347 protein-coding genes, 1 tRNA gene, 1 pseudogene and 1 riboswitch (1 of these 350 cut by a window edge) are annotated in these 372,834 nt (G+C 44.7%); of the genes and pseudogenes, 80 read left to right on the top strand and 269 right to left on the bottom strand.

What is annotated here, in order from left to right; genetic code table 11:
• A protein-coding gene (locus JOJ89_RS19355) for a glycosyltransferase family 4 protein (protein ID WP_203289063.1) crosses the window boundary here: on the top strand, positions 1-831 show its 3' portion. Its footprint begins 363 nt before the window's first position; only the last 831 of its 1,194 coding nucleotides appear in the window; the start codon falls outside the window, past its left edge; it ends in the stop codon at positions 829-831.
• 180 nt (positions 832-1,011) lie between these two features.
• Here JOJ89_RS19355 and wecB read toward each other — a convergent pair whose 3' ends face one another.
• The 19 genes from wecB to JOJ89_RS19450 all read right to left on the bottom strand — a co-directional run bounded on the left by wecB (position 1,012) and on the right by JOJ89_RS19450 (position 36,509).
• Complete coding sequence (gene wecB / locus JOJ89_RS19360; RefSeq protein WP_203289064.1) at positions 1,012-2,157, bottom strand: non-hydrolyzing UDP-N-acetylglucosamine 2-epimerase; 1,146 nt, start codon at positions 2,155-2,157, stop codon at positions 1,012-1,014.
• Positions 2,158-2,293: 136 nt separating this feature from the next.
• On the bottom strand, positions 2,294-3,508 hold the full coding sequence (locus tag JOJ89_RS19365) for a glycosyltransferase (protein ID WP_203289065.1): 1,215 nt from the start codon (positions 3,506-3,508) through the stop codon (positions 2,294-2,296).
• The gene (locus JOJ89_RS19370) at positions 3,508-4,239 is read right to left on the bottom strand and encodes an ABC transporter ATP-binding protein (protein WP_203289066.1); all 732 of its coding nucleotides are present in this window, start codon (positions 4,237-4,239) and stop codon (positions 3,508-3,510) included. Before JOJ89_RS19370 ends, JOJ89_RS19365 begins: the two co-directional genes overlap by 1 nt.
• The gene (locus tag JOJ89_RS19375; RefSeq protein WP_203289067.1) at positions 4,240-5,019 is read right to left on the bottom strand and encodes an ABC transporter permease; all 780 of its coding nucleotides are present in this window, start codon (positions 5,017-5,019) and stop codon (positions 4,240-4,242) included. It lies immediately after the preceding gene.
• A gap of 690 nt (positions 5,020-5,709) precedes the next feature.
• Positions 5,710-6,969: a nucleotide sugar dehydrogenase gene (locus tag JOJ89_RS19380; RefSeq protein WP_203289068.1), complete on the bottom strand. Its 1,260-nt coding sequence runs from the start codon at positions 6,967-6,969 to the stop codon at positions 5,710-5,712.
• A gap of 78 nt (positions 6,970-7,047) precedes the next feature.
• A complete protein-coding gene (locus JOJ89_RS19385; protein ID WP_203289069.1) occupies positions 7,048-8,688 on the bottom strand; it encodes a glycosyltransferase family 4 protein in 1,641 nt (546 codons plus the stop codon).
• Positions 8,689-8,728: 40 nt separating this feature from the next.
• Complete coding sequence (locus JOJ89_RS19390; RefSeq protein ID WP_203289070.1) at positions 8,729-11,419, bottom strand: glycosyltransferase; 2,691 nt, start codon at positions 11,417-11,419, stop codon at positions 8,729-8,731.
• Entirely contained in the window at positions 11,419-12,417 is a 999-nt protein-coding gene (locus tag JOJ89_RS19395; protein ID WP_203289071.1) for a class I SAM-dependent methyltransferase, read from the bottom strand. The genes JOJ89_RS19390 and JOJ89_RS19395 overlap by 1 nt, the downstream gene beginning before the upstream one ends.
• 177 nt (positions 12,418-12,594) lie before the next feature.
• Positions 12,595-14,343, bottom strand: a complete 1,749-nt coding sequence (locus JOJ89_RS19400; RefSeq protein WP_203289072.1) for an N-acetylmuramoyl-L-alanine amidase — start codon at positions 14,341-14,343, stop codon at positions 12,595-12,597.
• A gap of 130 nt (positions 14,344-14,473) precedes the next feature.
• Positions 14,474-15,781, bottom strand: coding sequence for a UDP-glucose dehydrogenase family protein (locus JOJ89_RS19405; RefSeq protein ID WP_203289073.1), 1,308 nt, complete (start codon positions 15,779-15,781; stop codon positions 14,474-14,476).
• Between the two features lie 15 nt (positions 15,782-15,796).
• Positions 15,797-16,672, bottom strand: coding sequence for a UTP--glucose-1-phosphate uridylyltransferase GalU (gene galU, locus JOJ89_RS19410; RefSeq protein WP_203289074.1), 876 nt, complete (start codon positions 16,670-16,672; stop codon positions 15,797-15,799).
• Positions 16,673-17,518: 846 nt separating this feature from the next.
• Positions 17,519-19,753 (bottom strand): SpoIID/LytB domain-containing protein, encoded by a 2,235-nt coding sequence (locus tag JOJ89_RS19415; RefSeq protein WP_203289075.1) that lies wholly within the window; start codon positions 19,751-19,753, stop codon positions 17,519-17,521.
• 48 nt (positions 19,754-19,801) lie between these two features.
• A complete protein-coding gene (locus JOJ89_RS19420; protein WP_203289076.1) occupies positions 19,802-20,563 on the bottom strand; it encodes a hypothetical protein in 762 nt (253 codons plus the stop codon).
• A 61-nt stretch (positions 20,564-20,624) separates the two neighbouring features.
• Positions 20,625-22,733, bottom strand: a complete 2,109-nt coding sequence (locus JOJ89_RS19425) for a cell wall-binding repeat-containing protein (RefSeq protein WP_203289077.1) — start codon at positions 22,731-22,733, stop codon at positions 20,625-20,627.
• 363 nt (positions 22,734-23,096) lie between these two features.
• Positions 23,097-27,731, bottom strand: a complete 4,635-nt coding sequence (locus JOJ89_RS19430; RefSeq protein WP_242524637.1) for a cell wall-binding repeat-containing protein — start codon at positions 27,729-27,731, stop codon at positions 23,097-23,099.
• Between the two features lie 405 nt (positions 27,732-28,136).
• The gene (locus JOJ89_RS19435; protein WP_203289078.1) at positions 28,137-30,005 is read right to left on the bottom strand and encodes a cell wall-binding repeat-containing protein; all 1,869 of its coding nucleotides are present in this window, start codon (positions 30,003-30,005) and stop codon (positions 28,137-28,139) included.
• Positions 30,006-30,113: 108 nt separating this feature from the next.
• Positions 30,114-30,893, bottom strand: a complete 780-nt coding sequence (locus JOJ89_RS19440) for an SGNH/GDSL hydrolase family protein (RefSeq protein ID WP_203289079.1) — start codon at positions 30,891-30,893, stop codon at positions 30,114-30,116.
• A 148-nt stretch (positions 30,894-31,041) separates the two neighbouring features.
• Positions 31,042-32,367, bottom strand: a complete 1,326-nt coding sequence (locus tag JOJ89_RS19445) for a cell wall-binding repeat-containing protein (RefSeq protein ID WP_203289080.1) — start codon at positions 32,365-32,367, stop codon at positions 31,042-31,044.
• Positions 32,368-32,510: 143 nt separating this feature from the next.
• The gene (locus tag JOJ89_RS19450) at positions 32,511-36,509 is read right to left on the bottom strand and encodes a leucine-rich repeat domain-containing protein (protein WP_203289081.1); all 3,999 of its coding nucleotides are present in this window, start codon (positions 36,507-36,509) and stop codon (positions 32,511-32,513) included.
• A 233-nt stretch (positions 36,510-36,742) separates the two neighbouring features.
• Between JOJ89_RS19450 and tagU the strand changes: the two genes are divergently transcribed.
• Positions 36,743-37,687: a polyisoprenyl-teichoic acid--peptidoglycan teichoic acid transferase TagU gene (gene tagU / locus JOJ89_RS19455; protein ID WP_203289082.1), complete on the top strand. Its 945-nt coding sequence runs from the start codon at positions 36,743-36,745 to the stop codon at positions 37,685-37,687.
• Between the two features lie 262 nt (positions 37,688-37,949).
• Here tagU and JOJ89_RS19460 read toward each other — a convergent pair whose 3' ends face one another.
• The 5 genes from JOJ89_RS19460 to JOJ89_RS19480 all read right to left on the bottom strand — a co-directional run bounded on the left by JOJ89_RS19460 (position 37,950) and on the right by JOJ89_RS19480 (position 42,271).
• Entirely contained in the window at positions 37,950-39,746 is a 1,797-nt protein-coding gene (locus JOJ89_RS19460; protein ID WP_203289083.1) for an SEC-C metal-binding domain-containing protein, read from the bottom strand.
• A 190-nt stretch (positions 39,747-39,936) separates the two neighbouring features.
• Positions 39,937-40,200, bottom strand: a complete 264-nt coding sequence (locus JOJ89_RS19465; protein ID WP_029567011.1) for a hypothetical protein — start codon at positions 40,198-40,200, stop codon at positions 39,937-39,939.
• 52 nt (positions 40,201-40,252) lie between these two features.
• Complete coding sequence (locus JOJ89_RS19470; protein ID WP_203289084.1) at positions 40,253-41,044, bottom strand: metallophosphoesterase; 792 nt, start codon at positions 41,042-41,044, stop codon at positions 40,253-40,255.
• 100 nt (positions 41,045-41,144) lie between these two features.
• A complete protein-coding gene (locus JOJ89_RS19475; protein WP_203289085.1) occupies positions 41,145-41,705 on the bottom strand; it encodes a competence protein ComK in 561 nt (186 codons plus the stop codon).
• Between the two features lie 113 nt (positions 41,706-41,818).
• Positions 41,819-42,271, bottom strand: coding sequence for a hypothetical protein (locus JOJ89_RS19480; RefSeq protein ID WP_203289086.1), 453 nt, complete (start codon positions 42,269-42,271; stop codon positions 41,819-41,821).
• Positions 42,272-42,471: 200 nt separating this feature from the next.
• On the opposite strand from JOJ89_RS19480, the gene JOJ89_RS19485 reads away from it, so the two are divergent.
• A complete protein-coding gene (locus JOJ89_RS19485; protein ID WP_203289087.1) occupies positions 42,472-46,530 on the top strand; it encodes an Ig-like domain-containing protein in 4,059 nt (1,352 codons plus the stop codon).
• Between the two features lie 223 nt (positions 46,531-46,753).
• Here JOJ89_RS19485 and JOJ89_RS19490 read toward each other — a convergent pair whose 3' ends face one another.
• The 9 genes from JOJ89_RS19490 to JOJ89_RS19530 form a co-directional block, all read right to left on the bottom strand.
• Positions 46,754-47,020: an excalibur calcium-binding domain-containing protein gene (locus JOJ89_RS19490; RefSeq protein WP_203289088.1), complete on the bottom strand. Its 267-nt coding sequence runs from the start codon at positions 47,018-47,020 to the stop codon at positions 46,754-46,756.
• A gap of 136 nt (positions 47,021-47,156) precedes the next feature.
• A complete protein-coding gene (locus tag JOJ89_RS19495) occupies positions 47,157-48,071 on the bottom strand; it encodes an ROK family protein (RefSeq protein ID WP_203289089.1) in 915 nt (304 codons plus the stop codon).
• A 17-nt stretch (positions 48,072-48,088) separates the two neighbouring features.
• A complete protein-coding gene (locus JOJ89_RS19500; protein WP_203289090.1) occupies positions 48,089-48,781 on the bottom strand; it encodes an N-acetylmannosamine-6-phosphate 2-epimerase in 693 nt (230 codons plus the stop codon).
• Between the two features lie 128 nt (positions 48,782-48,909).
• The gene (locus tag JOJ89_RS19505) at positions 48,910-50,445 is read right to left on the bottom strand and encodes a DUF4127 family protein (RefSeq protein WP_203289091.1); all 1,536 of its coding nucleotides are present in this window, start codon (positions 50,443-50,445) and stop codon (positions 48,910-48,912) included.
• Positions 50,446-50,449: 4 nt separating this feature from the next.
• Positions 50,450-52,120, bottom strand: coding sequence for a protein O-GlcNAcase (locus JOJ89_RS19510; RefSeq protein WP_203289092.1), 1,671 nt, complete (start codon positions 52,118-52,120; stop codon positions 50,450-50,452).
• On the bottom strand, positions 52,117-53,289 hold the full coding sequence (gene nagA / locus JOJ89_RS19515) for an N-acetylglucosamine-6-phosphate deacetylase (RefSeq protein ID WP_203289093.1): 1,173 nt from the start codon (positions 53,287-53,289) through the stop codon (positions 52,117-52,119). The genes JOJ89_RS19510 and nagA overlap by 4 nt, the downstream gene beginning before the upstream one ends.
• Positions 53,282-54,202: an ROK family protein gene (locus JOJ89_RS19520; RefSeq protein ID WP_203289094.1), complete on the bottom strand. Its 921-nt coding sequence runs from the start codon at positions 54,200-54,202 to the stop codon at positions 53,282-53,284. Before JOJ89_RS19520 ends, nagA begins: the two co-directional genes overlap by 8 nt.
• A 91-nt stretch (positions 54,203-54,293) precedes the next feature.
• A complete protein-coding gene (locus JOJ89_RS19525) occupies positions 54,294-55,148 on the bottom strand; it encodes a MurR/RpiR family transcriptional regulator (protein WP_242524638.1) in 855 nt (284 codons plus the stop codon).
• 22 nt (positions 55,149-55,170) lie between these two features.
• The gene (locus JOJ89_RS19530; protein WP_203289095.1) at positions 55,171-56,742 is read right to left on the bottom strand and encodes an FAD-dependent oxidoreductase; all 1,572 of its coding nucleotides are present in this window, start codon (positions 56,740-56,742) and stop codon (positions 55,171-55,173) included.
• Between the two features lie 307 nt (positions 56,743-57,049).
• Here JOJ89_RS19530 and JOJ89_RS19535 point away from each other — a divergent pair, with 307 nt between their 5' ends.
• From JOJ89_RS19535 to JOJ89_RS19545, 3 genes are all read left to right on the top strand, one after another.
• Positions 57,050-58,702, top strand: a complete 1,653-nt coding sequence (locus JOJ89_RS19535; RefSeq protein WP_203289096.1) for an extracellular solute-binding protein — start codon at positions 57,050-57,052, stop codon at positions 58,700-58,702.
• Positions 58,703-58,874: 172 nt separating this feature from the next.
• Positions 58,875-59,732 carry an ABC transporter permease gene (locus JOJ89_RS19540; protein ID WP_203290393.1) on the top strand — a complete coding sequence of 286 codons (858 nt, stop codon included), beginning with the start codon at positions 58,875-58,877 and terminating at the stop codon, positions 59,730-59,732.
• Positions 59,733-59,750: 18 nt separating this feature from the next.
• A complete protein-coding gene (locus tag JOJ89_RS19545) occupies positions 59,751-60,635 on the top strand; it encodes a carbohydrate ABC transporter permease (protein WP_203289097.1) in 885 nt (294 codons plus the stop codon).
• A 213-nt stretch (positions 60,636-60,848) separates the two neighbouring features.
• Here JOJ89_RS19545 and JOJ89_RS19550 read toward each other — a convergent pair whose 3' ends face one another.
• The 4 genes from JOJ89_RS19550 to JOJ89_RS19565 all read right to left on the bottom strand — a co-directional run bounded on the left by JOJ89_RS19550 (position 60,849) and on the right by JOJ89_RS19565 (position 63,677).
• Positions 60,849-61,169 (bottom strand): hypothetical protein, encoded by a 321-nt coding sequence (locus JOJ89_RS19550; RefSeq protein WP_203289098.1) that lies wholly within the window; start codon positions 61,167-61,169, stop codon positions 60,849-60,851.
• A 172-nt stretch (positions 61,170-61,341) separates the two neighbouring features.
• Positions 61,342-61,506, bottom strand: a complete 165-nt coding sequence (locus tag JOJ89_RS19555) for a hypothetical protein (protein ID WP_203289099.1) — start codon at positions 61,504-61,506, stop codon at positions 61,342-61,344.
• A gap of 24 nt (positions 61,507-61,530) precedes the next feature.
• Positions 61,531-62,040 (bottom strand): DUF6933 domain-containing protein, encoded by a 510-nt coding sequence (locus JOJ89_RS19560; protein ID WP_203289100.1) that lies wholly within the window; start codon positions 62,038-62,040, stop codon positions 61,531-61,533.
• Positions 62,041-62,159: 119 nt separating this feature from the next.
• Positions 62,160-63,677: a bifunctional metallophosphatase/5'-nucleotidase gene (locus tag JOJ89_RS19565; protein ID WP_203289101.1), complete on the bottom strand. Its 1,518-nt coding sequence runs from the start codon at positions 63,675-63,677 to the stop codon at positions 62,160-62,162.
• A gap of 251 nt (positions 63,678-63,928) precedes the next feature.
• On the opposite strand from JOJ89_RS19565, the gene JOJ89_RS19570 reads away from it, so the two are divergent.
• The 7 genes from JOJ89_RS19570 to JOJ89_RS19600 all read left to right on the top strand — a co-directional run bounded on the left by JOJ89_RS19570 (position 63,929) and on the right by JOJ89_RS19600 (position 72,758).
• The gene (locus tag JOJ89_RS19570; protein WP_203289102.1) at positions 63,929-64,723 is read left to right on the top strand and encodes an SDR family oxidoreductase; all 795 of its coding nucleotides are present in this window, start codon (positions 63,929-63,931) and stop codon (positions 64,721-64,723) included.
• A gap of 45 nt (positions 64,724-64,768) precedes the next feature.
• Positions 64,769-66,259, top strand: coding sequence for an FAD-binding oxidoreductase (locus JOJ89_RS19575; protein WP_203289103.1), 1,491 nt, complete (start codon positions 64,769-64,771; stop codon positions 66,257-66,259).
• A gap of 13 nt (positions 66,260-66,272) precedes the next feature.
• The gene (locus tag JOJ89_RS19580; protein WP_203289104.1) at positions 66,273-67,706 is read left to right on the top strand and encodes an FGGY-family carbohydrate kinase; all 1,434 of its coding nucleotides are present in this window, start codon (positions 66,273-66,275) and stop codon (positions 67,704-67,706) included.
• Between the two features lie 16 nt (positions 67,707-67,722).
• Entirely contained in the window at positions 67,723-69,012 is a 1,290-nt protein-coding gene (locus tag JOJ89_RS19585; protein WP_203289105.1) for an MFS transporter, read from the top strand.
• A gap of 241 nt (positions 69,013-69,253) precedes the next feature.
• On the top strand, positions 69,254-69,973 hold the full coding sequence (locus tag JOJ89_RS19590) for a MurR/RpiR family transcriptional regulator (RefSeq protein ID WP_203289106.1): 720 nt from the start codon (positions 69,254-69,256) through the stop codon (positions 69,971-69,973).
• Positions 69,974-70,073: 100 nt separating this feature from the next.
• Complete coding sequence (locus JOJ89_RS19595; RefSeq protein ID WP_203289107.1) at positions 70,074-71,627, top strand: BCCT family transporter; 1,554 nt, start codon at positions 70,074-70,076, stop codon at positions 71,625-71,627.
• A gap of 867 nt (positions 71,628-72,494) precedes the next feature.
• Positions 72,495-72,758, top strand: a complete 264-nt coding sequence (locus tag JOJ89_RS19600; protein WP_203289108.1) for a hypothetical protein — start codon at positions 72,495-72,497, stop codon at positions 72,756-72,758.
• Between the two features lie 626 nt (positions 72,759-73,384).
• On the opposite strand, the gene galE is transcribed toward JOJ89_RS19600, so the two are convergent.
• The 16 genes from galE to JOJ89_RS19675 form a co-directional block, all read right to left on the bottom strand.
• Positions 73,385-74,356, bottom strand: a complete 972-nt coding sequence (galE, locus tag JOJ89_RS19605) for a UDP-glucose 4-epimerase GalE (RefSeq protein WP_203289109.1) — start codon at positions 74,354-74,356, stop codon at positions 73,385-73,387.
• 23 nt (positions 74,357-74,379) lie between these two features.
• A complete protein-coding gene (locus JOJ89_RS19610) occupies positions 74,380-74,844 on the bottom strand; it encodes a serine O-acetyltransferase (protein WP_242524639.1) in 465 nt (154 codons plus the stop codon).
• The gene (locus JOJ89_RS19615) at positions 74,820-75,989 is read right to left on the bottom strand and encodes an O-antigen ligase family protein (RefSeq protein WP_203289110.1); all 1,170 of its coding nucleotides are present in this window, start codon (positions 75,987-75,989) and stop codon (positions 74,820-74,822) included. Before JOJ89_RS19615 ends, JOJ89_RS19610 begins: the two co-directional genes overlap by 25 nt.
• Positions 75,990-76,094: 105 nt before the next feature.
• A complete protein-coding gene (locus tag JOJ89_RS19620; RefSeq protein WP_203289111.1) occupies positions 76,095-77,627 on the bottom strand; it encodes an oligosaccharide flippase family protein in 1,533 nt (510 codons plus the stop codon).
• A 182-nt stretch (positions 77,628-77,809) separates the two neighbouring features.
• A complete protein-coding gene (locus JOJ89_RS19625; RefSeq protein WP_203289112.1) occupies positions 77,810-78,901 on the bottom strand; it encodes a glycosyltransferase family 4 protein in 1,092 nt (363 codons plus the stop codon).
• A 193-nt stretch (positions 78,902-79,094) separates the two neighbouring features.
• Positions 79,095-80,141 (bottom strand): glycosyltransferase, encoded by a 1,047-nt coding sequence (locus JOJ89_RS19630; RefSeq protein ID WP_203289113.1) that lies wholly within the window; start codon positions 80,139-80,141, stop codon positions 79,095-79,097.
• Positions 80,142-80,244: 103 nt separating this feature from the next.
• Positions 80,245-81,048 carry a DUF4422 domain-containing protein gene (locus tag JOJ89_RS19635; protein WP_203289114.1) on the bottom strand — a complete coding sequence of 268 codons (804 nt, stop codon included), beginning with the start codon at positions 81,046-81,048 and terminating at the stop codon, positions 80,245-80,247.
• Complete coding sequence (gene glf, locus JOJ89_RS19640) at positions 81,045-82,160, bottom strand: UDP-galactopyranose mutase (RefSeq protein ID WP_203289115.1); 1,116 nt, start codon at positions 82,158-82,160, stop codon at positions 81,045-81,047. The genes JOJ89_RS19635 and glf overlap by 4 nt, the downstream gene beginning before the upstream one ends.
• A gap of 336 nt (positions 82,161-82,496) precedes the next feature.
• Positions 82,497-83,201: a sugar transferase gene (locus JOJ89_RS19645; protein WP_203289116.1), complete on the bottom strand. Its 705-nt coding sequence runs from the start codon at positions 83,199-83,201 to the stop codon at positions 82,497-82,499.
• Positions 83,202-83,331: 130 nt separating this feature from the next.
• Positions 83,332-84,231, bottom strand: a complete 900-nt coding sequence (gene galU / locus JOJ89_RS19650; RefSeq protein ID WP_203289117.1) for a UTP--glucose-1-phosphate uridylyltransferase GalU — start codon at positions 84,229-84,231, stop codon at positions 83,332-83,334.
• Positions 84,232-84,243: 12 nt separating this feature from the next.
• A complete protein-coding gene (locus JOJ89_RS19655; protein WP_203289118.1) occupies positions 84,244-85,572 on the bottom strand; it encodes a UDP-glucose dehydrogenase family protein in 1,329 nt (442 codons plus the stop codon).
• A 145-nt stretch (positions 85,573-85,717) separates the two neighbouring features.
• On the bottom strand, positions 85,718-86,482 hold the full coding sequence (locus tag JOJ89_RS19660; RefSeq protein WP_203289119.1) for a tyrosine-protein phosphatase: 765 nt from the start codon (positions 86,480-86,482) through the stop codon (positions 85,718-85,720).
• A gap of 121 nt (positions 86,483-86,603) precedes the next feature.
• Positions 86,604-87,302: a CpsD/CapB family tyrosine-protein kinase gene (locus JOJ89_RS19665; RefSeq protein ID WP_277987841.1), complete on the bottom strand. Its 699-nt coding sequence runs from the start codon at positions 87,300-87,302 to the stop codon at positions 86,604-86,606.
• On the bottom strand, positions 87,292-88,041 hold the full coding sequence (locus JOJ89_RS19670) for a YveK family protein (protein ID WP_203289121.1): 750 nt from the start codon (positions 88,039-88,041) through the stop codon (positions 87,292-87,294). The genes JOJ89_RS19665 and JOJ89_RS19670 overlap by 11 nt, the downstream gene beginning before the upstream one ends.
• A gap of 231 nt (positions 88,042-88,272) precedes the next feature.
• Positions 88,273-88,404 carry a hypothetical protein gene (locus JOJ89_RS21325; protein WP_267881656.1) on the bottom strand — a complete coding sequence of 44 codons (132 nt, stop codon included), beginning with the start codon at positions 88,402-88,404 and terminating at the stop codon, positions 88,273-88,275.
• Positions 88,405-88,560: 156 nt separating this feature from the next.
• Positions 88,561-88,704 (bottom strand): YwzD family small protein, encoded by a 144-nt coding sequence (locus tag JOJ89_RS19675; protein WP_203289122.1) that lies wholly within the window; start codon positions 88,702-88,704, stop codon positions 88,561-88,563.
• Between the two features lie 260 nt (positions 88,705-88,964).
• Here JOJ89_RS19675 and JOJ89_RS19680 point away from each other — a divergent pair, with 260 nt between their 5' ends.
• From JOJ89_RS19680 to JOJ89_RS19695, 4 genes are all read left to right on the top strand, one after another.
• Positions 88,965-90,575, top strand: a complete 1,611-nt coding sequence (locus JOJ89_RS19680; RefSeq protein WP_203289123.1) for an SWIM zinc finger family protein — start codon at positions 88,965-88,967, stop codon at positions 90,573-90,575.
• Positions 90,565-93,321: a DEAD/DEAH box helicase gene (locus JOJ89_RS19685; RefSeq protein WP_203289124.1), complete on the top strand. Its 2,757-nt coding sequence runs from the start codon at positions 90,565-90,567 to the stop codon at positions 93,319-93,321. The genes JOJ89_RS19680 and JOJ89_RS19685 overlap by 11 nt, the downstream gene beginning before the upstream one ends.
• A gap of 293 nt (positions 93,322-93,614) precedes the next feature.
• Positions 93,615-94,556 (top strand): hypothetical protein, encoded by a 942-nt coding sequence (locus tag JOJ89_RS19690; RefSeq protein ID WP_203289125.1) that lies wholly within the window; start codon positions 93,615-93,617, stop codon positions 94,554-94,556.
• A 33-nt stretch (positions 94,557-94,589) separates the two neighbouring features.
• A complete protein-coding gene (locus JOJ89_RS19695; RefSeq protein ID WP_203289126.1) occupies positions 94,590-95,042 on the top strand; it encodes a DUF2613 domain-containing protein in 453 nt (150 codons plus the stop codon).
• 171 nt (positions 95,043-95,213) lie between these two features.
• On the opposite strand, the gene ssb (JOJ89_RS19700) is transcribed toward JOJ89_RS19695, so the two are convergent.
• Complete coding sequence (ssb, locus tag JOJ89_RS19700; protein ID WP_203289127.1) at positions 95,214-95,591, bottom strand: single-stranded DNA-binding protein; 378 nt, start codon at positions 95,589-95,591, stop codon at positions 95,214-95,216.
• 157 nt (positions 95,592-95,748) lie between these two features.
• On the bottom strand, positions 95,749-96,147 hold the full coding sequence (locus JOJ89_RS19705; protein WP_203289128.1) for a hypothetical protein: 399 nt from the start codon (positions 96,145-96,147) through the stop codon (positions 95,749-95,751).
• A gap of 293 nt (positions 96,148-96,440) precedes the next feature.
• Here JOJ89_RS19705 and JOJ89_RS19710 point away from each other — a divergent pair, with 293 nt between their 5' ends.
• Together JOJ89_RS19710 and JOJ89_RS19715 are read left to right on the top strand one after the other, a co-directional pair.
• The gene (locus JOJ89_RS19710; RefSeq protein WP_203289129.1) at positions 96,441-96,851 is read left to right on the top strand and encodes a helix-turn-helix domain-containing protein; all 411 of its coding nucleotides are present in this window, start codon (positions 96,441-96,443) and stop codon (positions 96,849-96,851) included.
• A gap of 97 nt (positions 96,852-96,948) precedes the next feature.
• Positions 96,949-97,404, top strand: a complete 456-nt coding sequence (locus tag JOJ89_RS19715) for a YwpF family protein (protein WP_203289130.1) — start codon at positions 96,949-96,951, stop codon at positions 97,402-97,404.
• Positions 97,405-97,422: 18 nt separating this feature from the next.
• Here JOJ89_RS19715 and JOJ89_RS19720 read toward each other — a convergent pair whose 3' ends face one another.
• From JOJ89_RS19720 to JOJ89_RS19740, 5 genes are all read right to left on the bottom strand, one after another.
• Positions 97,423-97,698: a hypothetical protein gene (locus tag JOJ89_RS19720; RefSeq protein ID WP_029284941.1), complete on the bottom strand. Its 276-nt coding sequence runs from the start codon at positions 97,696-97,698 to the stop codon at positions 97,423-97,425.
• A 407-nt stretch (positions 97,699-98,105) separates the two neighbouring features.
• Positions 98,106-98,540, bottom strand: a complete 435-nt coding sequence (gene fabZ / locus JOJ89_RS19725; RefSeq protein ID WP_203289131.1) for a 3-hydroxyacyl-ACP dehydratase FabZ — start codon at positions 98,538-98,540, stop codon at positions 98,106-98,108.
• Positions 98,541-98,607: 67 nt separating this feature from the next.
• Positions 98,608-98,871, bottom strand: a complete 264-nt coding sequence (locus tag JOJ89_RS19730) for a DNA-directed RNA polymerase subunit beta (RefSeq protein ID WP_203289132.1) — start codon at positions 98,869-98,871, stop codon at positions 98,608-98,610.
• Between the two features lie 13 nt (positions 98,872-98,884).
• Complete coding sequence (locus JOJ89_RS19735; protein ID WP_203289133.1) at positions 98,885-99,676, bottom strand: flagellar hook-basal body protein; 792 nt, start codon at positions 99,674-99,676, stop codon at positions 98,885-98,887.
• Between the two features lie 10 nt (positions 99,677-99,686).
• Positions 99,687-100,475, bottom strand: coding sequence for a flagellar hook-basal body protein (locus tag JOJ89_RS19740; protein WP_203289134.1), 789 nt, complete (start codon positions 100,473-100,475; stop codon positions 99,687-99,689).
• A gap of 217 nt (positions 100,476-100,692) precedes the next feature.
• Between JOJ89_RS19740 and JOJ89_RS19745 the strand changes: the two genes are divergently transcribed.
• On the top strand, positions 100,693-100,851 hold the full coding sequence (locus JOJ89_RS19745) for a hypothetical protein (RefSeq protein ID WP_203289135.1): 159 nt from the start codon (positions 100,693-100,695) through the stop codon (positions 100,849-100,851).
• A gap of 13 nt (positions 100,852-100,864) precedes the next feature.
• Here the strand turns inward: JOJ89_RS19745 and mreB are convergent, their stop codons facing one another.
• Both mreB and spoIIID read right to left on the bottom strand, forming a co-directional pair.
• Positions 100,865-101,866 (bottom strand): rod shape-determining protein, encoded by a 1,002-nt coding sequence (gene mreB, locus JOJ89_RS19750; protein WP_029284955.1) that lies wholly within the window; start codon positions 101,864-101,866, stop codon positions 100,865-100,867.
• A 149-nt stretch (positions 101,867-102,015) separates the two neighbouring features.
• On the bottom strand, positions 102,016-102,291 hold the full coding sequence (gene spoIIID / locus JOJ89_RS19755) for a sporulation transcriptional regulator SpoIIID (protein WP_029284957.1): 276 nt from the start codon (positions 102,289-102,291) through the stop codon (positions 102,016-102,018).
• A gap of 150 nt (positions 102,292-102,441) precedes the next feature.
• Here spoIIID and JOJ89_RS19760 point away from each other — a divergent pair, with 150 nt between their 5' ends.
• Positions 102,442-102,930, top strand: coding sequence for a hypothetical protein (locus tag JOJ89_RS19760; RefSeq protein WP_203289136.1), 489 nt, complete (start codon positions 102,442-102,444; stop codon positions 102,928-102,930).
• 474 nt (positions 102,931-103,404) lie between these two features.
• Here JOJ89_RS19760 and spoIIQ read toward each other — a convergent pair whose 3' ends face one another.
• On the bottom strand, positions 103,405-104,343 hold the full coding sequence (spoIIQ, locus tag JOJ89_RS19765; protein ID WP_203289137.1) for a stage II sporulation protein SpoIIQ: 939 nt from the start codon (positions 104,341-104,343) through the stop codon (positions 103,405-103,407).
• A 175-nt stretch (positions 104,344-104,518) separates the two neighbouring features.
• Here spoIIQ and JOJ89_RS19770 point away from each other — a divergent pair, with 175 nt between their 5' ends.
• Both JOJ89_RS19770 and JOJ89_RS19775 read left to right on the top strand, forming a co-directional pair.
• A complete protein-coding gene (locus JOJ89_RS19770; protein ID WP_203289138.1) occupies positions 104,519-104,947 on the top strand; it encodes a VanZ family protein in 429 nt (142 codons plus the stop codon).
• Between the two features lie 6 nt (positions 104,948-104,953).
• The gene (locus JOJ89_RS19775) at positions 104,954-105,451 is read left to right on the top strand and encodes a GNAT family N-acetyltransferase (protein ID WP_203289139.1); all 498 of its coding nucleotides are present in this window, start codon (positions 104,954-104,956) and stop codon (positions 105,449-105,451) included.
• A 652-nt stretch (positions 105,452-106,103) separates the two neighbouring features.
• Here the strand turns inward: JOJ89_RS19775 and spoIID are convergent.
• The 16 genes from spoIID to JOJ89_RS19855 all read right to left on the bottom strand — a co-directional run bounded on the left by spoIID (position 106,104) and on the right by JOJ89_RS19855 (position 121,388).
• The gene (gene spoIID, locus JOJ89_RS19780; protein ID WP_203289140.1) at positions 106,104-107,129 is read right to left on the bottom strand and encodes a stage II sporulation protein D; all 1,026 of its coding nucleotides are present in this window, start codon (positions 107,127-107,129) and stop codon (positions 106,104-106,106) included.
• A 106-nt stretch (positions 107,130-107,235) separates the two neighbouring features.
• The gene (locus JOJ89_RS19785) at positions 107,236-107,670 is read right to left on the bottom strand and encodes a VanZ family protein (protein ID WP_203289141.1); all 435 of its coding nucleotides are present in this window, start codon (positions 107,668-107,670) and stop codon (positions 107,236-107,238) included.
• A 167-nt stretch (positions 107,671-107,837) separates the two neighbouring features.
• Positions 107,838-109,142 (bottom strand): UDP-N-acetylglucosamine 1-carboxyvinyltransferase, encoded by a 1,305-nt coding sequence (murA, locus tag JOJ89_RS19790; RefSeq protein ID WP_029567056.1) that lies wholly within the window; start codon positions 109,140-109,142, stop codon positions 107,838-107,840.
• Between the two features lie 32 nt (positions 109,143-109,174).
• Positions 109,175-109,915, bottom strand: a complete 741-nt coding sequence (locus tag JOJ89_RS19795; protein ID WP_051865694.1) for a YwmB family TATA-box binding protein — start codon at positions 109,913-109,915, stop codon at positions 109,175-109,177.
• A 242-nt stretch (positions 109,916-110,157) separates the two neighbouring features.
• On the bottom strand, positions 110,158-110,388 hold the full coding sequence (locus JOJ89_RS19800; RefSeq protein ID WP_029284972.1) for a DUF1146 family protein: 231 nt from the start codon (positions 110,386-110,388) through the stop codon (positions 110,158-110,160).
• A gap of 485 nt (positions 110,389-110,873) precedes the next feature.
• Positions 110,874-112,364: an NADH-quinone oxidoreductase subunit NuoN gene (gene nuoN / locus JOJ89_RS19805; protein WP_203289142.1), complete on the bottom strand. Its 1,491-nt coding sequence runs from the start codon at positions 112,362-112,364 to the stop codon at positions 110,874-110,876.
• A 6-nt stretch (positions 112,365-112,370) separates the two neighbouring features.
• Complete coding sequence (locus JOJ89_RS19810) at positions 112,371-113,882, bottom strand: NADH-quinone oxidoreductase subunit M (RefSeq protein WP_203289143.1); 1,512 nt, start codon at positions 113,880-113,882, stop codon at positions 112,371-112,373.
• Positions 113,882-115,747, bottom strand: a complete 1,866-nt coding sequence (nuoL, locus tag JOJ89_RS19815) for an NADH-quinone oxidoreductase subunit L (protein WP_203289144.1) — start codon at positions 115,745-115,747, stop codon at positions 113,882-113,884. The genes JOJ89_RS19810 and nuoL overlap by 1 nt, the downstream gene beginning before the upstream one ends.
• Positions 115,748-115,776: 29 nt before the next feature.
• Positions 115,777-116,091, bottom strand: a complete 315-nt coding sequence (gene nuoK, locus JOJ89_RS19820) for an NADH-quinone oxidoreductase subunit NuoK (RefSeq protein ID WP_029283405.1) — start codon at positions 116,089-116,091, stop codon at positions 115,777-115,779.
• Positions 116,088-116,600 carry an NADH-quinone oxidoreductase subunit J gene (locus tag JOJ89_RS19825; RefSeq protein WP_203290395.1) on the bottom strand — a complete coding sequence of 171 codons (513 nt, stop codon included), beginning with the start codon at positions 116,598-116,600 and terminating at the stop codon, positions 116,088-116,090. The genes nuoK and JOJ89_RS19825 overlap by 4 nt, the downstream gene beginning before the upstream one ends.
• Before the next feature lie 2 nt (positions 116,601-116,602).
• Positions 116,603-117,022 carry an NADH-quinone oxidoreductase subunit NuoI gene (gene nuoI / locus JOJ89_RS19830; protein ID WP_029283402.1) on the bottom strand — a complete coding sequence of 140 codons (420 nt, stop codon included), beginning with the start codon at positions 117,020-117,022 and terminating at the stop codon, positions 116,603-116,605.
• Between the two features lie 38 nt (positions 117,023-117,060).
• Positions 117,061-118,065, bottom strand: a complete 1,005-nt coding sequence (gene nuoH, locus JOJ89_RS19835; RefSeq protein ID WP_029566620.1) for an NADH-quinone oxidoreductase subunit NuoH — start codon at positions 118,063-118,065, stop codon at positions 117,061-117,063.
• A complete protein-coding gene (locus JOJ89_RS19840; protein WP_029283398.1) occupies positions 118,065-119,165 on the bottom strand; it encodes an NADH-quinone oxidoreductase subunit D in 1,101 nt (366 codons plus the stop codon). Before JOJ89_RS19840 ends, nuoH begins: the two co-directional genes overlap by 1 nt.
• 3 nt (positions 119,166-119,168) lie before the next feature.
• Entirely contained in the window at positions 119,169-120,512 is a 1,344-nt protein-coding gene (locus JOJ89_RS19845; RefSeq protein ID WP_203289145.1) for an NADH-quinone oxidoreductase subunit C, read from the bottom strand.
• A complete protein-coding gene (locus JOJ89_RS19850; RefSeq protein ID WP_029566618.1) occupies positions 120,502-121,023 on the bottom strand; it encodes a NuoB/complex I 20 kDa subunit family protein in 522 nt (173 codons plus the stop codon). The genes JOJ89_RS19845 and JOJ89_RS19850 overlap by 11 nt, the downstream gene beginning before the upstream one ends.
• Positions 121,014-121,388, bottom strand: coding sequence for an NADH-quinone oxidoreductase subunit A (locus JOJ89_RS19855; protein ID WP_029283392.1), 375 nt, complete (start codon positions 121,386-121,388; stop codon positions 121,014-121,016). Before JOJ89_RS19855 ends, JOJ89_RS19850 begins: the two co-directional genes overlap by 10 nt.
• 216 nt (positions 121,389-121,604) lie before the next feature.
• On the opposite strand from JOJ89_RS19855, the gene JOJ89_RS19860 reads away from it, so the two are divergent.
• Complete coding sequence (locus JOJ89_RS19860) at positions 121,605-122,108, top strand: hypothetical protein (RefSeq protein ID WP_203289146.1); 504 nt, start codon at positions 121,605-121,607, stop codon at positions 122,106-122,108.
• Positions 122,109-122,280: 172 nt separating this feature from the next.
• On the opposite strand, the gene JOJ89_RS19865 is transcribed toward JOJ89_RS19860, so the two are convergent.
• On the bottom strand, positions 122,281-123,267 hold the full coding sequence (locus JOJ89_RS19865) for a Gfo/Idh/MocA family protein (protein WP_203289147.1): 987 nt from the start codon (positions 123,265-123,267) through the stop codon (positions 122,281-122,283).
• Between the two features lie 158 nt (positions 123,268-123,425).
• Between JOJ89_RS19865 and JOJ89_RS19870 the strand changes: the two genes are divergently transcribed.
• On the top strand, positions 123,426-124,625 hold the full coding sequence (locus tag JOJ89_RS19870; protein WP_203289148.1) for an NAD(P)/FAD-dependent oxidoreductase: 1,200 nt from the start codon (positions 123,426-123,428) through the stop codon (positions 124,623-124,625).
• A 67-nt stretch (positions 124,626-124,692) separates the two neighbouring features.
• Here JOJ89_RS19870 and JOJ89_RS19875 read toward each other — a convergent pair whose 3' ends face one another.
• The 21 genes from JOJ89_RS19875 to upp all read right to left on the bottom strand — a co-directional run bounded on the left by JOJ89_RS19875 (position 124,693) and on the right by upp (position 146,330).
• Positions 124,693-124,965: a hypothetical protein gene (locus JOJ89_RS19875; protein WP_029566613.1), complete on the bottom strand. Its 273-nt coding sequence runs from the start codon at positions 124,963-124,965 to the stop codon at positions 124,693-124,695.
• Between the two features lie 90 nt (positions 124,966-125,055).
• The gene (locus tag JOJ89_RS19880; protein ID WP_203289149.1) at positions 125,056-126,525 is read right to left on the bottom strand and encodes a methyl-accepting chemotaxis protein; all 1,470 of its coding nucleotides are present in this window, start codon (positions 126,523-126,525) and stop codon (positions 125,056-125,058) included.
• Positions 126,526-126,615: 90 nt separating this feature from the next.
• On the bottom strand, positions 126,616-127,794 hold the full coding sequence (locus JOJ89_RS19885) for a sugar ABC transporter permease (RefSeq protein WP_203289150.1): 1,179 nt from the start codon (positions 127,792-127,794) through the stop codon (positions 126,616-126,618).
• Complete coding sequence (locus JOJ89_RS19890) at positions 127,791-129,335, bottom strand: xylose ABC transporter ATP-binding protein (protein ID WP_203289151.1); 1,545 nt, start codon at positions 129,333-129,335, stop codon at positions 127,791-127,793. Before JOJ89_RS19890 ends, JOJ89_RS19885 begins: the two co-directional genes overlap by 4 nt.
• Positions 129,336-129,734: 399 nt before the next feature.
• A complete protein-coding gene (gene xylF, locus JOJ89_RS19895; protein WP_203289152.1) occupies positions 129,735-130,778 on the bottom strand; it encodes a D-xylose ABC transporter substrate-binding protein in 1,044 nt (347 codons plus the stop codon).
• A 190-nt stretch (positions 130,779-130,968) separates the two neighbouring features.
• The gene (locus JOJ89_RS19900) at positions 130,969-131,634 is read right to left on the bottom strand and encodes a TIGR03943 family putative permease subunit (protein ID WP_203289153.1); all 666 of its coding nucleotides are present in this window, start codon (positions 131,632-131,634) and stop codon (positions 130,969-130,971) included.
• 85 nt (positions 131,635-131,719) lie between these two features.
• Positions 131,720-133,285, bottom strand: coding sequence for a response regulator (locus JOJ89_RS19905; protein ID WP_203289154.1), 1,566 nt, complete (start codon positions 133,283-133,285; stop codon positions 131,720-131,722).
• 5 nt (positions 133,286-133,290) lie between these two features.
• Complete coding sequence (locus JOJ89_RS19910) at positions 133,291-134,721, bottom strand: sensor histidine kinase (protein ID WP_203289155.1); 1,431 nt, start codon at positions 134,719-134,721, stop codon at positions 133,291-133,293.
• Complete coding sequence (locus tag JOJ89_RS19915) at positions 134,718-135,665, bottom strand: substrate-binding domain-containing protein (RefSeq protein WP_203289156.1); 948 nt, start codon at positions 135,663-135,665, stop codon at positions 134,718-134,720. Before JOJ89_RS19915 ends, JOJ89_RS19910 begins: the two co-directional genes overlap by 4 nt.
• A 316-nt stretch (positions 135,666-135,981) precedes the next feature.
• Positions 135,982-136,386 (bottom strand): F0F1 ATP synthase subunit epsilon, encoded by a 405-nt coding sequence (locus JOJ89_RS19920; RefSeq protein ID WP_029283365.1) that lies wholly within the window; start codon positions 136,384-136,386, stop codon positions 135,982-135,984.
• A 26-nt stretch (positions 136,387-136,412) separates the two neighbouring features.
• On the bottom strand, positions 136,413-137,834 hold the full coding sequence (gene atpD / locus JOJ89_RS19925) for a F0F1 ATP synthase subunit beta (RefSeq protein ID WP_029283363.1): 1,422 nt from the start codon (positions 137,832-137,834) through the stop codon (positions 136,413-136,415).
• Positions 137,835-137,883: 49 nt separating this feature from the next.
• Positions 137,884-138,744, bottom strand: a complete 861-nt coding sequence (locus tag JOJ89_RS19930) for a F0F1 ATP synthase subunit gamma (protein WP_203289157.1) — start codon at positions 138,742-138,744, stop codon at positions 137,884-137,886.
• 87 nt (positions 138,745-138,831) lie between these two features.
• On the bottom strand, positions 138,832-140,340 hold the full coding sequence (gene atpA / locus JOJ89_RS19935; RefSeq protein ID WP_203289158.1) for a F0F1 ATP synthase subunit alpha: 1,509 nt from the start codon (positions 140,338-140,340) through the stop codon (positions 138,832-138,834).
• A 15-nt stretch (positions 140,341-140,355) separates the two neighbouring features.
• Positions 140,356-140,901 carry a F0F1 ATP synthase subunit delta gene (locus JOJ89_RS19940; protein WP_203289159.1) on the bottom strand — a complete coding sequence of 182 codons (546 nt, stop codon included), beginning with the start codon at positions 140,899-140,901 and terminating at the stop codon, positions 140,356-140,358.
• Complete coding sequence (atpF, locus tag JOJ89_RS19945; protein ID WP_203289160.1) at positions 140,898-141,422, bottom strand: F0F1 ATP synthase subunit B; 525 nt, start codon at positions 141,420-141,422, stop codon at positions 140,898-140,900. The genes JOJ89_RS19940 and atpF overlap by 4 nt, the downstream gene beginning before the upstream one ends.
• A gap of 176 nt (positions 141,423-141,598) precedes the next feature.
• Entirely contained in the window at positions 141,599-141,811 is a 213-nt protein-coding gene (atpE, locus tag JOJ89_RS19950; RefSeq protein WP_029283354.1) for a F0F1 ATP synthase subunit C, read from the bottom strand.
• 57 nt (positions 141,812-141,868) lie between these two features.
• The gene (atpB, locus tag JOJ89_RS19955) at positions 141,869-142,579 is read right to left on the bottom strand and encodes a F0F1 ATP synthase subunit A (RefSeq protein WP_029566599.1); all 711 of its coding nucleotides are present in this window, start codon (positions 142,577-142,579) and stop codon (positions 141,869-141,871) included.
• 20 nt (positions 142,580-142,599) lie between these two features.
• Positions 142,600-142,968 carry an ATP synthase subunit I gene (locus JOJ89_RS19960; RefSeq protein WP_029283350.1) on the bottom strand — a complete coding sequence of 123 codons (369 nt, stop codon included), beginning with the start codon at positions 142,966-142,968 and terminating at the stop codon, positions 142,600-142,602.
• 7 nt (positions 142,969-142,975) lie between these two features.
• Complete coding sequence (locus JOJ89_RS19965) at positions 142,976-143,197, bottom strand: AtpZ/AtpI family protein (RefSeq protein ID WP_029566597.1); 222 nt, start codon at positions 143,195-143,197, stop codon at positions 142,976-142,978.
• A 184-nt stretch (positions 143,198-143,381) separates the two neighbouring features.
• Positions 143,382-145,628, bottom strand: coding sequence for a S8 family serine peptidase (locus tag JOJ89_RS21330; RefSeq protein ID WP_277987842.1), 2,247 nt, complete (start codon positions 145,626-145,628; stop codon positions 143,382-143,384).
• A gap of 72 nt (positions 145,629-145,700) precedes the next feature.
• Positions 145,701-146,330: a uracil phosphoribosyltransferase gene (upp, locus tag JOJ89_RS19975; RefSeq protein WP_029283345.1), complete on the bottom strand. Its 630-nt coding sequence runs from the start codon at positions 146,328-146,330 to the stop codon at positions 145,701-145,703.
• Positions 146,331-146,526: 196 nt separating this feature from the next.
• Here upp and JOJ89_RS19980 point away from each other — a divergent pair, with 196 nt between their 5' ends.
• The gene (locus JOJ89_RS19980) at positions 146,527-146,931 is read left to right on the top strand and encodes a YfmQ family protein (protein ID WP_203289161.1); all 405 of its coding nucleotides are present in this window, start codon (positions 146,527-146,529) and stop codon (positions 146,929-146,931) included.
• 335 nt (positions 146,932-147,266) lie between these two features.
• Positions 147,267-148,088, top strand: coding sequence for an undecaprenyl-diphosphate phosphatase (locus tag JOJ89_RS19985; RefSeq protein WP_203290397.1), 822 nt, complete (start codon positions 147,267-147,269; stop codon positions 148,086-148,088).
• 48 nt (positions 148,089-148,136) lie between these two features.
• On the opposite strand, the gene JOJ89_RS19990 is transcribed toward JOJ89_RS19985, so the two are convergent.
• From JOJ89_RS19990 to spoIIR, 8 genes are all read right to left on the bottom strand, one after another.
• Positions 148,137-149,372: a serine hydroxymethyltransferase gene (locus tag JOJ89_RS19990; protein WP_203289162.1), complete on the bottom strand. Its 1,236-nt coding sequence runs from the start codon at positions 149,370-149,372 to the stop codon at positions 148,137-148,139.
• Between the two features lie 190 nt (positions 149,373-149,562).
• On the bottom strand, positions 149,563-150,141 hold the full coding sequence (locus tag JOJ89_RS19995) for a TIGR01440 family protein (RefSeq protein ID WP_203289163.1): 579 nt from the start codon (positions 150,139-150,141) through the stop codon (positions 149,563-149,565).
• A 13-nt stretch (positions 150,142-150,154) separates the two neighbouring features.
• On the bottom strand, positions 150,155-150,598 hold the full coding sequence (gene rpiB / locus JOJ89_RS20000; protein ID WP_203289164.1) for a ribose 5-phosphate isomerase B: 444 nt from the start codon (positions 150,596-150,598) through the stop codon (positions 150,155-150,157).
• Between the two features lie 20 nt (positions 150,599-150,618).
• On the bottom strand, positions 150,619-151,068 hold the full coding sequence (locus JOJ89_RS20005; RefSeq protein WP_203289165.1) for a low molecular weight protein arginine phosphatase: 450 nt from the start codon (positions 151,066-151,068) through the stop codon (positions 150,619-150,621).
• 259 nt (positions 151,069-151,327) lie between these two features.
• The gene (locus tag JOJ89_RS20010) at positions 151,328-151,888 is read right to left on the bottom strand and encodes a manganese efflux pump MntP (protein ID WP_029283332.1); all 561 of its coding nucleotides are present in this window, start codon (positions 151,886-151,888) and stop codon (positions 151,328-151,330) included.
• A gap of 90 nt (positions 151,889-151,978) precedes the next feature.
• Positions 151,979-153,019: an L-threonylcarbamoyladenylate synthase gene (locus JOJ89_RS20015; RefSeq protein WP_203289166.1), complete on the bottom strand. Its 1,041-nt coding sequence runs from the start codon at positions 153,017-153,019 to the stop codon at positions 151,979-151,981.
• A gap of 163 nt (positions 153,020-153,182) precedes the next feature.
• Positions 153,183-153,623 carry a GNAT family N-acetyltransferase gene (locus JOJ89_RS20020; RefSeq protein WP_203289167.1) on the bottom strand — a complete coding sequence of 147 codons (441 nt, stop codon included), beginning with the start codon at positions 153,621-153,623 and terminating at the stop codon, positions 153,183-153,185.
• A 117-nt stretch (positions 153,624-153,740) separates the two neighbouring features.
• Positions 153,741-154,466 carry a stage II sporulation protein R gene (gene spoIIR / locus JOJ89_RS20025; protein ID WP_203290398.1) on the bottom strand — a complete coding sequence of 242 codons (726 nt, stop codon included), beginning with the start codon at positions 154,464-154,466 and terminating at the stop codon, positions 153,741-153,743.
• A gap of 1,426 nt (positions 154,467-155,892) precedes the next feature.
• On the opposite strand from spoIIR, the gene JOJ89_RS20030 reads away from it, so the two are divergent.
• Complete coding sequence (locus JOJ89_RS20030) at positions 155,893-156,873, top strand: nuclease-related domain-containing protein (RefSeq protein ID WP_203289168.1); 981 nt, start codon at positions 155,893-155,895, stop codon at positions 156,871-156,873.
• On the opposite strand, the gene prmC is transcribed toward JOJ89_RS20030, so the two are convergent.
• Entirely contained in the window at positions 156,864-157,733 is an 870-nt protein-coding gene (gene prmC / locus JOJ89_RS20035; RefSeq protein ID WP_203290399.1) for a peptide chain release factor N(5)-glutamine methyltransferase, read from the bottom strand. The two genes, JOJ89_RS20030 and prmC, sit on opposite strands and share 10 nt — an antisense overlap.
• A 5-nt stretch (positions 157,734-157,738) precedes the next feature.
• Positions 157,739-158,809, bottom strand: coding sequence for a peptide chain release factor 1 (prfA, locus tag JOJ89_RS20040; protein WP_029283322.1), 1,071 nt, complete (start codon positions 158,807-158,809; stop codon positions 157,739-157,741).
• A 218-nt stretch (positions 158,810-159,027) separates the two neighbouring features.
• Here prfA and gloA2 point away from each other — a divergent pair, with 218 nt between their 5' ends.
• Both gloA2 and JOJ89_RS20050 read left to right on the top strand, forming a co-directional pair.
• Complete coding sequence (gene gloA2 / locus JOJ89_RS20045; RefSeq protein ID WP_203289169.1) at positions 159,028-159,414, top strand: SMU1112c/YaeR family gloxylase I-like metalloprotein; 387 nt, start codon at positions 159,028-159,030, stop codon at positions 159,412-159,414.
• A 154-nt stretch (positions 159,415-159,568) separates the two neighbouring features.
• Positions 159,569-160,090, top strand: a complete 522-nt coding sequence (locus tag JOJ89_RS20050) for a MerR family transcriptional regulator (protein WP_203289170.1) — start codon at positions 159,569-159,571, stop codon at positions 160,088-160,090.
• Between the two features lie 36 nt (positions 160,091-160,126).
• On the opposite strand, the gene JOJ89_RS20055 is transcribed toward JOJ89_RS20050, so the two are convergent.
• From JOJ89_RS20055 to JOJ89_RS20095, 9 genes are all read right to left on the bottom strand, one after another.
• On the bottom strand, positions 160,127-160,537 hold the full coding sequence (locus tag JOJ89_RS20055; protein WP_203289171.1) for a hypothetical protein: 411 nt from the start codon (positions 160,535-160,537) through the stop codon (positions 160,127-160,129).
• 79 nt (positions 160,538-160,616) lie between these two features.
• Positions 160,617-161,240: a thymidine kinase gene (locus tag JOJ89_RS20060; protein ID WP_029283314.1), complete on the bottom strand. Its 624-nt coding sequence runs from the start codon at positions 161,238-161,240 to the stop codon at positions 160,617-160,619.
• A 212-nt stretch (positions 161,241-161,452) separates the two neighbouring features.
• Entirely contained in the window at positions 161,453-161,653 is a 201-nt protein-coding gene (gene rpmE / locus JOJ89_RS20065; RefSeq protein WP_029283312.1) for a 50S ribosomal protein L31, read from the bottom strand.
• Between the two features lie 123 nt (positions 161,654-161,776).
• On the bottom strand, positions 161,777-163,060 hold the full coding sequence (rho, locus tag JOJ89_RS20070; RefSeq protein WP_029283310.1) for a transcription termination factor Rho: 1,284 nt from the start codon (positions 163,058-163,060) through the stop codon (positions 161,777-161,779).
• Between the two features lie 566 nt (positions 163,061-163,626).
• On the bottom strand, positions 163,627-164,589 hold the full coding sequence (gene glpX / locus JOJ89_RS20075) for a class II fructose-bisphosphatase (RefSeq protein ID WP_029283308.1): 963 nt from the start codon (positions 164,587-164,589) through the stop codon (positions 163,627-163,629).
• Between the two features lie 48 nt (positions 164,590-164,637).
• Positions 164,638-165,927 (bottom strand): UDP-N-acetylglucosamine 1-carboxyvinyltransferase, encoded by a 1,290-nt coding sequence (locus JOJ89_RS20080; protein ID WP_029283306.1) that lies wholly within the window; start codon positions 165,925-165,927, stop codon positions 164,638-164,640.
• Between the two features lie 451 nt (positions 165,928-166,378).
• Entirely contained in the window at positions 166,379-167,023 is a 645-nt protein-coding gene (gene fsa, locus JOJ89_RS20085) for a fructose-6-phosphate aldolase (protein ID WP_029283304.1), read from the bottom strand.
• A 114-nt stretch (positions 167,024-167,137) separates the two neighbouring features.
• Positions 167,138-167,995 (bottom strand): class II fructose-bisphosphate aldolase, encoded by an 858-nt coding sequence (locus JOJ89_RS20090; protein ID WP_203289172.1) that lies wholly within the window; start codon positions 167,993-167,995, stop codon positions 167,138-167,140.
• 189 nt (positions 167,996-168,184) lie between these two features.
• On the bottom strand, positions 168,185-168,556 hold the full coding sequence (locus JOJ89_RS20095) for a response regulator (RefSeq protein ID WP_029283300.1): 372 nt from the start codon (positions 168,554-168,556) through the stop codon (positions 168,185-168,187).
• Between the two features lie 292 nt (positions 168,557-168,848).
• On the opposite strand from JOJ89_RS20095, the gene JOJ89_RS20100 reads away from it, so the two are divergent.
• Positions 168,849-169,382, top strand: a complete 534-nt coding sequence (locus JOJ89_RS20100) for a DUF2529 domain-containing protein (protein ID WP_203289173.1) — start codon at positions 168,849-168,851, stop codon at positions 169,380-169,382.
• Positions 169,383-169,444: 62 nt separating this feature from the next.
• Here the strand turns inward: JOJ89_RS20100 and JOJ89_RS20105 are convergent, their stop codons facing one another.
• From JOJ89_RS20105 to JOJ89_RS20145, 9 genes are all read right to left on the bottom strand, one after another.
• Entirely contained in the window at positions 169,445-171,052 is a 1,608-nt protein-coding gene (locus JOJ89_RS20105) for a CTP synthase (RefSeq protein WP_203289174.1), read from the bottom strand.
• A gap of 282 nt (positions 171,053-171,334) precedes the next feature.
• Positions 171,335-171,883: a DNA-directed RNA polymerase subunit delta gene (rpoE, locus tag JOJ89_RS20110; RefSeq protein WP_029283294.1), complete on the bottom strand. Its 549-nt coding sequence runs from the start codon at positions 171,881-171,883 to the stop codon at positions 171,335-171,337.
• A gap of 688 nt (positions 171,884-172,571) precedes the next feature.
• The gene (locus tag JOJ89_RS20115) at positions 172,572-173,657 is read right to left on the bottom strand and encodes a toxic anion resistance protein (protein WP_029283292.1); all 1,086 of its coding nucleotides are present in this window, start codon (positions 173,655-173,657) and stop codon (positions 172,572-172,574) included.
• 73 nt (positions 173,658-173,730) lie between these two features.
• Positions 173,731-175,332 (bottom strand): YceG family protein, encoded by a 1,602-nt coding sequence (locus JOJ89_RS20120; protein ID WP_203289175.1) that lies wholly within the window; start codon positions 175,330-175,332, stop codon positions 173,731-173,733.
• Between the two features lie 33 nt (positions 175,333-175,365).
• Complete coding sequence (locus tag JOJ89_RS20125) at positions 175,366-175,581, bottom strand: helix-turn-helix domain-containing protein (RefSeq protein WP_051827358.1); 216 nt, start codon at positions 175,579-175,581, stop codon at positions 175,366-175,368.
• A 90-nt stretch (positions 175,582-175,671) separates the two neighbouring features.
• Positions 175,672-176,484, bottom strand: coding sequence for an HAD family hydrolase (locus tag JOJ89_RS20130; protein ID WP_203289176.1), 813 nt, complete (start codon positions 176,482-176,484; stop codon positions 175,672-175,674).
• An 11-nt stretch (positions 176,485-176,495) separates the two neighbouring features.
• Positions 176,496-177,614 (bottom strand): cysteine protease StiP family protein, encoded by a 1,119-nt coding sequence (locus tag JOJ89_RS20135; protein WP_029566582.1) that lies wholly within the window; start codon positions 177,612-177,614, stop codon positions 176,496-176,498.
• Positions 177,607-178,980 (bottom strand): phosphoribosyltransferase family protein, encoded by a 1,374-nt coding sequence (locus JOJ89_RS20140; protein ID WP_203289177.1) that lies wholly within the window; start codon positions 178,978-178,980, stop codon positions 177,607-177,609. Before JOJ89_RS20140 ends, JOJ89_RS20135 begins: the two co-directional genes overlap by 8 nt.
• A complete protein-coding gene (locus JOJ89_RS20145) occupies positions 178,919-180,136 on the bottom strand; it encodes an HpcH/HpaI aldolase/citrate lyase family protein (RefSeq protein ID WP_203289178.1) in 1,218 nt (405 codons plus the stop codon). Before JOJ89_RS20145 ends, JOJ89_RS20140 begins: the two co-directional genes overlap by 62 nt.
• Before the next feature lie 161 nt (positions 180,137-180,297).
• Between JOJ89_RS20145 and JOJ89_RS20150 the strand changes: the two genes are divergently transcribed.
• Complete coding sequence (locus tag JOJ89_RS20150; RefSeq protein WP_161781215.1) at positions 180,298-180,441, top strand: hypothetical protein; 144 nt, start codon at positions 180,298-180,300, stop codon at positions 180,439-180,441.
• Here the strand turns inward: JOJ89_RS20150 and JOJ89_RS20155 are convergent.
• The 10 genes from JOJ89_RS20155 to JOJ89_RS20200 form a co-directional block, all read right to left on the bottom strand.
• Positions 180,438-181,016, bottom strand: coding sequence for a TerD family protein (locus tag JOJ89_RS20155; protein ID WP_029283278.1), 579 nt, complete (start codon positions 181,014-181,016; stop codon positions 180,438-180,440). The two genes, JOJ89_RS20150 and JOJ89_RS20155, sit on opposite strands and share 4 nt — an antisense overlap.
• Positions 181,017-181,089: 73 nt before the next feature.
• On the bottom strand, positions 181,090-181,695 hold the full coding sequence (locus JOJ89_RS20160) for a TerD family protein (RefSeq protein ID WP_029283276.1): 606 nt from the start codon (positions 181,693-181,695) through the stop codon (positions 181,090-181,092).
• Between the two features lie 205 nt (positions 181,696-181,900).
• Entirely contained in the window at positions 181,901-182,914 is a 1,014-nt protein-coding gene (locus JOJ89_RS20165; RefSeq protein ID WP_203289179.1) for an ATP-grasp domain-containing protein, read from the bottom strand.
• 1,044 nt (positions 182,915-183,958) lie between these two features.
• On the bottom strand, positions 183,959-187,222 hold the full coding sequence (gene icmF / locus JOJ89_RS20170) for a fused isobutyryl-CoA mutase/GTPase IcmF (RefSeq protein ID WP_203289180.1): 3,264 nt from the start codon (positions 187,220-187,222) through the stop codon (positions 183,959-183,961).
• A 25-nt stretch (positions 187,223-187,247) separates the two neighbouring features.
• Complete coding sequence (locus JOJ89_RS20175; RefSeq protein ID WP_029283270.1) at positions 187,248-187,886, bottom strand: TetR/AcrR family transcriptional regulator; 639 nt, start codon at positions 187,884-187,886, stop codon at positions 187,248-187,250.
• Positions 187,887-187,914: 28 nt separating this feature from the next.
• Positions 187,915-189,054: an acyl-CoA dehydrogenase gene (locus JOJ89_RS20180; RefSeq protein ID WP_203289181.1), complete on the bottom strand. Its 1,140-nt coding sequence runs from the start codon at positions 189,052-189,054 to the stop codon at positions 187,915-187,917.
• A gap of 364 nt (positions 189,055-189,418) precedes the next feature.
• Positions 189,419-190,558 (bottom strand): acyl-CoA dehydrogenase, encoded by a 1,140-nt coding sequence (locus JOJ89_RS20185; RefSeq protein ID WP_203289182.1) that lies wholly within the window; start codon positions 190,556-190,558, stop codon positions 189,419-189,421.
• 24 nt (positions 190,559-190,582) lie between these two features.
• Complete coding sequence (locus tag JOJ89_RS20190) at positions 190,583-191,437, bottom strand: 3-hydroxybutyryl-CoA dehydrogenase (protein ID WP_029283264.1); 855 nt, start codon at positions 191,435-191,437, stop codon at positions 190,583-190,585.
• A gap of 17 nt (positions 191,438-191,454) precedes the next feature.
• Positions 191,455-192,633, bottom strand: a complete 1,179-nt coding sequence (locus JOJ89_RS20195; protein WP_029566578.1) for an acetyl-CoA C-acetyltransferase — start codon at positions 192,631-192,633, stop codon at positions 191,455-191,457.
• A gap of 148 nt (positions 192,634-192,781) precedes the next feature.
• Entirely contained in the window at positions 192,782-194,893 is a 2,112-nt protein-coding gene (locus JOJ89_RS20200) for a (Fe-S)-binding protein (RefSeq protein ID WP_029566577.1), read from the bottom strand.
• A 206-nt stretch (positions 194,894-195,099) separates the two neighbouring features.
• Here JOJ89_RS20200 and cls point away from each other — a divergent pair, with 206 nt between their 5' ends.
• Both cls and uvsE read left to right on the top strand, forming a co-directional pair.
• Positions 195,100-196,302: a cardiolipin synthase gene (gene cls / locus JOJ89_RS20205; protein WP_203289183.1), complete on the top strand. Its 1,203-nt coding sequence runs from the start codon at positions 195,100-195,102 to the stop codon at positions 196,300-196,302.
• 21 nt (positions 196,303-196,323) lie between these two features.
• On the top strand, positions 196,324-197,280 hold the full coding sequence (gene uvsE / locus JOJ89_RS20210) for a UV DNA damage repair endonuclease UvsE (RefSeq protein ID WP_203289184.1): 957 nt from the start codon (positions 196,324-196,326) through the stop codon (positions 197,278-197,280).
• An 11-nt stretch (positions 197,281-197,291) separates the two neighbouring features.
• On the opposite strand, the gene JOJ89_RS20215 is transcribed toward uvsE, so the two are convergent.
• The 5 genes from JOJ89_RS20215 to speE form a co-directional block, all read right to left on the bottom strand.
• The gene (locus JOJ89_RS20215) at positions 197,292-197,723 is read right to left on the bottom strand and encodes a hypothetical protein (protein ID WP_203289185.1); all 432 of its coding nucleotides are present in this window, start codon (positions 197,721-197,723) and stop codon (positions 197,292-197,294) included.
• A gap of 146 nt (positions 197,724-197,869) precedes the next feature.
• Positions 197,870-199,540 (bottom strand): arginine--tRNA ligase, encoded by a 1,671-nt coding sequence (gene argS, locus JOJ89_RS20220; RefSeq protein WP_203289186.1) that lies wholly within the window; start codon positions 199,538-199,540, stop codon positions 197,870-197,872.
• Positions 199,537-199,968 (bottom strand): YwiB family protein, encoded by a 432-nt coding sequence (locus JOJ89_RS20225; RefSeq protein ID WP_029566572.1) that lies wholly within the window; start codon positions 199,966-199,968, stop codon positions 199,537-199,539. Before JOJ89_RS20225 ends, argS begins: the two co-directional genes overlap by 4 nt.
• Before the next feature lie 171 nt (positions 199,969-200,139).
• Entirely contained in the window at positions 200,140-201,021 is an 882-nt protein-coding gene (speB, locus tag JOJ89_RS20230) for an agmatinase (RefSeq protein WP_203289187.1), read from the bottom strand.
• A gap of 16 nt (positions 201,022-201,037) precedes the next feature.
• Positions 201,038-201,868 carry a spermidine synthase gene (gene speE, locus JOJ89_RS20235; protein ID WP_029283247.1) on the bottom strand — a complete coding sequence of 277 codons (831 nt, stop codon included), beginning with the start codon at positions 201,866-201,868 and terminating at the stop codon, positions 201,038-201,040.
• A gap of 247 nt (positions 201,869-202,115) precedes the next feature.
• Here speE and JOJ89_RS20240 point away from each other — a divergent pair, with 247 nt between their 5' ends.
• Positions 202,116-204,182, top strand: coding sequence for a transglycosylase domain-containing protein (locus tag JOJ89_RS20240; protein ID WP_029283245.1), 2,067 nt, complete (start codon positions 202,116-202,118; stop codon positions 204,180-204,182).
• Between the two features lie 140 nt (positions 204,183-204,322).
• Here JOJ89_RS20240 and JOJ89_RS20245 read toward each other — a convergent pair whose 3' ends face one another.
• The gene (locus JOJ89_RS20245; protein WP_029283243.1) at positions 204,323-204,838 is read right to left on the bottom strand and encodes a YwhD family protein; all 516 of its coding nucleotides are present in this window, start codon (positions 204,836-204,838) and stop codon (positions 204,323-204,325) included.
• A 12-nt stretch (positions 204,839-204,850) separates the two neighbouring features.
• Positions 204,851-205,516: a site-2 protease family protein gene (locus JOJ89_RS20250; protein WP_029566569.1), complete on the bottom strand. Its 666-nt coding sequence runs from the start codon at positions 205,514-205,516 to the stop codon at positions 204,851-204,853.
• 83 nt (positions 205,517-205,599) lie between these two features.
• Between JOJ89_RS20250 and JOJ89_RS20255 the strand changes: the two genes are divergently transcribed.
• Positions 205,600-205,785 (top strand): 2-hydroxymuconate tautomerase, encoded by a 186-nt coding sequence (locus JOJ89_RS20255; RefSeq protein WP_029283238.1) that lies wholly within the window; start codon positions 205,600-205,602, stop codon positions 205,783-205,785.
• 33 nt (positions 205,786-205,818) lie between these two features.
• On the opposite strand, the gene JOJ89_RS20260 is transcribed toward JOJ89_RS20255, so the two are convergent.
• The 3 genes from JOJ89_RS20260 to JOJ89_RS20270 all read right to left on the bottom strand — a co-directional run bounded on the left by JOJ89_RS20260 (position 205,819) and on the right by JOJ89_RS20270 (position 208,053).
• Positions 205,819-206,325: a YwgA family protein gene (locus tag JOJ89_RS20260; protein WP_029566568.1), complete on the bottom strand. Its 507-nt coding sequence runs from the start codon at positions 206,323-206,325 to the stop codon at positions 205,819-205,821.
• A gap of 76 nt (positions 206,326-206,401) precedes the next feature.
• Positions 206,402-207,703, bottom strand: a complete 1,302-nt coding sequence (locus tag JOJ89_RS20265; protein ID WP_203289188.1) for an HD domain-containing protein — start codon at positions 207,701-207,703, stop codon at positions 206,402-206,404.
• A 125-nt stretch (positions 207,704-207,828) separates the two neighbouring features.
• Positions 207,829-208,053: a YuzB family protein gene (locus JOJ89_RS20270; RefSeq protein ID WP_029283232.1), complete on the bottom strand. Its 225-nt coding sequence runs from the start codon at positions 208,051-208,053 to the stop codon at positions 207,829-207,831.
• A 285-nt stretch (positions 208,054-208,338) separates the two neighbouring features.
• Here JOJ89_RS20270 and JOJ89_RS20275 point away from each other — a divergent pair, with 285 nt between their 5' ends.
• Positions 208,339-209,091, top strand: a complete 753-nt coding sequence (locus JOJ89_RS20275; protein WP_203289189.1) for an RsfA family transcriptional regulator — start codon at positions 208,339-208,341, stop codon at positions 209,089-209,091.
• Positions 209,092-209,629: 538 nt separating this feature from the next.
• On the opposite strand, the gene lipL is transcribed toward JOJ89_RS20275, so the two are convergent.
• Together lipL and pta are read right to left on the bottom strand one after the other, a co-directional pair.
• Positions 209,630-210,472: an octanoyl-[GcvH]:protein N-octanoyltransferase gene (gene lipL, locus JOJ89_RS20280; protein WP_203289190.1), complete on the bottom strand. Its 843-nt coding sequence runs from the start codon at positions 210,470-210,472 to the stop codon at positions 209,630-209,632.
• Positions 210,473-210,561: 89 nt separating this feature from the next.
• Positions 210,562-211,533: a phosphate acetyltransferase gene (gene pta / locus JOJ89_RS20285; protein ID WP_029283225.1), complete on the bottom strand. Its 972-nt coding sequence runs from the start codon at positions 211,531-211,533 to the stop codon at positions 210,562-210,564.
• A 251-nt stretch (positions 211,534-211,784) separates the two neighbouring features.
• On the opposite strand from pta, the gene hemQ reads away from it, so the two are divergent.
• A complete protein-coding gene (hemQ, locus tag JOJ89_RS20290; RefSeq protein ID WP_029283224.1) occupies positions 211,785-212,528 on the top strand; it encodes a hydrogen peroxide-dependent heme synthase in 744 nt (247 codons plus the stop codon).
• A 179-nt stretch (positions 212,529-212,707) separates the two neighbouring features.
• Positions 212,708-213,154 (top strand): spore coat protein GerQ, encoded by a 447-nt coding sequence (gene gerQ / locus JOJ89_RS20295; RefSeq protein ID WP_029283222.1) that lies wholly within the window; start codon positions 212,708-212,710, stop codon positions 213,152-213,154.
• Positions 213,155-213,192: 38 nt separating this feature from the next.
• Here gerQ and JOJ89_RS20300 read toward each other — a convergent pair whose 3' ends face one another.
• The 3 genes from JOJ89_RS20300 to JOJ89_RS20310 form a co-directional block, all read right to left on the bottom strand.
• On the bottom strand, positions 213,193-213,603 hold the full coding sequence (locus JOJ89_RS20300) for a hypothetical protein (RefSeq protein ID WP_203289191.1): 411 nt from the start codon (positions 213,601-213,603) through the stop codon (positions 213,193-213,195).
• A gap of 140 nt (positions 213,604-213,743) precedes the next feature.
• Positions 213,744-214,115, bottom strand: a complete 372-nt coding sequence (locus tag JOJ89_RS20305) for a DUF423 domain-containing protein (RefSeq protein ID WP_029283218.1) — start codon at positions 214,113-214,115, stop codon at positions 213,744-213,746.
• 98 nt (positions 214,116-214,213) lie between these two features.
• Positions 214,214-214,504 (bottom strand): YwdI family protein, encoded by a 291-nt coding sequence (locus JOJ89_RS20310; RefSeq protein WP_029566560.1) that lies wholly within the window; start codon positions 214,502-214,504, stop codon positions 214,214-214,216.
• A gap of 323 nt (positions 214,505-214,827) precedes the next feature.
• On the opposite strand from JOJ89_RS20310, the gene JOJ89_RS20315 reads away from it, so the two are divergent.
• Positions 214,828-215,175, top strand: a complete 348-nt coding sequence (locus tag JOJ89_RS20315) for a YflT domain-containing protein (protein WP_029566559.1) — start codon at positions 214,828-214,830, stop codon at positions 215,173-215,175.
• 81 nt (positions 215,176-215,256) lie between these two features.
• On the opposite strand, the gene JOJ89_RS20320 is transcribed toward JOJ89_RS20315, so the two are convergent.
• The 4 genes from JOJ89_RS20320 to JOJ89_RS20335 form a co-directional block, all read right to left on the bottom strand.
• A complete protein-coding gene (locus tag JOJ89_RS20320) occupies positions 215,257-215,928 on the bottom strand; it encodes a uracil-DNA glycosylase (RefSeq protein WP_203289192.1) in 672 nt (223 codons plus the stop codon).
• A gap of 15 nt (positions 215,929-215,943) precedes the next feature.
• The gene (locus JOJ89_RS20325) at positions 215,944-216,246 is read right to left on the bottom strand and encodes an ArsR/SmtB family transcription factor (RefSeq protein ID WP_029283208.1); all 303 of its coding nucleotides are present in this window, start codon (positions 216,244-216,246) and stop codon (positions 215,944-215,946) included.
• Between the two features lie 16 nt (positions 216,247-216,262).
• Positions 216,263-217,027 (bottom strand): SDR family NAD(P)-dependent oxidoreductase, encoded by a 765-nt coding sequence (locus JOJ89_RS20330; RefSeq protein ID WP_203289193.1) that lies wholly within the window; start codon positions 217,025-217,027, stop codon positions 216,263-216,265.
• Between the two features lie 103 nt (positions 217,028-217,130).
• On the bottom strand, positions 217,131-217,934 hold the full coding sequence (locus tag JOJ89_RS20335) for a glycosyltransferase family 2 protein (RefSeq protein ID WP_203289194.1): 804 nt from the start codon (positions 217,932-217,934) through the stop codon (positions 217,131-217,133).
• 358 nt (positions 217,935-218,292) lie between these two features.
• Between JOJ89_RS20335 and JOJ89_RS20340 the strand changes: the two genes are divergently transcribed.
• The 3 genes from JOJ89_RS20340 (at position 218,293) to JOJ89_RS20350 (ending at position 220,535) form a co-directional block, all read left to right on the top strand.
• Positions 218,293-218,610 (top strand): YflT domain-containing protein, encoded by a 318-nt coding sequence (locus JOJ89_RS20340; protein ID WP_035207519.1) that lies wholly within the window; start codon positions 218,293-218,295, stop codon positions 218,608-218,610.
• 237 nt (positions 218,611-218,847) lie between these two features.
• The gene (locus tag JOJ89_RS20345; RefSeq protein ID WP_203289195.1) at positions 218,848-219,588 is read left to right on the top strand and encodes a L,D-transpeptidase; all 741 of its coding nucleotides are present in this window, start codon (positions 218,848-218,850) and stop codon (positions 219,586-219,588) included.
• 131 nt (positions 219,589-219,719) lie between these two features.
• Complete coding sequence (locus JOJ89_RS20350; RefSeq protein ID WP_029283198.1) at positions 219,720-220,535, top strand: bifunctional hydroxymethylpyrimidine kinase/phosphomethylpyrimidine kinase; 816 nt, start codon at positions 219,720-219,722, stop codon at positions 220,533-220,535.
• 63 nt (positions 220,536-220,598) lie between these two features.
• Here the strand turns inward: JOJ89_RS20350 and JOJ89_RS20355 are convergent, their stop codons facing one another.
• From JOJ89_RS20355 to nfsA, 9 genes are all read right to left on the bottom strand, one after another.
• On the bottom strand, positions 220,599-222,032 hold the full coding sequence (locus tag JOJ89_RS20355; RefSeq protein ID WP_242524640.1) for a sucrose-6-phosphate hydrolase: 1,434 nt from the start codon (positions 222,030-222,032) through the stop codon (positions 220,599-220,601).
• Between the two features lie 14 nt (positions 222,033-222,046).
• Positions 222,047-222,997, bottom strand: a complete 951-nt coding sequence (locus JOJ89_RS20360) for an aminoimidazole riboside kinase (RefSeq protein ID WP_029566555.1) — start codon at positions 222,995-222,997, stop codon at positions 222,047-222,049.
• 99 nt (positions 222,998-223,096) lie between these two features.
• A complete protein-coding gene (locus JOJ89_RS20365; RefSeq protein ID WP_029566554.1) occupies positions 223,097-224,476 on the bottom strand; it encodes a sucrose-specific PTS transporter subunit IIBC in 1,380 nt (459 codons plus the stop codon).
• A 185-nt stretch (positions 224,477-224,661) separates the two neighbouring features.
• Positions 224,662-225,483: a PRD domain-containing protein gene (locus JOJ89_RS20370; protein WP_029566553.1), complete on the bottom strand. Its 822-nt coding sequence runs from the start codon at positions 225,481-225,483 to the stop codon at positions 224,662-224,664.
• 365 nt (positions 225,484-225,848) lie between these two features.
• Positions 225,849-226,379, bottom strand: a complete 531-nt coding sequence (locus JOJ89_RS20375; RefSeq protein WP_203289196.1) for a chromate transporter — start codon at positions 226,377-226,379, stop codon at positions 225,849-225,851.
• Positions 226,376-226,939 carry a chromate transporter gene (locus tag JOJ89_RS20380; RefSeq protein WP_203290401.1) on the bottom strand — a complete coding sequence of 188 codons (564 nt, stop codon included), beginning with the start codon at positions 226,937-226,939 and terminating at the stop codon, positions 226,376-226,378. The genes JOJ89_RS20375 and JOJ89_RS20380 overlap by 4 nt, the downstream gene beginning before the upstream one ends.
• 14 nt (positions 226,940-226,953) lie before the next feature.
• Positions 226,954-228,564, bottom strand: coding sequence for a gamma-glutamyltransferase family protein (locus tag JOJ89_RS20385; RefSeq protein WP_203289197.1), 1,611 nt, complete (start codon positions 228,562-228,564; stop codon positions 226,954-226,956).
• Between the two features lie 207 nt (positions 228,565-228,771).
• A complete protein-coding gene (locus tag JOJ89_RS20390) occupies positions 228,772-229,434 on the bottom strand; it encodes a type 1 glutamine amidotransferase domain-containing protein (RefSeq protein WP_203289198.1) in 663 nt (220 codons plus the stop codon).
• A gap of 47 nt (positions 229,435-229,481) precedes the next feature.
• A complete protein-coding gene (gene nfsA / locus JOJ89_RS20395; protein WP_203289199.1) occupies positions 229,482-230,231 on the bottom strand; it encodes an oxygen-insensitive NADPH nitroreductase in 750 nt (249 codons plus the stop codon).
• A 271-nt stretch (positions 230,232-230,502) separates the two neighbouring features.
• On the opposite strand from nfsA, the gene JOJ89_RS20400 reads away from it, so the two are divergent.
• Positions 230,503-231,777, top strand: coding sequence for a YjiH family protein (locus JOJ89_RS20400; RefSeq protein WP_203290402.1), 1,275 nt, complete (start codon positions 230,503-230,505; stop codon positions 231,775-231,777).
• A gap of 57 nt (positions 231,778-231,834) precedes the next feature.
• Here the strand turns inward: JOJ89_RS20400 and JOJ89_RS20405 are convergent, their stop codons facing one another.
• On the bottom strand, positions 231,835-232,782 hold the full coding sequence (locus JOJ89_RS20405; RefSeq protein WP_203289200.1) for an ATP-grasp domain-containing protein: 948 nt from the start codon (positions 232,780-232,782) through the stop codon (positions 231,835-231,837).
• A gap of 316 nt (positions 232,783-233,098) precedes the next feature.
• Between JOJ89_RS20405 and JOJ89_RS20410 the strand changes: the two genes are divergently transcribed.
• Positions 233,099-233,383 (top strand): spore morphogenesis/germination protein YwcE, encoded by a 285-nt coding sequence (locus JOJ89_RS20410; protein WP_029283175.1) that lies wholly within the window; start codon positions 233,099-233,101, stop codon positions 233,381-233,383.
• Positions 233,384-233,423: 40 nt separating this feature from the next.
• Here JOJ89_RS20410 and qoxD read toward each other — a convergent pair whose 3' ends face one another.
• From qoxD to JOJ89_RS20440, 6 genes are all read right to left on the bottom strand, one after another.
• On the bottom strand, positions 233,424-233,735 hold the full coding sequence (qoxD, locus tag JOJ89_RS20415; protein WP_029283173.1) for a cytochrome aa3 quinol oxidase subunit IV: 312 nt from the start codon (positions 233,733-233,735) through the stop codon (positions 233,424-233,426).
• Entirely contained in the window at positions 233,725-234,366 is a 642-nt protein-coding gene (gene qoxC, locus JOJ89_RS20420) for a cytochrome aa3 quinol oxidase subunit III (RefSeq protein ID WP_203290403.1), read from the bottom strand. The genes qoxD and qoxC overlap by 11 nt, the downstream gene beginning before the upstream one ends.
• 14 nt (positions 234,367-234,380) lie before the next feature.
• Positions 234,381-236,327, bottom strand: a complete 1,947-nt coding sequence (gene qoxB, locus JOJ89_RS20425) for a cytochrome aa3 quinol oxidase subunit I (RefSeq protein ID WP_029283169.1) — start codon at positions 236,325-236,327, stop codon at positions 234,381-234,383.
• A gap of 20 nt (positions 236,328-236,347) precedes the next feature.
• On the bottom strand, positions 236,348-237,400 hold the full coding sequence (qoxA, locus tag JOJ89_RS20430; protein ID WP_081414221.1) for a cytochrome aa3 quinol oxidase subunit II: 1,053 nt from the start codon (positions 237,398-237,400) through the stop codon (positions 236,348-236,350).
• A gap of 937 nt (positions 237,401-238,337) precedes the next feature.
• The gene (locus JOJ89_RS20435; protein ID WP_203289201.1) at positions 238,338-240,515 is read right to left on the bottom strand and encodes a DNA topoisomerase III; all 2,178 of its coding nucleotides are present in this window, start codon (positions 240,513-240,515) and stop codon (positions 238,338-238,340) included.
• A gap of 37 nt (positions 240,516-240,552) precedes the next feature.
• Complete coding sequence (locus JOJ89_RS20440) at positions 240,553-241,467, bottom strand: aminoglycoside phosphotransferase family protein (RefSeq protein WP_242524641.1); 915 nt, start codon at positions 241,465-241,467, stop codon at positions 240,553-240,555.
• A 102-nt stretch (positions 241,468-241,569) separates the two neighbouring features.
• On the opposite strand from JOJ89_RS20440, the gene JOJ89_RS20445 reads away from it, so the two are divergent.
• Together JOJ89_RS20445 and JOJ89_RS20450 are read left to right on the top strand one after the other, a co-directional pair.
• Positions 241,570-241,929: a DUF1801 domain-containing protein gene (locus JOJ89_RS20445; RefSeq protein WP_203289203.1), complete on the top strand. Its 360-nt coding sequence runs from the start codon at positions 241,570-241,572 to the stop codon at positions 241,927-241,929.
• Between the two features lie 140 nt (positions 241,930-242,069).
• Positions 242,070-243,620, top strand: coding sequence for an ABC-F family ATP-binding cassette domain-containing protein (locus tag JOJ89_RS20450; protein ID WP_203289204.1), 1,551 nt, complete (start codon positions 242,070-242,072; stop codon positions 243,618-243,620).
• A 59-nt stretch (positions 243,621-243,679) separates the two neighbouring features.
• On the opposite strand, the gene JOJ89_RS20455 is transcribed toward JOJ89_RS20450, so the two are convergent.
• From JOJ89_RS20455 to JOJ89_RS20475, 5 genes are all read right to left on the bottom strand, one after another.
• A complete protein-coding gene (locus tag JOJ89_RS20455; RefSeq protein WP_029283156.1) occupies positions 243,680-244,462 on the bottom strand; it encodes a polymer-forming cytoskeletal protein in 783 nt (260 codons plus the stop codon).
• A gap of 19 nt (positions 244,463-244,481) precedes the next feature.
• Entirely contained in the window at positions 244,482-245,090 is a 609-nt protein-coding gene (locus JOJ89_RS20460) for a DUF4004 family protein (RefSeq protein WP_203289205.1), read from the bottom strand.
• Between the two features lie 180 nt (positions 245,091-245,270).
• On the bottom strand, positions 245,271-246,176 hold the full coding sequence (locus JOJ89_RS20465; RefSeq protein ID WP_203289206.1) for a phosphotransferase: 906 nt from the start codon (positions 246,174-246,176) through the stop codon (positions 245,271-245,273).
• 2 nt (positions 246,177-246,178) lie between these two features.
• Complete coding sequence (locus tag JOJ89_RS20470) at positions 246,179-247,390, bottom strand: DEAD/DEAH box helicase (RefSeq protein WP_203289207.1); 1,212 nt, start codon at positions 247,388-247,390, stop codon at positions 246,179-246,181.
• A 97-nt stretch (positions 247,391-247,487) separates the two neighbouring features.
• Entirely contained in the window at positions 247,488-248,798 is a 1,311-nt protein-coding gene (locus JOJ89_RS20475) for a cytochrome P450 (protein ID WP_203289208.1), read from the bottom strand.
• Positions 248,799-248,949: 151 nt separating this feature from the next.
• Here JOJ89_RS20475 and JOJ89_RS20480 point away from each other — a divergent pair, with 151 nt between their 5' ends.
• Both JOJ89_RS20480 and JOJ89_RS20485 read left to right on the top strand, forming a co-directional pair.
• Positions 248,950-249,120 carry a hypothetical protein gene (locus JOJ89_RS20480; RefSeq protein WP_168713773.1) on the top strand — a complete coding sequence of 57 codons (171 nt, stop codon included), beginning with the start codon at positions 248,950-248,952 and terminating at the stop codon, positions 249,118-249,120.
• The gene (locus tag JOJ89_RS20485) at positions 249,120-249,317 is read left to right on the top strand and encodes a YwbE family protein (protein WP_029283146.1); all 198 of its coding nucleotides are present in this window, start codon (positions 249,120-249,122) and stop codon (positions 249,315-249,317) included. The genes JOJ89_RS20480 and JOJ89_RS20485 overlap by 1 nt, the downstream gene beginning before the upstream one ends.
• Positions 249,318-249,442: 125 nt before the next feature.
• On the opposite strand, the gene JOJ89_RS20490 is transcribed toward JOJ89_RS20485, so the two are convergent.
• Together JOJ89_RS20490 and JOJ89_RS20495 are read right to left on the bottom strand one after the other, a co-directional pair.
• Entirely contained in the window at positions 249,443-250,003 is a 561-nt protein-coding gene (locus tag JOJ89_RS20490; RefSeq protein WP_203289209.1) for a hypothetical protein, read from the bottom strand.
• Between the two features lie 13 nt (positions 250,004-250,016).
• Positions 250,017-251,198 carry a ParM/StbA family protein gene (locus JOJ89_RS20495; protein ID WP_029283142.1) on the bottom strand — a complete coding sequence of 394 codons (1,182 nt, stop codon included), beginning with the start codon at positions 251,196-251,198 and terminating at the stop codon, positions 250,017-250,019.
• A gap of 422 nt (positions 251,199-251,620) precedes the next feature.
• Here JOJ89_RS20495 and JOJ89_RS20500 point away from each other — a divergent pair, with 422 nt between their 5' ends.
• Complete coding sequence (locus tag JOJ89_RS20500) at positions 251,621-252,181, top strand: GNAT family N-acetyltransferase (protein WP_203289210.1); 561 nt, start codon at positions 251,621-251,623, stop codon at positions 252,179-252,181.
• 13 nt (positions 252,182-252,194) lie between these two features.
• Here the strand turns inward: JOJ89_RS20500 and JOJ89_RS20505 are convergent, their stop codons facing one another.
• Together JOJ89_RS20505 and JOJ89_RS20510 are read right to left on the bottom strand one after the other, a co-directional pair.
• Entirely contained in the window at positions 252,195-253,184 is a 990-nt protein-coding gene (locus tag JOJ89_RS20505; RefSeq protein WP_203289211.1) for a DUF3231 family protein, read from the bottom strand.
• A 91-nt stretch (positions 253,185-253,275) separates the two neighbouring features.
• Entirely contained in the window at positions 253,276-254,463 is a 1,188-nt protein-coding gene (locus tag JOJ89_RS20510) for a class I SAM-dependent rRNA methyltransferase (protein WP_203289212.1), read from the bottom strand.
• A gap of 189 nt (positions 254,464-254,652) precedes the next feature.
• On the opposite strand from JOJ89_RS20510, the gene JOJ89_RS20515 reads away from it, so the two are divergent.
• The gene (locus JOJ89_RS20515; RefSeq protein WP_029283135.1) at positions 254,653-254,907 is read left to right on the top strand and encodes a GlsB/YeaQ/YmgE family stress response membrane protein; all 255 of its coding nucleotides are present in this window, start codon (positions 254,653-254,655) and stop codon (positions 254,905-254,907) included.
• Positions 254,908-255,153: 246 nt separating this feature from the next.
• Here the strand turns inward: JOJ89_RS20515 and JOJ89_RS20520 are convergent, their stop codons facing one another.
• From JOJ89_RS20520 to JOJ89_RS20635, 24 genes are all read right to left on the bottom strand, one after another.
• On the bottom strand, positions 255,154-255,468 hold the full coding sequence (locus JOJ89_RS20520) for a CHY zinc finger protein (RefSeq protein WP_203289213.1): 315 nt from the start codon (positions 255,466-255,468) through the stop codon (positions 255,154-255,156).
• A gap of 105 nt (positions 255,469-255,573) precedes the next feature.
• A complete protein-coding gene (locus JOJ89_RS20525) occupies positions 255,574-256,539 on the bottom strand; it encodes a quinone oxidoreductase family protein (protein ID WP_203289214.1) in 966 nt (321 codons plus the stop codon).
• Positions 256,540-256,624: 85 nt separating this feature from the next.
• Positions 256,625-257,116 (bottom strand): type VII secretion protein EssA, encoded by a 492-nt coding sequence (gene essA / locus JOJ89_RS20530; RefSeq protein ID WP_029566539.1) that lies wholly within the window; start codon positions 257,114-257,116, stop codon positions 256,625-256,627.
• The gene (gene esaA / locus JOJ89_RS20535; RefSeq protein ID WP_203289215.1) at positions 257,106-260,000 is read right to left on the bottom strand and encodes a type VII secretion protein EsaA; all 2,895 of its coding nucleotides are present in this window, start codon (positions 259,998-260,000) and stop codon (positions 257,106-257,108) included. Before esaA ends, essA begins: the two co-directional genes overlap by 11 nt.
• The gene (essC, locus tag JOJ89_RS20540) at positions 259,997-264,478 is read right to left on the bottom strand and encodes a type VII secretion protein EssC (protein WP_203289216.1); all 4,482 of its coding nucleotides are present in this window, start codon (positions 264,476-264,478) and stop codon (positions 259,997-259,999) included. The genes esaA and essC overlap by 4 nt, the downstream gene beginning before the upstream one ends.
• Before the next feature lie 24 nt (positions 264,479-264,502).
• Positions 264,503-265,828: a type VII secretion protein EssB gene (gene essB, locus JOJ89_RS20545; RefSeq protein ID WP_203289217.1), complete on the bottom strand. Its 1,326-nt coding sequence runs from the start codon at positions 265,826-265,828 to the stop codon at positions 264,503-264,505.
• 14 nt (positions 265,829-265,842) lie between these two features.
• Positions 265,843-266,082, bottom strand: a complete 240-nt coding sequence (yukD, locus tag JOJ89_RS20550; RefSeq protein WP_029283122.1) for an ESX secretion system protein YukD — start codon at positions 266,080-266,082, stop codon at positions 265,843-265,845.
• 92 nt (positions 266,083-266,174) lie between these two features.
• Complete coding sequence (locus JOJ89_RS20555) at positions 266,175-266,468, bottom strand: WXG100 family type VII secretion target (protein WP_029283120.1); 294 nt, start codon at positions 266,466-266,468, stop codon at positions 266,175-266,177.
• 284 nt (positions 266,469-266,752) lie between these two features.
• The gene (locus tag JOJ89_RS20560) at positions 266,753-267,079 is read right to left on the bottom strand and encodes a primosomal replication protein PriC (RefSeq protein ID WP_203289218.1); all 327 of its coding nucleotides are present in this window, start codon (positions 267,077-267,079) and stop codon (positions 266,753-266,755) included.
• Between the two features lie 15 nt (positions 267,080-267,094).
• On the bottom strand, positions 267,095-269,053 hold the full coding sequence (locus JOJ89_RS20565) for a DUF6792 domain-containing protein (protein ID WP_203289219.1): 1,959 nt from the start codon (positions 269,051-269,053) through the stop codon (positions 267,095-267,097).
• 14 nt (positions 269,054-269,067) lie between these two features.
• On the bottom strand, positions 269,068-269,712 hold the full coding sequence (locus JOJ89_RS20570; RefSeq protein ID WP_203289220.1) for a hypothetical protein: 645 nt from the start codon (positions 269,710-269,712) through the stop codon (positions 269,068-269,070).
• 113 nt (positions 269,713-269,825) lie between these two features.
• Positions 269,826-270,476 carry a hypothetical protein gene (locus JOJ89_RS20575; protein ID WP_203289221.1) on the bottom strand — a complete coding sequence of 217 codons (651 nt, stop codon included), beginning with the start codon at positions 270,474-270,476 and terminating at the stop codon, positions 269,826-269,828.
• A 68-nt stretch (positions 270,477-270,544) separates the two neighbouring features.
• Positions 270,545-271,186: a hypothetical protein gene (locus JOJ89_RS20580; protein WP_203289222.1), complete on the bottom strand. Its 642-nt coding sequence runs from the start codon at positions 271,184-271,186 to the stop codon at positions 270,545-270,547.
• 42 nt (positions 271,187-271,228) lie between these two features.
• Entirely contained in the window at positions 271,229-271,852 is a 624-nt protein-coding gene (locus tag JOJ89_RS20585) for a hypothetical protein (RefSeq protein ID WP_203289223.1), read from the bottom strand.
• A gap of 77 nt (positions 271,853-271,929) precedes the next feature.
• Positions 271,930-272,577 carry a hypothetical protein gene (locus tag JOJ89_RS20590; RefSeq protein ID WP_203289224.1) on the bottom strand — a complete coding sequence of 216 codons (648 nt, stop codon included), beginning with the start codon at positions 272,575-272,577 and terminating at the stop codon, positions 271,930-271,932.
• Positions 272,578-272,617: 40 nt separating this feature from the next.
• Positions 272,618-273,238 carry a hypothetical protein gene (locus JOJ89_RS20595; RefSeq protein WP_203289225.1) on the bottom strand — a complete coding sequence of 207 codons (621 nt, stop codon included), beginning with the start codon at positions 273,236-273,238 and terminating at the stop codon, positions 272,618-272,620.
• A 68-nt stretch (positions 273,239-273,306) separates the two neighbouring features.
• On the bottom strand, positions 273,307-273,951 hold the full coding sequence (locus JOJ89_RS20600; protein WP_203289226.1) for a hypothetical protein: 645 nt from the start codon (positions 273,949-273,951) through the stop codon (positions 273,307-273,309).
• Positions 273,952-273,992: 41 nt separating this feature from the next.
• On the bottom strand, positions 273,993-274,580 hold the full coding sequence (locus JOJ89_RS20605) for a hypothetical protein (RefSeq protein WP_203289227.1): 588 nt from the start codon (positions 274,578-274,580) through the stop codon (positions 273,993-273,995).
• 85 nt (positions 274,581-274,665) lie between these two features.
• Positions 274,666-275,328 carry a hypothetical protein gene (locus JOJ89_RS20610; protein WP_203289228.1) on the bottom strand — a complete coding sequence of 221 codons (663 nt, stop codon included), beginning with the start codon at positions 275,326-275,328 and terminating at the stop codon, positions 274,666-274,668.
• Positions 275,329-275,364: 36 nt separating this feature from the next.
• On the bottom strand, positions 275,365-275,991 hold the full coding sequence (locus JOJ89_RS20615) for a hypothetical protein (RefSeq protein WP_203289229.1): 627 nt from the start codon (positions 275,989-275,991) through the stop codon (positions 275,365-275,367).
• Between the two features lie 25 nt (positions 275,992-276,016).
• The gene (locus tag JOJ89_RS20620; RefSeq protein WP_203289230.1) at positions 276,017-276,619 is read right to left on the bottom strand and encodes a hypothetical protein; all 603 of its coding nucleotides are present in this window, start codon (positions 276,617-276,619) and stop codon (positions 276,017-276,019) included.
• Between the two features lie 151 nt (positions 276,620-276,770).
• Positions 276,771-277,931, bottom strand: coding sequence for a TerD family protein (locus JOJ89_RS20625; RefSeq protein WP_203289231.1), 1,161 nt, complete (start codon positions 277,929-277,931; stop codon positions 276,771-276,773).
• A gap of 11 nt (positions 277,932-277,942) precedes the next feature.
• Positions 277,943-279,226, bottom strand: a complete 1,284-nt coding sequence (locus JOJ89_RS20630; protein ID WP_203289232.1) for a Zn-dependent hydrolase — start codon at positions 279,224-279,226, stop codon at positions 277,943-277,945.
• 14 nt (positions 279,227-279,240) lie between these two features.
• Positions 279,241-280,779, bottom strand: a complete 1,539-nt coding sequence (locus tag JOJ89_RS20635) for an AbgT family transporter (protein ID WP_203289233.1) — start codon at positions 280,777-280,779, stop codon at positions 279,241-279,243.
• A 206-nt stretch (positions 280,780-280,985) separates the two neighbouring features.
• Here JOJ89_RS20635 and JOJ89_RS20640 point away from each other — a divergent pair, with 206 nt between their 5' ends.
• Entirely contained in the window at positions 280,986-282,452 is a 1,467-nt protein-coding gene (locus JOJ89_RS20640; RefSeq protein ID WP_203289234.1) for an alpha-amylase, read from the top strand.
• A 200-nt stretch (positions 282,453-282,652) separates the two neighbouring features.
• Here JOJ89_RS20640 and JOJ89_RS20645 read toward each other — a convergent pair whose 3' ends face one another.
• The 5 genes from JOJ89_RS20645 to JOJ89_RS20665 all read right to left on the bottom strand — a co-directional run bounded on the left by JOJ89_RS20645 (position 282,653) and on the right by JOJ89_RS20665 (position 287,894).
• On the bottom strand, positions 282,653-284,869 hold the full coding sequence (locus tag JOJ89_RS20645; RefSeq protein ID WP_203289235.1) for a sensor histidine kinase: 2,217 nt from the start codon (positions 284,867-284,869) through the stop codon (positions 282,653-282,655).
• The gene (locus tag JOJ89_RS20650) at positions 284,847-285,539 is read right to left on the bottom strand and encodes a response regulator transcription factor (protein ID WP_203289236.1); all 693 of its coding nucleotides are present in this window, start codon (positions 285,537-285,539) and stop codon (positions 284,847-284,849) included. The genes JOJ89_RS20645 and JOJ89_RS20650 overlap by 23 nt, the downstream gene beginning before the upstream one ends.
• 328 nt (positions 285,540-285,867) lie before the next feature.
• Complete coding sequence (locus tag JOJ89_RS20655) at positions 285,868-286,476, bottom strand: DNA-3-methyladenine glycosylase (RefSeq protein WP_481825263.1); 609 nt, start codon at positions 286,474-286,476, stop codon at positions 285,868-285,870.
• 74 nt (positions 286,477-286,550) lie between these two features.
• Positions 286,551-286,937: a DUF1761 domain-containing protein gene (locus JOJ89_RS20660; RefSeq protein ID WP_203289238.1), complete on the bottom strand. Its 387-nt coding sequence runs from the start codon at positions 286,935-286,937 to the stop codon at positions 286,551-286,553.
• Between the two features lie 18 nt (positions 286,938-286,955).
• Positions 286,956-287,894 carry an AraC family transcriptional regulator gene (locus tag JOJ89_RS20665; RefSeq protein ID WP_203289239.1) on the bottom strand — a complete coding sequence of 313 codons (939 nt, stop codon included), beginning with the start codon at positions 287,892-287,894 and terminating at the stop codon, positions 286,956-286,958.
• A gap of 141 nt (positions 287,895-288,035) precedes the next feature.
• Between JOJ89_RS20665 and JOJ89_RS20670 the strand changes: the two genes are divergently transcribed.
• The gene (locus JOJ89_RS20670; RefSeq protein WP_203289240.1) at positions 288,036-288,980 is read left to right on the top strand and encodes a Gfo/Idh/MocA family protein; all 945 of its coding nucleotides are present in this window, start codon (positions 288,036-288,038) and stop codon (positions 288,978-288,980) included.
• A 5-nt stretch (positions 288,981-288,985) separates the two neighbouring features.
• Positions 288,986-290,215, top strand: a complete 1,230-nt coding sequence (gene pepT, locus JOJ89_RS20675; protein ID WP_203289241.1) for a peptidase T — start codon at positions 288,986-288,988, stop codon at positions 290,213-290,215.
• Positions 290,216-290,256: 41 nt separating this feature from the next.
• Here pepT and JOJ89_RS20680 read toward each other — a convergent pair whose 3' ends face one another.
• On the bottom strand, positions 290,257-291,198 hold the full coding sequence (locus JOJ89_RS20680; protein ID WP_203289242.1) for a peptidoglycan-binding domain-containing protein: 942 nt from the start codon (positions 291,196-291,198) through the stop codon (positions 290,257-290,259).
• 285 nt (positions 291,199-291,483) lie between these two features.
• On the opposite strand from JOJ89_RS20680, the gene JOJ89_RS20685 reads away from it, so the two are divergent.
• Genes JOJ89_RS20685 through JOJ89_RS20700 form a run of 4 tightly spaced genes read left to right on the top strand, consistent with a single transcriptional unit; the run spans position 291,484 to position 295,264 of the window.
• Complete coding sequence (locus JOJ89_RS20685) at positions 291,484-292,596, top strand: ABC transporter ATP-binding protein (RefSeq protein ID WP_203289243.1); 1,113 nt, start codon at positions 291,484-291,486, stop codon at positions 292,594-292,596.
• Positions 292,586-293,389: an ABC transporter permease gene (locus JOJ89_RS20690; protein ID WP_029283071.1), complete on the top strand. Its 804-nt coding sequence runs from the start codon at positions 292,586-292,588 to the stop codon at positions 293,387-293,389. Before JOJ89_RS20685 ends, JOJ89_RS20690 begins: the two co-directional genes overlap by 11 nt.
• 1 nt (position 293,390) lies before the next feature.
• On the top strand, positions 293,391-294,194 hold the full coding sequence (locus JOJ89_RS20695) for an ABC transporter permease (RefSeq protein WP_029283069.1): 804 nt from the start codon (positions 293,391-293,393) through the stop codon (positions 294,192-294,194).
• Complete coding sequence (locus JOJ89_RS20700) at positions 294,191-295,264, top strand: ABC transporter substrate-binding protein (RefSeq protein WP_203289244.1); 1,074 nt, start codon at positions 294,191-294,193, stop codon at positions 295,262-295,264. The genes JOJ89_RS20695 and JOJ89_RS20700 overlap by 4 nt, the downstream gene beginning before the upstream one ends.
• 442 nt (positions 295,265-295,706) lie before the next feature.
• Here the strand turns inward: JOJ89_RS20700 and htpG are convergent, their stop codons facing one another.
• Positions 295,707-297,587 (bottom strand): molecular chaperone HtpG, encoded by a 1,881-nt coding sequence (htpG, locus tag JOJ89_RS20705; protein ID WP_203289245.1) that lies wholly within the window; start codon positions 297,585-297,587, stop codon positions 295,707-295,709.
• A gap of 185 nt (positions 297,588-297,772) precedes the next feature.
• On the opposite strand from htpG, the gene JOJ89_RS20710 reads away from it, so the two are divergent.
• The 6 genes from JOJ89_RS20710 (at position 297,773) to JOJ89_RS20735 (ending at position 303,997) form a co-directional block, all read left to right on the top strand.
• Positions 297,773-298,201, top strand: a complete 429-nt coding sequence (locus JOJ89_RS20710; RefSeq protein WP_081414217.1) for a MarR family winged helix-turn-helix transcriptional regulator — start codon at positions 297,773-297,775, stop codon at positions 298,199-298,201.
• 11 nt (positions 298,202-298,212) lie between these two features.
• Positions 298,213-299,409, top strand: coding sequence for an MFS transporter (locus JOJ89_RS20715; protein ID WP_203289246.1), 1,197 nt, complete (start codon positions 298,213-298,215; stop codon positions 299,407-299,409).
• A gap of 101 nt (positions 299,410-299,510) precedes the next feature.
• Positions 299,511-300,200, top strand: coding sequence for a response regulator transcription factor (locus JOJ89_RS20720; protein WP_203289247.1), 690 nt, complete (start codon positions 299,511-299,513; stop codon positions 300,198-300,200).
• Positions 300,197-301,201 carry a sensor histidine kinase gene (locus tag JOJ89_RS20725; RefSeq protein ID WP_203289248.1) on the top strand — a complete coding sequence of 335 codons (1,005 nt, stop codon included), beginning with the start codon at positions 300,197-300,199 and terminating at the stop codon, positions 301,199-301,201. The genes JOJ89_RS20720 and JOJ89_RS20725 overlap by 4 nt, the downstream gene beginning before the upstream one ends.
• Before the next feature lie 101 nt (positions 301,202-301,302).
• Positions 301,303-302,064, top strand: a complete 762-nt coding sequence (locus tag JOJ89_RS20730) for an ABC transporter ATP-binding protein (protein ID WP_029283050.1) — start codon at positions 301,303-301,305, stop codon at positions 302,062-302,064.
• On the top strand, positions 302,054-303,997 hold the full coding sequence (locus JOJ89_RS20735) for an ABC transporter permease (RefSeq protein WP_203289249.1): 1,944 nt from the start codon (positions 302,054-302,056) through the stop codon (positions 303,995-303,997). Before JOJ89_RS20730 ends, JOJ89_RS20735 begins: the two co-directional genes overlap by 11 nt.
• Positions 303,998-304,027: 30 nt before the next feature.
• On the opposite strand, the gene JOJ89_RS20740 is transcribed toward JOJ89_RS20735, so the two are convergent.
• The 6 genes from JOJ89_RS20740 to JOJ89_RS20765 all read right to left on the bottom strand — a co-directional run bounded on the left by JOJ89_RS20740 (position 304,028) and on the right by JOJ89_RS20765 (position 309,989).
• Complete coding sequence (locus JOJ89_RS20740) at positions 304,028-304,960, bottom strand: hypothetical protein (RefSeq protein WP_203289250.1); 933 nt, start codon at positions 304,958-304,960, stop codon at positions 304,028-304,030.
• Between the two features lie 64 nt (positions 304,961-305,024).
• Complete coding sequence (locus JOJ89_RS20745; protein ID WP_203289251.1) at positions 305,025-305,903, bottom strand: AraC family transcriptional regulator; 879 nt, start codon at positions 305,901-305,903, stop codon at positions 305,025-305,027.
• Positions 305,904-306,034: 131 nt separating this feature from the next.
• A complete protein-coding gene (locus JOJ89_RS20750) occupies positions 306,035-306,931 on the bottom strand; it encodes a macrolide 2'-phosphotransferase (protein ID WP_203289252.1) in 897 nt (298 codons plus the stop codon).
• 329 nt (positions 306,932-307,260) lie between these two features.
• Positions 307,261-308,241, bottom strand: a complete 981-nt coding sequence (locus JOJ89_RS20755) for an NAD(P)/FAD-dependent oxidoreductase (protein ID WP_203289253.1) — start codon at positions 308,239-308,241, stop codon at positions 307,261-307,263.
• Between the two features lie 59 nt (positions 308,242-308,300).
• The gene (locus JOJ89_RS20760; RefSeq protein ID WP_203289254.1) at positions 308,301-309,212 is read right to left on the bottom strand and encodes an EamA family transporter; all 912 of its coding nucleotides are present in this window, start codon (positions 309,210-309,212) and stop codon (positions 308,301-308,303) included.
• An 81-nt stretch (positions 309,213-309,293) separates the two neighbouring features.
• Complete coding sequence (locus JOJ89_RS20765) at positions 309,294-309,989, bottom strand: helix-turn-helix transcriptional regulator (RefSeq protein WP_242524722.1); 696 nt, start codon at positions 309,987-309,989, stop codon at positions 309,294-309,296.
• Between the two features lie 99 nt (positions 309,990-310,088).
• Between JOJ89_RS20765 and JOJ89_RS20770 the strand changes: the two genes are divergently transcribed.
• Positions 310,089-311,510, top strand: a complete 1,422-nt coding sequence (locus JOJ89_RS20770; RefSeq protein WP_203289255.1) for an RQC-minor-2 family DNA-binding protein — start codon at positions 310,089-310,091, stop codon at positions 311,508-311,510.
• 137 nt (positions 311,511-311,647) lie between these two features.
• Here the strand turns inward: JOJ89_RS20770 and JOJ89_RS20775 are convergent, their stop codons facing one another.
• Together JOJ89_RS20775 and JOJ89_RS20780 are read right to left on the bottom strand one after the other, a co-directional pair.
• Positions 311,648-312,163: a CBO0543 family protein gene (locus tag JOJ89_RS20775; protein ID WP_203289256.1), complete on the bottom strand. Its 516-nt coding sequence runs from the start codon at positions 312,161-312,163 to the stop codon at positions 311,648-311,650.
• Between the two features lie 144 nt (positions 312,164-312,307).
• Positions 312,308-313,807: a malate:quinone oxidoreductase gene (locus JOJ89_RS20780; RefSeq protein WP_029283031.1), complete on the bottom strand. Its 1,500-nt coding sequence runs from the start codon at positions 313,805-313,807 to the stop codon at positions 312,308-312,310.
• A gap of 383 nt (positions 313,808-314,190) precedes the next feature.
• Here JOJ89_RS20780 and JOJ89_RS20785 point away from each other — a divergent pair, with 383 nt between their 5' ends.
• Entirely contained in the window at positions 314,191-314,745 is a 555-nt protein-coding gene (locus JOJ89_RS20785; RefSeq protein ID WP_203289257.1) for a PadR family transcriptional regulator, read from the top strand.
• Between the two features lie 2 nt (positions 314,746-314,747).
• A complete protein-coding gene (locus tag JOJ89_RS20790; protein ID WP_203289258.1) occupies positions 314,748-315,245 on the top strand; it encodes a DUF4188 domain-containing protein in 498 nt (165 codons plus the stop codon).
• 34 nt (positions 315,246-315,279) lie between these two features.
• Here the strand turns inward: JOJ89_RS20790 and JOJ89_RS20795 are convergent, their stop codons facing one another.
• A complete protein-coding gene (locus JOJ89_RS20795) occupies positions 315,280-316,626 on the bottom strand; it encodes an amino acid permease (RefSeq protein WP_203289259.1) in 1,347 nt (448 codons plus the stop codon).
• Between the two features lie 126 nt (positions 316,627-316,752).
• Positions 316,753-316,828, bottom strand: a riboswitch (glycine riboswitch).
• Positions 316,829-317,065: 237 nt separating this feature from the next.
• Here JOJ89_RS20795 and JOJ89_RS20800 point away from each other — a divergent pair.
• The 4 genes from JOJ89_RS20800 to JOJ89_RS20815 are packed head-to-tail and all read left to right on the top strand — an operon-like array spanning position 317,066 to position 321,003.
• Positions 317,066-318,121, top strand: coding sequence for an iron-siderophore ABC transporter substrate-binding protein (locus tag JOJ89_RS20800; protein WP_203289260.1), 1,056 nt, complete (start codon positions 317,066-317,068; stop codon positions 318,119-318,121).
• A gap of 1 nt (position 318,122) precedes the next feature.
• The gene (locus JOJ89_RS20805; protein WP_203289261.1) at positions 318,123-319,157 is read left to right on the top strand and encodes a FecCD family ABC transporter permease; all 1,035 of its coding nucleotides are present in this window, start codon (positions 318,123-318,125) and stop codon (positions 319,155-319,157) included.
• Positions 319,154-320,185 carry a FecCD family ABC transporter permease gene (locus JOJ89_RS20810; RefSeq protein WP_203289262.1) on the top strand — a complete coding sequence of 344 codons (1,032 nt, stop codon included), beginning with the start codon at positions 319,154-319,156 and terminating at the stop codon, positions 320,183-320,185. The genes JOJ89_RS20805 and JOJ89_RS20810 overlap by 4 nt, the downstream gene beginning before the upstream one ends.
• Positions 320,185-321,003, top strand: coding sequence for an ABC transporter ATP-binding protein (locus JOJ89_RS20815; RefSeq protein ID WP_203289263.1), 819 nt, complete (start codon positions 320,185-320,187; stop codon positions 321,001-321,003). The genes JOJ89_RS20810 and JOJ89_RS20815 overlap by 1 nt, the downstream gene beginning before the upstream one ends.
• 100 nt (positions 321,004-321,103) lie before the next feature.
• Here the strand turns inward: JOJ89_RS20815 and JOJ89_RS20820 are convergent, their stop codons facing one another.
• The gene (locus JOJ89_RS20820; RefSeq protein ID WP_242524642.1) at positions 321,104-321,487 is read right to left on the bottom strand and encodes a hypothetical protein; all 384 of its coding nucleotides are present in this window, start codon (positions 321,485-321,487) and stop codon (positions 321,104-321,106) included.
• Positions 321,488-321,523: 36 nt separating this feature from the next.
• Entirely contained in the window at positions 321,524-321,703 is a 180-nt protein-coding gene (locus JOJ89_RS20825) for a hypothetical protein (protein ID WP_029566498.1), read from the bottom strand.
• A 240-nt stretch (positions 321,704-321,943) separates the two neighbouring features.
• Between JOJ89_RS20825 and JOJ89_RS20830 the strand changes: the two genes are divergently transcribed.
• Positions 321,944-322,447 (top strand): hypothetical protein, encoded by a 504-nt coding sequence (locus tag JOJ89_RS20830; protein WP_203289264.1) that lies wholly within the window; start codon positions 321,944-321,946, stop codon positions 322,445-322,447.
• Positions 322,448-322,517: 70 nt separating this feature from the next.
• On the opposite strand, the gene JOJ89_RS20835 is transcribed toward JOJ89_RS20830, so the two are convergent.
• Complete coding sequence (locus tag JOJ89_RS20835; protein ID WP_203289265.1) at positions 322,518-323,735, bottom strand: helix-turn-helix domain-containing protein; 1,218 nt, start codon at positions 323,733-323,735, stop codon at positions 322,518-322,520.
• A 121-nt stretch (positions 323,736-323,856) separates the two neighbouring features.
• Here JOJ89_RS20835 and JOJ89_RS20840 point away from each other — a divergent pair, with 121 nt between their 5' ends.
• A complete protein-coding gene (locus JOJ89_RS20840; RefSeq protein WP_203289266.1) occupies positions 323,857-325,152 on the top strand; it encodes an MFS transporter in 1,296 nt (431 codons plus the stop codon).
• Between the two features lie 60 nt (positions 325,153-325,212).
• Here JOJ89_RS20840 and JOJ89_RS20845 read toward each other — a convergent pair whose 3' ends face one another.
• Positions 325,213-326,430, bottom strand: coding sequence for a TerD family protein (locus JOJ89_RS20845; protein WP_203289267.1), 1,218 nt, complete (start codon positions 326,428-326,430; stop codon positions 325,213-325,215).
• A gap of 312 nt (positions 326,431-326,742) precedes the next feature.
• On the opposite strand from JOJ89_RS20845, the gene JOJ89_RS20850 reads away from it, so the two are divergent.
• Complete coding sequence (locus JOJ89_RS20850; protein ID WP_203289268.1) at positions 326,743-327,954, top strand: MFS transporter; 1,212 nt, start codon at positions 326,743-326,745, stop codon at positions 327,952-327,954.
• Positions 327,955-328,195: 241 nt separating this feature from the next.
• On the opposite strand, the gene JOJ89_RS20855 is transcribed toward JOJ89_RS20850, so the two are convergent.
• The 5 genes from JOJ89_RS20855 to JOJ89_RS20875 form a co-directional block, all read right to left on the bottom strand.
• Positions 328,196-328,852: a hypothetical protein gene (locus JOJ89_RS20855; RefSeq protein ID WP_203289269.1), complete on the bottom strand. Its 657-nt coding sequence runs from the start codon at positions 328,850-328,852 to the stop codon at positions 328,196-328,198.
• 114 nt (positions 328,853-328,966) lie between these two features.
• A complete protein-coding gene (locus tag JOJ89_RS20860) occupies positions 328,967-329,563 on the bottom strand; it encodes a TetR/AcrR family transcriptional regulator (protein WP_203289270.1) in 597 nt (198 codons plus the stop codon).
• Between the two features lie 261 nt (positions 329,564-329,824).
• Positions 329,825-330,526, bottom strand: a complete 702-nt coding sequence (locus JOJ89_RS20865) for a hypothetical protein (RefSeq protein ID WP_203289271.1) — start codon at positions 330,524-330,526, stop codon at positions 329,825-329,827.
• 232 nt (positions 330,527-330,758) lie between these two features.
• On the bottom strand, positions 330,759-331,067 hold the full coding sequence (locus JOJ89_RS20870) for an HNH endonuclease (protein ID WP_203289272.1): 309 nt from the start codon (positions 331,065-331,067) through the stop codon (positions 330,759-330,761).
• 157 nt (positions 331,068-331,224) lie between these two features.
• Positions 331,225-331,593, bottom strand: coding sequence for a winged helix-turn-helix transcriptional regulator (locus tag JOJ89_RS20875; protein ID WP_203289273.1), 369 nt, complete (start codon positions 331,591-331,593; stop codon positions 331,225-331,227).
• A 214-nt stretch (positions 331,594-331,807) separates the two neighbouring features.
• Here JOJ89_RS20875 and hxlA point away from each other — a divergent pair, with 214 nt between their 5' ends.
• The 3 genes from hxlA to JOJ89_RS20890 all read left to right on the top strand — a co-directional run bounded on the left by hxlA (position 331,808) and on the right by JOJ89_RS20890 (position 333,814).
• Positions 331,808-332,446 carry a 3-hexulose-6-phosphate synthase gene (gene hxlA, locus JOJ89_RS20880; RefSeq protein WP_203289274.1) on the top strand — a complete coding sequence of 213 codons (639 nt, stop codon included), beginning with the start codon at positions 331,808-331,810 and terminating at the stop codon, positions 332,444-332,446.
• The gene (gene hxlB, locus JOJ89_RS20885) at positions 332,446-333,003 is read left to right on the top strand and encodes a 6-phospho-3-hexuloisomerase (RefSeq protein ID WP_203289275.1); all 558 of its coding nucleotides are present in this window, start codon (positions 332,446-332,448) and stop codon (positions 333,001-333,003) included. Before hxlA ends, hxlB begins: the two co-directional genes overlap by 1 nt.
• A gap of 94 nt (positions 333,004-333,097) precedes the next feature.
• On the top strand, positions 333,098-333,814 hold the full coding sequence (locus tag JOJ89_RS20890; RefSeq protein ID WP_203289276.1) for a 3-ketoacyl-ACP reductase: 717 nt from the start codon (positions 333,098-333,100) through the stop codon (positions 333,812-333,814).
• 152 nt (positions 333,815-333,966) lie between these two features.
• Here JOJ89_RS20890 and JOJ89_RS20895 read toward each other — a convergent pair whose 3' ends face one another.
• The 3 genes from JOJ89_RS20895 to JOJ89_RS20905 are packed head-to-tail and all read right to left on the bottom strand — an operon-like array spanning position 333,967 to position 337,677.
• Entirely contained in the window at positions 333,967-335,127 is a 1,161-nt protein-coding gene (locus tag JOJ89_RS20895) for a Ger(x)C family spore germination protein (protein ID WP_203289277.1), read from the bottom strand.
• A complete protein-coding gene (locus JOJ89_RS20900; protein WP_242524643.1) occupies positions 335,127-336,584 on the bottom strand; it encodes a spore germination protein in 1,458 nt (485 codons plus the stop codon). Before JOJ89_RS20900 ends, JOJ89_RS20895 begins: the two co-directional genes overlap by 1 nt.
• Positions 336,550-337,677: a GerAB/ArcD/ProY family transporter gene (locus JOJ89_RS20905; RefSeq protein WP_203289278.1), complete on the bottom strand. Its 1,128-nt coding sequence runs from the start codon at positions 337,675-337,677 to the stop codon at positions 336,550-336,552. Before JOJ89_RS20905 ends, JOJ89_RS20900 begins: the two co-directional genes overlap by 35 nt.
• Before the next feature lie 324 nt (positions 337,678-338,001).
• Between JOJ89_RS20905 and JOJ89_RS20910 the strand changes: the two are divergent.
• A pseudogene (locus JOJ89_RS20910) lies at positions 338,002-338,439 on the top strand (ferritin-like domain-containing protein); the annotation flags it as partial.
• A gap of 184 nt (positions 338,440-338,623) precedes the next feature.
• On the opposite strand, the gene JOJ89_RS20915 reads toward JOJ89_RS20910, so the two are convergent.
• The 13 genes from JOJ89_RS20915 to JOJ89_RS20975 form a co-directional block, all read right to left on the bottom strand.
• Entirely contained in the window at positions 338,624-339,277 is a 654-nt protein-coding gene (locus tag JOJ89_RS20915) for a GIY-YIG nuclease family protein (protein WP_203289279.1), read from the bottom strand.
• 71 nt (positions 339,278-339,348) lie between these two features.
• Positions 339,349-339,813, bottom strand: a complete 465-nt coding sequence (locus JOJ89_RS20920) for a hypothetical protein (RefSeq protein WP_203289280.1) — start codon at positions 339,811-339,813, stop codon at positions 339,349-339,351.
• 660 nt (positions 339,814-340,473) lie between these two features.
• Complete coding sequence (gene rlmH, locus JOJ89_RS20925) at positions 340,474-340,953, bottom strand: 23S rRNA (pseudouridine(1915)-N(3))-methyltransferase RlmH (protein ID WP_203289281.1); 480 nt, start codon at positions 340,951-340,953, stop codon at positions 340,474-340,476.
• An 82-nt stretch (positions 340,954-341,035) separates the two neighbouring features.
• Positions 341,036-341,191 (bottom strand): CxxH/CxxC protein, encoded by a 156-nt coding sequence (locus JOJ89_RS20930; protein ID WP_070878890.1) that lies wholly within the window; start codon positions 341,189-341,191, stop codon positions 341,036-341,038.
• Positions 341,192-341,243: 52 nt separating this feature from the next.
• Positions 341,244-342,461 (bottom strand): S1C family serine protease, encoded by a 1,218-nt coding sequence (locus JOJ89_RS20935; RefSeq protein ID WP_203289282.1) that lies wholly within the window; start codon positions 342,459-342,461, stop codon positions 341,244-341,246.
• Positions 342,462-342,578: 117 nt separating this feature from the next.
• Positions 342,579-343,373, bottom strand: coding sequence for an MBL fold metallo-hydrolase (locus JOJ89_RS20940; RefSeq protein ID WP_203289283.1), 795 nt, complete (start codon positions 343,371-343,373; stop codon positions 342,579-342,581).
• 5 nt (positions 343,374-343,378) lie between these two features.
• A complete protein-coding gene (locus tag JOJ89_RS20945; protein WP_203289284.1) occupies positions 343,379-344,185 on the bottom strand; it encodes a two-component system regulatory protein YycI in 807 nt (268 codons plus the stop codon).
• A complete protein-coding gene (locus tag JOJ89_RS20950) occupies positions 344,172-345,512 on the bottom strand; it encodes a YycH family regulatory protein (RefSeq protein ID WP_203289285.1) in 1,341 nt (446 codons plus the stop codon). Before JOJ89_RS20950 ends, JOJ89_RS20945 begins: the two co-directional genes overlap by 14 nt.
• Positions 345,502-347,346, bottom strand: a complete 1,845-nt coding sequence (gene walK, locus JOJ89_RS20955; RefSeq protein WP_203289286.1) for a cell wall metabolism sensor histidine kinase WalK — start codon at positions 347,344-347,346, stop codon at positions 345,502-345,504. Before walK ends, JOJ89_RS20950 begins: the two co-directional genes overlap by 11 nt.
• A gap of 5 nt (positions 347,347-347,351) precedes the next feature.
• Positions 347,352-348,056 carry a response regulator YycF gene (gene yycF, locus JOJ89_RS20960; protein ID WP_029282964.1) on the bottom strand — a complete coding sequence of 235 codons (705 nt, stop codon included), beginning with the start codon at positions 348,054-348,056 and terminating at the stop codon, positions 347,352-347,354.
• A 221-nt stretch (positions 348,057-348,277) separates the two neighbouring features.
• Positions 348,278-349,726: a peptidoglycan DD-metalloendopeptidase family protein gene (locus tag JOJ89_RS20965; protein WP_242524644.1), complete on the bottom strand. Its 1,449-nt coding sequence runs from the start codon at positions 349,724-349,726 to the stop codon at positions 348,278-348,280.
• 412 nt (positions 349,727-350,138) lie between these two features.
• A tRNA-Phe gene (locus JOJ89_RS20970) sits at positions 350,139-350,211 on the bottom strand.
• A 127-nt stretch (positions 350,212-350,338) separates the two neighbouring features.
• Positions 350,339-351,625 carry an adenylosuccinate synthase gene (locus JOJ89_RS20975; RefSeq protein ID WP_029282960.1) on the bottom strand — a complete coding sequence of 429 codons (1,287 nt, stop codon included), beginning with the start codon at positions 351,623-351,625 and terminating at the stop codon, positions 350,339-350,341.
• Between the two features lie 215 nt (positions 351,626-351,840).
• Between JOJ89_RS20975 and JOJ89_RS20980 the strand changes: the two genes are divergently transcribed.
• On the top strand, positions 351,841-352,002 hold the full coding sequence (locus tag JOJ89_RS20980) for a hypothetical protein (protein WP_203289288.1): 162 nt from the start codon (positions 351,841-351,843) through the stop codon (positions 352,000-352,002).
• Positions 352,003-352,285: 283 nt separating this feature from the next.
• Here JOJ89_RS20980 and dnaB read toward each other — a convergent pair whose 3' ends face one another.
• The 10 genes from dnaB to JOJ89_RS21030 form a co-directional block, all read right to left on the bottom strand.
• Positions 352,286-353,650 (bottom strand): replicative DNA helicase, encoded by a 1,365-nt coding sequence (dnaB, locus tag JOJ89_RS20985; RefSeq protein WP_029282958.1) that lies wholly within the window; start codon positions 353,648-353,650, stop codon positions 352,286-352,288.
• A gap of 103 nt (positions 353,651-353,753) precedes the next feature.
• Complete coding sequence (rplI, locus tag JOJ89_RS20990; protein WP_203289289.1) at positions 353,754-354,200, bottom strand: 50S ribosomal protein L9; 447 nt, start codon at positions 354,198-354,200, stop codon at positions 353,754-353,756.
• Positions 354,197-356,176, bottom strand: coding sequence for a DHH family phosphoesterase (locus JOJ89_RS20995; RefSeq protein WP_029282954.1), 1,980 nt, complete (start codon positions 356,174-356,176; stop codon positions 354,197-354,199). The genes rplI and JOJ89_RS20995 overlap by 4 nt, the downstream gene beginning before the upstream one ends.
• Positions 356,177-356,260: 84 nt before the next feature.
• On the bottom strand, positions 356,261-357,190 hold the full coding sequence (locus JOJ89_RS21000; RefSeq protein WP_029282952.1) for a YybS family protein: 930 nt from the start codon (positions 357,188-357,190) through the stop codon (positions 356,261-356,263).
• A 270-nt stretch (positions 357,191-357,460) separates the two neighbouring features.
• Positions 357,461-357,700 (bottom strand): 30S ribosomal protein S18, encoded by a 240-nt coding sequence (rpsR, locus tag JOJ89_RS21005; protein WP_029282950.1) that lies wholly within the window; start codon positions 357,698-357,700, stop codon positions 357,461-357,463.
• Between the two features lie 46 nt (positions 357,701-357,746).
• A complete protein-coding gene (gene ssb / locus JOJ89_RS21010; RefSeq protein WP_203289290.1) occupies positions 357,747-358,274 on the bottom strand; it encodes a single-stranded DNA-binding protein in 528 nt (175 codons plus the stop codon).
• A gap of 39 nt (positions 358,275-358,313) precedes the next feature.
• Positions 358,314-358,601, bottom strand: coding sequence for a 30S ribosomal protein S6 (gene rpsF, locus JOJ89_RS21015; RefSeq protein WP_029282946.1), 288 nt, complete (start codon positions 358,599-358,601; stop codon positions 358,314-358,316).
• Positions 358,602-358,714: 113 nt separating this feature from the next.
• Positions 358,715-359,815, bottom strand: coding sequence for a redox-regulated ATPase YchF (gene ychF, locus JOJ89_RS21020; RefSeq protein ID WP_203289291.1), 1,101 nt, complete (start codon positions 359,813-359,815; stop codon positions 358,715-358,717).
• Positions 359,816-360,051: 236 nt separating this feature from the next.
• Complete coding sequence (locus tag JOJ89_RS21025; protein ID WP_203290408.1) at positions 360,052-360,249, bottom strand: DUF951 domain-containing protein; 198 nt, start codon at positions 360,247-360,249, stop codon at positions 360,052-360,054.
• Entirely contained in the window at positions 360,246-361,115 is an 870-nt protein-coding gene (locus JOJ89_RS21030; RefSeq protein WP_203290409.1) for a mechanosensitive ion channel family protein, read from the bottom strand. The genes JOJ89_RS21025 and JOJ89_RS21030 overlap by 4 nt, the downstream gene beginning before the upstream one ends.
• Before the next feature lie 198 nt (positions 361,116-361,313).
• Here JOJ89_RS21030 and yyaC point away from each other — a divergent pair, with 198 nt between their 5' ends.
• Positions 361,314-361,937: a spore protease YyaC gene (gene yyaC, locus JOJ89_RS21035; RefSeq protein ID WP_029282937.1), complete on the top strand. Its 624-nt coding sequence runs from the start codon at positions 361,314-361,316 to the stop codon at positions 361,935-361,937.
• Positions 361,938-361,939: 2 nt separating this feature from the next.
• Here yyaC and JOJ89_RS21040 read toward each other — a convergent pair whose 3' ends face one another.
• From JOJ89_RS21040 to rpmH, 11 genes are all read right to left on the bottom strand, one after another.
• A complete protein-coding gene (locus JOJ89_RS21040) occupies positions 361,940-362,641 on the bottom strand; it encodes a DUF554 domain-containing protein (protein ID WP_029282935.1) in 702 nt (233 codons plus the stop codon).
• Between the two features lie 72 nt (positions 362,642-362,713).
• Positions 362,714-363,568, bottom strand: a complete 855-nt coding sequence (locus tag JOJ89_RS21045) for a ParB/RepB/Spo0J family partition protein (RefSeq protein WP_203289292.1) — start codon at positions 363,566-363,568, stop codon at positions 362,714-362,716.
• Positions 363,561-364,322, bottom strand: coding sequence for a ParA family protein (locus JOJ89_RS21050; RefSeq protein WP_029282932.1), 762 nt, complete (start codon positions 364,320-364,322; stop codon positions 363,561-363,563). Before JOJ89_RS21050 ends, JOJ89_RS21045 begins: the two co-directional genes overlap by 8 nt.
• A 175-nt stretch (positions 364,323-364,497) precedes the next feature.
• Entirely contained in the window at positions 364,498-365,364 is an 867-nt protein-coding gene (gene noc, locus JOJ89_RS21055) for a nucleoid occlusion protein (protein WP_203289293.1), read from the bottom strand.
• Between the two features lie 129 nt (positions 365,365-365,493).
• The gene (rsmG, locus tag JOJ89_RS21060) at positions 365,494-366,210 is read right to left on the bottom strand and encodes a 16S rRNA (guanine(527)-N(7))-methyltransferase RsmG (RefSeq protein WP_029282927.1); all 717 of its coding nucleotides are present in this window, start codon (positions 366,208-366,210) and stop codon (positions 365,494-365,496) included.
• A gap of 33 nt (positions 366,211-366,243) precedes the next feature.
• Positions 366,244-368,133: a tRNA uridine-5-carboxymethylaminomethyl(34) synthesis enzyme MnmG gene (gene mnmG, locus JOJ89_RS21065; protein WP_029282925.1), complete on the bottom strand. Its 1,890-nt coding sequence runs from the start codon at positions 368,131-368,133 to the stop codon at positions 366,244-366,246.
• 59 nt (positions 368,134-368,192) lie between these two features.
• Complete coding sequence (gene mnmE / locus JOJ89_RS21070) at positions 368,193-369,578, bottom strand: tRNA uridine-5-carboxymethylaminomethyl(34) synthesis GTPase MnmE (RefSeq protein WP_029282923.1); 1,386 nt, start codon at positions 369,576-369,578, stop codon at positions 368,193-368,195.
• Between the two features lie 259 nt (positions 369,579-369,837).
• Positions 369,838-370,458, bottom strand: coding sequence for an RNA-binding cell elongation regulator Jag/EloR (gene jag, locus JOJ89_RS21075; RefSeq protein WP_029282921.1), 621 nt, complete (start codon positions 370,456-370,458; stop codon positions 369,838-369,840).
• Complete coding sequence (spoIIIJ, locus tag JOJ89_RS21080) at positions 370,455-371,231, bottom strand: YidC family membrane integrase SpoIIIJ (RefSeq protein ID WP_029282919.1); 777 nt, start codon at positions 371,229-371,231, stop codon at positions 370,455-370,457. Before spoIIIJ ends, jag begins: the two co-directional genes overlap by 4 nt.
• 107 nt (positions 371,232-371,338) lie before the next feature.
• On the bottom strand, positions 371,339-371,713 hold the full coding sequence (gene rnpA, locus JOJ89_RS21085; protein ID WP_029282918.1) for a ribonuclease P protein component: 375 nt from the start codon (positions 371,711-371,713) through the stop codon (positions 371,339-371,341).
• A 166-nt stretch (positions 371,714-371,879) separates the two neighbouring features.
• Positions 371,880-372,014 carry a 50S ribosomal protein L34 gene (gene rpmH / locus JOJ89_RS21090; RefSeq protein ID WP_029282916.1) on the bottom strand — a complete coding sequence of 45 codons (135 nt, stop codon included), beginning with the start codon at positions 372,012-372,014 and terminating at the stop codon, positions 371,880-371,882.
• Between the last annotated feature and the right edge of the window lie 820 nt (positions 372,015-372,834).

Raw genomic sequence — 372,834 nt, forward strand, 5'->3', positions numbered from 1 at the left:
AAGTTCGTCTTTGAAGTCCGCGATTTATGGGTCGACTTCGCTGAGATTCTCGGCCAGTTCAAAAATAAGCGCCTGCTGGACCTTGCAAGAAAGCTTGAAAGGTTCATTTACAACAGGGCCGATTTGATTGTCGTCGTGACGCACGGCTACAAAGACCGTCTGATTGGCATGGGTATTTCAGCTGACAAAATCATCGTGATTCCAAACGGCGTCAATCCGCCGTCACTTGAAGTTCCGGCACATGCACGCAATGTGAAAAAAGAACTTGGCATCGAAAATCAGTTCCTTGTCCTCTACACCGGAAATATCGGCGCTGCCCAGGGTCTTCAAACGGTCATTGATGCAGCAGACAAGCTTAAACATGACCCAAGCATCTGCTTCCTTTTCATCGGGGAAGGCGTTGAAAAAGAACCCTTAATGGAAAAAGCAGCTTCCATGGGACTGACAAATGTACGTTTTCTTGAAGGCAAACGAAAAGAAGACCTTGCTTCCTACTATGAAAGTGCGGACCTTGGCATCGTCAGTCTGAAAAAACATCCCCTGTTTGAAATTACGATTCCATCAAAAGTATTTGATTATATGGCCGTATCGCTGCCTGTCCTGATTGGCGTTGAAGGCGAGGCGAAGGAGATTGTTGAAGCAAATGAAGCCGGCTTCCCATTTGAGCCTGAAAACGCAGATGATTTCATCCGCGCCTTAAAGCTTGCTCAAAGCCAGCCTGAGCGACTTCAAATGATGAAAAAAGGACTGCGCGGCCACCTGCTTCAGTCATTCAACCGGGAAACGCAGGCAAAGGAACTGTCTGATGCTCTTCAAAAGCTGCAGAAATGACCTTTACTTGCCGAAATGGACGTTTTACTTACCGAATCAACGCTTTAGTTGCCGGCTTGACCATTTTTCTTGCAGCTTTTCAAAGAATATTTGCCAAATTTTCTTCCTTACTTGAATATTTACATCCGCTTCCAAAAAGCAGAAAAAGACCTGATGCCGCAGCATCAGGTCTTTTGATTTTTACACTTCAAATGGAACAGGCTTATCGCTGCGCTTCTCGAAATGATGCAGAATCGCTTCCACAATTCGTCTTGAAGCTTCACCGTCGCCATATGGGTTGGATGCCTTAGACATCGCCTCATAGCGCTCTTTATCGTTCAGCAGCTCATAGGCAAGCTGATAAATGGTTTCTTCCTCTGTACCTGCAAGCTTCAGAGTGCCTGCTTCAATTCCTTCAGGGCGCTCAGTTGTGTCACGCAGGACAAGGACAGGGACTCCAAGTGAAGGAGCTTCCTCCTGCACACCGCCTGAATCTGTCAAAATGATGTGTGCTTTAGCTGCGAAGTTATGGAAATCGTAGACGCCAAGCGGTTCAATCAGGTGAATGCGAGGGTCATTTCCAAGCACCTCATCCGCCACTTCACGCACGGCAGGATTTAAGTGAACAGGGTATACAACCTGAACATCTTCATGCTCCGTAATCAGGCGTTTAATCGCACGGAACATATTTCTCATCGGCTGACCGAGATTTTCCCGTCTGTGTGCCGTTAAAAGAATCATGCGGTCAGAACCCACTTTTTCAAGGACCTCATGCGTGTAATCTTCTTTTACCGTTGTTTTCAGTGCATCAATCGCTGTGTTTCCAGTTATGTAAATCGTTTCGCCATTCTTATTTTCCTGAAGCAGGTTGTGCTCTGCTTTGTTTGTCGGCGCGAAATGAAGATCAGCAATAACGCCTGTGATCTGGCGGTTTACTTCTTCAGGGAACGGAGAATACTTATTCCACGTTCTGAGGCCGGCTTCAACGTGTCCTACCGCAATCTGGTTGTAGAACGCCGCTAAGCTTGCGACAAACGTAGTAGTTGTGTCGCCGTGCACAAGAACAAGGTCAGGCTTCACTTCTTTCATGACTTCATCAAGACCTTCAAGTGCCTTTGTCGTAACGCCGGTCAGAGTCTGGCGGTCTTTCATAATGTTCAGGTCGTGATCCGGTTTGACTTCAAACAATTCCAGAACCTGATCAAGCATTTGACGGTGCTGGGCAGTTACAGTTACGATCGAATCGATTTCATCCGGATATTTTTCAAGCTCCAGTACAAGCGGGGCCATTTTAATCGCTTCCGGTCTTGTCCCGAAGATTGTCATGACTTTTAATTTGCGGTCCATATAGTCTAAACTCCTTTTTCAATCAATTAGGATGATTATATCATTAACCAGTAATAGAGTTGTTTTCTATAGTATTAAGATTTGCCTTCAATAATATTTCAGGTCTTTCAAAAAAGATGCGGTTTTTAAAACCGCATCACAGATTCTTATACATTTCAACAAGCTTTTTGCTTTCTGCTTCCCAGTTTAAAACTCTTCTTGCCTGCAGGCAGTTTTGCCGGTAGTACGTGTAGTTATTCTTCACTTCCATGATCCCAGTCTTGATGCCCTCTGTTGTTTCTTCAGCAAGCACGCCCGTTTTGTACTCATCGATTACGACCGATTTGCCGGGATGGTTGGAGGAAACAGCAGGAACGCCGGCCTGCAGATACTCAAACATTTTGTTCGGTGTGGAGTAATAGTTGTTTTTTGAAACCTTCTCATACATCACAAGGCCAATGTCCGCCTTCTGAGTGTAATAGAAGAGATCCTCCGACGGCACCTGATCATGAAAAAACACACGGTCAGATAAGCCGAGAGATGCAGCGAGATTCTTAAGCTCCTCTTTCAGTATGCCGGAGCCGATCATCACAAGCTTAAAGCTCTCAGGCAGCTCAGCCATTGTCTTTACAATCAGATCAAGGCCGCGGTATGGAGAAAAACCGCCCTGATAGAGCAGTACTATATCATCTTCCCCAAAGGTATAATTCCAGTCAATCGCCTTATTGCCGGCAAGCATGTCTTCAGAAAAAAGCGGAATGTTTTGAATGAGCACGCAAGGCTTTTCCCCGTTGCGTTCAAACAAATAATCTCTCAAGTACGGATTTACCGTCACAAGCCTGTCTATTTTTTGAAAAAGATGCTTTTCCATCTTATAGCCGGTGAAGCGGTCGAGACCGTTTCTCCCAGCCATTTCATTGAAAATTTCATGGGCATCATAAATCAGCTTGGCTGAGAAATCCTTAGCAAGCATGCTGCCCTGCCAGAGCGTATTCAGGTCATGGCAGTGAACAGCATCTATTTTAAGGTCTCCCACTTTGCTTTTTACTTTTTTATAAAACTCATAATACGCCATGTAATCTTTAAGTATTTTGACTAAAGGCAGTCTGGCAGCACGTACAACTGCACGTTTCAGACCGGACCGTTTCGGCGTCTGTCCAGAATTTGCTCCCGACATAGCAGCCTTCATGCTTTTAACAGAAATACTGAGACGCATTAAATGAATATTTTTATGTAGAAAAGGGTCTGGCTCCTGGAACTCGCGGACGCAGGCAAGATAAACGCTGTGTCCTGCTTCCGCAAGCGCAAGTGCCTCCCTCTTCACTCTGGCATCATAAGGAATATCCTTATACAGCAGCATGAGGATGTTCATTATTTTGCCTGTTTCATGAACTCATCGTATTCTTTGACGATCGGCCCTGTTTCGCCGACTGCTTTCTGCTCGCCGAGGTGAATCCAGACGACGCGGTCGCAGATGGCTCTTACAAGGTTTGATGAGTGTGTGACTAAGATAACGGTTCTGTCCTGCTTGATTTTCTCCATGATGGCATTTCGGCACTTTTGCTGGAAAGCTGTGTCTCCAACTCCAAGTACTTCGTCGATCAGAAGAATTTCAGGATCAAGCGAAATCGCCGTAGCAAAAGCAAGTCTCGATTTCATCCCCGCCGAATAGGTGCGGACAGGCTTGTAAATAAAATCGCCAAGCTCGGAAAACTCAATAATGTCATCGATCTTTTCATCAATCTGCTTCTTTTTATGGCCAAGAAGCAGTCCATTTAAATAGATATTCTCGATTCCAGGAAGCTCAGGCTGGAAGCCCGCTCCGAGAGAAAGAAGAACCGGATGCTCGTCATCCTTGATGTTAAATGTGCCTTTGTCAGGCGAAATCAATCCGCTGAGCAGCTTCAACAGCGTACTCTTACCCGAACCGTTTCGTCCGATGACACCTAAAACCTCGCCTTTTTTCACTTCGAAATTAAGGCCCTTCAGAGCCCAGAAACGATCATCTTGCTTATGCATATTCAATAATTTCTTTAACGGCTTCTCCGTAAATTCCGGATAAGAAACCCAAAGATCTTCAACTTCGATTATAGTATCAGTCAATTAAATCACCTTAGCATATTCTTTTTCATTTTTGTTCAGCAAACGAATTCCGAAATACAGGATTACAAGAGAAACAACCGTTAATATAAGGAGCGGAATCCACTCAGGCGCTCTGCCGTAAATCAGCACGTCTCTATAGGATTCCAATATCGTTGTAAAAGGATTCAGATAGAGCAGCGGAACAAGCTTGTCCGGCACTGTGCTCATTTCAAATAAAACGGGTGATAAATAAAGTAAAACACGGGAAATATACTGCATCATATTTTTAACATCCCGAATAAAAACACCTAAGTGTGCAAGGAAAATCATAACGCCAAGCAGGCAGAATGCATTAATAATAAAAATCAGCGGAAATAAGAGAACATACCATGAAAACTCTGTTCCAAAAATAACCAAAAACAAGATAAGCACGACGGCACTGATTAAAAACTTAATGCAGTTTACAAGCAGCCGCACAACAACGAAAATAATTTTGGGCACATACACCTGCTGCAGAATATTCCCTTTGGATGAAATCGAGTTCGTTCCATCAACAAGTGCAGCTGTAACGAATTTTAAAGGAATAAGCCCTGTGAAGATAATGATCGGGTAGTTTGGCGTACCACGGTCAAGAATAACCACGACCAGTAAATAAAAGATTGCCATATAAAAAATTGGATCAAGGATCCACCATAAAAAACCGAAATACGTTCTTGAATTGTTCGCTTTAAAGTCAGAAGCAGTCAAGTGATAGATCAGGTCTTTGTTGGATTTAATGGCCTTAAATGTATCAAGTAGCATAAGATGTTCTCCTAACTCACAAAATGTTGCACCTTCCTAATAATATACCTAGTCCAAAGACCTTTCAAGTTTTAGAGGGATTTGTAAAGGTTTTGACACACCGAAAAGCGGAAGCGCTCGTTTAGCTCCAACAGACAGATAAGAACTGACCCGAAAAGTCCGGTTTTGACTTTTTGGGGCAGTTTGTTCTGGCCGAGGAGTTGAGCGCTGGAGCTAGACAATACCGAAAAGCGGAGGCGACTGGTCCATACTTGTACCCGTTCCATTCCGCTCCAGTCACTTGCTTTCCGCGGGGAGGTCGGGAGCCTCCTCGGCCAGCCTGCGGGGTCTCCCGTTCCCTCTTCATCCCTTAGAAAAGCGGAAGCGCCCGTTTTGCTCCGGCAGTCAGATAAGAAATCACCCGAAAAGTCCGGGTTTGACTTTTTGGGGGATTTTGTTCTGACAGAGGAGTTGGGCGCTGCAGCTGGACAAGAGTCAAGTGCCTTCCGCTCCAATTCACTGGAGTGTTATTTCTTTATAAATAAATGGTGAGTGAACTTAAAACATCCAGTACCTCTTCTTACCACCAGTATCCCCGCTTTCCCTCTATTCAGCCCCTTTGAAGGGTTTACCCGAAAAGCGCTGCCGGTACTCAGCCTCCGGAATAAAAAAAGACCATAAACTAATATGGTCCCCATTTCGTCTTTTTTCTTACTTAACGAATTTGTAAAGGTTGCCGAAGTTGATGTATGTGATCTCTTCAGGGCAGTTCTTTACGATGTTTTTCGTGTCAAAGATGCGTTTTGTATTCATGCTTGCGAAGTCAGAAGCATCAAGTGCTTTGAATTCGTTATGGTCTGTCAGAACAAGGACAAGGTCTGATTGCTCTGTTGCTTTTTTGATGTCTTTTTCTACCCAGTCTTTTTGAACATGCGGGTCGTATGCGATGACTTCGTTTGCACCGGCAATTTTAAGCTGCTGGTAGATGTCCATTGCAGGACTTTCACGGATGTCATCGACGTTGCCTTTGTATGTTAATCCGAAGACTGTAATTTTCTTGTCGTCAAGGCCGCCAAGCATTTTAGATACGTTTTCTACAACAAAGGAAGGCATAGAAACGTTGATGTCGCGCGCCTGATAGATCAATTTAGCCTGCTCTGGAGCTTCCGCCACGATGAAGTACGGGTCAACGGCAAGACAGTGTCCGCCAACGCCCGGTCCAGGGTGGTGAAGGTTTACACGCGGATGCTTGTTGGCCATTTCAATAACGTCAAGAGCATTGATGTCAAGCTCCGTACAAATTTTCACAAGCTCATTTGCAAGTGAAATGTTGACGTCGCGGAATGTGTTTTCCATAAGCTTGGACATTTCAGCTGTTTTAGCATCCGTCAGGATCAGTTCGCCTTCAACAAATGTGCTGTACACTTTTGCTCCGGCTTCTTTACATGCTTCTGTCACACCGCCGATGATGCGGTTGTTGTGAATAAGTTCATGCATAATTTGTCCAGGAAGTACTCGCTCTGGGCAATGCACAAGGAAAATGTCTTCGCCGATTGTAAAGCCATGCTTCTCAAGCAAAGGTTTTACATGGTCGTCTGTTGTACGGGGCGCGATTGTTGATTCTACGATGACTGTATTGCCCTTTTCAAGGTAAGGAATCATCATTTCAGTAGCGCTTAATACGTATTTTAAATCTACAGATTTATATTGATCGTCTTTATTTGGAGTTGGAACGGCAATAATGAATACGTCTGCTTTTTCAGGCTGTGTTGATGCTTTGAATTTGCCGGAAGCCATAACTTCTTCAAGCGCTTCCTGAAGTCCAGGCTCTTCGATGTGAATTTTGCCTTGGTTTAATGAATCAACAACATGCTGCTGGACATCTACGCCTAGCACGTCAACGCCATGCTTTGCAAACATAATAGAAGTCGGCAGTCCGATATAACCAAGACCTAGTGTTGCGATCTTCATGTGAATTCTCCTCCAGTTGGTTGTTCAAAAATTTCCCTCATACCACATTACAGCTTAGAAAACATGGTGTCAATGATTTCAGCTGCCCTGCTCCAAGAGAACTTTTTCTTCCTTTTTTTCTTTAATTTCGTTCAGTTCCGCCTGAATCATTTTATGCTTGCCGCACTGGAACCTGACGATATGCGCAGCTTCCTCTGATTTTTGCAGGAATGCTTTTGGATTGTAGTAAAGATATTCAATAGCTTCTGCAAGACCCATGTAATCTTCCCCTTTTGAAAGGAAGCCGCACGAATCATCAATAAATTCAGGGATGGCATAAACGGCTGATGTTACCGGCACAAGTCCGCTTGACATTGCTTCGCCAAGTGAAACCCCTTGGGAATCCATACGGGATGGACTCAAAAAGACGCCGTGGGATTTATGCTGCTCGGCAATTTCTTTCTGGGACAAGAAGTAATTATGCAGATGAACGTTCGGAATCCCTTTAAGCGGCTCGACGGTTTCATTCCATAAAGGACCCTGGCCGAAAATATCAAAGGTCAGATCATCAAAGAATGGCTTGTCCTTCAGGGCAAGAATTGCTTTGACGGTCAGGTCGTTTGCATACGTTCTTGAAGCAAACGGGCGAATCGTTAAAATGCGTTTCCGCTGCTCTTCTGTTTTTTCTACATAATCAAACAGCTCGTCATCAATGGAGTTATGAATGATGCTGTAATTTTTGATGATGGTGTTTGTATCTTTTTCAGCAACGTTCTCTTTGTACCATTTCGAAACGAAGATGAATTTTATGTCGTCATCTTCCGTGGTGTAAAGATCTGCCATGAAATCAAGCTGCGCCTGATTGCGCTTCGCATACTCAAGGCTATTGCGGATTTCTTTCGTGCTCTGGTAAAAGTTGAACCAGCGGCGGTACCATTTTGTTGTCTCGAAACCGTGCACCCATACAAGCTTTGGCGTGTATCTCGCATTTGACTTGCGGACAGCACGGTACATTCTTTCATTGATAAAGTGAAACATCACTTTCTTATATGGCTTTGCATTTAAAAGGTTTGTCAGCGCATCCTCTCCGCCAATATAGACGGGCACACCTTCATAAACGTAGTGAGCGATGCTTGCCGGAGATGTGTTTAAACGGTAGATGGCACAATTGATGCCATTTTCCCTGTACCCGAGCACGCGTTTATGAACAAACATGTTCTGGTAATACGTGTTTTTCTCAGGGTAAACATTCGTAACAATCAGGTAATCCGTTTCAGGATGTCTTAGAAACAGCTCTTTCTGACTTTCTGAAGTCGGTACGTTGTACGCTGAAACAGAAAAATCTGTTATAGCTGCTTCTCCTGATCCTGAAAGTCTGATCCCGATGGAATAGCTCGCCACATTCGCAGGGAAGCTTAAATTCATTTCACTTCCAAGAGGATTGTACTGAACATATACCTTGTTGTCATTTCTGTCATACCCGACAATGACCTGCTGCACCTGAACTCCGCTGTTTACTGTACCGTCAATTCTTGCGATATACGTATAGCCTGGGTTCAGACTGCGGTCAACTCTATTGCCTTTATTATAATAAAGAATGATCGGACCTGCGTCTTTTATCAGCTGGGCAATCTTGATGTCCAGCTGTGCGCCTCCGTCAATCTGAACATCAAAGCTTTTCTTTGTATCTTTCGGCCATTTATCAAAAAAAGTGATTTTTTTAACCGGCTCTTTCAGCATGATGTCCCCTCCCGTCAATTGAAAAATATGAGACATACCTTTATTTTCTGCGTTTTAGTCCCCAATATTTCAACTGTAATTTTCCAAGTTTGGAATTTTGCAGTTTTGTCAATTTTGTCTGCAGCTCGCTGATGGTACGCTCTTTTTCCTCAAGAAGCTTTTTCTGCTGTTCCTGGCCTGCTGAAATCATTTCAGGAGAGATGCCGGATGTTTTCAGTCCTGCAGCTTCCTGTTTGCTGATCAGCTCGCCAAGGTTCTCTCTTGACTCCACATCATCTGCAATAGCTGTCAGGATGGTCTTAAATTCCTGCTCCATTTCTTTCTTATCCTGAATCAGGCGGTCGGCAAGACGGCTTAGTCTCTCAAGCTCTTCTTGATCTGTGCCTGCTGTATGCTGAAGTTCGGTTTCCTGCTTTTTGACCCAGCTCTTTTCAAATACTGTGTCAGGAGCAGCGGTTTTGGCAAGACCAGCTGAACGTTCTGCCGGTTTAGCCGGAGTGATTAGTGCTTTTTCCACTTTTCGTGCTTTCTTTCCGGAAAATTTCTTCGCAACCATCTTGTCAAAAACAGTTCCTGCAGCTCTTGCATCATTTAGCGGAGACAAATAAGTAATGCCTTCACTTTGACCGAGAATACTGCCTTCTTCGTAAACGCCCCAAATGTCCGTGCCGCTTCCTTTGTAGTCGCTAAGTTTAGACGGCAAGTAAGGATTAATCGGCTTGTTGTCTTTCGTTGTTGAGTCATTGACAACCAGGCAGTCGAACTTTGTACAAAGGTTCAGGAACGTGTAGAAATCGACAAACCCGTTGACAATAATGGAGTCCTCAAGCGGATCGTTTTTAAGCTGATCTTCAAGCTCTGTCGGTTTAGCCGTAAAAACATGGATCAGGACTTTGCGCTGAGTATCCTCGTGCGCTTCTTTTAAACCTGAGAACAAGTCGTTCAGGTTCCGCTTGCTGTAGAAGTTTCCAAAATAAGCAACGTTCACATGGTCTTCCGATAGTAGCGGATAATCGAATTCCTCCATATGGTAATAACTTTCCGGCAATGTCGGATGCGGCTCGATGACAACTTTCTGCTTAATGATCGGCTTGATTTCCTCAATCGGGAACATATCCATCATGTACTGATACTGATTTTTGTTTGTGAAAATCAGTTCATCTGCAAAAATATACGGAAGGTATTCACACCATACGAAAAGACTTGCATCGTTTGGAGACGGAAACCCTGCTTTTTTCACATCGGCTTCAAGCTGCTTTAAATACCCCTGATCGGTAATATCAACCAGACGCTTTTTTGCCTCGATGTCATAGATCAATGGATCGGAAAATTCAGCGATCCATTTTGTCTGAGGGTATTTCTTTTTGTACTCATACGCAAGGAAATGGGAGGCTGCCCACATCGCACGGCTGAATACCTGCTTATGAACGCCGTTTTTCTCGACCAATTCATTGGCACCCTTCATTCCCATGTCAACAAACGTTTTGATATGTGCCCAATGCGAGAAGCTTGAAGGCGAATTGATCGGAAGTCTTGTATGAATTAAATCATCCACCATTTGGTTCAGGGATGCATTTTTTGTCCGGACTTTGTCCATCGTATTGTAGATGACATCTGAGACCTTGCCTGCCTGTCTCATACGCTTCGCCATCACGTTACCGGCTGTGTCGTTATAAGGAGGGAAGCAGTATGAAACAACCAGCTGCTCAACGCGGTCCTTGTTCAGCAGATGGTACGGGAAGTAAGTCGGTCTTCTTGATGAGATCTCCTTCATAATGCGGTCATACTCATCTTTATGCTCTTCATAGTATTTCACAATGAACGAGACCTGTGCATTGATCTTTCTTTCGATAAAGTCGCGCTTTTCAAAAGGCAGATCGGGAACGAGCAGCTCATTCATTTTCTCGATGCAGTCTGCACGCTGTTCAACATTAAAATTAAACGTCATTGCCTGGCGGGAAATAGAGTTCTCCCTGAGCGTCCGGTAGTAAACCGCTTTTTTAGTTAATGAAGCAACCGCGAAATTAAGGTCATTTTTAACGAAAAGCTCTGTGAAAAAGACGACGTCTTCCCCGCTTTTCAGGCTTTCATCAAATTTATACTTTTGAACATATAAAGTCGGGATCAGCTTGCACGCATTAATGGTCAGAACTGTGTGAAGCTTCATATACGGACTTTGTTTGCTGATGACGGACTTTAAAATCTGGCGGTTGATTGGATTGGAAGATTGAATACTTCCGTCCGGCTCAACGTTGTAAATTTGAGAAATGACAGCTGTATCAGGCTTTGCCTGCTTGTACATTTCCTCAAGGAAGTTGGCAGAAAAATAATCGTCATCGTCAAGGAACGTGACATATTCGCGTGATGCAAGCGAAATCCCCTTATTGCGGGCAATTGATGCTCCTGCCTCGTCCATAGTCACAACACGGATATTGGACATGTTTCTTTCAAGAGCAATCTGTCCAATCATCTCTTCTGTATTGTCTTTTTCGCCGTTAATGACAATGATCACTTCAAACAGGGAATGATCAATTGTCTGATCAGCCAATGAAGTCAGGCATTTCTTTATGACTTTTTCACCTTTATAGGTTGGGATAATAACGCTGATGCCTTTATCGTAGAGGGGCTTTTCATTTTTCCGTACATGCTCCTCTTCGATGTCATACCCCATTTTCTTTGCTCTAGTTAGTCGGACTTTCTCTAAACGTTTGAGTATTTCCACTTTAAGCATTATTTCTTACCTCTTCCGGCTAGTTTTTTCTTCAATGCCCAGTACTTCAGCTGAACTCTGCCAAATCGGGATTTTTTAAGGACATTATAGCGGTGCTCGATGTAGGATGTTTTTCGGTTCGCATCTTCTATTTTATTAACAGCTGCAAGAGCTGCTTTCAGTGCATCTTCTTCTCGGTTCAAAAGCTCCACCGTTTCAATCTGCAGCTGGCGGATATATTCCTCCTGCTTAGCAATCTGTGCTTTAAGCTCTTCATACAGCATGTCGCCAGATTCTTTTGGCTGCCGAAGTTCTTTAAGTTCTTTTTCCTGCTTTGCAGTCTGACCTGCAAGCGTTCCGATGCGCTGCATATAATCCCTTTCCAGGGCGTAAAAGCCCTGTTCAAGCTTCTGCAGATTCTCTTTTGTATAAAAAGGCAGATTTTCTTCAGGAGAGGCTGTGCAGACAACGCCTGACCATCTTCCTAAATAATCGAAGGACTCAATTTTAAAATGAGTGCCGATTTGTTCTGCCAATAATGAGTAATAGTACGTACGTTTATGGTCGATAAAATCATTTATGCCAAACGGAACGGTCACAATCAGTCTGCCGCCCGGCTTAAGATGAGCCAGTGTTTTCTTAAGGAAGGCCTCAGGATCGCTGATATGCTCAAGCACCTCTGTCAGAAGGATCGTATCATAATCCTTTTCAATTTCGACATCTGTCATAAAATTCGACACTTTGAATGTGACAGAAGCTTGAACAGACGGATGCTCCTTGCCAAGCTCTTTAATGGCGTAATCGATTGATTCCCGGGAGATATCGATTCCATCTACTTTTTTGCCTTCCCGTCCGAGGAGGATGGCATTAATACCTTGTGAACAGCCGATATCGAGGACCTTGTTTCCACTAACACGTGTCACAATCCAGTTGATGCGTTCTCTCGTTTTTTTGCTGAAATCCGTTCCTAAAGCTCCATAATAAGCTTCATTGACGCGATCTATGATATTTTTACTCAAAAAAACTCCTCCAATTAGCTAATGGCTTAACGTAATTTGTATAAGTTCTATATGTAGTTTTTGCATAATTTTTCGACGTATTCTGCAAGGACCTACTTATTATATCGAATATAGTCTTTCGTTAACAACCATAAAAAAACCTGAAACCGCGGATCACGTGTTTCAGGTCTTTTTGTTTCACTTGCCGTTCTTCCACAGGTAGAAATCGTTTACGCCCTGTGTGATGGCTTCTGCAGCTTTGTTTTTGCCGTCGTATGTTTTGAAAATGGCCGCATCACCGGAGTGAGAAATAAAGCCCATTTCCACGAGGACGGATCTTGTGTAGTTTTTGTCAATCACGTAAAACTCTGCTTTTTTTGTGCTTCTGTCTCTTGTGCCGAGTGCCTTGATTAATCTTGCCTGAATAAATTCCGCAAGCTTTGCGCTGTCATCCTTCTCACCTTGTGTAAGAGAAGAAGTCGTGAAGGTATTACTTGCTTTAGAACTGTTTGCTGATACAGCTGCACTTGCATTCGAACCGTTTGTAGCATAGGTTTCTGTACCATTTGCAGACGAAGCTGTGCTTGCATTCATGTGAAGACTTACAAAAACACCTGCATTCTTTGTATAAGTAAAGTCTGTCCGTTCATTAAGAGAGAGGAACGTATCATCCGCTCTTGTCATGTAAACATTATAGCCAAGCTTTTTCAGCTTTTCAGAAGCAATCTTTCCGACATCAAGCACAACCTCTTTTTCCTGGAGGCCATTGCCGATGGCACCAGGGTCTTTTCCCCCATGACCAGGATCCAGGACGATTGTTTTTGAAAGAGCTGTTTCTTTAGGTTGTGGTTCAAGAGTCAGGTAGCTCGTCTTCACAAACCCTGTTTTCCCGCTGTATCTGACAGAAATCCATTCTTCCTTCAGTTCTTCAGGATCCAGGATTTCCACTTGATTTCCTTGAGGAATCGTCAGGATAATTCTTGAAACAGTTGTTTTTTGAGAGCGAAGATTTAATTCCTCCCTCACATAATAAGTAAGGTCTTTCACTTCAACAGGTACAGGCTTGTTCACAATATCAGCCGATGGCACATAGGCATCTTTTCCATTAAAAGACGTCACAGCCCATCCGTTTGAAATGCTGCCTTTTTTAATTTTCATCTGATCATTTAGAACCAGGGAGGCAAGCTTGCCTGAAGATGTGTTGTGTGAATTGTAAATACCTGTATTTTTATTGGCATAATACGTAAAATAAACAGCCGCAGCAGGCTTGCTTGCAATGCTGCTGTATGGGGCATATCCTTTTACGCCATTGTACTCAATTCGGCTCCACCCGTTTTGCACGCTGCCTTTTTTCACTTTTACTGCAGAGTCTAATGATATCGTTCTTTTCGGTGTGACCGTATTTCTTTCATTATATAGAGTGAAATCTTTCACCGCATAATAGGTAAAGTAGACTGGAGCCTTGGATGTCAGCTTGGAATAGTCCGCATAATAGGTTTTTCCGTTGTGCAGAATTTCCACCCAGCCATTTAATACCGTTCCTTTTCCGACTTTGATGATCGCATCTTCCGCAATCGAGCCGTAGCGTTTCGTATGAGTCCCTCTTCCTGCGTAAAAACTCACCGGTTCTTTTGTATAGTAGCTGAAATAGATTTTTGCCGGCTTTTTGTTTGTAATAAAAGATGATTTAGCATAAAGCGTTTTGCCGTTCAGCTGAATTTTTGCCCAGCCGTTCTTGATGGCGCCGGGTTTTACAGCAAAGGCAGTCTGAAATGGAACATGTAACGCTTTGGCATAATGATCGCCAGGACCCGTCCGTGTTTGAAAGTCATTTTTCGCATAATACGTAAAGGCGGCAGCTGCTTCTGTCTGTTGAACCGGCATCGCCTGAAAGACTCCAGCAGTCAGCAGTAAAACGGCCAGCATGCTGGCTAAAAGCTTTTTCATTCTATTTTTTCCTCCCGGTTGTTTGATGCTGGGACTTTTTTCCGTACAGTCCACTCCTTTTATATATCGCATCCAACTGGGAAAACTTTAGAAAAATTCCCAAAAAAATAGCCCTCAAATTTGAGGGCAGTCATGCACGCACTATTTCTTTTCTTCCTACTGATATATAAGTCATCCAGTCCGGAATATCTCGGAGACTGTAAATGTTTCTGCCGTCAAAGAGCAGCGGCCGCTTCATTTTTTCACGGTAAAGATCCATCGGATAAGAAGTGATGGAGTCCCACTCTGTCACAATAAATGCTGCGTCAGCCCCTTCAATCGCTTCTGAGACGGAGTCACAGTAAGTGATGGAATCTCCGAGGACTTTACGGGCCTCTTCTGCTGCAATTGGATCATAGCCTGAAACATCCGCCCCCTGTTTAACAAGCTCTTTGGCAAGTACCAGAGATGCCGCTTCCCGCACATCATCTGTATTCGGCTTAAAAGCAAGACCAAGAAGGGCCACTTTTTTACCAGAGAGACTGCCCAAATGCTTTTTGGCAGATTCAATCAGCTTCAGCGGCTGGCGGTTGTTGACGGAAATAACCGAATCTAGCAGATCAAACTGGTGCTGCACATTTCCCGCAAGCTGAACAAGGGCTTTCGTATCCTTCGGAAAACAGGAGCCGCCGTACCCAATGCCTGCCTTTAAAAACTGCGGCCCGATACGCGCATCTTTTCCAATGCCTTCAGCCACATCCTCAATATCCGCCCCAAGCTTCTCGCAGATGTTCGCAATTTCGTTGATAAAGCTGATTTTCGTGGCCAGAAACGCATTGGCAGCATACTTAATCATCTCTGCACTCCGGATATCAGTCCGGACGACAGGAATGCCAAGAGGCTTGTAAAGTTCTTCTAGCAGGTCACCGGCGGGTACCGTTTCTGAACCGACGACAATGCGGTCTCCATGAAATGTATCATGAATGGCTGACCCTTCCCTTAAAAATTCAGGGTTGGAAACAATCTCGACTCCAACGGCGAGAGGCTTATGCTTATTGATCACTTTCAGCACGTGTTCATTTGTCCCGACCGGAACGGTGCTTTTCACTGCGACCACGACATCCTTTTTCAGCTGTTTCGCGATTTGCTCCGCTGCGGCGTTTACATATGTAAGATTGGCTGAGCCATCTTCATTCTCTGGTGTTCCAACAGCGATGAAAATCACGTCGCTCTCGCCGTAAGCCTGTGCTGAATCAGTTGAAAAATCAAGGCGGCCAGCCTCATGATTTTTCTTCATCAGCTCTTCTAAACCAGGTTCATAGATAGGTGAAATCCCCTGAGTCAGCTTGGCAATTTTCTGTTCGTCAATGTCAACACACGTTACGCGGTGCCCGATTTCTGCAAGGCACACCCCTGTAACCAGTCCTACATATCCTGTTCCGGCTACTGATACTCTCAAAAGAATCCTACCTTTCTAGTTTGAAACTTTGCTTTTGATATATTTTATAATATCATCTCTGAGCTCTTCGTTATCCATCGCAAAATCAATCGTAGCCTGGATAAAACCAAGCTTATCTCCCACATCATAGCGCTTGCCGACAAAATGATACGCCGTTACCTCTTCTTTTTGGGATAGCTCTTTCAGCGCATCTGTCAGCTGAATTTCTCCTCCTGAACCCGGCTTTAAATTGCCGAGTATCTCGAAAATCTCGGGACGAAGGATATACCTTCCGAGAATCGCTGTATTCGAAGGAGCTTCTTCACGCTTTGGCTTTTCAACCAAGTCCCGTACTTTGTACACGTTATCGGCTTTCTTTTCGTTTTGATTATAACTGACGATTCCGTATTTAGACACGTCTTCAGGCTTGACCTTTTGTACGCCGATGACAGTGCTCTGGAACTGATCGTACACGTCAATCAGCTGCTTCAGGCAAGGCACATCAGACTGGACAATGTCATCCCCGAGCATAACAGCAAACGGCTCATTGCCGATAAAACGTCTAGCACAATAAATAGCATGCCCAAGACCAAGCGGCTCTTTCTGGCGGATATAATGAATGTTCGCAAGCTCAGAAATACCCTGAACCTTGCTGAGCAAATCCCATTTCTCTTTCTTCACAAGCGTCTCTTCAAGTTCATACGATTTATCAAAATGATCCTCAATGGCACGCTTCCCGCGGCCCGAAACAATCAGAATATCTTCAATCCCGGACGCAACCGCCTCTTCAATAATGTACTGAATCGTCGGCTTATCCACAATCGGCAGCATCTCTTTCGGCTGTGCCTTCGTAGCCGGCAAAAACCTCGTACCAAGCCCAGCCGCCGGAATAATCGCTTTCCTCACTCGCATGTCAAAATCCCCCCGGTAATGTCGTATAGAGTCTCTCCTATAATAGTACAACACCGGGAGGATTGATTCCTTTAATGTTTTATGAAAGTTTGAAACAGAAAAGCGGAATCAGCCGTTTAGCTCCGATAGGCAGATAAGAAATCACCCGAAAAGTCCGGGTTTGACTTTTTGGGGGATTTTGTTCTGACAGAGGAGTTGGCTGATGGAGCTGGACAATTCGAAATGCGGAATCACCCGGTTAGCTCCGAAGGACAGAAAAGGATCCGACGGAAAAAGCCGGTTTTGCTTTTTGCGGCGGAGCCGTTCTGGCCGAGGAGTTGGGCGATGGAGCTGGACAACGCGAAAAGCGGAGCCGACCGTTTAGCCCTGACAGTCAGAAAAGAAATCACCCTAAAAGTCCGGTTTTGACTTTTGGGGGGATTTTGTTCTGACGGAAGGGCTGGGAGGCGGAGCTGGACAATGCCGAAATGCGGAATCGGCCAGTCCTGCTAAAATGTTTACAACACTTCTCAACCTCTCTCTCAACTACAAAGTGTTACTAAAGCCCGTTTACAACACCTTCAACCCGCTCTCTCAACCACAAAGTGTTGCTAAAACCCGCCTACTACACTTTTCAACCACTCGCTCAACCACAAAGTGCTACTAAAACCTCTTTACAACACTTTCCACTCGCTCCCTCACCGGCAAAGTGTCATAAAAAAATCAAGCCGCCGTCCCCACTCTTTCTCTAAACGCAGTTGGGCATTTTGCTTTTAGCAGCGCAGCAAGGACTAAAGGAACCTGCCTCACACACCATCCCGCAAACATAAAAAAACCGGCCCTCCTATAGAGAGCCAGCTGAATAACCTACTGCAAAAACCAGTTTTGCAGGCTGATTCGGTTTTGGGCAGTGATTGCACCTTTTCCGCCCAGGTAGTGAATGTGCGGAATAAATGTCATGTTATCGTAAATATAGCTTGATACTGGCGTCGGAACAGAATCCTGGTCAACAAGGATGATCGGCGATCTTGTGTTGGCTGCAAGCACTGAGCCCGGAAGAGCATCAATGAATTCAGTTCCCTGTGCAAAGAAGATTTTACGGGTATCAAGGTTATATTTCTTCACGATATTGATGCTCGTTTCGTATCGGTCTTTGCCGTCCACACGATCGACATTTCCATTACCGACAAGTCTCTCAAGGTCAGCAAACACTTTGGCAGACACAGCGACATCTCCGCCAATAACAGTCACTTTGCGCACTCCGCTGTCTTTTATATAATCAGAGACAGCCTTTGGCACGGCATCTTTTTTGGCAAAAAGAATTGGAATCTGCTCGGCTGCCGCATAAGAGGCAATGGACAATGCATCAGGTGAATCGCTGCTGTCGGATGTGATGAAAATTTCACCTGAGTGTCCGACCTGCCTTGCGACCATGGCTGCCGTTTCATAGCGTTCAGAACCGCTGATGCGTTCAACCGCCGGTGCGATGTTCCTTAATTCTGATTCAACTGCTGCGGATACAGCATTTGTACCGCCAAGAATGATAATGGCAGTCGGATCAAACGTATTCAATGTCTGTCTGACTGAATCTGGTAGTTGATTCGGGTTTGTCAAAAGCAGCGGAGCATTGAATTTTTTTGCAAGCACACTCCCAGTCAAAGCATCAACAGGATTGTCTCCTCTGCCAATGAAGACTGTTTTTGCAGTGGACCAGCCAAATTTGGCGATTTCCGAACTTGTTTCATATCGGGTTGCGCCTTCTATTTCTTCTATAACATTATGAATGTAGTTATCATAATTCGTTCCCGGATAATAGAAATCCGTGATCTCCATGTAATTCTTGCTTTGATCCGCCATGGCTTTGGCTCCATACTGGCTCATGCCGACGCCATGTCCATATCCGCGTCCGCTGAACGTATAGATGCCTTTTTCAAATGTAAGCGAGTCAATGAGATGGCTTTTGAAATTCGTTGTTCCAAACATTGAACGGAGGATAGAAATATTGACGTTAATGCCTTCTTTAACGACCGTCGCAATTTTTCCATCTTTCATCTGATAGGTGCCATTTGCATTTTTCACATAGAATTCAAGACGGTAGCTGCCCGTTTTTCTCCGGTCGCCGCTTGTCTTTTCACTTGATACTGCAAGGTTTTTCACATTTACAATCTTAAGGTCTTTGCCTGTATAATTTTTATCTGTCTTCAGCCAGGTTTTTATGGCTGCTGCGTATTTTTCATCTTTTTCTTTTACAGTTGTCCACCATGATCCCGGATTTGCAAGGTTCAGTGATGCAGGGTTGATCTGGACTTCGTTTACAGCGACTGTCCAGCTGTTCACCGGATCAAAAGGATCTTTTTTTGCAGGAAGATAGGATAAAGGCGTTCCCGACGTCCATACATTGGCATTGTTTTCCGTCCGGCCACCGTTGCTTGAGCTGTAAGTAGCGTCAATAAGCTTGCCGTCCGCTTCTAGAACCTGGCCTTTCGTACGGTTTACAGCTGTATTCGTGTTGCCATAAGCTGAAGCTGACCAGATATAGCCCTCGTATTTTTGAAAGCTGACGGTATCGTCTATTGTCTGATTGATTCTTTTCAGGGCAAACGTTCTGGCTGCTATACTCTGCGCCTTCAGGGATTCAACAGGCCAGCTTGGAAACATTTCTCCCGGCACGACGCCTTTCAGGTAATCCTCAAGCGGAAGCTGATTCACAGGGCGCACATAGACGCTGTTTTCAACGCTAAACTTCATCGTGCCCAAATATGGACGGCCGTTAATACTGATCACATTGTCCGTTCCATACTTCACCGGATGAAAGGCGCCTGAGCTGCCGAGAGTTTTCGCTTTAGCGCTTCCGTTGTAAAGCACCAGCACTCCGTTTTCATTTTTCACTTTATACGTACTGCCTTTTTTCAAAAGAATGCCGGATTCCCCTGACAGCATATATTCACCGTCAACTGTGACCGTAACTTCCTTTGCTTTTCCGACATAGTTTTTCAGGCTGACAGAGACTTCTGAAGGATTACCAGAAGCAGCGAACGCATTTTCTTCTGAAAACAAAAAGAAGAGTGTTAACGCAACAATTGACATAAAAACCTTATTCAACAGTAATTCCTCCGCAATAATAGATTGAGAGCTTATAGAATTACTAGTTTATTCAACAGAGGACAGACTTGACTCACCCTTATACCCATTTTCGCCTGTAAGTTCAAAATCTTCTTTTACAAGTCCAAGGCCGGGCGCATAATACCTGGTGAAAATCGTTTCTTCTCCCACTACCTCATTTGATGTTTTCTGAATGACAACCGCGTTTTCGATTTTTCCGTATGGTGTTTCAACCGCTGCAGAAGAATCAAGCAGCTTCCAGTCAGCACCTTCACCGAGCAGCTTTTCATTCATATTCGGTTCAAATGTATCAAGCAGGTCCGCCGTGTGATCCTGAAGCTCTCTGTCCTCATAGACGAGAGTCATTTCAGAGCCTGTCCACTTATAGATCTGGGTAGTTGTTGAATCTCCTAATCTCAGAGCAATCTGAACATAGTCATCGTTTGCTGCGGTGATTGTCTCCGTCAGCAAAACGGTCCCCTGTTCCTCAAATTGCTTGGTTGCTCCGGTCTTAGGACGGTAGGCCTTGTAAGGACCGTCCGAACTATTCTTGCTCTCTTTCTGTTTATCGGAATTTCCTGGCATTTCTTTAGAACTTTCATTGGTTTCTTCTTTCTCTTTTTCTTCCTTTTCCTGATCTGTTGGCTCAGTGTCTTCAGATGGCTTGCTCTCTTTTTCTGGTTCTGCCGCAGGTTTTTCGTCCTGAACCGGAGCTTCTGATTCCTGCTCTTGTACAGCTTCTTCCGGCTCTTCGGAACAGCCGGCTGCAACTATAAGAGTCAAACCTAAAATAAACATCCATTTTTTCATATTTATCATTCCTTATCTAAAAAAGATCCGGGCATATGACTTCAAGCCCGAATCTTTTCTATTATCTGATTCTGTTGAAGATCTCACTGGTCATTTCAGCAGGGACTGCCCCGCCTACCAGCGTCATTTCCTTCATGTGGTGCTTGCCGCCGTATTCCATAATATAGGTTTCAAGCGGACGGTTGATCGTCGGGCCTGTCAAAATCAGCGGTGCTTTCGTCACGATGGAAAGCGGTGCTGCTGCCAGCGCATCCGGGAAGTTCGCTCCTGTTGATACCATGATAGAATCCGAGTTTAAACTGGAATCGAATTTCCATAATACTTTAGCGAGCGTTTCATACCGGTTTTTCCCGGCTAATCGCGTGTAGCTTGACGGTCCTGCGTTTTTCACCTGCGTATCAACCGCAGATGTCAGCACGCTCGTTCCGCCGACAATAAGTGCCTGTTTACCTTTCAGCTTTGCACTTGATGCACTTGGAAGTGACTTTGTATCTGAGAGCATGATGGCCCAATTCTTCTGGGCTGCAATAGGTGCTGCTCCTAATGCATCAGGATAGTTTCTGCCTGAAGCAATGAAGTATCCGTCAACATTTCCGACTTCCGTTAAAATTTTCTGGTTCGTTTCAAAGCGGTTTGTTCCGCTGATTCGCTGTGTCGAAAGTTTCATCGATTGCAGCTGTGTTTCAATGCCTTTTGAAACCGCGACTTCTCCTCCGAGAATAATCGCTTTTTTCGCTTTAAGGCGGCTGATTTCATTTACGGTGTCCGTCCCAAGCGAGGTTCCCTTAACTAAAAGAATCGGTGCTGCGCCGTGTTTGCGTGAGAGCGGTCCGGCAGAAAGAGCGTCCGCATACTCTGTGCCTGTTGCAATAAGAATCGTTTTGTCAGGCTTGCTGTCTGCAAAACCTGCAGGGTACATTTTACGTGACACGCTGATGGCTGTCTTGTAGCGGTCATCCCCGACAAGCTTTGTGACAGGAAGCTTTCTTGTCACTTTGTCGTTTGCGATATTTGTAAAGACGATTTCACCCGAAACTTTATTAATGACTCTTGCATTCGGAGCATTCTTCTCTGCAATATAGCGCGCATGTTCAAAGTCTACGTAGCTTCCTTTCTTCGTGCCGCTTACGTATAGTTCGTATTTAGCAGGAAGGAAATTAGACCATAGTGTAAATCCTGTACTTTTATAGACCAGTCTTGTATTGCGGTAGCTCTGTGCATACTCCATGGCATCCGGTGAGGTATAGAAATCTCCCAGTTTGCCTACGGTACGGTGATGCACTTCATAGAGAGCCGTTGTTTTATAGATATCTTTTTGAGCATTTTTGTCAAAAACTCTGACCGGTTTTGATTGTTTTTTCGCGTATGTAAGGGCCTGATCTTTTGATTTTGATGTGTAAAGCTTTTTATTGCTGCTGATGTCATAGACTTCAAAGACTTTGAAGTAATTGACGACGGACGAAGCAAGCGCCTGTGCAGCTTTATTCTGGAAATCAGCTGTTTTGATGCGCGCTTCTTCTTCACGATTTGTCATGAAGCCCATTTCTACAAGGACTGCAGGCATCTGTGCATTCCGGATCACGTAAAAGCTCTGATCATCCGCAATGCCTCTGTCGATGGATCCAAGCTTCGCAAGCACTGTCGGATGAATTTCATTCGCCAGTCTGCGGTTGTCTGCCAAGTACTTGATCTGCATCGGATCGTGAGGATACTCTTCCTTTGCATGATCAACACCATTGTAGAAATAGGTTTCATAGCCTTTTACATATGGATTGCTTGGATGTGCATTATGATGGAGAGAGATAAAGACACTGTTATCGTTGTTTCCGCTTGCAAATGAATTGGCGGTTCTCATTCGGATGTCAAAATCCCCGCCGTCAGTGCTTCCGTCCGCTTTTTTCAGGTATGGAGCAAATTCCATATCCTTGTCTCGCGTGAGGTAGACTTTAATGCCGCTTGTCTTAAGCAAATCTCTTACTTTTTGAGAGACAATCAGATTGGCGTTTTTTTCACAAAAGCCGGTCGTATTCCCGGTCAGGCCACATGTGCCGCTGAATTTGCCTCCATGTCCCGGATCAATCACCAGCACTTTTTCTGCAAAACCGGTGTTCGGGGCCAAAAATAGCATGACAAATAGAAGGATGCCAAGCACCCATGACTTGCTGTTCATCGTTCACTCTCCTTTAATTCTGCAATTTTCGCTACTACTCTCCTATTATAACACCCGCTTTCTGACATTTTTATCATTTTTGGAGATTGAAAGAGAAATAGGGAAATCTGCTAATTGGATCCTGTTACTTTTGTCATAAGATCAAAAGCGCAAGCGGCTTGGTTAGATCCGATTGGCAGATAAGAATCCGATGGAAAAGTCTGGTTCCCGCCTTTTTCGTCGGATTTGTTCTGACTGAGGATTTAGGCGCTGGAGCTGGACGCAGTTAATTTTGTCATGTTTTCCCCACCCTTGTATTTCACCAAGAAAAACAAGCAAAAAAAAGCTGCCGGATTCTTAAATCCGGCAGCTCTTTCTTATTTCTTAGCGTACAAGCTTGTTAATTTCAGCAAGCACGTCATTTGAAACGGCAGTTTCACCGCCGAATACTTTAACTTGGCCGATTTCATTTTCTCCAAAGAATTTACGTACATCTGAAGACAATGATTTGCCGACTAAGATTACTCCGCTTTCATGCTTAGCTGCAAGGGCTCCGCCTGCTAATGCATCAGCGAAGTTAAGACCTGTAGCTGCATAAACAACGTCTAATTCCGGCTCGAAGAATTCAGCAAGCTTCACGCTTGTTGCATAACGGTCTTTGCCGTAGATTCTCTCAGCACCAGGAAGGTTTTTCACTACACTGTCAGCAAGGGCAACTGGTCCGCCGACTGCCAATGTGTTTTTAACACCAAGCTCTTTAAGAACTTTGCTTGATGCACCAGGAAGCTTATCTTTTTGTGACAGAACAACCGGCATGCCGTATTGTCCTGCATAAGAAGCTACTGCAAGAGCATCTGCAAAGCTTGTGCCATTGACTACGACTGCATCTTCAGATCCATCTGGAGCTACTTCTTCTGCAATAGCAGCTGCCGTTGTCCAGCGGTCTTTACCTGCAATACGGTCAACATCATAGCCAAGCTTCTTAAGCTGATCTTCTACAGCCTGTGATACAGCGCCTGTTCCTCCAAGGATGACAACAGTTTCTGCACCAAGTCTGTCAAGTTCTGCTTTTGTAGCACCTGACAAACCTTTTGAATCTGTCAGTAAAATTGGAGCGTCATATTGAGCTGCAAGAGGAACACCTGCTAGAGCATCTGCAAAGTCCTGTCCTTTTGCAAGGAAGACCAGCTCAGAGCTTTCCCAGCCCTCGCCACTGATGGCTGCAGCTGTCTCATAGCGGTTCTTTCCGCTGATGCGGCTGACTTTGTCATCTCCGCGGTATACTTTTACTTCTTTTACTGTTTTGTGTCCTGCAAGGTCAGTTGCTTCAACCATGAATGTGTTTTCTCCAGGCTGAAGGGCAACATCCGTGCTTAGCGTTTTCGTGATTTTGTTCATTCCGTATGGCTCTTTCAGCAAGTTAACGAAAACTTCATCTCCGTCAACTGCTACACGAAGCTCTTCGAAATTATCTGATACTGTTGATTTAAGCGTTACTTTTTCAGTTGCTGCACTTACAGAAGATGGTGCTTCAACTGTTACGGTTGGAGCTGTTGTATCAACGAAGAAGCGTTTGATGAAGGAAATTTTGTTTCCTGCTTCGTCTTCTCCGGCAATAGTCACGCTGTGGTAGCCGTCTTCAAGAGTAAGCGTTGTAGCAAACTCATAGCGTTTTAATTCAGCATTCCAAGTTAATTCAACCGGTTTGCCTGCAACTGTAAAGTTCGTCACTTTTGACTCATCTGTGATATAGCCCTTTACAGGCACTTCGCTCGTTGCATACGTTCCAAGTGCTTCAGGAAGCTCAGCAATGATTGAAGGAATGGTTCCGTCATTCACGCCTTTGAATTCTTTAGCAGATGTGTTTCCTGCATTGTCTGCTGCAAGAACCGTTACAGTTGAACCGGCTTTAAGATCTGCAATCTTGAATTCTTTTGTTGTTGGCGCAAGAGTCAGCGGGTTGCCGTCTTTATCTTTGCCGACAACAGACTCGCCGTTAACAAGGACATCAAAGTATGCAAGACCTGAACGGTCATCTGATCCTTCAAATGTGACTGTATCTTCGCTGAATTCAGCTTTCAATTCCGGCTGAACCGTGTCTACGATAACAGGCACGTGTACTTTTTGAGGAGCTTTACCTGGGAAATCCACTGTTGCAGCGATTTCATAGTAATACTGTCCGTCTTTGACAAGAGCATTTTTCACTTTTCCATCCCACTGTGCAGCAGGATTTAATGAGTACGTTGCACCTGAGCCGCCGTCATAATAATGCTTGCGGACTTCAAGCTCTGTGCGGATTGCACGCAGCTGATTTTTGTTCTCGTCAAGAACGTTGAATTTCACTTCTTTCGCATTTCTCAGGAAGGACAGAACAGGAATGATCTCATCCTGGCTTCCATCACCATTAGGTGAAATAGCGATTTTACGTGCATCAAACGGCATTTCGCTGTTGAATGCGTCATACCCTAGGTAGTTGAAGCTCTGGCCTGCACGTGCTACAACACCTGCAGCTCCATAGAACGTTTCGTTCTCTGTGTCAAAATTCATTGCATCAAGGATTGGCGCTTTGCCCCAGTCGCCATTAAAGCCGACATAAGGAACAGTAAGCTGTGACAGACCTTCAGCCGAGAATGTGACAAATCCTTCTACAAAATATCCGTTTTTAAAGACATCTTTTACAGATACCGGTGTTTCGAAGTCATCGCCTAAAACTTTAGCGTTTGAAGTATCAAGAGTAACTTTTACAGTTTTCGTTTCACCGGCAGCAAGATCAACTTTTGCTGTTTCTTCGCCGTTTACTTTGATTACCGCGTCAATCAGTTCCTGAGCTTCAAGTTCGTCGTAATTGTATCCAAGAGATCCGCCGTTTGCGAAATCTGTTTGAACATTAGCTTTCACATCATAAGAAACGGCCTGCTCACTGAAGTTTTTAATATCAAGAGTAAATTCCACTTGATCGCCAACTTCTTTAAGAGCTACTTTGCCTTCGCCTGTTTTTGATTCCGTTACTACAGCAGGAGTGTTAAGCGCTGAGTAAAGTTTCATTAATCCTGCACCCTGACGGCGAGGAGAATACGGAACTTCCCATCCGAATGCATCATTCACAAGTCCCTTATCCATTACTGGCTGAGACGTATTCATAAGAATATTCTTCGCCATTTGTACGCGATCTGCGCCATCAAGATCAAACAGCTCGTCCACTTTCTCAAGGACAATTGCAGATCCGCCGGCAACGTGAGGAGCAGCCATGGATGTTCCGCTCATGATACCGTACTGGTTGTCCTGGAACGTAGAAAGAATTTTACCGCCCGGTGCCGTAATTTCAGGTTTGAAATCAAGGTTAGGCGTTACACCCCATGAAGTGAAGGCTGACATTTTTCCGGCTTCCGCATTTGGAGCCGCTACTTTGTCATCACCGAATGTCACTTCAAGCTTTTTGCCTGCTTTCGCCTGCTCTTCAAGAGCGTTTCCATCAGCAACACTTAGTGACACAAGCGGAATAACCGGCTTATCGAGAGCCATATTCACGTAATCGCCGTGTGCAGGCAATCCGCGGATGATGACACCTGCAGCACCCTGTGCTTCAGCTGTTTTCTGGATATTTGTATAGAAATAGCTTCCAGTCCGAACAACAAATACAACTTTCCCTTTAACATCTTTTCCTTCATAGCCTGCAGGCTGACCATCGCCTACATAAACAATTTCAAGCTTTTGTCCTTTAAATTTATCAAGGAATTTAGGTCCGTCCTGCTTTTGGTATCCGATCGAGCCAAATGCAGCACCATCAACATCAACTTTCATTGCATCAAGTTCAATTGTTGAGTTTTCAAGTGAAGCGACCTGGAGAGAATCGTAAGACAGACCAGGAGCTCCTACTACTCCAACGTCAGGATTACTTGCATACGGATTTGCCCAGCCATTTCCTAAATGAGCAGAGTTACCGGCTGAAACAGCCATAACGACGCCATTTTCAACAGCTCTTGCAATGGCCATCTGCTCAGGATCTTCAGGAAGTACAAACGATGCTGTTGAGCCTAAGCTCATGTTCAGTACATCTGCACCAAGACCAATCGCATCATCAATTGCTTTAATATAAATATCGCCCCATGTAGAAGGCATTTCTGGATCATTTCCGAAAACTTTAAGAGCTAACAGCTGCGCTTCAGGAGCCACGCCTTTTAAGCCGCCGTTATCTTCATCACCATTTGCCCCTACTGTTCCGCCAACATGCATGCCATGCATGGAAGCCCCAGGTCCAAGGTCAAGGATCTCTTCGTTTTCATCCATATAGTTGTAGCCATATGGCACTTTTGCTGTATAGAACTTGCCCGGAAGGCCAAGCTCTGATTTAGCGTCATTAACAGCACCTTCAGAAAGTGCAGGAACTGTATCTTCGCTTAAAATCATGTCTTTATGACTTGGATCAAGACCTGTGTCGATGATTCCGACGATCATGCCTTCTCCGTCATAGCCAAGGTCCCATGACTCGCGTGCTTCAACCAGTTCTTTACTGTACTTCATATCAGGCTTTGCTTTTGGACGCTCGTATTCATGAGCAATCGTTACATTATTTACACCAGTCAGCTTCTCAATGAGAGCAATCTTGCCGTATTCAACTTCTCCGGAGAAACCGTTGACGACTGTTGTAAATTCCTGTTCGAATTTCATTCCAAGATTTTTGGAAGCAATTTGATTTTTGACAGCTTTTTGCTCTTTAAGAGCATTAGCTTTCAGCTCATCTTGTTTAGCCTTAGGCAGAGCATCAAATTTCTTCCCTTGTTTTGTTGCATATGTAATTGCAGGTTCGCCTTCTACTTCGACAATTACACGTACTTTATCTGAACTCTTATACTGTTTTCCTGTGTCAGGATTTTTAAGTGTCTGCTTGCCGAAATTTTTCTGTACTTCGGTATTGGCGTTCCCTTTTTGAACCGTCGGACCAGCTGCCATAACAGCATTTGAGAAAACCAGCAAGAAAGCGAACATTAAAAATAACGATCTTTTCAGCTTAACTTTCAACTACTTGACCCCCCTAGTAAATTAGCCTCGCAATTCTCAAAAACTTCTAATTTATCCCTCCTTTTACATAGATAGAATATATTTACTCTCTTATTCTATTTGTAAAATATTGAATAGTCAAACATTTATAAAAACTTTTATTCATTAATAAAAGAAAGACAAATTACGACATATACAAAACCGCTTCAAACCCTGTTATCCTTTGATGCATCAATGTTTAAAAGCAAATAAGACAAAGATGCTTGCGGAAACAGGGATGACAGACTCCGAGTTTTTATGCACCTTCCATTTATATTTTGGTATAGGATTCCAGTGAGGCATTGGTCCCGGCATGTTTTGTCATAAGGCGACATGTTTCCCGGGGAATATTGAAAAAGACTGCCGGAGTGTCCGGCAGTCTGGTGTTTATTTTAGGAGGTTGATCATGTTCGATTCCATTGCAGGTGTAATCAGAGTTGATCCTCCGAGGATCGTGACTGATTGGTAGTTATCAATGACGTCTAAACCTGGTTTAATCTGTTTTACCAGAAGGATAGATGAATTGTTTTTGGCTGCAAGAACAGCACCTGAAAGAGCATCAGGAAAGTTCTCCCCGGTCGCAGCAAAAATTTCATTGTTTCCAAGAGGCAATTCCTGCGCAATGACTTTGCTTGTTGCATACCGGTCCTTGCCGCTCAATCTGACAGGGTTTTTGCCTGCAAGAGAATTAAATACTTCTTTTGAAATGACACTTTCCCCGCCAATCACGTACGCTTTATTTGCTGCTGCCAGTGCTGGTTTGACGGCTGCCGGAATACTCGTCTTTCTTGTAAGCAGAATTGGATGGCCATTTTTGGCTGCAAATGGTGCAATGGAAACGGCATCTGCAAAGTTGTCGCCAATTGCAAGAACAGCAGTAGCCGATGATAACTGTTCGGCAATCTTAGCAGATGTCACATAGCGGTCTGAACCGGCAATCCTTGAAACATTCAAACCTAATTCTTTTAAGGTGTTTTCAGTAGTAGAGCTTACAACGTTACTTCCGCCAAGAAGAATGGCTTTAGTTGCTTTAAGTCTCTTAATTTCGTTAAAGACCGCAGTGTTTGCAGCATTCGGATTGCTGTTGACTAAAAGAAGAGGAGCGTTGAATTTAGCTGCCAGGGGTGTTCCTGAAAGAGCATCGGCGAAGTTTTGGCCAGTTGCGATGACAACCGTCCCTGACTGCTTCCATCCTTCTTTTGATATTTCAATTGCTGTATTGTACCTGTTGTCTCCCGCAAGTCTTGTTGTGACACGTTTCAGGTAGCTTGAGGCAATATATCCTTTTGTCTGAGAATCTTTGAGCTGAACCGGATACCAGACAAACTGATTAGTAGAACCGGAAGCTGTGTCATAAACAAATGCGCCCGCTGTCTTTACCGCAATCCCCTTTCCGGCTTTTACAAGAGGCGCAGATCCAGTAGCTCCAGACCGGATTTTCGGATCGGCTGCATCATCGTTATATGTAATGAGCGTATCGTTTTTGTTAAATAAATGCTTTGTCTCTGTCATCGGTCCATTCAGTGTAAAACTTGTTTTATTAAATAAAATATTGTCTGCTGATCCGCACGTATAGGAGAAATCTGAAGGCGCCATATCGATATGCGATATGCGGGTTGTTATATCCTGTATGCCTTTTCCGCTATCTGACTGCAGCAAGGAGTAAAGTTCTTCCTGATAAGCTCCTGCATTTCTGCTGCCATCTCCTCCGCAAATCAATAGAGGGCTGTTTTTAGGTTTGATGCCATTATAGCGCAGTGCTGAAAAATACCATCTTTCAAGATAGGCAGCCGGATCATCTGCTTGAACAACTGGAGCTGGCTTGCCAGTTCCTATTGGAACGTTCATATAATCTTTCAATCTCTTAACACCTGTGTAAATATTAAAAACTGCATTCCTCTCAAGCATTTCTTTGTCACCTGCAGGATAGACCGTTATTTGCATGATGCCAATACCGCCGTCCCCTGAAACAATCGGGTCTCCTTTTGTGTCGAACTGCTGCCAGTCCACACTTTCTTTTGTAGCGACCGCTTTTACTATTTCTGCAGGAACTTCAAGTTCCAATGCAACATTGGTCAATAAGCAATTTCCCGTTTGATAAGGAATGAATTTTCCCTCTTGTGTCATTGGATTATAGTTACACTTTTCACTAACCTTTGCCTCCACAGAACCAAAATCAGATGCAGCCTGCGATAAGGCGGGCGACATCAGAAAAAAAACAGCCGTCATAAACGTCAAAACCAGCATCTTTTTCATTACACGCACGTTCCTCCAAATAATAGTTTCTAGTAAAATACTAACATAAAAATCCATCAAGTATTGTATAAGTTTCCAATAAAAAGAAAAATAGACCCTTCTCAGGATCTATTTCTCGTTTTTGATAAAGTAGGACGCGAGATACTCTGCCCAGACTTTATTGCCCTCAACATTCGGGGTCTGCTGATCTTCTGTCAGCATTGTTTTGATTTTTTCATCTTTGCTGTCTGGCCAGTTTGTCCAGTGATCGAGATATGTAAGGTCTTTTTCTTCTGCAAACTCTTTTAAAGCACCCACTTCTTTAGGGTAGAAGGTTGCATTGAAAATGGGGTGTGACGGCTGAAGGTAAATGACTGCCTCCGGGCTTGTCTGCTTAATGTCTGAGAGAATCTCTTCAAGGTTCAGCAGCGTATTCTCAAGGCCGACATTTCCGTTGTCATTTAATGAAAAAGGCTCCAAAAGCAGGATATCCGGCTTTTGCTTGCTGATATCTTCCATATGATTTTCATTAAGAAAAGTTCTAGTAGTGCCTTCCGGATATGATAATACTTCGATGGCGAAAATATTTTTTCCGTAAGCTGCATCAAGCTTTGACTGAAGCAGAGCCGGCCAGCCTGTGCTTTGGATCGACGTGCTCTCAGAACCGGCCGCAACCAGTTTAAGAGGCGCGCCTCCTTCTTGAGCTTCCTTTATTTTTTCTTTAAGAGGTGCGGAAAGGTTAGCCGCATACTTTTGCCATTTTGGCTGTTCTTCCTGCTTCATCTCTTCGGACTTAGCCGGATCTTCCTGCGCTTTTACGGAACTGATTTTTTGGTTCCAGTGATGATTTCCGAGTATAAGCGCACACAAGGTCAGGATGACGACACATGCTGTAACGATTTTATTCATTTCCGTATTCCTCCAAAATATGAAAAGTACTACATTCTATCATAGTTATGCATCGGCATACCTGCAAGACTATTAAGGAAATTCATGAAAATTTTACGTAATTTTGGGGATTAATCTCAATCAAAAAAGCAGTGAGTTGCCTCACCGCTTAATTAATGACCTTTTTTGTGCCCAAATATCTTGGTTTAAAGTAGACATTTTCCATCGTTGTGATGGATACGCCTTTTGATGAGCTCGCATGGATAAATTCATTGTTTCCAATGAAGATTCCGACGTGAGAAGGGCCTGCTGAAACAGTTTCAAAAAAGACGAGATCTCCTTTTTGAGGTACAGCCACAACTGTGCCTGTATTCCATTGATCCTTTGTGGTTCTTGGCAGGTCAATGCCGTGCTTATTGAATACATATTCTGTGTAGCCGCTGCAGTCAAAGCCCGAGGTTGTCGTGCCGCCGTATTTATAAGGCACACCCTGCAGGGATTTGGCTGTTTCAATCAGCTTGTCCACTGGAAAATAAATCGAGGCTAAAACGCTGTTTGAAACAGCAGCTGTACCGCCGATAACGGTGACAGTTCCGATATTTTTAGTGTCGATTAAGTTTCCAATAGCGGTCGGAAGAGCCGAAGATTTTGTTAAGAGCATCGGAATGTTCTTTTGGGCTGCATAGACAGAACCTGTAAGGGCGTCTGCATAATTTTGCCCTGAGACTACTAAGGTGTGCGACGCGGAAAAGCTCGCAAACTTAGAGGCTACTTTAGCTGATGTACCATAGCGGTCTGCCCCTGCAATGCGTTCTGCATATGGAAGCTTAGAAAAAGCAGATCCATCAATGACGCCGGTTCCGCCGATTACGTATGATTTTGAATATCCTTTTAGAAAAGTTTGAACAGATGACGGCACGCTGCTTTTTTGAACGAGCAGAATCGGTGAGCCCTGCCTCGCTGCGATGGCAGATGCTGAAAGGCTGTCAGGATAGTTCGAGCCATTGGCTATGAATGCTTTTTTCGTTGCTGTGCCAACATGCTTGGCAATAGCAACCGATGTTTCGTAGCGGTCTGAGCCTGAAATTCGCTGAACCGTTAAACCCATTGATGTCAGCTTGCTTGCTACGGCTTTAGTGACGGCATTTTCACCGCCAAGTATGTATACGTTTTTGGCTCCCCGCTGTTTCAGCCTGACAATTTCATTGCTTACAGCTGTGGGGATAGAGTCTTTCTTTGTAAGAAGGATTGGCGCTTTCAATTTATATGCAAGCGGTCCTCCTGCCAGTGCATCCGGAAAATTGGTGCCGACGGCAATCACAATATTCGCCGTGCCATTTGGAAAGGCTTTCTTTGAAACTTCCACAGACGTCTTATACCGGTCTTCACCGGATATTCTTGTTGTCGTCCCTGCCTGAGCATGCTCCGGCTGAGAAATAAGAAAAAGCAGCACTAGACTTAGACAGCTCAACAATGTAAGTGTTATTTTCTTCATACCATTCTCCTATGATGTTTTTACCCTTCTCATTATAGCACCGGAGTAATAGTCTGATAGTTTACAAGTACATTACAAATAATGGGGAAAAACGACTATAGACAGCAAAAAAACAGCATTTCTGCTGCTTTTCGACTATCTTTTCATCCTCTTTTTCGACGGGCTGCGAGGAAAGCTGCACCTGCCATCATAAGAATTGTTCCGAAGAAAACATATTGGTACATCAAAGATGCCGTTTTTGGAAGCTCGTTCTCAGCTGCGATTTCACCCGGTCTATTCGGACGATTGCTGACCGGTTCTCCTTTTTCCTGATGGGGTTTCCCTGCTCCAGGAGCAGAGATTTCTTCTTCCACTTCAGACAAAGTTGTGATTTCTTTCCAGGCTGAATTAACAAATGCTCCGCTTTCACCAAAGACCTCTATAAAATACACCGTATCAGGTTCCAGTCCGGTTAAATGGTAGGAAGTCTTCTCAGCAGGAAAAGGCTCGTCTCCCTGCATTTCGCCGTTAACGTAAACCGTGTACGTTCCGTCTCCTTCCAGCATGTTATCCCATGAGAAGGAAATGGTCGTCTGCGTGACGTCGCTGATGTGTATTTCAGGGTAAAAAGATGCTTCCGCCCAAACTTTCACACCTCGTGCTCTGAGCTCTTCCACAACGCCTGTAGCCCGTGAGCCCGGCGACAAATCAAGCGTGCTGATTCCAAATAGCGAAACCATCTGCAGGTTTTCAAGGAGCAGCAGCTGGTCAATGTTTGTCAGTTTCGTCCTTTCAAAAATCACAGTTGAAAGAGATTCGAATGCTTCTATTCCAGACAGATCTTCAAGAGGATTTGCGGCAAGTTCAAAGTGCTGAAGATTCTCGAGTTTCAACGTATTGCTGATGCTCTTAATCTGATTGTGATTAAGCTGAAGCATTTCCAATTCGCTGAGACCGGATAGAGCCGACAGGTCCGTGATGTTATTTTGCGATAAATCTAGATAAGCGAGCTGACCAAGACCGCTTATAAATGACAGGTCCTGAAGCTGATTGTTTTTTATGGCCAGAAAAGACAGATCTGAAAGTGACTGAATCACTTTGTCATTCTTGATCTCTGTGTTTTCGATGGATAAATCCACAAGCTTGAGTGCGTTTAGCGGCTGAAGGTCAAGCTTCGTCTCATTGTTATGGATGAAGAGAGACTGCAGATTTTCCGCAGATTCCAGTCCTTTCAAACTTGTAATATCCAAATCTAATAAAAACAATTCGGTTAGCTGCGCCATATCACTTTGACGGATGTCGCGGACAAGTCCAAGCTGCTCTTTGATCAAATCACCAAGCTTCTTGTCTTTGAAATGGACAGCAGGACCTTGAGGAGCTGCCTCTGTTGTCTCTTCCATTGATTCACTGAAAAGAAGCTCTCCTTCTTCGTCATACGCCTTAACTTCAATGTCATAGACCGTCTCAGGTTTCAGTCCTCTGATCCAGTAGCTGTATTCATAGCCTTCCACGCGTTTTGAAGCTGTTTCTCCGTTCACTAAAACCTTGAAGAAATCGATATCCTTTTCCCCGAAATAGTCCCAGCTTACTTCTATTGAATCCTCCGTCTTTCTGCTTGTATAGATGGAAAACAAGGTTCCGGAGTCATCGTATTCAACATAGACGCCTTTATCAATCAGCTGCCCGATGACCTCCCAGGCGTCCGATCCTTCTGAAAGATCGAGCGTTTTCATGCTGAAAAGAAGAACCGTCACCAGTGAGTCCATGGACAGCAATGGTTCAATCTTTTTCACAGAAGTCATCGACAGATCTGCAAGTTGAAGATGTCTTAAGGCAGTGAGCGGCTCAATGTCTGTGATTGGATTGTCCTCAAGACTGAGCTCAGTGAGGTTTTGAACTTTTTCAATCCCTTTGAGCGAAGACAGCTTATTTCCGTTTAAATAGAGAGCTGACAGTTTCTCGCTTGCAGGTATGGCTGAAAAATCAGTAACCCCGTTGTATGCAAGGCTTAGCACCGTTAAGTCTTTCAACCCCGCAAGTGCTGAAAAGTTCTTGATGCCCGTGTTGGACAAATTGAGAATCTGCAGACTTTTCATTTTGATGATGGAAGACAGATCTTCCAGACGGTTGTCATCAAGGTGCAGCGATGTGAGGCTCATAGACTCAATCGGTTTAACCGTTTTTATAGAATTGCCGGATAAAACAAGGATCTTAAGGTTCTTTGCACTCTCCAGCCCAGTCAGGTCACTGATTCCCTCCCCCGTCAGATCAAGTTCTGTCAGAGTTTCCAGATCACTTTCATAAATGTCGCGCTTTAAACCGAAATGGTTTTTCACTGCGGTTCTCAAGTTCGAATCCGGAAAAACGGCTTTTTCTCCGGAAGGCGTTTTTAGAGTTGTGAAAAAACCGCTGTTAAACCCGCTCATGTCGCCATTTTTTCCAAAAGCCTTAATGGAGTAGGAGTACACAGTTTCAGGCTTCAGACCCGACGTCTCATAGTTGATGACCCGTCCTTCTGTTTCGGTTTTTTGAGTGATTCCGTCAACCGTAATTTCGTAATAAGCAGGAATGTCATCTCCCTCGTATTCCCACTGGAATGCAGCACTCCTATCCCCCGGCTTTACATGGACGAGATGGATGTTCAGACTGTCGTCATAAATGATCTCAAGATTGTCGCCAAACTGATGGAGCTCATCTTTCACCTTTAAGTAAACCTCTCCGTACAAGATGATTTTTTTAAGAGATGTCAGCGTCTGCAGCGGCTGAATCGTTTCAACTGGTATATAGGAAAGGTTTATTTCTTCCAATCGAGATAGCGAACTGAGGGAAGATACATTTTTCACATTTGTGAAACTAAGATCCAGCACTTTAAGTTTCGTCAGCTTCCCAATATTTTTTGTATCCTTAAACGAAGAGTCTGCAAGCACAAGACTCTTCAGATTCACCAGGTCATTAAGAGGAGAATAATCGACTGACCCCGTCATTGAAAGATCCAAATACTCAAGATTTGTCAGCAGCCTCAATGGTTCAATGCTTCTCAGGCTATTGCCTGCAAGCTCCAGATGCTGAAGATTCACTGCATGATGGAGTCCTGTCAGATCTTTGATCTCATAAGCTGATGCATTCAAATACGTCAGCTTCTCGAGATCGCTTTCCGTCACATCGCGCTGAATCCGCAGCTGGTCCTTCACCGCACGTTTGAGTGCACTGTCTTTAAATTGGACTGTTTTGCCGTTTGCAGCTTCCTTTGTTTTTCCTTTTACAAAAGATTCATTCAGCTTCTTGCCCCTTCTGTCAAACGCAGTGACTTTCACTTCGTATTCTGTCGCTGGCTTTAAGTCAGTAAATTGGTACTCTGTTTCTTTCGTTTTTTCAAGCTTCAGCTTGCCGTTAAGATACACATCAAAGAAGGCCGCACCATCTAGAAACCAGCTCGTTTCAAAAGCGGTGTCATTGACGGGATAAAAGAAAACCGTGTAGGCAGGCTTTTTTTCTGCCTCTGTTCTCACACGCACTTCCCTGCTGTCAATTAGCTTCTCGTCCGCAATAATTTTAAGTGTAAATGAATAGTCCGTATCAGGCTCCAAGTCTTTAAAGATGTGTTCGCCGGCATCCGGATAGCTTCCAATGAAAGTTCCGGATTGGTAAAGCTGATAGACTGCTTTACTGCTGCTCTTATAAGCAGGCCAGGAAACGGCAATACTTGTCCCCTCTGCACGGGCATTCAGCAGAAATCCCTCATCTGCCGGATCTGCAGGATCAACAGGAGTAATCGGTCCGCTGTTTTCTTTTTGATGGACGATGGTAATGGGTTCTGTTTGAAGCATTGCATCATTTTCAAGCTTAATAGAATACGTATAGACCTCTTTATCTGCAGTATTTGTGTCCAAGTATTCATACGTTCGTGCAGATGAACCGTCTCTGTTTATCAGTTCATCTGCAAGTGAAGCCTCAATCTTTTGTTCTGCGCCGTTTTTCACAAGAAGAAAAGACTGCGGATCATTTGAAGACGAGGTCACTGTCCACACCAGCCTTATTCCATTTTCTGTGTTTGTATAAGAATGAAAGGCGATTTGTGTTCCCGTTTCAGCTGCCGCCGCGTAAGGCAAGACCATGGTTATAAGCAAAATTAGAGTCATGAGGACCGACAGCATTTTTTTCATCGTAAAATTTTTTCCCCCTGGTTTTTACTAGCATATTAAATCCATTATAGATATGGCCGATAATAAAGTATATTTGATTCACAAGACAAAAATCTACAAATTTATGAAACTTACCGCTTATACAATACGTCAAATTGGTGGAACCTCTATTTTTTTACAAAAAAAGTATTGTTTCCATGATACGGCAAAAATATAATGTGTATAGGCAATTACTTCTATTAAAGGATGAGACGATGAGAGAACAAAAACACAAAAAGCGCAAATGGCTCTGGATTACCCTAAGCATCATTGGTCTGCTCGTACTGGGTACCGGTGGCTACGCCTTCTATTTGTATAAAACAGCAACCGATACGGTGGCAAAAATTCAGGAAAACATCGGCAGGGAGAAATCCGAAAAACGCCCTCAGGCAGTTGCATTTAAAGAAAAAGACCCAATCTCCATCCTGCTTATGGGCGTGGATGAGCGAAAAGGAGACCGCGGACGCTCGGATTCTCTTATTCTCTTAACCGTAAACCCGAACAAAAAATCGATGAACATGGTCAGCATTCCGCGTGACACACGCACTGAGATTATCGGAAAAGGCAAAGAAGACAAAATCAACCATGCCTACGCCTTCGGCGGCACGGAAATGGCCATCAATACGGTCGAGCATTTCCTGGACGTTCCTGTTGACTACTTCGTAAAAGTGAACATGGAGAGCTTTAAGGATATCGTTGATGCAGTAGGCGGAGTGGAAGTAAACAACGATTTGTACTTTGAATATGAAGGCAAGACCTTTAATGAAGGCCTCATTCAATTAGACGGTGCAGATGCACTAAGCTACTCAAGAATGCGCTATGGGGATGATCGGGGTGACTTCGGCCGCCAGCTGCGCCAGCGCCAGGTCATTGAAGCCGTTATCGCAAAAGGAGCAAATATCTCCTCCATCTCCAAATTCGGCGAGATGTTTAAAATTGTTGAAAACAACGTCAAAACGAACCTCGGAATGGACGAAATGTGGAGCATTCAGGAGAACTACAAAGATGCACGCAATTCCATGGAACAGCACCAGATCAAAGGCACCAGCGACAGAATCGGCGGGATCTACTATTACATCGTTCCTGAAGAAGAGCGCACAGCTTTATCAAATCAGCTGAAAGAGCATTTGGAGCTGTCTGGGAAAACGGCTTCAAACTAATAAGAGAACAAACCCCAATTTATACTGGGGTTTGTTTTTTTTGCAGTTTGGGAGGGCGGCCTCAAAAGTCGTTAGGCCGCGGGTTGGTGATTAATTAGAACAGCTCTTGCCTGGGCAACCGCAAAACAGATTTGGATTGTTAGACCCCGGATTTGGATTGTTAGGGGCTGGCGCCAGCCCTTTTTGCAGTGTTTTAACAATAAAACTCTATGTAAGCACTAAAAAACCGGCTTCCCTAAGGAAAACCGGCTTCAGCCAAGCATTATTCAGACATCCACTCAACCAATTCCGGATGATTGGACCAGACAAATCCATATTCCATGAAGTACTCAACCGCTTCATACTCTTGACCGAATTCCTCCGGCTCCTTCGGCAGCTTTCGTTTGCCGGCCAGAACATCGTAGATGACAGGATTCACGTTTTTCGCCTTTTGAGCAAGTCTTTCAACCGCAGGAGTCATTCCTTTTAACGCGAATTCCACAAGCAGCATGTTGTAGGCGCCTGCTGCAAAGTCGGTCTCTTCGAATTTCTCGAGGAGCGCTTTGGCTTTTTTGTGCTCGCCTGCATCCATGTACATGACAAACAGCGTATAGCGCACGCCCTGACTGTCCATTTCGTTCAGCTCGAGCAGTTCCTCGCACTGTTTAATTGCTTCCGTCAGGTTGCCCATTGCCGCTTCAAGGATGGCATAGTTGAACTTGGAGCGCATGTAAGGGCGCGTTTCAACCATTCCCCAGAACATGCCTTTATCTTCCTTGAAGATCTCCTTGCCGAGGTCTGCCTCACCGGCTTCCATTCCCCGTTTATATAGCTCAAGCTGCTTGGCAGGATCGCTCTCTGCCTCTCCCAGCATATTGTAGGCATCCGGGTGGTACGGATAGATCTCCATCGCCTGTGTGGCAAGCTTTAATCTCTGCTGCGGAGAACTCTCCATTGCTTCGAATATAAGTTCCTGCGCACGCGCGCGGTCTGCATCGCTATACTTCTTCGCATCACCTATTTCAGACACAGTGATGCTGTCCTCTGTGAGATCCGCCTCAAGCTCAGCTTTCATCTCTTTGTATACCTTTGAAAGAGAGCTTGTGCTGACTTCGTAAAGCTCCGCGATTTTTTTCTGGGTCATTCCCTGCTTGTACATATGTTTTTCAACGAAATAATGCATGCCGGCCGAGTAAATGACCTCTTTTTTGATTGTTGGCTTTACACTATGAAGATATTTATGCATCAAAGCAAATGCTTTTTCGGCAGTTTCTACTGGAACATGGGCTTGCAGAAGATTTCTTTGCATCTTCAATGCAGCATTTTCGTACAACGGTTCATCCCAAGCCAGCTCTTCTTCAACGAGAGGTTTTTCTTCCACCTGAGGCTCTTCCTCTACAGGTTCCGTCAGCATGGAAATCAGCATTTCCGGGAACTGATCCGCCATAAACGCGCCGATATCATCGAACGTGCTCTCTTCGAAAAGCTTGAGCGTCAGTTTTTTGTTAAACTCCGTCTGCGCTTCTTCAAATTCAAGCTGCATCATGAAATACGTATAGTAGTCTCCGAATGGCAGCAGGTACCCGAGAAGCATCGCGCCGGATTTAAAGGAATGGGTTCCCTCGTCCACGCGCACATCTTTTACTTCTTCTGTAAACAGATCTTTCACAGTGTAGCTTTCATCATCAGTTACATGTTCTATTACAGAGAAAGTCGGAACGGCGCCAGCCCATTTCTCCAGCTGGGCCATCGTTACCGGTCTCACATTTTCGTGACGTTTTTTCTCAATAAAGGCTTCTAAGATAGTCCCGTTTCCAACATTTACTGAGAAAACAGCCCAGACAAGGAGTGAACCGTAAATCTGCTGATCCTCGCCTATGTTGAATTTGCGCATCTTCTCTCTGACAGCCTTATCCATTTCTCTTGAATAAACAGAGGAGGCGAACTGCATCAGCTCTCCCTGCATCTTTTCAAGATCAGCATGACGAATCGCTTCAATCGATGTCACTTTATTCATACAGCATTTCTTATATTTTTTTCCGCTGCCGCAATGGCACGCGTCATTTCTTCCAATATCCATTTGTAGACTCCTTTAAATCCTTATTCCCTCATCTATTGTGCCAGTTATCGGGGAATAATTCAACGCGCAGAACAAAAGTGGAAGCGCCAAGGGTCCGCTCCGACAGGCAGATAAGAAGATGATATTCTTTATTATGTTATAAATAATGAAAAACCGCAGATTGAAGTCTGCGGTTTTTTACATCAAGCTCTTAACCCACTTGATCTGATTTTTTATAAATATACATGCTTTGATCTTCACCGTATGCAAAATGAATGTCATGTCCGACGCGGTTCAGTGTCGGGATGAGCGTATTGTGATACTCTTCCTCTTTAATATCATTAAAATAAAGCCTGAGCGCTTCTGCACATTCGGAGTCTGTCAGAGATAAATCCTCAAAGCAGGCGCGGAGAAAGTTTTTGTTCAGGATGAAATATTCATGTACATCATAAAGAATATGGTCCAGATTAGACAAAGGATTCACTCCCTAAAAAGAATTACTCTAATTATGGACAACTTTTTGAAGTTTATACATGCTTCCCTGTTTTCCTTAAATGAACAAGCGTAAGTTCACTCCGCACCCCGAACCGCAGATTCCAGTGCGCCTGGCCGATTCCCTTTGAAATGTACAAATAGCGCCCCTCCACTTCATGAAATCCTTTATAGATCCCGCGCTTTGCAAGCTCTCCTTTCGAGATGAACTTGAAAAACAGCGGAATGTTAAATTGCTTTCCATGAAGGTGCCCGGACAGCATCAAATCAAATGGTTTATCAACTTCTGAAAGGTCGTTTGGGTCGTGGCACAAAACTATGCTCGGTTTCTTTGACGATACATGTGAAAAAGCTTTTTCCACCCCATACTCGTCTTCCCTGTAAAAATCGAGGCCTATTAATGAAAAGTCATCCAGCTCAACGGACTCATTAATCAGCACATGCACACCTTTTTCCTCAAGCCACTCGCGCAGAAGAAGACTCAAATGAAATGTCCGGTAGTCATGGTTGCCAAAAACCGCATAAACAGGAATACCATGCTCTTTAATGGCTGTGAGGTAGGCCTCGAGGTGCGGTATGTATCTTTCCCGAGCCGTAAAATCACCGGTGATAAAAACATAATCTGGTTTTTCACGCTTTAAAACGTCCCTGATTTTACTAGAAGGAATCCGGTTTCTTTCAATATGAATGTCCGACAAATGAAGAATTTTTTTATCAATCCCAAGGGGCACGTCTACTCTTTCAATCTTCAGCCATTTTGTCGGCACAATGAACAATAAGAAAAACACCCCTGTACATCCAGCAAGGAACCAAATGAATTCCGCCATACGATCCCCCATTTTTTCTATTTCCTACAGTTTACTAAAGGTTACCGGGAATTAGTATTAAAAAACAGCCAAGTTCCATCAGGAACCCGGCTGCGGCTTGTTAATATACGTCGTATCCTTCATAAGATTCTGCCACATACACAGGCAGCTCCCACATTTCCTCCTGTCTGTCGAGATAATTCAGGACAAGCTGCTGGGCATGTCCTGATTTCAGCTGAAAGCTTTCCACACTGCCATGAATTTCGATTTGCTCTCTGTTTTGAAATTCAACCATTGTTTTGCTGCCTTTCAGAAACGGCTTTTTTGCATACCGGTAGGAAATCCACATGCAGTCCTCATGGTCTGGCGACAGCGTCGGCAGCATGCAGATCCTGTAGCCCGGCGACAGGCAGATCGGCAGCATTTTCTTCCCCGGCAGTATCAATTTTGCGGCATCCACCATTCCCTGATAAGACGCACCTGCATGAACACAGCTGCGCTCCATAATCGCTCTTGGAGACAATTTGATCATTCTTTTTTTGTACAGCTCATGAACAATCGTCCAGCGTTCTCCTCTCTCAGAATAAATCGGCTTTAATACCATCGTTTCTCTCCAAACTGTATAGCTTTCTTCAGCAAGCACTCTCTCCACCTCTTTTTTGTTTTTATGAAATTTTTCCACCCTCCTGTTCATCATACAAAATTACGCATAAATAGGTAATATTTACTATTAAAAATTTACTATAATGGAACAATTCTTTACAATTGAAAACAAAAAGACCTCAATTAGAGGCCTCATTCAAATTCCCACACAATCTTCCAATCTCCTTTTTCCTTCACCGCATACACATTCTGCCTGACATCAAACGTGCCAAACTTGCTTTTAAACGTCTGCCTGACCTGGACAAGGCGCGCCTCATTAAATACCGGGGCTCCCTTCGCCATTCTCCATCTCCTGACTTTCTTCTGCTTCTCAATCTCAAACGTAAACGTCGACACTCCGTAATGGCTCATATAAATATGAGAACGCTCCGTTACATAAGCATTTTTCGTGAACCGGTCCTTCATCAGAGGATGAAACAGCTCCCAGGAATCTCCGAAGTTGCCGCTCTGTTCCATCATGTAAAACTTCTGCACAGCCTCCTTCGGTGATGAAGGAGAAAACAAATGAAACACACCGTAGATCAACAACACTGCCGCACATACAAGCAGCAGGGGAATGACCGGCCATTGCCTTCGTCTTCGCATTGGGGACTTACCTCCTGTGGATGCTAAGACAAGTTTATGAAGGAATGCGATCAAAAAGAACGTTTCCCCATTTTTCGACAATTGTCGAAAACTTTTGTCCTATAACTTCGGCCATCCAGAGGAAATATATAGTAAACTACTGAAGTCGAACTAGTATTTTATAACTATATCAAAACACCTATTATCGAGGAGAAGAAACCATGAGAAAAATCATATTATTGTTAATGATTACTTGCCTTATTTCCGGTTCTCTGACCGGCTTTGCCGAAGAAACGAAAACCGGCAAAGAGGTAACATCGAACTTAACGGCTGATCAAAAGCCAAAACAGGAGATTTCTGCTGAAAAAGATGCCTTTTACCAGCCTGATGATTACCCCCTTGTTGGAGAAAATCAATACATCGGCACCCTGATTGACAGCTTAAATGCCTATCATTATCTTACATTCGGTTCTCTGACGGACTATTCAGATGAGATGATGAAGCTGTCTCTTACATATCTAGCCGGATCATCTACTAAAGAGGGCTTGCTTACACTTGAGTTTTTCAGGGACGATAACGGAACGTTAACCTACTTGACTCAAACAACCTATTCAACCTCGTGGTACAACAATGCCACCTTAAGCCTTGAGCTGCCAAAATACCTTTATGAAGGCGAGCCTTATATTTATGTGCGGGCAGGAACATCCGCCTCACAATCTGATACATACTACTCAGATACATTGAAATTTAAAGCTGTAAATCCTGATTTTACCGAGGAGCCTCAGTCTGGCCAATATGCCATCATAAGCAATGAATCTTACAATGCCGAAGATACACAGCCTTCAGGAACCTTTCAGGTAAACAATGAAAACTATACGTTCGACAAAAAGCTGAAGCCTGAAGTGTATCAAATGGATGCAGATCTTCCGTTTAACCCTGAGGCGCATAAAAACAAGCTCTTTTCAAAAAAACAGGCCGAGCAATTGCCTGACTATCAGACAGGAGCCCAGAAAAATTTCTGGGTATCAGATTTCAGAACGAACGGAACTTATCAGCTCAATGCAACCCTTATGCACAGCGGTTCAAAAACAAACATCTGGGTAAATGATCATCAAATTACCGCCGAAGATGCAGAAAAGCTTTCTAAAGAGTTCGACAGCAGCATCCATCCAACTGTAGTGAATCATTTTGCCGAGGAATCGGATGTTGACAATGATGGAAAAATTAATATTCTAGTTTTTGATATTCAAGACGGATTCTCCGGAAGCGGAGGCTATATTGCCGGGTACTTCTATGCAAGAGATCTTTATAACATGTCAGGGTCTAACCAGTCTGAAATCTTTTATATTGATTCGTACCCTCTAATGGGATCAGGATCAGAAAAATTGGTTGAAGCATCCTATTCAACGCTTGCACATGAATTTCAGCACATGGTCAACTTCAATCAAAATGTATTTATTGAAGGAAACTATTCCAATATGGATACATGGCTGAACGAGGCGTTATCAATGGCAGCCGAACAGATCTATACAGGCGAAGCACTAACCAGCCGAATCAATTACTACAATGCTTCAAATTCCATTAAAAATGGACATTCCCTTCTATATTGGGATTATTCCGGAGATACTCTCTCAAACTATTCGCTTTCCTACTTGTTCGGTCAATACCTCAGAGTCCAGGCAAATCAGGGGAATGAAATTTTTAAAGAAGTATTAAAAAATCCAAACAATGACTATCTTGCGGTTGAACAAACTATTCAAAAATATATGGATCCGAGCCTGAGTTTCGGAACATTTATGACAAATTTCCGTGCTGCCCTTCTTTTAAAAAGCAAAACAGGACCATACGGCTTTAAAGGAGAGTCTGCTTTTAACGCTCTTTCTGAACGTTTATACACAGGCTCCTACACATATTTAAGAGGCGGCGGAGCTGTTGTAAAAAAATCAGATTCAACTGCTGTTCCTGCAGATAAAGGAGCCGATGTCACTTATACATTCGTCGGTCCGGCGGATACTGCCGCTCCATCTGCACCTGCAGTCAACCTTGTATCAGATCACGACAATGCCGTGACAGGATCGACTGAACCAAATGCCATGGTATATGTTAAAAAAGGATCCGAAACGCTGGGATCCAGCCCGGCAGACACTAACGGAGACTTTACTGTCGGCATTCAGGTACAGAAAGCCGGTACAGAACTGAAAGTCTATGCAGAGGACAATGCCGGAAACAAAAGTGCCGAGACCTCTGTAACCGTTCAGGACTGGACTGCGCCTGCCAAGCCTGACGTGCAGCCAGTCGCTGACAATCAAACAGCTGTTACCGGAAAAGCGGAAGCAGGCTCCAAGGTTTATATAAGAAAAGGTGAAACAGTGATTGGCAATGCTTCAGCTTCAGGCTCAGGCACATTCAGCGTGACAATTGCCAAACAGTCTGCCGGCACAATGCTCGCCATCTATGCAGAAGATGCTGCAGGAAACCGCAGTGAAGAAGCATCCATTAAAGTACTGGATAAAACCGCTCCACAAACGCCATCTGTTCAGCCAGTCGGCGATCACCAAACAGCCGTTACTGGTAAAACAGAAGGCGGTGCAACGGTTACAGTCAAAAAAGGGACAGCTGTGCTTGGCGAAAACAAAGCAGCAGCCAATGGGGACTTCAGCGTCAATATTCAAAACAAACAGACTGCAGGCACAGTTCTTTCTGTCTATGTAAAAGATGCTGCAGGCAACCAAAGCCCTGCCGCTTCAGTAACGGTCGCAGACAAAACAGCTCCTGCTAAGCCAACTGTCAACCCGGTTGGAGACAATCAGACGGTTGTTACCGGGAAAACAGAGGCCGGGGCCACAATCACTGTAAAAAATGGAGCAGCGGCACTTGGAGATGGAAAAGCGGCAGCTAACGGCAATTTCTCCGTGACCATCCAGACAAAGCAGGCTGCAGGCACAACCCTTTCTGTTTATGCGAAAGATGCAGCAGGGAATCAAAGTTCTGCAAGCACGATAACCGTTTCAGATAAAACAGCACCAGCTAAGCCATCTGTTAACCCGGTTGGAGACAATCAGACGGCCGTTACAGGAAAAGCAGAAGCAGGTTCCACTGTCACAGTCAAAAAAGATACTGTTGCTCTAGGGGAAGGGAAAGCGGCAGCTAACGGAGATTATTCCGTCGCTATTCAAGCCAAGCAGCCTGCAGGAACCATTCTCACAGTCTCTGCCAAAGATGCTGCAGGGAATCAAAGCGCCACAAGTACAGTAACGGTCACAGATAAGACAGCACCTGCAAAACCAGCCGTTAACCCGGTTGGAGACAATCAGACTATTGTGACTGGAAAAACAGAAGCAGGATCATCCGTTCTCATCAAAAAAGGAACCTCAGCACTCGCAGAAGGAAAAGCGGCAGCTAACGGAGATTTCACACTTGATCTTAAATCTCTGCAAACTGCGGGAACCCTCCTTACTGTTTTCGCAAAAGATGCATCAGGCAATCAAAGTGAACCTTTAACTATAACAGTTCTGGACAAAACAGCTCCAGCCAGACCTGCTGTAGATCCAGTTGAAGAAAATCAAACAACGGTCACCGGAAAAGCAGAAGCAAACACCGTCATCACTGTGACAAAGAACGACATTCTGCTCGGTGAAGCTAAAACAGATGCCACAGGAACCTTCAAAGTGGACATCAAATCCGGACAGACATCCGGCACGACGTTATCCATCTCAGCTAAAGACGCAGCAGGCAACCAAAGTGCTTCGACCTTAATCCAGGTCATTAAAAACACAGTGCCTGCCAAACCAGTTCTCGAGCCAGTATCAGACAACAGTACAATCATTAAAGGAAAAACAAGCCCGAATGCCACTGTTTTCATCCAGACCATCCGTGCTTCGGTCATTGGAAAATCAAAAGCCGACAGCACTGGTCAATTTACTGTCACTCTCTCAGCAAAACCAGAAGCAGGAAAACCTCTGTTCATTTATTCTGTAAGTGAACAAGGCAAAAGAAGCCCGCTCACGAAAATAAAAGTAGTCGACAAAACCGCGCCATCAGCGCCAACTGTCAAAAAACTATCAAGCAGATCCAAATTTGTTTCAGGCAAGTCAGAGCAGGGTGCAACAGTCTATGTCTACAAAGATCAAACACTGCTCGGAAAACAAAAAGTTACCCACCGAACAGGAGTATACAGAGTGAAGATCAGCATCCAGAAAAAAGGCACTGTTCTAAGCGTTCATGCCATTGATGCTGCAGGCAATAAAGGCAGCAAGAAAGAAGTAACGGTATTGCGATAAGAGTACGAAAAGGGTGTCCCGGGGAGTTGCTTCTGGGACACCCTTTTTGGTTGGAATAGGAGCAGCTGGATTTTTGAATGACGGTTGCGTGTACATAAAGGCTTTAGTGCCATCAACTGCTTTTCCTCAGCGCTTGATGGTTCTTTTCTTTCCAACTCACAACCCCATCTATTCCCACCAAAAAAAAGATGCACCATCCCCGGCGCATCTTTTCTTCACTCTATTATTTTTCACAAGCAATCAAATCTTTATCGCGGTCACTCTTTTTGTTGGCTTCATATAAATCTTTTGAAACATGCGGCTTATACTTTGTCTTGCCGCCTTTATTTTTTACGCTTGCAGATTGGGCTACTCCGCCTTTGTAGTCTTTGTTAAGCTCTGTGCAATTTTTGTATGTTTTTGCTTTTGTTTTTGCTTCTGCTGAATCCGGTGCAGCGGAAACGCCTAATGCCAGACCCATAGATAGAGTTACAGCTAAAAATCGCTTCATATGTAGTTATTTCCTCTCATGTCTTTTTGCTTATATTAAGGGATACATTGTATTTATACAATACAAAATTTAATTTTAGAGGAAAATAGGTTTCGAAGTAAAAATCTGAGTGCACCCTGTAAATAACTATAACGAATTAAAGCATCTTACTCACAGCCTGTCCCCTCAATATATCCAGCATCATTTTACCTGCCCCCACACACCCTGCATTGTTTCCAAGTTCCGCTGATTTAATGTTTAGGCGGAACGGTAAAGCTGCAAGCTTTGATTCGAGAAGGGGCCACCACATTTTTTTGGAGTCAATTACCCCTCCGCCGATTAAGATGACTTCAGGATCCATTCCATTGCGAAGTGTGGTGAGTAAAGTGACCAGATCATCCAAATATCCCCCCACTACCTTTATAATTTCTGGATTTCCCTTCTCAAATTCTTCAAATACTTCTGAGCCATTACGGAAGATTGCTATTGATTCTGTATTTGCTCTGTTGAGCAGTGCTCTTCCAGAAAGATATTGTTCAATACACCCTCTAAGACCGCAATTACAGGGCTTTCCACCAGGATACAAAATGGAATGTCCCCATTCTCCTCCACTCCATCCGGTCCCATGATGAATCCTCCCGCATACAGCCTGAGCTCCGCCAACACCAGTGCCAAGTGTCAGCATGACAGTATCCTGGAAATTTTGTGCTGCTCCTGTCCACATCTCTCCAATAAGGGCTGCATTAGCATCATTTTCAATTGCAGCTGGAAGGCCAAACTTGCCCTCCACTAACTCTTTAAGCTTGGTTCCTTCCCAGCCTGGTAAATTGTCAGTTGCATAAACGATTTCACCGGTTCTGACATTGACTCTTCCTGCAGTACCTATGCCAATCCCCTGGATAGAATACTTTTTTAAACAGGTTTCAATACAGAGAAAGAGGTTCTTTAAGATGGCATTCTTTCCATCCTGTGCTGCTGTAGGCAAGCTGAAGGAGAAGTGCTCGTTTTTTTGCTCATCTACGATCATTGCTTTTATTGATGTACCACCTATGTCAATCCCAGCTATGAACAAATTGACTCCCTCTTTCTTTATTTAATGATCGTCGTTTCTTTTAGTTTGTCTGCAAATTGCCGAGTAATTAATTGAGGTCTTGTGATGGCCGAGCCTACTACTACAGCAAATGAACGCATGGATAAGGCTTCTTTTGCCTGATCAGGAGTTCCTATCCTTCCCTCTGCAATTACAGGTATCGTGACTTTTTCTAATAGGTTTTTGAGAAGTTCAAAATCGGGTGAATCTGATTGGGGAGAGTAAGAGGTATAGCCTGAAAGCGTAGTGGATATACAATCAAACCCTAGTTCTTCTGCATAAACTCCTTCTTCAAGTGTCGAGACATCCGCCATCATTTTTTGTCCTTTGGCTTTTATATATTTGACAAGCTCTTCTAATGTTTCCCCTTTGGGACGCAGTCTGTTTGTTGCATCAAGGGCAATAATGTCCGCATCAGCAGAGATTAGTTCATCGATTTCAGCCTTTGTCGGGGTAATGTATACCTCGCTATCCAGATAATTGCGTTTAATTAAACCGATTACGGGCAAAGAGGTCAGGGCTTTTATCGCCCTTATGTCTTCTGCTCCGTTTGCTCTTATCCCGGAAGCTCCGCCTTGCTCTGCTGCGGCAGCCATTTTTGCCATTACATCTGATCCGTAAAGCGGCTCGTCCTCAAGTGCCTGACATGAAACAATCAAACCGCCTTTGACTTTGTCAAAGAAATCTCCCATCGCTTATCCCCGCTTTCTTAACATTCTAATGGTGTTCTTTAATGGTTCAGGGATCAGTTGAATGTCCTGGTGATTTAAAGCCTTCTCCCGCGTCATTTTCATTCCATTTTTTACAGACATAAAAAGGTTTACTTGCTAACTGCCACCGATTTTGAATAAGACACACTCAAACCGACTTCAAACATCCGGCTCCAAGGCATATAACAGAAATCAATTAAGACTCTGTGATTGTCATATTCAAGTTCCTTTTGAATAAATGCTTCGAGTTCCCGCTTTACAAGAACAGCCACCTCTCCGGTTTGCCCATCTACCTTCATATAAGTGTGACCCATTTCAGGAAGGTGCTGGTCGCATACTTTTCTCCGAATCTGGCCGCAATAGCCTGCATCTTCCACAAATCGTAATGATAAAAAATCCAGATGAGTTTCATTTCTCCCGTAGAATGAAGTAAGCATAGAATGAGGGATGACCGTACCCAACGTATTTGAACTCGTATTCCATCCTGCATACCCGGAGAGTTCGAACAAGATTTCTTTTTGCTTCAACAACTTGATGAACTGCAGATCTCCTCCATTAGCGAATGCAACATCTGCAACAGCACAATGTTTCTTTAGAGATTTGGTAACATATTCCCCATACTCTGCAAGTTCTGTAATGTTCCTAAACACTTCATATCCGCGTATTTGGTCATTTTGCTGAGACGCTTCCATCATATCTTCACCAGGACTGTTTATTAAAAGAACGATGTTTGCTTCCGGTTCTGAATCAACAAGTATGCCTCCTGCGGCCATAATTTGATATTTCAGCGTTTCTCCAAATGGCCGGTCTTCATATCTCGGAATGACATTGGGGCCATGAACACTTGAATATCTCGGATAGACCTTTGGGACATATTCATTTTCTTTGTTAATAAAGCGGGTGATTAAGACATTGCCCACTTCGTCCGCTCCAGGATACATATAGACCTTGAGCATAACCTCTTTTTCTTGTACATAAGATCGCACAAGCTGCTGATCCTGCGCGGTTAAACCGTATGGTGCGGCATCATCCTGAGGGATTATATGAAAATCAATAGCTCCCTGCGCGACCAATTCAACAGCAGCTTGATTCACTTGTGTGTTCTTTTTTCTTCTGTCTAAATAGTCATTCAAGTATTCCTTTGGCAGCCTTTGCTTAATCTCAGTCAGTTCTTTCAACTCTGAATCGTCAGCAAGATTAAGAGTTTGCTTATGTTTAATAAATCCATATCGAAAAATATCTCTTCCCCAATCTTCATAATAATCCGGCTCCTCATCACTGCTGGAATAGCTCGGGCATCTCATAATTAAATGAAACGTGTAAACAGTCAGGGATGGATTTAACTCTTTTAATTTGGAAATCTTATTCAAAATATTTCTGCATTCAGTTTCATTCATAGTGTGAAGTCTGGAAGGAACGATCCCTCCATACAGCAGCATATCAATGGAAAGAACAACACAATCAGCATCCTGAATCTCCTGATACAGCCATTCCCACAGTTCTTCAACTTTTGCTGGCACTTTCTTATTTCCAAGCAAATGGATAGGGGCTTTCACCAGGGTAAAATCGGAAATGGCAGCAAGCTGTTCAGGAAACACGTGATTGCACGGCCTTTCATCAAGCGGGACTAATACAATTTTTTTCATTTTTTCATCCTCCTCTTTGTGCGTATGCTCTCTCTGCTTTCTTATAGCCCCAGGCTTCTGCTGTTTTTACAGCCGTACTTTCACCTAATTGAGCCGCCGCATGATGGTCGCAAGCTGCCAGTTGAATAGAAATACGCTGGTTATTACTTTCTAGCTTAGATTTCTCGCCTTCCAGAATAAGTTCCCATAAAATAACGTCCTGCTGTGCCCTTAGGAGCCATGGTCTAATTTCTGCTGCTAGCTTTGTATCTCTTTTCAGCAGATCTAAAGCCATTTCCCTGATTTTTGAAAAATAACAATTTAAATAGTCTATATCTTTATTAGTAATAGCTTCTGTAAGTTCATTATTTTGAAACTCATAAAATCGTAAAGATTTGTTCAATTTATAGAATGTTTTTAACGATTCATCATTTCCACAATACCTTTCAAGCGCAAATTCCCATGAAAGTTCCGGCTGATAACGCTGCGGATTCCACATATAATCTGAAAAAGTCATGAGCGGTACCTTTGAAGCTTCCATTTGATTCATTGGATTTGCTGCCACGCCTATGTGGCGGTGTTGGGGAAGTAAACTCGACCTGTTGACGTTCGGCCCCAAAAACAGCCGATTCAGGTTTACGTCATTGCATGGGTAGTTATCCCACAGGATAAGGTCATGGCCCAAATACTCAGCATTTCTTTTGGCATGCTGAGCTGGAATGCTTTCAGCAATGGTATTGTATCCCGTCCAGAACAGAGCTATGTTTTCATGAACGGTCTGTTTCAAGTCTTTTTTATATGCCGTATCCCAATAGGACCAGTATTCTGTAGGACACGCTGTTAAGAAGTAATGGTGAAGTTTTTTGCGCAGATAGTCGTCGATGCGATTCAGAAGATGAGCGTGGGCTAAACCCGTGCGCCTGAATTTAGCTTCATGGTCAGACGCTAATGTATAATCAATATCGTCCAGGAGAATGCCAAAGTGAGAGATTCCTATCTCTATCATTGCATCCAATTTAGAAAAGAGCATGTCATAGTCTTCTTCACTTAAGTAATCAAAGTCTTTTCCGGGACTAATACAGTAATAAAAATCAATTAAATTCTTGTCGCACACTGTCTTTAAGCTGAGAATGTTTTGAAAGATGTCATCAGGATACGGAATTCTCCAGTTTTCTCTATGATACAAATCGTCCTTCGGGGCATAAAAATAAGTGTTCATCCTGCACGTAGAAAGAAAGGAAATCATATCTTTCCTCTCCTCAAAACTCCAAGGTTCTCCGTAAAATCCTTCAATAATCCCCCTAATAGAAAAACCTGGATAATCCTCAATTGACAAGTGGGGAAGCACAATGCCGTTTCTACAGGGTTTAGTTAAGTTCCCTATCTCCCTTAAAGCAAAGGTAAAACCTCGTTTGCTGCTGGATGCTATTTGAATTTCCTGGTCGGATATAGTTACTCTGTAGCCGTCCTCAGGAATATCATCATCAAAGTTCCATTTCAACAGGATGCTGCCTTCACTTCGGCTAAGATCAAACCACTCCAGTGCAAATTCAGGAAATTGTTGCTCAAGACTAAACCGGGAAATAAATTGCACAGGTATTTTCTCTCCCCCAAAAAAGGTTTCTTTTCCGCTTAGAAATATGTCCCTGTGCCTGTAAAAAACTTTCTCGAGATTCATATTCGTCTCTTCCTTCAAAGACTAACCCCTCCCGCTAGTACTGTTGCTGAATTCTTTCGGTCTATTGGTACTTCACGTCCATACAAATATGTCTTAATAAGCCTGCTATCGGCAGAAAGGCAATTGAAATTTGCAGGGTATCCTCTTTCTATTTTTCCCGCCTTAACCGCCATATGGTCTGCGCAGTTTGCAGATGTTAGTCTAATCGCATCTTCCACTGTTAAACTCAGCACGTTTACAGCGTACTCAAAGTGATTTGCCAAGTCGCGAATGCTTCCTGAAAGTGTCCCTTCTTCATCAACAACGGCTCCGTTTTCTACGAAATATCCATTTGATAAAGGTCCATTATCTATTTGAAGTCCGCAAGTTGAACCCCCATCAGAGATGGCAATAACCCGTTTACTTCCTTTAGACCTTATTAAAAGTTCCATCGCCTCTCTCGAAACATGTGCCCCATCCATAATCAACTCGCAATAGACGTCATCATTTATCATTACTTCGCCAAGGATGCCAGGTTCCCGGTGATTAAAAGCTCTCATGGCATTGAAGCAATGAGTAACCTGCGAAGCGCCATATTCAATCCCGAGTGCCGCTTCAGCCTGAGTTGCATTCGTGTGGCCCATTGAGACTCTGATACCCTTTTGTACAAGATAATTGATTGCCGGAAGAGCATTAGGAATCTCCGGAGCAACGGTCATGATTTTAATGAGATCCTTTCCCTCTTCTACCAATTCTTTCAGGGAGTCCATTTCTACTCCCCGAATATCAGCCTCATTCATTGCCCCTTTTTTAGCAGGATTCAAAAAAGGACCCTCAAGATGCAGTCCGAGAAACTCAGCTCCTCCGCAATCTGAAGAAAAGGCATCTCTATACTTTTTGAACTGTGCAATGTACTCTTCGTTAGTTCTCGGACCTATAGTGGCATAAAAGCCAGTTGTTCCCCGCTCTGCATATTTCAGTGCCATCTCCCTAAGCTCTTCAGATGTTCCTTCTGAGTGATATCCCAGAAAACCATGGGTATGGCAATCCAAGAACCCTGGTACCGCAAGCATGTTTTTCAGATCTATTACTTCATCACACTCAATATGAGATTCCCCTATATGTTCAAAAAAACCATCTCTCACGAAAATATCCGTTGAAAATACTTTGCCGTCTTTTACGAGCCGTGCATTTGTAAATTTAATCATGCTCTGCCCTCCTGCTTGAATATGTATTTAAAACAGCTGCGCCATATAATCCAGCAGCATTTCCAAGGCTCGCCGGCTGCACATTGCAGGATGGGTGAAAAGATTGAACCTTGCTCCGGACAAAATCGATTATTCCAGTTCTTGAAATCCCTCCGCCTACAGCAACCGTTTCAACGTCCAAAATGTCCAGTAAATCGACAATCCCATCAGCAAGATAGGTTGTAAACTGTTCCAGTATAATAATTGCTTCCCTGTCACCTGACGATACTGCCTTAAAAAACATTTTTCCGTTCAAAGACTCTATGGCCCCATCCGTAAATTCTGCCAGCATCCCATCTTTTGAAGCAGATTCAATCGCCATCTGAATTAGCGCTTTTGAGGACGCATACATCTCCCAGCACCCTTTTTTCCCGCAGCTGCACTGGATGCCATTTCTCATATAGGTGTAATGACCAAATTCCCCGGCTTTATTGGCAGCGCCTCTATAGACTTTCCCGTCTATAACAAGGCCCCCTCCTATACCTGTTCCTATGGTTAAAAAAATGGCATTGGAAGAACCTTTGAGACTTCCAAACACAAGCTCTCCAAGCAGGGCAGCGGTCGCATCATTTTCGGTGTATACCGGAAGCTGTACCGCTTCTTCAAGCTTTTGTTGAATGGGCAGCAAGTCATATCCAAGATTGACTGCAGAATAGATTGTTCCATCATCGATTCTTCCTGGTGAACCTATACCAATCTCAGTTATCCCATAGCTTCTCCATTTTTGAACCTGCGTTTCAATTGCTGTCAGCAATCCTTTTTCATCACCAAAAAAACGAAAGGGCTGCTCAGACTTTTCTATAAAATTGCCGTTTACGAAAAGGCCATACGCAATCTTTGAACCACCCAAATCAATTGCCAGTGTTGCTGTCAAAATCCGCCCTCCTTCAGGCCAGCATCTAAGTCTAAGGGTTACATCTTCAGCAGCAGCTTTTCTGAGTCGCTGACCAAAAACTCAATCTGTTCTACAAAATTTTATTAATAACAGCTTTTGCCGTTTTTTCCTTCATTCTTTTCGTATTTTCTTCGTCTTGAATCCCAAGACCGATACAGATCAGGTCAATGATAAAAAGCTGTGACATCTTCGCGAATATCGAACCGCCTTCTAAGGGGAGCTCTTTTCCTGATGTAAGAAGAACTAGATCAGCTATTTTTGTAATTGGTGATTTGGCATAATTCGTTATAGCTATAATTTTCGCACCATTATTTTTGGCATACGTGAGCGAGTCAATAATATCTTTTGTACTTCCAGACACACTCAGCCCTATTACTACATCCTTTTCAGTAAGTGTTGCAGCAAGCATTGACTGGAAATGCGGATCTGAAATCGCATCTGCCCGCTTTCCAATGCGCATGAGCCTGCTTTTCGCATCGAGCGCTGTTATACCTGAAGTTCCGACACCGAAGAAATACAAGGACTTCGCTTGAGAAATAATTGAAATAGCTTCATCGAGTACTTCCTTAGTAATCAGATTTTTACACTCTTCAATGGTGTAGTGGATATTTTGAAAAAAATGGCTGATATAGTCATCCGGCCCAGCTTCTTCTGCGCTAAACTGCTTCTGCGCGGAAAGATCCTGGGCAAGCGCAAGCTTAAAATCCTGATAGCCTTTAAATCTTATTTTCCGGCAAAACCTCAAGACAGTGGCATCTGCTACAGAGGCAGCCTCCGCAAGTTCTGTTACAGAAAAATAAAGAATCTCCTCCGTTCGTTCATTAACCACATTCGCTACCTTCAATTCTGCTTTAGTGAAAGAGTCAGAGTAGCTGTTAATCATCGTCTTAATTTTCAAATGGTTGGACAGAACCGATTGAGTCATTTACATCCCTTCTCTCTTTAGATCAAATACTTGTGATATGCGGCCAATGAATTTCAATTCCCTGCTGGATAAGATGGTTCTGAAACGTTTGAAGAAGCTCGGGCTCATTGCGGATTTCTGCTGGACGTTTTCCAGTATCAAGTGACATAGCGGCAAGATAGCCGGCTACTTCTCCAATATTCCATTCCACAGGATGAAGTCGGAAACACCCATTTGTTAAGTGAGTCGTGCCGATGTTTTTACATGCAGGTATCAAATTTTTCATTCTTACAGGAATAAAGGCTCCCAATGGGATTTCAAACGGATAACTATTGTCATAATAGAACGTGTTCGTCACAGTGGTAATATGAAGGTCAATATGATAGCAGCCTACTCCAACGGTATCAAAGAATTTCGGTGCCCCGTCCCGGCAGTTTGCGCTAATATGTGTTTCATCCACTCTGAATTGAGACTTTATTCTCCGTGATTCCCGAATATATGGAGCTTTTGCAAGGCCATCCTCTGTCCCAGTGACGTCTGGTCTCAGACGTATTCCGGGGTATCCCTCCCCCCCGTCCGGACGCGGTGCTTCTGTCTGAAGCCAGTACAGGAATGATAAGGTCAGCTCCTTTGCACCTTTTTTATGTCTTTCAGCTTCCTCATCCGTCACCTCATATATCGGCCCTAAAAAATAATCATTTTGCGGCCAGTTAAGTAACGTCAGGTCTCCTTTAAAAAAACCTTTTTCAAAGTTAGAAGGATCAATAATCCTTCTGTAAGACCAAAGAGCAAAGAGCCCGTCATCATCTTTATCAAACATGCCGAATTTCTTTTCTTTACCTGTAGATGAATCCGGTCCGTACCAGCTCAAAATGCTGTGAGGCGAATATGACGGGATAAATCCCTTCCAAAACTCGTAAGATGCGGGCTTTTCAATCGTATGATCTTCACCTTCTATGTAATCTATTGCTGCTACATGTGTAACAGGCTGCATATCCAGTGGTTCCGTTCTATCAAGTGCACTTGGTTCTCCTGTTTCTTCTTTTGCTTCCGCACCTGTCACATATTCCGTACCTGTCAAAGGAAGCAATTCCCCTACATCTGTGCCGTCTAAGAAGTATTCAGCTTTAATCTTTACCTGTTGCTTTGTTCCTGTATGCTGAAGTTCAACAGATTGAATTTCGTCTTCTGATACTTCAGCCCTAACTGCTTTAAAACAAGTCATAACAGTCAGCGATCCATTACTTACATAAGGAGCGAGAAGAGTTGTAAGAAGCTGCAGAGAGACTTTCGGTTCATGAGCGATTCTGCTGACCGACGAGTTGCCTATATCAAGTCTGTCATTTTTCATGGCATCACTGGTAAGCGGATAATTGGAACGATAATAACCGCGTACATCATTGCGGAATTTCCGGTACGTTTTGGTGCAGCCGAATTGTTCAATCCATCTATGTTCATCCGGGGGAACAGCCTGGCTTGTCAGCTGTCCCCCAATCCAATCTGATTCCTCCGTCAGCACGACTTTCTTTCCGGATTTCGCTGCCGAATAAGCAGCTAAACATCCGCCCAGACTTCCCCCTATGACAGCTATTTCAAAGGATAGATCCCTTATCATCCCATGCATTCTCCTCTCGGCACATTATGAAAGCGCTTATTTTAAAACGATTATAACAGAGTATTTTGAATTTTGTAGATTTTTTTCAAAATAAATTTTATTTCTGAAAAAATAATCTTTTTTTTCAGAAAACAATGTGCTATAGTCAATTCTAACAACACGGCTATGTAAACAGGGGTGCTTATTTATATGTACTTTAATGACAACAGGAAAAATGTAAGCGGTTAAAAGGAGGGGGGAGAACTCGAACTAGTTTCTTAGTTGATAGAGAGCGAATTCCGTTTTAAAAACAAGGGGGATGTTTTTAATGAAAAGTAAGTGGAAAAAATACGCTTTACCATTTGTTGTTTCTAGCTCGCTTTTGCTGACTGCCTGCAACTCCGCATCATCTACTGATGCAAAACCTGATTTATCCAAGATTGATACAGATCCTCTGGGAAAATATGAAACTCCTATAACATTAACCACTGCAAGATCCACAAACAGCAGCTTCAAGTTTGTTGAAGGTGATGACCACAAAAACAACATGTGGACCCGCTATATAGAAGAGAAGCTAGGTATTAAAACAGACTATAAATGGATTGTTGATGACTCACAGTATCAGGAAAAGCTAAGCGTAACCATTGCTTCAGGCGAAATTCCCGACCTTCTTTACGTCGATCAGAGTCAGCTTTCAAGGCTTGTTAAGTCAAAAATGACTGCAGATATGACGGAAATCTTTGATAAGGTGGCTTCTGATCAACTGAAAGAGATTTACAATCAAGATGGCGGGAAAGCTCTTGATTCAGCTAAATTTGACGGAAAACTGTTAGCTATCCCAAGAGTAAGTGCCGCTTTAACAGATCAAGGCTATATCGTATGGATCCGTGAAGACTGGCTGAAGAAATTAAATCTTGAAGGCCCTAAAACGATGGATGACCTCATGAAAATCTCAAAAGCTTTTACCGAAAACGATCCTGATGGCGACGGAAAAGATGATACATACGGCCTTGCCATCAGCAAAGATTTATGGGATGGGTATGGAGGAGCGACCGGCTTCTTTAACGGATATCATGCCTATCCAAATATCTGGACTAAGAATGATAAAGGAAAACTTGAGTATGGCTCTGTTCAGCCAGAAATCAAAGACGCTCTTTCTGCTTTAAATAAAATGTATAAAGAAGGTCAAATCGATCCTGAATTTGGGGTGAAAGACGGATCAAAAGTTTCTGAAGACCTAGCAGCAGGAAAGATCGGCATTCAGTACGGGAAAACCTGGAACCCTGCATTCCCGCTTAATACAAGTCACGAAGCTGATGGCGCGATGTGGAAACCGTATCCAATCGTATCAGCCGATAGTGAACCGGCCAGACCGCAGCAATCCAATGTTGCTTTCGGCTATTATGCTGTAAGCAAAGATGCAAAAAATCCAGAAGCCCTTATCAAGCTGCTGAACCTCTATGCTGAAACAGTTTGGGGACCAAACAGCGAGAAAACAAAAGACTTCAGATATGATAAGAAAAACCAGATTTCTACGTTTGACTACGGTCCGGTGACAGTTGAACCGCCGCTTTGGACAATTGAAAATCATCTCGACCTCAAAGATGCCATCGTTCAGAAAGATCCATCAAATCTAAAGTGGATCTCTAAAGACTCTTACGAAGCGCAAATGAAATACTTGGAAGGCGATGATTCACAATGGGCAGAGTATATGATCAACAGCCCAGAGGGTGCATACAGTGTCATCAATAAATATATTGAAGAAGACCTGTATTTGGTCAATGAATTCACTGGGGCACCTACTAAAACAATGGGCAAGAAGCTTACAACTCTTGAAAATATGTGGAAAGAAATGGCCCTTAACGTCATAATGGGCAAACAATCTCCTGAAGACTTTGATAAATTCGTGAAAGACTGGGAGAAACTTGGCGGATCTGACATGACAAAAGAAGTAAACGAATGGAAAGATCAGCAAAAATAAGAGAATTTAAGAAGAAAAGGGAAGTTTACTGCTTTCTTTTTCTTCTCATTTTTTTGCATAAGGAGGTTGTCCTGTGAAAACGAATCATGCTCTGTCATCAACCGTACCAGCAACTGCTGCTCAAAAAAAAGTCAAAAAGAAAAGAAATTATTCGACTCTTCCCCTTCATTTGATGATTCTGCCCGGCTTAATCCTGGTTTCCATTTACAGCTACGGACCGATGATCGGTCTTGTAATGGCTTTTCAGGACTACGATCCTGTACTAGGTTTCTTCGCTTCCGATTGGGTGGGACTTGAGAATTTCCAATTTGTCTTTAGTCTTCCTAACTTCTCTGACGTGTTCTGGAATACCGTAAGCATTGCTGTCCTGAAAATAATTGCAGGTTTAGTCGTTCCGATCACCATAGCGATTCTTTTAAATGAAATCGGAAAATCCATGATCAAGCGATCGGTGCAAACTCTTATTTACTTGCCTCATTTCCTGTCCTGGGTAATCCTTGGCGGTATTTTAATAGACATTCTTTCCCCTTCAACCGGAATTGTAAGCAAAATGCTGACAGCTCTCGGAATCAATCCGCCGTTTTTCCTCGGTGATAACAATTGGTTTCCTTCCGTATTGGTTGCCTCTAATACTTGGAAAGAATTCGGTTTCAGCACCATCGTTTATTTGGCAGCTATCTCAGGCATCAACCAATCCCTTTATGAGGCAGCAGCCGTTGATGGAGCCAAAAAATGGCGTCAGATCTGGCACATCACACTTCCTGGCATGAGGCCAATCATTATCCTTATGGCTACATTAAGTCTTGGATCTGTACTTAATGCCGGATTTGATCAGGTATTTAACCTGTACAGCCCTATCGTCTATGAGAGCGGCGACATCATTGATACATTCGTCTATCGTCTAGGTTTACTCGAAGCACAATATGGCGTTGCAACAGCTATAGGATTATTCCAATCTATCATCTCATTTGGATTAATCTCGCTTTCCTACTTCCTTGCCTATAGATGGGCGAACTACAGAATCTTCTAAAGAAAGGGTGACTTTGGCTTGGTAGAGGGCAATTCGTTTGGCTTAAAAATTTTCAAACTCGCTAACTATGTCTTTTTAATATCGTTATCACTTCTATGCATTCTGCCTTTAATAAATATCTTAGCTATTTCGTTCAGCTCAAACACCGCAGTAGCTTCTGGAGAAGTAACTTTTTGGCCCGTCGGATGGACAACCGCTTCCTATCAGCTGATCTTGGACAACCCACAGTTTCTAAATGCAATTGGAGTGACCATTCAAAGGGTTGTACTTGGCGTAAGTATCAATTTGCTGCTCACAATCCTGATTGCCTATCCTCTCTCTAAAGAGGTCAATGTTTTCAGGATGCGCACTTTTTATGCATGGTTCTTTGTGTTTACTATGCTGTTTGGCGGAGGCCTTATCCCGTGGTATATGGTCGTTAAAAATACTGGACTGCTTGACACAATCTGGGCTTTGGTCCTGCCTGGAGCCGTACCTGTATTTAACGTCGTGCTTCTGCTGAACTTCTTTCGCGGCATTCCCAAAGAACTTGAAGAAGCTGCTTTTATGGATGGAGCAGGTCATTGGACAATACTATGGAGAATCTATGTACCTCTTGCCCTGCCAGCGCTGGCGACCATTTTCCTCTTCTCGATCGTCGGTCATTGGAATTCCTGGTTTGACGGCATCATCTTTATGAATTCGCCTGAAAACTACCCACTTCAAAGTTACCTGCAGACCATCATCATCCAGAGAGATCTTAGCCAGATCACATCCGATGAAATTGATGCCCTGCTGAACGTATCAGACCGAACCTCCAAGGCCGCCCAGATTTTCGTTGGCGCTCTTCCCATCCTGCTTGTCTATCCTTTCCTTCAGAAGTATTTTATGAAGGGAATTGTTATGGGAAGCGTGAAGGAGTAGGCTAGACGTAATCAATAAAAAATAATAAAAGCCGGAGACATTTTACTCGTTGTAAAATGTCTCCGGCTTTTTCATATCAGAGGTTTGCAATGCCCTAGCCTCTTAATTCCATCGGACAACCATTTGAGTTTACTATTTCGTAAGAGATGTTTGGTTTTTGCGGAGTATTTATTCATCAGAGGTACATTAAAAGGGATTTATAGAGTGTGAGATTCATTTCGCCAATTTCTTCATCACAGCAATGTCTCTTCCGTTAATCACTGTTTTTTCCCAAGTATGCTCCTGATTGGCTTCTAGGATTTCGAATCTGGCAATGATTTCTGAGTGTCGTTCGTTGTTTTCCTGGCGCATTTGTCGAAGAGCTTCTTTCATTAGGTTCTGTATCTCTGAGCTCCTATCGTTATTCAAAGCATCTTCCCTAAGTACACTTTTTAATTCTGAAAACTCTCTTATTAATTCAATTTTGAAGTCCTCTATCTCATTTGTAAGTTTCATTAGCAGCCCTTCAATTCGATCTGCTTGTTCTTGATTCATTTTTTGAGCTCCTTTCCGTATTTGGCATTCAATATTAATCATTAGAAGTTAATTAAAAAACATTAAGTGTAAGTCTCTTCTAATTCTTCTAAAGATGGAATTACTCGTCTTTTAGAGTAATTTAAGCAATTTCCAACTACTTTATCTTCTATAGGACATTCAATCTTTTTATTCACCTATTTTTCTTAACTAGCTCTAAAACACGTTTCTTAAATTCAGCATCAGCAATTTCTTTCCTGATAACTTTCTCAACCAATTCTTTTTGTTCGGCAGTAACGTAGTTTCCTTCGAGCTCAATGCTCACTTTTGCCTGTTCCAATGCCTTTTTTATTAACACTGCCTACCACACATCCTTTAGATATCAAATGCCTTTCAACTCCAACAAATCCCTATACATAGCCTCATTCGGATGAAAATAACCACCCTTTCCGTCTCCAGCCAGCAGCGAACTGATCCACTTGCTCATCGCTACTTGAACAATCGAATCTATATCCAGGTAGTCTTCTCCGAAAAGGACATTTTCACATTGTTTATTTAACCTAGCTACTAGAGTCCGATTTTTCGTTTTAGCAAACGTCAGATGTGATAGTAAGCTCAGATATTCGGTAATGACTTCTTCATCAATGGCTTCAGATCGGAAAACCTCGTGAATTGCTTTTCTGAGCAATTGAACTAGATTCTTTTTATCCTTGGCTTTTAATCCATAAAGGACAATGCCATATCGGTTTTTGTCGTTAACCAGGACCAGAAATTTATGCCTGTCGATTTTCATTGCATTGGCATGCCATGATAATAAAGGGTCTGTTTCTTCAGCCTCAACAGGGGTAACTTTCAGTTCGTCGAGTAGTTTTTTTGTACATTGGATTAGCATGGGACTCTCCTTTATGTATAGAAGCTATAAATAACATATCACTCTTTACTCAAAAATAAAAAGCGGGCAGCCATTTAATCAAAAAGCTTCCCGCTTATTACTTTATTCACAGTTCCCTCCTATTGCAATACACTAATTCTCCCCTCTGTCACCACATCAATAACCCCTAAATCCTTAGCATAATCAATCAAAACTTCCGCATCTGTCCGTGCACTCTGCTCATCTACAAGCAATTCACTATCTTTAAACATCGTATAGCCGTCTCCGCCGTTAAATACATAATTCAGCATGGCGACTTTGTACGTTTTTTGCATGTCAATCGGTTCATTGTTGACTGAGATCATTTCTACTCTTGATCCCGCTGGTTTAGCAGGATTATAGGAATAGGTCATGCCTGATACCTGCATAAATCCGCCGCCAAGGTTTTCGACTCTTGAGACTCCGTTCTCGAGAGCAGCTTTGATGGTTTCTCCTTTTACGTCTGCCAGAATCACTTTGTTTTGAAAAGGAAGAATGGAGTAGGCATCACGCAACGTAAATTCCCCTGCAGGAATACTGGTCCGGATGCCGCCTCCGTTCATCATGCCGATATCCGCATTGTAAAAAGAACGGTAGCTATCCGCTACAAAGTTGCCGATATTCGTTTCCTGATATCGCGTTTCATGGTTATCTCCATAAACCAGAGGAGTCTCTAATCTTGCTATTGGTTTGCCAAGCTCTTCTTCCAGCTTATTTTGATAATAGTCTGCGAGCTTTTTCAATTCCGGATCTTCCGGCACCGTATGATCGACCTCTATTACTGACGGTTTAAGTTCAACGCCTTTTCCGCCTTTGGTGATATCCAAGCGAATCATGGAGCCGAGGTTTCCTTCTGGAGCAAGGATGTATCGATTATTTTCATATTCATGGATAAAAGATTGATCCTCAGCTTGTTCTTCCGTAAACACGGCATTAATTTCAGGGACTGCTGCCAGTAGTTGTTCATCCTTCTTTAATGATTCTTGTGTTAACGCAATGACAACATCTACTTTTTTTGTCTCTTTCATTTTTTTAACTGCTTGTTTAGCAGATTGAATAAGGTCCTGCTGAACCACTTTCCCGTCTGAGGATGTCGTGTTCATATCATCCGTCAGGCTAATAACGCCAATTTTAATCCCCTGTTTATTCATAATTTTGTAGGTCGGAACATCAGCAAATGGCTTTCCTTCTGTATCTGTAAGATTAGAAGACATCCATTCAAAGTCAGATTGCTCAACCAGTTTTTTTGTCACATCAGATCCAAAATCAAAATCATGCTGACCGAAGTTTGCGAGATCAATGCCAATTTCGTTAAAGGCTTCAACCATTGGAAACCCCTGGTACACAGCGCCAAATAACGTGCCGCCACCTAAGTCTCCACCAAATGCTACTGCTGTATGTTTATTCTCGCTTCTTACACGGTCAATGGCTGTTTTAAGCCTTGCGACGCCGCCCCTGTCTCCCAATTTGTTAACGACCGGACTAATTTCATGAGCATCGTTGAAATACAGGACTGTTGCCTTTCGAGGCTGATCTTTAGCTTCTGCACTTACGTTGCTAATTAATAAAGAGCTGATAACCATAACGAAACTTAATAAGACAAGAAATAAGCGATTCATAATCATTCTCCTTTTTATGTAGTAAATTCCATTCCTTTTAAGTGTACAAGAAAGGTGTGAAGCGGATGTTACAGGTTTGTTAAAATGTCGATTTTCGTGGCTACACCACTCAACACTACAAAGGAAAATTTTCCTCGCAAACGCTTAAATTAAATAAAAAACAAGAAATTTTCAATAAAATGATTGATTTTTCGTGTTTTTGGATTTAGACTGAGTTTAGTTAAATTATCTGAAAGGTGGAAAGATTACGCATGATCACCGAAAAAACAAACATGACTGATTTTAATATGAATTTTTTTAGTCTTAAAGGAAAGACAGCCATCATCACTGGAGGAAATTCAGGGCTGGGGCAGGGATTTGCGCTTGCACTTGCGAAAGCCGGTGCTGATATTTTTGCCGTCAGCATGGCAGAGGACGATAATCAGACGAAAGAACTAATTGAAGCTGAGGGCGTCAAGTTTCACTTGATGATTGCTGATATTACAAAAGATGGTGTATGTAAGCAGATCGTCGAAGAATGTTTACAGACATATGGAAAAATCGATATTTTGATGAATAACGCCGGAATCGGCATTAATGTAAAAGATGTTACGCAGTTTACTAGACTTCAATGGGACAAGATGGTTTCAGTCAATCTGACGGCAGCGTTTGAGCTTGCGCATGAAGCGGCTAAGCATATGATTGAGCAAAAAAGCGGAAAAATCATCAATACATGCTCCTTGTTTTCATACCTCGGAGGTCAATGGTCGCCGGCGTATGCAGCTACAAAACACGGTTTAGCTGGTTTTACGAAAGCCTATTGTGATGAATTGGCACAATTTAATATACAAGTAAACGGCATTGCGCCTGGATATTTTGCGACAGATGTTACGAAGGACACGAGAGCGAACCCAGAAAGCAATCAGAGAGTTCTGGATCATATCCCTGCAAACAGATGGGGCAATATCGTTGATTTAATGGGAACAGTTGTCTTTTTAGCAAGTGACGCGTCCAATTATGTAAACGGTTCCTTGGTAAATGTAGACGGCGGTTACCTAGTCCGATAGATTCGTATCCAGCCAACTAAAATAAGCACTAAAGGAGAATGAATAATGCAAACACAAACTAACCACAAACAAATGATTGAAGAGTTAAAAGCACTGCTGTCAGCGGAACAGGTCGTAACGAATGAAGAGGCTTTATACGATGCTTCTGCAGACCGTTATAAAAAATATGCAAAAACAAAAAAAGCACTTAACGTTCCAACTCCGATTGCGATCGTCTATCCGCTTGCTACTGAAGATGTGAAATCGATTCTTATGTCCTGTAATGAAAACGACATTAACGTGATTCCAAGAAGCGGAAAAACAGGCACAGAGGGCGGATTGGAAAACTGGAAAGAAACATCAATTGTAGTTGACGGATCAAAAATGAACGAGATCATCAACATCGATACATACAACATGCAGGCTACTGTTCAAACAGGCGTGAAGCTGCAAAAACTTGAAGATGAGCTTCGCAAACTGGGATACACGACAGGTCATTCACCTCAATCTAAGCCAGTTGCTCAGCTTGGCGGATTGGTTGCGACAAGAAGTATTGGTCAGTTCTCTACTTTATACGGCGCAATTGAAGATATGGTTGTCGGATTGGAATGCGTATTCCCAGAAGGCCAAGTGTCTAAAATTAAAAACGTGCCAAGACGTTCAGGCGGACCTGACATCAGACATATCGCCATTGGTAATGAAGGTGCCCTTTGCTATATCACGGAAGTGACAGTCAAAATCTTTAAATACATGCCTGAAAACAACGAGTTCCACGGCTACCTCATTAAAGATGTAGAAACTGGAATCAAGATCCTGAGAGAAGTCATGGTAAACGGCTTCAGACCGTCCGTTGCCCGTGTTTACTCGGAAGAAGATGCTAGACAGCATTTCGAACACTTCTATAAGGACAAATGCGTCTTAATTTTCACAACTGAAGGTCCTGCTGGGATCGTTAAAGCGACAAACGAAGGAATCTTAGAAGCTGTTGAAAAGTTCAAAGACGGTGTTATTGAAAAAGTAGATTCTTCTCTAATCGAAACATGGTTCAATCACTTGAACTGGGATGAAAGCAGAATCCAAAAAGAGATTCAGGACATGATTGATCATAATTCACATGATGGATTTACGACAGAAGTGTCTGCTGACTGGGATAGCATCGTGAAAATCTACAATAACGTCATTGCTAGAATTAAAAATGAGTTTGACAGAGTCGAAGATTTAACAATGCTTGGCGGTCACTCATCACACAGCTACCTTAACGGAACAAACATGTACTTCGTCTACAATTACACGATCAACTGTGCACCGGAAGACGAGCTGCGAGTTTATCACCACCCGATTCACGAGATCATTATTGAAGAAACGCTGAAGCTTGGCGGATCTATGTGTCATCACCATGGCATCGGAAAATATCGTTCAGAGTGGACGAAAGACGAGCACGGTTCAGCTTACTACATGCTAGAAAAGCTAAAAGAAGCGTTTGATCCGAAGGGCATCATGAACCACGGCACGATTTTCCCGCAGCCAAATGAAGTGAAGAAATATATTAGAAGCTGATAGGAGCCCAATTATGAGCAAAAGATATATCATGGGGATTGATAACGGGTCACAAAGCACGAAAGTAGCAATTTTTGATTTAGAAGGCAATGAAGCTGCTTTTGGCTCATGCTCGTTACAAGAGACTTTAACCCCTGAACCAGGTATTGTTATACATCCAGATGAAGACTTGTGGGACAGTGTTTATCGTGGAGTGAAAAATTGTTTAGAGAACTTTAAAGGTGACAGGACAGCGATTGAAGGAATCGGATTGTGCACGATTCGCTGCTGCCGAGTACTGCTGAAGGAAAATGGTGATTTAGCCCATCCAGCGATAAGCTGGATGGATGCTAGATTATCAGAACCATATAAACATGAAGATGATCAGGTGAAATTCGTAACGACCACTTCCGGCTACTTAGGGCTGAGATTAACCGGAGAATACAACGATACAGCAGGCAATTGTGAAGTGCACTGGCCGCTCGACCGTGAAACATTAGACTGGTCGAAAGACGACGAAGATATAAAAGCTATGGGCCTGACAAGAGACATGCTGTTTAACCTAGTAAAACCAGGAGAAAAATTAGGATCTCTCCGTAAAGAACTGGCAATGGACTTCGGTTTAAAAGAAGGAATACCAGTCGTTGCGACATCAAATGATAAAGCCGTTGAAATGCTGGGCTCAGGCATTAACAAAAAGAACTCCATCATGATTTCGCTTGGAACATTTATTTCAGCTATGGTTCTAAGAGATGAGTATTATGAAAACGCTAACAACTTCTTCCCCACTCTTGCATCCGTCCCGTTTAAATACGTATATGAATCGACTGGAATCAGACGCGGATTATGGACTGTCAGCTGGTTTAAGAAATTAATCGGCGAAGAACTGGTGACGGAAGCAGCTAAGCTTGAGATCTCAGAAGAGGAATTCCTGAACCGCAAAGCTAAAGACGTGCCTGTAGGCAGTGATGGCCTGATCACCATCTTAGACTGGCTGGCTTCTCCCGCTGCACCTTACCGAAAAGGGATCATGATCGGGTTTGATCAAAGACACACAAGATATCACATGTACCGCTCCATACTAGAAGCGATTGCCTTCAATATTAAAAACAACATCGATGAAATGGCAGAAGAAATAAACCTTGAAATCGATGAAGTAGTCGTCAACGGCGGCGGTTCAAAAAGTGACGTCATGATGCAGATTATCTCTGATCTATTCGGGCTGCCGGCACACCGGCGAACAGGAAGCAGCTGTGCGTGCCTAGGCGCCGCTATCTCTGTAGCAGCTCATCTATCAATCTATGATGATTTTTCGGAAGCCATTGAAAAGATGGTTAAAACTGAAACGACATTCTACCCAGATTCAAACAGCCATGCTTTTTACAACGAATTGAACAACACAGTTGTTAAAAACGTCAGACAACACACGGATAACATACTGAAATTATCGTATCCGATATTTAAATAAGAAGTGGATGGTGCCCATGAAATCAGCTAATGTCAAAAGATATTTTCAGTTTTTACTTATCGTTTTAGCAGCAGGTGCTATTTTTCCTTTAATCTACCTTCGAACCAATTACCAAGAAACGATCTTAGAAGTTTATGGAATGACCCTGCCGCAGTTAAATACCATTTTCTCTGCATTGGGCATCGCCTTTATTGTCGGATATTTTCCGAGCGGATGGATCTCGGATAAATTTTCTGCCAAGAAACTGATTTCAATCTCCTTGTTATTCGTAGGACTAGCCGGAATCTGGTTTGCCCAAGTACCGAGCTATCCGGTTGTCATTTTCATTTTCATCATCTGGGGGATCTTCTCCGTTTTAACGTTTTGGTCTGCCCATCTTAAAATCGTTAAACTTATTTCGAAAAAAGAAGAAGAAGGCCGTTTTTTTGGAGTGCTGGACGGGGGCAGAGGAGTAGTTGAAGCCGTTTTAGCCAGTATTGCCGTCTTCCTTTTCTCAAGAGTTTTGGGAGCAAGTACAGCTGTCGCAGATAAAAAAGACGCACTAGTAAACGTCATCTATATGTATTCCGGAGTACTCATTGTTGTATCGATATTAATTATGATCTTCGTAAATGTTGACGGAAACAGTGAAAAAACTGAAGCAGTGAGCGAGAAAAACGAACCGAAAGCAAAAGGTTCTTTCAAAGATGTATTCTCCAACAGATTTGTATGGCTTCTTGGTGGCATCATATTCATGAGCTATATTGTCACATGGACGATTTACTACTTTGGCGGATTCCTGCAAACGAATATTGGAATCAATGCTTCCATCGTAGGTACGGTCACGGTCATCATGCTATGGATGAGGCCGGTCGGCGGAATTGCGGGCGGATTCTTAGGGGATAAGTTTGGGAAGAGCAACATCCTCATCATCGCATTAGGATTGGCAGCAGCACTCTTGATTATGATCTCTGTCCTGCCTGCTTCACTGCCTCCTTACCTCTTTTACGCATTGGTTATATTGAGCGGCTTATCCGTTTATACAATCCGGGGCCTTTACTGGTCACTTCTAGGTGATTGTAATATCGCCGATGAAAAACTGGGCCTTTCCATCGGATTGATTTCCTTTATCGGATACTTGCCTGATATCCTATTGCCTTTAGTCATGAGTATGATGATTTCATCGTTCGGTGATGCGGGCGGATACAATGCCTACTTCATATTCAGTGCAGTAGCCGGTGCATTAGGTATCCTGATTACAGTGATCTTTAAAATGGGAGTCGCTAAACGAGCTACCATTACTGTGAAAGATGACATTTCAGTATAAGGCGTCTATCATCCAGGTTGTTATACTACCAAATTTTTGGTGTATAACAGCCTCATTTTTCGTTACTCCCCCTGTTAAGCAAATACACATATTCCTGTATAATGAAGGTAACAGATTGGCCGTTTCCTCGTTTACGAACCGATGATTTCTAAGATCTTTTGAAATCGTTCAAATACATCCCATGCTCCTGAGAAAATGATGGACGACCCGCCATTTTCTAAATGAAAGCGAGTGATATTCTATGATAAAAGTCGTGACAGACAAGTTAACTAAACTTGAAGAAGAACTGCATGAGAAGCTGTCAAAAGCCGTCTCTGAAGACAATAAAATAAAAATAATCGAAGCCGCTGAAATTGGCGAGGTCTCCCCTTCCAAAGTGTCCAAATTGGTACGCAAGCTAGGCTTTGATAATTTCAAACAATACAAGCTCTACTTCAGCGGTCAGGAAATGAATTTAGAGAAGCACAAGAAATCAAACGAAGTTGAACGGTTAATGCGCTTTTTGGAGAACTTTGAATCTGAAGTCATAGATGATTTTGTTTCCATTTTTCAAAAGTACGATAAAATCATTCTATTCGGCCTTGGGCCCTCTTTTATCGCTGCAGAATACTTCGCCTACAAACTTGCGACGGTATCGGATAAAAATGTGACGGTCACACAGAGCGAAGATTTCGCGGAACGACTGGCAGATGAAAAGACGCTGCTCATCGTCCTTTCCGTGACCGGAAAATTTTCTTCCTTTCATCCTTTATTTCAGAATGTGAAGAAAAATGGCTCAAGTATTATGCTGATCCTTGAAGAGTATGTGAATACGAAGGAATTTCTTGCGGACTATATTTTTCATTTATCTAAGTTCAGTCAGGGCGAGGCGTTACTCCCATTCGAAAAAACTAGAACAGTGTTTTTCATTGTGATTGAAGAGATCATTGCGAAGCTGTCTGCTTTGAATCCTTCAAATTAATTTTCAGGCTGACCCTCTCACTATTAATGAGAATTCAGCCTCTATTAGAGACAAATAAAAAGTAAGCGTTTTCTTACAGGCAACTTGGAGGAGGAGCAAAATGAAGTCATTGAAGCATTGGGTGTTTTGGCCGCCCTTTCTATTTGTATTAGCAGCAAGTGTCTTAAGCTTCACGAACAAAGAGGCATTTATAAAAATCACGACTGGTGCGAATGACTGGGTCATTGCAAACGTCGGCTGGGTTTTTAGTTTAGCCGGCCTGTTTATGGTCGTTGTATGTGTCGGTGTCTACTTCTCTAAATTAGGAAAGATGAGAATTGGAGGGGAAAACGCAAAACCTCTTCTATCCTTCCGCAATTGGTTCGCGATCACGTTAACCACAACCATTGCAGCAGGCATTACCTTCTGGGGAATTGCAGAACCTATTTATCATCTTGTTGAGCCTCCAAAAAGCATGAATCTGGAACCTAACAGCGCAGGGGCAGCCATCTTCTCGATGTCCACCATGTACCTTCACTGGACAATAACTCCCTATGCCATTTACTGCATTCCCGCTTTAATGTTTGCGTTTGCCTATTACAACATGAAACAGCCTTTCAGCATAGGCTCAACGCTTGCACCGCTCCTCGGAAATAAGATACACGGCAAATGGGGAAAAGCACTTGATGCCGTATGTCTGTACACATTAGCTTTAGGGATGGCAGCAGCAATGGGGACAAGCATTCTCAATTTAGCAGGCGGTGTCAATTATTTATCCGGCCTCAAAAGTGCCCCGCTGTTATGGGCTGTCATTGCAGCAGTGGTGATGACAACATTCATCATCTCAGCTTCAACAGGACTCATGAAAGGGATCCGCATCCTTTCAGACATCAACTTTAAATTATTCCTGTTCATCATCATCTTTATCTTTTTAGTCGGACCTACTTCCTATATCCTGAACTTAGGAACCGAGTCTTTCGGCTATTATTTAACACATTTCTTTGAGAAAAGCTTATTTACCGGCGCTGCAGCAAACGACCAATGGCCGCAATGGTGGACCACCTTTTACTGGGCAAACTGGTTTTCATGGGCCGCTCTTACAGCCTTATTCCTAGGAAGAATTGCATACGGCCACACCGTCAGAGCCTTTATCATCGTGAACTTTGCCTTGCCTGCCGCTTTCGGCGGAATCTGGATGACCATCTTCGGCGGAACCTCCATCTACCTGCAGATGAACGACGGGAAATTTGGCGAAATCTTAACCACCAGCGGACCGGAAGCACTGGTCTATGCGGCACTGGAAACTCTGCCATTATCAGAATTTATCATCCCGATTTACCTGTTTATAGTCTTCATATCCTTCGTGACCTCAGCCGATTCTACCCTCGCAGCAATGGGAGGCATCAGTTCCAAAGGCATTACAGCTGAAAGTCCAGAACCAGGCATCTTCATTAAAGTCGTATGGGGTATCACCATTAGTGCGGTCGCTTGGGTGATGATCAGTTTTGCTAAGATTGATGGAATTAAAATGCTTTCTAATTTAGGCGGAGTGCCTGCTGTTTTATTGCTTATTGGGATTGTATTTGCTCTAATTAAAGTGGCTAAAGAGCCTAGGAGGTATGATCGGACGGTGGGGGAAACTATTGAGGAGAAGAAAAAGAATAAAGCAGGGTGAAAAATCATTTTAAAAAACGCATCTGTTTTTTTGGCAGGTGCGTTTTTTATATTCCTTGTATCAAGGACGTTTAACGTTCTTCTTAAATATTGTCGAATTATTTAGGTGTTGCAATCTACATCATTTGTTCTATATTAAGAGCCTGGATCGGGAGAAAATATCCCAATAACTAGAAATAACTAGCATTTTTTTCGTTATTTACATACGATTCAAATTCTATTGGAGTATTTTTTCTCAAGTTTTTCTTCTCATCTTAGTTCTAGCATAGATAAAGTCCGCTACTATTGGTCTTTCTTAAGAATTTTATCCGGAGGTGATTGTTCAATTCGTTTCATGGAGTTTCAGCTTGTAGCTTAATCCTTAAAAAATATATTAAAAAACAAACTGGAGGAATTAAAATGGGTATTATCAGCGGCAAAGTAGCAGCTTTAGCATTAACAGGATCACTAACAGTAGGCGCTTTTGGATTTGCATTTACAGGCGACGAAACGGTATATCAAGTATAAGCACAGTTTGAAGGTTTGAAAAATATGGTGACAGCATATGAATTTTCAAAGAACGCTCTATTTGAAAAAATCGGTCTTGTAAAAGCTGATGCAACGGAAAAATCGTATAAGCTAAGAACCAAATCAACGACCTTGAAGCCGAAAAATCTTTACTGACAATAACAAATGCAAAATTGACTGCTGAAAGAGACCAGCTACTTGCTGAAAGAGACCAGCTACTTGCTGATAAAGCACAGCTTGAAGAGTTTCTTGCTTCTGCTAACGCTAATAAAGCACGTTTGAATTAAAAATTAGATGCTGCTAACGCTGAAATTGAAGAGCTTAAGAGAGAAGTTTCTGACCAGAGTGACAACTAGCTGATTTGCAAGCAGATTATGATGCACTATTCACTGAAAATGCAGCAAACAAATCAGAAGTTGAACGCGCGAATACCGAGGTAAAGAAAGCTAACGATAAGGTTGCAGAATTAGGAGAAGTATCTTCTAACGTTCAGGATCAAACTGAGAACCTTCAGCCGATGACTCAAGAAGAGTTAAATGCAATCAGCACTGAGAATCAGCCGGATGTATTTGATGCTGAGATAGTTGTTCAGAACTTACAACTAACTTATATTCAAGATGGCTAATCAGACGCATTCAAAGCTGCTCACCCTGACCTAAACACTCAAGAGGGGGATAGAGTTTGGAGAATTACAAACAATAACAAATTTAAGGTATATGTAGAGTACGTTAAGGGTGGAGAGAGTGGCGAATTAGTGGCAAACCAGTCAGACTTTCTACATGACTGAATCAGGCGGTACAATGATTATAATATGGCAGGATGAAAATAGGGTTTGGAAACAATCTACTAAGGCTGGCGCTTAACAATTCTTACTATTTAAAATACACGGCTGCAGATTTGAGCAGCTGTGTATTTTTTTTATTGCTTTTATTATCTACAAACTTCTCAATCAGTGCCTATTCCATCAAAAGTTTCATCACAGAAGTCTACTTGAGTATTTAGAAAAAACTCAAGTATAGAGGCTTGGACATCCACTCTGTGGTGAAGAATAAACAAATTCCTAAAACTCCCGTTCATAATGGAGAATAAATCCGTCAACTGCGTCCTGATCTTCTCCTCTTCGACGGCTAGAAATGGTTCGACACCTCACAAACGGATTTAAGGTAAAATTAAACAATAGCGCTCAGTTTTTGAAACAATGCTTTACATGGCCTCCTCATAACCAATCAAGCAAGGAAGTAGACTCAAAGATTAAAACTTTTCATCTTCATGCCATTTCCACGCGCTTTTAATTATATCTTCTAATTGATATTTTGCCTTCCAGCCAAGTTGGTTAAACACTTTTTCTGAAGAAGCAACTAATCTAGCTGGGTCACCGTCCCGACGATCACTCAAGGCAATATTTGCTTTAATACCTGTAACCTTTTCACATGTTTCAATTACTTCTTTGACCGAGAAGCCGAGCCCATTGCCAAGATTATAAGTTTCAGTAGAAACTTTATTATCTAAAAGTGCTTCAAGGCCTAATATATGTGCTCGAGCCAGATCAGTAACGTGAATGTAATCACGTATGCAAGTACCATCAGGAGTATCATAATCTGAGCCAAAAATAGCAATTTGTTCTCTCTTTCCTAGTAAGTGCTGTAATACTAAAGGTATTAAGTGTGTTTCCGGGTAATGTTTTTCTCCAATTTCTGCTGATTCAAATGCACCAGCAGCGTTAAAATAACGGAAAATCACATATTCAAGGTTATATGCTTTTGAAAAATCAGCTAAGATTTTCTCAATCATTAGCTTCGATTGTCCATATGGATTAATAGGATTAGTTATTGTATCTTCGTTTATAATATGTACATTTGGAATACCATAAGTTGCAGCAGTTGAAGAAAAAATAAACTTTTTCACATTATGTTTAAGCATAACTTCTAATAATGTTAGGGTCGATGCAACGTTGTTTTGATAATACTTGCAGGGATCTATAACAGATTCCCCTACTAAACTGTTTGCTGCAAAATGCATGACGGCATCGATAGGATACTGCGTAAATATCTCATCTAAAAATTTTCGATCTCCTAAATCACCTTCAACAAAGACAGCTCGATTATCAATCGCTGAAAGATGGCCAGTTGAAAGGTTATCTAATACAATGACCTTTTTCGATACCACTAACTCTTTTACAAGATGGCTACCAATGTAGCCCGCACCACCTATTACTAAAATCATGTCTAGACCTCCGTTATTGTAGACTAATTTTTAAATTCCCCTATCAATTTATGGTCTATCTCTTTTTTTATTTCTCCTGGTATTCCAACAACAACCACATTATCTGGAATATCTTTTAATATAACAGAGTTAGCGCCAATCATTACATTATTTCCTATTTTAATATCTCCTAAAATACATGCTCCTGCACCAATAAAACAATAATCTCCTATTTTAGGTGCTCCTCTACCGTTTCTTCCACCAATGGTTACATTTTGCATTATTTTATTATATTTGCCTATTTGAGCTTCCTCATGAATAACAACCCCTAATCCATTGTGGACGAATTCAGTACCTATACCAATATTAGCTTGATAAGGTATTTCGCAAGCAAAAAAGACCCTCATTGACTTCTTAATAATTTTAGGTACTAAAGGTATTCTTCTACTATATGAATTTTGCATTAATCTAAAGCATTGCGTGGCTAAACTCGATGTCCTTTTTTCCAATTTAAATCACTCCGATAAAGTATTTTTTTATCTACACTATATTTTTCATTCTCTTTAGTTCTTGTATCATTTATAATGCATCCTAAATACATAAAGAAAAGCAAATGAACGCCAATTAATCTCGAATTAAGAAAGAATAAATTTTCAGTTTGACTCAATAAAAAGAATCCCACAAAAAAACTAATATACTCTAAATTTTTTAATCGAATTGATTTAACAAAAATATATATATATAAAATAATAAACAAAAAAGTACTAATTAATCCATAATCACCCAGTATTTGAATAAAGGCGTTGTGCGCATCTCTAACATTATAAATTAAGAAATAATTTTCACCATTCCCAAACATGGTCAAGCCATTATTAATAGTGGTTATCCAAAAATCACCTCGTCCTGAAGTTATATCTGCCCCTGTACTACTCCACTTACTAAAAAACAGGTTATAGATGTAATCAAAAGAGAAATATATCACAATTAAGGTAACAAAAATCGTTATTAACTTTCGTATAACTGCTAGATAGGAGTTATTATCACTTTTGAAAATAATCAAATAATGTAAAATAGCGATAATTAAGAATGCTAACAGCGATGTTCTGGATCTAGTAAAATAAATTAATGTAGTAAACAATATTATTGAAAAATAGACAAATTTATTATCTACATTTTTTATATTTAATAAGACTAATAAAACAATGCCACCTATACTAAACAAAATTCCTAAGTTATTATTCCCCATACCAATACTTTCAGGTTTTAGTAAATAAATAAAAGGAATTATAGAAATTACAAAAGAAAATAAGAAAAGATTTTTATATAATTTAATACTATTTGAAAAAAATACTATAGGTAAAACCAAACTATAAAGAACAAATTCAAATATTTGAAAATTTTCATGAAGGAGTTTTGAAAAAAATAAAGAAATGATTAGTAATTCCCACAACATTAGAATCAATATCTTTTCTCTATTTAATCTAACTTTATTACTTAAAACAAAATAAAAGAAAACAATACTAAAGCCAAATGTAAATATCCATTTATTTTCTATATCATTTGGGTTGATTGTATAATTTGTCATAAGATTCCCAATAAACATGAAAGTAGTAATTATCAAAAACAAAATATTTTTTTTTATGTTAACTTTCATTTTTTACTCCCTTATATAAATTATTCAGGAATAACCTGAAGAATTCCGCCCAACAAAAAGCTTAAACTTGTTACAAATATTCATTAAAATGATAAGAACGTAATCCTAAATTCCTTTCCTTACTAATTTTCTTATTATCTTATTTAATGGGGTTAAGATTAAATCTTTCTCATATTTATTCATCCCTAACTTCCACATTAATAATATGTAAATCATTAAAAACAATACTAATTTAATTAACAAAGAAAGTACTTGTGAATTTAAGTTAATATATGATATTAGGACTCCAGGACCAATCATTATTAGTAATAAAATACTTATCTTTCCTATTTCTGACCAAAATTTAATAATATTTATCCTTATTTTCTTATGATAGTAAATATTCATAATTATTCCGTTTCCCACTATATAAGCTGCACTTGTTGCTATTGCTGGTCCTAGTCCTCCATATTGTATGGCGAGCGGAATGGAAATAACTACTTTTAATAGTGCCATGCCCAAAAAAACAATTGTTCTAAATCCATACATATTTTTAGCTTGAAGAATTGTTAAACCTATATTTTGGATTAGATCAATAGTGAATGGAATCATTATTACCAAAGTAATATAGTAGGCCTCTACGAAATCTTCCCCTACCCACATAATAATGAATTCTTTTCCAAATAATATAAACCCCGTCACTATTGATCCTAAAATTAAATATTGCAACCGGCCAACTTTAATAAATATACTAGAAAGTTCCTCAATAGGTGCATTTGAAACTACTTTTTTTGTAATACTGGGAAGAAAAACACCTGAAGTTGCTGTTGATAAGGTCATATAATACATTATTATTTGTGCTGCTATTGAGTATATTGCAACAGAAGCCGTACCATCTATTATTCCTAAAATTACCTGATCTGATCTCCAAAAGATTTGATCCATCACTATACCAATAAATATATAGAACGAGTACCCAAACATTTCTTTTAAGAGGGTTTTATCCCAAGAGTGAAAGCGAATTTTGACTTTTAATTTTTTAAAAGTATATAATATTTTAAAAACTACACCTAGAATGCTTATACCTGCTTGAATTACTATTAAAATTAATGCATTTGCCTCAATGGTAAACACAGCAAAAACAATAACTGGACGAATTATAGTTTGTATTATAGCTAGACTTTTCAAAAAAACAAACTTTTCATGAGCAGTAATGATTGAGTTGAAAACAGCTGTAGATATTGTAATTACAACGGTTATTAAAATTACAACATACATTTTATGGGCTGTTTCTAATTCTGCACTTGTCAACGAATTAATGAATACTTCATCTAAATAAAAATAGAAAATTATTCCTACTAATATTAAAACCAGTGTAAAAATAAAATAGATAATAGTAGATAAAAAGAGGATATTTTCTTTACCTTTCTCATCTTTTAAAGCAATACATCTCGAATAATATCGTGTTACAGTATTAGATAACCCTCCGTCAAACAAACCTAAATAAATTAAAATCGAACCCATTAATTGAAATAAGCCGTACTCACCTTGTCCTAATGAATAAATTAAAAAAGGTATATATATAAAACCAACTAGAGCATTGGTAATCGTTAGAATATACGAAAGCAATACTCCTGCTTTTTTTTGGTTAACTTTCAAAGCAATTACCTCAGTTTCGAATAGATTATATTAGTTAAAAATACGACAAGGAAAGGAGGAATTAATTGAATATGTTATACATAATATAAAAATAAAAAACTTTTAATAATTATATTTTCTCGCTCAGAAATAGATGAGTTTGTACTAATAGTATAATTTGAGTATTAACAATTTGTTATATATCATTTTAATAAATTATATATATTGCTCTCCCAAATTGTCTTACTAAAATATTCAGTGTATAACTTACTTGAGCTTTCGCCCATCGTTTGGCGCAATTTATCATTTTTTAACAATTCGAGTACTTTCTCCTCAATATCAGATGTATTCTCAAGATCGACTACATAACCAGAATAATTATCTTTTACACTTTCCGGTAAACCACCTTTATTAGATACAATACAAGGGATACTGTTCTTCATCGCATCTAATACTGAAATTCCTTGTGTTTCTTCAAGACTTAATTGCAAATAAATATCTGCATGTTTATATAATTCTTCAACATTTTTAACAAATCCTATAAACTCAATATTACTATTATTTTTTGTTATAGCCCTACACTCATTAAATAGTTCTCCTTCTCCGGCCCAAATAAACTTTACATTCTTTTTTTTACTAGTGACTCTTTTCGCAACTTCTATCCATTGCATCGGATTTTTATATTCTCTTAAATGACCTAAAGTTAAAACAATTTTTGTTTCATCTTTTTGATGACTTACTGTTGTAATACTCGAATAATTATATAGCACATTTACATTCTTATTTTTGACAGACCAATTTTTTATGATTTCTTCTTTATTAAAATTAGATACAGTTATAAGCTTATTATCCCCAACTAGTTTTGAGAATAAATACTTGATTATTTTAAATAGACCCTTAAATTTCTTAGGTTCTTTTGCTGTGGAGTGAACAAAAAATAATAATTCTTTTTTTAAGCCTGCTAAAAAGATTGTTGAAAAATCTGACATTATACCCCATTGAGTAAAAATAATTTTACTGATTTCATATTTCTTACAATAACTCAATATCAAAAAAAGGATGTGGAAATTCTGTATAAGTTTTCTAAATATTCCTGGGTATGGGGGATCATTTAGGATTTTATAATGTATGTTATGTTCCTTTAAAATATTGACTTGAGTACTGTCCAAAGTGTTACTCAAAAAAATAATATATATTCTATGATTGTTTTTTATACAAAAACTAATTAAATTATTGTGAAAAGTTCGAACTCCTCCCATTTTTCCAAATCTACTAACAATGAGTATTTTATGCAAAAAATTCACCCTCCCTCTAAACCTTCTGATATATACAAATATTTACATTGTCCCTTTCGAATGGTACTAATTTTCTAGTATTACAGCCAATAGAAAATAATAGCATTTCACTATTATTATCTATTGGCTTAATAAATTTTATTCTTATTTAAGATTAATTTCCTTTTAACCTATTAACATTCTCAATATTTTTTTATATTTTAGATTTATTTTTTATTATATTCTTAACTTTATTTTTTAAATTTGGAGATAAAATTTTGCTCCCTTTTAGAATACTCGCTAAAATATACTTATTTTTGAATAATAGTACAAGAATAAGTTTTGTATATAGATTTGAATCAATGTAATACCTGTTATTTCTAATATCTGGGATATTTATTAATATTTTACCTTTTATTTCATCTATTTTTTTATATTGTGGTTTTGAAAAATTCAATACACATCTTGAGACAGATACTATACAAACATGCCAGAAGTATATGTAATCTATTTCTTGTTTATATTCATCATAAAGTTTCCTCTCTTTAAAATGATTAATTCTTTTATCACTGACTACTAATAAATCATATATCTTCCTATCATTAACTTTAAAGGTAGTAGTTGCACTATCATGCTTCACATAAAAATATAGAGCTTCTTTAACTTTAGTAATTCTATTGGCATACATTACAATTAGAGCGCCAATTTCTAAATCAGTAACATATAAATTTTCTGAAAACTGGATTGAATTAACTGTAAATAATTCTTTTTTATAAATCTGTTGCCATAATTCCCAACCATATTTCCTTTGTAAAGCTATTCTCTTATTTTCTTTATCGAGTATTCCCTCAGGTAAATCATTACTTTTGTATATCTTAGTCTCTCCAATTATTTCGTAATAATCACAGGTAACAATTTCAGCATTATTTTCAATAGCAGAATGATACATTTTTTCAAACATATCAAGTGTTACATAATCATCAGGATCAACAAAACCAACATACTCTCCTCTAGCAGCTTTGATTCCTAGATTTCTTGCTCCACCTTGTTTGACATTGTCTTTTGAATTAATAATTTGAAATTTATCCCCATACTGACTTTGGTATTCATGTAATATCTTTAAACTGTTATCTGTTGAACAATCGTTTACAGCAATAATTTCAATATCTTTTAAAGTTTGATTTACCAATGTTTCTAGACATTTTTTTAGAAACTTTTCAACATTATAGATTGGTAAAATTATAGATACTTTATAACCCATTACATCAATTCCTATACTTTTGATTTTACTTAATGCTACCGAATGTTCTAAAGGTTATCGTTTCTTTGTCTCTATCTTTACTTCTATTTAATCAACACGGAAACTAATTATAAATAGGATCATTCCCTTTTATTTTGCGGTTAAGAAATTTATAGTATTTCGCTAATTTATTTTCTTTTTCTAAAGTTACTATTTCTAATTCTTTAACCTTCAATGATTGGTATTCTAACCAAACATTAAATAATCTTTCTGAAATAAACCCATATACTCTTGCTTGATATGGATTGTAATTTTCAATATTAATTTCGCTTTCTAGTTTTTGTAAGATATCAAACAACCATTCAGAGTATTCATTAAAAAGCTGTTTCTTCATTAGGAACATATTAAACAGATGTAATTTTTTTCCGAACATAATTTTATTAAACGAATCCAAATACTCAGGGTAATATTCCTTAAAAATAATCTTTGTTTTTTCTAAATCGGTAATATTATGCGCGTGATCATAATGCGACCAAATTGATTCAATGAAATAATTCCTTTTCTTAGGTAAAATTACATCATAGTTATTCATTAACTCATCAATATTTTCTTTGCTAAGAATTTGAGAAAAAGCACTATCGTTATTTTGTTTATTAGACGCAGCTAATCCTTTATTCGAGAAATATCTACGATAATGGCATAGTCCAACATATTCACAATCAAGGTTCTTCCATGCCCAATATAACGCTGTCAACTCACAATAGTTTTTATTTTTTTGAGAAATATTTTCACCAGTATTATCTCCAATAAAGCCAATTTCTTTTTTACCTTCTTTACCAACATGAATTGGCAAATAAATTTTTTCATTAGGCATTATATATTCTTTATGAGTAGCAACTAATATTTGTAATCTTTCTGTTTTATTCATAGTTTAAATTCCTTTTCAATTGATATTAAAGCAGAACCTATAACCTGATGCATATCATAATATTTATATGTTGCTAATCTACCGCCAAAGATAACATTTTGTTCTTGATTAGCTAATTCTTTATATTTTTTATATAATAGATTATTTTTATCATTATTTACTGGATAATAAGGTTCATCGCCCTTTTTCCATTCTTTTGGATACTCTTTAGTGATAATTGTATTTTCCTGTGTGCCGAATTCAAAATGTTTATGTTCAATTATTCTTGTGTATTGAGTTTCTCTATCTGTATAATTAACAACTGCATTACCTTGATAATTATCTGTATCAAGTTTTTGATTTTCAAATGTTAAACTTCTATACTCTAATACACCGAATTTGTAGTTATAAAATTCATCAATCATTCCAGTAAATACTACTTTATTTGCTAATTTCATTAGCTCTTCTCTATCAGCAAAAAAGTCAACATTTAATTGAACATCAACATTTTCTAACATTTTTTCAATAATTAACGTATACCCACCTGTAGGTATACCTTGATATTTATCATTAAAATAATTGTTATCGTAGGTAAACCTTACAGGCAGTCTTTTTATAATAAAACTAGGTAATTCAGTAGCTGCACGTCCCCACTGTTTTTCTGTATATCCTTTTATTAACTTTTCATAGATATCTGTTCCTATTAGGGATATCGCTTGTTCTTCTAAATTAGTCGGTTCACTTATACCGGCATGTTTTTTCTGTTCTTCTATTTTTTGTTTTGCCTCTTGTGGAGTAATTACCCCCCACAACTTATTAAATGTATTCATATTGAAAGGGAGGTTGTATAGCTCACCTTTATAATTTGCTATAGGTGAATTTGTATACCTGTTAAATTCCACAAATTGATTAACATAATCCCATATTTCCTTACTATTGGTATGAAAAATATGAGCGCCATACTTATGGACATTAATATCCTCGACTTTTTCAGTATATACATTCCCACCAATATGGTCTCTTTTATCAATTACTAAGCATTTTTTTCCTTTTTTTGTAGCTTCATAAGCAAAAACTGAACCAAATAAGCCAGCACCAACTATTAAATAATCATATTTTTTATGTTGTTCCATTTAATAATTTCTCCTTATTCTTTTATATCTGATATTCTAATAATCCTAATAATCTTATATGTAAATGATTCTCTTATTTAAATAATTTAAGATAATAAATTTGATTGAATAGAAGAAGTAAAATGAAGTGTAGAAAATTTCAGATTTCACGTCACTAACGGGGGATGTTTGACCTTTATTTAGCATTGATAGCTTAAGCCACCAATGCTAAATAAAGGAATTTCTTTTATAGAAAATGGGTGTTCCATTCTAGCAATTTATGAACATTTATTTCCTCTATAAACTACTCTAAGTATTTTTTAAAAATGCTCTGTTAAGCACTAAGTTTACAAGGATTTAGTAGGCACCCTTTCTTAGAAAAACAACGATGATTGTCTGAATTAATATTCTAGTATCTAATTTTAAAGATTGATTATTTACGTAATATAACTCTAGATCAACTCTCTCCGGATATCCAACATCACTTCTACCACTAACCTGCCAGTAACCTGTTATGCCAGGTTTAACTGAAAGAAAATCATTTCTTTTTTGTTTGTACTCTCTTAATTCCTCTTCTACAATTGGGCGAGGTCCTACTAAACTCATATCACCTTTTAAAACATTAATTAATTGCGGTAACTCATCTAAGCTAGTTTTCCTCAAAAACTTTCCTAACTTTGTAATCCTTGGATCCTCATCATGTTCAAGCTTATAATTATTCTCAATATAACTTTGGTATAATTCCTTATTTTGTTTTAATCTTTCATCTGCGTTAACAATCATAGATCTAAATTTATATATATAAAATAATTCTCCATTCTTCCCAAATCTCTGCTGTTTGAAAAATAGCGGACCTTTAGAGTCTCCAAATAAGTACATCATACTAATGAAGAGAAATACAGGTGCAGTAATTAATAATCCTATAGCAGCACCTAATAAATCAATTGACCTTTTTATAAATAAATAAGCTGATGAAACATCTTTTTGTCCCTCTATAACTGCTTGTTTTTTTCTTTTAATAAAGGGTCCAGTAGTGTTAATTTCAGAGCTTTCCTTGCTCATATCATGTTTCCTCCACTTGAAAAAAAATTATATTTAATTCCTTTACTTGTTCCAATTCATAGAAATCAAGTCAAAATGAATTGATGAAATATCTTCGCACTAAGAAAATTTAAACTATCTTTGGATTTAATTAACCTCTTTTTAAGACTGCCTCATCTTTTTGAGATTTCCTTACTATCTCTTCCATCAAGTAAAGCAATTGATCTCTTAATTCATCGTTTTGTAACGCCTTTTCAATTGTAGTCTGAATAAATCCAAACTTCTCACCTACATCATAACGAGTACCATCAAAATCATATGCATATACATTCTGCTCATCATTAAGCTTTTGAATCGCATCCGTCAACTGAATCTCACCACCAGCTCCGGTTTCTTGATTTTCTAATAGATCAAAAATCTCTGGAGTTAATAGGTATCTACCCATGATTGCTAGATTTGATGGAGCAGTTCCTTTCTCTGGTTTTTCAACAAAACACTTTACTTTGTGAAGCTTTCCTTTTTTTTCAAGAGGATCAATAATTCCATAACGATGTGTTTGATCATCTGCAACTGTTTGAACTCCAATCACAGAAGAACCTGTTTTTTCATATTCATTAATTAGCTGTTTCACACATGGTGTATCGGCTTCCACGATATCATCACCAAGTAATACCGCAAACGGCTCATCTCCAATAAACTTTCGCGCACACCAAACCGCATGCCCTAGACCCTTTGGTTCTTTCTGTCTAATATAATGAAGATTAATTTCAGAGGAATGCTGAACCTTTTCTAATAAATCAAATTTACCTTTGTTCATCAAGTTTTGTTCAAGTTCAAAGTTATGATCGAAATGATCTTCAATTGCACGTTTTCCCTTACCTGTTACAATAATAATATCTTCAATTCCAGACTCAATTGCCTCTTCAATTATGTATTGAATAGTAGGCTTGTCCAAAATAGGTAACATTTCTTTAGGCATTGCTTTTGTTGCTGGTAAAAATCTAGTTCCTAATCCCGCAGCCGGAATAATTGCTTTTCTAACTTTTTTCATTATTTATCCCCCTTATCTTGCAATAACTGTTTCTATGTTCTTTACTAAAGGTCTTCCCATTGAATGATATTCAAAATGGTAATTTCCCACCAATTTAAGGTCAAAACAATTACGACCATCAAATATAATAGGTTGATTCATAGTTTCTTCAAACGTACCAATATCTAAATCTTTAAATTCATCCCATTCCGTCAATATTAATGCAACATCTGCGCCATTTAACGCTTCTCTTGTACTCATTGCATAATGAACCTTAGAATCTAAAATAGTTTTTGCTTTCTCCATTGCAACAGGATCATAGGCAACAACAATTGCCCCTTTGTTTATTAAATGTTTTGTAATAACAATTGATGCAGCATCTCTCATGTCATCTGTATTTGGTTTAAACGCTAATCCTAATACGGCAACTTTCTTTCCTTCTAAACTATCAAACCGTTTTTCTAATTTATTTAGTAAGATTTCCTGTTGTTTTTGATTTACTTTAATAACGCCTTTTAACAATTCGAAATCATATTCAGCGTTGCCTGCAATTTTAACAAGTGCCTTTGTATCTTTTGGGAAACAAGAACCACCATAACCAATTCCAGCATTTAAGAACTGGGAACCAATTCGATTGTCTCGTCCCATTCCATTTGCAACATCTTCAATATTCGCTCCGACTTTTTCGCAAATATTTGAAATTTCATTAATAAAACTAATTTTAGTAGCTAAAAACGCATTTGCTGCATATTTAATCATCTCAGCACTTCGAACATCCGTTTTGAATACTGGAATACCAAATGGTTTATTAATATTTTCAATAACAAGGGCTGCATCTTCATTATCGGCTCCAACTACAATTCTATCTCCATTAAAAGAGTCAAAGATGGCAGTACCTTCACGTAAAAATTCAGGATTCGATACAACATCAACTTTTATTCTTTGAACGAGATTGCTTTGAATTACTTTTTTTATCCAGTCATTTGTTCCTACAGGAACAGTGCTTTTTGTAACCACTATCACATCTCTTTTTACATAAGCCGCAATATCTTTTGCTACCAGCTCTACATATGAAAGATTAGCTGAGCCATCTTCTCTTTCAGGAGTTCCAACAGCAATATAGATTACATCCGCCCCATCAAATCCTTCTGTATGACTTGTTGTAAAGGATAATCGGTTTTCTTGTATATTCTTTTTCATTAATTCATTTAACCCTGGTTCATAGATTGGAGATATACCTTGTCGCATATACTCAACTTTCTTTTGATCTATATCTATGCAAGTTACTGTATGTCCAATTTCAGACAAGCAAGTACCTGTCACCAATCCAACATACCCAGTTCCTACTACTGTAATTTTCATCTCTTTTCACCTTTTCTTTTTCAATTACTATTTTTTACAGAAAACTGCTCTCACACCACTTTTAGACCTCTAAGGTCTCACCCCACAATGCAATGCAGCCGAGTCCCTCCTTTGAAAATGGTGATAGAAGCATCCCAGTACCTACTTAAAAGATTCCTAAAAACTTCTTTTTCTTTATTTTTGATGGGTCCATTCTGTAAACTGTTAAGTTTTGTACAAGGAGTTCAGTATTTTCTTTAAACAAGTACTCACCCTGCGTCCCGAATTCCTTATTAAGAACATTGTATCCATCAGCTAATCTGAACGGACGATTTTTCAAACTGTGTACATCCGATGCCAGAAAATGAGTTAATTGTGCCTCTATCAACTGAAGGGTGAATTTTTTAATGTTTTTTCCAAAATGCCCCGTCAGGCTTGATGATGTAATTTGAGTGAGTGCTCCTTTGCTAACAATCTTGTAAAGGAGATCAGGGTTTTCTATGAATTCTGCGTTCCGTTCTGGATGAACGATAATGGGTGTCAACCCTTTTAACTGTATGTCAAACAGCATTTGTTCTGTGTATCTAGGTACGTGACCGGACGGAAGCTCGATAAAAACATAGCTGGTGTGGTTTAGCGGCAGAATGACGTCGTTTTCTAATTCATTCATCAAGTCTCCATGAATTCGTGTTTCCTGCCCAGGTAATATGGTTAGAGGAATGGTTTCATTTCGAAGTAGTGTATTTAATGTTTCAACGTTTTCTAGAATGCTTTGCTTGCCGTTTATGTACTTGCCGTTTTGGTGATGGGGTGTGGCAATAATAGTGGTGATGCCTTCTTCTACTGCTGCTTTAGCAATTTGAATGGCTTCTTCAGGAGTTCCTGCCCCGTCATCTACCCCAGGTAAAATGTGTGAGTGAATATCAATCATAAGAACCACCGCCCAAAAAGATAAAAATAGGCATTATGATAGATAATGCCTATTAAATTTATAAATCTTCGAGTGATAAACTCGAACTAGTTCAAAAGATGTGTATTTCGTCGAAAGACCGTTATTTTGTTGCGTAATAGTAATACTGACTATCCTGTTGCTTTTTGTTATTTAAAACTGTACCTAAGATCTTAGCTTGTGATTGTACCAAAGCATCTTTCGCTTTTTTCGCTCCCTCAAGGTCTGTTTTGCCACTGCTGACTACAAGAAGGGCTCCGTCGACTAAGTTTGATAGAATCTGTGCATCTGTTACAACTAGCACTGGTGGAGTATCAAAGATGATTAGGTCAAAGTCTCTTTTTGCATCTTCAAGCAGCTGTTTCATCCCTTTTGACGCCAATAGTTCAGATGGGTTAGGAGGAATTGGTCCGCTTGTTAATAGATATAGATTCTCTTGATCCGTGTATTTCGCAGCCTGAGTTACACTTGTTTGTTTCGTGAGGACGTTTGTTAAACCAGAGTGATTGTCTACTTTAAAGGTGTAGTGCGCTGTAGGCTTTCTTAAATCAGCATCTACAAGTAAAACTTTCTTCCCTTGTTGAGCAAACACAACAGCAACGTTCGCTGCGGTTGTTGATTTTCCATCGCCTGGTCCTGCTGATGTAACAATCATGGATGTAATCTCTTCATCAACCGTTGAAAATTGAATGTTTGTACGGATCGTTCTGTATTGCTCGGCAATTGGTGATTTTGGAGCTGTCATTGAAATTAAACTTCTGCTTTGCGTTTGAAACAACTGCTTACGGTCCTTACGAGCCAAAGCTCTCACCTCTCGTTCTTGCAACATTCGTTTGCACGTTCTTCTGGTTTCTAATTTCTTGTTCCATATCTATGCGTGTAATTGCACCTAATACAGGAAGACCTAAGTGTTTTTCAATGTCATCTTCAGTTTTAATTGTGTTATCAAGGAATTCTAGGAGGAAGGCTAGACCTACACCTGTCATAAGACCTATTACCATAGCTATTGCAATATTCATCAATGGTTTTGGCTGAATTGGAGAAGGATCTGTTCCAAGTTCTGCTTTAGATAGAATGCTTACATTGTTAACACTCATAATTTTTGCGATATCACTTTGAAAAACAGTAGCGATTGTATTAGCAATTTCAGCTGCCTGTTTAGGATTTTCATCCTGAACAGAAATGTTTACAACTTGGGAGTCCTGCTCACTTCCAACAGTTACGTTTTCATTTAATTCACTGCTAGTCATTTTCAAATCCAACTGCTGAATGACTTTTTCTAAGATAGCAGGGCTTTTAATAATAACGTTATACGTATTAATTAGTTGCAGATTCGTTTGTACTTCATTATATTGAAACGCCTGCTGATCACTTTTCGCCTGATTCACGAGAATTTGAGTAGAAGATTGGTAGATAGGAGTAAGAACAAAAAAGCTGATAAGTCCACTTGTGGCTGCGGCAATGGCCGTGATGATAATGATGAGTGAAAGACGTTTCTTCAAAGTTTGAAACAGCTCTTTCAAGCTGATGGTTTCTTCCATGTTGACCTCCATTTTTGGTATGTATTAGAAAAACGCACAAGAAACATTATAATAAAAGACCTACATATACGCTACAAATTTTTACATTGCATGTGATTAATTTCTTATATTTTGTAAAAACTTGTAGTTTGTTGAACAATAATGACAATTATAACAAGGATTTGTAAATTGTGTATTAATTTTTTTCCAATGCAAAAAGGAGACCCGCATAAACGCGAATCTCCTGAAGAATTATAGACCATTTATTAAAACGGTTACAAGCGCTGTGATGGCAATCGTTAAAACTGGAATGGTTACTGTCACGACGCGCTTTTTCAGCTCTCTCTTCCGTTCCATTTCTTCTGGTGTAATCCATTGACTCATTGTTAATAATCCCCCTCGAATCTTGTCGACAAATGTCTAAATGTTTATGTCTTAATTATCGGTGAGGTTTAGTAATAGTTTAATAGACCTTTGGTAGGATGTAGACGAAAAAAGTCCGCACACTTTTCGTTGCGGACTCTTTTCGGTGTTCATTTATTAGGAGGCATATACTCTTCTGAATTGTAGGATCAGCTCATCGAGCAGTTCTTTGGTGGTAATTTCATTTGAATGCTCGCCTTTTTGGTAGGCGCTCATTAAAATTTGCAGAAGTTCTTCTTGCTTTAAATTGTTTTCTTTCATTCTACAAATTTCCTTTCTTATATTTTACAAAAATATACAACAAGCAGATTATACTGCTTTTTGTGTCGGCTGGCAACTATAAATACCATTCGTGTCGAACTATTGTTTATGTCCCCGAATTTTCTTGCCGCTAAACCTAAAATTGAAATGTTGTGGAACGTTTTCTCCTTTTGGCAATTTCAGTTATAATAAAGAGATGTACTTATAGTGAAGATCACAACAATTTTTATTTTACATAAAACAAAAAGGAGCGGTACGCCATGCTTCAGCACGAACTGGATAAAGAACTGATTCTGCAGGCAGGTGAACAGCTGCAGGATATGCTGTCGCCGAATTCGGAGGATGACCGGCAGCTGATGAAAAAGGGTTTGATGCTGTACCGGCAGGGCAGTGTTTATAATGTGAAGATTGACGGGCACACGGTGAAGGCGAATGTGCAGGATGTGACGCCTGTGCGGGTGGTGCTTGAGCTCGATTTTTTCACGATGAGCTCGTGCACGTGCCCAGCGGCTTTTCCATGCCGTCATGCTGCGGCTGCCTTTCTTTATTTATATGCAAGTACGGAAGCAGTCGGAACGTATATGGACGCCTGGAATGCCAAGGCCCAGAGGGCAATTCTGGCCCAGTTGAAGCCTGCGAGCAAGCTTATTCCTTCTGTGAGCTGGAAGGAGGATTCTCTTGAGAGCTGGATAGCCTATTTTGAGTTTGAATATGAACGCTGGGCGGAGAACCGCCCGCGCACCGTGCAGCAGCTCCAGAGTCTGTACAATCATTACTATCCCGCACTTAAGAAGAAGGTTCCGAAAGATGCGGATCTCAGGCGTTTTTATTTGATTCACGCGAATCTTGCCGTTCTGTTCCAAATGCTTCGTCTGCTTAATGAGACGAAGCCCGGGGAGCATTTGTTACATAATGTGTATCATTCTTATCTGGAAGAGTGCATCGATACGATTGCGTATGAACTTCGTGAGATGCGGAAGTTTGCGCTGCCGTTTTCGATTGACGGTCTGCTGAAGGACAGTATAGAAGTTTTCCGGAGGCTGCTAGATGTGAGCGACTATATGCAGTATGAACGACTGAGTGTGTATCGCTCGCTTTGGACGGCTCTTTTGAATCAGAAGAAGTGGGTAGCCGAAGAAGCGGAGTGGCTGCAAGAGAAGCAAAGTGGGGAGATGAAACCTGAATACGGGCTTGCCCTTCTGCATATGGAGTATTTGCTTGGAAATGACGACGTCCTGTTTGAGAAGATGGAGATGTTTTCGGATGCGGGCTTTGTCGTTTTGTATGATTGGGTAGAGGACATTATTTCCCGGAAAAACTGGAAACGTGCCGGCAAGTGGTTTTCTCATATGCATGGAAAGATCGATGCGTATATCAACAGCGAGATTCCATATGAAGAAAAGCGCAGAGCGATCCGGTATTATCTTGATCTGCTCGGGGACTATTCGATGCAGTCAAAGGATGAGCGTCTGTATGAAAATGCGTGCCGCGCATCCCTGCCTTTCAGTTACGCGGAGTATCATCATTTCCTGGTTAACCGGAAGCAGTTTAAGACATGGGCAGAGCTGCAGCTGCTGCTTGGGTTTGAGCTGTATGAGATTGACCGCGATTTACTGAAGGTTGTGGAAAAGGAGAGTCCGGAGTCTCTGCTAACTGTGTATCACCATGCGATACGCCATGAGATCGGCCAGAAAACGCGGAGCAATTATAAATTTGCCGTGCGGTATTTGAAAAAAGCGCGCACCCTATATAAGAAGCTGAAGAAGGAAAGTCAATTTGAGATCTATCTTGGGAAGCTTGCGCATGAGCACCGGCGCCTGCGGGCTTTTCAGGAGGAGCTGAAGAGAGGAAAGTTGATTCATGCTGAATGATTTGAAGATCTCCGTTCATACCGAACAAATCGAGAATTTTCACTTTTACATCTGGTGCACGACGAAGGATGAAAAAGTGCTCGGCACCAATCATATGAGGCGCTATCTTTTCGCCTGGCATGAATCGTCTTTCTACGGATCAATGCTTGAGGACGTGAGCTATATCGGGGTCCCTTCTGTTCTCCTGTCGCCCTGGATGATGGTCGAGCTGATTGGAAAAGACACGACGAACTCGCTTGCGGATGTTGAATACAGCGGAGATGCCGTATCGCTGATCGATGCGGCGGAAGCGATATACGACTGTATCGTATCGGGCGATTTCATGCCGGATTATGAGCGCTGGAAGAGCGGTTCATTCGGATGGCGCGATACGGCCAGGGAGCTTGAAGGGTTTACGGCTGACTGGCTGTCGGCTGCTGTGAATGATTTGATTGAGCAGAACCCAGACCTCGGCGTAGCGTGGGGCGATATAGTGAATGCATACGGAGCTGCCGAGACGTTTGAAGGTCATTTTCTGGATGAACGCGACTGGCTTGAGAAAATCGGCTACCTTGTTGATGATGCCCCGTTTACGATTGGCCTGCGCTTGAATGAGCCCGATTATGACGGAGATGACTGGAAGCTTGAGCTGTTCCTGCGTGACCGGAAAAACCCGGATTCGTTTCATCTTTTCCAGGGGCTGAAGGATCTTCCCGCTCCGTGGCGCAGTTATATGGACCGGATTGAACGGGAGCAGCAACGCTTTGAGGAGATTGTGCCGTGGCTATCGTTTAAGAATGGAAACACCCATATATCAGAGGATGAGGCGTGGCTCTTCCTTACGAGTGCGAGTGAAACGTTTGTGAATACTGGTGTGGAAATTCTTCTACCATCATGGTGGCAGGTTGTCCGCGATTCTAAGGTGATGCTGAAGGCCAAGATGTCTTCCTCCCCTCGTGGTCAGTCCTTTGTGGGCATGAGCTCGCTGATCGACTTTAACTGGAGGTTTTCGACCAACGGTGTTGAGCTGAGCGAGGATGAGTTCATGCAGATGGTGAACGCGAACCGCCGTCTTGTGAATTTTAAAGGACAGTGGATCAAGCTTGACCCTGCTTTTATCAAGCATGTGCAGTCGATTTTGAAAAAGGCGGAAAAAGAAGGTCTGCACTTTTCCGATATTCTGCAGCAGGAGCTTGCGGATACGCGCGATGATGAGGACGAGGTTATGGATGCGCGCGCGTTTGCGAATATTCACATTGAGCTGAACAAGCAGATGAAGTCGATGCTGCGCCAGCTGACGCAGACAACGGATATTCCGAAGCACGATGTGCCTGCTTCCTTTATCGGTGAGTTGCGTCCATATCAGCAGCAGGGCGTTGACTGGCTGCTATTTCTGAGGAAGTTCAAGTTTGGCGGATGTCTGGCGGATGACATGGGTCTTGGGAAGACGATTCAGATGATCGCATACTTTTCCTATGTACTTGAGCATGAGAACATGAAGGCGCCGTTTTTGATCATTGCTCCTACCTCTGTTCTCGGCAACTGGCAGAAGGAAATTGAGAAGTTTGGGCCGGATATGAAGGTTCATCTCCACTACGGTCCGAACCGGGCTAAGGGTGAAAATTTTGCCGCGTCGATTGCCGGTGCCGATATTGTGCTGACGTCGTACGGCCTGTCTCACGCGGATCATGAGGAAATTGCAACTGTTCCATGGAGCACGATTTGCCTAGATGAGGCGCAGAACATTAAAAATGCCCATACGAAGCAGGCGAGGGCGATCCGCAAGCTGAAGGGCCATCACCATATTGCCCTGACCGGGACGCCGATGGAAAACCGCCTGACGGAACTGTGGTCGATTTTTGATTTTATCAATACTGGGTTCCTGGGCAGTCTTCACAGTTTTCATAAAAAGTTTGTGCTGCCGATTGAGAAGGACCGCGATCCGAAGATCATTGGCAACCTGCAGCAGCTGATCAAGCCGTTCCTGCTCCGCCGCACGAAGCGCGATGAGCAGGTGGCGCTGAATCTGCCTGAAAAGCAGGAGCAAAAAGAATACATCCCGCTTACCGTTGAGCAGGCTTCTCTTTATGAGCAGCTTGTGAAGGACACTTTCGCTCAAGTCTCCCAGCTTGCAGGCATGCAGCGGAAGGCGCTGATCCTGAAGATGCTAGGAAAGCTGAAGCAGATCTGCAACCATCCGGCGCTTTATTTGAAGGAAGAGCGCGCTGCGTCAGTGACAACGCGTTCCCATAAAATCGAGAAGCTGCTGGAGCTTGTCGGCGCGATACGCGAGCAGGATGAGAGTCTGCTGATTTTCACCCAGTATATCGGGATGGGCGAAATGATTCAGTCCCTGCTTGAACGCGAATTTGGCGAAAAAGTGCTGTTCTTGAACGGCAGTGTGCCAAAGGCTGCGCGCGATAAGATGGTCGAGCAGTTCCAGAACCGGGAGTATACGATTCTGATACTGTCCCTGAAGGCCGGCGGAACCGGGTTGAATCTGACAGCCGCCAATCACGTCGTCCACTACGACCGCTGGTGGAATCCCGCTGTCGAGAACCAGGCAACCGACCGCGCGTACCGGATCGGCCAGAGCCGCTTCGTGCACGTGCACAAGCTGATTACTACCGGAACGATCGAGGAGAAAATCGACGTCATGCTGGACAAAAAACAGTCCCTGAATGATGAAATTATCCAGAGCGAAAGCTGGATCACCGAGCTCTCAACCGACGAACTCGAAGAGCTCTTCACCCTATCCATGAGCTAGGAGGCGCGCGACATGGCCAAGAAGAAAGAACAGGAAAAACCGAAAGAAAAAGACACCATGAGTCCCGAATGGCGAAAGCTGTATGAGCTGATTGGGAAGAAGGTTGGGAAATAGATTTGTGTGTGAACCAGTTCCTTTTGGGGGCTGGTTTTTTGTTGAAAATTGAATGTTCATTAATATTTTTAAGACTTCTTCTAAAATGCTAAAAAAACGCATGGTTAATAACATGTAAAATAAAGGGAATATATTATCAGTGTCGAATTTTAGACTAGTGAAGTTAGGAGGAGCGTTCAATGTCCAATAAAATTAGAAGAAAAATTCATTTTTTTCATTTTGAATTTTTAGAGAGTAATCCTGGTTCCAATGCATTTATTCAACACTCTAAACCGATGGACACTATTAAAGAAATATCCCAGTTTCAATTTTTAGGAGAAAGAGCAGATTCAAGATTTAAATATCATTCGAATGGCGATGTAACTTTTTTAATAGATGCACATATAGACAGTGAAGTAATTAAAGGTAAATTCGCTATTTCAAGAAGAAGTGCTCTTCCAGAATTAGAAACCGGGGGACAATTGAAACCCTTAGATATTCCGATTAATAGTGGTTTAGCTGAAATTACTCATTTTATTTACTTTCCTAAACAAAAAGTAATTGGTGTAGAATTTAACTTTTATGGTCCTAGGGCTAGCAGCTTAAAGAATTATCTTTTAGAAAAAAGTAACTTATGTAGCATGCCTTTTGAATACATAGAATTAAATCCAATTCTTAATCAAGATCTTGATGTGACCTTACAAGATGTAGGGGAAGTAAATTTATTTACAATGGAAATATCCAGAAATGAGTTAGGGGTAGTAAATGAATTAAATCAAGATTTGCATAGTGCTTTTGAAGCTGCAGCAAAAGTGTCTGAAGATGCTGAATCAGTAGAAGTAATTTTACGTAAGAAAAAGTACTCTAGAGGTGGATTTAGGTTTCCGCTTTCCAAGAATAAACTTAAAGAATTCCTCTCAATAGGCGACAACAGACAAGCAATAAACAGACTTAAAATTAATGCCGAATCTCGATCGGAAGAAAATAATAAAACCTTTGATTTGTTGGAGGATAAGATGATTACTTCCAAAAAAGTCACTTCCATAGGGGGAAGAAGTAGGTCGGTAGATTCAAATAGTATGTTCGATAAAATTGAAGAGGCGTTTACTGAACTATCCCCAAATTTCAATTCGGAAAGCTGAGAAAGTATGTTTAAAATTTATAGAAGACACTTTTTGAAGATAGAACTTAGTTTATCAATTATATTGATACTAATAACAATTTTAATCGTTGGGAAATCGATAGGTTTTGATCATTTTACCGAGATGTTAGTAAGCATAAGAGCCACTTTGTATGGAACAATTGCAGCTGTAGCAGGTGCATTACTAGGGTTCGTTATCACAGGATTATCAGTTTTACTAACAGCTAATTCTACACCTCAATTGGATATGTTGCGAAAGAGCAAGCACTATAAAACAATCTTTAAAGTATTTTTTAGTACAAGTAGATTTCTAGGATTATTGCTTCTGTTTGCATTAGTTGGTTTAATTTTTGATAAAGATACGCATCCAATCTTAGTTTTGACTTACCTAACTTGCTGGGGGGTTATTATTGTTACCTTTAGAATTCTACGTTGCTTATGGGTATTAGAAAAAATTGTTGATTTATATATTCATAAAGAATTCTAGAATGAATTCGGCTTAGCGAGTTCAATTTTTATCAAGCAAAACAACAATGACGCTTAATAAAAGCGTCTATTTTTAATAAATGACCAGCCAGATCAATCCGGCCGGCCAAAGTGTGTGGGTAAACGGGGCATTCCTTGATTCTCTGTCTGTGAGGGAGGTGCAGCCTGTTCTTTACTGCGGCTGGGTTTGCTGCAGCTGCTGCGGTTTTTCGGTAACGGCCAGTTCGCGGGTTTGTCCGCCCATGAAGCGGACGGAATCGGCTACGACTTCGGTGACGTAGACGCGCTTGCCTTCTGAGTTTTCGTAGTTGCGGGTTTGAATGCGGCCGGAGACGCCGACGATGGAGCCTTTACGGCAGTAGTTTGCCGTGTTTTCTGCGGTTTTTCTCCAGAGGGTGCAGTTGACGAAGTCTGCTTCCATGACACCTGATGCGTTCTTAAAGGTGCGGTTGACTGCAAGTGTGATGTTGGCGACGGGGGCACCGTCTGCTGTGTAGCGCATTTCCGGATCTTTCGTTAAGCGTCCGACGAGCACAACTGAATTGATCACGTGATTCCTCCTTTCCTTAGCTTGCATGACCATTGTAACGGGTTTTTGAGCCAAGGAAAAATCGTGAAAATCAGATTTTGCCGGGAGATAATGAAGTTTTTACTTTAGGAAAATATCGTTTTGAATTGGATTAAAGCGTCATTCATTTCGCATATAGCTATTTTTTATGAAGCTGAAAAAGATAGGATTGCTGATCACTGCCTGAAAATGTGATGCTTTGGAGAATGGTTTGAAAGGCCTTTGATGTCATGAGCTGTTCTTCGACAGGTTCCTGTTCATAGCGGTTTGTTTCATTCGTCCACATGTATGAGTGGATGGATAGGTGATTTTTAAATAAGTCCAATAGAATTCGGACCATTTGCTGCTTGTTTTGTGCTTCATAGAGAATTTCTACTGCGGATTCCCTGTTGACCTGAAAATGGTGGTGCTTTACTTTTCCGCAGGTGATTTCCCCTACTCTAAGTGTCATCGGCATGTCAGCCGGTCCCTCCCGCACAAATCCTCCTGATGCCTGAAGGTCTTTCACTGAAATGGTTTTAAGTTTGAAGGTTTCCACTGATCATCCTCTTTTCTTAAATGTTTACTATTCCAAAATAGCAAATGATAAAGAGTTTGAAAAACTCACATAATGGGTATATTTACTTATTTATTGTCAAAAAGTGTCATACATCTCTTTCATACTCGGTTATCCTCCTCTAGAAATGGTTTTCCTCCCTTTTTCTGTATATTCGGGCTTGTGTTCAGTTTTCGCACATTCATTCTTTTGCCCGTAAACTGAACAGTGGCGCCGGACCAGCTACTTTACGATATGAGTAAAGTGCTTGAAACACGGAAATGAAGGTGCTCCTGATGAAAGAACTGGAAACACTGAAGAAGAACATGAAATTCTACAGGCAGGAATACGGCTGGTCGCAGGAGGATCTGGCTGCGCGGATGAACGTGTCCCGCTCGGTTGTGTCGCGCCTTGAGACAGGGGAACAGGCACCAGAGCTCAATTATCTGATTTCACTTAGCAACGCGTTTGAAGTCAGCATCGATCAGCTGCTTGGCCGTGAAGATATTGAAAATACGATCCTGCATGAGGTTTATGAGCGGTATGAAACGAAGCACCAGCTATCTGAGATTGTAGAATATTTAGTAAAAACGCCTCAGATGCTTGAACAGCTCGAACGCCTGATGCTGATGAAATCCAAGAACCGGAAGCATGCGGAGAACGTCATTGTGCATGCGATTCAGGAGATACAGAAGATAATTGAATAATTCGGCTCATCCCTTCCTTTGGTGTCCCGCTCCCCTCGTATGGTATAATGTAACAATAACCATATGAGAACGATAAACTGGACCAAGGAGGGTGTTTATGAAAACGTTTAGACTTGTGGGACTGACAATTGAACTTGAGGGAGAAAACGGTGTAAGCTTTGACGAGATTTCCCTATCGGACGGACTGATTATCAACAAAGAAGACGGCGAAAATCATTGGATGATCGAAGCGCTGCTTCCGAAAGATCAGAATGAATACTTTGAATTGCTGTCAAAGCAGCAGGATGAACTCCGCCTCTATGTCACCATATCCAAAAAAACGAACAAGCCCGCGGAAATTATGGCAAACATCAAATCCATTATGGTCCTTGAAGAGCATATATCTGTTTTATTTGAAGGCCGCATGCTCGCCCGAAAATCAAAAAGCGAGCCGGAAAAAGTCCTTGGCGACCTGCTCACCAAAGGCATCCAGGGCGACGAACTCCTCCACGCCTTCAGACAAAAACTCAACGAACAGCGAGAAATCAACACCAAAAAGTCCCCTCAGCCGTGAAGGGACTTTTTGTTTTGCCTATTTCATGTCGTTCTTCATATCTTCTTCCATGTGCTTCTCATCTTTTTGCATCTCATCTTCCATCTTGCCTTCATCTTCCTGCATATCCTCTTCCATATCCTGCTCCATGTCGTCTTCCGTCTCTTCCTCAGCCGGAGGCGTCTCGTCGTTCGGCACTTCCTCCTCCATATTGTTATCCTCCGGAGGCGCCGGATCCTGATCATCCTGACATCCCGCTGCAAGCATCATTGCGAGCAGAGATCCTGCTGCTAGCAGGTACCATTTCTTTTTCATGTTGGGTTGCTCCTTTCGTGGTGGTTTGTTCGGGGTTAGGGTGTGTTATTGTGGAGGATTTTATGTGAGTGCGGGCAGAAGATAGGCTCTGTTTCGGTAGGTGCCTGTGTGAGGGAGATTGAGGGAAGCTTGAAGGCTGATAGACGCCTCCTAAATCCCATTGTTATAACTGCGTTTACGCTCACTGCTCGAAGACGCTTTTGGGCATTCTAATCTTTTAAATCAGTCCGTTGCCAACACTTCGTCGTTTACTTGCCACTCAGTACGGAATACTTGCTAAATTGCATCTTTTCTTGAAAAACCAAACCTTTACTTACCCCAATCAGCTGTCTACTTGAAACTACCCAAATGCCGCCTAAATTCAACGAACAAAAAAACGACCCCACCCAGGATCGTCCTTCAAACCACTATTCTTTTTTCTCACCCAATGCAAACATGAGCTCAGTTTCACATACTACTTCACCGTTCACGGTTGCGACGCCTTTTCCTTTGCCGAGGGAGCCGCGGAGGCGGATGATTTCGACTTCTAGGCGGAGCTGGTCGCCTGGAGTGACTTGCTTTTTGAAGCGGCAGTTGTCGATGCCTGCGAAGAATGCGAGGCGGCCGCGGTTTTCTTCTTTAATGAGCATGGCGACGGCGCCTACCTGGGCCAGTGCCTCTACGATCAGGACGCCCGGCATGACAGGGTATTCCGGGAAGTGTCCGTTGAAGAATTCTTCGTTTGCTGTTACGTTTTTGATTCCGATGGCGCGCTTGCCTTCATCGACTTCGAGGACTTTGTCCACAAGCAGGAACGGGTAGCGGTGCGGAATGATTTCTTTGATTTGATTGATGTCGAGCATTTTTAGGACCTCCTCCTAGTACAACCTAATAGTTCTATTATACACAAAAAGGAGGGGTTCGCCCTCCTTATTTTTCGGATTCTTTTTCGACCAGGTCGATGACGTGCTGCCACGTCTGTTTGTTGAAGACATCTGATGGTTTTCCGTCGCCGAGTACACCGTATCCAATCATCGCGCCGCTGGTGACAGCAATGGCCATGAAAAGAAGCAAAAGAATGATGCGCAGCCAGATCGGAATCAGCCTGATTCTGATTTTCGGACTTTTTTCGCTCTTTTCTTCGCTATTCTTGTTCTGTTTCACATGTTCACGAGACTGTTCGTTTGCACTCACTGTAAAAAACCCCTTATCTGACGCTATTGATTAACCCGAGCATTTGATCGCCCATGGTGATTGATTTTGAGTTGAGCTGATAAGACCGCTGTGCAATCATGAGGTCGGTCATTTCTTTTGATAGATCGACGTTGGACATTTCAAGCGCACCCTGTTTGATGCCGACTTGTTCCGGCTCCAAAAAGGCAACCGTTCCATTTGGAGCGATCTCTTTTAAAGCGTACCGATTTCCGCCCTGTTTTTCAAGCATTGTTTGCTGGGTAATTCCTACAATTCCAAGCTGAACCGTTTCACCGGATGGATTTGCCGTCAATCTTCCGCCAGCTGATACGGTACTGTTTTTAAAAGAAGCATCCAGAAAAATCGGATTCTGATTCTCATCTAAAACAGCGTGCCCCTCAGACGTGACAAGCTGAAGACGTCCGTCCTGAGCCGGATTCAGATATAGAGCGCCATCCCGTGTATACTGAATTTCCCCGCCTGCTTCCACCTGCAGGAACTGTCCAGGCTTTGTCAGTGCAAAATCAAGCTCGCGGTCCGTTGTCTTAATGCCTCCTTGTGAAAAGGCAGTCTGAGCCGTCAGCACCGCACCCGATCCTGATCGTACGCCAAGAGGAGTCGATCTGCCATCAAGGCTGTCATGCGGATCACCGTTGTTCATTTGCTGATGAAGAAGGTCAGAAAAGCCTGTCTGGGTCCGTTTATAGCCCTGAGTGTCGATGTTGGCCATATTGTTTCCTATCAGGTCAAGCTGCTGCTGCAGCTGACCGAGCGTGTTCGATGCGGTAATCATAGATCGCAGCATACTTCTCCTCCTATCTGACTCTGCCAATCTCGTTGACGGCTTTGTCCATGCTTCTGTCGTAAGCCTGAAGCACCTTCTGGTTCGCTTCAAAGGCGCGGTAGGCGGTCATCATTTCTGTATAAGATCTTGATACATCCACATTGGATCCTTCAAGGAAGCCCTGCTTAAGCTGATAGGCAACGTCCGGGTTGCCGGCAGCCGCATCAAGCTCCGTGCCATCCTCTGTCCGGTACAGACCGTTGCCTTCTTTCACCAGGTTCGCCATATTGTTTGAAAAATAGATTCCGATCTGCGCGCCTGCCGCACCATTTACTCTGACCGTGCCGTCCGGCAATATCTCAAACTCGTCAGATGCGAGGGCAATCGGCTGTCCGTCCGTTCCAAGAACCGGATTGCCTGCAAGGGAAAGCTGTCCGTTCTCGTTTCTCGTAAACTGTCCGTTACGCGTGTAGCGGACCTCGCCGTCCGGAAGCTGCACGCCGAACATCAGCGTGCCTTTTTCGGGCACAGCCGTTTCAAGCAAAGCTATATCTGTATTTAACCCAGTTTCGCGAAGGTCTCCCTGAGCGAACTGGGGAATCATTTCCTGAAGATAGAGACCTGTGTTGATCGATCCGACTTCCTGAGGCAGCTGGTTGTCCTGCACTCTTTTCAGAAGCATTTCAGGGAATGCTTTGAGCGCAGCCTGATCTGTTTTATATCCAGGGGTATTGGCGTTTGCAATATTATTGGAGAGCATTTCCGTTCTCCGCTGCTGGGCGAGCATTCCCGCCGATGCAGTATAAAAGCCTCTTAGCATCGTTCCACCTCTTAAGAGTATTTAGGCAATTTTCTCTATTTTTTATTATAGCGGAGTTCACGGCTCCGCACAGTATAAATTTGTAAATCACATAAAGTTAAGCTGCTACACTCTTAAAATCGGCTGGGAGGGCGAAAGGTTTAGGGGAATAGGTGAAAATGTTCTGTCTCCATAGTGATATAATCTGTTTATCTTATACATTGGGAGGACTGAAAAAATGAAGGATTCAGGAACCATTTTATCTGAAGTGAAATCTGATCCATCGCTTGAAAAAATGATACAAGATAGCAAAGAAGATTATACAAAAGGAAATACTTCTACAACAGCAGAACTGATCGACTTTCTAAGAAACAAAAAACACCAGTCAAAAGACTGATGTTTCTCACATATTATACAATTTTGCGTCTAGTCAGACGGTCGACGTTATCAAGCATGATGCCTGTGCCGATTGCTACACAGTCCATTGGGTTTTCTGCTATTAAGACAGGAACCTTTAATTCTTCTGCCATTAACTGATCAAGGCCGTTCAGGAGGGCTCCGCCGCCTGTTAAGATAATGCCCCGGTCAATGATGTCCGCAGAAAGTTCAGGCGGAGTGCGCTCAAGGACGCTTTTTGCCGTTTGAACGATGAGGGCTACTGATTCGCGCAGTGCGCCTTCAACCTCTTCAGAGTTGACTGTAATGGTTCTAGGCAGACCTGACACCATGTCACGTCCGCGAATAGCGATTTCTTCGTTGCGTGCGCCTGGGAATACTGTCGCGACTTGCGTTTTGATATCCTCAGCCGTACGTTCACCAATCAAGAGCTTGTACTCTTTTTTGATGTAGTTCAAAATTTCCATGTCGAACTTGTCCCCAGCCATCTTAATAGAAGAGGCGGTGACAATATCGCCCATTGAAAGAACTGCGACATCCGTCGTTCCACCGCCAATATCTACAACCATATTTCCGCTAGGCTGAAAAATATCCATGCCGGCGCCGATAGCGGCAACCTTTGGCTCTTCTTCAAGAAATACGTCTTTTCCGCCGCTTTTTTCAGCAGCTTCCTTGATGGCTTTCTGTTCAACAGAGGTAATGTTCGTCGGACAGCAAATAAGCATCCGGGGTTTCGTAAATAAACCCTTTACATTTAATTTGTTGATGAAATGCTTGAGCATCGCTTCTGTTACTTCAAAATCCGCGATGACTCCGTCTTTCAGTGGACGGATCGCAACAATATTCCCAGGAGTACGTCCAACCATTCTTCTGGCTTCCTCACCTACAGCAAGAACCTTGCCAGTATTCTTATCCAGTGCAACTACAGACGGCTCGTTAAGAACGATGCCTTTTCCTTTTACATGAATTAGTACATTTGCAGTACCAAGGTCAATTCCAATATCCCTTGCAAACATTCTTTCCATATCCTCCTTGCAATCTGATCCCAGCATTTCCTACTTTGTGCCCTAATTTCATATTGTATCACAATTTACTAAAAAAAGGTTGAAATTGTAAAAGGTTTTGTAGGGATTTGTCGAAATTGCAAGAAAGACAGGCAGAATTCTTATTTCACAGGCTCTTCTTGTAAAATATCCTCTTTCCGGTACTTCAGCTTCGTCGCTTCCCCGCCCCTCAAATGACGGATGGATTTATGATAATCAAGAATTTCTTTTACTTCATTCGCAAGCTCTGGATTGATTTCAGGCAGCCTTTCGGTTAAATCCTTATGGACAGTACTTTTAGAAACGCCAAATTCCTTCGCAATCACGCGAACAGTTTTCTTCGTCTCCACGATATACTTTCCAATCTTGATAGTACGTTCTTTGATGTAATCGTGCACACCACTCGACCTCCCTAAAATGGATGTGAGAAGTGTGAAATGAGACTCGCACCAAGACGCAGCTGCGCCTATGTATAAAACTTACGATCCCTCACCTCAGACACTCTCTTTGTTAGGTTTGTAACATTTTATTAGCTTGGTTGAAGATATATGCTAAAAAGTCAAGAGGGACAAGGGATTTGTGCGAATTTTTTTATAATTTGTGTTTTGAGGCACTTCAAAAGTGTATTTTTGTGCTTTGGCGGAGTGGGTATTTCCTTAGAAATTTGTCGAGGTTTTGAAAAGGGCACATTTATGAAGGATGCGCGTTGTTGTTTAGGAGGCAGCTGGAAGTTTTCAAGTAAACTCCTGTTTCCGTCAAGTAACGGATCTGCTTTTTCAAGTAAAAGAGGTATTCTGGCAAGTATTCTGCACAATGTGGCAAGTAAACGACCTGGGGTGCCCTCAAAACTCGATTCAGAGCGTTTGAATGCACAAACCCTCTTCGAGCAGGACACATGTTTAAAGGGTGCACAACGCCATTTAGGAGGCGAATGGAAATTTTCTAGTAAACTGCTGTTTCCGGCAAGTAACGGATCTGCTTTTTCAAGTAAAAGATGTATTCCGGCAAGTATTCTGCACAATGTGGCAAGTAAATGACTTGGAGTGCCCTCAAAACTCAATACAGAGTGCTTGAATACACAAAACCCTTTCGAGCAGGACACATGTTTATAGGGTGCACACCGCCATTTAGGAGGAGAATGGAAATTTTCTAGTAAACTGCTGTTTCCGGCAAGTAACAGATTTGCTTTTTCAAGTAAAAGAGGTATTCTGGCAAGTATTCTGCACAATGTGGCAAGTAAACGACCTATAATGTCCTCAAAACTCGATTCAGAGCTTTTGAATGCACAAACCCTCTTCGAGCAGGACACATGTATGAAGGATGTATCTTGCCAATTAGGAGGCGTTTTGAAATTTTCTAGTAAACTGCTGTTTGCGGCAAGTAACAGATCTGCTTTTTCAAGTAAAAGAGGCATTCATACAAGTAAATGACCCGGTACACTTTCCAACCCAAAAACAAACAAAAAAATAGTCTATCCCTAAGCGGATAGACAATCTATAGAGTGATGCGTATTATGCGTTTTTAGTGCTGATTGAAGCTTCGGACTGCTCGTCAGAGTTGCCTTTTTCTTTGCCCTCTTTACCAGCGTCTTCTTTTTCTTTGTCTTCTTCAGAACCTTTTTCATCTTCGGTTCCTTTTTCAGCATCTTCAGTGCCTTTTTCTTCTTCAGCACCTTTTTCTTCTTCAGCGCCCTTTTCTTCCTCAGCGCCTTTTTCTGCGTCTTCAGTACCTTCTTCTTCTTTAGCAGGTGCTTCTTTTTCAGCGTTGATTTCATTCAGCGCTGAAACTGGCTTATCCATGTAGTCAACTGGATTTACTGCTGTACCGTCTTTGCGGATTTCAAAGTGAACGTGTACGCCATCTTCTTCGTGGATCAGGCTTTTTCCAGCTTGTCCGAGGATTTCGTTTTGCTCGACTTCGTCACCGGCTGCGACAGTCATGCTTGATAATGATTGGTAAACTGTAGTTACGCCGTCTTTGTGCTCGATTTCAATGACATTTCCGAGTAATGGATCTTTTTCAGCTTTAGTAACTGTACCGCTTAGAGCAGCTGCGACATCGAATTCCTTGCCGTCTTCTCTTGCCAGGTCAATTCCTTTGCTAGGCTCGTACGTATTATTATAGGAAACGAGTGCTGCTTCTTGCTCTTCTGCTGTTGCATCTGCTTCATAGAAGCTGCGGATGACAGATACTGAATCTGCATCGGCTACCGGCATTGCGAAGTTTTCTACTGCTGAGTTTACTTCACGTGTCGGCTCATCCTGATACGATGTTCCATAATCACTTGGATCATTTGCTGAGTTACCATTGCCGATTGACTGGTACCATAACACGGCTGTCAAAATCAATGCTGCACTGACTAAGTAGATTGCTGGGAATACCCAACGCTTTCTGAAAATTTGTTGCATTTTTGAGTTTTGAGAAGTACGTTTAGTTTCTTCCTCTCTCATTTTATCATCACCTCAGCAATCATTCTGAACAGAATTCTGAAAATATATACATCCGCAGCTAAAAATTTCAAACAGTTATTTTTTGCTGTAGGTTATAAAATTATGTATGGATTCTAAAATTTTTTCTGCACACGTGGTATACTATTTTTCATCAGCACGCTAAAGGAGCACGTTAATGAAGAAGCCGATTTTAAAATGGGCGCTCACGATTGCCCCCATTCTCTATATGATCCTCATTTGGATACTCTCAAGCCTGCCTGCGGATGCCATCATTAAAACGCCGTTTTCGTTTGACCGCTTAATGAAGGAATCGCTTCATTTGATTGAATTCGGGATTCTCTACTGGCTCATCGCGCTGGCGTTTGCCGCAAACGGACGATGGACTGCAAAGGCAAGTATCCTTGCAGCCGTAATATCCATTCTGTACGGGGCTACAGATGAAATTCACCAGTACTTTGTTCCGTACCGGTCCGCCACCGTGATTGATCTGGTGAAGGATGCCATCGGTGTACTTGTGTCTTTCTACATAATGAAGGTGACGTATTTTGCAGAGCGCCCTTCGTTTATCACCTCTCTATTTAAAAAGTTAAATGATTCGGAGTGATCATCTATGAGTTTTCCTATTCGAAAAGCTGTCCGCAGCGACTTGCCTGCCATCGTTGAGATTTACAACTCGACAATTGAAAGCAGAGCGGTGACAGCAGACCTGACTCCGGTTACCGTTGCCGACCGTGAAGCCTGGTTCAACAACCATACAGATATGCGCCCGATATGGGTGATGACGGATGAAGACAAAGTGGTGGCATGGCTCAGCTTTGAATCCTTCCACGGACGGGCCGCCTACCAATATACCGCTGAAGTCAGCATCTATATTGATCAAAACGTGCGCGGAAAAGGCATTGGCACAACGTTTTTGCAGGCTGCACTAGATGCATGCCCTGAGCTCGGCATCAAAACCCTGCTAGGACTTGTATTCGGGCACAACGAAGCGAGCCTGCGCCTGTTCAAGCGATTCGGCTTTGAACAGTGGGCGAACATGCCGCGTGTTGCGGAACTCGATGGAGTGGAGCGCGATTTAGTGATAGTAGGAAAACGAGTGGTTCAATAGGAAAACGCGCCTGTGGAGGGCGCGTTTTTTTGTTGAAATTGAATACTGCTATTTAGGATTCAGCTGGACATTTTCAAGTAAACACCTCTTCCCGGCAAGTAACGGATCTGCTTTTTCAAGTAAAAAAGGCATTTCGACAAGTATTCCGCATTTTGTGGCAAGTAATGACTTGGTGATGCCCAAGATCCTCGTTTAAGAGCATTGAATGCTCAAAACCTTCTTCGAGCAGAACACTTATATGAAGCATGCGCACCGCTATTTAGGATCCAGCTGGAAATTTTCAAGTAAACACCTCTTGCCGGCAAGTAATGGATCTGCTTTTTCTAGAAAAAGAGGCACTTTGGCAAGTATTCCGCATTTTGTGGCAAGTAGTGACCTGATGATCCCCACGATCCTCGTTTAAGAGCATTGAATACTCAAAACCTTCTTCGAGCAGAACACTTATATGAAGCATGCGCACCGCTATTTAGGATCCAGCTGGAAATTTTCAAGTAAACGCCTCTTCCCGGCAAGTAACTGGTCTGCATTTTCAAGTAAAAGAAGCATTCCGGCAAGTATTCCGGTCCATCTGGCAAGTACCGCTTCCGGTACTGCTCGCTATCCACTAAATGCAGACAAAAAAACCCGCAGGACCCCTCCTGCGGGAAATCAATCAGTTTCTGGCTGTGTACTGGGCAATAAACGGTTCGGCGCTGCCGACTTTGGCGCCCTGGTAATAGTAGCTGACGATGTCTTTGTATTTTTTGCCGTCCTGGGCCATGAAGTTGGCGCCGTACTGGCTCATTCCGACGCCGTGGCCGAAGCCTTTGGTGGTGATGACAACCTGGTCGCCCTTGAGCTGCCAGGCGAAGTCGCTTGATCTGAGGCCGAGTTTTTCGCGGATTTCGCGGCCGCTGAGCTTTTTGCCGTTGAAGTCGACTTGTGCGACTCGTTTGCCGGACGTGCGCTCAATCACTTTGCCGACTTCTCCTCCCGAACCGAGCTTCACGCCGAGCTTATTCTCGAAGTCACGTACGCTGATGACCGTTTGATCATGATATTTAGGGGATTTTTCATCCCACGGACTTTCTACACTTTTTAAATAAGGCAGGGATGCTGTCCAGTATTCATCCGAGTTTTCGGTGTAGCCGTTGCTTGTGGAGAAAAAGGAAGCGTCGATCGGTTTGTTCTCATAGGTCAGAACCTGGCCCTGAGTGGATGCTACCGCATTGTAGATCTTTGTCATTTTCCAGTTATAATCCTTGCCCCACTGCTTTTTCAGCTGGTCGTTGGTTTTATATACCTGATGATCCGTCGTATCACTCACAACCGCACCAACAGGAAGTTTCGGCAACTGCTTATCAAACATCATCTGCTTCACCACATACGTCCTCGCTGCGAGCGCCTGCGCCTTCAGCGCTTCTTCTTCAAAATCAGCCGGCATTTCTGAGGCGACTACGCCAATGACATATTCTTCGAGCGGGATGTTTTCGATTTTCTCCGAGCTGCTTCGGTACACTGGTACATCGATCATGGATTTTCCAAGCATAAGCTGTTCACCCTTTTTGGTTTGAAGGTCTTCTGATAGTTCTCCGCTTGATGGATCGTTCATAAAGGGGGCTACGAGGAGTGTTGGGATCATTAATATGATGAGAAATAATCCGGCGAGTACTAAAACGATTGGTTTCAAAGATTTCATCTGGGCCTCCATATCCGATATGTCGTTTACCGTCTCTGTTCAATTCTATGGAGGTGGACAACCGTTTATGACTCCAAACATTGGAAAGTTCACGCACTTCTCTTATTCATTTCGGCATGCCGCGGCGATTTCCTTCGACAATATCAGCGCTCTTTTTCATGATGAAAAGAACGAGTATAGCGACAGCAGCTCCGGTGAGATCATAGAGCATATCGACGATTCTTCCGCTGCGGTTTGTGTACAGCTGAAGAAATTCTGATGAAACCGCAAGAAAGAGAGCCCAAAGAAGAGCCGTGCGCATACGATACAGAAACGTCATGATCAATGTGAAAAAGAAGAAGTACAGCGCGTGTCCCGTCTTGGAAAATACATAAAATGTGCTTTGCCAATCGATATCCGCGGTCATCAGCAAATCTGAGAAATCAGGATCGCTCCTGAAGATAAATCCGATATAGTCCCCAGTCAGCAGCGACTGCAGATCGCTCGTAAATGAAAACAATGAAAATGCGGTGATCAGGCAGCATACAATGAAAAATTTCATTTCTTTCCCTCCTCCGCATTCATCGTGGTCATTAACGGTATTTTTTATAAGCATCTATGTATAAATCATAAGGAAAACACCCAAACTAATAAAGTCTTTCTTTTTAAGAAAAACAAAAAGAAACCGGAGTAGATCTACCCCGGCTTCCTGAAAAAACACGTATAAATTTATGCGTTCATGTCACTGACAGCTTTTTCTGATTTCACAGTGCTTTCTTCTGTGATGCGTTCAATGTCCGCACCGATGGAAGCAAGTTTTCCGTGGAAGTCTACATAGCCGCGGTCAACGTGCTTAAGCTCCGTTACACGCGTGTAGCCTTCAGATACTAAGCCGGCAAGAACAAGTGCTGCACCAGCGCGCAGGTCTGTTGCTGCAACTTCAGCGCCTTGCATGTTGGCTGGACCATTGATGATGACAGAACGGCCCTCAATTTTAATTTCTCCATTCATGCGTCGGAATTCTTCCACGTGCATGAAGCGGTTTTCAAAAACCGTCTCCGTGATCATAGAAGTGCCTTCAGCTCTCAGCAGCAATGCCATCATTTGTGATTGCATGTCTGTCGGGAAGCCTGGATGCGGCATAGTCTTGATGTCAATGGCTTTTAGTTTTTCAGGGCCAATGACACGAAGTCCGTCTTCCTCTTCAGTGATTTGGATACCCATTTCTTCCATTTTCGCAATTAAAGATGCTAAATGTTCTGGCACAGCGCCGCGAACAAGCACATTTCCGCCTGTGATTGCTGCTGCTACCATGAATGTACCAGCTTCAATGCGGTCAGGAATGATGTGATGCTTAACGCCTGTCAGTTTTTCCACACCTTCAATGCGGATTGTTCCAGTTCCGGCTCCGCGCACTTTGCCGCCCATCGCGTTGATGTAGTTGGCAAGGTCAACGATTTCCGGTTCTTTTGCTACGTTCTCAAGGATGGTTGTTCCTTCAGCTAGAGCCGCAGCCATGATGATGTTTTCAGTTGCTCCAACACTTGGGAAATCAAGGTAGATTTTGGCGCCGCGAAGTCTTCCTTTGACTTCAGCGTCGATGAATCCGTTACCTACTTTAATTGTTGCTCCCATTGCTTCAAAGCCTTTTAAATGCTGGTCAATTGGACGTGATCCGATCGCACATCCGCCTGGCAGAGCCACGCGTGCACGGCCGTTTCTTGCTAGTAATGGCCCCATGACCAATACAGAAGCGCGCATTTTGCGCACATATTCAAAAGGAGCTTCCATATTTAGCTCGTTTGATGCATCTACAAACACTTGGTTATTTTCAAAGTGAACTTCTGCACCAAGATGGCGCAGCACTTCATTGATTGTATACACATCGGAGAGCGTAGGCACATCACAGATTATGCTTTTTTGTTCACTGGCTAATAAAGATGCAGCGATTACTGGTAAAACGGCATTTTTAGCACCTTCTACTTTTACAGTACCGTTTAACTTACGACCGCCGCGGACGATGATTTTTTCCAAGGTCTTCCCCTCCGCGTCCCAATTTCTATATATTAATATTCAGACGTTATGATTGGGGTTCCTACTGTAACGCTAGTATTACCGCCCAATCCTGCGCTTCTGAGCGCAATTTGAATGTTCATGCTGCCTGAGTCTGCCGGAATCACATGATTCCAATCCGTCGTGAGTGCGGATACTGATATGAACGACTTCTCTTTAAGCTGTTCCACCGGCACCGCGTTAAATTGTTTAAGCAAAGCTTCCACTTTAGGTTGCAAAACACTACTCATCTTATCATCAAGCTGTCCATTGACACAAGTGAAAATTGTAGGATTTTCATGGAAAATGTCGAAGCTTCTGGCCTGCGCATGCCCATAGATCTCCGCCCATTTTTTTCCGGAACCCTCTCCGCTCAGCTCATACAAGATATACGATTGCTGAAATCCATTTGTGTCGGTAGTTTGAATCTGGAGCTTTTCGGTAAATCCCGAATCCTTGTCGAAAAAGGTCCCTGTCATCTTATGTAGTTTGCCGTCCGCACGGTCCTCGGACCACTTAAACTGACGAAATTGATTTTGGAAAAGTTTCACTGTATCTTCGAAAGAAAGAGTCTCGTCTGAAACCATCTTCTTAGAATACATTGACCATTTTTTTACATCAATTCCCTGTGCTTCCATGCCCTCTACAATGGTTTCAAGCTCCGTTTCCTTCTTTGCTCCGAATGTCTGGTGTGCAGCAAATGCACCTGTAAAAAAAATAAGAAACATCATAATTGCAAGACTGACTTTTTTCATTTTATCCCCACGTCCTCTCCCTAGTAACAGTGTTACCGTTTGAGACCGCGGCATACGTGGAAAAAGTCGTCATGGTTAGACAAGCTCGTGCTGTTCACTTCCTAATCTGTAGGACATATTCCCCTGTTGTCATAGATATAAACGTAAGATCTCAGGAAAAAGATGTATTCAGCAAGCTTGCCTGATCTATTGGCGAAGTGAATTGGCTGTGTGAGTGTTGCAAGAAACCGGTAAAAAAGGCCCTAAAATAAAAAAGGGAGCTGGCGGGACCATATTAAATAATCAAGAAAAAAATTGCTGACAGCACCTGAGATGGCGATCGTGAGCAGGATCAGCAGCGCACGCGCTTGCATGACCTTCCCTTTTTTCATGGCTTTTTCGATATGAAGCGCCTGCAGCGCCCACCAGGTAACCGGAATGAACACGAGGTGAGACATAAGGCCAAGCAATGCCTGCTGATTAAAATCAAGCATAGGTTAAACAACTCCTATATGTAGCTATTTTTCGAAAAGAAGGCTTTTGCTTATCTTCTTTTTTAAGCAAAAAAAAGAAGAGGCTTTTACACCTCCTCTATTATATAAAATTCTGCGCGTGCGTTGATGTTTTTTTTGTGAAGATTCGTGGCAAATTTATGAAATGTTTTCGTTTAGTTGGTTCGAACTGTGTCCGTTCCATTTCGCTGCAGTCACTTGCTTTCCGCGGGGAGTGCCTGGAGCCTCCTCGCTGCGCTTGCGGGGTCTCCAGTGCCCTCTTCATCCCTTAGAAGAGCGGAAGCGCCCGTTTTGCTCCGGCAGTCAGATAAGAAATCACCCGAAAAGTCCGGGTTTGACTTTTTGGGGGATTTTGTTCTGACAGAGGAGTTGGGCGCTGCAGCTGGACAAGGAGTCAAGTGCCTTCCGCTGCATTCCACTATCTGCTTATAATTTCTCCGCACGTTAAAAACATTTCTAAATGTCCTTTATGAAATATTAGCATTCAGAAAATCAAAGGCCGCACCCGGGAAGATTCCGAGCAGGATGGTTGCAGCGACGCAGACGGCGGTGACGATGATGAGCGGCGCGCTCCATGTGAACGGCTCGTCGGTTTCTTTTTTCCGGAAGAAGACCTGTGTCAGGATTCCGAAGTAGTAGAAGTACGAGATGACGGTTGCGGCGATCATGATGCTTGCAAGGACGATTTGCGGCGTGCTGTTTGTGAATGCGTTCATGAAGATGGTGACTTTACCGATAAAGCCGGCTGTTCCGGGCAGTCCTGCGAGAGAGAGCAGGAAAATGGCGACAGCGATGCCTGCTGCCGGAGATCTGCGGTAAAGACCGGCAAAGGCCGAGATGTCTTCAGATCCCGTTTTGCGGGAGACAGCACCAACAATGGCGAAGATTCCGACGTTCATGATGACGTACGCGAGCAGGTAGAACCAGATGGCATCAAAGTAGAAGTAGCCTCCAAACGCGACGAAGCCGACAAGGACGTACCCCGCGTGGGCAATCGATGAGTAGGCGAGCATGCGCTTGATGTTTTTCTGCCTGAGGGCGACGGTGTTGCCGACAATCATGGTCACAGCGGCCAGGATGGCGATAAAACCCTGCAGCGACTGGAGAATCGACTGCATGCCGCCTTCGTCTGGAATGTTCCCGAAGACGGAAAGGCAGATTCTTAAAATGATGACGAAGCCTGCTGTTTTTGAGACGACGCTCAGGAATGCCGTAACGGGTGTCGGTGCGCCTTCATAAACGTCAGGTGCCCACATATGGAAAGGCACGGTTGCAATTTTGAAGGATAAGCCGACAAAGACGAGCAGAAATGAGATGGACGCTATGTAAACGTAGCCCGATTCCGTCAACCCGTTCAGCTGGGGAATCATTTCAGACAGGCTTGTCGTTCCTGTCAGTCCGTAGATATAGCTCATCCCAAACAGCGTAATCGCCGTTGAAATGCCGCCGTTAATGACGTATTTCATGGCCGATTCATTTGATTTTAAATCCCGCTTTCTGAGTCCGGTCAGTATATAGGAAGAAATAGACAAGAGTTCAAGTCCGGTGAACAGGGTGATTAAGTCTCTGCTTGAGGCCATCATCATCGCGCCGAGAAGAGCGGCAAGCAGCAGGTAATAAAATTCTCCCCGCTCTTTCATGCCCTCGCGCGGCTCATAGTCGATGGCGAGCAGAAAAATCAGCGCCCCGCCAAGGAGCAGGATAAATTTGAATGCCTTTGCGAAAGAGTCGAGGACAAAAGTGTCATAAAGAATGACGGCATCCTCTGCCCCGATCATGAGCGCCAGGCTGACAATCGCGCCGACAATTCCGGCAAGTCCAAGCCATCCGAGCCACCTGCGGCTGCTTCCCTCTTTCATGAAAAGGTCGGTAAGCGACAGGATGAGGGCAGTCCCGAGAATGATGAACTCCGGCATCATCGCGCCCCAGTTATAGCTGAGCAAAGTTTCCATATCCATGATTCATCACCCTCCTATCCCTTTCATGATTGTTTCAATCGTCAGCTGCAGCGGGACGGAAAGTCCATTTGGAAACACGCCAATCAGCACAATCAGCAGCAGCAGGATGGAAACCGGAACAACTTCATGCCATTTCAGGTCATACAGTTTCTCATTCTTCTCCGCTCCAAACGTGATGGAAAGCACCGCTCTCAGCAAATAGGCAGCTGTAAGGATAATCCCAATCGCTCCGATGGCACCAAGCTCCGGATGCTGATCAAAGACACCCATGAACGCGGTCAGCTCGCTGATGAAGCCTGACATCCCCGGCAGTCCGAGTGACGCCATGGCTCCTGCGAGCAGAAAGCCCGCTGCAAGCGGCATCGATTTTGCAAGGCCTGAGAGCTTGCCGAGCTCTGTTGTCCCGGTTCGTTCCAATAGAACACCAACGAGGAAAAACAGCAGCGCTGAAATCAGTCCGTGCGAGACGACCTGAAAAATCGCCCCTTGAATCCCCGCTTCATTTAATGCGCCAAGACCAATGAGCACAATGCCCATATGCGAAATACTTGAGTAAGCAAGGACCATTCTGAGTTCGTTTTGAATCAGCGCAAGGAATGCGCCGTAAAGCAGGTTCACAAGTCCGAGCACAATGACGATCGTGCCAAGCTTTGAAAACTCGGCAGGGAACAGCCCAAGTCCGAACTTGATCAAACCGTAAGCCCCAATTTTCAAAAGAATGCCTGAATGCAGCATGACAATCGGCGGCGGCGCCTGAACGTGCACCCTTAGCATCCAAGTGTGCAGCGGGAAAATCGGCAGCTTTACGCCAAATGCAATAAGCAAGGCAATCAGGAGACCGAGCTTGAAATCCTCCGACATCGCCCCGATCAGCTGAACATCCGGCGTCGTCATGAGCTGTGTGAGCAGCGCAAGATTTGTTGTCCCTGTTTTTGAAAAAAGAAGGATAATCACGATCAACAGGATGGCAGACCCAAACCCGTTATATAGAAGAAACTGATAGGCTGCCTTTTCCCGTGCAGCAAATCCCCACTTGCCGACGAGGAAGAACATCGGGATCAGCGTGATTTCGAAAAAGATGAAAAAAAGTACGAGATTCTGTGCCAGGAAAACGCCGAGCATTCCTGTTTCAAGAAGCAGAAGCAGCATGAAGTAGCCTTTCCAGTCTTTTTTTATCGAAACCGATGCGGCAGCAGCCAAAGCGGCAAGAATGGATGTTAAAAGCACCATGACAAGCGAGAATCCGTCCAGCGCAAGCTCGTAGTCGACCGTGAACACGCCGGGCTGCATCTCATGGTACTGGCCAAACGTGATCCAGCGGACCTTTTCAGAAAACCGCTCAAGCTCTTCCCCTGCAAGATACTGGGCAAACACAATGCCTGACAGCAGGACGGCTGGAAGAGTCGCGAGGAATCCAACCAGCTTCAGGGAGGATTCCTGATCGCGTTTCATAAATGAGAGTACGAGAATGCCGAGGACAGGCGAGAAAACAAGGGCTGTCAGCAAGATTGAAGTCATTATAAGTTCCCCCCTGTTACAGCATACAGCACAAGCAGCAGGGCAAGCCCGACAAACGCAACCGTTCCGTACATTTGCACCTGACCATTCTGCATTTTTGAACCGAGTGCCCCTGTAGAGCGGACGATCCCGGCCACTCCTTTTACAGCACCTTCTACAAGGAATTTCTCCAGGTACTTGCAGAGCATGCTGACCGTGTTCGTCAGCCAGACCACAGTGATACTGTAAAGCTCATCGATAAAGTATTTGTTTTTCAGAACCGAATGGATCATCGGCACGCGGGCTCTTGTTTTTTCCGGCGAAATGGAACCCTTATTGTACATGAGATAAGCAAGCAGAATGCCGAGCAGTGATACGGCAGTTGCAACAATCATGATCCATGCCGGACCTTCGATATGTCCGTGGCCGAGCTGAGGCGCGCCTTCTGTCAGCCAGTCTCCGAGGAACGTTCCGAACCAAGGCGTATTGACGTAACCTGAAAAAACGGCAAGTACAGCAAGCACACTCATCGGAATCAGCATGGAAGACGGTGATTCATGAACAGCAGCAAGCTCGGTTTTCGGACGTCCGGTAAAGACGAGGAAGAAGAGCCTGAACATGTAAAAGGCAGTAAAGAAAGCAGCGATGACCGCAAGCCAGAACAGCGCAGGATTTCCGTGCTCCCAGGCGGCAATGAGAATTTCATCTTTACTGAAGAAGCCTGAAAAGAGCGGAACACCGCTGATGGCTAGGGTACCAATCAAGAACAGCGGGCCGGTAAATTTGAGTTTTTTCCAAAGACCGCCCATCTCGTCAATGTTCTGAGTGTGGACTGCGTGGATGACGCTTCCGGCAGCAAGGAACAGCAGCGCTTTGAAAAAGGCGTGCGTCATCAGGTGAAAGACGCCGGCGACATAGCCTGCAGAACCGAGGGAAAGCATCATGTAGCCGAGCTGGCTTACAGTCGAATAGGCAAGCACCCGTTTGATGTCTTTTTGAACAAGCCCGATGCTTGCGGCAAAGATGGCGGTGAATGCACCAATCGTTGCGACAACGAGCAGCGCCGTTTCACTTGCGGCAAACAGCGGATACATGAGGGCGACAAGATATACCCCCGCTGCAACCATCGTCGCGGCGTGGATGAGCGCGGAAACCGGCGTCGGTCCCTCCATCGCATCAGGCAGCCACGAATGGAGCGGGAACTGGCCGGATTTCCCGATGGCCCCGATGAAAATCAGGATGCCGGTCAGGGTGATCATATCGAGTGAAAGCATACCATCTGCGACACTTGCAAAAATGCGGTCATATTCAAAGCTTCCAACCTGCCAGAACAGGAGGAGCATCCCGACAAACAGGCCAACATCGCCGATCCTTGTCATTATGAACGCTTTTTTTGCGGCGGCCTTCGCTTCTTCTTTGTAAAAGTAGAATCCAATTAAAAGGAAGGATCCGACGCCGACAAGCTCCCAGAAAATATAGAGCTGCAGCAGATTGGTTGTCATGACGAGCCCGAGCATGCTGAAGGTGAATAGGCCGAGATAGGCATAAAACACATGCAAGCGGGGATCTCCGTGCATGTATCCTTTTGAATAAATATGTACTGCTAAGCTGACAAGCGTGACAATGACAAGCATCAGCGCATTGAGCGGTGTAATCTCAAAGCCTGCTGTAAGCTCCATGCTTCCGATAGTGAGCCACACAGCTTCTGCTTTATAGGTACTTTGTGCAAACCGGTCTGCGAGCACTGCAAGAGCACCGGCGAATGAGAGCGTCATCAGGATGCCTCCCACATAGACGCTTCCTTCTTTCAGCCGTTTCCCGAACAGGAGCAGCACGAGAAAGGAGACAAGCGGAAACAGCGGGATGATCCAGGCGTATGGCATCATTGTATTCAATCCCCTTCTTGTTAGAGGTGTTAATGCTTCATAGATTCATAGTCATCAATATTGACAGATCTCCGGTTGCGGTAAAGGGCAAACAAGATGGCAAGTCCAACGGCTGCCTCCGCTGCAGCAATCGTGATCGTAAAAAGCGAGAACACCTGGCCGGTAATGGACGGAATCACTCCGTACTTGCTGAAGGCAACCAGATTGATATTGGCCGCATTCAGCATCAGCTCAATCGAGATCAAAACGATCACCGTGTTCCGCTTCGTCAGGGCCCCGTACAGTCCGATGCAAAAGAGAATCAGAGCGAGCACAAGAAAGGCCGATAAAGGAATCGAGCTCATTTTTCGTCCTCCTCTTTTTCATCTTTTCTCGCTAGGATAATGGCCCCGATTAACGCCACAAGCAGGAGAACAGACGTCAGTTCAAACGGAATGACAAAGTGGGAATAAAGCGAGATTCCAATTTGCTCCGTATTTTTCACATGCAAATCTGCCTGCTCTTCCCCGAGCTGCAAATCATAGATTCCGAGATACATCACGAGGGCAAACGCCGCAATCCCAAGAAACACGATGAGCTTTTTGCCTATGCCGGCAGACGGCTCATCCTCATCCTGGTGGCGCGTGAGCATGATCCCAAACAGCATGATGATCGTAATCGCACCCGAGTAAATCAGAATCTGGACCGCAGCCACAAACTCCGCCGAAAGGAGAACGTACAGACCGGCGATACTCACAAATGTGAACACAAGGGATACAACCATATGAACCACTTTCGTCACATTCAGCATGAGAATGCCGCCGCCGATGGCCACCATGGCGAGTGCGACAAAGGCAACAAACTCTCCGGTTATACTCACACCTTATTCTCCTCCCTGATGTTTTCATCATTTTCATCGAGCCACTCCAGATTCTTAAACAGCTGATCGCGGCTGTACTCGGCAAGTTCAAAATTGTTCGTCATCACAATCGCTTCTGTCGGACATACCTCCGTGCAAAGATCGCAGAGGATGCAAATTTCAAAATTGATATCGTACGTGTCGATGATCTTCCCTTTTTTCGCCGGATCCGGATGCTTCTTGCCAGTTAGCTCAATGCAGTCAGTAGGGCAAATAGCCGCACACTGATTGCACACAATGCACTTTTCCGGATAAAACTTCTGAATGCCCCGGAACCGGTCAGGCAGCGCCAGCGCTTCATTGGGGTAATCGTACGTCACTTTCTTCTTCGTCAGGCTGTTCAGGGTATACGTCAAACCTTTTGCTAAACCTCGCATGTTATCACCCCTTGTTTGTGTTTTGCGTTATTCATCTGCTACTTAAAGAAAATCTCCTTAACAATCGCTGTGATAAAGATGTTTGCGAGTGCGACCGGCAGGAGCACTTTCCAGCCGAATTCCATGAGCTGGTCGGCGCGGATCCTCGGGAAGGTGACGCGGAACCAGATGAGGATGAAAATCACGACGCTGAATTTCAGTCCGAACCAGATGGCGCCCGGGATGAAGTCAAGGAAGGCAACAGGCTGCCAGCCGCCGAGGAAGAGCACGGTCGTCAGCGATGCCATGGCGAAAAAGTATACGTATTCCGATAGCATGAAGAACGCCCAGCGGAAGCCGGAATATTCGACATGGTAGCCGGCGACAAGTTCTGATTCCGCTTCAGGCAAGTCAAACGGCGTCCGGTTCAGCTCTGCGACAGATGCGATCAAAAAAATCAAAAAGCCAATCGGCTGCAGGAAAATAAACCAGACATTTTCCTGTGCATCGACGATTGTGTTCAAGTTCAGACTTCCGGATAAAAGCACGACCCCGATGACTGACATAACAAGCGGGATTTCGTAGGAAATCATCTGGGCAGCAGCCCGCATGCCTCCGAGCAGCGAGTATTTGTTGTTCGATGCCCAGCCGCCGGTGACAATGCCGATTGTCGTCAGTCCGGAAATGGCGATGTAAAATAGCAGACCCACTCCAAGATCCGCAAATTGAAAGGAATCTGTAAAGGGAATCGTTGACAGCACAATAAAGGCAGGGGCAAAGGCAATGACAGGTGCGAGAATAAACAGCGGTTTATCCGCAAGCTTCGGAATCGTGTCCTCTTTTATCAAAAGCTTCAGAACATCAGCCACTGTCTGCAGGAGGCCCCACCTGCCGCCTACCTGATTCGGCCCGATCCTGCCCTGCATGAAGCCCATGACTTTTCGTTCAGCAAGGATGCCGTAGGTGACAAATCCAAGGACGACAAACAGGAAGGCTGTTGCGAGTCCGAAAAAAATGGCGAAATTGCCGAGGCCGGGGGACGATTGCAGCAGATCCTGCACCATCAGCCGTCCACCTCCCCGAGAACAATGTCAATGGCGCCGAGAATGGTAATGAGGTTCGCCATGTTTTCTCCCTGTAGCAGCTTTGGCAGGATTTGCAGATTGTAAAAAGACGGCCGTCTGAATTTCAGGCGGTACGGCTCTTTTTTCCCATCACTGGCAATGTAGCAGCCAATCTCGCCGCGCGGGGATTCAATCCGTACATACGCCTCTCCCTTTGGAGCCTTAATGATTTTCGGCACCTTAGCCATGATCGGCCCGTCACCAGGAAACTGTTCAACCGCCTGCTCCAGTATTTTCAGAGACTCCTCGATTTCAGCCATACGGCATTCATAGCGGGCAAAAGCGTCGCCTTTTGTCCGGACCGGAACGTCAAAATCAAAACGGTCGTAGATGGAATACGGCTCATCTTTTCGAAGGTCCCATTTCACACCGGTGCAGCGGAGGTTAGCGCCGCTCAGGGAATACTCAAGAGCTTCTTCTTTTGTATAAATGCCGACCCCTTTTACACGGTTTAGGAAAATTTCGTTCCCTGACACGAGATCGTGATAACCTTTCAGCTGCTCTCTCATGTAAGGGATGAACTCGGCGACTTTCTCGATCCAGCCCTCCGGTGCATCCCACTTCACTCCGCCTACACGCATGTAGTTGAACGTCAGTCTCGCGCCCGACAGTTCTGTCAGCAGATTAATGATCATTTCCCGCTCGCGGAAAGCATATAAAAACGGGCTTACCGCCCCAATATCAAGCAAATACGTTCCCCACCAGACAAGGTGGCTCGCGACCCGGCCAAGCTCCATCGCAATGACGCGCAAATAATCCGCGCGTTCCGGAACTTGAATGCCAGCCATCGTCTCCACTGCATGGCAGATCACATAGTTGTTGGTCATCGCGGACAGGTAATCCATGCGGTCTGTATAGGGAATGATCTGCGTGTACTGCAGATTCTCCGCGAGTTTTTCCGTGCCTCTATGTAAATAGCCGATCACCGGTGTAGCCTCTTTAATGATTTCTCCGTCAATTTTTATGACCAGCCTGAATACGCCGTGCGTACTCGGATGCTGCGGGCCGACATTCAGGAGCATTTCTTCTGTCCGGATCAAAAGCTACACCTCCACATCATAAGGTTCATAATCTTTTCTGAGCGGATGCCCGACCCAGTCATCCGGCATCATGATTCTCGTTAAATTCGGATGGTCAGTGAAGCGGATGCCGAGCAAGTCGTAGGCCTCGCGCTCAGGCCAGTCCGCGCCTTTCCAAAGAGGCACAAGCGACTGGATTTCAGGCTGGTCCCGGTCAAGCTTCACTTTCAGCACAACGGTGTGCCTGTGTATATAGGAAAAGAGGTACGCGTAGATTTCCATATGGGTCTGAAAGTCGGTGCCATGCAGTTCGGACACATAATCAAACTGTAAGTCTTCCTGTTCTTTCAGCAGTTTTGCTATCGTAAAATAGGATTCTTTCTTTGCAGTAAGGGTAGGAACATCTTTCGACAGCCTATTGATTCCTGACTCTTCCAGAACATCCCGGCCGAGATGCGTTTCAATGATGCTGATGTATTTCTGCAGGATCGGTTCATTCGGTGAGGGTTCTTCTTGCTGCGGTTCTTCTTCCTGGACAGAAAGCTTCTTTGCTTTAGCAGCAGCGGCAGCCTTTGCCTTGGCAGCTGCAATCGCTTTTGCCTTTTCTTTCGCCAGGTCGTCTTCTGACATATTTTCACGGGATGCCTTTGCTTTGGCGGCGGCAGCGGCTTTCGCTTTGGCGGCTGCGACTGCTTTTTGCTTTGCTAATGCGAGGTCATCTCCTGTGGATTCGCTTTCTCCAGCTTCCTTGGCTTTCTGCTTGGCAAGTGCAGCGGCTTTTGCTTTGGCTGCTGCGACTGCCTTTTGCTTTGCTAATGCAAGGTCATCTCCTGATGATTCGCTTTCCCCAGCTTCTTTCGCTTTCTGCTTGGCGAGTGCGGCGGCTTTCGCCTTTGCTGCGGCAACAGCTTTTTGCTTTGCTAATGCGAGGTCGTCTCCTGATGATTCGCTTTCCCCCGCTTCTTTCGCTTTCTGCTTGGCAAGTGCAGCGGCTTTTGCTTTGGCGGCTGCGACAGCCTTTTGCTTTGCTAATGCAAGGTCATCTCCTGATGATTCGCTTTCTCCCGCTTCTTTCGCTTTTTGCTTCGCGATGGCTTCGGCTTTTGCTTTGGCGGCTGCAACAGCTTTTTGCTTCGCTAATGCGAGGTCGTCTCCTGATAATTCGCTTCCTCCGGATTCTTTCGCTTTCTGCTTAGCCAGTGCGGCTGCTTTTGCTTTGGCGGCTGCGGCGGCCTTTTGTTTGGCTAGAGAGTCTTCGCTTGCGGGTGCGTTTCCGGCCTGCTTTTCAGCAAGCTTTTTCAGGGCATCCTCCTTTGCCTTTTGAGCGGCTTCTCTCTTTAGCTGCTGGAGGTCCTTTTCATCGCTCATGGATTATCTCACTCCCTGTTTTTGCCTCATAACGGATCTTTTCTTTCAGCTTGTTGATTCCGTAGATGAGGGCGGCAGGATTAGGCGGACAGCCCGGGATATAGACGTCAACCGGCACAATCTGGTCGACTCCTTTTACGACGGCGTAGGATTTGATGTACGGTCCGCCTGCCGTTGCACATGAACCCATGGCAATGACCCATTTCGGTTCAGGCATTTGGTCGTACAAACGCTTTAAGACCGGGGCCATTTTTTTCGTAACGGTCCCTGACACGATCATGACATCCGATTGCCGGGGCGACGTTCTGAAAAACGAGCCAAAACGGTCAAGGTCATAGTGTGATGAGCCGACACCCATCATTTCGATGGCACAGCATGCAAGGCCGAATGTCAGCGGCCAGAGTGAATTGCTTCTCGCCCAGCCCTTTAAATCCTCAAGTGTAGTCAAAAAGACGCTGCGCTTGAGTTCTTCCAATTCATCCTGAGGGATATTCGTTAGCTTTAAGTCCATTTCAGCACCTTCTTCTTCCATGCGTAGACTAGCCCGATCACGAGCATGATGACAAAAATAAGCATTTCAATCAGAGCAAAAACACCAAGCTTCTCATACGCGACAGCCCACGGATATAAAAACACCGTTTCTACGTCAAAAATGACAAACATCAAACCAAACATATAGTACCGGACATTAAATTGAACGCGTGAATCGTGAAATGGATCAATCCCGCTCTCGTAAGTCGTGGCTTTCGCCTCACTCGGCTTGTGCGGCCTCAAGATCCGGCCGATTCCAAGCGCCACGACCGGCAGCAAGATACCAAGCAGCAGGAAAACAACAACAATTAAGTAGTTATTCAAATAGACGTTGAGTGATTCCATCCCTTTCCCCCGTTATGTGAAAGTTGGTAAAACTTTTATAATATTCAAAATGTAACCGCTAACATTATAACACTGATGCCCAAAAAGTGTCGATAAGGGATATTTTCACAAGAACATATCCAGATTCATCCTCTTTTGTAGCATTTCTGTAAGCAGCTCATTTATGGCCTTCAGGATGTTATACTAGCTCATGAATAAAAAACGCGAGGTGACAGAATGCCAGAATCATATCAGCATGACTTTGAAACGGATTACGGCAAGAATCTGCCTGTGTTTGAATCAGAAGAAGCGGCTAAAATCTATTTTTATGAACAGCGGAAAGAGAACTTGTCTCTTTTAGAAGATATATATGCAGAACTTGGCTTACCATTAACCTTTTCTCCAAAAAGTTTGATTGAACTTGAAGAAGTGTACTTTGATTTTTTCAAAGAAAATAAATTCCGTGATTTTCAACTAACGGTTGCCGATCTTGAGGAATGCATGAGCATTTACTTTGGTGAGGTGGCAGTGATACATCTTGATCATGCTGCATGGGCTGTGAAAGAATACTCGTTCACAGAGAATGCGTATGTGTCAGGAATCCAGTGCGGTCGCACAGTCACGTACTTTTCAAATCTGTTTGAGAATCATTTTTTGTCTGCAAAAGATGCGTCTGAGCAGAAAATTTATGAGATGTATCAAAAATATGAGCAAAAAAGCAAAAAGCTGGGACCAAACTGAGTGTTTGGTTCTTTTTTTGTGCTTCGGATTGTAAGAGGCGGCTTTTGGATCGTTGGAATGCTAATTTGGATTGTTAGAGCAAGAGTTTGGATTGTTAGAATGCCGATTTGGATTGGTAGAGCACCAATCAGGAACAAATCCGGCCGGAATAACGATTTCCGGCCGGATTCTTTTAAAATTCGACGGCCACTCTGCGCTTTTCTGCATTAGATTTGATCGCCGCTTCATTGACTGCGGTCAGGAACAGGGCATCCTCGTTCGTAATGAATGGCGCAGCTTCAGACAGAATCGCATCAGCCCATTGCTCCATCGGAATCGGCAATTCTTCAGGCAGATTTTCCACAATGCGGACACCTTCTGCATTCCGAAGCTCGATTTTCCCGTCCTGAATCAGGAGACATCCTTCTGTTCCGTACAGTTCCAGGGAAAACGGACTGCCGAATGAAACAAATGATGTTTCAAGGACGGCTGTGGCACCGTTCTCATACGTGACAAGCACCGAGGCCTGATCCTCCACATCTTTGCCGTATACATAATCAAAATGCGAGGAAACTTCTTTCGGTTTTCCTGCAAGACGGTTCATTAAATAAATCGGATGGGCACCAAGGTCGATCAGCGCACCGCCGCCGCATTGCTCGGCGTTGTAAAAATGTGCAGGCAGCCAGCCCTGCGGATTTTCTGCTGTTGGAACCGATCCGTTATGCGCTACACGGCATCTCGCGTTTTTCACTTCTCCGAGCAGGCCTTCTTTTACAGCTTTTTCTGCATAAAGGTAATAGTCCGTGCTCAGTCTTGGCATGGAGACAACCAGAGAAACTCCCGCTTTCTCGACCGCCTTAAAGATCTCATTGCAGTCTGCAGCTGTTAAAGCCAGCACTTTTTCCGTGAAAATGTGCTTACCGTGTTCTGCTGCCTTCACAATGACTTCCTTGTGCATATTTGTCGGAGTGTCCACCACGACTCCCTTAATTTCCGGGTTCCCGAGCACTGCCTCGAGGCTCGCCTCAAACGGCACTCCAAGCTCATTTGCCCACTTCTCTCCGCGCTCTTTGTCTTCATCCCAGACCATCGCAATTTCCACTTTCGAACTGTTATGTATATCCCGTGCATAATCAACGGCATGCACGTGCCACTTGCTCAGCATCGCTGCTTTTATCATATCTGTCCCCTCCTTGACGTTGTCCCTATACTATTTCCGTTTCGCACCGCTGATTTCCTTTTCTTCTTTTGGATAAAATGAAAAGAAAAGCGCACAAAAAGGTTTCCCGTCTGGATATAAGAGGGAATATCCCTGTATGACTTCTAGGAGGAAAATGAATGAAACTGCATAATGGTTCACTTTATTGGCCAAAAACAATCAGCAGCACACAAAAATATCCCGAACTCCGCGAATCCATTACATGCGATGTTCTCATTGTCGGCGGGGGGATGTCCGGCGCCTTGTGCGCCCACACTCTTTCAGCCTATAATCTGAAAACCGTGCTCGTTGAAAAAAGAATTGTCGGAAGCGGAAGTTCGTCTGCCAACACCGGCCTGCTTCAATTTTCAAATGACAAAATGCTGCATGAATTTATAAAGGAAATCGGCAAGGATCAGGCCGTGCGTTTTTATAAGATGTGCTTAAAAGCGGTGGACGAGCTTGAAAAAACGGCTAAGAGCCTGTCTAAACCGGTCGAATTTAACAGACGTAAAAGTCTGTATTATGCGAGCGACTCCGGAGATGTGTCCAAGCTGAAAAAAGAGTTCAAGGCGCTTTCCAAGCATGGTTTTCCAGTCTCTTTTTTAGAAGAAGATGAAATTGAAGAACGATTTGGTTTTAAAAAGCCTGCGGCGCTTCTGACTGACGGGGATGCAGAGGTAAATCCATACAAATTTGCTCAGACACTGCTCGAAGATGCCCATAACCGCGGCATGCAAATTTATGAGAACACGGCTGTTGAAGAGGGTGACCGCGAGGAAGAGTATGTCATAATGCACACGCCGCACGGAACCATCCGGGCAAAGAATGTCATTTACTCCACCGGATATGAAACCATACCATTCGCCAAAAAGCTGGGTGCGGATGTAAACAGAACATATGCGATTGCCACCACTCCTGTTGCATCGTTAGAAAAGTGGGAGGATAAAAGCTTAATCTGGGAGACGAAACGGCCCTACTTTTATATGAGGACAACGGTCGACGGAAGAATCGTTGCCGGCGGACTTGATGAAGATAAAATGGAAGCCCCGAGCAATGAAGACATTATCCGCGAGCGCGGCCAGCGTCTGCTGGATAAAATCAAAGAGCATTATCCTTCTTATGACATGGAGGTCGACTCCGCCTGGGGAGCAAGCTTCGGCGAATCAGACGATGGACTTCCCTTCATCGGACAGCATCCGAAAAAAGACAATATCTACTATTGTCTTGGGTTTGGAGGCAACGGCACCGTCTATTCGATGCTTGGAGCAGAAATCATAAAAGATCTGATTCTATATCAATCCCATCCGGATGCTGACATTGTCCGGCTGGACAGATAGGGAAAGCTGCGGCTTTTCCTTTTTTGTTTTTCTGCAGCAAAAAACCGGCACAAGGCCGGCTTTTCCATCATTTTTGCTTTTCATCATAATATTGAACGGGATACATGGAGCCTTCTGAGACCATTGTGTTGTCATCGATGTCTTCCGGATCCGGATGTCCCGCTTTTTCAACAGGGAATGAATCTGTGTTTTTGCGCGAGAAATAAGGAATTTTGTTTTTCGTGCTTTGTACAAATTCCGTTACCTTTTCACGGTTCGCTTTGTCCTTTAATAGGTAGGATGTGACGCCTACTCCGACTGTCGAGATGGCAATGCCTGAAATTAACGCTTTTTGTCTCATGCTTGATGCTCCTTCCGTTTTGCATTTTTTTAAGTGTTTTTTAAGTGTTTCTTACTTTTACCCGCTTATCAAAATGCAAAACATGGGCGCTTACGTTTTCAGGATTGATTCCGCGCTTAAAGCCGTTTCGTTCATGAGGTCTGCGATTTTTTTATTATCATCACTGAGGGTTTCAATCGTCGCACTCATCTCCTGCATGCTGGCGGAGGCCTGCTCAATGATCGCCGCAAGTTCATTGGTTGAACGCTCGACATTTGCCGTGTTTGTCTCTACGTCGCCCGAAATGGCTTCAAAGCCTGTGAAGCTTTCTGTCATATTGGCCAATTTCTCTTTCAGCTGCTGGAAATTCTCGTGGACTTCCCGGGTTGCGTCGACGCTTGTCAGCAGGTTGGCACTGCTTGCCGCCATTTTTTCTTCTGCTTCCCCGCTCGTTTGATTGACCTGTTTCAAATTTTCCGTGATTTTTTTATTGGCATCATTCGTTAGTTCGGCAAGCTTGCGGATTTCCTGGGCAACGACCGAAAATCCTTTGCCTGCCTCTCCCGCTCTTGCTGCTTCGATCGATGCATTTAATGCCAGAAGGTTTGTCTGTTCGGTTATCTGACGGATTGTGTTGGTGAACTGATTGGTTTCTTCAATCTTCAGGTTCAGGTTTTTAAATGTCGTATTCAAAGCCGTCACGATTTGATTCAGTTCATTCATTTCTGTCATCAGTCTGCTCACTTTTTCACCGCTTTTGTCCGCAATGCGGCTGGCTTGTCTTGAGTCTTCATTCAACAGAGAGGAAATCTCGTTCAGCTCGTTCATGGAAAGCATGTTGTAATGGGCACTCTCCGCAATTTCGCTGATCTGCTCGCTTTGGATCTGGCTCCCGGCAGAAACTTCATTAATGGCAATCGTCATTTCTGCCTGGGCGCGTGTATTCATCTGCACTCTCTCGTTTGCTTTTGACACACTGTCAGCTATCCGGGAAGCGGCCTGTTCAAGCTTGTGTCTCTGTTCTTCTTTTCGGCCTGCTTCCGCTTCGGCATCCGCTATGAACTGCTGCAGGACCTTGAATTGTTTTTTATTCAGATGGATGAGCACGCCAAGCAGGACCCCTGTTAAAAGATAGGCCAGAATAATAGCGCCCATGCTGCCTGCAATGATTTCCTGTTCTGCAGAGGGCACCGATGCATTGACAAAAAGGGTCACTAGGCCAAGGCTAAATCCAGTGGCGAAAACCGTCGAGTAAAGCGGTACCGCTGAAAAGACGGCCTGAAAAAAGAGGACCGCAATGAGCGCAAGATTGGCGCCGGTTATGAAGACTGAGGCGCATGCAAGAATATAAATCATCACAACCGTGAAATACGGAAACAGCCTGTCCCTTTTCAAATAACGGAACAAAACATAAAAACCGATCAGCAGCACACAGTCAGCTGAATAGATCGGTACCTGCTCCATCTGCCCAGTGACCAGGACGTAAATCAGTGCAAATAAAGATGACGCTCCAAACGTAAACAGCATCAGCTTGTTTTTGCTCAACAAATCATCGTGTTTTACCTTTTCAATCGCTGTCATACATGTTCTCCCCTGTGTTCAAGTTGGTTTACTTACTATATCGACAGCGCTTACAGATTTTTTATATGACGAAAAAAAGAAACGCTGACTTCAGCGCTTCTTTTTATTCCGGCTGTAAATATCAAACCAAACGGCGAGAACGAGAATACTTCCTTTTACAATCAGCTGCCAGTAGGCATCAATGTTCATGATGCTCATGCCGTTATCCAGGCTCGCCATAACAAGAGCTCCAATGATTGCTCCCGGGATGGTACCGATTCCGCCCATCAAACTTGTGCCCCCGATCACGCAGGCTGCGATTGCATCAAGCTCATACATGTTACCTGCTCCAACGGTTGCCGCGTTTACACGGGCAGTCAGGACAAGACCCGCGATGGCTGCAAGTGTGTTCCCGAGAACAAAAACGAGGAGAATTCTTCGCTTCATGTTAATGCCTGAGAGAACAGCGGCCTCGGGATTTCCCCCAATGGCATACACCTGTCTGCCGAATACCGTCTTTTTGGCGATAAAGTGAAAAAGAACAGCGAGTATGATGACCGTGATAAATGGCACCGGAATTCCCTGGTACTGATTCATCAAGTAAATGAACGTAAAAATCAGAAGTCCGAGGCCCACTGAAGCAATCAGCGTCCAGTTCATGGAAAGAACATCAAATCCATACTTGATGCGCGCGTTTCTTTGTCTGATCAAAAAGTACACGGCAAGGATAAACGCAATCGCTCCCATGATAAGGCCTGCAGCAGGCGTCACATATCCCTGTCCGATGATTTTGAGGCTGGGTGAAAGCGGAGCTACCGTCATGCTACCGGTTATACCGGTCAGTATTCCCCGGAAAATAAGCATCCCTCCGAGTGTGACAATAAAGGCAGGCACCGCCCTGTAGGCAATCCACCAGCCCTGCCACAGACCAATCAGCGCACCCAATACAACTGTTGCAATAATAACGGGTATCGTATCCCAGCCAAGCCAGACGTTAAGGATCGCTGCTACGCCTCCCGTTAAGCCGACAAGCGAGCCGACTGAGAGGTCAATCTGTCCGGACACGATGATCAGGACCATTCCTATTGCAAGGATCGACGTTACGGACATCTGCAAAAAGAGATTGGATAAGTTCCGCGGGGTAAGAAAGGTATCATTTAAGACGGAAAATAAAATCCAGATGATGAGAAGGGCGCCAATCATGGAGTAAGCGCGGATATCGATTGTAAACAAATTGATTTTCTTTTCTTTTACTGCCGGCTGTTTCACGGTTTCGGGATTTGTGCTCATCCTGCAAGTCCTCCTGTCGCTGCTCTCATAATGTTTTCCTGGGTGGCATTTTCTGCATGGAATTCACCTGTGAATTTCCCTTCTGACATCACCAGAATTCTGTTGCTCATGCCAAGTACTTCAGGCAGTTCAGACGAAATCATGATGATGGCCACTCCCTCTTTTACAAGCTCGTTCATAATGTGATAGATTTCAAGCTTCGCTCCAACATCGATTCCCCGTGTCGGTTCATCGAGTATCAGAATTTTAGGTTTTGTCATCAGCCATTTTCCGATGACAACCTTCTGCTGATTTCCCCCGCTCAGAGTGCCGGTGACCGTTTCAACAGATGGCGCTTTTATTCTCAGCTGTTTTAAATACTGATTCCCGCTGCGGATTTCTTCATTCTGGTTGATGACGCCGAAGGATGAGACGCGCCTCAGGCTCGGAAGTGTCACGTTGTTCTGGATGTCCATGTTCAGGACAAGTCCGAATTTTTTCCGGTCCTCCGATACGAGCGCCAGTCCGTTTTCGATTGCCTGCTTGACGGATTTGTTTTTCGCATTCTTCCCGTCGATCTCCACACTGCCTTCTGAATAGCCCGCGTAAGCGCCGAACAAGCTCATCACAAGCTCCGTTCTTCCTGAACCCATCAGCCCTGCAATCCCAAGGATTTCTCCTTTTTTCACTTGGAATGAGACGGAATCAATGACTTTTTTCCCTGGCATATCAGGATGATAAACCGTGTAGTCCTCAACCTTCAGAATGGTCTCTTTCGGGTTTGCGGCCATACGGGGATAGCGGTCTTTGATTTCGCGCCCCACCATGTATGCGATGACTTTGTCTTCCGTGAGATCGGCCGTTTTTTGGGAAGTGACCGTTTTTCCATCGCGGAGAACCGTGATCGTATCGGCAATATCAAACACTTCTCCGAGCTTGTGGGAGATGTAGATGCAGGTGACGCCCCGCTCCCTGAATTCTTTTAGGATCGCAAGCAGAATTTTGACTTCCTGTTCAGTCAGTGCAGCAGTCGGTTCATCTAAAATCAGGATCTTGGCCTTTTTTGAAAGAGCCTTTGCAATTTCGACAAGCTGCTGCTGGCCGATGCCGAGTGTTCCGGTAATTGTATCGGGGCTTACGCCTTTCAGACCGACCTCAGCAAGCCATTTCTCGCACATCTGAATCATCTTATTTTGATCGATAATGCCGAAGGTAGCGGGCTCATTGCCGAGAATGAGATTTTCTGCCACCGTCATTTGCCGGACAAGAGCGAGCTCCTGATAAATGATGGAGATGCCCGCTTTTTCGGCATCTTTAATCGTTTTAAAAGACTGCACTTCCCCGTCCACCGTTATCTCGCCTGAATAAGAACCTGAAGGATACAGCCCGCTCAGCACTTTCATAAGTGTGGATTTCCCGGCACCGTTCTCTCCGCAGAGTGCATGGATTTCGCCTTTTTCCACTTGAAACGTGACGTCATCAAGAGCCTTCACGCCTGGAAATTCTTTCGTAATACTCGTCATTTCAAGAACAGATGACACACTCTTCCCCCTCCAATTCATTAAAATGTCTAGAAAAAAATGCGGAATTATCGAGAATTCCGCATTTTTCAATGTATGGTACAGCTTTAAAGGTTTCACGCTTGCGTTGGGTATGCAGAGGATCGGCACTCGCCTGAGTGTTACCACTTTTGCTTACCCAACGACTGGATTTGTGGCGGCACTTGCCTGAGTGGTGCCACTTTTGCATACCCCCAGACACGATTTGTGGCGGCACTTGCCTGAGTGATGCCACTTTTGCATACCGACAGACACAATTTGTGGCGGCACTCGCCTGAGTGGTGCCACTTTCACATACCACCAGACGCGATTTGTGGCGGCACTCGCCTGAGTGATGTCACTTTTGCTTACCCACCGATTGGATTTGTGGCTGCGCCCTGGTCTTTCTTGTGCCCCAGCCTTTTACTTGTACACATCCTCTTTCTTATGGAACCCGTCTTTAATGATGGTGTCATCGATGTTGTCTTTGTTTACCGCTACCGGATCAAGCAGAAGCGATGGGACATCGATTTTTCCGTTGTTCACTTTACCGTTTGTTTCAACCTCTTCGCCATTGGCCATTTTCACGGCAAGGTCAGCAACGGTTTCTGCAATCAGGTTGATTGGCTTGTAAACTGTCATCGTCTGTGTGCCTTCTACGATCCGCTGTGCAGCCGCAAGCTCTGCATCCTGTCCTGAAACTGGAATCTTTCCTGCAAGGCCCTGTGCAGCAAGAGCCTGAATCACGCCGCCTGCCGTACCGTCATTTGCTGCTACAACAGCATCGACTTTGTTGTTGTTCGCTGTAAGAGCATTTTCCATATTGGCAAGGGCATTTGCCGGATCCCACTCTTCTGTCCACTGGTCGTAGACAACTTTAATGTCTCCGCTATCAATTAGGGGCTGAAGCACGTTCATTTGTCCCTTTTTGAAAAGATGGGCATTGTTGTCTGTATCCGCGCCTTCAATCAGTACATAGTTCCCTTTAGGTACTAGCTCAGTGATGGCCGTTGCCTGCATTTCTCCTACACGCTCATTGTCAAAGGATACATATAGATCAACATCCGAATTTTTAATCAGACGGTCGTATGAGATGACTTTCACATCTTCCTGGTGAGCCATTTCTACGATGGACGCGGCAACCTCCGCGTTATGAGGCACGACTACCAGAATGTCTACACCCTGGCTGATCAGGTTTTCAGCCTGTGCAATTTGCTTCGCATCGTCGCCGTTTGCTGACTGAACATTTACTTTTGCGCCAAGCTCCTCAGCTTTTGCCACAAATAGATCACGGTCGCGCTGCCAGCGTTCTTCTTCAAGCGTGTCCATTGAGAATCCGATGACTAGCTCATCGTCCTTCCCGGCCTTTTCGCCGTCCCCTTTTGTCGGCTCTGAGCCCGAGCTGACACAGGCAGTAAGACCAAATAAAAACGTCATCATCATCAAAAGCAGTAACCCCTTCTTCATTTCCCCATTCCCCCTTGGAATATCAATCTTACAAGACTAACTTTATCATCTTTGTAAGCGGTTTATTTAATGTGATTTCTGTACTTTTTTAAGATATATAGCATTATTTTCAGAATAATAGAAACCGCTTTCTTTTCTCCTAAAAAAGACTGTACCTCCAATTGTTCATTAGCGGTACAGTCTTTGCCGGTCAATGAGAATGAGCCTCTTCTTTTTCCTCATAAACATATGGCTGTGAAGGAGGATCTATTTTTGAGATTTCTTTAATTTGCAGATAGGGAATCTCAGTGGATGAATACACAGTAGTCTGCAGCTCCCCCGTGACATTGACCCACTGACGGTCGTTAAAATCCGCTGCATTTTCTGCCGCGGAAAAAAGACCGTATAACCCGTCATGTTCATCCTTGCAGCACGGATCACCGCTTCTTGCAACGACAAACTGTGTCTGTTTAAAATCCTTTTCCCGGTGTACAAATCCAGTCAGTTCAATCTGTTTCCCCTCAAATTCTTTCGGAAAACGGTCAAGAACATCCAGGACGGAGGTGTAATTTTCATTTGTAAGAATGATTGTATCCATCTTCAGTAGTTCATTTTTTTGATTCTGGTAATAATCATCCGGCTTCTCTTCTGCATGATGATCATCTTCAAGCTCAGGCTTATACTTTTCATCCAGCTCTTCCATATAGCTGTCCGGGTCTTCTAAATACTCTTTCGCATTTGCGTATGGTTCTTCTGTTTTCTGTGCAGCTTCTTGCTTTTCCGGCTCTGCTTTTTCCGGCTGCATGCTCATTCCAAAAATAAAAACAATACTTCCTATTATGACAAGGCCGATAGCGGCCATTAAGAAATTTTTCACTTGATTAACTCCCACTCCATTTATAAGAATTGCTCTTTTCAGTGTAACAAAAAAGAAGGGAGTTTCGTTAAGAAGAAACTCCCAATCACTTATCTTTTTGTCCAATGGAGACCAGCGAATCCTTATACTGACTGGGAGACTTTTTGCATACTTTTTTAAAGACACGGCTGAAGTAGTTCGGATCGTTATAACCGACCTCAAAAGCAATTTCCTTTAAGCTGCGGGAGCCTTTTTCCATCAGCTTTTTTGCTTTTTCAATCCGGCATTTTGTCAAATAATCGATATAGCTGATGCCGAGCTCTTCTTTGAAAATTTTGCTCACATACTGCGGAGAAAGGCTGAATTCCTTTGCCATTGCCTCAAGCGACAAATCGGTGTGGCAGTTTTTCCTGATATGTTGCTTCATGCGGTTCGGAATATCCTCCTGAAGATTTTCAGTCACCCGCTTGTATTGTCTCATGACATCTTCTAGAATAAAATTCACTTCTGTTTTCATTTGCAAATAGGATGCTGCGCTGAATGAAAAAACTGGTTTTCTAATCACAAAACCCATTTCATCCAAGTAGCGGATCATTAATGTCATAGTGTCATAGACTTTTTGCTCCGCTTCAGCAAGCGGATGCTGAAATTTTTCAAAATAAGCGGTCATTGCCTGAAAATGACTGCGCACTCCTTCCCACTCACCGATCCGCAATTCCTCAAGAATCAGCTCTTCAATGTGGTGCATATCTCTGTCTTTGATTTTTTCATTGGAAATGATATCGCTGTAAAAGCTGTATCTTGCTTTAGAACCTGCTGATATAGAGGCACGCAGCGCTTCGTAGTACGACTGTCTGATTTGCTCGAGCGCCGGGTATGCCTTGCCGATTCCAATTGCCGCAGATGCAGAAAATACACCGCTTAGGTTATGCAGGATTTTTTGCACAAGTGATACCGCGTTTCTGCGGTACTGGTGAATCTCTCCTTCTGCAAACACAATAATCGGCACCTGCAGGCCCGACATCGGGCCTACCCAGCCTTTTGTGTGCAGCTGGATGGTCCGTTTCAGCTCTCCGTACATTTGCTCAAGGCGTCCGGTAAGCGTATCCTGTGAAAAGTGGATCAGGACCACATAGGAAGGCTGCTTCTGATCAACATTCAATAGGCCCATGCATTCATGGAGATGAACGTCGTGAACATGGTCAAATAAGAGCTGTGTGACGAGGTCGGCCTCTACGATCGGGATCATTTTCTGCATGCGTTCTTCTGTTTGCTGCTTTCGTTCCGATTCGAGCCTGTCTTTTTTAATATCATCGATGACCTTCTGAATGGTAGAAAGAATGACCTCCCGCTTGCTTGGCTTCAGCAGATAATCCTTTACCCCGAGCCGCAGCGCCTGCTGGGCATAGTCAAACGTATCGTAGGACGATACAATCAGGATTTTAGCGTCCGGCACGATTTTCTGGATTTCCTTGATCGCTTCAAGACCATTGATGCCGGGCATTTTTATATCCATCAGCAGAATGTCGGGCTTATGGTCTGCCGCTAGTTCAATCGCTCTTCTCCCGTTTTCCGCCAGTCCGACAATTTGAATGTCCCTGAATTCTGTTTCAATGATTTTCTTTAACGCGATTCTTTCAATCTCTTCATCTTCTGTGATTAAGAGCTTCATCTCTTTCACCCCTCTGAAGGAAATTTGACGGCGATGACTGTGCCCCCTGCTGATGACTGAATGTCCATCACATCCCGTTTGTTTGTAAAAAGACGCAGTCTCTGAACAACGTTTCTCAGGCCGATACCGGTTGATTTGCTTTGAATGAACCCTGTCTGCTGCTCTGACAGAACCTGCTCCTTCACGGAATCCGTCATCCCAAGACCATGGTCCTCAACGGAAACAACAACCTCTCCGTTCTCTCTAAACACCTTTATTCCGATGTATCCGCCTTCCTCAAACGGCTCCACACCGTATTTGAACGCATTCTCAACAATCGGCTGCAGAAAAAACGGCGGAACTTCATAGTCCAGGCACGCTTCTTCAATTGTAAAATCATAGGAAATCCTGGATGAGAACCGCGCTTTTAAAATCGTCAAGTATTCCTTCACAAGCTCTAGCTCATCCCTGAGCGACACATTTTCATCCACACTTCGGAGGTTATACCTCAGAAGGTTTGCGACTGTCGAAATTAAATCGCTGGTCTCAAGGGCATCCTCCAAATAGGCTTTTTTCGACAGGGTATTCAGCGTATTGAACAGAAAATGCGGATTGATCTGATTGTGCAGCCTCTTTAACTCACTTTCTTTTAAAAGCAGCTGATACTCTTTGATTTCTTTTTCAAGCTTCGCTTTCTCCTGAATTTCGGCAACCAGCTCTTTGATGTTTTCACGCATTCTGTCAAACGTCTTGGCCAAAAACGATATTTCATCGTTGCTTTTAACCCTGATCGGATGATCAAAGTTCCCCGCCGCCACCTCTTTTGCCCCTTGAGTTAAAAGATAGATCGAGCGGGTGATGCCTTTTGAGAACCAGTACGAAAATCCAATCGAAATGATCAGAACGATCCCGAGAATCCAGAGGCCGAGAGACCGGAGCCTGCTTGTGACTTCAATCATCGATTCATAAAATTGCTTCTGATTCGTCAGTTCTTTTTTAAACAGCAGCAGCGTCGTTTCATCGATGAATTTGGAAATCTGCAGCGCTTCATCGTAGGCAGCCTGCGAGTTCTGGCGCTTATCGAGCTTATGCATCATCATCGTTAAATCCATTGCTTCAATCTGGCTGTCGAGCATGAAAATATAATCTGTTAAAGCAATCGCATTCGCCTGATTTTTAAGCTGATCCAGCTTTTTTTTGGAGTCGTTCAGTCTTTTGCGGTGCATTTCATAGCTTGCCTGATTGGCAGGAGAAGGTGTGCTGACATACTGGCTGAGCTTTGCAAGCGCGGTCTGGCTCGTTGTTGAAACAGAATTCAGCAGCAGATACCGTTCAAGAATATTGTTGTACTCATAAATGGATTTCTGATTAATATAGCTGATGGCTGTCCAGAAGGCGCCCATGATCATGATAATGATGAGCGACATCGTGAGGATTTTTCTCTGGATTCTCGTCACGGCCTGCTTCCCTCCGTCATCACGCCTGTTTTGGTGTAAGTCGTGACGGGCAGAGGCAGGTCCTTCTTTTCAAGCCATTTCACGATGGTTTCGACGCCTTTTTCACCCATTAAGGCATGACTGTGGCTGATTGTGCCTTCAATCTTTCCGCTCCGCAAAAGATTCATCGTTTCCTGGGTATTATCAAATGTATAGACCTTAAACCCTGAGAGGGCCGACCTCGCTTCAATTGTCCGGACGATGATGTCCCCGTCATCCACTCCCGTCCCTATCAGCACCTTCATGGACGGATACTGATTGAGGAGCTCATTGGTCTGGTCCTCAGGATGCTGCTTATCTGTTTCAGCCAGTTTAATAGAAGAGGCCTTAAGGCTGTCCATCAGCCCTTTCATTCTTTCGTTTTCAATAGATGTCACCATGTTGCCTTTGATTATGCCGATGGTTTCATTGACTGAAAGTGTCTTTTTCAAGTAGTTTCCAAGCTCGAGGCCGGTCTCATAGTGGTTGGACCCGATGTAGGATTTCCGGAGACTGTCAGGCAGGTCAGCCATGATTGTCACGACCGGAATTCCCTGTACCGTGGCCTTTTGAATCGTCTCTTTAAAAGAAGCATCGTCAATGCCGAGCAGCAAGATGCCGTCAACCTTGGAGGAGATGGCCATATTCATCGCTTTTTGAAGCTCTTCGTTATCAGGCAGATTGGTCCCTTTAATGTCGAGGCTGACCTTAGCCTGAACGGCTGCCGATTCTACCCCTGTGATCACCTGATTCCAGTAGGCATCGCCAAGATAGGGTGAGATCAGCACCAGCCGGTACCGGTACTCCTCCGCTTCCGCCTGCGCAGAAAACGATTGACTCGATTGATAGATTTGAAATAGCTGATAAATTGGAAAAAGAGAAAGAAGAATAAAAGCAATTAGAACCAGTTTTATACGAAGTGTCATGAAATCACCATATTTATAGGACTTTTCATTCATTATAAGGGATTGGCCGGTATTGTAAACGCTTTTATTTTAGCGTCGCGATCAAATATGGGGCTTCTGCTTTGGGAAACAGTCCAATTTTGAACGGGTACGGTCCAAAACAGGCTGCTAACAATCCAAACCAGTTGTTTAACAAGCCAAACTTAGGCCCTAACAAGCCAAAACTGCCATCTAACAAGCCAAACTTAGGCCCTAACAAGCCAGCGGGGAAACTGGCGAAGCATCCCCTCAAATTCAGCCCAAAATAAAAACCCCCGGGAATCCCGGGGGTTATATGTCAAATCTTATTCTGTGATACGTTAATACGATTCATTGCCCGGCGCAGTGCAAGCTCGGCGCGCTTGAAATCGATGTCGTCTTTGTTTGTGTTCAGACGTTCTTCAGCGCGGTCCTTTGCTGCTTGTGCACGAGTTAGATCAATATCTTCTACAGTCTCGGCAGCCTGTGCCAAGATTGTGACTTTGTCAGGCCGTACTTCTAAAAAGCCGCCGCTAACAGCCACGAGTTCCGTGGATTTTCCTGTTTTCAACCGGACTGCTCCGATTTGAAGAGGAGCTACCAGCGGAATATGACCTGGCAAGATTCCAAGCTCACCGCTTTGAGCTTTTACACTTACCATTTCGACGTCTGCATCGTAAACTGGGCCATCGGGAGTAACGACATTGACTTGTACTGTCTTCATACTCTATACCCTCCTGCGTCCCAAAATTAGACTTCTACACCCATGCTCTTCGCACTTTCGATTACATCTTCAATGCGTCCTACGAGACGGAATGCATCTTCAGGAAGATGGTCGTATTTGCCTTCAAGGATTTCCTTGAAGCCTTTAACTGTTTCTTTAACAGGAACGTAAGAACCTGCTTGACCAGTAAACTGCTCAGCAACGTGGAAGTTTTGGGATAAGAAGAATTGAACTCGGCGTGCACGGTGCACGACTAATTTATCTTCATCAGAAAGCTCATCCATACCAAGGATGGCAATGATATCCTGAAGTTCTTTGTAACGCTGCAGTGTTTGCTGTACTTGACGTGCAACCGCGTAGTGCTCTTCTCCAACGATTTCAGGAGACAATGCGCGTGATGTCGAAGCAAGCGGATCCACCGCCGGGTAGATACCCATTTCAGATAGTTTACGCTCAAGGTTCGTTGTTGCATCCAAGTGAGCGAATGTTGTTGCAGGAGCCGGATCCGTATAGTCATCGGCAGGTACATAAATCGCCTGGATCGATGTAACAGAACCAACGTTAGTAGACGTGATACGCTCCTGAAGCTGACCCATTTCAGTTGCAAGTGTCGGCTGGTAACCTACCGCAGATGGCATACGGCCAAGAAGGGCTGATACCTCTGAACCTGCTTGCGTGAAACGGAAGATGTTATCCATGAAGAAAAGAACGTCCTGTCCTTGGTCATCACGGAAGAATTCAGCCATTGTAAGACCTGTCAGTGCAACACGCATACGTGCGCCAGGCGGCTCATTCATCTGTCCGAATACCATGGCAGTCTTCTTGATAACACCAGAGTCTGTCATTTCATGGTAAAGGTCGTTTCCTTCACGAGTACGCTCACCTACGCCGGCGAATACAGAGATACCGCCATGCTCCTGAGCGATGTTGTTGATAAGCTCCTGGATAAGTACTGTTTTACCTACACCCGCACCACCGAAAAGACCGATTTTTCCGCCTTTGATGTATGGAGCAAGAAGGTCAACTACTTTAATTCCAGTTTCAAGAATTTCTACCTCAGTAGAAAGCTGATCGAATTTTGGTGCCTGTCTGTGGATTGGATCACGACGAGATTCAGCAGGAATTGCTGCATCCAAATCGATATTGTCTCCAAGTACGTTGAATACACGTCCAAGTGTAACGTCTCCAACCGGTACAGAGATTGCAGCACCTGTATCCAGTACTTCACTTCCGCGAACAAGGCCGTCTGTTGATGCCATCGCAACGGTACGAACTGTGTCGTCACCTAGGTGAAGGGCAACTTCCAATGTTAATTCTGACGCAGCTTCGCCTTCAGTGCGTCCTTGGAAAGTAACTTTAAGGGCGTTATAGATTTCAGGAAGCTGACCGCTTTGGAACTTTACGTCAACAACCGGACCCATAACTTGAGTAACGCGTCCTTTATTCATCGTTTTCCCTCCTAACTTGCTGTCTGAAAGCCCTTAATGGGCATAATTTCTATTCGAGTGCCGCAGCTCCGCCGACGATCTCCGTAATTTCCTGAGTGATCGCAGCCTGACGTGCACGGTTGTATGAAAGAGTAAGACTGTTGATAAGTTCTTTTGCATTGTCCGTCGCATTTTTCATTGCCGTCATACGGGCAGCATGCTCCGAAGCTTTGCTGTCCAAAAGTGCTCCGTAGATGAGACTTTCAGCATATTGTGGTAATAACACTTCTAAAATCTCTTCCTCAGAAGGTTCGAATTCATAAGATGTTTTCTTTGCTGATGTCACATCAAGATCAGAAAGAGGAAGAAGCTTTTTCTCTGTTACGTCCTGCTGGATGACACTAACGAAATGGTTGTAGTACACATAGATTTCGTCGAATGTTCCATCATTGAACATATTTACAGTATTTGCTGCAAGATCTTTAATCTCGGCAAACGACGTATCGTCTGCAATGCCTGTTACTTCAAGAGCGATTTGCACGCCGCGTTTCTTGAAGAATTCGCGTCCGATCTTACCGATAGCGATAACAGCATACTCATCTTTCGACGCATGGCGCTTTTGGATTGCCTGGTGCACAGTACGAAGAACGTTACTGTTGAGAGCACCTGCAAGTCCGCGGTCAGACGTAATGACGAGGTAAGCCGTTTTCTTCACCGGACGGCTGACAAGCATTGGATGGGATACACCCGTGCTGCCAAGAGCGATGTTTGCAACCACCTCTTGAATCTTATCCATATAAGGCGTAAATGACTTCGCATTGTTTTCGGCACGGTTCAGCTTCGCTGCTGAAACCATCTCCATCGCCTTTGTAATCTGGCTCGTCTTCTTTGTTGAGGTGATTCTTGATTTAATGTCGCGTAATGATGCCAAAGGTTCTCACCACCTTTTTATAAAAATCAACCTGATTCATTTACGTGAAGATAAAGTATGAAGGCAAACCTTCATACTTTACCAAGTTTATTCAGAAATCGCGAATGTCTTTTTGAATGCCGTGATCGCAGCCTGGAAGTCGCTGTCTTCAGGAAGATTTCCAGTTGTGCGGATATGATCAAGCATTGCTTTATTGTTTTGCTCGAGGAATGAGAAGTACTCTTCTTCAAAGCGTTTGATATCTTCGACTGGAACGTCATCCAGGAATCCTTTAGTCAATGCATAAAGAATCGCAACCTGCTTCTCAACTGCAAGCGGTTTGTTCAAGCCCTGCTTTAGAACTTCAACTGTACGCGCACCGCGGTTAAGTTTAGCCTGAGTCGCTTTATCAAGGTCAGAACCGAATTGAGCGAATGCTTCAAGCTCACGGTATGAAGCAAGATCAAGACGCAGTGTACCTGATACTTTTTTCATGGCTTTGATCTGAGCAGATCCTCCAACACGTGATACGGAAAGACCGGCGTTAACCGCTGGACGCACACCTGAGAAGAATAGATCAGACTGAAGGAAAATCTGTCCATCAGTGATCGAGATAACGTTTGTCGGGATGTATGCTGATACATCGCCCGCCTGCGTTTCAATGAATGGAAGAGCAGTCAGTGAACCTGCGCCTTTTGCATCACTGAGTTTTGCAGCACGCTCAAGAAGGCGTGAATGCAAGTAGAATACGTCACCAGGATATGCTTCACGGCCTGGAGGACGGCGAAGGAGCAAGGAAAGTTCACGGTATGCAGATGCCTGTTTTGTTAAGTCATCATACACAACAAGAACGTGCTTGCCGTTGTACATGAAATGCTCACCCATAGTTACACCTGCATAAGGAGCTAAGAATAATAGCGGTGCAGGCTGTGAAGCAGATGCAGTAACAACGATTGTGTAATCTAATGCGCCATTTTTACGCAGTGTTTCAACTACGCCGCGGACAGTCGATTCTTTTTGTCCGATGGCAACATAGATACAGATCATGTTTTCGTCTTTTTGGTTAAGGATTGTATCGATGGCTACAGATGTTTTACCAGTCTGACGGTCACCGATGATCAGCTCACGCTGTCCGCGGCCGATTGGAATAAGAGCGTCAATCGCTTTAATTCCTGTTTGAAGCGGTTCATGAACAGATTTACGATCCATAACGCCTGGAGCAGGGCTCTCAATTGGGCGTGTATGTTTTGTTTCAATTGGACCAAGGCCGTCAACAGGCTGTCCCAGAGAGTTTACAACGCGTCCGATCAGTTCCTCACCTACAGGAACCTCCATGATGCGTCCAGTGCGGCGCACTTCGTCGCCTTCACGGATGTCTGCGTATGGTCCGAGGATGATGATACCCACGTTGTTTGACTCAAGGTTTTGAGCCATACCCATTACGCCGTTTGAAAATTCAACAAGCTCTCCAGCCATGACATTGTCGAGGCCATGAGCACGGGCGATACCGTCACCAATCTGGATAACTGTACCTACATCACTAACTTTGATATCAGACTGATAGCTTTCGATTTGCTTTTTAATCAGTGCACTAATTTCTTCTGCTTTGATGCTCATGAGTTTCACCCCTATCTACGATCTTTTTGCAACTAATTGTCGCTCTATACGTTCAAGCTTACCGCTTATACTTCCATCATAAATGCGATTGCCGATACGAAGCTTAACTCCGCCGATCAGATTCTGATCAATGACGTTTCTTAAACGAAGTGAAGTTTTGCCGATTTTTTTGGCAAAAGTATCAGACAGCGCTGTTAATTCATCCTGATCAAGCAGTCTTACAGAGTAGACAATCGCATCTTCTGTGCCGCGCTCGTCATTTGCAAGTTTCACAAAATGCTCTGCAAGCTCAGGAATCACATTGATCCGCTGACGCTCAATCAATAGAAGAACCGTACTTAAAACAGGTTGAGATAAAGAAGCAAACGCTTCACTCATCATGGATTTTTTCTTTTCTAGCAGCACTTTGGGATGTGTAAGCACGTTCAATAAATCAGGATTCTCCGCTGTTACCTTCTGGATGACAAGCAGTTCCTCTTCAATCTGGTCAATCGTGCGGTTTTCCTTAGCGATTTGAAAAAGAGCCAATGCATAGCGAGCTGCAACTATTTCTTTACTCATCGACCTTCGCCTACCTCTTTGATATAATCGTGGATAAGCTTTTCTTGTTCTTTCTCATTCAATTCTTTTTCAATTACTTTCGTCGCAATTAAAATAGAAAGTGATGCAACTTGCTCACGGAGAGCTGTAATGGCCTGCTCTTTTTCCGTCGCAATTTCTTTAAGCGCAGATTGTTTGATGCGTTCTGCCTCTGAACGAGCTACCAGAATAATTTCTTCCTTTTGCTTTTCACCAAGCTTCTTCGCACTTTCCACTAAACTTTGCGCTTCTGTTCTTGCCTGTTTTAAAAGTTCACGCTGTTCTTCAGCAAGCTTCTTTGCTTCTGCATGCTTTGCTTCAGACGCATTAATTTCGCTTGAGATGTGCTCTTCACGCTGTTTCATGATGCCCATGACTGGTCCAAGAGCATATTTTCTCAGCAATGCGAGTAAGATTAAGAAGATAACCAGCTGGAATAAAATATCTCCAGTGTTTAATGTTAAACCTGCACCTGCTCCAACAACTAAGTTTGACGTTACCATTGCCCGGTTTCACTCCCTTCAAGTGTTCCATGATGGGTTACTATGAAAAAAAGCTCGAGATTGTACGTTTTGATTCTCGGCTGAATCTTTGCTGCATGAATATAAAAACATAAAGCAATGGCGAAGAAGGGTTCTGCACGATCTTCGCCATTTATGTAGAGACGAATGTCTCCTTATTAACTTCCAAGTACGATAAACGCGATAACTACTCCGATGATCGGAAGTGCCTCAACTAGTGCGATACCGATGAACATGATTGTTTGAAGCTTACCTTGAAGTTCAGGCTGACGAGCAACACCTTCTACTGTACGTGAAACGATAAGACCATTACCAATACCAGCACCAAGTGCCGCTAAGCCGATTGCAATTGCAGCTGCGATTAAATTCATTATTTAAATCCCCTCTCAAAATAGTAAAAGTTTTTTTAAACAGTTGTTACCTATTAATTAGTGGTCGCTGCTCACTTTGTGAGACATATAAACCATAGTTAACATGACAAAGATGAATGCTTGGATCGAACCTACAAAAATACTGAACGCCTGCCATACCATCATTGGAAGTGCGGCTGATACAGCGCCGAGCACGCCTGTTGTAGCAAGGCCAGCCAGAAGACCCAGAAGGATTTCACCAGCATAGATGTTACCGTAAAGACGAAGACCAAGCGTTAATGTGTTGGCAAACTCTTCAATGATCTTAATCGGGAAAAGAAACGCCATCGGACGGAAGAAATCCTTCCCATACTCAGAAGTTCCTTTCATTTTCACACCGTAGTAGTGTGTAAGAGCCACGATCATGACTGCAAGAGTAAGTGTAATCGTCGGATCTGCTGTCGGTGATTTCCACCATAGCTCGTGGTTAACTGCAATTGAGAACGGCAGTCCCAGCATATTTGAGACAAATATGTACATTAACAGGGTAACGCCGAGCGTGAGAAATCGTCCGCCGGTATGCCAGTCCATTGAACTGTTGATGATTCCTTTGACGAAATCGACCACCCATTCAAAGAAGTTCTGCATGCCTGTCGGCTTCATCGCCATTCTGCGTGTTGACATTACCGCAATCAGAAATACGATAACACTGGCAACAGTGATCATTAAAACATTGGATAAGTTAAAAGTAAGACCTAAAAACTCAACTATAGGAGCTCCGTGATGCAATAGATTCACCTCTCTTCCGGCTAAGCGCGTGAGTGTTGGAAAACATAATCTATCATAATGACGATATAAACTGTCATTAATCCAATAATGACACTAACCATATTCAGGTATTCCGGATACTTCATTGCAAGGAGTGCAGCGAGTCCCGCTGACGCAAGCCTTGTTGCCGTACCAAGTGACCTGACCTTCTTATTCTGCTGAACAGCCTCACCAAATTGCAGTTGTTTGCGGACCATTGACCATAAGTTAAACAAACTGAGTGATGTTCCGAGCGCAAGCCCCAAAAAGACAGACTGATGCCCTGTGAATCCCCAGCCCAAGGCATAAAGAGACAGCAGGAGGAACATATATTTCCGGTATCTTCGGTACATCTGGTGCAAATCAAACATGAATGATTCAGTCTCCTGAAAAAAAGTGGTGGACAAGCTTGATCATGGCAGTAATTCCTGCTGCCAGGCCTATGAAAAGGCCAATGATCATAAAAAGCGGTTCAGTATGGAAATATCGGTCGAGCCATCTTCCTGAAAAGATGCCAATTAGTGTTGAACCGACTAGCTGAGACAGAATGCCTGTCATAAGGGCCATTGCCTGCATGGGATGACGCTCTTTTTTGCGCATTCGACCGCCTCGCTAATAGATTAATAAAGGGTTTATCTGGGGATAGAAACGGGTAATTGAAAGCGTTATGAAAACCTTATCATTTACCCTCGTCTAGCATACAATAGGCTCTATTTAATGTCAATTGCTTTAAAACCAAAAACTTGACAATCAAAAAAGCCTATCACAAAAAGTTCACAATTACTCAGTTTCCCAGATTTCTCTTGGGATTTTCTAAGATAAGGTCTGTTTCAAACGTGTCTTCCCTGTCCCCTTTTCTTGCAAAAACGACTGCTTTGTAAAGCCCGTCTTCAAGACCCAGATCCTTTTGTCTGAACGTCTTTTTAACGGCCCCCTTCTGAAGATCCCTGCCCCAGTCCAGAAACCCCACAAACCTAAGTGTGTCCGGATCATAGAGTGCGATGCCCATTTCATCCGCGCCTCCCGGCAAGTACAGTTCATACTGATAGACTCCTGCCGAATCTCCGAATCCGAACTCAAAACCCATCACCCGCGGGTAATCCGGTTCATCCACTACAAACAAGTACGGAAGCTCCCTGACCGTTTCGTCCGCTTCTGCTTTAATCCATCCCTGATGCAGGCCTTTTTCCAGCTTGTTTGCATAGATATTCACTTTTACGTATACATCCTTTTTCCCGCCTGGTTCCACTGCCGTTTTCTCGGGCATGTCCCACTGCAGACCATTCTTATAGAAAGGATAGGAAAACGAATAGACGACTTCTTTGTCTGATTGATTATCAAGTGTCAGCTTTACCTTTTTCTGAGTGCTTCCCCCGCCTTTTGTAATAACCTGGCCAAACGACAGCGCACCCGGATACATCAGGGCTTCTGTTTCAAGTGCCCTCATAACGTCTATTCGTCCGGCACCTTGTTCGATCGGCTGATAATAGTCCGCCTTTTTCCCGCTCAGAGGCCTGGAGGAATTCATGAGGGCAGCCTTGATCTGCTCCGGTTTCCATTCCGGATGGGCCTGCTTGATCAGTGCGGCCGCCCCTGCCACATGAGGTGCTGACATACTTGTACCCTGGAGGCTTAAATACCCTTCAGGGACCGTGCTGTCAATCGCTACTCCGGGAGCTACAACATCAGGCTTGATCTCCCATGTCCGGGTAACGGGGCCCCTTGAACTGAAATCAGCCATCTGATCTGATTCGTTCCGGTAAACCGTTCGGATCACCGGTTTTTCGTTCAGCTGTTTTTTCAGCCACAAGCCGTCCTCTTTTGAAATGGAGACAACCGGAATGTTTGCCGGAAGTTCAAGATTGCCCGCAAAGCTTCCTTTCATATTGTTATAGATAACAACCGCTTTCGCGCCGATCTTTTCAGCAAAAAGAGCTTTTTCGGTAAAAGTGATTTTCCCGCGTTCAACAAGCACTACCTTCCCTTTCATGTCTGGAGAATACTGATGTTCCTCGCCAATTCCGGCAAATACCATCTCTTCTCCCTGGTGCAGCGTCCACTCTTTTGCACCAGCCATCTGAGTGACCGGTATTTCTCTCCTTGAGCCGCTTGCTGTGAGGTAGGGAATCCGCTGCGGAGGAGTTGAGGCGCCAACAGAAATAGCCTTGCTGGACGTCCCCGGTGAACCGACTGTCCAGACACCGGGACCGGAATTACCGGTGGATACAACCGCTGTGATGCCGTGCTCTACCGCGCGGTCAAGCGCAAGACTGGTTGGCCAGTCCGGTCCATTGACCATATTTCCTAGCGACAAATTCAGCACATCCACTTTGTCTTCAATCGCTTTTTCAATCGCTGCAATGACCTGTTCGCTTGTCCCGAATCCTCCAGGGCCAAGTGCGCGGTATGCGATGATTTCCGCTTCAGGCGCTACTCCTTTCAGCCTGCCGTTTGCCGCAATAATCCCTGCCACATGTGTGCCATGGAGAGTTTCCGTGCCGTCAGTCGCTTTTGTCTCCATTGGATCATCATCACCGTCAATGATGTCTGTCCCGCCGGCATAGCTGCGGTATAAATCCGGGTGGGTATAATCAATGCCCGTATCAATGATGCCTACTTTTACTCCCTCTCCTGTCAGGCGGTGCTGCTTTGAATCAAAGAGCCCCCTCACATCGTCACCGCCTATGAACGGTACACTTTCTTCAAGATCTACCTGATAAGACGCGACCGGACTGGCATGGATAATATGTGGCTCCTTTTGGAGAGCCATTAAATCGTTATGGCTGCCTTCAAGCGAATAGCCGCTGAACACTTTTTCGAACGTCTGGCGGATTTTCACTCGGGGATAGTTTACTTTGATTATTTCAGAAAAGTCCTGCGCATGAGCTTTCTCTACAATGATCATTACTGTTTCTGTGCGGCTGGGAGATACGTCCGGAATGGCAGGCACTTCCGGATAGGTTACTGCACTTGTATGTATTGGAAAAATGGATGCCATGAGAAAAATAGAGAGAATGAATTTGCTTGTCATCACCGTCACCTCTCTTTTATCCTTCTCAAATGGGTATAAAAAAATCCCCCTTGTAAAAGGAGGATTTTCCGCTTATTTCGTTCCAAACATACGGTCTCCGGCATCACCGAGGCCAGGGACGATATATCCGTGATCATTTAATTTTTCATCAAGTGCCGCAATGTAGATGTCGACATCAGGATGAGCTTCTTTCACAATTTCAACGCCTTCAGGAGCTGCAATCAAGCACATGAACTTGATGTTTTTAGCGCCGCGCTTTTTCACGCTGTTAATCGCCTCTACCGCTGAGCCGCCTGTAGCAAGCATTGGGTCGACAACGATGAACTCGCGCTCTTCTACGTCTGATGGAAGCTTCACGTAATATTCAACCGGTTTTAGCGTCTCGGGATCACGGTAAAGCCCTACATGTCCAACTTTTGCAGCCGGAATCAATTTAAGGATTCCGTCAACCATTCCAAGACCGGCACGCAGAATTGGAACAATCGCAAGCTTTTTGCCTGCAAGTACCATGGATTTTGCTACTTGTACAGGTGTTTCAACCTCTACTTCTTCAAGAGGCATGTCTCTTGTGATTTCAAACATCATCAGGCTCGCCACTTCATCAACCAGCTCGCGAAACTCTTTCGTGCCTGTTTTGACGTCGCGGATATATGTCAGTTTATGCTGTATAAGTGGATGATCAAACACGTAAACTTTGCCCATCAGCTCATCTCCTTTTCTAATGCACTTCAATAGATTTTACAGAAAAAGAAGAGCCGTTTCAAGGAGGATGGGAGATTTATTTTATGGGTTTATATGGATTGGCAACTTTCATAGAACATACACAATTCAAAAAACCATCTATGTTAACATAAAGCTATACTGGCTATACATTCACTTTTTTGGAGATGAACGATAGATGACAACCGGTTTCATCATTCTGACAATTGCAATTAGTTTGCTTAAAGTAATTATTGCAAGTCCGCCAACCTTCGTTGTTGAATGGCTGCTCGGCAAATTCGCCCTTCATTCTAAGCTCAGTGAAGAGAGTGCCACTGTAACCCTCAGCGGAAAACGTTTGGAAGGCGAAGAAAAAACTCAATTTATCCGCATGTTTAATGAAGCAACATTTTTTGATAAATACAATGAATACAATCTGCCTGCAAGCAAAACGGTCACTCCTTTTATTATTGATGTAAATACGGGAAAAAGGGGTGTAACGCTGTCTGTGTATATTTACAGCGGCCATGCAGATGTATTCAAGCACGGGAAAAAGAAAACAGTGGCCTATAGCCTGCGGTCTGAGAGCCTGCAAGAATGTTGAAAGCAGCAGCTGGAAATGGCCATACTTATAACTAATAAAAGCTGCCGGCATCGTGTCCGGCAGCTTTTTTTGCTTTGCAGCATTTAATTTTGAAAGCTTGAAACGGATGTTCCCGGTCCGCTTTCCCACACAACGTTTCCTACTATATAAAATGGCCTGGCCAAGATTCACTTAAACGCCGTTTTACGATATGCGAAGTTGTGTCATTTAGACCAGTCCCTCTTTACATCAATTTACAATTTCATGAAATTCATAGACTTCTACCTGCTTAACGTTTAAAATCATCAAAGAGTGTTTTTTAATTAGACAGACATGAGGTGAATGGAATTTTGAATTTGTGGGAGATTTTTGTTGCAGTTGTGCTTGGCATTGTGGAAGGATTAACAGAGTTTGCACCGGTATCTTCTACTGGACATATGATTATATTTGATGATCTGCTGTTTCAGTCCAAAGAACTGTATGGCCAGCAAGTTGCCAATACATTTAAAATTGTGATTCAGCTCGGATCCATTCTTGCGGTTGTCATCATTTTCAGAGAACGATTCATCAGCCTGCTCGGGCTTAAAAAAGAAACAGCAAAAGAAAAGCAGACAAAATTAAAGCTGTCGCAGGTGTTTGTAGGCTTGCTTCCTGCAGGAATTTTTGGTCTTTTGTTTGAAGACTATATTGATGAACATCTATTTTCCATTAACACGGTTTTAATCGGACTTGTAGTCGGTGCTTTCCTGATGATTGCGGCCGATTTTGTACAGAAAAAACGAACGGTTACGACGGAAACGGTAGACAAAATCACTTACAAACAGGCCCTTTTGGTCGGCCTGATTCAGTGTTTATCGCTGTGGCCCGGTTTTTCCCGTTCAGGCTCAACGATTTCCGGGGGCGTCATGCTCGGAATGAACCACAGAACAGCATCAGATTTCACGTTTATTATGGCCGTGCCGATCATGGCCGGAGCAAGCGGGCTTTCCCTTTTGAAAAACTGGGAGTACTTCACCCTTGATGCCCTGCCGTTTTTCATTGCCGGGTTCATCAGTGCATTTGTTGTTGCCCTGATTTCGATTAAATTCTTCCTGGCCCTTATCAACAAAGTTAAGCTCGTGCCGTTTGCGATTTACCGCATCGTGCTTGCAGCCGTTATTTATTTCGTATTCTTGTAAGAGAAAAAGAGCAAATCCGCGGGGATTTGCTCTTTTTGTATGGGTAAATTACAAGTATAAATCGAATTTAGCCGTAAGTGTTTCAACACGGTTTTTCGCTTCTTCTAGTTTCGCCTCGTCTTCATGGTTGCTGAGAGCAAGAACCATAATAGAAGCAATCTCGTCCATGTCCTCAAGACCGAAGCCTCTGCTTGTTACTGCAGCCGTTCCGATGCGCACGCCGCTTGTTACAAACGGGCTTTCAGGATCAAATGGAATCGTGTTTTTGTTGACTGTAATGCCGACATCATCAAGTACTTTCTCAGCCACTTTTCCAGTCAGGCCAAGTGAGCGGACATCGATCAAAATGAGGTGGTTGTCCGTTCCGTCAGATACGAGATTCAGACCCTGGCTTTTCAGGCCTTCTGCCAGACGGTTTGCATTCGCAATAATGTTTGATGCATACGTTTTGAACTCATCCTGCAGGACTTCTCCAAACGAAACAGCTTTTGCAGCGATCACATGCATAAGCGGACCGCCCTGAATGCCAGGGAAGATGGATTTGTCGATTTTTTTAGCATATTCTTCTTTGCAGAGAATCATGCCGCCGCGCGGACCGCGAAGCGTTTTATGCGTTGTTGTTGTCACAAAATCAGCGTAAGGAACAGGGTTTTCATGAAGGCCTGCAGCCACGAGGCCTGCAATGTGGGCCATATCGACCATAAAATAAGCGCCGACTTCATCTGCAATTTCACGGAACTTCTTGAAGTCAATTGCACGCGGATAAGCACTCGCACCTGCTACAATCAGCTTAGGCTTGTGAAGGCGTGCTTTTTCAAGGACGTCCTCGTAATTGATGCGGTGTGTTTCTTTATCAACGCCGTACTCAACGAAATTATACTGAACTCCGCTGAAGTTAACCGGGCTGCCGTGAGTTAAATGGCCGCCGTGTGAAAGGTTCATACCGAGAACAGTATCTCCGTGCTCAAGAATCGTGAAGTAAACAGCCATATTCGCCTGTGCGCCTGAATGAGGCTGCACGTTGACATGCTCAGCACCAAAGATTTCTTTCGCGCGGTCTCTTGCAATGTTTTCCACAACATCTACGTGCTCACAGCCGCCATAATAGCGGCGTCCCGGATAGCCTTCTGCATATTTGTTCGTTAATACAGAGCCCTGGGCTTCCATGACTGCTTCTGTTACGAAGTTTTCAGACGCGATCAGCTCAATTTTCGTGCGCTGGCGCTGCAGTTCATCCTGGATTGCTTCAAATACACTAGTATCCTGCTTGCTTAAATGTTTCATGCTAAGAATCCCCCTATCCAATTCAAACGATTTTGCTGACAGTTTCACATTTTCATTCATCTACATTGTACACGTTCAGAAAGAAGAATGTAATAGATTTATGCGTGATTTTCGTTCTATTGCGTTATTTTTGATAAAAAAGCACTAAAATAACGAATAAAACACATCTATATAATTTTATTGTTCGTATTTATGACGTGCATTGTTTATTCTCTTTTTTTGAAGAAGAATAGACCGCTCTCTCTCCGCCAATCAGCTTGGGACGGGTTTTGGCCATCGTCACATGGGCATGTCCGACTTGATTTAAAGAGCTTCTCACCGGAACCGCCACATGCTTGAGGTGCATACCGATAAAGGTATCGCCTATGTCTATTCCGCCGTCTGCCTTAATAAACTCGACAACGGCAGGATTTTTAAAGACTGAATAGGCGTAAGTGGCCATTGCCCCTCCCGCTGAGCGGACAGGTGTCACCGTTACTTCATCAAGCCCGTGTTTTTCAGCCGTTTCCTGCTCCACCACAAGAGCCCGGTTTAAATGTTCACAGCACTGAAAAGCGAGATGCACGCCAGTCCGCACTTTAAAAGCCTCAAGCTCTGAAAAGATCATCTCTGCCACTTGTTCAGTCCCTGCTGTACCAATCTTTTCGCCGATCACTTCGCTCGTGCTGCATCCGACCGCAAACACCATGCCGGGTCTGAAAGAGGACTGCTCCTCCAAGTCGGCAAGCATGGTTCCAAGCTGAACCTTCCACTCCTGAATGTCAGTCATTTTCTCTTCACCCTCAGAGCTTATTTTCAAACTCAGTGATTTTATTCACGCGGTTTTCATGCCGGCCGCCTTCAAACTCTGTTGTCAGCCAGATTTTCGCTATTTCGCGTGCAAGTCCGGGTCCGATTACGCGCTCTCCCATTGCAAGCATGTTGCTGTTATTGTGCTCGCGCGTTGCTTTCGCACTGAACGTATCATGCACAAGCGCACAGCGGATGCCCTTCACTTTGTTGGCAGAAATACTCATGCCGATTCCTGTTCCGCAAATCAGAATTCCGCGGTCAAATTCCCCGTTTGCCACTTTTTCAGCAACAGGAAGTGCATAGTCCGGATAATCAACAGACGTTTCGCACTCACAGCCGAAATCTTCATATGAAATATTCATCTCATCCATCAAGCTTTTTATTTCCTCGCGCAGTCTAAGACCGCCGTGATCAGATGCAATTGCAATTTTCATGAAAATACCCTCCACTTTGATTAGTCTTTGAGCTTATCCATTAATCGTCCAATCATCTTCTCCAGTTCTTCGCGTGTCATTCTGTACACATCAAGCGACCCGCCGAAAGGATCCATGACATCCCGGCGCGAAAGCTCATCTTGAGCCGTAAATTCTGAAAGCGTAAACGTTTTTTCAATTGCCTGCGGATACCTTTCAAAAATCAACTCTTTATGGCTTTCTGTCATCGTCAGAATGTAGGTTGCCCACTTAATATGCTCCCCGTTCAGCAGAGACGACTGATGACTGCAGGCAATGCCCTTTTCATCGAGCGCCTGTTTGGCAAAATGCGAGGCATCGCTGCCGTCGCTTGCAAATACACCGGCAGACTTAACGGACAGCTGCCTGTCTTCTTTCATATGATTCAACAATGCTTCAGCCATCGGGCTTCTGCATGTATTTCCCGTACAAACAAAAAGGATATTCGTCATTCGTGTTCCCCCTTTTCTGTTATTATAACCTGAAAAACGCCGAGAATATAGTGACCCGGCTTCTTACAAAAGCGGAAGCGCCTTGGTCAGATCCGATAGGCAGATAAGAATCCGACGGAAAAGTCCGGTTTTGACTTTTCTGGCGGATTTGTTCTGACAGAGGATCTAGGCGCTGGAGCTGGACGATGATACCTTTGTCATGTTATGCACTAATAATTTCCTGGTAAACAACAAAAAAAGCCCGTTTCCGGACCCTTTTCTACATTGGAAAAATAAGCTTCAGCCCAAAGCCGAGCAGAATACTTCCGCCAAGCGCTTCACCGTATGTACCAAGCCAGGTTTGAACGCGTCTGCCAATCAGCAGGCCGGTCCACGTGAGAAGCATACTCACAACACCAAACATCAAAATGGTCAATAGCGTTCTTGCCCCGTAAATCCCAAGCGTCAGGCCAACTGAAAAACTGTCTAAGCTGACACTCAGCGCGAAAAAAAGCAAGCCGAATCCAACTGGAGTGATCATTGATTCCTGGTCCTTTTTAAACGAGGCAAGAATCATCTGGACACCAAGAATGATAAGCAGCGCCCCACCTGCAAGCGAAGCAATATGGCCGAATGTTCCTGAAAGCACTTTGCCGATCCACATGCCGGCGAGCGGCATCCATATATGAAACAGGCCGATTGTCAGGCCAATATAAAAAATCTGCCGAAGCCTGAGTTTGATCATCCCCATGCCAAGTCCGACCGAAAATGCATCCATTCCAAGCGCAAATGCCATCATAAATAACGTAATCAGTTCGCCAATCAATGCTTCGAGATTCATATACAAGCCTCCCCGGACACGCCTCAATCAAACTTATGCATGTCCGGGAAGGCTTAGAACATTTCAATTTTCCGGTTTGGATCATTCGTCCTATTCTTTTATTAAACGGTGGCCAGCCGCCTTCATGAGCCTGTTCATTACTGCCTGGCCCACACCGGCTGACGAAAAACTTTCGCTGAAAATACAATCTACATCCGTTTCATTAAATGCTCTTAGAACGTCATAAAGCTCTGAAGCGACTGTGTGCATATCTGCTCTGCTTCCGCAGGAAAAGACCACATCTGCCTCATAGTTTCCTGCCGTCTCTTTTGCAGAGAGAACGCCGACTTTTTTCCCTTCGCTTTTTGCCTCGCTGATTAATCCTTGAAGGAAAGAAGGCGTGCCGTCAACAATCGTCATCGGTGCAGCGGGGGCATAGTGTGTATATTTCATTCCCGGTGATTTCGGCGCCTGTGTCTCGTCGGTCAGCGCCTGGTCAACGGTCACTTCTCCAATCAGTGCTTGGAGCTGTTCCTTTGTAACGCCGCCCGGTCTCAGGATGACAGGGATTTGCTGTGTACAGTCCAAAACGGTGGATTCCACGCCTACGCCTGTTGAACCGCCGTCTACGATTCCGGCAATTCTTCCATTTAAATCATCAAAAACGTGTGACGCGCGCGTCGGGCTTGGTTTTCCCGAGAGATTCGCACTCGGTGCTGCTACCGGAAGATCCGCTTCCTTTATAAGAGCAAGCGCAAGCGGATGATCCGGCATTCTCACTGCGACTGTATCAAGTCCGGCTGTTACACGGTCTGACAAACCGGCTTTTTTAGGCAATACAAATGTAATTGGCCCCGGCCAAAGAGCGTGAATCAGTTTATCCACATAAACAGGTACATTGTGCGCAATCTCATGCAGCTGCTTAATAGAAGCAATGTGGACAATCAGGGGATTATCACTGGGTCTGCCTTTAGCCTCATAGATTTTACCCACAGCTTCGTCCGATTTTGCGTTGGCACCAAGGCCGTAAACGGTCTCCGTAGGAAAAGCAACAACCTCATTTTCCCTTAATTGTGCTGCTGCCTGTGCAATTTGTGGATAACTTGAAGATAAATCCTCCAAATTATCCACAATCCAAACATTTGTCTTCATTTTCCTTACTCTCCTGTCTAACATGTGAATAACTTAGTATTTCCCGCACTTTTCATTCATTCCTCATGAAAGTATAAAAGAACCCCTAAAAGAATACAAGCCTTATCCACAAAATGTGGATAAGGCGAGTGAATTAGTGGATAACTATGTGGATATATCCACATCAGGATGTTTTTGCCATCACTTCTGCATGTTCCTTGCTGAAAGACTCCTTAAAATGCGTTGACTGCAGCAAATGCTGCGGAATCTTCTCTTTTTCCACAGCCTGAAAGCCAATGATGCTTAGAAAATCAACTGCACTTCTGCTGTTTGCCACAAGATAACAGCTCCCCATACCCTTCTCTTTCGCGAGTGCATAAACACTTTCAAAAAGAGAAAGCAGGTGGGCCTGGTTCATAGACTCCGAAACCGCAAGCGAGCGCAGCAGGCCGTCTCCTCCGACCGGTTCAACACCAAGCGTAGCCGTGATCTGGCCATCACTCTCAAGCAGGGCAAAATACTCCACAAACTCTTCTATTCCGTCCGATCTCAAGCCAGCTTTCTCAATAAACGCTTTTATAGCCTGTACATCCTTTTTTTCAGCAATTCTTAACTGGTAGTACATCCAATCCCCCCGTTTTTCGTTTCTACTTCAACTCTATGACGAAAAATGATGGGATATGACCTGAGATATATTCCAGTATTGAAAAAAAGAGAGACGCACGGTCAAACCGTACGCCTTTTAGGAAAATACTCCTTCAAACCACTCTACTAAAAAGAATTTCACTTCTACTTCTTCTTTTTCCTCTTCTTCATCCACAATCAGGGAAGTCATCTCTTCGGATGCTTTTTCAACTGTCTCTTCTTCATCTGCAAGCAATGAAGCAAGCTCCTCAGATGCATCTGCCTCCTCAGCAGCAGGCGGCGCCTCTTCCTCAAGTTCAGCTGCCTGAACAGCCTGCCCGTTTGAAAAATCAAGGAAACATAGAGGCGGGAACAGTACACACCACCAGTTAGCGCCTTTTCCTTCGCCGAGCGTAATCAAAATCGCTTCATAATCACCGGCAGGGTAAATGTAGCTGCCGTACATCTTCGTCGGAAAGCTTACATTATTGAAATCAACCGTAAACTCCTGAACCATGTTCTCTCTCACAAGTGTCGCCTGGACAATCTTCTCAATCTCAGGAAGCCTTGACTTGATCAGCTCTCTTGCCTCTTCAACCGATGTCAGCTTCTCTACCCAAACAGTGATTTCCTTGTTTACCTCATCGCGGATCTTGCGCTTCAGCACCTGATCCTCTTCAGAATCACTATTAGCAAGAATCCGCAGGCGAATTGCCTCTTCCGGAATCACAACCGCCTCATTCACCTGCTGCGCACCAGCTGCAAGCGGCTCCTTATAAACGTTCATAACTGCCCCGATCATTAATAATGAAATATATATAAATGCCATATAATGTTTCTTCATTTTCATCACCATCCCCTTCTAGCAACCAGTATGGACAGGGAGGCAGAATCTTAAACTAGCTTTTTGAAAACTAGTAATCTATTTTTTGGGAGTGTTGTTTCGTGGATATGGGAGATTGAGCTGTCCTATGCAGTCCAGTAAGGTAAATCAACTGATAAATGCCTAAGATCTTGCTAGAAAAGGAGGTAGTTTGGGGTTGGGATGGGGGTTGGGTGTAAATGGAGAAAAGTTGGTTGTTACGCGTTCATTGTTGGTTGTAAAACGAATGAAGTTGGGTGTTTTGTACGTGTTGTTGGTAGTGACACAAGTATTTTCTCCAACGGGACAGGTGCTGCACACTGATTTAGCTGTCCGACGCAGTCCAAGACTGCAAATCAACTGATAAATGCCCAAGATCTTGCTAGAAAAGGAGGTAGTTTGCGGTTGGGTTGGGAGTTGGGTGTAAATGGAGCAAAGTTGGTTGTTACGCGTTCATTGTTGGTTGTAAAACGAATGAAGTTGGGTGTTTTGTACGTGTTGTTGGTAGTGACACAAGTATTTTCTCCAACGGGACAGGTGCTGCACACTGATTTAGCTGTCCGACGCAGTCCAAGACTGCAAATCAACTGATAAATGCCCAAGATCTTGCTAGAAAAAGAGGTAGTTTGCGGTTGGGTTGGGAGTTGGGTGTAAATGGAGCAAAGTTGGGTGTTACGCGTTCATTGTTGGTTGTAAAACGAATGAAGTTGGGTGTTTTGTACGTTTTGTTGGTAGTAACACAAGTATTTTCCCCAACGGGACAGGTGCTGCACACTGATTTAGCTGTCCGACACAGTCCAGGACTGCAAATCAACTGATAAATGCCCAAGATCTTGCTAGAAAAAGAGGTAGTTTGGGGTTGGGTTGGGAGTTGGGTGTAAATGGAGCAAAGTTGGTTGTTACGCGTTCATTGTTGGTTGTAAAACGAATGAAGTTGGGTGTTTTGTACGTTTTGTTGGTAGTAACACAAGTATTTTCCCCAACGGGACAGGTGCTGCACCCTAATTTAGCTATCCGACGCAGTCCAAGACTGCAAATCAACTGATATATGCCCAAGATCTTGCTAGAAAAAGAGGTAGTTTGCGGTTGGATTAGGGGATGGTTGTAAATGAGCCGAAGTTGGTTGATACGTAATCATTGTTGGTTATAAAACAAATGCAGTTGGGTGTTTTGTTCGCATTGTTGGTAGTTACATAAATAAATTGCTCAGCGGGACAATATTTTCCCGCCGGTACGTTGCTAAAATTAACATTCACGTGAAAAAATCATTTCATTTACTGCTCAAAACACTCTTTTTTCTACTCAAAATGCAAATTGTACGTGCTTAAAATTCGGTTTCCCGCATAGAAAGGTTTTTCCAAATAACCATTGAATACAAATAGAGGACAAAAAACAAAAGGAGAGTAGTATGATCAAAAAGGAAAGAGAAATTCCCATCAAGTTAGTGAAACTTGAAGCGCTGATCAGGCGCTTGCCTATGAATCATCCTAAACGTGGAAAAATGGAAGAGGAAACAGCAAAATTGCGAGCTGGATACAGAGGTGAGCAATCCATTGACTATTACCTTAAAGATGAGAAAAACCACTTCATTTTCCACAGTCTGAGACTGCAGCACAAGTCCACTGATTTTTTCCAAATGGATACTTTGCTTTTACATGAAAGCCATGTCATCATCCTTGAAATAAAGAATGCGAGCGGCACCCTGTGTTTTGACCGGACATTTCACCAGCTGATCCGGACTCAGAACGGGAAAGAGGATGCTTTTTCTGATCCAATTGAACAGGTCCATCGTCACCAAAAATTGCTGAGACATTGGCTTGCCCAACACCAGTTTCCGGATCTCCCCATTTATACACTGGTTGTCATCAGTCATCCCTCCACCATCATCAAGTCCATTCCGCCTTATTCAGAAACTGTAGCAAAAACGGTTCTTCACTCTTCACAGTTAGTCAGCAGATTGGAACTTTTAAGCAAGCGTCCGCACAATCTTTCCTTATCCACAAGAGAAAAGAATAAACTCTCAAAGCAATTAATCAAAAGTCATGTTCCTGCAAACCCGGATGTATTGGCTCAATATAAACTAACAGCAGATGATTTAATATCGGGGGTGCAATGTCCGTGCTGCAAACAGTTTCCGATGAAAAGGATATACGGACTTTGGTTATGCAGCCTTTGCCGGACCACCAGCAAAGACGCACACATTCCTGCATTAAATGATTATCATCTCCTGGTATCAGAGACGATATCAAATCGCGAGCTTCGCCGTTTTTTAAAAATAAACTCCTCTCAGTATGCTACACGAATTCTAATCTCCCTCAACCTTCAATCTACGGGCACTTACCGCAACCGCCGCTATCTCCTTAAACAGAAAAAAACGCCTCAATCATGAGGCGTTTCTTCTACAACAGCAAAAACCATTCTGTCCTTGCCGTTGATGTCGTATCTGACTTCAGCCTGTGCCTTGGGTAGCTGTTCAAGCAGCAGGGCTTTAACGTCTTCGCCCTGTCCGGCTCCGACTTCGAATGCAATTAAGGCACGCGTGCTGATGACGCGCGGGATGTCAGCTGCCAGTCTGCGGTAAAAGTCCAGGCCGTCTGCTCCGCCTGCAAGGGCTCGGTGAGGCTCGTGGTCTCTTACGACCGGCGAAAGCTCCAGCACTTCTGCATCGGGGATATATGGAGGGTTTGAGACAACCACATCCATTTTCGTTCCGCTTTCCATTACCGGGGAAAGCAAGTCTCCATGCATGAATTCCACTTCAGCCCCAAGGCTTTCTGCGTTCATCCTTGCGACTTCAAGGGATTCCGGTGCAATATCGACCGCCCTTACTTTAAAAGCAGGATTTTCAAGGGCAAGGGATATGGCAATGGCTCCGCTGCCTGTCCCAATGTCCGCTGCAGCAATCGTTTCATAGCCTTTAAACAGGCTTTTCGCTTTAAGCAAAATCCCTTCAACCAGTTCCTCTGTTTCAGGGCGGGGAATTAACACTTCTTTGTTGACCGTAAACGATCGGCCGTAAAATTCTTCTGATCCGATCATGTGCTGTACAGGAACTCCGTCTGCATGACGGTGAACGTCTGCTTTGAATGGTTCCCAGACTCCGTCTGGCAGGTCCATCCTTAAGGAAGCAAGCATTTCCGAACGGCTCATGTTCAGATGGTGGCGAAGCAGGAGCTCTCCCGCATTATGATCACGCTCTGCTTCTGCCAAAAAAGAAGAAGCCCACTTCAGGGCTTCGTACACCTTTATCATGCTTAACGGTCTGCCTGGTCGAGTCTGCTTGACTGATCCTCTACAATTAGAGCATCGACAAACTCATCCAGTTTCCCCTGCAGGATTTGATCAAGCTTTTGGATCGTCAGGCCAATGCGGTGGTCTGTTACACGGTTTTGCGGGAAATTGTACGTGCGGATCCGTTCTGAACGGTCACCTGTTCCAACAGCAAGCTTCCGGTTTTGATCGTATTCAGCCTGTGCCTCGCGCTGGAATTTGTCATAAACGCGCGCGCGAAGTACTTTCATGGCTTTTTCTTTGTTTTTAATCTGTGATTTTTCATCCTGGCAGGAAACCACTGTTCCTGTCGGCAAATGCGTCAGGCGTACGGCTGACATTGTCGTGTTGACACTCTGTCCGCCCGGTCCGCTTGAAGTAAATGTATCGACGCGGATGTCTTTATCATGAATCTCCACTTCCACTTCCTCCGCTTCCGGAAGGCAGACAACCGTCGCTGTGGACGTGTGAATTCTTCCGCCGGATTCTGTTTCAGGGACACGCTGCACACGGTGTGCACCGTTTTCGTATTTAAGCTTTGAGAATGCGCCGTTTCCGTTGATCATAAAGATGATCTCTTTATAGCCGCCGACACCGGTAGTGTTGGCTTCCATAACTTCTGTCTTCCACCCTTGAGCTTCGGCAAAACGGCTGTACATGCGGTAAAGGTCTCCTGCAAACAGAGCTGCCTCATCTCCGCCTGCAGCGCCGCGGATCTCCATGATAACGTTTTTGTCATCGTTCGGGTCCTTTGGAATCAGAAGAATCTTCAGGCGTGCAGCCAGGTCTTTCTCCTGTGACTGCAGCTCAGAAAGCTCTTCCTTCACCATGTCGCGCATATCAGCGTCCAGCTTGTCATCAAGCATGGCTTTGGCGTCGTCAATCTGTTCTTTTACTGATTTATATTCACGGTATACGTCAACTGTTTCCTGCAAATCGGATTGTTCTTTTGAATATTCGCGGAGCTTCTTTGAATCGTTGATAATATCAGGATCCATAAGTAGTCCGTTTAGCTTTTCGTAGCGGTCTTCTACGGATTGTAAGCGGTCCAGCACGTAATTCACCTCTATTTTCGTCCATAACGTTATAATTATAGTATAGGTTATTGAAAGCGTCAAAAGCAAATTGAAGGAAAAGCGGAATCGCTCGTTTAGCTCCGGGAGTCAGATAAGGAAGCGGCGGAAAAGGCGCTTTTTGCCTTTACCGACGATTCCGTTCTGACAGAGGAGTTGAGCGATGAAGCTGGACACGTAAAAAAGAAAGGACCAATTCCATGAACATCAAAAAAGTGCACCACATCGCCATTATTTGTACAGATTATGAGGTTTCAAAGGATTTTTATGTGAACAAGCTTGGTTTTGGTATTCTAAACGAGGCTTACAGGGCAGAAAGAGATTCATACAAGCTTGATCTGGCTGTCTGTGATCACACTCAAATTGAACTGTTTTCTTTTCCTTCCCCGCCGGAGCGCCCTTCGCGTCCTGAGGCGGCAGGTCTTAGACACCTTGCTTTCTCTGTTAAAAATATAGATGACGCAGTCGCAGAGCTGAATGCGCTTGGCATTGAGACAGAACCGATCCGGGTGGATGAGTTTACAGACAGGAAGTTTACGTTTTTCCAGGATCCGGACGGGCTGCCGCTTGAGCTTTATGAGGATTAAGTCGAAAGAGCTGGCGGAATTCGTAAAATCAGCACTTTCTTTGGCGAATTGATTCTTCTTTTGTCTGGCCGGAAGGGATCGGACTTTCTCTTATCGAACATGTTGATCATCGTGTTTTGTATGTTTCGGGAAAACTGGACAAGGGGGAATGGAGATGAATACAAGCCAGGTTGCCAAACTGCTGGGTGTTTCGCCGAAAACCGTTCAGCGCTGGGTGAAGCAGCTGAATCTTCAAATGGAGCGGAATGAGCTTGGTCATTACTTTTTTACAGAAGAGGATATTGGCACACTTCGTGATATTAAGGATCAGCTTAATCAGGGGATTCTTTTTCAGGAAGTAAAAGTAACGGAGAAAAAACCGCCTAGAAAAGCGGTCGTAAAAACAGCGGAAGCGCCCCCCGCTGATCTTAATTATGAAGAGATCATGCAAAAACTGAAAGCACTGGACCAAAAAATCAGCAGCAAGGCAGACAGCGTCGTCTCCTATCAGCTGCTGCAGCACCGGAGAGAAATTGAAGAACTGAACAGCCGCATTGAAGAGCTTGAAGTTAAGGTACAGACACTTGAAAAGCAGAAAGAAAAGCATCCGATGGAGCATGCTCTCGTCTTTGACCATGTAAAACCGCCTAAAAAACAGAAAAGAAGAAGTCTGATCAGTTCTCTTTTCAGCTTCTGAACAAAACAAAAACTCGTTTAAACAGAAACGAGTTTTTTATTTTGCCTCCAAGTCGACATGAACGTCATATCTCGGGATGATGTTCTGCATTTTCCTCTGCAGTTCTTCCTGTTTGTTCGCCATTTCCTGATCAGTCATTTCTTTTGAGGACACAACATCCACGCTGATTTTCCCGCCGTTCATCGTGATGTTCTCAATTTTCAGTGACGGGTCATTGCGGATGACCTCATGAAGCTTATCCATTTCATCCTCATTCTGCTCCCTGTTTTTGGACAGATTCAGAAAGTTCGGGTTCTGCTCGGTTGTTCCCCTGTTGTTTGAAACACCCTCCCCTGTCCTCTTCAGTTCGCTTCCTTTGTCTGATTCAGGCTGTATTTCTGATTGATTTGATGGATTGCCGCATGCCCCGAGAACCAGGATTAAAAAAAGGATCCATAACATTTTCATAAAAACACCTCCATTTGTAAGGTGCCCAAAAGGGTATGAAAAAAAGCTGCCCTTTGAAAAATTGGGGCAGCTTTCATCTTTATGACAAATTTTGAGTTTCCGGCTCTGATTGTTTTGACTGAGCCGGCTTTTCCGGCACCTCGTGATGGTGGCGGCATCTTGGTTCGTACGATTCAGAAGCACCGACCAGAATGATCGGATCATGGTAGGATGCAGGCTTTCCGTTGATCAGCCTCTGCGTTCTGCTCGCGGGTGAACCGCACACTGAACAGACGGCCTGAAGCTTTGTGACAAGCTCCGCAACGGCCATTAACGCAGGAACGGTGCCAAACGGCTCTCCTCTGAAATCCTGGTCAAGCCCTGCAGCGATGACGCGGTAGCCCTGGTTGGCAAGTGATGTGATGACCTGGACAATTTCGTCGTCAAAAAATTGCACTTCATCAACCGCAATCACGTCTGTTTCTGGTGTAATGTATTTAAAAAGGTCGCTTGAAGAAGCAACGGCATGACTGATGACGGCCGTGCCATTATGCGAAACAACCTCATCTTCACTGTAGCGATTGTCGATGGCAGGCTTGAATACTTTCACTTCCTGCTTGGCAAACTGCGCACGGCGGACTCTTCTGATCAGTTCTTCAGATTTACCTGAGAACATGCTTCCGCAGATGACCTCAAGCCACCCGCTTTGTTTCATAACATACATGAAAACGGCCTCCCCCTTCATTTCTTAAACGTTGTTCTATGGCCCCGAGCCTTTTGCTGCTTTCTATCTTTAAATGAACGGAATGCCGTTCATTGTAAGGTTCCATATGTACATGGATACTGCTTATTATGGCTGTTTTTCCCAAAAATAGCGGGAAACGGCGTAAAAAAACAGGCAAGACAGAAATCTCGCCTGTTTCCTTCAATCTATAATTATTTAAGACCGTATTTTTTGTTGAAGCGATCAACACGACCGTCAGCAGAAGCGAACTTTTGACGTCCTGTGTAGAATGGATGGCACTCAGAGCAAACCTCGATGCGCACCTCGTCTTTTACAGAACCAGTTTCAAATTCATTTCCGCAAGCACATTTAACCATAACTTTTTTGTAGTTAGGATGGATAGCTGCTTTCATTCCGTTTCATCTCCTTCCGCCCTGATTCGTTTACCGAAACAGAGTTATCATTTCCAGAAGAGGTTCTTCCGGAAAAGCACATAAAAAAAGTATAACAAGCTTCCAGTTAATTTGCAACTAATTTTACAATCGTTTTCCGGAAACGCCTGCTGCCTTCCATTCCGCATCAAGAATGCTGAAGAATTCTTCGTTGGATTTGGAGTTGCGCAGTTTTTTCAGGAACTTTTCTGCAAAATCAGGCGAATCTGACATCGATTTGCGGATGGCCCACAGCTTCTCAAGGTGATCTTTCGGAATAAGAAGTTCTTCTTTTCGTGTACCTGAGCGGCGAATATCGATTGCCGGGAAGATGCGTTTTTCTGCAAGGGAACGGTCAAGATGAAGCTCCATATTGCCTGTTCCTTTAAACTCTTCATAGATTACATCATCCATACGGGATCCTGTATCAACAAGAGCAGTCGCAAGAATGGTCAGGCTTCCGCCCTCTTCAATGTTCCGGGCAGCACCGAAGAAGCGCTTTGGACGATGGAACGCAGCCGGATCAATACCGCCTGAGAGTGTACGTCCGCTTGGCGGAATCACAAGGTTGTACGCACGCGCAAGACGTGTAATGCTGTCCATAAGGATAATAACGTCCTTCTTATGCTCGACAAGGCGCATTGCTCGCTCAAGAACAAGCTCAGCCACCTTGATGTGGTTTTCAGGAACCTCATCAAACGTTGAGCTGACAACGTCCCCTGCTACAGAACGCTCAATGTCCGTTACTTCCTCAGGACGTTCGTCAATGAGGAGAACAATCAGTTCAGCTTCCGGATGATTTGTTGTCACGCTGTTGGCAATTTCTTTCAGAAGCATCGTTTTACCTGCTTTTGGAGGCGCAACGATCAGTCCGCGCTGTCCGAATCCCACAGGAGCAATCACGTCCATGATGCGTGTTGAAAGGTCGCTTGGTTTTGTTTCAAGGATGATTTGGCGGTTCGGATAAAGCGGCGTCAAAGCCGGGAAATGAACACGCTCTTTCGCAGACTCAGGGTCATCTCCGTTAACGGCTTCCACATGAAGCAGGCCGTAGTAGCGCTCGTTTTCCTTTGGCGGACGGACTTTTCCGGACACCTTGTCCCCATTTCGCAAATCAAAACGGCGGATCTGTGAAGCCGAAATATAAATATCCTCAGAGCTTGGAGAATAGTTGATAGGTCTTAAGAACCCAAATCCTTCAGACTGAATGATTTCAAGAACGCCTTCCATGAACAATAAGTCCTCTTGCTCAGCGTTCGCTTTTAAAATGGCAAAAATCAATTCTTTTTTCGTCAGCTTGCTGTAATACGACACTTTGTAATGACGTGCAAGCTCATATAATTCTTTTAATTTCAGATGTTCGAGATTGGAAATAGAAACCTCGCTCATAACAGCACCACACTTTATAAATTATAAATACAGTTGTTCTTCCATCTATATGCGAGAAAAAAACTAGTAAATGGATCAGATATAGAGAAGAAAGAGAAGATAGGCTAGAAGTAGGAAAAGCAGTGTGAAAGGCAGCCCTTTCAATTTACGCAGCACTCTTTAGTTTTACCTTATTTGACTGATTTAATCAATAAGTTTTGAGTTTTGAAATGAGATTGAAACATTGAAATGCGGAATCGCCTTGGTCAGCTCCGAAGGGCAGAAAAGGGTCCGGCAGAAAAAGCCGGGTTTGCTTTTTTTGACGGAGCCGTTCTGGCCGAGGAGTTAGGCGATGCAGCTGGACACCACGAAAAGCGGAATCAGCCGGTTAGCTCCGATAGGCAGATAAGAAATCGAACGGAAAGGCCGGGTTTGCCTTTTCGGGCGATTTTGTTCTGACAGAGGAGTTGGCTGATGCAGCTGGACACCGCAAAATGCGGAACCGCCTTGATCTCTTCCACAATAAAAAACAGCCGGAAATAGAACAAACCATTTCTATACCCGGCTGTCTGCAGCGTGGCTGCGTTTTACTTTATGACAAGGTTCGGTTTTTTGCTTAAGCTGTGGGTTCCGTCGATGAAGCGGACGGTTCCTGATTTGGCACGCATGACGAGGGATTGAGTCGTTCCCGCGGTGCCTGTAAACTGAACGCCTTTCAGCAGCTCGCCGTCGGTAACGCCGGTTGCTGCGAAGATGGCATCATCGCCTTTTACAAGGTCCTCCATGCGGAGAACTTTGCTTGTGTCGATGCCCATTTTCTCGCATCGTGCGATTTCTTCGTCATTTTGCGGTAGAAGCTTGCCCTGGATTTCTCCGCCGAGGCATTTAAGGGCAACTGCCGCAAGAACTCCCTCAGGTGCGCCGCCTGAACCAAACAGGATGTCGACGCCTGTGTGGTCAAACGCTGTATTGATGGCGCCTGCGACATCACCGTCATTAATGAGCTTGATGCGTGCGCCTGCATCGCGAAGCTCTTTAATGATATGCTCGTGTCTTTCGCGGTTTAAGATTGTGGCAACGACATCTTCCACATTTTTGTTTTTAGCTTTTGCAACCGCCTTAAGGTTGTCAATGATTGGAGCGTTAATATCAATGCAGCCTACTGCTTCAGGGCCGACTGCAATTTTGTCCATGTACATATCCGGTGCATTCAAAAGGTTGCCATGGTCTGCGATTGCGATAACAGCAAGGGCATTCCAGCCGCCGGAGGCAACGATATTCGTTCCTTCAAGCGGATCAACAGCCACGTCAACGCGCGGGCCATAGCCTGTCCCAAGCTTTTCACCGATATAAAGCATCGGTGCTTCATCCATTTCGCCTTCCCCGATGACAACCGTTCCTTTCATCGGAATGGTGTCAAACACATCTCTCATGGCTGATGTTGCAGCATCATCTGCTTCGTCTTTTTTCCCGCGTCCCATCCAGCGTGCAGATGCAAGTGCCGCTGCTTCTGTTACACGGACTAGCTCCATTGATAAACTTCTCTCCATTGTTTCTTCCTCCCCATGTATCCCCAGTTGTTATAGGTATCTATTTACTTAAGAACTTTGAAGCTGTTCAATTTCCTGTTCTGTCAGCTTTTCGCGCCAGATTGTCGCGCCAAGGCTTGTCAGTTTTTCTTCAAGCTGGCTGTATCCGCGGTCGATATGCTCAAGTCCTGTTACCTCGGTTACACCTTCTGCCATCAGGCCTGCGGCGACTAAAGCAGCTCCTGCGCGAAGATCACTCGCTTTCACTTTCGCACCCTGAAGCTTTGTCGGGCCTGTAACAATAGCAGATCTGCCTTCCACTTTAATTTTGGCTCCCATTCTTCTGAGCTCATCAATATGCTTAAAGCGCGCAGAATAGATTGTATCCGTCACGACACTTGTTCCGGTTGACTTTGTAAGGAGTGACGTAAACGGCTGCTGCAGATCGGTAGGAAAACCAGGATAGACGAGTGTTTTAATATCGACAGCTTTCAGTTCCTTCTGTCCGCCGACAATCCAGATTTGTTCGTTGTTTGTTTCAACATGGATCCCCATCTCTCTGAATTTTGCAATGAGAGATTCAAGGTGAAGCGGAATAACGTTGTCGATCAGCACTTCCTGCGCCATGGCAGCTCCAATAATCATGTACGTGCCGGCTTCGATCCGGTCAGGGATAATAGAGTGTCTGCAGCCGTGAAGGCTTTCAACGCCGTCGATACGGATTACATCCGTTCCGGCTCCCTTAATTCTTGCACCCATGCTTGATAAAAGAGTGGCGACATCGATGATCTCAGGTTCCTTTGCTGCATTCTCAATGATGGTCTGTCCTTTAGCAAGCACAGCTGCAAGCATGATGTTGATGGTTGCACCAACACTGACGACATCAAGATAAATGCGGGCTCCTTTAAGCTCCTCGGCACGCAGATAGATTGCGCCCTGTTCATTTGTGACCTGTGCTCCGAGAGCTTCAAAGCCTTTGATATGCTGATCAATCGGACGCGGACCAAGATGGCATCCTCCAGGAAGGCCGATAACCGCCTTTTTGAATCGTCCGAGCATCGCTCCCATCAAGTAGTAGGAAGCACGGAGCTTTTTCACTTTTCCGCTTGGCAGAGGCATTGAAATCATTTCCGCAGGATTCACATACATCTCGTTATTCTTAAATTCTGCGGTTCCCCCGATTTCCTCAAGCAAGTCCTTTAAAATATGTACATCTGAAATATCGGGCAAACCTTCAATGGTGACGGGTGACTGGGCCAGTATTGTCGCCGGAATTAGGGCAACCGCACTGTTTTTGGCGCCGCTGATGCTTACCGTCCCTTTTAAAGGGTAACCGCCTGCTATTTTTAATTTTTCCATGATAGTCTCCTTTCTCAAAGAAGTTGGCTTTTCGATGTCTTGTCAGGTTTCGCCCTCTCAGTTTCATTCAGAACTGAAAAGCCGGCTCCTTTTTGAAAAGCCATCATGTTATGAGAATAAAATGGTGGTACTGTGACCAAAATCAAGCTGACGTTTCGGGTTGAGACGAAAGAGCAACAAAAAATGCCTCTTTTCAACAAATATTTTCCATTAATCCGACAAAGAATACAAGTTCAAGTTTTTTTTCTTTAACCTATTATGACATATGAAATTATTTTAGTGCACGATATGGTTCCTGTGGAGGCATGTAAATGAGGGTCATTGCCTGAATGGATGGAAGAATCGCATTGTTTTATCTAGTGCGGCGCTTTTCATATTGTCCAGCTCCGCTTTTCTAGCAGTGAATGGCAAGCCTAGGCTTGCCATTCCTGTTATCTATTTATCTTGCAATCTATTGCTGTCTGCTGTTCCAGTCTGCCAGAAACTTTTCGATGCCCTGATCTGTCAGGGGATGTTTGCAGAGCTGTTTGATGACACTGAATGGAATGGTCGCAATATGGGCGCCGTGCAGCGCTGCTTCTGTCACGTGCATTGGATGTCTGATTGATGCCGCGATAATCTTTGATTCAATACCGTGTAAATCAAAGATCTGTGCGATCGTAGAAATCAGCTCCATGCCATTTTGGCCGATATCATCAAGACGTCCGACAAACGGCGATACATATGTCGCTCCTGCTCTTGCAGCAAGAAGCGCCTGGTTCGCGTTGAAAATCAGGGTCACGTTCGTTTTGATGCCAAGGTCCGTTAAGGCTTTTACTGCTTTTAAGCCGTCCGGCGTCATTGGCACTTTCACTGTGATATTAGGGGCAATTTCAGCAAGCTCTTTGCCTTCTTCAATCATTTCCTCTGCCTTTAAGGAAATGACTTCAGCACTGACAGACCCCGATACGATTCCGGTGATCTCTCTAAGGCGGTCATGGAAGGATACATTCTCTTTAGCTACTAAGCTCGGATTTGTGGTTACTCCGGACAGGACACCGAGAGCCTGTGCTTCTTTAATTTCTTCGACATTTGCTGTATCAATGAAAAATAACATTCTGCCATCCTCCTAAGATATCAGAAAAATAGAACTTGTTTACGCTTACTTTCAATCAGAAAGGAAACCGCCTTTTCGTTTCCTGTGTATCAGAGGCGGTTTTCTTTTTTAAAATTAAGCTCTGTTTGAAGAACCGAATTCTTTCATCTTGCCTGCAACTGTTGCTTTGATTGCATCGCGAGCAGGTCCAAGATATTTGCGCGGGTCATATTCGTTCGGCTTAGCTGCAAGTGTTTCGCGGACAGCTTTAGCAGAAGCGATTTGGTTTTCAGTGTTAACGTTGATTTTAGCTGTACCGAAAGAGATAGCTTTTTGGATATCGTGAGTCGGGATACCCGTTCCGCCGTGAAGAACTAGAGGCATGCCAGTAGCTTTGCCGATTTCTTCCATCTCTTTGAAGCCAAGGTTAGGCTCGCCTTTGTAAGGGCCGTGTACAGATCCAAGTGCAGGTGCAAGGCAGTCGATGCCAGTGCGGTTAACAAGCTCTTCACACTCTTTAGGGTCAGCGTAGATAACGCCTTCTGCAATAATGTCGTCCTCTTGTCCGCCTACTGTTCCAAGCTCAGCTTCAACAGAAACGCCTTTTGAATGCGCATATTCAACAACTTTAGCTGTTGTTTCAATGTTCTCTTCAAATGGGTGGTGAGAAGCGTCGATCATTACAGATGTGAAACCTGCATCGATTGCTTCTTTACATTTGTCAAAACTTGAACCGTGGTCAAGGTGAATCGCAACAGGAACTGTTACGTTCAGGTCTTCCATAAGACCTTCAACCATTTTTACAACTGTTTTGAAGCCGCTCATGTAACGTGCAGCGCCCTCGGATACACCAAGGATAACCGGTGATTTTTCTTCTTCAGCAGCTTGAAGAATCGCTTGAGTGAACTCAAGGTTGTTCAGGTTAAACTGACCTACAGCGTAACCTTCTTCTTTTGCTTTATTCAACATTTCTGTCATTGATACTAAAGGCATGTCGAAATATCCTCCCTATGCAGCTAATTTGCTAAACCCGAAAAGCTTACGTAACATCTAGCATGACCAGAACGATTGCAATGTATGTAATCTGATTAAAATGTACACGGGCTTTTCTCATTCACTAGCATACCAACTTCTGAGAAAAACGGCAACTTTTCGACATAAGTTTGCCGATTTAGGGAGGCGTCAGTTCGAGCGGATCGGAAGGTACTTGCGGACAGCGTCGCGAATCTCGTCAATATCAAACGGTTTTGCGAAATGCGTTAGAGCCCCAAGGTCTTTCGCCTCCTGAATCATGTCCAGTTCACCGTATGCAGTCATGATAATGACGCGGATATCCGGCTCGACCACTCTCATTCTTTTCAGGATTTCTATTCCATCCATACCAGGAATTTTCATATCAAGAAGCACTAGATCCGGCTTATGCTTGTCTACAATTTCCAGAGCCTGAAAACCGTTTGCTGCCTGGAAGGTCTGATATCCCGCTTTTTGAAACACTTCGTTTAATAAAATACGGATTCCATATTGATCGTCTACAATTAAGATTTTTTCATTCATCTTCCTGCACCTCTTCATATTTGGATTATCCAGCTATTCTGCCGGTCAGCATGTATTGCAAGGAACCAAAACGTCCGGAAAACTGCTTACATCATAAAAGCAAATAAGGCACGAAACGCATGCCGGATTTACCTTTCTTTAGTATAAAACAGTCCGGTGAAACATACGATAGTTATTCGGTTGTGTGTATTCTTATTCCTGCTTAAACTTATCGACAAATTTCTGAACCTGTCCGGTTAGGTATTGGCTCTCTCATTCGTTATAATGGAGTCGTAAAGGAGTGTTCAGACAGATGATGAAGATATTTATGACCCAGTTAACCGGCCATTTCAGCCGCATTCATGAGCAGGAAGAAGAAGCCATTGAAGACGGCGCAAGACTGCTCGCACAGGCTGCAGTCGGAAGCGGCACGATTTATGTGCACGGCTTTGGAGAGCTTGAAGGGATTACGCTCGAGGCAACAGCAGGTTCAAACCCCCTTCCAAGTGCAAAACCGCTTTTCCTTGAGGACGGCACGATGAATGCACTGACAGACGCTGACCGCGTGCTTCTTTTCTCGCACCGTTCAAATGACAAAGAAGCGGTGGAGCTTGCGAAAAAACTCCGCGAAGATATGATTGGGACCACGGCAGTCTCCTGCTATATGAAAGAAGAACCTGGCGGCTTGGAAGAGCTTGCAGATGTCCATATTGATTCAAAGCTGAAAAAAGCGCTGATTCCGGATGAAGACGGCAGCCGCTACGGCTACCCCTCTCTGATGACATCCCTATTTGCCTATTATGCCCTGAGTTTTACGATGAAAGAGATGGTAAGTGAGTACGAGTAAAAAAACAAAGCATCCATGTAAAAAACCCCTGACAGTCTGAACTGTCAGGGGTTTTGCTTTTATTATTTCTTTTCAGATGCTGTAAGCGATGCATTGATAAACTCGCGGAACAGCGGCTGCGGTCTTGTCGGTCTTGATGTGAATTCCGGATGGAACTGGGAAGCCACGAACCAAGGGTGATCTTTAAGCTCAATGATTTCAACAAGTCTGCCGTCAGGGCTTGTACCAGAGAAGATGAAGCCTGCATCTTCCATAGCCTGGCGGTATTCGTTGTTGAACTCATAACGGTGGCGGTGACGCTCATAAATCACTTCGTCCTGGTAAGCTTCAAATGCACGTGAAGTCGTGTCAAGCTTAGCCGGGTAAAGTCCAAGGCGCAGTGTGCCCCCAAGGTCTTCGATGTCTTTCTGCTCAGGAAGCAGGTCAATGACAGGATACGGCGTAGCAACGTCAAGCTCAGAAGAATGTGCTCCTTCAAGGCCAAGAACGTTGCGTGCATATTCAATAGAAGCAACCTGCATGCCGAGGCAGATTCCAAAGAACGGCACTTTGTTTTCGCGCGCATATTGAGTTGCAAGGATTTTACCTTCCACGCCGCGGTCTCCGAATCCGCCAGGGACAAGGATTCCGTCTACATCAGAAAGAAGCTCCTGTGCATTAAGAGCATTTACTTCTTCTGCATTGATCCATTTGATGCTGATATCTGCATCAAATGCATAGCCTGCATGACGAAGAGCTTCAACAACAGAAATGTAGGCATCCTGAAGTTCAACGTATTTTCCGACGATGGCAATACGCACGTTCTTCGAAAGGTTGGTTACTTTTTGAACGAGTTCAATCCACTCTGACATTTCAGGCTCGCGTGAATCAAGTTTTAAGTGATCGCAAGTGATTTGATCAAGATGCTGTTCCTGAAGCGCCAACGGAATAGAGTAAAGCGTATCTGCATCACGGCACTCGATAACTGCGTTTGTATCAATGTCGCAGAACAGTGCAATTTTGTCCTTCATATCCTGTGAAATCGGCATTTCTGTACGCAGAACAATCACGTTTGGCTGGATGCCGAGGCTTCTTAATTCTTTTACGCTGTGCTGTGTCGGCTTTGTTTTCATCTCGCCTGCTGCCTTGATGTAAGGAACAAGTGTACAGTGAATGTACATCACGTTGTCGCGGCCGATATCGCTCTTCATCTGGCGGATTGCTTCAAGGAATGGAAGGGATTCGATGTCCCCTACTGTTCCGCCGATTTCTGTAATGACAACGTCTGCGTTTGTTTCTTTTCCTGCACGGAAGACGCGGTCTTTGATTTCATTTGTAATATGCGGGATAACCTGTACTGTTCCGCCAAGATAGTCGCCGCGGCGCTCTTTTTTAAGGACAGAAGAGTAAATTTTACCAGTCGTGACGTTGCTGTATTTATTTAAATTAATATCGATGAAACGCTCATAGTGACCAAGGTCAAGGTCTGTTTCTGCTCCGTCGTCTGTTACGAAAACCTCACCGTGCTGATACGGACTCATTGTTCCCGGATCCACGTTGATGTACGGGTCAAACTTCTGGATTGTCACCTTTAATCCTCTGTTTTTAAGCAAGCGTCCAAGAGAAGCTGCTGTAATCCCTTTACCAAGTGAGGATACAACGCCTCCTGTAACAAAAATATATTTTGTCATGTGTTCTTCTTCTCCCTTCAAAAGATGTATAAGATTAATGTGCACAAAAGAAAACATTCCCAATCGAATGGGAACGATTTATCTTTTATAAGTGTTGTCAGGGGGTCTTTCATGCCTGAAAAAAGGAAAAGCGCCTATGTCAGCCTGAAGGCTTAACTGCGCTAAAAAAAGAAAGCTCCCTTGCGCGTTGCGAAAGGGAGCATGGTATATATAAACCATTGGTATAGCTTTTAAAGAGCCCAAATAAGATTCTACCTAGTTGGCCCACTAAAGTCAAGACGATTATTTATCTTCTTCTTCGTCTTCTTCAAGATCCTCATCAAGGTCTTCGTCAAGCTCTTCCTCGTCAAGATCGAAATCTTCGTCTTCAATGACTTCGTCGATTTCTTCTGCATCATCTTCGAGATCATCGTCTTCTAGATCGTCGTCCGTATCATCTTCATACTCTTCGATGTCATCGTATTCAAGTTCTTCTTCATCCACTTCATCGAAGTCTTCAAGCTCAAGCTCATCAACCACTTTTTTCGCTTTTTTCTTCTTAGGTTTTGCAACAGGCACAACCTCTTCTTCGATTTGCTCATACGGGTACCAGCTGCGCAGGCCCCAAGTGTTTTCTCCAACACAAATATAACGGCCGTCGATGTTAAGATCTGTGTAGAATTGTGAAATTTTATCTTCTACCTGGCTTTTCGTAAGACCGATAATCTGGCTGATTTCTTTTACCAGGTCCAAGAAAACGTACGGCTGTTTCTTTTCAGTCATCAGGTCGTAGGCTACTTCAACCATTGACAATTCTTTAAGCTGGTCCTTAGAATATTGTGAAATACTCAAAGTGAGGCACTCCCTTTCTAGTCGTTCATCTATTTGTAGATAAGAGCAGGTTCTATTCTCATCTATTAAGAAATCCGGAAGTGAGATTGCTAGTACTGTCCGAATCCTATGTATTCAAGTCATACCATTCATTATAAACAAATTCTAACACTTTATGCTACCTTAATCTTCTTCCTTCTAATAAAATGGAATAATTTTTGTCAAAACTGCGCAGACTCATGTTTTTTTAAATGTCTTATCCCATAGATAGTTGTACTATGCTACCAGTTGTACCCGTTCCCTTTCGCTCCAGTCACTTGCTTTCCGCGGGGAGGGCCGGGAGCCTCCTCAGCTTCGCTTGCGGGGTCTCCCTTGCCCTCTTCATCCCGCAGGAGTCAAGTGCCTTCCGCTGCAGGTCACTGGAGTTTTTATGCTTGCTTCAATAATCCTTGTGGTGAAAAATCCTGCTCATATGATTAGAGGTAAGAACAGGAAGATGAGAAACACCTTAAATAAAAGTGATTACTCGGGGGAGTGACGCCACTTTTGAGGTTCACCCACCGATAAACTGGCAGCAATACTTCCAGCATTTAAATCTCTCTCCCTCTTGAACGTTCTATTAGATATACAAAGAGTACACTGGTCAATATAAACGGAAAAAATCCGGACTATTTAAACCTCAGTCCGGATTAGTATTTGCTGTTACCTATCAGCGGCCATTATTCAGCTGCTTAAAGTTGTTCTGCAGTTCTTCAAGGCGCACTCTTCCTTGTTCGCGAAGCTGTTTGTTTTCGTCTTCGATGGCTTTTGTTTCGTGCATGCCTTTTAGGATGATGCTCCATGTTTCTTCAATTGTTTCCATTTTAATGCCGGGGCTTCCTGCAAGTCTTGCAATATCCACACTCTGTTTTGAAATATTCTGTGCGTTTCGGAGAAGCATTTCATTTGTGCGCTTTTCAAGCTCGTTCATTGAATCTGCGACGAGTTTCTGTCTTTTGGCTGCTATGGCGTTGATCAGGCCGGTTTTAAAAATAGGAATCGTAGTGACAAACGCAGAATTGATTTTTCCGATCAGCTTTGTGTTCCCTCTTTGCAGGAGGCGGATTTGCGGTGCGGACTGATAGGCTACCTGTTTGGCAAGTTCGAGATCATAGACCCGCTGTTCAAGCACCTCAATTGAGTTCCGCATCGTATCAAGCTCCATTTGGGCGAGCTGGTTGCCCTCCGCTGCTTTTGCTTCTAATGCCGGAAGCTGCTGCTTTAGTTCAGCTGCTTTCATATCTCCGGCGACAATGTATTTTTCAAGCTCCATGTAGTAGTTGAAATTTTGTTCATAAAGCTGCTCAAGCGTATTTGTTGAACGCTTCATCTCATCCTCGTATTTCACAATTTCAAGGTAGACTTTATCAATTTCGCCGCCCATTGTCTGATACTTTGACATGATTTTCTCTACCAGCTTCTGTCCGCGGCTGAAGAATTTTTTTATGCCCTTTTGCTCGGCAAAGTCTTTCGGATCAAAGCGGTCCATGATTCTCCCGAGGTGTTTCAGGAGGGCGCTTGATTCTTCCATGCTGCTCGACTTCATGGTGTTCAGGATTTTTCCTGAAAAAGCTGAAATTTCATCAGCAGGTGCTTTTCCGTATTCAAGGATTGCCACCTGATTCTTGTGGTCAATGCTCTCTGCAAGCTTTTGAACCTCAGGCTCTTTTTGAAGCTGAAGCTTCATATTGTTCGGTCCTTGTTCGAGAACCTCTTCCATCTGATCTGTTTTGCTGAGTCCAGGTACTTGAGACATACGCGAAATCCTCCTTTAATATGGTTTGGATGCCTGTTCACACAGGTATTTCTGCTCGCATAAATAATGCGGCTTAAAAGATTTTCCGGATGAATTTCTTGAATTTCGACGGCTCCTGATAGACTTCATTAAAGCTCATTTCCTCCAGCCAGTGGCTGTCGTAATGCTTTTCATCGACAAAATTTTCAATGTCGTTGTGGCCGGGAGGATTGCAGATCACGATATCCAGTCCGAATTCATTCATCAGCAGAAGCATCGCAGCGTCTGAGCGCGTCATGTAGCCGTTGTTTTCATTATTATAAAGAATGAGCCGGGGCACATGCTGGGAGTAATCGAAATTCTGCATCAGTTTTATCAGGCTTTCCGGAATATTCATCGCCTGATTGAACAGGTAAAGCTGCAGGTCATATGGACTTTCCTGTTCCAGCCTTTTAAGCTTTGGATCAGCACAATACCTTGAAATCGCATCAGCCAGCCCCTTTTGAAGGCCTGTCGGAAGGTTTGAATACTTCCACCAGTGGCTTCCCATCATTTTATCAGCCTGCAGCACCTGATTTTCGTTCAGGGCGTTCTGGTAATGAAAATGGGGATTGCCTTTCGCTTCCCAAGTAAACGGGAAGTACTTGACGACAGCCGCATGTTCATAGTCAGCGAGGTCCTGAATTTTGCCCCAGTATGAGCGTCTGTTTTTTGTCACCCCGAAGATTTTTGAGAAAATAGCGGGTATATGAACCATGTTGTCCCGGACTTCAAAGTCTGGACGCAGGAATGCTCTTTCCTTTATAAGAATAAAAAGTTCATCATACGTTGTTTTCAGCGTCCGTGCATTTGGGGAATAATTTCTGAATTGCCATGGCTTATAAAGCATGGATTCGTCTGAATGAAGAACCTGGTCAATTTGTTTTGAAGCTTTGTATGCCACAGTTGATGTGCGCTCCGGCCTCACCTTTGGAAACGCTGTCAGTTCGTGAGTCCCCGGAAAACGGACGATTTTGCTGACCGCTTCTTCCGGATCTTCCTCCTTCAGGATATCTGTCCCCTCCGGATGGGCAATGATGACATCGCATCCGAACCGGATCAGGAAATGAAGGAAGAACTGTTCGCTTTTCGTTGCATTTCCGTACCAGAAAAACGCAGGCTGCCGGACGCAGGCTGTTTTTTGCAGCTCAGGATGCAGGTGGTTCCAGGTCCATTTAATCAAATCAACAATGATGCGCCGGAAATCAGCGCTGTCATTCGCTTTATCAGGAAAGAAACGCGAAAGCATGTGAATGACACAAGTCCGCAGGTGGCGGTTTAACTCCGGATCGGAGAGAACCGGAAGAAGGCGGTCTCTGTCCATAAAAGCAACAAACCGGTTCACGGAGAGCTTTTCGTTTTTATGCAGAAGCAGCAGGTTCTGTATCGCCTGAAATTTTTCCTGCGGGATGTTTTTATCCAGAGATTCACTTAGAAAATGCACACCGAGTTCTTCGTGATGAACAAGGTCAAAAAGCATTTGATAGTATTCGTCATCTGTTAATGGTGTTCCAAGCAGCCTGACGGCAACTTGCGGAATTTTCACTTCAGAGGGAGTGTTCACATAATCCGGACGCTCAGGCAGCGGCATAAAAAGAAGAGTCTGCCAGTCTGTGTCCAGATGTTCTGCAGGCGCAGGCTTATATGTTCTTATCATCTCTCTTCCCTCCTCTGAAAATATATCTCCACGTTACTTTCCGTTTCGTCTTTTTTCGCCAAAGACTCGGCACATTCCTTCACTCGTAACCACCCATGTTTTTCCGAACTTCCGGATGGTGCCCGGCGGAAACTGATTGACCCTTTTTCTGAGGGCAGAATCATCGATTCCCCATTCCTTGCAGGCCTGAGCGGAACTCATTATATTTTCATCCAATAGATTGGTCTTCGTTTTTTCTGCTGTTACCAAGACGTTCACTCCAATAAGAACTGAAGAAAATCAGCCGTGAAGCCATAGGCACCCTGCTTCTATTGTACCACTTTATACAGGTAAATATTTCTATTTACTGTGGACAGGGTTGATTTTCGCCAGGACATTTTCCAGAATTTCCTCTGAAGCGAAGATTCCATTTTTCGACGTTCTCTGAATGGCCCCTGACAGTCTTGCGCCTGACTCGCCAAGTTCGCCGTGCAGGGGTGAAAAGGCAAGATCGGCTTCTTCAAGCATGCAAAGGTCAAGCAGGGAGTCGCCGGCTGTCATCACGGTTTTTGCACCGGCAGCTTCTTTCACATAGGCAACTGCATCCCATTTATTGATCGGTTTCGGCACAAAATACAGCTTTCTTCCCTGTAGTGAATGCTTCCATCCGTTACGGTCCGCCCAGAGAATAAACTCCTGAAGGCGTGCCTCAGGTATATTTTCGCGTTCAATAATGTTGTATAAAAAGAGATTCTCGGCATTTTTCTGTTTCAGCACCCAGTCATCTGAAGCTATCTCCTGAAATTTAAGGGAAACATCCTCCAAACTTGTGCACTCATCTTTCATGCGTGCTTCAAGATGCTGTTTCCACTCTTCGTCAAGCTTCCCCTCTTTGAAAACATGTCCGCCGTTGCTCGTTACAGCGTAGCGCGGAAGGATTTCCTGCTGAAAGATGGAGATCCGCCCGTATTGGGACGGGGTTCTGGTTGTTACAGGAACAAACGTCATCTGTCCGGCTATTTCCTTCAGCATGGAAATCGCTTTTTTCGTCATGAACGAAATTTCCTGGCCGTCGAGAGTTTCAATCAATTGAATATCCTCTTCGCCAACCGGCTCACGGAACGATCTTCTCGAATAAATGAGCGTCTGATCCAGATCACTTGCAAAAATCACAGCAGTACCTCCTAGTTTAAGGGCTTAATAATCCCGCAGCATGAGTAAGACATATTCTTATATTCAATGACAGGGACGTTCCGTTCTTTTGCCAGCAGGAAGATATGCTCGAGGTCTTTGTTGCCTAAATCCTTCACAAGGATTTTCCATGGCACTCTTCTGAGCAGTACACGCGTCGTCTCTCCCACTCCCGGCTTCACATGGTGGATGTTTTCAATGCCAAACTCGTCCTGAATTTGCTTAATATCCTGAATCCCTTTCCATGTCGGCGTCCGGTCCTCTTTATCAAGCATCGAAACCTGCTTTGAAATCTCCTCTTTCACATTAGGAAACTCGGAGACTACTACGTCAATAAAATGATTGGATACGTCTTCCGGCAGCAGTTCCTCGTAATACTTTGCACCATGGAAATCATCCGGACCGATGAAGTTATCATTCAGGACCGTTCTGCTGACCAGGCCTGATACAGTTGAGTTCAGGCAGGCGCTTGGAATCAGGAAATCCTCTCTTGTCCCGTAAATGTCCGTGCAATAACCGGGATCTGCAAGTACTGCAAGCGAGTCGTCAATGGCAAGGCCGTGTTTGCTGTTGAATTCCTCCATCGCTTCTCTAAGCTCTCTTGTAATGGCTCCTTTTCCTGTCCAGCCATCCACAAACTGCACGCTTTCATCCGGGTGGTTCCGGGCGATATAATTCATGGCGTTGGCATCAATGCCGCGTCCTCTTACGATGGAAACACTGTAATGAGGGACATCGATCTGATGCACCTCCTGCAAGTACCGCTTCATCAGAATTCCTACCGGAGTGCCTGCACGTGCAAGCGAAACGAGCACGATGCTCTTGCCCTTCATTTTTAAAATCTGCTCTGACACCGTTCCGACAGCAGCTGCAAGCTTTTGTTTATACATGTCCAATGAATGATGAAAAAGCTGCAAATATTCATCGGTCGGCTTGTATTCAATTGGAAGCATCTCAGAATAATGTGTTCCGCTCTGAACAGCCTGTTCCCGTTCGAGTGTCGATTTTTCAAGACTAATTTGACTCAAGTCCTTCAGCAGGAAAACAACGTCCTTTTCTGAATAACTTCCCATTGCTGCCGGCTTCGGCAATTGCTGCTCCACCTTACTCATCAGATGCACTTCCTTTTTGGTTTGTACTGAAATAAACAAAATGAATGACCGGAATAACAGATTTCAGCTGATCAAGCATCGGCTGCAATCTCTCTTCAGGAACAGAACGTTCGAAGAAGACAAAAACTTCATCATACTGGCCCTCTGTGACATTGTAGAAAAAGTTCGCTGTTTCCCCGTCTTCAGGATTTGAAAACGGGAACGCGCTTTTCACGGCATAATCTTCCCTGCTCACAGGGTGAATCGGGCTTCTTGTCGTAGACTGATAGAAGATGCCGTCCCCCATGTAAGAGGCTGTTTTCATCGGAATGTACATAAACTCCCCTGTACCGAGACAAAGGGTTCTTTTTCCTTTTCTGGCGTCTCTCAGCCTCGCTGCCGCCTTCAGGCAATAAATATCTGCCTCCAATTGCTCTGCATCCGTCAGACCGAACCTTCCCGTATGCGTCACATAGGGTGAAGACAGCTGCTCGGACGCACATGATGTAAGGTCGCCTTCTTCCGGAGAAATGACGATCTGCGTCACTTCTGCATCACGTGAAGACAGAGATTCGCTTCGGGATTTGCTTTCTGCAACCGGATCCCCGTTTGCTGTAATCAGTCCCGTTACAAGAGAAACCTCATGAATGGTAATGCCAAGCCGCTTCTCTGTATCTCTGAATCTCTTCTGATCTTCCTCTGAACGCCAGTCGAGGATGGATACGACCGTATATTCGCCACGCGGGAATTTTTCCTGAATCGATTCAATGATATTCAGCGCCGTTTTCCCCGTTGTGACTTCATCATCAACAAGAACGATCGGCCTCGTGTTATCAAAAAGCTTTTCATCTACATAGCACCGGTGTGAAGTGGCGTGAGAATGCTCCTCTTCAAAGTTAATAATAGATTCCAATCCAGACACCTGTTCTCTTGTCGTATGGAAAAAAGCCGCATTTTTGAAGTTCTCAAACACCGCATGGCCAAGAGCTGTCGCTGTTTCGGCAAACCCGATAAATAAAGCCGGTTCAGCTAATGAATGACGGTATTCGCTTTTCTTTACCTGTCCGCCCATCAAACCTGCAAGAATCTGATCCCGCTCCGGGTGCGATTGTGCCTCAACGACTTCCATGTATCTGGCTGCAAGCGCCTGACCAGTAAGAAGAGCAAGCGAAGGATCAACGGGAATATGCTTGCCGAGAACGGTGCTGACAAACAGGAAAGAGCGCTTTTTGTTAATGCGCGCTGCCATCTGAAAGAGCCTGTCCAGCGGAAGAAGATAAGGATTTCCGGTCAATTCGATGTCTACTGAAAGCTGACCCAGAAGGTCAAATGTATAGCTGTTCGTTTGCGGTTTCGCTGATAAGGTCGATAAATGATTGCTGCTCATGGAACACCCCGTATAGTTTAGATTTCAAGATGATTTTCCGCGCCCAATTGTAATGGGGTTTAATTTCGTTCATTTTGTTTGAAAATTCGCTTCGGATCACACCGTTGTAAGACTGCGCCTGATCGAGGATGGAGGATGCGTCCAAATATTCCTCTCTTGTGACCGCGTTCAGCGCATTGACGATTTTAATATGAAGCGGATGTATGATTGTTTTTCCTACAAGCCCGTTCGTATTATCCAGAACGATTTCATGAATAAGTCCGTCGTCATAACGGTCGATGAGATTCGCTCTGAATTCAAGTCCTTCATGGCCATATGCCTGCTGGAAAGGGGTTTGTCTGATCTGCGGCTTCAAAATCCGCTGTCCGCCCCCAAAATACTCCCATACCGGACCAGAGATAACGTACTCTTTTTCACAGCGGCCGAAAACATTGATAATGTCTGTAATGCAGTCCCTGATCACTGAAATATCGTAGATGGTCGTATCCCTGCTTCGCCTGATTCCAAACAGACCGGACAAGTCTGTGCCTCCAAGCCTTACATTCAGCACATACTCATAAAAATCATCAAGAATCGCTTTAATGCCAAGCAGTTCGTTCATCCGTGTTTCTTTATAAATAATTTCTTTTGTTTCAAGAATCGGCATTCCGTAAAGTGTCACAGAAGAATCGGATGCGATTTCCTGCAGCGCCGTGTAATACCCTCTTCCGTTTTCAGATGTGAATTTCGGAAAAACAAATCCGCTGATCAGCTGAATGTGATGCTTTAGCTTCTGAGACACCCGCTTCATTTGTTCCCGGCTTCTAATTCTGATAAAAATAAGCGGAAGATTTCTCTGATCAAACTGCCCTTTCAGCACACTGTCTGAAATGGTCCCGATTTGGCTGACGGTATTTGCTTCTGCTGTCTCAACTTCTGTATCACCGATGGAATCTTCCAGACAAATGACCATCGATGTCAGTCCTTCGTGCTTTCCATTAAGAAATTTACCAGATAGTACATCTCCTGCAATGGCTGTCCGGCTGCCGGGCATATAAAGAGTAGCGCCCAGAGCATAGGCAAGCATTTCCCGTTCGGTCTCCTTAGAAAAGTGAATCGGCTCATATAAAAAAATCTCGCTGCGTTTTTCCTTGCTTAAATACTGAAAATGTTTCAAGATTGTTCCTCCATTCAGGGACCGTGCGTGATGTACTAAGTGGTAAATGCCTTATTAAAAGCGGAACCTTCCGTTTAGCTCCGACAGACAGAAAAGAAATCACCCGAAAAGTCCGCTTTTAGACTTTTTGGGGGATTTTGTTCTGGCGGAGGAGCTGGAAGGTGGAGCTGGACACTATTAAAAGCGGAATCGCCCGGATGGCCGGGCGATTCGCCGCCTTGCTGTTCTTTCAAAGCTTTGAAAAAGGCGCGTTGTTTTATAAAAACAACGCACCCCTTCATGTTTATTTACACTTCTGCAATTAAACGTCCAAGCCGTAGTCTTTTACAAGTGAACCAAGACCGCCCTGGTAGCCGCTTCCGATTGCATTGAATTTCCACTCTGCGCCGTGACGGTAAAGTTCGCCTACAACGACTGCAGTCTCAATAGAGAAGTCTTCTCCCAAGTCATAGCGGATAAGCTCTGAGTTGCTGTCTTCGTTCAGGATGCGCACGTAAGCATTGGAAACTTGTCCAAAGTTCTGGCTGCGTGCTTCTGCATCATGAATTGTGATTGTGAACGCAATTTTGCTGATAGAAGCAGGAACTTGTGAAAGGTTAACTTTGATGACTTCATCGTCACCAGAGCCTTCGCCCGTACGGTTGTCGCCAGTATGCTCAACTGATCCGTTTCCGCCAACAAGGTTGTTGTAGAAAATGAAGTCTGCTTCGCTTGCTGCTTTGCCGTTTTCATCCAATAAGAAAACAGATGTGTCAAGGTCAAAGTCATTTCCGCCGTCGTACTTGTTAGTATCCCAGCCAAGACCGACCAATACTTTTGTTAAACCAGGGTTTGTTTTTGTTAAATCGATTTTCTGACCTTTAGATAAGCTGATTGCCATTTTGAATTCGACTCCTTTTATCCTGTTATTTTTTATGTCTTTCAGAATCCCGTGTCAGGATTCCGGAAAGAAATTATGCGTGACGGTTTGCAATTTCTGTAATAGAAGCGTCTTTTGTTCCAGAACCGACTGCTGCGAATTTCCACTCGCCGCCATGACGGTAGATTTCTCCCGGGATAAGGGATGTCATATCTGAGTAATTGTCGCTTAAGTTATAGTGTACAAGCTCTGTGCGGCTTGCAGAATCCACTACACGGATAAAGGCATTTTGAATCATGCCGAAATGCTGTTTTCTTTGGACAGCCTGATAGATGTTTACAACAAACACAAGTTTGTGAACATTTGCAGGAACCTTGCTCAGATCGATCAGCACTTGCTCATCGTCTCCATCGCCGTCTCCTGTCAGGTTGTCTCCGGTATGTTTAACTGAACCGCATTTGCTTGTCAGGTTGCCAAAATAAATGACGCTCTTTTTATCAAGCAGACGGTCGTTTTCATCAAGCATCAATACTGAAGCATCGCAGTCAACGTTGCTTCCTCCGCCTCCGAAGAGTCCGCCAAAAAGCCCGCCGCTTTTTTGCTGGACAGGATCCCATCCTAATCCGACCATGATATTTTTAAGACCGGCATTTCCTTTTGTCAGATCGATTTTCTGACCCTTTTGCAGTGTAATTGCCATTTCTTCACTCTCCCTTTCTGGGTAATGGGGAAACTTGCAAACAGAGACCTGAGCCATACTTCTTTATGTATTATTCGGTCTATTGTCACGATAACGTGACCACAAGTCTTATACTACCAATATCTGAGCAAATTTCAACTAAAAACCTTTTCATCTCCCGCACTATTTCATACGTTTTAAAAGAGGAAAAGTTTCATAGAAGCTACTATAAAATAATTTCCTTTTCCAGGAAGGTTGCTTTAATATCAAGCTTTGTCTCCTGCTTTTCTACTTTTTCGCCGAGCAGCAGTTTTACAGCCAGATACGGGAAATTCACTCCGGAGAGGCAGCTGAAATACAGGCCGCCCGACATCCGCGGATTAATTTCAAGCAGCTTCGGAAGCCCCTGATTATATTTGACCTGGATATTAAAAATGTAGTCCAGCTTAAATTCCTCAGTGAAAGCCTCTGCAAGCTCGATTAATTCTTTGTTGTTTTCAAGAATCCGGATTCTTCCCCCGCCTTTCCTGCGCGGCACCGCTGCGATGAGTTCGCCGTTAAAAGCCAGGCAGTCAATGCTGTATTCTTCTCCTTCGAGAAACTCCATGACCATAAGCTCCGGGAACTCTCCGGCTGCCTTCAGACCGTCATAAACTCTCTGAAACGGAATTCGGTAGCTCGGCGCCATCACTTCTTTAAGGGGATCAACATTGTCATCAATGATTCTGAACCCGTATCCTCCCTCTCCGACCACAGGCTTATAGCAGACGCCAAGTCCTTCGTTCTTCAATTTTTTATATGTATCCTTGAATTCTTCAGGTGTTTTTGCTGTATAAAAGGAAGGGATATCAAACAAGCCCTTTTCTCTGCAAATCTCGTAAAAATCATCTTTATTGTCTATCGCCTCAAGCAGTTCGGCGTCTCTATTAACTAATACCTTTACACCGAGCTCTTCAAACTTGTCCAGCGCTTTTGCAATCGGCAGCATTTTATATCTTGGAACGAACAGCTGAATGCCATGTTTCCTGCAGAAATCCAGGCAGTACTGAACGTACTCCCCGTCTGTATCAAATTTGGGCTCAACCTCTGAATAATCGCAGTTTGCAAGCATGACATGGTCAGCATCCGGGTGTGTGCCGTACACTTCAAACTTAATCCCGTCTTCATTATTCCGGATCATGTCAATGTAATGATAGGCAACCGAAAACCAGCGGTTGAACCAGATTTTATATGTACTCATTTTTCAGAAAAACCCCTCTCTTCGGAACAGTCCGAAGTTTTCTATTTCTTTCATTTTACATAAAACGGGAAGATAAGTCATTGGGAAAAAATATCTTTGAGATTAGTTGTATTAACCTGAGGATTTTTACTTTTGGTGACATTGTTCTTCCTGCTTTGTGACCCTCGCGGCTTGGAACACTTCACGAAGGGCACAATCCTTCCTACTTTGTGACCTTCGCACCTCGGAACACTTCATGAGGGGTACAATCCTTCCTGTTTTGTGACCCTCACGCCTCGGAACACTTCACGAGGGGCACAATCATTTCTGTTTTGTGACCTTCGCACCTCGAACACTTCACAAAGGGCACAATCCTTCCTGTTTTGTGACTTTCACGCCTTGAAACACTTTATGAAGGGCACAATCCTTCCTGCTTTGTGACTTTCACACCTCGGAACACTACATGAAGGGCACAATCCTTCTTTGATAAGTGCCATCAAACAAAACATTCTTCCTTTTGAAGGTTCTCTTCTTCGAGATAAGTGCCATCAAACAGAACATTCTTCCTTTTGATGGTTCTTTTCTTCGACATAAGTGCCATCAAACAGAACATTTTTCCTTTTGATGGCTATGTTCCTCGACATAAGTGCCATCAAACAAAACATTCTCCCTTTTGATGGTTCTGTTCTTCGAGATAAGTACCATCAAACAGAACATTCTTCCTTTTGATGGTTCTTTTCTTCGACATAAGTGCCATCAAACAAAACATTCTTCCTTTTGAAGGTTCTCTTCTTCGAGATAAGTGCCCTCAAACAGAACATTCTCCCTTTTGATGGTTCTGTTCTTCGAAATAAGTACCATCAAACAGAACATTCTCCCTTTTGATGATTCTATTCTCCCCGATAAGTGCCATCAACCAATACATTCTTCCTTTTGATGGTACCGTTCTCCAGGATAAATGCCATCAACCCAAGAATTTCTCTTCTTGATGGCACCATTCTCCAAAATCAGTAATCTCCTATCACAAAAAAGAAGCTCCCCTCTAAACCGGGGAGCTCCCTTTTCTTACATATTTCTGCGGTACTGTCCGCCTACTTCATATAATGCCTGCGTGATCTGGCCGAGACTTGCATAGTTGACGGTCTCCATCAGTTCAGCAAAGATGTTCTGGTTGTGGATGGCAGCCTGCTTCAGTCTTTCGATGGCTGCATCAGCTTGAGCGGCATTGCGTTCCTGGAATGCTTTCAAGTTTTGAATCTGTGTTTCTTTTTCTTCTTTAGAGGCACGGGCTACTTCCATGTTGTCCACGGATTCTTCAGATGGCTTGTTCGGATTGATATACGTGTTGACGCCGATGATCGGGAGTTCCCCTGAATGCTTCTGCATTTCATAGTACATGGATTCATCCTGGATCTTTCCGCGCTGGTACTGGGTTTCCATTGCTCCAAGCACTCCGCCGCGCTCGTTGATGCTGTCGAATTCTTTAAGGACAGCTTCTTCTACTAGGTCTGTCAGTTCTTCAATGATGAAGGAGCCCTGCAGCGGATTTTCGTTTTTGGCGAGTCCGTGCTCTTTTGTGATGATGAGCTGAATGGCCATGGCTCTGCGGACCGATTCTTCTGTCGGTGTCGTGATAGCTTCATCGTACGCATTTGTGTGCAGCGAGTTGCAGTTATCCTGAAGCGCCATTAGAGCCTGCAGCGTTGTGCGGATATCGTTAAAGTCGATTTCCTGGGCGTGCAGGGAACGTCCGGATGTCTGAACGTGGTATTTCAGCTTCTGGCTCCGTTCGTTTGCCCCGTATTTTTCTCTCATAACGGTTGACCAGATGCGGCGTGCCACACGTCCGATGACGGTATATTCCGGATCAAGGCCGTTGCTGAAAAAGAATGAGAGGTTCGGCGCAAAGTCATCGATTTTCATGCCTCTGCTTAAATAGTATTCGACATACGTAAACCCGTTTGCGAGTGTAAATGCAAGCTGTGAAATCGGGTTAGCTCCCGCTTCTGCAATATGATACCCGGAAATGGAGACAGAGTAATAGTTTCTCACTTTTTCATTGATAAAGTACTCCTGGATATCCCCCATCATTTTCAGGGCGAATTCTGTTGAGAAGATGCAGGTATTCTGTCCCTGGTCTTCTTTCAGAATATCCGCCTGAACCGTTCCGCGGACGGTTTGAAGCGTTCTTTCCTTCACCTGCACCATCTCTTCTGCTGTCAGCTCGCGTCCAAGCTCTGTCTGCTGCTTTTCGGCCTGCTGGGCAATGGCCGTGTTCATGAACATGGCAAGGATGATGGGTGCAGGTCCATTGATTGTCATTGATACAGATGTGGCCGGTGCGCACAAATCAAAGCCTGCATACAGCTTTTTCATGTCATCAAGCGTACAGATGCTGACTCCGCTCTCGCCGATTTTCCCGTAGATGTCAGGACGGTATGCAGGGTCTTCTCCGTAAAGCGTAACAGAGTCGAACGCAGTACTCAGGCGTTTTGCCGGGTCATCCTTTGAAAGGTAATGAAAACGGCGGTTCGTCCGTTCCGGCGTTCCTTCTCCGGCAAACTGCCGCTTCGGATCTTCTTCCGCCCGCTTGAACGGGAAAACGCCGGCTGTATACGGGAATGCTCCCGGTACGTTTTCTTTGTAGACCCACTTTAGAATTTCCCCGTAGTCTTTGTATTTTGGAAGCGAGACTTTCGGGATGGCGAGTCCTGACAGGGAAACCGTCTTTAATGATGTCACAATTTCTCTGTCGCGGATTTTTGTCACAAACTGATCCGCTTCATATTTCTCCCTGAGCTCTCCCCAGCCCTCAAGGATCCGTCTTGATTCCGGAGAAAGTTCCTCTTCCGTTTTCTTTTTAATCGCTTCAAGTGAGTCAATCACCTCAGGTGCCCCGTTCTGCTCTTTGACGCTCTCAATGGCGCCCTGAAGCTGGAACAGTCTTCTGGCAGTATCAGCCTGATATTCGGCACTTTTGTGGTAATTCCGGACAGATTCACTGATTTCTCTTAAATAGTAGCGGCGGTCTGTCGGAATGATGACATTCTGTTTTTCAACATCTTTGACAATAGGCAGACTTGAAGACCAGTTTTTATTTTTCTTTTTGTTGATAAGGTCAAGCAGGGCTACAAACAGGGTGTTTGTGCCGGGATCGTTGAACTGGCTTGCAATCGTTCCGTAAACCGGAAGATCCTCAGCCGGACTTTCAAACAGCATATGGCTGCGCTGGTACTGCTTTTGCACCTGGCGTTTTGCATCCTGTGATCCTTTACGTTCAAATTTATTGATGACGATCAAGTCCGCGTAGTCAATCATGTCGATTTTTTCAAGCTGGGAAGGCGCACCGAACTCGCTTGTCATGACATACATGGACATGTCGCAAATCTCAGTGATGGCAGCATCCCCCTGCCCGATTCCGCTCGTTTCTACAATAATCAAATCATAGCCGGCTGCTTTCACAACGGCGATGGCATCATGGATGGCAAGCGACAGCTCGGATCTTGACTGTCTCGTCGCAAGACTTCTCATATACACGCGCGGTGAGAAAATCGCATTCATCCTGATTCTGTCACCAAGAAGAGCTCCGCCTGTTTTCTGTTTTGTCGGGTCAATGGATATGACGGCAATCTTAATCTCAGGCACTTCATTTAAAAAACGTCTGATTAATTCATCAGTCAGTGAACTTTTTCCTGCTCCGCCGGTACCGGTAATCCCAAGGACAGGTGCATCAGATGAAAGCTGCTTGACCTCTGAAATGACTTTTTCTGCTGCCGCTGCCGCTTCCTGCCTGCTGCCGATTTGCGATTCAGCAACCGTGATCAGTTTTGCGATTGCTCCGGCATCCCCTGTCTTAAGCTTCTCCATCTCATCCTCAAGCTTTGCGGCTGTCTGGAAATCGCATTCTTTCATCATGAGTTCAATCATGCCCTGCAGACCGAGCTCTCTCCCGTCCTCAGGAGAAAAAATGCGGGCAATCCCGTATTCATGCAGCTCCTTGATTTCACGCGGAAGGATGACCCCGCCTCCTCCGCCATAAAGCCTGATATGTGAAGCGCCTCTTTCTTTTAAAAGATCATACATATATTTGAAAAACTCCACGTGCCCGCCCTGATAAGAAGAAATGGCGATTCCCTGCGCGTCTTCCTGGATCGCTGCATTGACGATCTCTTCAACCGAACGGTTATGGCCGAGGTGAATGACTTCTGCGCCGCTCGCCTGGAGAATTCTCCTCATAATGTTGATCGATGCATCGTGTCCGTCAAACAAACTGGATGCCGTTACAAAACGAACGGCATGTTTCGGTTTATAGGTTTCCTTTGTATGCATGCTGGCCGCATCCCCTTTATTGTCGTTATTCCGGCTGATTTCCGCTTTTTTGTATCCCCCGCAGAATCAGCTTGGTCTGAACTTCAATGTATTCCTCAAGCGTATAGTTCCTCTGAAGGGCCCATCTTCTGAAGCCCCACATCTGTCCCTGAACGAAGATGTTGTGGGCAAGCAGCTGTCTTTCCGTTGCTGTAAGCGAGATTTCCCCTTTATCCGCACAGCCTGCTATCACCTTTTCAAACATCCCGACCATTTCAATTTCTTTTTGAAGCACATAAGGAAGCGCGTCACGGGACAGTGACTTCGCTTCCTGGTACATGACGAGAACCTCATCCTGCATCTCATCCACCACTCTGAAGTAGTTTGCGATGGCAAGCTTGAGACTCTCAATTGTTCCAAGCTTCATATCGATGTTTTTCTCCAGCCGGTCGCGCACCTGATCATAGATCGTATCGCAGACCAGGTAGAGGACGTCTTCCTTCTGCCTGATATATTCGTAGAGCGTGCCGATGCTGAAGCCTGCCGCTTTGGCAATTTCCCTTGTGGTTGTGCGGTGGAATCCCTTTTGTTTAAAAAGATGAACCGCCCCTTTAATCATCTGGTCACGCCGCTTTTCCACAAGCCTCTCATCTTTGACAGAGGCATGCACTTCCCGTTTAGACATGTTTCCACCGCCTCCCTGTTTTGGGCCTTTATTTTGTCAGCATGCGCGAAATGACAAGTCTCTGAATCTCCTGAGTGCCTTCATAGATCTGGGTAATCTTCGCATCTCTCATGTAGCGTTCAACCGGATAATCCTTCGTATAGCCGTAGCCGCCGAATACCTGAACCGCTTCTGTCGTGACTTTCATAGCCGTATCTCCGGCAAACAGTTTGGACATGGCTGATTCTTTTCCGTACGGAAGGCCCTCAGACTCAAGCCATGCAGCCTGATAGGTTAATAGACGTGATGCTTCAATTGTTGTCGCCATATCAGCAAGTTTAAAGCCGATTCCCTGCTGCTGCGCAATCGGCTTGCCGAACTGCTGGCGCTCTTTTGCATAGGCAACAGATGCATCAAGGGCTCCCTGTGCGATTCCGACAGCCTGGGCAGCGATGCCGTTTCGGCCGCCGTCAAGAGTCATCATGGCAATTTTAAAGCCTTCGCCCTCTTGACCGAGAAGGTTTTCTTTTGGAACGATGCAGTCTTCAAACATGATTTCGGTTGTAGGCGATGAGCGGATGCCGAGCTTGCTTTCTTTTTTGCCGACGGAGAAGCCTTTAAAGTCCTTCTCGACGATGAATGCGCTCGTTCCTTTATGCTTGCTTGAAGGATCTGTGACGGCAAAAACAACATACGTATCGGCTATGCCGCCGTTTGTGATGAAAATTTTCGATCCGTTAAGCACATAATGATCGCCGTTCAGTTTGGCAGTCGTTCTCATGCCGCCGGCGTCTGATCCGGAACCCGGCTCTGTCAGTCCGTAAGCACCGATTTTCTCTCCCTGTGCCATTGGTTTTAAGTATTTTTGTTTTTGCTCTTCTGTACCGAATTTGTAAACCGGCCAGCCTGCAAGCGATGTGTGGGCAGAAAGTGTTACTCCGACGGAAGCGCACACTCTTGAAAGTTCTTCTACGGCTATGACGTATGCGAGGTAGTCGCTGCCGATGCCGCCGTACTCTTCCGGCCATGGAATGCCTGTCAGGCCAAGCTCAGCCATTTTGTCGAACAGCTCACGGTCGAAGCGCTCTTCTTCGTCGCGTTCTGCAGCAGTGGGTTCAACTTCATTTTTAGCGAAATCTCTTACCATTTTGCGGATCATTTCATGTTCATCTGACAGTTTGAAAAACATTGCGTTCATCTCCCGTGTTCTTTTTATTGGTTGTTAATTCAGCATTGTTAATTTTGTGTTCTGGAACCGTTCCTTTCCGCTCCAGGAACTTGCTTTCCGCGGGGAGGGATGGGAGCCTCCTCGGCCAGCCTGCGGGGTCTCCCATTCCCTCTTCATCCCTTAGAAAAGCGGAAGCGCCCGTTTTGCTCCGGCAGTCAGATAAGAAATCACCCGAAAAGTCCGGGTTTGACTTTTTGGGGGATTTTGTTCTGACAGAGGAGTTGGGCGCTGCAGCTGGACAAGGAGTCAAGTTCCTTCCGCTGCAATCCACTATTGTGCAAGTGCAAACAGAAAGCGACCACCTTTACGAAAATATCCTTCTGCTTTACCCCTTAGTTAAATGCTTGCTGATGACGATTCTTTGAATCTCGCTTGTGCCTTCGTAGATTTCGCAGACTTTGGCATCGCGGAAGTAGCGTTCGACGGGGTAGTCTTTTGTGTAGCCGTAGCCGCCGAAGACCTGGATGGCTTCTGTTGCTGTTTCCATGGCTGTTTTGGATGCGAACAGCTTTGCCATGGATGCTTCTTTGCCGCACGGCATGCCGTTTTCTCTCATGAATGCCGCTCTGTAGGTGAGCAGTTCTGATGCCTCGACGGCTGTCGCCATGTCGGCAAGCTTGAAGCCGATTCCCTGCTGGGATGAGATCGGCCTTCCAAACTGGACGCGCTCTTTTGCGTATTCAACCGATTTTTCAAGGGCGGCCTGGGCAATTCCGAGCGACTGGGCAGCAATTCCGATGCGCCCGACGTCAAGGTTGGCCATCGCAATTTTGAAGCCTTCGCCTTCTTCGCCGAGCAGATTTTCAGCAGGCACTTCAGCATCTTCAAACGAAAGCTGAACCGTTCTTGAACCGTACAGACCCATTTTATGTTCGTCTTTTCCGATGACAAGGCCTTTTGTGTTTTTCTCGACGATAAAAGCAGAAATCCCTTTTAGGCCCGCCTCAGCGTTCGTAGAAGCGAAAACAATGTACGTATCTGCTTCCCCGCCGTTTGTAATAAACACTTTTGAGCCGTTCAGAATGTAGGTGCCGTCTTTTTTGACTGCTTTTGTTTTGAGGCTGCCTGCATCAGATCCTGATCCCGGTTCAGTCAGGCAGAATGCGCCGAGGTACTCGCCGCTTGCAAGCTTTGGAATGTACTTGTTTTTCTGCTCTTCCGTTCCGAAATAGAGGATCGGATTTGTTCCAACCGATGTATGGACGCTCAGGATGACCCCGACTGTCGCACTGACCTTTGAAAGTTCATGAATGGCAATAATGTAGGATGTAAAGTCCATTCCGGCTCCGCCGTACTGTTCCGGCACAGGGATACCCATCAGGCCGAGAGATCCCATTTTCCGGAGAATGTCCCGGGGGAATTCTCCCTTTTCCATCCTTTCGACAAACGGTTCGATTTCAGCCTGGGCAAAATCCCTGACCATTTTCCTCATCATTTCCTGTTCTTCCGTGAAGCGAATATTCATATCCCGTCCCCCTGTGATGTCCGTCTACCCTTCGTATGAATAGAATCCTCTGCCTGTTTTGCGTCCGAGCCAGCCAGCTTTCACATATTTTCTGAGAAGCGGACATGGGCGGTATTTGTCGTCGCCGAAGCCTTCATGCAGCGTTTCCATAATGTAGAGGCATGTATCAAGACCGATAAAGTCAGCAAGCGTCAGCGGCCCCATCGGATGGTTCATGCCAAGCTTCATCACTTCATCAATCGCTTCTTTCTCTGCCACCCCTTCATAAAGCGTATAGATCGCTTCATTGATCATCGGCATCAGAATGCGGTTTGAAACAAATCCGGGAAAATCATTGACCTCAACCGGGATTTTATTCAGCGTTTTCGTCATATCTTCTATCGACTGATACACTTCATCTGCTGTTGCAAGGCCCCGGATAATTTCAACAAGCTTCATGACAGGAACAGGATTCATAAAGTGCATGCCGATGACTTTTTCCGGACGGTTTGTTGCTGCCGCAATTTCCGTGATCGGCAGGGAAGATGTGTTTGTTGCGAGAATCGTCGTTTCCGGCGTGATTTTATCAAGCTTTGCGAATATGTCTGTTTTGATTGCCATGTTCTCAACAGCTGCTTCAATGACAAGGTCCGTCCCGGCTGCATCCTGCAAATCTGCTGACGGCTTAAGCCTGCTTAAGATTTCCTGTTTTTGATCTGCTGTTAGCTTCTGCTTATCTACTTGCCGCTGAAGGTTTTTTTCAATAGAGGCGAGTCCTTTTAAAACAAATTCCTCTTTCAGGTCGTTGACTAAAACGTTATATCCTGCCATTGCGCAAACCTGCGCGATGCCTGACCCCATCTGTCCTGCCCCGATTACCATTACGTTTTGAATACTCATCGATATCCCTCCTGCTTTTAAACTTCCACCATAATTGCGTCGCCCTGGCCTCCGCCGCTGCAGATGGCCGCAATGCCGATGCCGCCGCCGCGACGTTTCAGCTCGTGAATCAATGTGATGATAATCCGCGCTCCGCTTGCCCCGATCGGGTGTCCAAGTGCCACAGCTCCGCCGTTTACGTTCACTTTTTCAGGGTCAAGACCGGCAAGTTGATTGCTTGCAAGAGCAACCGCCGAGAACGCCTCGTTTATTTCAAATAAATCGATTTCTTCAAGCTTTCTGCCCGTTTTCTTTAAAAGCTCAAGAATGACAAGGCCCGGCGTCTTTGGAAAATCCTTCGCTTCAAGTGCAATCGCCGTGTGGCCAAGGATTGCTGCCAGCGGCTGCTTTCCTTCTTTTTGAGCCCGTTCCTCGCTCATGAGAACAAGAGCGCCTGCCCCGTCATTCACTCCAGGGGCGTTGCCCGCTGTAATCGTCCCTGCCTGATTAAAAACGGGAGACAGCTTTGAAAGCCTTTCGATTGAAGTATCTTTTCTTGGTGCTTCGTCGTGCTGAACGATGACAGGATCTCCTTTTCTCTGCGGTACAGGGACAGGAACAATTTCTTCGCCCAGTTTTCCTGACTCAATGGCTGCGGTGGACCGCTCATGGCTTCTGAGCGCCCATGCATCCTGTGCTTCTCTTGAAATTTCAAGCTCTGATGCCGTTTCATTTCCGTAGGTTCCCATATGCACACCTGTAAATGTGCACGTCAGTCCGTCATGCACCATCATGTCCTGAACCTTTGCATCTCCCATGCGAAGTCCCCATCTTGCTTTTGGCATCATGTACGGCGCATTGCTCATCGACTCCATCCCGCCTGCAACAATGACTTCTTCGTCGCCTGCACGGATAATCTGGTCGGCGAGCGTCACGCTTCGAAGGCCGGAAGCACAGACTTTATTGATTGTTTCGGTTTTCACTTCCCACGGCATGCCTGCGTGTCTTGCTGCCTGGCGGGAAGGAATCTGCCCCTGTCCGCCCTGAAGAACAGAACCCATGATGACTTCATCTACTTCCTCTGCTTTTACGCCAGCGCGCTCTAACGCTTCTTTAATGGCGATGCCGCCAAGCTGCGATGCTGTCAGCGTGCTCAGCCCTCCGCCAAATTTCCCAAAAGGTGTGCGCACTCCGCTTACAATAACTGTCCTGTTCATCGTTCATCATCCCTCCGTATTTTTATAAAAGATTTGTAGAAAGCGGTTACAAAATTGCCGATTGAACGCTCGCTCAGTATGGGTCCAGCCAATAAGGTGAAACGAAATCCGTCTCACCTTCCTATTTGGACTATTGGCTGTTCACACTTTAAGCGGCACTTTCTTTTCCTTCTCCAATCACTGCTTTTTCAAGCAGCTCTGCCACATCATACGTGCTGACTGTCTCTTCAACTTCTTTTGCTTTCGTTCCGTCACTGAGCATGGTCAGGCAGTAAGGACATCCGGAACTGATGACAGTCGGATTCACTTCAAGCGCCTGGTTCGTTCTCGCCACGTTAACACGCGAACCGGCATCCTCTTCCATCCACATCAAACCTCCGCCGGCTCCGCAGCACATGCCTGTTTCCCGGTTCCGGTTCATCTCAACAAGCTTTACGCCCGGAATGGCTTTTAATATTTCGCGAGGCGGCTCATACACTTCGTTATAGCGGCCAAGGTAGCAGGAATCGTGGAACGTGATCGTTTCCTTCACTTCATGCTTTGGAACAAGCTTTCCTTCCTTCACTAATGATGCAAGCAGCTCTGTATGATGGTATACCTCTGCTTCAAGCCCAAAGTCAGGATATTCATTTTTGAAAATGTTATAAGCATGCGGATCAATTGTGACAATCTTTTTGATCTCATTTTTCTGGAATTCATCAATGTTTTTCGTCGCAAGCTCCTGGAACAAAAATTCGTTTCCAAGACGGCGCGGCGTGTCTCCAGAGTTCTTTTCCTTGTTTCCAAGAATAGCAAACTTCACTCCCGCTTCGTTCAGAAGCTTTGCAAATGAAAGGGCGATTTTCTGGCTTCGGTTGTCATAAGATCCCATAGATCCGACCCAGAACAGGTATTCAAACTCTTCGCCTGCCTTGTTCATTTCTTTCACCGTCGGAACATGAACATCTTCGCGTGCCTCGCGCCAGTCTTCACGCTCTTTGCGGTTAAGGCCCCACGGATTTCCCTGGCGCTCAATGTTCGTCATGGCGCGCTGGGCATCTGCGTCCATTTTTCCTTCAGTAAGAACAAGATAACGGCGCATATCAATAATTTTATCAACGTGCTCATTCATTACCGGACACTGATCCTCACAGTTGCGGCACGTTGTACATGCCCAGATTTCCTCTTCTGTGATGATTTCCCCGATCAGGCTCGGATTATAGGCAAGCGATGCTGCAGCTTCCTGTGAACCCTGTCCCTGGGCCATCGCAGCAAGCTGGTTTCCCTTCGTATCTGCAAATGCATAGGCAGGAACCCATGGTGACATTGATGTGACGGCAGCGCCTTTTTCCGTTAAATGGTCGCGAAGCCTTAAGATCAGGTCCATCGGCGACAGCATTTTGCCTGTTCCTGTTGCAGGACACATATTCGTACAGCGCCCGCACTCTACGCAGGCATATAAGTCAATCAGCTGCGTCTGTTTGAAATCTTCAATTTTACCGACCCCGAAAGTCTCCTGAGTCTCATCTTCAAAATCAATTTTCTCAAGCTTTCCAGGATTCGAAAGACGTCCGAAATAGACGTTGGCCGGTCCTGCAAGCAAATGTGCGTGTTTTGACTGCGGTACATAGACAAGGAATGTTAAAAGGATCAATAAATGAACCCACCATGAAATGTAAAAGATGACGGCAGCTCCCGTTTCACCGACAAAGCTAAGCAGATATGCAAAGCTTGATGCGATCGGTTCTGTCCATGTCAGCTCATGATTGTGCCAGATGAGGTTCATTCCGTTTCCAAGAAGAACAGAAAGCATCAGCCCGCCGATGAAAATCAGGACAAGACCCGCTTTGAAGTTCTTTTTAAGACGGACGAGCCTTTCTATGTATCTGCGGTGAAAAGCCCATACAACCGCAACAAGAATCATCAGCGTGACGATTTCCTGGAAGAATGTAAATCCTGGATACAGCGGCCCAAGCGGCAGATGCGCATCCGGAATTAACCCTTTAATAATAAAATCAAGCGCCCCAAACTGGACAAGGATAAATCCGTAGAAGAACATGACGTGCATGATTCCGCTCTTTTTATCCTTTAATAGCTTTTTCTGGCCGAAAACATTCACCATAATGTTTTTCAGCCGCTCATTTAATCGCTGATCAAACTCCTGTTTTCGTCCGAGCTTGATATAAGCCATGCGTGAACGGATCAGGTATACAAACAAACTGACTCCGTAAGCGGTTACAAGTATGAATGCCAAAAAGTTGACCCATAGCAGTGCGTCCACTGTCTCTCCCCCGTTTCTGTGATGAAATTTCCCGTTTCCCCATGATTTCAAATACTTTAAATCCATTTAATTTTCAGAATTTAACCTATACTTACATGATAATAATGAATGAGCATTCAGTCAATGATTTTCACTCAATCTTCCCCTGATAATTTTTCATCCCGACGTAAAAGATAAAAGATAGATGAATTCATGGAGGGTTTGGAATGAACGGCATTCTTTTTTTCACAGCGGTTATGATTATTCTTGCTGTTTTTCTCTCTATGGACTTTTATTTTGGGCGAATGCAGCACGTAAAGACGGCTGCCGCAACTGTCTTTCCTCCGAGAAAAAGTGATTTGGAGCTGTTCACTGTCGGCCAGCACTTTTATGAACGGCTGTTTGAGGATATTGAAAATAGCACCCATTCGGTTCATGTGTTATTTTATATTATAAAAAATGACCCTGACAGCGAGTCCTTTCTTTCCCTCCTGCAGAAAAAAGCGGAGCAGGGAATCAGCGTGCGGCTGCTTGCTGACTATGTCGGCAGCCATCACCTTGAAGAAAAGAAAATTCAGCAGCTGAAAGAAAGCGGCATTTCCTTTGCTTTTGCCCATAAACCGAAATGGCCCTTCTTTTTTTACAGCTCACAGACAAGAAATCACAGAAAAATTACTGTCATTGACGGCAGGACGGGCTACACCGGAGGCTTTAATATCGGGAAAGAGTATCTTGGCAAAGACCCGAAGTTCGGCTTTTGGAGAGATTATCATCTGCGGGTTACGGGGGAAGGCGTACAGGATTTGCAGCGGCAGTTTCTGACCGACTGGAACGCTGCGTCTGATGAGCAGCCTGAAGAGGATAATGGGCTTTTTCCTTCTCTTGCACAAGGCCGGTTTGAGCACAGGTTTCTTACGACTCCGGGCATGGAACTTGAGAAGAATTTTCTCGCATTTGTTAAAGAAGCAAAAAAAGAGCTTCTGATTTGTTCCCCTTATTTCATTCCCGGAAAGAAACTGATGAAAGAGCTTTTGAACGCAAGGAACCGCGGAGTTTCAGTCAAGATTATGGTGCCGATGAAGGCTGATCATCCGTTTGTGAAAGAAGCGTCTTTCCCTTATTTCGGTCCTCTTTTGAAGGCCGGCTGTGACATTTATCAATATTATTATGGTTTTTATCATGCGAAAGTCATTGTCGTTGATGACGGCTTCTGTGACATCGGGACAGCAAACTTTGATAAGCGGAGCCTTTTTTTAAATGACGAATTCAACTGCCTTGTTTATGACAGTTCCTTTGTTAAGGAGGTCAAGCTTACTGTGGTGGAGGATATGAAGAGGTCTGCGAAATTAACCCTCGACCATTATAACAGCAGATCTGTCCGGCAAAGGGTGATGGAGAAAACCGCTTCCTTCGTATCTTATTTCTTATAAAACCGGCGAAAGGAGAATATCATGGAAATCCGGTTCGGCTATGTATCAAATGCTCTTAACTTGTGGGACTGCTCCCCTGCAAAAACGATGACTTTTGCCCGCTATTCTAAGCTTGACCGCGAAGAGGCCGATCAGGCGCTTCATACTGTTGCAGAGCAGAACCTCCAGCATACGCTGCGCATTCTGCATTATAGCGTCGCCCATGAGATTCCGCTCTACCGTTTCTCATCTTCCCTTATTCCACTTGCTACCCACCCAGAAGTAAAGTGGGATTTCTTGACGCCGTTTGGCGGTCTTTTGCAGGAGATCGGCAGTTTGGTGAGAAAGAACAGTCTCCGGGTCAGCTTTCATCCTAATCAGTTCACCCTGTTTACGAGCGACAAGCCGCATATTACAGAAAATGCCGTAGCTGATATGCAGTATCACTATGATCTCCTGAAGGGGATGGGTCTTGAGGATGAGGGGTTTATCAACATTCATGTCGGCGGCGCGTACGGGAACAAAGAAACGGCGACAGAACGCTTTTACCGCAATATAAAGAAGCTTCCGGCTGAAATTAAAGCACGGATGACCCTTGAAAATGATGATAAAACATATACAACATCCGAAACACTGGCAATCTGCGAGAAGGAAAACATCCCGCTCATGTTCGATTATCATCACTACATTGCCAATAAAACCGATGAGGACGATCTTGAGGAGCTGCTGATCCGGTTTGCGCGAACGTGGGACGGCACCGGGAAAAAACCGAAGATCCATATATCCTCCCCAAAATCAGAGAAGGAGCTCAGAGCCCATGCCGATTATGTGGACCCTGATTTCATCATGCCTCTTTTGAAAAAGCTTAAAGAAATGGATTTGGACAGTGATTTTATGATTGAAGCCAAACAGAAGGACCGTGCCGTTTTGAGGCTTGTAGAAGAGATTTCCGCCATCCGGGGTGTAAAGCGGATGAGCGGAGGATCAGTTGTGTGGTAGGATCAGTCGGCTTAAGCTCCCTGATCCTCTGTTTCTTTGTCAAACAATGTTATAAAGGCGGCCCAGGACATGAAGGCGGCAACAAGACAAAACAGGGCCGCAGCGCATGCAATAAGATATTCTCCTTCCTTGAATCCGGCATATGTTGCATAGCCTGTCATAACAGCAAATAGAGGCGTGAAAATCAGCATCGCATAGTCTCCCACTTTCGATCTAACTTTATGGCGCTCCTTCCCCCACATCATGTATAAAATACCTGCAAGTACTACAAGAAAAACCACGCATGCCGCCGCGTAACCCACAGCTCCCGCTGATACATTTTTTATCAGCCCGTCCGCTGTCATCCATCCAAGAAACAGGATTAATATTGTACCCGGAATTTTCATCATGGAAGAAAGACATCCCATCTTCATGACCTCCTTTATGTATTCTGTTGATTTCATACCTCACCCTCATACAGTTTAAAACCTTTTTCAGGAAATTTAACGGGTGGATGGTACTGTATTTCATCATAGTTCACCGAAATACTGCTCCAAGAACGCTCAATTGGCAAAATAAAAAAGAACGGCCATCAGCCGTTCTTTCTTCCTTACATTTTTTCAGGAGCAGATACTCCAATTAGAGTAAGCGAGTTTTTCAATGTGATTTGTGTTGCTTTCATTAACGCGAGACGCGCTTTGCTCTTCGCTTCGTTTTCAGGGTCAAGCACTTTTTCTGCGTTGTAGAAGCTGTGAAGCGCAGATGACAGATCATAAATGTAGTTTGTGATTCTGTGCGGGATACGCTTTGCAGCTGCTTCTGTTACTGCCTGCGGGAATTCGCCGAGTTTTTTCAGCAGCTCTACTTCTTTTTCAGATGTTATATCGTTAAAGTTCTGAACATCTTCGTATGAAAGTCCCTGCTCTGCCCCCTGGCGCAGCATGCTTTCGATGCGGGCATGTGCATATTGGGCATAGAATACCGGGTTTTCGTTCGACTGTGATGCTGCAAGGTCCATATCAAAGTCCATGTGTGTATCAGCGCTTCTCATCGCGAAGAAGTAGCGTACAGCATCAAGTCCTACTTCTTCCATCAGATCGCGCATCGTCACAGCTTTGCCTGTCCGTTTGCTCATTTTCATCTTTTCGCCGTTTTTGTATAAGTGAACGAGCTGGATGATTTCAACTTCCAGTGTGTCTTTTTCGTATCCAAGCGCTTCGATTGCCGCTTTCATGCGCGGAATGTAGCCGTGATGGTCAGCGCCCCAGATGTTGATCAGCTTTGTAAATCCGCGGTCAAGCTTATCTTTGTGATAAGCGATATCCGGCGTTAAATACGTGTAGGAGCCGTCATTTTTAATAAGCACGCGGTCTTTATCATCGCCGTATGCCGTTGAACGGAACCAAGTCGCTCCCTCTTCCTCGAAAATATGTCCTTTTTCGCGGAGAACAGCAAGAGCAGCATCAATTTTCCCGTTTTGGTAAAGAGATGTTTCCGAATACCAGACGTCAAACGGCACGCGGAATGCATCCAGATCCTTCTTCAGTTTATCCATCTCGAATTTCAGGCCGTACTCACGGAAAAACGCAAGACGCTCTTCTTTGCTTTCTGACACGAACCGGTCACCGAATTCGTCGGCAAGCTTTTTGCCGATATCAATGATGTCCTTGCCGTGATAGCCGTCTTCAGGCATCGCTGCGTCCTGTCCAAGAGCCTGCAGATAGCGCGCTTCAACTGACAGAGCGAGGTTGTTGATCTGGTTGCCTGCATCGTTAATGTAATACTCGCGTGAAACATCATAGCCGGCTTTATCAAGAATGTTGCACAGGGAATCTCCGACCGCTGCACCGCGCGCGTGGCCCAAGTGAAGCGTTCCTGTCGGGTTGGCTGATACAAACTCAACCTGAAGCTTTTCGTTGTTGCCGATGTTCACTTCGCCGTAGGCCTCTCCTGCTTCTAAAATAGACGGGATGAGATCCGTAAGGTACGAATTATTCATGTAAAAATTGATGAAACCTGGTCCGGCAATTTCAATTTTTTCGATTGATGCCTTTCCTTTATCAAAAGACGCTACAATGCTTTCTGCAATCGCACGAGGTGCTTTTTTTGCAACACGCGCAAGCTGCATCGCCATGTTTGTTGAATAGTCGCCATGCGCTTTTTCTTTCGGAAGCTCTAAAATCACATCTGGAATCTGGCTTTCTTCTGCAAGTCCAGCCTTAAGTACTGATGCTTTAATTTCGTCTTTTAACCGTTCTTTAACCTGCTCAACGATGTTCATCCTTTTTCCTCCCTAAACATGATCGTTAACATATGTGAATGCGAATCTTCTTCGCCGATTTGAAGTTCATATTGAACACGGATGATGCCGCCTGCGTTCCCGTCAGTCATCCTGACAGAAATGGCTTTTGTCCTCGTTTCAAGCCTGAGTTCCCCGAACTGCGTCCTGTAGTTTGTCATGGTGTCCACATCTTTTACAAAGCGCTGTTTCATGGAGACTGCCCCGGACCTCATAATAAACACTTCATCATCCCTGAATTTGACGACTGTTTTTACTTTTCCGTACTCGTGTTCCTCGTGATAGCTTAAATAGGAGGCGTTATTTTTTACATAGTGCTCGCCGGAAGTAAAAAGCTCCAGGTTTTCTGTGTCCCCGCCCTGATTGATCTCCGTTTTTACGATCACTTGAACTGGTTTGCTTGCCGTCATTGTCACACATCCTTATAAAAGTATCCGCTATTAACTTATCCAGTATAAAGATTTCGGGCAGAAAATTCAATAGAAGGCAAGTAGTTATCATCGTTGACGTTCTAAGGCCTTTTATACCCCAAAATTAGCTGAATATGAAAAAGCTCCAGTTCAAAGCTGGAGCTTTTCTCATTACGGGCGCTTTTGCACCCAGCCTAAAATCATTTCACGAATCAGTTTGCTTGCTGTATTGGCCGTCTGTTCAGAGTTGTCATAGATAGGCGCGACTTCTACGAGGTCTGCACCGACAACATGAATATCAGAGCCTGCAATCGCATGAATGGAAGCAAGCAGTTCTTTTGATGTAATGCCGCCTGCATCAACAGTTCCCGTTCCAGGTGCGTGTGCAGGGTCCAAAACATCGATGTCGATTGTGACATAAACCGGACGTCCGGCAAGAGTCGGAAGGATTTCCTTCAGCGGCTCAAGCACTTCGAATTTCGAGATGTGCATGCCGTTTTCCTTTGCCCACTTAAATTCTTCCCTCATGCCTGAACGGATGCCGAAAGAATACACATTCGACGGTCCAATCAGATTGGCCGCTTTGCGGATCGGCGTTGAGTGGGAAAGAGGCTCCCCTTCGTACTCTTCGCGAAGATCCGTATGGGCATCCATATGGATAATCGCAAGATCCGGATATTTTTTGTACATCGCTTTGATGACCGGCCATGAAACGAGATGCTCTCCGCCCATTCCAAGCGGGAACTTATCCTCTGCCAGTACTTTATCAATAAAATCTTCGATGATATCAAGGCTGCGCTGCGCGTTGCCGAACGGAAGCGGAATGTCCCCTGCATCAAAGTATTTTACTTCTTCAAGCTCGCGGTCTAAATACGCGCTGTATTCTTCAAGACCGATTGACACTTCGCGGATGCGCGCTGGGCCGAATCTTGAACCGGGACGGTAGCTTACTGTCCAGTCCATCGGCATGCCGTAGAGGACGGCTTCGCTGTCTTCGAATGTCGGGTGGCTTTTAATAAAAACGTTGCCTGAATAGGCTTCATCAAATCGCATTTGTGTTTCCTCCTGATTATTTGATTAGATCTGCTACAAATTTCGGCAGGACAAACGCTGCTTTATGAAGCTCTTTTGTGTAATACTTCGTTTCGATCTCATGGAAGCGGTCTTCGCTCACTTCAAGCGGATCATATTTTTTCGATCCAAGTGTGAACGTCCAAAGTCCGCTTGGGTATGTGGGGATGTTTGCTGTGTAAAGACGCGTAATCGGGAAGATTTCTCTTACATCGCGCTGCACGTTGCGGATCAGGTCAGGCGTGAACCAAGGGTTGTCTGACTGTGCAACAAAGATGCCGTCTTCTTTAAGGGCTTTTGAAATTCCAGCATAGAAGCCTTTAGAGAAAAGGTTCACAGCAGGTCCTACAGGCTCCGTAGAATCAACCATGATGACATCGTATTCGTTATTGCTCTCTGCAATATGCATGAATCCGTCGCCGACTTTTACCTCTACGCGCTCATTTTCAAGCTCTCCGGCAATTTCAGGCAGGTACTTTTTAGAGTACTCGATTACTTTTCCGTCAATATCAACAAGCGTCGCTTTTTTCACGCCTGGGTGCTTCATAATTTCACGGATTACCCCGCCGTCTCCTCCGCCTACAACAAGAACGTTTTCAGGATTCGGGTGTGTAAATAGAGGTACGTGAGCAACCATTTCATGATAGACGAATTCATCTACCTGTGAAGTCATGACCATGCCGTCCAAAAGAAGCATGTTGCCCCACTCTTCTGTTTCGACCATGTCAAGCTTCTGGAATTCTGTCTGCTCTGTATGTAAAGTGCGGTTAATTTTAATCGTAATGCCGAAGTTTTCGGTTTGTTTTTCTGTAAACCAATGTCCTCCCATATTAAAACTTCCTTTCTATATATAGTTTCTTTTAAAGCTACAGTAACGATTATTCCCTAATCGGTCATTCTGATTCGCCAAATTTCGAGTTCAAAACCTCACGGAAAAGTATAGATGAATCTAGCAAAATTGCAAGAAGAATTTTAATAGAAAAGGTTTAAAAAGACTGAGATTTTCTCATACTGATTATCAGGAAATGTTGCGGATTTCACGTATTCCGAAAAGATGCAGAAATGAGGTGGGGAACATGGAGGTTATGACGCCGCGGAGAATGCGCATAACTATCAAAGCAGTACGAGCTGCTTTTTTCATCAGTCTTATTGCCATTTTTACAGGGTCAGTCTTGCTCGGCACCGTCATGCTTACGGCAAAATGGCAGGGTGCTCCTTCCCTGGCCGTTCAGCAGTCTTCCATTATGTATGCAGGTGACGGGTCTGAGATTGCAAGAACCCATCACGGCGGCAAACGGTACTGGGTGAATCTCGAAGAAATGTCCCCTTCCCTGCTGGCAGCGACAGTGGCTGTCGAGGACAGGCACTTTTACAGTCATCACGGGTTTGACTATAAACGGATCGCCGGTGCTGCGCTTGCAGATTTAAAAGCAATGGCAAAGGTTCAGGGAGCGAGCACGATTACCCAGCAGTACGCACGTAACCTTTATCTTGGACACGATAAAACATGGAAGCGAAAACTGTCTGAAGCTTTTTACACTATACGCCTTGAGCTGAATTACAGCAAAGAAGAGATTCTGGAAGGCTATTTAAATACGATTTACTACGGCCACGGGGCATACGGGGCTGAAGCTGCCGCCAGGTATTATTTTGACAAAACGGCCGCAGAATTATCCCTCGCTGAAGCAGCAATGCTTGCAGGAATCCCTAAAGCGCCAGGCTCTTATTCTCCTTTTGACAATCAGGAGCGGGCGAAAAGCAGGCAGGAACTGATCTTGAAAACGATGGTGAACCAAGAGCTTATCACACAGGCAGAAGCAGATAAAGCCTATAATGAACCTTTAAAATACAGAGCAATTGAAGCTGTTAAAGCACCCGAAGCAGCACCGTATTTCCAGGATGCTGTTATGAAGGAGCTGTCTGAAAAGCTCAACCTTGACAGAGTCACAATTGAAACGCGGGGTTTGCGGATTTTTACGACCCTTGATCTTGAGATGCAAAAAATCGCAGAGCAGAAGATGGCAGACATCATTGATGAGGATTCAGCCATTCAGGCGGGATTTATGGCCATGGACCCGAAAACGGGGCAGGTAAAGGCGCTGATCGGCGGCAGAGACTACGCAGCAAGCCCCTTCAACAGGGCTACACAGGCTAAGAGACAGCCCGGTTCGACAATGAAGCCGTTTCTCTATTATGCCGCAGTGAACAAAGGGTTCACCCCTTCTACCCTGCTGAAAAGCGAGCCGTATACGTTCAAATTTGAGGACGGTAAATCGGTTTACAAGCCAAGCAACTATAACGGCTATTATGCAGACGGCGACATCACCCTTGCACAGGCCATTGCGCTTTCAGACAACATCTATGCTGTGAAAACACACCTTTTCCTTGGCATGAATGAGCTGATTGACTCGTCCAAAGCACTGGGCATTACAAGCAGGCTGCAGAAGGTGCCGTCACTTGCTTTAGGCACGTCTCCCGTAAAGCTTTCCGAAATGGTCGGCGGATACGGGATGCTTGCAAACGGCGGCAAGCAAATCGAGCCTTCCTTCATCAAAAGAGTGGAAGATGCAGAAGGAAACGTCATTTATCAGAAGGAAAAAACGGGTGAACAAGTACTGAACGCAGAAGCAGCCTTTGTCACATCCCATTTGATGACCGGAATGTTTGATGAGCAGCTGAATGATTATACATCCGTTACCGGCCACGCAATCATCCCGAAACTTTCGCGGGAATATGCAGGAAAATCCGGTACAACTAAGACTGACAGCTGGATGATCGGCTATGCCCCGCAGCTTGTTGCTGGTGTCTGGACAGGCTATGACAAAGACCAGACGATCGATGCAGTAGCAGAACGCAGCTATGCCAAGGACATTTGGGCAGGGTTTATGGAAGAAGCGCTGAAGGATGAGTCAGTGAAGGCTTTCTCTCCTCCTAAAGGCGTCATTGGCGTCTACATCAATCCGAAGACCGGCAAGCTCGCATCAGACAACTGTCCGGCTAAGAGGTTCGCTTATTTCGTAAAAGGCACAGAGCCGACGGAGTATTGCACAGATCACTTAGAAGACGGGAACAGCACTCCTCAAAAAGGGGAAGAAAAGCAGGAAGAAACGTGGTACAAAAAAGTATGGAAATGGTGGGACTAGGCATCAGCCGCCCCTACTAGATGAAAAACCCCGGACCGCCCATGGTCCGGGGTTTTTCGTGTCCTAGCTTTATAAGCTATCTTCAGTTTACTAAAATCGAAAGAATTTGACAATTTGTTCACAGGAACGTCACAGGATTGTCACGATTCCCCAAGCCCTGTTTTCAGCTCCGCACCGGAGTTGTTCCACATATCTGCATTGTGGTTCTTCAAAAAGTTCATCAGCACTCCTTTAGAAGGGACATCCATGTGATCAACCATAATATGGCGCTTAAGCGATTTATCCATCTTGTTTACGTGTTCAGGGAGCGACTTATAGCCTCTTCTGATTTCACGGTCGACCGTCATTTCACAAGCCGTTACGCCAGCGTAGTACGGCCCTTCTGCTTTGCGGTCAATGGTCACCCATACGAGCCAGAACGGCTTCCCGTTCGGCACATCCTCCTTGTTCGGAAGAAACTTAATACCCTTTTCAACCGTGCTTCTCGCATGCATCGCACCGATGTCGACAAAAGCTTCCCCCTCATTTACATCTATAAACACAGGAGAAATATTCTCAAGGCTCAGTGCACCGACCCCATAGCCGCCGTGGCCGTCAGTCGGATCGTTTTTGATGATATTGAACGCAACCTTTTTCTTTTTCTTATCTTGCTCCATTTAGATAACCTCCTAGAAAAACGGGGTGAGTATTGTTTGAAAAACCGTCAGCACAGCATCCGTTCCATATGAAAACGCCGGCTGAATCGTGTATTCGTCAAGCGGTGTCAGAACTAAAATCAAAAAAACAACAATCCCGTAGTTTTCAAACTGCGTCATTTTCGCCCGGATGCGCGAAGGCGCCAGATCTTCAATGATCCGGTATCCGTCAAGCGGCGGAAACGGAAACAGGTTGAAAATGAACAGGGTAATATTTAATCCCACAAGGATGTTAAAAAACTGCTCCAGACTTTCTGCCATACCTGATGACAAACCGGTCAAAACCCCTGTACTCAAAAGTATATACCATAACGCCAGGCCAATAAAAGCGACGAGCAAATTGCTGAGGGGCCCGGCAGCCGATACGAGAATTCCGGCAAGCCGCGGCTTTTTAAAATAAAACCGGTTGACCGGAACCGGCCTCGCCCACCCGAAGCCCGCAATAAATATCAAAATCGTCCCGAACGGATCAAGATGCTTCAGCGGCGACAGTGTCAGCCTTCCCTGATTCTTTGCAGTAGGATCTCCAAATTTAAAGGCTACATACGCATGGGCAAACTCATGCACCGAAAACGCAATGGCAAGCACAATCACAACGTACGGAATGAGCTCTAAATCAAACGCCAAAAATTCCACCAATCATTCTCCTCGCTAAACATTCTATTCTCCTTCAAGTATACTATAGAAGAATCCACCTAGAATACAAAAAGGAGAGTGTGACAATGCCATACGTAACTGTAAAAATGCTTGAAGGCCGCACAGAAGACCAGAAAAAAGCACTAGTTGAAAAAGTAACTGCAGCTGTATCCGAAACAACAGGCGCTCCTGCGGAGAAAATCGCTGTATTTATTGAAGAAATGAGCAAAAATCATTATGGAGTTGGCGGAAAACGCCTCAGCGATCAGTAAGCAAAAATCCCCCGGCAGAGCCCGGGGGATTTTCTATTGAAAAGCCTTCGTACGAATCGCCTCTATGTACTCATACGCCTGGCCGATTTCTTCTTCTGTATATTTCTGCTTGCTCTTAAGCGTAAAGACCTTTTCTTTCACTTCCTCTTTTTCAAGGGAATCAAAGTACAGAACGGTCGAGACAAGCTCGAGGAATCTGGCAGACTGGCCGTTTAAATCCTGCATGCATTCCTGCATCGGCGGCATGTCCGGCTCATAATTGGCAAGAAACTCTTCGCCCGACTCTGTCAGGGAATAGCGGTACTGAAAATATCCGCCTTTTTTCTCGTGCATTTCATTCAGAAACCCGAGATTGCAGAGCTCTTCAATCCTTAGCGTCAGTTCCTCTGAATATGGTCCGTAAAAGTGAAAATCATATTTTTCATAAAAAGGAAGATTGATCTTTTTGGCTATGTAGATCATCTTCTGCAGCTTTTTCCGTCCGGTAATCTCACCCGAAGAAGAAAAGACCTTCATCAGCTTTGCGTGTTCATTCAGCAAACCCCAACACTCCTAACCTTGTATTTTCACAGTATCTCTCTCTTTTTATTGTGTACTGAAGCGGCCCGCTCCCGGCCTAAACATTCAGCAATTCCATAATCCGTTTCTTCGCTGTTCGTTTTGATGACATATCCTTTATGAGATCTAATGGAAAATACAGCTTGTGGTCGGTTCTGCGCTTTCCTGATATCGCATCTACAATCTCCGACTGGCGGGAAAGCTCCCGCAAATCTCCGTTTGGCAGCTGCAGATGAATCGGAAGACGCTCCTCTTCCTCTCCCGGACGGTAAAAATCGTAAGGAAGATCAGACGATGAATCCACTACAAGATAATAGTCAGGGTCGATGCCTGCTTTTTTAAACAAAGCTGTAAGCTCCATCAGCTTCTTCATTTCCACTGTTGCAGCAGGATTAAACTCCGCATATTGAAACAGGTTCCTGTTCATGAACCTTCTGCAAAGGTCGCTCAGAATCGGATCCGCTTCCTCCTGCCACTGCTGGAAATAATACATCACAACGGACTCATCAAGCTTCAGATAATCCTCCGTGGTGACTTCCTCTTCAAAAATAGAATAAAAGTGGACCGGGTCCTGCCTGAATGTGTAGTAGTTTTTATGAAGATCCTTCGCACGGTGCAGTATTTTTGTCAGGATAACCTCTGCACTTCGTGTCACAGGATGAAAATAAACCTGCCAGTACATTTGATATCGGCTCATAATGTAATCTTCTACAGCATGCATCCCGCTTTGCTTGATGACCACCTGATCTTCGCGCGGCCTCATGACCCTGAGTATCCGCTCCATATCAAAATGTCCGTAGCTGACTCCTGTAAAATAAGCATCCCGCTGCAGGTAATCCATCCGGTCGGCGTCAATCTGGCTCGAAATAAGGCTGACGACCTGCTTATTCTCATACGTTTTGCCGATCACTTCGGCCACCTTTTTCGGGAAATCGTCACCCATCTGGCGCAGGACGGCATTCACTTCCGTATCACCCGTCAGAATCTCCCGTGTAAATTGTTCGTGATCCATGTGAAACACTTTTTCAAATGAATGCGAAAACGGACCGTGCCCCAAATCGTGCAGAAGGGCTGCGCAAAGCGAAAGAAGCCTGTCGTCATCATTCCACTCAGGACGTCCTTTAAAGACGTCATCTACGATTCTCCGCACAATTTCATAGACTCCTAAAGAATGATTAAACCGGCTGTGTTCTGCTCCGTGGAAGACAAGGTAGGTCGTTCCGAGCTGTCTGATCCTGCGGAGCCTTTGAAACTCTTTCGTTCCAATCAGATCCCAAATCAGCTTGTCCCTTACATGGATATATCTGTGTACCGGATCTTTAAACACTTTTTCCTCAGAAAGCTTTCCGCTAATGGCCACTTAAAGTTCCCTCTTCCATCTTGACTTGTATCCATTATATCGATTTGGAAATGATGGCTTCAACCATTATTTTCAAAATGAATCCGATAAAAAAATCACCACTGCAGGATGTGCCAATGGTGATATTATTTCTTCAATTTTGTTTCAATTTTAACGATCAGCTCGTCCTCATTCGGAGCTGATAGCGGACGGTTATTAACAAACGCAAACGATTTTTTTCTGCCTGGACCGCAGTATGACTGGCACCCGATGTCAATTTTCGCATCAGGATCCACTTTTTTCAGGCGCGGCAGCAACGTCTTCATGTTGGTTGCCTGGCAATCGTCGCATATTCTGAATTCATTTGCCACTGTCTTACAACCCTTTCCTTCTGTGAATCACGTTCAAACACTATTTGGTATTTTACAGCTATTTGAACGCCAATGCAAGCCGGGGGAAATAACTTCTAGAAAGAATCCCTTTTCGGAAAATCTACTATCCTTGTAAAGTTTTTGTATAAAACCCGCCCAATCTGGCCAGAATGGTAACAAGAAAATACACAACTATTTATCTAATGAAAAGCGGATGCACATTTTATCTGCTTCGCATCTTAAGAAATTATTCTATCTACACTTTTATTAAGGGAGTTGGAACACATGAAACAGCGACAAGACGCCTGGTCAGAAGAAGATGATCTGTTATTGGCTGAAACTGTCCTCCGCCACGTCCGCGAAGGAAGCACACAGCTGAATGCCTTTGAAGAAGTAGGAGACAAGCTTAACCGCACGTCGGCCGCCTGCGGATTCCGCTGGAACGCCGTTGTCCGCCATAACTATGAAAAAGCGCTTCAGCTTGCCAAAAAACAGCGCAAGCAAAAAATGCGCGCAGCAGGAAAAGGACAGCCCGCCAAAAAGCAGCTGCTCTACTCTCCGCTTGAAACTGAGAATGTACCTGTATCTGAAGAAATTCATCCGGCTGTCTATGAACAAGAAGAACTGCCTGCTGTGACACACCCTGCCTACCAGGAAGATGTGCACATGGAAGAAACCTATGAGATTCCATTTACAGCCCGCAGACCTTCGCTGCCTTCAGCACCAGCCGAACTGACCATGAACCAGGTCATTTCATTTCTAGAATCATATTCTCAGTCAAACGAGCACGTAAATGCACTGAAACTTGAGAATGAGAGATTAAAGCGCGAAAACTACGAGCTTTCCATGCGGAACCAGGACCTTGCTGTAAAAGTATCACAGCTCGAGCAGGATACCGTCATGGTGCAGGAAGATTACGAAACCCTCATGAAAATCATGAACCGTGCAAGAAAGCTTGTCTTATTTGAAGAAGAAGAGCGTCCGGCCACAAAGTTCAAAATGGACCGGAACGGCAATTTGGAGAAGCTGGCGGAGTGATGCAAAAGATGTCCTGATGGGGCATCTTTTTTTAGTTGAAGACACATCGAGGAGAGATTATTGAAAGGCTGAATGCTCTTGTTTCAGAAAAGAGGTTTGGAGCACTTACGGCGGATTGTGATGGGGCGTTTGTGCTCTTAAACCGTGTTAGTCGCACAAACTCTTAGCTGGGTAGACGCGTTTGTGCTCTTAAATCTTGTTAGCAACACAAACTCTTAGCTGGGTAGACACGTTTGTGCTCTTAAACCTGGTTAGCAGCACAAACTCTTAGCTGGGTAGATAAGTTAGTGCTCTTAAACCTGGTTAGCAGCACAAACTCTTAGCTGGGTAGACACGTTTGTGCTCTTAAACCTGGTTAGCAGCACAAACTCTTAGCTGGGCAGACGCGTTTGTGCTCTTAAACCTTGTTTGCTGCACAAACTCTTAGCTGGGTAGACACCCTAGTGCTCTTAAACAAGGTTTACCGCACAAACTTTGCACAATGAAGACACCCACAAAAAAACAGGAAGGAAACCCCTCCTGCCTGCTTTTTTGCCCTCTATTGAACGGTCCCAAATACCTTCTCATTTCTGTCATACATCCGAAGCAGGTTTTTTTCAAACAGCACCTGCTCATCAACAGAAAGGGATGCTGAGTAGATTCTGCCGCTCAGTTCCTTCAGTGTCTTCAGAAAAGAAAGCATCAGCGACTGCACCGTGATGCCGTCCTGAAGCAGCTCGCTTAATGAAGCCATTGTTTCCGGAACAATTTCGGGATACGCAAATTTTGTCTGCTCTCCTTTTTTGGCAAGTTCATAAAACCTGCGGATGAGCTCAGCACGCTCTGAACCGCTTCCATCTGCACACAGATAGATCTGAACGGCAATTCCTCCGCGCAGTCTGCGCTGCGAGATCCCTGCGAACTTTTTCCCGTCAATGCTGAGGTCATAGCTGCCTGGGCAGTACGAGCCGGTTATCTCGCGGGCTTCAATCTCCGCATTGTAGGGCTTCAGCATCCGTTTGATCAGATCCCACATCGTGTCATAGCCGCGGTTTATATCAATTCCTTTATCTGTTTCAGGAAAAATAAGCGAAATGTTGAGGACACCCTCATCAAGTACAACAGCGAGACCGCCGGAGTTCCGGACGATGACCCTGTAGCCCTGCTCCTTCAGAAAAGCTATGCCATCCTGCAAATAAGGAAGCTTTGTGTCCTGAATGCCGAGTACAACCGTTTTGTGGTGCACCCATGTTCTCGCCGTTGCAGGCGATGTGCCGTTTCCGACAGCAGCGCACAAGGTGTCATCCATGGCAAAGGACTGCCTCGCATCAAAATGCGGCCCGAGACTGGACTGGTCGACAATTTTCCATTCATCCTGTTTCAGCAATGTTTCAAAAGACATCTTCGTAGACTCCTTAGCGTTTATAAACATGTTCATTATAGCATGTGATCAGAAAAAAGAGACAGCGGCCGCTGTCTCTTTCCGTACGATTAGATTGCCTGTCCGGCAGTAATCAATGCAAGTTTGTATACATCTTCTGCGTTGCATCCGCGTGACAAGTCGTTAACCGGTGCATTCAGTCCCTGCAGGATTGGGCCTACTGCTTCAAAGTTGCCCAGGCGCTGAGCGATTTTGTAGCCGATGTTGCCTGCTTCAAGGCTTGGGAAAACAAATACGTTAGCGTCGCCTTTAAGAACGGAGTCCGGAGCTTTAGAAGCTGCCACGGAAGGTACGAACGCAGCGTCAAATTGGAATTCGCCGTCAAGCACAAGCGTCGGGTCCATTTCTTTTGCAATTTTCACAGCTTCTGCTACACGCTCTGTTTCAGGTGATTTAGCTGAGCCTTTTGTTGAAAAGCTGAGCATCGCCACTCTTGGCTCAATGTTGAACATGTCTGCTGTTTTCGCGCTTTCGATGGCGATTTCAGCAAGGTCCTGGCTGTCTGGGGCAATGTTGATTGCGCAGTCTGCAAAGACATATTTTTCATCGCCGCGCACCATGATGAACACGCCTGATGTTTTTTTGATGCCTTCTTTTGTTTTAATGATTTGAAGAGCCGGGCGAACAGTATCTGCTGTAGAATGCGCCGCGCCGCTTACAAGTCCGTGTGCTTGCCCTGTGTAAACAAGCATTGTGCCGAAGTAGTTTTCATCCAATAGAATCTTTTGAGCCTGTTCTTCTGTCGCTTTTCCTTTGCGGCGCTCTACAAAAGATGCCACAAGCTCATTCATGCCTTCAAATGTCTGAGGATCATAGATCTCAACACCTTCAAGTGTAAGATTCAGTTCATTCGCTTTTGCTGTGATCTCATCTTTGCTTCCGACAAGAATCGGCACGAGAATGCCTTCTCCGGCAAGACGGTTTGCAGCTGTAAGAATACGCTCATCCGTTCCTTCAGGGAAAACAAGTTTCAGCTCTTTTCCTGATACTTTCTCTTTTAAAAGACTAAATAAATCAGACATTCCAAAACCTCCTAATTTGTTAAAAACAAACACTCTACAGACAAGGATACTCCACTTTCAGGCAAATTCAAACAAGCCGGGACCAATGCAGCGCTTACACGACAAATTCTTTATTTTCTAAATAGACAAACATTTTTACCTTTAAACATCCTTATTTAATATGTGCAGCAGAGTCTGATTTCATTATTCCATGGACAAACTGTGGTATAGTAAATAGCGTAAATAAGTATGATGAAACGGAGTGAACGTACATGAGTGAAGCTGCACAAACACTTGACGGCTGGTATTGCCTGCACGATTTCCGCGCAATGAACTGGGCGCTCTGGAAAACGGCAAGCAGCGATGAACGCCAGTCAGCCATTTATGAGTTTCAGGGTTTGCTTGAAAAATGGGGACTTGCAGATGAGCAGAAGCAGGGAAGTCAGGCGCTGTACTCAATCGTCGGACAAAAAGCCGACTTTATGCTGATGATTTTGCGCCCTACGATGGAAGAACTGAATGTCATTGAAACAGAGTTTAATAAATCAAAGCTTGCTGATTACACTCTCCCGACCTTCTCTTACGTATCAGTTGTGGAGCTGAGCAACTACCTGCCTGCAGGAGAAGATCCGTATCAGAATCCGCAGGTTCTTGCCCGTCTGTATCCTTCCCTTCCTGAAGCGAAGCACGTCTGCTTCTACCCGATGGATAAACGCCGAAACGGCGAAGACAACTGGTATATGCTTCCGATGGAAGAACGCAAAAGCCTGATGCGCAGCCACGGTATGATTGGCCGTCAGTATGCCGGCAAAGTGAAGCAGATCATTACAGGATCTGTCGGATTTGATGATTTTGAATGGGGTGTTACGCTCTTTTCAGATGATGTGCTTCAATTCAAAAAGCTTGTATATGAGATGAGATTCGATGAAGTGAGCGCGCGCTACGGCGAGTTTGGCACATTCTTTGTCGGAAATATTCTTCCTGAAGATAAATTGTACAGCTATTTCCATATTTAACGTTCACAAGCTCTTGCCGGATCAGGCAGGGGCTTTTTTTGTGTCATAACGCTTATTTTCCGTTCATACCTATAAATGAGTGAGATTGATCTTTCATCCAGTCACACTGCTTCTTTGCGCCATCGCGGGGCAAATGATTCTGGTGTTTATTCAATTCTTACTGATTAAGGAGGGTTATTATGAATTCAGGTTTCAATCAGTTTGGAGCAGGCTTTAATCCTTATGGATATGATTACCGTCAGCAGCAGCCGCAGTTCGGGCAGCAGCAGCAATTTGGACAGCAGCAGGGCGGCGGACAGCAAGGTATGCAGGGCGGGCAGCAGCAGACTCCGACTCAGGCACAGGGCGGGATGCTGCCGCTTGAAGAATCATATGTCGAAAACATTCTGAGGCTTAACCGCGGAAAAGTTGCGACGATCTACATGACATTTGAAAACAGCAAAGAGTGGAACTCAAAAATCTTTAAAGGCGTGATTGAAGCGGCCGGCCGCGATCATATCATTCTGAGTGATCCGAAAACGTCTAAAAGGTACCTGCTTTTGACCATCTACCTTGATTACATTACGTTTGATGAGGAGATCGCCTATTATTATCCATACGATATGACGTCATATTCGCCTAGATAAGGTCAGATCTTTAGAGCATATACCGTGTATGCTCTTTTTTAGCCTTTCCAGTAATAGCGGTCGTCTTCGCCTGTATCGTCAGGCGATACGTCCTTTTGCTTCTCCTGTTTAAAAAGCGCAATGGTTTCCTGTTCTGCCTGTGAAACCGTACTCTGCACTGGTTTGGGCTCTTCTTTCACAAGTGTGTGAACATAGCTCTCCATAATGCTCGTCCTGTCCTCATATCGCTTTAAAAAAGCTGATACGGCGAGCAGAAGGCTTCCGCCGATCATCAGGTATACAAAGATAGACAGGCCGGGAAGCATCTGAATATAAAAAAGTCCGTACGGCTCGTAATACTGCTGATTCTCTTCTGACACCATTTTATAGATGGTTGATATGGAGCTTAACCCTCCGGCAAGCCCTCCAATGATCATGATACTCCCAATAATCGTCAGTATTTTCTTCACTCTTCTCCCGCCTTCCTTTTTCATTATTTTACCATGCGGCTGAATTTTAAGGGTAGCAAAAAGGCGGTCAGAACTCTTCATGCAGATTAGGCCGGCCTCATGAAGAAAGCCCCGCCTCAGGCGGAGCTCTTCAACACAAATTACAAGAATTTCACGGCTGCAATGATAATCATTACCCAGGCAATAAGGAAGGAAAGTCCCCCAAGCGGAGTGATGGCACCAAGAACACTGATTTGCGTAACAGCAAGAACGTACAGGCTTCCCGAAAACAGCAGAATGCCGATAAACATCAGCCATCCCGCCCAGTTCAGCATGCCTGCCTGCGGAAGCTTGTCCATGAGAAACGCGATGACAAACAGACCGCCTGCGTGAAACATCTGATAGGTGACGGCTTTTTCCCAGATGTTCAAGTATCTCTCAGGAATTTTCCCTTCAAGCCCGTGTGCGCCGAATGCGCCGAGTGCAACTGATAAAAAAGCATTTGCAGCAGCAAGTATTAAAAATAGTTTCACAATTATCTTCTCCCCGATTTTAAAATCTGACATCTGCTTTCATCTTACCTTAACGCACCTGCAAAGCAAAGGCAGGAAGCGTATTCGTCAACGGATAATTAGAAATCAAAAAGGGAATCGCCGCAGTCTTCCTCTTCTTTTTTCTTATTGAAGGATGAGGCGCCCATCATCTTCTGCAGCTGAAGAGCATCCATTTCTAAAGGCTTTGATGACTGCAGTTTCGGCTTGAACGGTTCTGAAGATTCCCCGCTTTTTTCGTCAAGGACAAGATCGCACAGAGTCTTAACAGCGAGCAGGCGCTCTCTTACTTCTGACTCGCTTGATCCATTCATCGCCATGCGGACCTCTTTTTCCATTTTTGCAAGCAGCTTTGAAATATGAATATCCATTATCGTTCCTCCATTATCATTTTTTGAGCGTATATTTTAAGCAATTTTCACCTGAAGATCTTTTTACCTCAACAGATGGCCTTGCAGCTGATTTAAAGCCGAAAGCCCTGCATCCGTTAGGAAATTGTCTATCCCAGGTCACGTAGTAATGTGCACATTTTAAACAGTTGATCTGCTGAACGTTCATCTGATATCCTGCCTTTTTCTTTTTCCTTGCCCCCTATTATAGCAGGAGTTATTGCACACCGCCTGTAAAAAAGAGGTTTACATCACGAGCCCGGGTGATAAATAACTAGTATTACTAAACAGGAGAGTGATTGAATATGAAACCGACAGTAAAAGAATACACAAATGATGAAGTATTGAAGCAGGATGTAACTGAGCTGAAAAATCAGGGTATTGATAAGCAGGATATTTATATTCTCTCACACGATGACGAGCGCACAAACCGTGTAGCAGGCAATGCGGACGCCAACACAATCGGACTTTCTGAAATGGGTCTAGGCAGCGCAGTAGGCAACATTTTCAGCAAAAAAGGAGACGAGCTCCGCACAAAGCTTGAAGAAATCGGATTCAGCAAGGAAGAAGCTGAGCGATATGAAGAAAAGCTTGATGAGGGTAAGATCCTTCTGATGGTAACAAACCGCGACCGCGTAACCGGCGGAATTTAATGGCTGACAAAAAGGAGGTGCAGAGGCACCTCCTTTTTTCATGCAGAGCGCCTGGGAACGGAAGGTCCAAGGCGTTTACTCTTATTCTATTTCCCAGTCAATTTCATCCCGCCCCAGTCTCCGCAGTGCTTCGTTTGTTTTTGAAAACGGTTTGCTTCCGAAGAACCCTCTGCGTGCAGAAAAAGGACTTGGATGAGGCGACTCAATGATGACATGCCTGTTTTCATCAATTAGCTCTTTTTTGGCCGCTGCATGCTTTCCCCATAGAATAAACACAACCGGCTGTTCCCGTTCGTTCAAAAGCTCAATGATCCGGTCGGTAAAGGTCTCCCATCCCTGACCTTTATGGGAGGCAGCCTGTCCCTTCCGCACGGTGAGGACCGTATTCAAGAGGAGCACACCTTGGTCTGCCCATTTTTCGAGGCAGCCGTGATCCGGAGGCTCGCAACCGAGATCATCTTTCAGTTCGAGAAAAATATTGCGCAGTGAAGGAGGCTGCTTCACTCCTTTTTGCACAGAAAAACTCAGCCCGTGTGCCTGGTTCGGCCCGTGGTAAGGGTCCTGACCGAGGATAACGGCTTTCACATTCTTGTAGGATGTTACATCGAGAGCATGAAAGATATCATCCATGGGAGGGTAGACAGTTTCAGATGCGTATTCCTCTTTCAGGAATTCTCTCAGTTTGGCATAATAGGATTTTTCGAATTCAGGTTTAAGCCACTGCCACCAGCCGTCGTGAAGAAGCTGTTTCAATTGTGTTTCCCCCAATCACATGCAGGTTTCTTCTACTAATGAAATCAGTTTTTTCAGCATGGAAACTGAATCTTCAAGTGTTAAAGAATAGAAGCGCTTTGTTCCCTGCTGTTCAGTGACAACCAGTCCCTGATCTTTTAAGATTTTCAGATGGTGGGAAATAGCCGGTCTTGAAAGTCTGGACTGATCCGCAATTTCGTTGACGGTCAGCCGCTCTGTTTCTGCCAGTAATAAAATTATATCCTGTCTCGCGGGATCTCCGAGAGCATGGAATAATGGGATGCAAGATCGAAATGTATCAATTGCCTGATCTCCCATTCACTTCACACCTTTCTTACGCACGTTCCTGTGTTTTTCTCACAACACCTGTTACCGTTTTGCGGGGCATAAACCGTACGGCTGCTGCGAGCATTTTATTTTTTAGTCCAGGGATAATAACCATTTTCTTCTTGTGCAGCCCTTTATAAGCCGCGTCCGCCACCTCTTTGACATCCATGACCCCGCTTTTGAAAAGCTTGGACTGGCCAAGGTTGGCACGGTCGCTGAAACCGGTTTTTGTCGGTCCGGGGCAAAGGACGGAAACGCTGACCCCTGTCCCTTTAAGTTCGTTTTCTATGGCTTCACTAAATGATAACACATATGCTTTTGTGGCGTAATACACAGCCATAAGGGGTCCCGGCTGAAAGGCCGCTGTAGATGCAACATTGAGAATATGACCGGAACCTCTTTCAGCCATGTCGGGTGCGAACAGCTTGGCAAGGAGGGTAATGGATTTAATATTGAGATCAATCATATTCAGCTCTTCATCAGCAGAAGTGCGGACAAATTCTCCGTAAAGGCCGAACCCTGCATTGTTTACGAGCACATCTACACATACACTTTCAGCCTTCAGTTCTTCGTATAGCTCCCGGACCTGGTTCATATCGCTTAAGTCTTTTCTTTTCACGATGACAGATGCAGGCTTAAGTTCTTCTGCTAGCTTCTGCAATTTCCCCTCGCTGCGCGCAGCCAGGACTAAGCGGTATCCATCCTGTGCATATTTATAAGCAAGTTCTTTTCCGATGCCGTCTGATGCTCCTGTAATCAATACTGTTTTCATATTTTTAAAAGTCTCCTTTTGTTTGTTTGTTTAAATGTTTAAACATATAGTATATTGACTGTGCAAAAATGTCAAATATAAAAAAACTCCCGCATCGCAGGAGTTAAACAAGCCTTGACCGAATCGGCATGCCGTCCCAGACAATCTGGCTTTCGGCCTCTCTCTTTTTCAGCTCCGGCTGTTCGAGGAGCACAAAGAAGTTTTTTTGCGGAAGCTTTCCAAGCCCGTGTTTTTCACAAAGGACTTCAAGAAACGACTGCCTTTTTTCATTAAGGGAAAAAGACTGATGGCTTCCTCCTGCAGAAAAAGCATAGATGACGCTGGCCACCGGAACCCGCTTCACGGAAAATGCTTCAGACACTCTCAGGAAAAAATCCCAGTCCCAATAATTGTGGACCTCCGGATCGAAATAGCCGATCTCCCTGTGAATGCTTTTTAAATAAAGACTGCCGGACGGCACATAGGTTGAAAAGCGCCTCATCTCATCCGGGTCATATGTATAGGCAAACAGCCTCCTGCTTACAGGCAGACGGACATGATTCTCTTCTTCAAATGTAACGATTTCTACATCTGAATAGACAAGGTGAGCACCGTCTGAAAGTTCCCCGGCCATCCGCTCAATATGCCCCGGAGTGAAATAATCATCGTCATCACTGAGCATGATGGCATCACCGGAAGCAGCCTCAATCCCGGCATTCCTCGCATGAACATGCCCGCAGTTCTCTCTCAGATCAACCACCTTTATAGGTAATTCATGATAAAACTCCTTCAGGGATTCAACAGACTCTCCACCATCATTCACAATAATTATTTCTTCCGGCATCCGTGTCTGGCCGGCAATAGATTCCAGCAGATCCGCCAGTGCATATAACCGGTTGTACGTCACAATAACAATCGAAATTCGCACGCTTATACCCCTCATTCTGTTGGTTTCTTTTATCCATTAAATCATAAACGGGCATGGGATGCTTATTGTCAGTCGAACTTAGAAGGCCATCTTGTTGCAATTTATGCTTTAAAGGGACACGTTCAAACCAAGTGTATTGCAGCGGAAGGCACTTGACTCCTGCGGGATGAAGAGGGCACTGAAGATCCCGCAAGCGCAGCGAGGAAGCTTCAGGCACTCCCCGCGGAAAGCAAGTGACTGGAGCGGAAAGGAACGGATACAAATCGATAACAACTATAAACCAGCTTTTAAAAAGCTTGTTTTAAAAATAAATACACGGGGTAAATATAAATCATCAGCACAAAAGGAGAGATCGATTATGAAGACATTCGTTGTTGAAAATGGCGTACAAGCCACCGAAAAAATCAATCACCTTGAAGTTGAAGGGTTCACAAAGGATGATATTTATCTATTCGCCCATGACCCGAACCGTTCTAAGCATCTTACATCGGGAACAGATACGGAAAGCGTAGGCGTTTCAGAACAAGGCGTCTTCTCGTCTATGAAGAACGTATTCCGTTCACGCGGAGATGAGCTGCGTTCCAAAATGGCCTCACTTGGCCTGACGGAAAATGAAGCAGCACACATGGAAGAAGAACTCGATAAAGGCAAAGTTGTCATTATCGCACAGCAGTAATCACGCAATCTATATTCCCCCCTACTCAATATAGATGTGAGGCGTGTCTCGTCCAGACGAGGCACGCCTATTTTTTATTTCTCACGGAACAATTATGCGCTCCGCTGCGTCTCACGAATAGAATGAACGGTAAAGAAAGACTTCCTTTATCAGCATTCGACAAGAAGATTCTACACATTCCTCATATCCAGTCTGGTAATCTTTTCTTGTATTCATTTAAAAGGGGACTAGAGAGAAATGAAAAAATGGCTGTTCGCGTTAATCACGGCTTTCTTCCTGTTTTCTCAAGCTTCATTTCCGGCAAAAGCCGACGGCATTCCGCAGCTTATCATCATCAACAAAAGCACCAATAAACTGGCCTTTTTTGACAACGGAAAGCTCATACGCGTCTTTCATGTCGCAACCGGCAGAGACAATTCCTTTACGCCGGAAGGAACGTTTCCAATTGTCAATAAGATCAAAAACCGCCCTTACTACAAAGAGAACATTCCCGGAGGAGACAGCCGCAATCCTTTAGGCGACAGGTGGCTCGGCCTCAGGGCACTTGGGACGGAGGGAACCACTTACGCCATTCACGGCAATAACAACGCAAACTCCATCGGAACCTACGCCAGTGCAGGCTGCATCCGCATGCACAATGAAGAAATCCGTTATCTCTTTGACCAGGTTCAAACAGGCACATCTGTTATTATTCTGCACTCCACTCACTCCTTTGAAGCAATCGTCGCAGCAAACAACTATCCAAATTCCCTGCCTGCAGATTCACCTCCTGCAGATGATGAAAAGGCGCCGGCTGAGAAACCTGTGCCAAAACCGAAGCCTGCTCCAAAGCCGGAGCCAAAACCGGAACCAAAACCCGAGCCTGCCCCCGAGGACCCTCTCTCATGCATTAAAAGCAAGCTGCAGGGACGCATATACTTCCCTGACATTCATGTAAAAATGGATGTATCATGTTCTGCTCAAGCCGGCGGGTCCTAATCGCCGGCTTTTTGCATGGAGAAATGCCAGACACGCTTACAGCCATTCCTCCAACATGGCTAACCTTTTTTGAAATTGTTATAATAGGAGAGAAGATACGCTTAATCACCCGGATGGAGGTACACATACTTATGACAATGAAAAAAGCCCTAACGTTCGCCGGATCAGACAGCAGCGGCGGTGCCGGCATTCAGGCAGATTTAAAAACCTTTCAGGAGCGCGGCGTTTACGGAATGACAGCGTTGACCGTAGTAGTTGCGATGGACCCTGCAAACGAGTGGCATCACCAGGTATTCCCTGTGGAGCTTGAGACCATTAAAGCTCAGGCAGCCACAATTGTGGAAGGCATCGGCGTTGATGCCATGAAAACCGGCATGCTTCCTACAGTTGATATTATCAAGCTTGCGGCCGATACGATAAAGAAATACGATGTGCAAAATGTTGTTGTTGATCCTGTTATGGTCTGCAAAGGAGCAGACGAAGTGCTTTATCCTGACCTTGCGGATGCCCTCAGAGAGATTCTGACTCCGCTTGCGACAGTCGTCACGCCAAATTTATTTGAAGCAGGACAGCTGAGCGGTATTGGTACAATTACAACTGTTGATCAAATGAAAGAAGCAGCTGTAAAGATTTTTGACCTGGGCCCGAAATTCGTCCTTGTAAAAGGCGGCGGCAAACTGGATCATGAAAAAGCAGTGGACGTGCTCTACGACGGAAAAGAATTTCAGATTCTTGAAGGCGAGCGCATTGACACTTCTTACACGCACGGAGCAGGCTGCACATACTCGGCAGCGATTGCGGCTGAACTTGCAAAAGGAGCTTCCGTTAAAGAAGCCATCTACACAGCAAAAGAGTTCATCACGGCAGCAATTCGCCATTCTTTCCCGCTGAATGAATATGTAGGACCGACAAATCATGCGGCATTGCGTTTGCATGGAGATAAGTAATTCATGAACAAAATCACCCGGCGGATGCCGGGTGATTTTGTTTTGTTTGAAATGCTGTAATCTTCACAGCTCCCACTTCTTCAAATCAAAAGCTGCCTCTCCCTCTGCAGAGACCACAATGCTTTTTTCACCGTGTTCCGGGAAAAATCTTGCTGTGAACACTTCTTCTCCGTCATTGATAAAGACCTCAATGGAGGAGGTGTCAACAAATACATGAAGGCTGGAGAGGTGTTCTAACCTGCATTGTCTTGATTCCGGCTGTCCATCAGCATAGCTTGTCCGGGTCAGCGTAAAGACTTTCTCCTCACTGGAATAGTGAAGAACCGCATTGTTTTTAATGGAAACGGAAAGGCCGGAACTGACTTCAAGGTTCTCAAGCTTCAGTTCAAAAACAGTTCCAGACGTGTGGTGCTGCTCTCCTGCCTGCAGCCTGATGCCAGGCGCTGCTTCTTCTGTTTTCCTCAACGCTTCCAGCTCTTCGACCGGCTGCTGAATCAGTTTCCCGCCACGCATCGACAATTTCCTCGGAAATGTCATGTTGTGTATCCATTTATGCTGGATGGTCGGATGCTTGTCTTCCGCTTGGTCCGGCACGCTCATCCAGGCGAACAGCAGGCGTCTGCCCTTCTCGTCTTCTGTTGTTTGCGGCGCATAGAAGTCAAAGCCTCTGTCAAGCTCGGTGAAGTCGCCGTGCGTCAGTTTTGCCGACTCATAATCAAGCTTCCCGGAGAAGTATCCGGACTGGTAGACATTCTGATACAGCATCCCCTGCGGCTTAAGGCCTTGAGGCGAGACGATCAGAATGTCTTTGCCGTCAAGATGAAACAGATCCGGGCATTCCCACATATAGCCGAATTCACCCAGCTGCTCTGTATGAGAACCAGCCACGTCGCCTAAATAGGTCCATTTCATGAGATCCTCAGAAGAGAAAATGGCTGTTCGGCCTTTAAGATCAGTGGTTTGAGCACCGACAACCATGTACCACTTTCCATCATGCTCCCACACTTTCGGATCGCGGAAATGGGCGGTATAGCCTTCCGGAAGCTCAGCTACAACGCCTTTTTTCTCAAAATGAAGACCGTCTTCAGATACGGCCAGACATTGATAGGTCTCCCGCTCTCCGTTCTCGTCCTTTACATTACCTGTATAAAAGAGATGCATTTTACCGAAAGCGTTCACTGCACTGCCTGAATAGCAGCCGTTCTTTTCATACCATTCGCTCGGTGCGAGCGCAATCGGTTCGTGCTTCCAGTTCACAAGATCCTGAGATGTGTAATGTCCCCAGAATTTAGCACCATGCCCTGTCTTAAACGGCATCCACTGATAAAAAAGATGATAGACTCCCTTCCACTGAATGAAGCCGTTCGGATCATTCAGCAGACCGACAGGCGGCATAATGTGGTGCTTAAGGCGATATGGATCGCTTTCAACCAATTCTTTATTCATTTCCGCTTCTAAATAGGCGGCTTCTTTCAGTTCAGCGTCCCTCTTTGTCACATCGCTTCAGCTCCTTATCCCTTTTTCAGAATGTCTTCTACTTCGCCAAGAGTCGGCAAAGCGGTCATAGCCCCTTTTACAGATGCAGCAAGGCCGCCCGATACACTGGCAAATCGGCCGATTCGCTTCAGTTCATCCGCATTCAGCTCACCCGGATGCGTTTCAAGCTCGTGCAGCTGATAAAGGATGCCCGATACGAAGGCGTCTCCTGCACCTGTCGTATCGACTGCATTCACCCTCATCGCGTCGATTTTGACTGCCCCATTCTTTGTAAATGCATAGCTGCCTTCGCTTCCCATAGTGATAAACAGCAGCGGAATGTTATAAGCAGCCAGTTTCTCTACACCTTTTTCAATGTCAGATTCACCTGTCAAAAATTCAAGTTCTTCCTCTGATATTTTGATCAGATCCGCCTTGCCGAACATAGATAAAATCGTCTCTTTAGCTGTCTCTTCGTTTTCCCACAGGCTGAGCCTCAGATTGGGATCGTAGGAAACAATCATTCCGTTCTCCCGTGCAAGTTCGACCGCCTTGACTGTCGCACTTTTTGAAGGCCCGCTGATCATCGAAATCGATCCGTAGTGAAGAATTTTGCTTTCAGCAAACAGGGACACATCTAAATTCTCTTCATGCAAAAACCGGTCTGCGCTCGGATCAATGTAGAAATCGAAGGACCGCTCGCCGCCTTCTGCGAGCGTGACGAAAACCGCCCCCGTCTTCGCTTCTTTTGTCAGAAGCATCTGGTCTGTGTTCACACCGAAAGACTGAAGTGTTTCCTTTAAAAAAGTTCCAAGCACATCATCCCCGACTTTGCCGAGGAAAGAGGAAGGCGCACCCAGTCTTGCAAGTCCGACTGCTACATTTGCCGGAGCACCTCCTGGGCTTTTCTGATACACAAGGTTTTCAGAATCAACCGGTATAAAATCAATCAGCGCTTCTCCAAGACTGATTATTCCTTTTTTCATCGCACTCATACCTTTCTGTTTTGAAAGGAAAAACAGGCAAGGTTACGGACCCTGCCTGATTTTCTTTTCCTTACTCATTCTTCTTTTAAACCCAAAATCCTACTTCTTCTCTTCCTCTTTTATGCCAAGAAGCATCGTGGCAATAAAGGCACCTGCAACCGCAATGGCAAAACCGATGAGGTAGTTCACGACGGCAGCCGTTCCAAACGGCGCCACAATGGCAATCATCGGGATTCCTGTGAGTCCGTACGCATTTGCTGCCACATTTGTGAAAACAACATAAGCACCGCCAAGTGCTCCGCCGATCATTCCGCCGATGAATGGATTGCGGTAGCGCAGATTCACCCCGAATATAACAGGCTCTGTAATGCCAAGGAAGGAAGAAAAAGCACCTGGAAGGGCAATTTCTTTCGTTTTCGCTCTCTTCGTCATGAAGAAAACGGCAAGACCCGCTCCTCCCTGCGCTACGTTCGCCATCGACCAGATCGGGAGCAGGTAGTTTTTGCCGAGGTCAGCAAGCAAACCTGCTTCTATAGCATGGAAGCTGTGATGCACGCCCGTTAAAACGATGAGAGAATACGTTCCTCCAAAGATCAGTCCGGCAAGGAAGCCTGCCGTATCATACACATATGTGAGAGCTGTTGTAATCCCTGATCCAAGACCGCGTCCAAGCGGGCCGATGGCAATCAGTGCGATAAAACCTGTCGAAATGATGGTAAGGAACGGCGTGACAAGCAAATCAATTGAGTTTGGCACCACTTTTCGCAGTCCTTTTTCAATTTTGCTCATCACGTAAACAGCTAGCAGGATAGGAATAACAGTCCCCTGGTACCCGAGCATCGCAATGTCCATGCCTGCAAAATTCAAATATTCCGGTTTAGCTTCTGCAAGTCCCCACGGATTTAATAGTGACGGGTGAGTCAAAATCCCTCCGATTACGGCCCCAAGGTACGGATTCGCCCCAAACTCTTTAGAAGCACTTACGCCGATCAGGATCGGCAGAATGATAAAGGCTGCACTCGAGAACATATCAAGAAGCACAATGAAGGCACTGTCGGCACTCACCCATTCGAACGCTTTCATCATGCCCAGAAGCCCCATTAACAGACCGCTTGCGACAATCGCCGGAATAATCGGCACGAAGATATTTGAAAGGGTTTTGGCAAATCGGGCAAAAGGATTCATCTTCTGTTTAACAGCATCAGAATGCGAGACATTCTCTGTTTCCTGAACGCCTAAATGCGGCTGAAGCTGTTCGTACACCTTGTTGACATTGCCTGTTCCAAAGATAATCTGAAATTGTCCGGAGCTTGCAAATGCTCCTTTTACTCCTTCAAGCTCTTCAATTTCCCCTTTATCAGCCTTGCTGTCATCCTGCAGGACCAGACGAAGACGTGTCGCACAGTGTGTTGCACTGATAATATTGTCTTTCCCGCCAAGGAGCGGAACCAACTTTTCAGCAGTATCTTTATAATTCATACCTTTCTCCTCCTTTTTTAAATAGAAAAAGACCTAAAACTTATAAAGGTATCATAGACAGAGTGTCTCCAATGATCTCTTTACAAATTTTAGGTCTTGCCTGCATAACCAGTCACAATCCCGGATATGAAGTTAAGTAATACGCTTTCATTGTAGGGGATGAAAACGCTCCGGTCAAGAAAAAACTATTCGCTCAGCCTCTGAATATGGAGAGTAATATATCCCATTTCAGATTCTGGAAACTGCATGCCGTATTCCTTTTTCAAATAGTCCGCTATTTTCTCAGAACATGCATAGGCGAAGCTGTAGGTTTTCTGAATCATCTGCAGCATCTCCCGGTCCATCACGTGGAAATCTTCGTTCTGCTCAAGCCGGTTTAAAGCAAATCTCAAATGCGTCAGCAGGCGCTGATAAGATATGGAATCCTTGCTCAAGTTCACACCAAAGTGGCGTTCAATCATATCAATTGATTCCTGGATAATGGCCGTATGCCTGATTGTCACTTTCATGTCTGCAGCGTCCAGTTTGGCTGTATGAATGTGGAGTGCTATGTGGCCCGCTTCATCCTCAGGGAGGGAGATTCCAAGCTTTTCTTCTGCCCGTTTAATCGCCCACTGTCCGATTTCAAATTCATTTCTATACAGCACTTTAATTTCGCTCAGCAGCTTATTCTGAATGGCATAGCCATTTTGAATCCGTTCGACTGCAAATGATAAGTGGTCCGTCAGGGCAATGTGGATATGATTGCTCAGCGGAGACATCAATCGGCCTTCTGCGTAGCTGATAATCTCTTCGGCAAGCTCGATGTGCTCTTCCGGAACCATCTGCAGCAGCTGCTGGAACTTTTCATTTTCTTCCTTCATCACAAAGATCTTCTCCACTTTGCTTTTTGGAATGATGTCATTTTTCTTTTTTTGAAAAGCTATTCCCGGTCCCATGACAATTTTCTCCTGGTCCCCGTCCCGGACGACAGCAGCATTATTGTTCAAAACTTTGTAGATTCTCACGTGACACGACCCTCTCCTGCTAATAGTCTCTTTATCATGACAAAAATGACGAAAAATCTCAAATTTCATCATTCTGTGTAAATATCTTGTAAACGTTTTTAAAATATTTGTCAAATTATAAGATATTCACACGATCTTCCACACTTCGACACAAGTTATCAACAGAAGTTATCAACATATCCACAATTTCTATCCACATTTTGTGTGGGTACAACTGTTCGCTACTATATATATAGAGTCCCGAACTTTATTCACAGGGGTGTTGATAACCCAAAATGCTATTGTGAATGATTTAAAATTGATGCAAATCGAAGCTGTTTGTGCACATCTCTCAAAATCTAAAAAGGCACAAAAAAAAGGGGCTCCTATGACAGGAATACCCCTCCGTACACAAGCGCACCCGTAATCACGTAAGCAGGATGCACCTTCCATTTTTCCAAAAGCAGCAGGCTGATGATAAACAGAAAAAGCGTATGCCAAATGCCAGATCCTTTCGCAGAGTTATCCAAAAACTGATACGTCATCACTCCAAGCATGACGGCGATGACAGGTCTGACAACCGCTGAAAGACGCTTTACCTGAGGAGATTCTTTGTATTTCATCAGGATGTTTAAAAGGAACAGCATAAGGATCAGCGAAGGGGCAATGGTGGCAAACAGCCCGACTGCTGCACCAAGCCATCCTCCCTGCTGATAACCGATCAGGCCGGCCATTTTTGTGGCAATGGGACCGGGCAGCGCATTGCCGATCGCCAGTGTTTCACTGAATTCATTCACCGATTGCCATTCGTAGCGGTCGACCACTTCCTTTTCTATTAACGGAATGGAAGCAGGGCCCCCGCCGTATCCGAGGATGCCGGGCAGGAAGAAGGCAAGAAAGATGTGAACATAAATCATGATGGCATCCCCTTTTGATCCGATTTCCGCCGGGGTTTATATAAAACCGCCCAAAGAAGAAGCGCACCGATAATGATACCTGGATGAATATGAAGAAATTCCATGAGGATCAAAGCTGACCCCATAAGCAGAATGGTCTTAAACATCCCGAATGACTGGGAGGATTTTTTTGAAAAGTCCCAAGTAAGTGTCAGGAGCATCACAGCTACAACTGGCAAAACGGCCTGCGACATTCCCCTCACCCACGCCTCATCTTTATAGGCGTTCAGTGTTGAAAGCAGGAGTATCATCAATATAACTGTCGGCAGGGCTGTGGCAAGGACCGCATTCAGCATGCCGGCCACCCCTCCGACACGGTACCCGATATAACCGGCCATTTTCGTGGCAATCGGTCCGGGAAGTGTGTTGCCGAGGGCCAGAACATCTGAAAACTCGTCGTCATCCATCCATTTAAATGTACTGACCACTTCCTTGTGAACAAGCGGAATTGTGGATGGGCCTCCGCCAAATCCGAGCATGCCGGACCTGAAGAAGGCGATAAATAAATTCCGCTGCAGGATCAGCGGCGTCTCTTTTACCACGATGCAACGACCCCGTCTGCTCTGGATTCTGTTCCGCCGGACAGCACGCCCGTTTCAGGATCTCTCCATATAATCTGTCCGCGCCCAAAAGCTCCTTTATCAACAGCAACCTGGATTTGGTGGCCTTTTCTCGTGAGAGCCTGCGCAAGATGGGAAGGAAAATGCGGCTCTACAAGCACCTTTTTCCCCTCCATCCACTGCCAGCGCGGTGCATCAAGTGCAGCCTGCGGATGAAGACCAAAGTCGATTGTATTCATGACAACCTGCATATGCCCCTGCGGCTGCATATAGCCCCCCATTACACCAAAGGGACCAACCGCGTCATTCCCTTTCGTCAAAAACCCTGGAATAATCGTATGATACGTCTTTTTACCCGGCTTCAGGGCATTTGGGTGTGTTTCATCAAGGGAAAAATCATGCCCGCGGTTCTGCATTGAAATGCCGGTCCCCGGAATGACCACTCCTGAGCCGAATCCCATATAGTTGCTCTGAATAAACGAGACCATGTTTCCTTCTCCGTCTGCAGCGGCTAAATAAACGGTTCCGCCTTTGACAGGCTCATAGGCGGAAGGCTCCACAGCATGCTCTTTGATCTCGGCTCGGCGCTGCTCTCCGTAAGCATCACTGAGCAGTTCTTCTGTCGTGATTTTCATCTCTTTCGGGTCGGTTATGTATGCTTTTCCATCTGTAAACGCAAGCTTCATGGCCTCTATTTGTTTATGATAGGTTTCAAGGCTGTCTTTTTCGCGAATATCAAATCCTTTTACAATATTTAAACCAAGGAGCGCGACAAGACCCTGTCCGTTAGGCGGGATTTCCCAGACATCATAGCCCTTGTAGCGGACGGAAATCGGATCTACCCACTCAGCTTCATAGGAAGCGAGATCCTCTTTTGACAAGTATCCGCCCTGCTCCTGAATAAACGAACTGATTTTATCCGCCAGATTTCCCCGGTAAAAGCTTTCTCCTTCTGTTTCGGCTATTTCCTTCAGTGTGGCAGCATGCCTAGGCGAGCGCCATACTTCTCCAATTTTCGGAGCACGGTGATCAGGTGCAAACGTCTCGAACCACGCTTCAAATTCGGGACCGGAAAGGGTACGCTTGAATTTCTCATAAGCCAGTGACCAGTATTTCTCGAGAATCGGTGTGAGCGGATATCCTTCTTCCGCATAGCTGATTGCAGGTGCCAGCACTTCCTGCAGGGGCAGTCTTCCAAATCTCTTTGACAGCTTCGCCCAGGCGGACGGGGCACCGGGAACGGTAATCGGGGTCACCCCATAGACAGGCATTTCAGTATGTCCCTTTACTTTAACGGCTTTGATGGAGAGGGAAGAAGGCGCAGGACCGCTTGCGTTTAACCCGTACAAACTGCCATTCGTCCAGACAAGAGCGAAGGCATCTCCGCCAATCCCGTTTGATGTCGGTTCAAGGACCGTGAGTGCTGCCGCTGTCGCAATAGCCGCGTCAATGGCATTTCCTCCTTTTTTCAATATATCGAGCCCGGCCTGTGCAGCAAGAGGCTGCGAAGTGGCAACCATGCCTTTTTTTGAAAAGACCGTCTGCCTTTCAGACGGGTATGGATGGTAAAGATAATCAAACTGCATAACTAACCTCTCCTTATTTGACAATGCAAATCATGTCGTTTCTCTAAAGTATATCTGAAAACGTTAAATATTCAATCTATTAAGCCTTTGTGTACATCCGCTATAAATCGATTTTAAGTTCCATTTTCTGCGTTTCACGTGGAACAATCTTCAGCAAAATGATCCTTTTTCACACAGAAAAATCCGGCAGGAATCTGCCGGATTTGATTATTTCGATAGTATTTTTACAAATTCTTTCGCGGTGTTGACGCTTGACTGCGGATTTTGTCCGGTCACAAGCTTGCCGTCTACTTCTGTATGGTCTGTGAATTTCGGTGCTCTGATAAATTCGGCTCCAAGATCAACTAATTTTGATTCAAGCAAAAAGGGCATATACTGATCGAGCTTTGTGTCTACTTCTTCCTCGTCTGTAAATCCTGTCAGCCGCTTTCCTTCTACTAAAGGCTTTCCGTTTGAAAGAACGGGTCCGACAAGTCCTGCAGGTCCGTGGCATACGGCACCGATTGCTTTTTCAGACTCAGCGAAATGCACCAGGAGCTCCTGCAGTTTTTTGTTATCCGGGAAATCAAACATCGTACCGTGGCCTCCAGGGAGGAAAATCCCGTCATAGTCTTCGCCGTTTACTTCATCAATATGGACCGTTTGCTGCAGAACACGTCTTGCTTCCTGCCATTGATTTTCTTCAACGCCTTCTAAACTGTTTGGATCAAGCGGAACGTTCCCGCCTTTCGGACTCGCCGCTGTCACTTCATATCCGTTTGAAGTGAACTCTTCATACGGCTCTGCAAATTCAGAAAGCCAAAGGCCTGTTTTATGATCATTGGTTATTTTATCTGCTGTTGTCACGACTGTAAGAATTTTTTTTGCCATGTTTACCGCTCCTTTTAAAAGTGTCATTCGCAGTAAGTTTTCCCGGCTTATCTTTTATTAAACCCTTTTGTTTCCGTAAACTCTTTCATGTACATTCTCGTCGGCTTGGAAAGCATGGAAGCCATTTGACCTGTCCATGTATCGCTGCGCTTGCCCGAAGTCCGCTCGCGGTAATACTCCGAAATAAGCTCATTATACTCTTTGAGATCTTTTTTATAGACAGCTTCATCCGTTTCATACACATCTTCATGATAAACATGCTCAAAGTGAATTCTCGGTTTTTTGTCCGGATTTTGATCCGGATATCCCACAGCGACTCCAAATAGCGGCATCACTCTTTCAGGGGTTTTGAGGAGCTCCGACACTTCCCTGAGGCTGTTTCTCAAGCCTCCGATGTAGACGGCTCCAAGCCCCATCGACTCAGCAGCGATGACGGCATTTTGAGCTGCAAGAGCGGCATCAATAACCGCGACCATGAACTTTTCCGTGCTTTCAAGGGTTTCGTCAATAGTGACACCTTCCATTTCAGCAAGCACATCATGCCGGTGCAAATCCGCGCAAAAGACAAAGAAATGTCCGTTCTCTTCCACATAAGGCTGATTACCCGCAAGCTCTGCAAGCTTTTTCTTCATTTCCGGATTTTTGACTCCAATAATGGAATAAGCCTGGATGAAGCTTGATGTGGATGCAGCCTGAGCGCTTTCAACAATCGTCCGGATTTGATCGCCACTTAACGCTCTGTCTTCGAATTTTCTGATTGACCTGTGTGACAGCAGGGTATCAATGGTCTGGTTCATCGGATCCTTCTCCTTTTTGTTCGTTTTTCTTATCTTACCTAAGTTTCACCTTTTTTGCAGATACTAGGCTTAGTGAATACTTTTACAGGGTAAAAAAAAGGAGAAAATACAGGAAATTTTCTTAAAGGCATTGGCTTTTCTGCCTGTTTGCATTAAAATAACACAGGTTACATAAATATGTACTTTTACGTAAGGAGCATCCAAATTGACTTCACAGACAAAAAACAACCTTAAATTTATTCTTCCTTCCCTGCTGGGAATTCTTTTATTTATGGTACCGATCAGCTATAAAGGCGAAGTAACCATTCCAATCGCCATTTTCTCTGGCATGCTGCAGAAGGCGCTTGGCCCTTCGCTTCCGGCTGTCATGACCGTCATCATTATTCTTACACTAATAGGAACGCTTGCAGCCAAATGGATGAAACCGGACTTTGTTGCAAAGAGCCCGTTCTTTACAGCCTTGTTTGATGTCCCGGTTATCTGGGTGATTGCACGCGTACTTGGCGCCATTTTCGCCGTGCTTACGCTCTTTAAGGCAGGCCCGGAATGGATCTGGTCTGAAAATACCGGAGGCCTTCTGCTTAATGATCTGCTTCCGATTTTGTTTTCCGTTTTCTTTTTTGCAGGGCTGCTTCTGCCTTTGCTGTTAAACTTCGGGCTGCTTGAACTTTTCGGTTCATTGCTCGCTAAATTTATGAGACCTGTTTTTAAGCTTCCCGGCAGATCTTCTGTCGATTGTGTTGCTTCCTGGCTTGGAGACGGAACCATCGGCGTTCTGCTGACAAGCAAGCAGTATGAAGAAGGCTTTTACACAAAGCGGGAAGCCGCTGTCATCGGGACGAGCTTTTCAGTTGTTTCCATTACATTCAGCCTTGTCGTCATTTCGCAGGTTAACCTTGGCCATCTGTTTGTGCCCTTTTATTTGACTGTAACTTTAGCAGGCGTGATTGCCGCTCTTGTACTTCCGAGAATACCTCCGCTTTCTTTAAAAGCAGATACGTATTACCACGGACAGGAGGAGCAAATTTCAGAAGCGGTGCCTGAGGGCTATACGCCATTCAGCTGGGGCTATAAACAAGCTTTGAAAAGGGCTGAAAAAAACACAAGTACAGCTTCTTTTTTCCAGGACGGGGCAAAAAACATTCTGGATATGTGGATGGGTGTAGCACCGATTGTTATGGCTCTTGGCACCGTTGCGCTGGTCGTTGCTGAATACACGCCTGTATTTGACTGGCTCGGCATGCCGTTCATCCCGCTGCTTGAACTGATGCAGATACCGGAAGCACAGGAAGCATCCAAAACACTTGTTGTCGGATTTGCCGACATGTTCCTTCCAACTGTTCTTGCTGCCGATATCACTAGTGAGATGACACGTTTCATTATTGCCTGTGTATCTGTCACACAGCTTATCTATATGTCTGAAGTGGGCGGACTGCTGCTCGGATCTAAAATTCCGGTTTCCTTCAAGGATCTCGTGATTATCTTCCTGCTTCGCACACTGATTACATTACCGGTGATTGTGGGTATTGCTCATATTTTATTTTAAAAACGTTAAAAGACCGTCTGGGATCTCCAGACGGTCTTTTGCTGTTTATCAGCCATCTTATACAGTCAGCGCCATTTTCTCAAGCTCCGCTTTCAGCACCTTCGCAATTTCAAGCATGCCGTATTTGCCGGCCTCTGCCTCTGCGTCTCCATTGTAATTTGTGTTGGTATTAATATCATATGTGTAGATCTCGCCGTTGGCATCGCGGATGAATTCAATACCTGCCACTTTAACGTTATTTGCTTTCAGCATCGATTCGTATTTAGATATGATTTTGTCATTCACGTCATCAACAATCTGGAATTTTGGTTTGGCTGGTGATTCTTCTCCAACCGGGCAGAAAAGATCGCCAATCTGGCAGGCGTCCGCCGGGCAAAGCTCAAAGCCTTCTGACGTGTCTACACGCACAGCATACAAGAATTTGCCGTTTACAAATTCACAGCGGGTAATATACGGTTCAGGAGCCTGAATGTATTCCTGTATGAGAGTGATGCCGTCAACCGGTTCCTCAAAATCAGGGCCGTCCACATACTGCTTCAGTCCTTCAATGGAATGGAAAAGCTGAACACCAAGCCCTTTTCCTGCACGATTATGCTTTGTAATGAAAGGTTTCCCTTCGAACTGGGCCGCTGCATTCAGTACAGCTTCTCTTCCAACGGCAGCTATTGTTTTTGGGGTTTGAATGCCATGTTCATTTAAGGCCATATATTGAGCGACCTTGCTGACTTCAAGCTGTATGGCGCGGCTCCCGTTATAGACTTTGCGGTTATGACGCTCCAACCAGTACAGCACAGACGCAGCAAGTTCCGGTGCATACCTGTGGCCTCTCGTATGGGAAGAAGCGCTCATGCGATTATAGAAGATTCCTTCTGGCGGTGCTTCAGAAAGGTCCACCAGCCCCTGATCGAGATGCCATTCTTCATAAGGCACATTCAACTCGTTCAGTCTTTTCGTCAAATGATCTGTCCACTCTGTATTTTCATGAATAATATACACTTTGCTCATTACACATATCCCCCATCCTGATGCACTTAAATTAGCCTAATCCTACTATATCCATCAATTATCTGTCAATTTAAAATACCCTGTCAGTTACTGGCATGGACAAAGAACAGGTTCTTATGCGGGCCGTCCCAAATAGAATAAGAGTAAGATCTTTTATTTTTAGAAAATTTAATTAAAAGAAATAGTTAGAAACACTGGAATTTTAAACCTGATGTGATATACTAATTGTAACAAAACGTTCACAAAGTATTTTCTTGTTTGTCACATTTTCAATTATGTAAGCGTTGACAATAAACTAAAACGGGAGTTGTTAAACATGGATGTATTCTTCGTCTATTTGCTCATTGTAAGTGCTACGCCGCTCTTCTTGTGGGATCAGCGAAAAAGCCTGGCGCTCCTTCATATACCGTTCATCTTAATGCTGTGGGTTTACTTCGGAATGTTTGCCACAATGGAGCTCGCCATGCCGCTTCACATAATCGGGGGTTCCCTCTTCCTGGTTAACCTGGTGTTCGCCCATGTTGCAGCCTACTTGATTTACGCTAAGCCGATCTTAAAGCGCAAAGCCGATCCTAAAAGCAATTTGGATATCATCAAATAAAAAAATCCCGGACACTAAAGTCCGGGATTTTTTCTGTTTATTAATGATCGTTCATTACCCATACAGATCCAAGAACTGTTACAACGGCAACAAAGATCGCGAATGCTGTATTGACAACCTGTACGTTTCCGCTTTCTGATTCCGTCATGTGCATGAACATGAAGAGCTGAATGCCAGCTTGAAGGAATGCGAGAGTGAAAACAACAGCTATTTTAATAGATAATGAAAAGTCAGTATATAATCCAATCCAAAGTGCGACGATTGTCAGTACAATCGAGGAGATAAACCCAATCACGTGACTCCACGGAAAGTGGTTATGATCCCCTGCTGTTTTTTGCTGATTAGTGGCCATGCGGACTTAATCCTCCCATCATGAGGAGCAGGTATACTCCCGAAAAGATGAAAATCCAGACAACATCAAGGAAATGCCAGTAAAGACTTGAGATGAACAGCTTGGCTGATGTTTGAGGAGTTAATCCTCTTTTCTTTACTTGCATCAAGATGAAACTGATCCAGAATATCCCGATGGTGACGTGAAGTCCATGGGTTCCTGCAAGAACAAAGAATGCTGACCACATTGCACTTGACTGCAATGTAGCACCATGGTGAACATACTCTACAAACTCATATATTTCGTAACCGACAAATCCAAGTCCAAGGGCCAATGTGATGATTGTCCACATGATGACGCCTTTTTGGTTGTGGCGGCGCAACTCGTGAATTGCAAGGCCACATGTGAAACTACTTGTAAGCAACAGGAACGTCATGATCAAGACGCCTTCAATCTTAAACAGATCAGTCGGCAGCGGGCCGTCTGCTGTCATCGGCGCAAGAACGAAGTAAGTCGCAAACAGCGTTGCAAACAGGGCAATTTCAGCACCAAGGAAGATCCAGAAGCCAAGAATATTCAACCTTCCTATTTCAGATTGATATTCAAGAGGCACACTCGGATCATGTTCTTCATGATGATGTGCATGTTCCATCATTCACGCCTCCTTTACACAGATATTTTTTGTTCTGTTTCTTTAATTTCTTCAACACTTACATAGTAGCCATGATCTTCTTCAAACGAGCGAAGGATCATGCAGGCAAAGATTCCGATTAAACCGGCAATGGCAGGAATCCACCATTCAAAGACAAGAGCGAAACCGCTGATTCCAAAGAACATGGACATGATGAACGGTCTGCCTGAGTAGTTAGGCATGTGAATCGGCTTGTACTCAACTTCTTTTTTCTTGCCTGTTTCTTTTTCTTCCATTTTCATTTGCCAGAATGCATCAAGACCCTTTACCTCAGGTGTAACCGCAAAGTTGTAGTGAGGCGGAATCATTGTAGTTGTAGACCATTCAAGCGTACGTCCGTCCCAAGCATCTCCAGTTTGCTCGCGTGGAGAGTAGCGGAAGCTGTAGTAGATGTTGTATACAAGAACAACGAATCCAAGGGCCATTCCAATTGCACCAATGGATGCTACTACGTTAAGCCCCGTCCATCCGTCTGCAGCGCCATACGTTGAAATACGGCGTGGCATGCCGGCGAGTCCAAGGAAGTACATTGGGAAGAAACAGATGTTAAAACCGATCGTGAACAGCCAGAAGCTGACTTTCCCGATTTTTTCGTTCAGTTTGTGTCCGAACATCTTCGGATACCAGAAAATCAGACCTGCGAAACATGCGAACACGGTTCCGGCGATCAATACGTAATGGAAGTGAGCAATCAGGAAGTACGTATTGTGGTACTGATAGTCTGCTGCTGCCATCGCAAGCATAACCCCTGTTACCCCGCCGATGACGAAGTTAGGAATAAACGCAAGTGACCAGAGCATTGGTACAGTAAATCTGATTCTTCCTTTGTAAAGCGTGAAGAGCCAGTTGAATATTTTAACACCCGTCGGTATGGCGATCGCCATTGTGGTGATGGAGAAGAACGAGTTAACAAGTGCTCCTGAACCCATCGTGAAGAAATGGTGAACCCAAACGACGAAACTTAGACCAGAGATTGCAACGATGGAGACAACCATCGCTTTGTAGCCGAACAATGTTTTACGTGCAAACGTTGAGATGATTTCTGAGAAAATCCCGAACGCAGGCAGGATAACGATGTAAACCTCAGGATGGCCCCAAATCCAGAACAAGTTCGCCCAAAGCATCGGCATACCGCCGTTTTCAAGGGTGAAGAAAGCTGTTCCGAACAGCCTGTCAAATGACATCAGCGCAAGCGCAACTGTCAGTACAGGGAAAGCGAACACGATAATCAAACAAGTGATTAAAGATGTCCAAGTGAACATCGGCATGCGCATAAGCGTCATACCAGGCGCACGCATCTTCAAGATCGTGACCATGAAGTTAATACCTGTCAGGAGTGTACCGATACCGGCAACCTGAAGGCCAAGAAGGTAGTAGTTCTGTCCAGGTCCGGGACTTGCCTCGTTGCCTGCGAGAGGCGTGTAGCTCGTCCAGCCTGCATCAGGTGATCCGCCGATAACAAATGAAATGTTAAACAGCATCGCACCGACAAAGAATGTCCAGAAACTTAATGAGTTAAGATACGGATAAGCAACGTCGCGCGCTCCAATTTGCAGAGGAACAACAACGTTCATTAAACCAATCAAAAACGGCATCGCCATGAAGATAATCATGATCGTTCCGTGAGTCGTGAAGATTTCATTGTAATGCTGCGAATTCAGAAACTCTGAATCTGGCAATGTCAGCTGGGCGCGCATTAAGAGAGCATCTACTCCCCCGCGGAACAGCATCAGAATGGCAGCAATGATATACATGATTCCAAGCTTCTTATGGTCGACAGTCGTAATCCAGTCTGTCCAGAGCCATTTCCACTTTTTAAAGTAGGTAAGGCCTGCCACAATGGCGATGGATGTAAGCAGTATTGAGATTTGGGCGCCGAGTATCAGCGGGTCTCCCATTACAATAAATTCATCCCATTTCATAGTTGATGTTTCCTCCCTTCTCAGTGAGAATGTTCTTCTTCAGTCTTTTCGTCTGACTGATGCTCAGAATGATCTGCACCCTCATGTTCAGAATGTTCTGAACCATGTCCTGTGTGACCTTCTGATTTTTGTGTATGATCAATGTTCATTTCTTTATTTGGATCGATTTTCTCCAAGTGCTCGACTTCATCGTGCTTGTGAAGCTCATAACCGGACTGTTCGCGGACTCTCACTGCATATTCAGAGTCTGTTGAATGGTCCACCCACTCAAGGTGAGTGTTGGAGAATGTCATTTCTCCAGTTGTTCCAGGAATCATAAGCTGATCATACTGATCCTGCGTAAGCTCAGGTGCAGAACCTTTTGTTTCTTCAGCCCATTTCTCAAACTCTTCTTCAGGCATGGCTTCTACATCGAATGTATGTCTTTCAAAGCCTTTACCCGTGAAGTTCGCGTTGCGGCCTGCATACGTTCCAGGCTCATCTGCCTGCAGGTATAGCTTAGTCTGCATGCCGGACATCGCATATTTCTGTCCTCCAAGCTGCGGAATCCAGAAAGCTGTCATTGTATCAGCAGAAGTAAGCTTGAACAGGACAGCACGGTCTTCAGGAATGTTTAAGTAGTTAACAGTCTCAATTCCCTCTTCTTCATAAGAGAAAATCCATTTCCAGTCAACCGATGTTGCATGTATAACCAGAGGCTCCTTATCTCTAGATGATTCAGGCGGCTCTTCAAGTGCATAAATAGTTTGAACGGTCGGAACAGACAGAGCAATTACGATCAGAATCGGAATAACTGTCCAGACAATCTCTAAGAATTTGCTGCCTTCCATTTCAGGCGGCTCATATTCAAGGTTGTCTTTTCGCTCACGGTATTTAATGACAATGAGGGTAAACAGAACAAACACAACAGCTATAATGAAAAGCATAAAACCTATCGACAAAAGAATGAGGTCACTTTGTGCAGCTGCAACAGGTCCTTTCGGATCCAGGATCACATAGTTGCTGCATCCGCCCAGAAAAAAGACAGAGAGTAATAGACCTAACGCATAAAACGGTTTAAACAGCTTGAACACCAGGTTCACCTTCCTTCCTAATTAATGGCATGACTATTATGCATGCTTTTTGCAAAAAAAGCACGTTTAAATTATGGCAGAAAAACGATGTTTTCGTTTTCTTTTCCTCTATATGCTAGCAGAGCAGGCTTCATCATGTGAGTACCCTTCATCAAATGTCACGAACATTTCATCAGTCGTTCAAATAAATGTCACATTTTCATCATACTTTAGTCATATTTATTCCAGTCCTTTCTTTTAATGGAATTGAAAGTGTTTTTATTAAAAATTTTTCTTTTTAAGGATAAATAAGTAAAGAGTGCACCAAACCTCTTTTTACCCTTGCTGCAGAGGGGGTAAACTCTGCAATATGTTCAAACTCTCAGACTTTGTATCTAGTTTGGGAAGGGGTGTTTTTAAAACGGCAAGAGCATTGGCGGATTCCAAAAGTTAGGCTGTTCAGCATACTCCGTCAGGCTTTTGCTTACCCTCTCATATCATTTTACGGTTTAGCAGGGTACGATTCCGGTGCTTGCTTACCCTACCACATCGTTTTACGGTTTAGCAGGGTAAGATTCCAGTGTTTGCTTACCCTCCCCATATCGTTTTTCAGCTCGGCAGGGTAAGATTCCGCCGTTTCCTTACCCTCCCCATATCGTTTTTCAGCTCGGCAGGGTAAGATTCCGCCGTTTCCTTACCCTCCCCATATCGTTTTTCAGCTCGGCAGGGTAAGATTCCGCCGTTTCCTTACCCTCCCCATATCGTTTTTCAGCTCGGCAGGGTAAGATTCCACCGTTTCCTTACCCTCCCCATATCGTTTTTCAACTTGGCAGGGTAAGATTCCGCCGTTTCCTTACCCTCCCCACATCGTTTTTCAATCTTGCAGGGTACGGAAATCACCGCCTGCAAACCCTACCACACACAAAAAAAACAGCCCCGAAACCGGGACTGCTGCATGTCAGTCAAACTTCAGCTTGGACAGGGCATCTGCCAGAGCGGGGTTTGATAATTCATCATTCTGTTTTTTCATGTAGTTTGCGACTTCTTTTTTGGACACTTTTGTGTTCTGGGTTTTCTTTTTGCGTTCCGTAAAGGAGGAGAGCTTTTCGCGGTGGCCGCATTTGCACAGGAAGAACTGTCCGTCTCCCTCGCCTCGAAGCTCGAGCTTTTTATGGCATACTGGGCATCTGGCATTGGTTGTGCGCGCGATTCCTTTTCTGTAGCCGCACTCCCTGTCCTGACACACGTGCATTTTCCCTTTTTTGCCGTTCACTTCAAGAAGAAGCTTGCCGCACTCAGGGCATTTTTTGCCGACGAGGTTATCGTGCTTAAAGGTTTTGCTGCTGTTTTTCACTTCCTGGACAACCGCTTTTGCATAGCCCCTCATCTCCTGGACGAAGGCCTGCTTTGCAAGCTTGCCTTTGGCGATTTGCGTAAGCTTTTGTTCCCACTCCGCTGTGAGGGCAGGCGATTTTAAGTCTTCCGGCACAAGCTCGAGAAGCTGTTTGCCCTTAGAAGTGACGAAAAGTTCTTTTCCTTTTTTCTCAACTAAGAAGCTGTTGAACAGCTTTTCAATAATGTCAGCCCGGGTTGCCACGGTTCCAAGACCGCCGGTTTCGCCGATGACTTTCTTTAGATCTGCATTCCCGGACATATATTTTGCCGGATTTTCCATCGCTGAAAGGAGGGAAGCTTCATTGAAGCGGGAAGGAGGCTTTGTTTCTCCTTTCGTCTGTACAAGTGACTGAACGCTCAGCACGTCACCTTTGTTCAGAACCGGAAGCTGCTGCTCTGAAAGGCCGTCCTTATCGTCTTCCTCTTCATACTCATACACTTCTTTCCACCCTTGAGAGAGGACCGCTTTTCCTTTTGCAAGGAAGGTCTCATCTCCAATCTTGCACGTGAGGGATGTTTGCTCATATTCAAATGCCGGAGAAAGAACAGCAAGGAACCGCTTGACGACTAAATCATAAATTTTTCTCTCTTTGTCGCTGAAGGCAGATGCAATCACCGTTTCTTCCGTTGGAATAATGGCGTGGTGATCAGAAACTTTGCTGTCATCCACGAATGACGAATTCGCCTTGATTGGCTTTTGGAGAATCTTCATCGCTGCTTTAGCATATGGTTTTACTCCGCAGGCTTTTACCCGTTCTGCAAGTGTATCGACAAGGTCTGAACTTAAAAAGCGCGAATCTGTTCTTGGATACGTCAGCACTTTATGCTGTTCATAGAGCTTTTGCATGATGGACAGCGTTTCTTTGGCCGAGTAGCCGAACCGCTTATTCGCATCCCTCTGAAGCTCTGTCAGATCATACAGGGCAGGAGAAAATGTCTTTTTGCGTGCTTTGTCCGCCGACACTATGACAGCATCCTTACCGGTAAGCACTTTTGATATAGCGTCCACTTTCTCCTGTTGAAAGGATTTGATATCCTTCGTTTTTGCATCCTGCCAGACGAGATGCAGCCCCTCTTTTGTCTGGGCTTTCAGGCCGTAGTAGGTTTTCGGCTGAAACTGCCTGATCTCTTCTTCGCGCGCTGCAATAATGGCAAGCGTCGGTGTCTGAACCCGGCCTGATGACAGCTGGGCATTGTGCTTCGTAGTGAGCGCACGGGTCGCATTCATCCCGACGATCCAGTCCGCCTCCGCTCTTGCTTCAGCAGAATGGAAAAGAGGCTCATATTCTTTTCCGTTTTTCAGCTTTTTGAAGCCTTCTTTAATAGCTTTATCCGTCACAGATGAAATCCACAGCCGTTTAATCGGTTTATGGACATGTGCTTTTTCAATAATCCAGCGTGCAACAAGCTCGCCTTCCCGTCCGGCGTCTGTCGCGATAACGATTTCTGTAACGTCCTTGCGGTTTAATACGGCTTTTACCGCATGAAATTGCTTGCTTGTCTTTTTTATTACAACGAGTTTCAGCTCGTTTGGAAGCATCGGCAAATCTTCCATCTTCCACGTTTTGTAGGAATCACTGTACGCTTCAGGATCTGCGTGTGTAACAAGATGGCCAAGAGCCCATGTCACAATGTATTTGCTGCCTTCAAAATACCCGTTGCCTTTTTTTCCGCACTGTAACACTCTTGCAAGGTCCCTTCCTACAGAAGGTTTTTCTGCAAGTACTGCGATTTTTCCCATAGTCACATTCCTCACTTTCATTCGATAGTATATCGTATCACATCTTCACGCTGAAGGTTTTGTACCACTCCAGCTCGCACTGGTCAAAATCTGAATGGTCTGCAGCAATCATATTGAGCCTTGAGAGCATCTGATCCATCAGATGCGGTGTTTCTCTTTTCGTCCAGACAACGGCTGAAAAGATGCTCATTGCTGCATAGACACTGTACAGCGCCCAAAAGTCATGCGGAATGACGCCTTTAAAGTAACCGTCAATCTGTCCTGCCGAAAAGGGAACACTTACTTCCCTGCTGAACAGGGCCACTTTATAAAAATCATGATATGGATCACCGAAATCATGGCGGTTAAAGTCAATGCAGCCTGCATATTTCCTGTCTTTCACGATCAGATTTGCGGGATGAAAATCATCGTGCTGAAAAGTGCGCGGACGGCCTTTAAGCAAGTGAAGATGTTCATCAATAAATTGACCGGCACGGTCACCATACTCAAGCTGGATGTCGAGCCCAACATATGCGTCCGCATATCGCTGATGCTTGGCAGAAGCGGCCTCATACCATATGTGAGGCGACGGCGGCGCCGGAATTGCATGCAGAGCATGCAGCTCAAGGCCGGCCTTAAAGCCAATCTCGTACTGCTCGCTGACAGTAAGCCCGGGAAGTACGCCCAACGCTTCTTCACCCTCAATATAACGGACGATCATATAGCAGATATTCAAAGATTCAATGATCCCGAAATCAACAGGGCCTGATGACTGAACACCGCGTTTTTCAGCTTCTTTTAGCATTTCATATTCTTTAAGCTTAGAAGCCTGCTGATTCAAATCTGCCGTGCGAATGACATATTTCTTCCCGTCTTCATCCACTGCAAGATACTTATTATCATATGAGAACCCTTTTTCTATTTTATTTATGGTTTTGAAGCTGTCAAAATAGCGTTCTAAATCCCGTTCCATACCCATCCCCCTGTCCTGAAAAAAAACAAGATTTCTCTCATATGTTACCATATTCAGAGACAGGAGGCTGTTTAGCACGAACACTGAAAGTGAGGTTCAGTCATGCACGCTGAAGTACAGAATTACTTTTCAAAGGCAAATATCAACCACCTGGCAGATATGGTTCTGCTGCGCAAGAAAATACTTGCTGCCCTTCCGTTTGTGGAGGAGGGCTTTCAATACGGATTTCCGGTCTATTCGCTTTCGGGCGAACCTGCTGCAGGCTTTGCAAGCCGTGAAAAAGGTTTGATGTTTTATTTAATGGACCCCGGAATCGTTGCCCCATACCATGAAGACCTTGCAACGAGAATTACAGGAAAAACCTGCATCATCTTGAAAGAAAACTCTGATACGCCTAAAAGCATTATCCTCGACTGCATTGACCGCATGCTCGCGGACGTAAGAAGCAAACACCTTTCCTAGCTGCGCCACCGCAGTTTTTTTCCCGTTTTCAGACAACATTGTGCCATAATGTTCCGCTTCTGCGGTATAGCTTAAACAACCCGGATTTAGTATGATGGTAGAATGAAACGTTTAGAAAGCAGCGGAGGGTTAAAAAGAACATGAGTTTACTTACAATTGATAAATTAGGCCATACGTTTGGCGACCGTACTTTATTTAAAGATGTATCCTTCAGGCTTCTGCCGGGTGAGCATGTAGGCCTTGTCGGAGCGAACGGCGTGGGGAAATCGACGCTGATGAACATCCTGACAAAAGAATTGATCCATGACACAGGAAAAGTCGAGTGGACACCCGGTGTTCACTACGGATACCTTGATCAGCATACCGTCCTTTCAAAAGGGAAAACGATCAGAGACGTTTTACGGGACGCATTCCTGCCCCTGTATAAAAAGGAAGAAGAGTTAAACGAAGTCATCGCGAAGATGGGAGATGCCTCTCCTGAAGAGCTTGAAGATCTCCTTGAAAAGATGGGGGAAATTCAGGATCACCTGGACGCCGGAGGCTTCTACTCGCTTGATATGAAGGTGGAGGAAGCAGCACGCGGGCTCGGCCTTGATGCCATCGGACTCGACCGCGACGTATCAGCCCTTAGCGGCGGGCAGCGGACGAAGGTTCTCCTTGCAAAGCTGCTGCTTGAACAGCCTGAAGTGCTTCTTCTGGATGAGCCGACGAACTACCTTGATGTTGAGCATATTAACTGGCTCAGCAATTACTTGAGAGAATATCCTCATGCATTCCTTTTGATTTCGCATGACACGGAATTCATGAACGGGATTGTTGATGTCATTTTCCATCTTGAGTTCTCAAAGCTGACGCGCTACACAGCAACTTATGAAAAATTCCTGGAGCTTGCGGAAATCAACAAGAACCAGCACATTAACGCGTATGAGAAACAGAAGGATTTCATTAAAAAACAGGAGGATTTCATCGCTAAAAACAAGGCGCGTTATTCCACAACCGGACGTGCAAAAAGCCGCCAGAAGCAGCTTGACCGCATGGAGCGGATTGACCGCCCTGAGACAGCGATGAAACCGACATTTGAATTTAAAGAGTCCCGCGGTAGCAGCCGTTATGTTTTTGAAGGAAAAGACGTCGAAATCGGCTATACGCAGCCTCTGCTTCCAAAACTGACGATGACGATCGAACGCGGGGAAAAAATCGCAATCGTCGGCTGCAACGGGGTCGGAAAATCCACCCTGCTTAAAACAATTTTAGGAAAAATCAAGCCTCTTGGCGGGTCGATCCAGCTTGGAGACTTCCTTTATCCTTCTTACTTTGAGCAGGAAGTAAAAGCGGAAAACATTACGCCGATTGACGACGTGTGGAGTGCTTTCCCTGGCCTTGACCAGCATCAGGTACGGGCGATGCTCGCACGTGTCGGCCTGAAAAATGAACACATTTCCCGTCCGCTTAATCAGCTGAGCGGAGGCGAACAGGCAAAGGTGCGCCTGTGCAAACTGCTTCAGAACGAATCAAACTGGCTGCTGTTTGACGAGCCTACGAACCACTTGGACGTAACAGCGAAAGAAGAGCTGAAACGAGCCATTAAAGCATACAAAGGGACCGTTGTCCTTGTCTGCCATGAACCTGACTTTTATGAAGACTGGGTCACAAAGGTCTGGAATGTAGAAGAATGGGCGGAGCAGGCTTAATCACAAAAAAAATCCGGCACATCGGTGTGCCGGATTTTTTTTGTTTATGACTTACAACGTTACACCTTCACAGACTCCTGCACAGCTGCCTTCGGGTGGACATCAAGGCTCCCTGTATACTCAACCGTTCCGATTTCACAGTTTTCACCAATTGAAATATCCTTTCCCCTGACAAGCTTGGCTTTTGTATTCTGAAGGCGGATTGTATCTCCTTCAATAACCTCTGTTTGAAGATAAGGGTCTGAATTCAGAAAACGAAACAGGCGGCGGAACAGGCTAAATGATTTTTCGACACTCACAGTGATCGTTTCACCGCCAATTTCTTTCACTTTTGAATAGTGATCCATGCAAATCTCGATCTGATCCGCACTGAGCAGTCCGCCGATATGGATCACTCCGCTTGAACGGAAGCTCTCTGCTTCACAGTCTTTTGATGCACTCAGCAGTCCCGTTACTTCCACACGCTCTGCTTGAATCTTTCCCATCACTTTTGCAGACCCGTTCACTTTAAATTCCCCGGCCGTCAATTCTTTCAGCATTTTTGCAGATCCGTTCACCGTAAATTCCTCTGCAGAAACCGTTTCTTCAAACTTTGTGCTGCCGTTGACTTTGAGCAGTTTTGTTTCAATCTTTCCCTTTAACGTTGAAGATCCGGAGATTTTAATCTGCTCTGCAAGAACAGATCCTTCCACTTTACCGGAACCGTCAATTTTCAGGCTTTCACATTCAACGTCCCCATGGATCTTTCCGCTTCCGCTGATGGATACATCCTCATACTGTCCGCCGCCTGCAGAACCGGATCCATTTATTTTTAAATCATGCCGTTTCGTTGCCTGTTCCATTTTCCCCATCCCCTTATTATTAAATGGTCGAAAGCCGTTTTTTTAACTGATTAACCTTGTCTTCCAAATTGATCCGCACAAGCATTTCCGCTTCCGCAATGACCTCAGAAGGCGGACTGATAATCACCCATATGGTGACCCCGTTCTTTTCAAATCCAACAAGTTCACTTGTTTTATGCTCAGCTTCCCTGTACCTGCCCGCCAAAAATTCAAGCATTTCTCTGCACTGATCATCATTGAGCTTTACCCGGAGGTCTTCTGCGAGCGAAAGAAAAAGAATGGAGTGGAAATCATAACTTTCACCCGTGAAAAGATCACCAAATGCGTTCAATGTCTGGGGCTTCAGAAACTTCACGAGCAGATCTTCCTTCATCGTCACTTCCGCAGGCTTCGGTGAAAAAAACGCCGACAATTCGTCAAGGGAATACTCATCTTTCATTCCTTTTATCGCTTCCACACGTTCAAGAATCTTCTCTTTCGGGAAAAACGTCTCCTGGCCGGTGTAGCTTGATTTCTTTATAAACCATTCTTCAGGAATGATGTTTTTCCTCTTCCATCTGTAAAGCTGGCCATAAGAAATTCCGGTTTCATCAAGCAGTTCTTTTTTTGAAATCACCTCTTGTTCCAAGTCAATCCTCCTTTAGTAAAACATTGTTACGTTGTCTAGTTTGAATGTAACATAACATTGTTACGCTGTAAATATATTTTTGGATTTTTTTGTAAGGATTTTGTTTTCTTGTGGCCAATGTTGTTCAAAATCGTAACCGGCCATTTCAAAAAAAATAACGGAATCCGTATCTGGATTCCGTTAAATCATAGCTGTCCCAAGAGCCTGCTCAGACAAACTGATTAAGTCATTGTCTTTTTGGTCGATTCCGTAGAGCAAAAGCAGGGATAGTGTATAGGTTCCTTTAAATCTCGCAAGTTCTGCAGTTGCGGAGCTCACGTTACCGTATATCTCAAAAAACACCTTTCTTGCATAGGGAGTGAAAAATCCGTAAACCGCCGAGAGATCAACTGCCGGATGCCCGATATGAAGATCTCCCCAATCAATCACTCCTGTAAGGGAACCTTCTTCGTCTACGAGAACATTGCGTATGTGCAGGTCCCCGTGTACCAGGCAATTGGAGCTGTCCTGTTTCAATGGCTTCCGTTTTTCCACATATGTTTTCAGCTGCTTTACAATTGGACTTTCCGGAAGGAGATCACTTAGCTTAGCTGCCGTCTCCCTTAACATTGGGATGCGCTTGTTCATATCAAGTCTTCCAAGTGTGTCCGGCTCAGCACCGGATTTTCCGGCTGTCTCAACAGGGATGCCGTGCAATGCTTTTAAGAAATAAGCAAGCTTTTGCGCATTCTGGTTTTGCTGTTCCCCATTCCATTTAACCGGCGTTTTTCCAGGCACATGCCTGTAGCCAAGGTATGGCCATTTATAGCCGCATCCGGGATTTCCGCTGAATAAGGGGACTGGAACAGCCATTCCAAGACCTGAGAGAAGTGGAAGCACGCTCTCCTCTGTCTTCAGCAGGTCAACCGCTATTTCTCTCCGCGGAAACCGGAAAACATACTGGCCGTTCACTTTGAAAACCGTATTGTCAAATCCATACCCGAGCAGCTCGGCATGAACCGGATGCAGTTCGGGAAAATCCTTTGATATAAGCTGTTCTGCGTGATCGACTGTAATAGTCTGGTCCGGTGCCCATGGATTTGCCATCGTTATCTCCTCGTTTTAAAACGGCGCGGCTGTTCTCTTTTTTCTTTTTCAGGGCGATACACCTGATCTTTATTTTTCGGCTGCGAGGTGTATTCAGACGAAGGAATGTCAATCACTTGCCTTGGCAGCTTCATGCCTATGCCCTTTTCAACCGTATTCAGGTCGTCCATATCTTTTGGAGCGGCGAATGTAATCGCCATACCGTCTCCTCCGGCACGTCCTGTTCTTCCAATGCGGTGGATATAGGTTTCTGCATCCTGGGGCATATCATAGTTGTAGACGTGAGTGATTCCTTCTACGTCAATTCCGCGTGCGGCAACATCTGTTGCGACCAGATATTGAATTTTAGCTTCTCTGAAAAGCTTCATGACTTTTTCTCTTTTCGCCTGAGAAAGATCTCCGTGAAGCTCTTCTGCTTCATATTTCCGGGCTTTCATCGCATCAATCAGTCTGCCGGCCCTTATCTTTGTCCGGCAGAAAATAATGGCAAGGAAGGGCTGCTGCTCGTCAAGAAAGCGGAACAGGGCTGCCTGTTTGGCTCTGTCATTCGTTTCAATCACAAGCTGATTGATTTTTTCGACCGTAACCTTCTTTTCCTGCACCGTGATTTCTTTCGGGTTCGACATGTATTGTCTGGAAAGCTCTTTCACTTTTGGCGTGATCGTGGCTGAGAAAAGCATCGTCTGGCGGGACTGGAAGGTTTGGGATACGATGTCTTCAATATCTTTATGGAAGCCCGCGAGCAGCATTTGATCCGCTTCATCAATGACAAGCATGGAAACGCCGGATAGATCGATGGTCTCTCTGCGGATGTGGTCGAGAATTCTGCCAGGCGTTGCAACTGCAATATGAATGCCGCGGCCAAGCTTTTTTATCTGCCTCTCAACATCCTGTCCTCCGTAAACGGCGAGGATTCCGAATCCTCCAAGTCTGTCTGTCAGCTTCTTAATTTCCGCCGTTATTTGAATGGCAAGCTCTCTTGTCGGGGCAAGAATGAGTGCCTGCAGTTCATTCCGCTCCACCTCTATTTTTTCAAGAATCGGAAGGACGAACGCAAGGGTTTTTCCCGTTCCTGTTTGTGCTTTTGCAATAAGATCCAATCCTTCGAGTGCAGCAGGAATTGTCTTCTCCTGTATGGGTGTAGGTGCTGAAATCCCCTGGCGTTTAAGGGCGGCAGCTGTTTTTTCTGAGATTCCTAATTCTGAAAACGTCATTCTAATTTAGTTTCCTCTCTATTCTCCGTCTTTTCTTAGATTCTTATTGTACACTTCCGGACTGGTAAATAAAACAGCAGCTATTTCCCAGAAAATATCAGGATCTTTTCACAGCTTTCATTTTCAGCCCGTTCTTTACACGCAATGAAACAAGCGGTTCAGGCTGAAGCTCTTCGTCCGGAGAAGTGAGCTCAAGCTTGTATTTCCTTAAAACAGTGGCAGAGATTAAGACAGCCTCCATCATGGCGAACTGGCTGCCGATGCACCCCCTTGATCCTCCTCCAAATGGAAAAAAGCCGTACAGGGGAATTTCTTCTCCGCTGTCTTTTGAAAATCTGCCTGGATTAAATGTTTCAGGGGCCCTGAAGAACGCCGGATTCCGGTGCATAACATACGGACTGATAAGAAAGATCGATCCTTTTTGAAAATGGTTTCCTGCAATTTCAACATCCGTTTTTGCTTCACGCAGAATAATCCATGCTGCAGGATAGAGCCTTAGCGTTTCCTGCACGATCTGCTGCGTGTAGGGAAGGGCCTTCATTGATTCAAAAGTCAGCTGTCCCGCATCCTTTATTTCTGCCAGCATCTTTTCTTCCACTTGCGGATGCTTGGCCAGGACGGCAAAAATCCACGTCAGCACGTTTGCGGTCGTTTCATGGCCTGCTATTAAGATTGTGACAATTTGGTCTCTCAGCTCTGTTCTTGTCAGCGGCTCTCCCTTTTTATCCGCTGCCTGAAAGAGGAGGCTCAGCAAATGGCCGCTGTCCTGATTTTTCGCGCCCTTTTCAATAAGCAGGTCCGCGAGCTCATCAAGGGTTTTTACACCGCGTTTATATTTTCGGTTTTGCGCAGTGGGAAGAAAATCGGGCGGGGAAAAAGGTGTAAGAAGAGATTGGGCTGTTTTCTCAATGATATCGCTTACCGCTGATGCGACAGGATTTGTCTCGTTACTGAGCCTTTCTCCAAACATGGTCTGAACGATAATCCGAAGTGTCAGATTCATCATGTCCTCATGAATGGATCTTGTTTCCCCGTCCCTGTAAGAAGAGAGCAATTCTTCCGTCATGGAAACGGCTGTATCTGCATACTCTGCGACTTTCCGTTTATGAAAAGACGGCTGCATGAGCTTTCGCTGACGCTTGTGCACTTCTCCTTCACTCGTCAAAACACCGTTTCCAAGTGTTTTTCCCAGCGTTTTTGAAGAAGAGCCTTTTACAAAAGCCTCCTCTTTTAACGTCAGGATCTGTTTGACAGCTTCTCTTGAATGAATGATATAGGATGTATTTTTTGACTTGGGGTTAATGGCAACAATTTCTCCGAGAGTATGTGTCCTGTATAAAAATTCAAGGGGATCTTTGCGAAATTTGAGGTAGTTCTGCAGCTGGGTTCCAGGTATTTTAGCAATCATCGGAAAATCCTCCTAATTGATTGATTATATGATCAGTATACAGCAGAACGCTGCATGCACGAGAGAAAGAAGCGTCCCAAAGAGAGAGTTCTATTGTTCTCTGTGAAAAGGTAGTATAATATGAATGAATGATTAAAAAGGAGGATGTCCCATGTCCGAGAAAAAAATGACCCTTCAAGAGGCGATCAAACAAAAGCTTGAAAGCAAGAAGCAGGCACAGGCAAACGGCCAGGCTGGCGCTAAAGGTTCAAACCAGACCAAGAGCATGAAAAGCCAGGTGTCAAAGAAAACAAATAATCAGCGCAGAAGAATGGGCGTCTGATGAACGGCCAGAACAGGGAACACGTTAAGCCCGGCATGTCCGTTCAAATTGTCTTAAAGCAGGACCAGCGAAGCGGCAAGCTTACGCCTGGTATCGTAAAAGACATTTTGACAAATTCCCCCTTTCACCCTCACGGCATTAAGGTAAGACTTCAGGATGGACAAGTTGGAAGAGTCAAGTCAATTGATGCTCAATAATTTCCATTGCTGCAGCGGCATGTTTTCATTGAACTTTCATCATCCCTCACTCAAAAACAGCACTCCTCAATGAAATAAATGCTCTTTCTCATGCTAAAAAAGCTAACCTCTGAAGGTTAGCTTTTTTATTTGTTCATTTTTTCCAAAAATCCGCCAATCAGATCGTCTGCCGTTTCCTCTTTCTCTTCTTTCTCAGAGGAGGCTGCTGTTTCCTGAAGGGCTTTTTCCCAGTCAAAATCATCGAGGCCCTGATTTGCATCAAAGTCTTCTTCATGTTCTGGATTTGAGTCCAGACGAGCACTCGGTACTTCCTGCAAATAGAGCGCCTCGTCAATATCCAGTGATTTGCTCGTAAAGGAGGCAAGCAGGGAAGCGGCTCTTACCGGATCTGCAAGGATCTGATAAACAATGCTTCCAAGCAGCGCTTCAGAATGTTCATGCTTTATCCAGTCTCTTTGAGCTTTGCTGAGCTTTTGCGGAATGGGGATGGTGATGCTTTCTTTGTCTTTGACAAAAGAATCACTGACGCCCTGTGTGACGAATTCCGCAATCTTGCTTGAGAAATTCCTTTTTTCTGTCTCTTTCAGCTTCTGCAGCTGTTTGATAATATGCTCAGGGGTATCTGAGGGGATGCGGAATGTGATTGCCTGTCCCCTCTGAATACCTGATGAACCGCCCTTATTCATATGACCACCCTATTTATTTGGCAGTAGCTGCTTTTTTATCTTCACTGCTTTTATCTTTGTTTTCCTTGCGGTAAAAATCAAAAATCAGCTTGTAATAAGCATTTGCCATCATCCAGATGCTTTCATTTTCATCTTCAAAGAAGTCGATATTGTAGCCGTCAAGATTGTTGTTCAGCGTTTTAAGGTAATCTTTCAGCACAACAGCTCCTCCGCCGACAAAGTAGCAAATCTCAGTCTGAGAGTTCTTTTGCCATACATTGCGCAAGTGACGGTACTGCTTTTTGGCAAGGTCAAGTAGGATGCGGTCTGTGATGTCATGGACGCTTGTGCGGCTTCCTCTTACATAAATGTGGTTGCGGTCCTGTTTTTTCGTAATAATCTCGACTACATCACGGCGGCTGTCTAGCTCTACACCGTGCTTAGTGCGGATTTCCTCACGGATCGCTTCAAGAGATTCAACAACACCAAGATTAAAGCCCTGTGCTTTGTCGTCATCCACGTTGCGGTTTTTAATAACAGCGATATCTGTTGATAATCCGCCGATATCCTGAATGATGATGCGCTTGTCGATCAGGTCTTTATTAATGATGTTTAGATCTTTATCCATCACCAGGTTAATGTAGGCAGCAAATCCTTCAGGATAAACTTTCACTTCATCAAACTTGATGTTGACTTTTAAGCCCTGGTATTTAGGTGTGATTAAAAATTCAACCTGATGCACATTTCCAAGAAGCTTTGAACGGTAGCCCACATCTTTTCCTTCTTTTGCTTCTCTAAGCGGAAGGCCGGTTCCCAGCGTGTAGTTGGCATCGATCACTTTATTGTTTCTGCGGAACACTTTTTCATTTTCAGGTTTCACGGCATCAAGAGCAATAGAAGCAAAGAGCATAACAAGAGTCTGGTCTTCTTCTGATTTGCTGCTTCCTGGATCAAGCTCAGAAGCATTGTCGCTTTTTGTCGCAAGAGAACCCACGCGGTAAATCGCATTGTTATCTTTCAGGGCAGGGGAGTGCACTCTAATATGAATGCCGTCCAGCGGGTCTTTGCTGTCCAGTTCTTCAATTCCAATAACAGGGCGGTCTTCAATATCCCTTGCGATCACGTTTGGTATGTATAGTTGAGATTCGTATTTTCCAAAGATTGCTTTTACGGCATCGTTGCCGACATCAATTGCTGCAATTCTAGATTTCGTCATATCAGTCATTCCTTTCCTTTCATGAATTAGTATAAAAATCCAATCACTTAAAGAGTATTAAAGTTTACTAGATTCGTCAATAGAAGAAGAATGATTACAAAAACGTATACATGTAAACAAATCTGTTTACAAGCGTACACAAATTCGTATACAACCATTACAATTTGTATACATCCCTATATATCAACATGCGTACGCATTTGTACACTTGTAAACATTATTTGTATACAATAGATTACATTTTGTTTACAAGTAAACAAATAGTGTATACATGTAAACATTAAAGGATGCGTGCTGAAAAATTGTTCAACTAAACGGGTGCGCACACAGTCGGATTTCAGCGAAACATGCTGCCAAAAAAACAGGATTTTACAAGGATGATGTCGAAATAAACAGATTCAAGAAGAAAAAGGAGAGCGAATATGCCGTCAACATTTCCATTGATTGAAACGGACCGGCTCAGACTGAGAAGCATCGATCAATCTGACGCTGAACAAATCTATCAAACCTTTTCAAAAGAGGAAGTAACAAAGTATTACGGGATGAATGTCTTTAAAACAAAAGAGGAAGCAGAGGCCCTGATACACAGCTTCAAGCTTGGCTACCAGTCGAACAGGCTCATACGCTGGGGAATTGAGTTAAAAGACTCCGGCACATTGATAGGCACATGCGGGTATCATTCCCTGTCCCCAAAATACAAGCGCGCTGAAATAGGCTACGAGATCTCACGTGATTACTGGAGAATGGGCTACAGCATAGAGGCTATAAAGGCTATTTTGTCCTTTGGCTTTGAAAAAATGGGGCTGATTCGCGTTGGGGCTGTAGTCATGATTGAAAATACCCCTTCCAGAGGCGTTCTTCGAAAGCTTGGGTTTAAAGAGGAAGGAAGACTGAGAGATTATATTATCCAGGACGATAAACCCTATGACGTAATCATGCATTCCATCCTGAAGGAAGAATGGCAAAAAAGCGGATTCCATTAAGGATACCGCTTTTTCACAATGGCTTTATTTCTGATTGGGGCGGCTGTTCAAACCACCCGCGCCGAATCATCAGCTGTGTGCCATCCTCCGTAAAGAGCATAATATCTTTCATGATCAGCAGATAATGAGCTGCTACATCCCTTCTCATCGACAAGGATAAACTCCGTCCAATCAGTGATATGGCGGCGCCTGTTGATGCTGTAATCATGAACATAATCAGTTTTTCAGAAAACGGGCAAACCTCTGAATCCGTCACCTCAAGCGACACTGGAATCGTTCCCAGATGGCCTTCTTTCTTCAGCAGAAGATTAAAGACATCCACCTGCTTTTCAGCGAGCTTCTTCGCCCTTAGTAAGTAGTTTTTGACTTCTTTGTCTTTCATGGATTGAAGGAAGCCCTTAAGCAGCAGAATACCGATATAATTGCGCTCGATAATAAAAAACGCTTCGCCAAGTTCATACGAATTAAGCGGTCTTCTTTCACCAAACCAGCCGGTCAAATAGGAGTTGTTTTCAACATAATGCACGCTGTCTGGATAGGTCATTTTCGGAGGGCGGTCATAAATCCCCTTAGAAAGCATTAAATCGACGGACATTTTATACAAACCTGTTACCTTCTGCTGCACTTGTATAAAAAACGCAAGCAGATCAGTTCTGGCAACATTCGTAATGAGTGTTGAGACGCTGACAAGAGTAAGCTGGCTTGTACGGTACACATAACTCAGCGCGTACAGATCTGTATATAAGGGAGGGGCAGACAAATCCACGTCTGCATCTGAAAACCCGTCTGGAACAGGATAGTTTTCACCCTCTAAAAAGCGTTTTACCGTTTCCAGATTAGATGCTGAAAGCTGCATCGCTTCTTTAACTAATGGGGCAATCTCCTCGTCCTCCATATGGACCATAAAATGCTTTAAAAAGCATAAAGATGCACTTTCCTGCATATACGTGGTCCACAAAGCGGAGATTTCAGGAGCTGTTAAGTTAATGTTGTGATGAGCCATGTGCAGTAATCTCCCTGTACCGGATTTTCTATTACTATTTCGTAAGAGCATTTATTTTATGCGAAAATAAAACCGGTCTAAAAAGACCGGCTCACCGTTTTTCTATAAACACCACTTTTAAATAATTGCCTTCTTTGTACTCTTTGATCGTCTTAAAATCATCAGGAAGAGAATATTCCTCAAGTACCCTGTAAGACTCGCCCCTCTCCTTAAAGGCAACATCAATAAAGCCCTTAAACTTTTTCATAGAAAATGTACTGCAGTTTGTCGAAGCAACGATGACACCCTTATCTGAGGTCAGTTCGACAGCATCCTTCAGCAAGTCTTTATAGTCCTTAGCCGCACTGAAGGTAACCTTTTTTGACCTTGCAAAGCTTGGCGGGTCAAGAACCACCATATCGAACTTCAGCTTTTTCTTCACGGCATACTTGAAATAGTGAAACACATCTTCCACGATGATGTCCTGTGCTTCATAGTCGATGCCATTGATGCTGAACTGCTCGATTGTTTTGCTCATGCTGCGGTTCGCCAGGTCTACGCTTGTTGTTTTAACAGCTCCTCCAAGTGCTGCATAAACAGAAAAAGCACCCGTATAAGAAAAGAGGTTCAGCATTGTTCTTCCTTGTGCATACTTGTCTCTGATGGCTTTTCTGACCTCTCTCTGATCCAAAAAGACACCCACCATGGCTCCGTCGTTCAAATACACGGCAAACTTAACGCCATTTTCCTTCACAATCAGAGGAAACTCAGGCTGTTCCCCTTCCACATAGCTGTCTTCATCCACCACTTGGCCCTTTGTATCAAATCTTTTTTTCTGATAGATGCCTGCAGGTTCAGCGTACTTTTTCAGGGCATCCAGGATGGCTGTCCGGAACTGATAGATGCCTTTGCTGTACCATGTCAGCAAATAATAGCCGTTAAAGACATCAATCGTTAATCCGCCTATACCGTCACCCTCACCGTTAAACACGCGAAAAGCTGTTGTATCCGTGCTTTCGAACAGCTGCTTTCTGTAAGAGAGGGCGGTTTTTAGTTTTTCATCAAAAAAGGCCTGATCAATGGGTTCACCTTCTTTATGAGTCAGGATCCAGCCGGCTCCTTTATTCTGCCTGCCATAATAGCCCAAGCCAATAAATTGACGCTGCTCATCAAGGAGCCTGATCAATTCCCCTTCTTCTTTCAGAGCGGAGGGATTTACAAGAGCATCTTTAGGGATAAGCGGGCTGCCGCTTTTCATTTCATTTGCGTATTTTCGTTTGATCAAAATGGTTTTTTCCATGTCATGTTCCGTCCAATCTTTTGTGAATTCTTTTACCCATACTACATGAAACTCAGGTCACTTGCCAGAATGCCCAAAGAAGGCCCCTGAAAAGAATTTTTAAACAAAATGTTTCTTTTTAAAAAAGCCGGGGAATAACAACGAATAGAAACAGCAATACACAAAACCACACTGAAAGGATGAATGAAAATGGGCATTATTTTATACTTAATCGTCGGCGGTTTAATCGGCTGGCTGGCAGGAATTATTTTAGGGAAAAACGTTCCGGGAGGCATTATCGGAAACATCATTGCTGGTATTATCGGAGCATGGATCGGCGGAGAGCTTCTTGGTTCATTCGGCCCTTCATTAGCAGGAATTGCAATTATTCCGGCATTGCTTGGAGCAATCATCTTCGTATTCTTGTTAAGCCTTGTTCTTCGCTCAATGCGCAAAACAGCATAATAAGAGAACTGGCATCCGCTGACTGCGGGTGCTTTTTCTATGGAAAAAAGCATAAATAAAAGGCCCTGCTGTGCAGGGCCTCACATGTATTAATAAGTTGTGCGTCTTCCTTTGCGCTTGTTCAGCATCTTTTTCACAATCGGATAGACGATAGGTGCATATTTAATTGCTTTTCTAATTAAATTCTTCAAATCGATCTCCTCCTCTTTCTGTTTAGTTTCCCACTTTGGCTTTTTAATAAACGCTTCAGCCCTCAAAGTAGAGGTGGTAGTGATTTTTACAGCCCGGGTTAAAGTCCGATTTGCAGGAAGGGCATTCATACCCGCTCTCCATGTATTCCTTAATGGTGAGTTCGGACCGGCAGTTTCCGCAGAAGATCGCTTTCGCATCGAATTCTTCTTTGTTCCACACCTCATGAGCATGACCTGACAGCTCCCTGTGACACTCAAAGCAGGCATAATAGGTCCCGCAGCATTTAAATTTTATCGCAATGATATCTTTTTCAGTTGAGTAGTGGCTGCATCTTGTGTTGCGGTCAAGACCAACACCCTTAATCTTCATGTATGCTTCACGCTCCTCAGAATGGCTTGCAGGGGGTTTTAGTTGATTACGCGGGTCTTTTTACTTGCCAAGGAAAAATGACTCAAGAGGGTACCCTGCAGTGCTCTATGGAATAAGCACAATTTTTCCTGTGCTTTTTCTGCTTTCAAGGAGACGGTGAGCATCAGCACCTTTGTTTAATGGGAAGATGGAGGGATCTTCCATAGCAAGTGATCCGGAGGTAATCCATTGAAACAGTTTGTTCGACCGTTTTAGACGTTCATCCCGAGAAGTAAGGACGTTCCAGAGGTCTCCTCCGGTCAGCGTTTTTGAGGTATCCATCAGCATTCTCGGGTCGATGTGAACAGGATCTCCTCCTGCCATGCCGTAGAAAACTACTGTGCCTCCTGTTCTCACTGCCTTAAAGCTGTCCATAATGGTGGACCCGACTGATTCATAAACAACGTCAGCACCTCTCCCATTTGTTGCGTCCAAAATTTCCTGTACCCAATGATCACTGTATAAAAAGGCATCTCGGGCTCCAATTCTTTTAGCAACCGCTGCTTTTTCAGGGGTCGAAACAAGCGCTATTGCCTTTCCGCCGAGTATACGAATCATTTGGGTAAGAAGCTGGCCTACACCTCCTGCAGCTGCATGTACGACGCAAACATCTCCTTCTTGAATGGCATAGCTGTCTGAAGTCAAATAGTGAGCTGTCAGTCCCTGCAGCAAAACACTTGCTGCTGTTTCAAAAGAAATATCTTCCGGCAGCGGAATGACTTTATCTGAAGGAGCGGCAGTCAGTTCTGCGTTTGAATAAGGAACGTCGGCAAAGCCGACACGGTCACCTTTTCTTATATGGGTAATGTTAGAGCCGGCTTCCTCTACAATTCCTGCTCCTTCATAGCCAAGAATAAAAGGCGGGGAGCCTTCTAAGTGGTAATTTCCTTTTCTGCGGTAAACATCTGCAAAATTTAAGCCGACAGCCTTCATTCGTATGAGTACTTCGTCAGGGCCAATGACCGGTGCCTCAACATCTGCCATCTTGAGAACCTCTGGTCCGCCGAATTGATTGAATACTAATGCTTTCATAGGGTCAATCCTCTCTGTTCAACTGTTTTCTACAGTGTACCAAATTCTGAAGCCATAAAAAAAGACAGCCGTATTACCGGCTGCCTTAAATAGCGTCTGCTTTTTTGCTTTGAGTCATTTTAGGAATCAGAATTCCGATAATAAGCAATACTCCCACTGCAATCAAAAGGATATAAGTCATCAGCAGTCCTGTGTTCCCGCTTTGCTGCTGTTCTTCTTCGGTACTGATTGTCCCTGACGCCTGATCTGTGCTTTCCGAGAACAGCCCCATTTGCTCCGCTTTGGATTTAATGGTGTTGTTCTCTTTTGTGTATTGAGTGAAAAGGCGGTCTTTCAGTTCATCCTCAGCATCTCTTCCAGGTTTTTGAAAGGTTAAGTCTTTTTGTTCTTCCGGAATTTCTTTTCTTTTTTCATAGAGACCTTTTTCGTGAAGGTACTCCGTGTTTTCCTTGCGCTCTTTTTCCTCATAGACGTTCGGGTCAAGCTGATTGAGATCTGTCTCAGCAAGCACTGCTGTCCCGCCTGATAAGAGAAGGCAGAGCAGCAGAGCAGCCGCTGAGAGTGTTCTACATGTCATGCGCATGATCCTGATCAGCCTGTTCATTTGTGTTTTTAAACGCATTGACGACAAACGGCAGAATGGTCAGGACAAGGATGATGCCTGCGAGTACCAATATCCCTTGTGTAAACAGGTTTTGAGCATCATATTGGATTGATATATACACTTTTGACATCGGATCTTCGTAGTTGAAATTCGGCGCAGCCAGTGCAAGCAGCGGGCTTACAAAGAATGCGACAAGTCCTACGCTTGCAACCCATCCTAAGAAGTTGCTGAACAAGAAAGCCGTCCGGACAACCGTTGAGGCTGCGAATACAAGCAGGATGGTGAAGATGGACCACTGAATTGCCCGTTCATTCGTCAAGGTGTAAATATTTAGACCAAATACACTGATAATCAGCCCTACAAGGAGGTTCAGAAGTGTAAACATAGAACCTCTGACAAGCATCGGCGCCGTTTTGAAATAGTTGCTGAAGTAACCGATCAGCAGACTGCTGATTAAGATAATGACCAAGATCACGACAGGAGGAACAGCTTTCGCCTGCGCTGCCGGTGCATCTCCGCTGATTTGAAGCGGATTTGCAAGGTGTTCATAAACATAGCCGTTGTTCTGTCCGTCTACAAATGTGTTGCCGAGGATGCTGAACACATCATCCCTTACAAGCTGGGTAGAAGCTACGTTTGTTGCCCATTTTTCATTCAGGACATCGGCTTCAGATTGAACCTGATTCACTTTTTGCTGAAGGTCGTCCGTACTGCTGACAACCGTATCCTGTCTCTCGCCAAGTGAATTCACAAGCTCTGTCATCATCGCAATTTCCTGTCCAATCGTTTGCTGATTGGAAACAAGAGTTGTTCCGTCCGAGTTTTCAAGAGGCAGTCTTGAAGTCGTATCGCCTGATTCCTGAACCTGGCTTAGAACCTTTGCTGCGCTCTCTTCCATCGCAGTAAGCTCTTCAAGGATGGCTGATTGCTGCGTCTCAAGCTCTGCACTGTACTCGCCCATGAAAGCGAGAGCTGATGCCTGGAGGTCTTCCATTTGCTTTTCTGCTTCAGGAAGTTCCTGATTCAGCTTATCCCAGGCTCCCTGCTCCTCTGAATTAATGGACAGGATGGTATTGACTTTCGTCTTTTGCCATTCGTCTGATAAGACGGCGTCTTTAGCCGGCACTGAAGGGTTGTTTAATCTCGAAACGGCTGCTTCGTATTGAGCAAGAACCGTGTGGTAGCTTAATACTTCATTCATTGAGCCGTTTTTGATCGGTTCATTAAAGATTCCTTCAAGCTTTTGTTTTCTTTCAGCCGGCAGGGCGTCTAAAATCGTCTGCTCCTGGGCCCGGATGGCTGCTGAGCCTGAATTTACGTTATCGTTCAGCTTTTTCAGGCGTTCTTCAAGTGCAGTGATCTGCCCTTTGAGCAGCTGATTCTCATTGAAAAGCTCTGTATTCTTAGCAATAAGGGCATTGTAAAGCTCTAAAAGCTTGTCATACTCACCCTTCCATGAGTTCTCATTCTCTTTAGCCTGTATGGACTGTTCGACTTCAACTAGCTGAGCTGAAAGGCCGTCTAATTGGCCGATGACCTCATCCACTTGAAGGGGTCTAGGCTCAGGCACTGTTTCAAGAAGGGCTTTCAGAATTTTCAGCTGTTCAGATATGGCAAGAATTTTAGCCCGCTCTTCTTCCATATTGGCCGTGTTTCCTTCACCCGGTCCGCCTGGCTGCGGCGTTTCTCCGCCATCGCCCGGAGGCTGTTCTCCGCCGTCGCCCGGTTCTTCTTCAGAACTCCCGCTGATTGCCTGTCTTAGAGGAACAAGCTCTCCTTCAAGACGGTTCAGCGTATCCTGATTTTCTTTCAAGATAAACATGTCCACATAATCGTTGTGAACGGCTGCAAGTTCTCTTTCCTGACGCTCTGTCTGGCTGAGTCTTACATTTCCGAGGTTTTCGGCTGCTGCCTGATTTTGATCAAGCTTCTGCTGCATAGTCGTCATATCAGAAGCAAGCTTGTCTCCTTCAGCCAAAAAAGCAGCCTGAGCCGCATCCTGCCTTTGATCAACATCAGATGTACCGCCCTGGATGCTGTTCAGGCTCTCCTCTTGAGCCAGCGTCAGAAGCTGCTGCTGGTCTTCTTGATACGCTTGGTATCTCTCGACATATTCAACGAAAGCAGCAAGGCTTTTTTCAAATTGTTCAGCAGAATTCCTGCGGTCAGGATTCTCTTTTTCCGCCTGCTCAATAGTTGACTTCAGCTGCTCAAGCATTTGCTTTTGCTGCGTCAGTTCTCCGGCCAAATCTTTTGAGCTTGGTTTGTAAAAATTAAGCATGGCATTTTGAAAGGCGATTTCTTTCTCAAGAATACGGTCAAATTCCTGACGCACATTTTCCATATCCTGAGAAACGTAGCTCCAGTAGAGAGATGACATTTGCTTGTTTACACGGTTTGTCGCGTCTTCAAGCTCGCGGAGCACTCTCTGTCTGTTTTCAGCATTGAGCTGGTTTTGAACAGTGTATTCAAATTCCGCTTTTGAAGGCTGCTGCTGATCATAGGTCAGAATGTTATTTGAAAAGTTGGACGGGATGTAAATAACGGCATCATATTCTCCGTTTTTCAATCCGTTGACAGCGGCGCTTCTTCCAAGAATCGTCCATTTATACTGCGACTCATCATCAAGGATGGCTGCTACTTCTTTTCCAAACTGGACGGGCTCCGATTCGGACTTTTCTTCCTCTTCGGCTTTTTCCGCTCCCATATCTTCGTTGACAACCGCGATATTCCGGGTCGCATTTTCTCTCACTTCAAGAGGGTTGTCCCCGATAAACTGAAAGAAAAGCGCCGGCACTGCCAGAATCAGCAGCACCGCAGCAATCATTTTTATCGTATGTTTTCGTTGATCTGTCATGTGTAGATCTTCCTTTCAATGGCGCAAAGAGGAATTTGAATTTTCGTTTCTTTGCCGTTTTCCACATAGTATCCAAATCCAGGGTGTATTTCGCTCTCTTTTCTGCTGTATGGCAGAGTGTACAGCGTTTGCTCTGATTTTTTCATCAGGATCAGAGCCTGTCTGATTTGCTTGATTTCCGTCGTAAAGGAATCAAATCCTTTTGTCAGTTCATTGTTGTTGCCGGAAATAATGACGTTAAAGCCAAGGTGGCTGTAGTTTTTCATAAAGCGTGACAGCCTTTCCTGAAGCATGCTGTCAAGCGACTGCTGGAACCTTGCATATCCGTCGACAACGAGCATCACAGGTGAGAAGGCCAGATTGTTTACCGCCCCCTGCTGGATCGCTGTCAAATAAGTGCTTTCTCTCTCTTTGAACAGTTCTTCTGAAGCATCCAGCCATGCTGTAATCTGCTCTTTTGTATCAAGGTAGGATATCTTGTCCTCGGAAGCATAGCTTGAGAGCCCGCGGTCAATCGAATCAAAGACCCCGATTGAATCCGTTGCCTGGAGAAGAGCCGTATTAAGCACAACTTTGAGAACATTGGTTTTGCCTTTTTGCGTCTGGCCAATAATGACGCAGTGCTTCGTTTTGGCTAGATTGATGCTGACAGGCTGGACATGCTCCTCGTCCAGTCCGATTGGAATGACTCCTGTTTTTTGAGAGCCGTCTGTAAATTGAGTGAAATTGACCATAGAAAGCTCTGCAGGAAGCATAGGAATCGGGCGCGGAAGTTTCGCTCCGCTGTATTTCTCTTTCAGCATGCTTATGTCTTCCTTGATGGCATCAAGAAGCTCATAATCGTCCCTGCCGTCAGCAGGAAGGAACATTTGCGAGAAGAATACTGACTCTTTTTTGATAATGGCCCTGCCCGGAACAGGCTCTGGGGCAAACGGAATTTTGCCCACTGCCATATAGGTTTCGGTCGTATCCATCAGGTAGTGCAGGATCTTGGTCTTCATGCTGTTCATCAGCGACTGGCGCATCGATTGAACTCTCGTAGCCGTGAAGATCATATAAATGCCGAGTGACTGGCCGTCACGCGCAAACTGGATCAGCTGCGCCTCGAGCTCCTGCATTTCTTCCTTGACCAGATCAAAATTATCAATGGTGATGTACATAAGAGGCAGTTTATGGCTGCTCAGGGAGTTGTACATCTTGATGCTGCTGACTTCCTGCTGCTGGAACAGCTGCTTTCTGCGCGAAATCTCATCGCGCACGATCCGCATGAACTTATCGATTTTAAGCTCCTGATCAAGCTGGAAATAGTCGGCTGTATGCGGCAGCTGTCTGAGCGGCAGAAGCGTTCCATTGCCGTAGTCAATCACATAGAAGTGCGCTTCCTCAGGGCTCAGCTTTGAGGCAATGCTCATTAGAAGAAGCATCACGGTGTGTGATTTGCCGTAGCCTGATGAACCGAAAATGGCCACGTTGCCATCGTCCATCATCTGATACGCAACCGGTGTCTGACTTTGCTTTTCAGGCTCATCCACAAGCCCGATGAAGATTTCATGCTGATTTTCCGCGCCGTACTGATGGCGCGAGATTCTTGCTTCGAGTGGAGGCAGCCACGGGCTTCTGAGCTTTTTGATGCCCATTTGATGCTGCAGCGCCTCAATTTTATCGACGATCACTTCAATTTCAGACTCAGAATCCTTCTTGCTTTGCTCAGCAGACTGGAGGTTTGAAAGCGGCTGAAGACCTAAATCCGTTACGATCGCCACCTCATCCTCTGATTCAGATGTTTCCTCGAGATAAGGCGCTCCTGACCATGCAGACTGGAACAGCTCGTACACTTCGTTGTTTCCGACCTGCAAATAGCCGCGGCCTGTAATCGTAATGGAGGCTGCATCTGCATTTTTCAGGATCTCTTTACTGTCGCTTGCATCCTGAACTTTCAGCGCCACGCGGAACCTTGCGTTGCTCCAGATTTGATCATCAATGACCCCGCCCGGTTTTTGGGTTGCGAGGATCAGATGGACACCGAGGCTTCGGCCGATACGGGCTGCACTGACAAGCTCACGGATAAAATCAGGCTCTTCGCTTTTCAGCTCGGCAAATTCGTCTGAGATTAAAAATAAGTGCGGCAGCGGTTCTTCCGCCTGATTGCGTTTGTAAAGCGTCGTGTAGTCGTTGATGTGATTGACCTGATACTGATCAAACAGCCTCTGGCGGCGCTTCAGCTCGCTCTTGATGGAAGCAAGAGCACGTGCGCTGAAATTCTTGCTGCCTTCAATATTTGTAATTGTTCCAAGCAGATGCGGCATATTTTTAAATGGCTGGGCCATGCCGCCCCCTTTATAGTCAATAAGCAGAAAAGCCACTTCATGCGGATGGAAATGAACCGCAAGAGACAGAATGTAGGTCTGAAGGAATTCACTTTTTCCTGAACCGGTCGTTCCGGCAAGCAGTCCGTGCGGTCCATGGGCTTTTTCATGAAGATTCAATTCGACGACATCTTCTTTTCCTTTAAGTCCTACCGGAACCGCCAGGGATTTTGCTGATTCTCTCGTCAGCCAGTTCTGCTCAATCGGAAGCTCGTCCACTTCTTTGACATTCACCATTTCAAGGAAGGACACGCTTTTCGGAATCGAATTCGTCATGCCGATCTGGTGGTCCAGTGTTCTCAGCATCCTTGCAAATGACTCATTGCCTTCCCTGTCATGCGAATCGAGCCTGAACGGAATGGAGGCTGCTTTTTTCTCCTGAATGAGAATATCGCCTTCCTGATCGTTCACATAGCGGACAAGCGTATGAATGTTATCCGAAAGACTTTCTTTCGCCTCAGCCGCAAAAATAACCGAAATCCCGAGATGAGAGAATTCACCCTCAAGATATTCCAGGATGACATGGTCTGAGATAAGCTGCTGATTGGTGATGACGAAAATCAGGTGCGGGGCAAATCTTGTTTTTTCATTTTTCTCTTCCAGATCGCGCTCTCTCAGGATCTCATAAATGGATGTGAGCAGCTGATCCCTTGTCTGTTCGTTGTAGATCATGCCCTTGGCATAGGCATGAGGCAGCTGAAAATGCGGGAGCCATTTCATCCACTCCCATGTTTTGTACTCTTTTTCGTTGAAAATAAAGACGAAGCGAACATCATGGTAGCTCTGGGAAAAAGCGAGTTGTCCGATCAGCTGGTGAAGCTCCTTTTTGATAACCGCTTCCTTCCCGATCAGGCCCATTGCTCCCTGTGAAAGATCCACACTGACAGGCACATCGCGCACCTCTTTGTAAACTTTCTCCATTTGCTGGGACTGCTCAAGCAGATCATCTACTTCGCGGTTGGCCATATCGTTTGAGCTCAGTGAAATTTCATAGCTGGATTTAACGGTTCCCGTTCCGATACGGAGCTCCAAAAAGTCCGTGCTCTCAGGCGTTCTTTCCCAAATCCGGTCAGAAAGCTGCTGTGTCATGTACTTCATCTGCTCAAAAGACGGAAAATGAAAAGAGAGAACCTGGCGCTGCTTTTCAGACACTTCCTGAAGCTCGTGCCTCTTTGACTCCAAATATTGCGTGTAAACGCGAAGCCTGCGCTCCTGACGTCTTTTCGTCGTGCTTTTGTCTCTGAAATACTGCGCGGTTGACGTGATCAAAGTCATCACGAACATCACCATCGAAATGATGATGAAAATGCCCCGCGGCGCAACAAGCGCAACAATTCCCATTGCAATCATCATGACAAGAGGCGGCAGGATGATCAGCCACAGGCTGCGCGAGTGATCATCACTCTCCTGGGAAGGGAAGGTGAGATTCACCTTATCCTTCGGCAATTCATAGATCATCCGCGGTGTTCTGCGGTACACTGGATATTTTTTGCTCATTTCAGAGCGCGGTTTTTCCGTTTTCGGAAGGGAAGAATGAAAGGCTTCAAAGCTTGTCACTTGAAGAAGGTCCTCCTCCAGAAGACGCACCGTCATAAACGGCCAGAAGAGAAGGTCACCTGTCTCAAGCGGCGTGATGCTGTCGATTTTCCGCCCGTTCAAGTAGACCGTTTCATCACCCGGCTCGACCTTCCAGCTGCCGTTTGTCCTGAGCAGGCTCAGCTTGTTTTTCCCAAGCGCTGCTGACTGACTTTCTTTGAATATGTGAGCATCCTTGCTTACTGCCGAGAACGAAACCTCTTTCTTTGAACCTATGAATCTTGTCTCTGAAACTTCTTCTGCTGCTGTGAAAAACACCGTCAGCTTTTCTCCGTTATCCTCAAAAACAACCGGTTCATCCGGTGAAGCCTCGCCAATTTCCCGGTCTTCCTGAAGAATGGACAGACCGCTCTTATTGTCCTGCTTCACAAGCTTAAGCGGACCGGATGAAAACGGAAAATTTCTGATCGTCAATGTATGCTGGATATCAGGACCGATTGTAACCGGCCTGAATGATTCATTGTTCAGCTGAAGCTGCTGATAGGAATCCCCATGGAAAACCCATAACGTACTCATGATTTCACCTCCTGTTGCCTATGATCAGTTAGAGCCGGAGCCGGCAGGCTTTTCTGCAGGCGGCTTCGCTTTTGCAGCTTCCTCTTTTGCTTTCGCGTCTTGTGCAGCCTGCTGTTCTTCTGCTTCCTTCTGCTGCTCTACCTGTTCCTGTGCCTGCTGTTCTTCTTCAAGCCTTTCTTCTTCTTCTTTCTTTTGAGCTTCCTGCTCTTCTTCGTACTGCTCTATTTCAGCTCGGATCTTTTCAAGCTGCTGCTGTTTTTCCTCGCTGTCCAGTTCACTGTCAGCTTTAATTTGCTCTTCATATTTGATTAAGCCGAAAATAATTAAATCCCGTTCTTCAAGGTTTCTCGCAAGGTCAAGGGCTTCTTTCGCTTCGCCTCTGCCGATATGAATCCAGTACTCAAGGTACTGGGGATCAGACTGCAGCGTCACCCGGTTTTTCAGCATTTCCTTCTGATCCTCTGTCAGCGATTCGTTCACGACGTAAGAGGATGCGAGCTGATACTTCACGACAAGCGGCATCTCATCGATGCTGTAGCCCTCAAGCGTACTGACAACCTCACTGAAGTTGTTGCCCAGGTAATGTTCATTACTCGCGACAAACGCTTCTTGTTTAGGATTCAGGGAAAAAAGGGAATAAGCTGTATAAGCAAGGGCTGGTACAAGCAGGATCAGAAAGCCCAGTGCAACATACCGCGTCATCTTCCACTTTTTCTGCGGGATAGTCACAAGTGCTGCATTTCGTCTGTCTATTTCCTTCATGTTTTTTTCAATCAGCTCAAGGAGCTGTTCATATGTATCTGCTGAAAGAATCTCTTTCGGAACAGGCGGTACATCGAGCGTTTCGTTAAATTTCAAATACTGCTCGAACGAATATTTCGAATCCACTGCAGCAGCCGCACAGGCTTTAACCTCCCGAAACAGCTGGCCGCTGTCCTGTTCATAAGGAGGAATGCTCTCCATCACGCCGTAGTGGAGAAAGTACGGGGTAAAGCTCTGGTCAAAAAGAAGATTCTCGGGACAAACAATAAGATGTATGCGAGATAACGAGTGATTTTTTACCTTTTTTACCAGCTGATAGGAAAAATTCCACTTGCTTCGTTCATCTTTTTTATTTAAACTGGAAAAACCCAAATAAGTCTTAGGCGGCTGAACATGAACTCTCAATTCATCTTCAGCCAGTGTCACATCACGCTTAATAGACGGGTCCATTTCTTTGATCATTTCAATCTCTGATACATGATCAAGCTTTACTTTTTCTGTTTGAAAGACGAATGTATAGCCGTCTTTCTCTTTTTCGATGACAGCATCAAGCTGCTGCTCCAAATATGCCGGTTTTTTTTCTGACATTGAGAATGACTCCTTCATAGGATTTCAAATCGGTCTCCTGTTGTAATTCCGCATTCTACAAGCTTATGGTTGCCTGATAGGACAATTTGCTTATTGGGAACGCGCACCCAGTACCCTTCTCGAGGTGGGTCAGAAATGCATTTTGCCTGCCATACGATATCCACTGCTTTTTTCACAGAGTGATAGTTCGACAGCCTCAGATCAAATGTCTCTCCTGTATAATGCTTCAAATCTATCGTCACTTCTATATACATGCCTTTTCACCTCAAAAATGAAGAAGCGCCTTCATCTAAAATAGAATCGGCGCTCCTTTTTAGCACTTCACTAAATTGTCTTTCAGATGCTATTAGCCGCGGATTTGGCCAGCAATGTTTGCATCCGCTTCTTGAAGAGCGTGTGCTGTTTTGTCCAATTGTCTTGAGATATCTTCTACAAGATTCTGCATTTGCACGAAAGAAGGCTTAAGCTCCTCGTATTGGTCTCTGAAAGCGTTGCTCGCTTCCCCTTCCCACATAGCCTGTAGCTGACCGATCATGCTGTCTAGACGGCCGATAAGAAGTCCAAGTTCTCCACCCTCGTTGCTGTAGCGTTTTGACATATCGACAAGTTCTGCTGGTGTTACGCGAATAATTCCTGACATCATTATCTCTCCTTTTACATGAATTTACATTAATTGTATAAACAAAGACCATAGAGGTCAATTGTTACTTGGGTGATACTAGTAAAATGGTACAAACTATCTACTAATATGTAAGAGAGTAAAAAAATCTCACCACTAGTAAAATCTATTTATAAATACCCACTATTAAATGGATAATAAACCTATTATAAGGAAAAATTTTAATAAAAATTCCAGTTTATAGTTGGTAAGTCCTTTGTGATTTATGATACTTAATGTCTCATTTAGTGAAATATGGTGTCGGATCAGCTTACTGGTTCTTTTTTATCATAGCGTATCGTTACGCTCTGTGTGCGGATTTCTTCTATTAAAGAAGTGTACTGGTTCGAAAGCATGTGATTCATGTAGGTATACTGATTGACAGCATGTTCATTCTCACGCTGAAGCTGACTCAGCTCTTTAAACACTTCATCAATGAACAGGGCGGAGCTGCCTGCGAGTTCATTTGTGATATATGAAGTCAGAGCTGCATCTTCAGAAGCGATTTGGTTCAGCTGGGCATTGATATGCTCTGCTTTGCCGGGATGTTCCGAAATCGAATCAAACCGGTGCCTTTTATAGACCTGGTTCATATGAATATCCCCTTTCTATCTAAGCTCAAAAATGGCGGCAATGTCCTTTTCTTCATTAAACATTTTTTCAATCGATGTTTTAATGGAAGTCACAAGCCTTCTTCCTTTATCAAACTGATACTGAAAATGATGCACAGCTTCCTCCATGCGGTCAGCAAATGCAGGAGGGAGAGGCGGAATGTGCTCATGGACCTGAATGCTGCTGATCTCTGAGTCCTCAAGGTTAAACACACTTCTGAAAGCGCGGGGATTTGTCTCCATATCCTGAATCTGACTCAGGAGATGTCTTTTTCTCGTCTCAAAATCATCAAGAAATACGGCATCATAAGCAGCCTGATATCGCTTAAGTGATTCCTCCCGGGCTTCATAGCTGTCCATCCCCCTCTGATAAATCCGTACCGAAGAGGAAAGATTCACTTCAATTTTCTTCCCGTCTGCACCCGTCTTATAAAGAATAAGATTTCCGCCTTCATAGCGCCTTCCTTTTTTCGCAAGCGCGTTTGAAACCTGCTGCAGGCTGTGGCCCTCGACAGCTGCCCCGAAATCAAGCTTCGCTCTGTCAATGGCAGCAAAGATCTTGTCGAACCTGTCCATTAACCCGTTGATCTTAGAATCGATTGCTTCAAACTGTTCCTTAATATCCTTGATGTTTTCAAAGAACGTAAAGGGATTGAGAGTAAGCAGGTCCTCCATCGTGCTCATGCTCATCAAATCTGTTATCATCGACCGGATTTCAATCACATCACTCTCCATACCCGCGAGCTCACCCTCAATGACCGAAATCTCCTCGCTCGTTAAATCCGTGAAAATGCTGAGAATGACCGGTATGTTCTCAGCTAGCACAGGCAGCTGTTCGATGAAATCTCTTAAACTAACAGCTATCTCATCAAACTTCTTCATCGTCTCCCAGGCAGAATCCAGCGTATCAACAGGATTATCCGTGATGCTGAAACCCTCCCACTCACTCTTCAAATCCTGCAGCAAGACAAGATCAATTCCCGTCATCGCCTTAACCAGTCCGTCGTAGCCTCCTGCCTTGTACGCAGGGGCATACTTCACAAGAAACTTCTGCATCTCATATAGATCCTCATCCGAGAGATTCGCAATCCGCTCTCTGATACTCTCAAAATCAGGATCCGAATCCAGCGTCGTCCGGCTCCCCAAATTCAAAAATCCGCGCAGCTCAGAAGCAGCAAAGAGCATATCCTCCTCATTCGTGAGGTGGTGGATGTTCTTGCCTTGTTCTTTGTAGTAGGATTCGGCGAAGGCTTTTAGGTCTTTTGGGGGGATGGTGTAGATTTGGTCGAATTTATTATTAAGATTAAACTTTTTTTTAAGTGCCCTTCTAAAATTATAGTCGATTGATGCTAGTTGATATGCGCTTGGAGGAGCATCATTTATCGCATGAACCTTTTCAAAGTTTCCTCTAATAATAGCAAGCATTTGAATAAGATTGCCTCCTAATGAGTGTCCAATTCCAAGTTTCCTTAATTCTACTTTTTCAATTGAATCCACTTTTCCTCTATTTTCTAGGCGCTTGTATTTTAGCTCAACTCTTTTCTTGATTTCAATATCCACTTTTCGATCAAACTGCTCAGCTGAACGAAATTGACTTTGATCAATTCCAGAAAAGATACCGAGCGTATTGTATATCCAATCTAAAGGTCTATCACCGTTATCATTTCCTTCGTTATTCTCACTCCCTCTTGTTATCGTGTATGATTGATTAATTCCTTTTTCTATATCAAAGACATGAATGATCGTACCATCAAAACCATTATCAATGCTCTTGGTATCTAGATATTGATTAGAATGATAAATTGTAATATTTTCTGGAGGCTGCTTCCCGGTTTCCTCAATATATATCTGTCTGACATCTTGTTCCGTTAGAGGAATCTTTCTTTCTCCACCGTACTCTCTCTCAGCAAGTCGAGCCCTAATAATATCTTTGTTAAATACAGTTTCATTTTTCATTGATATCACCTGTATTATTCAAAATTAATTGAATCTACAATTTTTTTAATTTTTTCTTTTTCACTTAACCCAGGTAATTCACAGGAATTTCCGTCGTCTAAACAATTGCTGTTGTAAGTAAGACTTACTGCTTTATTAGATACATCCGATTTTATATATGCTATATATGAATAATAACCATCCTCTTCATTTCGTTTTTCTCCAAAGTATATTGTCTTTTCAGCGCTTGTGTATTTTTTGTAGTCCCCTTCATATCCTGATACATCTGAGAGAATCCCAAGATTTATCTGAATATCATCTGTATCTGAACTGTTCTCAAAAATTACCGTCATAAAATATGAAATGTTCTCATCATCTACATCTTCACTATAGCTTAGAGCCTCATATGCAGTTTTAATCTGTTCATAATCCATAGTCGAGATTATTGCATTTATCGGAAACAACATCGTGTAACCCCTGGTTTTTGACTCAAAGGTGTAAAATCCTTCTTCAGTCTCCTCCGTTGATTTCATAAATTCTCTAGTAAACTCATCTTTAAAAGCTTCTGTCTCAGGCATAGATTGTTGTTCTACTTTACCGTTATCCTTTTCTTTACTCATTCCGCAGCCTCCTGTAAATGCAAGCATGGTCGTTAAACACAGCAGTAATACTTTTTTCATTGTGTGTGCTCCTCTCCGGAGATGAAATTTAATATAATGTGAAGTTGCTTGGTCTGCTTTAGGCGTCTTGTTCAACTAACCTGACGTTTACTTCTGTTTAATTGTTTCATCCTTTATTTAAAGATAAGTGATTTCACGATCTTCTCAAAGATTTCATTTCTATTATTAGAATCGAGGCCGCAGCTCTTTTCCTGATCTGTACAGCCTCCATTGAAATTGAGCGATATTGCTTTATCTGTCCCTGTATCCTCTATATAAGCTAAGTGAGTAACAGCTTTTTTCCCATAACTAACTTCTTCTTTGGCTGCATAATAAATATCATGTTCTTTACCAGATTCTTTCCTGTACTCACCTGTATAGCCCGCCATATCAGATAATACATTTAACTTTGCAGAAATATTATTTGTCGTCTTTTTATCTTCGAAAATGACTTTTATGTAGTAGGAATAATTCTCTTCCTCCTTGTCTTCGCCAATTGTAAATGCTTCAAATGAATCTCCGTTAACCTCGTACTCTATATCTGAGATCACTGCATTAACGGGAAAAAGCATGGAGTACCCTTCTGTCTTTGACTCAAATGTATAAAAACCTTCTTCTGATTCTTTATTTGATTTCATAAATCCCCGAGTGAATTCATCTTTAAATGCTTCTGTATCAGGGATCGATTCTTGTTTCATTTTTTCACTTTCCGAACCAGAACTTAACCCGCAGCCGCCTGTAAAAGCTAATAAGATAATGAGGTATAACAATGTCATTTGTTTCAATATCATGGCTCCTGTGTATGATTGATAAAATTGCAGGCTTGAATTTTTTTTGCTGCCGTAATTGAAATTTAAAACTTAATAGATTCGGTTACTCTTTTTATTCTATCTTTTATTACAGAAGGTGAGGGTTGACACGATTTTGGTTTATCTATGCATCTTCCAGAAAACACAAAGCGGATACCCTTATCTGATTTATTGGATACGATATATGCATTATAAAAATACAGTCCGCTTTCACTATCAGCGTATTCTCCATAATGAATGGTCTTATCATCAAGCTTATAAGGTGTATACTCACCGCTGTAACCTGTTGCAGCTGACAATTGCTTAGTAAACATCGAAGTATTTTTAGCATGAGGGGCTTCTTGATAATTGATTGTGATAAAATACGTTACGTTCTCTTGATCTATTTTTTCCGCAAAACTGAGTGCCTCATAATCGGTGTCAATCTGTTCGTAGTCTCCTATGGATATTTTCCCATTTTCAGGGAAAAGCATTGTATACCCCTTAGTCTTTGACTCAAACGTATAGTATCCTTCTTCTGGTTCTTTCGTTGATTTTATAAACTCTCTGGTAAATTCATCCTTGAACGCTCGAGTTTCAGGTAAAGATTCCTGATTTTCTCTTCCGTTTCCCTGTTCGCTATTCATTCCGCATCCACCTGTAAAAGCTAATAAAATAATGATGTACACTTGTAAGATTCTCTTCAAAATGTCGGCTCCTGTCATGATAAATAAGTTCTATATGAACGCTTACTCAACAAACTTAATAGAATAGAGTATCTTATTAATTCGTTCTTCTGCTTTTTCAGTTATAAGCTCACAGCTTTGTTCTTCCACATTGCAGTTGCTTACATAGGAGAAACGAATAGCTTTATTTGAGGCAGCAGATTTCACATAGGCCAAAAAATAATAATAATCTTTATTTTTAGGACCATCGTCTGAAAGGTAGATAACTTTATCTCCCTTTTCTATTTTCTTATATTCTCCTTCATAATCAGTACCGCTGGACAGCAACTTTAATTTCGTATCGATTTCATCTGTAATTTCATTATCTTCGTAGTTTAACCGAATAAAGTATGAGATTTTCTCACTCAATCGTTCTTCTCCGAAGGATAAGCTTTCAAGTTTATCTTTATCTGCGGAATAGTCACCTACTGATAAAGTAGCATTACGGGGAAACAAGATTGTATAGCCTTTCGTCTTCGACTCAAACGTATAATACCCTTCTTCTGTTTCCTCCGTTGATTTCATAAACTCTCTGGTAAATTCATCTTTGAAAGCTCTGCTTTTAGGCAAAGTCTCCTGGTCTATACTCATTTCGCAGCCGCTTGTCATTCCAAGCACAATCGTTAACAGCAGTATTATCTTTTTCACTTTGTGCGGCTCCTCTCAGGAGATGAAATACAATGTGCCATCATTGCAAAGTATGACCAGATTTATAAGCAGAAAAATCACTTTTTAAATTCGATAGAATTAAGTATCTTATTGATCCGATTTTTTCCTTTTTCCGTTATAAGCTCACAGCTTTTCTCCTCAACAATGCAATTACTAAAATAAGTGAATCGAACAGCTTGATCAGATGCAGCGGATTTAATATAGGCCAAATAGTAGTAATACTCCGGGTTTTTAGGACCGGCATCCGAAGAATAAATCATATAATCCCCTTGTACTGCTTTCTTATATTCCCCTTTATACTCCGCACCGTTGGAGAGCAGTTCTAATTTCGTATCGATATCCCCTGTACTGCTGTTGTCTTCGTAGCTCAACTTAATAAAATATGAGATTTTTTCATCAATTCGTTTTTCACCGAAAGATAAACTCTCAAATTGATCTTTCACAGCCTCATAATCACCTGTTGAAACAATAGCATCCTTGGGAAACAAGATTGTATATCCCTTCGTCTTTGACTCGAACGTATAGTATCCTTCTTCTGTTTCCTCCGTTGATTTGATAAATTCTCTAGTAAACTCATCTTTAAAAGCTTCTGTCTCAGGCATAGATTCTTGATTTGCTTTCCCGTTATTCTCTTCTTCACTTATTCCGCAGCCGCCTGCAAAAATAAATATAAGAATGAAGAACAGCATGATTCTTTTTTCCATTATGATATGACCCCTGTCAGAAGAATCAGGTTGCTTCACTTTAATTAATAAAAGCAATAGATTCCATTAAGTCAATCGTTTTCATTTTTTCTTTGGTTACATCAATCTGGCATGTCATTTCTGTTTTCAAACAGCTGACAGCGTTTGTGAAGCTTATAGCCTGATCACTGTCTGCCGATTTTGCATATCCGAAGATTTCGTAGAAAGCTGTCTCACCATTTTTGGACTGGCTGGTTTTTTCAGCGTAATAAATCGTTTTGTCAGGGAGTTCTTCTTTGAGGTATTCGCCGCTGTAATTCACGCTGTCAGAAATCAAAGATAAATTTGCTTCAATTTCAGCTGTAACGGGCTGATTCTCGTAGGTCAAAAACATTGAAAACGTCGTATTTTCATCTTTGTCGTCAGCACCAAAGAGCATATTTTCAAAATGGTTTCCATTTGTTTCATAAAACGCCTGGCTTAAAGTAGCATTTCCGGGAAAATTCATTGTAAAACCATCCGTTTTTGATTTGAATAAATAGAATCCTTTTTGTGGTTTAGTGTCGGGATCAATAAAACTACTGGTAAACTCATCCCTTATTACATCACTTTCTTGCCGGGGTTTTTGTGCTGTCTCAACGCTTTTCCGGTCTTCTCCTGATTGACATCCGCCTGTAATCACCAGCAGAATCAGGCATAGGAAAATGGCTCTAATCAAAATAACAGCTCCTGTCAGTACGGGTCTGCATATCATTTAAACTCTACTGATTCTACAATTTTTTTTATTTTTTCTTTTTCTTCTGGCCCGGGTAATTCGCAGGAAGTCCCTTTATCTAAACACCTGCTGTGGTAGTTAAGGCTTACTGCTTTATTAGATTCATCAGATGTTATATAGGCTACATATGAATAATAACCATCCTCTTCATTTCGTTTTTCTCCAAAGTATATTGTCTTTTTACCGCTTGTGTATTCTTTGTAGCCTCCTTCATAACCTGATACATCTGAGAGGATTCCAAGATTTATTTGAATATCATCTGTATCTGAACTGTCTTCAAAATTTACCGTCATAAAGTATGAAATGTTTTCTTTATCTACCTTTTCACTGTAGCTTAGAGCCTCATATGAGCTTTTAATCTGTTCATAATCCATAGTAGAGATCTCTGCGTTGATCGGAAACAACATCGTATAACCCTTCGTCTTTGACTTGAACGTGTAATACCCTTCTTCTGTTTCTTCCGTTGATTTCATAAACTCTCTAGTAAATTCATCTTTGAACGCTCTAGTTTCAGGTAAAGATTCCTGATTTATTCTTTCGTTTCCCTGTTCGCTATTCATTCCGCAGCCGCCTGTTACAGCTAGGAAAATAAGGATGTAAAACTGTAAGATTCTCTTCAAAATGCTTGCTCCTGTCATGATAAAAGGTTCTATATGATCACTTACTCAATAAACTCAACAGAATCAAGAATCTTATTAATCCGTTCTTCTGTTTTATCAGTCATTAGCTCACAGCTTTTTTCTTCAACATTACAGCTACTCATATAGGTAAAGCGAATAGCTTTATTGGATGCTGTGGATTTTACATAAGCCAAAAGGTAATAATAATCTTTATTTTTAGGACCATCATCTGAAAGGTAGATAACTTTATCTCTTTTTCCTATTTTCTTATATTCTCCTTCATAATCAGTACCGCTGGAGAGCAACTTTAATTTCGTATCGATTTCATCTGTGAGTTCATTATCTTCGTAGTTCAACTTAATATAATAAGAAATTTTCTCATCAAAGAGTTTTTCTCCAAAGGATAAACTCTCCAATTTATCTTGCTCTGCCGAATAGTTACCTATCGATACAATGGCATCCCGGGGAAACAAAATTGTATAACCCTTCGTCTTTGACTCTAACGTATAGTATCCTTCTTCTGTTTCCTCCGTTGATTTCATAAATTCTCTAGTAAACTCATCTTGAAAAGCTTCTGTTTCAGGCATTGAGTTCTGATTTACATTTCCGTTACCCTTTTCTTTACTCATTCCGCAACCGCCTGTAAATACAAGCATGCAAATCAATACAAGCTGAATGTTTATTCTCAAAATGTTAACCCCTGTCGAGTTGATCTTAGAATTGAATGGACTTCATCATCAGCAATGCTCTTTCCTCTTCAACTTGCTCATTAATCTTGCATGGTTTATCTGCTTTTTTGCATGTCGTCTGATAAAAGAAGTGCAGCCCTTCTTGATCCTTTTGCGACTGAATATAGCCGAAATAACCGTAGAACATCACCTTCTTGTTTGTTTCATTATGGGTGAGTTCTTTGTTGCTCTTACCATAATAAATAACGTTGTCCCCAGCTCTGATTTCTTTAAATTCCGACTCGTATCCAGTGTGCTCAGTCAGTAATTCAAGGTTAAATTTAATATCTCTGGTTGAGGGTTTATCTTCATATGTAACCGTGAAATATCTTGATAGGTTTTCCTCATCAACACTTTCACCAAAATTATATGTTTCAAAATAATCCTCTTGATAATCATGGGCTGCAGATGAGATCGTTGCATTTACCGGAAACAGCATTGTGTATCCTTTTGTCTTTGACACAAATGTGTAGTACCCATCTTCTGTCTCATCAGGTGACTTGATAAATTCACTTGTAAAGTCGTCCTTAAATGCTTTTGTTTTAGGGATGAATTCCTGTTTTTCAGCTTTGCCAGCAGAATCTGTCCCGCAGCCGGCTGTCATAGTTAGCATGATAGCCAGGTTCAGTTTTATAAACTTTTTTATCATAGTTTCTCCTGCCAGAAGCCTATTGGACTGTACATTTTATTTGAACTGAATGGAATGCACAATGTTCGTCAGCCTCTGATTTAATTCATTAGGATTTACGTTACACTCTGTTTTTCCGTTTGAACAGCTGCTGTCAAACGTTAAGCGGATTATTTGGTCTGTGTCTTTCGCTTTTATTACGGCTATATAATAAAAGAGACCTTTTTGTTCATTATTTTCTCTGGCAGAATAGACAATATTATTATTGAATTCTTCTCTTTTAAAATTTCCTTTGTAGCCGGAGGTAATGGTCAGCTGTTCCTGATGTACATCAATGTCATTTATGTTTGGAGCCTTTTCGTACGTTAGTTTTATATAATAAGAGGTATTCTGGTTTTTCATTTTCTCTCCAAGACTTAATGACTCGTATTTATCTCCATGAGATTCGAAATCACTTTCCGATACTTTTGCATGTTCCGGAAACAGCATCGTATATCCATTCGTCTTTGACTTAAATGTGTAGTACCCGTCTTCCGTTTCTTCTGCCGAAGCCATGAATCCCCGGGTAAATTCATTTTTGAATGCTTCGGTATCCGGCAGTCGCTCCCTAGGCAGAGAATCCTTGCTGCAGCTGGAGGAAATAAGAAGCAGGCAGGTAAGGATAAGGGTTATTATTCCTCTCAAATGGTGTCAGACTCCTTTGCTATTCTCATTTCTCCAGAAAGTCTATTGAAGATAAAATGGTGTCTTTCTCTTTTTCAAACTCAGCATGATCAAATTCACATCCCTCTTCCAGACAGGTCCCTTCAAATTTTAAAGTGATTCCCATGGACTTCTCAGGATGTTTGATGTAAATCAGATGGGTGTAATATTCCTGACCTTCTACTGTGTCTAGGTTCTGCGCTTCGTAAAGCTCGTTTCCATTGAGAATACGTTTTTTGAACGAACCCTCGTACCCGTTGCGATTAGACAGCAATTGCAGCAGACTTTCAATGTCACTCGCTGATGAACCTGTGTCAAAGGTCAGTTTTCCTGAAATGCCGGCCGGCTCTTTTTTCTCTCCAAAACGTACGACCTCAAAGTCGTTTCCGTTTCTTTCGTAGCCCATCTCCGCCATTTTTGCGTTTTCAGGAAACCAAAAAGTGTACTTCCCTGTTTTTGAATGAAAGACATGGTACCCGTCTTCCGTTTCCCCACCTTCCTTTATAAACTCCCGCGTAAACTCATCCTTAAAAGCTTCCGTATCAGGCACTTTTTCCTCTGAGCACCCAGCTGCAAACAAAATAAACAATATAATATAGAAATAACGCATGATAGTCTCCCGTATTTCAATTTCCTTAATTTACAATTTACACCTACCAATTCCCCAGTGGAGGGTATGATGAAACTCCTTTATTATCTCTTTTTTCCAGAAATGAGAAAATCCCGCATTGTTCCTAAAATGCGGGATGGGACTTTCTTCTTTAGTTTCGTTTGAATTCGATCGGGCCTTCGTCCATTTTGAAGGTGCCGTCCGGATAAAGCATGGGGGACCGTTCGGATCCGCTTTTTGAATAGGTTTCGACGTGGCTGACGCTCATGCTGGACGGATCCGTGAAGTCCAGGTGGGCAATGGCGACCCAGTAAGCGAACCAGTTTTTGTGAAAGAGAGGGGCTGTGACGACCTGACCCTGGTGGTTGTCTACGACCGCCCGTGCTTTCATGGATTTAAAGCTGCCGAATCCGTTTGAGATGGCGCTGTACGCGGCAAAAAGGGCGTAGCGCAGCTCTTCAGGTTTATGAATGATGATTGTTTCGCTGCCTGCTATTTTCGAATCGCCGTCAAGCGTGATGAACGGTGCCTGGTTCGCCTTGCCGAGTTCCTTATAGTAGACTTTTCTGGACTCACCGTTTTTCAGGACGTAAAAGCAGTAGAGGTCGAGGTCTTTTTTGCTGTCCCATTTGAGGACTGTTGTGACTCTGGCTGATTTTTTGATGGAGACTGTCTGCTTTTTTTCAAGATTAATCTTAAGGGGCTGGACGGGTTCGGGTTCTTTAGCAGGCGGTTCCTCTATGGCGGCTGCTGCTTCTTCCTGCGGCTCGTCTTTTACCTCTATGCCGAAATTTGCGCACAATCCTTCGAGGCCATTGTGAAAACCGCTGCCGATGGCGCTGAATTTCCACTCTCCGTTATGTACATAAAGCTCGCCTGCCACAATCGCCGTTTCAAGCGACAGCTCTTCTCCGCATTCAAACCGGATAAGCTCGGCACCGGAGGCATCTGCAACCTGGAGATAGATACCGCTCACATCTTTGAAATGATGGCCGCGTTCAGTACCTTCGTGAATGGTCAGTGTAAACGCGATTTTCCGGACATCACCCGGGAGGGAGGAGAGGGAGATCTTCACTTCTTCCTGACTCCCTCTGCTTCCTTTAGAGTGCTCGACTGCTCCGTTTCGGCTGAACTGCTGTCCGTAAAAGATAAAATCCTCATCTTGTCCGCATGTTCCGTTTTCCCCGAGCAGAAAAGCCGCTCCGTCAATCTCCATGTCCGGATTTGCTGATTGGAAGCCCAGTCTGACCGTCAGACGGTCAACCTGTTTTCCTTTCGTGACATCCGCTTTTTGTCCCCTTTGTACAAGCACGTTTTCTCCTCCTATTTATCCGCAAGCTGCAGAAGGGATTCTTTTACTGTCTGCACCCCTTTTATACAGTCCGGCAGAGAGGTCCACTCTTCGGGAGAGTGGCTTTTTCCGTTTTGGCTCGGCACGAAAATCATTCCGGACGGAACATACTTTCCAAGTGTCATCGCATCATGTCCTGCCCCGCTCGGCAATGAGAGCGTTGAAAGGCCGCTCTTTTCCGCCGCCTGCCGGATGATGTCCTGAATGTCATCCGGGACAATGACCGGCGCAATGGAAATGCCGTCTCTGATTTCAACTGTCAAACCGCGGGATTCTGCAATGGTCTGTGCGGCTTCCTTCATTGATTGTATCACAGCATCCCGGGCCTCACGGTCGATATCCCTTACATCAGCCACTGCTTCTGTCCGGCCGGAAATCACGTTTGTGCCGTTTGGAAAAACGTTCAGTTTGCCGACTGTCGCAACAGCCGTTTCGCTGAATCTGCGAGGCATTTTTTCAACAGCCAGAATGAATTCTGCTGCTGCGGCTACTGTATCCTTCCGGAATTCCATCGGCGTGTTCCCTGCGTGGTCCGTTTCGCCGATAAACGTGAAGGATGTCCAGGAAGGCCCGGCAATGCCGCTTACAACGCCAATGTCCGTTCCTTCTGATTCAAGCCGCTTTCCCTGCTCGATATGAAGCTCGAGAAAAGCATAGATTTCTTCAGGAGCTCTCACATCCTCAGCTATCCTGTCAGGCTGATGGCCGTTCCGGATCATTTCATCATATAAAGAGCTGCCCTGTTCATCGTGAAAGGTTTTGTAATCCTCGGGGCCCGCTTCCCCCATCATCGCCCTGCTGCCGAAAATGCCGTTTTTAAACCTGGCTCCTTCTTCATCCACAAAAACCGCGAGTTCAATGGAGCGCTTAAGTTTGCCGTTTTTCGCAATGGCTTTCATGGCAAGCAGGCTGCTCAGGCAGCCGAGCGGACCGTCAAACGCGCCTCCGTTTGGCACGCTGTCGAGATGGGAGCCTGTCATCACAACGGGAAGCTCAGGCGACGTTCCGCGAAGGGTGCCAAACAGGTTGCCCACAGCATCCTCCTTCACCTCAAGACCTGCTTCCTCCATCCAGGAACGAAACAGTGTTTTTGCTTTGTTCTCTTCATCAGTAAAAGGAAATCTTGTGACTCCGCCTTCTGGTGTTTTTCCTATTTCAAAAAGGGCTGACAGTTTTTCTGCAAGCTCCAGAGGATCAATTCCTTCATAAGTTGGGGTCTGATCCAGTTCCTTCAGCAGTCGTTCTTTTGAAAACATGCGCTCAGCTCCTATCAGTTATTTAAATGAATGTCTGCACCCGGACCGAGCGGAATGCCGAGGTAGTACCAGGCGATAAAGAACAGGATCCAGGCAATTCCGAAAAAGATCGTGTATGGAAGCATCACGGAGATAAGGGAACCGAGACCCATGTTTTTATCAAACTTCTTGGCACCTGCAAGAAGGATCGCAAAGTAGGCGAACATCGGCGTGATCGGGTTTGTGATGCTGTCCCCAATCCGGTAGGCCACTTGTGTAAAGGCAGGGTCATACCCGAGAAGCATAAACATCGGAACAAATACTGGGCCTACAATTGCCCATTTAGCCGATGCGCTAGCGATGAACAGGTTCAGCGTTCCGCAAAAGAGGATAAACCCGATCAGCAGCGGCAGCCCGGTAAGTCCGAGGCCCTTAAGGAAATCTGCTCCCGAGATGGCCATGATGATTCCAAGGTTGCTCCAGTTGAAATAGGCAATAAACTGGGCTGCGAAAAAGGCGATTGCCATGTACATGCCCATTGTCCCGAGCGATTTGGCGATTTCCTGTGCGATGTCTTTATCCGACTGAATCGATTTCGTGGCTATGCCATAGGCAAGGGCCGGGAACAGGAAGAGACCCATGATGATCGGCACAAGGGAATTCATAAACGGCGAGGTAATGACCGCACCGTTTTCTCCGCGCAGCCAGCCGTTTTCAGGAACGATGGTGACAGCAACAAGCAGCAGGAAAACAAGAGTGGCAGCACCCGCATAGCGGAGCCCTTTCGCTTCCTCAGGCGACAGCTTGTCCATCGGCATCCGCGGTCCTTTGTATTCAGGTAGACGCGGTTCTACAACCTTTTCTGTCACCCAGATGGCAAGCGGAACGAAGAACAAACATGACCCTGCAAGGAAGTACCAGTTCATTGCAGGATTGGTCTGGAAGTCCGGGTCAACAATCTCCGCTGCTGACTGTGTGAAGCCTGCAAGCAGGGCATCAAGCATATTTACAATCAAGTTCGCACTGAATCCTCCTGCAACAGAAGCATAAGCAACGACCATACCTGCAATCGGATGTCTTCCAACACTCATGAAAACAAGCGCGGCAATCGGAGGCAGCACGATAAACCCTGCATCCCCTGCCATATTGGCAAGAAGCCCTGCAAATACGATTGAAAACGTAATGATACCCTTCGGTGCTCCGAGCACAAGCTTTCGAAGGAGGGCTGAAATCAGTCCGACTCCTTCAGCAAGCCCAACCCCGATCATGGTCACGAGCACGAGGCCAAGCGGCGGGAATTCCGCGAAATTTTTCACCATATTCGTCATGATTTTCTGAAAGCCTTCTTTCGTCAGAAGACTGACAGCCTCCACCGTTTCTTTTGTGGCAGGGTTAACTGCCTTAACACCCAGTACGGATGCAAGATGTGAGGCGAGAATAACGATCACCGCAAATAAAATAAACAGGGTGACCGGGTCGGGAAGTTTGTTCCCCGCTTTTTCTACTCCGTCAAGCATTCGGTTAAAGATGCCGCGGTTCTTCCTGGTTTGCACTGATGATGTGATTGGTTCCATAGACATCCTCCTGAATACTGAAAATTTTAATATTTCTTATTATAAAGTTTTCTTCTGTTTGCGCAACCTTAAAAAGCCCTTTCGGAAGCGCTTAATCCCTTTTCCCGCAGGCGAGCATACTCTTTTTGAAAAATTCTGCTTCATTTTCAAAAATATAGGGTAGAAAGTAGGATAACAGATACAACACAAGAAAAGGGGAATTCGGGATGGAACAGAATCACACGATGATGCAGTTTTTTGAATGGCATGTCAGGCCTACCGGCACACATTGGAACAGACTGAAGGAGCTTGCGCCTGAACTGAAGGAAAGGGGCATTGACTCTGTCTGGATTCCGCCGGTAACAAAAGGGCAGTCCGGGGATGATGTCGGATACGGTGTCTATGATCTGTATGATCTCGGTGAATTTAATCAAAAGGGCAGCGTCCGTACAAAATACGGCCTGAAAAAAGAGCTGATCGCCGCTATAGAAGCGTGCCATAATGCCGGCATTAACGTCTATGTGGACCTCGTCATGAACCACAAGGCCGGCGCGGATGAAACCGAGCTGTTTAAAGCCATAGAAGTAGACCGTGAAAACCGGACCGAGGAACTGTCCAAGCCTAAGAATATTGAAGGCTGGACGAAATTCACCTTCCCGGGAAGAAAGGGAAAGTATTCTGATTTCGAGTGGAACTTCGAGCATTTTAACGGAACAGACTATGATGCAAAAAATGATAAAATCGGCGTATTCAAAATCGTCGGCGATAACAAAGACTGGAATGACAATGTCGACAGCGAGTTTGGAAACTATGACTATCTGATGTTTGCAAACCTTGATTATGACAATCAGGACGTTCAGGATGAGATGATTTCATGGGGCAAGTGGCTGGCGGATACGCTGAACTGCAACGGCTACAGACTCGATGCGATCAAGCACATCAACCATGAATTTGTTCACCGGTTTGCAGAAGAACTGTATGAAGACCGCGGAGATGACTTCTTTTTTGTAGGAGAGTTCTGGAAGTCCGACTTAAAGGCATGCCAGGATTTCCTGGATAAAATCAATTACAATATGAGTCTCTTTGATGTGTCCCTTCATTACAAGCTACATGAAGCCTCAAAGTCAGGGAAGGATTTTGATCTCTCAACAATCTTTGAGGATACACTTGTGGGGTCACACCCGGAGCATGCGGTCACATTTGTTGATAATCATGATTCCCAGCCGGATGAAGCGCTTGAATCATGGGTAGAGGACTGGTTTAAACAAAGTGCCTACGCGCTGATCCTGCTCCGCGAACACGGCTACCCGTGTGTTTTCTACGGAGATTATTACGGAATTGACGGGGACAACCCTGTGGAAGGAAAAAGGGAAGCGATTGACCCGCTCCTTTATGTGAGACGAACGAGAGCCTACGGCGAGCAGGAGGATTACTTCGATCATCCGAACACCATCGGCTGGGTGAGACGCGGTGTGGATGAATTTGAGCGTTCCGGCTGTGCGGTCGTCATTTCAAACGGAGACGACGGTGAAAAACACATGTGCGTCGGTGAACACCATGCAGGCGAGGTATGGGTCGACATGACCGGCACGCGCGAAGAGCACATTACCATTGAGGAAGACGGCTTTGCGGTTTTCCCTGTGAATGGGCAGAGTGTATCCGTCTGGGCGCGCCCTGACGAAGATGTTGAATAAATATGAAAACAGCCAGTCTCAGTAGAGACTGGCTGTTTTTTTGGAAGCGATTTGGAAAAATTCAAGTAAATCTGTATGCATGGCAAGTAATGTGCCCTGTTTTTCAAGAAATTCGGATTCTTTTTCAAGTAAGACGTGGATTTTTTCAAGTAAATGAATATTTGCGGCCCAACTTTTCATAAAACGCTTAGATTTTTGTGCTAAACCGCGTCCAACATCATTGTCACTTTGAAAAGATCGCCATCAACATCAATCTCAAGCTGGCCGCCATGCAAATCGACTATCGATTTGGCAATCGTCAGGCCAAGACCCGATCCTTCTGTATGACGTGATGAATCCCCGCGCTTAAACCGCTCAAACAGCTCATCCGTGTTCTCGCTCAGCTCGTATTTTGTCACGTTTTTAAACGAGATAACCGTCTGGCTGCCTGACTGCTTCATGGTGATATAAACGCGCGTGTTTTCCATGGAGTATTTAAGAATATTTCCGAGCAGATTTTCAAACACTCTCCACATTTTCTGCCCGTCGACTACCGCATAAACCGGTTCATCCGGATATGTTACCCGAAAATGCAGACCTGATTCACTGATCGCTTCGTTGTACTCGGCAAGCGCCTGCTGCAGAAGCTGGGAGACGTCAACCTTCTGTTTGATGAGCTCAATGCTGCCGCTTGCCATTTTTGAAGCTTCGAATAAATCTTCAATCAGAATCTTCAGGCGTTGGGACTTGCGGTCAATGATTTCTATATAGGAGGCTCTTTCATCCTCGGTTAAAGCAGGATTTTTTAAAAGATCGGTGTAGCTGATAATGGAAGTGAGCGGTGTTCTGAGGTCATGGCTGACATTAGTAATCAGCTCCGTTTTCAGACGCTCGCTTTTCACCTGCTTTTGCTGCGATGTTTTCACGCCGTGCTTCAAGGCATTCATATTTGACGCAAGTGCTGCTAATGCCGACTTCCCTTTTACAGGCAGATCTGTTTCCAGATTGCCAAGCATGATGTCATTTGAGTTCGCGACAATCTGATTAAAATAGCCAATCCGCTTAAACATAAAAAGGACAGCCGGAATGCCGATCAGGATGAAAGCAGGAACGTAAATGAGCACAAAGGCAGGCTCAAAAAGAACAGCAACGACGCCGATGCCAAACCCAAATACAATGCCGAGCAGAATGACAAGCTGAATGCCGACCTTTTGAATGAGAAAGGCATCAGCTACCGCTTTTGACATTTTATAAAGAAGAGTCGTTTTCCACTCTTTTTTCAGATTTCCTTCGTTTTTAACTTGGTGAACAAGAAGGAAGGACTGAATGATCAGAGCAGAGATAAAGAATGCTCCTATAAGCAGAAAAACAAAGGAATAGAGCCACTCGTATCCATATTGGAACGGATAGTAGTCAATTACGCCAAACAGGGAAATCAAGCTTCCGATAAGCGCAGTTCCGGCAAGCGCAAATCTGACATCCAGCGGCATGCGGTTGTACCTGTCAGACCAGACGCTTTTCAGAATCGGATCAAACAGACGGCGTTTCTTTAAAAGAAGGACACTGATCATCAGCGCCAGCACTCCGCTTATAGAGTGTGCATAGTAGATTGTCTGTGATTTTTGAAAATCACGAAGTTCGATTATGGTTACACTGTCTGACGGTGCGTTTTTAGGCAGGGCAATCTGGCCGGTGAATTTCTTTTCCTGCATGCCGTCAAATGAATTCATGACTTCTCCGCTGCCGAAATAGTTGAAACCATCAGTCGAATAAATATATCCTCTTGCTCCCGAATAGTTCTCAACATGATACATGTCTTTTTTAGTGAAGAATGCTTTTGGATCATCTTTAGCGGATAAAGGCAGGTTTGTATAAACCTCTTCTGAGTCGAGGCTTTTTAAATAATAGACAAACTGGTTTTTATTTGCTTCATATTCAGCCTGAGTATATTTATAATTCTCTTCAAAAAACCGGTCAATTTCTTTCTCTTTTTCCGCCAAAACCTTTTCCCTGACATGCTCATCATCTTTGAAATTCATGGTGATGTCTGCAATCTTTTTATTCTTTTCTTCCGTCAGGACTTTTTCAACCTCAGTGTTGCCGTTTTCCTTGGCGGCTGAAATATCCGCATCATACTGTCCTTCAATATTCATAATCTGCTCGCTTAAACTTCCGTATCTGTAGCGATGTTCTTCAATTTCTTCTGAAGAAACGGTCAGATTCTTTTTGGCTTCTTCTTTTGTCAGGCCGTTCAGTTCATATAAACTTAAAAGATTCGCAAAGTAGTTTACCCGTTCCTGATATTCAACAGATTGAAAATAGTTTTTGAATAAGTATCTATCTCCATTTGCTATTCCGGTAAAAACCCCGCTGATTCCGTAGGTCAGCATCATGATGATGAAAAAAAACGCCAGACTACTTCTCCATTTTGTACCCAATTCCCCATACCACCTTTAAATATCTAGGATTTTTAGGATCAATCTCAATCTTCTCCCTGATTTTGCGGATATGGACAGCAACCGTTTTTTCGGCGTTGTAGCCCGGCTCGTTCCATACGCGCTCGTAAATTTCATTAATGGAGAACACGCGGCCCGCATTCAGCATCAGCAGCTCGACAATGCTGTATTCAATCCGGGTCAGCTTGACGTTCTCGCCGTTTACCGTTACTTCTTTGGCTGATTGATCCAGGGTCAGTCCGTTCAAATCAACGGTTTTATGTGCACCTTCATACGTGCCTAGCGTCACAAAGCGGCGAAGCTGGGATTTGACTCTAGCAATCAGCTCCATCGGGTTGAACGGCTTCGTTACGTAATCGTCCGCTCCGACCTGAAGGCCAAGAATTTTATCGGTATCTTCGCTTTTTGCACTTAGAATAATGATCGGTATGTTCTTTTTCTCGCGGATTTTAAAGGTTGTGGAAATACCGTCAAGCCGGGGCATCATGATGTCCAGCAAGATAAGATGAATCTGGTGCTCGTTCAGTTTTTCAAGGGCTTCGACGCCGTCTTTCGCCTTGATGACGGTTATGTTTTCATTCTTTAGATAAATTTCTATCGCATCGCGGATTTCTTTTTCATCATCTACGACCAGTACGTTGTAATTTGTCATTTTTTCTCACGCTCCTTTCAAAAGTATAGCTAAACCAGGTGAATAACTATAGTGTAATTGGAAATTCTTAATAGGCAGTCAGTGGAATTATTAAGTATTTCTTAAATTCTTGCTGTTTTTGGATAAAGTAGTCCGGTTTCCGCTCTACACGTTCCTTCCCGCTCCAGGAACTTGCTTTCCGCGGGGAGCCCCGGGAGCCTCCTCGCTGCGCTTGCGGGGTCTCCCGTGCCCTCTACATCCCGCAGGAGTCAAGTTCCTTCCGCTGCAATCCACTGGATTGATAGCTATAAATAGCCTCCATTAAAAAAAGCCCCCATAAAAGGGACTCTCAGCTCTGATTATTCTTTTTCGTCCCCGATACATAAGGGTTTTCGCTCACCCAAAATCTCCATGGATACTCCACTGCCTCTCCGCTGTTGTCAATGCCGATGCGGGGCCCCGCTGAAATTCCGTGCGGTCTTATGCCTTCTGCAATATATAATGGGCTGTCCCACAGCGGGTGGCCGTAATCCGCCATTGTGATGCCCAGTGCTTTCGTCAGTTTGCCGGGGCCGTTTGTCATGTCTCTGTCTCTTTTGGCTCCAGGGCGTCTTTTTTTCATCAGATCTTCTCCGGTGACCGGCTCTAATGCCCGGATCAGCACGGCTTCAGGAGCATCCTTATCCCCGCTCACCACGTTCACGAGGCAATGGGTATGCATAACGTAGGTGTAGGCGTATCCCGCATGTCCAAACATGACTTCCGTTCTGGCCGTGCGGCGGTTATTGAAACTGTGGGCTGCCTGATCGCCGGGGCCGATATAGGCTTCCGTTTCAACGATCATGCCGGAAGCTGTTCCTTCAGGAGTTTCTTTCACAAGCAACTGGCCTAAGAGCTCTTGTGCAAGCTCAAGGGTCGGCTTTTCAAAAAAGGAAGGGTGCACAGGCCGGATTGTCATAAGCTCCATCTCCATTCGAGTTCATACCGTTATGATAACAGAAGCAAAAAAAAGAAGGCAATCCGCCTCCTTCGTCAGCTCCATAACCCGTGCAGCACACCAAGAAGCGAACACGCAATCACGTGGTCAAGCACGGCAATGACGTATGATTTCCAATTCATCAGTCCAAAAAGGGTATTTTTCAAATAGGCAAGCGCAAGCACTGCCCCGACTATTAATCCGGTTAATAGACCCGGGCCCGCCCCGTATGCACCGGTTAATTGAATGAGTGTAAATATCAGAAAAGAAGTCAGCAGTGCGATGACGGCAGAGCCTGTATATTTGACAGAATCTTTCAATCCACCCGGGTGCATGCCCGTCCAGGTTTTTCCGAATAAAAGCGGTGAATAATAGAATGCGCCAAATGCCATATAAAGCAGACCACCTGCCAGTACAGCAATGATATTAAATTCCTCAAACATTCTTTTCAGTCCTTTCTTTTAATAAGGTTCGATTTCAAGCGCAATAGCCTTGATTTGGCATTTAAGCTCAAGTGATCCCGGTATGGAAGTGATCTGCGCAATCTCCACGGGATTTCCCAGGTGGCGGTAACCGCTTTTGGGAAGCCAGTAGCTGTAGAGCTCTGAATAGCATTCGATCAGCTGCTTTCTCATGCTGTAGTCGAGAGGTTTTTCGAATTCATATACAGCGTACTTCCCGCCGTCGAAAACAGATATTTCCAACCCTCCAATTGCATGATCTCCTTCAATTGAAATGCAGCAGTCATAGCGGCATTTTTCGGGTGGAGTCAAATAAGGATTGTTCCGCGGAACCCCAATCAGCATCGTGGATTCATTCATCATCTCCCTCGCCTCACAGTAGCGGTATAGATGCTCCCACGTCTGGCTGATTTCTGCTGAGTATTCTCCAAGCCGGTGTTCTAAGATGACGTCTCGCTTCGGCAGAACCATAACCTTTACTTTATTGAGGTCGATCCATTGAAACCCAGTATACCCGGGGTCCGGGGAATTTTCTTTCCTTTTACTGCTATCTTGTTTAGATTTCTTGCTATTTACATATATTCTCGGGAATTTCTCTAAGTATCCGCCTTCCCGCCAAGCTTTTGGACTGTGCTGAAAGGCATCATGAAACGTATATGTAAAGTAAGATAGGGATGAAAACCCGCAGTCCATTGCAATGTCTGTTACTGGTTTTTCAGGCTCATAAATCAATGAATGCGCTGCCTTTTCAAGCCTCAGCCTCTTCACATAATCAGCGGGTGTCTCTCCAGTAAATTCCGAAAAAAGACGATGAAAATGATATGGTGAATAGGTAGATACCTTTGCAAGATGGGTAAGCGTCAATTTTTTGTGCAGCTGTTCTTCTATATAATCCTGGACTCTTGTAAGATGAGCCCGCTGTACTTGATCAATCGTCATTTTTTCCTGCTCCGATCTGCATATTATACGGCTTTATTAGAATACCAGATGAACCAAATCCAAGCCATTCTCTCTTATACTAGGAAAAAGTCTGAATTCTGATTATAATTAATTATCAGTAATCAGCAAAGGGGACAGGATATGATACAGGCAGCCATTATTGGCTTAGGAGCCATCGGACAACGCGTATTGAACAGCTTTATAAACCATCCGGAAATCAGGATTTCAGCAATTTGCGACCGGAATCCTGACGTTACACGTGAAACATTAGAAAAAACAGGAGATATTCTGTCATTTACTGACCATGTTCATCTTTTGAAGGAAGCAGATGTCGACCTGGTGTACATAGCCGTTCCGCCGAAATACCATCACCGGATTGCAGCAGATGTGATGCTTGCGGGAAAACATGTACTCTGTGAAAAGCCGCTGGCAAACTCGCTTGAGGAAGCGGAACGTCTGGCAGCACTGGCTGATGAAAAAGGCATTGTTCACGCCATGAATTTCCCTCTTATATACAGTGCCGGCAGCAGCACCTTCGCATCTCTAATAAAAGAAGGCTACATCGGAAAGCTCAGACGACTTGAGCTGAAGATGCATTTCCCTGCATGGCCGCGTCCGTGGCAGCAAAATGAATGGGTTGCTGGCAAAGAGCAGGGAGGGTTTGTGCTTGAAGTCGGGGTTCATTACATCCATCAAATTCAAAGGATCTTCGGACCTGTTACTGTTTTGGACAAGTCCGTTCAATACCCCGAAGATCCGAACTCATGCGAAATCGGCATCATTGCCAGGCTAAAGCTTGAAGACGGTACACCCGTTGTTATAGACGGACTGAGCGGGATTGCCGGAGACGAAGAAATCCGCTTTACTGCCTACGGGACAGAGGGAACACTATCCCTGCTCAACTGGGCTGATCTCGAAGGCGGAAAGCTTGGGGAAAAAGTGCTGCCGATTGAAGCAGACGAGAGTCTGACCGGCTCACTTGTTTTGGAGCTCACAAAAGCGCTCAAAGGAGAAAAAGCAAATCTTGCAGACTTTCACGAAGGGCTTCATGCTCAAATGGTTTTGGAACAATTAAGAGGAGAGTGATAACTATGAAACAAGAAATAATTGAACGTTTTACTTCCTATGTAAAGATCGACACTCAATCAAATGACAGCAATGAATCCTGCCCGTCAACGGAAGGACAGCTTACACTCGGGAAAAAACTTGTGGAAGAACTGAAGGCAATCGGACTCGAAGATGCCGCTATGGACGAGTTCGGTTATGTGATGGCGACACTTCCGGCCAATACAGACAAGGATGTTCCGACAATCGGATTCCTGGCGCACACAGATACAGCTACTGATTTTACAGGGAAAAATGTGAACCCTCAGATTCACGAAAACTATGAGGGAGGGGACATTGCGTTAAACGGTGACGTTACCCTCTCTCCAAAGGATTTCCCGAATCTTGAAAACTATAAGGGCCACACTCTGATTACGACGGACGGCACGACTCTTCTCGGGGCAGATAACAAAGCAGGCATCGCCGAGATCATGACAGCTATGGATTATTTGGTGAAAAACCCGGATATCAAGCACGGCCGCATCAGAGTTGCCTTTACACCTGATGAAGAAATTGGCCGCGGCCCCCACAAGTTCGACGTTGCAGCTTTTGATGCCAAGTACGCTTATACAGTGGACGGCGGTCCTCTTGGAGAGCTTCAGTATGAAAGCTTCAGTGCAGCCGGTGCATCCATCACCATTAAAGGAACGAACATTCACCCTGGAACGGCCAAAGGAAAAATGGTCAACTCCATCAAAATCGGCATGGAGCTGCAAAACATGCTGCCAGCCGCGGAAGCGCCTGAGCTTACTGAGGGATACGAGGGGTTCTTCCACCTTCTATCCTTCAGCGGAGATGTGGAGCAGACAAAACTGAGCTATATTATCCGGGACTTTGACAAAGAGGCCTTTCTGCAGAAAAAACAAACGATGGCAGACGCCGTTGCCAAACTGAAAGAAAAATACGGAAGCGACCGCGTCCTGCTCGATATGAACGATCAGTATTACAACATGAGAGAAAAGGTAGAGCCGGTTAAACACATTGTTGACATTGCGTACCAAGCTATGGAAAACCTGGACATCCGGCCTGTTGTTGAACCGATACGCGGCGGCACGGACGGTTCCCAGCTTTCCTACATGGGACTTCCCACACCGAATATCTTTACCGGCGGAGAAAACTTCCACGGGAAGTTCGAGTTTATTTCTGTTGAAAACATGCTGAAGTCGGTTAACGTGATTGTGGAGATTGCAAGGCTGTTTGAAGAACAGGCAGAATAATAACAAAACGCTTTGGAGCATGCTCCAAAGCGTTCTTCTTTTTAATTCTTGCCGTTTTCTTTTCCTTCACTTTCTTTTTCTCCGGCCTTTTCAGGTGCTTTTTCTCCTGCAGGCTCTTTCTCATTGCCTTCTTTTTCAGCCGGCTGTTTTTCTTCCTGTTCCTGGCCATCTTCCTCAGTGCCTTTTTCTTCTTCTAGCTCACCTTGTTCCGTTCCGTCTTCTTTTTCCTCTTCTTCCTCGCCAGCCTCACCTTGTTCTTCACCCTGGCCTTCTTCTTCTCCGGCTTCTTCACCTGTTCCGCCGCCCTGGCCTTCGCCTTCTCCGGCTCCTTCACCTGTTCCGCCGCCCTGGCCTTCGCCTTCTCCGGCTCCTTCACCTGTTCCGCCGCCCTGGCCTTCGCCTTCTCCGGCTCCTTCACCTGTTCCGCCGCCTTGACCTTCACCTTCTCCGGCTCCTTCACCTGCTCCGCCGCCCTGGCCTCCGCCTTCTCCGGCTCCTTCACCTGCTCCTGCTCCGCCGCCCTGGCCTCCGCCATTGCCGCCTCCTTCACCTGCTCCTGCTCCGCCGCCCTGGCCTCCGCCATTGCCGCCTCCTTCACCTGCTCCTGCTCCACCGCCTTGGCCTCCGCCATTGCCGGCACCTTTACCTGCTCCTGCTCCTGCTCCGCCGCCAGAAAGGTTTTTCACTTTTGCGTACGCATAAAGAAGAGACTGGAATGTTCTGTCATCTACAGCTCCGGTTACCGGCAGACCGTATCTCTTTTGAAAATACTTTACTCCCTGAACGGTCACGCTGTCATATTTACCGGTGATTTTTCCGGAATAGCTTCCTACTGACTTAAGCATCCCCTGAATGACAGATACATCAGATCCGCTTGCTCCTTTACCGACTGCAGAGCCGGAAAGAGGCATGCCGACTAATAGGATAAGAGCTAGTACAATACTGCTGACTGCTTTTTTAACTGCTGATTTTTTTGTGAACATAAAACACCTTCCATTTCTGATTTTTTAACAATCCTTACTATCCCCAAAAGCGGGCGGATTGTGCACTGAATTTGAAATTATTTCATGGAAGAAGCTTGACTTATTTTCTTGCGGTCACCTCAAAATGAGTTCATAATGTCATATGTGGCTTAAAATTCCCAATTTGGGTATACCTGTGTCCTTTCATGTATAATTATTCACGTATATACCCGCTGTAAATGAACGTTTTTTCGTATTTTATATAGATGACTACTTGCTCTGCGCGTGAGCAGACGAAGAGGGAGAATGATCATGACAAACACCATTATTCAGTTTAAGCAGGTCACGAAGCAATACGATCATGACACTGCTGTTCTTAACAATGTCAGCTTCGAGATTGAGCGCGGAAAGTTTTACACCCTGCTCGGTCCATCGGGCTGCGGGAAGACGACAATCCTGAGGCTTATCGCCGGATTCACTGAAGCGTCTAAAGGCGAAATCCTTTTTAACGGCAAAAAAATCAATGATGTGCCTGCCAATAAACGTCAGGTGAATACCGTTTTTCAGGATTATGCCCTTTTTCCGCACTTGAATGTTTTTGAAAATGTGGCATTTGGCCTTCGCATTAAAAAAATGAACAGCGCCGACATCAAGTCGAAAGTGAAGGAAGCGTTAAGCTTCGTTAACCTTGACGGCTATGAAAACCGTGAGATTAGGGAGATGTCAGGCGGACAGCGCCAGCGTGTTGCAATCGCGCGCGCAATCGTCAACGAGCCCCAAGTCATTCTTCTGGATGAACCGCTTTCTGCCCTTGATTTGAAGCTGCGTACGGAAATGCAGTATGAGCTCCGCGAGCTTCAGCAGCGCCTTGGCATCACTTTTATCTTTGTCACGCATGACCAGGAAGAAGCACTTGCCATGTCCGATGAAATCTTCGTTTTGGATAAAGGGAAGATTCAGCAGAGCGGTACGCCTACAGACATTTATGATGAGCCGATTAACCGGTTCGTAGCCGATTTCATCGGAGAGTCCAATATAGTCAGCGGCACGATGGTAGAAGATTACCTTGTGGAATTTACGGGCAAACAATTTGAGTGTGTCGATCAGGGTCTGAATCCGAACGAACCGATCGAAATTGTCATCCGTCCCGAGGATCTTGAAATCACGTCGAAAGAGCGGGGCAAGCTGCAGGTGCGCGTAGATTCCCAGCTCTTCCGCGGGGTTCACTATGAGATAAGCAGCTACGACGGGGACGGGAACGAGTGGCTCGTTCACTCGACGAAAAAAGCGGTTGTCGGGGATGAGATCGGTCTTTATTTTGATCCCGAAGCCATTCATGTCATGAGATTTAATGAAACAGAAGAAGAATTCGATAAGCGGCTTGAGGCTTATGAAGACGGAGAAGAGCATGGAAAATAAGCTGACCCGCAATTTGTACATGGTTCCTTATGCACTATGGATCGCGCTTTTTGTTATCGCACCGATTGTTCTTGTTCTTTACTATTCGTTTATCGATATTGAAGGCAACTTATCGCTTGCCAATTACCAGAATTTCTTTACACCTGTGTATTTGAAAATGACGCTCAGCTCCTTCTGGTATGCGTTTTTAATAACGGCTCTATCACTGCTTATTTCGTATCCGACGGCTTATTTGCTTACCTATACGAAGCATAAGCATTTATGGCTGCTGCTGATCATTGTTCCTTCATGGATCAACCTTCTTTTGAAGGCCTATGCGTTTCTTGGGATATTCGGAACGTACGGTGTGGCCAACAGCTTCCTTGATGCGGTCGGAATCGGCTCTCAGCAGCTGCTGTTTACAGATTTCAGCTTTATCTTTGTTTCTGTTTATATTTTCATCCCGTTTATGATTCTGCCGATTTTCAACTCTCTGAATGAGCTGAACCCGACTTTGCTCGATGCAGCGAGAGACCTTGGTGCATCAAGCTGGACTGCTTTCCGGAGAGTCATTTTTCCGCTTACGATTGACGGCGTGAAGGCAGGCTGCCAGCTTGTGTTCATCCCGGCCCTGTCCCTGTTCATGCTGACGAGGCTGATTGCCGGAAACCGGGTCATTACGCTTGGAACGGCGATTGAGCAGCATTTCCTTGTTACGCAGGACTGGGGAATGGGTTCGACCATTGCGGTTTTCCTGATTATCTTTATGTTCCTGATTATTTTCCTTACTGGAAACAGAAAGCGGGGTATGTAAGTTGGATAAAAAAATATCCCCTTTGTCACGTATCTTTTTAGTGCTGATTTTCATGATTTTGTACACGCCGATCTTCTTCCTTGTGTTTTACTCGTTCAATAGCGGCGGCACGATGTACAATTTTGAAAGCTTCACGCTTGACTGGTATAAAGAGCTTTTCTCCGATACAAGGCTGCTGATCATTGTGCTGAACACGCTTGTCATCGCGCTGTTGTCCGCTTTGATTTCAACGATTATCGGGGTCATGGGTGCTCTTGCAATCCACTCGTTTAAAAGCAGGCAGACCAAAAATACGCTGCTTTCACTCAATAACGTCCTGATTGTAAGCCCTGACGTAATCATCGGTGCATCATTCCTGATCTTGTTCACGATGGCGGGAATCAAGCTCGGCTTTTACTCTGTTCTTCTTTCACACATCGCCTTCAGCGTACCGATTGTGGTCCTGATGGTGCTGCCGAAGCTGATGGAGATGAGCCCGACACTGCTTGATGCAGCACGCGACCTTGGTGCAAGCAGATGGAATGTGATGACAAAGGTTGTCCTTCCGTTCATCACACCCGGTATTTTCGCGGGGTTCTTCATGGCCCTGACGTTTTCACTTGATGACTTTGCGGTAACCTTTTTCGTGACGGGGAACGGATTTACGACGCTTTCCGTTGAAATTTACTCCCTTGCACGGCGCGGCATCGCCCTGAACATCAATGCGCTGTCCACCCTGCTGTTCCTGTTCACCGTTCTGCTTGTTATCGTCTACTACTTCATCACCCAGCGGAACAGACAAAACGGATGGGGGGTTAAAAAATGAAGAAGCTGGTTCGCGTCTTTATAGCGATTGCGCTCGTTTCCGGCATTCTTTTATATGCCATCTCTGAGCTGAATTCCTCTCAGGGATATTCAAGCGGCAACACCCTGACCATTTTCAACTGGGGGGACTACATCAATTCGGATTTAGTTGACCGCTTTGAAAAGGAAACCGGCATCAAGGTCATTTATGAAACATTTGATTCCAACGAAGCCATGATGACGAAAATTGAACAGGGCGGGACAACGTATGACATTGCCGTTCCGTCTGAATATATGATTGATAAAATGCGGCAGGAAGATTTGCTGATCCCGCTTGATCACTCAAAGCTTCCGAACTTGAAAAATATTGACCAGCGTTTTATGGATCTGCCGTTTGACCCTGAAAACAAGTACTCCATTCCTTATTTCTGGGGAACAGTCGGCATCGTCTACAACCCGTCCATGATTGGCGGGAAGAAAATTGAGAGCTGGAATGATCTTTGGGATCCCGGGCTCAAAAACCAGATCCTCCTGATTGACGGTGCGCGTGAAGTCATGGGGATGGGGCTCAACAGCCTTGGCTATTCCCTGAATGATACAAACCCGGAGCACCTCGAGGAAGCTAAACGGAAGCTTGATACCCTTACTCCGAATGTTAAAGCGGTTGTCGGGGATGAAAGCCGGATGCTGCTTGAAAACCAGGAGGCTGCAATCGGTCTTGTGTGGTCAGGTGTTGCATCTGAAATCATGTATGAAAACGAAGACCTGGAGTACGTTGTACCTGAAGAAGGATCAAATCTCTGGTTCGACAACATGGTCATCCCGAAAACAGCAAAGAACGTGGAAGCGGCTCATCAATTCATCAACTTCATGCTTGATGCCGAAGTGGCTGCAGAAAACACAGAGTACGTAAGCTACTCCACTCCAAACAAAGAGGCACTGAAATACATGCCCGAGGACATGGTCAGCGATGAGCGCTTCTATCCTCCGCCTGAACTGACGGAGAAACTTGAAGTATACGAAAACCTCGGGAAAAAGAATCTCGCTTATTACAATGAGCTGTTTTTGAAATTTAAGATGCATCCGAAGTAAAGGTTGTTTGGGAGAGGCGCCATTCTGGAGAATGGCGTTTTTCTTGTGGATTTGGTTGATGAATAGCTCTTTTTCTAGCAAGGTCTTGGGCATTTGTCAGTTGAATTGCGGTGCTGGACTGCGTACGGCAGCTAAATCATGGACCTTCGCGAATCCGCAAAATCGGAGGCGAGTGCGTTACTACCGACAATCCGGACAACACAACCAACTTCGCTCAATTTACAACCAACAATTCATGCGTAACAACCAACTTTCCTCGTTTTACTACCAACCCAGCTTTTCACAACCCAAATACCTCTTTTTCTAGCAAGATCTTGACCATTTGTCAGTTGATTTGCGGCCCTGAGCTGCGAAAGTCAGCTAAATCATTACCTGCGCAAATCCTCCACACCTAAAATAAAAAACCGGCAGGAACCACTTGGTCCCTGCCGGCTTGCTATATTCACACCATGATCTTGCATATATCGTTTGTAAACTCTACCGGATCTTCGATTGTCAGTCCTTCGATGAGGAGGGCCTGGTTGAAGAGGAGGTTTGTGTACAGGGCCAATTTTTCTTTGTCGTTTGCGTGCGCATCTTTCAGCGAGGCAAAGACGTCGTGGCTGCTGTTGATTTCAAGGATTTTTTCGGCCTTGATGTTCTGGCTGTTCGGCATGGCTTTCAGGATTTTTTCCATTTCGGTTGTGACTTCGCCTTCTGTCGCGATGCAGACAGGGTGGCTTTTCAGACGCTTTGAGATGCGGACGTCTTTTACTTTGCCGCCGAGGATGGTTTTCATCTCTTCAAACAGCTCTTTGCTGTCCTGTTCGTCTGTCTCTGTGCTCTTGTCGCTGTCATCTGATTCTATGCCGAGGTCTCCGCTTGAGATCGACTTGAATTCTTTTTCTTTATAGGACATGAGCATGCGGATCGCGAATTCATCGACTTCGTCAGTGAAATAGAGGATATCATAGCCTTTATCTGCCACAACTTCCGTTTGCGGAAGCTTTTCTAGACGCTCGTGGCTTTCGCCTGCAGCGTAGTAAATGTACGGCTGGCCTTCTGGCATCGCAGCTGCGTACTCATCAAGTGTGATCAGCTTTTTCTCTTTTGATGAGTAGAACATGAGAAGATTTTGAAGGTCTTCTTTGTTCGCTCCGAAATCACTGTACACACCGTACTTCAGCTGTCTGCCGAAAGAGTTGTAGAACGTTTCATATTTTTCGCGCTCATCTTTCAGCAGGGTTTGAAGCTGGCTCTTAATCTTGTTTTTAATGTTTTTCGCAATGAGCTTCAGCTGGCGGTCCTGCTGCAGGATCTCGCGTGAAATGTTCAGTGACAGGTCCTCTGAATCAACCATTCCTTTGACAAAAGAGAAATAGTCAGGAAGCAGATCCGAGCATTTTTCCATAATCAGCACCCCGTTGGAGTAAAGCTCAAGCCCCTTTTCAAACTCTTTGGAGTAGTAGTCATACGGAATCTGCTCCGGAATGTAGAGAATGGCATTGTAGCGCACAGCACCGTCGACGCTGATGTGGATATGCTTAAGCGGCTTATCAAAGCCGTAATGCTTTTCGTGATAGAAATTCTCGTAATCTTCATCCGTGAGCTCGTTTTTATTTTTTCTCCAGATCGGTACCATGCTGTTGATCGTCTGCTCTTCGACCGTCTCTTCAAACTCATCTTCGCTGCCGTCTTTTTTCTTGCTGACCGTTGAATCCATCTTAATCGGGTAGCGGATAAAGTCCGAGTACTTTTTAATGATGGCCTTCAAGCGGTACTCTTCCAAAAATTCATCATATGAATCCTCTTCTGTGTTCTGCTTGATGCTGAGGATAATTTCCGTGCCTACTTCCTCTTTTTCGCACGGCTCGATTGTATAGCCGTCTGCACCGTCAGAATGCCATCTGTATGCTTCGCTTGCGCCGATTGTCTTCGTTGTAACCGTAATCGCATCCGCAACCATAAATGCTGAATAGAATCCTACCCCGAACTGGCCGATGATGTCATGCCCGTCCTTCAGCTCATTTTCGCTTTTGAATGCAAGAGAACCGCTCTGTGCGATGGTTCCGAGATTGTTTTCAAGCTCCTCTTTCGTCATTCCGATTCCTGTATCGGCAATCGTGAGGGTGCGCTTTTCCTTGTCTGCCCTCACTTTTATGTAATAGCTGCTCTGATCAAATGACAGGCTGTCATCTGTTAATGCCTTGTAGTAGATTTTATCGATCGCATCACTTGCGTTTGAGATCAGCTCGCGCAAAAAGATTTCTTTCTGGGAGTAGATCGAGTTGATCATCATGTCTAATAATCTCTTAGATTCTGCTTTAAACTGCATTTTTGCCATATTAAAAATCTCCTTTCAGCTTTTTTAGCACTCATCACCTTAGAGTGCTAACCCACTAAATAAGTAACATATATTCCCGTTTCATGTCAACAATCAAACCGAGCAATCCGGTTTACACGGCTGATTTTCTCTGCTATATTAGTTACTTAGGATAACTGTTATCTAAGGTAACTATTTTAAGCGGGGTGTTTTCCATAAAAACGTATCAGAAATTTTTTCAGCAGCTTCTGCTTTTATACAGACCGTTTGAAAACAGGCTGAACCTGGAGCTTGCGAAGCATGATTTATACAGGGCGCAGTGGTCTGTTCTTCATTATTTGTCCAATTACGGGACGGCAACGCTTGTCGAGCTTGCCGGCTATCAGGGCGTTGAAAAGCCGACCGTGACAAGGACCATCAGCAAGCTTGAAGAGCTGAATTATGTTGAACAGGTTGCCGGAAAAGATAAACGCGAGAAGCGGATGCAGCTGACTGAAGAAGGGAAAAAGCTGTACGCGAAGGTGCGGATCACAATTGATGAATATGAGCTGGACATTCTAAAAGGCATTTCAGAAGAAGAACAGCTTGCATGCATCCGGGTGATGGAAGACATCCGGAAAAATATTAGAGAGTAAGGTGAAGTCATTTGAATAAAGACAAACTGTGGACGAAGGACTTTATCGTTGTTTCGTCCATTAACTTTTTCTTAACCCTGATTTTTTACTTATTAATGGTCACCATCGCGGTGTTTGCGGTGGATGAATACCATGCTTCAACAAGTGAAGCCGGTCTTGTGACTGGTATTTTCATCATCGGAGCTCTGATCGGCCGGCTGTTCATCGGCAGACTGATCGCAAGCTTCAGCCGGAGAAAAATACTTTATACCGGGCTGATTCTCTTTACGATCACCACTTCTTTTTACTTTTTTGAGCTTGGACTGGGCTTTCTATTAGCTAACCGTCTTCTGCACGGGATTACCCTGGGCATGGCAAGTACAGCGACGGGAACGATTGTGGCACAGATTATCCCTGCCTCTAGAAAAGGGGAAGGAATCGGGTATTACAGCATGAGTGCGACGCTTGCTACAGCAATCGGGCCGTTTATCGGGCTTTACTTGAGCCAGCACGCGAGCTTTCAGACAATCTTCACATTTTGTGTTGCGCTTGGCGTTCTCAGCCTGCTGATTGCCTTCTCCTTAACGATTCCGCCACTTGCCGGTCAGCCCAAGCATGCGGCCGTCAAAGGGTTTAGCCTCTCAAGCTTTGTTGAGCCCCGGGCATTGCCGATTGCGGTCATAACCCTTGCCGTGGCGTTCTGCTATTCGAGCGTTCTGTCCTTTATCAACTTCTATGCGATGGACATTGACCTTGTCAGCACAGCGAGCTTCTTTTTCATCGTCTATGCCGCAGCTGTCCTTGTGTCGCGTCCGTTCACCGGAAGGCTGCTCGATCAAAAAGGAGCCAATTATGTCATGTATCCGGCGTTTTTGCTGTTTGCTGCCGGGCTTTTCCTATTAAGCACGGCGAGCACGAGCACGGTGTTTCTCCTCTCCGGCGTTTTAATCGGACTCGGATTCGGAAATATGCAGTCTGCCACGCAGGCGATTGCAGTTAAACTGACGCCACCGCACCGGATGGGGCTTGCCACGTCCACATTCTTCATCTTTTTAGATGCAGGACTCGGATTTGGGCCTTACCTTCTCGGGTTCGTCATTCCGGTAACAGGCTACAGTACGCTTTACGTGATCCTCGGATTTGCCGTCATTCTCAGCATTGGGCTTTACTACATGCTGCACGGAAAAAAAGAGCACGCGTCACCTGCTGAGGTTCAGGCATCTCTTTAACGGGCACCCTTTACGGGGTGTCTTTTTTTTGCATGATGGAAAATGTCCAAAATTTGCTATAAACTTGAAGTATCTGAAATCTATCCTGAGTGGTGAGGCAGTTGTTTAAACTTTTATTAATTGAAGATGACCTTTCTCTTTTCACGGAAATAAAAGACCGTCTGAATCAATGGTCGTACGACGTTTACGGCATAACGGACTTCAGCAGGGTGATGCAGGATTTCTCGGAAGTGAAGCCGGATCTTGTGATCATTGACATTCAGCTCCCGAAGTTTGACGGGTTTCACTGGTGCCGGATGATCCGGTCTCATTCCAATGTCCCGATCATTTTTTTATCCTCACGGGATCACCCGACTGATATGGTGATGTCGATGCAGCTTGGAGCCGATGATTTTGTTCAGAAGCCCTTTCACTTTGATGTGCTGATCGCGAAAATTCAGGCCATTCTGCGGAGGGTTTATAACTACAGCACGGAACAGGTCCACCTCAAGACGTGGTGCGGTGCTGCGGTTGATTATGAGCGGAACTCCGTTACGAATGATCAAGGGACCGTCGAGCTCACAAAGAATGAAATGTTCATCTTGAAGCTGTTGATTGAACAGAAGAATAAGATTGTGAGCAGGGATAAGCTGATCAACAGCCTCTGGGATGATAAGCGGTTTATCAGCGACAACACACTGACGGTCAATGTGAACAGGCTGAGGAAGCGCCTTGAGGATATTGGGCTCGGACGGTTTATCGAAACGAAAGTGGGACAGGGTTATGTGGCCCTGGAAGAGGAAATTCTATGATCCGTGTTTATCTGAAAGAGCGCTTAAGCTGGATTCTCTTTTACCTGTTCATCCATCTTCTGTTCCTTTTTATCTCGTTTATTGACAATGCGGTCCCGTTTAAGAGCGTATTGTACATCGTCTTTTTATCCCTTCTGTCTTTTCTTGTGTTCCTGGCTGTCCGCTATCAGAAAGAAACGGCCTTTTTTAAAGCGCTTCAGGAAAGGGAAAAAAATCTGGATGTGACAAGTATTCCAGTACCAGGAAGTCCTTTTGAAGAGCTGGTGGAGGAGACGCTGGTTGATCACACCGGGCTCCTGAAGAAAGACGCGCAGCGCCATTACATCTCTCTCCAGCAGGAAAAAGATGATCTCCTGTCCTGGATTCATGAGGTAAAAACGCCGCTGACGGCGATGCACCTCATGATTGAACGGATGGAGGACGGACAGACGAAAACGAATTTAACCTATGAGTGGCTCCGCATTCACTTGCTGCTCGACCAGCAGCTCCATCAAAAGCGGATCCCGTTCATTGAAAACGATCTATATATTGAGATGATCGACCTTGAAGATGTTCTCTTCGGCGAGCTGAAAACCCTTCAGGCCTGGTGCATCCAAAAGGGCATTGGCTTTGACATTGAGCTCAAGCAGCGGGAAGTGCTTACAGATGCAAAGTGGATTGCGTTTATCTTGAGGCAGATCCTGACGAATGCGGTGAAATACAGCGAGGCGTCTGACATTGAAATCCGGAGCTATCTCGAACATGGAAACACCAAGCTTAAAATCAGAGATTTCGGCAGAGGCATTGAGGCGAGAGACCTTCCCCGGATTTTTGACAAAGGGTTCACGTCCACCGCCAATCATCAGGATCAAGCGGCGACCGGAATGGGCCTTTATTTGGCCAAGAAAGCAGCTGCTCCGCTTCTGATTGAAATCCAAGCAGCTTCTGTACCGGGTCAGGAAACCGTCTTTACTCTCTCCTTCCCGAAAAAGAACGATTTCGCAGCTGTCATGAGCATGTGACAACAATGTCACATGCTTTCTTTATTTGTTCGCACAATAAAAGGAAAAGATGCTTTCCCCTTTTTATACTAAAGGTATCGATTAAAGAGGAGGAACACACAATGGCCATTTTAGAAGCAGCCAAACTTCAGAAAAGCTATGGTAACAAATTTAATAAACAGGATGTGCTGAAAGGCATTGACCTTTCGATTTCAGAGGGTGAGTTCGTGAGCATCATGGGAGCATCCGGCTCCGGCAAAACCACGCTTTTGAACGTGCTCTCGTCTATTGATAAAGTAAGTGGCGGCACCATCCGCATCGAGAACAAAGAGATGACAGGCATGAAGGAAAAGCAGCTGGCTGAATTCCGGAAGCACCATCTCGGCTTTATTTTTCAGGAATATAACCTGCTCGACACACTGACAGTGAAGGAAAACATCCTTCTTCCGCTTTCCATCTCAAACGTACCCAAGAAGGAAGCAGATCAGCGGTTTGACATTCTTGCAAATGAGCTTGGCATTGCCGAATTGAAGGACAAATACCCAAACGAAATTTCAGGCGGTCAAAAGCAGCGCACATCCGCGGCCCGCGCGTTTATCCATGAACCGAGCATCATTTTTGCGGATGAACCGACCGGTGCACTTGACAGCAAATCAGCAGCCGATCTGTTGAACAAACTGACAGACCTGAACGCCAAGCGCAAAGCGACCATCGTCATGGTCACGCACGATCCTGCTGCGGCGAGCTACTGCAGCCGAGTCATCTTTATTAAGGACGGGCAGATTTACACACAGCTGAACAAGGGCGGACAATCAAGACAGGATTTCTTTAAAGACATTATGAAAACGCAGGGCGTTCTGGGCGGTGTGCAGGATGAGCGTTAATCAGCTGATTTTTAAAAATTTCAAGAAGAACCTGAAAAACTATTACCTGTACATTTTCGCGCTTCTTTTCAGCGTGGCGCTGTATTTTTCATTCGTCACCCTCCAGTATGACCCATCTATGGATGCGGTTGAAGGCTCCATCAAGGGAGGGGCGGCGATTAAATCAGCCTCTGTTCTGTTAATTGCTATTGTCACGATCTTTTTGCTCTACGCCAATAACATTTTCATTAAGCGCCGCAGCAAAGAAATCGGGCTGTTTCAGCTGATCGGGATGACAAAACATAAAATCTTCCGGCTGCTGACCGCTGAAAACTTCATGCTGTATTTCGGTTCACTTGCCCTTGGTATTTTTGCCGGATTTGCCATCTCCAAGCTGGTGATGATGATTCTCTTCAAAATTACAGGGACAGATGATGTGGCAAAGCTTCACTTTTCGAGTGAGGCCCTCGTACAGACGCTGATTGTCTTTACAGTCATTTACACGCTGATTATGCTGATGAACTATCTTTTTATCAAAAGGCAGAGCATTCTCTCGCTCTTTAGAGTGCTTTCATCGACAGAAGAGAAAGTGAAAAAAATGACCGCAGTTGAAATCATTATTGGTCTTTTAGGCATGGCCATGATTGCTGCAGGATACTATGTTTCCTCGAGACTGTTCGGCGGAGACTTTAAATCGACGACCGGCCTTTTCATGGCGATGATTTTCATTTTAGGCTCCGTTATTTTGGGAACCTACTTCTTTTACAAAGGGTCTGTCAGCTTTCTTTTCCATCTGATCCGAAAGAAAAAAGACGGATACCTGAAGGTTGATGAAGTCCTTTCACTCTCATCCATCATGTTCCGGATGAAATCAAACGCCCTGCTTTTAACCATTATCACAACCGTCTCAGCTCTTGCGATTGGGCTGCTGTCATTAAGCTATATCTCCTACTACTCAGCTGAAAAAACAGCACAGAATCAAGTGCCGGACGATTTTGCTTTTTCAAACGGCGAACATGCCGCGCAATTTGAAAAAGCTCTGGATGATGCGGGAATCGCGTATGATACGTCCTCAATTGAAATTGTGATGGCAGGGGTGGATATCTCTGATATATTCACATCGAACATTGAAGAGATTAACTATGAACCGAGTAAGATGGTACTGGCTGTCATAAGCGATGCTGCAGCCGGCAAAGAGCTTTCAAAGGAAGAAACCCTCTTTTCCGGCTACAGTGACCTGCTGCAGAAATTCATGCCGCTTGATGACAGCGGAAAGGTTACATTTCTCGGAAAAACAAGTGAAATCCCGCAAACGTATTTGGGAATGGAAAAAGAAGCTCCCGTCTTCTGGTACTTCACCTCAGGCGGATTGCCGGCAGCCATTGTCGATGATTCCGTCTTTCAGCAGCTGAAAAAAGATAAAAACCCAGAGATCCAGCTCCCTGAATCCTTTTACATCGCTGTGAACATTTCGGACAAAGAAGAGCTAAAAAGCGCCAATGACCTTTTCGTATCGATGAAGCTTGGAGAAGATGCCCCTAATGACTCCCAGCTTGAAACACTCAACACCCAAAAGCGCAACATGGGTCTTGCCATGTTCATAGTAGGCTTCCTTGGCCTTTCATTCCTTGTCACATCAGGATGCATTCTGTACTTTAAACAAATGGGCGAAAGCGAAGAAGAACAGCCAAGCTACACGATTCTGCGCAAGCTCGGCTTTACACAGGGAGACCTGCTGAAAGGCCTGCGCGCAAAACAGCTTTTCAGCTTCGGCATTCCGCTTGTAATCGGCCTGCTCCACAGCTATTTCGCTGTTCAGTCCGGCTGGTTCATCTTCGGGGCCGAAGTTTGGACACCGATGATCATTGTAATGGCCCTTTACACAATGCTCTACTCAATCTTCGGTGTGCTGTCTGTCCTATACTCTAAAAAAGTGATTAAAGAAGCATTATAAGAAGAACCTCCGGGTGGCCGGAGGTTCTTTTCATTCGTTCTCAATGCCGAAGCAGCGTCTTAAGTCAGCAGCATTTATCAGCACACTCGCCTTGCATGATTCTGTACGGCTGCCTGCTTGGAAGAAGATATACACCTGTGCATCATTCATGCCGTTCTCTCTCAAAAGCGCGATTGCTTTTAAAAGATTTTCTTCATTATATGTTTCTCTTAAGCTCAGCCCGATTGATTGCTCGTAATACTCTTCCTCATCCTCTTCGAAACGCTCGGTGAGAGATGAATATCCTGACAGTCCCAATGGTTCCAGCTTACTTTCAACAGACGTTTCAAAGGTGTCATGGAGTTTGAAGGTCTGCAGATATGTTTCAAGAGAATCCTTCAGCCTTCCTGTCTCACTGTTGCTGTAGGAAAGCGTCTCGATGTTTTGACCAGGTTCTTCTGTCTCCATGTTCAAAGACAGACTATATGGAACATCCTTTATGATCATTTCGGACATTTCAGTGAGAGCGTCCATTATTTGTCCGGCATTTGCGTTTTCGGCTTTTATTTTTCCGCTTGCTTCAATTGTTGAACCAAATCCCTGCCCCATTTGGATTTCGCTAATTCCATTTTCTTCGAGTATGCTGACCTGCTCCTGATACTCTTTATTTTCTTTCAGAAGAAATTTGTGCTTTTCGAACACGTAATAAACATGAAATTGAGACAGTTCTCCAGTAATGGACGCACCAAAGGTTAGATCATCCTCTGTTTTCAGCGTGAGATCATACGTATCCCCGAAAAGAGAGGCCAACACAATGACAATCGTTGACCCGTACCCTTGCTGCTCCTCTATCTTGAATGTTTCGGCCTTAACGCCGTACAGCTTTTCGACCTGCTGCTCTGTATAAGCTGCCGCTTTCTCTTCATCTGACCCGCATCCGGCAAGCAAAAGGCCGGCGAGGACAGGAAGGATGAGCTTTTTCACAAAGTGAGCCCCTCTCAAATTGGAATGTTTCTCCAAGTATAGCGGGTATTTGAGGGAGCGTCTATCATCCGTTCTTTTTTATAACTGGTATCCAAATCTCACTCTTAAAATCCGGTGATGCCGTATCCTTATGCTCATTCCAGAGAATTTCCGGGCCCTCTGCCAGCTCATAGGACGAAGAAGGAAACCACTCTGAATAGATGCGGCCCCATATCTCCTGAAGCGTTTCCGGAAAAGGGCCGCACGCTTCAAAAACAGCCCATGTCATAGCCGGAACCTTCAAGATATCAAGGTGATCAGGGACCTTCCTCGTCGTGGCTGCACCAATGTAATGATCGAGCTCGCCTTTTTCCTCCATCCTTCCTTCAGAAAAGTTTGCAGATGCGCTTATAATACCTGAAGGCTCAGCATTAGAAAGGTATTTTAATTCTTGAATGGCATCCATGGTCAGGCTTTGCCACATGGCGGCAATCTCAGGGTTCACCCCATTGAATATAATGGGTACTCTTTTTTTGATGCCTCCAATCTGAAAAGCTTCCTTTTCTTCTAAACGGTATTTCATTTCGCTGCCTCCCTTAATGATTAACTGGAAGGTCATCCTCGGAAAAGCTTTAAGCGTATGTCTGCCTGTTCTCGCTTCAGACGGCGTCAGTCCATGCAGCTGCTGAAACGCCCGCGTGAACGAATCCGGAGAAAGATATCCATACTTGATTGCGACATCAATCACTTTCACTTCTTTGTTCTTCAGTTCAAATGCCGCAAGGGTCAGCCTTCTTCTCCGGACATATTCAGACAGAGAAATGCCCGCAAGAGATGAAAACATTCGTTTAAAATGGTACTCCGAACAGAGAGCAATTCTGGCTGCCTCCTTGTAATCAAGCTCTTCTTCCAGATTTTCCTCAATATAAGACAACGCCTCATTCATGTGTTCCAGCATTCCCATCAGATGACCTCCTTTGATAACAGATTAGCAGGCAGACCGTCTATAAACCCGATTTTTGCGGGTTCAATTTTGCAGGGTTTTCATTATTGTTACAAAAAAACTCCCTCCCCATAAGGGAGAGAGCAAAGGACTTACTGATTTCCGCCCAATACCTGCTTTGCCATTTGCTTGTATTCTTCCAATCCTGATTTCTGCGCAAACTCAGCAATACCAATTGGATATGCTGCCGTTAATTCAATAATGTGTTTTTCCATGTTGGGCCAAACATAGCCGCCCGCTTGTTCATAATGCAAGATAAGATCCTTCAAAGCCTGTTCTCCAAAGGTGCGTAAGTGCGGTACAAAATCATTTGCAGGATCTGTCACTGAGGCCTCTGTCCAGTCAATGATACCGGTCACTCGAGCGGATGAATGAATTAAAATATGACCCGCATGCAGATCACCATGAACAAGACACGTTTCAGCAGGCCATAGCGTGTCGTTGTTCACCCAGTCCTGCCACCTTTTCCACAGCTTTTCATTCACATCAAACTCAGCTCTTACGTTTTCCATTCGTTTCATCATATTCTTTCTTGCCTCTTCAGCGTTTTCTACTGGCAAATTCGCCGTTTCAACTGCTTTACTCTGAATGCGATGAAGCGATACCATTGCCTCTGCAAGGGTTTTTGTAAATACAGACGGCACATTCTTTTCGTCAATTTCCCACACATAAGCCATTGCCTCGTGATCAATGGTTCCAGCAGGCACACCCGTTAACTGTTTGTATGCAATTAACTCATCGGTATATACGCGCCACTGCGGAACTTCAACAGCAATACGCGGCACAATCAGATCCAATGTCCGTTTTTCCTTATCCGCAGATGGCAGAACATCTTCTCTTCTCGGAAAGCGCAAAACCCATCTTTCACCTACTGCATCCTCTGCAAAAACGACAAGAAAATCAAGTCCTGACTGATTAAATGTCAATGAATCCTCTTTAACATATATGGCATGTTTATGTGCGATCTCTATCACTTTATTTTTGTTCATACCGGCTTCTCCTTTGATTTGTATTTTTATAAATACAGACAATCAAAGAGGAAATGGATAGAAAAAGAAGCCTTTTCTGGTGCAGTTATTAAAAAATGCCCCTTCTTCTTATACGTATCGCTAAATAAAGGTTTCCCTAAGCAGGCAGACCACTTCCATTTACTCTGCTTGTGTGCAGAGCCTTTGATTGTATGCTAGCAAGCGTTCAAAGCCTGGAATCGAAGTCTAATAGATGCTGTCATTGAGAAAACCTCCATTTCCTGAAAGATAGATTTAACGTATCACACAAATGAGATCAAATCAACGATTGGGAACGGTATCATAGTAGCTCAAAACCGTGACAAAAACGCACCCGCTGCAAGCCCCGAACGAATCGCATGCTCGGCTTTAGATGCAGAGGATTTGCTGTCTCCCTTGAATGCATCTCCTCCAATAAGCAGCGGTTTGTTCACTCCCACATTCAAAAAAGGACGTTTGATCTGCTCAATAGCCTGAGCATAGCGCCATCTTTTCACCTGAACGCTTAGCATGTCAGGGTCATCGCCTAAAACGGTGCGAATCGATGGCATCGCCTGTGCCAGAATCTCTTCATCAGACAGATCGTAATGCCGCGATGACCACTCGTTATCCATATGAACGGTTAATGCCCCGGTTTCACTGATGCCTTTTGCACGGTTATCAGCCATCCAGGATATTACACCTGGAACAGCCTCCTTTTTATAGGTAAGGCCTGATTCTCCGGAAAGCTCCATCAAAACGGCGAGGCAGGGAACGTATTTGACTCTTTCAAGCTCGTTTCGCTGTCCGGTTTTCAGCTGCACATTTCCCGCATCAAGAAGCTTCAGGGTTTGTAGAAGAGGACAGGTCATGAAGAGGGAGCGGGCCTTCAGGATAAACGGCTCGTTCGTTTTCTTATTCAACCCTTCAGCTGCATAATACTCTCCATGATCCACAATTCTTTCAACCTCAACCTCACACTCAACGCGAAGACCTTCAGCCACCCGCTTTGCAAGCCCGTTCATGCCTTTGTCAGCCATAAACCTTACTGCGTTTTCCTCAAACCACGGCCGGATCCAGTCGCGCTGCTGCCAGTCCTCCAGGAGCTCTTGGCATTCCCTGCTGGAAGCAGACAGGAACTGGGCGCCATGATCAAACGTGCCGTTTCCAATCCTCCTGGTGGCAAACCGTCCCCCGGGACTTCTGCCTTTATCAAGAAGAAGCACCTTGTTTTCAGAAAGCATCTGCACGTTTTGGGCAGCCGTCAGACCGCTGATTCCCGCTCCGATGATTAACACATCTTCAAGATTCATGAGGCACTCTCCTTTTTGCTTTTGTTTTTATTATAGGAGAGTAAAAGACTTGGGCAAAATTAGAGTGTTTTTTTGAAACCTGCAGACTGCTTAACCACCCTTTCCGCCCGATCCCTTCGCGAAAATACAGCTAAAAACCCAATACCCAATATCAAACAGGAAACCCCCGCCCATGAAAGCAAATCCAGCTGTTCACGAACCAGCACCACCCCAAGCATGGCGGCAGTCAGAGGCTCTGCTAATGCCAGCGTGACGGCGGTCGAGGAGGGAACGTGCACGAGCGCCTTGGCAAAAAGAAGATACGCAGCGCCTGTCGCAAGCAGGCCGAGGTGCAGGCTCACGGCCAATCCGCCCGGCTCAGCCATCCAGCTCATATCATAGAAAAAGAGAACCGGAGATAAAAAGACGGCACTCAGCGTAAAGACGACAGCGACAACCGATAGGGAAGGTGCGGTGTGCACCAGCCCTTTGCTGACGATTGTATAGACAGCAAAGGACAGACCGGCGCCAAGAGCCATAAGTATGCCCGAAGGATCTGCATTTGCGGCACCTTTATTGAAAAAGAGCAGAAAGCACCCGATGATGGACAGCAATGTCGAGATCCACCATCCTTTTGACGGCGTTTTTCTAAGCAGCAGCCACTCTAATGCACCGGATAAGAGAGGAGCGCTTCCGATGGCGATGACAGTTCCGACAGCCACTCCTGTCTGCTGCACGGCGGTAAAAAAGAGAGGCTGATAGGCAGCCATGCACAGTGCAGCCGCAACGGTCACTTTAATGGGCCAGTTCCGCAGATTTAATTGTCCAAACAGTATGGCGACAAGCAACAAAGAAAGACCTCCTACCGCAAGCCGCGCTGCCCCGACAGCAATAGGATGCGCCGCATCCGGTGCATACGTCTGTGCCGTGCCCGTTGTTCCCCATAGTACCCCTGCGAGCAGCACCCACAGAGTAGCAAGTTTTTCTTTCATCCCAATCACTCCAATAAAAAGACCTTATCCTCATCATAAAGAAGAACAGGACGTTTTTCTTTACAGAGAATAAGGTTCTTTTTAGCCGTTTTGCCTGAAGGTTTTCGGAGAGACGCCCTCCCGCCCCGTAAACCATCTCGTAAACGAAGAAACGTGTTCAAACCCGATGTCTTCACTGATGCGGGAGATGGTTAGGTCCGTTCCTGAAAGCAGCCGTTTCGCTTCCTTCATCCGCAGTTCTGAGAGATAAGCCTTTGGACTTTTCCCCGTTTGCGCTTTAAACCAGGCCACATAATAATTCGGATGATAGTGCTCAATCTCCGCCAGCACCTCCAATGTGACTGGACGGTTGTAATGCTCATGAAGCCAGGCAATGGATGGCGGCAGAGTCTTGTGCAGTTTCTGAGTCACGTATCGCGTAAGCTCGTTCAGCCCTGACCTGCTTCCCGAAGCCTCTTCCAGCAGCAAAAAGCGGATGGCTGACCACTGCTGATCCAGATTCAGAAACAGACTCTCCGTTTCATCCGGCAAATAGTACGTTGGAATATCCAATATCAAAAATTCATTCTTGTCATTGGAACGGTACACATGATTAAACTCCGGCGGTATGTAAAAGCATGAGTCCTCGCTTAAATGGATTTGCTGACGGTCTGTCCGGATTTCAAGAGAACCCTGCAGCGGAAAAAGAAACTGCCCGAAGTCATGCTTATGGGAATGAAACTCTCTCGAATACGTTCTTTTTTCGCAGATCACCTGCCTGCCGCTTTCCATGCGCATCACTCCTTCTCCCCCTATTATATAAGAAACATCCAAACTGGAGTCCACCCCAAAAACGTTCTATAATATGACATATTCCAATGAACGGGGTGTCAGCACATGCAGCTTCAGCAAATCGCCTATCAGTTTGGTGACTATCCTTCCCTCTTGTTCGTACCGGCAGGCCGCAAGTATCCGGAGATCCGCTCCATCGGCCATAAAGAGGAACGGGCGGCACTGTCAAGGCTTGAGCAGGCAGCCGCAAAGGAGCTCCTGTCAGTTCCGGAAGAAGAGATGACCCTTTTAAAAACCTTTCTCGGAACAGACCGGCCTTCTATCCCGCTTCCGGTCTACAAACAGGAACGGCTCTATCCATACCTTATCAGGCCTGAAATGTTCCTCTGGAAAAAACATTCCGTTCAGCGCGGACTCCCGCTTTCGACCGGCTACTTTTATCCGGAAACGTATGGAACGCTGTCCGCCCAAGACCTTTCCAGGCATGTGAAAAAAGTGGTGCAGGAGTACCTGTTTTGCGCACGGCTGAACAAATTTGAACGCAGACACTGGCTCGAGAAAATAAACTCCGCCTTCACGCAGCATCCTTTGATCAGGCTTGCATCAAGCAAAGAGGCTGTCATACATGCGGTCGAAATCATGAATAAATCCTCCCTGCTCGGCGTTTTGAAATATCCGGAGGACATCTCCTATTGGCGGCACCGCGTCGAAATTGTCATGCGTCCTTACCGCAGCATTCCGCCGGCCTGGCAATGGACAGTCTGCAGCCATGAAAAAGAGCTCACACTGCATGCGGATACAGATTCAATCATCTGCACATGCAGCGCCTGCCGCTACTCGGTTTCCTATTACGTTTCAAAGGATGAGGCTGCCCTTCCGGATGAAGTCAATATCCCACAGGCAACAAAGAGAATAGCAACCATCGAACGGCAGTTCAACGAAATCGCCGTACAATCTGAGGAAACGATGGAGAAGCTTTACGCTTTGAAGGAGATCCAAACCGTATTAGAGCAGCACGCTCCAATCATCACACAGATTCAAGACTTACAAACCCGGCTTGGGAACGCTGCGGAAACACATTCTGCGGCAGCAATCTATACAGAGATTGAGCAGCTTGCTTTTCCGGATGCGATTCACCCCCGCTTGCTAAGTCTCGCAAGCATCTCTGTGCCGGATGCATCTGTCCTTAAAAGAGCAGAAAGCTGGAGTAAGCAGCTCCCGCACGATTTGGACGAGAGCCTTGCCCGTCATCTCCAGAAGCTTCAGGAGCTTGCAGAACAACACAAACCGCAGGCAGATGACGTCATGTTTGAAATCAAAGAATTTCGGCTGCTTCGGTCCCACCTTGAAAAAATCCAGCTTTTCCTGCAGGAAGTGACTGTCCCAAACCATATGCTCGTGCAGATCCTGAGGGGAGAGGCCACAAGCAAAATCCGGCGCAGCGGCTTCCATGAAGCTGAAGTATTCGGTCTTTTAAACGAATGGCCGGCGAAATATATCACAAAAGCCATCATAAAAAGCTGCTGAGGTCATCAGCAGCTTTTTACTTTAAATTCTTCTCCTGTCTCATGACATAAAGCCACATAGACCCGTATGTCACAAAGAGCAGCAGGAGAAACACGGGTACAGATAAAACATCGCGTATCAGCATCTCGCATCCTCCTTTACTTTAGGTTTCCCCATGAAAACGGGAAGAATAAGTAAAAAAGGATGACGGATAAAACAGATAGTAAAATAGCAATAGAAGGCTTCCTGTAATGAATGGTCAGGACGATAAACAAGAGCAGATTCAGCGGGATATTCAGCCAGCCGTTCCATCCGTTGTCATACACATACATGCCCTTATGCGAAAAAATCCACTCCAGCGCGGAATAAAAGGCCGTCCAGACCCCTATGTAGATCCACTGATTTCTTCTTTTCGCAGGAAATCTCTGCAGATAAATAATCAGCCCCATCGGACAGATGAAAAAGGTAAAAGCGGCATTGATAATCGAATGGTTCAGCCATTCTGCCGTCACTCCCCTGAATGCCCAAAGCGTGTGATCATAATAAAAATAATTGTACGTCATGTTCACGACAATAAAAAAAAGCACCGTCGGATACTGCTTCTCCCATTGTTTCCAGTCGATAAATTTATAAGCAAATAAGATCCAGACTGCAATGACAAGCAAAAGATACATCGATTCACCCCAAACGTTTGATCATACTTGCATTCTTAACGCATTATGGGGCTTGTATACACGCTCACAGCAAAAAGGTGCATTGCCCCGGGCAATGCACCTTTTTCTGCTTATAGTTGTCCAAATCCCCTTCTTTTTGGGGTCCTAGCTATAAACGAGTTCTTTTTTTTTCACAAGACCAAGCGTTTGCCCGGTCGACTCCTCCATCTTGCGGAATAGCTCAGGATGATCCGACAGGGACAAGCCGTAGGAAGGAATCATTTCCTTAAGCTTTGGCTCCCATGCTGTCATATGCTGCGGGAAGCATTTTTCAAAGACCTCGAGCATGACATGAACAGCCGTTGAAGCACCAGGAGATGCTCCGAGAAGGGCGGCAACTGAACCGTCTCCGGCACTGACCACCTCTGTACCGAACTGAAGTGTTCCTTTGCCGGCATCCGTATCTTTGATGACCTGTACGCGCTGGCCTGCAACGACGATGTCCCATTCCTCGTTTTTGGCGTTCGGAATGAATTCGCGCAGTTCATCCATGCGTTTTTCATGCGACAGCATGACCTGCTGAATCAGATACTTGGTCAGCGCCATTTCTTTCACGCCTGCAGCAAGCATCGTCATCAGGTTGTTAGGCTTGACTGAACTGATCAGATCCATGTTTGAGCCCGTTTTTAAGAATTTCGGCGAAAAGCCTGCAAACGGTCCAAAGAGCAGGGATTTTTTTCCGTCAATGTAACGTGTGTCAAGATGCGGAACAGACATCGGCGGTGCGCCGACCTTAGCCTTTCCGTAAACCTTCGCATGATGCTGCGCGATGACTTCCGGATTTTTGCAGACGAGGAACAGTCCGCTGACAGGGAAGCCGCCAATCTGCTTCGACTCCGGAATACCTGTTTTCTGCAGCAGATGCAGACTGCCGCCTCCGCCTCCGATAAAGACGAATTTCGCCCGGTGGCGCTCAACCTGTCCGAAACCGTTTTTCACTTTCAGTTCCCATGAACCGTCACGCGTCCGCTTTAAGTCCTCCACGCTGTGCTTGTAGTGGACCTCCACATTTTTTCTCTCCAAATGATCGAAAAGCATCCGCGTCAGCGCGCCGAAATTCACATCCGTACCTGAATCGATTTTCGTCGCTGCAATCGGCTCGGACGATGTACGGCCTTCCATCATAAGCGGAATCCATTCCTTCAGCTTTTGATGGTCGCTTGAAAATTCCATCCCGTGAAACAGCGGACTTGCTGATAACGCTTCCAATCTCTTTTTCAGGAACGCGACATTTTTTTCCCCTTCCACAAAGCTCATATGCGGAATCGGCATGATAAAATCCTCAGGATTGCGGATCAGATTTCGTTTAACCAAGTAGGACCAGAACTGCCTTGAAAGCTGGAACTGCTCATTCACCTTCACAGCCTTGCCGATATCTACCGAACCGTCCGCTTTTTCCGATGTATAGTTAAGCTCGCAAAGCGCAGCATGACCCGTTCCTGCATTGTTCCACTCATTTGAGCTCTCTTCACCCGGACTTCCCAGTTTTTCAAATACTTTAATGTTCCAATCCGGCGCTACCTCTTTCAGCATCGCTCCAAGCGTTGCACTCATGACCCCGGCACCAATTAGAACCACGTCTGTTTTGTTCTTTAAGCTGCTCATACTACCCATCCTTATCCCCTAAATTTGCAAAAACGAGCAGGCTCCCGCCGATATATGCGGGATGCCACCTTTGAACATACACAAGTCTTCTGCTATAAGTTTATCACAGTCTATTATGAATAGATTAAATTTTACTATTATCTGATAATTATAAACCATTTCCGGGCGGTTAAAAAGGATAAGTTCTCAGCGGATATGCAATTCCCTAATAAATGTATGAATTTTCACGGCAAAAAAGACTGATTCGAATATCCTGTGACGGCAGCTCCGCGACAAACGCATCCAAAATCTTTATAACTTCACATTTACATATCTTGTTTTTTCTGGAAAAACACGTATAATATATCTAAATGATATATATCTTTTAGATAGGGTGAAAAGATTTGAAAACCTACAACGATACAACCTACGCCATTCTTGGGATTTTAACAACAGACTGCAGAACCGGCTATGATATTAAACAGCTGATCGACAGGAGTTTAACTCATTTTTGGAAAATCAGCTACGGGCAAATCTATCCGACCCTAAAAACCATTGTCGAAGATGAACTGGCAACCGTCACGATCTCCTCTCAGCCGTCGAAACCGGAACGAAAGGAATATCATCTCACGGCACAAGGGAAGGAAACGCTTAAGAACTGGCTTGAAGAACCAATTAAACAAATCCCGGCCGAGCGCAATGAAATTCTGCTTAAATTGTTTTTTGGACGTCATCAGCCAAAAGAAAACACGGTATCCACTCTAGAGGATTACAAGAAAAAGTTAGAGGCACGATACCTTACATATATAAACATCGAAGAAAGCATTACGGCCAACAAAGACCACGCAGAGGATGCCGTCTACTGGCTCTTCACACTGGATTACGGAAAACGGATGACAAAGGCTGCGATTGAATGGTGCACAAACACTCTTGAACAATTACTGAATGAGGGGGATTAAAGATGGCTGATAAAAAGTTTGCCGGGCGGTACACAACGGACAATCAGGACGATCTCGTTGTCTTTCTAATCGGAATGAGGGTAAACAAGCGACTCGCCCTTCATAAGTGGCTTCCCGTCTTTTTTGCCATGCCGGGAATGATCAGGGAGCTCTATATGAACAAGGATGAATTAGGCTTTCTGTCCATGGAAAGCTATTTCGGGCTGAGAACAACGGTCATGATTCAATATTGGCGCTCGACGGAGGATCTTCTTGCCTATGCAAGAAGCGAAAAGCACATGGCGGCATGGAAAAACTTCAATCAGAAGATTGGCAGCAATCCATCTGTAGGCATATACCATGAAACCTATAAAGTAAAAGCCGGAGACTACGAATCAATCTATGGGAACATGCCTCCGTACGGCTTAGGAAAAGCACTCAACATTATTCCTGTTAAAGCACACCGCGCCTCGGCAAAACAGCGGCTGGGGGAAAATGCAGCCAAAACCACTTCCATCTAAAACAGAAAAGAGGCTGCCACGCAGCCTCTTTTCATCAGGTCAGAGACCTTTTTCTCGCAGAATACAGGACATACAGCAAGATAAACCATACAGGCGTCAGCATCAGTGCCGGACGTGTCTCTTCCGCCACAAGCATCACGATCAGAATCAGCCCGAACAGCGCCAGCACCGAATAGTTGATGAACGGCGCAAACGGAGCCTTGAATGCGGATTCCGCATGCAGGTCCCCGCGGTTTCTGCGGTATTTAATGTGACAGATCAAAATCACACTCCACACCCAGATAAAGCAGATGGCGCTGATTGTCGTCACAATGCCGAAGGCCTGCTCGGGAATCAGCTTGCTTAAAAGCGCACCCGCTGACACAACCGCAGCTGACAGCCACAGTGCATTGCCGGGCACATGCTGCTTAGTCAGCTTCCTCATGGAGGACGGAGCCTGGCCGCGTTTGCTCAGCGTGAACAAGATCCGGCTTGTCGAAAACAGCCCGCTGTTGCAGGCAGAAGCGGCAGACGTCAGGACAACAAAATTAATGATTCCCGCCGCAAGCGGAATGCCGATCAGGCTGAACGTTTTCACGAATGGACTTTCAGAAGCGTTCAGCTCCGTCCATGGATTGATGCTGAGCAGGACAATCAAAGCCCCGACGTAGAAAAACAGAATCCGAAGGGGAATCTTATTGATGGCAGACGGAATGTTCTTTCTCGGATTTGATGTTTCCGCGGCAGATACGCCGACCAGTTCCACCCCGACGAATGCAAACACAACCATCTGGAATGAAAGCAAAAATCCGGTCATGCCGTTCGGAAACAGGCCGCCGTGCTCCCATAGGTTGCTTACAGCTACGGTTCCCGCATCCGTCTTGAATCCCATCACAATTAAAATTACCCCGACGACGATCAGCGCAAGAATCGTCACCACTTTGATCAGCGCAAACCAAAACTCGAGTTCCCCAAAAAGCTTCACCGTCAGCAGATTTAGTCCAAGCAGAAGAAGCAGGCACACAATGGCAGGAACCCACTGCGGAATGTCATACCAGTACTGCACGTAGACACCGACCGCAATGACATCGGCCATCGCCGTCATGATCCAGCAGAACCAGTACGTCCACCCTGTTACAAACGCCGCCCGCGGTCCAAGATAGTCTTCCGCAATATCCGTAAACGACTCATAGCCCGCCTTTGACAGCAGCAGCTCCCCAAGCGCCCTCATCATAAAAAACAGGGCAACCCCCACTATCAAATACGCGAAAATAATCGACGGTCCCGCAAGCTGAATCGCCTTGCCCGACCCTAAAAACAACCCCGTTCCAATTGTTCCGCCTATTGCAATCAGCTGCACATGGCGGTTTGCCAAATCTCGTTTCAATTCCTGCTGTGCCATTTTGATTTCCTCCTTCTTAGATGTAAAAACCCAATAAAAAAAGAGACGGGAAGACTCCCAATCTCTTTTCGAAGAATACCAAAATAGCATTTGCCGCCCGAAAAACGGGTACACCAAACTCTAAATCTATACTCTTCTGTCCTTTTGCCTGAGATTGTGAACCCTTCGGCGCCGCTAAAGCGGTCTCTCCAGAAGCTGCTCCGGCTGTAGTGTGATCCACAGCCATCATAGCTTGCTCTATTAATTAAATTTGAGTATTTCTGAATAATGACTAATTGTAGGCGGTGGGGCATGCATTGTCAACAGTCACGCAATGACAGGGAGAATGTTCCATATTCTAATTGATAATTATTTTCATTGACAACCTGACATATTGAGGATAAATTAATGATAATGATAATTGTTATCAAATAAACTAGTGCTAAGGAAGGAACGACAAATGAATACAAGACGCAGATTTTTAACACTGGCTGTTTCACTACTAGCTGTACTTATGATTGCCCTTGCAGGCTGCTCAGGCGGGCAATCCGGCAGTTCGGAAAAGGCATCTGATAAGAAGGCTGATTCAAATGAATCAGATACACAATATCCAATCACGATCAAGCATGCATTCGGCGAAACGGTCATTGAAGAGAAGCCGGAACGCGTTGCGACCATTTCATGGGCAAACCATGATGTTGCACTTGCTTTAGGTGTGGTGCCAGTAGGATTCTCAGCAGCAAACTACGGCATTCAGGATGACAGCGGCATGCTGCCATGGACGAAAGAGAAAGTGAAAGAGCTTGGAGAAGACAGCCCGAACATCTACCAGGATACGGACGGATTGGACTTTGAAGCGATTTCTGACTCACAGCCGGATGTCATTTTGGCCGCCTACTCAGGCATCACGCAGGAAGAATACGATACATTGAGTGAAATCGCACCGGTTGTAGCTTATAAATCGGCCCCTTGGGTTGCTTCATGGCGCGAACAGGTCACCTATAATGCAATGGGGATGGGAATGGAAGAGGAAGGCAAGGAACTGATTGCGGATACCGAAAAACTCATCCAGGAAAAAGCAGGCGAACACCCTGAACTTAAAGGGAAGAAAGCCGCATTCGTCAGCATTTCAGCGGATGATCTCTCTAAATTCTACATATACACTCCAGCAGACCCGCGCGGAGAGTTCCTGAGCGAGCTTGGGATGGAATACCCTGAAAGCATTACGAGCCAGCTTAAAGATGAAGACGGTTTCTACGTGGAATTAAGCGCAGAAAATGCGGATATGCTGAACGATGCTGAGATCCTTGTATCTTACGGAAATGAAAATACGTTAAAAGCCTTACAGGAAGACCCGATCCTTGGTAAAATTCCTGCTGTTCAAAATGGATCTGTTGTGATCATCGGAGATAACACTCCGCTGGCAGCGGCAGGTAATCCAAACCCGCTTGCGATTGAATATTCCATTGATGAATACTTAACATTACTTTCAGAAGCTGCAGGCAAAGTAAAGTAACATGATGAACCAGTCCGTTACAGAAAAGAAGCAGCTGATGATGCCCAGAAATTTCATAAAGGTTTTGATCTTTTCCCTCATTTTGCTCGGCTTATGCACAGCGGCTTCTCTTATGTTCGGGTCCCGTACGGTTGGATGGAAGGAACTCATGGACGGACTGTTTCATCCTGACGTACAGTCCCACGGAGCAAATGTTGTCCGCCAGAGAATAGCACGGACGGTATTCAGCCTTATGTGCGGCGCGGCCCTTGGCATCTCAGGCGCCCTCATGCAGTCTGTCACGCGCAATCCGATTGCAGATCCGAGCATACTGGGAGTAAACACAGGGGCGGCACTCTTTGTCGTCTGCGGCATGACCTTTTTAAATATCAGTACGGCAGGCCAGTATATCTGGCTTGCACTTGCGGGGGCAATCATAACGGCCATTTTTGTATTCGGAATCGGTTCAATGGGGAGTGGCGGAGCCACGCCCCTTAAACTCGTTTTAGCGGGTGCGGCCACAAGTGCAGCCTTATCATCGCTTGTGGTGGCCATCATGATTCCCCGTTCAAGCGTCATGGACCAATTCCGTTACTGGCAGGTAGGGAGCGTCGGGGCAGGGAACTGGGATTCTATCTCTCTATTTGTTCCTTTTCTTCTCACCGGTGTTCTTATTGCCGTTTTGTCGGCCCCTGCACTGAATGCACTTGCTTTAGGCGATGAAGCTGCGTCAGGTTTAGGCGTGCGCACAGGCACGCTCAGGCTGTTTGCTGCATTTGGCGGCGTTGTGCTGTGCGGTGCAGCAACCGCGCTCGCAGGTCCAATCGGCTTTATCGGTTTACTTTCCACTCACGTAATACGGCTCGTCATCGGTCCTGATTTGCGGTATGTGATTCCGATGTCAGCTCTTTCAGGGGCCATTATTTTAACGATATCTGATGTGTGCGGAAGGCTTGCAGGAAGACCCGGCGAGCTTGAAGTCGGCGTCGTGACAGCCTTTATCGGGGCTCCCATCTTAATTCTACTAACTATGAAAGCGAAAATGCGTGCCTTATGATGAATGATACGATCCACCTTATTATGACAGGCAGAAAAAAGAGACGGCTCCGGTTTATCCTCGTGACTTCCCTTCTGGCAGTCATTGCGTTTGCCCTAAGCTGTGCCATGCTGATGCTCGGGAATACGATTTATCCCGTTCAGGATGTCATACGGGTCCTGATGGGTGAAAAAGTACAAGGAGCAACATTTACAATAGGCACGCTGCGCTTCCCGAGGATGATTGCAGGCTTGTTTGCCGGTTTTGCTTTCGGCGCTGCAGGAGCAGTCTTCCAGACGATGCTGCGGAATCCTCTGGCGAATCCGAACGTTATCGGGATCACCGCCGGCTCAAGTGCAGCCGCCGTTTTTTGCATCGTTGTTCTTCATGCAAGCAATACCGTTGTCAGCATTGCTTCTATTATTGGCGGCCTTGCCGCAGTGCTCGTTATTTTCCTGTTATCAAAAGGCTCCTCTTTTTCAATTGGCCGGCTGATCTTGATCGGCATCGGCATTCAGGCCATGCTTGATGCCGCGATTTCTTATCTGCTGCTGATTGGCCAGGAGCATGATATTCCTACTGCCATGAGGTGGCTGAGCGGAAGCCTGAACGGATCGAAGATGGAGACGCTCTATCCTCTGATCATGACCGTTCTTGTTTTCACTCCCGTTCTCATTGGACTCGGAAAGCGTCTCGACATGCTTGAGCTCGGGGAGGAGGCAGCCTCCTCTCTCGGTGTGAATACAGATCAAACCCGGCTGCTCCTGATCATCAGCTCTGTCCTGATTATTGCGCTTGCTACCGCTGCAACAGGTCCGATCGCATTTGTCGCCTTCCTTTCCGGACCGATTGCAAAAAGACTGACAGGTGCCGGATTTTCACCGATTATTCCGGCAGGTCTTACAGGCATCATCCTGGTGCTGGCATCGGACCTTGTTGGACAGTTTGCCTTTACTGCCAGATACCCGGTCGGCGTCATCACAGGCATCCTTGGAGCGCCGTACTTAATTTACCTGCTGATCCGAATGAACCGGAAAGGAGATTTATAATGAAACCGGCACTTACCTTTAAATCCGAAAGAATCACGGCTGGATATGAGAACAACCTCATCCTTCATGATGTCAGCCTCTCGATTCCAAGCAATAAAATCAGCATCATGATCGGAGCAAACGGCTGCGGGAAATCCACCCTGCTTAAAACGATGGCAAGGCTCATTAAACCCGCTTCCGGGCAAGTCACCCTTAACGGGAAACCAATCAGCCAAATCCCGCCAAAACAGCTTGCAAGAGTGCTCGGGCTACTGCCCCAATCCCCGATTGTCCCTGAGGGGATAACCGTTGCAGATTTAGTCGGACGCGGAAGGTACCCCCATCAGACGTTTCTGAAAGGCTGGACAAAAAAGGACTATGAAGCCGTCGCCGAAGCCATGGAAATCATGAACATAACCGAATTTGCCGACCGCAGCATCGACGAGCTTTCAGGCGGCCAAAGACAGCGAGTCTGGATAGCCATGGCTCTCGCGCAGCAAACAGACATCCTGTTTCTCGACGAACCGACAACCTATCTGGATATCACCTATCAAATCGAAATTCTTGACCTGCTGACAGACCTGAACCGCAAGCACGGCACGACCATTGTCATGGTCCTGCATGACATCAACCTGTCCGCCCGCTATGCGGACCACATCTTTGCCCTTCAGCAGGGACGGCTTGTCGCAGAAGGCGCACCGACAGAAGTCATCACAAGCACATTGATCAAAGACATCTTCGGTCTCAACTGCACCGTCATACCCGATCCGGTCTCAGGCTCTCCGTCTGTGGTGCCGATTGGAAGACATCATGTGAAGAGGGAGTGCAGTGTTTACTGACGGCATTTTAGAAATGAAAAGGGATCAGCTGAACAAAAAAAGGAAGGAAACCGTTAATTACGGGTTTTCTTCCTTTTTTCAACCGCTAAAACGATGAATCCTAAAAATCTACGTGAACAATATCAGGTTCTCTTCCTTGTTTTGTCAGGGTGACTACAGCTTCATAATCGCTTTTCCATTCAACAGAAATCTCATCCGGTATTTTTGTTTTCATGATGCTTTTGTTCTTGTAGTTGATCCTAATGGAAGGGGAAGGAAAATCGTCTCTTTTGACAATCTCGACTGAGTTTACATGATTAGGAGATTCACTTACTTTTAACCGGGTTTCCTGGGTAGATAATAGATACCAGGCCACTGTTGAAATGATCAAAAATCCAACTATGACGGCAGTGAAAAAGCAGCCGAATTTAGTCACAAGCTTCGTTTCTTCCCCTTCAACTCTGTCATTGTCATTCCAATCCATTGCCTTGTCCTTTCTTTTCATAACATGATCTTCCAAAACAAAAAAGCCACAGCCATTTTACTGTGACCCTGATTTCTTTTCATTCTTTCCGGCGAAATATGCTGCACACAAAAGGAATAGTATTCCCATCCCCCAACCCGCTATCGGTGAATACTTAAACAAATCCTTTGCCGCCATTCCGCCCGTAATGGATGCTGTAAAAAGCATAATAAACATAACTGTATAGTTTTTCTTCATTGATCCGCTCACCTCGCACCACCATTATACCAGAATTGGAAATATAACCCACACGATAAATGTAAAAAAGGAGCGCAGTGCTCCTATACGGTTCCCTTCTGCCTTTCGTCATTAAAGCTCCATAAAGCTCATCTCTTCTCCAAAACAGCGCTTCAAGTAAAATGTGAAACTTTTTCCATATCTATCCGTATTTCTACTAGACTGATTGTATAACAACAAGAAATAGAGGAGCAGATCCACTTGAACATACCCATCTTACTATGTATTATTTTTATCCTTTCATTTATCGTCCTTTATTGGTTCTTCACCCGTGAAAACAAAAAAGACAAGGATAAAGACAGTCCGCTTGCGCTAATCAGCATAGCAATGCTGTTTTCTGTATTAAGCACCCTGGTGTTTGCTTTTTTCCTATTTATGATAATTGGCTCCATAAGGGTCGTTGACAGCGTCTTTTCATTACATATTGATACCGGCCAGCTGCTTATTGTCGGAACTTGTTACCTTATTTACTGGCTCAGCATCGATTCGATATTCAGTAAGATATTTGACTACATGATGGGTGATACCATCTACAGCAATTTATCTCTATCCTTTTCGAGAACAGCAGCGTTTTACCTAATCGGTTTATTCACCGGCTTAAGTAAAGACATCAACCTGACTCTGTCAATTGGAGTCGCTCTTATCTTGCTGGTGATTGACACTTCATATTCTCTTTACTCTAAGAAATCCAAGATTAAAGTATGACTATGTCACTTCTAGCGCTTTAAACAACCGTGTTGGTTTTTGAACACGGTTTTGTTTATGTTGAAGGCACTTAGTTTTCAAAAAGCTCCTCATACGTCTTCCTGCTGAACGTCTTATACGGCGAATCCGGCATTCCCTCAAACCGCTCCACCGCTGTCCGTGCCGCAGCCAAAGCTTTTTCTGAATCTCCCAGCTTTTCATAGCACATGGCTTTGTACGTATCCCTCAAGTAAAACTGGGACAAATCAAACGGGTGGTGATGATAAGGCGGAACTTCCGCCAGATCCAAATAGCGGATGGCTTCTTCATATTCCCGAAGGCCATGCAGAGCTTTCCCTTTTTGGAGGAAAAACCATTCTTTGAATTTCAGGCCAGTTTCTGCCTTCTCCAAGTGCGGATCAATCAGATCAAGCGCCGCCCGGTAATCATGTTTGACCAAAATAAAAGATTCAATATGAAACAGCTGATAGCTGAGCCAGGAGCCTTCATCTTCCGAGAATTCAGCATACTGCTTCAATTTCATAATGTAGTAGGTATACAGCTCTGTATCTTCAGCCATCAGGGCAGAAGCAGCTGCCATCCTGTACAAATCATCAATCAGATAATACATTTTATTTTCTTTTGAAAAGGCAATCGCCTCATTCATCACACGCTTTGCAGACATGGTATCGCCGACTGCAAAGTGCATGATGGCTTCATGATAATCGAGATCAAGCCTTGTGATCGGGTCAATATAGGCAAACCTTTTTTCGATTTCTTCCCGCTCGAACAGGAGCACCTCAAGCGCCTTTTCGTAATGGTGCCCGATAAAGTGGACGATGCTGCGGAAAAGGCCCGTGCTTGCCCGCTTTTGAGTCAGGTTCATCTGTTCATAAAGCGCGGTCGCTTTGTCGATTGGTTCCTTCCACTCTTTTTTCTCGCTGCACATGCTGCGGCCGTACAGTTCCAGCAGCCTTGCCGCTTCATATCCCTGATTGAGTTTATGGACATGAGGCTCAATTAGCTGAATAAGTTTCTCATACTTATCGCCCGGATCTTCCTTGTTCGCGCTGTATATTCTCTCTGCCTCATCAAGCACCTCTCTCAGCTCAACCACATTCACTTCATTCACAAGCTGGGACACATCCACCTCAAGCCGCTTCGCGATATAGGCCAGGCTTTCCATGGACGGATTCGCTTTATTATTCTCAATCAGGCTGAGCATCCCTTTTGTAAGTTCGGATCCCGCAAGCTCAGCAAGTGTCAGATTTTTCTCCTTACGCAGCTTTCGTATTCGTTCGCCAATCATGGTTAACACCCCAATTTTTCTAATTAGTTTAATTTTATTAAACTTTTGCTTGAAATGGAAGAGCAGAACGCGGTATAATTTGTTAAATTAAATTAAACTTTTTATTTTTGGAGGGTTTTTTATGGATGAAATAAAAAAATTAAGAATGGCAACCTACCATTTGTTCACCTTCACCATCAGCAAGCTCATCTCAACGTTCGGCGCACAGGTGTATGCCTTTTCCATCAGCTTCCACATCCTGCAGAACACGGGATCGGCCACAAGCTTTGCCGCAAACCTGCTCTGCAACATTCTGCCCCGGACTCTGATTTCACCGTTTGCAGGCTACGTCGCAGACAAATACTCACGAAAAAAAATCGTCATCCTCGCACAGATCTCAACTACCCTTGCCATCAGCGGACTTCTTTACGTAAGCCTGACCTATGGTCTCTCATTGACCGCCATCTACATCACAACAAGCATCCTTGCCATCGCATCCACCTTTTCTTCCGTCACGTTCTCGTCATCCATCACCGGCTTAGTAGACGAAGCACGCATCCAGCGGGCCATGTCACTCAACCAAATGGCCATGTCCTTCGCCGCAATCGGCAGCCCTGCAGCCGGCGGATTGTTATATGGAGCCGTTTCAATTGAGACCTTTCTGATCATCTACATCGCCGCTTCCATCGCAGCCGTTCTCCTTGAATCCACCATGAATTTCACCCTATTTGCAAAACGAAAAACCGAAGGAAAGACCAAAGAATCCATGTGGCAGAGCATGAAAGCAGGCGTAAGCTATTTGAAGACAAAGCAGGTGCTCATGACCTTGATCTGGCTCTGCCTCATCGTCAATTTCCTGTTCGGCGCCTTTGAGGTAGGCTACTCCTACATCCTGATCGAAAAACTGAACCTTGCGTCCCAGCATTTCGGATTTACCCAGGGAGCCTTCGCAGCCGGCATGCTCATCCTATCAATCTACTTCTCAGTCGGAAAAGAAGTAAAGTACCCGTTTCTCGTTTCAAAACGCGGCATACTCGCAATTGGATTCATCCTCGGAGCGACTGCGCTGCCATTGATGATTGACTTGTCCTACTGGGCCATCTTCACCTTTTACATGGTTCTCATGTTCAGCTTCGGCGCCATGATCATCATCATCAACACGCCCATTCAGGTCATGATGCAGAAAATGATTGAAGACGACTACAAAGGCCGCGTCTTCTCCCTGATTGAAACGATGGCCATGGCCCTCATGCCGCTCGGGATGATTCTATTCGGATTCCTGTACGACGCCGTACCGGGCCAGTACATCCTTCTTGCCTCTGCAGCAATCCTGCTCGGAGTGGTTGTCACCCTGGCAAGACCGAGCGTTGTAAAGAAGGTGCATCCGGAGCTCGATGGGGAAAAGAGAGTGCTGTCTGAAGCTGGGACAGCTGTATAATGACAGTTTACCTAAAAAAAACGCGGACTTACCCAGCAGGAAGGTAAGTCCGCGTTTTTTCTATTTATAATTATTGATAGGACCAGCATCCATAACAACTTCAACCATATGGTCAGCGCCCATTCTAAGCATTGGTCTGTACTCGGAGTTCGGCAAGCTGTACAGCTCAAGCGGGCTGATAATCACGCCGTCCGGGGTATTATGGAGAATTCCCGGCACGCACGTATAAATCCGGTCGTTGTCATTGGCATTCTTGGCGGAAATCGTAACGGAGGTTCCGCTGTGGTTATCGATGCTCATCGACACCTTGTATCTGTAAAAAGAACCTGTCCCATTGGACTGGGCAGAGTAAACGACCGGCACGATGGCAAGGATGTCGTTTGTCAGCCTTAATTTAATGACCTCTTTCTTGGTTGAAAAGCTGTTTCGTCCTACATCTCCCATGTGCTCCACCGCTCCGCCTGCGAACTTCTTGAGCGGAGGTACCCCAGCAGCCCCGAACATTGCCACATCGACCTGCCTGCCGTCCTTCGTGTAAACAAGCGCATAGATATCATAATCTGTGCCGGTCTTCCAGGACACCGTAGCCGTAATTTCCGGCGTCTTTTCAATCATGATCGACTTCTGACCCTTGTCGAGATTGATCTTGCCCTTTACCTTCTCAAGCACGATTTTTTTCTCAGGAGCAGGCGGCGCCTTTACAGGTTCTTTAACGGGCAGAGCTTGAACAGCTTTTGGAGGCGCAGCTTGCTCCTCCGGCTCCACTTCCACACCGAAATTCCTGCACAGACCATCAAGGCCCGAATCAAATCCGCGCCAGATGGACTTCGCCTTCGTCTGGCCGTTCCTCACATACAGCTCCAGCACCACGATCCCGTTTTCCTTTGAAAAACTGGAAGGCGTTAACTCAATCACCGTATCACCTGAGCGCACCTGGGCCTTTAGATTCCGCACATTCGCAAACCCTGTGCGGTTGTCCTCTGTCAGCGTAATGGCGATCTTGCTGATCCCTGCAGGAGCTTTGCTCAAATCAAACTGCAGGTTATGTATGACCGTATTTCCCGCATTCTCAGACGGTAAAAGCGACGCAACACCGCCGGGGCCATTCGGCTGATTGTAAAAGATAATCCCGCTGTCCCCCTGCACTTTATCTGTATCTGTTAAAAGAAAAGCCGTTAACGAAATGTCGATTGTATTTGACCGGTCAAAACTCACCGTCACATAGCCTTTTGGAGAGCTTAATACCGTATTGCCACCCATTTGAAGCATTGCGTTCATCTATGACCACCCCTTGTTTCTATTCATCTATCATCACCGCAGAAAAAGATTTTGCGTGCAGCTTGGCTGTCTATCATTTCACTGTAAATTATACCATTTTATTGAAATGATGCGGGTGAAAATGACTAGATTACAAAAAAGAACTGCTATGCAGCAGCCTCTCAAAGAATTCCTATTAAACTATTGAACTATGTAAGGAGAGATTCCACCAAACAATTACCAAACGTTTTATACCGTTCGCAAACCGCTTCTGTGTTATCATAATTAAATTGTTTATTCACTGCGCAAGTTCATCCAAGAAGGAAGGTCACTATGATCACTACAGAATTGACTAAGCGCCACTGGCTGCTTATTTTAACATTATCTTTATTAACATTTGTCCTCGGAACAAGCGAATTTGTCATCGTCGGAATTCTGACCGAAATTTCATCGAGTCTCGGAATCACAAATTCAAAGGCAGGCACTCTTGTATCCGCCTTTGCAATCACGTTTGCCATTGCCACACCTATCGTCATGTCAGCAACAAGCCATTTTTCAAAGCGAAAATGGATGCTGTTTTTAATCGTGGCGTTCATCATTCTGAATGCTTTGTGCATCATTTCATCAAGCTACCTCCTGCTTCTTGGGCTCCGCATGCTGACAGCCATTGTCACAGGAGTCTTGATCTCGCTTGCCATGATGGTTGCAAGTGAAACGATGCCGGCCGCAAAACGCAGTCTTGCTATCTCCTTTGTGTTTGGCGGCTTTACCCTTGCGAACGTAGTTGGCGTCCCGCTGGGCACACTGGTCGCCGGCTGGTTCAACTGGAATGCAACGTTTATGCTGACGACGCTTCTCGGGGGAATCGCCTTTTTAGCCGCATTCTTCGTCTTGCCTGATCTTCAGAAGCAAGCCCGAAGCTCGATGCGCGATCAATTCTCATTATTAACGCACCCGAGAATCCTGATGGCCTTTTTCATCCCGTCTCTCGGATTTGGAGCAACGTATGCCGTCTTTACGTATCTCGTCCCAATTCTGAAGCAGATGGATGCGCCAGGAGGCTCCATCAGCCTGATCCTGTTCGGCTACGGATTCATCTCGATTTTCAGCAACATCCTGGCAGGCAAAATCGCGAACCGCAACGCCATTGGACGACTAAGATTTGTCTTTCTCATTCAGGCCCTTGTCCTGATCAGTTTATACTGGACAACCAATCAGTTCACGCTCGGTCTGATTAACATCGGCCTCATGTCCCTGATGGCCATCTTGTTAACAACATCCACCCAGCTTTACCTGATCGACCTTGCCGGCATCTACCAGCCAAAAGCAACAGGCCTCGCCGCCTCCCTCATGCCTGTCGCAAGCAACGTCGGCATCGCATTCGGCTCCGCACTGGGCGGAATCGTTTACCATCAGGGAGAGCTGATGAATGTAACGTGGGTAGGAGGAATCGTTGCCGTCGCCGCAAGTCTGCTGACGTTCCTGAGTTATCGGTTGGATCAGAAGCAGAAACAGATAGTAAGTGAAGAGCTGCGGACTGGATGAGGGATTATAATTTTAAAAGAAGTACCACGAACATTGGGTGTTCTTTGGTACTTCTTTTTAGTTGATTCCTGCATTCACTTGCCGTTCCTGGAAGCAACGGGACGGTACCAAGGTCTTTTCTGCCACTTTTTCAAAAGATGTATATATGAATTAGCCTACTCATATTGAAATCGAAGCAACAGGGGTGACCGACGACACGATCGAGCATGCTTACTAGAGGTAAAAGAAAAGGACAAAAGAATTAGATGCTGCCATCTAGAAGTGCGTTCCATTTTAATCGGGTAGCACGTTCTACACTCCCAAGTACTGCACTGAAACCGAGCATAAGGTTTAACCACGGGGATAAAGTAATGGGTGAATGAAAGACCCCAAAACGCTCCGCTACAAAAGGAATATGAGTAATTGTATCGACTACTTGAGGGATGGCAATAACCGTTGGAATAATAATCATCATCAAAGAGATGGCGGAAACAAAACGACTTAACATAGGATGATCTCGGTCCAACCGATAGCGTCGTCCCTCGGCAGATCGCGCATCTGGCTCAAGCTGAAACACTGCCCCATCATCGGTTACGAAATGACAACGTCTCATTCCAAATACCGATGACTTGACCTCAATCCACCCTCCATCAATTTTGAAGACAGCAGGAAGTTTAGACTCTGCATAATGCTTTCCATTTAGGTATAAATTAGCCTTTCCCTTCCCATTGTCCGAGAAAAATTGTTGTATATACGAGACCTCCACAGCGAAAACGGTTTGTTGATCGACTGTGTTTTTTAAGCGGAGAAAAAATACCGAGCGGCTAAACATTTGCCACCAGCGAAAAGCTTTCAAAGAACGTCCATTTCCACTTTTTACTCGTCGAGTTGCCAGCAACCTTCTTTTATTTTTAAACAATTCCTCATTCCCCTTTATTTATGGTCTCCGAATAACAACTTGCAGTATTTTGTACAGTTTATCTCTTTATAAACAATTCAGTAGAGATTCAGCAAGATAACCAGCATTCTCTAACTATAGAACCATTTTCAAAAAGCTTTTCACCAACTTATCGCTATACTCATTTCTATCGGGGTCACTTGCAGGAACCGACATTGTACCAGCTAATCCACCTCGAATAATGGTTATAACCACCGCATGATCAAACTCTCCAAATTCTTTCGCTTGTTGACCATTCAAGAGAATTTCTTTTAAACAGACATTTAATTCGTCTTCTTTACTAACCTCTGCTTTATAATATGGAACGTTATCTTCTGTTCGTTCATTGAAGACAATTTCCAGTAACGCCGTCGTATTCATGTTCCGATTTATATCTTGATATTCTACACTCGCTTGCACAAACGCGATTAATTTATCTGTATACGTTGTTTCCTTGTTGACTTTTTCCATAATATAGTCCCGTTGTTGTTCAATAAGATATAGTAACGTATTGTTCATCAAATCTGCTTTCCCTGAAAAATGGTACGAGATTAGTCCAGTACTAACCTCTGCTTTATCAGCTATTACAGAAAGGCTGGTACTCTTGTACCCAATCTCCGCTAAAACCGCAATTGCCGCTTTCATTATTTGCTCTTTTCGTGCGTCAGCTATTAAATATTTTTTCTGTTCCATAATTCACCCCAAAGAAGTTTGATTAACTATTTTTTATTTTGATTAACCAATCAGTTTTATTTTATATATCCCTATTTATTTAGTCAATACACTAGTACTACAGGAAGCAACGGGACTGTTCTCCTGCTTCCCCAAGAATGACAAAGCACGAGAACCGCTCTTGACCTTCCGTAAATTACGAAAAATAAAAAGGACCTTTAAATTCAGATCCTTTTTATATATACTATCTTCATCCATTTCCAATCCGTTTAAACTGATCCCCTAGTAATTGAGCCTTTCCTCTATCTCCATTGTTGGAAAGTAATCCCCATATTCATTTGTTTCTTTCTCACTGCGATTCATGCTAATGGTGCCCACATTTAGAAAAGTAACGGTGAGGGTTTCCCAGCCGGTATAGAATAAGAGCTCATCCGATAAATTAGCATACCTGGATACTGCCACATCTTCTGGAGAGCCTATATCATATCCTGATAAGTCAGCTATTGCCTTTATCTCTCCATTTTCAAAAGAAAATTCGCCACCCAAGTGGTTATCTACAATTTCTTTTATTCCATCTTCTTTTATTTCTCCCCCTGGTATCTCCAGTTCATCCATGAGCTCATCTTCCTCTTTAGACTCAGCCTCAGCTTGTAGTTTCGCCTCTTGTTCCGCTGCTTCTGCTTTGGCTTTCGCTTCTGCCTCAGCTTTTGCTTCTGCTTCAGCCTCTGCTTTGGCTTTTGCTTCTTCTTGTTCTTTAAACCACGGTGCTGCTTCATCTACCTGTTGCTCCAGGCTTTCAATTTCCTTTTCCAAGTCTTTCTCTGCTGCAGTTTTTTCAGTAAGCTGTTCTTCCAAACCGGTTATTTTCGCACCAGCAGCATTCAGTTGTTCTTGGGATGGACCAATCAATGATCCAACAGTTAGCGCAATTATTGCGGTTATTACGTATGTCCATCTCTTTTTCAAAAACTTAACGATATTCAATATCTATATCCCCTTATCTTTTAATACAAGTCTTATTCATTTTACTAAAAATATAGTTAAAAAGAACTACCTTTTCGACATATTATTTTCCAAACCATAAATTTTTTTATGTGATTTAGAATCAGCAGGAGTAAGTCTACGGTTTAATCTGAATATTTTAGAAACAAAAAAGCCTGTCGCTTTTCAGTGACAGGCGCTTTCTTACTCACATATATATTTTGATTATGCCATTCTAAATATGAGCAGTTTTTCTAATCCCAGAAATATACCTTCTATCAAACTGCTCTATAGTATCAATACTAGATTGACCTTGCACAACAAATGTAGAAGAGACTTTTATTTCTAATGTTTTAGGTTTAATTGTGATAACTTCTCTATCAAAGGCCCAATGATGTACTTTACATAGAGCTATGCCATTACGTAATAAATCGCGACCTCCAGAAGCAGCGGAAGGTTCTCTACTTAAAACTCTTCTTTTTCCGATTCCTTTACGAGCTTTAAGAAGGAAGCAGGAGCAGATGCAAACGTTAATCTGTTCCAAGCATCTGATGACAAGTAATCCTTCATGATTGGCAAGCAGGCTTCCAGGTCGTTTGTCCGGTGTCCAATCACCGGGTCTGTAAGCAAGGAAAAACCAATATCACTGTACAGTTTGATGGCCCGCTATTTCTCGTCCAGGGCAACAGGCATCTTTTTTATCACTTAATTGATTTGGATCGAAGCAGATCTTCATTCCCCAATACATTTCCCATATAGTTTTTACCCCATTCGTACATGGAATCTAATATAGGCATTAGTGTTTCACCTTGTTCAGTCAGTGAATATTCCACTTTTGGGGGAACAACAGGATAGACCTCACGTTTAACGATAAGATCCTCCTCAAGCTCCCTGAGCTGATTCACTAACATTCTTTGGGTAATGCCGGGGATAAGAGATTTCAATTCACCAAATCGCTTCGTTCCCTCTTTCCCCAAATGCCAAAGTATAAGCATTTTCCATTTACCGCCGATGACAGACAGCGTCAGTTCTTTCTCACAGTTAAATAATTTCTCTTGAGTGCGGGACATAATGTGCACCTCCGTTAGTTGTATAGTACTCACTATAGCACACAGTATACTTTTTAACACTATGTAATATTTTAAGCACTATGTAAAAATAAAGTGCGTACTTTTAATTGTATTGCATATTAGTTAAACTTACATCTACAGTCTTTATTCAAACAGCAAGAAGATAAGGACTCTTAACAAATCGTCACCAAAATATCCAGTAGGAGTGATATACATGCAATTACAGCTAGCATTAGACCTAGTGAATATCCAAGAAGCCATTCAGTTGGTTAAAGAAGTTGAGGAGCACATCGATATCGTAGAAATCGGAACTCCTGTCGTTATTAATGAGGGACTTCGCGCAGTAAAAGAAGTAAAAGAAGCATTTCCGCACTTAAACGTGCTGGCCGATTTGAAAATTATGGATGCAGCTGGTTATGAAGTGATGAAAGCTTCTGAAGCCGGTGCAGATATTGTGACTATTCTTGGCGCTGCAGAGGACATGTCCATTAAAGGTGCTGTAGATGAAGCCAAAAAACAAGGAAAAAAAATCCTGGTAGACATGATTGCTGTAAAAGATCTTGCCGAGCGTGCAAAACAAGTTGATGAATTAGGTGTTGACTACATTTGTGTTCACACTGGTTATGATCTTCAGGCAGTCGGGAAGAATTCCTTCGAAGATCTTCAAACCATTAAAAACGTCGTTAAACATGCAAAAACAGCCATTGCCGGCGGAATAAAGCTTGAAACATTGCCGGAAGTAATTAAGGCTCAGCCGGATCTTGTCATTGTCGGCGGGGGAATTACCGGTAAAGAAGATAAGAAAGCGGCAGCTGCCCAAATGCAAGAAATGGTGAAACAAGGTCTACAATAATGCAGACATCACGCTTTTTAGCCAAAATTATAGAAGAACTCAGCCAATCGATACACTTGATTTCTGATGAAGAAGCCGAAAAGCTTTTAAATGGCATCCTTAGCTCGCGCAAGGTCTTTGTTGCCGGAGCCGGAAGATCCGGCTTCATGGCCAAATCCTTTGCCATGCGGATGATGCATATGGGCATAGATGCTTACGTCATAGGCGAAACAGTGACCCCTAATTTTGAAAAAGATGATGTTTTGATTATTGGTTCTGGATCTGGAGAAACGAAAAGCTTAGTATCTCTTGCACAAAAAGCCGCTGCCATTGGCGGAAAAATAGCCGTCGTCACCTTATTTCCAGACTCGACCATCGGAAAACTTGCCGATGTAACCGTCACATTACCTGGTTCACCCAAAGATCAAACAGAATCAGAATATAAAACCATTCAGCCGATGGGCTCACTATTTGAGCAGACCCTTTTACTTTTTTATGATGCGCTGATCTTGCTGTTCATGGAGAAAAAGGGATTAGATTCTGATAAAATGTATGGCAAACACGCTAATTTGGAATAGATGTGATAACCTCTTAGGCAGAGATATAAAAGAGTTCTAAAACCCTTTTGTCTCTGTCTGAGATGATTATTATCTTTATTAGGAGTGAATCGTTATGGCTTCAATAAAAGGAAAAGCAGCATTAATTACAGGAGCAGGAAGAGGCATTGGGCGATCCACTGCCATCGCTTTGGCTAAAGAAGGCGTAAACCTCGGGTTGCTTGGACTAAACCCGGACAACCTTGAAAAAGTGAAAACCGAATTGCAGGATTATGATATTAAGGTTTCTATCGCATCAGGCGATGTTGCTGACCTCGAATCAGTCACACAAGCTGTCGAGCAAATTAAATCCGAACTTGGATCCATTGACATTCTCATCAACAATGCAGGAATTGCACAATTCGGCGGTTTTCTTGAGTTATCACCCGAAGAATGGGAAAAAATAATCCGTGTGAATGTAATGGGAGTTTACAATGTCACACGTACTGTTCTCCCTGAAATGATTGAAAGAAAAACAGGAGATATTGTGAATATCTCATCCTCAGCCGGACAAAAAGGAGCCCCTGTCACCAGCGCCTACAGCGCTTCAAAATTTGCAGTATTAGGGTTGACTGAATCCTTAATGCTGGAAGTACGCAAACACAATATCCGTGTTACTGCCCTTACACCAAGTACAGTAGCCACTGATTTAGCCTATGATACCAACCTTATCAACGGAGATCCAGAAAGAGTTATGCATCCAGAGGATCTGGCTGAACTCATTGTTACCGGATTAAAACTAAACCGCAGAGTATTCGTAAAAACAGCTGGGCTATGGTCGACGAATCCATAGAATATTTATTCATATAAAATGAAAGGGATAGATGAACAGGGACGTAATGACTGTTACAATCTATCCTTTTTGTATTTTTCTTTCTATCATGCCAATAGATTTGAGACGAATCTGTATCAATTCTGAAACTGATTCTTCAATCGCTGCGATCGTTATAATTCCCCGTCTACACTCCGCTTAAATTTATAGCTGTTGAAATGCAGGATTTCCACGCTGACTTTCACCTCTGTGAGAGACTCCTGATCAAGGTAAAAGGTGGGGTTTTCCTTTAACTTTTGAAACTGCTTCGGGTGCTTTCTGTACCATTTCTCACCTGCATTCAGGATATCCAGCTTGTTTTCCACGCCTTCATCGTAGATGGATTCAACTTTTGCTTTGATATCTTCTTCAATCTGCTTTTTTAACGCACTCAATGTGAGATCAATCTGTACTTTTTCCAGGAGATCGGCACTGACTGATACTTCTACAGAGAACTTTGGCTTTTCTGCCGTTTCATCATACTTGATTTTCATCTTCGGCTCCCCAAGCTTGACTGCAGCTGCAAGCTTACCCGCCTTTTCGACCCTCTGATCGACAGAAATTCCCTTTTCAGTCAGCCAATTAATGATGACTGCATGCTCTAAAGGAATGTCTTTCTTATACTCCTGGTGCTGAAAGACGGAAAATCCATTGAGATACAAGACCGGATAGTCCTGATTGGCCTTCCAGCTGCCTTCATCAATTTTTACAGTCGGGATTTTTGCCGTTCCCATGGGCTCATAATAGTCGCGCAGGAAATCCATCATCGTAATCGCTTTTAATTCATTCTGTGCCAATTGATTGATCTTCGCCTTAAAAAGGACTGTGTAAATGGCAGGATAGTTGAAGAGAGCCGGCATATTGAAGACATCCTCGATTTTCTCCTCTGTTGTAAATACTTTCATGGTCGGCCGCAGGGAACGATTCCTTCCGACTTCCTCCAGTACTTCACTGGCCTTGCTTTGGAGGAGACGGTTCGTCACCAAAAGCGTATTTACGTGTCCGAAGTAAAGGGGCGGTTCGGATTTTCCGTAGAGCTTGCTAACTGCCAGATTCATGGTTTCTCCTCTTGCCGTGGCGATATAAATCGGGATCGGCTCTACCGATTTCGCGCCTTCCTGCTTGGCGACATTGGCAAAGTTCAGCCCTTGAAGGTAGACGACATACTCTTCCTCTGTCTCATCAAAGTCCATCCCAATTGCCACAATATAGGTAAGATCCTGGATATTCTTTATCCCTGAACATCCTGTAAGAAATAGGACACAGCTGAGAATGACTGCTTTCACCTTGCCCATTATGACTGGTCCCCCCTTGTGGAATCATTTGGATTGGTGGAGGTCGTTCGGGATTTATAAAATTGGATGGGCGCCCTAAAGAATGATTTGATGCCCTCCTTCAAACTGATAGGAGCCAGTGAACCAAAGTATGGAGCGCCAAAGGACGTCAGGGTTGAAAAATAAAATACGATTAATATAAACCCTAACACTACACCGAACAATCCAAGGAAGGTACTAAGGATAATTGCACCGAATCTTACGATGGTAATGGCAGAACTAAGCGATTGATTCACCAGGGTGAAGGAGGAAATATAGGTGATGGCCGCAACGACCAGCATAGTCGGCGAGGTCAGGCCCGCCCTGATTGCAGCATCTCCCACAATCAAGCCTCCGAGAACGGCGACAGTTTGGCCGATTGCGCGCGGCAGACGCACTCCCGCTTCATTAAACAGCTCAAAAAGAAAAAGAATGACAAACATTTCAAAGGGTGCGGATAAAGGCAAGCCGAACCTTGAGACAGAGATGGTCGCCACAAGGAGGTAAGGAATCTGCTCAATGTTAAAGGCGGAAAACGCAATCCAGATGCTCGGCAAAAAGCCGGATACCATGATGCCTATTACCCTGATGATTCTCTCCAATGACACATAGGCATAGTTGATATACGTGTCTTCAGGAGATTTGGTCTGCAGCAGCAAATTGATTGGTGCAAATGAAACAGTCGGATTGCCATCGACCAGAAGGGCAAATCTGCCCTGGTTCAAAACCTGAACGATAAAGTCCGGCCTTCCGGTAAAATCCATCGTTGGAAAGACGGAATATGGAGTATCCCGCACGGTGGATTCCAATTCATAAATACTTGTCAAAAGATCTAACTCTACCCCGTTCAATCTTCTCCGCACTTCATCAAGAACGTTTGGATCAATGACATCTTCCAGATACATGAGGGCCACTTTTGTGTTGCTTCTTTTACCGATTGTAAATTTCTCAAGGCACAGGGACGTTGTATTAAGCCTTCTTCTGATCAGAGAGATGTTTGTTCTGATATCCTCTACAAACCCATCCTTTGGGCCTCTGATGGATGTTTCCAGCGACGATTCCTCCGGCTGGCGCTTCGGGAAATCCCCCGCCTGAATGCTTAAAAGCCTATCATTAATAAGAAACAGCACTTCTCCTTCAAAAAGCAGCTGAGACATCTCATCTGCCGACTGAGAAGTAACATCCTCCGCCTGAAACCGTGCCATGATTGTCTTCTCTACCGTACCCTCATGGACCTCTCCAAGCTTAGGCAGGATCGATTTATTCATGAAATTGCCGTCAATTAAGGTATCCAGATAGATGAGTTCAAAGCTGCCAATCTCCGTTTCGTGCTTCTTCCAGACCAGATCCTGACTTTTCAAGAACTTCCCCTTCAGCCCCGCTGCTTTCTCTGCCGTACTTTCCTTACCATGTGGAGTTGATCCTGGTGTCATTGCCATGCTTTTCATCCCTTTTTTTGATTACGAATATAAGTAGCGCTGATAGTAGTATCTGGATTAAAAAGAATGCCATGCATGCCGGAAGAAAGTAACGATAAATGACTTGGGTAAAGGTATAGGTGTCAACATCGATCATAATGGCCGCAAATAAAAGAAGATACATGATGATGACAAGCTTGGTATTCAGCCTGTAATGCTGTTTTTTCTTTGCAAAAAAGGCACCAAGCAAATACATGAACAAACCGATACGGATGACAGCCCCGCTCAGCCACTGATACAAAGCAAAAAAATCGAGATGGGAGATGTAGTCCCCAATCTTCAGGATCCGCCACTGTTCATAGGCCGGATAGCGGAAGGTGACTGCTTCCGTTGGCCCGAATTCCATAATGGCGGCGGTAAGAGGACCTAGAATCAAGCCAATCAGGATAATCAGAAGCACAAGAAGCTGATGGAACTTAATCCGCGCCTGGGAGAAGGGCTGCAGGAGGATGACAAGATAAATTTCAAGCAGACCTGACAGCGTGTAAATTCCCCCTTTTATCACAGGCTCATAGCCTTCTGCAAGTAAAGGAAACAGAAGCTGCGGGTCCTTCAGGCTCGTGTTCGTAACGGCTATGAAAATCCCAAAAAGCATCACAAGCGGCAGAAGAAAGCCGCTGGATATCGCCATGGTTCTGATTCCAGCCCAAGTAACGGCACAACAGACAAGAATGAGCATGATATTAATCATCAGCAAAGAGGCATCCGCCAAAAAATACGCGTTCAGCCATATCACAAGATCCTTGAACGTTAAATACGAACTGCAAAACAAAAATAGAACGACCGGAAGCGATAAAATGGCGGAGAATACCTTGCCGAACCGGTTCCTGACCATACTAAAAAAACCTTCATCCGGACAATTTTTAACAACGTAGGAAACAAGCCATAAAAGGAATAAAGCCACCGGAAAGCACAAAAGGACACTCAGCCAGCTGTCCCTTCCTGAAGCGGTAAGCAAATTCGGGATGAGAATCACGTGATTAAGAAGGCCGGTGGAAAGAATCAGGAGCGTAAACAGCTGTCTCGGTATAAGGATTTTCGTTAGACTTTGCATAGGCATCTCCAATGTACAGATTTACCTTTTTATGGTTGCCGGAGGGTTGGTTTATTATGTAAAAAAAGAAGGAATAAGAACGCTGGGGGGTTCTTGATCCTTCTTTTTATGTCATGATCTTCGAATAAACCTTACATACGTGTCCTGTTTTAAATCAGTTATAAAAACATACGATGTCCTTACACCATCCTGATTAGAAAACATATGCTGAACCTAAAAATGACAACAGGGAGGGAAATGTTCACCGTGTATGTATATAACAGCCAGCCATTTTATTATGCTCCCGCCGGGACAGTTCACATAGCAGGTCATGCAAATCTTTATAGACAAATCGAAGATTTTGGTGCTAAAGGAGCTCTAAACGCAGCAACGCTGTCTTTTCCTCAAATGCTGACTTATGCCCTTCAGGACGAATATCTGGCTCAAGCAAGATATAACAACATTCTAGGAACCTTTGGATACATCACTACATTTGCACGAATCAAAGAAGCAGAACTGAGACACATAAGCGCATTACTGCCACTCTTTGAACGCTATCAAGTGCCTATACCTGAAGACACATCACAGTCATTCGTGACAACTCCCCCAAACATTAAAGCAGCCTATGCAGCCGGAGTTCAAGGGGAAATCGACAATATCGGCATGTACAACAGATTCTTGACTTTCAATATCCCAAATGATGCGAGACTGGTTTTTACTCAATTGCGAGATGCTTCACTTAATCACCTGGCTGCTTTTGAGAGAGGGGTTGAAAGATGTTAGGAATTTTCCTATTATTTTTAAGTGTTTAAATATGGGCCTTTCATAGTCAGACTAAACATCAATAAAGTTAAAACACCAAGAGAGTGCATTCTTCAGTAGAAGTAGACTCTCTTGGTGTTTATTTTTAATTGTTACTCATGTTATTTATGATACAGCTCACCATAGCATAACTAAGTGCGGTTTTTCATACACTATGCTCGCCATTTATAAACTTTACGATTTCTAATATTTCTGATGGATTCGTATTAAACCATTCTTTACCTGGGGAGTGTTCAATATGTTTTCCTCTAATTTTTAAAATGGAATGTATTATTAATTCTAATAAATGTGGTTGGTCTGTTTTTAGTATAAATTCTATATTAGGTATTTCCGGAAGCGCTGTAGCAGCTTGCGACAATACTCTTAATTTTGGATCTCTTTCCGATAATCCAATTTTACATGGCCAACTTAGCTCACCTTTTAGATTTGCTAGTTCCCTATAACTCTCAAAATAGTAAAGATATATTGTTGAATTTCCTTCTCCGAACTCCTGATATTCTTTCCTTTCTTGTAATAGATATTCTTTTTCTAAAACATTCATTTCTTCTACTAAACTTACATCATCAATTTCTTTCTGATAACCACCTATTTCCCAAAATCCATGCGATACATTTTTAGCTAATTCTTTTTTAGCCAAATTTGTTAAAGCTTTTTTAACTGACCTGGGAAAATCGACTGCATCAGGAGTTCTGCCTCCTTGATCCAAATGAAATTTTAAAACTTTTGTTACAATTTCATCTCTTTTAATTAGTTTACCGTTAAATAACGTTAAAATAAGTTCTTCAATGATTCTGGGCATTATAGGAATATTTTTATATTTATATTCTTCTATATCAATACACCTTCCTGTTAAAAATAATCTTATAGAAATTACACATAGTGCTCGTTTTCATTATAATGACCAGAAGACGTACCATGTAAATACTTGTTCCTCAAGTCATGCCCATTTATAAAATTGCTTTTATTCAAATAATAATCTATATAATTAGCTTCTTGCCTTGTTAATAATTTATTTTCAGCAACTAAAGCTCCTTCATTCAATAGCTTATCAACCTCGTGCTTTAGATTATCAGAAAGCTTATTAGATACAACTACACCTTTATTATAGATATAATAATATATAAATGTTCGATCCCTATTTACTAACACTATTTCATTACTTTCATTTACCGCTACATAATCATGGTCAATTAGCCAATCTAAAGACGGTTTTTGATAATCTTCTATATCTTGTAAATACAGCTTATCAGCATTCAACCTTTCAATAAACGTATTATATTGTCTATCTCCATACTTAGGGAAATAAGTAATATTACTTTGGTCAGAAAACATCATATTATATAAAGGTATCTGTGATTTGTTATACTTGGACATTCCGAAAATGGTAAAAGCTTGCTTTCCATTTGAATCAGCTCTTCATAAATGTAACCATCCTCTAAATAAAACCTATATCACTTAATTATACTTTCAATAGTTGTAAATATAGATTTGCACTTTTCAAAGTTCGGATTATCTGCAGGCTGTAGAATTTACAAACTCAAATATGTAAATAAAGTTGTTCAGTAACGTTGGATTATCAAGATTTGTTTCTAACCATTTTTTATCAACTACTAATCCTACTCTACTTAATGTGAAAAAATGTTTTACGGTACCCTCTACATTTTCTTTGAACTCGACTACTATATCCGTTCCAAGCCCATTTCCATCTTTAAAGAGTTCACTTTCTAGTCTTTCGCTTACTCTCCTATTGATAGCTCCTCGTAAACTTCTTTAGCCTTATCTAGCATATATCCTTTTGCCAAATCCGCCCCTTCGTAGTACTTCACACCTTTGTATCTTTCATTTTCCATGATTCTCCCTTCTTTCTTTTATATTCTATTACAAACATCTAGGCTATTTTTCTACTTTGATTACTAAAGTTGAATGGGAGTTGTCACTTTTTAAGTTGATTATTCTGCTCCTATTATTAATTTTTTTTTTTGCTAAACATCTCATTTACTTATGATACGGCTCCCCCCGATTAATCCGAAAAGCCCTATAAATCTGCTCCACCAAAATCAATCTCATCAACTGATGCGGAAACGTCATTTTCGAAAATGACAGGGTATCATTCGCTCTCTTCATGACCTCATCGCTCAATCCCAAAGATCCGCCAATGACAAACGCCACTTTGCTCTTGCCATATGTAGCAAGCCGGTCCAGATCAGCTGCAAGCTCCTCGGATGATTTCATTTTCCCTTTGATCGCCAGCGCGATGACGTGGGTGTCATCAGAAATTTTTGAAAGGAGGCGTTCGCCTTCTTTTTGTTTGACCATTTCCATTTCGGATTCGCTGAGGTTTTCGGGTGCTTTTTCGTCCGGGAGTTCGATGATGTCGACTTTGGCGTATGGTGTTAGTCGCTTGAGGAATTCGTCGATTCCTTGTTTCAGGTATTTTTCTTTTAGCTTGCCGATTGTGCAAATTGTGATGTTCACAGGCTATCCCCACTTTGTTTCAGATTACCAACAGATGTTATCCACATTTGTGTACAACTTATCCACATTTAGTGTGCGAATATTAGTTCCCCACTATATATACAGCAGGGTTTGTGCACAATTCACAGGTTGTGGATAACTTGTTGATTTCTCTGATTTTTTCGATTTCTGGAGCTATTTCGTGCTCGTCTACATACATATCTATCGCTAATTCAATGTGTTCTTCGCAGCATTTCATGTTTACTACTCCTTTATCAACAGATTGGCTAACAAGAAAAAACAGGAGAAGTTTACCCCTCCTGTTCTTCTCCGAGCTTTAGCTTCACTGATTTCTGTTTTCCTTCACGGTAGTAGGTGATGTCGATTTCTTCGCCGACTGACCGTTTATAGAGCTGCTTGCGCAGGTCGATGATGTCTTTGATTTCCTGCCCGTCAAATTCGGTGATGACGTCCATTTCTTTTAAGCCGGCCTGGCCTGCAGGGGAGACCGGGTTCACGCTCATTACGACAACTCCTGATAACACTTTGTCAGGCAGCTTGAGCGTCTGTTCCCAATGGTAGCTTGAGACTTCGTTTAAGGATCTCATGCCGATTCCTAGGAACGGGCGTCTGACTTCGCCGTATTTCTCAAGGTCTTCGATGATCGGTACAGCAAGGTTGATCGGGATTGCCAGACCAATTCCTTCAACCGCTGATTCGGCGATTTTCATGGAGTTGATGCCGATGAGCTTGCCGTCGATGTTTACGAGCGCCCCGCCGCTGTTGCCGGGGTTGATGGCTGCGTCTGTCTGGAGGACTTCCGCGTTCCAGTCGACTTCTCCGTCCTGGTTCGAGTCGACCGGAATGGCGCGCTCGGTGCCGGAGATGATGCCCTGTGTGACAGAGCCCGAGAACTGGAGGCCAAGCGGGTTTCCGATGGCGATGACCGGTTCTCCAGGTCTCACGTTGTCGGAGTTGGCAAATTCGGCGACCTGCTCGACTGCTTTGCTTTCGGATCTTAGAACAGCAAGGTCCATAAGCTCGTCGCTGCCGAGGACCTCAGCAGGAATCCGCGTACCGTCGCTAAGGCTGAGCTCGATTTGCGTGGCTCCTTCGATGACGTGGTAGTTGGTGACGATGAAGGCACTTCCGCCTTCTTTTTTGTAGATGACACCTGATCCGGTTCCGGCTTCTCCTTTTTCATTCCAGAATCCCGCTTCCTGGATGTTGACGACGCCAACGACCGCTTTTGAGACGCTGTCTACCGCCTTCGTGACCGCCGTGCTCACATCCACGGAAATGTTCCGGGATGGAACGGTCGAGTTCGGTGTTTCGTCCTCTGTATCCTCCTCGTCCCCGCCGAGGGCGAGGTCATAAGGAAGGATGTTCATGTTGGCAAGGATCGGAACGGAAAAAAGGACGAGCAGGCCGCCTAGGATGGCGCCCAGCAACCCGGGCAGAAATTTGCCGCCGCGGTTGCCTTTTTGCTTCCGGTTGTAGTGTTCATAGTCCTGATCATAGTACCCCATTGGTTATCCCACCCATCTTTTATGTAGCGCGAAAGCTCCTTTTTAGCAGGAGCTTTTGCAGGACGTAATATAGATTCAGTATACCCAAGGATCTTCAAAAAAACTCCAATTTCTGTGCTAAACAAGCACAAGGGGGGTGGGGGTTTTCGGGTCTGTGTCGTAAAGGTCGAACTGCTCTCCCGGCATGTAGCCTTTGCCCTCAAGCGTCTGCTGGACGGACATCCGTGCGAGCTCTTTCATGTTGTTGTCTTTGCTGAGATGGGCAAGGTAGATGCGTTTCGTGTTGTCGCCGATGACATCGGTCATGGCAAGCGCCGCGTCTTCGTTTGAAACGTGGCCGACATCGCTAAGGATCCGGCGCTTGACGCTCCACGGATAGTGCCCCATGCGCAGCATGTCCACGTCATGGTTGCTTTCGAACACGAAGGCATCCGCATTGTGGATGATGCCTTTCATTCTGTCGCTGACATATCCGGTGTCCGTGATAAGAGCCAGCTTTTTCCCTTCGTGGTGGAAGGTATAGAACATCGGCTCGGCTGCATCATGGGACACGCCGAATGATTCGACGTCGATTCCGCCGAATGATTGAACGGTCCCGGTCTGGAAGATGAATTTCTGATCGGGATGGATCGCACCGATCAGTCCTTCCATTGCCTGCCACGTTTTTTCGTTGGCGTAGACAGGCAGATTGTACTTGCGTGCCAGGATGCCAAGGCCTTTAATGTGGTCGCTGTGCTCATGGGTAACAAGTATCCCGGACAGCTTATTGATTTTTCTTCCGATCTGCTGAAACAGGGCTTCCATCTGCTTGCCGCTGAATCCGGCATCAACGAGCAGCGAGTGCTGATCTGTTTCGACATATGTTGCATTTCCCGTGCTTCCGCTTGCGAGAACACTGAATTGCAGACTCATTGCGTTCACTCCAATTTTTCATTAGAACGGATGACCTGTCCTTCTAATGCATTTACGTAATAATCCTCCGAATCATTGACGACGATGTGCCAGGTCGGGGCGAGGATCTGTTCGCCCGAGAGCGGGAACGGCGTATAATAGCCGAACTGAACCTCTGTCACCGTACTGTTCGGTTTTAAGTCATTCTTGTTGTAAAGGGCCTCAAGCGCCTTAATGGCAGGAAGCGTATCCTGCTTGCCCTCAAGGTCCTGGATGTTTTCAAGCAGCGTCTGCTCGTAACTCACTAGCTGGTTTTTATCATTTAAAAACAGTGTCAGCATCCCGATTTTCTGGTCGGCTGACAGGTCCTGAAACACAAGCCGGTCATTGTATGTCTGGATGTAGATGATCGTGTTTTTCACGTTGTCCGTTTTCCAGAAGGCATATTGGTCGCCTGAGAGAATGTTTTCTCTGACGATTTGATTAAGCTTGCTTTGTGTGTTCGTTTCAGGCAGGGTGAAGGGCTTTTCAAATTCCGCCCGCAGGGACGTGATTTTATCCTCGAGATTCAGAACGTCCTGAGCAGGGAGGGACTTCAGCTCTTCATCTGTAAACACCTTGCTTTCAGCCGTAATGTAGGCGCCTGTTTCATTGCCTTCCGGAAGCTTCTTGTACGTAATGCCCTCTGCCGCAAGCTGCTCCTCGATAAGCGGCTCTTTAATGACATCATACCGGCTGTTGGTGATGACGATATTGAAATATTGAATGGCCAAGAAGGTGTTTAGGACAAGGAAAGCCAGAATGAAAATGGTTTTCGTTTTACTCCAGTCCATCGCTGTTCCCTCCAAGCGTTTCGGTATACAGTTTCACGTATTGGCCGCCCGTTGTTTCAGCGTACCAATACGGTTTGATGGCAACGATTCTCGGTTCTGCTGTTGCCGACATTTCATAGGCAGGGAAGACCCGCTTTACTTTGTCCGGTTCGATGCTTTTTTTCTGCTTCAGCTGGCTGACAATTTCTTTGCTTGAAAGCATGTCGACAGAGCTTGGGTTGTAGCCTGAATTCAGACGGTAGAGCGGTCTTGAGTAGGTGGCGATTTCATTATCTCCCCAGCGCATCGCGATCTCCGTCGGGCCGAATGTTTTTGAGTTGTTTTCAAAAACGGGAATGGAATCGATCATCAGACGGAATGAGACGAGCTGGCTGTCGGGGTTCATGTTGTAGAAGTGGTACTCATCCGTCCATCCGCCGTGATCATTTAAAAACTCGATGCTCTGTTTCATCGCTTTTCCCCGTTCAATAAACATGCTCGGGTCAATCGTCGGGTTCACAAACCGCAGCCGCTCCTGGCTCGGGTAGATCGTCAAAAGACTCGTTCCATCCGTATAAACGTTTTGTGTCGGCTTCATTTCCCGGCGGACATAATCGGGATTCGTAAAGAGCGCCCGTTTGAACTCTTCTCCATTGACGGAATTGATGATATATTCATTCTCATCAAGGGCAATCCGCTCCTCAGGAAGAAGCAGGCGATTGTCTTCTGAAATCACCTCAGGCACGAAGCGGTCAAGGTTTTCCCGCTTTTCAATCACAGACGCAATGATGCCTTTGGCGTTCTCATTGCTGATGGAAGCTTCATAGACGAGTCTTTGCTCCATTGAAATAAACAGGATTTTTTGAAACGACCCGTTTTTTCCGCTTGGAAGGACAATCCGGTCAAATGAAGAGTAGATGGTCTTTTGAGACTTGTATTGAAAAATAGACTGAAAGAGTTCAAACGGAACTTTGTCGCTGAAGAGAAACTCGATCTTTCTTGATTCGCTTTTCCCCGTCAGCCACTCATCCAGCTCATCTGCCGTATATTTACCGGAAACATTTTTCACTTCGCCTATGTTCCAGTTTTTCAGTTGATTCCAGACAAAGTCGATCCGTTCAGGCCTGTAGGTGCCGTAATGCTCTGCTTTATCATGAACCATCATCTGAAAAGGACGGATGACGTCCTCCGGTTCATGCTTCACGTTGCTGATCGGCTCGTTTTCAAGATACTGGCTGCTGTCGATAAAATCGTAGTTCGGCTTAAACGTCCAAAGGTTGTAGGTGAAAAACACGCTTCCGCAGACGAGCAGCACCAATATAACGGTTTTTATATTTTCACGATTCATCCCACTCATCCTCTTGATCCCTTGTAAATGGAAGGGTAAACAGGATTGTGGTCCCTTTGCCTTCCACGCTTTCCGCCCAGATTTCACCGTCATGGGCCCCGATCATTTCTTTTGCGATGGCAAGCCCCAGTCCTGTGCCGCCAAGCTTTCTCGTTCTTGCCTTATCCACGCGGTAAAACCGCTCAAAGATCTTATGCTCTGTTCCTTTTGGAATGCCCATGCCCTGGTCGGTAACGCTGATCTGCAGCATGTCATCAATGATTTCTGTCTTAAAAGTAATCAGTCCGCCCTCTGGAGAATATTTCAGGGCGTTGGAAATAATGTTGTCTAGCACCTGTGTTATTTTATCAGGATCAATATCGACATAAAGCTTTTCTTCCGGCAGGTCGCGGAGGAAGGAGACATGCTGCTCTTTCGTCATTTCAAACCTGTCGATAATCTGGTTGAAGAAGGCTGTGAAGTTGACCCACTCTTTGTTGATGCGGTAATCTTTGCTGTCGAGCTTTGACAGCTGCAGAAGATCGTTGACAAGGCGGATCATCCGCTCGGTTTCATTTTGCGTTACATTCAAAAACTGCGGGGCAATGTCCTTGTCTTCCCACGCGCCGTCAGCAAGTGCTTCAAGGTAGCTGCGCATCGTCGTAAGCGGCGTCCTCAGCTCATGTGACACGTTCGCAACGAATTCGCGGCGTTCCTCGTCAATTTTCTCCTGCTCCGTAATATCGTAGATCACGGCAATCAAACCGGTGATGCGTTTTTGCTCCTGCTGAATCGTCGAAAAGTTGACCTTCAGGATGTACGGTTTGTCCTCTGTACTTGCATCAAGGATGAGGGAGTCCTGCTGGTCAATTAAACTATCAAACGTATATTCATCGTCAATGCCGAGAACCTTTGTAATCGGAACATCAAGCACCGTTTCACGTGAAACGTTCAGCATTTCTATCGCGGGACTGTTCACGAGAATCACGTCGCCTGCGCGGTTTGTCGCGATAACGCCGTCCGTCATATGGGCAATAACGGAAGCAAGCTTTTTCCGCTCGCCTTCAGTGGAAGCCTGCGCTTCTTCAAGCTTGTCTGTCAGGTTGTTAAACGTCACCGCCAGCTGGCCGATTTCATCCTCGCCGTAAACGCGGACTTTTCGCGAGAAATTCCCTTTGGCAAGTTCCAATGCCTGCTTTCGCATATCGGACATCGGCCTGGTAATCGTCCTAGCCAGGAATACGCCGAGAAGTGCCGTAATTGCCAAGGAAATACCGGTTCCGGTCGCAAGAATCCCGTTGATGACCCGCATTTGAGAAAAAACTTCTTCCATCGAAGCGACTAGATAGAGGGCGCCAATCGTTTCCTGATTGATGTTTTTGATCGGTGTGGAAGAGATTTTCACGCGCCTGCTTGTTGGTTTATCTATATAGACTTTCTCGTCCGGCTTTTCAAAGACAAGCGTCCGTTTGACAAGCACCTCTGTCGTGCGTTTGCCGATAATGTCGCTGTTGTTCGGATCAGATGTCGCAATGACGCGGCTGTTTTTATCAATGACACGGATTTCCTGGATTTCATCCTTTGCGAAATCCTTTAGTATGGCGGTAATGTCTTCTTCAAGAGTGGGGAGGGTTCCGGTCGGATCCTCCGTCCTCTCCTTGGACATTTCCTGCTCGATGCTGTAGTTGATGAAATTGATTCGCTGCGTAATGGATGTATTGAAATTTTCGGTGAGGGACCGTTCAAGCTGCTGAACGAAATAGACACCGATAATCTGCATGGCAATCATGATCAGGAGTACATAGACCATGACGAATTTGAAATGGATGGATCTGAAAAAACCGACTTTGTTCATGAGTCCTACTCCTGTTCAGGGTTACGCAGGTAGTACCCGACACCTCGTCTTGTCACAATCCATGTTGGATGACTTGGGTTATCTTCGATTTTTTCACGAAGTCTGCGGACCGTTACGTCGACTGTGCGCACATCGCCGAAATAGTCATAGCCCCATACGGTTTGGAGAAGATGCTCGCGGGTCATGACCTGTCCGATATGCTTGGCCAAATAGTGAAGCAATTCGAACTCGCGGTGTGTCAGTTCAATCGTTTCCCCGCGTTTTGATACTACATAGGCATCAGGATGGATCGTCAGAGAGCCAATTTCAATTTCGTTTTTATCAGACTGCTGTTCAGGAGGCAGCGCCTGAAGTCTTCTTAAATTCGCTTTGACGCGTGCAAGCAGTTCTCTTGTGCTGAAAGGCTTCGTCACATAGTCATCCGCTCCGAGCTCAAGTCCAAGCACTTTATCAATTTCCGAGTCTTTCGCCGTCAGCATAATAATCGGAATTTCATATTTTTTGCGGACCTCGCGGCAGACTTCCATTCCGTCTTTGTTTGGAAGCATAATATCTAAAAGGATTAAGTCAGGCTGCACTTCTTCAACCATTTCAAGCGCTTCGTTTCCGTCATAGGCGCAAAAAACGTCGTAGCCTTCTTTTTTTAAGTTAAACTGCAGAATATCTGCAATCGGCTTTTCATCATCGACAACTAAGATTTTCTTTTCCACGGCCAATCGCCCCTTTTATATAAGGTGTTACGTGCTCTCTTCTTAATTTACCACTTATGACAGGCAGATTCATCTTTTCAGGCAGTTTCTTTTTAGGATATCCCAAACCCCGTGCTGCAAATCAGTGGTGAAAAGACAAAAACCCGGCCATAAGCCGAGCTGTCTTTAGCACTTGAAGTCAGAAAGGTTAAAATGAGGAAAACCTCGGGCATGGCCCAAGGTTATCTCTTTAAATACTTCAATGGATCTTTCAGTTTTCCGTTCTCATAGACTTCAAAGTGAAGGTGAACGCCTGTTGAGCGTCCGGTAGAACCCATAACACCGATTTTCTGTCCCTGGGAGACCGTATCTCCGACCGATACAGAGATTGAATCAAGGTGGGCATAAACCGTCTTCATGCCGTTTCCATGATCGATTTCAACTTTATTTCCGTATGCACCAGAATCGCCTGCAGAGATGATCTTGCCGTTGTCTGCCGCTTTGATCGTGCGGTCACTCGGACGGGCAATGTCGATTCCTTTGTGCATCTTGCCCCAGCGCGTTCCAAGCTTGCTTGAAACATATCCGCCGACAGCAGGCCATTGGAGAGAGCCGTTTCCGCGTGAAGGAACCACTTTTGTGCCTTTTACGATGATTTCTTTTACCGGTTCAGCAAGTGTTTCTCCTTTTGTTGTTTCACGTTTTACTTCTTTGCCGTTTTCTTTGTGAACAACATAGTTAAGAAGCTTTTGTCCGTCTTTGCCTTCTTGCTTCGTTTTCTTGTCGCCTTTAAACATCTTAGAATCTTCAATTACTTCTGTTTCATAGGCAATGGCTTCTTTTTTTGAAACCTCTTCTTTTACAAGGACATTTGTAAAAGGCTTATAGTCTTTTACGTTCAATTCCTCACCAGGCTTGATCACATTCTCATCTGACAGACCCGGATTAAGAGCAAGCAGCTCTTCAACAGAAAGCTTATATTCAGAAGCGACCTTTGAAAGGACATCTGAGTCTTTTACTTTGTGTTTTTTCTCTTCAAGCGTGCCTTTTGCAAGGAGCTTTACGCCTTCCTGTGCCGTCAGCACCTCTTCAGGAGAAATTTTCTCCTCAGTAATTGAAACTTTTCCCGAGAATGAAACGTCTACTATACGAGATTCATTTTCTTTTAATGGCTGAAGCGGCTGTGAGGACTGCTTCATCTTCTCGGCCTGTTCTACCTGTTCAGCCGGAACGTACTTGGCTTTGTAGGCTTTAAGGACTCTCTCTGCTTCATCTTTGTTCTTGAAGTAGCCGACAGTCTGATTATCTATTTTAAGTAAAGCTGCGTCTGCTGCTACATTGAGCTCTTCTTTCAGCTTGGCAAGTGTCTCCTCGTTGCTTGCAGCAGGACGGAACATTTGCTCAGGGATAATTTCCATCTCTTCAACCGTTAATTGATAATCTTTATATTCTTTTTTGGCCTCTTCAATCTTTTGCTTTGAAAGGTCATCAATTAACTGCTGACTGTCTACCGTTCCGATTCTTTTGCCGTCCAGATAAATATGGTAAACGGTCTCAAGATTTTCCTCTGCAGAAGCATTCATGCCGAATGTCATGGCGCCTGCGAAAGTCAGACCGAATAATGCTTTCTTTATAGTGCTGTTTGTATGCTTCACGTTGTTTCCAACGAATCCAGTTATGCGCTTAAACACGATACAATTTCCTCCCAAATGACCACTGATCAGTACTTTATCTATCATCTATATAAGCCTATAGTTCTATGTTTGCGGATTTCTTTTTTAGCCACTCTACTAACCTACCATATTATCAGACTATTACCTAGCCATTTTCAAAAATGTAACATTTCTGTATTATTGATGTCATATTTTAGTCTTTGATGTAAAATTATGCACTTTTATGTAACGGTTATGCGACTATAGGCATAACAAAAAAGACATGCATCCGGTTAAGGATCATGTCTTTTTTAGTGTGTTCGTATCGGTGTCCAGCTCCAGCACCCAGCTCCTCTGCCAGAACAAACTGCCCCAAAAAGTCAAACCCGGACTTTTCGGTTCAGTTCTTATCTGGCTTTCGGAGCTAAACGGGTGCTTCCGCTTTTCTTGATGGCTTGGGACGGAATCGAACCGCCGACACAAGGATTTTCAGTCCTTTGCTCTACCGACTGAGCTACCAAGCCGAAGTATGTATGGATCAGCGATTATCTGCCGACCTAAATTATTATAGTTCAATAACAGCTCAAACACAAGACTATTTTAAAAATAATTAAAAAATCGAAAGGGACGAATCCCTTTCGATTAAATGGCTTAGCTGTATACGCTTCTTACAACGTTTGTCTGCGTTCTGTCAGGTCCGACAGAGAAGACGGAAAGCGGAATGCCTGTAAGCTGCGATACGCGCTCAATGTAGTTGCGTGCGTTCTGCGGAAGTTCTCCGAGGTCGCGAACCCCTGTGATGTCTTCTGTCCAGCCCGGAAGCTCTTCGTATACCGGCTCACATTCAGCAAGAACTTTAAGGCTTGCAGGGAATGACTCCATGATTTCGCCTTTGTACTTGTATGCTGTACAGATTTTAAGTGTTTCAATGCCCGTCAGAACGTCAATTGAGTTAAGGGACAGGTCTGTAATTCCGCTGACGCGGCGTGCGTGGCGGACAACGACACTGTCAAACCAGCCGACGCGGCGCGCGCGTCCTGTTGTTGTTCCGTACTCGCGTCCGACTTCGCGGATCTGGTGGCCGATTTCGTTATCAAGTTCTGTCGGGAACGGACCGTCTCCAACACGTGTTGTGTAGGCTTTAGATACGCCGACAACGTGGTTGATTTTCGTCGGGCCTACGCCTGAACCGATCGTTACGCCGCCTGCAACAGGGTTTGATGATGTAACGAACGGATATGTGCCCTGGTCGATATCAAGCATAACGCCCTGTGCACCTTCAAACAGAACGCGTCTGCCGCCGTCAAGAGCGTCGTTCAGCACAACAGCTGTATCGCAGACGTACTGTTTGAACTGCTGGCCGTACTCATAGTACTCATCAAGTATTTCTTCCATTGTGAAGCCTTCTGTTTCATAGTACTTTTCAAGCATGCGGTTCTTTTCTTCAAGGTTGCGCGCAAGCTTTTCTTCAAACGCTTCGCGGTCAAGAAGGTCAGCAATACGGATGCCGACACGTGCTGCTTTGTCCATGTAAGCAGGTCCGATTCCTTTTTTCGTTGTGCCGATTTTGTTTGCGCCTTTGCGCTCTTCTTCTACTTCATCCAGTTTAAGGTGATAAGGAAGAATAACGTGTGCCCGGTTGCTGATGCGCAGGTTGTCTGTGCTGACACCGCGGTCGTGAAGATATTTAAGCTCCGTCATAAGAGCTTTAGGATCAACGACCATTCCATTGCCGATTACACAGGTCTTATCACTGTAGAAGATACCTGATGGAATTAAGTGCAGCTTATATGTTTCACCGTTGAATTTAATTGTATGTCCGGCGTTGTTTCCGCCTTGATAACGGGCAATGACCTCCGCATTTTCGGAAAGGAAATCGGTGATTTTGCCTTTTCCTTCATCTCCCCATTGTGTACCAACTACTACTACTGAAGACATTAATGTGCACCTCCGGTTTTTTAAAACACTTTCTAGTTTCGCTCAATCAAACAAGCTAATTCTACCAGCAGAACGGTCAAAAGTCAACGAAAAGACGAACATTAATGAGATTTCATTTTCTTTTCGTTCGTAATATATCGTGATTGTGGGTAATTTGGTTCTTCTTTTCATAGGTTAACCTCTGATTTGGGGTTTCATTCTGTAAGGGGGGATGTGTGATAGATAATGGCAATGGTACCCGTTCGGGCCATCAAGGTCAATTACTTGCCAATACGCGTAGAATACTTGCCGGAATACCTCTTTTACTTGAAAAAGACGATTCGTTACTTGCCGCAAACAGACGTTTACTTGAAATTTTCCAGACACCTCCTAAATGAAAGGTCGCTTCCTTCATACATGCGTCCCGCTCGAAGAAGATTTTGAGCATTCAAACGATTGAAACGAGGCTCGTTAGCCATCCAGGTCGTTTACTTGCCAACCCGCGCCGAATACTTGCCAAAATACCTATCTTACTAGAAAAAGCCAATCCGTTACTTGCCGCAAATAGCCGTTTACTTGAAAATTTCCAGATGCCTCCTAAATAATAGAACGCATCCTTTATACACGTTCACCAGCACTGCCCCTGATCAAACAAAAAAAGCCGCCCGTAATGGACAGCTTCTAAGCACCTGGAGGGACGCCGGCATCATCGAAGCGCCGTTCCAGGTTGACGAATTTGTTGTATTCTTTGACGAACGCCAGGCTGACGGTGCCTACTGGTCCGTTACGCTGTTTGGCGATGATGATTTCAATGATGTTTTTGTTTTCGGATTCTTTATCGTAGTAATCGTCCCGGTAGAGGAAGGCTACGATATCGGCATCCTGCTCGATACTTCCGGATTCACGGATATCGGACATCATCGGACGCTTGTCCTGACGCTGCTCAACGCCGCGGGAAAGCTGGGAAAGGGCAATGACCGGGACTTTGAGTTCCCTTGCGAGAGACTTCAGTGTCCGGGAAATCTCGGATACTTCCTGCTGACGGTTGTCCTTGTTCCGTCCGCTTCCCTGGATGAGCTGCAGGTAATCAATCAGGATCATGCCGAGGCCGCTTTCCTGCTTAAGGCGGCGGCATTTGGCGCGGATGTCGCTGACACGGATACCCGGCGTATCATCGATGTAGATGCCTGAGTCAGACAGGCTTCCCATGGCCATTGTGAGCTTGCCCCAGTCTTCAGGGGTCAGGTTTCCTGTACGCAGTGCCTGGGCGTTAATGTTGCCTTCTGCGCAGAGCATCCTCATGACGAGCTGGTCTGCACCCATCTCAAGACTGAAGATGGCGACATTTTCGTCCGTTTTTGTTGCGACGTTCTGGGCGATATTCAGGGCAAAGGCGGTTTTACCAACGGAAGGACGGGCCGCCACGATGATAAGGTCATTTCGCTGAAAGCCTGCCGTCATCCGGTCGAGCTCGGTAAATCCTGTCGCGATTCCCGTGATGTCGCCTTTTCGTGTGTGGAGCAATTCAATGTTATCGTACGTTTGGACGAGTACATCTTTTATGTTCTGGAAAGCTCCTGCGTTTTTTCGCTGTGAGACTTCCATGATGTTTTTTTCGGCTTCGTTGAGGAGAACCGCCACTTCGTCTTCGCGCGAATATCCGTCCTGGGCAATGGTTGTTGCCGTGCGGATCAGGCGGCGAAGAATAGATTTTTCCTCGACGATTCTGCCGTAATATTCAATATTGGCTGCTGTCGGGACAGAACCCGCCAGGTCGCTTAAATAAGATACACCGCCGATTTCCTCTAGCAAATTGGCATCTGCAAGCTCTGAGGTGACTGTTACTAAGTCAACAGGCTCTCCTTTATCCGCAAGCCCGAGCATGACATTGTAAATCTTCTGATGAGATGCTCTGTAAAAGTCTTCTGGAATCAGAATTTCAGAAGCTGTAATCAATGATGCGGGTTCGAGAAAAATGGCTCCGAGCACGGCTTGCTCCGCCTCAATGTTCTGTGGAGGAATCCGGTCATCAAACATTTCATTCATGATGATCACCGTCCTTAACTTGAATTAGGCAGGACTGCTCCTGCAAAAAAGATGTGATGCGCAGAAAAGAAGCAGCATCCATTCACACATCACATCTTGCTTATTATTGTTCAGTTACATGCACTTTCAGTGTTGCAGTTACGTCAGGGTGAAGCTTGACAGGTACGTTTGTAAACCCTAGAGCACGGATGGCATCCGGCAGCTCAATTTTGCGCTTGTCGATTTTATGACCATGTGTTTTCAGCAGTTCATCTGCGATTTGCTTGCTTGTAATTGAACCGAAAAGGCGGCCGCCTTCTCCTGATTTTGCTTTGAGCTCAACTGTCAGGCTCTCGAGCGTTTCTTTCAGTTCTTTTGAGCGCTCAAGCTCTGCTGCGGCTTCTTTTTCTTCTTTTTTCTTCTGGCCCTGCAGTTTGCTGATTTCTGTGTTGTTGGCTTCGATTGCAAGCCCCTGTTTGATCAGGAAGTTATGTGCGTAGCCGTCTGCTACATTTTTCACTTCCCCTTTTTTGCCTTTGCCTTTAACATCTTTCAGGAATATAACTTTCATGATTTGGTTCCTCCTTCTAAATACTCCAGGATTGCCTGTTCTAATCTCTCTTCTGCCTCATTCAGAGACAGGTTCTCAAGCTGAGTGGCCGCATTCGTAAGATGTCCGCCGCCGTCTAAGGCTTCCATGATCAGCTGGACGTTAATGTCCCCGAGTGAACGGGCGCTGATGCCGATGGTCTGGTCGTTTCTTCGGGCAAGGACAAAGGATGCCACAACGCCGCTCATCGACAGCAGGGTGTCCGCTGTCTGGGCGATGATGACCTGATCGAACATCTCGTCTGAATCAGGATCTGCTTTCGCGATTGCGATGCCTTCTCTCAGCATGTTGGTATTTTGAATCAGTTTTGAACGCTTCACATAGTGCGTAATGTCTTCTCTCATAAACTTCTGCACAAGGATCGTGTCTGCCCCTTTGGATCTTAAATAAGAAGCCGCGTCAAATGTGCGCGATCCCGTTCTGAGCGTGAAGCTTTTCGTATCCACGATGATGCCGGCAAGCAGCGACGTCGCTTCAATCATGTTCATTTTCAGACGTTTTGTCTGATATTCCAGAAGCTCTGTTACAAGCTCGGCCGTTGAAGAAGCATAAGGCTCCATGTAGACGAGAAGCGGATCTTTAATAAACTCTTCGCCGCGTCTGTGATGATCGATGACGACGACATTGTCCATTTTGTTGAGCAGCTTTTCATCGATGACAAGGGATGGCTTATGCGTATCTACCACGATCAGCACAGAATCATCGGTCGAGATCTCGAGCGCCTCATCTCTCGTAATAAAACGGGACCAGAGATCCGAATGCTGTCTGACTTCCTGAATCAGCCGCTGAACGCCTGTATCGATCTCGTTTTGATCAAGCACGATAAAGCCTTCTTTATCGTTCACCTGCGCCACTTTCAAGATGCCGATAGCGGAACCGATCGAGTCCATATCAGGGTATTTGTGACCCATGATGATGACCTTGTCGCTTTCAGAAATGATTTCTGTCAGAGCGTGTGAAATGACCCTTGCACGAACCCGAGTCCGTTTTTCCATCGGGTTCGTTTTCCCGCCGTAGAATTTCACTTTTCCGTTCGTCTGCTTGATGGCCACCTGGTCGCCCCCGCGTCCGAGTGCAAGATCAAGACTCGACTGGGCAAGGTCTCCAAGCTCCGTCAGAGAAGGGACGCCTGAACCGATTCCGATGCTCAGCGTCAGGGAGATATTTTCTACAGTCGTCTGCTCTCTAACTTCGTCAAGAATTGAAAACTTTCCTTTTTCAAGCTTGATTAAAATATGTTCATTCAGAATCGCCATAAAGCGCTCTGAGGATGTTCGTTTCAGGTAAATGCCGTTTTCAGTCGCCCATTTGTTCAGGATGGACGTGACATGCGAGTTGATCGAGCTTTTCGTCTGATCATCTAGCCCCTGGGTCACTTCATCGTAATTATCAAGAAAAATAAGGGCAAGAACCGTGCGCTCATCTTCATACTGTTTCTCAATTTCAATCTGCTCTGTTACATCAAAGAAATAGAGCAGCCGTTCTTCCCGCTTAATGATCACCTTGAATTTCCGTTCATGAAGGGTGATCGTTTCGGTGTCCACTTCCTGCTTCACAAGCGGAACGAGAGCTTCTGCGACATCATACATGGAACGTCCGACAAGGGTATCCTCATGAAAGCACGAGGTAAGGAACGGATTGGTCCATTCAATATGGAACTGTTCATTAAACAGCATGATGCCAATCGGCATTTCCATCAAAGCTTCCTCTCCAACCCGCTTCAGACGGTAGGAGAGCGTGGAGATATAGGTCTCCATCTCTGCTTTTATTTTTTTATCGGCAGCCCGGAGAAGAAACAAAATCGCGCCTAAAAGAAGCACCCCGGCTAAACCGATCATCCACTGATAGTAAAAGAGGATGATGATGGAAATCGCGGTCAGGGCAATCAATGCTAAAAGGGGGTACCTGATTAATGGTTTTTCAAAAAAGCTGGGCATGTTGTTTCATCTCCTCAAACCTACAGTGAAACATACGCAAGATTGCTTTAGTCAATGTATGAATCTAGTTTATGCGTTTTTCTTTTATTTTTTCACGCGGCCCCGCAAATTAAATGCTAAATCAATTATACCTAAGATTCTTACGAGATACATCAGGATCGGGACAATCAATGAAACGATGACCGCAACAATCGGTATCGCTTTTGAATAGTTCTTCACATAGCTGTAGAACCAGATGAATGAAAAACCCTGGATGACAAGGAGCATCTGCAGCATAAACAGAAGGTTAACAGCTGCGATGAAAAGAAAGCTTCCTTCCTGAAGATCAAAAAACATCAGAAAGCTTACACCGAGGTAATACCAGACGATGCTTGAAGGCAGTTTCCACTCGCGGAAGTGCTTAATCTTCGCCATCTGCACATTCAGTCTTTTCATCACCGGAATGGCCGCGGCGTGCGAGAGCAGGGTGAAAATAAAAGCAGAAGAGAGAAGGACACTTGGAATCAAGTAGCCTATGAGCTTCATCTGCTCTTCCAATTGTTGAATTGCGTCTTCATTTGCTTCCTGTCCCACTGCTGCCATCATGGATCTCGCCATTTCAAAGGTTTCATCCATTGCAGCTGTCATTTCCTTCACAGGATCAACCTGAAAAAACGCAACGGATGCAGCATACAGCACGACAAAGCTCAGCAGAAAGGAAAGTGTTCCAGCTATTAAAGCTCCTGCTGTCTGCTTTTTTCTGTAGAAATGACCCATCACAATCCCGCTTATGGAAAAAATCAGGGTCAGCGGCAAAGCAAACAAAGAACCAATTAACAATGGCACAGCACAAGATGCAGCCGTCAAAATGCCTGCCGGCTTTAAACCATGCCTGACTGTGTACAAAATAAACGGCAGCGGCATAAAGAACATTAAAATCGCCCCGAACAGCGGCAGATAAAGCGTCATAAATGTTAAGACAGCAAACAGCGCCAAAAGAATCGCGCCTTCTGTCAGTACGTTAACCCGTTTCACAGATTCACCTCTTTTTACCTTCCAAGCTTATTTTAAATGAAGCAAGACCTGCAAATCAAATATACAAAAGCGGAAGCGCCAAGGCCCGCTCCGATAGGCAGATAAGAATCCGGCGGAAAAGTCCGGTTTTGACTTTTTTGGCGGATTTGTTCTGACAGAGGATTTAGGCGCTGGAGCTGGACGAAGACAACTCTGCAATAGTATCTATAGCCATATTTTCCTGAATAATAAAAAAAGCAGCAAGGAATCCTCACTGCCTTTTTCATCTTATTATTCGCCAGAAACGTATGGAAGTAAAGCCATTTGACGAGAGCGTTTGATAGCAATCGTTAATTTACGCTGATATTTAGCGCTAGTTCCTGTTACACGACGTGGTAAAATTTTACCGCGCTCAGAAACGAATTTTTTAAGCAAATCTACATCTTTGTAGTCGATGTGAGTGATTCCGTGTGCAGTGAAGTAGCACACTTTACGACGTTTTGCACGTCCACCTTTGCGTCCGCCTGCCATAGTTGTTTCCTCCTTCCGTAACTTTATTTAGTTCGAGCTGTATGTTTTAGAACGGTAAGTCATCATCAGAGATATCAATCGGCTTTCCATCGTTAGCGAATGGATCGTCATCAAAGTTCGAACGCCCTTGATTACGCTGATTCTGATTTTGATTTTGGTTTTGGCTGAATGGATTTTGCTGTCCGCCTTGTCCACCCTGGCCTCCGCCGTAATAATTGTTGTTTCCGCCACCGCCGCTGTTTCCACCACCGCCGCTTTTAGGCTCAAGGAACTGGACGCTTTCTGCAACCACTTCGGTTACGTATACGCGCTTGCCAGTCTGGTCTTCATAGCTGCGTGACTGAAGACGTCCATCAACGCCCGCAAGACTGCCTTTTTTAAGGAAGTTTGCAACGTTTTCGGCTGGACGGCGCCATACGACACAGTTAATGAAGTCCGCTTCTCTTTCGCCCTGCTGGTTTGTGAAGGCACGGTTTACAGCTAATGTAAAAGTAGCAACTGCCGCTCCGGCTGGAGTGTAGCGCAGTTCTGGATCTTTTGTTAGTCTGCCGACTAAAACAACCCGGTTCATCATCAGAATCACACCTTTTCTGAGATATCTAATCTATGTGAATTACGCTTCTTTTCTAGTTACCATGTGACGCATGATGTCTTCGCTGATTTTCGCTAAGCGGTCAAATTCTTGAACAGCTTCAGGCTGTGATGCAACTTGAAGAAGCATGTAGTAGCCATCACGAAGATCGTTGATTTCGTAAGCAAGACGGCGCTTGCCCCACTCTTTTGTTTCTTCAACTTCCGCACCATTGTCAGCTAAAATTGTGTTGAAACGCTCAACAAGAGCTTTTTTAGCCTCATCTTCAATGTTTGGGCGGATGATATACATGATTTCGTATTTATTCATCTCTTACACCTCCTTTTGGTCTAAACGGCCCTAAACGGGCAAGGAGCAATTAACATTTCAATTACTCACAAGTTTAAATTATAGCAAACAAATGGACTTTAGGCAACCCGGGATTAGACATTAAAACGGAAATGAATAACGTCTCCGTCCTTCACGATGTATTCTTTTCCTTCAAGGCGCACTTTTCCGGCTTCACGGGCTGCTCCCATTGTTCCTGCATTCAGCAGATCTTCATAGGAAACCGTTTCTGCGCGGATAAATCCGCGTTCAAAGTCAGAGTGGATGACACCGGCACACTGAGGTGCTTTCATGCCTTTTTTGAACGTCCATGCACGCACTTCCTGAACGCCTGCCGTGAAGTAAGTAGCAAGGCCAAGAAGGTTGTATGATGCTTTGATCAGCTGATCAAGGCCTGATTCTTCAATTCCGAGCTCTTCAAGGAACATTTCTTTTTCCTCGCCGTCAAGCTCTGCAATTTCAGATTCAATTTTGGCGCAGACAACAATGACCTCTGCTTTTTCACCGGCAGCAAATTCGCGGACAGCTTTCACATATTCATTGTTTGACGCATCTGCCACTTCGTCTTCAGAAACGTTTGCTACATAAAGAACCGGCTTGCTTGTAAGCAGGTGCAGATGCTTTACGATCTTCATCTGTTCGTCTGTAAATTCGACAGAACGGGCAGGTTTGTCATTTTCAAGCGCCTCTTTAAGCATTAACAGAACCTCATGCTCATAAACGGCCTCTTTGTCTTTTTGTTTTGCAAGCTTGCCGACGCGGTCTGCGCGCTTGTCTACTGATTCAAGGTCTGCAAGGATCAGTTCAAGGTTGATCGTTTCGATATCGTCAATCGGATCCACTTTTCCTGCTACGTGAGTGATGTTGTCATCAGCAAAGCAGCGGACAACGTGGCAGATTGCGTCTACTTGGCGGATATGGGAAAGGAACTTGTTTCCAAGGCCTTCTCCTTTGCTTGCGCCTTTTACGATTCCTGCAATATCGGTAAATTCGAATGCAGTCGGAACCGTCTTTTTAGGCTGAACAAGATCTGTCAGCTTTTGAAGACGCTCATCCGGCACTTCAACAATCCCTACGTTCGGATCGATTGTGCAGAACGGGTAGTTGGCTGATTCTGCTCCAGCCTGTGTGATGGCGTTGAAAAGAGTCGATTTCCCGACGTTCGGGAGACCGACGATTCCTGCTGTTAAAGCCATAATGCTTTCCACTCCTCTATATTTATAAATGGCCCGTGTCAAAAAGGGCTTTGCGTTTTATCTTCTGGACAAAAAAAAGACAAGTCCTCGTTTCTAAACCAATCTTCAACAATTATAGATAGTAACGAGGCAAATGACAAGCTAAAGAGGGAGATGCCCGGAATGCTGAAATGGGGTTTTCTCCACTAAAAAAAGGAAAACCGGCTTGTAAATCCGTGTTTTCCCTTTAGAAAAACTTATTCTTCATGTTTGACTAATTTTTTTTTCATCTTCCGGGCAAATTCACGGCGCGGAATCATGACACTGTGTGAGCAGCCTTCGCATTTGATGCGGATGTCCATGCCCATTCGGATAATTTTCCAGCGGTTCTCTCCGCACGGATGAGGTTTTTTCATTTCGACAACGTCATTTAAGCCGAACTCTTTATCCACTATTCCGTCATCCTTTCTTTTTGCCTTGATTCCTCGTTTCTTGAGTACATCACCATGCGCGGATATGGAATTTCAATTCCGTGCTCATCAAGCCTCATCTTGATTTCCTTCCTGAGCACCCTTGAAATATGGAAATGCTTCATCGGGAGAACCTCGCTGACAACACGGAGCACCACTTCAGATGGCCCGAGATTCTGAACGCCGAGCAGTTCAGGCGGCGCGACCATTTCTTCGTATTTATCAGGAAGCTCAAGCAGCAGATCCTCAATGACTTTTTCTGCCTTAGGGATGTCTCCCTCATAGGCAATGCTGACATCGACAAACGCTACGCTGTTGTTGATCGAGAAGTTTGTCACTTCCGTTATATTTCCGTTTGGAAGAATATTGATTTCGCCGGTCCAGCTCTTGATTTTTGTCGTACGCAGGCCGATTTCTTCAACCGTTCCTTCAAATTGTCCTACACGGATCATATCCCCTACAGAAAACTGATCCTCAAAAATAATGAAGAAACCAGTAATAATATCTCTTACAAGGTTTTGCGCGCCAAATCCGACGGCAAGACCGACAATCCCCGCTCCTGCAAGAAGCGCCTTGACATCAAAGCTCAGCGTCTCAAGAATCATGAGGAGAGCAATGAAATAAACAAGATAGGTCAGAACATTGTCCAACAATTTAACAAGGGTGTTTTCTCTCCGCTCTGAAATCCGAAGCGGCGATTTGGTACGGAGCATGAAGATCTTTCCGATTACCACATTGCCGATCTTGATCAGGATGGAGGCAAGGATGAGAATCCCGATGATTTTCAGCAGGCCTTGTCCGGCACTGAGCCACATATCTTCATTAAAAAATGAATCTGTCATTTTATTCATCAGCTTGTTGGCAAAATCCACTATTTATCAACCTTTCTTAAGAAAGATAAAAGACTGCATGTCTAAAGATAAAATTTATTTTAGCAATTTTTCATAGGAAATGACAGTCCTGACCTAAAACTCCCGCAATCACGTAATCATGTATAGAATTCTGAATTCTTCCGTATACTGATACTACTAAAATGAGGGAGTGAAAGGATGAATTTTAAACCTGGCTTTTTAAAACCGTCGCGTGACCGTATCCATTATGAAGATGAACATGCGGCCGAGCAGCTGTCAGCTGAACTGAAACTCCTTCATTCTGTCCGGAAACCGGTTGTCGTGCTGTGCATCGGAACAGACCGTTCAACAGGCGATTCCCTGGGGCCTTTAGTCGGAACAAAACTGAAGGAAGCAGGGCTGCGCCATTTTCATATATACGGGACATTGGCAAACCCTGTCCATGCAGTTAATTTAGAAGAAACCATCGAGGCGATTGAACGCGTCTTCCATAAGCCGTTTATCTTGGCTGTGGATGCATGCCTCGGCAGGTTGAAAAGCGTCGGGACGTTTCAGGTTGGGGCTGGTCCGATCAAGCCGGGTGCAGGCGTCAACAAGGTTCTCCCTGAAGTTGGAGACATCCACATTAACGGCATTGTCAATGTGAGCGGATTTATGGAGTTTTTTGTCCTTCAAAACACAAGGCTGCATCTTGTGATGTCGATGGCCTCGATTATTGCAGACAGCATTGCATCCATTGACCGTGAGATGAACGCGGCGCCGCCGAAGAAAAAAACCTCCTGGCTGAACCAGGTCAAGGATGCCAGCAGATCTATACAGTAAGATTATACAAGTTTCATCACAGTGATGATTACAGCAACGACAGCAAGACTCGGAAGGAGATTTGCCACGCGGATGGCTTTAATCGAGAGCATGTTCAAGCCAATCGCAAAAATCAGGATGCCGCCTACAGCTGTAATTTCTGAAATAAGATCATCAAGCAAACTCTTAGGAATATACTGATGAATCACATTGGCAAATACGGCAATGCCGCCTTCATACAAAAAGACCGGCACGGCCGAAAACAGCACGCCAATACCAAGCGTGCTCGAAAGGACCATGCTCGTAAAGCCGTCGATCATGGATTTCGTATACAGAATGTCATGGTCCTGTCTAAGACCGCTGTCAAGCGATCCGACAATCGCCATTGCGCCGATGACGAAAATAAGTGTGGCTGACACAAAGCCCTGCGCAAAATTTCCGGACTGATCCCTGCTGAATTTCCGTTCAAGCAGGCGTCCGACCCGGTGAAGCATTTGCTCAATATCAATCGCTTCCCCAATGACGGCTCCAAGCACAAGGCTGATGATCACAATGAAAAGCTGCTTGCTCTCAAGCGCCATATCAAGACCTAATACCATTACAAACAGACCGATCCCAGCCATGACGGTCTGTTTCATCGTCTCAGGTATTTTCCTCAGCAGAAGACCTAACAGGGCCCCTGCGACAATACCCGCTGCGTTAACCAAACTTCCTGTTAAAACCACTTTATATCACTCCGTTAGCTCTATGTATGTCAGCCAAAGCAAAAGAAGCCGCCTTATGGGCAAGATGGCTTCCTAAGATGATTGCTCCGCTTCAAGCAATTCCAGAATTCTCTCGAGATCTTCCTTTGAGAAAAATTCAATTTCAATTTTGCCTTTTTTCTTTTGCTGCCTGATGGTAACAGATGTGCCGAAATACTCCCGCAAATAGGATTCTCTCTCTTTAATAAACACATCTTTGCTGACAGCCTTCTTTTTCGTTTCACGTGGAACGTTCTCGTTCAGCTGCTGCACCAGAAGTTCCACCTGACGGACATTCAGCTGTTCCTTCATGATTTTTTCAGCGAGAGGCTTCACTTTCTCTTTGTTTTTCAGTCCAAGCAGCGTTCTGCCGTGGCCCATTGAGAGCTTACCGTCGGATATATGCTGCTGAATAACTGACGGAAGGGAAAGGAGCCTCAAATGATTGGCAATGTGAGGTCTGCTTTTGCCGAGCCGCCTGGCGAGTTCCTCCTGCGTAATGTGCAGGTGGTCAAGCAGGGACTGATACGCAGCTGCCTCTTCAATCGGAGACAGATCTTCACGCTGAAGATTTTCAAGGAGAGCAAGCTCCATCATCTGCTGCTCGGTCAGCTCTCTCACAACAGCGGGCATAACCTCTAGTTCCGCTTCTTTCGCCGCACGGTACCTTCTTTCACCGACAACAATTTCATAGCCCTTTATGCTTTTTCTCACAACAATCGGCTGGAGAATGCCATGCTGAAGGATGGACTCCTTCAGTTCTTCAATCGCACCGGGTGCAAATGTTTTTCGGGGCTGATAGGGATTGGGACGCAAATCCTTCAGTTTGATTTCCTGATAAGATTCATCTTTGCCGGCTTCTATATTTGTAAAAAAAGCGTTAAGTCCTTTTCCTAACCCTTTAGCCATTCACTACCACTTCCTTTGCCAATTCTAAATATACATCTGCGCCTCTTGATCGCGGGTCGTAAATGATAATCGGCTTTCCGTGACTTGGTGCTTCACTTAAACGCACATTGCGCGGAATAATTGTTCTGTAAACTTTATCGCGGAAATACTTTTTCACTTCTTCAATGACCTGTATGCCTAAGTTGGTCCTGGCATCAAGCATTGTCAGAAGAACGCCTTCAATCATTAAATCGGTATTCAAATGTTTTTGGACAAGCCTTACTGTGTTCAGAAGCTGGCTCAGCCCTTCAAGAGCATAATATTCGCATTGCACAGGGATGAGGACGGCATCAGAGGCCGTCAGAGCGTTGATTGTCAGAAGCCCAAGAGAAGGCGGACAATCGATAATCATATAATCATAGTTATGTTTTACTTTTTCAAGCGCACGTTTCAGACGGACTTCCCTGGAAATGGTCGGGACAAGTTCAATTTCGGCACCCGCTAATTGGATCGTGGCCGGAATAACATCCAGATTTTCGACAGCAGTCGGTTTTATGACATCTACTACATCTGCATCATCTACTAAAATATCATAAACACATAGTTCAACATCTGCTTTTTCAATTCCAATACCGCTTGTCGCATTTCCTTGTGGGTCAACATCAACGAGCAAAACCCGTTTTCCAATATAAGCCAGGCAAGCGCCAAGATTTACGGAAGTTGTTGTTTTGCCGACTCCGCCTTTCTGGTTCGCAATGGCAAGAATTTTCCCCACAGTGTCACCTCATTCACTAGACATGAACTCTATCATCTCTTTATTCTATCATGAAATATGGACAATAGTTTGAACTTTTTAGGAATTTGAAAAAATGCGCCAATAGGCCGTAAACCTTGTTTTATCAGGTTCTGTCAGCAAAAGAAAAGCCCGCCTGCCATGGACGCAGGAGAGCTTATTTTGGGATTTTTATAGTGAATTGAATGTATTCTTCAAACTCTTCTTCTTCGGCATTGATTTTGACGCCTGTGTCTGCAACCATTGAGAGCGACTGGCGGATTGTGTTCATGGCGATGCGCGTATCACGGCTGAACGCTTTTCGTTTCGCTTTTGCTTTCGGCGCCGTTTTTTCGAGCATTTTCACGACACGGTCCTCTGTCTGCTTCACATTAAGCTGCTTTTCCATAATTTCCGTGAGCAAAAGGATTTGAGGTTCAGGTTTCTTAAGAGGAATGAGCGCTCTCGCATGCCTTTCTGTGATCTTCTTCTGAAGCAGCGCCCGCTGCACTTCATCAGGAAGTTTCAGCAGCCTGAGCTTATTCGCAACAGTAGACTGTCCTTTTCCAAGTCTCTGTGCAAGGGCTTCCTGCGTCAGATTGTGAAGCTCGAGCAGCTTTGCATAGGCAACGGCCTCTTCAATGGCAGAAAGTTCCTCCCGCTGAAGATTTTCAATCAGCGCTACAGATGCCGTTTCCGTATCATTGAAATCCTTGATGATGGCGGGAATGGTTTCCCAGCCAAGTTTTTGAACAGCTCTGAATCTTCTTTCCCCGGCAATAATTTCATAATTGCCGTCTGCCTGGCGCACAACAATCGGCTGAATGATGCCGTGTGTGTGTATGGTAAGAGAGAGTTCCTCAATTTTTTCATCAGCAAATACAGTACGCGGCTGGAAACGGTTTGGAACGATGTCCGCAACCGGAATCTTCTTTACCTCATCATATACTGAATCATCAATTTCTTCTGTATCTATTCCTGCTGTTTTTTCTGCTGTATCTTCTTTTTCTCCCAAGCCGAAAAAACGAGAGAATGGATGCTTCATGAGCCTACACCACCTTTAGAAACTGCCATCATATTATTTCTCTTTCAAGTCTCTTTTTTCCTGCATGCAATTCAAACTTTCCTCCTGATTCGCTGCACTGAAGAACCCGCTGTCTTCAGGCGAGCCTGTCTACTCAAGAGGAAGTTTATTCGGCGTACCCGGTTTTCGCGGATATTTTGCAGGTGTCGGTTTTTGCTTATGGATGACGATGATTGAGCGCTCACTTTCTTCAAGAGGCAGCTCAAAAGCATATTTATTTTCTGTTTTTCCGCCGAGGGTGATGATGGCTTTTCTCGCAGTTAAAAGCTCATCCTCCGCACTTGCGGCCTTCATCGCAACAAAATGTCCGCCCGGCTTGACAAGCGGGAGGCAAAGCTCGCTTAATACGGAAAGGCGCGCTACCGCTCTCGCTGTCACAACGTCATATGACTCTCTGTGTTCTTTCTTTTTGCCGAATGTTTCGGCTCTGTCGTGATAAAGGGATACACCGGACAGATTCAGAGATTTTGAGAGGTGATCGAGAAACGTGATGCGTTTATTCAGGCTGTCCACAATCGAGACGTTCAGGTGCGGAAAGCAAATTTTGATCGGCAGGCTCGGAAAACCGGCGCCTGCCCCAACATCACATATGGAAAGCGGCTTTGTAAAGTCAAAATAAAAAGCAGCGGAAATGGAGTCGTAAAAATGCTTTAAATAGACTTCCTTTTTTTCCGTAATCGAAGTCAGGTTCATTTTTTCATTCCACTCTACAAGCAGATCATAGTATGTCTCAAACTGCTGAAGCTGCGTGTCTGTCAGGGTGATGCCTTTTTCTTCGAGACTTGCCTTAAATAACGAAATGTCCATAGTCAAAACCTTTCTGATGCTTGAAATCGCATGCTATTCGTTCGCCACTCTGGCTATTTTGCCCTGCTCTAAATAAACAAGAAGAATGGAGATATCCGCAGGATTAACCCCTGAGATCCGCGAAGCCTGTGCCATTGAAAGCGGTCTGACCTCTTTCAGCTTCTGGCGCGCTTCTGATGCAATCCCTGAAATCGCGTCATAATCGATGTTTTCAGGAATTTTTTTGTTTTCCATTTTCTTGAGCTTTTCAACCTGCTGAAGGGATTTCTCGATATAGCCTTCATACTTGATTTGAATTTCAACCTGTTCGGCTATTTCTCCGGAAATAATTTCATCTGCCGGAACAAGCGCATGAATATGATCGTAGTTCATTTCCGGTCTTTTGAGAAGATCGGCAGCACGGATGCCGTCTTTCAGCTCGCTTCCGCCAGCCTGTCTGATGACGTCCTGAGTTTGCTGATTCGGCTTGATGATCACGGTGCTTAAGCGTTTCTTCTCTTTTTCAATCTCGTCTTTTTTCAGAAGGAACGACTGATAGCGCTCTTCTTTGATCAGACCGATTTTATGGCCGGTTTCTGTAAGGCGCAGGTCCGCATTGTCATGTCTTAACAAGAGACGGTACTCTGCTCTTGAGGTCAATAAACGATACGGCTCATTCGTGCCTTTTGTGACAAGGTCATCAATCAGAACGCCGATATAAGCGTCCGAACGGCTCAGAATGACCTCTTCTTTGCCAAGGGCTTTGCTGGCAGCGTTGATTCCGGCCATCAGTCCTTGTCCGGCAGCTTCCTCGTAGCCGGATGTGCCGTTGATCTGTCCTGCAGTGAAAAGTCCCGGCACCTTTTTCGTTTCAAGCGTCGGCCACAGCTGCGTCGGAACGATTGAATCGTACTCGATTGCATAGCCGGCGCGCATCATTTCTACCTTTTCAAGACCAGGGATGGATGAAAGAATGCGTCTTTGCACATCTTCAGGAAGGCTTGTTGAAAGTCCCTGCACGTACACTTCCTGAGTGTTTCTGCCTTCAGGCTCAAGGAAAATCTGATGGCGCGGCTTATCGTTGAAGCGCACCACTTTATCCTCGATGGACGGGCAGTAGCGCGGACCCGTTCCTTTGATCATGCCTGAATACATCGGCGAACGGTGCAGATTGTCGTCGATGATCCGGTGCGTTTCTTCACTTGTATAAGTAAGCCAGCAAGGAAGCTGGTCTGTAATGTACTTTGTGGTTTCATAGGAAAAAGCTCGGGGTACGTCGTCTCCCGGCTGAATCTCTGTTTTGCTGTAATCGATGGAGTGGCTGTTGACCCGCGGTGGCGTGCCTGTTTTAAAACGGACCATATCCAGGCCAATCTCCTGAAGGTGCTCAGACAGCTGAATAGAAGGCTGCTGATTGTTAGGGCCGCTTGAGTATTTAAGTTCCCCGAGAATGATTTCCCCTCTAAGGAATGTGCCTGTTGTCAACACAACCGTCTTGGCGCGGTATTCTGCACCTGTCTGCGTGATGACCCCGCGGCATTCGCCGTCTTCCATGATCAGCCGCTCGACCATACCCTGAAGCATCGTCAAATTCCGTTCGTTTTCCATCGTTTTTTTCATTTCATGCTGATATGTGAACTTGTCTGCCTGGGCACGAAGCGCTCTGACAGCCGGTCCTTTTCCTGTATTCAGCATTCTCATTTGAATATGTGTTTTATCGATGTTTTTTGCCATTTCTCCGCCCAAAGCATCGATTTCGCGGACAACAATTCCTTTGGCCGGCCCGCCAACAGACGGATTGCACGGCATAAACGCGACCATATCGAGATTGATCGTCAGACACAGCGTTTTGGCGCCCATTCTTGCAGAAGCGAGAGCAGCCTCAACTCCTGCATGTCCGGCGCCTACGACAACAACATCATAATCACCTGCGTGATATCCCACGGCAGTTCCTCCTTTAAAAAATTCATTTATGAAAAGCGCAAAACTTATAATCGCGGAGCTTATTTTCCGAGACAGAACTGGGCAAACAGCTGATCAATCAGGCTTTCGTGAACAGCATCCCCGATGATTTCCCCGAGAAGCTCCCATGTGCGCGTCAGATCAATTTGAACGATATCAATCGGAACGCCTGCATCAATGGCTTCAAGAGCATCTTCGATTGACCGTTTTGCCTGCGACAGCAGTGCAATATGTCTTGTGTTTGAAACATAGGTTAAATCTGTTGGACCGACTGCCCCTTCGAAAAAGAGGGAGCTGATGGATTCTTCAAGCTGGTCAATGCCCTGTTCTTCGAGCAGTGACGTCGTGACGACCGGCGAGTTTCCGGCAAGTTCTTTTACCCGGTCCAAATCAATCTGCTGCGGCAGATCTGTTTTATTGACAATGACGATGACATCCATCCCGCTGACGGCTTCAAACAGCTGTTCATCTTCTTGTGAAAGAGCTTCGCTGAAGTTCATGACGAGCAGAATGAGGTCGGCCTTTTTCAGCACCTGTCTGGATTTTTCAACGCCGATCCGTTCTACGATGTCTTCCGTCTCACGGATTCCCGCCGTATCGACCAGCCTGAGAGGCACGCCCCTTACATTCACGTACTCCTCAATCACGTCGCGTGTCGTTCCCGGAATATCTGTGACAATCGCTTTGTTTTCATGGATCAAACTGTTAAGCAGCGAGGATTTTCCTACATTCGGACGGCCTACGATAACAGTCGAAAGGCCTTCCCGTAAAATTTTCCCCTGCTGGGAAGTCTGGAGCAGCTTTTCAATTTCCTGCTTCACATACGTCGCTTTTTCAACAAGCACATTGTGCGTCATTTCTTCCACGTCATCGTACTCAGGATAATCGATGTTCACTTCAACGTGTGCCAGTGTCTCAAGTATTTCCTGGCGCAGCTTTTGAATCAGCTTGGAAAGTCTTCCTTCCATCTGGCCAAGCGCTACGTTCATCGCTCTGTCCGTTTTGGCACGGATCAAGTCCATTACCGCTTCAGCCTGGGACAGGTCAATTCTTCCGTTCAAAAACGCACGTTTTGTAAACTCACCAGGATCTGCAAGTCTGGCTCCTCCGTTCAGGGCAAGCTGCAGCACACGGTTAACCGTAACAATACCGCCGTGGCAGTTGATTTCAACAATATCTTCTCTAGTGAATGTTTTTGGTCCTTTTAATACAGACACCATCACTTCTTCTACGATCTGGCCTGTATCAGGGTCCTTTATATGTCCATAATGTATGGTATGACTCTCAACGTCACGCAGTCTTTTTCCGGAAGGTCCTGAGTAAAGCCGGTCAGCAACCGCGATGGCTTCATCGCCGCTCAGTCTGACAATGGCGATCGCTCCCTCTCCCATCGGTGTGGATATCGCCGCAATCGTATCGAAATCCATGCGTTTCACCCCGCTTCTTTCAAAATTAATCTATAATGGCATGTTCTATTAAATACGCAGTCAAATTTATAAGATATCACAGTTATTTCTTATTTGAAAGGAAAAAAGTTCAATTTATCCACAGTCTGATTTTCCGCACATTCAGCTACCTATTATTTTAACTTATCCACATGTTAATAACAATATTTCCAATCCCGCTTCATCTAAGTCCTCCCGAGGACAGAAAAAACCCCGCTGACTGACTATCAGCGGGGTTTTTCTATTTAGGCGCAATCACTAAATGACGGTGCGGTTCTTCACCTACAGAGTAGGTTTTGATCTTATGCTGTTGGCTGACCAGTGCAGCATGGATGATCTTCCTCTCGTAAGAAGGCATCGGCTCGAGCGGAACCTCTTTCCTCGTCCGGATCGCCTGATGGGCAAGCTTATGAGCGAGCTGAATCAGGGTCTCTTTGCGGCGGGATCTGTAGTTTTCCGCATCAACGGTAATGTTCAGATAGTGATTGGCATGGCGGTTTGCCGCAAGCTGCGTTAAATACTGCAGGGAATTGAGGGTTTGTCCGCGTTTTCCGATTAAAAGAGCCACTTTCTCTCCTTCAATTTGAAACGTCACATTTTTCCCGTCCTGCTTCATTTCAACAGTGGCGTCCACGCCCATGTTTCTGACAACATCCATTAAAAAGCGATGCGCTTCTTCTGCGGGATTCGGCCGTTTAACGGCTTTCACCCTTGCAGGCTTTGAGCCGAACAGGCCCAAAAAACCTTTTTTGCCTTCATCAATCACGGTGATTTCTACTTCATTTTCAGTTGCATGAAGCTCTTTTAAAGCGGATTGTACTGCTTCTTTGACGCTAAGTCCCTCAGCAGTTATTTCTCTCACTTTTTCTTTCCTCCCGATTTCAAAAGGGCATTCTTTTTAATATCAGGTCCGTAGATGATCATAGTCTGCACGATCATGAACAGGTTACCTACAACCCAGTACAAGGAAAGTGCAGCAGGGAAGCTGACAGCAAAGATGACGATCATAATTGGCATGATATAAAGAAGCATGGCCATTTGCGGATTTTGACTTGCTGTTCCTGCCATCGTTAACTTCTGCTGAATGAAAGTTGTGATACCTGCAATGACCGGCAGAAGGAATAATGGATCACGTGCACCAAGGTCAAACCACAGGAAGTTGTGATCGGCAATGGCTTCTGTTCTCATGATGGCATGATAGAATCCGATAAGAATCGGCATCTGCACAAGTAAAGGAAAACATCCTGCAAGAGGATTTACCTTATTCTTCTGGAAAAGAGCCATTGTTTCCTGCTGAAGCTTCTGCTGTGTTTTCTGATCTTTCGAGCTGTACTTTTCACGCAGCTTCTGCATTTCAGGCTGCAGTTCCTGCATCGCTTTGGAGTTTTTGATCTGCTTGATCATCAGCGGCAGAATGGCAAAGCGGATAATAAGCGTTACGATGACAATGGAGATTCCATAATTTTCACCCGTTAATTCTGCGAAATATATGATAAGCCATGACAACGGATAGACAATGTATTGGTTCCAGAACCCCTGGCTTTCTTCTGTGATTGGCTGATTGACTTCTGTACATCCTGCAAGAAGCATCACCATGCTCACTAAGCCAAGCACTAACAATATTCTCCTTTTCAACCGGTATTCCTCCTAACAATCTAACTGAACCGGGCATTTTTTGCCGGCGTATCCAACCTATATTCTAACATCTTTAGATAAGAAATCGAAATTTGTTCTAAACATTTCTATGTATTTTTTATGGCGCTTTCACGGCGAACGCCGGGCTTTAGGATTTTCGTTTTTCTGAAAAGGTGCAAAAGACTGCTTTTCACTTCATGATAGTCCATTTCAGACGCAGGTTTTCTGGCAATGACAATGTAGTCCATGCCTGTTTTCAAGCTGTCTTTTTCTTCAAGGAATACTTGGCGGACGAGACGCTTTACCCTGTTTCTGGTTACGGCATTTCCTATCTTTTTGCTGACTGACAGGCCTAAGCGGAATTCCTTTTCTTCAGGCTGATTCAGCATGTAGATCACAAATTGTCTGTTTGCCATCGACTTGCCCTGCTTGAATACTTTTTGGAAGTCTTCGTTTTTTTTAATGCGGTTTTTCTTTTTCATGCCCTCACTCCGGATCCTTCCCTGACGTTCCTTTAGCCTGCTGAAAGCTCTGCCATCATTATTTCTTTAAAAGAATCTATTTAAACAGCTGTTTTCCTAAAAACATGGCCCAATCTGTTTGAAGGATTGGGCCATGTAAAAAAGACCACTGATAGTTTTCAGTGGCCTATGCTGATAATACTTTTCTTCCTTTGCGACGACGTGCTGCTAGCACTTTACGTCCGTTCTTTGAGCTCATGCGAGCGCGGAAACCGTGAACTTTGCTGTGTTTGCGGTTGTTTGGCTGATACGTTCTTTTCATTATAGACACCTCCCTGAGGAATAGCTGTTAAAGACAGTCTTTCTAATTATAGAGAGTGACCCCTTGAATTGTCAACCATCTGTCAAAAAAGATTTCGATCTGCGGTTTTTCGTTCTCGTTTTTTCATTTGTTGTTTTTACCCGTTTCCTTCAGATTCAACTTCAACAACTTACATTCCGTCCGGCTAACCGTTTCCTTCCACTCCAGAAACTTGCTTTCCGCGGGGAGGACCGGAAGCTTCCTCGCTGCGCTTGCGGGATCTTCCTTGTCCTCTTCATCCCGCAGGAGTCAAGTTTCTTCCGCTGCAGTTCACTGGATTGCAAATTCAAAAACCATAAAGCCATGAACAATTCTGGATTAGATCTAAACACCTTCTGCAGCCTGTCCAATTCCTGGGGCATTTCTGCTTCTGTGCACAATTTTTTCGACAATATTTTTTATCCACACCCGTTATCGACAGGTTTCTCACAGAACAAACAGATGTGGACAATTTTTCTCAACAGGAAAGCGGGTATGTGGATAAGTTTTTCAAAACCATTGCGCCGCTTCGTTTAATTTGATATTATATTTGTGTTTTCACTCTGAATATCAAACGGTATAAAATCAATTATCCACACATTGTGGATAACATGTGGAAAGATTATAAACACCCTGTTAAAAAACTTGTCCACACGTGAAGGTTTATGTCGAAAAGATGTTTTTCTACTATATTATATATTTATGCACATTTTGTCCTTTTGTATATTTATTCGCACGCCTATGAATGGTTGTACAAAACATATACACGTTACTTTTCTTAAGAAGGAGGGAGATGCCTCAT

The organism is Metabacillus sp. cB07, from assembly GCF_016839225.1.
GTDB classification, from domain to species: Bacteria; Bacillota; Bacilli; order Bacillales; family Bacillaceae; genus Bacillus_P; species Bacillus_P indicus.

Bases quoted from the DNA above. Each gene is read 5' to 3' on its own strand.
- wecB (WP_203289064.1), bottom strand. From the start codon at position 2,157: ATGGACCGCAAATTAAAAGTCATGACAATCTTCGGGACAAGACCGGAA.
- JOJ89_RS19365 (WP_203289065.1), bottom strand. From the start codon at position 3,508: ATGAACATCCTCATGCTGCTGTATAAGGATATTCCTTATGATGCCAGA.
- JOJ89_RS19375 (WP_203289067.1), bottom strand. From the start codon at position 5,019: ATGCTACTTGATACATTTAAGGCCATTAAATCCAACAAAGACCTGATC.
- JOJ89_RS19380 (WP_203289068.1), bottom strand. From the start codon at position 6,969: ATGAAGATCGCAACACTAGGTCTTGGTTATATCGGACTGCCGACTTCT.
- JOJ89_RS19385 (WP_203289069.1), bottom strand. From the start codon at position 8,688: ATGCTGAAAGAGCCGGTTAAAAAAATCACTTTTTTTGATAAATGGCCG.
- JOJ89_RS19390 (WP_203289070.1), bottom strand. From the start codon at position 11,419: ATGCTTAAAGTGGAAATACTCAAACGTTTAGAGAAAGTCCGACTAACT.
- JOJ89_RS19400 (WP_203289072.1), bottom strand. From the start codon at position 14,343: ATGAAAAAGCTTTTAGCCAGCATGCTGGCCGTTTTACTGCTGACTGCT.
- galU (WP_203289074.1), bottom strand. From the start codon at position 16,672: ATGCGAGTGAGGAAAGCGATTATTCCGGCGGCTGGGCTTGGTACGAGG.
- JOJ89_RS19420 (WP_203289076.1), bottom strand. From the start codon at position 20,563: ATGAAAAAATGGATGTTTATTTTAGGTTTGACTCTTATAGTTGCAGCC.
- JOJ89_RS19425 (WP_203289077.1), bottom strand. From the start codon at position 22,733: ATGAACAGCAAGTCATGGGTGCTTGGCATCCTTCTATTTGTCATGCTA.
- JOJ89_RS19435 (WP_203289078.1), bottom strand. From the start codon at position 30,005: ATGAAAAAGATGCTGGTTTTGACGTTTATGACGGCTGTTTTTTTTCTG.
- JOJ89_RS19440 (WP_203289079.1), bottom strand. From the start codon at position 30,893: ATGAATAAAATCGTTACAGCATGTGTCGTCATCCTGACCTTGTGTGCG.
- JOJ89_RS19445 (WP_203289080.1), bottom strand. From the start codon at position 32,367: ATGAAGAAAATAACACTTACATTGTTGAGCTGTCTAAGTCTAGTGCTG.
- JOJ89_RS19450 (WP_203289081.1), bottom strand. From the start codon at position 36,509: ATGAAAAAAATGCTGTCGGTCCTCATGACTCTAATTTTGCTTATAACC.
- tagU (WP_203289082.1), top strand. From the start codon at position 36,743: ATGAGAGAACAAAAACACAAAAAGCGCAAATGGCTCTGGATTACCCTA.
- JOJ89_RS19460 (WP_203289083.1), bottom strand. From the start codon at position 39,746: ATGGATATTGGAAGAAATGACGCGTGCCATTGCGGCAGCGGAAAAAAA.
- JOJ89_RS19470 (WP_203289084.1), bottom strand. From the start codon at position 41,044: ATGGCGGAATTCATTTGGTTCCTTGCTGGATGTACAGGGGTGTTTTTC.
- JOJ89_RS19480 (WP_203289086.1), bottom strand. From the start codon at position 42,271: ATGCGAAGACGAAGGCAATGGCCGGTCATTCCCCTGCTGCTTGTATGT.
- JOJ89_RS19485 (WP_203289087.1), top strand. From the start codon at position 42,472: ATGAGAAAAATCATATTATTGTTAATGATTACTTGCCTTATTTCCGGT.
- JOJ89_RS19490 (WP_203289088.1), bottom strand. From the start codon at position 47,020: ATGAAGCGATTTTTAGCTGTAACTCTATCTATGGGTCTGGCATTAGGC.
- JOJ89_RS19500 (WP_203289090.1), bottom strand. From the start codon at position 48,781: ATGGGAGATTTCTTTGACAAAGTCAAAGGCGGTTTGATTGTTTCATGT.
- JOJ89_RS19505 (WP_203289091.1), bottom strand. From the start codon at position 50,445: ATGAAAAAAATTGTATTAGTCCCGCTTGATGAAAGGCCGTGCAATCAC.
- nagA (WP_203289093.1), bottom strand. From the start codon at position 53,289: ATGATTAAATTTACAAATGCACGGCTCGTAAAAGACGGCAAAGTATTT.
- JOJ89_RS19525 (WP_242524638.1), bottom strand. From the start codon at position 55,148: ATGACTCAATCGGTTCTGTCCAACCATTTGAAAATTAAGACGATGATT.
- JOJ89_RS19530 (WP_203289095.1), bottom strand. From the start codon at position 56,742: ATGATAAGGGATCTATCCTTTGAAATAGCTGTCATAGGGGGAAGTCTG.
- JOJ89_RS19535 (WP_203289096.1), top strand. From the start codon at position 57,050: ATGAAAAGTAAGTGGAAAAAATACGCTTTACCATTTGTTGTTTCTAGC.
- JOJ89_RS19540 (WP_203290393.1), top strand. From the start codon at position 58,875: ATGATTCTGCCCGGCTTAATCCTGGTTTCCATTTACAGCTACGGACCG.
- JOJ89_RS19550 (WP_203289098.1), bottom strand. From the start codon at position 61,169: ATGAATCAAGAACAAGCAGATCGAATTGAAGGGCTGCTAATGAAACTT.
- JOJ89_RS19560 (WP_203289100.1), bottom strand. From the start codon at position 62,040: ATGCTAATCCAATGTACAAAAAAACTACTCGACGAACTGAAAGTTACC.
- JOJ89_RS19565 (WP_203289101.1), bottom strand. From the start codon at position 63,677: ATGAATCGCTTATTTCTTGTCTTATTAAGTTTCGTTATGGTTATCAGC.
- JOJ89_RS19570 (WP_203289102.1), top strand. From the start codon at position 63,929: ATGATCACCGAAAAAACAAACATGACTGATTTTAATATGAATTTTTTT.
- JOJ89_RS19575 (WP_203289103.1), top strand. From the start codon at position 64,769: ATGCAAACACAAACTAACCACAAACAAATGATTGAAGAGTTAAAAGCA.
- JOJ89_RS19580 (WP_203289104.1), top strand. From the start codon at position 66,273: ATGAGCAAAAGATATATCATGGGGATTGATAACGGGTCACAAAGCACG.
- JOJ89_RS19585 (WP_203289105.1), top strand. From the start codon at position 67,723: ATGAAATCAGCTAATGTCAAAAGATATTTTCAGTTTTTACTTATCGTT.
- JOJ89_RS19590 (WP_203289106.1), top strand. From the start codon at position 69,254: ATGATAAAAGTCGTGACAGACAAGTTAACTAAACTTGAAGAAGAACTG.
- JOJ89_RS19595 (WP_203289107.1), top strand. From the start codon at position 70,074: ATGAAGTCATTGAAGCATTGGGTGTTTTGGCCGCCCTTTCTATTTGTA.
- galE (WP_203289109.1), bottom strand. From the start codon at position 74,356: ATGATTTTAGTAATAGGTGGTGCGGGCTACATTGGTAGCCATCTTGTA.
- JOJ89_RS19615 (WP_203289110.1), bottom strand. From the start codon at position 75,989: ATGAAAGTTAACATAAAAAAAAATATTTTGTTTTTGATAATTACTACT.
- JOJ89_RS19630 (WP_203289113.1), bottom strand. From the start codon at position 80,141: ATGGGTTATAAAGTATCTATAATTTTACCAATCTATAATGTTGAAAAG.
- JOJ89_RS19635 (WP_203289114.1), bottom strand. From the start codon at position 81,048: ATGAATAAAACAGAAAGATTACAAATATTAGTTGCTACTCATAAAGAA.
- glf (WP_203289115.1), bottom strand. From the start codon at position 82,160: ATGGAACAACATAAAAAATATGATTATTTAATAGTTGGTGCTGGCTTA.
- JOJ89_RS19645 (WP_203289116.1), bottom strand. From the start codon at position 83,201: ATGAGCAAGGAAAGCTCTGAAATTAACACTACTGGACCCTTTATTAAA.
- galU (WP_203289117.1), bottom strand. From the start codon at position 84,231: ATGAAAAAAGTTAGAAAAGCAATTATTCCGGCTGCGGGATTAGGAACT.
- JOJ89_RS19655 (WP_203289118.1), bottom strand. From the start codon at position 85,572: ATGAAAATTACAGTAGTAGGAACTGGGTATGTTGGATTGGTGACAGGT.
- JOJ89_RS19660 (WP_203289119.1), bottom strand. From the start codon at position 86,482: ATGATTGATATTCACTCACACATTTTACCTGGGGTAGATGACGGGGCA.
- JOJ89_RS19670 (WP_203289121.1), bottom strand. From the start codon at position 88,041: ATGGAAGAAACCATCAGCTTGAAAGAGCTGTTTCAAACTTTGAAGAAA.
- JOJ89_RS21325 (WP_267881656.1), bottom strand. From the start codon at position 88,404: ATGAGTCAATGGATTACACCAGAAGAAATGGAACGGAAGAGAGAGCTG.
- JOJ89_RS19675 (WP_203289122.1), bottom strand. From the start codon at position 88,704: ATGAAAGAAAACAATTTAAAGCAAGAAGAACTTCTGCAAATTTTAATG.
- JOJ89_RS19680 (WP_203289123.1), top strand. From the start codon at position 88,965: ATGCTTCAGCACGAACTGGATAAAGAACTGATTCTGCAGGCAGGTGAA.
- JOJ89_RS19685 (WP_203289124.1), top strand. From the start codon at position 90,565: ATGCTGAATGATTTGAAGATCTCCGTTCATACCGAACAAATCGAGAAT.
- JOJ89_RS19690 (WP_203289125.1), top strand. From the start codon at position 93,615: ATGTCCAATAAAATTAGAAGAAAAATTCATTTTTTTCATTTTGAATTT.
- JOJ89_RS19710 (WP_203289129.1), top strand. From the start codon at position 96,441: ATGAAAGAACTGGAAACACTGAAGAAGAACATGAAATTCTACAGGCAG.
- JOJ89_RS19715 (WP_203289130.1), top strand. From the start codon at position 96,949: ATGAAAACGTTTAGACTTGTGGGACTGACAATTGAACTTGAGGGAGAA.
- JOJ89_RS19720 (WP_029284941.1), bottom strand. From the start codon at position 97,698: ATGAAAAAGAAATGGTACCTGCTAGCAGCAGGATCTCTGCTCGCAATG.
- fabZ (WP_203289131.1), bottom strand. From the start codon at position 98,540: ATGCTCGACATCAATCAAATCAAAGAAATCATTCCGCACCGCTACCCG.
- JOJ89_RS19735 (WP_203289133.1), bottom strand. From the start codon at position 99,676: ATGCTGCGATCTATGATTACCGCATCGAACACGCTCGGTCAGCTGCAG.
- JOJ89_RS19740 (WP_203289134.1), bottom strand. From the start codon at position 100,475: ATGCTAAGAGGCTTTTATACTGCATCGGCGGGAATGCTCGCCCAGCAG.
- JOJ89_RS19745 (WP_203289135.1), top strand. From the start codon at position 100,693: ATGAAGGATTCAGGAACCATTTTATCTGAAGTGAAATCTGATCCATCG.
- mreB (WP_029284955.1), bottom strand. From the start codon at position 101,866: ATGTTTGCAAGGGATATTGGAATTGACCTTGGTACTGCAAATGTACTA.
- JOJ89_RS19760 (WP_203289136.1), top strand. From the start codon at position 102,442: ATGCTAAAAAGTCAAGAGGGACAAGGGATTTGTGCGAATTTTTTTATA.
- spoIIQ (WP_203289137.1), bottom strand. From the start codon at position 104,343: ATGAGAGAGGAAGAAACTAAACGTACTTCTCAAAACTCAAAAATGCAA.
- JOJ89_RS19770 (WP_203289138.1), top strand. From the start codon at position 104,519: ATGAAGAAGCCGATTTTAAAATGGGCGCTCACGATTGCCCCCATTCTC.
- JOJ89_RS19775 (WP_203289139.1), top strand. From the start codon at position 104,954: ATGAGTTTTCCTATTCGAAAAGCTGTCCGCAGCGACTTGCCTGCCATC.
- spoIID (WP_203289140.1), bottom strand. From the start codon at position 107,129: ATGAAATCTTTGAAACCAATCGTTTTAGTACTCGCCGGATTATTTCTC.
- JOJ89_RS19785 (WP_203289141.1), bottom strand. From the start codon at position 107,670: ATGAAATTTTTCATTGTATGCTGCCTGATCACCGCATTTTCATTGTTT.
- JOJ89_RS19795 (WP_051865694.1), bottom strand. From the start codon at position 109,915: ATGAAAAAAGTCAGTCTTGCAATTATGATGTTTCTTATTTTTTTTACA.
- JOJ89_RS19800 (WP_029284972.1), bottom strand. From the start codon at position 110,388: ATGCTTGATTTTAATCAGCAGGCATTGCTTGGCCTTATGTCTCACCTC.
- nuoN (WP_203289142.1), bottom strand. From the start codon at position 112,364: ATGGATATGGAAACTTTGCTCAGCTATAACTGGGGCGCGATGATGCCG.
- JOJ89_RS19810 (WP_203289143.1), bottom strand. From the start codon at position 113,882: ATGACTTCAATCTTGCTGACAGCCCTTGTTTTCTCGCCTGTCCTCGGC.
- nuoL (WP_203289144.1), bottom strand. From the start codon at position 115,747: ATGATGCCATACGCCTGGATCATCCCGCTGTTTCCGCTTGTCTCCTTT.
- nuoK (WP_029283405.1), bottom strand. From the start codon at position 116,091: ATGAGCTCGATTCCTTTATCGGCCTTTCTTGTGCTCGCTCTGATTCTC.
- nuoI (WP_029283402.1), bottom strand. From the start codon at position 117,022: ATGCGAGGTTTAGCAAAAGGTTTGACGTATACCCTGAACAGCCTGACG.
- nuoH (WP_029566620.1), bottom strand. From the start codon at position 118,065: ATGGTGCAGGATCTGCTGCAATCGTCCCCCGGCCTCGGCAATTTCGCC.
- JOJ89_RS19845 (WP_203289145.1), bottom strand. From the start codon at position 120,512: ATGAGCGATGAAAAGGACCTCCAGCAGCTAAAGAGAGAAGCCGCTCAA.
- JOJ89_RS19850 (WP_029566618.1), bottom strand. From the start codon at position 121,023: ATGGACTTAAAGCTAACGAATATCCCTCAGGATGAATTGGAAGAACTC.
- JOJ89_RS19855 (WP_029283392.1), bottom strand. From the start codon at position 121,388: ATGGAATCACTCAACGTCTATTTGAATAACTACTTAATTGTTGTTGTT.
- JOJ89_RS19860 (WP_203289146.1), top strand. From the start codon at position 121,605: ATGCCAGAATCATATCAGCATGACTTTGAAACGGATTACGGCAAGAAT.
- JOJ89_RS19865 (WP_203289147.1), bottom strand. From the start codon at position 123,267: ATGATAAAAGCAGCGATGCTGAGCAAGTGGCACGTGCATGCCGTTGAT.
- JOJ89_RS19870 (WP_203289148.1), top strand. From the start codon at position 123,426: ATGAAACTGCATAATGGTTCACTTTATTGGCCAAAAACAATCAGCAGC.
- JOJ89_RS19875 (WP_029566613.1), bottom strand. From the start codon at position 124,965: ATGAGACAAAAAGCGTTAATTTCAGGCATTGCCATCTCGACAGTCGGA.
- JOJ89_RS19880 (WP_203289149.1), bottom strand. From the start codon at position 126,525: ATGACAGCGATTGAAAAGGTAAAACACGATGATTTGTTGAGCAAAAAC.
- JOJ89_RS19885 (WP_203289150.1), bottom strand. From the start codon at position 127,794: ATGAGCACAAATCCCGAAACCGTGAAACAGCCGGCAGTAAAAGAAAAG.
- JOJ89_RS19890 (WP_203289151.1), bottom strand. From the start codon at position 129,335: ATGAATTGGAGGGGGAAGAGTGTGTCATCTGTTCTTGAAATGACGAGT.
- xylF (WP_203289152.1), bottom strand. From the start codon at position 130,778: ATGAAGAAGGGGTTACTGCTTTTGATGATGATGACGTTTTTATTTGGT.
- JOJ89_RS19905 (WP_203289154.1), bottom strand. From the start codon at position 133,285: ATGAAGCTCTTAATCACAGAAGATGAAGAGATTGAAAGAATCGCGTTA.
- JOJ89_RS19915 (WP_203289156.1), bottom strand. From the start codon at position 135,665: ATGACACTTCGTATAAAACTGGTTCTAATTGCTTTTATTCTTCTTTCT.
- JOJ89_RS19920 (WP_029283365.1), bottom strand. From the start codon at position 136,386: ATGAAGACAGTACAAGTCAATGTCGTTACTCCCGATGGCCCAGTTTAC.
- atpD (WP_029283363.1), bottom strand. From the start codon at position 137,834: ATGAATAAAGGACGCGTTACTCAAGTTATGGGTCCGGTTGTTGACGTA.
- atpA (WP_203289158.1), bottom strand. From the start codon at position 140,340: ATGAGCATCAAAGCAGAAGAAATTAGTGCACTGATTAAAAAGCAAATC.
- JOJ89_RS19940 (WP_203289159.1), bottom strand. From the start codon at position 140,901: ATGAGTAAAGAAATAGTTGCAGCTCGCTATGCATTGGCTCTTTTTCAA.
- atpF (WP_203289160.1), bottom strand. From the start codon at position 141,422: ATGGTAACGTCAAACTTAGTTGTTGGAGCAGGTGCAGGTTTAACATTA.
- atpE (WP_029283354.1), bottom strand. From the start codon at position 141,811: ATGAATTTAATCGCAGCTGCAATTGCAATCGGCTTAGCGGCACTTGGT.
- JOJ89_RS19960 (WP_029283350.1), bottom strand. From the start codon at position 142,968: ATGTTTGATTTGCACCAGATGTACCGAAGATACCGGAAATATATGTTC.
- JOJ89_RS19965 (WP_029566597.1), bottom strand. From the start codon at position 143,197: ATGCGCAAAAAAGAGCGTCATCCCATGCAGGCAATGGCCCTTATGACA.
- JOJ89_RS21330 (WP_277987842.1), bottom strand. From the start codon at position 145,628: ATGACAAGCAAATTCATTCTCTCTATTTTTCTCATGGCATCCATTTTT.
- upp (WP_029283345.1), bottom strand. From the start codon at position 146,330: ATGGGCAAAGTTTACGTGTTTGATCATCCACTTATACAGCATAAACTG.
- JOJ89_RS19980 (WP_203289161.1), top strand. From the start codon at position 146,527: ATGACAACCGGTTTCATCATTCTGACAATTGCAATTAGTTTGCTTAAA.
- JOJ89_RS19990 (WP_203289162.1), bottom strand. From the start codon at position 149,372: ATGAAACATTTAAGCAAGCAGGATACTAGTGTATTTGAAGCAATCCAG.
- JOJ89_RS19995 (WP_203289163.1), bottom strand. From the start codon at position 150,141: ATGACTGACATTCAGGAGTGGAAGGTTCAGCTTGGAACCATGCTTGCC.
- rpiB (WP_203289164.1), bottom strand. From the start codon at position 150,598: ATGAAAATTGCAATTGCATCTGATCACGGCGGTCTTAGACTGCGCGAG.
- JOJ89_RS20005 (WP_203289165.1), bottom strand. From the start codon at position 151,068: ATGACGAATATCCTTTTTGTTTGTACGGGAAATACATGCAGAAGCCCG.
- JOJ89_RS20010 (WP_029283332.1), bottom strand. From the start codon at position 151,888: ATGAATCTCGAAGCATTGATTGGCGAACTGATTACGTTATTTATGATG.
- JOJ89_RS20015 (WP_203289166.1), bottom strand. From the start codon at position 153,019: ATGAAGACAAATGTTTGGATTGTGGATAATTTGGAGGATTTATCTTCA.
- JOJ89_RS20020 (WP_203289167.1), bottom strand. From the start codon at position 153,623: ATGTACTACCAGTTAAGAATTGCTGAAAAAAAGGATGTACAGGCTATA.
- spoIIR (WP_203290398.1), bottom strand. From the start codon at position 154,466: ATGAAGAAACATTATATGGCATTTATATATATTTCATTATTAATGATC.
- JOJ89_RS20030 (WP_203289168.1), top strand. From the start codon at position 155,893: ATGATCAAAAAGGAAAGAGAAATTCCCATCAAGTTAGTGAAACTTGAA.
- gloA2 (WP_203289169.1), top strand. From the start codon at position 159,028: ATGAACATCAAAAAAGTGCACCACATCGCCATTATTTGTACAGATTAT.
- JOJ89_RS20050 (WP_203289170.1), top strand. From the start codon at position 159,569: ATGAATACAAGCCAGGTTGCCAAACTGCTGGGTGTTTCGCCGAAAACC.
- JOJ89_RS20055 (WP_203289171.1), bottom strand. From the start codon at position 160,537: ATGAAAATGTTATGGATCCTTTTTTTAATCCTGGTTCTCGGGGCATGC.
- JOJ89_RS20060 (WP_029283314.1), bottom strand. From the start codon at position 161,240: ATGTATGTTATGAAACAAAGCGGGTGGCTTGAGGTCATCTGCGGAAGC.
- rpmE (WP_029283312.1), bottom strand. From the start codon at position 161,653: ATGAAAGCAGCTATCCATCCTAACTACAAAAAAGTTATGGTTAAATGT.
- rho (WP_029283310.1), bottom strand. From the start codon at position 163,060: ATGAGCGAGGTTTCTATTTCCAATCTCGAACATCTGAAATTAAAAGAA.
- glpX (WP_029283308.1), bottom strand. From the start codon at position 164,589: ATGGAGAGAAGTTTATCAATGGAGCTAGTCCGTGTAACAGAAGCAGCG.
- JOJ89_RS20080 (WP_029283306.1), bottom strand. From the start codon at position 165,927: ATGGAAAAATTAAAAATAGCAGGCGGTTACCCTTTAAAAGGGACGGTA.
- fsa (WP_029283304.1), bottom strand. From the start codon at position 167,023: ATGTTATTTTTCATTGATACAGCAAATGTCGAAGAAATTAAAGAAGCA.
- JOJ89_RS20090 (WP_203289172.1), bottom strand. From the start codon at position 167,995: ATGCCTTTAGTATCAATGACAGAAATGTTGAATAAAGCAAAAGAAGAA.
- JOJ89_RS20095 (WP_029283300.1), bottom strand. From the start codon at position 168,556: ATGAATGAAAAAATCTTAATTGTAGACGATCAATATGGAATCCGTATT.
- JOJ89_RS20100 (WP_203289173.1), top strand. From the start codon at position 168,849: ATGATGAAGATATTTATGACCCAGTTAACCGGCCATTTCAGCCGCATT.
- JOJ89_RS20105 (WP_203289174.1), bottom strand. From the start codon at position 171,052: ATGACAAAATATATTTTTGTTACAGGAGGCGTTGTATCCTCACTTGGT.
- JOJ89_RS20115 (WP_029283292.1), bottom strand. From the start codon at position 173,657: ATGTCTCAAGTACCTGGACTCAGCAAAACAGATCAGATGGAAGAGGTT.
- JOJ89_RS20120 (WP_203289175.1), bottom strand. From the start codon at position 175,332: ATGATAAGAACATATAAGCCTGCGCCTGCAGAACATCTGGACACAGAC.
- JOJ89_RS20135 (WP_029566582.1), bottom strand. From the start codon at position 177,614: ATGAGTAAGGTGGAGCAGCAATTGCCGAAGCCGGCAGCAATGGGAAGT.
- JOJ89_RS20140 (WP_203289177.1), bottom strand. From the start codon at position 178,980: ATGAGCAGCAATCATTTATCGACCTTATCAGCGAAACCGCAAACGAAC.
- JOJ89_RS20155 (WP_029283278.1), bottom strand. From the start codon at position 181,016: ATGGCAATCAGCTTATCTAAAGGTCAGAAAATCGATTTAACAAAAACA.
- JOJ89_RS20160 (WP_029283276.1), bottom strand. From the start codon at position 181,695: ATGGCAATTACACTGCAAAAGGGTCAGAAAATCGATCTGACAAAAGGA.
- JOJ89_RS20165 (WP_203289179.1), bottom strand. From the start codon at position 182,914: ATGAGTACATATAAAATCTGGTTCAACCGCTGGTTTTCGGTTGCCTAT.
- icmF (WP_203289180.1), bottom strand. From the start codon at position 187,222: ATGCATACAAAGGAAACCTATAAACCGAAACATGCCGTTCGTTTTGTA.
- JOJ89_RS20175 (WP_029283270.1), bottom strand. From the start codon at position 187,886: ATGTCTAAACGGGAAGTGCATGCCTCTGTCAAAGATGAGAGGCTTGTG.
- JOJ89_RS20180 (WP_203289181.1), bottom strand. From the start codon at position 189,054: ATGTTTTTCAAACTGTCAGATGAACATGAAATGATCCGCAAAATGGTA.
- JOJ89_RS20185 (WP_203289182.1), bottom strand. From the start codon at position 190,558: ATGAATATTCGCTTCACGGAAGAACAGGAAATGATGAGGAAAATGGTC.
- JOJ89_RS20190 (WP_029283264.1), bottom strand. From the start codon at position 191,437: ATGAGTATTCAAAACGTAATGGTAATCGGGGCAGGACAGATGGGGTCA.
- JOJ89_RS20195 (WP_029566578.1), bottom strand. From the start codon at position 192,633: ATGAACAGGACAGTTATTGTAAGCGGAGTGCGCACACCTTTTGGGAAA.
- cls (WP_203289183.1), top strand. From the start codon at position 195,100: ATGAACGGCATTCTTTTTTTCACAGCGGTTATGATTATTCTTGCTGTT.
- uvsE (WP_203289184.1), top strand. From the start codon at position 196,324: ATGGAAATCCGGTTCGGCTATGTATCAAATGCTCTTAACTTGTGGGAC.
- JOJ89_RS20215 (WP_203289185.1), bottom strand. From the start codon at position 197,723: ATGAAATCAACAGAATACATAAAGGAGGTCATGAAGATGGGATGTCTT.
- argS (WP_203289186.1), bottom strand. From the start codon at position 199,540: ATGAACATCGTTGAGCAGGTTAAAGAACGGTTAAAAGACGAAATTAAA.
- JOJ89_RS20225 (WP_029566572.1), bottom strand. From the start codon at position 199,968: ATGACGGCAAGCAAACCAGTTCAAGTGATCGTAAAAACGGAGATCAAT.
- speB (WP_203289187.1), bottom strand. From the start codon at position 201,021: ATGCGATTTGATGAAGCCTATTCAGGCAACGTTTTTATTAAAAGCCAC.
- speE (WP_029283247.1), bottom strand. From the start codon at position 201,868: ATGGGAGGACATTGGTTTACAGAAAAACAAACCGAAAACTTCGGCATT.
- JOJ89_RS20240 (WP_029283245.1), top strand. From the start codon at position 202,116: ATGGAGGTTATGACGCCGCGGAGAATGCGCATAACTATCAAAGCAGTA.
- JOJ89_RS20245 (WP_029283243.1), bottom strand. From the start codon at position 204,838: ATGGAGCAAGATAAGAAAAAGAAAAAGGTTGCGTTCAATATCATCAAA.
- JOJ89_RS20255 (WP_029283238.1), top strand. From the start codon at position 205,600: ATGCCATACGTAACTGTAAAAATGCTTGAAGGCCGCACAGAAGACCAG.
- JOJ89_RS20275 (WP_203289189.1), top strand. From the start codon at position 208,339: ATGAAACAGCGACAAGACGCCTGGTCAGAAGAAGATGATCTGTTATTG.
- lipL (WP_203289190.1), bottom strand. From the start codon at position 210,472: ATGTCTTTTGAAACATTGCTGAAACAGGATGAATGGAAAATTGTCGAC.
- pta (WP_029283225.1), bottom strand. From the start codon at position 211,533: ATGTCTGATTTATTTAGTCTTTTAAAAGAGAAAGTATCAGGAAAAGAG.
- hemQ (WP_029283224.1), top strand. From the start codon at position 211,785: ATGAGTGAAGCTGCACAAACACTTGACGGCTGGTATTGCCTGCACGAT.
- gerQ (WP_029283222.1), top strand. From the start codon at position 212,708: ATGAATTCAGGTTTCAATCAGTTTGGAGCAGGCTTTAATCCTTATGGA.
- JOJ89_RS20310 (WP_029566560.1), bottom strand. From the start codon at position 214,504: ATGGATATTCATATTTCAAAGCTGCTTGCAAAAATGGAAAAAGAGGTC.
- JOJ89_RS20315 (WP_029566559.1), top strand. From the start codon at position 214,828: ATGAAACCGACAGTAAAAGAATACACAAATGATGAAGTATTGAAGCAG.
- JOJ89_RS20325 (WP_029283208.1), bottom strand. From the start codon at position 216,246: ATGGGAGATCAGGCAATTGATACATTTCGATCTTGCATCCCATTATTC.
- JOJ89_RS20330 (WP_203289193.1), bottom strand. From the start codon at position 217,027: ATGAAAACAGTATTGATTACAGGAGCATCAGACGGCATCGGAAAAGAA.
- JOJ89_RS20340 (WP_035207519.1), top strand. From the start codon at position 218,293: ATGAAGACATTCGTTGTTGAAAATGGCGTACAAGCCACCGAAAAAATC.
- JOJ89_RS20345 (WP_203289195.1), top strand. From the start codon at position 218,848: ATGAAAAAATGGCTGTTCGCGTTAATCACGGCTTTCTTCCTGTTTTCT.
- JOJ89_RS20350 (WP_029283198.1), top strand. From the start codon at position 219,720: ATGACAATGAAAAAAGCCCTAACGTTCGCCGGATCAGACAGCAGCGGC.
- JOJ89_RS20360 (WP_029566555.1), bottom strand. From the start codon at position 222,997: ATGAAAAAAGGAATAATCAGTCTTGGAGAAGCGCTGATTGATTTTATA.
- JOJ89_RS20365 (WP_029566554.1), bottom strand. From the start codon at position 224,476: ATGAATTATAAAGATACTGCTGAAAAGTTGGTTCCGCTCCTTGGCGGG.
- JOJ89_RS20375 (WP_203289196.1), bottom strand. From the start codon at position 226,379: ATGATTTATGTTCACATCTTTCTTGCCTTCTTCCTGCCCGGCATCCTC.
- JOJ89_RS20385 (WP_203289197.1), bottom strand. From the start codon at position 228,564: ATGCAGTTTGATTATCTTTACCATCCATACCCGTCTGAAAGGCAGACG.
- JOJ89_RS20390 (WP_203289198.1), bottom strand. From the start codon at position 229,434: ATGGCAAAAAAAATTCTTACAGTCGTGACAACAGCAGATAAAATAACC.
- nfsA (WP_203289199.1), bottom strand. From the start codon at position 230,231: ATGAACCAGACCATTGATACCCTGCTGTCACACAGGTCAATCAGAAAA.
- JOJ89_RS20400 (WP_203290402.1), top strand. From the start codon at position 230,503: ATGGTACCGATCAGCTATAAAGGCGAAGTAACCATTCCAATCGCCATT.
- JOJ89_RS20405 (WP_203289200.1), bottom strand. From the start codon at position 232,782: ATGAGCAAAGTGTATATTATTCATGAAAATACAGAGTGGACAGATCAT.
- JOJ89_RS20410 (WP_029283175.1), top strand. From the start codon at position 233,099: ATGGATGTATTCTTCGTCTATTTGCTCATTGTAAGTGCTACGCCGCTC.
- qoxD (WP_029283173.1), bottom strand. From the start codon at position 233,735: ATGGCCACTAATCAGCAAAAAACAGCAGGGGATCATAACCACTTTCCG.
- qoxC (WP_203290403.1), bottom strand. From the start codon at position 234,366: ATGGAACATGCACATCATCATGAAGAACATGATCCGAGTGTGCCTCTT.
- qoxB (WP_029283169.1), bottom strand. From the start codon at position 236,327: ATGAAATGGGATGAATTTATTGTAATGGGAGACCCGCTGATACTCGGC.
- JOJ89_RS20435 (WP_203289201.1), bottom strand. From the start codon at position 240,515: ATGGGAAAAATCGCAGTACTTGCAGAAAAACCTTCTGTAGGAAGGGAC.
- JOJ89_RS20440 (WP_242524641.1), bottom strand. From the start codon at position 241,467: ATGGAACGGGATTTAGAACGCTATTTTGACAGCTTCAAAACCATAAAT.
- JOJ89_RS20445 (WP_203289203.1), top strand. From the start codon at position 241,570: ATGCACGCTGAAGTACAGAATTACTTTTCAAAGGCAAATATCAACCAC.
- JOJ89_RS20450 (WP_203289204.1), top strand. From the start codon at position 242,070: ATGAGTTTACTTACAATTGATAAATTAGGCCATACGTTTGGCGACCGT.
- JOJ89_RS20455 (WP_029283156.1), bottom strand. From the start codon at position 244,462: ATGGAACAGGCAACGAAACGGCATGATTTAAAAATAAATGGATCCGGT.
- JOJ89_RS20465 (WP_203289206.1), bottom strand. From the start codon at position 246,176: ATGGCAAATCCATGGGCACCGGACCAGACTATTACAGTCGATCACGCA.
- JOJ89_RS20470 (WP_203289207.1), bottom strand. From the start codon at position 247,390: ATGACGTTTTCAGAATTAGGAATCTCAGAAAAAACAGCTGCCGCCCTT.
- JOJ89_RS20475 (WP_203289208.1), bottom strand. From the start codon at position 248,798: ATGATTGCTAAAATACCTGGAACCCAGCTGCAGAACTACCTCAAATTT.
- JOJ89_RS20480 (WP_168713773.1), top strand. From the start codon at position 248,950: ATGTCCGAGAAAAAAATGACCCTTCAAGAGGCGATCAAACAAAAGCTT.
- JOJ89_RS20485 (WP_029283146.1), top strand. From the start codon at position 249,120: ATGAACGGCCAGAACAGGGAACACGTTAAGCCCGGCATGTCCGTTCAA.
- JOJ89_RS20490 (WP_203289209.1), bottom strand. From the start codon at position 250,003: ATGAATAAGGGCGGTTCATCAGGTATTCAGAGGGGACAGGCAATCACA.
- JOJ89_RS20495 (WP_029283142.1), bottom strand. From the start codon at position 251,198: ATGACGAAATCTAGAATTGCAGCAATTGATGTCGGCAACGATGCCGTA.
- JOJ89_RS20500 (WP_203289210.1), top strand. From the start codon at position 251,621: ATGCCGTCAACATTTCCATTGATTGAAACGGACCGGCTCAGACTGAGA.
- JOJ89_RS20505 (WP_203289211.1), bottom strand. From the start codon at position 253,184: ATGGCTCATCACAACATTAACTTAACAGCTCCTGAAATCTCCGCTTTG.
- JOJ89_RS20510 (WP_203289212.1), bottom strand. From the start codon at position 254,463: ATGGAAAAAACCATTTTGATCAAACGAAAATACGCAAATGAAATGAAA.
- JOJ89_RS20515 (WP_029283135.1), top strand. From the start codon at position 254,653: ATGGGCATTATTTTATACTTAATCGTCGGCGGTTTAATCGGCTGGCTG.
- JOJ89_RS20520 (WP_203289213.1), bottom strand. From the start codon at position 255,468: ATGAAGATTAAGGGTGTTGGTCTTGACCGCAACACAAGATGCAGCCAC.
- JOJ89_RS20525 (WP_203289214.1), bottom strand. From the start codon at position 256,539: ATGAAAGCATTAGTATTCAATCAATTCGGCGGACCAGAGGTTCTCAAG.
- essA (WP_029566539.1), bottom strand. From the start codon at position 257,116: ATGACATGTAGAACACTCTCAGCGGCTGCTCTGCTGCTCTGCCTTCTC.
- esaA (WP_203289215.1), bottom strand. From the start codon at position 260,000: ATGACAGATCAACGAAAACATACGATAAAAATGATTGCTGCGGTGCTG.
- essC (WP_203289216.1), bottom strand. From the start codon at position 264,478: ATGAGTACGTTATGGGTTTTCCATGGGGATTCCTATCAGCAGCTTCAG.
- essB (WP_203289217.1), bottom strand. From the start codon at position 265,828: ATGTCAGAAAAAAAACCGGCATATTTGGAGCAGCAGCTTGATGCTGTC.
- yukD (WP_029283122.1), bottom strand. From the start codon at position 266,082: ATGTATATAGAAGTGACGATAGATTTGAAGCATTATACAGGAGAGACA.
- JOJ89_RS20555 (WP_029283120.1), bottom strand. From the start codon at position 266,468: ATGTCAGGAATTATTCGCGTAACACCAGCAGAACTTGTCGATATGTCA.
- JOJ89_RS20560 (WP_203289218.1), bottom strand. From the start codon at position 267,079: ATGAACCAGGTCTATAAAAGGCACCGGTTTGATTCGATTTCGGAACAT.
- JOJ89_RS20565 (WP_203289219.1), bottom strand. From the start codon at position 269,053: ATGAAAAATGAAACTGTATTTAACAAAGATATTATTAGGGCTCGACTT.
- JOJ89_RS20570 (WP_203289220.1), bottom strand. From the start codon at position 269,712: ATGAAAAAAGTATTACTGCTGTGTTTAACGACCATGCTTGCATTTACA.
- JOJ89_RS20590 (WP_203289224.1), bottom strand. From the start codon at position 272,577: ATGGAAAAAAGAATCATGCTGTTCTTCATTCTTATATTTATTTTTGCA.
- JOJ89_RS20605 (WP_203289227.1), bottom strand. From the start codon at position 274,580: ATGAGTAAAGAAAAGGGTAACGGAAATGTAAATCAGAACTCAATGCCT.
- JOJ89_RS20610 (WP_203289228.1), bottom strand. From the start codon at position 275,328: ATGATAAAAAAGTTTATAAAACTGAACCTGGCTATCATGCTAACTATG.
- JOJ89_RS20620 (WP_203289230.1), bottom strand. From the start codon at position 276,619: ATGCGTTATTTCTATATTATATTGTTTATTTTGTTTGCAGCTGGGTGC.
- JOJ89_RS20630 (WP_203289232.1), bottom strand. From the start codon at position 279,226: ATGTTTTCAAAAGAACGACTGCTGAAGGAACTGGATCAGACCCCAACT.
- JOJ89_RS20635 (WP_203289233.1), bottom strand. From the start codon at position 280,779: ATGGAACCAATCACATCATCAGTGCAAACCAGGAAGAACCGCGGCATC.
- JOJ89_RS20640 (WP_203289234.1), top strand. From the start codon at position 280,986: ATGGAACAGAATCACACGATGATGCAGTTTTTTGAATGGCATGTCAGG.
- JOJ89_RS20650 (WP_203289236.1), bottom strand. From the start codon at position 285,539: ATGACAAATTACAACGTACTGGTCGTAGATGATGAAAAAGAAATCCGC.
- JOJ89_RS20655 (WP_481825263.1), bottom strand. From the start codon at position 286,476: ATGACAATCCGGCCTGTGCACCCTTCCTTTTTTGAAAAGCCGACCCTT.
- JOJ89_RS20660 (WP_203289238.1), bottom strand. From the start codon at position 286,937: ATGTTTGAGGAATTTAATATCATTGCTGTACTGGCAGGTGGTCTGCTT.
- JOJ89_RS20665 (WP_203289239.1), bottom strand. From the start codon at position 287,894: ATGACGATTGATCAAGTACAGCGGGCTCATCTTACAAGAGTCCAGGAT.
- JOJ89_RS20670 (WP_203289240.1), top strand. From the start codon at position 288,036: ATGATACAGGCAGCCATTATTGGCTTAGGAGCCATCGGACAACGCGTA.
- pepT (WP_203289241.1), top strand. From the start codon at position 288,986: ATGAAACAAGAAATAATTGAACGTTTTACTTCCTATGTAAAGATCGAC.
- JOJ89_RS20680 (WP_203289242.1), bottom strand. From the start codon at position 291,198: ATGTTCACAAAAAAATCAGCAGTTAAAAAAGCAGTCAGCAGTATTGTA.
- JOJ89_RS20685 (WP_203289243.1), top strand. From the start codon at position 291,484: ATGATCATGACAAACACCATTATTCAGTTTAAGCAGGTCACGAAGCAA.
- JOJ89_RS20690 (WP_029283071.1), top strand. From the start codon at position 292,586: ATGGAAAATAAGCTGACCCGCAATTTGTACATGGTTCCTTATGCACTA.
- JOJ89_RS20700 (WP_203289244.1), top strand. From the start codon at position 294,191: ATGAAGAAGCTGGTTCGCGTCTTTATAGCGATTGCGCTCGTTTCCGGC.
- htpG (WP_203289245.1), bottom strand. From the start codon at position 297,587: ATGGCAAAAATGCAGTTTAAAGCAGAATCTAAGAGATTATTAGACATG.
- JOJ89_RS20725 (WP_203289248.1), top strand. From the start codon at position 300,197: ATGATCCGTGTTTATCTGAAAGAGCGCTTAAGCTGGATTCTCTTTTAC.
- JOJ89_RS20730 (WP_029283050.1), top strand. From the start codon at position 301,303: ATGGCCATTTTAGAAGCAGCCAAACTTCAGAAAAGCTATGGTAACAAA.
- JOJ89_RS20735 (WP_203289249.1), top strand. From the start codon at position 302,054: ATGAGCGTTAATCAGCTGATTTTTAAAAATTTCAAGAAGAACCTGAAA.
- JOJ89_RS20745 (WP_203289251.1), bottom strand. From the start codon at position 305,903: ATGGGAATGCTGGAACACATGAATGAGGCGTTGTCTTATATTGAGGAA.
- JOJ89_RS20750 (WP_203289252.1), bottom strand. From the start codon at position 306,931: ATGAACAAAAATAAAGTGATAGAGATCGCACATAAACATGCCATATAT.
- JOJ89_RS20755 (WP_203289253.1), bottom strand. From the start codon at position 308,241: ATGAATCTTGAAGATGTGTTAATCATCGGAGCGGGAATCAGCGGTCTG.
- JOJ89_RS20760 (WP_203289254.1), bottom strand. From the start codon at position 309,212: ATGAAAGAAAAACTTGCTACTCTGTGGGTGCTGCTCGCAGGGGTACTA.
- JOJ89_RS20765 (WP_242524722.1), bottom strand. From the start codon at position 309,989: ATGCGCATGGAAAGCGGCAGGCAGGTGATCTGCGAAAAAAGAACGTAT.
- JOJ89_RS20770 (WP_203289255.1), top strand. From the start codon at position 310,089: ATGCAGCTTCAGCAAATCGCCTATCAGTTTGGTGACTATCCTTCCCTC.
- JOJ89_RS20775 (WP_203289256.1), bottom strand. From the start codon at position 312,163: ATGTATCTTTTGCTTGTCATTGCAGTCTGGATCTTATTTGCTTATAAA.
- JOJ89_RS20780 (WP_029283031.1), bottom strand. From the start codon at position 313,807: ATGAGCAGCTTAAAGAACAAAACAGACGTGGTTCTAATTGGTGCCGGG.
- JOJ89_RS20790 (WP_203289258.1), top strand. From the start codon at position 314,748: ATGGCTGATAAAAAGTTTGCCGGGCGGTACACAACGGACAATCAGGAC.
- JOJ89_RS20795 (WP_203289259.1), bottom strand. From the start codon at position 316,626: ATGGCACAGCAGGAATTGAAACGAGATTTGGCAAACCGCCATGTGCAG.
- JOJ89_RS20800 (WP_203289260.1), top strand. From the start codon at position 317,066: ATGAATACAAGACGCAGATTTTTAACACTGGCTGTTTCACTACTAGCT.
- JOJ89_RS20805 (WP_203289261.1), top strand. From the start codon at position 318,123: ATGATGAACCAGTCCGTTACAGAAAAGAAGCAGCTGATGATGCCCAGA.
- JOJ89_RS20810 (WP_203289262.1), top strand. From the start codon at position 319,154: ATGATGAATGATACGATCCACCTTATTATGACAGGCAGAAAAAAGAGA.
- JOJ89_RS20815 (WP_203289263.1), top strand. From the start codon at position 320,185: ATGAAACCGGCACTTACCTTTAAATCCGAAAGAATCACGGCTGGATAT.
- JOJ89_RS20820 (WP_242524642.1), bottom strand. From the start codon at position 321,487: ATGAAAAGAAAGGACAAGGCAATGGATTGGAATGACAATGACAGAGTT.
- JOJ89_RS20825 (WP_029566498.1), bottom strand. From the start codon at position 321,703: ATGAAGAAAAACTATACAGTTATGTTTATTATGCTTTTTACAGCATCC.
- JOJ89_RS20835 (WP_203289265.1), bottom strand. From the start codon at position 323,735: ATGATTGGCGAACGAATACGAAAGCTGCGTAAGGAGAAAAATCTGACA.
- JOJ89_RS20840 (WP_203289266.1), top strand. From the start codon at position 323,857: ATGGATGAAATAAAAAAATTAAGAATGGCAACCTACCATTTGTTCACC.
- JOJ89_RS20845 (WP_203289267.1), bottom strand. From the start codon at position 326,430: ATGAACGCAATGCTTCAAATGGGTGGCAATACGGTATTAAGCTCTCCA.
- JOJ89_RS20850 (WP_203289268.1), top strand. From the start codon at position 326,743: ATGATCACTACAGAATTGACTAAGCGCCACTGGCTGCTTATTTTAACA.
- JOJ89_RS20860 (WP_203289270.1), bottom strand. From the start codon at position 329,563: ATGGAACAGAAAAAATATTTAATAGCTGACGCACGAAAAGAGCAAATA.
- JOJ89_RS20875 (WP_203289273.1), bottom strand. From the start codon at position 331,593: ATGTCCCGCACTCAAGAGAAATTATTTAACTGTGAGAAAGAACTGACG.
- hxlA (WP_203289274.1), top strand. From the start codon at position 331,808: ATGCAATTACAGCTAGCATTAGACCTAGTGAATATCCAAGAAGCCATT.
- hxlB (WP_203289275.1), top strand. From the start codon at position 332,446: ATGCAGACATCACGCTTTTTAGCCAAAATTATAGAAGAACTCAGCCAA.
- JOJ89_RS20890 (WP_203289276.1), top strand. From the start codon at position 333,098: ATGGCTTCAATAAAAGGAAAAGCAGCATTAATTACAGGAGCAGGAAGA.
- JOJ89_RS20895 (WP_203289277.1), bottom strand. From the start codon at position 335,127: ATGGGCAAGGTGAAAGCAGTCATTCTCAGCTGTGTCCTATTTCTTACA.
- JOJ89_RS20900 (WP_242524643.1), bottom strand. From the start codon at position 336,584: ATGGCAATGACACCAGGATCAACTCCACATGGTAAGGAAAGTACGGCA.
- JOJ89_RS20905 (WP_203289278.1), bottom strand. From the start codon at position 337,677: ATGCAAAGTCTAACGAAAATCCTTATACCGAGACAGCTGTTTACGCTC.
- JOJ89_RS20915 (WP_203289279.1), bottom strand. From the start codon at position 339,277: ATGCCCAGAATCATTGAAGAACTTATTTTAACGTTATTTAACGGTAAA.
- JOJ89_RS20920 (WP_203289280.1), bottom strand. From the start codon at position 339,813: ATGATGTTTTCTGACCAAAGTAATATTACTTATTTCCCTAAGTATGGA.
- JOJ89_RS20930 (WP_070878890.1), bottom strand. From the start codon at position 341,191: ATGAAATGCTGCGAAGAACACATTGAATTAGCGATAGATATGTATGTA.
- JOJ89_RS20935 (WP_203289282.1), bottom strand. From the start codon at position 342,461: ATGGGGTACTATGATCAGGACTATGAACACTACAACCGGAAGCAAAAA.
- JOJ89_RS20940 (WP_203289283.1), bottom strand. From the start codon at position 343,373: ATGAGTCTGCAATTCAGTGTTCTCGCAAGCGGAAGCACGGGAAATGCA.
- JOJ89_RS20945 (WP_203289284.1), bottom strand. From the start codon at position 344,185: ATGGACTGGAGTAAAACGAAAACCATTTTCATTCTGGCTTTCCTTGTC.
- JOJ89_RS20950 (WP_203289285.1), bottom strand. From the start codon at position 345,512: ATGAATCGTGAAAATATAAAAACCGTTATATTGGTGCTGCTCGTCTGC.
- walK (WP_203289286.1), bottom strand. From the start codon at position 347,346: ATGAACAAAGTCGGTTTTTTCAGATCCATCCATTTCAAATTCGTCATG.
- JOJ89_RS20975 (WP_029282960.1), bottom strand. From the start codon at position 351,625: ATGTCTTCAGTAGTAGTAGTTGGTACACAATGGGGAGATGAAGGAAAA.
- dnaB (WP_029282958.1), bottom strand. From the start codon at position 353,650: ATGAATGAAATGTTTGATGACCGGATTCCTCCACAGAACATTGAGGCG.
- rplI (WP_203289289.1), bottom strand. From the start codon at position 354,200: ATGAAAGTTATATTCCTGAAAGATGTTAAAGGCAAAGGCAAAAAAGGG.
- JOJ89_RS20995 (WP_029282954.1), bottom strand. From the start codon at position 356,176: ATGCCCAGCTTTTTTGAAAAACCATTAATCAGGTACCCCCTTTTAGCA.
- rpsR (WP_029282950.1), bottom strand. From the start codon at position 357,700: ATGGCAGGCGGACGCAAAGGTGGACGTGCAAAACGTCGTAAAGTGTGC.
- ssb (WP_203289290.1), bottom strand. From the start codon at position 358,274: ATGATGAACCGGGTTGTTTTAGTCGGCAGACTAACAAAAGATCCAGAA.
- rpsF (WP_029282946.1), bottom strand. From the start codon at position 358,601: ATGAATAAATACGAAATCATGTATATCATCCGCCCAAACATTGAAGAT.
- ychF (WP_203289291.1), bottom strand. From the start codon at position 359,815: ATGGCTTTAACAGCAGGAATCGTCGGTCTCCCGAACGTCGGGAAATCG.
- JOJ89_RS21030 (WP_203290409.1), bottom strand. From the start codon at position 361,115: ATGAATAAAATGACAGATTCATTTTTTAATGAAGATATGTGGCTCAGT.
- yyaC (WP_029282937.1), top strand. From the start codon at position 361,314: ATGAATTTTAAACCTGGCTTTTTAAAACCGTCGCGTGACCGTATCCAT.
- JOJ89_RS21045 (WP_203289292.1), bottom strand. From the start codon at position 363,568: ATGGCTAAAGGGTTAGGAAAAGGACTTAACGCTTTTTTTACAAATATA.
- noc (WP_203289293.1), bottom strand. From the start codon at position 365,364: ATGAAGCATCCATTCTCTCGTTTTTTCGGCTTGGGAGAAAAAGAAGAT.
- rsmG (WP_029282927.1), bottom strand. From the start codon at position 366,210: ATGGACATTTCGTTATTTAAGGCAAGTCTCGAAGAAAAAGGCATCACC.
- mnmE (WP_029282923.1), bottom strand. From the start codon at position 369,578: ATGGATTTCGATACGATTGCGGCGATATCCACACCGATGGGAGAGGGA.
- rnpA (WP_029282918.1), bottom strand. From the start codon at position 371,713: ATGAAAAAGAAAAACCGCATTAAAAAAAACGAAGACTTCCAAAAAGTA.
- rpmH (WP_029282916.1), bottom strand. From the start codon at position 372,014: ATGAAAAGAACGTATCAGCCAAACAACCGCAAACACAGCAAAGTTCAC.